At 42.2% G+C, this 461,373-nt stretch carries 374 protein-coding genes, 4 tRNA genes, 3 rRNA genes and 20 pseudogenes (1 of these 401 only partly in view); 199 read left to right on the top strand and 202 right to left on the bottom strand.

Features of this window, described 5'->3' with window-relative positions; genetic code table 11:
* Positions 1 to 574 precede the first annotated feature (574 nt).
* The 4 genes from ACZ5A8_RS15825 to ACZ5A8_RS15840 all read left to right on the top strand — a co-directional run bounded on the left by ACZ5A8_RS15825 (position 575) and on the right by ACZ5A8_RS15840 (position 5,428).
* Positions 575 to 772 carry a hypothetical protein gene (locus ACZ5A8_RS15825; protein WP_464530201.1) on the top strand — a complete coding sequence of 66 codons (198 nt, stop codon included), beginning with the start codon at positions 575 to 577 and terminating at the stop codon, positions 770 to 772.
* The gene (locus tag ACZ5A8_RS15830; RefSeq protein ID WP_464530202.1) at positions 735 to 2,087 is read left to right on the top strand and encodes an MFS transporter; all 1,353 of its coding nucleotides are present in this window, start codon (positions 735 to 737) and stop codon (positions 2,085 to 2,087) included. Before ACZ5A8_RS15825 ends, ACZ5A8_RS15830 begins: the two co-directional genes overlap by 38 nt.
* 394 nt (positions 2,088 to 2,481) lie before the next feature.
* Positions 2,482 to 4,461, top strand: coding sequence for a serine hydrolase domain-containing protein (locus ACZ5A8_RS15835; protein ID WP_464530204.1), 1,980 nt, complete (start codon positions 2,482 to 2,484; stop codon positions 4,459 to 4,461).
* A 418-nt stretch (positions 4,462 to 4,879) separates the two neighbouring features.
* Positions 4,880 to 5,428 (top strand): tetrahydromethanopterin S-methyltransferase subunit A, encoded by a 549-nt coding sequence (locus ACZ5A8_RS15840; protein ID WP_464530205.1) that lies wholly within the window; start codon positions 4,880 to 4,882, stop codon positions 5,426 to 5,428.
* A 62-nt stretch (positions 5,429 to 5,490) separates the two neighbouring features.
* Here the strand turns inward: ACZ5A8_RS15840 and ACZ5A8_RS15845 are convergent, their stop codons facing one another.
* Together ACZ5A8_RS15845 and ACZ5A8_RS15850 are read right to left on the bottom strand one after the other, a co-directional pair.
* Complete coding sequence (locus tag ACZ5A8_RS15845; RefSeq protein WP_322223598.1) at positions 5,491 to 5,688, bottom strand: YwbE family protein; 198 nt, start codon at positions 5,686 to 5,688, stop codon at positions 5,491 to 5,493.
* A 106-nt stretch (positions 5,689 to 5,794) separates the two neighbouring features.
* Complete coding sequence (locus ACZ5A8_RS15850) at positions 5,795 to 6,046, bottom strand: hypothetical protein (RefSeq protein WP_464530206.1); 252 nt, start codon at positions 6,044 to 6,046, stop codon at positions 5,795 to 5,797.
* Between the two features lie 39 nt (positions 6,047 to 6,085).
* Between ACZ5A8_RS15850 and ACZ5A8_RS15855 the strand changes: the two genes are divergently transcribed.
* The gene (locus ACZ5A8_RS15855; protein WP_229389935.1) at positions 6,086 to 6,229 is read left to right on the top strand and encodes a hypothetical protein; all 144 of its coding nucleotides are present in this window, start codon (positions 6,086 to 6,088) and stop codon (positions 6,227 to 6,229) included.
* Positions 6,230 to 6,260: 31 nt separating this feature from the next.
* Here the strand turns inward: ACZ5A8_RS15855 and ACZ5A8_RS15860 are convergent, their stop codons facing one another.
* The 5 genes from ACZ5A8_RS15860 to ACZ5A8_RS15880 all read right to left on the bottom strand — a co-directional run bounded on the left by ACZ5A8_RS15860 (position 6,261) and on the right by ACZ5A8_RS15880 (position 12,225).
* Positions 6,261 to 9,155 carry a heavy metal translocating P-type ATPase gene (locus ACZ5A8_RS15860; protein ID WP_464530208.1) on the bottom strand — a complete coding sequence of 965 codons (2,895 nt, stop codon included), beginning with the start codon at positions 9,153 to 9,155 and terminating at the stop codon, positions 6,261 to 6,263.
* Positions 9,156 to 9,575: 420 nt separating this feature from the next.
* Positions 9,576 to 9,782, bottom strand: coding sequence for a heavy-metal-associated domain-containing protein (locus ACZ5A8_RS15865; protein ID WP_464530209.1), 207 nt, complete (start codon positions 9,780 to 9,782; stop codon positions 9,576 to 9,578).
* Positions 9,783 to 9,832: 50 nt separating this feature from the next.
* Positions 9,833 to 10,396: a dTDP-4-dehydrorhamnose 3,5-epimerase family protein gene (locus ACZ5A8_RS15870; RefSeq protein ID WP_464530211.1), complete on the bottom strand. Its 564-nt coding sequence runs from the start codon at positions 10,394 to 10,396 to the stop codon at positions 9,833 to 9,835.
* A 2-nt stretch (positions 10,397 to 10,398) separates the two neighbouring features.
* Positions 10,399 to 11,031, bottom strand: a complete 633-nt coding sequence (locus ACZ5A8_RS15875; protein WP_464530213.1) for a flavin reductase family protein — start codon at positions 11,029 to 11,031, stop codon at positions 10,399 to 10,401.
* A gap of 429 nt (positions 11,032 to 11,460) precedes the next feature.
* Positions 11,461 to 12,225 (bottom strand): ATP-binding protein, encoded by a 765-nt coding sequence (locus ACZ5A8_RS15880; RefSeq protein WP_464530214.1) that lies wholly within the window; start codon positions 12,223 to 12,225, stop codon positions 11,461 to 11,463.
* A gap of 196 nt (positions 12,226 to 12,421) precedes the next feature.
* On the opposite strand from ACZ5A8_RS15880, the gene ACZ5A8_RS15885 reads away from it, so the two are divergent.
* Positions 12,422 to 12,739: a winged helix-turn-helix transcriptional regulator gene (locus ACZ5A8_RS15885; protein ID WP_464530216.1), complete on the top strand. Its 318-nt coding sequence runs from the start codon at positions 12,422 to 12,424 to the stop codon at positions 12,737 to 12,739.
* Between the two features lie 256 nt (positions 12,740 to 12,995).
* On the opposite strand, the gene ACZ5A8_RS15890 is transcribed toward ACZ5A8_RS15885, so the two are convergent.
* The 8 genes from ACZ5A8_RS15890 to ACZ5A8_RS15925 form a co-directional block, all read right to left on the bottom strand.
* Complete coding sequence (locus ACZ5A8_RS15890) at positions 12,996 to 13,160, bottom strand: heavy-metal-associated domain-containing protein (protein ID WP_464530218.1); 165 nt, start codon at positions 13,158 to 13,160, stop codon at positions 12,996 to 12,998.
* Positions 13,161 to 13,200: 40 nt separating this feature from the next.
* Complete coding sequence (locus ACZ5A8_RS15895) at positions 13,201 to 13,428, bottom strand: heavy-metal-associated domain-containing protein (RefSeq protein ID WP_464534169.1); 228 nt, start codon at positions 13,426 to 13,428, stop codon at positions 13,201 to 13,203.
* A 173-nt stretch (positions 13,429 to 13,601) separates the two neighbouring features.
* A complete protein-coding gene (locus ACZ5A8_RS15900; protein ID WP_255680000.1) occupies positions 13,602 to 13,823 on the bottom strand; it encodes a heavy-metal-associated domain-containing protein in 222 nt (73 codons plus the stop codon).
* 205 nt (positions 13,824 to 14,028) lie between these two features.
* Positions 14,029 to 14,130 (bottom strand): hypothetical protein, encoded by a 102-nt coding sequence (locus ACZ5A8_RS15905; RefSeq protein WP_464530219.1) that lies wholly within the window; start codon positions 14,128 to 14,130, stop codon positions 14,029 to 14,031.
* Positions 14,131 to 14,457: 327 nt separating this feature from the next.
* The gene (locus tag ACZ5A8_RS15910; RefSeq protein WP_464530221.1) at positions 14,458 to 15,327 is read right to left on the bottom strand and encodes a hypothetical protein; all 870 of its coding nucleotides are present in this window, start codon (positions 15,325 to 15,327) and stop codon (positions 14,458 to 14,460) included.
* 392 nt (positions 15,328 to 15,719) lie between these two features.
* Positions 15,720 to 16,049 (bottom strand): DUF2933 domain-containing protein, encoded by a 330-nt coding sequence (locus ACZ5A8_RS15915; RefSeq protein ID WP_464530222.1) that lies wholly within the window; start codon positions 16,047 to 16,049, stop codon positions 15,720 to 15,722.
* A 155-nt stretch (positions 16,050 to 16,204) separates the two neighbouring features.
* Positions 16,205 to 17,203 (bottom strand): 2-hydroxyacid dehydrogenase, encoded by a 999-nt coding sequence (locus ACZ5A8_RS15920; protein WP_464530223.1) that lies wholly within the window; start codon positions 17,201 to 17,203, stop codon positions 16,205 to 16,207.
* A gap of 17 nt (positions 17,204 to 17,220) precedes the next feature.
* Complete coding sequence (locus tag ACZ5A8_RS15925) at positions 17,221 to 17,367, bottom strand: YHS domain-containing protein (protein ID WP_464530225.1); 147 nt, start codon at positions 17,365 to 17,367, stop codon at positions 17,221 to 17,223.
* Between the two features lie 86 nt (positions 17,368 to 17,453).
* On the opposite strand from ACZ5A8_RS15925, the gene ACZ5A8_RS15930 reads away from it, so the two are divergent.
* On the top strand, positions 17,454 to 18,038 hold the full coding sequence (locus ACZ5A8_RS15930; protein WP_464530226.1) for a protein-S-isoprenylcysteine O-methyltransferase: 585 nt from the start codon (positions 17,454 to 17,456) through the stop codon (positions 18,036 to 18,038).
* Between the two features lie 131 nt (positions 18,039 to 18,169).
* Here ACZ5A8_RS15930 and ACZ5A8_RS15935 read toward each other — a convergent pair whose 3' ends face one another.
* The 4 genes from ACZ5A8_RS15935 to ACZ5A8_RS15950 all read right to left on the bottom strand — a co-directional run bounded on the left by ACZ5A8_RS15935 (position 18,170) and on the right by ACZ5A8_RS15950 (position 19,953).
* Positions 18,170 to 18,799 carry a methyltransferase family protein gene (locus ACZ5A8_RS15935; RefSeq protein WP_464530228.1) on the bottom strand — a complete coding sequence of 210 codons (630 nt, stop codon included), beginning with the start codon at positions 18,797 to 18,799 and terminating at the stop codon, positions 18,170 to 18,172.
* On the bottom strand, positions 18,796 to 19,101 hold the full coding sequence (locus ACZ5A8_RS15940) for a DUF2933 domain-containing protein (RefSeq protein WP_464530229.1): 306 nt from the start codon (positions 19,099 to 19,101) through the stop codon (positions 18,796 to 18,798). The genes ACZ5A8_RS15935 and ACZ5A8_RS15940 overlap by 4 nt, the downstream gene beginning before the upstream one ends.
* A 202-nt stretch (positions 19,102 to 19,303) precedes the next feature.
* Positions 19,304 to 19,528 carry a hypothetical protein gene (locus ACZ5A8_RS15945; RefSeq protein ID WP_464530231.1) on the bottom strand — a complete coding sequence of 75 codons (225 nt, stop codon included), beginning with the start codon at positions 19,526 to 19,528 and terminating at the stop codon, positions 19,304 to 19,306.
* Positions 19,477 to 19,953, bottom strand: a complete 477-nt coding sequence (locus ACZ5A8_RS15950) for an HAD-IC family P-type ATPase (RefSeq protein WP_464530233.1) — start codon at positions 19,951 to 19,953, stop codon at positions 19,477 to 19,479. Before ACZ5A8_RS15950 ends, ACZ5A8_RS15945 begins: the two co-directional genes overlap by 52 nt.
* Positions 19,954 to 20,214: 261 nt before the next feature.
* On the opposite strand from ACZ5A8_RS15950, the pseudogene ACZ5A8_RS15955 reads away from it, so the two are divergent.
* Positions 20,215 to 21,259: pseudogene (locus ACZ5A8_RS15955) on the top strand (ISAzo13 family transposase).
* A 9-nt stretch (positions 21,260 to 21,268) separates the two neighbouring features.
* Here ACZ5A8_RS15955 and ACZ5A8_RS15960 read toward each other — a convergent pair.
* On the bottom strand, positions 21,269 to 21,544 hold the full coding sequence (locus ACZ5A8_RS15960; RefSeq protein WP_464530235.1) for an HAD family hydrolase: 276 nt from the start codon (positions 21,542 to 21,544) through the stop codon (positions 21,269 to 21,271).
* Between the two features lie 633 nt (positions 21,545 to 22,177).
* On the opposite strand from ACZ5A8_RS15960, the gene ACZ5A8_RS15965 reads away from it, so the two are divergent.
* On the top strand, positions 22,178 to 23,197 hold the full coding sequence (locus tag ACZ5A8_RS15965) for a glycoside hydrolase family 130 protein (protein WP_464530236.1): 1,020 nt from the start codon (positions 22,178 to 22,180) through the stop codon (positions 23,195 to 23,197).
* Positions 23,198 to 23,570: 373 nt separating this feature from the next.
* On the opposite strand, the gene ACZ5A8_RS15970 is transcribed toward ACZ5A8_RS15965, so the two are convergent.
* The 8 genes from ACZ5A8_RS15970 to ACZ5A8_RS16005 form a co-directional block, all read right to left on the bottom strand.
* Positions 23,571 to 23,810, bottom strand: a complete 240-nt coding sequence (locus ACZ5A8_RS15970) for an SHOCT domain-containing protein (RefSeq protein ID WP_464534171.1) — start codon at positions 23,808 to 23,810, stop codon at positions 23,571 to 23,573.
* A 94-nt stretch (positions 23,811 to 23,904) separates the two neighbouring features.
* Positions 23,905 to 24,279: a DUF2173 family protein gene (locus ACZ5A8_RS15975; RefSeq protein WP_464530237.1), complete on the bottom strand. Its 375-nt coding sequence runs from the start codon at positions 24,277 to 24,279 to the stop codon at positions 23,905 to 23,907.
* Between the two features lie 539 nt (positions 24,280 to 24,818).
* A complete protein-coding gene (locus tag ACZ5A8_RS15980; protein WP_464530239.1) occupies positions 24,819 to 25,349 on the bottom strand; it encodes a hypothetical protein in 531 nt (176 codons plus the stop codon).
* Positions 25,350 to 25,376: 27 nt separating this feature from the next.
* Complete coding sequence (locus tag ACZ5A8_RS15985) at positions 25,377 to 25,547, bottom strand: hypothetical protein (protein ID WP_464530241.1); 171 nt, start codon at positions 25,545 to 25,547, stop codon at positions 25,377 to 25,379.
* 114 nt (positions 25,548 to 25,661) lie between these two features.
* The gene (gene pspAA, locus ACZ5A8_RS15990) at positions 25,662 to 25,925 is read right to left on the bottom strand and encodes a PspA-associated protein PspAA (protein WP_464530243.1); all 264 of its coding nucleotides are present in this window, start codon (positions 25,923 to 25,925) and stop codon (positions 25,662 to 25,664) included.
* 11 nt (positions 25,926 to 25,936) lie between these two features.
* The gene (locus ACZ5A8_RS15995; protein ID WP_464530244.1) at positions 25,937 to 26,701 is read right to left on the bottom strand and encodes a PspA/IM30 family protein; all 765 of its coding nucleotides are present in this window, start codon (positions 26,699 to 26,701) and stop codon (positions 25,937 to 25,939) included.
* Positions 26,702 to 26,906: 205 nt separating this feature from the next.
* A complete protein-coding gene (locus ACZ5A8_RS16000; protein ID WP_464530246.1) occupies positions 26,907 to 27,536 on the bottom strand; it encodes a methyltransferase family protein in 630 nt (209 codons plus the stop codon).
* Complete coding sequence (locus tag ACZ5A8_RS16005) at positions 27,533 to 27,880, bottom strand: DUF2933 domain-containing protein (protein WP_464530247.1); 348 nt, start codon at positions 27,878 to 27,880, stop codon at positions 27,533 to 27,535. The genes ACZ5A8_RS16000 and ACZ5A8_RS16005 overlap by 4 nt, the downstream gene beginning before the upstream one ends.
* A 245-nt stretch (positions 27,881 to 28,125) precedes the next feature.
* On the opposite strand from ACZ5A8_RS16005, the gene ACZ5A8_RS16010 reads away from it, so the two are divergent.
* From ACZ5A8_RS16010 to ACZ5A8_RS16040, 7 genes are all read left to right on the top strand, one after another.
* Positions 28,126 to 28,869, top strand: coding sequence for a class I SAM-dependent methyltransferase (locus tag ACZ5A8_RS16010; protein ID WP_464530249.1), 744 nt, complete (start codon positions 28,126 to 28,128; stop codon positions 28,867 to 28,869).
* A 104-nt stretch (positions 28,870 to 28,973) separates the two neighbouring features.
* On the top strand, positions 28,974 to 29,705 hold the full coding sequence (locus ACZ5A8_RS16015) for a sulfite exporter TauE/SafE family protein (protein ID WP_464530250.1): 732 nt from the start codon (positions 28,974 to 28,976) through the stop codon (positions 29,703 to 29,705).
* A 347-nt stretch (positions 29,706 to 30,052) separates the two neighbouring features.
* A complete protein-coding gene (gene cooS, locus ACZ5A8_RS16020) occupies positions 30,053 to 32,134 on the top strand; it encodes an anaerobic carbon-monoxide dehydrogenase catalytic subunit (RefSeq protein WP_464530252.1) in 2,082 nt (693 codons plus the stop codon).
* Positions 32,135 to 32,184: 50 nt separating this feature from the next.
* Entirely contained in the window at positions 32,185 to 33,156 is a 972-nt protein-coding gene (locus tag ACZ5A8_RS16025) for an ABC transporter substrate-binding protein (protein ID WP_464530253.1), read from the top strand.
* A gap of 5 nt (positions 33,157 to 33,161) precedes the next feature.
* Entirely contained in the window at positions 33,162 to 33,935 is a 774-nt protein-coding gene (locus ACZ5A8_RS16030) for an ABC transporter permease (RefSeq protein ID WP_464530255.1), read from the top strand.
* A 1-nt stretch (position 33,936) separates the two neighbouring features.
* Positions 33,937 to 34,767: an ABC transporter ATP-binding protein gene (locus ACZ5A8_RS16035; RefSeq protein ID WP_464530256.1), complete on the top strand. Its 831-nt coding sequence runs from the start codon at positions 33,937 to 33,939 to the stop codon at positions 34,765 to 34,767.
* 520 nt (positions 34,768 to 35,287) lie between these two features.
* Positions 35,288 to 35,863 (top strand): protein-S-isoprenylcysteine O-methyltransferase, encoded by a 576-nt coding sequence (locus ACZ5A8_RS16040; RefSeq protein ID WP_464530258.1) that lies wholly within the window; start codon positions 35,288 to 35,290, stop codon positions 35,861 to 35,863.
* A gap of 67 nt (positions 35,864 to 35,930) precedes the next feature.
* Here the strand turns inward: ACZ5A8_RS16040 and ACZ5A8_RS16045 are convergent, their stop codons facing one another.
* Positions 35,931 to 36,179 carry a heavy-metal-associated domain-containing protein gene (locus ACZ5A8_RS16045; RefSeq protein WP_464534172.1) on the bottom strand — a complete coding sequence of 83 codons (249 nt, stop codon included), beginning with the start codon at positions 36,177 to 36,179 and terminating at the stop codon, positions 35,931 to 35,933.
* 177 nt (positions 36,180 to 36,356) lie between these two features.
* Entirely contained in the window at positions 36,357 to 38,012 is a 1,656-nt protein-coding gene (locus ACZ5A8_RS16050; protein ID WP_464530259.1) for an ABC1 kinase family protein, read from the bottom strand.
* Between the two features lie 615 nt (positions 38,013 to 38,627).
* On the opposite strand from ACZ5A8_RS16050, the gene ACZ5A8_RS16055 reads away from it, so the two are divergent.
* Positions 38,628 to 39,785 carry a double-cubane-cluster-containing anaerobic reductase gene (locus ACZ5A8_RS16055; protein ID WP_464534174.1) on the top strand — a complete coding sequence of 386 codons (1,158 nt, stop codon included), beginning with the start codon at positions 38,628 to 38,630 and terminating at the stop codon, positions 39,783 to 39,785.
* On the top strand, positions 39,782 to 40,549 hold the full coding sequence (locus ACZ5A8_RS16060; protein ID WP_464530261.1) for an acyl-CoA dehydratase activase: 768 nt from the start codon (positions 39,782 to 39,784) through the stop codon (positions 40,547 to 40,549). Before ACZ5A8_RS16055 ends, ACZ5A8_RS16060 begins: the two co-directional genes overlap by 4 nt.
* Positions 40,550 to 40,937: 388 nt before the next feature.
* Here the strand turns inward: ACZ5A8_RS16060 and ACZ5A8_RS16065 are convergent, their stop codons facing one another.
* The 7 genes from ACZ5A8_RS16065 to ACZ5A8_RS16095 all read right to left on the bottom strand — a co-directional run bounded on the left by ACZ5A8_RS16065 (position 40,938) and on the right by ACZ5A8_RS16095 (position 46,030).
* Positions 40,938 to 41,204, bottom strand: a complete 267-nt coding sequence (locus ACZ5A8_RS16065; RefSeq protein WP_464530262.1) for a hypothetical protein — start codon at positions 41,202 to 41,204, stop codon at positions 40,938 to 40,940.
* A complete protein-coding gene (locus ACZ5A8_RS16070; protein ID WP_464530264.1) occupies positions 41,197 to 41,856 on the bottom strand; it encodes an energy-coupling factor ABC transporter permease in 660 nt (219 codons plus the stop codon). The genes ACZ5A8_RS16065 and ACZ5A8_RS16070 overlap by 8 nt, the downstream gene beginning before the upstream one ends.
* A 229-nt stretch (positions 41,857 to 42,085) precedes the next feature.
* Positions 42,086 to 42,949: an energy-coupling factor ABC transporter ATP-binding protein gene (locus ACZ5A8_RS16075; RefSeq protein WP_464530265.1), complete on the bottom strand. Its 864-nt coding sequence runs from the start codon at positions 42,947 to 42,949 to the stop codon at positions 42,086 to 42,088.
* Between the two features lie 17 nt (positions 42,950 to 42,966).
* Entirely contained in the window at positions 42,967 to 43,779 is an 813-nt protein-coding gene (gene cbiQ / locus ACZ5A8_RS16080; RefSeq protein WP_464530267.1) for a cobalt ECF transporter T component CbiQ, read from the bottom strand.
* A 972-nt stretch (positions 43,780 to 44,751) separates the two neighbouring features.
* Positions 44,752 to 45,042 carry a class I SAM-dependent methyltransferase gene (locus ACZ5A8_RS16085; protein ID WP_464530269.1) on the bottom strand — a complete coding sequence of 97 codons (291 nt, stop codon included), beginning with the start codon at positions 45,040 to 45,042 and terminating at the stop codon, positions 44,752 to 44,754.
* A gap of 64 nt (positions 45,043 to 45,106) precedes the next feature.
* On the bottom strand, positions 45,107 to 45,358 hold the full coding sequence (locus ACZ5A8_RS16090) for a class I SAM-dependent methyltransferase (RefSeq protein WP_464530271.1): 252 nt from the start codon (positions 45,356 to 45,358) through the stop codon (positions 45,107 to 45,109).
* 72 nt (positions 45,359 to 45,430) lie between these two features.
* Positions 45,431 to 46,030, bottom strand: coding sequence for a class I SAM-dependent methyltransferase (locus ACZ5A8_RS16095; protein WP_464530273.1), 600 nt, complete (start codon positions 46,028 to 46,030; stop codon positions 45,431 to 45,433).
* A 369-nt stretch (positions 46,031 to 46,399) separates the two neighbouring features.
* Between ACZ5A8_RS16095 and argH the strand changes: the two genes are divergently transcribed.
* The 4 genes from argH to ACZ5A8_RS16115 all read left to right on the top strand — a co-directional run bounded on the left by argH (position 46,400) and on the right by ACZ5A8_RS16115 (position 51,857).
* The gene (gene argH, locus ACZ5A8_RS16100) at positions 46,400 to 47,875 is read left to right on the top strand and encodes an argininosuccinate lyase (protein ID WP_464530274.1); all 1,476 of its coding nucleotides are present in this window, start codon (positions 46,400 to 46,402) and stop codon (positions 47,873 to 47,875) included.
* 220 nt (positions 47,876 to 48,095) lie between these two features.
* Complete coding sequence (gene gatD, locus ACZ5A8_RS16105; RefSeq protein WP_464530276.1) at positions 48,096 to 49,373, top strand: Glu-tRNA(Gln) amidotransferase subunit GatD; 1,278 nt, start codon at positions 48,096 to 48,098, stop codon at positions 49,371 to 49,373.
* Between the two features lie 567 nt (positions 49,374 to 49,940).
* Positions 49,941 to 50,105, top strand: a complete 165-nt coding sequence (locus ACZ5A8_RS16110; RefSeq protein WP_322222755.1) for a symporter small accessory protein — start codon at positions 49,941 to 49,943, stop codon at positions 50,103 to 50,105.
* Positions 50,106 to 50,198: 93 nt separating this feature from the next.
* On the top strand, positions 50,199 to 51,857 hold the full coding sequence (locus ACZ5A8_RS16115; protein WP_464530278.1) for a sodium:solute symporter family protein: 1,659 nt from the start codon (positions 50,199 to 50,201) through the stop codon (positions 51,855 to 51,857).
* 425 nt (positions 51,858 to 52,282) lie between these two features.
* Here the strand turns inward: ACZ5A8_RS16115 and larAH6 (ACZ5A8_RS16120) are convergent, their stop codons facing one another.
* Both larAH6 (ACZ5A8_RS16120) and larAH6 (ACZ5A8_RS16125) read right to left on the bottom strand, forming a co-directional pair.
* Positions 52,283 to 53,542: a nickel-dependent malate racemase, LarAH6 family gene (gene larAH6, locus ACZ5A8_RS16120; RefSeq protein ID WP_464530279.1), complete on the bottom strand. Its 1,260-nt coding sequence runs from the start codon at positions 53,540 to 53,542 to the stop codon at positions 52,283 to 52,285.
* A 148-nt stretch (positions 53,543 to 53,690) separates the two neighbouring features.
* Complete coding sequence (gene larAH6, locus ACZ5A8_RS16125) at positions 53,691 to 54,953, bottom strand: nickel-dependent malate racemase, LarAH6 family (protein ID WP_464530281.1); 1,263 nt, start codon at positions 54,951 to 54,953, stop codon at positions 53,691 to 53,693.
* Between the two features lie 753 nt (positions 54,954 to 55,706).
* Here larAH6 (ACZ5A8_RS16125) and ACZ5A8_RS16130 point away from each other — a divergent pair.
* Both ACZ5A8_RS16130 and cooS (ACZ5A8_RS16135) read left to right on the top strand, forming a co-directional pair.
* Entirely contained in the window at positions 55,707 to 57,452 is a 1,746-nt protein-coding gene (locus ACZ5A8_RS16130) for a hypothetical protein (RefSeq protein ID WP_464530282.1), read from the top strand.
* A 431-nt stretch (positions 57,453 to 57,883) separates the two neighbouring features.
* Complete coding sequence (gene cooS, locus ACZ5A8_RS16135) at positions 57,884 to 59,785, top strand: anaerobic carbon-monoxide dehydrogenase catalytic subunit (protein WP_322222765.1); 1,902 nt, start codon at positions 57,884 to 57,886, stop codon at positions 59,783 to 59,785.
* A gap of 74 nt (positions 59,786 to 59,859) precedes the next feature.
* Here cooS (ACZ5A8_RS16135) and ACZ5A8_RS16140 read toward each other — a convergent pair whose 3' ends face one another.
* On the bottom strand, positions 59,860 to 60,552 hold the full coding sequence (locus ACZ5A8_RS16140) for a metal-dependent hydrolase (protein WP_464530284.1): 693 nt from the start codon (positions 60,550 to 60,552) through the stop codon (positions 59,860 to 59,862).
* A 217-nt stretch (positions 60,553 to 60,769) separates the two neighbouring features.
* On the opposite strand from ACZ5A8_RS16140, the gene ACZ5A8_RS16145 reads away from it, so the two are divergent.
* Positions 60,770 to 61,945: a DUF2117 family protein gene (locus ACZ5A8_RS16145; RefSeq protein ID WP_464530285.1), complete on the top strand. Its 1,176-nt coding sequence runs from the start codon at positions 60,770 to 60,772 to the stop codon at positions 61,943 to 61,945.
* A 36-nt stretch (positions 61,946 to 61,981) separates the two neighbouring features.
* Here the strand turns inward: ACZ5A8_RS16145 and ACZ5A8_RS16150 are convergent.
* From ACZ5A8_RS16150 to ACZ5A8_RS16160, 3 genes and pseudogenes are all read right to left on the bottom strand, one after another.
* Positions 61,982 to 62,164, bottom strand: a pseudogene (locus ACZ5A8_RS16150) (nucleotidyltransferase family protein); the annotation flags it as partial.
* Between the two features lie 417 nt (positions 62,165 to 62,581).
* On the bottom strand, positions 62,582 to 63,178 hold the full coding sequence (locus tag ACZ5A8_RS16155) for a hypothetical protein (protein ID WP_464530287.1): 597 nt from the start codon (positions 63,176 to 63,178) through the stop codon (positions 62,582 to 62,584).
* A 756-nt stretch (positions 63,179 to 63,934) separates the two neighbouring features.
* Positions 63,935 to 64,765, bottom strand: coding sequence for a hypothetical protein (locus ACZ5A8_RS16160; protein ID WP_464530289.1), 831 nt, complete (start codon positions 64,763 to 64,765; stop codon positions 63,935 to 63,937).
* 455 nt (positions 64,766 to 65,220) lie between these two features.
* Between ACZ5A8_RS16160 and ACZ5A8_RS16165 the strand changes: the two genes are divergently transcribed.
* Genes ACZ5A8_RS16165 through ACZ5A8_RS16185 form a run of 5 tightly spaced genes read left to right on the top strand, consistent with a single transcriptional unit; the run spans position 65,221 to position 73,049 of the window.
* Positions 65,221 to 67,617: a type I restriction-modification system subunit M gene (locus ACZ5A8_RS16165; protein WP_464530290.1), complete on the top strand. Its 2,397-nt coding sequence runs from the start codon at positions 65,221 to 65,223 to the stop codon at positions 67,615 to 67,617.
* Positions 67,614 to 67,940, top strand: a complete 327-nt coding sequence (locus tag ACZ5A8_RS16170) for a hypothetical protein (RefSeq protein WP_464530292.1) — start codon at positions 67,614 to 67,616, stop codon at positions 67,938 to 67,940. The genes ACZ5A8_RS16165 and ACZ5A8_RS16170 overlap by 4 nt, the downstream gene beginning before the upstream one ends.
* Positions 67,937 to 69,205 (top strand): restriction endonuclease subunit S, encoded by a 1,269-nt coding sequence (locus ACZ5A8_RS16175; RefSeq protein WP_464530293.1) that lies wholly within the window; start codon positions 67,937 to 67,939, stop codon positions 69,203 to 69,205. Before ACZ5A8_RS16170 ends, ACZ5A8_RS16175 begins: the two co-directional genes overlap by 4 nt.
* Entirely contained in the window at positions 69,202 to 72,333 is a 3,132-nt protein-coding gene (locus ACZ5A8_RS16180; RefSeq protein WP_464530295.1) for a type I restriction endonuclease subunit R, read from the top strand. The genes ACZ5A8_RS16175 and ACZ5A8_RS16180 overlap by 4 nt, the downstream gene beginning before the upstream one ends.
* Positions 72,333 to 73,049, top strand: coding sequence for a M48 family metallopeptidase (locus ACZ5A8_RS16185; RefSeq protein WP_464530296.1), 717 nt, complete (start codon positions 72,333 to 72,335; stop codon positions 73,047 to 73,049). Before ACZ5A8_RS16180 ends, ACZ5A8_RS16185 begins: the two co-directional genes overlap by 1 nt.
* 162 nt (positions 73,050 to 73,211) lie before the next feature.
* Here the strand turns inward: ACZ5A8_RS16185 and ACZ5A8_RS16190 are convergent, their stop codons facing one another.
* Positions 73,212 to 73,469 carry a hypothetical protein gene (locus tag ACZ5A8_RS16190; RefSeq protein ID WP_464530297.1) on the bottom strand — a complete coding sequence of 86 codons (258 nt, stop codon included), beginning with the start codon at positions 73,467 to 73,469 and terminating at the stop codon, positions 73,212 to 73,214.
* A gap of 174 nt (positions 73,470 to 73,643) precedes the next feature.
* Between ACZ5A8_RS16190 and ACZ5A8_RS16195 the strand changes: the two genes are divergently transcribed.
* The 3 genes from ACZ5A8_RS16195 to ACZ5A8_RS16205 all read left to right on the top strand — a co-directional run bounded on the left by ACZ5A8_RS16195 (position 73,644) and on the right by ACZ5A8_RS16205 (position 80,134).
* Entirely contained in the window at positions 73,644 to 73,982 is a 339-nt protein-coding gene (locus ACZ5A8_RS16195; RefSeq protein WP_464530299.1) for a hypothetical protein, read from the top strand.
* A gap of 1,327 nt (positions 73,983 to 75,309) precedes the next feature.
* The gene (locus ACZ5A8_RS16200) at positions 75,310 to 78,186 is read left to right on the top strand and encodes an ATPase, T2SS/T4P/T4SS family (RefSeq protein ID WP_464530300.1); all 2,877 of its coding nucleotides are present in this window, start codon (positions 75,310 to 75,312) and stop codon (positions 78,184 to 78,186) included.
* A 10-nt stretch (positions 78,187 to 78,196) separates the two neighbouring features.
* Positions 78,197 to 80,134, top strand: a complete 1,938-nt coding sequence (locus tag ACZ5A8_RS16205) for a hypothetical protein (protein WP_464530301.1) — start codon at positions 78,197 to 78,199, stop codon at positions 80,132 to 80,134.
* 625 nt (positions 80,135 to 80,759) lie between these two features.
* On the opposite strand, the gene ACZ5A8_RS16210 is transcribed toward ACZ5A8_RS16205, so the two are convergent.
* Positions 80,760 to 80,966, bottom strand: coding sequence for a hypothetical protein (locus ACZ5A8_RS16210; RefSeq protein ID WP_464530303.1), 207 nt, complete (start codon positions 80,964 to 80,966; stop codon positions 80,760 to 80,762).
* Between the two features lie 395 nt (positions 80,967 to 81,361).
* Between ACZ5A8_RS16210 and ACZ5A8_RS16215 the strand changes: the two are divergent.
* Together ACZ5A8_RS16215 and ACZ5A8_RS16220 are read left to right on the top strand one after the other, a co-directional pair.
* A pseudogene (locus ACZ5A8_RS16215) lies at positions 81,362 to 82,165 on the top strand (transposase); the annotation flags it as partial.
* A gap of 383 nt (positions 82,166 to 82,548) precedes the next feature.
* Positions 82,549 to 83,286, top strand: a pseudogene (locus tag ACZ5A8_RS16220) (transposase); the annotation flags it as partial.
* Between the two features lie 152 nt (positions 83,287 to 83,438).
* Here the strand turns inward: ACZ5A8_RS16220 and tnpA are convergent.
* Positions 83,439 to 83,903, bottom strand: a complete 465-nt coding sequence (tnpA, locus tag ACZ5A8_RS16225; RefSeq protein ID WP_464530304.1) for an IS200/IS605 family transposase — start codon at positions 83,901 to 83,903, stop codon at positions 83,439 to 83,441.
* 376 nt (positions 83,904 to 84,279) lie between these two features.
* On the opposite strand from tnpA, the gene ACZ5A8_RS16230 reads away from it, so the two are divergent.
* Positions 84,280 to 85,584: an IS4 family transposase gene (locus ACZ5A8_RS16230; RefSeq protein ID WP_464530305.1), complete on the top strand. Its 1,305-nt coding sequence runs from the start codon at positions 84,280 to 84,282 to the stop codon at positions 85,582 to 85,584.
* Between the two features lie 97 nt (positions 85,585 to 85,681).
* On the opposite strand, the gene ACZ5A8_RS16235 is transcribed toward ACZ5A8_RS16230, so the two are convergent.
* Entirely contained in the window at positions 85,682 to 86,635 is a 954-nt protein-coding gene (locus ACZ5A8_RS16235) for a hypothetical protein (RefSeq protein WP_464530307.1), read from the bottom strand.
* A 445-nt stretch (positions 86,636 to 87,080) separates the two neighbouring features.
* Between ACZ5A8_RS16235 and ACZ5A8_RS16240 the strand changes: the two genes are divergently transcribed.
* The 6 genes from ACZ5A8_RS16240 to ACZ5A8_RS16265 all read left to right on the top strand — a co-directional run bounded on the left by ACZ5A8_RS16240 (position 87,081) and on the right by ACZ5A8_RS16265 (position 93,046).
* Positions 87,081 to 87,575, top strand: a complete 495-nt coding sequence (locus ACZ5A8_RS16240; protein WP_464530308.1) for a hypothetical protein — start codon at positions 87,081 to 87,083, stop codon at positions 87,573 to 87,575.
* A 433-nt stretch (positions 87,576 to 88,008) separates the two neighbouring features.
* A complete protein-coding gene (locus tag ACZ5A8_RS16245) occupies positions 88,009 to 89,529 on the top strand; it encodes a PAS domain-containing protein (RefSeq protein WP_464530309.1) in 1,521 nt (506 codons plus the stop codon).
* 130 nt (positions 89,530 to 89,659) lie between these two features.
* A complete protein-coding gene (locus ACZ5A8_RS16250) occupies positions 89,660 to 90,637 on the top strand; it encodes a hypothetical protein (RefSeq protein WP_464530310.1) in 978 nt (325 codons plus the stop codon).
* A gap of 1,095 nt (positions 90,638 to 91,732) precedes the next feature.
* Positions 91,733 to 92,101 (top strand): IS5 family transposase, encoded by a 369-nt coding sequence (locus ACZ5A8_RS16255; RefSeq protein WP_464534175.1) that lies wholly within the window; start codon positions 91,733 to 91,735, stop codon positions 92,099 to 92,101.
* A gap of 2 nt (positions 92,102 to 92,103) precedes the next feature.
* Positions 92,104 to 92,547, top strand: coding sequence for a transposase (locus ACZ5A8_RS16260; RefSeq protein WP_464534177.1), 444 nt, complete (start codon positions 92,104 to 92,106; stop codon positions 92,545 to 92,547).
* A 178-nt stretch (positions 92,548 to 92,725) separates the two neighbouring features.
* Positions 92,726 to 93,046 carry a PKD domain-containing protein gene (locus ACZ5A8_RS16265; protein ID WP_464530312.1) on the top strand — a complete coding sequence of 107 codons (321 nt, stop codon included), beginning with the start codon at positions 92,726 to 92,728 and terminating at the stop codon, positions 93,044 to 93,046.
* 378 nt (positions 93,047 to 93,424) lie between these two features.
* Here ACZ5A8_RS16265 and ACZ5A8_RS16270 read toward each other — a convergent pair whose 3' ends face one another.
* The 7 genes from ACZ5A8_RS16270 to ACZ5A8_RS16300 form a co-directional block, all read right to left on the bottom strand.
* Positions 93,425 to 96,364, bottom strand: a complete 2,940-nt coding sequence (locus ACZ5A8_RS16270) for a PGF-pre-PGF domain-containing protein (protein ID WP_464530314.1) — start codon at positions 96,362 to 96,364, stop codon at positions 93,425 to 93,427.
* Between the two features lie 399 nt (positions 96,365 to 96,763).
* Positions 96,764 to 97,411 carry a histidinol phosphate phosphatase domain-containing protein gene (locus ACZ5A8_RS16275; protein ID WP_464530316.1) on the bottom strand — a complete coding sequence of 216 codons (648 nt, stop codon included), beginning with the start codon at positions 97,409 to 97,411 and terminating at the stop codon, positions 96,764 to 96,766.
* A gap of 110 nt (positions 97,412 to 97,521) precedes the next feature.
* The gene (locus ACZ5A8_RS16280) at positions 97,522 to 98,313 is read right to left on the bottom strand and encodes a 23S rRNA (uridine(2552)-2'-O)-methyltransferase (protein WP_464530318.1); all 792 of its coding nucleotides are present in this window, start codon (positions 98,311 to 98,313) and stop codon (positions 97,522 to 97,524) included.
* 1,051 nt (positions 98,314 to 99,364) lie between these two features.
* Positions 99,365 to 99,595 (bottom strand): hypothetical protein, encoded by a 231-nt coding sequence (locus ACZ5A8_RS16285; protein ID WP_464530320.1) that lies wholly within the window; start codon positions 99,593 to 99,595, stop codon positions 99,365 to 99,367.
* A gap of 961 nt (positions 99,596 to 100,556) precedes the next feature.
* Positions 100,557 to 101,909 (bottom strand): YVTN family beta-propeller repeat protein, encoded by a 1,353-nt coding sequence (locus tag ACZ5A8_RS16290; protein WP_464530321.1) that lies wholly within the window; start codon positions 101,907 to 101,909, stop codon positions 100,557 to 100,559.
* 166 nt (positions 101,910 to 102,075) lie between these two features.
* Positions 102,076 to 102,687 carry a UPF0228 family protein gene (locus ACZ5A8_RS16295; protein ID WP_464530323.1) on the bottom strand — a complete coding sequence of 204 codons (612 nt, stop codon included), beginning with the start codon at positions 102,685 to 102,687 and terminating at the stop codon, positions 102,076 to 102,078.
* Between the two features lie 36 nt (positions 102,688 to 102,723).
* Positions 102,724 to 103,335, bottom strand: a complete 612-nt coding sequence (locus ACZ5A8_RS16300; RefSeq protein WP_464530325.1) for a C39 family peptidase — start codon at positions 103,333 to 103,335, stop codon at positions 102,724 to 102,726.
* A gap of 450 nt (positions 103,336 to 103,785) precedes the next feature.
* Here ACZ5A8_RS16300 and ACZ5A8_RS16305 point away from each other — a divergent pair, with 450 nt between their 5' ends.
* Positions 103,786 to 103,911, top strand: coding sequence for a hypothetical protein (locus ACZ5A8_RS16305; RefSeq protein ID WP_464530327.1), 126 nt, complete (start codon positions 103,786 to 103,788; stop codon positions 103,909 to 103,911).
* Positions 103,912 to 104,197: 286 nt separating this feature from the next.
* Here the strand turns inward: ACZ5A8_RS16305 and ACZ5A8_RS16310 are convergent, their stop codons facing one another.
* Together ACZ5A8_RS16310 and ACZ5A8_RS16315 are read right to left on the bottom strand one after the other, a co-directional pair.
* On the bottom strand, positions 104,198 to 104,947 hold the full coding sequence (locus ACZ5A8_RS16310; protein WP_464530328.1) for a hypothetical protein: 750 nt from the start codon (positions 104,945 to 104,947) through the stop codon (positions 104,198 to 104,200).
* A 645-nt stretch (positions 104,948 to 105,592) separates the two neighbouring features.
* A complete protein-coding gene (locus ACZ5A8_RS16315; RefSeq protein ID WP_464530330.1) occupies positions 105,593 to 106,636 on the bottom strand; it encodes a Vms1/Ankzf1 family peptidyl-tRNA hydrolase in 1,044 nt (347 codons plus the stop codon).
* Between the two features lie 268 nt (positions 106,637 to 106,904).
* Here ACZ5A8_RS16315 and tnpB (ACZ5A8_RS16320) point away from each other — a divergent pair, with 268 nt between their 5' ends.
* The 15 genes from tnpB (ACZ5A8_RS16320) (at position 106,905) to ACZ5A8_RS16390 (ending at position 134,831) form a co-directional block, all read left to right on the top strand.
* Positions 106,905 to 108,017, top strand: a complete 1,113-nt coding sequence (gene tnpB, locus ACZ5A8_RS16320) for an IS200/IS605 family element RNA-guided endonuclease TnpB (RefSeq protein ID WP_464530331.1) — start codon at positions 106,905 to 106,907, stop codon at positions 108,015 to 108,017.
* 540 nt (positions 108,018 to 108,557) lie between these two features.
* Positions 108,558 to 109,823, top strand: a complete 1,266-nt coding sequence (gene coaBC, locus ACZ5A8_RS16325) for a bifunctional phosphopantothenoylcysteine decarboxylase/phosphopantothenate--cysteine ligase CoaBC (protein ID WP_464534178.1) — start codon at positions 108,558 to 108,560, stop codon at positions 109,821 to 109,823.
* 190 nt (positions 109,824 to 110,013) lie between these two features.
* A complete protein-coding gene (locus ACZ5A8_RS16330) occupies positions 110,014 to 110,916 on the top strand; it encodes a pantoate kinase (RefSeq protein WP_464530333.1) in 903 nt (300 codons plus the stop codon).
* 352 nt (positions 110,917 to 111,268) lie between these two features.
* Positions 111,269 to 112,030: a 4-phosphopantoate--beta-alanine ligase gene (locus tag ACZ5A8_RS16335; protein WP_464530335.1), complete on the top strand. Its 762-nt coding sequence runs from the start codon at positions 111,269 to 111,271 to the stop codon at positions 112,028 to 112,030.
* Positions 112,031 to 112,128: 98 nt separating this feature from the next.
* The gene (locus ACZ5A8_RS16340; RefSeq protein WP_464530336.1) at positions 112,129 to 112,806 is read left to right on the top strand and encodes an HD domain-containing protein; all 678 of its coding nucleotides are present in this window, start codon (positions 112,129 to 112,131) and stop codon (positions 112,804 to 112,806) included.
* A gap of 300 nt (positions 112,807 to 113,106) precedes the next feature.
* Entirely contained in the window at positions 113,107 to 114,405 is a 1,299-nt protein-coding gene (locus ACZ5A8_RS16345) for an amidohydrolase family protein (RefSeq protein ID WP_464530338.1), read from the top strand.
* Positions 114,406 to 114,742: 337 nt separating this feature from the next.
* Positions 114,743 to 115,978, top strand: coding sequence for an adenosylhomocysteinase (locus ACZ5A8_RS16350; protein ID WP_229391198.1), 1,236 nt, complete (start codon positions 114,743 to 114,745; stop codon positions 115,976 to 115,978).
* A gap of 445 nt (positions 115,979 to 116,423) precedes the next feature.
* Positions 116,424 to 119,558 carry a PocR ligand-binding domain-containing protein gene (locus ACZ5A8_RS16355; protein WP_464530340.1) on the top strand — a complete coding sequence of 1,045 codons (3,135 nt, stop codon included), beginning with the start codon at positions 116,424 to 116,426 and terminating at the stop codon, positions 119,556 to 119,558.
* A gap of 1,040 nt (positions 119,559 to 120,598) precedes the next feature.
* The gene (locus ACZ5A8_RS16360; RefSeq protein WP_464530341.1) at positions 120,599 to 123,997 is read left to right on the top strand and encodes a PAS domain S-box protein; all 3,399 of its coding nucleotides are present in this window, start codon (positions 120,599 to 120,601) and stop codon (positions 123,995 to 123,997) included.
* Between the two features lie 16 nt (positions 123,998 to 124,013).
* Positions 124,014 to 125,165 (top strand): ISH3 family transposase, encoded by a 1,152-nt coding sequence (locus tag ACZ5A8_RS16365; protein WP_464530343.1) that lies wholly within the window; start codon positions 124,014 to 124,016, stop codon positions 125,163 to 125,165.
* A gap of 59 nt (positions 125,166 to 125,224) precedes the next feature.
* Positions 125,225 to 126,061, top strand: coding sequence for a sensor histidine kinase (locus tag ACZ5A8_RS16370; RefSeq protein ID WP_464530345.1), 837 nt, complete (start codon positions 125,225 to 125,227; stop codon positions 126,059 to 126,061).
* Positions 126,062 to 126,138: 77 nt separating this feature from the next.
* Positions 126,139 to 126,585 (top strand): response regulator, encoded by a 447-nt coding sequence (locus ACZ5A8_RS16375; protein ID WP_464530347.1) that lies wholly within the window; start codon positions 126,139 to 126,141, stop codon positions 126,583 to 126,585.
* Between the two features lie 254 nt (positions 126,586 to 126,839).
* Positions 126,840 to 132,326, top strand: coding sequence for an AAA family ATPase (locus ACZ5A8_RS16380; RefSeq protein ID WP_464530349.1), 5,487 nt, complete (start codon positions 126,840 to 126,842; stop codon positions 132,324 to 132,326).
* Between the two features lie 185 nt (positions 132,327 to 132,511).
* Complete coding sequence (locus ACZ5A8_RS16385) at positions 132,512 to 132,958, top strand: response regulator (protein WP_464530351.1); 447 nt, start codon at positions 132,512 to 132,514, stop codon at positions 132,956 to 132,958.
* A 31-nt stretch (positions 132,959 to 132,989) separates the two neighbouring features.
* A complete protein-coding gene (locus ACZ5A8_RS16390; protein WP_464530353.1) occupies positions 132,990 to 134,831 on the top strand; it encodes a PAS domain S-box protein in 1,842 nt (613 codons plus the stop codon).
* 285 nt (positions 134,832 to 135,116) lie between these two features.
* Here ACZ5A8_RS16390 and ACZ5A8_RS16395 read toward each other — a convergent pair whose 3' ends face one another.
* Complete coding sequence (locus ACZ5A8_RS16395; RefSeq protein ID WP_464530354.1) at positions 135,117 to 136,724, bottom strand: IS1634 family transposase; 1,608 nt, start codon at positions 136,722 to 136,724, stop codon at positions 135,117 to 135,119.
* Positions 136,725 to 138,193: 1,469 nt separating this feature from the next.
* Between ACZ5A8_RS16395 and ACZ5A8_RS16400 the strand changes: the two genes are divergently transcribed.
* From ACZ5A8_RS16400 to rpsJ, 15 genes are all read left to right on the top strand, one after another.
* Entirely contained in the window at positions 138,194 to 138,640 is a 447-nt protein-coding gene (locus ACZ5A8_RS16400; protein WP_464530356.1) for a response regulator, read from the top strand.
* Between the two features lie 31 nt (positions 138,641 to 138,671).
* Positions 138,672 to 140,867, top strand: a complete 2,196-nt coding sequence (locus tag ACZ5A8_RS16405) for a PAS domain S-box protein (protein WP_464530357.1) — start codon at positions 138,672 to 138,674, stop codon at positions 140,865 to 140,867.
* 619 nt (positions 140,868 to 141,486) lie between these two features.
* Positions 141,487 to 141,563 (top strand) — tRNA-Lys (locus ACZ5A8_RS16410).
* 91 nt (positions 141,564 to 141,654) lie between these two features.
* On the top strand, positions 141,655 to 141,891 hold the full coding sequence (locus ACZ5A8_RS16415) for a DNA-directed RNA polymerase subunit H (protein WP_229391176.1): 237 nt from the start codon (positions 141,655 to 141,657) through the stop codon (positions 141,889 to 141,891).
* A gap of 214 nt (positions 141,892 to 142,105) precedes the next feature.
* Positions 142,106 to 143,698 carry a DNA-directed RNA polymerase subunit B'' gene (locus ACZ5A8_RS16420; protein ID WP_229391175.1) on the top strand — a complete coding sequence of 531 codons (1,593 nt, stop codon included), beginning with the start codon at positions 142,106 to 142,108 and terminating at the stop codon, positions 143,696 to 143,698.
* A gap of 14 nt (positions 143,699 to 143,712) precedes the next feature.
* Positions 143,713 to 145,527, top strand: coding sequence for a DNA-directed RNA polymerase subunit B (gene rpoB / locus ACZ5A8_RS16425; protein WP_229391174.1), 1,815 nt, complete (start codon positions 143,713 to 143,715; stop codon positions 145,525 to 145,527).
* 14 nt (positions 145,528 to 145,541) lie between these two features.
* A complete protein-coding gene (locus ACZ5A8_RS16430; protein ID WP_322225156.1) occupies positions 145,542 to 148,184 on the top strand; it encodes a DNA-directed RNA polymerase subunit A' in 2,643 nt (880 codons plus the stop codon).
* Positions 148,184 to 149,401: a DNA-directed RNA polymerase subunit A'' gene (gene rpoA2 / locus ACZ5A8_RS16435; protein ID WP_229391254.1), complete on the top strand. Its 1,218-nt coding sequence runs from the start codon at positions 148,184 to 148,186 to the stop codon at positions 149,399 to 149,401. Before ACZ5A8_RS16430 ends, rpoA2 begins: the two co-directional genes overlap by 1 nt.
* Positions 149,402 to 149,657: 256 nt before the next feature.
* Complete coding sequence (locus ACZ5A8_RS16440; RefSeq protein ID WP_229391171.1) at positions 149,658 to 149,954, top strand: 50S ribosomal protein L30e; 297 nt, start codon at positions 149,658 to 149,660, stop codon at positions 149,952 to 149,954.
* A 20-nt stretch (positions 149,955 to 149,974) separates the two neighbouring features.
* Positions 149,975 to 150,400, top strand: coding sequence for a NusA-like transcription termination signal-binding factor (locus tag ACZ5A8_RS16445; protein WP_229391170.1), 426 nt, complete (start codon positions 149,975 to 149,977; stop codon positions 150,398 to 150,400).
* A gap of 105 nt (positions 150,401 to 150,505) precedes the next feature.
* Positions 150,506 to 150,934 (top strand): 30S ribosomal protein S12, encoded by a 429-nt coding sequence (locus ACZ5A8_RS16450; protein ID WP_229391169.1) that lies wholly within the window; start codon positions 150,506 to 150,508, stop codon positions 150,932 to 150,934.
* Entirely contained in the window at positions 150,931 to 151,500 is a 570-nt protein-coding gene (locus ACZ5A8_RS16455) for a 30S ribosomal protein S7 (RefSeq protein ID WP_229391168.1), read from the top strand. Before ACZ5A8_RS16450 ends, ACZ5A8_RS16455 begins: the two co-directional genes overlap by 4 nt.
* 83 nt (positions 151,501 to 151,583) lie before the next feature.
* Positions 151,584 to 153,776 carry an elongation factor EF-2 gene (locus ACZ5A8_RS16460; protein ID WP_464530360.1) on the top strand — a complete coding sequence of 731 codons (2,193 nt, stop codon included), beginning with the start codon at positions 151,584 to 151,586 and terminating at the stop codon, positions 153,774 to 153,776.
* A gap of 332 nt (positions 153,777 to 154,108) precedes the next feature.
* The gene (tuf, locus tag ACZ5A8_RS16465) at positions 154,109 to 155,377 is read left to right on the top strand and encodes a translation elongation factor EF-1 subunit alpha (RefSeq protein WP_464530362.1); all 1,269 of its coding nucleotides are present in this window, start codon (positions 154,109 to 154,111) and stop codon (positions 155,375 to 155,377) included.
* Positions 155,378 to 155,415: 38 nt separating this feature from the next.
* Entirely contained in the window at positions 155,416 to 155,724 is a 309-nt protein-coding gene (gene rpsJ, locus ACZ5A8_RS16470) for a 30S ribosomal protein S10 (protein ID WP_048124829.1), read from the top strand.
* A 319-nt stretch (positions 155,725 to 156,043) separates the two neighbouring features.
* Here rpsJ and ACZ5A8_RS16475 read toward each other — a convergent pair whose 3' ends face one another.
* The 3 genes from ACZ5A8_RS16475 to ACZ5A8_RS16485 form a co-directional block, all read right to left on the bottom strand.
* A complete protein-coding gene (locus ACZ5A8_RS16475) occupies positions 156,044 to 157,537 on the bottom strand; it encodes a DUF4139 domain-containing protein (RefSeq protein WP_464530364.1) in 1,494 nt (497 codons plus the stop codon).
* A 663-nt stretch (positions 157,538 to 158,200) separates the two neighbouring features.
* Complete coding sequence (locus ACZ5A8_RS16480; protein WP_464530366.1) at positions 158,201 to 159,796, bottom strand: MAST domain-containing protein; 1,596 nt, start codon at positions 159,794 to 159,796, stop codon at positions 158,201 to 158,203.
* A 603-nt stretch (positions 159,797 to 160,399) separates the two neighbouring features.
* Entirely contained in the window at positions 160,400 to 161,920 is a 1,521-nt protein-coding gene (locus tag ACZ5A8_RS16485) for a DUF4139 domain-containing protein (protein WP_464530367.1), read from the bottom strand.
* Between the two features lie 232 nt (positions 161,921 to 162,152).
* Between ACZ5A8_RS16485 and ACZ5A8_RS16490 the strand changes: the two genes are divergently transcribed.
* Positions 162,153 to 163,652 (top strand): PGF-pre-PGF domain-containing protein, encoded by a 1,500-nt coding sequence (locus tag ACZ5A8_RS16490; RefSeq protein WP_464530369.1) that lies wholly within the window; start codon positions 162,153 to 162,155, stop codon positions 163,650 to 163,652.
* Between the two features lie 338 nt (positions 163,653 to 163,990).
* Here ACZ5A8_RS16490 and ACZ5A8_RS16495 read toward each other — a convergent pair whose 3' ends face one another.
* Positions 163,991 to 164,932 (bottom strand): nucleotidyltransferase domain-containing protein, encoded by a 942-nt coding sequence (locus ACZ5A8_RS16495; protein WP_464530370.1) that lies wholly within the window; start codon positions 164,930 to 164,932, stop codon positions 163,991 to 163,993.
* A 413-nt stretch (positions 164,933 to 165,345) separates the two neighbouring features.
* On the opposite strand from ACZ5A8_RS16495, the gene ACZ5A8_RS16500 reads away from it, so the two are divergent.
* Together ACZ5A8_RS16500 and ACZ5A8_RS16505 are read left to right on the top strand one after the other, a co-directional pair.
* A complete protein-coding gene (locus tag ACZ5A8_RS16500) occupies positions 165,346 to 166,605 on the top strand; it encodes a M20 metallopeptidase family protein (RefSeq protein ID WP_464530372.1) in 1,260 nt (419 codons plus the stop codon).
* Between the two features lie 114 nt (positions 166,606 to 166,719).
* The gene (locus ACZ5A8_RS16505; RefSeq protein ID WP_464530373.1) at positions 166,720 to 167,157 is read left to right on the top strand and encodes a GNAT family N-acetyltransferase; all 438 of its coding nucleotides are present in this window, start codon (positions 166,720 to 166,722) and stop codon (positions 167,155 to 167,157) included.
* A 180-nt stretch (positions 167,158 to 167,337) separates the two neighbouring features.
* On the opposite strand, the gene ACZ5A8_RS16510 is transcribed toward ACZ5A8_RS16505, so the two are convergent.
* Entirely contained in the window at positions 167,338 to 169,389 is a 2,052-nt protein-coding gene (locus ACZ5A8_RS16510; RefSeq protein ID WP_464530375.1) for a glycoside hydrolase family 15 protein, read from the bottom strand.
* 758 nt (positions 169,390 to 170,147) lie between these two features.
* Between ACZ5A8_RS16510 and ACZ5A8_RS16515 the strand changes: the two genes are divergently transcribed.
* Positions 170,148 to 170,303, top strand: a complete 156-nt coding sequence (locus ACZ5A8_RS16515) for a hypothetical protein (RefSeq protein ID WP_464530376.1) — start codon at positions 170,148 to 170,150, stop codon at positions 170,301 to 170,303.
* 93 nt (positions 170,304 to 170,396) lie between these two features.
* Here the strand turns inward: ACZ5A8_RS16515 and wrbA are convergent, their stop codons facing one another.
* Entirely contained in the window at positions 170,397 to 171,026 is a 630-nt protein-coding gene (gene wrbA, locus ACZ5A8_RS16520) for an NAD(P)H:quinone oxidoreductase type IV (protein ID WP_464530377.1), read from the bottom strand.
* 241 nt (positions 171,027 to 171,267) lie between these two features.
* Here wrbA and ACZ5A8_RS16525 point away from each other — a divergent pair, with 241 nt between their 5' ends.
* The 5 genes from ACZ5A8_RS16525 to ACZ5A8_RS16545 all read left to right on the top strand — a co-directional run bounded on the left by ACZ5A8_RS16525 (position 171,268) and on the right by ACZ5A8_RS16545 (position 177,261).
* Complete coding sequence (locus tag ACZ5A8_RS16525) at positions 171,268 to 172,413, top strand: glycosyltransferase family 2 protein (RefSeq protein WP_464530379.1); 1,146 nt, start codon at positions 171,268 to 171,270, stop codon at positions 172,411 to 172,413.
* 9 nt (positions 172,414 to 172,422) lie between these two features.
* Positions 172,423 to 173,580, top strand: a complete 1,158-nt coding sequence (locus ACZ5A8_RS16530) for a glycosyltransferase family 4 protein (protein ID WP_464530380.1) — start codon at positions 172,423 to 172,425, stop codon at positions 173,578 to 173,580.
* 704 nt (positions 173,581 to 174,284) lie between these two features.
* A complete protein-coding gene (locus ACZ5A8_RS16535) occupies positions 174,285 to 175,211 on the top strand; it encodes an SDR family oxidoreductase (RefSeq protein ID WP_464530382.1) in 927 nt (308 codons plus the stop codon).
* Complete coding sequence (locus ACZ5A8_RS16540) at positions 175,187 to 176,131, top strand: glycosyltransferase family 2 protein (protein WP_464530383.1); 945 nt, start codon at positions 175,187 to 175,189, stop codon at positions 176,129 to 176,131. The genes ACZ5A8_RS16535 and ACZ5A8_RS16540 overlap by 25 nt, the downstream gene beginning before the upstream one ends.
* Positions 176,128 to 177,261 carry a glycosyltransferase family 4 protein gene (locus ACZ5A8_RS16545; protein WP_464530384.1) on the top strand — a complete coding sequence of 378 codons (1,134 nt, stop codon included), beginning with the start codon at positions 176,128 to 176,130 and terminating at the stop codon, positions 177,259 to 177,261. The genes ACZ5A8_RS16540 and ACZ5A8_RS16545 overlap by 4 nt, the downstream gene beginning before the upstream one ends.
* A gap of 46 nt (positions 177,262 to 177,307) precedes the next feature.
* On the opposite strand, the gene ACZ5A8_RS16550 is transcribed toward ACZ5A8_RS16545, so the two are convergent.
* From ACZ5A8_RS16550 to ACZ5A8_RS16580, 7 genes are all read right to left on the bottom strand, one after another.
* Positions 177,308 to 178,270, bottom strand: coding sequence for a lysylphosphatidylglycerol synthase transmembrane domain-containing protein (locus ACZ5A8_RS16550; RefSeq protein WP_464530386.1), 963 nt, complete (start codon positions 178,268 to 178,270; stop codon positions 177,308 to 177,310).
* A 239-nt stretch (positions 178,271 to 178,509) separates the two neighbouring features.
* Positions 178,510 to 180,501 carry a DUF2079 domain-containing protein gene (locus ACZ5A8_RS16555; RefSeq protein ID WP_464530387.1) on the bottom strand — a complete coding sequence of 664 codons (1,992 nt, stop codon included), beginning with the start codon at positions 180,499 to 180,501 and terminating at the stop codon, positions 178,510 to 178,512.
* A 108-nt stretch (positions 180,502 to 180,609) separates the two neighbouring features.
* Positions 180,610 to 183,924 (bottom strand): glycosyltransferase, encoded by a 3,315-nt coding sequence (locus ACZ5A8_RS16560; protein ID WP_464530389.1) that lies wholly within the window; start codon positions 183,922 to 183,924, stop codon positions 180,610 to 180,612.
* Between the two features lie 29 nt (positions 183,925 to 183,953).
* Entirely contained in the window at positions 183,954 to 185,126 is a 1,173-nt protein-coding gene (locus ACZ5A8_RS16565; RefSeq protein WP_464530390.1) for a class I SAM-dependent methyltransferase, read from the bottom strand.
* A 1-nt stretch (position 185,127) separates the two neighbouring features.
* Positions 185,128 to 186,372, bottom strand: a complete 1,245-nt coding sequence (locus ACZ5A8_RS16570; protein ID WP_464530392.1) for an ABC transporter ATP-binding protein — start codon at positions 186,370 to 186,372, stop codon at positions 185,128 to 185,130.
* Entirely contained in the window at positions 186,372 to 187,151 is a 780-nt protein-coding gene (locus ACZ5A8_RS16575; RefSeq protein WP_255680577.1) for an ABC transporter permease, read from the bottom strand. Before ACZ5A8_RS16575 ends, ACZ5A8_RS16570 begins: the two co-directional genes overlap by 1 nt.
* The gene (locus tag ACZ5A8_RS16580; RefSeq protein WP_464530394.1) at positions 187,141 to 188,220 is read right to left on the bottom strand and encodes a glycosyltransferase; all 1,080 of its coding nucleotides are present in this window, start codon (positions 188,218 to 188,220) and stop codon (positions 187,141 to 187,143) included. The genes ACZ5A8_RS16575 and ACZ5A8_RS16580 overlap by 11 nt, the downstream gene beginning before the upstream one ends.
* Positions 188,221 to 188,625: 405 nt before the next feature.
* On the opposite strand from ACZ5A8_RS16580, the gene gmd (ACZ5A8_RS16585) reads away from it, so the two are divergent.
* From gmd (ACZ5A8_RS16585) to ACZ5A8_RS16595, 3 genes are all read left to right on the top strand, one after another.
* A complete protein-coding gene (gmd, locus tag ACZ5A8_RS16585) occupies positions 188,626 to 189,651 on the top strand; it encodes a GDP-mannose 4,6-dehydratase (RefSeq protein ID WP_464530396.1) in 1,026 nt (341 codons plus the stop codon).
* Positions 189,652 to 189,679: 28 nt separating this feature from the next.
* A complete protein-coding gene (gene gmd / locus ACZ5A8_RS16590; RefSeq protein WP_464530398.1) occupies positions 189,680 to 190,708 on the top strand; it encodes a GDP-mannose 4,6-dehydratase in 1,029 nt (342 codons plus the stop codon).
* A gap of 101 nt (positions 190,709 to 190,809) precedes the next feature.
* The gene (locus ACZ5A8_RS16595; protein ID WP_464530399.1) at positions 190,810 to 193,290 is read left to right on the top strand and encodes an oligosaccharyl transferase, archaeosortase A system-associated; all 2,481 of its coding nucleotides are present in this window, start codon (positions 190,810 to 190,812) and stop codon (positions 193,288 to 193,290) included.
* Between the two features lie 513 nt (positions 193,291 to 193,803).
* On the opposite strand, the gene ACZ5A8_RS16600 is transcribed toward ACZ5A8_RS16595, so the two are convergent.
* On the bottom strand, positions 193,804 to 195,270 hold the full coding sequence (locus ACZ5A8_RS16600) for a DHH family phosphoesterase (RefSeq protein ID WP_464530401.1): 1,467 nt from the start codon (positions 195,268 to 195,270) through the stop codon (positions 193,804 to 193,806).
* Between the two features lie 734 nt (positions 195,271 to 196,004).
* On the opposite strand from ACZ5A8_RS16600, the gene ACZ5A8_RS16605 reads away from it, so the two are divergent.
* The 9 genes and pseudogenes from ACZ5A8_RS16605 to ACZ5A8_RS16645 all read left to right on the top strand — a co-directional run bounded on the left by ACZ5A8_RS16605 (position 196,005) and on the right by ACZ5A8_RS16645 (position 206,227).
* Complete coding sequence (locus ACZ5A8_RS16605) at positions 196,005 to 197,507, top strand: NAD(P)H-hydrate dehydratase (protein ID WP_464530402.1); 1,503 nt, start codon at positions 196,005 to 196,007, stop codon at positions 197,505 to 197,507.
* Positions 197,508 to 197,665: 158 nt separating this feature from the next.
* Positions 197,666 to 197,851, top strand: coding sequence for a hypothetical protein (locus tag ACZ5A8_RS16610; protein ID WP_229391311.1), 186 nt, complete (start codon positions 197,666 to 197,668; stop codon positions 197,849 to 197,851).
* Between the two features lie 156 nt (positions 197,852 to 198,007).
* Complete coding sequence (moaC, locus tag ACZ5A8_RS16615; RefSeq protein WP_464530403.1) at positions 198,008 to 198,523, top strand: cyclic pyranopterin monophosphate synthase MoaC; 516 nt, start codon at positions 198,008 to 198,010, stop codon at positions 198,521 to 198,523.
* Positions 198,524 to 198,572: 49 nt separating this feature from the next.
* The gene (locus ACZ5A8_RS16620; protein ID WP_464530405.1) at positions 198,573 to 199,436 is read left to right on the top strand and encodes a ribose-phosphate diphosphokinase; all 864 of its coding nucleotides are present in this window, start codon (positions 198,573 to 198,575) and stop codon (positions 199,434 to 199,436) included.
* A 139-nt stretch (positions 199,437 to 199,575) separates the two neighbouring features.
* Positions 199,576 to 201,033: pseudogene (gene tnpC / locus ACZ5A8_RS16625) on the top strand (IS66 family transposase).
* A gap of 478 nt (positions 201,034 to 201,511) precedes the next feature.
* Positions 201,512 to 201,670 (top strand): hypothetical protein, encoded by a 159-nt coding sequence (locus tag ACZ5A8_RS16630; RefSeq protein WP_464530406.1) that lies wholly within the window; start codon positions 201,512 to 201,514, stop codon positions 201,668 to 201,670.
* 623 nt (positions 201,671 to 202,293) lie between these two features.
* Positions 202,294 to 203,088, top strand: a complete 795-nt coding sequence (locus ACZ5A8_RS16635; protein WP_464530407.1) for a hypothetical protein — start codon at positions 202,294 to 202,296, stop codon at positions 203,086 to 203,088.
* Positions 203,089 to 203,783: 695 nt separating this feature from the next.
* Positions 203,784 to 204,578 (top strand): C15orf41 family protein, encoded by a 795-nt coding sequence (locus ACZ5A8_RS16640; RefSeq protein ID WP_464530408.1) that lies wholly within the window; start codon positions 203,784 to 203,786, stop codon positions 204,576 to 204,578.
* Between the two features lie 650 nt (positions 204,579 to 205,228).
* Positions 205,229 to 206,227 (top strand): TIGR03557 family F420-dependent LLM class oxidoreductase, encoded by a 999-nt coding sequence (locus ACZ5A8_RS16645; protein WP_464530410.1) that lies wholly within the window; start codon positions 205,229 to 205,231, stop codon positions 206,225 to 206,227.
* 109 nt (positions 206,228 to 206,336) lie between these two features.
* Here the strand turns inward: ACZ5A8_RS16645 and ACZ5A8_RS16650 are convergent, their stop codons facing one another.
* The 6 genes and pseudogenes from ACZ5A8_RS16650 to ACZ5A8_RS16675 all read right to left on the bottom strand — a co-directional run.
* Complete coding sequence (locus ACZ5A8_RS16650) at positions 206,337 to 207,641, bottom strand: IS4 family transposase (protein ID WP_464530412.1); 1,305 nt, start codon at positions 207,639 to 207,641, stop codon at positions 206,337 to 206,339.
* 170 nt (positions 207,642 to 207,811) lie between these two features.
* Positions 207,812 to 211,048, bottom strand: a complete 3,237-nt coding sequence (locus ACZ5A8_RS16655; RefSeq protein WP_464530414.1) for a DNA double-strand break repair ATPase Rad50 — start codon at positions 211,046 to 211,048, stop codon at positions 207,812 to 207,814.
* The gene (locus ACZ5A8_RS16660; RefSeq protein ID WP_464530416.1) at positions 211,045 to 213,099 is read right to left on the bottom strand and encodes a metallophosphoesterase; all 2,055 of its coding nucleotides are present in this window, start codon (positions 213,097 to 213,099) and stop codon (positions 211,045 to 211,047) included. The genes ACZ5A8_RS16655 and ACZ5A8_RS16660 overlap by 4 nt, the downstream gene beginning before the upstream one ends.
* A 332-nt stretch (positions 213,100 to 213,431) precedes the next feature.
* Complete coding sequence (locus tag ACZ5A8_RS16665; protein ID WP_464530417.1) at positions 213,432 to 214,676, bottom strand: IS110 family RNA-guided transposase; 1,245 nt, start codon at positions 214,674 to 214,676, stop codon at positions 213,432 to 213,434.
* Positions 214,677 to 214,960: 284 nt separating this feature from the next.
* Positions 214,961 to 216,140 (bottom strand): annotated as a pseudogene (locus tag ACZ5A8_RS16670) (IS256 family transposase).
* Between the two features lie 30 nt (positions 216,141 to 216,170).
* A pseudogene (locus tag ACZ5A8_RS16675) lies at positions 216,171 to 216,356 on the bottom strand (metallophosphoesterase family protein); the annotation flags it as partial.
* 198 nt (positions 216,357 to 216,554) lie between these two features.
* Between ACZ5A8_RS16675 and ACZ5A8_RS16680 the strand changes: the two are divergent.
* Positions 216,555 to 217,259 carry an endonuclease/exonuclease/phosphatase family protein gene (locus tag ACZ5A8_RS16680; RefSeq protein ID WP_464530419.1) on the top strand — a complete coding sequence of 235 codons (705 nt, stop codon included), beginning with the start codon at positions 216,555 to 216,557 and terminating at the stop codon, positions 217,257 to 217,259.
* Positions 217,260 to 217,465: 206 nt separating this feature from the next.
* Complete coding sequence (locus tag ACZ5A8_RS16685; protein WP_464530421.1) at positions 217,466 to 218,014, top strand: rubrerythrin family protein; 549 nt, start codon at positions 217,466 to 217,468, stop codon at positions 218,012 to 218,014.
* Positions 218,015 to 218,119: 105 nt separating this feature from the next.
* On the opposite strand, the gene ACZ5A8_RS16690 is transcribed toward ACZ5A8_RS16685, so the two are convergent.
* From ACZ5A8_RS16690 to glpX, 4 genes are all read right to left on the bottom strand, one after another.
* Entirely contained in the window at positions 218,120 to 218,722 is a 603-nt protein-coding gene (locus ACZ5A8_RS16690; RefSeq protein WP_464530423.1) for a sarcinarray family MAST domain-containing protein, read from the bottom strand.
* A gap of 16 nt (positions 218,723 to 218,738) precedes the next feature.
* Positions 218,739 to 222,863 (bottom strand): DUF7286 family protein, encoded by a 4,125-nt coding sequence (locus ACZ5A8_RS16695; protein ID WP_464530425.1) that lies wholly within the window; start codon positions 222,861 to 222,863, stop codon positions 218,739 to 218,741.
* A 238-nt stretch (positions 222,864 to 223,101) separates the two neighbouring features.
* A complete protein-coding gene (locus ACZ5A8_RS16700; protein WP_464530427.1) occupies positions 223,102 to 224,409 on the bottom strand; it encodes a tRNA (N(6)-L-threonylcarbamoyladenosine(37)-C(2))-methylthiotransferase in 1,308 nt (435 codons plus the stop codon).
* A 325-nt stretch (positions 224,410 to 224,734) separates the two neighbouring features.
* The gene (gene glpX / locus ACZ5A8_RS16705; protein WP_464530429.1) at positions 224,735 to 225,823 is read right to left on the bottom strand and encodes a class II fructose-bisphosphatase; all 1,089 of its coding nucleotides are present in this window, start codon (positions 225,821 to 225,823) and stop codon (positions 224,735 to 224,737) included.
* Positions 225,824 to 226,104: 281 nt separating this feature from the next.
* Between glpX and ACZ5A8_RS16710 the strand changes: the two genes are divergently transcribed.
* Positions 226,105 to 226,827: a type 1 glutamine amidotransferase gene (locus ACZ5A8_RS16710; RefSeq protein ID WP_464530431.1), complete on the top strand. Its 723-nt coding sequence runs from the start codon at positions 226,105 to 226,107 to the stop codon at positions 226,825 to 226,827.
* Between the two features lie 129 nt (positions 226,828 to 226,956).
* On the opposite strand, the gene cgi121 is transcribed toward ACZ5A8_RS16710, so the two are convergent.
* Positions 226,957 to 227,487: a KEOPS complex subunit Cgi121 gene (gene cgi121, locus ACZ5A8_RS16715; protein WP_464530433.1), complete on the bottom strand. Its 531-nt coding sequence runs from the start codon at positions 227,485 to 227,487 to the stop codon at positions 226,957 to 226,959.
* 223 nt (positions 227,488 to 227,710) lie between these two features.
* Here cgi121 and ACZ5A8_RS16720 point away from each other — a divergent pair, with 223 nt between their 5' ends.
* Positions 227,711 to 230,296 (top strand): PAS domain S-box protein, encoded by a 2,586-nt coding sequence (locus tag ACZ5A8_RS16720; protein WP_464530435.1) that lies wholly within the window; start codon positions 227,711 to 227,713, stop codon positions 230,294 to 230,296.
* Between the two features lie 108 nt (positions 230,297 to 230,404).
* On the opposite strand, the gene ACZ5A8_RS16725 is transcribed toward ACZ5A8_RS16720, so the two are convergent.
* The 4 genes from ACZ5A8_RS16725 to ACZ5A8_RS16740 form a co-directional block, all read right to left on the bottom strand.
* The gene (locus ACZ5A8_RS16725) at positions 230,405 to 230,554 is read right to left on the bottom strand and encodes a hypothetical protein (protein WP_464530437.1); all 150 of its coding nucleotides are present in this window, start codon (positions 230,552 to 230,554) and stop codon (positions 230,405 to 230,407) included.
* Positions 230,555 to 230,725: 171 nt separating this feature from the next.
* Positions 230,726 to 231,517 carry a cytochrome b/b6 domain-containing protein gene (locus ACZ5A8_RS16730; protein ID WP_464530439.1) on the bottom strand — a complete coding sequence of 264 codons (792 nt, stop codon included), beginning with the start codon at positions 231,515 to 231,517 and terminating at the stop codon, positions 230,726 to 230,728.
* 11 nt (positions 231,518 to 231,528) lie between these two features.
* Positions 231,529 to 233,319 (bottom strand): nickel-dependent hydrogenase large subunit, encoded by a 1,791-nt coding sequence (locus ACZ5A8_RS16735; RefSeq protein WP_464530441.1) that lies wholly within the window; start codon positions 233,317 to 233,319, stop codon positions 231,529 to 231,531.
* Positions 233,319 to 234,485 carry a hydrogenase small subunit gene (locus ACZ5A8_RS16740; RefSeq protein WP_464530443.1) on the bottom strand — a complete coding sequence of 389 codons (1,167 nt, stop codon included), beginning with the start codon at positions 234,483 to 234,485 and terminating at the stop codon, positions 233,319 to 233,321. Before ACZ5A8_RS16740 ends, ACZ5A8_RS16735 begins: the two co-directional genes overlap by 1 nt.
* A 365-nt stretch (positions 234,486 to 234,850) precedes the next feature.
* Here ACZ5A8_RS16740 and ACZ5A8_RS16745 point away from each other — a divergent pair, with 365 nt between their 5' ends.
* Positions 234,851 to 235,828 carry a peptidoglycan-binding domain-containing protein gene (locus ACZ5A8_RS16745; RefSeq protein ID WP_464530445.1) on the top strand — a complete coding sequence of 326 codons (978 nt, stop codon included), beginning with the start codon at positions 234,851 to 234,853 and terminating at the stop codon, positions 235,826 to 235,828.
* A 26-nt stretch (positions 235,829 to 235,854) separates the two neighbouring features.
* Here ACZ5A8_RS16745 and ACZ5A8_RS16750 read toward each other — a convergent pair whose 3' ends face one another.
* From ACZ5A8_RS16750 to ACZ5A8_RS16770, 5 genes are all read right to left on the bottom strand, one after another.
* A complete protein-coding gene (locus ACZ5A8_RS16750; RefSeq protein WP_464530447.1) occupies positions 235,855 to 236,382 on the bottom strand; it encodes an SRPBCC family protein in 528 nt (175 codons plus the stop codon).
* A gap of 324 nt (positions 236,383 to 236,706) precedes the next feature.
* On the bottom strand, positions 236,707 to 237,192 hold the full coding sequence (locus ACZ5A8_RS16755; RefSeq protein WP_464530449.1) for a hydrogenase maturation protease: 486 nt from the start codon (positions 237,190 to 237,192) through the stop codon (positions 236,707 to 236,709).
* Between the two features lie 158 nt (positions 237,193 to 237,350).
* Positions 237,351 to 238,163: a cytochrome B gene (locus ACZ5A8_RS16760; protein WP_229391341.1), complete on the bottom strand. Its 813-nt coding sequence runs from the start codon at positions 238,161 to 238,163 to the stop codon at positions 237,351 to 237,353.
* Positions 238,164 to 238,178: 15 nt separating this feature from the next.
* Positions 238,179 to 239,966, bottom strand: coding sequence for a nickel-dependent hydrogenase large subunit (locus ACZ5A8_RS16765; RefSeq protein ID WP_464530451.1), 1,788 nt, complete (start codon positions 239,964 to 239,966; stop codon positions 238,179 to 238,181).
* A 7-nt stretch (positions 239,967 to 239,973) separates the two neighbouring features.
* Positions 239,974 to 241,152: a hydrogenase small subunit gene (locus tag ACZ5A8_RS16770; protein WP_464530453.1), complete on the bottom strand. Its 1,179-nt coding sequence runs from the start codon at positions 241,150 to 241,152 to the stop codon at positions 239,974 to 239,976.
* Between the two features lie 1,807 nt (positions 241,153 to 242,959).
* Between ACZ5A8_RS16770 and ACZ5A8_RS16775 the strand changes: the two genes are divergently transcribed.
* The 6 genes from ACZ5A8_RS16775 (at position 242,960) to ACZ5A8_RS16800 (ending at position 248,127) form a co-directional block, all read left to right on the top strand.
* On the top strand, positions 242,960 to 243,238 hold the full coding sequence (locus tag ACZ5A8_RS16775; RefSeq protein ID WP_229391343.1) for a HypC/HybG/HupF family hydrogenase formation chaperone: 279 nt from the start codon (positions 242,960 to 242,962) through the stop codon (positions 243,236 to 243,238).
* A gap of 1 nt (position 243,239) precedes the next feature.
* Positions 243,240 to 244,358 carry a hydrogenase formation protein HypD gene (hypD, locus tag ACZ5A8_RS16780; protein WP_464530455.1) on the top strand — a complete coding sequence of 373 codons (1,119 nt, stop codon included), beginning with the start codon at positions 243,240 to 243,242 and terminating at the stop codon, positions 244,356 to 244,358.
* Complete coding sequence (gene hypA / locus ACZ5A8_RS16785; RefSeq protein WP_464530457.1) at positions 244,351 to 244,752, top strand: hydrogenase maturation nickel metallochaperone HypA; 402 nt, start codon at positions 244,351 to 244,353, stop codon at positions 244,750 to 244,752. The genes hypD and hypA overlap by 8 nt, the downstream gene beginning before the upstream one ends.
* Positions 244,753 to 245,014: 262 nt before the next feature.
* Positions 245,015 to 245,686 carry a hydrogenase nickel incorporation protein HypB gene (gene hypB, locus ACZ5A8_RS16790; RefSeq protein ID WP_464534180.1) on the top strand — a complete coding sequence of 224 codons (672 nt, stop codon included), beginning with the start codon at positions 245,015 to 245,017 and terminating at the stop codon, positions 245,684 to 245,686.
* A 49-nt stretch (positions 245,687 to 245,735) separates the two neighbouring features.
* Positions 245,736 to 246,782, top strand: coding sequence for a hydrogenase expression/formation protein HypE (gene hypE, locus ACZ5A8_RS16795; RefSeq protein ID WP_464530459.1), 1,047 nt, complete (start codon positions 245,736 to 245,738; stop codon positions 246,780 to 246,782).
* 799 nt (positions 246,783 to 247,581) lie between these two features.
* The gene (locus ACZ5A8_RS16800) at positions 247,582 to 248,127 is read left to right on the top strand and encodes a gamma carbonic anhydrase family protein (protein ID WP_464530461.1); all 546 of its coding nucleotides are present in this window, start codon (positions 247,582 to 247,584) and stop codon (positions 248,125 to 248,127) included.
* A 151-nt stretch (positions 248,128 to 248,278) separates the two neighbouring features.
* Here ACZ5A8_RS16800 and ACZ5A8_RS16805 read toward each other — a convergent pair whose 3' ends face one another.
* Genes ACZ5A8_RS16805 through ACZ5A8_RS16820 form a run of 4 tightly spaced genes read right to left on the bottom strand, consistent with a single transcriptional unit; the run spans position 248,279 to position 252,803 of the window.
* Positions 248,279 to 249,085 carry an ABC transporter ATP-binding protein gene (locus ACZ5A8_RS16805; protein ID WP_464530463.1) on the bottom strand — a complete coding sequence of 269 codons (807 nt, stop codon included), beginning with the start codon at positions 249,083 to 249,085 and terminating at the stop codon, positions 248,279 to 248,281.
* Between the two features lie 4 nt (positions 249,086 to 249,089).
* Complete coding sequence (locus ACZ5A8_RS16810; protein ID WP_464530464.1) at positions 249,090 to 250,160, bottom strand: FecCD family ABC transporter permease; 1,071 nt, start codon at positions 250,158 to 250,160, stop codon at positions 249,090 to 249,092.
* A 9-nt stretch (positions 250,161 to 250,169) separates the two neighbouring features.
* Positions 250,170 to 251,468, bottom strand: a complete 1,299-nt coding sequence (locus ACZ5A8_RS16815) for an iron ABC transporter substrate-binding protein (RefSeq protein ID WP_464530466.1) — start codon at positions 251,466 to 251,468, stop codon at positions 250,170 to 250,172.
* 18 nt (positions 251,469 to 251,486) lie between these two features.
* Positions 251,487 to 252,803, bottom strand: a complete 1,317-nt coding sequence (locus tag ACZ5A8_RS16820; protein ID WP_464530468.1) for an iron ABC transporter substrate-binding protein — start codon at positions 252,801 to 252,803, stop codon at positions 251,487 to 251,489.
* A gap of 167 nt (positions 252,804 to 252,970) precedes the next feature.
* Between ACZ5A8_RS16820 and ACZ5A8_RS16825 the strand changes: the two genes are divergently transcribed.
* The 3 genes from ACZ5A8_RS16825 (at position 252,971) to ACZ5A8_RS16835 (ending at position 256,834) form a co-directional block, all read left to right on the top strand.
* Positions 252,971 to 254,389 (top strand): cytochrome c biogenesis CcdA family protein, encoded by a 1,419-nt coding sequence (locus tag ACZ5A8_RS16825; protein WP_464530470.1) that lies wholly within the window; start codon positions 252,971 to 252,973, stop codon positions 254,387 to 254,389.
* A 366-nt stretch (positions 254,390 to 254,755) separates the two neighbouring features.
* The gene (locus ACZ5A8_RS16830) at positions 254,756 to 255,982 is read left to right on the top strand and encodes an iron ABC transporter substrate-binding protein (RefSeq protein WP_464530471.1); all 1,227 of its coding nucleotides are present in this window, start codon (positions 254,756 to 254,758) and stop codon (positions 255,980 to 255,982) included.
* A 27-nt stretch (positions 255,983 to 256,009) separates the two neighbouring features.
* On the top strand, positions 256,010 to 256,834 hold the full coding sequence (locus tag ACZ5A8_RS16835; protein ID WP_464530472.1) for a class I SAM-dependent methyltransferase: 825 nt from the start codon (positions 256,010 to 256,012) through the stop codon (positions 256,832 to 256,834).
* A gap of 939 nt (positions 256,835 to 257,773) precedes the next feature.
* On the opposite strand, the gene ACZ5A8_RS16840 is transcribed toward ACZ5A8_RS16835, so the two are convergent.
* The 13 genes from ACZ5A8_RS16840 to ACZ5A8_RS16900 all read right to left on the bottom strand — a co-directional run bounded on the left by ACZ5A8_RS16840 (position 257,774) and on the right by ACZ5A8_RS16900 (position 268,063).
* Positions 257,774 to 257,974, bottom strand: a complete 201-nt coding sequence (locus ACZ5A8_RS16840) for a DUF4926 domain-containing protein (RefSeq protein ID WP_464530474.1) — start codon at positions 257,972 to 257,974, stop codon at positions 257,774 to 257,776.
* A gap of 705 nt (positions 257,975 to 258,679) precedes the next feature.
* Positions 258,680 to 260,308, bottom strand: a complete 1,629-nt coding sequence (locus ACZ5A8_RS16845) for an IS1634 family transposase (RefSeq protein ID WP_464530475.1) — start codon at positions 260,306 to 260,308, stop codon at positions 258,680 to 258,682.
* Between the two features lie 201 nt (positions 260,309 to 260,509).
* Complete coding sequence (locus ACZ5A8_RS16850) at positions 260,510 to 261,379, bottom strand: alpha/beta fold hydrolase (protein ID WP_464530477.1); 870 nt, start codon at positions 261,377 to 261,379, stop codon at positions 260,510 to 260,512.
* Positions 261,380 to 261,853: 474 nt separating this feature from the next.
* Positions 261,854 to 261,938: transfer RNA gene (locus ACZ5A8_RS16855), tRNA-Leu, on the bottom strand.
* A gap of 115 nt (positions 261,939 to 262,053) precedes the next feature.
* Positions 262,054 to 262,141 (bottom strand) — tRNA-Leu (locus tag ACZ5A8_RS16860).
* A 249-nt stretch (positions 262,142 to 262,390) separates the two neighbouring features.
* Positions 262,391 to 263,191, bottom strand: coding sequence for a DNA-directed RNA polymerase subunit D (locus ACZ5A8_RS16865; RefSeq protein ID WP_464530478.1), 801 nt, complete (start codon positions 263,189 to 263,191; stop codon positions 262,391 to 262,393).
* A 72-nt stretch (positions 263,192 to 263,263) separates the two neighbouring features.
* On the bottom strand, positions 263,264 to 263,644 hold the full coding sequence (locus tag ACZ5A8_RS16870) for a 30S ribosomal protein S11 (protein ID WP_011034088.1): 381 nt from the start codon (positions 263,642 to 263,644) through the stop codon (positions 263,264 to 263,266).
* A 2-nt stretch (positions 263,645 to 263,646) separates the two neighbouring features.
* On the bottom strand, positions 263,647 to 264,303 hold the full coding sequence (locus ACZ5A8_RS16875; protein ID WP_322223908.1) for a 30S ribosomal protein S4: 657 nt from the start codon (positions 264,301 to 264,303) through the stop codon (positions 263,647 to 263,649).
* A 23-nt stretch (positions 264,304 to 264,326) separates the two neighbouring features.
* The gene (locus ACZ5A8_RS16880) at positions 264,327 to 264,815 is read right to left on the bottom strand and encodes a 30S ribosomal protein S13 (RefSeq protein WP_229391354.1); all 489 of its coding nucleotides are present in this window, start codon (positions 264,813 to 264,815) and stop codon (positions 264,327 to 264,329) included.
* Positions 264,816 to 265,306: 491 nt separating this feature from the next.
* Positions 265,307 to 265,389 (bottom strand) — tRNA-Ser (locus ACZ5A8_RS16885).
* A 90-nt stretch (positions 265,390 to 265,479) separates the two neighbouring features.
* Entirely contained in the window at positions 265,480 to 266,496 is a 1,017-nt protein-coding gene (locus tag ACZ5A8_RS16890) for an RNA-guided pseudouridylation complex pseudouridine synthase subunit Cbf5 (RefSeq protein ID WP_464530480.1), read from the bottom strand.
* 404 nt (positions 266,497 to 266,900) lie between these two features.
* Positions 266,901 to 267,443 (bottom strand): (d)CMP kinase, encoded by a 543-nt coding sequence (cmk, locus tag ACZ5A8_RS16895; RefSeq protein WP_464530482.1) that lies wholly within the window; start codon positions 267,441 to 267,443, stop codon positions 266,901 to 266,903.
* On the bottom strand, positions 267,443 to 268,063 hold the full coding sequence (locus ACZ5A8_RS16900) for a DUF106 domain-containing protein (protein WP_229391358.1): 621 nt from the start codon (positions 268,061 to 268,063) through the stop codon (positions 267,443 to 267,445). Before ACZ5A8_RS16900 ends, cmk begins: the two co-directional genes overlap by 1 nt.
* An 845-nt stretch (positions 268,064 to 268,908) precedes the next feature.
* Here ACZ5A8_RS16900 and ACZ5A8_RS16905 point away from each other — a divergent pair.
* Complete coding sequence (locus ACZ5A8_RS16905; protein WP_464530483.1) at positions 268,909 to 269,454, top strand: LbetaH domain-containing protein; 546 nt, start codon at positions 268,909 to 268,911, stop codon at positions 269,452 to 269,454.
* 198 nt (positions 269,455 to 269,652) lie between these two features.
* Here the strand turns inward: ACZ5A8_RS16905 and ACZ5A8_RS16910 are convergent, their stop codons facing one another.
* The 27 genes from ACZ5A8_RS16910 to rpl3p form a co-directional block, all read right to left on the bottom strand.
* Positions 269,653 to 269,931 carry a winged helix-turn-helix domain-containing protein gene (locus tag ACZ5A8_RS16910; protein ID WP_464530485.1) on the bottom strand — a complete coding sequence of 93 codons (279 nt, stop codon included), beginning with the start codon at positions 269,929 to 269,931 and terminating at the stop codon, positions 269,653 to 269,655.
* Between the two features lie 306 nt (positions 269,932 to 270,237).
* The gene (gene purE / locus ACZ5A8_RS16915; RefSeq protein ID WP_464530486.1) at positions 270,238 to 270,759 is read right to left on the bottom strand and encodes a 5-(carboxyamino)imidazole ribonucleotide mutase; all 522 of its coding nucleotides are present in this window, start codon (positions 270,757 to 270,759) and stop codon (positions 270,238 to 270,240) included.
* Positions 270,760 to 271,587: 828 nt separating this feature from the next.
* Positions 271,588 to 272,235, bottom strand: a complete 648-nt coding sequence (locus tag ACZ5A8_RS16920; protein WP_464530488.1) for an adenylate kinase — start codon at positions 272,233 to 272,235, stop codon at positions 271,588 to 271,590.
* A gap of 101 nt (positions 272,236 to 272,336) precedes the next feature.
* Positions 272,337 to 273,812, bottom strand: coding sequence for a preprotein translocase subunit SecY (gene secY, locus ACZ5A8_RS16925; RefSeq protein ID WP_229391365.1), 1,476 nt, complete (start codon positions 273,810 to 273,812; stop codon positions 272,337 to 272,339).
* Between the two features lie 140 nt (positions 273,813 to 273,952).
* Complete coding sequence (locus ACZ5A8_RS16930) at positions 273,953 to 274,375, bottom strand: uL15m family ribosomal protein (protein WP_229391366.1); 423 nt, start codon at positions 274,373 to 274,375, stop codon at positions 273,953 to 273,955.
* Positions 274,376 to 274,385: 10 nt separating this feature from the next.
* Entirely contained in the window at positions 274,386 to 274,847 is a 462-nt protein-coding gene (locus ACZ5A8_RS16935; protein ID WP_229391367.1) for a 50S ribosomal protein L30, read from the bottom strand.
* 1 nt (position 274,848) lies between these two features.
* Entirely contained in the window at positions 274,849 to 275,478 is a 630-nt protein-coding gene (locus ACZ5A8_RS16940) for a 30S ribosomal protein S5 (protein ID WP_229391368.1), read from the bottom strand.
* A gap of 9 nt (positions 275,479 to 275,487) precedes the next feature.
* Positions 275,488 to 276,012, bottom strand: a complete 525-nt coding sequence (locus ACZ5A8_RS16945) for a 50S ribosomal protein L18 (RefSeq protein ID WP_229391369.1) — start codon at positions 276,010 to 276,012, stop codon at positions 275,488 to 275,490.
* A 16-nt stretch (positions 276,013 to 276,028) separates the two neighbouring features.
* Positions 276,029 to 276,484 (bottom strand): 50S ribosomal protein L19e, encoded by a 456-nt coding sequence (locus tag ACZ5A8_RS16950; protein ID WP_229391370.1) that lies wholly within the window; start codon positions 276,482 to 276,484, stop codon positions 276,029 to 276,031.
* Position 276,485: 1 nt separating this feature from the next.
* Positions 276,486 to 276,926 (bottom strand): 50S ribosomal protein L32e, encoded by a 441-nt coding sequence (locus ACZ5A8_RS16955; RefSeq protein ID WP_464534182.1) that lies wholly within the window; start codon positions 276,924 to 276,926, stop codon positions 276,486 to 276,488.
* Positions 276,927 to 276,937: 11 nt separating this feature from the next.
* A complete protein-coding gene (locus ACZ5A8_RS16960; RefSeq protein ID WP_229391371.1) occupies positions 276,938 to 277,468 on the bottom strand; it encodes a 50S ribosomal protein L6 in 531 nt (176 codons plus the stop codon).
* Between the two features lie 14 nt (positions 277,469 to 277,482).
* On the bottom strand, positions 277,483 to 277,875 hold the full coding sequence (locus tag ACZ5A8_RS16965) for a 30S ribosomal protein S8 (protein ID WP_229391372.1): 393 nt from the start codon (positions 277,873 to 277,875) through the stop codon (positions 277,483 to 277,485).
* Between the two features lie 10 nt (positions 277,876 to 277,885).
* The gene (locus ACZ5A8_RS16970; RefSeq protein ID WP_048127632.1) at positions 277,886 to 278,038 is read right to left on the bottom strand and encodes a 30S ribosomal protein S14; all 153 of its coding nucleotides are present in this window, start codon (positions 278,036 to 278,038) and stop codon (positions 277,886 to 277,888) included.
* A complete protein-coding gene (locus tag ACZ5A8_RS16975; RefSeq protein ID WP_229391442.1) occupies positions 278,039 to 278,536 on the bottom strand; it encodes a 50S ribosomal protein L5 in 498 nt (165 codons plus the stop codon).
* A gap of 4 nt (positions 278,537 to 278,540) precedes the next feature.
* On the bottom strand, positions 278,541 to 279,248 hold the full coding sequence (locus tag ACZ5A8_RS16980; protein ID WP_229391373.1) for a 30S ribosomal protein S4e: 708 nt from the start codon (positions 279,246 to 279,248) through the stop codon (positions 278,541 to 278,543).
* A 13-nt stretch (positions 279,249 to 279,261) separates the two neighbouring features.
* On the bottom strand, positions 279,262 to 279,612 hold the full coding sequence (gene rplX / locus ACZ5A8_RS16985) for a 50S ribosomal protein L24 (protein WP_464530491.1): 351 nt from the start codon (positions 279,610 to 279,612) through the stop codon (positions 279,262 to 279,264).
* 10 nt (positions 279,613 to 279,622) lie between these two features.
* Positions 279,623 to 280,021, bottom strand: a complete 399-nt coding sequence (gene rpl14p, locus ACZ5A8_RS16990) for a 50S ribosomal protein L14 (RefSeq protein ID WP_229391375.1) — start codon at positions 280,019 to 280,021, stop codon at positions 279,623 to 279,625.
* Positions 280,018 to 280,347: a 30S ribosomal protein S17 gene (locus ACZ5A8_RS16995; protein ID WP_229391376.1), complete on the bottom strand. Its 330-nt coding sequence runs from the start codon at positions 280,345 to 280,347 to the stop codon at positions 280,018 to 280,020. The genes rpl14p and ACZ5A8_RS16995 overlap by 4 nt, the downstream gene beginning before the upstream one ends.
* A gap of 4 nt (positions 280,348 to 280,351) precedes the next feature.
* Positions 280,352 to 280,684, bottom strand: a complete 333-nt coding sequence (gene rnp1, locus ACZ5A8_RS17000; protein WP_322223921.1) for a ribonuclease P protein component 1 — start codon at positions 280,682 to 280,684, stop codon at positions 280,352 to 280,354.
* A complete protein-coding gene (rpmC, locus tag ACZ5A8_RS17005; protein ID WP_464530493.1) occupies positions 280,674 to 280,877 on the bottom strand; it encodes a 50S ribosomal protein L29 in 204 nt (67 codons plus the stop codon). The genes rnp1 and rpmC overlap by 11 nt, the downstream gene beginning before the upstream one ends.
* The gene (locus ACZ5A8_RS17010) at positions 280,877 to 281,824 is read right to left on the bottom strand and encodes a 30S ribosomal protein S3 (protein ID WP_464530494.1); all 948 of its coding nucleotides are present in this window, start codon (positions 281,822 to 281,824) and stop codon (positions 280,877 to 280,879) included. The genes rpmC and ACZ5A8_RS17010 overlap by 1 nt, the downstream gene beginning before the upstream one ends.
* On the bottom strand, positions 281,825 to 282,280 hold the full coding sequence (locus tag ACZ5A8_RS17015; protein ID WP_464530496.1) for a 50S ribosomal protein L22: 456 nt from the start codon (positions 282,278 to 282,280) through the stop codon (positions 281,825 to 281,827).
* An 11-nt stretch (positions 282,281 to 282,291) separates the two neighbouring features.
* On the bottom strand, positions 282,292 to 282,702 hold the full coding sequence (locus ACZ5A8_RS17020) for a 30S ribosomal protein S19 (RefSeq protein ID WP_229391381.1): 411 nt from the start codon (positions 282,700 to 282,702) through the stop codon (positions 282,292 to 282,294).
* Between the two features lie 15 nt (positions 282,703 to 282,717).
* The gene (locus ACZ5A8_RS17025) at positions 282,718 to 283,434 is read right to left on the bottom strand and encodes a 50S ribosomal protein L2 (RefSeq protein WP_464530497.1); all 717 of its coding nucleotides are present in this window, start codon (positions 283,432 to 283,434) and stop codon (positions 282,718 to 282,720) included.
* A 10-nt stretch (positions 283,435 to 283,444) separates the two neighbouring features.
* Positions 283,445 to 283,693: a 50S ribosomal protein L23 gene (locus ACZ5A8_RS17030; protein ID WP_048126218.1), complete on the bottom strand. Its 249-nt coding sequence runs from the start codon at positions 283,691 to 283,693 to the stop codon at positions 283,445 to 283,447.
* The gene (gene rpl4p, locus ACZ5A8_RS17035; protein ID WP_464530499.1) at positions 283,690 to 284,451 is read right to left on the bottom strand and encodes a 50S ribosomal protein L4; all 762 of its coding nucleotides are present in this window, start codon (positions 284,449 to 284,451) and stop codon (positions 283,690 to 283,692) included. The genes ACZ5A8_RS17030 and rpl4p overlap by 4 nt, the downstream gene beginning before the upstream one ends.
* A 6-nt stretch (positions 284,452 to 284,457) precedes the next feature.
* Entirely contained in the window at positions 284,458 to 285,471 is a 1,014-nt protein-coding gene (gene rpl3p / locus ACZ5A8_RS17040) for a 50S ribosomal protein L3 (RefSeq protein ID WP_464530500.1), read from the bottom strand.
* A gap of 57 nt (positions 285,472 to 285,528) precedes the next feature.
* On the opposite strand from rpl3p, the gene ACZ5A8_RS17045 reads away from it, so the two are divergent.
* Positions 285,529 to 285,714 (top strand): hypothetical protein, encoded by a 186-nt coding sequence (locus ACZ5A8_RS17045; RefSeq protein WP_229391385.1) that lies wholly within the window; start codon positions 285,529 to 285,531, stop codon positions 285,712 to 285,714.
* 698 nt (positions 285,715 to 286,412) lie between these two features.
* On the opposite strand, the gene ACZ5A8_RS17050 is transcribed toward ACZ5A8_RS17045, so the two are convergent.
* The 6 genes from ACZ5A8_RS17050 to ACZ5A8_RS17075 form a co-directional block, all read right to left on the bottom strand.
* Complete coding sequence (locus ACZ5A8_RS17050) at positions 286,413 to 286,676, bottom strand: hypothetical protein (protein ID WP_464530502.1); 264 nt, start codon at positions 286,674 to 286,676, stop codon at positions 286,413 to 286,415.
* A 15-nt stretch (positions 286,677 to 286,691) separates the two neighbouring features.
* Complete coding sequence (locus ACZ5A8_RS17055) at positions 286,692 to 288,677, bottom strand: PASTA domain-containing protein (protein ID WP_464530503.1); 1,986 nt, start codon at positions 288,675 to 288,677, stop codon at positions 286,692 to 286,694.
* A gap of 37 nt (positions 288,678 to 288,714) precedes the next feature.
* A complete protein-coding gene (locus ACZ5A8_RS17060) occupies positions 288,715 to 289,119 on the bottom strand; it encodes a hypothetical protein (RefSeq protein ID WP_050035536.1) in 405 nt (134 codons plus the stop codon).
* Between the two features lie 309 nt (positions 289,120 to 289,428).
* The gene (locus ACZ5A8_RS17065; RefSeq protein ID WP_322223933.1) at positions 289,429 to 290,049 is read right to left on the bottom strand and encodes a hypothetical protein; all 621 of its coding nucleotides are present in this window, start codon (positions 290,047 to 290,049) and stop codon (positions 289,429 to 289,431) included.
* A 263-nt stretch (positions 290,050 to 290,312) separates the two neighbouring features.
* The gene (locus ACZ5A8_RS17070; protein ID WP_464530505.1) at positions 290,313 to 290,468 is read right to left on the bottom strand and encodes a hypothetical protein; all 156 of its coding nucleotides are present in this window, start codon (positions 290,466 to 290,468) and stop codon (positions 290,313 to 290,315) included.
* 392 nt (positions 290,469 to 290,860) lie between these two features.
* Positions 290,861 to 291,067 (bottom strand): PEF-CTERM sorting domain-containing protein, encoded by a 207-nt coding sequence (locus ACZ5A8_RS17075; RefSeq protein ID WP_464530506.1) that lies wholly within the window; start codon positions 291,065 to 291,067, stop codon positions 290,861 to 290,863.
* A 133-nt stretch (positions 291,068 to 291,200) separates the two neighbouring features.
* On the opposite strand from ACZ5A8_RS17075, the pseudogene ACZ5A8_RS17080 reads away from it, so the two are divergent.
* A pseudogene (locus ACZ5A8_RS17080) lies at positions 291,201 to 292,294 on the top strand (IS630 family transposase).
* Between the two features lie 181 nt (positions 292,295 to 292,475).
* On the opposite strand, the gene ACZ5A8_RS17085 reads toward ACZ5A8_RS17080, so the two are convergent.
* A complete protein-coding gene (locus tag ACZ5A8_RS17085; RefSeq protein WP_464529695.1) occupies positions 292,476 to 294,104 on the bottom strand; it encodes an IS1634 family transposase in 1,629 nt (542 codons plus the stop codon).
* Positions 294,105 to 294,329: 225 nt separating this feature from the next.
* Here ACZ5A8_RS17085 and ACZ5A8_RS17090 point away from each other — a divergent pair.
* From ACZ5A8_RS17090 to ACZ5A8_RS17100, 3 genes and pseudogenes are all read left to right on the top strand, one after another.
* A pseudogene (locus tag ACZ5A8_RS17090) lies at positions 294,330 to 295,134 on the top strand (IS5 family transposase).
* 41 nt (positions 295,135 to 295,175) lie between these two features.
* Complete coding sequence (locus tag ACZ5A8_RS17095) at positions 295,176 to 295,478, top strand: hypothetical protein (RefSeq protein WP_464530508.1); 303 nt, start codon at positions 295,176 to 295,178, stop codon at positions 295,476 to 295,478.
* Between the two features lie 64 nt (positions 295,479 to 295,542).
* The gene (locus tag ACZ5A8_RS17100) at positions 295,543 to 295,689 is read left to right on the top strand and encodes a hypothetical protein (RefSeq protein WP_464530509.1); all 147 of its coding nucleotides are present in this window, start codon (positions 295,543 to 295,545) and stop codon (positions 295,687 to 295,689) included.
* An 8-nt stretch (positions 295,690 to 295,697) separates the two neighbouring features.
* On the opposite strand, the gene ACZ5A8_RS17105 is transcribed toward ACZ5A8_RS17100, so the two are convergent.
* The 3 genes from ACZ5A8_RS17105 to iorA form a co-directional block, all read right to left on the bottom strand.
* Positions 295,698 to 296,954 (bottom strand): RNA-guided endonuclease TnpB family protein, encoded by a 1,257-nt coding sequence (locus tag ACZ5A8_RS17105; RefSeq protein ID WP_464530511.1) that lies wholly within the window; start codon positions 296,952 to 296,954, stop codon positions 295,698 to 295,700.
* Positions 296,955 to 297,246: 292 nt separating this feature from the next.
* A complete protein-coding gene (locus tag ACZ5A8_RS17110; RefSeq protein WP_464530512.1) occupies positions 297,247 to 297,849 on the bottom strand; it encodes an indolepyruvate oxidoreductase subunit beta in 603 nt (200 codons plus the stop codon).
* Positions 297,846 to 299,648 carry an indolepyruvate ferredoxin oxidoreductase subunit alpha gene (iorA, locus tag ACZ5A8_RS17115; protein WP_464530513.1) on the bottom strand — a complete coding sequence of 601 codons (1,803 nt, stop codon included), beginning with the start codon at positions 299,646 to 299,648 and terminating at the stop codon, positions 297,846 to 297,848. Before iorA ends, ACZ5A8_RS17110 begins: the two co-directional genes overlap by 4 nt.
* Positions 299,649 to 299,721: 73 nt before the next feature.
* On the opposite strand from iorA, the gene ACZ5A8_RS17120 reads away from it, so the two are divergent.
* Positions 299,722 to 299,958 carry a hypothetical protein gene (locus ACZ5A8_RS17120; protein WP_464530515.1) on the top strand — a complete coding sequence of 79 codons (237 nt, stop codon included), beginning with the start codon at positions 299,722 to 299,724 and terminating at the stop codon, positions 299,956 to 299,958.
* A 152-nt stretch (positions 299,959 to 300,110) separates the two neighbouring features.
* Here ACZ5A8_RS17120 and ACZ5A8_RS17125 read toward each other — a convergent pair whose 3' ends face one another.
* The 5 genes and pseudogenes from ACZ5A8_RS17125 to ACZ5A8_RS17145 form a co-directional block, all read right to left on the bottom strand.
* Entirely contained in the window at positions 300,111 to 300,926 is an 816-nt protein-coding gene (locus ACZ5A8_RS17125; protein WP_464530516.1) for an ATP-binding protein, read from the bottom strand.
* A 592-nt stretch (positions 300,927 to 301,518) separates the two neighbouring features.
* Positions 301,519 to 302,634, bottom strand: a complete 1,116-nt coding sequence (tnpB, locus tag ACZ5A8_RS17130) for an IS200/IS605 family element RNA-guided endonuclease TnpB (protein WP_464530518.1) — start codon at positions 302,632 to 302,634, stop codon at positions 301,519 to 301,521.
* A 149-nt stretch (positions 302,635 to 302,783) separates the two neighbouring features.
* Positions 302,784 to 302,858, bottom strand: a pseudogene (gene sp26 / locus ACZ5A8_RS17135) (small protein 26); the annotation flags it as partial.
* An 87-nt stretch (positions 302,859 to 302,945) separates the two neighbouring features.
* A complete protein-coding gene (gene pyrF, locus ACZ5A8_RS17140) occupies positions 302,946 to 303,611 on the bottom strand; it encodes an orotidine-5'-phosphate decarboxylase (protein ID WP_464530519.1) in 666 nt (221 codons plus the stop codon).
* Positions 303,612 to 303,615: 4 nt separating this feature from the next.
* Positions 303,616 to 304,569 carry a deoxyhypusine synthase gene (locus tag ACZ5A8_RS17145; RefSeq protein ID WP_322223977.1) on the bottom strand — a complete coding sequence of 318 codons (954 nt, stop codon included), beginning with the start codon at positions 304,567 to 304,569 and terminating at the stop codon, positions 303,616 to 303,618.
* Positions 304,570 to 305,164: 595 nt separating this feature from the next.
* On the opposite strand from ACZ5A8_RS17145, the gene ACZ5A8_RS17150 reads away from it, so the two are divergent.
* Both ACZ5A8_RS17150 and ACZ5A8_RS17155 read left to right on the top strand, forming a co-directional pair.
* Positions 305,165 to 305,806, top strand: coding sequence for an ABC transporter ATP-binding protein (locus ACZ5A8_RS17150; RefSeq protein ID WP_464530521.1), 642 nt, complete (start codon positions 305,165 to 305,167; stop codon positions 305,804 to 305,806).
* Positions 305,807 to 305,937: 131 nt separating this feature from the next.
* On the top strand, positions 305,938 to 306,783 hold the full coding sequence (locus tag ACZ5A8_RS17155) for an ABC transporter permease (protein ID WP_464530523.1): 846 nt from the start codon (positions 305,938 to 305,940) through the stop codon (positions 306,781 to 306,783).
* A 9-nt stretch (positions 306,784 to 306,792) separates the two neighbouring features.
* Here ACZ5A8_RS17155 and ACZ5A8_RS17160 read toward each other — a convergent pair whose 3' ends face one another.
* Complete coding sequence (locus ACZ5A8_RS17160) at positions 306,793 to 307,185, bottom strand: thioredoxin family protein (protein ID WP_464530524.1); 393 nt, start codon at positions 307,183 to 307,185, stop codon at positions 306,793 to 306,795.
* 503 nt (positions 307,186 to 307,688) lie between these two features.
* Positions 307,689 to 308,123, bottom strand: a complete 435-nt coding sequence (locus ACZ5A8_RS17165) for a hypothetical protein (RefSeq protein WP_464530525.1) — start codon at positions 308,121 to 308,123, stop codon at positions 307,689 to 307,691.
* Positions 308,124 to 308,891: 768 nt separating this feature from the next.
* On the opposite strand from ACZ5A8_RS17165, the gene ACZ5A8_RS17170 reads away from it, so the two are divergent.
* The gene (locus ACZ5A8_RS17170; protein WP_229390155.1) at positions 308,892 to 309,635 is read left to right on the top strand and encodes an RNA ligase partner protein; all 744 of its coding nucleotides are present in this window, start codon (positions 308,892 to 308,894) and stop codon (positions 309,633 to 309,635) included.
* Here ACZ5A8_RS17170 and ACZ5A8_RS17175 read toward each other — a convergent pair.
* Positions 309,628 to 309,765, bottom strand: a complete 138-nt coding sequence (locus tag ACZ5A8_RS17175) for a hypothetical protein (protein WP_464530527.1) — start codon at positions 309,763 to 309,765, stop codon at positions 309,628 to 309,630. The genes ACZ5A8_RS17170 and ACZ5A8_RS17175 overlap by 8 nt on opposite strands.
* Positions 309,766 to 309,994: 229 nt before the next feature.
* On the opposite strand from ACZ5A8_RS17175, the gene ACZ5A8_RS17180 reads away from it, so the two are divergent.
* Together ACZ5A8_RS17180 and ACZ5A8_RS17185 are read left to right on the top strand one after the other, a co-directional pair.
* A complete protein-coding gene (locus tag ACZ5A8_RS17180; RefSeq protein ID WP_464530528.1) occupies positions 309,995 to 311,227 on the top strand; it encodes a methionine adenosyltransferase in 1,233 nt (410 codons plus the stop codon).
* A gap of 23 nt (positions 311,228 to 311,250) precedes the next feature.
* Positions 311,251 to 311,376, top strand: a complete 126-nt coding sequence (locus ACZ5A8_RS17185; RefSeq protein WP_464530530.1) for a hypothetical protein — start codon at positions 311,251 to 311,253, stop codon at positions 311,374 to 311,376.
* Between the two features lie 55 nt (positions 311,377 to 311,431).
* Here the strand turns inward: ACZ5A8_RS17185 and ACZ5A8_RS17190 are convergent, their stop codons facing one another.
* Positions 311,432 to 312,301: a geranylgeranylglycerol-phosphate geranylgeranyltransferase gene (locus ACZ5A8_RS17190; protein WP_464530531.1), complete on the bottom strand. Its 870-nt coding sequence runs from the start codon at positions 312,299 to 312,301 to the stop codon at positions 311,432 to 311,434.
* Positions 312,302 to 312,869: 568 nt separating this feature from the next.
* Here ACZ5A8_RS17190 and ACZ5A8_RS17195 point away from each other — a divergent pair.
* The gene (locus tag ACZ5A8_RS17195; RefSeq protein ID WP_464530533.1) at positions 312,870 to 314,135 is read left to right on the top strand and encodes a PGF-pre-PGF domain-containing protein; all 1,266 of its coding nucleotides are present in this window, start codon (positions 312,870 to 312,872) and stop codon (positions 314,133 to 314,135) included.
* Between the two features lie 178 nt (positions 314,136 to 314,313).
* Here ACZ5A8_RS17195 and nadA read toward each other — a convergent pair whose 3' ends face one another.
* Together nadA and ACZ5A8_RS17205 are read right to left on the bottom strand one after the other, a co-directional pair.
* Positions 314,314 to 315,228: a quinolinate synthase NadA gene (gene nadA / locus ACZ5A8_RS17200; protein WP_464530534.1), complete on the bottom strand. Its 915-nt coding sequence runs from the start codon at positions 315,226 to 315,228 to the stop codon at positions 314,314 to 314,316.
* Between the two features lie 323 nt (positions 315,229 to 315,551).
* A complete protein-coding gene (locus ACZ5A8_RS17205) occupies positions 315,552 to 316,367 on the bottom strand; it encodes an aspartate dehydrogenase (RefSeq protein WP_464534184.1) in 816 nt (271 codons plus the stop codon).
* Positions 316,368 to 316,964: 597 nt separating this feature from the next.
* Here ACZ5A8_RS17205 and ACZ5A8_RS17210 point away from each other — a divergent pair.
* The 11 genes and pseudogenes from ACZ5A8_RS17210 to ACZ5A8_RS17260 all read left to right on the top strand — a co-directional run.
* Positions 316,965 to 317,057, top strand: a pseudogene (locus tag ACZ5A8_RS17210) (hypothetical protein); the annotation flags it as partial.
* A 136-nt stretch (positions 317,058 to 317,193) separates the two neighbouring features.
* Positions 317,194 to 318,032: pseudogene (locus ACZ5A8_RS17215) on the top strand (disaggregatase related repeat-containing protein); the annotation flags it as partial.
* A gap of 660 nt (positions 318,033 to 318,692) precedes the next feature.
* Positions 318,693 to 319,883, top strand: coding sequence for a PKD domain-containing protein (locus ACZ5A8_RS17220; RefSeq protein WP_464530536.1), 1,191 nt, complete (start codon positions 318,693 to 318,695; stop codon positions 319,881 to 319,883).
* Between the two features lie 804 nt (positions 319,884 to 320,687).
* Positions 320,688 to 322,541, top strand: coding sequence for an S-layer protein domain-containing protein (locus ACZ5A8_RS17225; RefSeq protein ID WP_464530537.1), 1,854 nt, complete (start codon positions 320,688 to 320,690; stop codon positions 322,539 to 322,541).
* A 520-nt stretch (positions 322,542 to 323,061) separates the two neighbouring features.
* Positions 323,062 to 323,430, top strand: coding sequence for a 6-pyruvoyl trahydropterin synthase family protein (locus tag ACZ5A8_RS17230; protein ID WP_464530538.1), 369 nt, complete (start codon positions 323,062 to 323,064; stop codon positions 323,428 to 323,430).
* Between the two features lie 122 nt (positions 323,431 to 323,552).
* Positions 323,553 to 324,386, top strand: coding sequence for a carboxylating nicotinate-nucleotide diphosphorylase (gene nadC / locus ACZ5A8_RS17235; protein ID WP_464530540.1), 834 nt, complete (start codon positions 323,553 to 323,555; stop codon positions 324,384 to 324,386).
* Positions 324,387 to 324,920: 534 nt separating this feature from the next.
* A complete protein-coding gene (locus ACZ5A8_RS17240) occupies positions 324,921 to 325,118 on the top strand; it encodes a hypothetical protein (RefSeq protein ID WP_464530541.1) in 198 nt (65 codons plus the stop codon).
* Between the two features lie 347 nt (positions 325,119 to 325,465).
* A complete protein-coding gene (locus tag ACZ5A8_RS17245) occupies positions 325,466 to 326,680 on the top strand; it encodes an iron ABC transporter substrate-binding protein (RefSeq protein WP_464530542.1) in 1,215 nt (404 codons plus the stop codon).
* Between the two features lie 18 nt (positions 326,681 to 326,698).
* On the top strand, positions 326,699 to 327,784 hold the full coding sequence (locus tag ACZ5A8_RS17250) for a FecCD family ABC transporter permease (protein WP_464530544.1): 1,086 nt from the start codon (positions 326,699 to 326,701) through the stop codon (positions 327,782 to 327,784).
* Entirely contained in the window at positions 327,781 to 328,584 is an 804-nt protein-coding gene (locus tag ACZ5A8_RS17255) for an ABC transporter ATP-binding protein (protein WP_464530545.1), read from the top strand. Before ACZ5A8_RS17250 ends, ACZ5A8_RS17255 begins: the two co-directional genes overlap by 4 nt.
* 945 nt (positions 328,585 to 329,529) lie before the next feature.
* Entirely contained in the window at positions 329,530 to 330,003 is a 474-nt protein-coding gene (locus tag ACZ5A8_RS17260; protein ID WP_464530546.1) for a hypothetical protein, read from the top strand.
* A gap of 359 nt (positions 330,004 to 330,362) precedes the next feature.
* Here ACZ5A8_RS17260 and ACZ5A8_RS17265 read toward each other — a convergent pair whose 3' ends face one another.
* From ACZ5A8_RS17265 to hisS, 6 genes are all read right to left on the bottom strand, one after another.
* Complete coding sequence (locus ACZ5A8_RS17265) at positions 330,363 to 330,821, bottom strand: 30S ribosomal protein S15 (protein WP_229390167.1); 459 nt, start codon at positions 330,819 to 330,821, stop codon at positions 330,363 to 330,365.
* A gap of 251 nt (positions 330,822 to 331,072) precedes the next feature.
* The gene (locus tag ACZ5A8_RS17270) at positions 331,073 to 332,458 is read right to left on the bottom strand and encodes a DUF7284 family protein (RefSeq protein ID WP_464530548.1); all 1,386 of its coding nucleotides are present in this window, start codon (positions 332,456 to 332,458) and stop codon (positions 331,073 to 331,075) included.
* Positions 332,459 to 332,589: 131 nt separating this feature from the next.
* Positions 332,590 to 333,153: a hypothetical protein gene (locus ACZ5A8_RS17275; RefSeq protein ID WP_464530549.1), complete on the bottom strand. Its 564-nt coding sequence runs from the start codon at positions 333,151 to 333,153 to the stop codon at positions 332,590 to 332,592.
* On the bottom strand, positions 333,134 to 333,745 hold the full coding sequence (locus ACZ5A8_RS17280) for a hypothetical protein (protein WP_464530551.1): 612 nt from the start codon (positions 333,743 to 333,745) through the stop codon (positions 333,134 to 333,136). The genes ACZ5A8_RS17275 and ACZ5A8_RS17280 overlap by 20 nt, the downstream gene beginning before the upstream one ends.
* 17 nt (positions 333,746 to 333,762) lie before the next feature.
* Positions 333,763 to 334,170: a hypothetical protein gene (locus ACZ5A8_RS17285; RefSeq protein ID WP_464530552.1), complete on the bottom strand. Its 408-nt coding sequence runs from the start codon at positions 334,168 to 334,170 to the stop codon at positions 333,763 to 333,765.
* A 575-nt stretch (positions 334,171 to 334,745) separates the two neighbouring features.
* The gene (hisS, locus tag ACZ5A8_RS17290) at positions 334,746 to 335,981 is read right to left on the bottom strand and encodes a histidine--tRNA ligase (protein ID WP_464530553.1); all 1,236 of its coding nucleotides are present in this window, start codon (positions 335,979 to 335,981) and stop codon (positions 334,746 to 334,748) included.
* Between the two features lie 437 nt (positions 335,982 to 336,418).
* Between hisS and cobD the strand changes: the two genes are divergently transcribed.
* The 16 genes and pseudogenes from cobD (at position 336,419) to ACZ5A8_RS17370 (ending at position 350,596) form a co-directional block, all read left to right on the top strand.
* The gene (gene cobD, locus ACZ5A8_RS17295; protein WP_464530555.1) at positions 336,419 to 337,909 is read left to right on the top strand and encodes a threonine-phosphate decarboxylase CobD; all 1,491 of its coding nucleotides are present in this window, start codon (positions 336,419 to 336,421) and stop codon (positions 337,907 to 337,909) included.
* Positions 337,906 to 338,895 carry a cobalamin biosynthesis protein gene (locus ACZ5A8_RS17300; protein WP_464530557.1) on the top strand — a complete coding sequence of 330 codons (990 nt, stop codon included), beginning with the start codon at positions 337,906 to 337,908 and terminating at the stop codon, positions 338,893 to 338,895. The genes cobD and ACZ5A8_RS17300 overlap by 4 nt, the downstream gene beginning before the upstream one ends.
* Before the next feature lie 302 nt (positions 338,896 to 339,197).
* On the top strand, positions 339,198 to 339,740 hold the full coding sequence (gene cobZ / locus ACZ5A8_RS17305) for an alpha-ribazole phosphatase CobZ (RefSeq protein WP_229390175.1): 543 nt from the start codon (positions 339,198 to 339,200) through the stop codon (positions 339,738 to 339,740).
* Between the two features lie 17 nt (positions 339,741 to 339,757).
* On the top strand, positions 339,758 to 340,600 hold the full coding sequence (gene cobS, locus ACZ5A8_RS17310) for an adenosylcobinamide-GDP ribazoletransferase (RefSeq protein WP_464530558.1): 843 nt from the start codon (positions 339,758 to 339,760) through the stop codon (positions 340,598 to 340,600).
* Positions 340,585 to 341,196: an NTP transferase domain-containing protein gene (locus ACZ5A8_RS17315; protein ID WP_229390177.1), complete on the top strand. Its 612-nt coding sequence runs from the start codon at positions 340,585 to 340,587 to the stop codon at positions 341,194 to 341,196. The genes cobS and ACZ5A8_RS17315 overlap by 16 nt, the downstream gene beginning before the upstream one ends.
* Positions 341,197 to 341,241: 45 nt before the next feature.
* The gene (locus tag ACZ5A8_RS17320; RefSeq protein WP_229390178.1) at positions 341,242 to 341,949 is read left to right on the top strand and encodes an ABC transporter ATP-binding protein; all 708 of its coding nucleotides are present in this window, start codon (positions 341,242 to 341,244) and stop codon (positions 341,947 to 341,949) included.
* A gap of 3 nt (positions 341,950 to 341,952) precedes the next feature.
* On the top strand, positions 341,953 to 342,915 hold the full coding sequence (locus ACZ5A8_RS17325) for a SufB/SufD family protein (RefSeq protein ID WP_464530560.1): 963 nt from the start codon (positions 341,953 to 341,955) through the stop codon (positions 342,913 to 342,915).
* 118 nt (positions 342,916 to 343,033) lie between these two features.
* Positions 343,034 to 343,399, top strand: a complete 366-nt coding sequence (locus tag ACZ5A8_RS17330; RefSeq protein WP_229390180.1) for a hypothetical protein — start codon at positions 343,034 to 343,036, stop codon at positions 343,397 to 343,399.
* A gap of 545 nt (positions 343,400 to 343,944) precedes the next feature.
* Positions 343,945 to 344,595 (top strand): dimethylamine corrinoid protein MtbC, encoded by a 651-nt coding sequence (mtbC, locus tag ACZ5A8_RS17335; protein ID WP_464530561.1) that lies wholly within the window; start codon positions 343,945 to 343,947, stop codon positions 344,593 to 344,595.
* Positions 344,596 to 344,601: 6 nt separating this feature from the next.
* A pseudogene (gene mtbB / locus ACZ5A8_RS17340) lies at positions 344,602 to 346,008 on the top strand ([dimethylamine--corrinoid protein] Co-methyltransferase).
* A 604-nt stretch (positions 346,009 to 346,612) separates the two neighbouring features.
* Positions 346,613 to 348,100: pseudogene (gene mttB, locus ACZ5A8_RS17345) on the top strand ([trimethylamine--corrinoid protein] Co-methyltransferase).
* 19 nt (positions 348,101 to 348,119) lie between these two features.
* Complete coding sequence (locus ACZ5A8_RS17350) at positions 348,120 to 348,773, top strand: cobalamin B12-binding domain-containing protein (protein ID WP_229390182.1); 654 nt, start codon at positions 348,120 to 348,122, stop codon at positions 348,771 to 348,773.
* Positions 348,774 to 348,882: 109 nt separating this feature from the next.
* Positions 348,883 to 349,929: a DMT family transporter gene (locus ACZ5A8_RS17355; protein WP_229390231.1), complete on the top strand. Its 1,047-nt coding sequence runs from the start codon at positions 348,883 to 348,885 to the stop codon at positions 349,927 to 349,929.
* Between the two features lies 1 nt (position 349,930).
* Positions 349,931 to 350,227, top strand: a complete 297-nt coding sequence (locus tag ACZ5A8_RS17360; protein WP_464530563.1) for a hypothetical protein — start codon at positions 349,931 to 349,933, stop codon at positions 350,225 to 350,227.
* A gap of 44 nt (positions 350,228 to 350,271) precedes the next feature.
* A complete protein-coding gene (locus ACZ5A8_RS17365) occupies positions 350,272 to 350,421 on the top strand; it encodes a hypothetical protein (protein ID WP_164477374.1) in 150 nt (49 codons plus the stop codon).
* Positions 350,422 to 350,446: 25 nt separating this feature from the next.
* Positions 350,447 to 350,596, top strand: coding sequence for a hypothetical protein (locus ACZ5A8_RS17370; protein ID WP_464530564.1), 150 nt, complete (start codon positions 350,447 to 350,449; stop codon positions 350,594 to 350,596).
* Positions 350,597 to 350,949: 353 nt separating this feature from the next.
* On the opposite strand, the gene ACZ5A8_RS17375 is transcribed toward ACZ5A8_RS17370, so the two are convergent.
* From ACZ5A8_RS17375 to ACZ5A8_RS17390, 4 genes are all read right to left on the bottom strand, one after another.
* Positions 350,950 to 351,072, bottom strand: a complete 123-nt coding sequence (locus ACZ5A8_RS17375) for a hypothetical protein (protein WP_268765573.1) — start codon at positions 351,070 to 351,072, stop codon at positions 350,950 to 350,952.
* Positions 351,073 to 351,462: 390 nt separating this feature from the next.
* Positions 351,463 to 351,858 carry a hypothetical protein gene (locus ACZ5A8_RS17380; protein WP_464530566.1) on the bottom strand — a complete coding sequence of 132 codons (396 nt, stop codon included), beginning with the start codon at positions 351,856 to 351,858 and terminating at the stop codon, positions 351,463 to 351,465.
* 424 nt (positions 351,859 to 352,282) lie between these two features.
* Complete coding sequence (locus ACZ5A8_RS17385) at positions 352,283 to 353,161, bottom strand: glycine zipper family protein (RefSeq protein WP_048049915.1); 879 nt, start codon at positions 353,159 to 353,161, stop codon at positions 352,283 to 352,285.
* 1,055 nt (positions 353,162 to 354,216) lie between these two features.
* A complete protein-coding gene (locus ACZ5A8_RS17390) occupies positions 354,217 to 354,900 on the bottom strand; it encodes a DUF5591 domain-containing protein (RefSeq protein ID WP_464530568.1) in 684 nt (227 codons plus the stop codon).
* A gap of 413 nt (positions 354,901 to 355,313) precedes the next feature.
* Here ACZ5A8_RS17390 and ACZ5A8_RS17395 point away from each other — a divergent pair, with 413 nt between their 5' ends.
* A complete protein-coding gene (locus tag ACZ5A8_RS17395) occupies positions 355,314 to 355,715 on the top strand; it encodes a helix-turn-helix domain-containing protein (protein ID WP_464530569.1) in 402 nt (133 codons plus the stop codon).
* Positions 355,716 to 355,886: 171 nt separating this feature from the next.
* Here the strand turns inward: ACZ5A8_RS17395 and ACZ5A8_RS17400 are convergent, their stop codons facing one another.
* The 3 genes from ACZ5A8_RS17400 to ACZ5A8_RS17410 form a co-directional block, all read right to left on the bottom strand.
* Complete coding sequence (locus ACZ5A8_RS17400; protein ID WP_229390187.1) at positions 355,887 to 357,068, bottom strand: aminotransferase class I/II-fold pyridoxal phosphate-dependent enzyme; 1,182 nt, start codon at positions 357,066 to 357,068, stop codon at positions 355,887 to 355,889.
* Positions 357,069 to 357,148: 80 nt separating this feature from the next.
* On the bottom strand, positions 357,149 to 357,640 hold the full coding sequence (locus ACZ5A8_RS17405) for an Lrp/AsnC family transcriptional regulator (RefSeq protein ID WP_464530571.1): 492 nt from the start codon (positions 357,638 to 357,640) through the stop codon (positions 357,149 to 357,151).
* Positions 357,641 to 357,710: 70 nt separating this feature from the next.
* Positions 357,711 to 358,088 (bottom strand): 30S ribosomal protein S8e, encoded by a 378-nt coding sequence (locus tag ACZ5A8_RS17410; protein ID WP_464530573.1) that lies wholly within the window; start codon positions 358,086 to 358,088, stop codon positions 357,711 to 357,713.
* Positions 358,089 to 358,623: 535 nt separating this feature from the next.
* Here ACZ5A8_RS17410 and ACZ5A8_RS17415 point away from each other — a divergent pair.
* Together ACZ5A8_RS17415 and ACZ5A8_RS17420 are read left to right on the top strand one after the other, a co-directional pair.
* Positions 358,624 to 358,950 carry a DUF6951 family protein gene (locus ACZ5A8_RS17415; RefSeq protein WP_464530574.1) on the top strand — a complete coding sequence of 109 codons (327 nt, stop codon included), beginning with the start codon at positions 358,624 to 358,626 and terminating at the stop codon, positions 358,948 to 358,950.
* A gap of 252 nt (positions 358,951 to 359,202) precedes the next feature.
* Positions 359,203 to 359,889 (top strand): DUF169 domain-containing protein, encoded by a 687-nt coding sequence (locus tag ACZ5A8_RS17420; RefSeq protein WP_464530576.1) that lies wholly within the window; start codon positions 359,203 to 359,205, stop codon positions 359,887 to 359,889.
* Between the two features lie 461 nt (positions 359,890 to 360,350).
* On the opposite strand, the gene ACZ5A8_RS17425 is transcribed toward ACZ5A8_RS17420, so the two are convergent.
* The gene (locus ACZ5A8_RS17425; RefSeq protein WP_464530577.1) at positions 360,351 to 360,641 is read right to left on the bottom strand and encodes a flavodoxin family protein; all 291 of its coding nucleotides are present in this window, start codon (positions 360,639 to 360,641) and stop codon (positions 360,351 to 360,353) included.
* Between the two features lie 48 nt (positions 360,642 to 360,689).
* Positions 360,690 to 360,929 carry a maltose acetyltransferase domain-containing protein gene (locus ACZ5A8_RS17430; protein ID WP_464530578.1) on the bottom strand — a complete coding sequence of 80 codons (240 nt, stop codon included), beginning with the start codon at positions 360,927 to 360,929 and terminating at the stop codon, positions 360,690 to 360,692.
* 333 nt (positions 360,930 to 361,262) lie between these two features.
* Here ACZ5A8_RS17430 and ACZ5A8_RS17435 point away from each other — a divergent pair, with 333 nt between their 5' ends.
* From ACZ5A8_RS17435 to ACZ5A8_RS17445, 3 genes are all read left to right on the top strand, one after another.
* Positions 361,263 to 361,769 (top strand): NOB1 family endonuclease, encoded by a 507-nt coding sequence (locus ACZ5A8_RS17435; protein ID WP_464530580.1) that lies wholly within the window; start codon positions 361,263 to 361,265, stop codon positions 361,767 to 361,769.
* A 164-nt stretch (positions 361,770 to 361,933) separates the two neighbouring features.
* On the top strand, positions 361,934 to 362,548 hold the full coding sequence (locus tag ACZ5A8_RS17440) for an orotate phosphoribosyltransferase-like protein (protein WP_229390193.1): 615 nt from the start codon (positions 361,934 to 361,936) through the stop codon (positions 362,546 to 362,548).
* A gap of 286 nt (positions 362,549 to 362,834) precedes the next feature.
* Positions 362,835 to 363,260, top strand: coding sequence for a GNAT family N-acetyltransferase (locus tag ACZ5A8_RS17445; RefSeq protein WP_464530581.1), 426 nt, complete (start codon positions 362,835 to 362,837; stop codon positions 363,258 to 363,260).
* Between the two features lie 220 nt (positions 363,261 to 363,480).
* Here ACZ5A8_RS17445 and ACZ5A8_RS17450 read toward each other — a convergent pair whose 3' ends face one another.
* Positions 363,481 to 365,613, bottom strand: coding sequence for a DHH family phosphoesterase (locus ACZ5A8_RS17450; protein ID WP_464530582.1), 2,133 nt, complete (start codon positions 365,611 to 365,613; stop codon positions 363,481 to 363,483).
* A gap of 536 nt (positions 365,614 to 366,149) precedes the next feature.
* Here ACZ5A8_RS17450 and ACZ5A8_RS17455 point away from each other — a divergent pair.
* Positions 366,150 to 366,932: a slipin family protein gene (locus tag ACZ5A8_RS17455; RefSeq protein ID WP_229390196.1), complete on the top strand. Its 783-nt coding sequence runs from the start codon at positions 366,150 to 366,152 to the stop codon at positions 366,930 to 366,932.
* A gap of 50 nt (positions 366,933 to 366,982) precedes the next feature.
* On the top strand, positions 366,983 to 368,287 hold the full coding sequence (locus ACZ5A8_RS17460) for an NfeD family protein (RefSeq protein WP_464530584.1): 1,305 nt from the start codon (positions 366,983 to 366,985) through the stop codon (positions 368,285 to 368,287).
* Positions 368,288 to 368,462: 175 nt separating this feature from the next.
* Here ACZ5A8_RS17460 and ACZ5A8_RS17465 read toward each other — a convergent pair whose 3' ends face one another.
* The 3 genes from ACZ5A8_RS17465 to ACZ5A8_RS17475 form a co-directional block, all read right to left on the bottom strand.
* Positions 368,463 to 369,797 (bottom strand): AIR synthase-related protein, encoded by a 1,335-nt coding sequence (locus ACZ5A8_RS17465; protein WP_464530585.1) that lies wholly within the window; start codon positions 369,795 to 369,797, stop codon positions 368,463 to 368,465.
* A 186-nt stretch (positions 369,798 to 369,983) separates the two neighbouring features.
* Positions 369,984 to 370,592 (bottom strand): imidazole glycerol phosphate synthase subunit HisH, encoded by a 609-nt coding sequence (hisH, locus tag ACZ5A8_RS17470; RefSeq protein WP_229390199.1) that lies wholly within the window; start codon positions 370,590 to 370,592, stop codon positions 369,984 to 369,986.
* 127 nt (positions 370,593 to 370,719) lie between these two features.
* On the bottom strand, positions 370,720 to 370,935 hold the full coding sequence (locus ACZ5A8_RS17475) for a hypothetical protein (protein ID WP_464530586.1): 216 nt from the start codon (positions 370,933 to 370,935) through the stop codon (positions 370,720 to 370,722).
* 1,645 nt (positions 370,936 to 372,580) lie between these two features.
* Between ACZ5A8_RS17475 and ACZ5A8_RS17480 the strand changes: the two genes are divergently transcribed.
* The 10 genes and pseudogenes from ACZ5A8_RS17480 (at position 372,581) to ACZ5A8_RS17525 (ending at position 380,416) form a co-directional block, all read left to right on the top strand.
* Positions 372,581 to 373,120 (top strand): DUF7344 domain-containing protein, encoded by a 540-nt coding sequence (locus ACZ5A8_RS17480; RefSeq protein ID WP_464530588.1) that lies wholly within the window; start codon positions 372,581 to 372,583, stop codon positions 373,118 to 373,120.
* A gap of 564 nt (positions 373,121 to 373,684) precedes the next feature.
* The gene (locus tag ACZ5A8_RS17485; RefSeq protein WP_464530589.1) at positions 373,685 to 374,332 is read left to right on the top strand and encodes a TasA family protein; all 648 of its coding nucleotides are present in this window, start codon (positions 373,685 to 373,687) and stop codon (positions 374,330 to 374,332) included.
* Positions 374,333 to 374,557: 225 nt separating this feature from the next.
* Positions 374,558 to 375,058, top strand: coding sequence for a signal peptidase I (locus tag ACZ5A8_RS17490; RefSeq protein ID WP_464530590.1), 501 nt, complete (start codon positions 374,558 to 374,560; stop codon positions 375,056 to 375,058).
* A complete protein-coding gene (locus tag ACZ5A8_RS17495) occupies positions 375,042 to 375,677 on the top strand; it encodes a SipW-dependent-type signal peptide-containing protein (protein WP_464530591.1) in 636 nt (211 codons plus the stop codon). The genes ACZ5A8_RS17490 and ACZ5A8_RS17495 overlap by 17 nt, the downstream gene beginning before the upstream one ends.
* Positions 375,678 to 375,731: 54 nt before the next feature.
* Positions 375,732 to 376,757 carry a signal peptidase I gene (locus ACZ5A8_RS17500; protein WP_464530593.1) on the top strand — a complete coding sequence of 342 codons (1,026 nt, stop codon included), beginning with the start codon at positions 375,732 to 375,734 and terminating at the stop codon, positions 376,755 to 376,757.
* Positions 376,758 to 376,925: 168 nt separating this feature from the next.
* Positions 376,926 to 378,002, top strand: a complete 1,077-nt coding sequence (locus ACZ5A8_RS17505) for a DUF5305 family protein (protein WP_464530595.1) — start codon at positions 376,926 to 376,928, stop codon at positions 378,000 to 378,002.
* Between the two features lie 146 nt (positions 378,003 to 378,148).
* A complete protein-coding gene (locus tag ACZ5A8_RS17510) occupies positions 378,149 to 378,766 on the top strand; it encodes a TasA family protein (RefSeq protein WP_464530596.1) in 618 nt (205 codons plus the stop codon).
* A 108-nt stretch (positions 378,767 to 378,874) separates the two neighbouring features.
* Positions 378,875 to 379,010, top strand: a pseudogene (locus ACZ5A8_RS17515) (transposase); the annotation flags it as partial.
* Positions 379,011 to 379,439: 429 nt separating this feature from the next.
* Complete coding sequence (locus ACZ5A8_RS17520) at positions 379,440 to 379,925, top strand: carboxypeptidase regulatory-like domain-containing protein (RefSeq protein ID WP_464530598.1); 486 nt, start codon at positions 379,440 to 379,442, stop codon at positions 379,923 to 379,925.
* A gap of 41 nt (positions 379,926 to 379,966) precedes the next feature.
* A complete protein-coding gene (locus ACZ5A8_RS17525) occupies positions 379,967 to 380,416 on the top strand; it encodes a hypothetical protein (RefSeq protein WP_464530599.1) in 450 nt (149 codons plus the stop codon).
* 215 nt (positions 380,417 to 380,631) lie between these two features.
* Here ACZ5A8_RS17525 and ACZ5A8_RS17530 read toward each other — a convergent pair whose 3' ends face one another.
* The 4 genes from ACZ5A8_RS17530 to hisI all read right to left on the bottom strand — a co-directional run bounded on the left by ACZ5A8_RS17530 (position 380,632) and on the right by hisI (position 385,325).
* Positions 380,632 to 381,339 carry a LysE family transporter gene (locus tag ACZ5A8_RS17530; RefSeq protein ID WP_464534186.1) on the bottom strand — a complete coding sequence of 236 codons (708 nt, stop codon included), beginning with the start codon at positions 381,337 to 381,339 and terminating at the stop codon, positions 380,632 to 380,634.
* 408 nt (positions 381,340 to 381,747) lie between these two features.
* Complete coding sequence (locus tag ACZ5A8_RS17535; RefSeq protein WP_464530601.1) at positions 381,748 to 382,614, bottom strand: hypothetical protein; 867 nt, start codon at positions 382,612 to 382,614, stop codon at positions 381,748 to 381,750.
* 163 nt (positions 382,615 to 382,777) lie between these two features.
* Complete coding sequence (locus ACZ5A8_RS17540; protein ID WP_464530602.1) at positions 382,778 to 384,700, bottom strand: ATPase, T2SS/T4P/T4SS family; 1,923 nt, start codon at positions 384,698 to 384,700, stop codon at positions 382,778 to 382,780.
* Between the two features lie 262 nt (positions 384,701 to 384,962).
* Entirely contained in the window at positions 384,963 to 385,325 is a 363-nt protein-coding gene (gene hisI, locus ACZ5A8_RS17545) for a phosphoribosyl-AMP cyclohydrolase (RefSeq protein WP_464530604.1), read from the bottom strand.
* Positions 385,326 to 385,857: 532 nt separating this feature from the next.
* On the opposite strand from hisI, the gene ACZ5A8_RS17550 reads away from it, so the two are divergent.
* Complete coding sequence (locus ACZ5A8_RS17550; protein ID WP_464530606.1) at positions 385,858 to 387,492, top strand: S8 family serine peptidase; 1,635 nt, start codon at positions 385,858 to 385,860, stop codon at positions 387,490 to 387,492.
* 148 nt (positions 387,493 to 387,640) lie between these two features.
* Here the strand turns inward: ACZ5A8_RS17550 and ACZ5A8_RS17555 are convergent, their stop codons facing one another.
* Positions 387,641 to 389,620: an amylo-alpha-1,6-glucosidase gene (locus tag ACZ5A8_RS17555; RefSeq protein ID WP_464530607.1), complete on the bottom strand. Its 1,980-nt coding sequence runs from the start codon at positions 389,618 to 389,620 to the stop codon at positions 387,641 to 387,643.
* Positions 389,621 to 389,778: 158 nt separating this feature from the next.
* On the opposite strand from ACZ5A8_RS17555, the gene ACZ5A8_RS17560 reads away from it, so the two are divergent.
* From ACZ5A8_RS17560 to ACZ5A8_RS17580, 5 genes are all read left to right on the top strand, one after another.
* A complete protein-coding gene (locus tag ACZ5A8_RS17560) occupies positions 389,779 to 390,924 on the top strand; it encodes a hypothetical protein (protein ID WP_464534188.1) in 1,146 nt (381 codons plus the stop codon).
* A gap of 293 nt (positions 390,925 to 391,217) precedes the next feature.
* Complete coding sequence (locus tag ACZ5A8_RS17565) at positions 391,218 to 391,538, top strand: HesB/IscA family protein (protein WP_229390209.1); 321 nt, start codon at positions 391,218 to 391,220, stop codon at positions 391,536 to 391,538.
* 85 nt (positions 391,539 to 391,623) lie between these two features.
* On the top strand, positions 391,624 to 391,983 hold the full coding sequence (locus ACZ5A8_RS17570) for a nascent polypeptide-associated complex protein (RefSeq protein WP_229390210.1): 360 nt from the start codon (positions 391,624 to 391,626) through the stop codon (positions 391,981 to 391,983).
* Between the two features lie 694 nt (positions 391,984 to 392,677).
* Complete coding sequence (locus ACZ5A8_RS17575; RefSeq protein WP_464530608.1) at positions 392,678 to 393,922, top strand: IS110 family RNA-guided transposase; 1,245 nt, start codon at positions 392,678 to 392,680, stop codon at positions 393,920 to 393,922.
* 117 nt (positions 393,923 to 394,039) lie between these two features.
* Positions 394,040 to 394,693 carry a hypothetical protein gene (locus ACZ5A8_RS17580; protein ID WP_464530610.1) on the top strand — a complete coding sequence of 218 codons (654 nt, stop codon included), beginning with the start codon at positions 394,040 to 394,042 and terminating at the stop codon, positions 394,691 to 394,693.
* Between the two features lie 1,269 nt (positions 394,694 to 395,962).
* Here ACZ5A8_RS17580 and rrf read toward each other — a convergent pair.
* The 3 genes from rrf to ACZ5A8_RS17595 all read right to left on the bottom strand — a co-directional run bounded on the left by rrf (position 395,963) and on the right by ACZ5A8_RS17595 (position 400,801).
* Positions 395,963 to 396,084: ribosomal RNA gene (gene rrf / locus ACZ5A8_RS17585) — 5S ribosomal RNA — on the bottom strand.
* A 78-nt stretch (positions 396,085 to 396,162) separates the two neighbouring features.
* Positions 396,163 to 399,068, bottom strand: a 23S ribosomal RNA gene (locus ACZ5A8_RS17590).
* 255 nt (positions 399,069 to 399,323) lie between these two features.
* A 16S ribosomal RNA gene (locus ACZ5A8_RS17595) occupies positions 399,324 to 400,801 on the bottom strand.
* The 16S, 23S and 5S rRNA genes sit together here, the layout of an rRNA operon.
* Positions 400,802 to 401,698: 897 nt before the next feature.
* On the opposite strand from ACZ5A8_RS17595, the gene eif1A reads away from it, so the two are divergent.
* Genes eif1A through ACZ5A8_RS17610 form a run of 3 tightly spaced genes read left to right on the top strand, consistent with a single transcriptional unit; the run spans position 401,699 to position 403,312 of the window.
* A complete protein-coding gene (gene eif1A / locus ACZ5A8_RS17600) occupies positions 401,699 to 401,974 on the top strand; it encodes a translation initiation factor eIF-1A (RefSeq protein WP_322225611.1) in 276 nt (91 codons plus the stop codon).
* A 7-nt stretch (positions 401,975 to 401,981) separates the two neighbouring features.
* On the top strand, positions 401,982 to 402,767 hold the full coding sequence (locus tag ACZ5A8_RS17605) for a serine protein kinase RIO (RefSeq protein ID WP_464530611.1): 786 nt from the start codon (positions 401,982 to 401,984) through the stop codon (positions 402,765 to 402,767).
* Positions 402,764 to 403,312: a KH domain-containing protein gene (locus ACZ5A8_RS17610; RefSeq protein WP_322225607.1), complete on the top strand. Its 549-nt coding sequence runs from the start codon at positions 402,764 to 402,766 to the stop codon at positions 403,310 to 403,312. Before ACZ5A8_RS17605 ends, ACZ5A8_RS17610 begins: the two co-directional genes overlap by 4 nt.
* Positions 403,313 to 403,350: 38 nt before the next feature.
* Here ACZ5A8_RS17610 and ACZ5A8_RS17615 read toward each other — a convergent pair whose 3' ends face one another.
* Entirely contained in the window at positions 403,351 to 404,754 is a 1,404-nt protein-coding gene (locus ACZ5A8_RS17615) for a dihydroorotase (RefSeq protein WP_464530613.1), read from the bottom strand.
* Between the two features lie 394 nt (positions 404,755 to 405,148).
* On the opposite strand from ACZ5A8_RS17615, the pseudogene ACZ5A8_RS17620 reads away from it, so the two are divergent.
* Positions 405,149 to 405,385 (top strand): annotated as a pseudogene (locus ACZ5A8_RS17620) (IS110 family transposase); the annotation flags it as partial.
* 45 nt (positions 405,386 to 405,430) lie between these two features.
* Here ACZ5A8_RS17620 and ACZ5A8_RS17625 read toward each other — a convergent pair.
* From ACZ5A8_RS17625 to ACZ5A8_RS17635, 3 genes and pseudogenes are all read right to left on the bottom strand, one after another.
* Complete coding sequence (locus ACZ5A8_RS17625; RefSeq protein WP_464530608.1) at positions 405,431 to 406,675, bottom strand: IS110 family RNA-guided transposase; 1,245 nt, start codon at positions 406,673 to 406,675, stop codon at positions 405,431 to 405,433.
* Between the two features lie 99 nt (positions 406,676 to 406,774).
* Entirely contained in the window at positions 406,775 to 407,926 is a 1,152-nt protein-coding gene (locus ACZ5A8_RS17630; protein ID WP_464530343.1) for an ISH3 family transposase, read from the bottom strand.
* Between the two features lie 311 nt (positions 407,927 to 408,237).
* A pseudogene (locus ACZ5A8_RS17635) lies at positions 408,238 to 409,417 on the bottom strand (IS256 family transposase).
* A gap of 24 nt (positions 409,418 to 409,441) precedes the next feature.
* Here ACZ5A8_RS17635 and ACZ5A8_RS17640 point away from each other — a divergent pair.
* Positions 409,442 to 410,464, top strand: a pseudogene (locus ACZ5A8_RS17640) (IS110 family RNA-guided transposase); the annotation flags it as partial.
* Between the two features lie 37 nt (positions 410,465 to 410,501).
* On the opposite strand, the gene phoU reads toward ACZ5A8_RS17640, so the two are convergent.
* The 5 genes from phoU to ACZ5A8_RS17665 form a co-directional block, all read right to left on the bottom strand.
* On the bottom strand, positions 410,502 to 411,152 hold the full coding sequence (phoU, locus tag ACZ5A8_RS17645; RefSeq protein ID WP_464530614.1) for a phosphate signaling complex protein PhoU: 651 nt from the start codon (positions 411,150 to 411,152) through the stop codon (positions 410,502 to 410,504).
* A gap of 5 nt (positions 411,153 to 411,157) precedes the next feature.
* A complete protein-coding gene (pstB, locus tag ACZ5A8_RS17650) occupies positions 411,158 to 411,949 on the bottom strand; it encodes a phosphate ABC transporter ATP-binding protein PstB (RefSeq protein WP_464530616.1) in 792 nt (263 codons plus the stop codon).
* Positions 411,950 to 412,073: 124 nt separating this feature from the next.
* Positions 412,074 to 412,931: a phosphate ABC transporter permease PstA gene (pstA, locus tag ACZ5A8_RS17655; RefSeq protein ID WP_464534190.1), complete on the bottom strand. Its 858-nt coding sequence runs from the start codon at positions 412,929 to 412,931 to the stop codon at positions 412,074 to 412,076.
* Between the two features lie 68 nt (positions 412,932 to 412,999).
* Positions 413,000 to 413,890, bottom strand: coding sequence for a phosphate ABC transporter permease subunit PstC (gene pstC / locus ACZ5A8_RS17660; RefSeq protein ID WP_464530617.1), 891 nt, complete (start codon positions 413,888 to 413,890; stop codon positions 413,000 to 413,002).
* A 48-nt stretch (positions 413,891 to 413,938) separates the two neighbouring features.
* Positions 413,939 to 414,826 carry a PstS family phosphate ABC transporter substrate-binding protein gene (locus tag ACZ5A8_RS17665; RefSeq protein WP_464530618.1) on the bottom strand — a complete coding sequence of 296 codons (888 nt, stop codon included), beginning with the start codon at positions 414,824 to 414,826 and terminating at the stop codon, positions 413,939 to 413,941.
* 375 nt (positions 414,827 to 415,201) lie between these two features.
* Between ACZ5A8_RS17665 and ACZ5A8_RS17670 the strand changes: the two genes are divergently transcribed.
* The gene (locus ACZ5A8_RS17670; RefSeq protein WP_464530620.1) at positions 415,202 to 415,327 is read left to right on the top strand and encodes a hypothetical protein; all 126 of its coding nucleotides are present in this window, start codon (positions 415,202 to 415,204) and stop codon (positions 415,325 to 415,327) included.
* Positions 415,328 to 415,562: 235 nt separating this feature from the next.
* Here the strand turns inward: ACZ5A8_RS17670 and ACZ5A8_RS17675 are convergent, their stop codons facing one another.
* The 3 genes from ACZ5A8_RS17675 to ACZ5A8_RS17685 all read right to left on the bottom strand — a co-directional run bounded on the left by ACZ5A8_RS17675 (position 415,563) and on the right by ACZ5A8_RS17685 (position 422,331).
* Positions 415,563 to 418,397, bottom strand: coding sequence for a DNA-directed DNA polymerase (locus ACZ5A8_RS17675; protein ID WP_464530621.1), 2,835 nt, complete (start codon positions 418,395 to 418,397; stop codon positions 415,563 to 415,565).
* A 108-nt stretch (positions 418,398 to 418,505) separates the two neighbouring features.
* Entirely contained in the window at positions 418,506 to 420,614 is a 2,109-nt protein-coding gene (locus ACZ5A8_RS17680; protein WP_322225600.1) for a putative cobaltochelatase, read from the bottom strand.
* Between the two features lie 22 nt (positions 420,615 to 420,636).
* On the bottom strand, positions 420,637 to 422,331 hold the full coding sequence (locus tag ACZ5A8_RS17685) for an S-layer protein domain-containing protein (protein ID WP_464530623.1): 1,695 nt from the start codon (positions 422,329 to 422,331) through the stop codon (positions 420,637 to 420,639).
* 413 nt (positions 422,332 to 422,744) lie between these two features.
* Between ACZ5A8_RS17685 and ACZ5A8_RS17690 the strand changes: the two genes are divergently transcribed.
* The 12 genes from ACZ5A8_RS17690 (at position 422,745) to ACZ5A8_RS17745 (ending at position 440,132) form a co-directional block, all read left to right on the top strand.
* Entirely contained in the window at positions 422,745 to 423,338 is a 594-nt protein-coding gene (locus ACZ5A8_RS17690; RefSeq protein WP_464530624.1) for a hypothetical protein, read from the top strand.
* Positions 423,339 to 423,377: 39 nt separating this feature from the next.
* Complete coding sequence (locus ACZ5A8_RS17695; RefSeq protein WP_464530625.1) at positions 423,378 to 424,898, top strand: WD40 repeat domain-containing protein; 1,521 nt, start codon at positions 423,378 to 423,380, stop codon at positions 424,896 to 424,898.
* A gap of 4 nt (positions 424,899 to 424,902) precedes the next feature.
* A complete protein-coding gene (locus tag ACZ5A8_RS17700) occupies positions 424,903 to 426,642 on the top strand; it encodes a WD40 repeat domain-containing protein (protein ID WP_464530627.1) in 1,740 nt (579 codons plus the stop codon).
* Positions 426,643 to 426,651: 9 nt separating this feature from the next.
* Positions 426,652 to 430,644: a cobaltochelatase subunit CobN gene (gene cobN, locus ACZ5A8_RS17705; RefSeq protein WP_464530628.1), complete on the top strand. Its 3,993-nt coding sequence runs from the start codon at positions 426,652 to 426,654 to the stop codon at positions 430,642 to 430,644.
* Between the two features lie 16 nt (positions 430,645 to 430,660).
* Entirely contained in the window at positions 430,661 to 432,235 is a 1,575-nt protein-coding gene (locus tag ACZ5A8_RS17710) for a hypothetical protein (RefSeq protein WP_464530630.1), read from the top strand.
* Positions 432,236 to 432,305: 70 nt separating this feature from the next.
* Positions 432,306 to 434,114, top strand: a complete 1,809-nt coding sequence (locus tag ACZ5A8_RS17715; protein ID WP_464530631.1) for an ABC transporter ATP-binding protein — start codon at positions 432,306 to 432,308, stop codon at positions 434,112 to 434,114.
* A 49-nt stretch (positions 434,115 to 434,163) separates the two neighbouring features.
* Complete coding sequence (locus tag ACZ5A8_RS17720) at positions 434,164 to 435,057, top strand: energy-coupling factor transporter transmembrane component T family protein (protein ID WP_464530633.1); 894 nt, start codon at positions 434,164 to 434,166, stop codon at positions 435,055 to 435,057.
* Complete coding sequence (locus ACZ5A8_RS17725) at positions 435,054 to 435,821, top strand: ABC transporter ATP-binding protein (protein ID WP_322225591.1); 768 nt, start codon at positions 435,054 to 435,056, stop codon at positions 435,819 to 435,821. Before ACZ5A8_RS17720 ends, ACZ5A8_RS17725 begins: the two co-directional genes overlap by 4 nt.
* On the top strand, positions 435,821 to 436,546 hold the full coding sequence (locus tag ACZ5A8_RS17730) for an ABC transporter permease (RefSeq protein WP_464530634.1): 726 nt from the start codon (positions 435,821 to 435,823) through the stop codon (positions 436,544 to 436,546). Before ACZ5A8_RS17725 ends, ACZ5A8_RS17730 begins: the two co-directional genes overlap by 1 nt.
* A gap of 1,559 nt (positions 436,547 to 438,105) precedes the next feature.
* Positions 438,106 to 438,795 (top strand): hypothetical protein, encoded by a 690-nt coding sequence (locus ACZ5A8_RS17735; RefSeq protein ID WP_464530635.1) that lies wholly within the window; start codon positions 438,106 to 438,108, stop codon positions 438,793 to 438,795.
* A 97-nt stretch (positions 438,796 to 438,892) separates the two neighbouring features.
* On the top strand, positions 438,893 to 439,840 hold the full coding sequence (locus tag ACZ5A8_RS17740) for a DUF7490 domain-containing protein (RefSeq protein WP_464530637.1): 948 nt from the start codon (positions 438,893 to 438,895) through the stop codon (positions 439,838 to 439,840).
* Positions 439,821 to 440,132: a hypothetical protein gene (locus tag ACZ5A8_RS17745; protein ID WP_464530639.1), complete on the top strand. Its 312-nt coding sequence runs from the start codon at positions 439,821 to 439,823 to the stop codon at positions 440,130 to 440,132. Before ACZ5A8_RS17740 ends, ACZ5A8_RS17745 begins: the two co-directional genes overlap by 20 nt.
* A 198-nt stretch (positions 440,133 to 440,330) precedes the next feature.
* Here the strand turns inward: ACZ5A8_RS17745 and ACZ5A8_RS17750 are convergent, their stop codons facing one another.
* A complete protein-coding gene (locus ACZ5A8_RS17750) occupies positions 440,331 to 441,335 on the bottom strand; it encodes a PhoU domain-containing protein (protein ID WP_464534192.1) in 1,005 nt (334 codons plus the stop codon).
* Positions 441,336 to 442,014: 679 nt separating this feature from the next.
* On the opposite strand from ACZ5A8_RS17750, the gene ACZ5A8_RS17755 reads away from it, so the two are divergent.
* The 3 genes from ACZ5A8_RS17755 to ACZ5A8_RS17765 all read left to right on the top strand — a co-directional run bounded on the left by ACZ5A8_RS17755 (position 442,015) and on the right by ACZ5A8_RS17765 (position 445,774).
* The gene (locus ACZ5A8_RS17755; protein WP_464530641.1) at positions 442,015 to 442,662 is read left to right on the top strand and encodes a PAS domain-containing protein; all 648 of its coding nucleotides are present in this window, start codon (positions 442,015 to 442,017) and stop codon (positions 442,660 to 442,662) included.
* A gap of 105 nt (positions 442,663 to 442,767) precedes the next feature.
* Entirely contained in the window at positions 442,768 to 444,912 is a 2,145-nt protein-coding gene (locus ACZ5A8_RS17760; protein ID WP_464530642.1) for a sensor histidine kinase, read from the top strand.
* 73 nt (positions 444,913 to 444,985) lie between these two features.
* Entirely contained in the window at positions 444,986 to 445,774 is a 789-nt protein-coding gene (locus ACZ5A8_RS17765) for a helix-turn-helix transcriptional regulator (RefSeq protein ID WP_229389863.1), read from the top strand.
* Positions 445,775 to 446,399: 625 nt separating this feature from the next.
* On the opposite strand, the gene ACZ5A8_RS17770 is transcribed toward ACZ5A8_RS17765, so the two are convergent.
* Positions 446,400 to 447,299, bottom strand: a complete 900-nt coding sequence (locus ACZ5A8_RS17770; protein WP_464530643.1) for a hypothetical protein — start codon at positions 447,297 to 447,299, stop codon at positions 446,400 to 446,402.
* 16 nt (positions 447,300 to 447,315) lie between these two features.
* Positions 447,316 to 447,795 carry a hypothetical protein gene (locus ACZ5A8_RS17775; RefSeq protein WP_464530645.1) on the bottom strand — a complete coding sequence of 160 codons (480 nt, stop codon included), beginning with the start codon at positions 447,793 to 447,795 and terminating at the stop codon, positions 447,316 to 447,318.
* Positions 447,796 to 448,306: 511 nt separating this feature from the next.
* Here ACZ5A8_RS17775 and ACZ5A8_RS17780 point away from each other — a divergent pair.
* The 6 genes and pseudogenes from ACZ5A8_RS17780 to ACZ5A8_RS17805 all read left to right on the top strand — a co-directional run bounded on the left by ACZ5A8_RS17780 (position 448,307) and on the right by ACZ5A8_RS17805 (position 458,994).
* The gene (locus ACZ5A8_RS17780) at positions 448,307 to 450,211 is read left to right on the top strand and encodes a methyltransferase cognate corrinoid protein (RefSeq protein ID WP_464530646.1); all 1,905 of its coding nucleotides are present in this window, start codon (positions 448,307 to 448,309) and stop codon (positions 450,209 to 450,211) included.
* Between the two features lie 617 nt (positions 450,212 to 450,828).
* Complete coding sequence (locus tag ACZ5A8_RS17785) at positions 450,829 to 452,763, top strand: hydantoinase/oxoprolinase family protein (protein WP_464530647.1); 1,935 nt, start codon at positions 450,829 to 450,831, stop codon at positions 452,761 to 452,763.
* Positions 452,764 to 452,846: 83 nt separating this feature from the next.
* Entirely contained in the window at positions 452,847 to 454,454 is a 1,608-nt protein-coding gene (locus tag ACZ5A8_RS17790) for a TCP-1/cpn60 chaperonin family protein (protein ID WP_464530649.1), read from the top strand.
* A gap of 572 nt (positions 454,455 to 455,026) precedes the next feature.
* Positions 455,027 to 456,046 (top strand): annotated as a pseudogene (gene mtaA / locus ACZ5A8_RS17795) (methylcobamide:CoM methyltransferase MtaA).
* A gap of 863 nt (positions 456,047 to 456,909) precedes the next feature.
* Positions 456,910 to 458,589 (top strand): methylamine methyltransferase corrinoid protein reductive activase, encoded by a 1,680-nt coding sequence (locus tag ACZ5A8_RS17800; protein WP_464530650.1) that lies wholly within the window; start codon positions 456,910 to 456,912, stop codon positions 458,587 to 458,589.
* Between the two features lie 39 nt (positions 458,590 to 458,628).
* Positions 458,629 to 458,994 (top strand): DUF6951 family protein, encoded by a 366-nt coding sequence (locus ACZ5A8_RS17805; RefSeq protein ID WP_464530651.1) that lies wholly within the window; start codon positions 458,629 to 458,631, stop codon positions 458,992 to 458,994.
* A 251-nt stretch (positions 458,995 to 459,245) separates the two neighbouring features.
* On the opposite strand, the gene ACZ5A8_RS17810 is transcribed toward ACZ5A8_RS17805, so the two are convergent.
* From ACZ5A8_RS17810 to ACZ5A8_RS17825, 4 genes and pseudogenes are all read right to left on the bottom strand, one after another.
* Positions 459,246 to 459,692 (bottom strand): hemerythrin domain-containing protein, encoded by a 447-nt coding sequence (locus ACZ5A8_RS17810; protein ID WP_464530653.1) that lies wholly within the window; start codon positions 459,690 to 459,692, stop codon positions 459,246 to 459,248.
* Between the two features lie 190 nt (positions 459,693 to 459,882).
* On the bottom strand, positions 459,883 to 460,188 hold the full coding sequence (locus ACZ5A8_RS17815; protein ID WP_464534194.1) for a YetF domain-containing protein: 306 nt from the start codon (positions 460,186 to 460,188) through the stop codon (positions 459,883 to 459,885).
* Positions 460,189 to 460,266: 78 nt separating this feature from the next.
* Positions 460,267 to 460,950 (bottom strand): annotated as a pseudogene (locus ACZ5A8_RS17820) (RNA-guided endonuclease TnpB family protein); the annotation flags it as partial.
* 154 nt (positions 460,951 to 461,104) lie between these two features.
* Positions 461,105 to 461,373, bottom strand: the 3' portion of a protein-coding gene (locus ACZ5A8_RS17825; RefSeq protein WP_464530654.1) for an RNA-guided endonuclease InsQ/TnpB family protein. It continues 238 nt past the right edge of the window; the window shows 269 of its 507 coding nt (coding positions 239–507); its start codon lies beyond the right edge, outside the window; the stop codon is at positions 461,105 to 461,107.

Genomic DNA, 461,373 nt, shown 5'->3' on the forward strand with positions numbered 1-461,373 from the left:
GGATGGAAATGCCCTTAACATTCAGGTTTTTCTCAATATTTTTTGGAGTACTTACTTTTTGGAGATTAGTTCCGTTCTGTTTTTGAGACCTTTATTCCTTCGTGTTTTTTTGAGATCTTTATTTCCTTCACTTTTATAAAGATCTTTTAATTCCCATGGATTGTTTCAAAACTTTTAGTTTCGTTTTTGCTTGAAAACAATTTGGGACTAGAATTTCATATTGTAAAATTAGAATATAAGTATACTTTTTGCAGTAGTTCTGTTACCTGATTGAATAGATGCTTTTAAAGCTTGATAACGCTTTATTTTCCTTGATAAAAGATCTGCACCATTTATCTTAGAGAAATAACGTATATAACTCTCTTTATTAGATATACAAGGGCTGCCTTGAAAAAGAAGCCAATTTTTTAATCCCTTATCGCCCTTTGATTTACTGTTAAAGAATTAAAACGAGCTGTAAGAACAAGGAAGGTGTTTTAAACATTTTAAAATGTTTTAAATACTCATTTCAGGCTTTAAAATCCCAAAAGAGACTGACAAGCTGCTTTAGGCCGAATAACCGCAGGAAGACTTTATGATAATAATATACGAGCCTGGGCGGGAAGAAGAATATGACTTTTTCTTAGTGGTTGAGCCCGCCTTACTGCAGCATATCTGGAATAAATCAATGTCAATTTTCTCGAAATTCTGGAAGAGAAATACTATAAGGCACAGAATCGGCATATTATCCTGTGATGGAGACGGATTCGGGAACTTCCTCTACAGATGGTAAGGCACTTTTTCCTCTGTATGCTATAACATTCATCGGAACCCTAGGGTTCGGTATCATACTTACTTTTCTCGTATTTCTTGTAACAGATTATGGGGGCAATGCCCTTGTCTATGGCATGCTCGCATCCACATATCCTGCTTTCCAGCTTATCGGAGCTCCTGTTCTGGGGCGGTGGTCCGACCTTTACGGAAGGAAGAAGATTTTGTTGCTGAGCCAGATAGGGACTCTACTTGCATGGGTCATTTTTCTTGTCGCCCTATTCTTTCCCGTAATCCCGTTGATAGAGGTTAGGTCTGACCTGCTGGGCGTTTTTACAGTTACTCTTCCCCTATTTGCACTCTTTTTTGCAAGGGCCCTTGACGGTATTACAGGAGGGAATGTATCAGTTGCCAATGCATATCTCGCTGACCTCACCTCCGAAGAAGAAAGGAATAAAAACTATGGCAGGATGTCTGTCGCCTCAAATCTGGGATATGTCTTTGGCCCCGCCCTTGCCGGAGTCCTTGGGACGACAGTCTACGGCGAACTTATCCCTGTATCTGTAGCCCTAGTGATCTCAGTCATAGGGACTTTTATCGTGCTCTTTCTGCTTCCGGACTCAAAGCCCTGCGCAATTAAGGAATACCCGGAGTCCACAGGCATCAGAAAAGTGCTCGGACAGGAGCAAAAAGAGTGCTATCAGGTAGAAGCAGGAAGTAAAATAACCTTTAGCGAAGTTTTCAGGCTTAAATACATCCCTTTTATGCTAATTGTTTACTTCCTTATCTTCCTGGGATTCAATATATATTATACTGCATTTCCGGTCTTTGCCGCTGTCGCTCTTGAGTGGAGTCCTGCCGAACTGGGCATTTATTTTTCCGTCATCAGCGCACTTATGGCTCTCGTACAGGGTCCGGTCCTCGCAAAACTTGCCAAGAGATATCGAGAGTCAATCCTTGTCATCGCCGGCGGCTTCATTTTGGGTCTGCAGTTCATCCTGATAGTTCCTGGAAACTTCTTCCTCTTATACTTAGCGGCTGTCTTCTTTGCTTTTGGGAACGGGATTATGTGGCCCTCTATTCTTTCAATCCTCTCGAAATTCGCAGGGAAAAAATACCAGGGCTCGGTCCAGGGTTTTGCAATGAGTGCAAGCAGCCTTGCAAGCATAATCGGGCTTCTTGCAGGGGGCTTGCTTTATACGCAGCTAGGAGTGATTTCCTTCCTGATAGCAGCCGCGATTATATATGTAGTCGTCTTCCTCTCGTTCAGACTCATAAGAATTGAAAAAGAGAGAGTTGCAGAGCTGACAATTGAGGAAATTTCAGTTAAAAGCTGACAGTTGAGGAAATTTCAGTCAAGGTCACCAGAAACAGTTGAGCTTATAAAACAGGCACAAAAACTCAGTCCAGAATACAGAAGTCAATCCAGAATACATAATCACGGAAAACAAGGAAAAAAGGTAATATTGCAGCTTAGTCTTTTTGAGCACAGCGAAAAGGACAGAATACTCCTGCAGTTATATCGTAACTCCCAGAAAATCTTCGATTTCCTGTGATCCCAGGGCACAATTCGGGACGGAAACCTCTTCACCCGTGCTTCCTTTCTTCTATAATATACCATCTAAAAAAATACCGATTATTACTTATTCATATAAATATTATATTGGCTTACCAAATTAACAAATGGTGTGGATGATAAAGCATTGGAATTACCACAGTTACGGCATAAATTTGATTACTCATTCACCGGGGTACTCGTCGGCAATTAAGCCGGGAAGAAATGCATACATCCTTATCCTTGGTCTAGTAATTATTTTCCTGACCGTCAATTCGGCGTCTGCTTTTCCTATAAATTCAGTTGTTGCTTCAAACTTTAGCAGTCCTACTGATTCAGGAGAGCTGGAGGTCTTTATTGATGGGGCTGTAAATACACAGCTCAAGGCTCATCATATTCCCGGAGCAACCGTAGCTGTGGTCAAAGATGGACAGGTCATTTTTGCCAAGGGCTATGGTTATGCCGATATCGATGAACGCAAGCAAGTAGCTGGAAATCAAACTCTCTTCCGTGTAGGCTCTGTCAGCAAACTCTTCATATGGACGGCAGTAATGCAGCTTGCTGAACAGGGAAAGCTGGATCTTGATGCCGATGTTAACATATATCTCAAGGACTTTCAGATACCTTCTACCTATTCCAGGCCTATTACCCTCAAGAATCTCATGTCCCATACAGCGGGCTTCGAGGATTTAGCCATTGGCGGACGTGTTTTTGTGCGTAGCTCAACTGATATCATGCCGCTGGACGAGTACCTGAAAAAAGAAATGCCTGCTCGAGTGCGCCCTCCTGGAGAACTAACCGCCTACTCGAACTATGGCTCTGACCTGGCTGCATATATTGTTGAGCAGGTATCGGGAATGCCATTTGATAAGTATGTGGAACAGAATATCCTGCTTCCGCTGGACATGAACAATACAACATTCGACCAGCCCCTACCATCCAGGCTGGCTTCGAACATGTCCAATGGATATGTTTATGAGGATAACGCTTACATAGCAAAGCCTTTTGAATACTTGCAGGTCTGGCCGGCAGGCTCTATGAGTTCCACCTCCGAGGATATGGCAAAATTCATGATTGCCCATCTTCAAAACGGAAAGTATGGCAATAGCCGTATACTGCAGGAGGATACTGCACAGCAAATGCACAGCAGTCTCTTCAAAAATGATCCCGGAGTTAGCGGCATGGCATACGGGTTCTTGGAGATTAATCCGGACAACCCGAGAGTTATAGGGCATGGGGGCGACACTATCCTGTTCCATACCCAGCTGGTGCTGATACCCGAAAGCCAACTTGGACTGTTTATTTCCTGTAACGAACAAGCTAGCGAATCAGCAGTCAACGAGCTACGGCAGGTTTTTATGGATTATTACTATCCACCGCCTCTTTCCCCAGTACATGAACCCATCTCTAGCTTTGAACAGAATGCAAGCCTCTTTGCTGGAAGCTACCGCCCAACAAGGAGCGCCTACACCAATTTCGAAAAATTAGCCTCTCTCTTCCAGGAGGTACGGGCATCTCCAGGCCCGAATGATACTCTGATAACTTCTCAGCTATTCCAGGGGTCAAAAAAATGGATAGAGGTAAAACCACTGACTTTCATTCCGGCTGATGGTCTGCCTTCCCGGGACGGGCTGGTCTTCGGCAAAGATAGACAGGGTCATATCAATTATCTCTTCATGAAACTGAGTCCCAAGACTGCCTATGAGAAAGTGCCCTGGCACGATGATATCAATATTAATCTTTCCCTGTTGGGTGGTTGCATTCTCCTATTCTTGTCGACGCTCATCTGGCCGATGAGCTTGATTATCAAGCGCTCCCCTTGGAAGCTAAAAAAGCCTGCCACAATTGCCAGATTGTTTGCAGGCGGAGCCAGCATGATTAACTTTCTGTTCCTGATGGGGTTAATATCCCTTTTTTTGGCTAAGCCAGCAGATGCAGAATTCCTATACTCTATCACTACCTTCTTAATAGTCCTCATGGCAATCGCCCTGATAGCTGCAATTCTAGCACTTGGCTCTGTTGCATTCGCAGCCCTTGCATGGAAAAATAGATACTGGGATCTTTCTGCAAGAATTCATTACAGTCTTGTGGTCCTGGCTCTGCTGGCGTTTGTCTGGTGGCTGAATAACTGGAATTTTCTTGGGTTCAGGCTCTAATTTAATCTCATGCCGACGGGAATTTGGCCAATTCTAGAGTTCCATACGCTTGTCGAGGAGAAAAGTGCTTGGTACTCAGAAACTTTCTAATTATTTAATATAAGGAATTGAAGAGTTCATCGGGATTCAAAGGTCTATAAGGATTCAAGGATTCATAACGCATTCCTGACCACAGTTTTCCAGGAAACTCCAGGGGAAAGATTCAATAATTAATTCTGAACATGCAGAAGATTAATTTAGGATATCCAGTAAATCAATTCCAACACATATTCACAACTTGGCTTTAGAAAGAATTCAAATTAATAGAATTAAAAAAGAAATTATTTTCAACGAGAAACTACGAATAAACTGCATAAAATAGTCGAAGTTGAAAAATAGTTTCTTTTGAACAATCAGCGAGCAGTAGGAGAGAAACAGTATGGAATGGCCTGTAACTTCCGGAGACTATATAATAGGAGATACGAATTCAAGCGTAGCTGTAGTAACTCTTGCCTCTGACTACACTGCATGGGAACTTAAGAATTATGCAATTTGTGGGACCTGTTTTAGTGAGAACTTCGGGATTGAAAAAATAATTGTGAATGTGCTTGCAAACCAGAACATACACTGCCTGATTGTCTGCGGAGAAGACAGCGGCCACCTGGCGGGCCAATCTTTGATCGCACTAGCCGAAAATGGAGTTTCTACCATGGCAGGCTCTAGAAAAATAGCCGGCTCAAACGCCTCTCTGCCTTACTTAAATGAGATACCGATGACTGCAATCTCCCGATTCCTCAGGGAAGTAAAAGTTGTAGACCTTATCGGAAACAAAGACCCTGTTGCTATCCAGAAAGTAATCGATTCCTGTACCGGCCCGAAAAGAATTGAAGCTCAAATCGTATCCATGCCAGAAGTTGATGAAGACAGCTGGCGAAAGTACGAGCAACTGATAAAGCAAAATGTTATGTCGAAGATAAAGAGGGGATGAGCTGAGTAGAGCTTGAGAAAGAGAAACTCTTCTTTCAAACACAACACGGCTTACTCTTCAGCTTACGAATAAATTTCCTTAACCCTTCCAACCTGCCCATCCGTCAACTGGACTTTGATCCCATGAGGGTGAGTTGAAGAATTGGTTAAAATGCGCTTTACAACGCCCTGGGTTATTTTCCCTGTTCGCTGGTCCTGCTTTAAAACAATTCCTACTTTTAATCCTTCTTTGATATTTGCTCTGACACTGCCGTTGTTCATGGCAGAAGGTAAATTCATTGTTATATAAATCAGTACGTTTTTAAAAAAATGATATCTATTTAAAAAATTGACATTCATAAAAGATTGATATTATTGATTATGTCCATTACTTGTTTTTTTCTTTGTTTTCAAGCCAGTCCATTACCCTGGGCCACAGGGACAATGAGATAATCATGGTAATCACAAAAACGAAAATAGAACCTGCTGCGAGATCTACCAGAGTGTAGGATGCTTCTCCCCGGTACATGTTGGTTAATAGAGTCCCAAGCAGGAAGAGGTTCATTAATACTATTGAGGTGGCAATACTTGAGAGAAGCACAACTCTGGTCCTTTTGTCTTTGGATCCAAATTTTACCATATGATTCACCATCAATAACCAGATGTTCAGAGTGACTAAATGTTAAGAATGACTGGGTGTTCAGAATTCCCTAACTTAACCTTTAAAAGGTTCAGCCAGAGAGCCTTTGAAGCCCGCATGCAGGAAAGTTCTGCTAGCAGCCTTCCAAAGCATGCGGTTTTCGAGTTTTCACGTATACCTTGACATAGAAGCTTTAAAAGTATCTGCTCTGAACTTATTTAATCCTGCTTCTTTTCATTAGCAGGGAATTCGTTGTTACAGAAACCGAACTCAATGCCATGAAAGCAGCAGCCAGTTCCGGCGTGATCAGAATTCGGTGAAAAACCGGGTAAAGAATTCCTGCTGCAATTGGGATACCTATTGTATTGTATCCAAAAGCCCAGAAAAGGTTCTGTTTGATTTTGTTGATAGTAAGCCGACTCAACTTAAGAGCTATAACCACATCCCGGGGATCATTCTTTATAAGTACAATTTCTGCGGATTCCATTGCCACGTCAGTGCCTGCCCCCATTGCAATTCCTACATCGGACTGAATCAATGCAGGAGCGTCATTAATGCCGTCACCCACCATTCCGACAAGTTTGCCCTCTTCTTGAAGCTTCTTAATTTCATTTGCTTTATCTTCGGGCAGCACCTCGGCAAGCACTCTGGGGATGCCTACTTCTTTTGCAATTGCACCGGATGTAATAGCATTGTCTCCGGTAATCATAACCACTTCGATTCCCATTTTTATCAGTGTCTCAACTGCTTCCTTGGAGTTTTCCTTCAGGGTATCGGCAACTGCAACAAGACCTATGATTTCGTTTTCAAAAGCTGCAAGCATTGCAGTTTTCCCATTTTCCTCAAACGTGCGCATTCTGGGCTCAAGATCCTCGAAGGGAATCCCGTTTTCGTCCATAAGCTTGCGAGTGCCGAGTAAAATTCTTTTTTCTCCAAGGTAAGCTTCCACTCCTTTTCCCGGGATGGAACGGAAATTTCCTGCCTTTTCGAGGCTAATACCCCTTTCCTCAGCCCCTCTTACGATAGCTTCCCCGAGAGGATGTTCGGATCCCTTTTCAGCCGTTGCAGCAATAAATAGCACCTCCTTTTCTTCGTGACCATGAGCTGCAAACAGATCTGTGAGTTTTGGAGTCCCTTCTGTAAGGGTTCCTGTTTTGTCAAAAACTATAGTATCAAGTTTATGCGCCCTTTCAAGGGCCTCCCCACCTTTTATAAGAACTCCGTTTTCCGCACCTCTGCCTGTACCCACCATGATGGCTGCAGGAGTTGCAAGCCCGACAGCACACGGGCACGAAATTACAAGGATAGTAATGCCAATAAGCAGGGAGAAAAGGAATGGACTGATTCCCCCCATAGCTACTGATTCCCCTACTCCATAGCGCCAGTAACCTATGAGAAACCAGAAGAAAAAGGCAAAAAGGGTAAGAATATGGACGGCTACTATGAAATTACCGGCAAATACATCTGCAACCCTCTGGATGGGGGCTTTAGTGGTCTGGGCAGTTTCAACAAGCCTCACAATCTGAGCAAGAGCGGTATCGGCACCTACCTTTGTAGCCCGAAAATTAAAAGATCCTGTTTTATTTAAAGTAGCCCCGATAACCGTACTTCCGGGACCTTTCTCTACTGGGATGCTCTCACCGGTGAGCATTGACTCGTCCACTGCCGAATTACCTTCTACAACAACTCCGTCAACCGGAATTTTCTCTCCTGGACGGACAATAACAACATCGCCAACTACTACTTCTTCTACAGGAACCTCTTTCTCGATGCCGTCTACAAGAATTCTGGAGGTTTTTGCCCTGAGCCCCATCAATTTCCGGATGGCTTCTGAAGTCTTACCTCTCGCCCTTACTTCTAGATATCTGCCAAGAACAATGAAGAGTATTAGAAGACCTACTGTATCGTAGTAAAGGGTGTCATATCCAGGGCCCAGATCAAAAAATGTCGCTGCTACACTGATAAGGTATGCAGATCCCGTCCCTCCGGCGATCAGCAAATCCATATCGGTTACGCCATGCTTGAAGCCTTTAAAAGTTCCGACAAAAAACTGCCTCCCCGGGAAAAGAAGCACCAGAGTAGACATTACAAAAAGTACTATAGGATCCATGAGGAAAGCGGGCACAAAATGAGAGACCGAAGGGAAAAGCATGCTCATATTTCCGATAAATATTGGGATTCCAAGCAGCGCAGCAATTATCAGGTTATTTCTCTGCCTGCGAATTTCAGCATCTCTGGACATCTGTTCTCTGTCTTCATATTCCACAGTTTCAGCTTTAACTGATGCCCCGTAGCCGATACCCTTAACTGCAGCGATGATTTCCCTGACAGAGATACGAGCTGAATCGAATTCTACAACTGCTTTTTCAAGCGGAAAGTTTACGGATGCTGAGATTACGCCTTCGGTTTTATTGAGGATCTTCTCGATATTTGCAGCACAGGAGGCACAGCTCATGCCCTCAAGGTTGAGAGTTACCGTATCCTTTTCTACCTTATAGCCGATAGATTCGATGGTATCTTCAATTTCCTTAGGAGAGATAAGAGAGGGATCAAAACCAACTTTTGCCCTTCCAAGTTCCAGATTGACAGCTACTGAGTCTACCCCTTCTTTTTTCTTCAATACTCTCTCGATATTCGCAGTACATGCCGAGCATGTCATCCCGGAAACTCCGAGAGTAATTTCTTTCAAGCCTGTATTCTGCTCTGGGATTTTGGAGGCTGCCTCTTCTGCAGTTATGCATGCTTCAGTAAGTGGGCATGCCTGAGAACCTTCCGGTACCCTTCCCTCAGCTTCTTCCGGAGCCCTATCAGCAGATTCCAAAACCTGACCTTTCCTCTCTTCTTCCCAGGAAGGTTCGGAGCTTTCTGAATGGGCTTCTTTGTGATCCTCTTCAATCTCACCTTCAGGTTCTGTAGAATATCCTGCCTTTTGAATAGCTCCTTTTATATCCTCGATGCTTGTTTTTTCAGGATCAAAATTAACAGTTGCACGTTCGGCTTCAAGATTGACGTCTACAGATTCCACGCCTTCAAGAGAAGAAATAGCATCAGCTACGCTTTTCTGGCAGTGACCGCAGGTCATGCCGTAAACTCCTATCGAAACTTCCATCGGATATGCCGCCTACCCAGTTTTTTCAGAATGCCTGACCGCTCAAAAGGCGTTCATTGGCTCTCTTACACTTTTATAACCCGCTTCGAGCAGGGTCATCCTTATGACATGTGCATCAGTTATCCGGCTGTCATAGGTCACGTATACCGTCCTGTCAAGGACATTTACATTTACACGGGAAACCCCGTTAATAGAGGCAATGAGTTTGAACTGTATCTTTGCAGTACCTGCAAATCATATCATCTACTACAAATGTTGTCTCCCCGATATCTTCACCCCCGGATCTTCAGCTGCTTTTTAAACAGACGTTTCACCCGTATTATAAAAATCTGTACTTTTTACTATATAATGAATTCCTTAAGCCCGACAAATGAAGTATCTAAAGACTGATTGAATCCTGATCAGACAAATCATTCCAGTTCAGGCTGGCTCATATCCGGTTTCCCGTACTGCAGCCTTTATTTTCTCTACATCGGTTTTTCCTTCATCGAATTCAATAACAGCCTGTTTGTTCTCAAGGCTCACATCTACTTTCTTTACGCCCTGTACACCTTCGATTGCTTTTTTAACCCTCATAACGCAGTGCCCACAGGACATACCTTCAACCTTTATGGTTTCTGGATTCATAGTTTCTACCTTCATTTTTACCAGGATATGACTGTTCCGAATTCTCTGTTTTATTCCATTTTACAATTCCAATCGTAAGGAATTATATTGTTGCAAATAGGATTAACCCGCCTTTCATCTACATTTTCAGGATCATAGAATAAGGAAGGCATTCCTATCACCACAGATACATCGTTGCCTACATTTTTTGTGCCGTGAAAAATTCCTGGTGGAATATAAACTGCGCGAGGATATCTTTCACCCATAAATATTTCATTAAGAACTTTATAAGTAGGTGAGTCTTTTCTGTAATCATATAATGCAACTTTTACCATCCCAGTAACACAAAATAGGTGATCTTCCTGTTTAGAATGAAGATGCCAACCTTTGATCATTCCAGGATAAGAATATGAGGCAATTATTTGCTTGATGTTCTGTGCTTTCAGTTCCTCATCGTCTAAACGTATAAGCTCGGTCAAAAATCCTCTCTCATCGCTGAACAACTTCATATCCTTTATGAAAACTCCTTCTATGAGTTTTTCACCATAAAATCCAGGAATACTTTGAACTCGTGGTTTTTCTAGTTTATTAAAATCTTCTATACTTTGTACTTTTATCATACATTCTGCTTGCATTCTTACACCTCTTTTTTTTCATACATCCATGATAATGGATCTTTACCACTTTCAAACATAGTTCCATAAGACTCAAATTTACCAATATTGCTGACAGTACAGAAATGCATACCAGAATCTGATTCTGTCATCATCAATGGTTTAGCCTTTTCTACGTCCCACGAACCGTCTTTCTTGTTGTATATTTCATCTACCACCTCAAGATGCACTACCTTGCCTAGAATCAGTAGGTAAGGAAAGCCGCCATATTTGTCTTCATATATGCTATGCAATTTGCATTCCATCCATGCATAGCATCCTTCAATTCCTGGTGCTTTGACCTTCTGTGAAGGTTTTTCCTTTAAACCTGCCAATTCAAATTCATTAACAGTAGAAGGGACATGAGACGCAGTGGGTATCACTTTATCCACCATATCAACACCAGGCATGTTAAGAACAAATTCCTCTGTGTTTTTGATATTATCAAATGTGTCTCTCATTTTCGCTGAAGCTACACAAATTAAGTCGAGTGGGCGTAAAACAGGCATAACGCAAGAATAGGGCGCTATGTTTCTGATTCCATCTTCACTGACTGTGGAGATAAACGCAACAGGCACAGGTATCAGTGATTCTCTTTTGAAGTTTTCTAGTATCATATGTACCTCCAACTATCCTTTAAATTTTAAGCTATTTAAATATTACTTTTTTATCTTTTAGTAACATTTTTTTATAAATTATATACACTTGTTAATATTTTATCACAAAAAACATATGTTTTTACAACTGTAGGATCGTAAAACTAATTTTAGTATTGCTCGAAATGTTATCCCATCCAGGCATACTGATAAGATCTTAAAATTAAAAAATTGTGTCAAATTTGTAAAATTAATAAAAAATAGCTGGTTGAATTTTTCACAAGTATATAAATAGGGCTTATGTACTTGAAGCAAAAAACACGTGCCTTAAGCATAGTAAGTTAACAATCTGTAGTAATTAAAAGCTTAATGCCATTAGTTTTCAGTTTAGTTACATAAGTCCATACTTTGAAGAAATCAGTTGACCATACACACTATTATAAATCTTATTCAGAAATTGGTTCTTGAAACTAGAAAATCAGCTATTGACTCGATTTCAGAAAGTTCTACGTTCAGTTCTTCTCCGGTAAATCCAGCTCGGAAAACTTCCAAATTTGATGGAATTGAAGTCAGAATATGAGTTATATCTACAGTATTCATCATTGACTGAGCCATGATCTCATCTGTACGATTAAGAATAAAATAGCAGGGTTTTCCGGCTTTTTCCGAAAGTTCTTTAATTTTTTCAGAAAGCCTTGAAGATTCATAAGATGGATCAAGTACCATTAATATAAGGTTACATCCTTCTTCAATTCCTCTTCCGAAATGCTCTATGCCAGCTTCAGTATCTACAAATATAACATCTTCAGATGTAGTTTCCATGTTATTCAGCAAATTCCTCGCAAGAGCTCCCATCGGGCAGGCACAACCTTCTCCAAAGTCATGGATTTTGCCTATGGTCATTATTTTGATTTTTCCTTTTTCTATGATATAAGCTTCAGGAATATCGGAAATTTTCCATTTGTTTTCAAAAATACTGATAGTGTCTCCTTTTTGATATGCCTGCATTAGTTTTTCTCCCAGAATTTTTTTCCCTCCAAGGTAATTCATAAAATCTTCAGGCATTTCAAGACCTAGCTGTTTATGAAGCCCAAAATTTGACTCGTCACTATCCACTACAAGTACATTGTAATTTCTCTTAACCATGGATTTTGCAAGCAAAGCAGTAATCGTGCTCTTGCCGCTACCACCTTTTCCACACACAAGAACTTTCATAATTTTACCTCTTCTTCAGGATAATTAATCTTAAAAGATTATTGAATAATATCATATTATGCTAACAATACAATACTTTCTATAGTATTAATAATATCAAGTTTATAGTGATAAAGTGACTATGAAAAAGAATAGTAACGGAATTTGTTTGTGTCCACTTAAAGGAATTATTTCCACGATATCCAAAAAATGGGCCATGCTCATAATCAGTGCTCTTGGACATCATAATAGGTTGCGTTTCCATGACCTAATGAACACTCTTGAAGGCATCAGTCCCAAATCACTTACAGACCTGTTAAAAGAGCTCCAAAAAGAGGGCCTGATCCAACGAGAAGCATTTCCCGAGATGCCTCCGCGGGTTGAGTACTTTTTGACAAATGATGGAAAACAGCTTTGCGAAGCAATTATTCCTTTAATAAAATGGGCAGAAAAACGGGATGATCTGCATCAGAAAAACATGTCATTCCACCTGGCAGAGTACAAATGCCAGAGTACAAATAATACTCCTAAATGAACTGTACAATAAAGGAAACCGTAATTGATTGACATAGGACTTACATACTTTACACACTTGAAATATAAAATCAGGCACATGCAGACTTGTCAACAGGATTTGGGTTTATACAGTTAAGGGATAATTGAAATATAGTATCAAGGGGTTTTCTTACCAAAAATGGTTATTGGGGGAAATAGAATTATAGATCAATTCCCCAAACTGAAACTTAGAAGTTATATTTGTGTCATTCCTAAGTTTTTTCTGCTCGTTTTTTTCAGTTCAACTGCGTAAGTCCTACAGGATTAAAATTAACAGTTGCACGCTCGGCTTCAAGATTGACATCTACAGATTCCACACCCCCAAGAGAAGAAATAGCATCCGCTACTCTTTTCTGGCAGTGACCACAGGTCATGCCATAAACTTCTATCGTGATTTCCATCGGTATGCCGCCTTTCAGATTATTCAGACTTCCCGACTACTTAAAAAGCGTTTACAGGCTCTTTTATATTTTTATAACCGGCTTCTAGCAGGGTCATCCTTATAACATGTGCATCAGTTATCCGGCTGTCATAAGTCACATTTACTGTTCTTTCAGGAACGTTTACGTTTACACGGGAAACCCCGTTAATAGAGGTAATAAGCCTGGTAACCGCGTCTTTGCAATACCTGCAAATCATATCATCTACTATAAGTGTTGTCTCCCCGATATCTTCACCCCCGGATCATCAGCTGCTTTTTAAACAGGCGCTTCACCTATATTATAAAAATCTGTACTTTTACTATATAATGAATTCCTCGATCCAATAAATGAAGTCTAGACCAATAAACAAAGTCTTCTGAGACAAATTATTTTGAGGCTCAGTAAATACATTATTCCGGCTCAGACTGGCTCATACCCTGTTTCCCGTACTGCAGCCTTTATTTTTTCTACATCTGTCTTTCCTTCATCAAACTCAACAACAGCCTGTTTGTTCTCAAGATTCACATCTACTTTTTTTACGCCTTCCAGACCTTCAATTGCTTTTTTAACCCTCATAACGCAGTGCCCGCAGGACATACCTTCAACTTTTATGGTTTCCTGAGTAATTGTTTCAACCTCCACTAATTTTACTGACCGATTTAGCATAATAAGTTTATGGATTACTGCATGATTAAACAGATGTATGTCCGATCTGCTGCATAATCCTTTTTACCCTCGAGCCGGATAGGCAGGAAGAAGTCACCCTTTCATGTAAGCCTTAGCAAATGAAAAAAGTAGGAGTGAAAAACAAAAGCCTATTTTTAAAGTGGCTCATACCAGGTTTCCTTTATCGCAGCCTGATTTTTTCTACGTCGGTCTTTCCCTCGTCGAATTCAAAAACAGTCTGTTTGTTCCCATGGCTTACATTTATTCTCTTTATACCCTGCATACCTTCAATTGCCTTTTTGACTCTTATTACACAGTGCCCGCGAGATGCCCTTCAGCCTTTATATTTCTGAATAATTCTTTCAATTTTAAGAATGATAATCCAGAATGATACTCCGGAATAACTTGTCTAATCAACTTTATAAGAGTGATCTCCAGATTATAAAAATGATCTCCAGAATAATCCCTTAGAAATCCTGTTAAAGCGATTTTCGGAGCTATTATAACAGAATGGCTCGTTCATAGGGAACTAAATAGAAAGTCATAACCTGGAAAAATTAATAGGGGAACACGTCCCCACTGATTTTTATTGAAAATTATCCTGTCAGGTTTAACACCCGTGTTCATATTCTCCCGAGAACTGTACTTTTGTTGTGTTGTTCATCATCCCCATTGTCATATTTTCCCCGGCCATGCATTCATATGCATGCATCATATGGTCCATCATTTGTTCCATCATTTCCATCTGAGACTCATTGGTTTCCATTCCGTGTTCTTTCATGTGGAGCTCATGCATTTCCATGGCTTTCTTCATCCAGACCATCGCACAGTCCATTTTGGCTTTGTCTGTCATATCCATAGCTGCGTGCTCTCCTACAACACATTTATGTGCCTGCATCATATGTTCCATCATTTCCATCTGAGACTCGTCGGTCGCCGAGCTGGGATTCTTGAGATGTATTTCATGTAGCTGTATAGCCTGCTCCAGCCAGAAGTCAGCACATTTCAGCCTCGCATGGGCTTCACAAACAGAGTCTGCTGATGCATTACATTCTGTCTTGTTATCCATCATTTCCATGGTCACGTTTTTACCTATAATGCATTCGTGGGCATGCATCATGTAGTCCATTAGCTCCATCTGAGACTCGTTGGTTGCCGTGCTGGGATCTTCCATGTGAAGCTCGTGCAACTCTATTGCCTTCTCGAGCCAGAGGTCAGCACATTTCAGCCGGGCCTGAACTGTACTTATATTTTGATCCATAAGCATGCAGCAGCTTTCATTTGCCATATGCTCGCCCATCATGCAGTGCATCATGGTCTCGTTATCCTGGTGGTCTCCCATGTCTAACTGCATCATCATACATGTTTGATTGTCAGGACACTTACACATAGTATCGCCTGCAGCGGGTCCTACCAGTGCAATTGTTATAATTCCCAATGCCAGCAAAAATACTGACTTTATTGTTCCAGTTCTGATCATTTTATTCCCCCCGTTAATCACCGAGTTAGTAAGTTTAATATTCGGCTTGTATTTATTTAATTCAGTAACATAAAAATCTTATTATAATAAAAACTATGTTTAGAAACTCTTTTACGGCTAAAAAGGCTCTAAAACGGAGGCAAATTCAAAAAAGATACTGAAGATTATGAAATCCTTCATTATGAAATGAAAATAGCTTCATATTTTAATAATAGGAAAAAATATCCGGAAAGTGAGCAATCTAAATGTAGAAAACCTTAGAGTTCCCGGTCGGAGGTATTCTGAGCCCTGGAAACCAAAAACTAAAAGAAAGGCATGGGAAAAAGAATCACATCGGAAATTGAAATAATCAGATCCAACAGCCAAGTCTAAAATAAAAAGCGAGATACAGTTCATGTAATCTTTCTGACCTGGTCACGCTGGATTTCATCCTCACAGCCTTCAGTGCCCTGCTCAATCCTTTTCTCTGCTTCTCCATGTTTATGCTTTCCATCACCATGCCCGCAATGTCCTCCCTGTTCCCCATGCCCTCCGTGCTTTCCGTGCCTTCCACACATGAAGAAATGAAGCAAAATGTAAGCGAAGAAAAATATGTAACTTGAATATGCGAGAAGATGAGCTCTGTGCTCTGTCAATATATAAAATGCAACAGTGGCTAGAATGAAAAGCAAGGCTGCCCTTAAGATAAATTTATTTCTTAAACAAATGTTTGTTCCATTCATCAGGAAGCCATCCCTTTTCATTTTAATACAAAGTAAGATACAGGATAGAAGACAATAACAGCGCAAATTTTCTGCCTGAATTATAAAAAATTGGATCATATTGACTCATGAGGTCAACATTCAGAATCATGAGGCTCGAGAATTTAGCTATCTGCCTATTCCTTCTTAGTCTTCTCTCCATAGCCCTTTTCTTCATAGCCCTTTAATAGTGAAGGATTAACCACATTCTGAGGTTTACCCTGCATAAACATCTCCACATTCTCAATACTGATATAGGTACACTCATCCAGAGATTCTTCAGACAAAAAGGCAATGTGCGGAGTCAACACTGCACTATCCATCACTAGAAGTGGACTATTCATTGGCAGAGGCTCTTTTTCGAAGACATCCAGCCCTGCTCCGGCGATCTTTTTCTCTCTAAGAGCTTCTATAAGAGCAGCTTCATCAATCACTTTCCCCCTGGCAGTGTTAATCAATATAGCAGTAGGTTTCATCTTTGCCAGTTCTCTCGCACCTATCATATGTTCTGTTTCAGGTGTCAGCGGTACATGCAGTGTAACTATGTCGCTCTCTGAGAGCAGGGTATCTAGATCTACAAATTTTATTCCCATTGCTTTTGCTTTCTCAGGACTGGGGTGAGCCGTTACGGAGAGCACATGCATGTTGAATCCTTGTGCAATCTGTATCACTCTTTTACCTATTTCGCCCATTCCCAGCACGCCTATAGTTTTGCTCATGAGCTGGTTACCCACATAGTACCTCCAATCGAATAATCCTTCTCGCAGATTCATGTCCGCCAGATGGACTTTTCTGAGAAGGTTCAGGGATAAGGCAAAGACAAACTCTGCCACCGAGTCAAAGGCATAATTGGGAACGTTTGATACGATTACTCCATGTTCTGTCGCTGCCTTTAGATCCACATTATCGAAGCCCGTCTGCCATAGAGAGATAAGCTTTAGCTTGGGCGCAGAGCTTATTGCCTTGGCGTCAACTCCGTATCTTCCTACTATTACAACTTCAGCATCCTTTATTCTCTCAATGAATTCATCATGAGAGAAAGGCACATTTTTGTAAATTTCAAGTTCACCCAGTGCTTCAAGTTGCTTTTTGTATTCTTCCGTCAGGAATATAGGGTCTGCTACTACTATTTTCATAAGCCACCCCAAAAACCTCAGGTCTCAATGTATTTTTCCGGATCCTCATCAAACTTCTTTTTGTCAGAAAGGGCGCAGAAGTAATACATTTTTCCTTTGTATTCACTCTTGAATCTCACTTTCTTTTCATCCAGCTCCATCTTGCAGACAGGATCGATTACCACTATAATGATACCCCCAATGATCAAAGATTCGTTAAGCTATTTCTATATTTCACATAATATAAGCTTATAAGTTTGAGAGGAATTTAATGCATGAAATTCAATTCAAGCTCATTCTGGCAGTATTGCTTTTAATGAGTACAGACATCAGGCTATATTACCAGAGGAACCGTAGAGGGTTCAAAACAGCAGTAATAAAACACAAAAGGAGAGAAAAATATCTCATCGCGTTATTCGGTTTAGGGCTTATTCCTATCATATTTTACCTGCTTACCTCACGGCTTAAGCCCTTCAGCTTTTCTCTTCCTGCTCGGGTCCGATGGCTTGGAGCAGGGCTAATTTTTGCGGGAAATCTTCTCTTCATCTGGTCTCATAGAGCTTTAGGCAGGAACTGGTCGCCCCTTCTGGAAATCCGGAGAGGACACACCCTTATAACCGAAGGTCCTTACAGATTTATCAGGCACCCCATGTACGCAGCCATTTTTCTAATAGGAATTGGAGTATCGCTTCTTTCTGCGAACTGGATAGTTGCCTTATCTTATATGCTTCCAATGACAAACATGTACCTGGTCCGGATATCCGATGAAGAGAAGATGATGGCAGAACAGTTTGGAAACGAATACAAAGAATATATGCGGAATACGGGCCGTTTGATTCCAAAACTGAGGTGTTGAGGAGTAAAATAGATTTACAAAGCAAATTTAAATCTTAAGATAGTCCGTAGACTATGAGGGAAAAATAAATGATTTATTAGAATATGCATTGTGAACTACTGTTAATTATATACGTCTTATACTTTTCTTGATTATCTTAGGCGTGGAATAAATCCCGGAACTTTTGCCATGTAGCTAGAGTATTCTTCGGGAAACTCTGCCAGAACCTCTTTTTCCTCGCTTCTTGCCAGCCTTTTGTACATCCATACAAGTATTGGAAACATTATTAGAGTCAATATTGTGGGCCATTGAATCAAAAACCCTATCATAATCAAGGTGAACGCGTCATATTGAGGATGACGAACATAAGCGTATGGGCCTGTGGTCGCTAGCGCATGGTTCTTTTGGGCAGTATAGAGTGCTTTCCAAGAAGTGGTGAGTAAAAAGAGACCTCCGAGGATGAAAATGCTGCTGACTAGATGAAGGAGGCCAAGATGAGGATCTCCACTCAGGCCAAGGAGCGTGTAAGAGAGATGCCCTGCATCGTGAGATAGCAGGTCGATTTCTGGGTAACGACTTGCCAGCCAGCCTGAGAGCAGATAAATGGTAAGGGGAAAGCCGTACATTTCTGTGAATAGCGCAATTATGAATGCCGCAAAACCACCAAAGGAGCGCCAGTCACGAGATGTTTTAGGATGCGTGAAACTAAAGGCGAAAATGATAATGATCAGCGAGTTGATGATGACCAAAGGCCAGAGACCGTATGCCGGTATATCGCTCATTTGGACTTCTCCTGACTGCTCTTATACTGGCCTGCATCTTCGTACCCTCCAGCATTCTGAATCTCTTTTCGTTCCGCAGCCTTGTGCTTATGCTTCCCCTGATCATGCCCTCCATGTCCTCCATGCCCTAGATGCATGAAAACGTGCATCAAAACAAAGACAAGGAAAATTATGTAGTTCGAATATGCCAGAAGGTGAGCCCTGTGCTCAGTTAGCAGATAGAATGCAATGGTAGCCAGGCTAAAGAGTATGACTGTTCTCACGATGAAATTATCTCTTGAACTGCGGTTTGCCCCATTCATTCGAAGATTCTCCTCTTTTTGATTTTAGATAAAAATCGTTATTAAAAGTATTCCTAGCGGCAAAATTGAAACTCTTAATCAAGCTTTGTCCTGCTGAGCATCAAGGCGTTGATCGTCACCAGTACCGTACTTCCAGCAATAGTAAAGGCTGCAATTTCCGGCCTTAACAGTAATCCTGTGGAGGGGTACAGAACTCCGGCAGCTATCGGGAAGCAGTTATATTGTAACCTGCCGCATACCAGAGGTTTTCAATCATCTTCCGTCTAGTGGCTTTACTTATAGCTATCACCTTTATTACTTCCAGAGGATCGCTGCGCATAAGCACGACATCTGCGGACTCAAGAGCTACATCCGTTCCTGCTCCAATAGCAATACCTACATCAGCTTGTACCAGCGCCAGAGCATTATTAATGCCATCCCCCACCATGCCACCAATTTGCCCTCCTGCTGGATCTCTTTCACTTTCTCCACTTTCTGGTCTGGCCGAACCTCGGCAAAGACTTTTTCTATTCCTAAATCTGCAGTAATACGTCTTGCCGTAGCCCAGTTATCACCTGTCAACATAACACTTTCAACACCAAGAACTTTAAGTCGCTGGACAGTTTCCCTAGAGGTGGACCTTAGGGCGTCAGCTACGGCGATTAACCCCACCAGCCTGCTATCCCTGGCGATATAAATAACGGTCTTGCCCTCGCTCCCTATTCCCTCAGCCCTGGATTTCATCTTCTCTATATCTATTTTCTGATCTTTCATCAGACTGAAGTTGCCCATGAGAATACTTCTGTCTTCGACTTGGGCTGTCACGCCCTGGCCGGTTATTGCCTCAAAGCGGCTCGCCATTTGAAGAACCATTCCTTTAGGAATAACAAATATATAATTTAAAGTATTTTTATTGTCATATAATATTGATTAAAATCTGTTAGAAATGACAAGGAATTTACTTTAATGCTGCACACAAAATATTCTGAAAAAATTGAAAAACAGATGAAAGCGTTTTATAACACTTTAAATGAGAAAGATCGAAGAAGATATGCAGCCATAGAAGCAATGAAATTAGGACATGGGGGACAAAACTACATAAGTAGTGTTCTAGGCTGTCATTTTCAAACTGTTATGGCTGGAATTAATGAAATCACTAATGGTATAGAAAAACCAGGTAACAGGATTCGAAAGTCTGGCGGAGGAAAAAAGAAAATCATCGATACATTTGAGAATATTGATGAAGTTTTCTTTGACATTCTAAAACATCATACGGCTGGAAGCCCTACGGATAAAGAAATAAAATGGACGAATCTGAGTCTCAAGGGCATTTCAAAGGCTTTTGAAGCAAAAGGCATGAACATAAGTCCACATGTAGTAAAGCAGCTCTTAAAGAAACATGGTTTTGTAAAGAGAAAAATGCAAAAATCTGTCACTATGAAAGACTGTAAAGGCAGAAATGAGCAGTTTGAGAAGATTAACAAGCTCAAAGAAGAGTACGTAAAAAGCGAGAATCCGATAATCAGTATAGACGTAAAAAAAAGAAGTCATCGGTAATTTCTACCGTGACGGTAAAATCTACTGTACCCAGACAGTAAAGGTATATGACCACGATTTCAATACATTTTCAGATGGTTTTGTAATTCCACATGGTATTTATGACCTGAAACGTAACGAAGGATACATCACTTTAGGAACCAGTAAAGATACAAGTGAGTTTTGTTGTGACTGCATTAAATACTGGTGGGAAAAATACGGTAAGGAAAACTATCCTAAGGCAAATAGCATTTTAACCTTAGCAGATGGTGGTGGAAGCAACTCAAGCAGGCATTATATTTTCAAGGAAGATCTGCAAAAGCTGGTAAATGAAATTGGGATTGAAATCAGAATGGCTCACTATCCACCATATACTTCGAAATACAATCCAATAGAACACAGGTTATTCTGTCATGTTACAAGTGCCTGCAAAGGTACTGTTTTCAGCACTATTGATGTTGTTAAAAGCCTTGTTGATAGGACGTATACATGCACAGGATTGAATGTGTTTTCAACCATCAAAAATAAAGTTTATGCTACGGGAAGAAAAGTAAGTGAAAACTTTAAGGAAAAAATGAAAATTGTCTTTGATGATTATTTGGGAAAATGGAATTATACAGCTATTCCAGAAGTTAAAACTTGAAGTTATTTTTCAATCATTCCTTAGCTCTCTGAAGCACCGCCTGGCAATAGGATGCTCCGAACCTTGTTCCACCGAAGCTGCCATGGTTATCAGTTCAAATTCGGTCACGTCAGGAACAAACACCACATCTGTTACCTCAGGTTCACCTTTAGTGAGCGTTCCTGTTTTATCAAAGATGACGGCTTGTAGCCGGGCAGAATCTTCCAAAGCTGCGACACTCTTGAAGAGGACACCTCGCTGTGCAGTCATTGTAGTGGCTACCTGGATAGCCATAGGCGTGGCCAACAAGAGCATCGGGACAGGCTATTTATTACTACTACCGTAACAGCGAGAGTAAAGGAAAAGATCAGAGACTCGTTGGCTAAGCAAAGAATGCGCCCACAATCAAACCGTAAATCAGCATTCAAATGGCGCTGATTAACGCACCCAATACAGTAGGCGTATATCCGGGATGGAAGGCCGCAATTATCTCCAAGAATTGAAGCCCCGCCCAGTCAATACTGCGAAGAGAACTACTACCAGGCTGCTTATACCCGATGCAGTGCCACTGGCCAGAGTAAATGCTTTTACATCTAGCTTCACGAATTTTCCCCTTTATTTAATTATATTATTCGATATAATATGACACAATGCCAAAATCTAGTGATGAACTCAAAATTAAAAATCACTAGATTTTGAAAATGGTCACAATCCTTTGAACATCCCCTATTGATTGATGCCTGAAGATCCCGAATATTGAGTTTAGTCGAAGTCTGAATTCTTCCGGCAAATTCAGTGTTTCAATCAAAAAATGCAAAAATCACTGGATTTTGGACCAGAGTCTATAATATATTCATTAGATTTAAAACTTGGAATTTTGTCTCAAAACATAAGGTAATAACCCAATATAATTCTGAGAACTAGATCCTGAGGAATAGTATGGACTGGAAAGATCATGGTGAATTATTTGTAAGGTATGAGAAAAATCCTATACTTACTGTTGAAGATTGGCCGTATAAGGCCCACTCAGTGTTTAACCCTGCAGTAACTATGGTTGATGGTGCAACTCTGCTACTGGTGCGTGTCGAAGATCACAGGGGGTTTTCTCATCTTACAGTCGCCAGGAGCAAAAACGGAATTGATAGCTGGGAGATTGACAGCGAACCGACACTTTTTCCGGATTCGGTAAACTATCCTGAAGAAATATACGGCATTGAAGACCCGCGTATAACTTACGTTGATGAGATGAGAAAATGGGCTGTGGCATACACGGCTCTTTCGGATTCCGGTCCTTTAATATCTCTTACCTTTACAGAGGATTTCCACAATTTTGAACGGGTAGGAGCAATATTACCGCCTGAAAGTACAGATGCTTCTGTTTTTCCTGTGAGATTTAATGGCAGATGGGCAATACTGCACAGACAAGTATCTAGTATGGTGAGTGCGAAAGCAAATATCTGGATATCCTTTTCCCCTGATATGAAATACTGGGGAGAACATGAAGTTCTTCTGTATGCCCGGGAAGGCGGATGGTGGGATGCCAGCAATATAGGTACGTGCCCGCAACCAATCCGCGTACCTGACGGATGGTTAATAATGTACCATGGGATACGTCAGACAACACTTAAAATAAATTATCGGGTTGGTTTGGCCCTTCTTGATCTTGAAGATCCCAGAAAAGTGCTCAGAAGGTCAGAAGGATGGGTTTTCGGGCCTCGTGAAATGTATGAACGTAGTGGAGACTTTAGTGATGCTGTTATCCCTTGTGGATGGGTGTTAGTGGACGATGAACTCCGTATTTATTATGGAAGTGCGGACACATCTATATCATTAGCCAGCGCAAAAATAAGTGATATTCTTGAGTATATTCATGGGTGTTCTGAGGACCAGTGCTCTGACGAATACTGCAGATGGTTTGAAGAAAACAGGAGGAAATTGATTGATCCAAAAAAAGGATAATTTGGAGATCATTTCAAAAACTTAAAATTTGTTTCTTTGAGTCTTGTATTACAGAAGTATTACAGAACTTATGCACTTGAGGTACAGAATCAAGCACAATAGATATAGAGGCTAAATGTTTTTTTATGCAGTTGAAGGTTTAATGTAATTTATTTCTCAGTTCAACCGCGTAAGTCCTAATTAAAATTATTCAGCTCCAAAAGTTTAATTTATGACTTAAAAATAATGCAATCTTTTCCTTATAACTTTACATTTACATGAGCAGGCTAGTTAGAGCTATTTAGATTAAAAACGGAAGTTAAAAGGCAGGTAGAGAATGCCTTTTTTCAGAATAGAACCTATCCCTACCTACTGCTCAGCAGGTAGAAGCCTTTCATATTAAACGCTTTTTTATTTCCTCAAATTCTTCTTCAGTAATTTCGCCTTTTGCATATCTTTCCTTTGCAATATCCAGTGCAGATTTCTCCTCACCACCATGGGTTTTGTTCTGCTCAAGAAGCTTTTTTATTAACAGATAAGCTACCACGATAACGAGAATCCAGAAAAGGAGCATAAAAAACATACCTCCATACCCCATCATACCATAACCGTAATTGCCCATATACCCAGTCATTGTAACCACTTCCCAAATCTCTCTTTTTCAGCATTTGAAATTCTTTGTGATCTTAAGGATAGACATGCCTGAAAAAAGTTAGAAACCAGAACGATTATTCAGGTTTGCTTAAGGGAGTAAAACACACTGCTACCCCTTTAAGTAGCTTGTCAAAATCTGCTTTAGCGCTCTCAACGAAAACTCCTCTTGTTCCGGATATAATAACGGTCCATTCACCCCCGCTGTAAACCCAATAGTGCTGAGGTATCCATTTCATCCTGTAGAGTTCCGTATAAGCACTTGCCAGAGCATTAAACATCATATTGACGGCTCCGCAGAACTTGGCTGTCATCTCGGCCATTTCTTTGGGCATATCTGTGTTGGATTTGTAGTCCACAAGCTTTCCTTCTGGGCTAAAAATCCCAGCTGCCATTACTCCGTCAAATTTCAAAAGCTCATCTAGCGATAAATCGCACTCTTTTGTATCCATATACTAACCTCCCAATTAACGGCACATTTGCGAATTACTTGCTAAATTGTAAGATTAGCAGAAAGTTTGCTTCGTCTCTCTGATCGCTCGTATAAACCATAGGCTCCTCATTTCCTGTGCATAAAATTATTTCAGCAGGTTTGATAGTTCCTTTAAACTTAATTTTTGCATAAAGGAATGGAAAACTATTGATCTATTATTATATAATAATATCAAATTAAAAGAAGAAAATTAAAATCTTGGGTCGTGAGGATGAGTTACTGAAACTATAAACACAAAATACCTTTAAACTTTTCTCAGAAAAAGGTAATGTACTTTTTTTTCAGGATTGATTAGTAAATTATAGGCTTTGCTTGATTATCAACTGATGAAATCGAAAAATGAAATATGTAGCCAACAATTGAAAAACTCAGTTTATATAAAATTACTAGTTAGATCTTTAATAAAGACGGCTACTGATACTTTTTACTCCGGCTGAGTGTTTACTTTATTTTTTAAACTTCAGTGAGATCTGCCACACTTAAGCTTCAAAATAAGGTTTAGCTTGTTACGTTCATCCCACCCAGATAAGACCTATGCCAAGTATGTACCCAGATCTGACCAGTATGGGCATTTACGCTTAGCATGCCCTCTATTTCCTGTCTTCCAAAGTCAAAGGTATAGTAACCAGGCATCGCTTTGGATTCCAGGATTTGCGCTCCTGGCAAATAGCCAGTAAGGAAATCATTTGCCAGCCTCTCCGCCCCGGTCATGTCGTAGTCTGCGTCCTCAGCATTCACCCTTCCAGCGCCAAAGCGTGTGTTCCACATCATATTTGGTCCTGGCTCAGCGTAGGCCGATCCGGAATAACGATCCACCAGTACCTCAGCTGTATAATGACTGCTGTTTTGGTCCTTTAAAACCGCATAATAATTGCCGCTGAATATCATGAAATCTTCGACTTCCATGTTCGAGCCGTATTGTCGGGAAAAATTTTGCATGCTTCTCAAAGCTTCATCCTCAGTTATAGGTTTGGACTCTGGATAGTATAGCGCCATTATATTGCCCATCATCATATTGCTCGTCATCATACTGCCCATCATTCCAGATTCAGAGCTCTAGTTGTAGCCTGGATTGTTCATCATTCCAGGTCCCATCTGCCCTGGCTGATAACCACCTGGGTTATAGGTTGAACTATTACACATCATTGGCCTGAAGGCTAGAAAGGCAAGGAGTATTATTACTGCCAGTACTAACAGGCCAATTATGATATTTTTGTTGTCTGCCATGATTACCTCAATTATACAATATAAAGTCCCCAAAAATATGCCGATAAGGATCAATAGTACGATACTGGAGGAATTGGTTTAACACTCACTTTTCCCTCTGAGATCAGGCACTTTTTAATCCTCAAAAATTCCGGGTCCTTTAAATATGGCTTTTGCTTCCTCAAAACTCAGGTCTTCAGGGGGCACAATGATGTCGGACTCCATTATCTCTTCGGCTTCAATTGCTTCTCCTTTTTCCTTTATTTCGAAAATCAGTTTAGCAAGTTCCTTTCTAAACTCGTCGGCCTTTTCTTCCGTAACCAGGGTAACAATCCTGTTATCTATCTGGTTTAATTCATCGCAGAGGGTTTCAGGTGCCCTATATTGGCCTCCGCCCATGATCCTGATTATTATTTTAAGACCTCCTTTTCTTCCTCTGCACCTATACTTTCTTTCCCGGTGTCTGTTTTTGCAGACCTCTTCCCAGTTTCAGCTTTAAGCCTGGCAAGTTCGGATTCTACGCTTGTCCGGGTGCTGATTTTTGCAAGTTCCCTATCTATGTCGTCCCTGCCACCTGTAAGATCCTCGAGTGTGCCTGCTTCCATAAGCTCGTCAATTGCCGAGGCGCGAGCTTTCATTTCCTCGGTTTTGTTTTCAGCCCTTTCAAGTGCAAGTCCCACATCTGCCATTTCCTCACTGATCCCTGTGACGGACTCGTTTATCTTCACCTGGGCTTCAGCCGCAGAATACTGGGCTTTAATGGACTCCTTCTTTGTCCTGAAGATCTCAACCTTTGTAGAAAGGCGCTTTTCCGAGGCAATGAGCTTTTCTTCCTGCTTTTCGAGTTCAATAATCTCCCTGTCAATCCCATCCACCTGCTGCTGGAGGGCAGACTTTCTCTCAAGGGCAAGCCTTGCAAGGTCTTCGCGGTCAGCTGCAACCGCATCTCTTGCCTGTTTCTCAAGTTTCTCATTGCTCTGGATTAGTTTTGCCCTCTGGAGCTGGAGGCGTTTTTTAGAAGTTGTCACCTCTGCAACACCCTTCTTTACATTCTGCAGCAGCTCCAGTTGCTTTTCATAAGAGTAATCGAGCGTTTCTCTTGGGTCTTCCATCCTGTTAAGCAATTTATTCATCTTTGATTTGAATACAGTTTTCATTCTTGCAAATAATCCCATGTATCTCTCCCCTTTTTAAAAATCATTGAGCATGTTGTCTTAAGGGTTTATGTTGTTATGGAATGCATATTGAAATATCCCTGTATAGACAGAATCAATGACCTCCGTAATACCCCAATAATATAATATCCCAATAATTAAATATACATCAAATTAGTTCTATTTATCAGCCGATGCTTAAACCATACGATTTTAATTTTGCAAATTACCCAAAATGTGGTATAAATCCCGGAATTTTTGCCATATACCGGGAATATTCTTCGCCAAATTCTACCAATGTATCCCGTTCCTCCCGTCTTGCCAACTTTTTATACACCCATACTAGGATTGGGAACATAATTAGAGTCAATATTGTGGGCCATTGGATCAAAAATCCTATCATGACAAGCACAAAAGCAACGTATTGAGGGTGGCGCACGTAGGCATATGGCCCGCTAGTTGCCAGTTCTTGGCTCTTCTGTGCCTTATAGAGTACACTCCAGGATGAAGAGAGAAGATACAGCCCTCCCAGGATCAGAATATAGCTGAAAATATGAATCAGACTGAAGTGAGGATCCCCTGTAGTACCCAGAAGGTCGCTCCAGAGATGTCCGGAATTATGAGAGTAGATATCCAGTCCCGGATAGCGGTCTGTCAGCCAGCCTGAGAGCAGGTAAATAGTAAGAGGGAAACCGTACATCTCAGTAAAAAGTGCAACTATGAATGCTGCAAATCCTCCAAGGGAGCGCCAGTCACTCGATGTTCTAGGTTGTGTGAAGCTCAAGGCGAAGACAGTGAAAATCAAGGAGTTAATTATAACCAGAGGCCAGAGACCGTATGCTTGAATATTGCTCATAGAGACCTCTCCTTGCTATGCTCATTTTGACTGTACTCGTGCTGACCTATATCCTCATACCCGCCAGTACTCTGTTGGATCGTTTTATCTTCTCCTTTATGCTTATGTTTTTCTCCGCCGTGCCCACAATGTCCTGCTTGTCCTCCGTGTCTCCCATGTTTTCCATGTCTTCCGCACATGAAAAAATGAAGCAGGATATAACCAAGGAAGAATATGTAGCTGGAATATGCCAGAAGATGAGCTTTATGCTCTGTCAGGACATAGAACGCAATAGTGGCTAAACCAAAAAGCACTATTGCTTTTACGATGAAATTATTTCTTGATTTGCAACTTGCTCCATCCATTTGGAGTTTCTCCTTTTTTCAGTTGTAAGGATAGTCGTTTAATGAGAACCGTATACAGGAGAGTTTTTTGACGATTTTCTGGAAACTAGAGTTATACTCATTTTATTATGATCAATAACTCGCTCAAAGTCTCTTTTGCCCTACAACCCAAAAATTATTTTTTCCAATAATTATAAAAATACAATTATTAAACTTTATTCATAGCGGCAAAATTAATGCTTTTATTTAGATTTGTTCTATTATTCATGAGAGCATTAGTTTATATCGAGGTAAAAATCGTGGTGGAAAAATTAACTGAGGAAGAAAAGGAATACTACTTACTCGTACGAAAGGCGTTTACTATATTGGCTCCTTTTTATGATACTGTTGTTGCACCTTTTTCCGGCGTGAGGGATAGAGTGGTGAACTTTACAAGTTCTCAAAAAGGTTCCAAAATATTAGATGTTGCTACGGGTACGGGACAACAGGCTTTTGCATTTGCGAAAAAAGATTATGAAGTTATCGGGATTGACCTCTCTGAAGCTATGATTGATGTGGCCAGAAAGAAAAATAAATTTAGGAATGCGAAATTTGAAGTCGCTGATGCAACAAACTTACCATTTGAGGACAATAGTTTTGACATATCCACGATATCGTTTGCTTTACATGATATGCCTTTGAGTATAAGAGAAAAAGTATTGAAAGAAATGGTCAGGGTAACCAGACAGGAAGGAATCATAATAATTGCTGATTATGATTTACCCAAAAATAGGATTGGTAAATTTTTAATTTATCATTTTATTGCTCTTTTTGAAGCCGAATATTATAAAAATTTTATTAAATCCGACTTTGAAGCACTACTTAACAAAAATAGAATTGAGATAATAGAAAAAGATACTGTATTACATGGAGCTGGAAGAATATTGAAAGGAAGAATATTGGAAGGAAGAATATTGGAAGGAAGAATATTGGAAGGAAGAATATTGAAAGGGATAAATAATAAGCTATAATATACTGAAATGTTCGAAAATTTCTTTTTGCGTAAAGGAATCTATTTCTATTTGGTCTATTTGGCATAATTATAATGCCATAATGAAGTCAATATAGTAGAAATATGCTCGTGTATGAGGAAATTATTCTTATAACTTTGCTCACGCTTCTGGCAAGTATAATCGGGACTCTGGCCGGATTTAGAATATCCACAGTTATGGTACCAATTCTCCTGATGGTATTTCCTCTGCCTCAGACCCTGCTTCTTGTGGGCATAATTCACTGGTTTAACGATATCTGGAAAATGCTCTTATTCCGGAAGGGCATAAGTTGGAAACTTTTTCTTGCCTTCGGCATTCCTGGTATCTTCACAAGTTTCATAGGATCATCTTTATCCTTGAGAATCTCCCAGGAGTTCCTCTCAAAAGCTTTAGGAATGTTCCTCATAGCCTATGTTATTTTCATCACCTTCAACCGAACATTCAAGCTTAGCGAAAGGTTATCGGTGGCAGTATCCGGTGGAGCCCTGACAGGATTTTTTGCAGGTATTTTCGGCATCGGAGGGGAGATAAATGCAGTAGCCCTGAGCGCTTTCAACCTCGATAAAGCCGTTTATATCGCAACTGCAGGTGCCATATCATTTCTGATTGATTCTACAAGGATAGCGACCTATATCGAAGGAGGCGTAAAGCTGGACCCTGCCATTTTATCAGGCTTTTTAGTTTTCATACCCGTATCTTTAATCGGAGCAATGATCGGGAGAAAAGGAATTGAAAAGATACCCCAGGAAAAATTCAGAAACTTCGTGGCAGTTTTCATATTTTTATTCGGGATAAAACTGTTGCTATTCCCATAATTTAATGGAAGTTTTTGCCCTATAACTTTTATACATTTTTTCTTGACCGTTGGATTCCTGCATTAACTTTCGGTCTATTCTTTGTAACCTTTGTGCTTTATATCGAGTTTTTCAGGAAATTCTTGCCTCGAAATCAACGTTTAAGTATTAGCAGTGAGTTTGGCGTTATACCAGTTCACAATTGTGAACTTAAATATAAAGCTATTACATGAGGCAGATGTAAGCTAGAAAATTTTTATGTAAGCCAGGAAATTTTTAGCCGTCTTAGATATTCGGTAGAAAACGGCCCGGAAATGAAGGTATCCGCCATTGAATTCGGTAAAATTACAAATAGAGGTCTTTGAACAATGAAGTCGCCTGAGATTCCCCATCATAGTGATGATCATTCTCATAGTGATCATTCTCATAGTGATCATTCTCATAGTGATCATTCTCATAGTGATCATTCTCATAGAGATGATGAGCACGGTCACCACAGTCATCATCATGGTGGAGGAGACTTCACAGATTATATGGAAGCTGTGTCTGAATACAAAAAAAGTTTTCCAACTAAGACAGAGGTGTTAGAGCACACCCCTGATCCAGCGGTTAAAGGAATGCTGTTGCAGATGCAGAAGATCGGCTGTGAAACTCCTTTTGATCGTTTTGATCAACAGAAGCCACATTGTAACTTCGGCATGGCAGGGGTATGCTGCCGCAATTGTAATAACGGACCATGCAGGATCACCAGGAAAAGCCCCAGAGGAGTATGTGGAGCGGATGCAGACCTCATTGTCTCTAGAAACCTGTTAAGGTGGGTTGCTGCAGGAGTGGCTGCCCATGGTGCCAGAGGGAGGGAAATTATGCTTGCCTTAAAAGCTTCCGCTGAGGGTACTCTGAAACTACCGATTGCAGGCGAGGAAAAATTAAGAAAATCAGCTGCTCAATTAGGCATCGATATTGAAGGAAAAACAACAGAAGCAGTCGCTTTAAAGGTTGCCGATGCTCTCCTTGAGGATTTATCCAGAACAGTGCCCGATAAACATAAAACATTAAACGCTTTTGCGACGCCGGAGCGAATAGAGGTATGGAAAAATTTGGACATTCTCCCGGTTGGCGCTTATCACGAAGTGTTTGAAGCCCTTCATCGAACAACCACAGGAACCGATGGGGATTGGAAAAACGTTATGCAGCAGTTCCTGCGATGCGGTCTTGCCTTTGCCTGGACCAGTGCCCTTGGATCTTCAATCGCCATGGACAGTCTTTTCGGCCTGCCGGAAAGAAGCACGGTTAGAACAAATGTAGGAGCTTTAAAGGAAGGCTATGTAAATATCGCAATTCACGGGCACTCCCCCCTCCTCGTAAGTGAGATTATAAAACAGGGGAGAAGTGAGGAATCTGTACATCTTGCAAAAGAAAATGGTGCAGAGGGAATTCAGTTTTATGGTATATGCTGCTCGGGACTTTCTGCCATGTACCGTTATGGCGGGGTAATACCTTTATCAAATGCCATTGGAGCTGAGCTTATACTCGGAACCGGTGCGCTTGACCTCTGGGTGGCCGATGTTCAGGATATCTTCCCGACAATCATGGATGTGGCTAAATGCTTTAAAACAACGGTAGTTACGACCAGTGATTCAGCAAGGCTGCCAGGGGCAGAACATTACGGCTATGACCATACACATTCAAACTTAAACGAAACGGAAAATTTGGCGAAAAAAATAATTCGGAAGGCAATTGAAAGTTTTGCAGCAAGAAGGGATGTCCCGGTTTACATTCCCAATTATGAAGTTAACGCAGAAATAGGCTTTTCACTGGAATACGCTGTCAGCCATTTTGGAAGCATAAATGTTATCGCAGATGCGTTGAAAGAAGGCAAGGTCGCCGGTGTAGTAAATCTGGTCGGATGCAGCAATACAAGAGTTATTTATGAAAAAGCGGTTGCTGATGTAGCCGCTAAACTAATCGAAAATAACATTCTGGTTCTCACCAACGGCTGTGCTTCTTTCCCCTTAATGAAACTGGGTTTCTGCAGCCAGGCGGCTCTTGACAAAACCGGAAGAGAGTTGAGAGAGTTTTTAGAGCCTGACCTTCCCCCGGTATGGCATATGGGAGAATGCATTGATAATTCCAGGGCTTCTGCATTATTCAGAGCTCTTTCTGACGCTTCGGGTAAAGATATCAAAGATATGCCTTTCGCGCTTGCAAGCCCGGAATGGTCAAACGAAAAAGGCCTGGGTGCTGCCCTTGGTTTCAGACTAATGGGCATAAATTCGTACCACTGTGTGCATCCTCCTGTACAGGGCTCAGAAAATGTCATGAGATATCTGTATGAAGATACCAGAGAGACACTGGGTTCAGTAATGGTGGTGGAGTTAGATCCTTCGAATCTTGCCGACAGGATCCTGTTGGATATTCAGGAGAAAAGAAAGGCTCTCGGATGGAAGTAAGGACTATATTGGATATATAAAACGAATAAAATTTAATCGGAGTAAGTAGGATGAAAAAAGCAATTGTTATAGTTGTGTCGGCGGTCATAATAGCGTCCTTGCTGTTCAGCCTGACCGGATGGGGCAATAATAAAGAAGAAAATACTGCGCAAGATGAAGTCAAAACTGTGAAAATCGGCTATCTTCCATTAACTCATGCTCTTCCGTTATTTGTTGAAAATGATCTTTCAGGAAATGATTCCAGGAATTTCAAAGTGGAGCTGGTGAAATTTGGTTCCTGGACCGAGCTCAGTGATGCAGTAAATACCGGTCAGGTTGACGGTGCTTCTATGTTAATCGAGCTTGCTATGAAATCTAAGGAGCAGGGGATTGACCTTAAGACTGTCGCCCTGGGACATAGAGATGGTAATGTGGTGGTAGTATCCAAGGATATTACGCAGGTTGCTGATTTGAAAGGAAAAACTTTCGCAATCCCTCACAGGCTCTCAACTCACAATGTTCTCTTATACAAGATGCTAAAGGAAAATGGCCTTACAGTTAATGACGTGAACATTGTAGAGCTCCCACCACCCGAAATGCCAGCTGCTCTTTCCGAAGGAAGGATTTCCGGTTACATAGTCGCCGAGCCTTTTGGAGCAATATCTGTAGCAAGCGACAATGGGAAGGTATTATTTGAATCACAGGATTTATGGAATAATTCCGTATGCTGTGGCCTTGTGCTTAGAAACGACTTCATTGAAAAAAATCCGACAATTGCAGCAGAATTTGTAAATGAGTATGTCAGGGCGGGTGAAAGAACCGAATCTAAAGACCCCGAAGTATTAGATACTGCGGCCAGGTACATGAAAGTCGAACCTGAAGTACTCGACCTGTCACTCCAATGGATTTCCTACGATAACCTGAAACTGGAAGAGAAAGATTACAATGAACTGTCTCAATACCTTGTGGAAATGGGGCAATTGAAAAATCCTCCCAAATACTCGGAATTTGTGGACAATTCATTTATTGAAGCGGTAAAGTGAGAACAATGGAAAAAATAAAAAAAGCAGGCACTATCATTGTAAGCCTCACTTTATTGGTTTTAATCTGGCAAATAGTGGTCCTTACCGGAAGGTATGAACCATCCCTCCTTCCTTCTCCCTTCAAGGTTCTGGAAGGTATAGACGAACTAATTAAGGATGGAACCCTCGCGACTCATTTCCAGGTCAGTTTGATGAGGTTCCTGACCGGATATTTGGCGGCATCAGTTGCAGGGATTGTTTTAGGCCTGATTCTTGGATCTTACGGGAAAGTGTGGGCTTTTATCGATCCTGTAGTGCAGGTTCTAAGGCCTGTTTCGCCCATTGCATGGTTCCCGTTTATAGTGCTCTGGTTTGGTATTGGGGATTTGCCCGCGGTCGTGATCATTTTTATAGCGGCATTTTATCCGGTTCTTCTATCAACGATTTCCGGAGTTAAAAAGGTAGATCCGGTATACCTGAAAGTAGCTCAGAATTTCGGCATCAAACAACCGTATTTATTACCAAAAATTATCTTCCCAGCAGCTTTTCCGATGATTACAAACGGACTGTATATGGCATTGGGGTCAGCCTGGGTATTTCTGGTTGCCGGAGAAATGGTTGGAGCTCAATCAGGACTGGGGTATCTGATAATTGACGCAAGAAATTCTATTCGATCAGACCTTGTACTTGCCGGTATTATCTGCATAGGAGTAACAGGTCTTTTACTCGATAAGACAATCAGGCTTCTGGAAAACCGGGTACAAAAGCAATGGGGAATGTCCTTGGAAAGGGTGAGTTAATATGTTTATTTCTGTTGAAGGAGTATCAAAAGTATACGAGCTGAAGGACAAAAGTAACTCCGTTGCTCTGGAAAAAGTCGATTTATCGATTGAAGAAGGAAAATTCATCTGCCTGCTTGGTCCGAGTGGATGTGGAAAAACAACGCTCTTGAACATAATGGCAGGTTTTGATAAGCCTTCCACCGGAGCTATCAAAATTAACGGAGATGATGTTAACCAGCCTTCAATTGATAGGATTTCCATATTCCAGAATTTTGGTCTGCTGCCATGGAGAACAGTAATTAAAAACGTGGAGCTGGGGCTGGAGTCAAAAGGATTTGATGAGAAAAAGCGTCGAGAAATTGCGGAAGAATATATCGAACTGGTAGGATTGTCGAATTACAAAAATCATCACCCCAACCAGCTTTCCGGAGGTATGCAGCAGAGAACTGCTATCGCAAGGGCTCTGGCAGTTGACCCGAAAATCCTCTTTATGGACGAGCCTTTCGGCGCTCTGGATGCAATGACAAGAATGACCATGCAGGATGAGATTGAAAGAATCTGGCAAGAAAAGAAAAAAACAATCATATTTGTTACGCATGATATTGAAGAAGCAGTATTTTTAGCGGATAAGATTGTTGTTATGACAGCTGGTCCCGGAAGAGTGAAAAGAATCATTGATGTGCCTTTAGCCAGAAAAAGGGATAGAACAAGCCACGATTTTTTAGCAATACGCAATGAAGTATTCAGAGAATTTGAACTAAAATCCAGCGATAAAACAGAGTACTATTTGCAGCAATCCCGATCAGAAATCCCAGCTCAGCACCGTGTTTCCGATGTACTCATTTCATAGATCTGATCAATAACTCAGAGGCACGACCCTGTTTCATCCTTTTTTACCTTTTTTATATATTCGCTACTCAAAAATCAAAGCCATAATAAGTGTGAAAACCCACGTTGCGGAAATCTTAAATTATGAACTTATTTACCCCCAACTAAAGAAGGAATACCTATGCTTTAGTTGGGGGCAATGATCGGGAGAAAAGGAATTGAAAAGTACCCCATGAAAAATTCAGAAACTTCGCGGCAGTTTTCATATTCTTATTTGGAATGAAACTGATAATATTCCCATAACCAGGGGTATCCTTTGCTCTACGTTTCGTGTGCATTCTTCATGCGCTTTTTGCCTCTGGGCAGGGTTAATAACGAAAGGATAGCTAAAACCAAGTGATGAAGAGAAAACTGGACTTCGTAGCGTTCTGGAATTATAAATGCTAAAAGAAGTATGCAACTTTTCCTGATGAAATCTGATACCTATTAAATAGTTTTGTGATAAATTAAATTCTGTACGTGAAAATCAGTTTAAGATAGCTTTGATAATCCTGCCTCCGGTAGACGTGAGCGTCAGGTTATACTACCAGAAGGGCCGCAGAAAGTTCGAAAAAGTAGCAGTAAAACACGAAAAAAGAGAGAAATTCTTCTATTACCTGGTTGGAATGGGTATTATTCCCATCTTCTACTATTTGCTTACCTCCAGGATAGACATTTTTCGCCTGCCCTTCCCTGCCCGGGTCCGCTGGTTAGGAGCGGGCATAGTTTTTGCGGGCAATTTTCTGTTTATCTGGTCTCATAGAGCTTTAGGCAGTAACTGGTCACCCATCCTTGAAATCAGAAAAGAACATACCCTTGTAACCAATGGTCCTTACAGATTCGTCAGACATCCCATGTATGCAGCTATTTTTATAATAGGAATAGGGATCACACTTCTTTCTTCCAACTGGATAGTAGCCCTATGTTATATGCTACCTGTAATCTGCATGTATTTGGTCAGGATATATGACGAAGAAAGAATGATGATAGAGCAATTCGGAAAAGACTATCGGAAATACATTAGAAGTACTACATTTGGTGCCAAAGCTGAGAGCTTGAGAAATAAAAGTAAAATTTAGGAGCAAATGAGACCTTCAGGTTTAGAACTATCTTAATGGGACAGGAAAACATCACGAAAAATCTGAATTATATTGGCTTGTATCCGGCTTCCCGGATTGCGTCCTTTATTTTCCCAAGGTCTGTCCTGGCTTCTTCAAAGTTCACAACTGCTTCCCTGTTCTCCAGGTTTACATCCACCTCTACTACCCCTTTCACGGAAGCAATAGCTCTTCCTACTCTAACAACACAGTGGTTGCATTCCAAACCTTCAATCCTTATGATCTTCTGTACCAGAGAAATCGCCCCCTTCCCTACTAACAGATTCCGGGTTTTGATTCACCCGATTTTGCCAATTCTTATAAAGCAGAATGGTATTACAAATATTATTCTGAGATTATTCTGTACATTATTATTTTAGATTCCGATTTATTAGAGCTTTTGTATTGAAGATTCAATACTTTTCAATAGTCTTCAATACTCTTCTAATATTCTTAATATTCTTAATACTCTTCTTCACTCTCCATGAAGTGAAGTAATAACGACTATGAGGATCGCTCCTGCAAACCCGACCAACCCGACCCAGGAAAAAGCATTTCCGTTTAGCAATATAAAGGCTGAGACAACGAGCAGGACAGCAAGGAAAAATTCCTTTGAAAAAAGACTGTGTTTATTATCTTTTTGCCTCACTTCAAGGAGTCTGTCCCCCATGTATTGCATTTTGTCGGCAACCTCCCTGATTGCAGCCCTCATCTCGGCTTTCTCGTCAACTGGCTCGGCGGAAAACTCGATATGAAGGGCAGCCCCCTTTGGAGCATTGAGTTTTTTATAGGCATCCATAAGGACAGGAATTGCAATGCTTTTAATATTGTACCTCGGGTCAAGTTCAAGGCAAACTCCTTCTATAAGCAGGATCGCTCTTTGCAGGGTTGAAAATTCCCCTGGAAGCCGGATATCGTACTTCATGCCGAGTTTTGCGTAGTTATCGCTCTGCCTGCCTTCAAGCCCGTAGTTCTGATTTGCAATCAGCTCATCCATATCCTTTCTGAGCCTGCGGATATCTACATCTCTTGCATCCGCGCCCCCGATTTTCAGGAAACCCTGGGTTGCCCCTTCGACATCCCTGTTATTGATAGCATAATAGAACTCCAGCATGTTCTTCTTGAGCTCATCATCTATACTGCCGACAGCCCCGAAATCAATGAAAGCAATGGTATCGTTCTCCTGGACCAGCATATTTCCACCGTGTGGGTCTGCATGGTAAAAACCGTCGATATAGACCTGTTTCAGGTAGCTCTTGGTGATCGTACGTGTGTATTCGGATTTTTTGCTTTGCGGCACAGGCATGTCAATTATATCTTTGACCTGGGTTCCCTGAATAAATTCCATTGTAAGGACGTTCGCAGAAGAATAATCCGAATAAATTTTAGGCACAGCAACATTTTTCACATTCTTGAAATTATCTTCGAAGCGGCGGATACTTACGGCTTCAATCCTGAGGTCAACTTCACGAGTAAGCATCTCCCGGATCTCAAGTAAAAAAGCATCAATATCAAAATTCCTTCCTACTCCCAAGGCTCTCTTCACTACAGGCTTGAAATCATCCAGGATCGAAAGATCAATATTTATAATGTCAATAAGGTTCGGGCGAAGGATTTTTACAGCTACGGGTTTGCCGTCAAGGATACCCTCATAGACCTGAGCAATTGAGCCGCAAGCAATCGGATCAGGGTCAAAGCTGTCAAAAATATTAATGAAGGCTTTAGCTTTCCTTTCCCTTGCAGCTTTCAGTTCTTCTTCACTCTTTTTTCTGTTCCTTTCTTCACGTGTCTGATACTCACATACGCATGCAAGGTCAAGGGACTCAGCCATTTCTTCAAAAGGCACAGGCTTAACCTTATCCTGCAAATTCGCCATTTCAATGACATAGGGCTGGGGAACAAGGTCAGGCCGCTTGCTCATGGTCTGCCCCATCTTGATAAAAGTAGGTCCTAGCTCTTCGAAAGCCTTCCTGAGTTTTACCGCTGTCTCCCTGTTCTCAACATCAAAAGCACAGGTACAATCAGGATTTGAGATATAATTGGTACGCAGATCGTGGTAGAGTTCCGGAATTAAATTGTACTTAAAAAGGACTCGTGTAACCTCAAGATAGCGCTTTGTTTTCCCCAGCATCCACTATGGATTAGGCTTTATTGTTTAATAAGTTTCTTTACGATAAATAAAATTAAATTTAACTCTAGCGCTAATTTTTTGAGAGGTAGAACTATTATTTAACAAACCTTCCCTAGAACCTGCAAAATGGAGAAAGCAAAAGTTATTGTTTTCAATACGGGAATGTTTCTTCTGAGTGTGTTTCTTTATGAGAGTATTTTTGTATATCTCTTAACCCTGCAGCCTGCAAAGATATCAAAAAGAAGCAAGCTTGAATCTGACTGAAAGCTTGAATCTGACTGAAAGCTTGAATCTGGCTGAATATAGTAGTGCACAGGTCAGGATGTTATTATTAGGACTTACGCAGCTGAACTGAAAAGTCAATAGCATCAAATCTATGGAAGTATAAAATAGATGTTCAGGTCACAATTTCTTTGTGCTCGATTTTGCACCTCAAGTGCGTAAGTCCTAATTATTATCTAAGATTTCATGGCTTTCTTGATATTTTCCGGGGACTATTGAAGAAAAATAGAAAACGGCCGGGAGCAGGTATTCGTAACTACAAAAAATCGAAACTGTGTTGCAGGAATAGAAAACGATTTAATATATTTCATCACAAAGCATTTTGTGGAGAGAATGATACACTTTAAAACTCTTGAGTATATTAAAAACTCATATAGTTCGCGGATTTGCCAGCTAACAGAGGAAAAGAAAGCCGGAAAGAAAATAGTTGGCACTTTATGCCTTTTCGTGCCTGACGAAATCATCTTTGCGGCAGATGCTGATCGTGTTATACTGTGTGGGGGTAAAAATGATACTATATCCATAGCTGAGCAGTATTTACCCAGGAATATCTGTCCGCTTGTCAAGTCTTCCTTTGGCTCGGTCGTTAATAACGGCCGTTCTGGTGTAAAATCCTGCTCTCACTTTGGCCTGGTAGATATGGTCGTAGCCGAAAATACCTGCGATAGTAAAAAAAAGATGTATGAATTACTGGGGGACTATGTCCCGACCTATGTGCTTGATCTTCCGCAGAAACCCGATAGCTCTGCTGCCGTTATGTATTATCTGGAGGAGCTTAACAAATTTAAAGGCGTTATGGAACAGCTGACTGGCAATAAGGTCACAGTCGAACAATTAAAGAAAGAAATAGTCTCATCGAACGAGACGAGAAAGCTACTTCACAGGCTCTATGACCTGAGAAAAACGGACTCTCCGCCAATCAGCGGTGTGGATGTGATAAAGGTCATGCAAAAGCAGTATGTTTTATCGGCTGAAGATTTTAAAAAAGCCCTTCGCACTCTCATTGACGAAGCTGAGCAGGCTAAGGCTGATTTTAAGGCTGATTTTACTCGTAAGCCCAGAATAATGATCTCAGGCTGCCCGATGCCTGGCGGGAACACCAAAGTACCTGAGATCATAGAGAATAGGGGTGGTATCATCGTCGTGGAGGAAAGCTGTACTGGCACAAGGTCATTCTGGGACCTTGTCGACGAGAGCAAAGATCCTATGACTGCACTGGCAGAACGTTATATCAAAATACCCTGTTCCTGCATGACTCCGAACGACAGGCGTATTGACAACATTCTGGAACTTGCAAGAGAGTTTAAAGTCGATGGTGTGGTGAATTATACCCTGCAATTCTGCCACGGCTATAACATCGAGCGGTATAAGGTGCAACAGGCACTGAGGAATGCCGGGATACCTGTGCTTTCGATAGAGACGGATTATAGCGATTCGGACGTTGAGCAGATCGGACTTCGAGTGGATGCTTTCATGGAGATGCTTTCATGATCTCAGTCGGGATAGATTCGGGCTCGGCCACTACAAAAGCCGTCCTGGTAATTGACGGTCAGATGATCACTCGCAACATACGTCCAACAGGGTTCGATTTTTTATCAGCTGCAAAAAGCGTGTGTGAAGATGTACTCTCTAATGCCGGAATTGATAAAAAAGATGTGACCGGCATATACGCAACCGGATACGGCAGGAATAGCATAAAGTTTGCCGATAGAGCAGTAAGTGAGATCACAGCTCACACAATGGGTGTTTATTACCTTTACCCGGCTGTCAAAGGGATTATTGACATTGGAGGCCAGGACAGCAAAATTATTTCAGTAAATGACGGCAGGGTAACCGATTTCTTAATGAACGATAAATGTGCGGCTGGCACAGGTAAATTTTTAGAGTACACAGCAAAGGCGCTTGAAGTGCCGATAGAAGAACTGGGGAGTCTGGCTCTTGCTTCAAAAGAACCCGCCAGCATAACAAGCATGTGTACCGTATTTGCCGAGTCAGAGGTTATATCTCTCCGAGCGAGAGGCTTTAAAAAAGAGGATATCGCGGCGGGACTCATTGAAAGTATCGCCAGAAGGGTTGCGGTTATGGTCCGACAGATCGGGTTAAAACAAAACGTGGTTTTCGTGGGCGGCGTGGCAAAAAATGCAGGCATCAAGGTATTTCTGGAAAAAGAACTGGGTGTTTCGCTTTATGTGCCTCCTGAACCGCAGATTACGGGAGCACTTGGAGCTGCGCTTTATGGCGTTAGTAAAAGCTGAGTAACTTCTCTTTTGCTTATTTTCGATAAGGTTTATAATTTTCCGTATTATGTTAGTAATAAATTTAAGAAAAGACTAATTTTTGGTGTCGTCCATCAACTGTGCTGGAATTTTCTGTTTTTGTTTAATAGAATTGTTAATATCAGATCTTGCAGGTGGTTTCTGAGAATCGATTGTAGCTATTCCTTAAAATTTCCGAACCATTGATTGATGCCGGATGCATTTCTTCTGGGCTTCTGTAGAAGATATATGTCAGAAATATCCGGCATCAATCAGAATTATGGAGATCTCTAAGCAGAACTTATCAATTATCTTGCCTAATTTGCTTGCTTGAAGATAACATGTAGTCCTGAATGGCTTCATGTATTAGACGCAGGCGGTAGTATTTCTACTCCTTAATATAAATGATCAGACACAGTATTATCAGGGCAGCAAGGATAATTGCATAATATAATGGATTGCCCTCAATATTAAATCCAAATATGCCTGAGGACTCTTCCTCTTCCGGTTCCGCGCTAATTCCAACTGCACTACTAAATCTCTCTTCTATCCCCATATGGCCTGAGATGTTGTAGGCAACCAGGCTTAATCCCACAACAATCAGGCTTAAAACTCCAAACAGAATCATACTTTTCTTTCGGTCCATCTCATACAAGTGGTTCAGCCTCCTGAAGCATGTCTGGTCTGACTTTTTGTATATACGCTACTACATATCCCGTAAGTACAGCCTCTATTGCAGCAACCCCCATATTGATTCCTGCCAGAAGGGAAAGCCCATAGAGAATATCCGTGCTATTCTGGGTTACTCCCTGAATTCCCGAGACCAATATTATGACTATCATAGTTACATTGCCAAGAAAAAGTCCTGCCAGGGTAGCAATACCGGCTCTTGAGAATGAGCTCAATTTAGCTTTGGCAAGTCCACGGTATGTAAAGTAGGCAACCAAAACTTCAGTTATATTGACCAGAGTATTCGCTCCAATCATTCCCCACCCACCATGTCCTATTGCGGCAGATAATATGTTCACTATGAACACGATTATCCCTCCAACTGCAGGGCCTCCCAGGATACCTATAAGAGGCGTTAGATTCATGTGAACGCCCCCAAACAGAGGGATATTCACCTGAAAGATCGCAAATGAAGCAGCAGTGCACATCCCGGCTATAGTTAACACTTTACTGTTATTGCTTTTATTCACTTTTCTCATCCAGTACATACAAAGGCAGACCAAAATTATCGAGAGAATCCACCACACGGAGACCCATTGCAGGGAGAAAGCACCATCTTCTAAATGTATGTGAGCCATTACGGAACTTCCTAATATATTTTGTTTTTTATATATGCAGATTTTAAACTATGTTTCATTGAAACCAAACTACTTAATAATTGGTATGATACCAGATTGTTTGGCATGACACCAAACTTTAAATCTGCAAGTTAGCCAGAGAGGAATGAATTAAATTGAAAAAGATAGAATTCAAGTCAGTTCGTACAGCTTTTTCGATATAGATTGATACAGCTTACCTATTCGCGGGTTAGAGAGATTTTACCAGTTCCTCTACAGTCAGAGGCTTCTTTTCCACTTCCACCCCCCTGAATTCGCAGAGGGCTTTGTATACCTGTACAATCTTAGGTTCTTTTAGCCCGGCATCTTCAAGTAAATCGATATTGTAAAAGATCTCTGCGGGCCTGCCCTCTGCAATTACAGCCCCTCCCTTTACAATGCATATTCTATCCGCTATGCGTGCAGCAAGGTCAAGGTCGTGTGTTGCCAAAACAATGCTTATACCGTGCTCCTCTTTTAATTCACAGATAATGTTTTCAACGATTTCAGCATGCTTTGGGTCAAGGTCGGAAGTTGGTTCATCAAGAGCAATTATTTTTGGCTTCATGGCAAGGACACCAGCTATCGAGACCAGCCTTTTCTGTCCGCCACTCAGATAATTCGGAATCTTGTTTATAAATTCCTCAGCTCCTACAGCCCTTAAAGCTTTCATTGCTGCATCCCAGGCTTCTCCTTTATTCATGCCTAAATTGAGTGGACCGAACATCACATCATCTAGGACAGTGGGCGCAAAAAGCTGATCATCCGATCTCTGAAACACTATCCCTACATTCTTCCACAGATCTTTTTTTGTTGTGGTATCTATCTTTTCGCCCATGACGTGGATGTTACCTTTTGACGGCAGAAGCAGGCCATTCAAATGCTCCAGGAGAGTCGATTTGCCCGAGCCATTTGCCCCACAGAGGGCAACGATCTCACTCTCTTTAACCCTGAAGCACAGCTCATGAATGCCAATGCTGCCATCAGGATAGACATGACTTGCACAATCTATGTGTATCAGCTCATGTGGCTCAGGAAAATCATGATCCTGTAATAAATCAAGATATTTTTTCATAAATTGAAAACTCACCTCTAAATTGGTGAACCATGAAATAGTATCAGATAAGCTGCTGCAAAGAAAAGCGTCAGCAGAATGATGTATTCTACAGGCCTCATTTGTTGAACTTCCGTTGCTGCAGTGTATGTTCCATCATATCCTCTTGACTCCATGGCTTTGCTTATCCTTTCTGCCTGATCATAAGATCTGATAAAAACAAGTGCAAAGATTTCCGCAAAGGTCTGGCCCTGCCTCCTCATACTCCTGATAAGGCCCCCTCCTCTAGATTTAAAGGCCCTTACCATAGAATCAACCATATCCAGTGTTACAAAGAGAAATCTGTAAGACATCAAAAATATCTGATTAAGAGGAGACGGAAAGATTCTGTAAATAATGGCTGAAAGGTGAGCATATTTAGTAGTCATGAGTAGCAGAAGGGAGGAAGTCATTGATATAAGGGCTTTTAGCAAAAGCCGCATCAATAGCAGTAATCCATTATCCGTCAAAGTCAAGGAAACCCAAGCGAATCTTAGAGAAAACAATGGTACGCCAGGTTCATTCCATATCAATAGAACAACTAAAGATAAAACAAACAAAACAGGTAAAAGACACCAGTCAAATAGTTTTCTTATTGGAAGTCCAGACTTCCAATATAAAAGGAGTAGAAGCGAATACAGTGCCACCAGTAGTTCAACACTTTGAGCAATGGTTAGGATTATAATGATGGCAATGAGCCCGAGTAGTTTTGTCCAGGGACTGGCTCTAGAGAGAAACGAGTGACAGTTCTCGCTATAATGGGTAATGAGGTCAAAATCAGGGATATGACCAGAAGCCTGTGAATTATTCATATATAATCGATAATGTTTAATCAAAATTCTGTCTAACAACAGTCAAAGCAACGAATAAGAAAATTATTTTTTTCTTATCTGTCTGGGAGCATGAGGCTTAGGTGGCAATATCTAACATATTTACCTCCAGAAAACAACTTCATCTAAACTCAAAAGTACTTTTTTTCGCATTATTTCTTCTCCTAATTTCTAGGATTAATTAATCTCTATGAGGTAGATATATATTTTTTGGGTAAACCACAACTATATATGAGGAATTTTGGTATATACCCAAATTACACAATAATTAATTTTTTCCAACACCATCTATACGCGAACTGTTTCTGAGTAAGTTTATCCAAGACTCTAAGTTGATAATTTACGAGTAAGATTCACTAGAAAATGTATTGAAATTTGACTGTAGAGAAAAGCAGGTATGAACTCGACATTAACGATTAAGATCATTAAAACAAGAATTGAAATTATTTCTACCTTTTCTCTGCAACAATTTTGAGTAATTCATAACTATGGTTATTTCCTTTAAGTAACAGTGCCCCAAAAATATTAGAAATTTTACATTGTGCTTGATAAATCCTTTTTGAAGATATAAAAACAGGAGTTCAGAGTCATTAACGACTCCAAAAAACATAGATGATCGTGTCCATATGTGATAAATAGGCTTTTAGCTAGTGGTTGCCCTTATTCATCTCCAAACATTGTGACCAAAAACGCCAGAAATCTTAATTCCATACTTTCATCTACAACAGGACAACCACTTCAATCTTCTTTTTACTTTTATATCTCAGCTGGGATTTACTATTCCAAAACCAAACCACAAAAACCCCTGATATTCTCAAAACCAAATGTTGTATAGATTCTGAAGGAATTATTTCTCATAACATATTTTTGCCATAACCCCAGTGAAAAATGCTGTATTTACATCTCGTGAAGTAAGTCGTACAACTCGATAGCCAGTAAAATCATAAAAACTTTTTACGGCTTTGCCCGAATCTTCCTGAAAACATCCTTAAAAGCCAGTTTTTTTGTTTCCAGAATCCTGAATCCGGCTTCTTCGATATTCTTCAGGGTATGTCGGGTCGTATGATCTCCAAGCAGAAAAAATAGAAAAGGATCAATTAATTCCTCAAACCTGAAAATAAGAGGGTTGCTGCTGCGTACGTGCTCAAGGGCTATCAACTCACCTGAGAGTTTCAGAACCCGCCTAATTTCTTTGAAAGCTCTCATGGGATCAGGGATTGTGCAGAGGACAAAAGTAGTAACCACATAATCAAAGCTTTATTCGGAAATTCAAGATGCTCTGCGTCCATAAGGAAAAGATTGATATTTTTCATTTCCCTGGCTTTTTTCTAGCTTCTTCGAGCATCCCTTCACTGTTGTCAATTCCTGTAACCTGAGCATTTGAAGGGTAGTATTTCAGATTTCTTCCGCTTCCCACTCCGACTTCCAGAACTTTTCCACTGAGGCCTGAAAGAGCCTCTTTTCTCCATTTCTGGAAAAAGAGTAGTTCCAGCGGGAGATCTATCAGTTCATAAATGGGTGCGATTCGGTTATATTTTGAGATCGAGGAAATTGCAGACATCTTTGGATATGGACTCAATAATCAAAGTACTTGAGTATGATACTACAATCAAAGTGCTCTGAATAAAATCTTTTACGGTTTTGCCCGTATCTTTTTGAAAACATCCTTAAAAGCCAGATTTTTGTCTTCTGTGATAGTGAATCCAGCCTTTTTGATGTTCCCCACTGTATTCCGGGTCATGTCATCCCCGATAAAGAAAAACATAATTGGGTTGATCAAATCCTCAATCCGGGCGATAAGAGGATTTTTGCTGCGCATGTGTTCAAGGGCTACCAGCTCCCCTGAAGGTTTAAGGACACGTCTCATTTCCTTTAAAGCCTTCACAGGATCAGGAACTGAACAGAGGACAAAGGTTGTGACAACATAATCGAAGGTATTGTCCGGAAACTCCATGTGCTCGGCATCCATAAGGGAAAGGGTGATATTTTGCATGCCCCCGGCTTTCTCCCGGGCTTTCTCAAGCATCCCTTCACTATTGTCAATTCCTGTCACCAGAGAACCCGAAGGATAGTATTTCAAATTTCTTCCAGTCCCTACTCCTACTTCCAGAACTCTGCCTTTGAGGTTTGAAAGCGCTTCCTCTCTCCACGTTCCGTATAAGAAAATCTCTATCGGTAATTCCATCAGGTCGTAGACGGCTGCGATTCGGTTGTACTTTGAGACTACGGACATTGAATGAACTTATGCTCTTATTAAGGATTAGTTTTTTCAGGAAATACCAGAAAACTGAATAAGTCAGAAAGGTCTCCAACCTTTGCGGAGTTCCAGTCTCTTGTGGAAAAAAGCAAGAAACCACTGATACGTCTTAATGTTACTCTAGAGGGAAACTCCCTGAAAACCGATTCGTATTTAAGTGTTTGGAATAATACCACGCTGCGGATTTCATACTCCCTGAATGCCTGTAAATTAAGGATGGTAGAAATCCCAGGAAATAGCAGAGATTCCAGGAAAGCTCACAATATCATTTATCTCACAAGGATCATTATTACATAAAGACTCCCACAATACAGATCTATTTCACAATTATACAGAGGAAACCCGATGAGCAATATTTTACGCAGAGGCAGGCTTGAAGCTGCCCAGGATGAGGAAATTTTACGTTACACCTCCTCTATGGAGGCTGACAGGTGGATTTTCAATGCTGACATAGTGGTGGACCTTGCCCATACGGTAATGCTGAAAGAGCAGGGGATTATAAAAGAAGAAGACTGCAGCAAAATCCTCACCGGGCTTTTGAAGATAAGGGAAGAAGGCATGGAAAAGCTCGACTTCAGCTACGAGGACATACACATCTCGCTTGAATCCAGGCTCATCGACATTGTAGGAGAAGATGTCGGAGGCAGGATGCATTCGGGGCGTTCCAGAAATGATGAGGTTGCAACCTGTATCAGACTGACCCTCAGAGAAGAACTTCTCGGCCTGCTCGAAGAAATCTTTGCTCTCAGAAAAACTCTTGTCGCCCTTGCAGGAAAACATACTGAAACTCTCATGCCCGGTTTTACTCACCTTCAGCATGCCCAGCCGACCACCCTTGCCCATCACCTCTGTGCCCACGAATCTGCTCTCGGCAGGGATTTTGACCGGGTACAGGATGCGTTTTCCAGGGTAAACCTCTGCCCGCTCGGGGCTGCTGCATTTGCTTCTACAGGCTTTAACCTGAACAGGAAACGTACGCAGGAACTCCTGGGATTTGAAGGCCTGCTGGAAAATTCAATGGATGCAGTTAGCAGCAGGGATTTCCTGATTGAATGTGCTTCTGTTTTTTCAAATCTCATGATAAACCTGAGCCGGATGGCTGAGGAACTGGTAGTCTGGTCTTCGTCCGAGTTCAACTTTATCGAACTGGATGACACATACGCCTCCACTTCTTCGATTATGCCCCAGAAGAAAAACCCGGATACTGCAGAATTAATGCGCGGGAAAACCGGAGTGGCTGTGGGTGCTCTGATGTCCCTTCTTACAATCTGCAAAGGCTTGCCCCTGAGTTATAACCGCGACCTGCAGGAAGCAACCCCCAATATCTGGCGTTCAGTTGAAACCGTAAGGGCTTCGGTCAGGATAATGGAAGGGATGGTAAGGACTATGAAAATCCACTCCGAAGTACTTGCAGCTCAGTCGGTCACCGGTTTTACGACAGCTACCGAGCTTGCGGATACTTTTGTCAGGGAGGCAGGAATTCCCTTCAGAACTGCCCACCAGATCGTCGGGATGCTTGCCCGGGACAGGGAAAAGCCCACTATGGAGAAGATCGATTCCGTAACCGAAGTCGTGCTCGGAGAATCGCTTTCAAGCCTGGGGCTGACAGAAAAGATGGTAAAAGAAGCTCTCAACCCGGTCTCGAATATCAAAAGAAGGAAAGTTGCAGGAGGTCCTGCTCCGGAAGAAATGTGGCATTATCTATCAAAGAGGCTGGCTGAGCTTGAACTGAACGAACAGGAAATTGCAACCCTGAAAGATATAATAGACTCGGCTTTTGAAAACCTGCTCGCAGTAGTTGAAGAGTACAGGAAAAGCTGAATTCGGCGGTTTTAAGCACGAGAAAACACGTTTAATTTTAATATTATTTAGACCTCTTAGTATCACACATTCTTAGTATCGTACAGATTATACTGCATTACATCTACTGCAACGTCTATCTGCAATATCTATCTGCAATATCTATCTGCAATATCTATCTGCATTACAGCACTTATACAGAATTATAGCACTTTAAAAATTCAGCAGAAAGGGATCATTCATGGAATTCAAACAGGGCGATTGGGTACGTATTGAAAAGAACGGTACTGTCTATGAAGGCAAAGTAATGCCTTCCATGGAAGGGTATATCACAATAAAAATGAAAAGCGGGTATAACGCCGGTTTTTCTATTGATAAGGTCAGGATAACTCTTCTGGAAAATAACGGGGAAATTGCAAACGGAAGCAATGGAGGCAGAAACGGCGTAAAAGAGTCTAAAAAAGCAACGGAAAAAGTTTCAAAGCCCGGACTCCCTAAAATTGCAATCCTCTCTACGGGCGGGACAATTGCCAGCAAGATCGATTACCGTACAGGCGCAGTCTCATCCCAGTTTACTGCTGACGATATTCTCACCGCAATCCCGGAACTGAAAGAAATTGCGGACTTTAAAGGCAGGGTAATCTCAAGTATCCTCTCCGAAAATATGGACTCCGACTCCTGGCAAAACCTCGCAAAAGCCGTTGTAGAAGAAATCGAAGCCGGAGCTGAGGGAATAATTGTTACTCACGGGACAGACACAATGATGTACTCTGCCGCAGCCCTCTCCTTTATGATCGAAACTCCCGTACCTATCGTATTCGTAGGTTCCCAGAGAAGCGCAGACCGCCCGAGTAGCGACAATGCAATGAACGCAATCTGCGCAGCCAGAGTTGCTATAAGCGATATTGCCGAAGTCGTGGTGGTTATGCACGGCACAACCTCTGACGATTTCTGTGAGATCCACCGGGGGACGAAAGTCAGGAAAATGCACACCTCCCGCAGGGATGCTTTCAAGTCCGTAAACTCCCTTCCGATAGGGACTGTAGACTACAGTACAGGAGAAATAAAGGCTTTTATTGACTATACCAGACGCGGAGAAAAAGCCCTGAAATTTAAGCCGGGTATGGAACCAAAGTGTGCCATTGTAAAGTTCACTCCGGGAGCAGATCCGACAGTCCTTGACTATTATATAAGTAATGGCTATAGAGGGCTTGTTATTGAGGGTACAGGTCTCGGTCATGTTTCCACAAAATGGATTCCCCTTCTCCAGAAGGCTGGGGACGCAAAAATGCCTGTAATAGTCACATCGCAGTGCCTTAACGGCAGGATCTGCGACCGTGTTTATGATACGGGCCGTGATATGCTGAAGGCTGGTGCAATCGAAGGAGAAGATACTCTGCCTGAAACGTCCCTCGTCAAATTGATGTGGGTGCTCGGCCAGACAGAGGATTTTGAAAAAGCTATCAGTATGCTCAGGGAAGACCTCAGTGGGGAAATTACTGAGTGTACGCATAAATAAAAACTCTGAGAAACTGTAGTAAAATAAGCCGAAAAATAAACTGAAAAATAAGCTGAAAAATAAGCTGAAAAATAAGCTGAAAAATAAGCTGAAAAATAAACTGAAAAATAACCTGAAAATCTGTGTAAGTCAAAAAAAGCAGAAATCTTTTTTACTTTTTTTATTTTTGACAGGCTGCTTGACAGGCTCGCTGAGATATTTTACATTTTGAGGATCTAAAAAGATATCTCCGGAGTAAAATGAATTACTTCCCGAGCCAGGGAGTATTCTTTTATTAGTCCGGTTCTTATGATTCTTTTAATACTATAGTAAGCTCATCTGTTGTTATTTCCTGCCAGCATGTCGAATACAGTTCATAAGAGGCAGGAGATAAGTCATGGATCAAGTCCGGCTGCAGGAAGAGAAAGAAATCAGGAGTTTCCGAAACTAACCTCTCGTATTTTAAGTTCACTTCAATGCGAAATTTACCCCGCTCAACATATTTAAATAACAAAAAGCTATAATGTACTGTGCTAACAGGTGTCATGTTAGCCAATAGCAGGAAAATTTTAGGCAGGTGTGTAGTAAATGTTAGTGTTAGGAATTGAGGACCCACAGATCTGGCTTGCATATGTATTTTGCGTATTAAGTGCACTCGGATGCATGGTTTATGGGGTATTGAACTGGAAAGGCGGGGAAGAAGAACAGGCAGTTAAGAGTGGGGCTCAGAGAACAACAGTTCAGGATCAGTAAAACCGATTCTGGGTTAAGTTTGACTCTTATTTAGGGCGATTTTTAAACACGCCTGTGCAAAACAGCAGTTAATACTATTCTGGAATGATTTTTATGGCAGTCAGTACTTCAACTCTTATCCTGTTTGTAATTATTTATCTTACAGCCACTTTCTATGTTGCCTACCTGGGATACAAGAAGAATTCCCAGACCGAAGGGTATATGCTCGCAGGTAGAGGTGTCCATCCTGCAATTATGGCTCTTTCCTACGGAGCTGCGTTTATCAGCACTTCTGCAATAATAGGATTCGGAGGAGTAGCCGCTTCTTTAGGAATGGGGCTTCTGTGGCTTGTGTTTATGAATATATTTTTTGGGATATTCATTGCTTTCGTTATTTTTGGTCCCCCTACACGGCGTATGGGGCTAAATCTGGGAGCCATAACTTACCCTGAATTTATAGGAAAACGCTTCCAATCAAAGTTTATTCAGGGTTTTTCCGGGCTCCTGATAGGCGTTTTCATGCCTCTTTACGCTGCAAGCGTTATCATAGGAGCCGGAAGATTCCTTGAGACAACTCTCGGGGTCAACTACAATATTGCTCTTATAATCTTCACCATCATAATCGCTTCTTATGTGCTTAAGGGCGGCCTTCTCTCAGTAATGTATGTTGATGCCATGCAAGCTGTCCTGATGCTGCTGGGAATGGGTTTTCTGCTTGTCTTTACTTACAGTAAGCTTGGAGGAGTTGTTGAAGCCCATCAGGCTCTTACCAGTATGGCAAACCTTGTTCCTCAGGCTCTTGTAGACCAGGGACACAGGGGCTGGACTTCGATGCCTGCACTTGGCTCTCCTATATGGTGGACAATGTTTTCCACAATCATAATGGGTGTGGGAATAGGAGTACTTGCACAACCGCAACTTGCAGTCAGGTTCATGACTGTAAAAGATGACCGTTCCCTGAAAAGAGCAGTCGCTATTGGAGGCCCTTTCATCCTGATGATGGCAGGAGTCGCTTATCTTGTAGGAGCTCTCTCCAATGTATATTTCTTCAAGACTACAGGCATGATTGCCCTTCAGGTCGTGAAGGATGGAAACACCGATCTTATAATGCCTACATTTCTGAACCATGCCATGCCTGAAATGTTTGTAGCGCTCTTCATGCTCAGCCTGCTCTCAGCTGCAATGTCTACCGCAGCTGCCCAGTTCCATACGATGGGTACAGCCATAGGGTATGATGTCTACCAGCAGAGCATTATGAAAGGCAAGTCCACAGCGACAGTTCACGTTACAAGATTAGGTATTGCCTTTACCATCCTTGTCGCAGTCGTTCTGGCATATATCCTGCCCATAAGTATTATTGCCAGAGCTACTGCCATGTTCATGGGCCTGTGTACGGCTGCTTTCCTGCCCTTGTTTATTGGAGCACTTTTCTGGAAGCGTACAACAAAAGCCGGAGCAACTGCAAGCCTTATAATCGGGTCTTTAAGTAGCCTCTTCTGGTTGACTTTTGTCCATGCAAAAGAAGCAGTTCCTCTCGGGATCTGCCAGGCAATTTTCGGAAAGGCAACTTTACTTTCAGGCACCTGGACCGTTGTAGACCCGATTCTGATCGCAACTCCCCTTTCTCTCCTTGCCCTTATTGTGATAAGCCTTATGACACCCCAATTTTCACCCGAATTCCTGAAGAAGGCTTTCAGGCTCAGGTTTGAAGATGAGGAAGAGGAAATGTTGGAGCCAGCATCAAACAAGGCAGTCGAATCAACAGGCGTTTAAGCCTGCTCCTTTTAAAAAACAGGCGCATTTTTATGCGCTATCTATTTTTCCATTTTACCTTGTTTTCGCAATAAACAAAAGCAGGTATACTTACTATATGATTTATATTGTGGATTAAAGTTTTCGGAGTAACTGATGTATCTTTATACTCATTAAGGGAAGGCGGGATGAAGTGGCATACGAGTTATCAGGAATAATAGAAATTTATTCAGAAAACAAGAAGCGAAGTGAAGAAAAAGAGAAAGCGAAGAAATGAAAAAAATGAAAAAAATGAAAAAAATGAAAAAAATGAAAAAAATGAAGGAAAGTGAAGAAATGAAAAGAAGATGATAATGAAGAAGAGACAGAAAAATAGGAAAATAAAAAGATCCTGTTTTGATGGATCTTTTTGATGGATCTATTTACTTCAGATTTTGCAGAAGCTTTCAATTTTCTTTTCTGACAGGCAGGGTCTGCCCCCCGTGAGGCATCAGGTGAACTTTTGCGTCGGGATTTTCCGAGATAACTGCATACAGGGCGTCCTGCATACTTGCCATTGGAGTAAAAAACGCACTTCTGGCTTTTTCTTCCGGGAGCTTCGAGACAAGGTAGAGCTTGAATTTCTTTGAAGCTTTTGCAACGATCGCACTCTTGTGTCCTCCAAACTCGAAGCAGTGCTTAAAGCGCTCTATTGCATCCTCTGGAGTTTTACACTCCCTGTTCCAGCATTCGTATACCTGGTTTCCTATCCCTTCGGCACATTCCGCTACAAGGATGATAGAGCCGCCATCCTTTACAGCCTGGGTCGCGTTGTCCAGAGCTTTATTTGCCTGATAGAGATTGATATCTTTAGGATAACCCCCACAGGAAACGACCACAGCATCTGCAGGTTCCACTGGCACTTTATACATGGCGTCCACAATCTCGACCCCTTTCCTATGGGCTTCGATAAAATCACCTGCAACGGCAGCAACTATCCCTTTTTTGCTATCAAGCACAACATTAAGAATAAACTTAAGACCAAAGATTTTTGCAGCTTCTTCCATGTCCTGCCTGACAGGGCTGTCTACTCTTCCGGAAACCGCATTTTCCTCTATCATCATTTTGTGGTTAGTAAGCACTGACTCTTCCGAGCTTACACCGGGAAGTACGGACTTTGCCCCACCACTGTACCCTGCGTAGTAATGGAACTCAATTCCTCCAGTCCCAATAACAAAATCAGCACCGAGCACTTCTTCAAAGACATCAATAGGAGTCCCGCGGCTGGTTACCCCGATCCTTCTGCACCTGGAAGTGTTGTGCTGGATGCACCGGATTTTTTTGTAGATATCGTTTCCAACCAGTTGTTTTGATTCCTCTTCAGTCTGCTGGCGGTGAAGCCCGAGAGCAAAGACAATTGTGATATTCTCATCCTTTGCCCCCCCAAGATAAAGCTCTTCGAGTAAAGGAGGAAGGATCTTTGCCGTAGGAGTAGGCCTGGTAACATCGCTTACGATAATCGCAATCCTGATATCAGGGTTTACAATCTCCGAGAGTCTCCTGCTCTTGATAGGATTCTCGAGCGCTTTCCTGATTAAAAGAGCCTCATCTTCTTTATTTTCAGGCTCCGAAGGAAGGATGAGGCTGGAAATATTCTTCTCAGGGATATTCAGCTCAGAAGTCCCATTTCCGAAAGCAAGTGGAATCTTTTTCATATTTGTCGTCATGTTCATGTCGATGGTTTCGTATTGATTATATAAAACTATATAGGTAAACAATATTCAGGATTAAAATTACACTTTTAACTTCAGTCGAACAAACAGTTCGATTTTTGCGATCTATTTATTTTTGCGGCTTTACTACTGACCTTTTCTTTCATTTTCGGACAGGCAGAGTCCACCCTCCATCGGGTATTATGTGAACTTTTGCCCCGGGATTTTCTGCAAGAATATTTTCAAAGGCTTCCTGTACGCTTTTTGAAGGAATGAAGAAAGCTTTTCTGCTTTCCTCCTCGGAAAGTTTCGAAACAATATAGAGCTTGAACTGTTTTGCGGCTTTTGCAACGATTGCGCTTTTATGTCCTCCAAACTCGAAGAACTGCTTGAAGCGTTCTATAGCATCATCCGGGCTTCTGCATTCCCTATTCCAGCATTCGTAGACCTGGTTTCCTATCCCTTCTGCACACTCAGCTACAAGTACAATCGAGCCTCCTGTTTTTACGGCAGGGACAGCATTTTCCAGGGCTTTTGTTGCCTGGTAGAGGTTGATATCCTTGGGATAGCCCCCACAGGAAACAATTACTGCATCAGCAGGCTCTATGGACACCTTATACATTGTATCTACATATTCTGTCCCTTTCCTGTGAGCCAGGATAAAATCCCCGGCAACGGCGGCAATAATTTCTTTTTTGCTATTGATCACCACGTTCAGGATAAAACCAAGGCCTGCAGTTCCTGCAGCTTCTTCAATATCTTTCCTTGCAGGGCTATCGACTTTACCCGAAAGAGGTTCGCCTTCGAAGAGTTTGCTATAATGACTGTGGAATGAGAGTACGGCTTTTTCCGAACTGACCCCTGGGAGGATGGACTTTCCTCCTCCGCCATAACCTGCATAATAATGGAATTCTATTGTCCCTGTGCTGATAATCAGGTCTGCATCCAGAACTTCTTCAAAGATTTCAATCGGAGTCCCAAAACTCGTTTCCCCTATGTGCCTGCACCTGTCTTTATCGTGCTGGACAAATCTGATACTTTTGGAAATATTCTCACCCAGGAGCTTTCTACACTCCTCTTCAGTCTGCTGGCGGTGAAGTCCGAGAGCAAAGACAATAGTGATATTCTCATCCTTTGCCCCCCCAAGGTAAAGCTCTTCGAGTAAAGGAGGGAGAACCTTTGCTGTAGGGGTGGGCCTGGTAACATCACTTACGATAATCGCAATCCTGATCTCAGGGTTCACAATCTCGGAGAGTCTCTTGCTTTTCACAGGGTTTTCGAGCGCTTTCCGGACTAAGCTGGCTCCATCCTCCTTTTTTTCAGGTTCGGAAGGCAGGATCAGGCTGGAAATATTCTTCTCAGGGATATTCAGCTCAGAAGTCCCATTTCCGAAAGCGAGTGGAATCTTTTTTATATTTATCATCATGTTCATGCCGGTGATTTCGTATTGGTAATATAAAATGTTATAGGTAAACAATAAAGGTATGCTTTAAATGCAATTTAAATATGCGCTTTAAACCCGGATTCAGACCGTTATTGAGAAATTTAGAAAATATTATCCTTAGCTTTCATTAGCTGCCCCAATAACCCTATGATTCTCCTTATTTTTTTCTCTAAGAGTAGAAACATCTATTATGGAAAAATCAATGAGCTTAAAAAAGAATCCTGAGACGTTCCTGAAATATTTATTAAAAAAATCTTCCTCTATAATATGAAGTTAATTGAAACTCTATAACAAAAGGATGCCCCTGAGTAATAAAATAATGTTAACTATAAAAAGTAGAAATATTCTAAGAGTCCAAATTTAATCCATACTATTTTTTTAAGCATGTTGTTAAATTCGGAAGTAATTCCTATAGTTTTAAGCAGTAAAACAAAGGCTTTCAAGGATCTGATACGAAAAGAAAACATTCATTTATAGGTGATAGTAAATAGAACGAAATTTTTACTGGAAAATAAGAATTCTGGATAATAAAAGAATTTACATGCCTCAGAAAGATTCGAGTATACGGAGCGATTCCTGAAATAGTTAAGCGAAGAACTTTCAGGAGATCTTTTAGAAGGCTGTTGAGTCAAAAGCTATAAAAGTTCATGGTGAGTGTAGATATAATTATAAATTAATTCTGGTGATTTAGTGAGGAGCTTCAGTCATCTAAAAGTGTCTATTTTCATACTGATTATGTTAAATTACCTGTGGATCGGAGGAGCGTATGCATCCCCGGACGCAGATAGCTCAAAAATAATTGAGAATATTAATCAGGGTAGTATCATCCTGTTTTCGCAGAACTATTCCGAAGCAGACGATCTTCCAGCCAATGTTTTTATCGCGAAGGTTCACAGAGAAGAAATTTATGATAAATTATATTCAAGTATATATGCAACGCAAGAATCAGAAGTATGTTTTAATAGCACTTCAGACGGGTTGAAGTATACGAATGTAAGAGACTCTCCTCTAATCCCATGCAGTTTGCTTCCAGGTATGGATGTTATATCTTGTTTTGGAATCAATGAATACCTGGGACGCTTTAGAAGCAACCTGGATATTTTTACTTTTTGTAAATGTACCTCTGTCCCGATAATTCACTATCTTGAGGAACCAAGGCAGGCAGGGGCTCTGTACATATGTAACCTCACACCAATGGTTAAGTGTGCCTATGAAATCTCGATGGACATAAATGCGGATGACTCTCAGAGCTTTATTGAACTGGATAGTCCGGGCTCAAGACTGATAATTCAGGAAATCGAGGATCAGACTACACTTAAGAGTTATTATAGAGACTCTTCTGGAGAAACCAAATACGAAAAAGTTATTCTCGGTAACGCGTCGGAAAAAGTAAATTTCAAAATAGTATTTGACGGTTGCAATAAAACAAACATAATTTACGCACAGGATGGCAGTTCCATAATTACTCCATTCTATAACCTTGACAGGCAGCAGCTGCCGTACATCGATTTTTCAAGTGGATATATCAAGTTCACATCTTTCATCATTGGAGAAGGTACCTGCCTTAATGTTGATATATACAATATAAACCAGACAGCGGACAGAAAACTCATAACTGCAGTCGGGAATAGTAAGATGATCCCGTTCGGACTTGACGGACCTCTACCAATGAATACAACAGGGGAAGGAATTGACTACCTGAATGATAAAGGGTATAGAGGTACAATGTGGTTTGATAAGGGAATGTTTGAAAAATCAAACGAAACATACGTCGAGTATCTGCGCGGCCTTGTAGCTAACGATTCCTGGGAAGTTGGCATACACTACACAAAGGAATTAAACAGCCTTCCACTTGAAGAAGCATACAGAGTGATGGATGAAGAATACTTATATGTGTATGAAAAAATCGGCCAAAAACCAACAAGCTGGTGCTGTCTGAGAAACCGCGATAACCTTACGCATGCGATTTATGCATATGAGAACCTGGGAATGACCTGGAGAAACGGGGACGCAACAATTCATGCGGAAAGGGATGTAGGAAACCTGTACGATGATACATGGGAATGGTGGGAGCCTGCATCAAAAGCAGGCATGTCCTATCCGGTATTCACCCATCAACTTGACATCGAACCTGCAATAAAATACTCAATAAGCCGCTCAATGTTCCGGGACTGGGTAGATAACTACTACGCAAACAACATGACCATAGTGTCGTTTTACGAATACAACCAGATAAGCCGCAATACATATGATGCAAGTTTTGAAAACCTGCAATACAGCGAGGAACTGCTTGCATTCGACTCACATACAAATGGTGCTCCCGCTCTTGTAAACGTAAATATAACCGCAGGAAACAGTACACAGGTCTACGATACTACACTCGACGTGTTCCTCGACTATGAAACGGAACAGGACAAATCAATTACTTTCCGGGTTGAAGACGGCCACAATTATAAGGTATATATAAACAATATTGAGTAAGGTAGAACTTTGAGTAAGGCATAAGTTCCACAACCATGGAAGGCACAAAAAATGAACGCGGGCACAGCCTAGTCCGTTCTTATTGTGCCTTTCGTTATTAGCTTATTTTCTGTCCTTCCAAGGTTAGTCTTTTTTTCTGTATCTTCCGGGGTTAGCTTATTTTTCATTACCTCTTCTCAGATTCGGTATAATGCAGTATAACAGTCAACACACTTCTAATTCTAACAGTCAGCACACTTTCAGCCCTGGCAGCCATCCTGCTTTTAATTAATTGTAAATAATTCCTGCGCTTATATACTGATAACTGCAAACAGGCTTACTGATGAATATCTGCTTCATAAGAAAATGTTTATAAATGTAATGCCTGGAGGGGACCTACTTATCTGTGAGATAAGAAGAAAGGAATTGCAGTTAACCCGGGAGTAATAACTATGGACAAAGAAAGGATTTCCTATCACGAGTCCGTTCAAAAGATGTATGAGCGGATAAAGAAAGATAATATAACAAATGTATGGGACCGTTATGAGGCTCAGGGAATAGGGGGAGTCCCGGACAGGAGGTGCACTTTCTGTATGGCAGGAGCTCGTTGTGACCTGTGTTCAAATGGTCCCTGTCGTTCGGACGCTGAAAAGGACAAGAGGGGAGTATGCGGGATCACTGCCGACGGGATGGCAATGAGGATGATGCTGCTCAGGAACGTAATGGGGGCTTCGACCTATCACTACCATACAGACCAGACCATCCGGACTTTGAGGGAAACCGCAAAGCGCAAAACCCCCTACAGCATAAGGGAACCTGAGAAACTGAGGACATTTGCAGGCAGGCTTGGGATAGAGGCCCTTGGAAATGATTCCGAAATTGCTCTTCGCCTCTGTGATTTTGTGGAAAAGGACTTTAACAGGCCCGCATACGAGCCAAGCAGGATTGTCGAGGTTCTTGCCCCTCCGGAAAGAAAGAAAAGGTGGGAAGAATTGGGAATATTCCCGGGCGGGATATACGGGGAAATGATGCTCTCCACAAGTTCCTGCCTGACAAATGTAGACGGGTATTACATAAGCCTTGCTCTGAAAGCGATGCGCCTTGGAATTGCAATGGCATACCAGAGCCAGATTGTAAATGAGTACTGCCAGGACATCCTTTTCGGAATTCCAAAGCCCCACAATATGAGGGTAGACCTGGGGGTGCTGGACCCTGAATACATAAATGTGCTCCCGAACGGGCATGAGCCTTTCCTTGGCTTTTCCATGGTCCAGCTCGCCAGAAAATCCGAGTGGCAGGAAAAAGCAAAAGCATCCGGGGCAAAAGGACTGAGGGTCATTGCCAGCATCGAAACCGGGCAGGAAATGATCCAGAGGTGGGAGGAGGACGATGTCTTCTATGGTTTTACCGGCAACTGGATTTCCCAGGAAGCGGTGCTCGCAAGCGGAAGTGTGGACCTTTTTGCTGCAGACATGAACTGCTCGCTCCCGGTAGCCCCTCTCTACGCCGAAAAATACGGGTTCAAACTCATGCCCGTAAGCGAACTCGTGGCCTTTGAAGGCATCAACGAGCGCCTGAACTACAACCCGGTAGAAGCCGATAAGCAAGCAGCAAAACTCCTGAATATGGCAATTGAAAACTTCAAAAACCGAGAAAGTTCAGGGGAACCTGTGCCCAATATGCCGGTAAAAGAAGCAGTCGTCGGCTTTTCAACCGAAAGCATCCTTGATGCCCTCGGAGGCACCCTGGACCCCCTGCTCGACGCCATAAAAAGCGGTGCAATCAAAGGTGTGGTCGGGATGGTCTCCTGCACAACATTAAGGGACTACGGGCAGGACGTGCATAGCGTTGCCATGGTAAAAGAACTGATCAAAAGGAATATCCTTGTCCTGTCCATGGGTTGCGGGAACGGAGCTATGCAGGTGGCAGGCCTCTGCAGTCCCGAAGCCAGGGAGTATGCAGGAGACAGCCTGAAGGCAGTTTGTGAAGTCCTTGGAGTCCCACCTGTGCTCAGCTACGGGACATGTACGGATACTGGCAGGCTTGCCGACCTTCTCGGAGCTATTTCCGCAGTCCTGGGCGCTCCTGTTCCTGACCTGCCGGTAGCTGCAGCAGCTCCCGAATACATGGAGCAGAAAGCCACAATAGATGCTATCTTTGCCCTGGCTCTCGGGCTCTACACTTATGTGAACCCTGTCCCGACCATTACCGGGGCACCGAACCTGATCAAACTGCTGACAGAAGACTGCCGGAAAGTTACAGGTGGAGTCCTGAATGTGGAAACAGACACCGTAAAGGCAGTTGACGGGATAGAACAGCACATAATGGAAAAGAGAACGAAACTGGGGATCTGAAACCCCGGATTTCTACTTTTTTCCACTTCATTTTTATTGAGAAAAAAATCCCTGAAAATCAAAGCCCGACCAAATCAGAGCTCGATCGATTCCCCGGGTTTCATGATAATTACCTTCGTGTCAACTTTTGCTTCCACAGCTTTTCTGAACTCTTCAGGGTCCTGCCTGATAACATCAAAGGTATTATAGTGCATTGGCACGACAACCTCGGGTTCTATTAACTCTACGGCTTTTACGGCTTCCTTTATGCCCATGGTAAATCTGCTTCCTATGGGCAGCAGGGCGATTTCGGGTTTATAGAGTTCTCCGATAAGCTGCATATCCCCGAAAACACCCGTATCCCCGGCATGATAAATAGAATGTCCGCCAATACCTATCACAAACCCTGCCGGACTGCCTCCGTCGAAACTGAAGCCTGAAGCATCGATTGAGGAAGAGTGAAGTGCATGAGTCATTGTAAGGGTCACACCTTCAACTTCCATTGTGCCTCCCTTATTCATGCCTTCGGCAAAGACTCCTTTTGATTTGATGTAGTTTGCAACCTCATGGATCGAAATGATCCTGCAGCCTGTCCGGGTGCCTATCGCGATAGTATCTCCCAGGTGATCGCGATGCCCATGCGTTACGGCTATTATATCCGGGTCAAGATCTTCAGGGCTGCATAAAGCTTTAGGGTTTCCGGAAATAAAAGGGTCAATCAGCAATTTCTTTTCGGCTTCGAGCAAAAAAGCAGCATGCCCAAGCCAGGTAATTTTTACATCAGCCATCTTTTTACCTCGTGTCCACTTATGTTTTTTTCAAAACGTAACAATGCGTAATGTAATTTTCGATAATGATCAGGGAGTAACATAGATACCAGCTAAGAAAGGTATAATAAAAAGAGTAAATCCGAAGAGGAGGACTTTAAAAGGAGTAACTCCGAAGCATACCTGTGTAGTAAAGGGTCACATTAATATGTACCTCTCAATTAAAAGCAAGTAAGAAATGAAGATCAGCCTGGTAATCCACGGGCCCGAAGTAATCGATTCGGGAGAAGCGGAAATAGTTCTGGAAAAGCTTTCCAGCCTTGGCAAAGTAAAAGCAGAACTTTGCGGGACCATGGGAAAGACAGCTATTCTAGATGCAGGACTTGAAAATGTTATAGATATAAGCCGGCACCTGAAGCCGAGCGCCTGCATTGAATTCTTTTTTGAAACTTCAAACCTTGTTTGCCTGCTTAACAGAGGAAAAACTTTCGAAACCGGCAGGGTTTTCGGGTCAAAGGTCGCTTCCCGCCTGAAAGAACCTGACAAGAAGCCACTGGTCCATATCGAAAGCCCTGGCTTCCCTTCCGGAAAACTCATTCCCCTGAACAAAAAAGCCGGCAGCTGCATTGAAAAACTCTCTGAAGTCCTTGAGATCCCTGTCGAAAAACCCCTGCCTTTTTACAATCCGATTTCCATAGAAACCTGCTCGAATACCGGAAAAACCCGAATCAACCGCGAAATCTCAGGAGTTCTTCCCGGGGAGAATATCTTTGTAAACGGAATTGTAATCGGAAAAGCCCTGTCCTCAGAAATAAAAATAATCTCCGAAAACGGCTTCATTACCGCAATCGAAGGCGGAGAAATAAAGGACCACGGGCTTGAAAAACTCCATAATTACGAAAAAAGGAATCCTGTTGACCTCGTCGGAGCCTGGATAAAAAGCGGGGATATTCGAAGAAACGACTCTTCACTCCCGGATGCCAAAAAACAAAACGCTGTTGCCCGAAAATCAGGTTCCACTTCCAGAGCCGGGACAGAAAGAGTTGTGCCAGGAAAAGTTGTGCTTATAGACCACACCGCCGAAAATACCTATGAACTGGTTTCCGGGGCTGAACTTGCGGTTACAGTCGGAGATGACACCACAGCTATTGCAGGAGATATCCTCTACAGGTTTGGGATCCCGATTATTGGAATCACTGACGGAGACTGCGATAATGTTACCTGCGAACCAAAAACCTTTCCGGGATCGGTTATTCTCAGGCTTGTGCCAGGAAGCGATGATATCGTGGGTGAGAGGGTAAAGCAGGAACTCTTGAAGGGTCAAAATTCAGCTGTTTTTGAGAATCTGTTCACCTTTAAAGAAGATGTTCTGAAACTGGCAGAATCGTTGATTGAAGCTGTTTTTGAATATTGAGAATAAACGAATAAGAAAGCAACAGGTGGCTCTTTTTCATTTAGGGATCACTCTAGCTTCTTTTTTAATTCCATCAATCAGGTAAGAACTTATCGATTTCTCAGTAAGCAAGTCGACTTTTATGCCCGGGTAGTTAGAAAGTTCCAGTTCTATATTCACCAGACTGAGCAGGCTTTTCCGTTCGGCAAACTCAACCAGGAAGTCAATGTCGCTTTCTGGTTTCTCTTTCCCCTAACGTAGACCCAAAAACAGAACTTTAGTTGCCCCACCCGAATTGCACGTCGGGAGTACGCGATCCGTTTCACTCGCTCCGTTCGCTCAAGAAGACTAATTTATAGATCTCTCGACCCATACAGCATCATTCGCCGTATCATGTCATTCTTGTCACGCTCGACGCAGGAGAGCGGGCTTTCCCGCGAAAAAAAGAAAACCAGAGAATAGCAACATTGTATCTTAAAAGATTACTGCCCGTGATGTCACGAATTCTCTGTAATTTCATAGCCTAATTTTGGCACACTGTACTAAATTTGGTTCTCCTGATGTAGGATTACCTCCATAATAAATTTTTTAGATTATAATTTTATAGAAAGCCAAGCACACTGCCAATCTAGGAGAATGATCAATCGAGACTTAGGACTATTTTAGGTTTTCTAATCTATTTTTTAATTTTTTCAATTTATTTTCATATTCTCGAATGTCGCCACTTTCTTCAACTTTGCCATTTATATTTACTTTGCCATCGATATACTCCTTTAATTTATCTTCCTCATCTCCGTTGGTGTATCCTTCTTTTCGCCACACTTCAACTTGTTCTCTAGTTCTTTCCTCTGCTAAGTACCTGAATGACTCTGCATGAATGCGATCCCTTGTATCTTCATTTGATACACCCCCTTTAACTGCTTTTTTTGTTTTAATGTAGAAATAGTTTGATATCGGATAGTAGAAATAATTGAGACTTTTTTCGAGATCTCTTATTTCTTGTTCTATTTTTGCCCGCTCAAGCGCTTTTTTTGTTAGTTCAAAAGAATTTCTTGTTAGTTCTAAAGATTCATCTGTCAGTTTAAGAGTATCAGTTGCCGTTTTTGCTGTTAACACCGCTATTAGTATCGCAAGGACGGTTAGAGCCGAGCCAACTTTGTCTGAACTCAAAAAGAAAATAGCTATAGCGATTAAGACTAAAAAAATGAAGTACTTATTGTACGTCCTGTAATTATTGTCTTTATTCTGGCTCACATTTCATACATTGAGTAGACATCTTAAAAACTTGTTTATTTGCCTTGAATAAAATGTGTCTATTGAACTGAAAAATAAAAAAGTAATAGGTTTAATACCCTATTAGTCAGAGGTAAAGGGATGTGTAAATGTAACGTAAAACACATGCCATAATTATTAGCAGAAGTATGCTCTGTAATTTTTCGGTTAGTTTTTCTTCGACTTTCGTTTTTTTCACCCCCATCATATTATATTGAGCAAACGGTATTATATACTGATGTTTGGGGACTTTATATATCAATTAAGTGTATAAATAAAGAAAAAGCCGTCTAATAATAGAGATAAATGTTTTAATTTTTGTCACTCTGGCAAGCTCTACCTGATTATCTGGTGTGTACCCATTTGTCCCATTTTTAGGACATTTTGAGCATTAGAAAAGGAAGAACAAAGTATCTGGCTGTATTTTACATAATGAAACGGTTATATGAATTTAAAAAATGGAACTTAATATTTACATTTTGAGCATTAGAAAAGGAAGAACAAAGTATCTGGCTGTATTTTACATAATGAAACGGTTATATGAATTTAAAAAATGGAACTTAATATTTATTTTATAATATGAATTAATTTTGGAAAACTAGATAAAAACTATTTAAGGTTTATTTTTAAGGCTCTATCAATTTGTCGTAGGATAGAAAGTGGTGCTAACTTTATGGATCTTTCAAGTTCCAATTTTCTACTGCTATGTTTTATTGTTGTTTGGCGAACAACTTAACCTTAGATTTTATTACCGAAGCCAAATGTAGAAAGAAGCTTACGCCAAAATGGGACGTTTGTCTCTGCTTTTTCTGTTTTAATTTCCTTCGTTTCTACTTTTGGACCTTCATTCTCAAGATTTTTATATGGAAACTCTAAATATGGTTTCAATTGCTCATTTGTAATAGATATAGTTCTGTTATTTGAAGTATCAACTACTGATTCCTGCTCATTTATTTCCACTGATTTTCCAATTTCTTCAACTGGTTTGAGAGACTTTAAATAATATTCCAATTCTTCTTTATATATCGAGCAATTGTGGCTTTCAGGTGGAGTACAAGCATCACAGAAATGTGAACCACACCAAACGCATCTTACATCGAATTTTTCAATTATTTTCTCACAATTCGGACACAAAGGTTGACTGAGTGTACTTGTTTTAACTTCTTCTTTCTTATACTCAATTTTCCCTTGTCTATACCTCGCTTCCTCTTCTTTCTGCTCAGTTTCCTCTTTCTCATGCTCTAAAATAATAGATTTCAACCGCTGTTGGTAGAGAACATTTTGTTTTATTATATGTATTCTATTCTTTTCTTCTCTTTCGCTTTCTGACAATTCCGGTAATTCTTCTTCTAGAAAGTCAGGGGCAACAAATTTTTCATAAAATTCAGTGGAATAAACAGTAGTATGTTTCTTTGTTGAATGCTCCGCATCATTTAATCCCTGTTTATAAGCGGAGCAGTAGTGTTTACCAGGTTTGATGCAATCTTCACAGAAATACAGGCCACACAATACACATCTCATGTGTAATTTTCCTACTAATACTCCACAGTTAGGACACTGCTGAACCACGAATGAAAAGCCCCCACTATTAATCTTATTTTTAGAAGATTTAGCCCATACTTATATAAATTTTTCCTTTAGTTAATTAAAAACTTTATATTACAGGCTGGCGAAAGCGTCCCATTCATTTTAGGTTAAAATGAGGCTTCAAAAATAAGAGGAAGTATGCCTGAAAAATTAGAATAAGCAGCAAAATTATCTTTAAATCACAACTATTCTTTAAAATGAACACATTTATTACTTTTAACTGTCATCGTTGGGTATTTACGATATAAGAAGATGAAAATGCATGAACCAAAACGGAAAACACATTTCGGCCTGCATATGGGACTCAGGAAACGAGGAATATAACATCAACGTTGTCCTGAAGTACTTTGAATTCGTTAACAACATTTTCAACCTGAAAAATTTCGATTTCATATTCAGCCTATCATCCCAGAGTAAACATTCATTGGTGGTATGAAATGGCTCTTAAAAAATCCGAACTTTACTCTTCTCTCTGGTCCAGCTGCGACGAACTGCGCGGTGGAATGGATGCCAGCCAGTACAAGGACTACGTGCTCGTCCTGCTGTTTATCAAATATGTCAGCGACAAATACGCCGGTGTGCCCTTTGCCCCTATCACTGTCCCGGAGGGTGCGAGCTTTCAGGACATGGTTGCACTCAAAGGAAAACCGGATATTGGCGATCAGATCAACAAGAAAATAATCGGTCCGCTGGTCAATGCAAACAAGCTGTCTGACATGCCGGACTTCCACGATGCTACCAAGCTTGGCAGCGGTAAGGAACAGGTGGACAGGCTTACCAACCTCATCGCCATTTTCGAGAATCCTGCCCTTGATTTTTCGAAGAACCGAGCCGAAGGTGACGATATCCTTGGCGACGCCTACGAATACCTGATGCGTCACTTCGCAACGGAGAGCGGAAAGAGCAAAGGCCAGTTCTATACTCCCGCCGAGGTCAGCCGTATAATAGCACAGATTCTCGGCATCCGCCAGGCTAATACCACAAGCGCCACCACCGCCTATGACCCTACCTGTGGTTCCGGTTCGCTGCTTTTGAAGGTAGCAGACGAGGCAAGAACCAAGATAACCATGTACGGCCAGGAAAAAGACGCTGCTACATCCGGCCTCGCCCGCATGAACATGATCCTGCACAACAACCCCGAGGCGCTTATCGTGCAGGGTAACACTCTCACAGATCCCAAGTTTAAGGATGGAGAGACGCTCAAGACCTTTGATTACGTCGTTGCCAATCCCCCATTCAGCGACAAGCGCTGGAGCACCGGCCTCGATCCACTTCACGATTTTTACGAGCGTTTCAAGCCCTTTGGGGTTCCGCCTGCCAAGCAGGGAGATTACGCTTATCTGCTGCATATTGTTCGTTCGCTCAAAAGTACGGGCAAAGGGGCATGCATCCTGCCACACGGTGTGCTGTTCCGAGGGAATGCCGAGGCTGATATCCGCCGTTCTCTGGTGCGCAAGGGCTACATCAAGGGAATCATCGGCCTGCCAGCTAACCTTTTCTACGGCACCGGCATCCCGGCGTGTATTATTGTTATCGATAAGGAAGAAGCTCAAACCCGCAAGGGAATTTTTATGATCGATGCCAGTGCGGGTTTTATGAAGGATGGTCCCAAGAACCGCCTCCGTGCCCAGGACATCCACAAGATAGTAGATGTTTTCACCCGGCAGGCGGAGGTTCCAAAATACTCGCGGATGGTCAGCCTGGAGGAAATCGAGAAGAATGAGTTCAACCTCAACCTTCCACGCTATATTGACAGCCAGCAGGCAGAGGATCTTCAGGATATCGAAGGCCATCTGCATGGAGGCATTCCCTGTGTCGATGTCGATGCACTCCAGCGTTACCGGGCTATCTGTCCTCAGCTTCAGCAGACACTGTTTAAAGAGAAAAGCCCTGGTTATCTGGACCTTGCAGTGGACAAGGCAGCCATCAAATCCACCATTTACGAACATCCTGAGTTCGCTGACTTCATTACCGGCATGAATACACATTTCGCTACCTGGCGTACGAAGTCATCCGCTATGCTTCGGCAGTTGCAGGCCGACTGCCACCCGAAGGAAATCATAGCTGAGCTATCCGAAGACCTGCTCGCTCACTACGCAGACAAGCCGCTCATCAGCCAATATGATGTTTATCAGCATTTGATGGACTACTGGGCTGAAACGATGCAGGACGACTGCTACCTTATCGCTGATGAGGGATGGAAAGCTGAGACCTCCCGCATTATCGAGAAAGACAAGAAGGGAAAGGAGAAGGACAAGGGCTGGATCTGCGACCTTGTGCCAAAGCCGCTTATCGTTTCCCGCTACTTTGCCAAAGAGCAGGAAGCCATCGATAAGCTCTCTGCTGAGCTGGAAAGCATCGCCGCCCGCATGACCGAGCTGGAAGAGGAACAGGGAGGCGAGGAAGGAGCTTTCTCCGAACTTGACAAGGTGAACAGGGCTAACGTAAGCTCCCGCCTGAAGGATATAAAAGGTGACAGGGAAGCAAAGGAAGAAGCCGCTGTGCTCAACGACTGGCTGAAACTCGCCAATGAGGAAGCCGACCTCAAGAAACGCTTCAAGGAAGCCGAGGCAGCGCTCGATTCAAAAGCATGCGCTTACTACCCCAGGCTCACCGAGGATGACATCAAGACGCTGGTCGTGGACGACAAATGGCTCTCTACACTGGATTCTGCCATCCACGGTGAGATGGACCGGATCAGCCAGTCTCTTACCCAGCGCGTTAAGGAGCTCGCCGAACGCTACGAAACCCCGATGCCACAGATGACCGACCGTGTGGCTGAACTGGAAGAGAAAGTGAACCGGCATCTGGAGAGAATGGGGTTCAAATTATGAGCGCCAGGAACAATTACGGTTTTTCGGCCCAGCCTCTTGAACAAGGCTACAGGTTCTACACGACGCAGAAGCAAATTCCGCAAACATCGTCTGCGGAATCCGGGATTGGCAGCGAAACTTTTCCACCGAAACGCCTCAATGAATCCAAAGCTGCTTTTGATTCTCAAGCCTATGCTTACTATCCTAGGCTCACCGAGGATAAGATCAGTCAGCAATCTGCTGACCAATTATCCATATCACATATCAACCCCGTCGAATTCGACGGGTTTAAAATGCAGACAGAGCTGTGTAATCTCGAACCGGAACAGGAGGAAAGGTTATGAGCGCGGAATGCAGCGCCGGGAATATTCCACCCGACTACAAACAGACTGAGGTGGGGGTGATCCCGGAGGATTGGCATCCTTTGACGATTGGTGATATCGCCATCAAAGTTGGTAGTGGCATCACACCTAGAGGAGGGAATAGTAACTACAAAGAATACGGCAGGCCATTCGTCCGAAGTCAGAACGTTGGTTGGGGAATACTTCTACTTACTGATTTAGTCTACATAGACGACGATACGCACAAAAGTTTCCCCTCAACCGAACTGCGGCAGGGGGATGTCCTCTTGAATATCACTGGCGCTTCAATTGGTCGCAGCGCAATAGCTGAAGCACGTTTGGCTGGAGGAAATGTAAATCAGCACGTCTGTATTATTAGAACAGAAACCACAAAAGTTGACTCTCGCTTTCTCAACTTCATCTTACTTTCGGCTCAAGGACAACGGCAGATAGACAGTTTTCAAGCCGGAGGTAATCGTGAAGGACTTAACTTTGGCCAGATTCGTTCCATCAGATTTCCCCTCCCTCCTACTCTCGCTGAGCAAGAAGCCATCGCCGAGGCGCTCTCCGATGCGGATGCCCTCATCGAATCCCTGGAGCAGCTCATCGTCAAGAAACGCCAGATCAAACAGGGCGCCATGCAGGAATTACTGACTGGGAAGAGAAGGCTGCCGGGGTATAGTGGAGAGTGGGAGGCGAAGAAGTTGGGGGATATAGCAGACATGGGAAGTGGAGGAACCCCGCCTTCGTCTGTTCCTAGATATTACGAGGGGGATATTCCCTGGGTTTCTATTTCCGATATGACAAAAGGAGGGAAAGTGATTCTCTGCACAGATCGCAACTTGTCCCGAGAAGGATTTGATAACAGTGCAGCACAGATGTTTCCGAGTTGTACAGTGCTTTATGCAATGTATGCATCCCTTGGAGAATGCAGTATAGCAGGTATCTCACTTTGCTCAAGTCAGGCAATTCTAGGCATCCGGCCCAAGGAGAAACTTAACAACGAGTTCCTTTATTATTACCTGATTTCACTCAAGAATGACGTGAAGTCAATGGGACAACAAGGTACACAAGCAAATTTGAACAAAAGAATGGTTCAATCGTTCCAACTTCGTTTACCCCCATTACCCGAACAAGAAGCCATCGCCACCATCCTTTCCGACATGGACTCAGAAATTACCGCACTGGAAGAAAAGCTTGCCAAGGCCCGCCAGCTCAAGCAGGGTATGATGCAGGAACTGCTCACAGGGAGGGTTCGATTGATATGAGCACTATCGGCAAACCCGAACGTGAAACACAGGACCGGATCATCTCTCTGTTCCGCGATGAGCTTGGCTATTGCTACGTAGGCAACTGGATTGACCGGGAAAATAACAGCAACATAGAGGAAGGGCTACTGACTGCCTACCTGACAGGGAACGGTTATACCCCAAAACAGATCGGCGTGGCACTCTACCTGCTGAAAATTGAGGCGAACAACCACAACCGGAGCCTCTACGGCAACAACCAGGCAGTCTATAGCTTGCTGCGCTATGGCGTCCCTGTGAAGACCGAGGCAGGCAAAGTCACAGAGAGTGTCAACCTCATAAACTGGCAGGAGCCGGAGAAAAACGATTTCGCCATTGCCGAGGAAGTAACCCTCAGGGGGAACCGCGAGCGTAGGCCCGATATCGTGCTCTATGTGAACGGCATCGCAATCGGAGTGCTGGAACTGAAGAACAGTCGTGTGAGCATTGGCGACGGCATCCGCCAGAACCTGTCCAACCAGCAGCCTGAGTTCAACAGGTGGTTCTTCAGCACCGTGCAGTTCATCTTCGCAGGCAACGATTCCGAAGGCTTAAAATACGGCACCATCGGCACGCTCGAGAAGTATTTCCTGAAGTGGAAGGAAGACGAAAAAGATGACAGCCGCTTCAAGCTCGACAAATACTTGCTCAAGATGTGCAACAAAAAGCGGCTCATCGAGCTGATGTACGACTTCGTGCTCTTCGACGGCGGTATTAAGAAGCTGCCACGGGTTCACCAGTATTTCGCTATCAAGGCAGCACAGAGACATGTTCGCCAGCACAAAGGCGGCATTATCTGGCACACACAGGGTAGCGGAAAAAGCATCGTTATGGTGCTGCTTGCCAAGTGGATACTGGAGAACAATCCCAACGCCCGGGTGGTTATCGTCACCGACCGCGATGAGCTGGACAAACAGATAGAAGGGGTCTTTACCGAAGCTGGCGAGGCTATCAAACGCACCACCAGCGGCAGCGACCTGATGAGCCAGCTCAGCCAGGCCAGGCCACGCCTGCTCTGTTCCCTGGTCCACAAGTTCGGACGTAAAGGTGTGGAAGACTTCGATGCGTTCATCAGGGACCTGAAATCCCAGCCTGGAAAGACCGTGGGCGAGATTTTCGTCTTCGTGGACGAATGCCACCGCACCCAGAGCGGCAAACTGAACCAGACGATGGAGGCAATCATGCCAGATGCGGTCTTCATCGGTTTTACCGGCACGCCGCTACTCAAGAAAGATAAGAAGACCAGCCTGGAAGTCTTCGGCGGTTACATCCACACCTACAAATTCAGCGAGGCAGTAGAGGACAACGTAGTGCTCGACCTCGTCTATGAGGCCCGGGACATCGACCAGAGTCTCGGTTCCGAGGCAAAGATCGATGCGTGGTTTGATGCTAAGACCAGAGGACTCAACGACTGGCAGAAAGATGAACTTAAAAAGCACTGGGGCACCATGCAGAAGGTGCTCAGCTCACGCTCTCGCATGGAAAGGGTAGTAAGCGACATCATCTTCGACTTCAGTGTTAAGCCACGCATCTCAAACGAACGCGGTAACGCCATTCTGGTGGCATCAAGCATTCACGAAGCCTGCAAGTACTTCGCTCTATTCCAAAAAACACCTTTCAAAAGCAAATGCGCCGTTGTGACCTCCTATAACCCGCAGTCCCAGGACGTAACAAAAGAGGACACCGGTGCAAACACCGAGACAGATAAAGAGTTCATTTACAACACCTACACGGAACTGCTCAAAGACATCGAAACCAATCCAGGCATGACAAAAACGGAGACCTACGAAGAGCAGGCTAAAGCCCTTTTCACCAGAGAACCGGCTAACATGAAGCTGCTCATCATTGTGGACAAACTTCTCACCGGCTTTGATGCCCCTCCCTGTACCTATCTCTATATAGACAAGTCAATGCAGGATCACGGTCTGTTCCAGGCTATCTGCCGCACTAACCGGCTGGACGGCGAGGACAAGGACTTTGGTTATATCGTGGACTACAAAGATCTGTTTAAAAATCTGGTCAACGACAAGGGGACCGGAGCGCTTCAGGTTTATTCTTCCGAGCTTGACTACAGTGCTGGCGGTGCCACCCCTGAGGTTTTAATGCAGGACCGCCTGAAAAAAGGCAAGGAACGCCTTGACAATGCTCTGGAGACTCTGGCTCTGCTGTGTGAACCTGTTGAACCACCAAAGGGAGAGCTGGAACACATTCACTACTTTTGTGGCAATACGGAGATCCCAACTGACCTCCAGAAACATGAAACGCAACGTGCCGCTCTCTACAAAGCCACTGCTTCGCTGGTTCGCACCTACGCAAATATTGCCGATGAACTGGAATCCGCCGGATACAGCAGCTCAGGCATCGCCCGTATCAAGCAGCAGCTGGAACATTATCTGAACATCCGCGAAATCATCCGTAAAGCCAGTGGGGAAAGCCTCGACCTGAAAGCCTACGAAGCGGACATGCGCCACCTTATCGACACTTACATCGAGGCAGCTGAGCCCAGGAAGGTATCATCCTTTGAAGATATGCCACTGCTGGACCTGATCGTAAAGACAGGTATTGACAAAGCCATCGCAACCCAGCTCGGCGGATTGAAGGGCAACAGGAACGCTGTTGCAGAGACTATAGAGAACAATGTCCGCAGCAAAATAATCAAGGAGCACCTGAACGACCCTGCCTATTACGAGAGGATGTCAGCCCTGCTGGATGAAATAATAGCTGCCAGGAAGGCCAGAGCCATCGAGTATGAAGAGTATTTAAAAATGATCGCCGATCTGGTAAAGCAGGTGGAAGCCGGACATGAGGACGATATCCTCGAAGTGCTGAAGACAAGCCCTGCACTGAGGGCGCTTTACAACAACCTGCAAAACGACGGGAAAAGGTATGAGAGCCAGGTAGAAGAAAGTGGCGAATACATAGTCCCCGGCGATCAGGTTCTTGACCTGGCACTGAGGCTCGATGAAACAGTAAAGAGAGTCAGATCCGATGACTGGCGCGGTGTTGAACCTCGCGAGCGGGTGATTAAGAAAGCCATGTACGACATCCTGAATGATGTATCCGAGGTAGAGCGTATCTTCATAATCATCAAGGCACAAAAGGAATACTGATGACCACGCAGATCGAGCTCGGGGATATCACAGTAGACGTGGTGCTCAAGGATATCAAAAACATTCACCTGAGTGTGTATCCGCCTAATGGCAGAGTCAAAATATCCGCTCCTTTGCGGACAGATATAGATACTATTCGCATTTTCGCCATCTCCAGACTGGGCTGGATCAAGCAGCAGCAGAAAAAATTCCAGGAACAGGAGCGTGAAACTCCTCGTGAGTATCTGGACCTTGAAAGTCATTACGTATGGGGGAAGCGCTATTTGCTCAAGGTAATCGAGGTCAATGAAGCACCTTCGGTTGAATTAAAACACAGCAAGATGATCCTGCGGGTGCGTCCAGGAACAGATGATAAAAAGAAGCAGGCTATTATTGACGCATGGTATCGCGAGCAGCTCAAGAAAGCTGTGCCACCGTTAATTGCCAGGTGGGAACCACTGCTGGGCGTGAAGGTAGAGCGGTTCTTTGTGCAGCGGATGAAAACAAAATGGGGGAGCTGTAACCACAAAGCACGCAATATTAGACTCAATACCGAACTTGCCAAAAAACCAAAAGAATGTCTCGAATACACCGTCGTACATGAAATGGCACATCTGCTGGAGCCGACGCACAATTCTCGCTTTATCACGCTAATGGACCAGTTCATGCCAAAATGGCAATTCTGCAGAGACAAACTGAATCAGTTACCGGTCAGCCATGAAAACTGGATTTATTGATACAATTTCCCTGGAATTTTGTTTCAAAATATCTTTTCAAATTCCCGCTGCAAACATTTTAAATTTTCTTTTTACCTTTTTAAAAAGGATCTTCAGAAAGGCTGGAGGAACCGTCCTATTATAGTCAACGCAGAAATATTTGCACAAACAAAAACTATAGTCTTAAGTAATATCCCTGGAAAGTTCAAATGAAAATATAATCCACTGAAAATATGGAAAACAGGGAAGAAAGGAAATACGGGCAGATGTATTTCCGTGTTTTCCATATTTCCATGTCTTTCCATATTTCCATGTCTTTCCATATTTCCGTGTCTTTCCATGTTTCTGTGTTTCCCTGTTTCCCTGTTTCCCTGTTTCCCTGTTTCCCTGTTTCCCTGTTTCCGTGGTTATAGTGTTTTGATTGAATTTTTCCTTACTCATCTGTATTTTAGGGGTATACCGTTTAAAAGCGTACAAATTATGTGTTAGCTACAAATGGATTGGACGGAGCGCAGTCCACAGGACGGTTGCAAATTTTGAGAGATAACAAAAACGATTATATCTCAAAATTCCAAATTCTTGTTTTTCCGAAAATGTATTATGTTGTGCTCCTGAATGATAGATAAAGGTGAAAAGAAAATGTTTAGTGTCACAATTGGAAACTACGGAATAGTAAAGATTAACAGACTTCCGGAGAACGCGACTGAATATAATCAAATAATCGATGCAAGAGAAGGAAAAGAATCTTTTATAATTGATAAATCTATTAAAGTGTTCGATGTTAGAAACGGGGAGTTGGATAATGATCTGATACCCGTATCCGAAGAGAAAAACGAACCATCCAGGCCCGACTGGAGATTTATTTCAGATTTTTGTTTTCCTATCTATGACGAAAGTAATAATTATCTGGGATATTACGAGATGGAGAATTTTATAAGAAGTGTTAAAAAATAACTGAAAAAGAGAAGGAAAGGACAAAAATAAGAAGTAACCCTGAAAGCAATCTACCCGAAATGCGGAAAAGAGTACTTAAGATTGCAGGCAGGAGACATGGGATACTATGGAAGCGGATAGGGCTTTACTGTCCTTCTCCTTCCTGTGACTTTATTATAAAAGATTTAGGGAATTGACTGATGAAGAAGATATTCAAACGTAAAGTGAAAATTACCACATCTGGTAGCATCCCGTTTGTGTTCTTATGTAATCTGATAGGACATAACTATAAAACATTTCAAGGTTTTGCAAATGATAAATCAGTTGAATTGATTTGTGTTCGATGTGGAAAAAGGGTTTAATTGTGAAAAATTAAACAGTAATTTCTTTTTTCTTTCCTTTTTGTCCTGTAAACTGGCCTCCGGCTCTGCCCGGATCAGCTGGATGTCTGGCTATAATCAATAAGTAAAGACTTTTTCTAATCAGGACAACACCCTATAAAAAATTAAACTCTTTTTATTACTTAATGAGCTCATCCTAAAATAATTTTATTCCGACATCAATAAGACTTTCAGAGCTATTTTCCCAATTAAAAGATTGATTGATTGATTGATTGATTGATTGATTGATTGATTGATTGATTGATTGATTGATTGATTGATTGATTGATTGATTGATTGATTGATTGATTGATCGATCGATCGATCGATCGATCGATCGATCGATCGATCGATCGATCGATCGATCGATCGATCGATCGATCGATCGATCGATCGATCGATCGATCGATCGATCGATCGATCGATCGATCGATCGATCGATCGATCGATCGATCGATCGATCGATCGATCGATCGATCGATCGATCGATCGATCGATCGATCGATTGATTGATTGATTGATTGATTGATTGATTGATTGATTGATTGATTGATTGATTGATTGATTGATTGATTGATTGATTGATTGATTGATTGATTGATTGATTGATTGATTGATTGATTGATTATTCCAGATTAGAGATTTAGGGGCTTAATCCTGAGTTTTAGGATCAGCTTAATGTATATAATTCATATGGAGACTATAATTGCGGATTAAAATGTTGTTTCCGTGAATAAGGAAAGTACCTCTCAGGCATTTAGAGGATTGAATGTCTGCTTTTTATCTTCTCACTTTTCTTGAATACCAGTAGTAGAATATGAGTCAGGGTTAACTGGAGGCAAGTTTTAACTCTATTAACAAAGTTCAATCTAAAAATACATTTAAGTTTATTAATCGAAAGGATTTAATACATTTAAACATAAATTCCAAAGTGATTCGGGGAAATGGGGGTTTAACTTCTGGACATAATGCTAAAACTTCAGGACGCTGCCAGCAGCTTGCAGGACACTGTTAAAAACTTCAATTCAGGCCTGCTTCAGGGCAAAAAGAAAGAGGAAGAGGAAACCTGCCCACACAGGATAAAACAGACTAAAAATCGAAAAACAATAATTGTCAACTGCAGAGAATGTGAAGCCGGGTCTTCTCTTAACGATTCACACTGCAGAAAGAATATCTTTGAAATCCTGCAAAAGGAAATTCATGCTGACTGTCTTGTACTCTCAAGGCTTTATGAAAGGGACTATGAAGGGAAATCCCTGTCTTTACTTTATGCTCTTGCAGGATTCAAGGGAACCATTGTAGCATACAGGAGCACGGAAATTGTTCCTGATACATGTGCCCGGCAGGAGAAGAAAAAGTGTGAGCTGGAGAGAAAAGAAATAATTGCTTCTCTTGCAGAAACCGTGGAAACTGACCCTTTAAAAGCCCGGCTGGAATTAAGGGAGGTCATTGAGGGGGAAATATCCGGAAGAGTTCCTCATGCAACTCCTGTCTGCCTTGCATGCTCTGAAGGTTTCTACCATATCCTGGATGAAATCGAAGAGAAAATTTCCTGCTTTCCCGAAGTCTCTGTTCTTAAAAAGTCCGGTTATTGTCTGGCAACGGGCTGGTCAGGAGAATTAGAGAGTGTGAAAGAAAAGGAAAACCGTGCCGAAAAAAAGATAGAACGCTCTGAAGAAAAATTATGGAAAAAGGCAAAGGGAAAGATAGGAGGGAAAGAGGGAAAGAAAACAGGAAGCCTGATAGAAAACGTTTCAGGAGAAGCAACTCCTGCGTCTCTATCCTGGTTAATTCCGCATGCAACTCCATTTACAGATAAGAAGAAAAAGGAGAAGAAGGACAGATTTGCAAATAATCTCTCAAAATCCACATATTTCACAGATAATTTTTTTGACTACGAAAGCAGGATCAAATCCCATGTAAGACCACCTTTTTCCAGTTCGAGGATTTACACTGAAGCTCCTGAAAATACAGAATTTCTCGAATGTTATGACATAAACGGCAGGGAAGGAAGAAATCTTGAAGTCTCCATTTACCGCTATACCGACAGGCCTGAAAAGCTTTACATGATCCGGCCTCCCGAATATAATATGCGTCAGGAAGAACTGAGATTGCTTGAAAAAGTCAGGAGAAGAATGATCCTGCACAGACCAAAGGACCTTGCCTTTGCAGACCCGACAGGAGCCAGGGAGTATTTCAAACGCATGGCAAAAGCCCTTCTGGCTGAAGAACTTCTGGAAAGCGGGAAAGCCTGCAGCCCGGATAAACTTGAAAGCTATGCCGACCTTCTTGCAAGGTATACGAACGGGCTCGGGATCGTGGAAGATCTTCTTTCGGATCTCAGGATAACGGACGTGTACATCAATGCCCCTGCTGACACTAACCCTGTGCACGTTGTGATGGAGGGAGAGGAATGTACAAGCAATGTTTTTCTCTCTCAGGACGACCTTGATGCCCTTGTCTCAAGGTTCAGAACTATCAGCGGCAGGCCCTTTGGAGAGGCTGTCCCTGTGCTTGAGCTTAACCTTGAGGCCTTCGGGGTAAGAGTATCCGTAATAGGAGACCCTCTCAGTGCAAACGGGCTTGCGTATGCCTTCCGAAAACACTCCCTAACGCCCTGGACCCTGCCGAAACTGATCAACACAGGCTCGATTTCTCCTTTTGCAGCCGGATTTTTAAGTTTTCTTATGGACGGGCAGGCTTCGGTCCTTGTCGCAGGAGAAGTGGGAGCCGGAAAAACATCTCTCCTATCGGCAATGCTGCTTGAAATCCCGCAGAAGTACAGGATCCTTACAATCGAAGATACGCATGAGCTCCCTACAGAAGAGCTCCAGGACCTGGGCTGGAAAGTGCAAGGAATGAGTTCTCATTCTTCTGTCCTCAAGTCAGGGGCGGAAATGAGCCCCGAAACCGCGCTTCGGGCTGCCCTGCGGCTTGGGAGCTCGTCTCTGGTGCTGGGGGAAGTAAGGGGACCGGAAGTAAAAGTGCTCTATGAAGCTATGCAGGTAGGAAATGCTGGAAATTCAGTAATCGGGACTATCCACGGCTCATCCGTTGAAAATGTTTATGAGAGAATCGTACATACTCTTGGGGTTCCTCCTGCTTCTTTTAAGGCGACAGATGCGGTAATAATCTGTTCAGGCATCAGGCTCGGAGGAAGCATGAAAAAGTTAAAGCGGGTGAGCAGGATTGCAGAAGTGACCAGCGCAGTTATGGAAGATCCCGAACCTTCCGAAATCTTCACCGATATCATGTATTACGATGCTTCTCAGGACTGCCTGCTTACAGGAGAGGTTCTCGAACAGGGGCAGTCCGAACTTATAGGAAAAATTGCCCGAAAATGGGGAATTACCATTGACAGTGCCCTTAAGAATATCGAACTCAGGACGAGAATAAAAGAAAAAATTGCAGCTGAAGGGGTTCACAGACCATTCCTGCTTGAAGCCGAAGCCGTAAGTGAAGCAAACAATATGTTCTGGCTGCTTTCGGATTCCATCAAACCAGATAAAAGGACTCAGGCAGAGAACAATACTAAAGCAGGTAACAGTAACAAAATAATTAATAAGACTAAAGCAAGCAACAGGTCTGGCTTTGGAATCGACTCGGATAATCCGGAACCCAGCTCAGGAGCCAATCTTGAAGAGCTGTACAGGCATTGGGAAACCTGGTTTGGAAATTTTGTAAAAGAACGGGATGGAGCAGGAAAACGGCTATCGGAAGAAAAACGACAATTGGAGAATAGACAACCTTCGGAAGAAAAACAACTATCAAAGGAAAAACAACTATCAGAGAAAAAACAACTATCAGAGGAAAAACAGCTGCCAGAAATAAATACAACTGTGTGAGGGCAGAAAAATGGAAGAAAGCAGCTGGTACGTAAAAGCCTGCAAAACCACATCAAAGCGGTGGGGATGGACTGTTCCCGATCCCCGAACTTTTAGCAAGCAATGTGAAAAAAGTGTAAGTCCTGAGTACAGAGATGCCCTCAGGTTTACAGGTTTTGACCTGGAAGCTTATGAGACGGTGCTATTTTCTTATGTGGGGACATTTGTAACCTTAATTTTGCTGCTCGGGATAGACCTTTTCCTGCTCTTCTCCAGGAGTTTCGATCCAAGGACTCTTTCCATTATGGGAATCCTGACTCTGATCATTCCGCTGGCCGTTCTCTGCTACCTGAGCGAATATGTGAAAATAAAGGCAGGATTTATGAAAATATCCTCCCTTGGAGACATCCCTGAAATCTTAAGTTATATCATCATGTCAATGAAGCTGGTCCCAAACCTCGAGCATGCCGTGCTGTTTGCAGCCCGAAACTCGGAGAAGCCGCTTGCAACTGATTTGAAAAAACTGACATGGGACCTGAATCTGAGGCTCTACAGCAGCATGGACGATGCCCTTCTCTCTTTTGCCGACCTGTGGGGCAGAAATAGCGAATACTTCAAACGTTCCCTGCACCTGATCAAGAGCTCCACAGCCGAACCCGATGAAGCCCAGAGGGTAATTACTCTAAACAGGGCTCTCGATATCAGTCTTGAAGGCACTGAAAGCCTGATGGAGTCTTTTGCCGAAAAGCTAAAAACCCCAAGCTATGTACTTTATTCGATCTTTATCCTGATCCCACTTGCCCTGGTCGCTCTCCTGCCTGCGGTCACGGTTGTAGGGATGAAACCCAAGATTATAGACCTTGTCCTCCTCTATGACCTTGTTTTTCCCGTCCTTGCAGCAGTCTACTCAGAGTATATCCTGATGCAGAGGCCTGTTGCCTTTATTCCGAGGCAGATTCCCGACTCACACCCTGACCTTGCAGACATAAGGCAGAAAAAGCGGTTTGCCATACTATCCGGAGCCCTGGTCTGCGTCCTGACAGCTCCTCTTGGCTATCTTCTTCTGGCTTCGGGAAACCCCGGCGGAATAGTGTCTACAACTCCTCTCGGAGGATATCTCCTTCCAGCCCTTCCTTTAGTTGTAGGTGGCACTGCAGGGGTCTCAATCTACCTTTATTTCTCATCTATTCCCTATAAGAAGATAAGAGACAGGATAAAACAGATGGAACAGGAATTTGCAGATTCCCTTTTTGTGCTCGGCAGAAGGATTTCTGAAGGAAAAGCCCCTGAAGAAGCCTTTGCCCATACTGCCAGGACTATGGAAGGCTCGAAAATCGGGGAAGCCTACGAGGAAATTTCCATGAATCTTCTCAGCATGAGGACAAACCTCAAGGATGCGATTTTTGACGAAGAATTCGGGGCTTTCAGGCACATATACTCTGAGAGAATAAGGAACACAATGTTACTCTTTACGGAAAGCGTCCATAAAAATCACGAAGCTGCAGGAGCTTCAATCGTTAAGCTTGCAGACCACTTGAAAGAGCTCAGTGCCGTAGAAGAGCGCATCAGGCGTTCACTCTATGATGTCACCTCAACAATGCGTTCTACTGCTGCAATTTTTGCCCCTCTTATTGCAGGAATTACCCTTGCCCTTTCCGAAGTTATTACAAAAATCCTTAGCCAGGTAGCAGAAAGGGTAAGCAGGGTACCCGCAGACCTTTCCGGAATGCCCGTAGAAATACAACCTGAAACTTTCTCACAATCCATTCCCCCGGACCAGTTCCTGCTTGCAATAGGAGTCTATGTCGTCCTTATCAGTGCAATCCTTACGCGCTTCGCAGGAGCCATAGAATATGGAGGGGAACGGGAGCAGCTGAAATACGACTTAGCATGTATGCTCCCGATCACAATTTTGATCTTTGCGGTCTCAGCTGCTGCTTCAAGGATTATTTTCAGCGGGTTGGTATAGAGATTGAATAATTGCTGGAAAATGACTGAAAAAAAGCTGGAAGAGTCAGTAAGCAACTGAAAAAATAACAAATAAGGTAATTATTCAGCCACTGATAAAAAAGTATTTTTTTCAGCAAAATGCTGCAATTCTTATGATAATAGCGGCGTTCCATTGAGCGCTGCTAGAATCGCATTCATGACATTTAGGGCAGTCATTCTGAAAATCTCTTAAAATATCGGAAATATACAAATCTAGAAAAGCATTTAATATTTATTAACAGATTCAGAGCATGAACAATGGTTTTTCAAGTTCTGGTTCTAGTACAAGTCATACTACCCAAATAATACCTGGAGAATTAATTATTGCAACATTCATAATTTTCTTAATAGTAATTGTCTTTATTTTCTATTATTATAGCAAAAAGAAAAAATGACATTGTTTCCAATTGGACATTTGACCGAAATCTCACTTTTCGCAGATTCCTTTCAATTATTATAATTGTTCATGTTATCGTTTTGTCTGAAAACTTTCCTGTTTACTCAAACATGTGTTCTTGAAATATCCTACAATTTTCTATCTTTTGACTTCATTGAAAACTTCCAGCACCCATTTCCCGAAGCTTCAGTTGAGATAATAACAGAAGTCACATCACGAAACTGAAGTATGACCTTTCCTGCATGCTCCCGATTACAATTTTGATCTTTGCGGTCTCAGCTGCCGCTTCAAGGGTTATTTTCGGGAGCTGGTATAAAAAACAGACAGAATAAGCCGAAAGTAAATGGCGGCAGCGTCCCGAATTTATTGTAAATTTGAAATCAAGTTTCTGTACATGGCATACTAAATCAGCCAATGATATCGGATTTTCTATTCGATAACTTTTTAAATACTTCTTAAATTCGTAATTTTATGGAAAAAAATTGACATACTGCTTTTAATTATGAATTCAATCAAAGTATTTGGCGAGTTATAAATTAGAGGATTTGTACGAAGCCTGAGAGGAGGCTTTAAACCTGATGCTAAATTTTTGGACTAAATATGTTTGTTTTAATCAATTTCGTCTCTATACTACTATTACCGGTAATAAATCATCTTTTCTTTATAGATATTATAAATTTAGAATATAAATCAAATTGCGTGCGGCCACCCCACCCTAAACAGGCTGTCCGACAATTACCTTGGGTAATTAGTGTCCACAATATAGAATATGATTCTAATTATATAATTCTCAAAAGAATATTTTGATTTATGGCGTTTATCAAATCATCAAAGAATCAAATTTGGATTTTACCTCCAGATATTCGAGATCTTATTCCTTCAGATCATATCTGCTACTTGATTGAGTCTTTTATAGATGAAATAGATTTCAGTGAATTTGAAACAAGGTATGATGGTTCTGGACACCCAGCTTATCATCCATGCATAATGTGTAAAATTTTGATTCAATCGATGCTTGATAGAGTTCGATCATCGCGAGCGATAGCTCGCAATGTTCGAGAAAATGTAGTTTACATGTATTTGGCTGAAAATCTACAACCTGATTTCAGAACAATCAGTGACTTCAGAAAAGAAAATGAGAAACTGATTACTAAATTGTTCAAAAACACAGTTAAGGCAGCTAAAGATCTAGGAGTAATAGGTCTCGAGCAGTTAAGCACCGACGGATCCATGGTAAAAGCTTCTGCGTCAAAAAATAATGTGGTTTTGGAAGAGGTCTTGAGAGTTGTTGGAGAATATGTCAACAATGAATTAAAAAAAGGTATTGAAGTAGACAAACTTGAGGATGAACATTTTGGTAACTGCCGTGGGTATGATCAATTAAATGAAAGTGGAAGATACAAGGTAAAAGCTGTAGTTGCGAAGTACATAAAGCAAGTAAATAAGGATAATTCTAACGACCGAAAAAAAGAGATTAAAGATATCGTTAAGGAAGCACTTAATGAGTTTGAAAAGGACAGTATTGAGAAAGTAAGCTTGACTGATAAAGAATCTCGTTTTATGAAAAACAAAAAGGGAGTATTTGAACTGGCATATAATGCTCAAACCGGAGTTTATACTTTATAGTATAAAGCCACATCAAGCGACATGATCTACTTAGGGTCTAACAAAAAATTAATTATGTTGGGTAACAATTCCAAGCATTTTAATATAAAACCGACAAATATAGAACCAATTAAATAAATCGGTGTGGCACAAAAATAGTTAATTTCCCACTATATGGGGTCTAACACAGGATCTCTGTAACAAGACGCCCTATTATGGTTTCTTTAGTATAATATGGTGAAAATCATATAAGTATCAATCGGTGAGCTAGTTCAATATGTGGTGACGCCAAAATTGAACGAAACGAGTTTGGAACTTAATTAATTTCTTGTTAGACCTACATAATATCCATAGCTGTACCACGATTTTTATGAGATCTTATAAACTCCGGTCAAATAACAGTGGACCATAGACTGGGGTTTATTGTTGCAAATAATATCTGTCAAGATAGAACTGATACTTATCAATTGAAACCACAGATCGAACTTGTTGAAGAAAATTGTGGTTTCTTAAAAGAAGGTACTAAGATATGTGCAGACAGTGGATACTATAGCGGAAATAACATTCATTATTTGAACGATAAAAAATTGGATGTATATATTCCAGAGCAAAAAGAAGTAGATAAACAAAGAACAGAAAACGTTGAAGACAACAGATTCGATATTGGTAATTTTGAGTATAATGAAGAAAATGATGAGTTTATATGCCCTGAAAATCAAAGATTGAAGTTTTTGTATGAGGGTTATGAGAAAAAAAGGAAGAGAAAATACAGACTTTATAAAGGAACTGAATGCAAAAAATGTGAATTTAGCAAAAATTGTACAAAAAGGATGGATGGAATCAGGCACTTAAAAGTAGCTGAATTTTCAAAAGAAAGAAAGCAATTAGCCGACAAAATGGAAACAGAAGAATTCAGAAAAATATATGGGCAAAGAAAGCAGGTAGTAGAACCTGTAATTGGAAATTATAAAGAGAATTTAGGGTTTAGAGAATTTCTAACCAGAGGATTGAAATCAGTCAGGAACGAATTTAATTTAGTTTGTACCTCAGTTAATTTAAGGAAAATCTGGATTTACTCTAATAAAAACAAGATCATTGGAAGGGAAAATAGAAATAAATGGAACTTTCACTCTAATATTTTAGCAAGATGAATAGAAAACAAATCTCATAAAAAGTTCCAATCTACTAGCAGACGATTTTATTTCATTACTAACAGTAATTGTCGGACAGCCTGTAAAGGATGGGGTATGCTGATGGGCCGCACGCTCGGTTTATTGGGCATTCAGAAATCGTCGAGTTTTCTTTGACCAGATTTAGTTGATATACACGATTGAAATTCTACTTTCGGTTTCCCCTGTGATTCTTTAATATAGTGCTTAATTGTGTCGGCAGTTACATTCCCGACGGATCGATAGAACTTACCACTTGACCATAGACTTCCACCCCAATATCGCTTTTTAAGTTCAGGGTGAAGTTTAAAAATTCTGTAAGAACTACCTCCCTTCAAGTATTGAACTACCTCTGAAAGAGAGTTGTTCGGCTGAAATTCCAAGAATAGGTGAACATGATCCTCTACTACTTCCATTGCATGAATTTTGTATCCTTGTTCAGTACAAATATTGTTGAAGATAGACTCGAAATCCTTTTTAATTTGCTTATTGTAGAATAACTTGTATCGATACTTTGGCACCAACACGATATGGTAAGTGATATGACCGTAGCCATGGCTAAAACTGTTTAATTCCAACGTTTATCACATCCCGGCCATAGGTGGGTGGCACCACCATGGCCATGGTGCCAAAAAACAAACTCATTTTACAAAGAAGTGATGATTAAGAGGTTTAAGCGAAAACAGAAAGAGGCGAGGGTTCACTTCATCCCCGACCTAAAGGACGGGGTATTCGTGACCCTCCGCGCTCCCGAAGTAATAAAAAAACTTAAATTTGTTGTAAGGTTTTAGCATTATAAAATAATAAAGAGGTATTATGAAAACTAATGAAACTTCATATTCAATATTGCTGATGTCAACAATATTGATATTATTTTCATGCGTCATCGGTTAAGCGTTAGATAGTTACTCTTGTATGTGTTTTTATATTAATAATCTAAATATTAGTGCATCTATGTCTCCTCGTCCCCCACCTACTCTTGAAGACTCTCTTCGGGAAATGTTTCCCGAAGAATGGTTAAGGCAGACTGCTAAAGAAACTGATCTAATAGTACGTGAGCGTAAAATTGACCCTGTCATCATTTTTTGGGTTTTAACTCTTGGTTTTGGTGTACGCTTACAGCGTACACTTGCCAGTTTGAAAAGAGACTATGAAAAAGAATCAAATAAAACCCTTAGCGACAGCAGTTGGTACTATCGATTCACTCCAGAACTTGTTGAGTTCCTCCATCAGTGTGTAATTCACGGTATAGAAGAACTTGCAAAAGATCCTGGAAGAAAACTTAGCAAAAAACTCGAAGACTTCCAGGATGTTCTTATTCAGGACAGCACAATTGTTCGTCTTCACTCCTCTTTATCAGACAAGTTTCCAGCAGCAAGAGCAAGAAATGTAGCTGCTGGAGTAAAAGTAGGAGTTATGGTAAGTGCAGTTGCTAACGGACCTAAAACCGTTGCTCTGTACTCTGAAAAAACAGCTGAAATAAAAACATTGAAAATAGGTCCCTGGATTAAAGACCGTATTCTTCTTGTTGATCTTGGTTTTTACAAAACTCAAATGTTTGCAAGAGTTGAGGAAAACGGAGGATATTTTGTTTCAAGAATAAGGAAGAATATGGATCCTGTTCTTGTTTCTGTTGAAGAAGGACTTTCTAAGACAAAAAGCAAAGAGTTCGCTGGAAAACCTGTTAGTGAGTGTATTAAACAACTTTCTGGAAAAGATCTTGATGCTGTTGTAAAAATAGCATTCAAAAGAAGAGCATATAAATGCAAACAAAAACAGGATGAGATGAAAGTACGTCTTGTTGCGGTATATAATGATGAGGACGAAAAGCATCACATATATATCACAAATATTCAGAAAGATGTTTTGAATGCAAAAGACATTGCAAAATTATATGGAGCAAGGTGGGACATAGAACTACTTTTCAAGGAGTTAAAAAGCAAATACGCTCTTGACGTTCTTGAAACAAAGAATGAACAGGTAATTGAAGCTCTAATCTGGACAGCAATGTTAACATTAATCGTTAGTAGAAGGATTTATTCTCTTGTAAAGAACAATACTGCTCATCCTGAAAAAATGGCTCAATATACACAGTTACGTTGGAGCACAATATTTGCAGAGAATGCATCAGATTTGTTGACAGTAATTCTGAATAGATGTGGAATTCAAAGAACTTTTGAAACGATAATGAGTGTATATGAAAGTCAAGCATTTGATCCACATGTAAATAGAGAAAGGTTCAGAGAAAAATGGTTTTAATGAAAAAGGTGAAATAGAAAACACTATTGGGAGACGGAAATAAGTTCTTAACCGATGACCAATGAAATACACTTAAATTTTCCATGAAGAAGGGTGACTAGAGTATATAACCTATAGCCACTGAAAAGACTGCTAAAGTCACAATCAAGATTTTTAAATTTAATATATATGATGGTTTTAGTACATTTGTATGGGGCATTAGATTCCCGAATCTATATTTCAGCTCTGATTCATAAAGTATATAACTGTCTTTCGTTTTTTTCACATTCAAATGATCTAATACAATACCATCTACTGTTATAATTGCAGTTTTTTTATCTTCATCTATGGATAAAGTACCAATCTTCTTTCCTATTTCTCGAATATATTTTTTAGGAATATATTTTATGGTTTTGTAGATTTGTATTTCATTATCATTTTGATCTGTACTGACTGTGTATATATCTTCTAGAATAAATAAATTTTTTCTAACCAGTTTTTGCTTAATATAATCTTTGAATTTATCACTTTCATTTACACAAATTTTCTTCCAACTAAAAAGTTCGAGGTCGCCCATTTTTTTGAATATTATATCTCTTTGTAACTCTTCAATTTGTACTGCTAAATTGTCCATTTTAGGTAAATGTAACCAGAGGAAGAAAAAACCATGAATTGCCATAAAAAAAACAATAATAAACAACAAAAGAGATATAATTAGGGCATTCACGGCTGCTAAATTTGGGGAGAAATCGATAACATGTTCTGATCCCGATAAAAAGTCTAATGAAAAGTGAAATACATTGTCACAGGATGATAAAAAATTTTGGAGGTGACCAGATAATGTATTAAAAGTCACTAGACACGTTTCACTAGAGTTTTGAATTTTTACTGAATTATAGACTTGTGTAAGTGCAAAAATGAAACTACCTAGCGCGATACTGAGTGATATAAGAATATTGTACTTTTGATTTCCAATAATTCGACAGTCTTCTACAGCTTGTTCATGATACTCTCTCAAGACATCGAGTATTTCTTCTTTGTTTTCTAATTTATAATCAGTATTATTTTCCATAAAATCTCTGCCATATGCTATAAAAATAGTAATAAACAAACAGATTCATATCTACCCTATCCTTACTTACTTAAGAGCATAATAATAAAGTAAATAAAGCTAATATTAGTTTTTCGTTTTTCATTTAAATTGATTCAAACTAGAAATCAATTCTTTCTTTGGTGCACGGGTTTTCTTAAGGGCAATTGAGAAAAGAGCTTAGAATGGCTCATAATTTGTCATTAAAAAAAGATTGTATAAAACCGATACTATTAAGTACCAACATTATTGTTACATAATCTTTTTAAAAGTTATAATTTTATACTCAAGGGTAGTACGTTAATAAATCGATTTTAAGACCTAAATTGTTACTTTTCGGATCTAGAGCATTGTAAAAAGCTTCGTTCTCTATTACACTTCTGAAGGAAAAGCCCCTGAAGAAGCCTTTGCCCATACTGCCAGAACTATGGAAGGCTCAAAAATAGGGGAAGCCTTCGAGGAGATTTCCATGAACCTGCTCAGCATGAGGACGAATCTCAAAGATGCTATTTTTGACGAAGAATTCGGAGCTTTCAGGCATGTATATTCGGAGAGGATAAGGAACACAATGCTCCTCTTTACGGAAAGTGTCCATAAAAACCACGAAGCTGCTGGAGCTTCAATTGTTAAGCTTGCAGACCACTTAAAAGAACTCAGTGCCGTAGAAGAGCGCATCAGGCGTTCCCTCTATGACGTTACATCAACAATGCGTTCTACTGCTGCAATTTTTGCGCCCCTTATTGCAGGAATTACCCTTGCCCTTTCCGAAGTTATTACAAAAATTAGAAAACTAAGGCAGGATTACAAACAGAAAATTAATTTATTAGAATATAAAACTATTTTTTATCCCCTCCTCACTGCGGAAGAGAAGGATAGACATAGTACAAATGTCTGTGATCCGGGCAGTACATACCCATCTTAATTTTCAATCTGGCCACCAGATCCCAGTAGTATACAGCTGCAACACTATAATACTTTTTCAGAATTATACTTTTTCAGAATTCTGCAAAGTTCGGCCATCTTTTTTCTTTTTCTCGTTGTTCCTCACGAACAAAGTGTTCTGCCAAATCAATCGATAATACCTCTTTCTGACGTGGATATTTTTCAGATGTGTTGCAGAACACGTACCAACTGATTGAAGTTTAAATTTAGTTTAGCCGAGTGATAGTTCAGTTGGAATTGAAAAAACTATATTTTTTAATTATTCAACGATATTTAAAAAAACAAATACTTTACTATTAATAATAGTAACTTTATTAAATAAAGTGATTATAAGGCGATATATGTAAACCCTTGGGTGAGAAATAGATCATTTATATCCTATGGCTGTATTTGATCTTATTAGGAGGTAACACATGGAAAAGAATTGGTATAGGGAAAATCTTGAGAAAATTGCAGAAAAATTCTTTTTCATAGCCGAGCAGACAGGACAATTAATCTTCGACGGTAATGCAGTGACAGGTAAAATTGAGTGGTCAGGAGCTATTGAGGAGTTTACCGGTTACACTAAAGAAGAATTTAGTAAGGTCGATCTGGAGGCGTGCAGAGAACTCATACACCCCGAAGAGCGAGAGAGAGTATGGAGTGCACTGAAAAATTCTCTAAAGACCGGGGAAAAGTTCGGGGAAAAATTCAGGTTTAAGAGAAAAGATGGAAGTTATATTTATGTGGAAGATACCTCGGTTTTCCTGAAAGATGAAAATAATCGCGTATATAGAGGCATTGGCCTGTTTAAAAACGTCACAGAAAACAAGCAAACTCGGGAAAAACTCGAGATAAGTGAAGAACAACTCAAAATAAACGAAGAACAAATTATAAAATATTTACAAAATTTTCGAGGAATTGGGTTTCAGCTGGATAACAATTTTGATTTGGTGTTGCTGCACGGAGCCACAGAGGAAATTACAGGTTACAAAAGCGAAGAATTTCATTCAGGAAAAATTAGGTTGTTTCAGCTGGTGAGGCCTGAAGATAAAAGTCTTTTCCATGAAAATAGAAGAAAACTGAGCACTACATCTACATCTCTAGTTGAACAGGAATACAGGATCCAGAACAGGAATGGGAACATAGTTTGGCTTTTTGAATCAATTCAGATCATAAAAAATGTAAATCCGGCAAAAAGACTTTATCAGGGATTTATTCAGGATATCACTGAGAAAAAAGTTTCAATGGAAACCATTAAAAGAGCCGAAAAGATCCGAAAAAAAGAGATCCATCACAGAATCAAAAATAACCTGCAGATAATATCGAGCCTTCTGGACTTGGAATGCGATAAATTACTGTCTGATACTCCTGATCATAAAAAAATTACTGAGGCATTCCAAGAAAGTCATAATCGAATCATATCGATGTCTATCATCCATGAAGAATTATATAACTCCAAGGATATGGAAACAATTAATTTTACCTCTTATCTTCAGAAATTAACAACTGATCTTTTCAATTCATATAAGGTGGGAAACTCCGATATAAGCTTGCGCCTAGATGCAGGTGATTTCTTTTTTGAAATGGACACTGCCATCCCTTTAGGTATTATCATCAACGAACTTGTTTCTAATTCTTTAAAATATGCATTTCCAGATGGAATGAGTGGTGAAATTAGCATAAAAATTCGCCAAGAAGTTAATGAACAAAATAAAGCTTTAATCAGTAGAATTGCTGACAATGATATGCAAAATAACTTCTGCTGCAGGTATTTTTCACTAATTGTTGAAGACAACGGAATTGGTTTTCCAGATTCTATTGACTTTAAGAATACTAGTTCATTAGGTTTACAGCTGGTAAATACTCTTGTTGATCAAATTGGAGGTGATATCGCACTTAAAAAAGGATCAGGAACGAAATTTGAGATCCGGTTTATGAGTTCTGGAAACTAGATGAAAGTGAAGCTAGCTGATGTAAATTACGATACTAAGAATCAGATATCAACCTAAGATTTGGAGACCTGTTGTCTTACTGTACATATGATGATTAATATACAATCTGACTATAAAAGTGGGGATAGTTATGAACATATCTGAACATAATACTTTGTGGGAAAACTACTTTTCAAGCTACATAAAGGTTGCAAGTCCTCATAGAAAGCCTAGTCTTTTTAAATGGCTATATGATAGTTACAAACGCCTGTATCTTTCCAGTGTAAGTCCATCTGATGTTTATATGCTTGCTGACTTAAAGGCATGCTTAGCTCTGGTAGATACCGCTGTTGATGATGCATGTGATAACGCATCTCTAATAGAGGAGAATGGAGGGGATAAGTTCAGCTATGAGATGTTGAGTATGCTCTACAACGCGGATAGAGTTGCATCTGGAGATTATATGCCGTTACGACCCGCAATAGGTAACAATATTTACGCAAGAACAACTCTTGACATTTTTTCTGATTTGCTTGGAACTCATGTAGTATCCCTTCCAAGATACAATGATTTCAGAGGTGAGTTTTTCCTGGCAATGCGTAATGTTGCCGGATCAATGGAGTTTTCATATCTGGTGAACAGGAATAAGATTGCATACCCTTACTATCTTGTTGTCCGGAACAAGGGCCCTTCCACAATGGTTGAGGTTCTTTCCATACTTGATTTGATGGCTTCTGAAAGCTTTGATGCCTCAGAGCTTGGAAAAGCGATAGCCCTTTTTAAAATGGCGGACATTGTGGCAATGCTGAATAATGCAGTAAATACGTGGAAAAAGGAGATAATTGAAAGAGATTACAGCAGTCCGGTAATTTCATTAGCTCTTGAAAGAAAGCTTATCAAATTCAGCGATTTCGAGAAGGTTAACGCAAAAAGTATGGAAGAAAATCTATCATCCCTACCCGAAATAATAAACGAGCAGCTAAACAGTACCATATTAGTTATGAAAGAATTCGTAGAGAGTTATGAGATAAAGAGTTTTGATGCTTTAAAGTACATCAATAACTATGAGACTTATGCGTTTGAGAGTCAAAGAAAAAACAAAGAGGTCTGTCAGAGACAGACAGCCTAAAGTTGCTCCACGGCGGTTCTTCTTCGGGTTCTCTTCTTCAGGAATCCTGTTGCCCAATAACTTTTTGAAATATTTTTTATTCTTCCTAGTCCCTTTGAATATAAAACTATTTCTTACTCCGTTCTCATTGAGAGGCTGAAGGATAGACATAACACATATGCCTGTGATCCGGGCAGTACACACCCATCTTAATTTTCAATCTGGCCACCAGATCCCAGTATTATACAGCTGCAACACTTAATGCTTTTTCAGAATTTTGCAGCTCCCGGACATATTTCCGTAAATAGGGCATTTTGATTTGACATACATTTTAACCCACCCTAAATATAAGAGTATAAAAAATTATATATAATATAGTTAAGCAGGGTGAAAATAATCGAGAGTTATTAAGGATGAAGACCAGTTTCACTAAAAGAAGGCGAAAGATGTTTCAAGAAGGCAGAGAGTATTCATCTTTGAAACTGGCCGATATAATAGAACACTCGCTTTATTAAAAAACTTTTTTAGTAAATTAAAAACCTAGCTTGTAAATATGTGTTTTACGTTAAGATGTGGAGGAGAACTTAGTTTTTCTATGTATTTAAGCACAAACGGAAGAAACAATGGATCTCAATCATAGTTTCTGTAGTTAGTTCTCCCCTGGTAAACCTTTGCTTTAATACATATATGTTTTTTTAAAATTGAAAAGAGTTTTAAAAAAATTAAAAACTGGGTGAATACCATTTTTTTATAAAACACATACACATTATGAAATATTCTTATCTTTAGGAGAAATTATACTATCAGTTCAGAACTTTTCCACAAGTTATATATTTCTAAATTAAATATTATGTAATAAATATTCATGGCTCGAAAAACAGAATGAACATAAGAGCTAGTTGGATTTAAACCCCTGTTACCCAACCAATCTCTGAAATTAAGAGGAAAACCACCTTTCCTCTCAATTCAAATCCTTTTCGAGAACTCTTTTAAGCATACTCTTGAAGCTTGGAATATAAATTTTTTATTTTTAACTAATCTCGTCCTAAATAGGTAAGTAACGAGCCTGTTTCAAAATTATATATTATTTGATTTTATATTATATAGGGGATTAGTATACACTTCGAAGAACTTACTGATGCTCAATGGGCTCATATTCACTCACACCTTCCTCCCCAACCGAAGGTTGGGAGGAAGAGAGTAAATGATCGTCAGATCATTAACGGAATTCTTTATGTTCTTGTTACAGGTTGTCAATGGCGAGATATGCCCAAACAATACGGATCTTACGTAACTGCTTGGAGACGACTAAAAAGATGGTCTGAAGAAAGTGTTTGGGATAAAATCTTTGATTCTCTCATAGATGATTCTTATCAGAATGGACAACTCTCCCTTGAAATTGTTGCAATAGATAGCAGTTTTGTAGAAGCAAAAAAAGGGGGGAAAGTGTCGAGTATAATGGATTCAAAAAGAGAAAAGGAATAAAGATTCATGCAGCCGTAACCTCAGAAGATCTTCCAATAAGCATTGTTATTGGTTCAGGAGCGGAATATGATCCTTACAGATTTGAAGAGACTATTGGAGCAATAAAGGTAAGGACTGGATACAGACCAATAACAAGACCAGAAGAAATAGTAGCAGATTCAATTTACGATGATACGCAGGTACGAGAGTACCTGCGCAGGAGAAGAATCAAAGCTTCTATTCCTGAAAACAAAAGAAACAGAAAGAAAAGAAAAAGAGGAAGACCTAGAAGATTTAGTAAAAAATCGTATGCGAAAAGGTCAGCAGTAGAAAGGTTTTTCTCAAGGATAAGAACAGGATTCAGAAGAATTATCCTAAGGTATGAAAGATTGGACAGAATATTCAGGGCATTAGTGATATTAGCAACATTCTTTATTTATTGGGAAAAGCTACAGGAGAAGTTTTGAAACGAGCTCAATTGCAACAGGATAAAATGAATAAAAATAAGACTTATGCAGTTGACCTGAGAGAACCAGCATCATAGAACATCAAATGTCCAAATATTATGTTCAGGATGGGCTTGAAACGTTTTTTCATATAAACTGCATGAATTCTACCCAAGATTGAAATGAACAGGTGAATCTGGTGAAGATAAAAAATATAATAGCTCTAGGTCTCATTTTCGCACTTGTAATGCCCTCAACAGCACTTGCAGCTGTACCGAATTCAAGCTTCAAAACAAGTGTAACATCTGGTTATGCCCCACTGAAAGTAACATTTACGTACACCGGTGGTAGTACAGCAGGAGTAATATCACACATATGGAGATATGGTGATGGAGCTACTTGCCAGACATGCTGGAACCCATATCACATATATCTTAAAGCCGGAACATACAAAGCTACTCTGACAATAAAAAATACTTCAGGAACTAGTACGACAGCCCATTACATAACAGTAAAATAAGTATATTTTCTGGTGGTTCTCTGCCACCAAACTTTTTGTAGATTATTCCTGCATTGAAGAAATCTTTCGACCTTTTATTTAATCTTCAGGTCACGACTTCACGGATATACTTAGAGCTTACAGATATGGAAAGCTCAGAAAAAAGATCAGTATCAGAAAATTATAGTTCCCCCAAAGGTGATCAGTTTTCCCAATTTTCTCATGAATCCATCCTTAATTTTCTCTTAGACTGAGACAGAGTTAACATGAAATGAGCCAAAAATAAAAAGGAGTCGGAAAGCAGATGAGAAATAGGAAGAAATAGATAAGAGGTAAATCCTCTCATCCCCTGTCTTTTATATTGAGTTTTGGGATTTTGCTTTTTACTTTCCCCTCTTCTTACTTCCTTCTATACAGGAACACCGCAAACACGCCGGCTAACCCATAAATAATTCCAAAGTCAGGTGCACTCATACTTTCCTTTGGAATGGCTCCTGATTCAGATTCAAGCCCTCTGTCCCCTGTATTACTTTCATCGACAGCCCTTGTTTCGGATTCGAATTTTACTCCCGTTTTATTCTCTTCTGAAGAGCTTTTTGTTTCTCCTGTGATAACAAATGAAGCAAATCCCGGAGTTTTGGCTGTAAAGTACAGGAACTTATCATCTTCTCCTGATTTATCGGCTGATAATTGCTCCCATTTTTTATCACTGTACTGGTTCAGGGTGATAGAGGTCTGATCTATATCTTTTTCCTGCATCCATGACTTTTCAATCCTGAAACAGACTTCAGAATTTTCAATGTTCTTTGAAGTTGCAATTCCGCCATTTCCAACCCATATATTAAATGATTTGTAGACTTCTCCGGAGGGCAGTTCTGAAACTATGGAGGATTTTTCTTTCAGCATCTCGGCAATTGCTGTGGTTTTACCCATAGTCCTCTTTGCATCAAAGCTTGCATATACAACACAGGTTGCATTCTTTTTGAAATCAAATCTCGTCTCTTTTCCGTTGGTAATGAAGACCTGGCAAAGCTCTTTCACCTCAACGTTTTTTGCAGGCTCGGGAGAACCACCGCCACCACCGCTTCCGCCACTGCTACCGCTGCTCTTGCTGCTGCTTCCTCCACTGTTTGAGTTAATGTCACCGCTCGAGCTGCCTTTCAGTACATTTATTGTAGTAACTTTATAAGAGATGCCATTTGCATTGGTTATTGTCAGATTAACGAAATACGTTCCCGGAACTGTATATGTATAAACAGGATTTAGATCGCTGGACTCAGGCTTCCCATCATTATTAAAGTCCCATATCCTTGATACTGCATTCTCGGAAAGGTCACTAAACTGCACAGAAAGGGGAGCGTAACCTTCGGTAACATTCATGTTGAAGTTTACAACCAGGAGGTCAAAATCTGGGACAGTCGGATCTTTGACCGTGATATAATTGTATTTTGTTATTATAGATTTGCCGCCGCGGTTATCCATAGATAATGTTACTGTGTATTTACCTGGTTTTTCATATGTGTGTGTTGCATACGGTGTTGCAGAATCGTTAGCATCCACTACATAAGTCTGAACTGTCCCGTCACCAAAATCCCATTCACGCCAGATAGGATAATTTGGAAGTTGTGCATCCAGATCATCCAGAAATGTTACTGTTAATGGTGCCTTTCCTGATGTTACATCGGATGAGAAATATGCAGGAGTTGCGGCTTCATCCTTTATTCCCATGAGCACATAACCATATTTGCTTATTGTATGGCTGCCATTAGCATTTTTCACGGTTAAGTTAACGGTATACCCGCCTATTTTTCCGTATGCATGAGTGGGATTCTTCTGTGTTGATGTGTTTCCGTCCCCAAAGTCCCAGAACCAGGAAATCGGCGAGCCTGTACTGTTGTCAAAAAATGAAATAACTTCATTTTCAAAAATTCCCTGATCATTAATTCCATTCAGCACTCGCTCAGCTTCCGGAGAATAAAAATCGGCAACGGGAAAAACCGTTTCTGAGGGTGATGTAACTGTGATATACCCGGGTCTGGTTACGGAATTGTTGCCGGCGGAATTTGTTACCGTTAAAGTAACATTATATGTTCCCGGACTCGTAAATGTATGAGTTGCATTCATGGCATGTTTGGAATTGATGCCATCCCCGAAGTCCCAGAACCATGAAGTAGGAGTTCCACCAGTGCCGGTATAGGTAAATAACGCAACCAGGGGTGCAGCTCCTGAAGTTACGTTGGCTGTGAAGTCAGAAACAGGTAATACCGAGTTGTACTTAGCTGTTAGTGGTAGATAGTCGTAGTTCTTTTCAGATATTGCATAAGCTGAATCTGCAATACCGTCTCCATTTGCATCAATAGCAGTCTGAGAGAACCCGGTTCCATCCGGCTTTGCCCAGTAATTACCTCCAATATATGGTCCACCAATTATGTTTGTACCTTCAGTGAGTGAGCTGTTCCAGACATATGTGTCTTCATAGTCTCCAAACTTCACATTCACTGTGTTGTTGAAATAATTGTTATAGGCTCCTTTAGATTCTAAAAAACCAGTCACTTTAAGCCCACAGTCTGAGCAGTAGGTTATTTTATTTCCAATTAAATTTGCACCGCCAGTTTCTCCGGCCAATACCCCTACACCACAATTTGTAATTTCGTTGTTTTCGATATCATAAGATAAGCCAGAAACATGTATTCCGACTTCACAGTTGCTTATTTTGTTACCACTAATGGGTGGTACATTTCTTTCATCGTAAACATAGATTCCTGTTGAGCAATTAGAAACTTCATTATTTGTTATTTCATTGTAATCACCACAACAGGCTACATCTATACCATAGCCAGGAGTACCACCTGAAATCCTGTTAGCACCACCTGAAACCCTGTTTTCAGATATAACAATACCAGAACTTTCAGATGTTACAACAACACCCCCATTTTCAATAATGTTGTTTGTTATATGGCACATATTATTCCTGTAATATTGATCATTGCCTAACATTAAATTGACAACCGTAACAGGACCATCTATATTAAAGCCGGTTAGTGTTATACCAACATTGCTTAGAATGATAGTTGCCACAGTGCTGTCTGCTGGTTCAATAAACACGTTATTTGTTTCTGGTTTAATTGTTAGCCTTGCTTTTGAAACATTTATGTTTTCAACATAAGTTCCAGGTTTTATTATAATTACATCTCCAGCTTCTGCACCATCTACAGCTTCCTGTATTGTAGAAATTTGTCCACTTCCGCTGCCCACTATAATATCTCTTGCCGATACTGTGGATGGCACTCCCATCAGGAATACCAAAGTAAAAACTATAAATAGAGTTTTACCCTTCACTTTATCTCCCCCACATAGATTTTACCTTTCAAAGCTAAAATAGTACATCCTGTACTATCGATATTATTCGACCCACACTATTAAATTACTTTGAATTAATATATTTACATTTCTTTAAATGTAAATGATATATGATTAATTACACATCCTATAAATAACCAGACATGTCCTCAATAATAATTCTGTAAGTAAATTCCTTCTGACTTTTGCTACTTACCAACTTTGATTCAAAACTAGAGTGGTCGAAGAAAGAGATGTGTAAAAATGTAAAAAAATAAAGTTAGAAATATGGGAAAGAAGCTGAATAAAAAAGGAAGAACCGAAAAAGAGGAAGAAATCTAGAACAGGAAAATTAAGAAAGCATGAGATGAACAGAGAAGAAAGCACACGAAGTGCAGCTCAGACTATCTCTGATACCTTCTTTTTAGAAGCTTTAAACGCTTCAATTGCCCTTGACTCGGTAAGGCCGGCTCCCATTGCGATTTTAAGGGCGGTCTCATCTGTGATCAGGTTCTCAGGTGCATGGGTATCGGTATTCACCACAAGAGTTGCACCGATTTCGAGGGCAAGCCTTGCAACATGCCCGTTAGTCCTGTTGTGCCCGTTCCTTGCAGTGATCTCAAGAAATACATTATTCTTTGCCGCAGTCCGGACATCTTCTTCGGAAACTAGGCCGGGGTGGGCCAGAATATCCACATACTCACAGGCAACTGACGCTGCGTTTGTTCCGGGGGCAACAGGCTCGGATATGGTTTCTCCATGCACTACCACGATTTCTGCGCCCAGCTCTTTTGCCTTTTTTGCCATGGGAGCAATCTTTCTTGGAGGGATATGCGTCAGCTCGACTCCGGGCAGGACGCGAATATCCCATTCATTCTCCAGGTATTTTGCTTTCTTTGCAGCATTAAGAAGATATTCGAGATTGGTATAGTCTGCATGGTCGGTAATAGCAATAGCCTCGTAGCCGTGGATAACAGCCCGCCGGACAAGTTCACTGGGAAGCAGTTCCCCGTCACTGAAAATGGTGTGAGTGTGAAGATCAATCAACTGGGATCACCATGTTTGAAACTCGTTTTATAGTTTACTGCTTGACTTTTTTGACTGCTGAGTTATTATAGTTCACTTAATTCACTTATTAACTGAAATTCCTAATAAAATTATTCTGGCTTCTCGGATTTTCCAAGCCTTTCCACGACATCTGCAAAAGCAAAATTCGGCTTGACATCAGTTATACTGATCTTTACCTTTTCTCCGATCTCAACTTCCTTCACGAACACCACAAAGCCTTCAATAAGCACTGCCCCATCCCCGCTTGAGCCGAGCTTTTCGATATCCACAACGAATTTATCTCCTTTCCTGAGGGGAGCTGTAAGGAATTTCTTTCCAATAACGTAAATCTCTGCGCTCTGGGATCTGGATGCTTGCGGGGAATAAGCCTTAACGTGGACAAAGTTATCTCTGACCGTGCTCAGATAATCGTTGAACATGTCTCCCTGAAAGACTTTGACCACGAACTTTCCATTTGGCTTGAGTATCTTCTTTGCACACTCCAGTGCTGAAGTGGCAAGCTCTATTGACCGCGCGTGGTCGTAAGACCAGTTACCTGACAGGTTGGGAGCTGCATCACAGAGCACCACATCAGCGCCTTTAGCCCCTACAATCTTGATAATCTTCTGTATTGTCGAATCAGCGTTTATGTCGCCCTGAATCGTCTCGACTCCTTCAATAGGGTCTATTCTCTGCAGGTCCACACCAAGAACCTTCCCTCCGGAAAGCTCTTTTGCAACCTGAAGCCACCCGCCCGGAGCCGCACCCAAATCAACAACCGAGTCCCCCCGATTGATAATTTTATGTTTCTCATTGATCTGTTTGAGCTTGAAGGAAGCCCTGGACCGGTATCCATCCTCTTTTGCCTGGTGATAATAATAATCTCTTCTATCTCTTGCCATTGCTACCTTCCCTGCACTGAAAGCTCATATAGCTTGCGCAGAAGTCTTATTTCTGGATCTTAAATGTGCCGATCAAAAGGAAGAAGAAACTTAAATTAAAGTAAGATAAATTGGGAAAATAAATATATAATTATTGTTATTCTAAAAACGAATTCGAGAAGGGCTTTTAAATTCAAATTGTATCGAAGCCTCCGCCAGCTTGTCTGGCGGCCTTTCAAAAAACGCTATAGGTATTATTTAATTTTAAGACCGCCTCTAAGACTGCAAGATCACAAAAAGCTCAGGAGTTTATCCCTGCTCTCATAGAGGGCCTCAAAATCAAGCTAGAACTTGGCAGGTTTTTCCAAAAAATCAACTGTCTGTTAGTTAATAGTCATCTAAGTATCGTTCACACTTCAGGACTTCAGGACTTTTTCTTTTCGGGACATCGAACAAAAATCTCCTAACTGAATGGTTTTCTCGATTTCAACCCAGAATCAACTACTTTCTCAAAATCTGGCAAAATATAAGGCTGAATTTCATTCAATTATATTCAATAATAATACCGAATTGTTTTGTGTGATCAGAAAACGATATACTAAACTCTTTTCTTCCCATAATTTTTATTTTCTCAAAATTCCCATTCACGAATCCATTTTTCACGAACAAGTTCACAGCTATGAAATATTATAACGTAGCTATTTTCCAGAATTTGGCAGTATGTTACAGCTACGTCTTGCTCCGATTTATAAGATGTTTGATTAATGTATATGCTAGCACAATTAAAAGAATCACGAAAACAAATACTCCAAATATTATTATAAGTTCAGCTTCGCCTATCATCGATTGACCCCATACTTTTTATTGTATTTGATAAACTGTAACTATTCAGCTTTGAGAAATTTGAGAAACACTACCATTAGCCATCATGTTTAAAAATTGGTTCTGAGATTATAGAATTTTCCATTGATTACCGGTTAAATGATTATTCCGTCTTCCAATGCTCTTTTTGGATCTAATCCCTTACTTCTTATTCAAGCTGTCCATCTAAACCTTTTTTGCTTAATGATTATTATTTTTGTTTTTTAGCAACTTCTCGATAATTTTTAATTAATTCATGTACGCTTACAAATATTAACATGAAAAATCCAATATTAACGAGAAGAGAAATAATAAGATAATTACCACCAATAGATAGATGTTTTCCGGTAAATTCGGAGTAAAATACAAATATAAAAAAAGACACTGTTATAATAAGTGATATCAAAATTATGGCTTTTGCTATTTTTTCAATCTTATCCACTTTAAACTTATACATCATCATGCATCTTTGTTATAAATTTTAGAGACAGCCCCGCTCATCTCTGTATTAGATCCACAAAATATAATGGATTTTTTATAAGGAGGCGTTCTGCAATTAAGTAGAATCTTCCAAATAACAGCAGAATCTTCCAATAACAGCAGAATAAAAAATTAATCTCATCATTGTCATTTATTTCACTCCTGTTTAGCACCAAGGAGGCAGAATCAGGCAAGCTTAAATAAAAGCAAAGCTAACATAATCCATGCCTCATAGGCACACTTTATGGAGTTCGGGTGACATGGAAAATACTTTTGAACTCCATAAATTCCTCTTACCTAACTCCTTATAAGTTTTCTGTCCATTCCATCAAACTATCTGTTTTTCACACTTGTTTGGAACCTGAAATTGATTCCTGACCGTTGATTGTTTGATGGTCTGGAGAGAAACTATAAATATATAGACTTTTCTCATGTGTATTCAGTAATTTTTATAAAAAAGAAGTTAATTCAATTTAAAGTCATTTAATCAAATATAAATTGAGCTATATTAAGTTATATTCAGATATTCCTCAATCATGACACATTGGTGAATAAATGCATCGATTGTAATATTCTTGAATTGTTCATAACCCAAGACTGTAAGATCACAAAAAGCTCAGGAGTTTATCCCTGCTCTCGCAGAGAGCCAAAAATCAAGCCAAAATTTGGTAGGCTTTTCCAAAAGCGCGAAAATCGAAAAAATCAAATTTAATTTTAAGGCAGCCTTTTAGAGATTTTGCTCATGCCAACAAAAAAGATGAAGAGTTTAGTTCTTCACATATTGCAATGCTTCGATACATCAGGTTTCTGTACTTCATGTTCCAGACATAGTAGATAACAGGGCATTATTTAACAGATCATTATTTAACAGATCACCATTTAACAGATCACCATTCATCAGCGGTCTGGCAATCTAAGTCCCATTACTTTTTCCTTAACTTCCACCCTCCATAAAGGCAGGCCAAGCTCCCCAATAATCCAAAGCCTGGAGCAAAGTTATTTTTGCTCGATTCGTTTCCATCTGAGCCATCACCATTATCAGATTCAGAATTATTAGTATCATTGTAACTATTGTTTAAATTGTTAAGTACGCTAGCGTTTTTTTCTTCTGAGAATGATAAGTTAGTTTCTTTAACTTCTGTACCTTCAGTTGCGTTAGAGGTTGCCTTTGCGCTTTGATTAGTTATATTGGAATCTACAGAGGGCCCAATAGCAACTCCTGTAGGATATTTTCCTACTGTTACTGTGTCTATAACCGTGTTTGTGGTTGTGTCAATTACAGAGACAGTGTGACTCGCATAATTTGCCACATATACCTTTGTTCCATCTGGGGTGACTTCAATTCCACAAGGTGCCTTTCCTACAGGCACAGTGGCTGTGACCTTGTTTGTGGCTGTATCAATTATATTAAGAGCATCTGTAAGTGAATTGCTGAGATAATGCGCTACATATACCTTTTTCCCATCCGGGCTAACCGCAATTCCGCGAGGAGTGTCTCCTACGTTCACTGTGTCTGTAACTTCGTTTGTACTTGTGTCAATTACAGAAATAGTAGCTTTATAGTCATGATGATTAGAGGTCATCACATATGCCTTTGACCCATCCTGACTGACTGCAATCCCAAGTGAATTGTTTCCTGTAGGTATCGTGGTTACAACAGCGTTTGTGGCTGTGTCAATTACAGAGACTGTGCCTGTAAAGTTAGTTGAGTCACCGCCGGAATTCGACACATATACCTTTTTTCCATCCGGGCTAACTGCAATCCCAAAAGGAAAGTTTCCTACATCTACTGTGGCTGTAACTTTGTTCGTAGAAGTGTCAATTACAGAAACAGTGTTGCTGCTGAAACTCGTCACATATGCCTTTGTCCCGTCTGGACTGACTGCAATTTCTTGAGGATAGGTTCCTACTTTCACTGTGGCTATAACTTTGTTTTTTGTGGTAGTGTTAATTATAGAAACCGTGTCATCATATGAGTTAACAACGTATACCTGTTTCCCATCTGGACTGACTGTAACTCCAGCAGGATGTTCTCCTACATTTACTGTGGCTGTGACCTTGTTTGTGGCTGTATCAATTACAGAGATATTATTGCTGTCGCAGTTAGTAATGTAGGCAAATGGACCTGCACCTGCTACACCAATTAATATTAAAATTGCAAATGCAGTTGTCCCAAAAGTTCTTATGAGTGTATCTTCTCTGCGTGCTTTATTAGACATTGCTGCAGATGGAAGTGAAATAGAAAAAGTGTCAATTGGGATGGTTTTACTTTTCATCTATTATCCCCAGGTGATGTTTGTCTTTCGTGCCAACGTTATTATCAAAAAACTATGGAAGATATAAGGTCTATAATATTGGAGTATTCGTTTCCGGTTTTGTATATTGAATATTGTAAAAGTTATAGCAAGTGACCAATTTTCGGATAGACTCTAAGACAGCCTCTTATGTCGTGGAGTCATCTGGAGGATAAAGATAATAAAACTGTACAGTAAAAATACTTTCATTTCGTTCGAGCTCATTTTTTATTTTGATTGCATCTTCCTCTGGAATCCAATACTTAGATCCATCCGACTTTTCAAAACGAATATCGCACCAAATGAACTTTTTCACCGGAATATCATATTTATCTAGTATCGCAAGAAAGTTTTCATCGTGAGTAGCTTGTTCAGATACTGTAAGTATATAGTCGTCTCCTTTCCTAATAACTTGAGCAGGAGAAGATTCAATCCAATCTTTTTTCTCTTCCTTCATCCCTTTATTCAGTTCGCGTCTTATATTCCAATTGTTTTTATCTAACATTATATAGTATTTATTCACCATAGAATCAACATTGTAATCGATGTTATAGTTCATAGTCATATTATAGTTTTCAAGAATAGTTTTAACCTCTGGCTCAGTAATTCCGTCTTCGAATCGGATTTTCATACCAGCTACCTTCAGTTCATCGTTAACTTGCGTTTCCGTATCCACTGGTGTTTTTATAAATAACCCTGCGATTATTACTAGAATCAGAAAAACAATAAAAAAAGCAACTTCCCTGTTAATTCTACTCATACCAATCACCCATAAAAAGTGAAGAGTTTTAGCTCTTCACTTCACATATATATGACAAGTTTCGGCTCCCCAAGTTTCTATAAATTGGTGCCCCAATCCAACAGGCAGTGGATCATTAATCTTCAAATAGTGTAGTCCAACACCAGTATCTGAGTATCCTCTACATACTCGAACATGCCTTGGAATCAGACTAACTACGGGTCTATTATTATTTATTTCGGAGGTGAGTTGGCTAAAAATTGGAGTCCAATTTTCAAATGAACCAGTCTTCCCTAACCCTCCTTCAGATCTGCTTGTTGTATAATAATATATCTGGTCGTCAACAACACCCCCTTCATCCATCATTTGATAGATGTGCGTCTGGGTGTGAGTTACTCCATAATATTTAGCAATCATTTTGCCACTTGCTGCAGCACAGTAATCACTTTGTTCTTGTCCATATAAGGTAACATTAAGTGTTTTACCTGTGACTGCTAATGTTGTTGCTGAGTCATCAATCAGTTTTTGCGCCTTTTCCTCAGTAATTGGCACACTGATATTAACTCCCTTCTCAGCTGCTGCTTTTTCGATAGATTTAGTGAGTTCATCACTTTTCTCCCATTCTTTTAAATTCTCTTCTACTCCATTCTCCATTTTCATCTCATACATTGACCAAACACAAGGTCGGTTTCAGTTGCAGGTTTATCTTCTACCTCTTCAAGGGTATATCCATCTACAATTAAGAATTAATTTGAGACTTTCTCTTTTAATTATATTGCTTTTCTGAATATTTTGTTAACAATTACTGATAATACCACAAGCATCAACGTAAGAGATAACAAATTTGAACTAAATTTATCTTCAAACCATGAAAGGTACACATTATATAACGCCATAACTACGGCTATTAATGATAACACACATCGTATCATGTTACCTAAGTTTTTGTTCATTGTAACTCCCAAAACTTAAGTAGGCTCAAGCAGACTGAAGTGGCTGTCTGCCTTGCTTTGCATCTGTAGTGAATTATATAAATAGCTTGAATTTCAAAGCCGTCTCCGAGACGATCTGCTGTAACGATTTACGATATATATGATCATGATTATGATTAAATACACGATGAGAGATTCGATAAAAGTTCCAACAATTACGCTTATAATAGTTGATAAATCAGCAGGTACAATCACGAAAAAAGAGTTAAAAATTAAAAAAAAGGCGAAGCAAGCAATAAATAATATTCCATAACTTGGTTTTTTCATTATAAAATCCATCCATACTGATAAATTTTTGGTTGACTTAATTAATTTCTTAGTTTACAATTTCTCCCATTTTAGTTTCAGCCTAAATTTTAGTTGTCCTCTATAATAAAAGTTCCAGAACCATTTATCATGGTCTGAAACTCGACAGATTTTTGGACAAAAGTTGTCCCTCATTATTGGAAATAAGTATTGAGGACTTCGTGCTTAAAATTCTCATACTTATTTCACAACTCGACATTTTACATCTTATAGTGCATTTTTAAGTTATTTCATTATGTCATTTCATAGGTACGATGGACATTTCCAAATTGATCACATGTTGAGTAAACTTTGATATTTTTATCATAGAGAACTAAACCAGCACCAGCGATTTCAAATCCCCAATGGAAATGTCCACTGCCATAGATTTCAGATTTATGAGTGACAGTATTATCACTCGCTCCTTCCTGCCAGTTACTCACCTGAAAAATAGTTGGAGTACCTAATGTGTACCATGCATCTATATAATGAGCTTCCACAACAGCAGGGGATATACTGTACCCATAATATCCTTTTGAATAGATAGTAAACAGTCTCCCTCCCATAATGTTATAGAAACTCTGTGATGCTGTTATCGTATCAGTATAATCAAGACCAGCAGTTCTTGTTGTAGTACTTTGAGTTATCAATTTATTATTTGGTTCTTCCTTCATGCTAGTAACAAAAAAGAAATTTTCATTGGTGAAAGTTATATCTGATCCATCTTTTAGTTCATATGTTCTTAAATTACTTTTATCTGAAGCAGTATTGTTCTTAAGTATTGAAACTTTGTCTTTGTTTGCTTCGCAATAATTCAAAACTACATCGTCTGTTGACAAGCTTTTTGTATTAGAGTTGAGAGTATCTATTAGACCTTGTTCCCATTCAGAAGGCTTTTCGCTTGCTGTTGATTCTTCTTGTGCACTTACGGCTGGCATCAACACCATACCAACCAGCAGAGCTGCTAAAACAAGTATACTTATTCCACTTTTATTACGTTTCATATTTATCCTCCTTATTAACCTAGGAGGCAAATCAGGCAAGCTTAAATATTCGCACAGCTAACTTGATTGTGCCTCTTAGGGCATATTTTATGGAGTTCGGGTGGAATCGGAAAACTACTTCCAAACTCCATAAATTATTACTAATACTTTCTATATAAACCATCAACTTTTTCGCCAGATCATTGAACTATCAATTTTTCATACTTTTTTTCGGGTCATTAATTGTTTCAGAATCTTTGATTGTTTGATGATTTGGCCAAAAATATTTTATTTGAGTATATGCCCCAACTCAGATACAAAGAGAGATATAAAAAAGCAATTATAAAATTTTAAAGTTAGGTTAGCCGATATGTAAATAAGCAAATACCAAATTTAAATGGATATATTCTCTAATCGAATATTCGGTGATAAGCTCAAAAAAGAAATTAAAGTGATATTACTTCTTTGTGTTTTCTATATGTATTGCATATTTCTCTCCGAAGCAACTGATATATGCGCCTTTTTAGCTGCAAATTTTGCAAAGATATCCTTGTGAGCGCTTGCCTCCTTATTATTAGAACTTTTCATACATTAAATAAAACTCTTCTTATATTGTGGAGGAATTTCTTAAGGTACTTAATGGCTACTCTTGAGATTTCTGATGCTTCAGAGCAGATATCTTCTGGAGCTTAAAACTGTTCTGAGAATTTCCTCACCGCCGGTTTTCTCAACCTTAATATCAGCCGGTTTCTCAATAACCTCAATGTTCAGGGGAAGGCGCTTCTCAGCTTCCCTTATAAGCGAAGTATCTCCATTCATAATAATGCAGTCAATAGGGGAGTTTTCTTCGAGAACTTTATCCAAGGTTTCAAAAACCTTGTCCATGTGATGAGCAATATCTTCTTCTCTCAGGCGCTCGAAACGGCGCTGGGAGAAACCTCCCTTGCTGTGTTTTTCTTTAACGCTGCTTTTGACTAATTCTTCCGCATCAAAGATGTAGGTATCAGGAGCAAAACCTATAAAAGACTCTCCTGCATGCAGGACAAGAATGAGCAAGCGGCAGCTGGAACTGAGGTTTTCCTCAAGTGGAGCAGTCTCATACTTGTCCTGGAGATACCAGGCAGAAGAGGCAACAGGGAAAGGGGGAACTATGGCTTCGGAAATCATGCGGTGCAAGTCGTAAAAAAAGACAAGCCCTGTTTCAGTATCGAGCCTATCAAGAAGGAAGCGAGTCTCTTCTTCAACAAGACCAAGAGTTTTTTCGTGAATTACGGCGGAAAGGCAAGTTCCGGGGGGCAGATAGACGGTTAAAAGGTCGTTTGCAGGAGAGTAAAGGGACTTGAGCTTGGAAAGGTAAGCCTGGACAGCGGCAGGGCTCAGGGTTTCAATCCCGCGGAACTCGAGCTTGTCCTGGGATTCAACCCGGATTGTTTCAAGTTCGTGGGAAAGGGTGTGGGTCCGTACAAGCTCCTGATTCAAACGAGATTCGGCTTCCTGCCTGTCCGCAACTGCCTGCCTTGCAAGGACTTCTCTTTTTTCAAGCTGGATTTTTGTACTCTGAAGGTCAATTTCGAGTTCGACTATCCTGGAGTTGAGCCGGTCAACCTCAAGTTCCAGCCGGTCTTTTCCGGAGATTTTTCCTATAATGGTGCCCAGACCTTTTTTCCCATCTGCAGTAACTTCTCTTTGCGCAGCTTTTTTATCGGTCATCTGCCTTCCTGCCCTTTCTCATAATATATTATCAAATCCGGGAAACTCCCAGAAGCAACTGGACTGTATAATATTAGTAATACCTTATTAATTGTGCGAGTTACAGTACCGACAATATAAGCCAGTCTATCTCGATAAGGCGAGAGGACTCCTTCCTCGACAGATCGGATAATCCGATCTGGCAGGTGGGAAGTGAGAGCCGTCAACTTCTAAACGAAATACATTTCTAAAGAAAACTATATAACCTTATAGAATATATTATCCTTATATGCTAAAAGCCTACAAATTTAGGCTCAAGCCTACAGCAGATCAGAAAATTCTGATCGAAAAACACATTGGTAGCTGTAGATATGTGTTTAATTGGGCTTTGGCACAAAAAATAAAAACATATGAAGAAACAGCTAAATCAATTTCACAGTTTGATCTAAATAGACAACTTACTCAGCTTAAAAAAGAGCAGCTTTTCCTTAAAGAAGTAAATGCACAGTCTTTACAAGGAATGACAAAGCAGGTTGAATCGGCATTTACAAAATTCTTCAGGGAAAAGAAAGGCTTTCCGAATTTTAAATCAAAGAAAAACCCATTGCAGGCTTTCCAGATACCACAATCATATAGTGTAGATTTTGATAATAATATCATAAAATTACCAAAACTTGGAAATGTAAAAGCTGTATTGCACAGAAGATTTGAAGGAAACTTAAAAACGGCAACGGTGTCAAGAACCCCTACAGGAAAATATTTCATAAGTATTCTTGTTGATGATGAAAAATCATTACCTAAAAAACAAGAGTTTACCACCGAAACAACAATAGGCATTGATATTGGGATTAAGGATTTTATCGTTCTGTCAAACGGCGAAAAGATTGAAAATCCGAAGTATCTGAAAACATCACTCAAGAAGCTGAAAGCACTACAGAGACAAGTCAGCCGTAAAGTCAAAGGCTCAAATAATAGAAGAAAAGCTATCAAGAAATTAACGAAGCTACATGAAAAAATCACTAATCAGCGTAATGATTTCCAGAATAAACTCTCTTTTAGACTAATCTGCGAAAACCAAGCAATAGCTCTGGAAACATTAAACGTTGATGGTATGATTAAGAATCATCATCTAGCACAATCAATTAGTGATGCATCATGGAGTAGCTTTGTAATAAAATTACAGTATAAGGCTGAATGGAGTGGAAAAACCATATTAAGGATAGGTAGATTCCAACCATCAAGCAAATTATGTAACAATTGCGGATATTACAATCGGGATTTGACTCTCAAAGTTAGAGAATGGTTTTGTCCTGAATGTAACACATTTCACGATAGGGATGTAAACGCCGCAATTAACATCAAGAAATTTGCACTCATAGATCAAAACTTAATTACGATATAATTCACCTGTGGAACGCAGGGTTGAGCTTGTGGACTCATGAACAGTGGTTCAGGGAATGAAACAAGAAGCTCCTTCCTCGGAGCGTAAGCGACAGGGAGGAGTAGTTCACAAGCCAGTTATAGGCCACTGGAAACAGTACTGAAAATATTATATAATTAATACCGTATTTATGACACAGAATAATCATTAAACTCCCGGATGTACCTGATAATAGAATCTATATTTCCTGCGATACTTACAAATAAAATGCAGCCTCTATCAAATTTAACCGTTCCTCATATTTCGAAAGTTTTAAGAATATCATATTTAATGTCACTGTGATTTCAGGATTTTTTTCAAAAAATGAGCTCATTTCCATACTTAATTCTTATCGATTACTTCGGTGCCTGAATGAAAAAACCATTGAAAGAGTCTCAAAATAAGAAGGATCAAATGAATCCTGACCGGCAAAATCCAGACGCTTCCGCACTGGAACCTGAAAACTCAGGTCAAAACAATTCAGATCAAAATGAATCTGATGCAGTAAAATTAGAGGACTGGATGGACAGGCGAAACCCCGCTCGGAATAAGGCTGAAAAAACCCACCCTACCCTATGGATACAGGGACAGAAGAGTTCTTCCCTTGCCGGAAAAACCATTGCCCTCGGAGTTACCGGGAGTATAGGAGCGGTCAGGGTAGTTGAACTCGCAAGGGAACTGATACGGAATGGGGCAGAAGTCCATGCAGTCATGACTGAGGCTGCAATGCATATCCTGCACCCTGACGCCCTGCACTACGCCACCGGGAACCCTGTTATTACGGAACTCGGAGGCAGGGTAGAGCACGTTGAGTTCTGCGGGTTTAAAGGCAGAGCAGACCTTCTCCTGATAGCACCGGCAACAGCAAATACCATAGGAAAAATCGCGCACGGAATAGACGATACCACGGTTACCTCTTTTGCAACAACTGCTCTTGGCTCCGGCGTTCGTGTTATGGTTGTCCCGGCAATGCACGAGTCCATGTACAGGCACCCGGCTGTAACTGAAAATGTGGCGAAATTGAAAAGCTGGGGGATCTCCATGGTGGGCCCGAAGTTCGAAGAGGGAGTTGCAAAAATCGCCTCAAATGAAGAAATAGTGCTCGAGGTAGAAAGGGTTCTTGGAAACCGGAGCCTGGAAAACCGGAAGGTAATTATTACAGGCGGCTCCACTGCCGAAAGCCTTGACCCTATCCGCATCCTCACAAACCGGGCTTCCGGAAAGACGGGCAGGGAACTTGCCCTTGAAGCTTACCGCAGCGGAGCTGATGTAACCCTGGTGCACAGAGACAGGCTCGAGATTGCAGGGATCAGGGAGATCTTTGCCGAAAGCGCCGCAGAAATGACCGAAGCCGTACTCTCTGAATTGCAAAATGAGTATGATGTCCTGATCAGTTCTGCAGCAATTGCAGACTATACAGCCGAACCTTCTCCAGATAAAATCAAATCAGGAGGAGAGTTTGTGCTCAAACTGAAACCCACTCGAAAACTAATAAAAGAATGCAGGGAGAAATACCCTGACCTGGTGATCATAGGCTTTAAAGCCGAAACAGGCGTTGGAAAAGAAGAGCTCCTTAAAAGGGCAGCTGCAACCCTTGAAGGGACAAAACTCGATATGATTGCAGCAAATGATGTCGGAAAAGGTGGGATGGGCACTGAAGAAAATGAACTTTACCTGCTTGGGCGGAGAAAAGCCGAAACCAGGCATGTCACCGGAAACAAGCGTAAACTTGCAGCCTGTATCCTTGAGGAGGTAACCGGGATTTTAAACTCACGACAGGTTCTCTGACAAACCTGATCGATTTCTGGAAATTGAAGACCAACTAACCGGAGCCGGCACAGTACCTGATCTGCTGTATCGGCTGATTCTGCAAATTGTCCTGCACAATTTTTACAAAACAGAAATTTCTACAAACGGAATTTCACAAAACGAAAATGAACTTTGAAAAATAGCTTAAACAACAAAAAAGGCGTTTTCTATGTATACATACGAGAGTGAAGGGGCAGACTTTCTAGCAAAAGCATATGCTCCAGGTCATATTACAGGTTTTTTTCAGATCCATGAGCATAACGACCCTCACCATAAAGGATCTACCGGCTGCGGAATTGTCCTTAACGCAGGAGTTACGACCGAGATAAAGGCTGGAAAATCCGTGGAAAAGACCGAGATTTTCCTCAATGGAAAGAAGGTTGAAGGCAAAACCACCCGTACGGTGGTAGATATGATGGCCGATGTGCCTGTAAGAGTAAAGAGCTGGGCAGAAATCCCGGTAGGATGCGGATTCGGAGCTTCGGGAGCAGGAGCTCTCGGTACAGCTTACGCTCTGAACAGGGTGCTTTCCTTGAATAAAACAGTAAAAAGCCTGACCGAATATGCTCATGTAGCTGAAGTCATTAACCGCAGCGGGCTCGGGGACATTGCAGCCCAGTCCAATGGCGGAGTGGTGATCAGGCTGCAGCCCGGAGGGCCCGAATTCGGAAGTATAGACAGAATTCCTGCTCCTGAAGCAAGAGTTTTCTGCATTGCACTCGGGGAAATTTCTACAGATTCTATCCTGACAGATGGAGCTGCAGTAGGAAAGATTAATTCTGCAGGAAAAGCCGCAATGTCCGAATTGCTTAAAAAACCCACTCTCGAAAACTTTATGCAGCAGGCAAAAGACTTTGCTAGCAGTACGGGTCTAATGAGTAGTACGGCAAGGGATGTAATTGAGGTTGCAAATGCGAGCGGAGGACTTGCTTCTCAGGCAATGCTTGGAGATACGGTTTTTGCAATCGCCCCCTACAGCCAGGAGTTCCCACTCTATGAAGCACTTCAGGAATTCGGGCAGGTGCTGGAATATGGCATCAGTACCTGCGTACCGAGATTACTTTATGACTGAGCTTCAGGTGAAGCTCTTTGTTTTTTAGCTTTTATTTTTTGAATATTTTGTACAATTCCTGTATAATATATTATATCACGCATTTACGTCATGCACCGATGCTTATCAGGCTCTTGCCTTGTTACAAAGTCTTCTGCAGCTTGGGGTCAGAAAAGCATCCGAAAACAATTATTAAACAAAAAGAGCGGAAGGAGGCTCTCTGCGGAGAAAGCACCCACAACTTAAATAGTATCGGAATAAAAAAAGGTACTGAGCCGCACAAATTGCCCGCATCTCAGGGCAGAGACCTTAGAGTTCCAAATAAGAATGTAATACGAGATTAATCTGACAAGCAAAAAGGTAAGCGACATCTATGACTGATATACCCCAAGACCACCCGAGGTATGAATCCCTGCTCGCCCGTGAAAAGGTTGCAGCCGGGGTAAAAATGGGAATTACAAGTATCCAGGGACTTATTGCCCAGGGAAGAGGAGAGAGCTTTGATTACCTTATAGGCGAGCGAAGTACCGAATCTGCCCTGTATGCGGAAAGAGCTGCAGTTGCTGCACTACTTCTAGCAGAAAACCCGGTTATTTCTGTAAACGGTAATGTCGCAGCCCTGGCTCCTGAAAAGGTCATTTCCCTGGCAGATATTACCGGAGCCAGAATCGAAGTAAACCTCTTTCACAGGACCGACACGCGGGTACACCTCATTATAGAACACCTGAAGGCAAACGGAGCTTCTGAGGTGCTTGGAAAGAATCCGGACTCAAGCCTTGAGCTCTCTCACGATAGGAGGCTTGTGAGCAGTAAAGGGATCTATACTGCGGATGTTGTGCTTGTCCCCCTCGAGGATGGGGACCGCTGTGAAAAACTTGTAGAAATGGGAAAGACTGTCATAACAATTGACTTGAACCCTCTTTCACGGACCTCGAGAACCGCCACAATATCAATTGTAGATAATCTTACAAGGGCTCTCGGAAATATGGCAAAACTTGCACAAGAAATGAAAAAGGAAAAGAAAGAAGAACTTGTGGCATTGATCACGACTTATGATAACAAAAAAGCCCTCTCCGGAGCGATTTCCGAAATTCAGGAACATCTCAAGACCATGGTTGCAGAAGCGGAATATTAAAGGTAGAATATCAAAGTAGGATATCAAAGGTAAAATATTAAAGGTAGAATATCAAAGGTAGAATATCAAAGGTAGAATATCAAAGGTAGAATATTTACATGGACCTGATAGAAAAAACGAGAGAATTTGCGGCTACTTTTCATGACGGGGAACCCAGTTCCCATGATATGTCCCATATAACCCGCGTAGAAGCCCTTTGCAGGGAAATCCAGAAAGAAGAAGGAGGAGACCTTTTCACTCTCCGGCTCGCAGCTCTTCTGCATGACGTAGGAGTTATCAAAGAACATGAGGAGGGAGGAGACCATGCCCTTTACAGTGTGGAGATAGCTTCCGAATTCCTGGGGAAGGCAGGTGTTGAAAAAAGGACTGTTGAGGCTGTTGCATATTGCATCCTGACCCACAGGTTCAGCGGAGGGAAAAGTCCCGATACTATTGAAGCCAGGATTTTGCAGGATGCCGACAGGCTTGATGCCCTGGGAGCAATTGGAATTTTCAGGTCCATCCTTTCAATGGGGGCTCTAAGGATGTTGAAGCACACAACAGGACTGGATAAGGGAACCTCAAAAAAGACTGTCTATGTCCAGGACCCTGTTGAAGGTTTTAACGAATACATGCACTACAAGCCTTTTACAATTCCTGATAAGTTGAATACCGGTGCAGCAAAGAGGATCGCAGAAGAAAGGCTGAAAATAATGCGCCTCTACCTTGAGGCTTTGAACCTTGAAACCAAAGCTGGAAACCATAGTCAGAGGATAGAGGTTCGAGAAGATAGCTAATTTTAATTTTAAGGATTCGGAGCAAAAAAACCTCGATTAGGATCTGGGAAAAAAATCCCAGCACTCTGAAAACCGGACTTTCTTCAGAAATCTGAAAGTTTCATGCTTTACCAGCCTGAAACATGTTTAAAGATCATATAAAGACCTGTACTTTATGGGGATTACAGGAGAATCCAGGACAATTCTCAGGACAACTTTTTTTAGGATAACCTCGTAAACTCGTGTTCATCATCTAACAGGTTGAAGTTCAATAAATTTGCAGTCAATAAACTTGCAGTTTAAACTGATGGATATGATCATATGGCTGACATAATCATAAAAAATGCTTACGTTTTAACAATGGATCCTGATGCTGGAGACCTTAAAAATGGGACCGTCGTTATTGAAGACGGAAAGATCACGGAAATTGGGGAAAAAACAAAAGAAAGTGCCGAAACCGTGATTGATGCTAAAGGTTCGGTAGTGATGCCAGGGCTTGTGAACACGCACACCCATGCAGCAATGACCCTTTTCCGGGGTTATGCCGATGACCTTCAGCTTGCGGAGTGGCTTCAGGGACATATCTGGCCTGCCGAAGCCCAGCTGAAGGCAGAAGATGTGTACAAAGGAAGCCTGCTTGCATGCCTGGAAATGATCAAATCCGGCACGACATCCTTTGCAGATATGTATTTCTTTATGGACGAGACCGCAAAAGCGGTTGAGGCATCAGGGCTCCGGGCTTCGCTTTCCCACGGCCTGATTGAACTCTGGAACAAAGAAAAAGGGGAAGCTGACCTTAAAGAAGGCAGACGCTTTGTCAGAGCCTGGCAGGGAGCAGCAGGGGGCAGAATAAAAACCATGTACGGACCCCATGCCCCGAATACATGCTCGGACGAGTTTCTTACAAAGGTAAAGGAGGAAGCCAGAAAGGACGGAGCGGGCATCCATATCCATGTCCTGGAGACCGAAGCCGAACTGCTGGCAATGAAAGAAAGATACGGGAAGTGTTCGGTTCATCTGCTCGATGACATAGGGTTTTTCGGACCTGATGTGCTTGCAGCCCACTGTGTATGGCTTTCGGATGGCGATATAGAAGTTTTAAAGGAAAGGGGAGTAAATGTATCTCATAACCCCATAAGCAATATGAAACTTGCATCCGGGATTGCACCTGTGCACAAAATGCTGGAAAGAGGAGTGAATGTCAGCCTTGGGACGGACGGCTGTGCCTCAAACAACAACCTTGACCTATTTGAAGAAATGAAAACCGCTGCCCTTCTGCACAAAGTGAGCACAGGCAACCCTACTGCCCTTCCGGCTCGCCAGGTGCTGAAGATGGCAACCGTTAATGGAGCAAAAGCCCTTGGCACGGAAACCGGAATGTTGAGAGCAGGAAAGAAGGCGGATATAATCATAGTGGATATGAAAAAACCGCACCTTACTCCCTGCTTTGATATCCCTTCCCACCTGGTATACTCTGCAAGAGGAAGCGATGTCAGGACAACAATTGTAAACGGAAAAATCCTGATGGATAATTACAGAGTTCTCGTGCTGGATGAGGAAAAAGTGATGGAAGAAGCCAAAATAGCCGCAGAAGAGCTTGTAGCAAGGGTAAAAGCCTGAAAAGCATCGCGGCGTATGAAGTAAACGCGTGAAATATTATCATACAGGAATAATAAATACTTGAAAATTGAACTTAACACCGGTCCGCTTTGACTGTTGGCAACCGGAGTTACAGTTTGGGTGAACTCATAGAAACATTTCAAATAATCAAATTTGGGTGGACTCATAGAAACATTTCAAATAATCAAAGTACCATCAATATTCAATCGTTTCATTCAATTATTAGATTCAATAATTCCATTCAATAATTCCATTCAATAATTCCATTCAATTATTCTATTAAAGCATTTTATTTAATCATCCTATTCAATCATTAGTCTGATATGACGGGATTACCATGACTGAAAAAGAACTCATAGAATCCGGAAACATGAAAATGGAATGGGCAAGAAGCCACATGCCCGTGCTTGCGATCATTAGGGAGAAATTTGAGGAAGAAAAACCCTTGAAAGGGCTGAAAGTAGGGATGGCCCTGCATGTAGAAGCAAAAACAGCAGTTCTTGTTGAAACCCTGGCTGCAGGCGGCGCACAGGTTGCAATTTCAGGCTGCAACCCCCTGAGTACACAGGACGATGTGGCAATGGCTCTCGATACCCGGAAGAATATAAGCTGTTTTGCAAGATACGGGTGCTGTACGAGCGAGTATTACGAAGCAATAGATAAAGTCCTTGACATTGAGCCTGACATCACAATCGATGACGGAGCAGACCTTATATTCAAGCTTCACAAAGAAAGGCCACATATGCTTCCGAAGATTCTCGGAGGCTGCGAGGAAACCACCACAGGAGTGCACAGGCTTCATGCCATGGAAAAAGACGGCGCGCTTAAGATGCCTGTGATAGCCGTAAATGATGCCATGACCAAGTACCTTTTTGACAACCGCTACGGGACAGGCCAGTCAGCCTGGGACGGGATAAACAGGACCACAAACCTCCTTGTGGCAGGCAAAAATGTTGTTGTTGCAGGCTACGGCTGGTGCGGGCGCGGGGTTGCAATGCGGGCTGCAGGCCTTGGAGCAAATGTAATCGTCACTGAAATAGACCCCATACGAGCCCTTGAAGCCAGGATGGACGGATACAGGGTTATGAAAATGGCAGATGCTGCGAAAATAGGAGAGATCTTCGTGACTGCCACAGGAAACCGTGATATCCTTACAGCCGATCACTTCAAGGTCATGCAGGACGGGGCAATCCTTGCAAACTCAGGACATTTCAATGTGGAAATCGACATGGAAGCCCTTGCCTCCCTTGCAAAATCAGTCAAAACTGTAAGACACAATATCAAAGAATATGATATCGGAAACAGGCGCATTAACGTAATCGCCGAAGGCAGGCTTGTAAACCTCGCTGCCGGTGACGGGCACCCTGCCGAGGTCATGGATATGAGTTTTGCAAACCAGGCCCTCTGTGTGCGCTATATTGCTGAAAACAAACTTTTGAACGGAGTCCACGGGGTCCCCAGGGAACTTGATACCTACGTGGCAAAACTGAAACTCGAATCGATGGGAATAAGCACAGACGAGCTCACTTCCAAGCAGGAATGCTACATGAGCGGATGGGAGTGCGGGACATAATTTAGAGAAGAAATAGCAGAGAATATTTTCAGCAAGATCAAACACTGTATGCTTCAGATACTCTTAGTGCGGTAAATATGACTCTATTTCCATTCATGGAAAAGTGAAAATATTTACCCACTTAAATTACAAAATAAAAGCAAAAAATAATTAGTTACAAATATACCCTATAGCATCATTTTTACAAATTGCAATCTTGTTAAGAGAACACTTAAACCGATAATTCAATTGAGAGAACATTTGTAGTACTGTTTTAGTTCACAAAATATCCAAATTGAAGATAAAATTACCTTATTTTTTGAAAATATCTAAACTTCTTTTACTGAAAGGGAATTTGTGTAAAGCTATCATAAGAATCCGGTGCAAATTTTAAATCCAGCTATGAATGCTGAATTGAGGGTATGAAATAGGATAATACTGGAATAATCCCAGGAAGGGGTATGGGATGAAAGGACAACTGAGAAAATCTGGGATTGACATTATTGGGGATGTGCCATGGGGAACTCATTTCTGCCAGTTTTACCAGACAAAAGAAGATTTAATGGAAATCCTTATTCCTTACTTTAAAGCAGGGCTGGAAAATAACGAGTTATGCCTGTGGGCCATTTCAGAACCCCTGAAAGCAGAAGAAGCAAAAGAATCCCTGAGAAAAGTTGTTCATGACCTTGATAATTATCTGGAGAAAGGACAGATCGAGATTATTCCTGAGACTCGTTTTTATTTAAAAGAAGGGAGTTTCGACCCGGAGAGGGTCTTAAATACAGGAGTTGAAAAGCTCAATCATGCTATAGCATGCGGGTACTATGGCTTAAGAACGAGCGGAAATATGTCCTGGCTGAAAAAAACAGACTGGGACAAATTCACTGGTTATGAAGAAAAAGTAGATAGTGCTATTGGTAACTTCAGGCTAATAGCGATGTGTGCTTATCCTCTTGATAAATGCAATGCAACTGAAATAATTGATGTTGTTACCAACCATCAATTTACTCTAATTAAAAAAGAAGGGAAATGGGAGCAGATAGAGAGCCCAAAACGCAGAAAAGCGGAAGAAGCAGCTGTTCAGGCTGCAAAAAACTGGGAGTATACATTTGATGCTGTTCCGGACCTTATAGCCATAATTGATACTGAATACAGGATTGTCCGCGCAAACAGGGCAATGGCGGCAAGACTGGGAGTGATACCGGAAGAATGTACAGGTTTAACCTGCTATCGTGTTATCCACGGGACAGACGAACCTCCGTCTTTTTGCCCTCACAGGCAGCTGCTTAAGGACGGGCTTGAGCACAGTACTGAGGTGTACGAGGATTGTCTGGGCGGTTATTTCCTTGTAAGCGTCTCACCGCTGCACGATTCAAAGGGACAGCTTATTGGGAGTATACACGTGGACCGTGATATCACCGAGCGGAAGCAGGCTGAAGATACACTCCGTCAGAATGAACAGCGCGTCAGGCTAAAGTTGGAAAAAATTCTCTCACCTGTCAATGAGACGGATACCTTCGAACTTGCCGAGGCTGTCGATATCCCGGCGATTCAGTCCCTCATAAATGATTTTTATGAGCTTACTCATGTTCCTGTGGGTTTGAACGATCTTAAAGGTAATGTTCTGGCATGTGCAGGATGGCAGGATATCTGCACCAGATTTCACAGGGTCCACCCCGAAACCAGCAGTCACTGTATAGAAAGCGATACAGAACTATCAACGGGTGTTTCTCCGGGAGAGTTCAAGCTCTACAGGTGCAGGAATAATATGTGGGACATAGCGACCCCGATTATGGTTGCAGGTCAGCAAGTTGGAAGCATTTTTTCAGGGCAGTTTTTTTTTGAGAACGAAACTCTGGACTATAAGATATTCCGATCTCAGGCAAGAAAATATGGTTTCAATGAGGACGATTATATAACAGCGCTTGAGAAAGTTCCGAGGCTGAACAGGAAGACTGTGGACAAAGGAATGGATTTCTTGATGGGGTTTGCAAACATACTCTCGCAACTAAGCTATAGCAATATCAAACTGGCCCATTCGCTGGCGGAACGAGACACCCTGGTGTATGCATTGAGGGAAAGTGAGAACAAATTCCGTACGCTGGCTGAGAATTCCCCTGATATAATCAGCCGATTTGACAGGCAAAAGCGCCACACATATGCTAATCCTGCAGCTGTGGAACCTTATGGCAGGTCTCCAGAAGAAATCATAGGGAAAACGAATAGCGATCTGGGAATGGACCCTCAACAGGTGAAATTCTGGGAGGAACACTATGAAAATGTTTTTGCTACAGGAAAACCCGAAACAATGGAATTTCATTATAAATCGCCTGAAAGAAAAGAATACTATTTTAATACGCGAATAGTACCTGAGTTTGTTGATTGTGAAGTGACTTCTGTTCTTGCTATTTCCCACGATATCACGGATATAAAAGAAGCAGAATCCCGGTTGAAAGATACTCTGGATAACCTGGAAGATCTTGTTAAAGAGCGCACAGCAGAACTTGAGAAAGCTTATAAATCATTGAAAGAGAACGAGAAAGGTCTTGCTGAAGCTCAAAAAATGGCTCATATCGGGAACTGGGAATGGGATATTGCATCTGATAAAACATACTGGTCTGAGGAAATGTATCGTATTTTCGGAAGAGATTCCAAAAAAGCAGCGCCCTCTTACAATGAATACTTGTCTTACATACATCCCGATGATCTAGACTACTATTGTGATGCCATTAAAAAAGCTGTAAAAGGAAAACCATTTGGTGTCGACTACAGGATTGTCCTGGCTAGCGGAGAAGAGCGTATAGTCCATCTAACATCTGAATTAGTTCTGGAGAATAAAAATATCCCTGTTCGAATAAAGGGGGTAGTTCAGGATATTACCGAGCGTAAAAAAGCTGAAAAAGCCCTGGAAAACTTTGAGATTGCCCGTAAAAAGGAAATTCATCACAGGATCAAAAATAATCTGCAGGTAATTTCTTCCCTGCTTGACCTCCAGGCTGATAAGTTCAGAGGCAGGAAATACGTTGGGGATTCGGAAGTCCTCAATGCTTTCAGAGAAAGTCAGGACAGAGTAATATCCATTGCCCTGATCCATGAAGAGCTGCATGAAGGTGGAAGAACCGACACATTGAATTTTTCGCCATACCTCCAGAGACTTGTGGAAAACCTTTTCCAGACTTATACTATCGGAAATGCCGATATTAGTTTAAAAATCGATCTGGAAGAGGATACTTTCTTTGATATGGATACTGCCGTCCCACTGGGACTAATTGTGAATGAACTTGTTTCAAACTCCCTCAAGTACGCATTCCGGGGCAGAGATAAAGGAGTTATTCAAATAAAACTGAGCAGGGGAAAAAACAGAGAACCTGTAGGCTGCAGAGATGGAAGCAAAGAAGAGAGACATGAGAATAAGAGTTTTATCTTAACGGTTTCGGACAATGGAGCCGGTATACCTGAAAGTTTCAGTCTGGAAACCTCAAGTACACTTGGCATACAACTGGTAGCCGCTCTTGTAGACCAGCTAGATGGCGAACTTGAATTAAAAAAAGATTCTGGAGCTGAATTCATCATAAGGTTCGCCGTACCAGAGGAAAAATAAGGGAAATTTTCAGGCAAAAAGCCCTTCCAGGGGTTTTATTCTTTTTATAGTTTCATACGCGGAGTCCAGAAAGGAAAAAACTTCAGAACTCACATCCAGACAGGGATGCTATATGAGTGGTGGGAGTGAGGACGTGATCAGAAAAGAAACAAAAATGACAATTTTTCAGTAAGCTGAAACTTTCGACCCTATATAACTGCAGTGAATATGGAATTGCCTTCCGTTTTTGAGGAAGTAAGAATATTTGCTGCACCTAATTTTTAATGGTTTTGGATGAAAGCTAAACGCTTATAATTATTATAATAAGTAATTTATATGCTAGTTATTCATGCTAAAGAGCATAACTGAGATATGATTTCTTTTACAAACACTTAAATAAGAAATAGATTTCTTATTTTTTAGAAATATTAAAATTCACTTTTCTTGAAAGTGAACTTGCTCAAAATAACAAATATAGAAACAACTATAGATTTAGAAATATTAAAATTCACTTTTCTTGAAAGTGAACTTGCTCAAAATAACAAATATAGAAACAACTATAGAAATACATTATAGGAAATCGTAATATATTCCTGAGAACCTGCCGTAAAGCGCTGTGGAACTTGAATAGAGAATAAGAGGTTTGAGGCTCTGCAGCCCTAATTGCATCTCGGGACCAGAAAAATCATAGATTTTTCTTTTAGCCCCACTGCACATTCACAACATCACGCTACCTCTCTCGCCGAACTCGAGAGAATTGATACGCAGAGCTACAATTTTCCGCACCGTCCGTATTTTCCGTGCTCTCGAAGGTTTGCACCTTTATTTATATGCATAGTGGCGGAACAGAACTGACATTGTGAACTTTTGCCAGTCTGGTTTTGTGTTTCCTGAAAAAATAAGTATAAATATCATGCATAATACGGCAAAGAGCTGAAAAAAATTCTGATTTAGAGAAGATAAATCAGCAGCAGCTTCCTAAATATTATTTTTTAAGTCACTCTTGATGTATAGAGAAATGTGGAATGGAAGAAAAAATGAGAAAAACTGGGGAAAGAAAAATGAGAACATCCGGTATTGATATTATTGGGGATCTTCCCTGGGGAACGCACTTCTGCCAGTTCTATCAGACAAAAGAAGATTTAACGGACGTGCTTGTCCCTTACTTCAGAGCAGGACTGGAAAATAACGAATTTTGCATGTGGGTCACATCACAGCCACTGGGTGTAGAAGAGGCAAAAGAAGCCCTTAGAAAGGGAATTCCTGATTTTGATTTTTATATACAGAAAGGGCAGATTGAAATTATTCCCTACACTCACTGGTATGTAAAAGAAGGTATATTTGACTCAGAGAAAGTTTTAAGCGGCTGGGTTGAAAAAATCAACAATGCACATGCCAATGGTTATGATGGGTTAAGGTTGAGCGGGAACACATTCTGGCTAGAAAAAGAAGACTGGAATGATTTCGTCGAATACGAGAAAAAAATAGATAGAGTTCTCGGCAATTACCAGATGATAGCTCTCTGCACCTATTGTCTGGAGAGGTGTAACTCAACTGAGATAATAGATGTAGTGATCAACCATCAATTTGCTTTGATCAAAAAGAAAGGAAAATGGGAGCAAATAGAAAGTTCCAGGAGCAAAAAAGCAGAAGAGGCAGCTGTTAAGGCTACACGGCACTGGGAACATACCTTTGATTCTATGCCTGATTTGATTGCCATACTGGACACAGAGTATCGAATTGTTCGGGCAAATAAAGCTATGGCAGCAAAACTGGATGTAACACCAGAAGAGTGTGAAGGATTGACTTGCTTTAGTGCTGTCCATAGGACAGGCGAACCTCCCTCCTTTTGTCCACAAAGGCAGTTGCTTAAGGACGGGCGGGAACACACTGCAGAAGTTTGCGAGGACTGTCTAGGAGGCTATTGCCTGGTGAGCGTCTCACCGCTTCACGATTCGGAAGGAAAGCTCATTGGGAGCGTTCATGTTGCCCGCGATATCAACGAACGCAAGCAGGCTGAAGAAGCACTGCTTAAGGCTTACGAAGATATCCAGGGACAATCGGAGGAGTTGTATGCTCAGTCCGAGGAACTCAAGGAAACAAATGAAGCTCTGAGGGAAAGCGAAGAACGGTACCGCATGCTCTTTGACCACAGTGTGGATGCCATAATCCTGAGTGACCTGGAAGATGGTGGAAAAATCCTGTCGGTTAATCCAGCAGCCTGCAGAATACTGGGATGGGCGGAGGAAGAACTGATCGGTAAGAAATTCAGTGTGACGCTTGACCTGGAAGATCCTGCGCTGTCCACCTTATTAAAGGAACGTGTATACTCTGGACCGGCAAGAGTCGAGCTCACTTACAGGCGCAGAGACGGGACTACATTCCTCGGAGATGTAACCACAGCTTATTTCACAGATAGCAGGGGGGAACCCCGGGTAGTCGCCATCATCCGGGATATTACAGAAAGCAAACGGATGGAGGAGGCACTGCACGAGAGCGAAGCGCATCGTAAGGTTGCCGAGGCCGTGCAAGCCGAACGGGAGCGATTCAACAGCGTGCTGGACATGCTGCCGGCTTACGTGATACTGCTCTCAGAGGATTACCATGTGCCGTTTGCGAACCGTTTTTTCAAGGAGCGCTTTGGCAAGTCTGAGGGTCGGCGTTGCTATGAGTACCTCTTCCAGCGCACTGAACCCTGTGAGAACTGTGAAACCTATAAAGTGTTCAAAACGGGCGCGCCTCATCATTGGGAGTGGCTCGGTCCGGATAACCGTAACTACGATATCTACGACTATCCGTTCAAGGACTCAGACGGTTCCGCATTCATTATGGAAGTGGGCATAGACATTACCGAGCGAAAAAACAATGAGATGGAAATAAAGAAGCACAGAGAGCATCTGGAGGAGCTGGTCAGAGAGCAGACTTCAGAGCTTGCCGAAAGAGAAGAACGTTTTCGTACATTGGCTGAAAATTCTCCTGATGTTATCGCCCGGTTTGACAGGCAGAATCGCCACCTGTATGCTAATCCAGCAGCCAGAGTACCTTACGGCTGGTCTCCGGAAGAAATCATTGGGAAAACTCACAGCGAACTGGGTATGGACCCTGCGAAAGTAAGGTTCTGGGAAGAACACCATGAGAAGGTCTTTACCATAGGAAAGCCCGAAACAATGGAGTTTGAACATATATCGCTTCAGGGAAAAAAATACTACTTTAATACACGAATAGTACCTGAGTTTGTTGACGGTGAAGTTGCTTCTGTTCTTGCTATTTCCCGTGATATTACGGATATAAAAATAGCAGAAACTAAGTTGAAAGAGACACTCGACAATTTAGAAGAGCTGGTTGAAGAACGTACAGCAGAGCTTGAAAAGGCTTATAAATCCTTGAAAGAAAGTGAAAAAGGGCTTGCTGAAGCCCAAAAAATGGCACACCTTGGGAATTGGGATTGGAATATTGTAACTAACGGGTTATACTGGTCTGATGAAATTTATCGGATTTTTGGACGCAATCCTCAAGAATTCGGCGCGACTTACGATGCATTTTTAAGTTATGTACATCCAGATGACCGGGACTATGTGAATAATGCTGTCATAGAAGCTTTAGATGGGAAACCTTACAGCATTGATCATCGGACTATCTTAGCCAATGGAGAAGAACGCATAGTCCATGAACAGGGTGAAGTTATTTTCGATAAGGAAAATGTCCCTGTCCGGATGATGGGAATAGTTCAGGATATTACCGAGAGGAAAAAAGCTGAAAAAGCGCTGGAGTTCGCTAACGCATATAACCGTAGCCTGATTGAAGCCAGTCTGGACCCACTGGTTACTATAGGTCCTGACGGCAAGATAACCGATGTAAATGAGGCTACCGAACTGGTTACAGGTTATAACAGGAGCGAATTGATAGGAACCGATTTCTCGGATTACTTTACGGAACCTGAAAAAGCCAGGGAAGGATACAAACATGTATTCCAAGAAGGGTCAGTTCTTGATTATGCTCTGGAAATCCAGCACAGGAGTAGAAAAACGACTCCTGTTCTGTATAATGCCTCTGTTTATCGGGATGAAGATGGAGGAGTTATCGGGATTTTTGCTGCAGCACGTGATATCGCTGAACTTAAAAAAGCGCAAAAAGAACTTGAACTAGCCAGCAAGTACAACCGCAGTCTGATAGAAGCAAGCCTGGATCCTCTGGTTACTATTGGCCCTGATGGTAGAATTACGGATGTAAATGAAGCTACGGAGTCTGTCACCGGATATTCTCGGAAAGAACTTATTGGCACCGACTTTTCGAGTTATTTTACCGAACCTGAAAAAGCTAAAGAAGGATATAAACAGGTATTCAGGGAAGGACTGGTGCGGGATTACGCTCTGGAAATCCAGCACAGAAACGGACACATTCAGTACTTCGCTAATTTTGATTTCCTCATTACGGAAGCTTCTCGATACCTTTATATGTAATGAAAAATGCCTCTCTATGTCTTTTTTCACAAATAAGTTCAGAAATAGGTTTAAAATCGAATTAAAGTCAAAGTACTGTATTGATTCTGTATTACAACCTCTCACATCTCATGTAATCCTCAAGATCAATGGTTCACTTACAAGTGAAGACATTATTCGTACTGTTGTGAGTTTGGCAGTCGATAAGAGTTCAGTCCATTCTGTCTCAAAACAGTATTCTGCTGTTGCTTGTGAAACATCTTTACGTTACCATCTTAAGAAACTAAACATGGACGAATTGATCCTATCCAATGAAAAGATTCTTCTTCAAAATCCCCTAAAAACTCTCAAAACAGGTAAGAGCTATGAGTTTGCCATTGATTTAACCAACGATCCTTATTACGGGAAAACAGATTCGTCTAACGAGAAATATGTAATTCGTAGCCAAGCTAAAAAGTCAACAAACTCTTTTTACTCATATATCTCCCTCTACATCACTAACAAGAACGAAAGGTTTACTGTATCTGTTCTTCCTGTAGAAAAGAAAAAACCAATGGTTGAATACCTCTCCTATTTTCTCTATCTCATCAAAAGACTGAATTTTAAAATCAAGGTTCTCTGCCTTGATAGAGAGTTTTATTCTATAGATGTGTTTGAATTTTTGCAAAGTAATGGTGTTCCTCACATAGTTCCTGTTGTCAAGAAAGGAGAGAAGATGAAGCAACTTATGAATGGGAATAAGGCTCGAAGTACACAATATGTCATGAAGAATTCTAAGAAAAAGATTCTTTTAGACATTATCATTGATGTTAAGTATCTGAAAGGAAAGAGAGGTAAAAAGGGATGTGAGAACCTTGGTTTTGTTGTTTTTGGAGTTAAATGGTCTCCAAGAAAGGTCAGTACAGTTTACAGAAGAAGATTTGCTATTGAATCGTCATACAGGATGAGGAATGTGGTTAGACCAAAGACATCATCTAAAAACGCAACTATAAGGTACTTTTATGCATTGGTATCCTTTCTACTAAAAAATATATGGCTATACATTCAGAATAAACATTTTACTATTGTCAAAAGAGGACCTCAGGTCATAGATGAGGATAAGTTCAGATTTGAAGTATTTATACTTATTATTAAGGAATGGATAAGAAGAAAGTTAAGAGTGAGGACAACAGTGTGGTGTTTGAGATAAATGAAGGTAGAGTAAAAGTGGAGGAAAGATTTTAGCGAACTACTGACATTACACCAGTATTGTATAACGCATCTGTCTATAGGGACGAAGATGGCGAGGTCATTGGGATTTTTGCAGGTGCGCGTGATATTACTGAACTTAAAAAAGCAGAAGAAATGTTAAAATTGAAATTGGAAGAACTTGCCCGTTCAAATGCAGAATTAGAACAATTCGCTTACGTAGCATCTCATGATTTACAAGAGCCTTTAAGAATAATAGCAAGTTATTTACAGCTTTTGCAAAGGAAATATCAAGGACAGCTTGATGATAAAGCTGATAAATACATAAACTTTGCTGTGAACGGGGCTTCCCGTATGCAAAGCTTGATAAATGATCTTCTGGAATTCTCTCGAGTAACTACAAAGGCCAGGGAATTTGAGCCCACAGATTGTGAATCTATTTTAAATCAGGCATTATCTGATTTAGAAATATCTATAAAAGAAAATGAGGCTACCGTATCCAATGGTCCCTTGCCTAATAAGGTAATAGCAGATTACATCCAGCTGACCCAGGTATTTCAGAATCTGATCAGCAATGCAATAAAATTCCGCAGTGAAGAGATACCGGAAATTTATGTTTCTGCAGAGAAAAAAAGTGACAAATGGTTATTTTCAGTGCAGGATAATGGAATTGGAATTGATTCCAAATATTCAGAAAGAATCTTTGAAGTCTTTAAAAAGTTGCATAAAAGGGAAGAATACCCAGGAACAGGAATAGGGCTTTCAATTTGTAAAAAAATTGTGGAAAGACATGGAGGACATATATGGGTAGAATCCGAAGTAGGCAAAGGCTCAACCTTTTACTTCACGCTGCCAATCAACCCAAGAGAATTCAAAAAACCAGCTTTTAATACATAAAGCAGAATCTTATTTCTTACTCCGATTCAGTAGATTTGAATATTTTATGTAACTTACGAATTAAGGAGATCTCACGAATGTCAATAACGGCACTAGCTAAACCGGTAGAGATTCTTTTAGTAGAAGATAGCGAAGGAGATATTGGATTAGTCGAAGAAGTTTTTGAAGATGCAAAAATTCAGAATAATCTTCATGTTGTAGAGGATGGAGAAGATGCAATGCTCTTTTTACGTGGCGAAGGGCAGTTTTCAGATGTCCCGCGCCCGGATATAATACTTCTGGATTTGAATCTACCAAAAAAAGACGGACGCGAGGTTCTTGAAGAAATAAAGAAAGATGATGACCTTAAAAATATACCAGTAGTAATTTTAACCACCTCCAAAGCTGAAGAAGACATACTTAAATCTTACAATCTCTATGCTAATGCCTATATCACTAAACCTGTTGACTTTGACCAGTTCATAAAGGTAATTAAATCCATAGAAAACTTCTGGCTTGAAATTGTGAAGTTACCACCAAAATGAGATTTATGTATTCGGGACTAAAAGAGAGTCTTTTCGATTCGGAGAAAATCTTAATAGCTCAGTTGGAAAACTCAATCAGTCCTTCGCGAGTGGCTATTACGGTTTGAAGTTGACAGAGAGCACTTTCTGGCTTGAGAAAGATGACTGGGTTGATTTCATTACTTATGAAAAAGGTATGAATTAATCGGCAAATACCGGATCATATCCATTTGAACATATTGCTCAACAACATGTCATTATGAGGTTGAATTGAAATGATAATTCCCAATTATGAAATAATTGAAAAAATAGCCGAAAGTCCTCAAGCGGCTATCTACAAGGCATATCTCAAAAGAAATCCTAACCAGTTGCTTGTGCTCAAGGTTATGAAAGCGAACTTTTTGTCCGGTTATAAAAAATCCCAGGTCATGCAGAAAATTGAACACCTCAAGGTTTTAAACAGTCCTTTGGTGATTACACCCATCTCCTTCAGCGACAAAGAAGAGATCTGCTTCATAACTCAGGAATATCTTGAAGGAATCACCCTCGATAAGTTAATGGACGTGCACTCCAGGATTTCTTTGAACGATTTTTTTACAATAGCTATCGGGCTTGCTTCCGCCCTGGAAAAAGTCCATGAAGCTGGAATTATTCACGGCGGCATCAAACCTCACAACATACTTGTTGACTCCAGCACGCTTACCATTCGGTTGATAGACTTCATTAGCACCCTTGACGTTAGGGACGTCAGCCATTTTATTTATGACCGCTCTTTTATCAGGGAAACCCTGGCGTATACTTCTCCAGAGCAAACCGGACGCATCAGTCACAGGATAGTTTTTTCTTCAGATTTGTACTCGCTGGGAATCGTGTGTTATGAGATGCTGACCGTTCGTCTCCCTTTTTCACTCGACGACCCGCTTGAATTGATACATTCTCACCTCGCTGAAGAGGCTTCTTGTATTCATGAATTAAACCCGGATATTCCTGTAACCCTGAGTAAAATCGTGGCCAAAATGATGCTTAAGGAACCTGAAAAACGTTACCAAAGCGCAAGCGGGCTTTTAGCTGACCTCATAATGTGCCGGGACGAATATTCTGCCACAGGAACAATTTGCGAATTCCCTCTGGAAAGCTGCGTTTACACTCACAGGGCTACTTTTATATCCAAAATGGTTGGCCGCGACAACGAGGCTAAAATAATCCTTAAAGAATACGAACGGGTCACCAGGGGAGATTTTAGATCGTTGTTAATCTCCGGGCTGTCAGGTATCGGAAAGACTCGCCTGATACAGGAACTGCAAAAGCCGATTGTGAAACACAGGGGTTATTTCACATCGGGAAAATTCGACGTATATCAGAAAAATATCCCCTACAGCTCCCTTATCCAGGCGCTCAGAAATTTGATGCGGACACTTCTTACCGAAAGTAATGAGCGGGTGGCAGTGTGGAAGGATAAGATATTGAAGGCAGTAGACCAAAATGGAAAAGTTTTGACAGATGTCATTCCGGAACTGGAAATCCTGATCGGGCCACAACCCGAGGTTAAACAGCTTCCTCCGGTTGAATCGTTGAACAGATTCCGTAACCTCTTTGATCAATTTTTAGGTTGCCTGGCGAGCGAGGAGAATCCTCTTACCTTATTCATCGATGACCTTCAATGGTGTGATGTAGCATCCTTTGACTTTCTGGAAAATGTATTCGCCAATTACAGGAACCATCCTTACCTTTTTTTATTGGGAGCATACCGCCATAACGAGGTGGACTCAAGCCATCCTCTTTGCAAGCTTATCCTGAATATCAGGAAGGGTGGCCAGCCATTGAAGGAGGTCAGGCTGGGACCATTGAAACCTGAGCATTGCCATGAAATGGTCTCATACATTCTTGATTCTCCACTTCCGCCGACCAAGGCGTTATCAGATTTCATAAGCACACTGACTGAAGGCAACCCGCTCTTTGTCAGTGAAAGCCTGTCATATCTGCACAATGAAGATCTTCTCTATCTTGACAGTGAGAGGCAATGGCGTTGGGACCTCGACAAGATCAGGCAGTCAAGCATGCCGACCACAGTGGTCTCTCTTTTCAGCTCAAAGATACAGAAGCTTCCGCCGAACCTTATAGAACTGATCGAATATTGTGCCTGCATGGGAAATACCTTTTCGCCTGCTGAACTATCATTAATCAGGGAAATGACCTTGCTGGAAACCTTTGAGATTCTGAAACCGGCTCTAGGACAGGGACTGTTGATAGAAAATAAAAATCAGTTGCAGTTCATCCACGACAAGGTCCAGGAAGCAGCCTTATTTTCCATCCCAGTAAAAAGACGCCGCCAAATTCACTGGCAAGTGGGAAACCACCTCTTTTCCGCTGTTCCGGAGAATGCTGACCTTGAAAAACTCGACAACCTGTTTACCATTGTTTCACATCTTAACCTCGGAAGAGAGAACAATCTTGGCTCAGAAACGGCGTATCTTTTGTCCGATATCAACTACCACGCTGGAAACAAGGCACTGAACTCTCTTGCCACAGAAGTGGCAAATGAATATTTCAATCTCAGCAGGGAATTATTACCGGATGACTGCTGGGAGGACAATCACTATGAGCGTACTTTCAGGATATTCCAGAAGGCGGCGAAGACGGAACTTATGTGTGGGAATTATGGGGATTCCGAAAGGTTGCTCAATTATTTGCTCGACCATGCTAAAACCGATCTGGACAAGGCGGAATGCCTGGCGGAACAAACGACCTCGATGTCGTCCATAGGCAATTTTATCAAAGCCATCGAGACTGCAAGCCGAGGGCTTGCCTATTTTGGCAAGGTTATTCCTGACGATCCCGGAGATGCGAACAGAAAACGACAGAAGATAATGGCTGAAATTGCTTCAAAAGATATCGATGTATGGGGAACTATTCTAAGCATGCCTTTCACTACGGACAGGAGAAGCAAGATCGAGCTTGCATTTTATAGCGAGCTTATTCCCGACCTGTATATGTCCGGCCTTGTTCCACAGCTTTATCTCTCAGCTGCGCAGTCGACACAGCATTGTCTTTCTGGTGGCATGGATGAATCCGTAATCTATTCTTTCAGCATTATGGGACTTCAGCTCGGAGAACAGGAAGAGTTCGAGTCTGCATTCAGATATGAAGACCTTGCCCGTGACTTATCGGCAAAATACCCAAATACTTTCGGTGCTACGCGCGGCATGAATGGGATCGTATGGTGCAACATGCACTCAAGAAGCCACCCAGGCGAGATTGTAGATTATTGTCTCAAGTCGATTCAATGCGGAAAGAACTGTGGCGACCTATATAATGCCGGTCTTTCATATGGTCCTCTGATGTGGAACCTTCAGGTTCAGGGAGCAGACCTGTCTATTATTGAAGATTATGCCAGAGAATGCCTTCAGTTCTCCAACAGATATCATCTATCATTTTCCGTAGGCCTTGCAGACGCGATGCAGGCGGGCTGGATTGAGCCTATGAAGACGGGATATTCGCCTACGCCTATGGAGGAAAAGCTGAGTAAGTGGGAGCAGGATAACCACATTGCTTCTGCAGGATGTTATTATGTACACATGGCTCTTACTCATTACTATTTCGGAGAGTATGAAGAGGCCGAAAAGTACCTTGTCGGAGTCGAGAAGTATTTATCGGGTCTTACTGACAATGTGCTGAAGAGGCAATGGCATGTTTTCAGAGTGTTGAACTCTCTTAAGCTGTATGAGGGAGGTATGGGCTTTAAGAGTGAACAGGAATTGCTGACTGAAATCCAGCCCATCATTAAAAAGATCGAGACATGGGCCGGTTTGGGACCTTTATTGAAGCCCTATCTTGCTTTTATATATGCCGAATTGGAAAGAGTCACTGGCGAATTTAAGGAAGCCAGGAGTCTTTACCTTGATGCTATAGAGTCGGCACATAAACAAAATTATACGCTTCTAGAAGGGCATCTCAACGAATCCCTCGGGGAACTTCTTCTGCAGGCTGGCAGATGTTCCGAAGGGATATATTTTGCCGAAGCTGCAGGTTTGTACAAGAGATGTCATGCAGAACGAAAAGAAATCAATCTTATCGAAAAATACCCGGATTATTTTGAGGAAGAAAAGATTTCTTATCCGTACCCAACGGTTGAGTCTCCTTCCCATACCCTTCCTGACCTAGATATCGAATACCTCATGAAGTCATCTCTTGCCATTTCCGCTGAGATCGAGCAGGAAGCTTTGTTGAAAAAAATTATGAACGTGGTTATCGAGAGTTCGGGGGCACAGCACGGGTATTTGTTAATCGAAGAGGAAGGCAACTTGCTTATTCGCGCCGAAAGTCATGCCACAGACAAAGAAGTGGTAAAGACGTTCCACAAAAAACTTGAAGATACGGAAGAGATCTGCGAATCGATCGTCCATTATGTTCACCGGACCGGAGAACGATTGATGCTGAATAACGCCGCACAGGAAGGCATATTTAAAGACAATCCGAAAGTCCAGGATATGCAATTACGCTCTGTCCTTTGTCTGCCGGTGATCAAACAATCAAAGATGATAGGCGTACTGTACCTGGAAAACCGTCTATCCGATTCGGTATTTACACCGGGAAAAACAGATATGATGGAATTATTAGTATCGCAGGCAGCCATTTCTTTAGAGAATGCTACTCTTTTTTCAGAACGCAAGAAAGCAGAAGAGCTTAAACTGGTAAGCAAGTATAACCGTAGCCTGATTGAAGCCAGTTTGGATCCTCTGGTTACTATTGGTCCTGATGGAAAGATAACCGATGTAAATAAAGCTACAGAACTTGTCACCGGTTATTCTCGTGAAGAGTTGATTGGAACTGATTTTTCGGACTATTTTACTGAGCCTGATAAAGCCAAAGAAGGATATAAACAGGTATTCAGGGAAGGATTGGTGTTTGATTATGAGCTTGAGATCCAGAACAGAAGAGGGCGCTTGACACCAGTTTTGTATAATGCTTCAGTTTATCAAGATGAGTCTGGTGAGGTTATTGGTGTTTTTGCCGCAGCACGTGACATTACCGAGCGAAAAAAAGCAGAAGAAATGTTAAAACTGAAATTGGAAGAACTTGCCCGTTCAAATGCAGAATTAGAACAATTCGCTTACGTAGCATCTCACGACTTACAAGAACCCTTAAGAATGGTAGCAAGTTATTTACAGCTTTTGCAAAGGAAATATCAAGGACAGCTTGACGATAAAGCTGATAAATACATTCACTTTGCTGTGGATGGGGCTTCCCGTATGCAAAGCTTGATAGAAGATCTTCTGGAATTCTCTCGAGTAACTACAAAGGCCAGGGAATTTGAACTTACAGATTGTGAATCCATGTTGAATCAAGTATTATCTAATTTGGAAGCATCTATAAAAGAAAATGAAGCTATCGTATCCCATGGTCGTTTACCTAATAAGGTAATGGCAGATTCTACTCAGTTGGCCCAGGTATTTCAGAATTTAATCAGCAATGCAATAAAATTCCGCAGTAAAGAGGTACCGGAAATTCATATTTCTGCAGAGAAAAAAGGCAAAAAATGGTTATTTTCAGTGCAGGATAATGGAATTGGAATTGATCCCAAATATTCAGAAAGAATCTTTGAAGTTTTTAAAAGGTTGCATAAAAAGGAAGAATACCCGGGAACAGGAATAGGGCTTTCAATTTGTAAAAAAATTGTAGAAAGACATGGAGGGCATATATGGGTAGAATCTGAAGTGGGTAAAGGCTCAACCTTTTATTTCACGCTACAAATTGAGTCTTGAATTTCACGCTACAAATTGACTTTCAAAAGTCCGTGTGAAACATAGTTTCATAGTCAAGATCTTGATTCTGAAAGTTAGTTCAAATTTTGACCAACCTTTTCTAAAGGTTAAGAAGATTCAAAACCTTTATTTTACCTTTTATTTTACCTTTTATTTTACCTTACCAGTTAAGAAGGTCTTAAAAAATGAGAACACAAATAGCAGCTAGACCAGTAGAAATTCTTTTAGTAGAAGATAGTGAAGGAGATGTCGGATTAATCGAAGAAGTTTTTGAAGATGCAAAAATTCGGAATAATCTGCATGTTGTAGACGACGGAGAAGATGCAATACTCTTTTTACGTGGCGAAGGGCAGTTTTCAGATGTCCCGCGCCCGGATATAATTCTTCTCGATTTGAATTTACCGAAAAAAGATGGACGCGAGGTTCTTGAAGAAGTAAAGGAAGACGATGACCTTAAAAATATACCAGTAGTGGTTTTAACGACCTCCAAAGCTGAAGAAGACATACTTAAATCTTACAATCTTCATTCTAATGCCTATATCACTAAACCTGTTGACTTTGACCAATTCATAAAGGTAATTAAATCCATAGAAGACTTCTGGCTTGAAGTTGTGAAATTACCGCCAAAATAAGATCAACATGCCCGGATAGGACGGTTCAGTTATGGATAAAAAAGTCGAAATCTTGCTTTTCGAGGATAACCCCGGGGATGCGGGTCTGATTGAAGAGATGCTCGAAGAATTTGCCAGTTTCCCATATGAGTTTAAAAATGTCGAAACTCTGGATGAGGGCTTGAACCTTCTTAAAGAGCGTCCATTTGATGTTATACTGTCAGACCTGGGATTGCCAGATAGCGACGGTATCGACACTTTTCTTGATATTCATGCAGTAAATCCACGAATTCCCATAATAATTCTAACCGGCATGAATGATGAAAAAATTGGAATTGACGCTGTAAAGAAAGGTGCCCAGGACTATTTAGTCAAAGGGCAAATAGATGGCAGACTATTAGGACGTTCTATCAGGTATTCTATTGAGCGTAAAAAAACAGAAGAGAAAATTCGGAATTTAGCAAATATAGTGGAATCATCAAATGATGCTATTATAACCAAGTCTCTTGATGGTATTATTACCAGCTGGAATAAAGGGGCAGAACAAATTTATGGTTATTCGGCTGAAGAAATCCTGGGAAGGCCCATAACAATTCTAACGCCATTTCTATTAGACAAAGAAACAAAGAAATTAATTGAAATGATTAAAAAGGGAGAGAAAATCCACCATTATGAAACTTTACGGTTAAGAAAGGACGGTACAATAATAGACGTCTCAATAACTCTTTCTTCGGTTTTTGATATCTCCGGAGAGCTCACAGCTATCTCAATTATCGCCAGGGATATAACTGAAAGCAAAAGAGCAGAAGAAGAACTTCTAAAAAGCGAAGAAAGGTATAGGATTGTCACAGAGCAGATAGGTCAGCTCGTATATGACTTTAATATCAAGGAGGATAAAGTCAACTGGGCAGGTGCTATCGAGGAAATTACCGGATATGCGGCTGAAGAGTTCAAATCTATACATGATACTGCCTGGCTGGAAAGGATTCATCCTGAAGATCTGAATCGAACAATAGAAAGAGTTGATACTTTTCTGAAGAAAGGAGAAAAGCTTAATCAGCAGTTCAGATTCCGAAAAAAAGATGGAAACTATATCTATATCGAAGAGCGTGGAATCTGCTTTGCAGATAAAAGCGGAAAGCCTTACAGAATCCTCGGAGTAATAACTGATATTACCGAGAAAAAAGAAGCAGAGGACGCCCTGACAAAAATTGAAGAGGTTCGTAAAAAAGAGATTCACCACAGGATTAAGAACAATCTGCAGGTGGTCTCATCTCTTCTCGACCTTCAGGCTGAAAAATTCGCTGACTATGAAATATGTAACACTTCGAAGGTTCTCAAAGCTTTCAGGGACAGCCAGAATCGGGTTATTTCCATGGCCTTAATCCATGAAGAACTATACGAATCCAGAGACAACAATACTCTTAATTTTGCGGCATACCTGAAGAAACTGACAAAGGAACTCTTCAGGTGTTACAATATCGAAGATTCAGGAACCCATTTGGTTCTGGAAATAGAGGAAAAAACTTTCCTCGAAATGGATACGGTGGTTCCATTAGGGATAATTGTTAATGAACTCGTTTCGAATTCTCTCAAACATGCATTTCAAGATAGAGAGAAAGGAAAAATTCAAATTAAACTTTATAGGGAAGAAAACGGAGAATGTAAAAACAACAGAGTAGGGAGCACAAGCGAAGCCGAAAAAGGCACCAGCTTTATTCTGACAGTTTCAGATAACGGAGTGGGTATTCCTGAAAGCCTTGATTTAGAAAATTCCGACACTCTTGGCATGCAGCTGGTAACCACCCTTGTAGACCAGTTAGAAGGCGAACTTGAACTGAAAAGGATCAATGGAACGGAATTTAATATAAAATTCACAGTAGCAGAAAAATAGCAAGAAATTTCCTTTCAGGAGATTTAGCCATCTGAAATACTTTTTACCCTGCTTTCGGCAGGTAACTTGTTTTTTTCGTAACATTTTTACTGATAACGTTTTTGCTGGGAAACACATTATCTCTGATACAAAACATTATTGCAAAAATGGTTCATTGTTTATATATGTCGTGAGATTTTGGTTCGATGTTAACCAGTTTCAAACACATCACATATTTATATAATGTTCGAAAAACACTATCAGTAAAAATCCTTATAATTTAACCCACTTTCCGCACTATTTTTTTCACACATAATATTTTTCGTACTTTTCTCCCATCAGTTTCAGCATTTTAATGGTTTCCTCATCCAGATTTAATACCTTCTTTATCCTTTTTCCCTCAATTTCGATCACTAATTCTGTTATTCTCCTGAACAGGAAGAATACCCACTTCATAGTTGGAGTCTGTGTTTTCTTCTTAACCTGGTTTCTAATAGCTTCTTTTGTTTCTTCCAATCTGGTTCTCAGTTTCCACTCAGCTATCGAATACAACAATAAGCACAGGACCATAACCATTGCAAGCGCTTCTATTCTGGCTTCTTTTTTCAGGTATACCTCAGAGACTCTGAAACTCTTATCTTTAAGGAACCTGAACCCTCTTTCAACTGTTCCCTGTTCTTTATAGTATTCCAGGAGTTGATCTGGAGTCAACTCCAGATCATTAGTTGTAAGAATGAACCTTCCTAACTTTGCTCTTCTTTCCTGTACCTTCCCTTGATCGGGTTTAATCTCTGCTTCTATCAGGTAGAAAGTCTGTACCTCTTCATTTTTCCTTGGTCTTCCTTTCTTGTTTTCAAGCCTGCGAGCCTTAGATATTATTTCAAGTTTCGTGAACTCATATGATTCATTCTCTTTCAACCATTGTTCAGCAGCCATTCTTGCGTCGGCTTCACAGGCAAATTCACGATTAGAAAGCTTTTTAAGGGACTTTTCTGCTGCTTCCAGCTCCTTAAGAATCTTTTCATTAAATGTCTTCTCTTCCTTATTTTTCATTTCCTCTGAGCAGAATATAACCCATAACTGTTTTACTTCACCATAAGAGGATTTTACAGCATAACAAGAATAACGCTCATCAGAGCATGTTTCCAGAATTAAGTCTGCCGTCAAGAGTTCCTTTGCTTCATTGATGGTTGCAGGTACTCTCGATATGAAAAAAGCGTTTGTTCCTATCTCTTTTACATTATCTTCAGTATAAAATGCACTGTCAGCAATATGGTAGACTCTTTCGTCAAGGTTCAGGTTTTGTGTTAGTTCCTTGATTGTTTTGATGAGAACTTTTTTATCGGAACTATTTCCGTCTAATGCTCTTACGAAAAGAGGAATTCCTTTCTGATCAGTAACCATGGAAATGGTAAAACGAAGTAAGTCGACTCTTTTGTCTTTAGGATGACCGTAAGTAACGTTGATAGTTTTGCTATTATCATTTTCATAGTCACCGTAAACACTAAAATTTGTAGTATCTGTATGGCAAAAATGGGGATTAATAGGAACGTGTTTCATAGCTTGCAAAATAATGTGGTTGAAGAGTTCGGTTGCTCCGTATTCCTGAATTTTATCCAAAGTTCTACCAAAAACGTCATCATTAAGGTGTTCTGGGAGAACACCTTCTCCCAGTAACCTTTCAGTGGGTAAGTTTTCAAAAAAAGCAGGAAACAGGTAAAGACGACGTTCAGTAAACCCTAAACCGTTGATACACATTGCCTTGAGAACAGTAGAATGAGGAATGTTGTGGCCACTTTTCTTGGGGAGGAGATCATCAATAAAATCTGAAATATCAAGTTCGTCAAAGACGCCAGCAATAAGGCCATAATGACCAAGGTGAGTTGTGGATTCAGAGCTGGGAGAGAGAGTCATCAAGGTAAAATGGGAAGAGATTTTATAAAAAGTATTGGAAGAATTCAAAAATATAAAATTAAGAAATTTTACTGCGGAAAGTGGGATTTAATGTCGACCTGCCGAATATAGGTTTCACACTAACTTCTGACATTTAAAGAAGTTAATTTTTAGAAGTAATGATGCACAAATGCAAACCATCTACTTGCTTGAAAATAGTTTGCATAAAAAGTTTTAAGCTATCAAATAATTGATATCATATGTATTTTTGACCGAAGGGAGCAAATTAATTCGATCTCCTTAGGGTCCCAAAAAATGATCCATTTTTTAAGAATTATTGAGTCTTATTTACCAGATTTAATGTAGTGCCGGCGCTCCGCCAATAAAGGTACATGTTTTAAATAACTTATTTATAATTTAACAGAATTTTTCCCCTCAATTTTCAAATTAAAAGCTTTTTGCCCCTTATTTTTAACATTAAATTTAATATGATGGAAAATGGGATCAGATGCCATAATTTTAAATAGATATAAATTGTAAAAATAAAGCTGTTATTTCACTCAGTTGTCAATTTTAAATATTAATATTATTTATTTCTCTAAAAAATTTATTATTCGAGTGCACATTTGTTGGAAGAACTCTAAATATATGCCTATCACCAAAAATAAGCATTATAGATCCTCAGTTTACACACTGATTTAGGAGGACCCTATATCTCCCATTACTGATTTTTTTGGTAAGGGTTTATTAGATATGTGAAAAAATATGAAATAATTATTTCATATTATATTCAATATTTTTTATATTTCCTCATTCATTATAAATTATTTTTCATATTTTTTCACACCTTTTCACGTTATATGCTCCCTTTACTTTATAAATAAAATCCTATATCTAAGTACAGATTCATCTAATAGTGGCCATGAGCTGCATTTATAATAAAATTGGTGCTTCTAAAATAAACGTAATCACTTATAAAGCAAAACCTACAATATTATCCGAGTTAAATGGTAAGGTTTTTCTAAAATATATAACGTTATTACTACGTTGTTATTACTTAGAATCTCCAGTAAAATTTGAAAAATTATTTCTTTAGCGAATATTACTGTATTCTATCTCTGAAAAATGTAAGAATGAAACCATACAAAGTATAGTTTTACGGTCAAAATCCTGATCTTGAAGATTTGATCCGGTTTTAAACAAATATTGTAACTATTCAGCCTGGATAAAACAACATCAATAGCCATCTTAATTAAGATTCAATAGACAATTTTCTATGAATTTATTTTCTTTGATTGTTGGCGAATGATTGCGTTTTTTCATTATTCATCAGTTATTTATCAAACTCCTTGGTTTCACTAAAATCAATATCAATCGACATGTTTTGATAGGCTGGATTGTTACCAAACATGTTCTAAAACGTTAAAAACTCCAAAAGTTAAAACTTCAACAGCTTTATTTTTACCTTACCAGTTAAGAAGGTCTTAGAAATGAGAACACAAATAACGGCTAAACCAATAGAAATTCTTTTAGTAGAAGATAGTGAAGGAGATGTCGGATTAATCGAAGAAGTTTTTGAAGATGCAAAAATTCGGAATAATCTGCATGTTGTAGACGACGGAGAAGATGCAATACTCTTTTTACGTGGCGAAGGGCAGTTTTCAGGTGCCCCACGCCCGGATATAATTCTTCTCGATTTGAATTTACCGAAAAAAGATGGACGCGAGGTTCTTGAAGAAATAAAGGAAGACGATGACCTTAAAAATATACCAGTAGTGGTTTTAACGACCTCCAAAGCTGAAGAAGACATACTTAAATCTTACAATCTTCATGCTAATGCTTATATCACTAAACCTGTTGACTTTGACCAATTCATAAAGGTAATTAAATCCATAGAAGACTTCTGGCTTGAAGTTGTGAAACTACCATCGAAATAAGATCGATGCAACCCAGATAGGACGATTTGGTATGAATAAAAAGGTTGAAATACTGCTTTTCGAGGATAATCCCGGGGATGCCAATCTAATAAAAGAGTTACTAGAGGATTTCGCCGATTTCACATTTGAACTTGAAAATGTCGAAACCCTTAATGAGGGTCTGAACCTTCTTAAAGAGCGTCCGTTTGATGTTATACTATCAGATCTGGGATTGCCAGATAGCGATGGTATCGACACCTTTCTTGATATTCATGTAAAAAATTCACGAACTCCCATAATAATCTTAACAGGCATAAATGATGAAAAAATTGGAATTGATGCTGTAAAAAAAGGCGCCCAGGACTATTTGGTCAAGGGACAGGTAGACGGCAGGTTATTAAAACGTTCTATCCGGTACTCCATTGAGCGTAAAAAAGCAGAAGAGAAAGTTCAAAACTTAGCGAATATTGTGGAATCATCAAATGATGGTATTATGACCGAGTCTCTTGATGGCATTATTACCAGCTGGAATAAAGGTGCAGAGCAAATTTATGGTTATTCGGCTGAAGAAATTCTCGGAAAGCACATATCCATCCTTGCACCGCCCTTTTTGGTAGGAGAGACAAAAAAATTAGTTGAAAGGATTAAACATGGAGATAAAATCCGTCATTATGAGACTTCACGGTTAAGAAAGAACGGCATAATAATAAATGTCTCAATAACTCTTTCTCCGGTCTTTGATGATTATGAAAAGCTGACTGGTATTTCAATTATTGCCAGAGATATAACTGAAAGAAAAAAAGCAGAAGAAGAGCTTCAGAAAAGTGAGGAAAGGTACAGGATTGTCACAGAGCAGACAGGACAACTTCTATATGATTACGATCTAAGAACCGACACGGGTAACTGGGCTGGCAATATCGAAAAAGTTACAGGATATCCCCCTCAAGAATTTAAGGAACTCAGCTCTGAAGCCTGGATCGACAACATTCATCCTGAAGACCGGGAATGTGTATTAAAGAAAATGAGTGAAATCCGGAAAAATGGAGGAAATTATGGGGCAGAATTCAGGTTCAGGAAAAAAGACGGAACTTATTTCCATGCGGAGGATAGTGGAGTTTATCTTGTTGATGAAGCAGGCTTGCCTTACAGGGCTCTTGGAGTGATAAAAGATATAACGGAGAAAAAACTGGCGGCAAAAAAATTAAAAATAAGTGAAGAGCGCATCCAGTCATATCTGCAGAACTTCAGGGGCATAGGCACTCAGCTGAATGGAAATTTTGTTCCGATATTTCTGCACGGGGCTGTTGAGGAACTCACAGGATATACGAAAGAAGATTTCCTTTCAGGAAAAATACGCTGGCATGAGATCGTAGAGCCTGAAGACCGACCAGGACTGCAGGAAAAAGCGCAAAAAATGAAAAATACCCCTAATTTGACTGTCAGGCATGAATACCGGATAAGGAAAAAAGATGGAGAAGTCCGGTGGATCCATGGAATTGCCCAGAATGTTTCCGAATCAAGCAATAAAGAGCTTTACCAGGGCCTGATGTATGACATAACTGACAGGAAAATGGCAGAAGAATCCCTGAATAAAATAGAGAAAATCCGCAAAAAGGAAATTCATCACAGGATAAAGAATAACTTACAGGTAATTTCTTCATTACTTGACCTTCAGGCTGAACATTTTGACGATGAAAAAGTCAAAGAAGCATTCAGAGAAAGCCAGAACAGGGTAATTTCCATGGCTTTAATCCATGAAGAGCTATATGAATCAGGGGAAATTGGCTCCCTTAATTTTGTGGCATACCTGCAAAAACTGGTAAAGTACATCTTCAGGTGTTACAATATTGGAGATTCAGAAGCCCATTTGCTCCTGAAAATGGAAGAAAAAACTTTCCTTGACATGGATACTGCTGTCCCGTTAGGGATGATTGTCAATGAGCTCGTTTCAAATTCCCTTAAGCACGCATTTCCAGATAGAGAGAAAGGGATCGTTAAAATAAAACTTTACCGGGAAGAAAACGGAGAATGCAAAATTAACAGAGTAGAGAATACAATAAAGGATAATAAGAGCACCAGTTTCGTTTTGACAATTTCAGATAACGGAGTGGGTGTGCCTGAAAGTGTTAATCTAGAAAACTCCGACACACTCGGAATACAGCTGGTAGCTCTTCTGGTAGATCAATTAGGTGGTGAACTTGAATTGAAAAAGGATTGTGGAACTGAATTCATCATAAAATTGAAGTAGAAGAAAAGCAGTAAGAATCTGTCTTTCGGAAAATTCATTTAGTTGTCGTTTTTACACGGGTCTTTTATCCTACGTTTGTCATTTTTTATACTGATGCCATTTCAGCTATAATGTCCAGCAATTACTTAAGTTTCATTCCAGCAATTACTTAAGTTTCAGGGAATCTTAACCTAGATCTAATTAAATAGCTGATTTACAATAGTGTGATTGATAAATGATATCAAATAGTATTAAGTGCTTCCTTTCTGGAGGGGACTGTCGGGAAAGCGGCAAGTTATTTAAAATCGGGGCAAAATTCTCCTTTTACCCGAATATATGGAGGAATAATTCAGTTTTTGGCCTTACTTTTAAAAAAATGAAAATTCTCGTACATATAACTTTCTGGCAAAATCAGAAAGATATTTGAATTAATTCAACACACAATAAATAAATTTAGGTTAGTATTTAAGGGGCATGAGCAAAAAAAGTAAACTCACCATAAGTTATAAATAGTATAGCTATAATTAGAGGGTTGCACCGGTGAAAGAGGTGCTCCCTGATGCAGCGGGGCAGCAGGGTGGCATGCTAAAAAATTAGCCTTCAGTGGTGCAAAATACAGAGGTGGAGAAATAAACAAACTGGGCCCGTAGCTCAGTCAGGCAGAGCGACTGGCTTTTAACCAGTCGGCCTAGGGTTCAAATCCCTACGGGCCCGCCATATTCTTATTACAACTACAACCGGCGGATAGGCCATCCGCAGGAAATGTCCAGCAAGTTTTTTGAGATGCTTTATTTTTGGAGGAAAGGATTTGACAAAGTTCAGCCTGCTCGACCATGATTCAGTCCCTAAACATGAAATAATTGCAGAGGGCGAATTAAAGTCTGTTTTAAGCAAATATTCAATTGAAAAGGAACAGCTTCCGAAAATTAAAGTACAGGATCCTGTTAGTAAAGAAATAGGAGCTGTCGTCGGAGATGTTGTGAAAATCACAAGAAAAAGTCAAACTGCAGGGGAGGCAGACTATTACAGACTTGTGATTGAGTAAGCGGGGGGGAGATAAAACCGCTTGCATGATCACATTTTTTTTCACTGAACATCTTTTTGAATCCCATGCACCATCGTACGGAAAGATTCAACGACTGCATAAAGATCTTAGGATCATAGTTTATTGATTTTCATTTTAACAAAGCAAAGAGGGTGCTATCATCGCGTTAGAAAGCAGTATACTGTCGCAGGCTTATTTTACACGGGACAAGATAGTGCAGCACCATATAGACTCGTTTAACAAGTTTATAGATTATGGGCTGCAAAAGATCATAGACGAACAGAGAATAATAGAAACCGACATTGAGGATACCTATCTCAAACTCGGCAAGATCCGGGTAGAGCATCCAGTGGTAAAGGAGGCAGACGGGGCAATTGAAAAACTTTACCCCAACGAAGGGAGGCTCAGAAACCTTTCGTACTCAGGCCCCCTCTACCTGGAGATGAGTGTCGTAAAAGAAGGGATAGAGTCCGAAGTAATGGAAGCAAAGATCGGGCAGCTTCCGGTTATGGTCAAATCCAAAATCTGTAACCTTTTAGGGCTTAGCGAGACCGAGAAAGTTCGCTATGGAGAAGACCCTCTGGATCCCGGGGGATATTTCATTATCGGAGGCACTGAAAGGGTAGTCATGACCCTTGAAGACCTTGCGCCTAACAAAATCCTTGTTGAGTACGGAGAACGTTACGGTGATTCTATAGAGGTTGCAAAGGTATTCTCCCAGAAAAGAGGATACAGGGCACTTGTAATTGTAGAAAGAGGAAGAAAGTCCCTGCTTGAGGTGTCTTTCCCTTCAATATCCGGTAGAGTGTTCTTTATTACACTTATGAGGGCTCTCGGGATAGTAACTGACGAAGATATCGTAAATGCAGTCTCAAGTGATCCCGAAATTATCAAATTCATGCTGGAAAACCTTGAAGAAGCCGAAGTAGAAACCCAGGAAGAAGCGATCGAGAAGATTGGAGCAAGGGTTGCTGCAGGGCAGGCCAAGGAATACCAGATAAAAAGAGCAAACTACGTTATTGACAGGTATCTTTTCCCTCACCTCGGAAACGACATTAAAGACAGAATCTCAAAAGCCCATTTCCTGGCACGAATGGCTGAATCCTGTTTTGAGCTTGCACTTGGAAAGCGTACCGAGGACGACAAAGACCACTATGCAAACAAGAGGCTGAAACTCGCAGGTGACCTGATGGAAGACCTCTTCAGGGTATCCTTCAACCGGCTGGCAAGGGACATAAAGTACCAGCTCGAACGTGCAAACATGAGAAACAGAGAACTTAATGTTGCCACAATCGTAAGAGCAGATGTCCTGACTGACCGCCTTCAGCACCCTCTGGCAACAGGAAACTGGGTTGGAGGAAGGACCGGTGTTTCCCAGCTTCTTGACCGGAACGACTACATCTCAACCCTTTCCCACCTGCGCCGCGTAATTTCACCGCTTTCTCGTGCCCAGCCTCACTTTGAAGCCCGTGACCTGCACGCAACTCAATGGGGACGGCTCTGTCCTTCCGAGACTCCTGAAGGTCCCAATTGTGGTCTCGTGAAAAACTTTGCCGAGATGGTAGAACTCTCAACCGGGATAGAGGAAATAGAGAGCATAAAGAAAATACTATACGACGTTAATGTCGAAAAAGTAGTTGTAAAGGTGCCCGAGATACCGGCAAGGATAAAGGAAATCTTGCTCGATGAATTCGGTGAAGAGATAGTTGAAGAGTTTGAAGAAACTCCGGAAGTAGAAACCAAATACAAAGATGATGACTTCTACGATTATTCAGATATGGACGACTCCGGATCGTTCGGTGACTGAGGGGTTGATGTCAGATGACTAAAGCAAAAGTATTCGTAAACGGAGAGCTCGTCGGGACCCATGACAACCCTGCGGAACTTGTAGGAGAGCTCCGAAAAATGAGGCGGCAGGGATTCATATCCAGGCAGGTCAACATAGCTCTTAACGATAACACCAGGGAAGTAATTATAAACTCCGATATGGGAAGGGCAAGAAGGCCTCTCGTAGTTGTAGAAAATGGAGCCCTGAAGGTAACTGAAGAGCATATACAGAAACTGAAGAACAAAGAAATCGTCTATGACGACCTCGTGAAAGAAGGCTGTGTGGAGTATCTGGACGCAGAAGAAGAAGAAAACGCTTATATTGCACTCTATGAGGCTGATATTACCACCAAGCACACCCATATGGAGATAGACCCCGAACTTATGCTCGGCATCTGTACCGGGATGGTCCCATATCCTGAACACAATGCATCTCCGCGTAACACCATGGGTGCAGCTATGATTAAACAGTGTATCGGAGTCTCCACAGCAAACCAGAAACTAAGACCTGATACCCGTGCCCATGTCCTCCACTACCCACAGAAAGCGCTTACAAGGACAAGGACATCCGAAGCAATTGGTTTTGATGACAGGCCTGCAGGCCAGAACTTTGTGGTTGCAATTTTGTCATACGAAGGATATAACATTGAAGACGCTCTGATCTTCAATAAGGGTTCAATCGAGAGAGGGCTCGGAAGAAGCCATTTCCTCAGGACTTTTGAAGGGGAAGAAAGGAGATATCCTGGTGGGCAGGAAGACAAGTTCGAGATTCCGGACTCCGAATACCGTGGAGCACGCAGTGCTGATGCATATGCGAATCTTGACATAGACGGGCTTGTAAACCCTGAAACCGTCGTCGGTCCCAACGATGTACTTATAGGAAAGACCAGTCCTCCGAGATTCCTGGAAGAGCCTTCAGACTTCGGGATTGCAGTTGAACAGAGGAGAGAAAGCTCTGTTACCATGCGGTCGAACGAAACAGGAATTGTGGACACTGTCATTCTTACAGAATCCATAAACGGAACCCGCCTTGCAAAGGTAAAGGTAAGGGATGAAAGGATCCCGGACATAGGAGACAAGTTCGCTTCCAGGCACGGGCAAAAAGGTGTTATTGGTTTAAAAGTCCCTATTGCCGACATGCCGTTTACGGAATCAGGCCTGACTCCGGACCTGATGATTAACCCGCATGCAATCCCTTCACGTATGACTGTAGGGCACGTCCTGGAAATGATTGGTGGGAAAGTGGGTTCCATGGAAGGCAGAAGAGTAAATGCAACAGCCTTCTCCGGAGAAAACGAAGACGACCTTAGAGAAGACCTGAAAAAGCACGGCTTTGCCCACACAGGAAAAGAGGTTTTCTACGATGGAGCAACAGGCAGGATGATCCCTGCAGATGTCTTTGTTGGTGTGATCCTTTACCAGAAACTGCACCACATGGTCACCTCCAAGATGCATGCCAGGTCCCGCGGGCCTGTACAGGTGCTCACCCGCCAGCCAACCGAAGGTCGAGCAAGGGAGGGTGGTCTCAGGTTCGGTGAAATGGAGCGTGACGTGCTTGTAGGGCACGGAGCTGCCATGTCCTTAAAAGAAAGATTGCTGGACGAATCTGACAAAGTAGTAGAACTCGTCTGCTCGCACTGTGGAATGATCGCAACGTATGATAAGCAGAGGAACGTCTCTTTCTGTTCAGCTTGCGGTGCTGATACGGATATATACCCCGTGGAAATGAGTTACGCGTTCAAGCTGTTACTGGACGAGATTAAGTCCCTCGGGGTTGCCCCCAGACTTAACCTTGAAGATGCTGTATAAAGTGAGGTGGACATATGGCAAACGTACCTCCAATTCCGAAAAGAATTTCTTCTATCAAATTCGGTTTAATGTCCCCAAAAGAAATCCGTAAGATGAGTTCAACCCCTATTATCACGGCTGATACTTATGATGACGACGGATTTCCAATTGATATGGGGCTTATGGACACAAAACTCGGGGTTATCGACCCCGGGCTTCGCTGCAAGACCTGCTCAGGCAGAGCAGGTGAGTGTCCGGGACACTTCGGGCACATTGAACTTGTTGCCCCTGTTGTCCACGTTGGTTTTAACAAGGTAATCAGGAAACTCCTCAGAGCAACCTGCAGAAAGTGCAGCAGGCTTCTGCTGGAACCGGCCCAGAAACAACAATTTTTGGATCAACTCCTTGCAGTTGAAGAAATCGGACATCTCCCTGACGACCTCATTAATGAGGTATATAAAGAAGCCAGCAAGGTAAAGAGCTGTCCTTATTGTAATGAAGAACAGCTCGACATCAAATTCGAAAAGCCCAGTGAATACCTGGAAAACGGAGAGAAGCTGACCCCTACAGAGATAAGGGACCGCTTCGAAAACATCCCGGACGAAGATATCGTGGTCATAGGGATGGACCCGAAGAATGCAAGACCTGAATGGATGATCCTTACAGTCCTGCCCGTGCCTCCTGTTACAGTGCGTCCTTCAATCACTCTGGAATCCGGGCAGCGCAGTGAAGACGACCTGACACACAAGCTGGTAGACATCATAAGGATCAACCAGAGGTTCCAGGAAAACAGGGAAGCAGGAGCTCCACAGCTTATTATTGAGGACCTATGGGAGCTTCTCCAGTATCACGTTACTACATTCTTTGACAACTCGGTTTCAGGAATACCCCCTGCAAGACACAGGTCAGGCAGACCTCTTAAGACCCTTTCTCAGCGCTTAAAAGGTAAAGAAGGAAGGTTCAGGGGAAGCCTGTCAGGTAAACGTGTTAACTTCTCTGCCCGTACCGTCATCTCTCCTGACCCGAACCTTAGCATAAATGAAGTCGGCGTCCCCATGCCCATTGCACGGATTCTGACAATGCCTTCCATGGTTACCCCAAGGAACATCGAACAGCTCAAGGTCTTTGTAAGGAATGGTGAAGATATCCATCCCGGAGCAAACTATGTGCTCAGGTCCGACGGCAGGCGCATAAAAGTAACCAATATGAACAAGGACGACCTTGCCGAGAAACTGGAGTTCGGCTGGGTTGTGGAACGACAGTTAAAAGATGGCGATACCGTACTCTTCAACAGGCAGCCGTCACTGCACAAGATGAGTATCATGGCCCATTCTGTAAAGGTTCTGCCTAACAAAACTTTCAGGTTGAACCCGGCGGTCTGCCCTCCATATAACGCTGACTTCGACGGAGACGAAATGAACATGCATGCCCTTCAGACAGAAGAATCAAGGGCTGAGGCAAAGATCCTCATGCAGGTTCAGGAAAATATTCTTTCCCCACGTTTCGGAGGTCCCATTATCGGAGGGATTCACGACCACATTTCAGGGCTTTTCCTTCTGACCCGTTTTGAGAACCATATTACCAGTTATGAGGCTTACGACCTTCTGAGGAAGAGCCGCGCACGCAACCTGCCCGAACCTGCAGGCCATGACGAAGACGGAAAGCCTTACTGGACAGGAAAACAGATCTTCAGCCAGATCCTGCCTGAAGACCTTAGTACGGAGTTCACAGCTCAGGTCTGCGCACATTGTGATACCTGTAAGAAAGGAGAATGCCCTAACGATGCCTATGTGGTAATCCGGAATGGTGTACTCCTTATGGGCACGATAGACGAAGCAGCTATCGGGGCATTCAAAGGAAAAGTTCAGGACCGCATTATCAAGGAAATCGGTCCCGAAGCCGGGGCCAAGTTTATAGATGATATGACCAAGCTTGCAATCCGGGCAATTATGAGGACAGGCCTGAGTTTCGGAATAGCCGATGAAGATATTCCGAAAGAAGCGCGGATCCAGATCAATGAGGTTCTCGGTAAAGCTGAAGACGCAGTGCAGAACCTTATCAAATCTTATATAAATAAAGAGCTTGAACCCCTCCCCGGAAGAACTCTTGATGAAACAATTGAAATGAGCATCATGCAGAAGCTCGGAAAGGCCAGAGACGAGACCGGTGGAATTGCAGACAGCCACATGGGACTTGAAAACTCGGCAGTTATCATGGCACGTTCCGGAGCAAGAGGTTCCATTCTGAACCTTACCCAGATGGCAGCCTGTGTAGGGCAGCAGGCAGTGCGTGGAGAACGCATTCGCAGAGGATACTCAGGCAGGACCCTGCCTCACTTCCAGGAAGGAGACCTGGGGTCGGATGCTCACGGGTTCGTCAAGGCAAGTTACAAGAGCGGATTAAACCCGACTGAATACTTCTTCCACGCAATTGGTGGTAGAGAAGGTCTTGTGGACACTGCAGTCAGGACATCCCAATCAGGGTACCTGCAGAGAAGGCTTGTCAACGCCCTTCAGGACCTCGAAGTCCAGTACGACCTCACAGTCAGGGACACCAGAGGTGTGCTTGTTCAGTTCAAGTACGGGGAAGATGGAATTAATCCCACAAAGAGTGACTTCAGCAAACCCGATACCATCCACAGGATTGTCCGTTCCGTGGTAAACAAGGAGGTGGCATGATGAGTATTAGCGAAGCTACTATAGACAGCATGATAAAGGATCTTCCGTTTCCTTCCAACATTTTAAACACCCTGAGGGAAGATGTCCTCAAAGCCGGGGTAAGCAAGAAGGAAATGGAAGAGATCATAGAAAAGATGCTGGAAGAATATGACCTCTCATGCATTGAACCCTGTGATGCTGCCGGTGTTATTGCAGCCCAGTCAATAGGGGAGCCGGGCACTCAGATGACGATGCGTACCTTCCACTATGCTGGTGTGGCTGAGATTAACGTTACTCTCGGTCTTCCCCGCCTTATTGAAATCGTGGATGCAAGGAAGATTCCGAGCACTCCTATGATGACAATTGCCCTTTCAAAAAATAATCCTGAAGACTATGCTTACGACAGGGAAAAGACAAGAGCCCTTGCGTGGGAGATTGAAGCGACCAAAATCGACCATATCGCCGACGTGACCACTGACCTTTCCCAGATGAAGCTTATAATAGACCTGCACGAAAAGGCAATGGAAGGCAGGAACATTACAATAGATCAGGTAAAAGAGAAATTCAATGAAGAGCTGAACGTGATGGTCAGCATCTCTCCTGAGATGGATAACCAGATCATTATCACCCCTGGAGAGCCTTCCTACAGGGAGCTGCTCCAGCTTGCAAAAAGTATCCACAATGTTACTCTCAAGGGTATAGAAGGGATCAAGAGAGTTGTGGTCCGAAAGGAGGGCGAAGAGTACACCCTTTATACAGAAGGGTCAGCTCTACGCGAAGTACTTCAATTCGAAGGTGTGGATAAGTCCAGAACCAGTACAAACAACATTAATGAAATTTATGAAGTACTGGGAGTCGAAGCTGCAAGAAATGCAATAATCAAGGAAGCCACAGATACCCTGCGTGAACAGGGCCTTACCGTGGATATCAGGCACATTATGCTTGTTGCGGATCTGATGACCTCGGACGGAGAAGTAAAACAGATTGGTAGGCACGGGATTTCAGGCGAAAAAGCCAGTGTATTTGCCCGTGCAGCTTTCGAAGTTACTGTTAACCATTTGCTCGATGCAGGCATGCGCGGATATGTGGACAAGCTGGAGGGTGTTACGGAAAATATCATTGTCGGTCAGCCTATCCGCATGGGCACAGGAGATGTGCACCTGATAAGCAGAAAAGCAGAGAGAGTGGAAGTAACACCGGAAATCGTCGCAGAAGAAATTGAAGCAGAAGAGGAGTGAAGGCTCGGGTGTAAAAAAACCCGGACCTAACCTATAATTATTTAAATGTATAACCTGATACAGGACGAGTCCAAATCAGGTATATATTACCTTAACAGACTTCATCAAATCCTGCTGCAGAAACTTGAGTCCGCGAAGGCTCATAACCAGAAAATTGATATAAGGCATCAGGTATTTAGAGTACCATATACTCACCGAGCTTGGAATCTTTAATTATAAAGAGATAGAGTAGACGAGTTAATTTGAGACAGAGTTGATGAAAATGAAGATCAATGTTGATAAATCTCTTATCAAGGCTGTGAAAACAGGAAAAGTAATAGTTGGAGCCAACCGGACCGTGGATGCAGCAGCAAACGGCTCAGCAAAGATGGTGGTCCTGGCATCAAACTGCCCCGAAGACATTAAAAAGAAAGTGCAGGCAACGAATGTCCCGGTTCTGGAATACGAAGGTACAAGTGTAGAACTCGGACCCGTATGCGGAAAGCCCTTCACGATTGCAGCCATGGCAATCCTCGATGCAGGAGAATCGGATATCCTGGCAGCTACAGCTTGATAAAAAGGAGTTGCAACGTCTTGGGTGAAATAAGACTTACTGCAGAAAGCATCCAGTACATTGCATTGTTTGAAAACATGACCCGGGCCAAAATTCTTGACTGTATTCCGGAAGAGGAAAGGCTCGTGTATGTTGTAAAACAGGGCGATATGGGGCTTGCAATAGGCAAAAACGGAGAGAACATAAACCGTGTTAAAAAAGCCCTGGACAAACCCATTGAGCTTGTGGAGTATTCAGAGGATCCTGTAACCTTTATAAAGAATGCCTTCGGACCGGTATCCGTAAGTTCAGTAAACCTTACAAGCAAAAATGGCAAGCGATTAGCTTATGTAGAGGTACCCAATAAAGAGAAGGGGCTTGCCATCGGTCGTAACGGCAAGAATATAGAGAAAGTGAAGATGCTTGCCCGTCGTCACCACACTATAGAAGACGTGATCCTGCAGTGATATCCTCTTAATTCACTTTGATCCATTAATCCGGTGTTGAAGGATAATTCTGGCATTAATGCCACATTAGGAAACTGTGATCAATTATAACTGGAGAAATTTACTATGGCTAAAGGAAAATTTGCAGCTAATATTCTCAAACAAACCAGGAAAGATGCCCGCTGGAAAGATACATACTACGGCAGGCGGGTTCTTGGGCTGAACGTGAAAGCCGACCCACTTGGTGGTGCACCTCAGGGTCGGGGTATAGTATTAGAAAAGGTAGGAGTTGAAGCCAAGCAGCCAAACTCCGCAATCCGCAAATGTGTAAGAGTCCAGCTCATTAAAAACGGGCGTCAGGTAACCGCATTCTGTCCAGGAGACGGTGCAGTAAACTTCATTGACGAACACGATGAAGTGACCGTGGAGAAGATCGGAGGCCGCATGGGTGGTGCTATGGGTGATATTCCCGGTGTACGCTTCAAAGTGATTGCCGTAAACAACGTGTCACTGAACCAGCTGGTAATTGGCAGATTGGAAAAGCCGAGGAGATGATTTTTGTGTACAAAATTTTCGGCAAATGGGACCCAACGGAAGTTGAAGTCAGAGACCTTGGAATTAAGCGTTATGTCAGTCTTGCTCCTGTAATCGTTCCTCACAGCAGCGGAAAGCATGCCAGGCAGCAGTTTAACAAATCCGAAATTTCTATTGTTGAACGCCTTGCAAACAACCTGATGAGGACTGAAGTCAACAGCGGAAAGAAGCAGGTAACCCTCCGCGCAGTTGAGGAAGCTTTCGATATTATGAACAGAAAGACCCAGCAGAACCCTATCCAGATTCTCGTGGACGCCATTTCCAATGCAGGCCCCAGAGAAGAAGTGGTCAGGCTGAAATACGGTGGAATCTCTGTTCCAAAAGCAGTTGACACTGCACCCCAGAGGCGTGTGGACACTGCTCTGCGCTACATCAGTATGGGTACAAATGCCGCAGCTTTTAAATCCAAGCGCTCTGTCGCAGAATGCCTTGCAACCGAACTCATAGGCGCTGCAAACCGCGATACGAAATCCTTCTCTATTAACAGAAAGGATGCTAAGGAAAGAGTTGCAAAGGCAGCACGTTAATCAATTTGCGGGTTGCCCGATTTAAAAAGAGATATTATAATTAAATTATATAACTAAATTATATTCGTTTAAAAGGTATCAGCATGGGACGAAGGAAGAAAATGGTCGAGCGCGTAACGACGCTCATGAATGAACCAAAGAAAATCCGAAATATCGGTATCGTTGCGCACATTGACCACGGAAAAACCACATTATCGGATAACCTGCTAGCAGGCGCCGGCATGATTTCAAAAGAGCTTGCCGGAAGACAATTATTCATGGATTCCGATGAAGAGGAACAGGCGAGAGGTATTACAATCGATGCCTCTAACGTTTCCATGGTTCACACTTACAATAATGAAGACTACCTGATCAATCTGATCGACACACCCGGGCACGTTGACTTTGGTGGAGACGTTACCCGTGCCATGAGGGCAGTAGATGGTGCAGTCGTGGTCGTGGACGCAGTCGAAGGCACTATGCCCCAGACCGAGACCGTACTCAGGCAGGCCCTTAGAGAGCATGTCAGGCCTGTGCTCTTTGTTAACAAGGTAGACCGGCTGATCAATGAATTGCAGGTTGACTCTCAGGAAATGCAGGTTCGCCTTGGCAAAGTAATTGACCACGTGAACAAGCTCATCAAGAACATGAACCCGGAGAAGTTTAAGGCAGGCTGGAAAGTAGATGCAGCAGCCGGAACTGTAGCATTTGGCTCTGCCCTTTATAACTGGGCAATTAGTGTGCCTATGATGCAGAAGACCGGGATCTCCTTTAAAGACGTATATGATTATTGTAAGGCAGAGGACATGAAGTCTCTTGCAGACAAGTGCCCTCTGCACGCAACTGTCCTTGATATGGTCATCAGGTACCTGCCAGACCCTCTTGTAGCCCAGAAGGGAAGGGTGCCTGCTATCTGGCACGGAGATGCTAACACTGAAATTGGCAAATCCATGGCCGAAGCAAATGCAGCCGGTGACCTTGCTTTCATGGTAACGGACATTTCCGTAGACCCTCATGCAGGAGAAGTCGCAACCGGAAGGCTGTTCAGCGGATCTCTTACCCGTGGAATGGAAGTTTACACATCCGGGACTGCAAAAAAGAGCAGGGTTCAGCAGGTAGGTATTTTCATGGGCCCCGAAAGGCTCGAAGTGGAGAAGATCCCTGCAGGAAATATCGCTGCGGTTACTGGCTTAAAAGATGCAATCGTAGGGTCCACAGTTACAACCCTTGATGGTATGACACCGTTCGAAAGCATCAGGCACGTAAGCGAACCTGTGGTGACTGTAGCTGTAGAAGCCAAGCACACCAAAGACTTACCCAAACTCGTCGAAGTCCTAAGGCAGGTCGCAAAGGAAGACCCGACACTCCAGATTACCCTGGACGAGGAAACCGGGGAACACCTCATGGCAGGTATGGGAGAACTTCATCTGGAAGTTATCGCCCACAGGATCCAGAGAGATAAGAATGTGGAAATCACCACGAGCAAGCCAATTGTAGTTTACAGGGAAACCATTAAGAAAAAGATCGAGCCTGTAGAAGGAAAGTCTCCGAACAGGCACAACAGGTTCTATATTTATGTAGAACCTCTTGACACTGCAATTGTCGATCTGATCAAGTCAGGCGATATCAGTATGAACATGCCTGAGCTTGAGCGCAGACAAAAACTCATCGAACTTGGCATGGGAAAAGAAGAAGCAAAAGGCATTGCGGGCATTCACAATTCCAATATTTTCATAGACATGACCAAGGGTATCCAGTACCTGAATGAGACAATGGAACTGGTCCTCGATGGGTTCGAAGAAGTTATGCGTGCTGGCCCGTTAACCAGAGAGCCTGTGGCAAACATAAAGTGCGTACTCGTAGATGCAAAGCTTCACGAAGACGCTATCCACAGAGGTCCGGCTCAGGTCATTCCTGCAGCAAGACAGGCAATTCAGGCAGGGATGCTTCTCGCAGAAGACGGCCTTCTTGAACCTTATCAGAAGGTTTTTGTCCAGGTTCCCCAGCTCACAATGGGTGGTGCAACAAAAGAACTTCAGGGCCGCCGTGGAGTTATCCTTAACATGACCACGGAAGGAGACCTGGCAATTATTGAAGCAAGAGTACCTGTGGCCGAGATGTTCGGATTTGCAGGTGAAATCAGGTCTGCGACCGAAGGACGTGCTATGTGGAGCACTGAATTCGGAGGCTTTGATATTGTGCCAACCAGTATCCAGACTGAAGTAGTAGGTCAGATCAGAGAGAGGAAAGGCCTGAAGAAAGACCTGCCCAAACCTGCTGACTACCTTTCAATGTAAGCGGAATTTTTTTCCGCTTATCCTATTTAAGGTATAAACCTGTTAAGTCAAAAAACTCCCTGCGAATTTAAAAGAAAGGATTCTCGAAATTCTGAGAGAGTAAAGTCGATGGGAAAGATTTAAAACAAGATATGCCTATAATGGGGAAAACAGTCCAGGCCGCTGGAAATTCAAATTACGCTGACCCGATAAATGTTCAAACCGGGAAATTATATGTAATGGTTGAAAGAAGACCAGAGAAGGTCTAATCATTACGAGATTTGCCCTAATATTAATATACTATAATTAGATATAGCAATGAAACTCATCCAGAATTTAAAGGAGAATAATAAATGGCAGCAGACAAACCGCACCTGAATTTAGCAGTGATTGGTCACATTGACCACGGAAAGTCAACATTCGTAGGACGCTTAATGTACGATGCAGGGGCTGTAGCTCCACACATCATCGATAAGTTTAGAGAAGAAGCAAAGCAGAAGGGTAAGGAATCCTTTGCCTTCGCATGGGTTATGGACTCTCTTAAGGAAGAGCGCGAAAGAGGTATTACAATTGATATCGCTCACAAGAGATTCGACACAGACAAGTTTTATTTCACAGTTGTAGACTGCCCTGGCCACCGTGACTTCGTAAAGAACATGATCACAGGCGCTTCCCAGGCTGACGCTGCTGTCCTTGTCGTTGCAGCCCCTGATGGTGTCATGGCCCAGACCAAGGAACACATTTTCCTTTCCAGGACCCTCGGCATCAACCAGCTGATTGTCGCAATCAACAAGATGGACGCAGTAGAATACAGCGAAGCCAGGTATAAAGAAGTAGTTGAGCAGGTATCCGGTATCCTTAAGATGATCGGATTCAAGCCAAGCGAAATCCCCTTCATTCCAACCTCTGCATTCTACGGCGACAACATCGTCAAACTCAGTGACAAGACTTCCTGGTACAAGGGCCCATCCATCATGGACGCCCTCAATAACCTCAAAGAGCCTGAAAAACCATCCACTCTCCCACTCAGGATCCCTGTAGAAGATGCATACACCATCTCAGGTATCGGAACTGTGCCTGTAGGCAGAGTCGAAACCGGTGTAATGAAAAAGGGTGACAAGGTCGTTTTCATGCCCGGAGGAGTATCTGGTGAAGTTAAGTCCATTGAGATGCACCACGAAGAAATCCCACAGGCATTCCCTGGAGATAACATCGGGTGGAACGTCCGCGGTATCGGCAAGAACGACATCCGCAGAGGAGACGTTTGTGGCCCTGTTGACAACCCACCAAAGGTTGCTGACGAGTTTGTAGGACAGATTGTGGTCCTTCAGCACCCCTCTGCAATCACTGCAGGATACACTCCTGTGTTCCACGCCCACACCTCCCAGACCGCATGCCAGCTGATCGCTCTTAACAGGAAGCTGGACCCGAAGACTGGTCAGGTTAAGGAAGAAAACCCGACTTTCCTTAAGGCAGGAGACGCAGCAATTGTTACCATCAAACCGACAAAGCCGATGGTAATCGAACCCGTAAAGGAAATTCCACAGCTCGGCAGGTTTGCTATCCGTGATATGGGTATGACCATTGCCGCAGGCATGTGTATGAGTGTTAAGCAGAAATAACACTCTCCTTTTTTCATTTTTTAAGGAGAAAAAAGGTTATGCAAAAAGCTAGAATAAGATTGTCAGGCATCAGTCCTAAAGATCTGGATGGAGTCTGCAACCAGGTAAAGTCAATTGCGGAAAGGACAGGAGTAAGCATCTCAGGACCTGTTCCGCTTCCAACAAAGAAGCTGGTCGTTCCCACAAGGAAAAGTCCAAGTGGTGACGGGACTGCAACCTGGGACCACTGGGAAATGCGCGTACACAAGAGGCTCATCGACATAGCAGCCGATGAAAGAGCACTCCGCCAGCTCATGAGAATCCAGGTCCCCAAAGACATAAACATCGAGATTGTACTCGAAGGATAAATGCAAAAAACGCCAGGCTACAGAAACACTCTGTACCCGGTCTTGCAAATTCCTTTTCACTTTGCTATTCCTGAATATTTGCTTATCTACTTTTTAAGAAATTGCCGGCGGCTACCAGCTCAAGAAATCCTCGGCCCGCCGGAATGTTCTGCAAATTTGTTCTGCCTTTCCCTCTGCAAATCTGTTCTTTATTTCCTTCTGAATTTTTACTTCAGACTTTTAAACCTCAGTTTTCACTTTAAACTTTACCTTTCACTTTAACTGTACTTCGGATTTAATTTCAGACTTTTACATTCCAATTCCTTTTGCCGGACTCCGGTTAAAATCGATTCTCTGCGGTGTAGGTAATAGTTTTTGTGCCGTTTGCAGGAACCGTCACTCTGAACTCGATTGTAAAAGCATCAGTTTTTTCATATTCGTCTGAGTTCTCCAGAATCTCCCATTCACCATAGAGATGTTCCACGACGGTCAAATCCTGCGGTTCGGATTTGCTGTTGTTAATTTCGATCTCATAACTGACCCTTTCTACATTATCACTTATACGCTGATAATCAGTCTGGTTTCGTGTGACTGTAAGGTCGAAGGCTGAACCGACAGACACTTTAAGTTCTTCACCCTGCGGGGTATGTTCTATGCTATCTTCACCCAGGAACTGCAGTTCTCCTGCAGAGTCGGTTTTATAAACTCTTACAATGCCTGCCGGAAGAGGCATTCCAATCCCTGTTTCATTAGAGTTCTCAAGAGTAAGAAAATTCCTGACTCTCTCACTCAGAGAACTGTCATAGATGAGTTCCTTTTCTACAGGCACGGAATCTGCAGAGAAAAGTGAAATCTGCTTTTCCTGATTGTTTCTCAGGGTTGCAGGCCTCTCAAGAGTATAAAGATGGTACTCGGAAAGGGCTTCTTCGGTAAAGGAGGATACACCCTGTTCGTCAGCTACTGCTTCTTCAGCACGTTCGGGCAAAGGCTGCACCGGCGGAGATGCGCGGTTTATCTCCCCGGAAACGAGTTTCAGGGAAGCATTTTCATAGGTTATCCCTGCCCTGTTGTCAACATTCACCCAGCCCCTTATATCAGCCTGTGTGTCGTCTTCATTGCTTTTCAGAACATAATTTGCTTCCCAGCCTATGTCTTCTGTCAGATAGGAAGTGAGGAGTTCACGCGTCCCGGACGCAGGAGAATAAATCTGCCAGACAATAGTCGGCTTTGTTGAAAGTTCTGAGGCGTTCTGCAGCTCTATCTTTGCGACCTCCTGAAGCACTACGGCTTCACCTGTTTCGGTCTCGAGGACAAGCCTTCCCTCTTCATGGCTCAGCAGCCTGCCTGTAAAAGTCTCACCATTTACGCTCACTACCGTTATCTCCCTGCCAAGATATTTTTCAAGCAAACTGGAACTGCTCAGGAGGTCATACTCGTAATTCTGTTCAAGGATAGTTACCTCGTCATTTTCAGGATCTTCTACCATAACCGACGAAGGGATAATTCCGGAAGCAATGTCCGTATATTCCACAAGATTTTCCCCGCTTTCAAGCTCGACCTCCCGCCTTTCCTTTACGAGGGCAAGCCCTTGTTCGTAAATGGTGAGCTCAGGGTTCCCTACGGCTTCAACTGCCCCTGAAGCCAGAATTCCCAGAGGGTTTGCAGCTTGAATTTCCGCGGAAACTCCCGAATCTGACCCTGCCTGGTTCATTTCACTACCGGAAACGTTTGCCTGAGCGACGCCTTCAGGGTTCGGAGGCATATAAGCTGAAAAAAGTAATGAAAACCCGATAAGCCCTGTAATAATCCATAAAAAGTATTTCTTCACTCCCATAGCATAATAATTGGAGTTTAGATTTATATAAACATAGTTTTATAGAAAATTGTAATATATCTGACCCACACAACGGTACTAGCTTTACCGAGTCATTCTTGTCCCGCTCTACGAAGGAGAGCGGCCAATCCCAAAAAGAAGAGAAAAAAGTGCAAAAAATTAAAAACAAAAATCAAAGACGGAGAACAATAATTGTAAACAACAATAGACCGGAAATTCTCTAGAAATTAGACTTAAAAACGGCAAAGAACTTGAAAAGACCCAAAAGGAATATAATTAAACTATATTTGCAAAATACTTTTTTCTCACATTTGTTTTATTATTTTGCTAATATTCAAATTTCTCCTTTTTTATTTTGGGAAGGGCCGCCAGACAAGCTGGCAAGGATTTATAGATTTACTTGAACTCAAAAAAAGGTCTCAGGGAAAAAGGAAAGTATTTATTTGACTGACAGGTCGCCCGGATCTGCCTGGTGCGCAGAGAGAAAAACTAAAAATTTTTCCCGGGCACCAGAACATATAAACCGATTAATCAGAGGCTTCCCGATTTTAGAAAAAATAGAAAGCCTGAAAATGAGAAAAATTATAAAGCAGAATTTTGAATTCTGCTACCTCTGCATCAAATCTTTCCACTGATACTAGATTTAGAAACCGAGCAAAACTTTTACCTCCTGCGCCTCATCCCATATGCAGAAGCCAGTACTGTAGCTCCGAGTCCGAACTCGAAAGCTGGCGTGGGTTTGGATTCACCTTCACTTTCAGTAGCTCCCTCTTCTCCGGATTCCTCTCCAGCCTCTTCTTTCCCTGTTTCAGGCTCCAGGTCAATTACAATTTCATGCTTAGAAAATTCAGGGATATACACGGCAATGGTGGCGGTTTCATTTTCCTGCACGAGATAGCAGAGCGGGCGGTTTCTGCCGGTAAAGAGTTCATCTATACTTTCGACTTTCTCAATTACCTCCCCATTAAAGCGAAGCCTGAGGCGGTCAGGATTAGAAAGGTTGATGGTGTCGTTGTCCAAGTTTACAGTGATTACCCTGCCTTCGGAAAGGTTCGAGTCTACATCGAGCACTATGCGGTCCCTGTCTCTCTCCCTGATGTGCAAGCCCATAGAAATGTAGTTCACAACTGATGCATTATCCCCGCCTGCACGGAGTGCTATTTCGGCTCCGACTCTGCCACGGGCAATTTCTCTGTTGAGCACCTGGTGCATGTATGCAACGCGGGAGCTGTAACTGTACCCGGTCTGCATGAGAGCAGGGTCCATAGGACTTGCGCGGAACATGACTACACTGTTATTTACAAGAGTTACTGTAACCCTGTTATCCGAAACCTCAATATCAAGCCCTTCCAGAGGTTCGTCACCAGTAACGGTAGCAAGGTAATTCTTGAAGATGATAAGATGTCCCTTAAAATTATTTTTGGTAATATTTACGATGATTGCACTTTCAAGATCATCTGGAAGTTCGGTATCCACACTTGCTTCCACTTCTTCTGCGAGGTCAAAAACAACGGTTTTATTGGCAAAAGCCCGGACCTGAAGGATTCCCATAGGGTTGTCGTGAAGGAAGATCTGGCTGTCAGCGCCATCGTAGACAGCAACTGCCCCTGTAACCTGTTCTTCCTCAAAAGCAAAATCGGAAACCGTGGCTGAATCAAAAATCAGGTCCCCGCCAACCGCAAAGTTGCTGACTTCTCCTGCATCGGCATCAAAACCGAAGGTAGTGTAATTCCCGTATGCAAACCGGCCCTGACGCATGAAATACATTCCCCGCCCCATGCCCATACCCCTTACAGCCTGCACGGCCTGTTGGCGCATCAGGAGATGCTGCCGGGCATTAAGAGAGGTAGGCATCTGCTGCATGTTCGTGACCATGTAACTCGCAATTTCCTGCCCTGTAACTCCGTACTGTTTTTCAACCTCCAGAACTGTAAGCTTTATGTCCATATCCTCCGGGAGCCCGAGGTCGGAGAGTGCGGTTCCAACCGGAATTCCGAAATTATTGCAGGCTTCTTCGAAAGTTATTGATCCAAAACCTGCAAACCTGTTGTCGTACTGGTCAAACCCGTAGCCATTCATCATGCCCTGGCCCATTCCCTGACCCATACCGTCAACTGGCCTTCCGCCAGGTCCCATGCTACCAGCGAGCCCTCCACCCTGTCCCATTTGGGCAAGGGCAGGAGATGCTCCCAGGATTACAATTAAAAGGATACAAAATACAGATAGATCTAAACATTTCATCTTCAACTTTACTTTCATCTTCACCACCCACAGACAATAAACTGTCAATGACCTGTCCAGCTTAAAATAAAAAGCTAAAGAAACAGACTCTGGTCCAAAATCTAGTGATTTTTGCGTTTTTTGATTGAAAATACTGAGTTTGAAGGAAGAGTTCGTTTCTCAATCAAAATAGATATTCGGTATCTAAAGACTTCAATCAAGAGAATGTATTCAAAGTAATATAGTCAATATATAAAATCTAGTGGTTTTCAATTTTACGTTCATCACTAGATTTTGGTACTGAGTCAAGAAACAAGTAACAGAAAATAAAGAACCAAAACAGTTAATTATATGAGTTAATCGTATAAAGTCTCTTATACTGAAAACCTCGTATACTGCAGAGTTCTGTAATGAAATCTTTGTAGTGGAAGCCAGAGTATTCAGAAGCCTGGCCAGAGAAAATGAGATTTAAATGTAAATTTTGCTCCCTAAAACTTGATTTCGGACGGGAAATCTCAAGGAAAAACAACAGGGAGATTGACCGCTCCCAATTGTAAAAAATTAGAGTAACTTTTGAAACAGGTAAACCTCTTTGAATATACTGGTCATATAATCCAGAGGCAACCTGTTAGATCAAAGGACTTAATATCTGCGTTCCACTGTGAAAGAGACCTTTTTTGAACCGTCCGCAGGCGCTGTTACTTCCCATTCGGCAGTGTAAGCATCCGCTTTTTTGTGGGTATCGGAACTGGTGGTAATCTCCCAGTCTCCATAGAAATGTTCTACAATCCTGACTTTCTGGGCCTGAGACTTGTGGTTCTTCAGTTCGATTTCATAGCTTTCCCGCCAGACATCAGTGCTTACCTTCTTGTAATCGGTCTGAGTTCTGGTGCCGGTTATATCAAAAGCGTTTCCGACAACAACTTCGACCTCCTCATTTTTTGGGGTGTGGTCTATACTGTCTTCCCCGAGGAACTGGAGCCGTCCTTCGGAATCAGCTTTGTATACCCTCAGAACTCCGGCAGGTAATGGCATTCCAAGGCCTTTTTCCTTTGAATTTTCGAGGTTCAGGACTACCTGTACCTTATCGCTTTTTGAAACATCGAAGATAAGCTCCTTTTCCACGGGCACGGAGTCTGCAGAGAGCAGGGAAAGCTGCTTAACCTGGTTGTTCTTCAGGGTAGCCGGCCTTTCAAGGGTATAGAGATGGTATTCAAAAAGGGATTCCTCAGCAAAGCCTCCCTTTGCTCCATCGTACGCTGCTTCTTCTTCTGCTATAACCTCATCATAATATCTCGGCTGGGGTACAAATATACGGTGGACTTCTCCTGCAACGAGCTTCAGTTTGGCATTCTCATAAGTGGTACCTGCCCCGTTGTCTACACTGACCCAGCCCTGGATATCAGCCCTTGTATCATCCGCATTCGTCTTTACAATGTAGTCTGCTCTCCAGCTCATGCCTCCCGTAAGATAAGAAGTGAGGACATCCCGACTGCCTGCTACAGGAGAATAAACCTGCCAGACCAGGGTGGGTTTTGTAAGCAGCCCTGCAGAGTCAGGGAACTCAAATTTAGAGACTTCTGTGAGACTTACAACCTTTCCGTCGCTCAGCCTGAGTACAACTCCCCCGTCGTGGCTGAGCAGAGTTCCTGTATATGTTTCCCCCTCCTTTTCAGTCGCAGTTATTTCTTTGCCCAGAAATTTGTCAAGAAGCTTGTAACTGCTTACCAGATCGTACTCATAGTTCTGTTCAAGCACGGCAGTATTTTTGTTCTTTGTATCCTCAAACATGACTGAGGTAGGATCGATAAGTGCAGCAACATCAGTGTACTCGACCCTGTTGACTCCGGTATCCAGGTCTAGTTCCCTGCGTTCTTTCACAAGAGCAAGGTTATAGTTGTATACCGTAACCTCGATGGCTGAATCAGCCACGGCGGCTCTGGCAGTAAGAAACTCCAGAGGATTTGAAGGTTTTACCTTTGTTATTATACTGGAAGAAGACTCAATCCCATTGGCAGCTGTTTCTTTTCCATTAAAAGCGATTTCGCGCTCATCTGTCTGTACCGTGTTTTCAGTAGAGCCAGAGTAAACAAACACTGCTGTTGTGGCTGCAATTCCGATAAAAACCAGAGCAAGCCATACATAACTTTTCCTTGTTATCATAACAGAGAATAGAGTACTGTTTTATTTATATGTGACTTTAACTGCGGATTCGCTTGAAGTTATTTCTCTGATTTCCCGAAATTTCAAAGCCTTATGACGCTGAAAATCAGATTATCCCTTCAGATTAAATAAAAATCGACCCGGGCACAGTTATAATAATATACACCAAGACAGAATATAGAATTTAAGATAGATGCCAGAAAGCCCGAAAAAACTAAAGGATTCGTTTTTCATGAAAACTATTGAAACCCTTAAAGTAAAAAACCGGATCAAAATCTCTAAATTTATCTCCGGTCTTATACTTGTTCTATTTTTTGTAGTGGCTATAATTCCAGTTTCAGCCTCTGGAATCGAGGCGAACAGGGAGATCTCTGCAGGAACGGTTTATGCAGGCGGAACTTTCACAGTAACCGTACACATACTGACAGACCAGTATATTGAAGCCCCAACCCTTGATGAAAACCTTTCTCAGGAATGGAATATAAGCAGAATTAAAAATGACGGGGCTGCGTTCCAGAATGTCGAGACTTTCAAAGAGTCTACCCTGGAATGGATCTGGGTCGAGAGCCTTCAGGCAGGAGGGGAAAAAACTGTTGTGTATAATGTTACAGTGCCTTCAACAATCAAACCCGGGAATCTCACAATCTCAGGTAATGTTTCCGCATATTCCGTCTCCGCTGTTCCTGTAACAGGAACTTCGGAAATAATAGTCACATACCCGCCTCCTGTAGCTAATTTTTCCGCAAGCCCTATATCCGGCACTGCGCCTCTGAAAGTTAATTTCACGGATTTGTGTACAGGCAGACCGGATTCCTGGGAATGGGACTTTGATGGGAACGGGAGCATTGACTCTTCAGAGAGAAATCCGATATGGACCTATGAAACCCCGGGTACCTATACTGTCACCTTGAGGGCAGCTAACACTACCTACGGAAACGATACAAGGACAAAAACAGGTTATATTACAGTTACGGAGAAAAACTCATATTCCGGAGGAAGCAGTGGAAGCAGTGGGAGTAGCGGAGGAGGAGGTGGAGGAGGTGGAGGAGGATCTCCGGAGTCAAGCAGAAACATAGAGCTCAAGGAGATTTCAAATGAGCAGGTTTTCAAGGGAGTCCACACCTGTTACACCTTCCAGGGAGAGACAAACGAGATAGTTACTGTTGAGTTTGACCCCAAAAAGAATTTTGGAAAAACAACCACAATTGTGGAGATTCTGAAAAACACTTCCTCAATAGTGAAAGAGCCTGCTCCCGGAACCGTATACAGGAACCTGAATATCTGGGTCGGGAACAGCGGCTTTTCAAGCTCAGAAAACCTTGAAAACGCCCGAATAAGCTTCAGGGTAAACCGGACCTGGCTTTCCGAAAAAGGCATACGTGAAAGCACGATAACCCTTTACAGATATAGCGATAACACCTGGAACGCTCTGCCCACAAACCTGAGCGGAGAAGATGAAGATTACTTCTACTTTACAGCAGAAACCCCGGGATTTTCGCCTTTTGCGATTGCAAGCCCGGAAAAAAATACTAGATTAACTGAAATCAATCCTGCCAGAGATGAAGAAAGTAATCTAATGAGCGCGGGAGAGATATCCGAAGGAGAAAATGAAAACAATCTGGCTTCGGATAAGGAAAAAGACGATGAAGATTCGCCGGGAGCTGGAGTTTCATTTGTAGCAGCCGGGCTTCTGGCATCGTATGCAATCCTGAAAAATAGGAAAATGAAGTAAACCTCTCAAGACCGGGGAAGGTTCATACAAGCCTTCCTTTCTATTTTCACATTGCTTTTTTCTTCTCAACTCTGTATTGCTTTTTCCTTTTTTATTTTACGCTGCTTCCCTTTGTCCAGCGTTTCACAGCTACAAGTTTATGTATTGAGCTCATCACAAAACCAGTTTTATTCTCAAATCAGTAAAGTTTCATAACTATTTTCATGATCAGAAACTATATTGATTATTCGGAATACGGGATTCAGAGAAGCAATTTTGAGTTTTGGGATCGTCTCATTGGGTAATTTCCGTGGTCAGGAAAACTATTTCTAAGGCCGGTGGAGAGTTTCTACCGTTTATCACTTATACCCGCACTGCTCAAGCCAGGTAAGGGACCTTATCCATTCCCCTTTTGGCTCCCTTGAAGTACCGACTACAAGCCGCTTCATATCCCCAACTTCTTCGACCACACCGCGGGCTTCTATGATTTCACCGGGAAGCGCCTGACCCGCGTAAGTGTGGGTATAGGAGAGCACATGGTCAATTTCATCATGCTCCACTTTGTAGTATGAAGGGCTGTCGAAAGCAAAGTCAGCGTTTTTGACTTCGGCTTCGATTTTCATTTTGACTGTATCTTTTCCCCGCAGCAGGGGCTCTTTAATCTGATCCCATTCCCTTACGAAGAGAAGGTCGAAATATGTGCCCTCAACCATGCCGCGATTACCTTTCCTGGACTCGTGCAGCATGAACTCGTCAAAAGAGATCTCAGGTATCCTTTTCCTGTAGATCCTCTGCCACATGTCCTCGTCAAGCTCTTCGATAGGCCCCTCCTGCTGTTTTGCAATGGCTATGGCATCCCTTGCCCTGAACCACATAGGACCGTAAACAACAAAATCAACATCAGAACTCTCATTCTGCAGTCCTGCAAGCATTGAACCCGTAACTCCCATACTTGTTCTGGGAATTTCTGCCATGTCAAGCACCTTTACGATTGCCCTTACACGGCTGTCAGAGTTCACAAGCTCCGGGATGCAGTCAGAGGGACGCAGCACCTGCTTCACCTCGGACTCCGGGACAACGTGAACGTCCTGCACCCAGTCAGGCCTGTTTTTTTTCATGAATTCGAAAGCAGGACCGAAATCGTATTTTTTGTACTGCTTCCCGTTTAATTCCCTTTCCCCATTTTCATCCGGAACGTAGCGGAGTGTGGCTCTTATTCCATCATTACGGAAGTAGTCAGAAACCGCAAAGACCCAGTCATCTTTTGTAAGAAGAAAATCCCTCAGGCGTGTTTTAAGCATTTGTACCATCCCTGAAACCTATAAAGAATACTTGATTTTAACTGTACTTAACTACCGCGATCCCTTTCAGACAAGAATAACCTTCTAATGACCTATAGGACCTGATAATGATCTCAATCGTGACCTCTAGTGACCTATCTGTAGTGACCTGATCGCGGAGCTTAATAACTACTCTAAAAACGACAGATTAATAACATCTTAACTGCCGTTGTTTCAAAATAAACAGCAAGATAAGATTCTATTGTATTATTCATGTATTTAACTGTCAGTATTTTAATTCTTAAGTACAGGTAAGAAAATGGAGTAATATATACCTGGAGTTATATACTCAAGAAGTAAAATAAAGAATACTGAACATTATCGAGAAAATAAACGGAATAACCTGCGTGCGCAGAAGATCCGAGGGAATATTTTTGAGAAATGATCAAATTGCAGAGGCGCTTGAAGCCTGGATTATCCGACTGAGGAGAGAATTTCACCAGTATCCCGAACTCAGTTTCGAAGAATACGAGACCCAAAAAAGAATTCTGGAAATCCTTGAAGAACTGGGAGTCGAAGCCAGGAAGATTGCTAATACCGGCGTGCTTGCAAGCATCCGGGGTACAATGCCTGGCCCCTGCATTGCCCTGAGAACAGATACGGATGGGTTGCAGGTCCAGGAAAAACACACGGAAAGAAACAGGGACTATATTTCCAAAAACGATGGAATAATGCATGCCTGCGGGCACGATGGGCATATGGCAATGCTCTTTGGGGCTGCAAGGCTCTTTTTAGAAAACAGGGATTTTCCGGGAGAAGTCCGCCTGATCTTCCAGCCCGCAGAAGAGATCCCACCCGGCGGTTCGGAGAGAATAATTGCCGAAGGCGGGCTTGAAGGTGTGGATGCGGTTATGGGCATGCATATCTTTACTAACCACGAATCAGGAAGCGTGGGTTTTCGTCCGGGGCCTTTTATGGCAAGCACAAACCGTTTCGAAGCCACTTTTAAAGGAAAGGGAGGTCATATTTCAAAACCTGAAAGCTGCATTGACCCTGTAAGAATGGCAACGGATTTTATAACCAGCCTCTACCCTGCCCTCGAAAAGCGGCTTGAACCGGATAAGTATATCCTTGGAATAGGAAGAATCCAGGGAGGAGCCCAGTTCAACAGGACTCCTGATAATGTAGGGATCCTTGGGAGCTACCGGACATTTGACAGCGAAACTACAGACATTATCGACTCTACGATAAAAGAGTGCCTTGAGAAAGTAAAGGGAAGATACGCAAAACCGGGCGAAGAGTTCTCAGGACTTCCGGAATATGAACTTGATATCCTGCATGGTTATCCGGTCCTGGTAAATAACCCTGTTTTCACAAATGCGGTTAACTTAAAACTTCAGGAAAATTTTCCCAAGCTCACAGTCTATCCTGAAATAGAAAAGACCTTTGCTGCCGAAGATTTCGCAAGCTATCTCCAGATGGTGCCAGGCATTTTTATTTCACTTGGCACCCGGAACCAGGAAAAAGGAATCGTTGAGATTAATCACTCATGCACATTCGATATTGATGAAGATATCCTGCTCACAGGAACCGAAATTTTCTACACCATTTCTCTGGATTTTCTGAAGCATCCTGAAAAATATCTCAACTTTCAAAAGTATAATGGCCTTCAGGAGTATCTTGAAAAAGCTTGATTGGGAAAGTCTGAAAACCGGAAGAAGCGAGTAATAAGGGCAGGTAAGAAGGGGCAGGTAGAAGGAGCAGAGTAAATAAAGGACGCTGTTCATTTCAATGTAAGGAGAGAAAATATGATAATCCAGAGGTATGATGATTCCAGACAAGAAGAAGTTCGCGATGTCGTCCTGGAAGTCCTGCTTGAACACGGCTTTGAGTATCACAGACTTAAAGATGCCGACCTGAAAGACATTTATGGCTACTATTTCGCAAGAGGAGGCACCTTTTTTGTAGGACTTGCAGATAACAGGGTAGTGGGCACTGCAGGAGTCCGCAAACTTGATGGAAACCTCTGCGAAATCAGGCGCATTTATCTTAAAAAAGGCTTCAGGGGAAAAGGTAATGGAGAAAAGCTTTTTCTGGCTGCTCTGGGTTTTGCCGAGAAAAACTGTTCGAGCGCCATTCTTAAAACCGATTCAACACTCAAAAACGCGATAGGAATGTATCTCAAGCACGGCTTTACATTCGTAAATGAAGAAGAAGGATACCTGTACTATGAGAAACGGTTTTAATAGAAGTTGTTTCATATAAACCGTTATAGGCTACGTTGTTGAAACCGTTTCGCAGAAAAAGATCTGGAATAAACGGTTTCACCAGCAAGTACAGATACTTTATCTTTATGATGTTTTCATTTTATTTCTTACTTTTTCATTTAGCTCCTGCAAATTTTCATTTGATTTTCAAATTCAATATTATTTTTCCGGTAAGCTACAGGACCCACCTTCTCTTTTTGCAAGAGCCTGGAGATACTCAAGAACGGCAAGCACGAAAGCCGAATGAGACCAGGCGAGCGGAAGGACAGAAAGGGGTCTGCCTCTATCGTCTATCTGCTCGGGCATAAGACCTGAAGGATGAGCGTGGGCAGCACACCAGACAAGAAGCTCAAGAGCCCTTTCCAGGTCCCCCATTGCCGAATGCCACTGGGAAAGCCAGAGAGTGCAGATAATCCAGCTGTTCATATAACCGTAGTAGCTGTCATGGAGATACCTGGCAATCCCGCCTGAGGGACGCAAAAGTTCGTGTTCGATTGCTTCCATTGTCCGGACAACTCTCGGGTCATCGGGAGGTAGGATTCCGAAATACCAGACTGCAAAGACCGAGGAATCAAGGGTTGATTCTTCGAGAGAGCGCCGGAAACGTTTGAGTTTACCATCATAAAGCCTCTCAATAATTGCCTCTTTTACCCGGTCTGCAGCCGCTTTCCAGATATCTGCATTAGAGTAATCTCCGAGTGAGCGGGCGAGTTCACAGGCACCTCTGAGCCCTGCATAGACTGTGCAGGCACTGTAGGTATGTACACCTTTTCTCTCTTCCCAGAGGTCAAAACTTGAGATTGGAAGATCCGTTTCCTTATCAATTGATCTTGTGAGATAGTTAGCTGCGGGAATCACAAGACCTCTGTAATACCTGCCTGTTGTCCATACGCTCCTCGCAATCTCCCAGTTATTGTAAAGAGCATAGAGGGGAAGCCCTGTCTCATCAATCTGAATCATGGGCACTGGATGCCAGGTGCTCCCGAAATCTCCTGCAGGCGTGTATTTGTGAAGAAAATTGCCCCTGGTGGTAATGGTTTTTGAAAAAAACTCAAAGGTCTCAGCACTCAGGTGGTGATACCGTGCCCTGTCAAGGGCAAGGCAGACCCAGGCAGCATCTCTTGGCCAGCAGTAAGTATAAAGGTCTGCCCCAAACTGCCTGATATCCGAATCACAGGACGCGATCACAGAACCCGTAATATCCATATGCGCCACGGCCGCAAGAAGACTTCTGTAGAAGCTTTTGATAACTTTTTCAGGGAGTTGCGGCATCCAGGCATACTCAGGAAGGACAGATACACGTTCGGTAAATGAATTCCAGAAATTGAAATTATGGTGGAAGAGGTCACTTTTTCCGGCTTCTTTTACCCTTTTATGGACTTTGAGTACATTACAATAATTCTTTCCGAGGACAATCCAGAAGTGCACCCTTGTTGCTTCTCCCGGTTTCAGCTCAGGAAGGGTCCACCCCAGTGTGGAGTCTACCGAGCCGTGAGCTACCGGATTTCCACTCAGGTTTGCATCGCTTTCCATATCTTTCCAGGTACCTTCAAGCCCTTTCCATTCGGCAGTTCCTACAGCGTACTGGTCAAATGCAGGTTCACTGGCGTGCAGGAAATAGCGATCGCGCTTGTAATGGATAAGGACATGTTTATCAATTACAGCGGTTTCTCCGATCTTGGTCTCAAGAATCCTGTAATTTTGGTTGGAAAAAAGGCGGAGGCGCCTTGAGGAATTGGAAACATTCCTGACCTCGAATGTCCTGTAAAAGATATTTGTAGACGGGTGGACTGCCTCCCATACGGTAACTTTGAGCCCCAATTCCAGGTTTTCAAAAACTGTTTCCCCTATGTTTGAGGTAACTTCTCTGCAGGCTTCAGGTACTCTTTCACTACCTTTTTCATTCCCGGTTCCTTTTCCTGTCTTTTTCTCTGCTGTATTTTTTGCATTTTTTTCTTCAGGAGCCCCTGAGATTTCAAGGATCCTGTTGCAGAACTCTGTCTCAAACTCCGACTTATATCGCTGCCGGACAGTCCAGTTTTCGAGCCAGCTGCAATAAAGGGAATCGAGGTCACATACACCGACCCTTATCAAGTTCCCGTGATTCTCAAGCCCCACATAAGGGAAATAAACATCCCTTATAGTACCTCTCTCATCTTCACAAATCAGGATTTTTCCATTTCCGAAAATCAGCGGCCTAATTCCAGACACCTCCAACTCCATTTTCTATTATTTAGCTCTATTCTGTATTTTTCTTGACCGTGTTCTATCGTGAGAAATCAGCACAAACCTGATAGGGTTGTGGTTTTACTATATCTCACTTTTAGATCTTAATATTTTTTTAATCCTGACTTATAAATTAAAAGCATGCATCACACTCTAAAATCAGAATTATTAAAGCCGATTGTTAAAGCTGATTGTTAAAGCCGATTGTTAAAGCTGATTGTTAAAGCCAATTGTTAAAGCTGATTGTTAAAGCTGGTTATTAAAGCCAATCTGTATTACAGCTTGTCAATAAAGGTTGAACCGTTTTTGAACCCTACTCTCGAGTGTGCTGAACATCCCCCAGGATTAAGTTCGAAGAGTACAGTACGTGTCACAGGCGACCAGAAAAATCAAATTTATTTTAAATTTAAGTTCTTATAACAATTTAACATCTCGCCTAAAATATTTAAGGGGAAGAAAACCATGTAAAAAATGACAACTTTAGATTTAAAAACTGTGATCTTCAGGAGATACATATTAAAATAATTCATAAATTGGAAATCCGGGAAGGAAAAGTACACTCTTAGCGCATGCGATTTTCAGAAGTACAGAGCGATCAGCCCGTTGAAATTAATTTAATTTCTTGCTAAAGATATATATAAATTTCATACGAAAGTTTATATTTAGTTGAGTTATTGTTAATATGAATTATAAAACGAATTCTCTAAAAAAAGTATCCACATACAAAAATGTGCGTGTCTACTATGGTTTACGTAAAAAAAATATGCCCCGTTTGTGGGAAAGAATTCTTTGTCCTCAAGAATGCCGAGGAAAAGGCGATATACTGTACTCTGGCGTGCCTGGCAACAGCTCAGGATAAGTTCGAACGCAGAGGCCGGGCCTTACCAGGCTTTAGCTAAGCATTCTTATTTCAGGCAAAAGAACTCAAAAAGTAAAAGGGAAAACACCCGGGAAAAGGGAACGTTTTCCGTCCTTTTTTATTTTTGAAGTTTTTATTTTCCAGCAATTTTTTTTGCGATCCTGGCTACGTGCCTGCCCTGGTAACGTGCCATTTCAAGTTCATTTTCGGACGGCTGGCGGCTTACGTCTTCTCCGGCAATCGTTGAAGCCCCATATGGGCTGCCGCCTGTAATTTCATCCATTCTAGTCTGCCTCTTTTCTGCATAAGGAAGCCCGACAATGACCATTCCGAGATGAAGCAGGGTAACATGAAATGAGAGGATTGTGGATTCCTGTCCCCCATGCTGTGTATTACTGGAGGTAAAAGCGCTTCCCACCTTTCCTACAAAAGCATCCTGGCTCCACAGATATCCGACACCGTCAAGGACTGCACGCATCTGGGCAGTCATCATTCCGTAGCGTGTAGGAGTCCCGAATATCAATGCATCCGCACCAGCCAGAACCTCTCCATACATGTCCCGGGTCAGGACGGGAATATGGGCAAAGAGTTTTTTAGTTTCTATTGCCCCCATTTTTTCGAGAATTTCATCCGTTAATGTCTCAGGCACCTGATAGATTTCAACCTCTGCTCCCTCAACTTCCCTTGCTCCTGCAGCGACAGCTTCTGCCATCTTATAAATGTGCGCGTGAACACTGTGAAATATTACATTTACCTTAACCATCCAATCCCTCTTTAAAAGCGGCTAAAATTGTACTTAGATGCTGTTCGGGTTCCGAAAATAAAATAAACTGATGTAAGCCCCCTAAAACTCCAGAATCCCTCCCTAAAGGTAATTTCTGATACGTTATATAGCTTGTTAGTAAAACTCAGAGCTTCTTTATCGAAGTTACTTTATTGGAGTTATTTCATCAGAACTATTTCTTTTCGATTTTCCGGAGGTATCAAAATAGTTATTAAGAAATATGATGTATAAGCTGGACATGCCCTCTCTTTCTATCGTAATGCCTTCTATGAATGAAGAAGAAACTATCCGTATTTGCATACAGAAAGCTCAGACTATATTCAAAAAATATGGTATAGAGGGGGAAATAATCGTTGCTGATAACTCTTCGGATAAAACCGCAGAGATCGCAGCATCCATGGGTGCAAAAGTTATAGGCCCGATAAAAGGGTACGGGAACGCCTATCTCAAAGGGCTGGCCGAAGCAAAGGGTGACTATATTGCTATTGCAGATGCAGATAACACTTATGATCTCCTTGAGCTTGACAAATTTCTGGACCCCCTTATATCAGGAGAAGCTGATTTTATAATGGGCACACGGCTTAAGGGTGAAATCAAAAAAGGAGCTATGCCCTGGCTGCACCAGTACATAGGCAACCCCATCCTGACCGGAATGCTCAATTTCCTGTTCAAAACAAAAATCTCGGACGCACATTGCGGGATGAGGGCTTTTACTAAAGAGGCCCTTGAGAAGATGAACCTTAAAACGCATGGAATGGAACTTGCGTCCGAGATGATAATTGAAGCGGCAAGATGCGAGCTGAGGATTAAAGAAGTTCCCATAACCTATTATTCACGCAAGGCCCCCTCCAAGCTGCGCTCTTTTCAGGATGGCTGGCGACATGTGAGGTTTATGATGTTATATAGGCCAGTCCCTTTCCTTTATCTGCCCGGAGCTTTTGTGTTTATCCTGGGTTTTCTCATAACCGCTTCCCTTCTTCTCACGGACAATGCTGCATATAACCGGCTGCACTCATTTATTTTGGGCAGCATGCTCCTGATCATTGGCGGGCAGATCCTGGCAACTGGCGGATATATGAAGACATACGGAATCATCCACGGCATGTACCGGGACAGCACAACAGGCAGGAAGTTGCTTAATTATCATTCCCTTGAAAAAGAACTGCTCGGAGGTTCCCTTATCCTGGGATCAGGCTTTATTCTCGGGCTGAAAGTCGCCTATACATGGGCCAGTTCAGGATATGGCTCTCTTGAAGAAGTGGAATCTGCAGTTATTTCAATGGTCCTTGCAGCAGTAGGGCTCCAGCTGATCTTTTCTGCAATCTTTGTAAGCATAATGCTCCTCGAAGTTGATACTGATTGGTAAAGTGATTTAATGAAAATTGCCTTCGTATACGACGCTGTCTATCCCTGGGTCAAAGGGGGCGCAGAAATGCGCATTCACGAACTTGGGAGGCGGCTTTCTTCACAGGGGCACGATGTGCACCTGTTCGGGATCAAATGGTGGGAAGGCGTAGACGTAATTCAGCACGCAGGTATGACCCTGCACGGCGTCTGTAAAGCTCGGAACCTTTATGTAAACGACAGGCGTTCAATTCCCGAAGCGCTTGTGTTTGCTATAAAGCTGTTTCCAGCTCTCCTGAAAGAAAGATTCGACCTTATCGATGTAAGCGTATTCCCCTATTTTTCCTGTTTTACAGTAAAAGCAGTTTCAGTCCTGAAAAAAACCCCTGCAGTATTTACATGGCATGAAGTATGGAGGGATTACTGGTACGAATACCTTGGAAAAAAGCAGGGGTTTTTGGGGCTCGTAATAGAGATCGCAGTTGCAAGAATCTCAAAGAACAACATTGCGGTCTCGGACTGGACAAAGAGCAGGCTTGAAACCCTGGGGGTGCCAAGCAGTGGGATTGCACTCCTGCCCAACGGGGTCGACCTGAAGTTAATTTCTGAAATCAAACCTGCCGGTCAGGATTTATCGGGAAGCTCAGGAGGCAGAATTTATGATATTATCTTTGCAGGCAGGCTCATAAAAGAAAAAAACGTTGATGTTTTGATAAAAGCTGTATCCCTGTTAAAAAAAGATTTTCCTGAAATCTGCTGCTGTGTCGTTGGAGACGGACCGGAAAGGAAATTTCTGGAGAAACTTACTATTGAGCTTGATGTGCAGAAAAATGTAAAATTTGAAGGGTTTCAGGAGTACAGGGCATTAATCGGAAAAATCAAAGCTTCAAGAGTCCTTGTGCTGCCTTCTTCAAGGGAAGGATTCGGGATGGTTGTAATCGAAGCTTTTGCCTGTGGGGTGCCTGTAGTGACAGTTAGAGAGAAACATAACGCGGCACAGGGGCTGGTTGAAGATGGAGTCGACGGGTTTGTCGTGAGGCTGGATGAGAAGGAAATTGCTGAGAGTGTAAATAAAATTCTTCAAGCTGATAATTATACGGAAATGACAAAATATACCAAAAAAGCTAGAAGTTCTGACTGGGACACGCTATCCACAGAACTTCTCTCAATTTATCTAAAACTGTTATAAAAAACAGCAATTTTCACAATTACATATGAACAATTGCCGTGGAAGCTACGACTTTAGGTAAAAATGTAGCAACTAGGAATGAAAAAGGATATTGTGAAGGTGTAATTGACAGTGAAACCAAAATTTTGTAGAACCGGACTTTGACAGTATAATTGAAGTACTAAAGGCAATTTCAAAGAACTCTAGAAGACAAAAGGACACTTATTTAGAAAGAGCAAAAATGTTTGACAAAACTGTATTTACCGAAAAAGTAATTCTGGTTACATCAAGAAGTAGGTTATAAAAGAGCGATGCTATTAAGGATCAAAACAAGAAGCTATGGTTTTCTTATAAAGTGTTATTTTGGCTGAAAATGATCAAAATGAAAAGATATGATTTTCGTATAAAGTGTTACTTTGGCTGAAAATATCCATTCTTTATTAAATAGTTACGACAGCGTGTTTAATTGCAAGAGTATTTGTAGTAATAGCCCATAGATCAAATAGGTAGATGAGGGGTTATATATTTAGTACCATGTATAAAATAAAAAAAGCTTTATATATAGTATTGCCTTTCAACAAACAGAAAAAACCTGTCCGTAGAATTCTTCGTTCGAAAATTCTGGATTTTTCACATATATACGGATGAGAATTCAAAATATAAAAAAGAAATTGTTAAATTATAAAAAAGAAATTATCTAAACAGGGGTATCAATCATAAATATCTTGGTAACTGGTGGGGCAGGTTTTATTGGTTCCCATCTAATAGAGAAGTTGCTTAACGCAGGTAACGAGGTCACATGTTTGGATAATTTCAATGATTACTATGACCCTCAAATAAAAAGAAAAAATATAGAACCTTTTTTAGAAAATGAGAACTTCCAGCTCATCGAAGGGGATATTAGAGATAAAGCTCTTTTGAGAGATATCTTTAGGTCAACTGACTACGTTTTTCATGAAGCTGCCCAGGCAGGTATAAGAATCTCAGTTAAAGATCCCATGAAACCTCATGAAATTAACACAACAGGCACCCTAAATCTGCTGGAGGCAGCTGTCGATTCCGGTGTTAAGAAAATTATTAATGCCTCTTCATCCTCAGTTTACGGAAAAGTAGAATATCTCCCTTTTGATGAAAATCACCCCAATAGCCCAGTATCGCCTTATGGAGTTTCGAAACTGATGGCTGAACACTACTGCAGGGTTTTTGAGGATCTCTATGGCTTAAAAAGTGTATCCCTGCGCTATTTTACAGTTTACGGACCAAGAATGAGACCAGATCTTGCAATCAGCATTTTTACGAAAGCTGCCCTGAAGAATGAAACAATCCTCATTTTCGGAGATGGAGAAAAAACCAGGGATTTCACCTGCATCGATGACATCGTGCAGGCGAACCTGATCTGTATGAAAAAAGGCAGCGGCGTTTATAATATTGGTAGCGGGCATTCTATCACTATCAATGAGCTTGCGTCAAAAGTTATTGAGATTAACGAAAGTGAATCGGAAATTGTTCACACGAATTCTATGAAAGGGGATGCAGAACACACTCTGTCAAGTTCTAAAAAAGCATGGAAGGAAATTGGATGGAAACCTAAAGTAACAATAGAAGATGGGCTTGAGAGGTACGCAAGATGGATCTCGAACTTTCAGTTGTGATTCCCGCTTATAATGAGGAAGAAAATATCGAACCCTGCTGCCAGGAAGTTAAAACTGCTCTTGAGCCTCTTGGGATTAATTACGAAATAATTTTTGTGGACGACGGTTCTACGGATCTTACTTTTAAAAAACTTAGTGACCTCAGTAAAAATAATGAGAAGCTGAAAGTGGTTAAGTTAAGGAAGAACTTTGGGCAAAGTGCAGCCTTAAGAGCCGGTCTTGATCACGCCGCTGGCAGAACTATTGTTACTATGGATGCAGATCTTCAAAATGACCCGAAAGATATACCTAAATTACTGGAAAAACTCGAAAAAGAAGATCTTGATGTTGTCTGTGGGTGGAGATTTGACCGAAAAGATTCCTTTTCAAAAAAACTTTTTTCAAAGTTCGCAAATCGGATAAGGAAGAGATTTACAGGAGAAACTATTCATGATTCCGGTTGTACTCTACGAACTTATGTAAAAGAAAGCACCGAAAGCCTTGAACTATACGGAGAACTGCACAGATATATTCCAGCTATGCTTTCCTGGAAAGGGTATAGAATAGGAGAAATAAAAACGAACCACAGAGAACGAAAGTACGGGAAAACAAAATATAACTGGAAAAGGATTGTTAAAGGTTTCCTTGACCTTTTGGTTGTAACTTTCTGGCAGAAATATTCCATGAGACCAATCCATATTTTCGGAAGCATGGGGATTGTTTTAAGTTTTATAGGGGGAATCGTTTCCGCATATCTTGTTATTTTAAGATTATTTTATGGAATTGGGATTACAGATAGACCATTATTTACCGTTGGTATTATGTCTCTGGTTATAGGCACACAATTTTTTACCATTGGCATTCTTGCAGATATTTTGGTAAAAATATATTATGGCCAGAACGGCCGGAAGAATTATTTGGTTGAGAGGATTATCGAGTGAGAGTTTTGATGTTGAATTATGAGTTTCCTCCACTGGGTGGAGGAGGAGGAGTAGCTGCCAAAAAACTTGCAGAAGGCTTTATTAAGCTCGGTTATCAGGTCGATTATGTCACAACCGGGTTTAATGACTTAAAAAATTACGAAGATGTTGATGGAATTAATGTTTATAGAGTTAGTGTCATCGGGCGAAAAGAACTATCTACTGCTACAATCCCATCTATGATCAGTTTCCCTTTTTTAGCTTACGCAAAAGCTTGTGAATTGTGCAAAATAAATCAGTATTCATTTATTAACACTCACTTTGCTATTCCGACCGGACCCCTGGGGATCTGGATATCTCGTAAATTTAACCTGCAGAACATTTTATCCATATATGGAGGAGATATCTATGATCCTTCTAAAAGTTATTCTCCTCACAAAAAATGGTACTTAAAGAAAGTAGTAAAATGGGTGTTAAGTAATTCAAGATATGTTGTTGCCGAATCATCGAATATCAAAGATAATGCATTAAAACACTATAATATTGAAAAAGACATAAACATTATTCCTTTAGCTTACGAGCCTGTTATATTTGGAAAAACCAACCGCGAAAGTTTGGGTTTGGACAGGAATATATTTTATACTATAAGTATTGGAAGATTGGTGAAACGAAAAGGCTTTGAATTTTTGATTAAAGCTATTAAAAACACTCCTGATAACGTTCATGCGTTGGTTATTGGAGAAGGCCCTGAAAAAGACAATTTAGTAAATTTAGCTAAAGAATTGAATATTTCAGACAGGATTCATTTTTTAGGGTTTATTTCAAAAATTGAGAAGTTTCAATATCTTCAAAACTCTGATGTTTACGTGCTTTCTTCAGTACATGAAGGGTTTGGGATCGTTTTACAGGAGGCTATGCAGGTGGGCCTTCCAATAATCTCAACTGATAACGGTGGTCAGGTTGATTTTATAAAAGAAGGAAAGAATGGATATCTTGTTCGTTTTGGAGACGCTGAAGCTCTGGCCAGTATGATAAGTAAATTTGAGCAAGATGACCAGCTCAAAGTTAATTTTTCAGAGTATAATAAAGAAGAAATTAAGAAATTCGAAGATAAAAGGATATGTAAAGAATATCTGGGGATATTGGGATGAGAAATAATAATGAACTAATAATAATGAAATGATCCCGATTCAAAAATTATTTTTTACATAAATATTGGTACCCATATAATCCTAGCAGCACATAATAAACGATTCCGATGATATGAATAACTATCCCCGAATTGATTGCAAGTTCTTTAGTCAGTCCTATTCCAATAAAACCTATTGCCCACCCAACTTCATAAGTTCCGAACCCTCCCAGGCCTTGAATAGGAAGAACGGACATAAAAACTACAAAAGTAGAGGCTAACAAAACCTCAAAAAAGCCGATATTTATATCTAAAGATTTAATTAAAGTATAATTTAAAAAATATAAAGTAAGCCAAATGATAAATGAAATGATACATAATTCTATCATTCTACCGTTATTCTTTATATTCTTAAAACTGTTAACTATATCTTTCGCTTTTTTTAGGAACATATTAACTAAAAAATTATTATCTAGTTTGAGAATTACGAAAATCGTATTAGCAAACCTCAAAAAGACTTCACCTGCGTATAGCAAGATCACTAAAAAAATAGCCAGCAAGACCGTAAATAAAGCAACTAACCAGATAACGCTAGAAAACATTTCAGGTAAATCCCTTACAAACAGCGAAGAAACAAAAAACAGTAATGAAATTGTAATGAAATCTAGCACCCTTGCAACCATCAATGTTGCAACGCCTTCTCCGGTAGACTTATCATGATATTTTTTTAAAATATAAATATAAGAGAGTTCACCAGATCTTGCTGGAAGAATACTATTTACCATATTGTGAACGCATACAATGTGAAAAAGATCGGGGAAGGATATTTTTTTGTCTAAAAGAATATGGAATCTTAGTCCCCTAAAGACATAACTCAAAATATACAAAAAAAAACCTAGGATTAAATAAATTTTATTAATATTCTTAATCGTTGTTATAAGGTCCTCTATTCTGATCTGAGATAATATTATTCCAAGAAGCAAAAAAGTTACAAGCACAGGTATAAACTTTTTTCTAGTAATAAATTTCATAAGTAATTTCCATTTTCGCACTAATCAAAGATCTATTTATTGCATCACGGCAACGGTCAGCAATGACAGTACTCCATATAAATATTACGCTTAATGTATACTCATTCAGTTTTATAATTGTAGGGTTTTTACCTCAGATTGTAAAGGAAATAAAAGGTTTTCGGAAGCTTTAATTCGGAAATAAAGACGTTTTAGTGAAATTAAGTTACTGATTTTTATAATGCTGAACAGTTATAATATTACATGCATTTGTGTATATTAATTCTTTCCACATACAAATCACTGGAAAGCGGCTGAAATACACGGAATTCAAATACAGAATCTTCGTGCTCTTTAACACTTAAGGTCAAATTCTGAGAACAGTATTTTCCCTCAATTAAATCGTTTGCATATATATCTTTCGTTGAATCAACTCTTTGCTCCCCGTTTTTGATATATGAGATGTCTATACTTGCAATATTAGAAGAAGCGTTAGTAATATTTTCTGCTTTCAAGATGTACTCTATAGTGTATTTTCCTTCAGGCAATGTTATGTATGGACCATAGACTAAATGACCAGACTCATTAAAAGTTTTATCACTATAAAAAGCATATTTTCCTATTTGTTGATCATATATGAGCGAACCTGTAGTTTTTTGGCTACGGAAAAACAGATTGTTGTAGACAAAATTGTCATCACCTAGACTGCTGGACTCAAGAGTTTGATTGTTTTTTTCTAGGATAAAACAACAACTGTCCGAATAATAAAGCTCATGATTTTTTAAATAAGAAGTGATGCTTTGATATAGACTATAACTCGCTAATGAAGTCTTTTTTATAATTATATAATCATAGTAATCTGGATTATCTCTTTCATTATAACCTGTATATGTAACGTTAAGGTTTCTATAAAAATAACAACCTAAATCCCCTGAACAAAGAATACTATCATCACTAGGAATGAGGCTGATATTTTCAAAAAATTCATGAGCTTCATCTTTCTGAGCTGAATTAATATCTGAAATTGCTCCACTAACTCCCCCATAGACAAAAAACGAATAAAGACTTAGAGATATTAGAATAATTAAAACCAAATTGAATTTTCTGGTGCTAATTTTTTGCTTAATAGCTGAAAGGGAGAAAATAGCAGAACAAATAATGACGAAGACTATTACCGATGTATAATGAAAATTAATCATACGTTGGGCTGGAGAATTTGCTAAAAGATTCTGTAAAAATACTGGGGATGCAATTAGTAGGATTGTGGGACTAAAAAAGCTAATATAACCTACAGGTAAAAATAAAGTTAGCAAATAATTTAAACTTTCTTGAGTGAACAGGTATTCGCAAAGCAGTTGGGGATTTGTTAAGAGACTGTACATTACATCAGTGATTGATGTGCCTAAATAAGAATATCTGCCAGCTAACATTCCAGATTGAGGTGTTAGAATATACCCATAAAGCTGATTAGATAAATCTGCGAAATAGGGCTTTAAATAAAATAATTCAAAAGAAAAGATCCCAATACCTAATAATAAAGGAGTATAAACCCATTTTTTATCGTACTTTTCTATAAAAGCATACACCCCAAACATTATAGCTACTAGAGGTATGTTCTCTTTACAAATGCATGCAAGAAACAAGAAAAATAAAAATTTATTAAATGATTTAATATACATGTAATAAAAAGAAAACAAAAGAAAAGGTAGTGCAAATATCTCTTCTTTAACACTTTCTAAAAATAGCCAGCTTACAGTTGGGTGTAAGAAATACATCATGACTGAAACTAATGATATCTTTTTGGATTTAGACACTTCATTAGCTAACCAGTAGACGGGAAACGCACCTAAAGATAATAGAAAGGAACTGATAATCGAAAAAGTAATCGGATGAGGATAAATATAAAAAAAAGGTAGAAGTAATAAAAAAATATACCTCTGATGGCCAACAAAATCTATAATTTCCCCATTTATTGATGAATAAAAGAAATGATCATGGACAACAGTATTATGAAAAAGTTGATACATTATTCCTTTGTCAAAAGGATTAAAAGGACACATATATTGATAAGTTGAATTAAGCAAAAAAGTATAGAAGAGGAAGTTAGAAAAAAATAGAAATAGAACTAGAGCATCAAAAGTATCGTATCTTACAAATAATCCTTTAAGGTTATGGATCACCTTTTTTGGATTAAAGTGTGCTTCAAGACTTGAGTTTAAAGCTTTAAACACATGATTAGCTTTTGATAACACAATCTATAATCTCCGGATATTTCTGATTCATTGTTCGATAGAAGAGCATATTAGACTCGTGTATGCTTCGACTAACTTTTCCCATCTTCTTTATAGTCAGAAGATCAATCATTCGAGATCCATTTTCATAAAATATAAATCATCATATAATAAGCTTTCAAATTTATTTGCTATATTTGGCCAACTATTTTCTTCAATTTTTTTCTTTGCCAGATCGATGGTTTTTTTACGAAATTCATCATTTGAATAGATTTTTATTAATCCTTCAGCTATTTTATCTGGAGAACAACTTGAAATCTTGTACACTTCCTCATTGAACTCACTAAATATTGGAATATCTGTTACGATTACAGGCCTATGAGATGCCAAAGCAAATCTTATAGCCGCACTGGAAGCTTCTTTGGTCTTTTTATAAGGCATAACAACAACATCTGATACCTGCAATAAGTAAATTATTTCCTGCTCTTCCAGGAAATCTGTAAAGAATATAACATGATTGCTTAGCCTTAACTTGTTAACCTCTTTCCTGCATTCTTCGTAATATTTTTCTGAAGTTTCATCTGGAAAAATGGAGCTTACAACCAAAAAAAGTACATCAGGATATTCGTTGATTATTGAAGGTAATGCCTTTATTGTTTCTAATACACCTTTGTGTGGCAAGAGAAAACCAAAAGTAGAGATTATTTTGGAATTATTAAAAATTCCTGATCTAATTTTTTCTTTTTCATAATCATCAAAAATTACATTTCCTTGAGGAATTTTTATGACATTATCAGAAATTCCCTTCTCGGATAACTTTTTGACATCATTTGTAGTGTGAACCCAGATCTTGTCTACAAGTTTTAGCTCTTCCGTGATAGTGTCTAATTTAATGGGCTTATTCATAAATTCAGTATCATCTATGGAATGGAAAGTGATTATCAATTTTACACCCTTGCCTTTTAGTTTTTTGACCATATCAGCCAGAGCATTCAGTTCAAAAAGTCCAAAATTGAATTGAACATGAACGATGTCCAGATTACTTTCCAGTATTTTATTGCTAAGAGTGCTCAAGTCATCGAAATATGGTTCCCAACAACGGATTACGTTATTTTCATCACTTGCTACAAGTTCTTTAGAGCTAACTTTGTTTGCAAAAATTATAATTTCTTTAAAATTGCTTAAATTGTTAACTAAATATTTTGTATACTCGGAAATACCACATTTCGTATTCCAGGTAGAGACGACACCTAATTTTGGTTTAAACTGAACACTCCTCAAAAATTCGATTGCTTTTTTAGCTGAAACTTCCCAGTTGAAATTATTTTTGATATTTGTGTGCGCCGCTTCTATTTTTGTTTTTACTTCGCTACTATTTTTATTTTCATACACATGCCTCATCAAACTGGATAAATGGTCTATATCAGGTTCTGCCCATAATGAACCTTCCATTGAATATTCTTCCATTAGATGAGTTTTAGAGGGCTTCAGTTCAAAATCAATTAAATATGAATTTTCGTCATCGCAAAAATCCAATTGTCCACCATATCTCGTAGCTATGACTGGAATTTCATAAAGCATCGCTTCAGCAATGGTCAAACCAAATCCTTCACCCCTGGAGGGAGACACATAGCAGTCACATTTTATATATAAAGATACCAAATCATTTTGGGTAATATCTTTATCAATATGAATTATTTCGGGACCGTCAGGTCCTACAATATTTTTTATTTGTTCAGGAGTATGGTTATGAGGATTTGGGAAAGTCTTCAAAACCAGGCAGACATCGTCCTCTTTACTGAACTCTTTAGCATAAGCTCTCAAAAGTACGTCTATCCCTTTTCTCGGGAAACCCGAACCTACATTAAAGAACAAGAACTTTTTATTTGTGTTTAGCTTCATGGGCAAGATATCTTTTTGAAAAACATCTACTTCAACACCATTAGGTATGACTTCAATTCGACTCTTTACACCGGATTTGATCAACACCTTCTTCACAAAATTAGATGGAACGAGTATGCCATCCAAACTGTTGAAGTCATTTATCCATTCCCATGGAACAGAAGACTCTTCCCAAGCGAAGTATATGAGATTATATCTACCCTGCATATCTTTTATTCTCGGGGGATATATATTCCTAATAGCAAAAGTTGGATATCTAATTTGATTTTCCCACAGTGTTTTAACTTTATTGTCTGTTATACTACCTTTTTTTGGCACATAGTCTCCAGCTCCTGTTGTCGCAAAGAGCGAAACATTATAGCCCAGTTTGTCTAATGTTATTGCTAAATTTCGATTTACGATAGACAAACTATAAGAATCTTCAAATGTACCCTCTATTCTTATTGTCGATTTAGAATAAGTATCTTTAAAGTCGGTATCTATATAATCTTTTAAAATTCCTGCAATTCTCTCTCTGCTGAAAAACTCCAGTCTTTCAGACTGCTTTTTAATAATTCGATTTCTCAATACCTTATCTTTAACTAACAAGTTAATTAGTTCAGCAATCTCTATGTAATTTTTATCATTAATTATGATCCCGGCGCCACCAAGTGTATCAGGAATTGCAGTAGAATTATATGCGATAATTGGAACTTCAAAATACATGCTTTCAAGTAATGGAACACAGAAACCCTCGTGCTCGCTCATAGTCAAAAAAATATCACTTACTTTATAATAAGATACCAACTCATCTAAATTAGTGTGCCCTGTAAAATATACATTTTTCAGATCTAATTTTAGGATTATATCGTTCAAATAGTTATAATACGAATCCATCCCGTTATAAGAACCTACTAAAAACAATCTGGATTTAGGATTTATATATTTGTTATAATTGTAAAAACACTTTATCGCATCATCTACTTTCTTATTTGGACTTATTCTACCAACAACTAATATATTGACAAATTCATCATCGTACTTTTTAATTACCTGATTATTCGGAGTGATGTCAAATTTATTTAAGTTGACTAAATATGGGAGAACACCCGTTTTAATAAATCCTATACTAATCAAGTCTTGTCTATTAAATTCAGAATCTGCTAGTGCTACGTCAACAATATTTCTGATTTGATTTTTTAGTTCATAAATCCCAATTTTTGTTGCATGCTCGTATTCAGAGCTGAAATTCTGGAAAAATACAGGTGGAGTTATATTGTGATATAGTAATATTTTCTTATCAGGCAGTGAACTAATAAAATCTAAAAGTTCAGAGCCATATCCTATAGAGTAATGCACTATGAGAATATTTTGAGGGGAACTAACTTTTTTATATTCAGCATAATTTTTGATGTTTTTTAATTTGGGATGGATAAACTTAGCATAAATATCAGATTCGTAACCAAACTCGTTTAGAATCTTTCTTATTTCGATCATTTCATTTCCAATCGCATCCCCATAACTTACTGAAGGATGGATTTGATGAATTTGGAATCTTCTCATAAATAACACCACTTACTATTTTTGGCAGCTTACTCTTTTTCTTCAGTAACTATGCATACTATTTGTGTATCTTCACGATAATATTCCAATTTTTCAATGTTGAATCCACCATCATTGAGGATTACTTCCCATTCTTCAGTAGTCATTTTTCTCTCATTCCCAAACTCACGTTTCGGGTAATGTATTGAAGGAACAGAGAATACAACATATTTTGCCGTTTCAAGTTGCTTTGAAAGTATTTTTATAAGGCCTTCATTATCAAAGTGTTCCAGTGTGCCCTGTGAAAAAGCTACATCAAAATATTTATTTTTAAAAAGGTTTAGAGAGTTTGCATCAAGCATGACGAAATTAGCATGTCCACCTAATCTCTTGTTAGTGTTTATTGCATTGAAGATTACATTTATATCATTATCTAATCCCAGAACTTGATATTTTTGTCTGGAGAAATAAATTGACATCGTAGCAGTACCTATGCCAACCTCAACCAGTTTAGGCACCCTTTTTTCCGAAGCCTTGTGTGCATATTCTTCTATTAGTGAAATAAAATGTTTATGATGGTTTATATTTCCTAGCAGGTCTGCTTCGGAAATATCTTCACTATAATATTCTCCCCATGAAGAAGATGGTACTGCGTTTCCTGAAGAAGTTAAGGAATTAGAATTCATAACTTTCACTTTTTGTTCAAGCTCAACAACTTTAGCGTCCAACGCACTGGCTTGTGAATTTGATTCCTCATTTTTAATTAGAAGCTCTTCATATTTTCGCATGAGGCCTTCATTCTTTCCAAGAATCCCTTCATATTTCCCAAGAAGTTCCTTATTCTTTCCCAGAAGCTCCGTACAGATCCTACAAATGCACGCATTTAATTCACTTTGTTGAGAAAAAATTGGGTCTACATATCGTTTAACTTCCCCGTTTACCAGATTGCGCGCTTTTACCAAAAAAGACCCTATAAAAGGGCGATGTGAACTAATCACATAGCTTCTGTTTTGAACATCATAATTTGAAGTTAAATATTCAAGATCTTTGGCTGCCATTCCATCCACCATAGGAAGAAAACTTTTTTCAGGGTTTTTTATAACAAAGTTTGGGATCGATTCTGAGTAAGCACCAGCTTTTTTTCTGCTCTGAATATTATCTCTTATCTTTTCCAAAATTTCTTTTGCATTAATTTCATCATCATGAACTTCAAAAGTATTCATATCAGATCGCCCTCTCTGAATTTAATAGCCAGGAGCATGAAAGACCCAATATACCCTCCTCATATCCAGTTGGAATTACGGAGAATGAATATTGCTTATCCTTATGATCTAATGGAACGTAGTCTTTGGATTGTACCAAGTCTACTGTCATTAAAAACTTCCCTGTTTGTAGAGGTATTTTTTCAATTAGCAGATCTATATAGCCACTTCCCAGAATACTATTAATCGGATAGTTTTTAAGGTAGGTATTTGTTCCAAAAAGATGCTTACCTCTTTCGGAATACAGCGCAATACCAAATACAGGGTCCTCTACAAGCTCCTTTGAATTGTAAAAAATACGTACTTTCATTGGGTCAAGGGAATTAAAGTTAGTATTTGCATGGTCAAATTTATCATAAAAACTTACATCAACGATCTCTGCTATTTTTCCAGAAATCTGGCGGCAAGTAAGCCCATCTTTACCATCTTGTAATTTGTTTTCGTTTGATTCAGGTTCGTTACTATCCGAAGGAGAAGTTTCCACTTTTGAATAAACATATCTATCTATCACTTCAGTTGGATCTCCTATTGCAACCTGCCTTCCTTTATTTAAGAGTAAAACCTTATCACAAAACCTTCTTACCGCCCCAAGATCGTGGGAAACAAAGATTATTGTAATTCCTTTTTTCCGGTACTCATTCAAGACATCCAGGCACTTCTGCTGGAACTCCATATCTCCTACAGCCAGTACTTCGTCCATCAAGAGAATTTCCGGATTGGTTTGAATTGCTGTTGAAAAGGCAAGCCTTACCTGCATGCCCGATGAAAAATTTTTGAGTTTCGTATCCCTGAAATTCTTAAGTCCTGCGAACTCAAGAATATCATCCAGTTTATCATTGATTTCTCTTTTTTGCATGCCCATTATAGTCGCATAGATTTTTATGTTCTCTGAAGCCGTGAGGTCCGGCTGGAAGCCAACTCCAAGTTCGAGGAAGGGAGTGAGTTTTTTTAGGGCAGTAACACTCCCTAATGACGGACGTAAGATATTTGCAATAATTTTTAATAGAGTGCTCTTTCCACTTCCGTTCTCTCCAATAATCCCAAGAGCTTCCCCCTCTTCAACTGTAAAATTAATGTCTCTAAGTGCATGGAACGTTTCGTATGTAGGAGGCTTGAAAACCCCAGTTAAAGTTTCAAATATAGTGGTTCTTTTTTGATGGGGTATGCGAAATGTTTTATGCAAGTGTTCAACCTTAATTGCAGTCATCAGATTTCCTCCGCAAATCTGGGTTCTAATCTGGAAAAAATAATGTATCCAACAAGAAGGAAAACTATTGATGAAAGAAACATAAATAAAAGATCCTCTATTTTCGCTGGAGACGAATAGATAATAGTATCTCTTGCAGAAATAATAATCCGTGCAATTGGATTCAATAAGATAAATCCCTGTAGATTTTTAGGAAATACGTCAAGTGTGTATAGTATAGGAGTTGCAAAATATCCAACCTGCAAAAGAACCTGCCAGATAAACTGTACATCCCTGTAAAATACATTCAATGCGGAAAGAGCCAGGGAGAGACCAAATGAAATAATAAAAAGGAAAAACAGAATAAATGGCACGTATACCAGGTTAATGGAAATTGGTACTCTGAAAAATACCATAAATATTATGAATATCAAAGACTCGAAGATGCTCATAAGCAAAGCTGTAATGCATGAGGAAACAACAAAAATATCACGCGGAAAGTAAATTTTCTTAACGATACTCGCTCTTCCTACTATGGAAAACATTCCGATAGTGGTAGCTCTGCTCAAAAAACCCCATAAAATAATTCCAAGAAGCAAGAATAGCTGGTAGTGCTCCACCTGAACCCTCATTAAATTTGAGAAAATAACATACAGAACTATGAGCATAAGCATGGGCTCCAGAAGTGACCAGAAATAACCCAGTATAGAATTTTTATATCTCAATTTAAACTCGCTCCATGCCAGTTGCCAGATAAGATTCCGGTAGTCATACATCTCTTTAATGTGCTTAACGATCATTATTTACCACATTTTTTATCTTTTCACTAAAAATCGAAAGATCAAAGCGTTTTGCCTGCTCAAGACAGGCATCCCTATAATTTTCGGGTTCACAGGATATGAATTTGACAGCTTCTATAACGCTGGGAACGTCTGCATTTATAAGAAGACCCGTTTTTTCGGTTACTGTCTCTTTAAATCCGCCCTCATTCACAGCCACAACAGGTTTTCCACTTGCCATGGCTTCCACAGGCGTCATCCCGAAGTCCTCGTCCATAGCAGTGCAGATAAAACCTTTACAGCGAGAGTAGAGGTCAAGCAGCTCTATCTCAGAGACTTCCCCAAGTACTTTTACATTATCCGGCAGATTGTTAATGACATTTTTTGCATAACTTTTTGCATGGTCTCCTTTTGAGTATCCTCCTACAATAAGAAGTTTTTCTTCGGGCATTTCCCTGAAGGCTTCTATCTGGAGCTCAACTCTTTTTTCAGGATAGAGGCGATTTACCGAAAGCCAAAAATCTCCATATTCTTTACAGGTGAATTTTGCAGTCTCAACCGGAGGATAGATAACCTCAGCGTTCCTGTGGAGATATTTTTTGATCCTCTGTAACGTATTCTTCGAGTTAGTTGCAATCTTACAGACGTGGGAAAGGTAATATTCGGAAACCGGTCTGTGAAGTCTGACCCATATTCTGAAGAAAACGGAAACAAAAAATGACTGCCTCATCAGAAAGGTATCGTAAAGATCGTAGAAGGCCCTCGTAGGAGTATGGCAGTAATACAAATTTGGTTTATGTTTTTTTGCAGCGAAATACGCCCAGTTCCCGGAAAAAATAAAGAAATCATACTTTTTTGAGAAATCACACGTTGCAAAGAGGAAAGATGCTGAAATCTGCTTCAAAGGAGGCACCTTTGAAGTCTTACCAAGACTTATGATGTGTATATCGGAATAGCCCATCTTTTTTATGGATTCAATATTTAAGTCCGTAGTGATAACATCGGCATTAAAATATTTTGCGAGCATCAAAACCAGTTTTTCTCCACCGCCAATAGCTCCGAAGTAGTCGTGAAAGATAGCTGTTTTCATGTTTATTCTCATTTTTTTAAATTATTTCACGTTAGATTTAAATTGTGATTTATATGTGTTTCGAAGCGATTTTTAATTTGAATAAAAATTCAGTTATCTGCTGCAGCATATATTCAAGCTTGATACTTGTTTCCCCTAAACGAACTTTTTTTACCATATCAGATCATCAGTTATAGCCTGAATAAAGGATCTAACAATAAAAAGCTGAATACATTCGTTTTAATTTCACGCAGTAGAAACAATTTAACAGAAAGCTAGCAAAAATAGGAAGCTAGCAAAAACATGGTATACAATTAGTTTATATATTAAGAAGTTATGCTTTTTGCAAATAGAGCTACGTTTTTAAGAATAATGAATGTCCTATTTCCTGCAGGATAAGAATTGGGAGCAAAATAAGGTGATTCCTTGACAAAGGTCGCACTGATCACAGGCATAACAGGCCAGGATGGCACGTATATTTCAAAACTTTTATTAGATAAGGGATATGTAGTGCATGGGATAAAGAGAGAATCTTCTACTGCCAGAACAGAAGATAAAGGTGGTGCGCAGAAAAACATAAATCTTCACTTTCATTTCTGCGACATAACCGATTACTCAAAGCTTATAAGAATTATCAAAGAGGTCCGCCCGGATGAAATATATAATCTGGCGGCTCAAAGCAATGTACAGGTCTCTTTTGACCGACCAGAATATACAGCAGAAATTAACGCACTCGGCACCCTGCGCCTCCTTGAAGCCATACGCACCCTTGGACTGGAAAAGAAAACAAGGTTTTTTCAGGCTTCCACGGGGGATTTATTCGGAAATTCACTGGAAATCCCGCAAAATGAAAGTACTCCTTTCTACCCGCGAAACCCTTATGCAGTGTCCAAATTGTATGCTTACTGGATTGCAATAAACTATCGTGAAGCTTATGATATGTTTGTCTGCAATGGTATCCTGTTTAACCATGAATCCCCAATAAGACCCGAAAATTTTGTTACGAGAAAAATTACCAAGGCTGCAGTTAGAATAAAAAAAGGACTTCAAGAGAAACTGTACCTTGGAAATCTGAATGCAAAAAGAGACTGGGGGTTTGCAGGGGATTACGTTGAAGCTATGTGGCTCATGTTACAACAGGATGAACCGGATGATTATGTAATTGCAACAGGTGAAACACATTCAGTACAGGATATGGTGGAATTTGCATTCAGAGAGGTTGGGCTTGAGATCGAATGGGAAGGAGAAGGGCTTGAGAAAAAAGGGAGAAACGCTGCAACAGGTGAGATCCTGATAGAAGTGGACCCCCAGTTCTATAGGCCTCTTGAATCAAGCTTATTAGTTGGAAACCCTTCAAAAGCCAGAGAAAAACTTGGATGGATGCCAGTAGTAAATTTTGAAGAACTGGTTAAAATGATGGTCAAAAACGACCTGAAATTTGTAGAAAGTTAAAATATTTGTTTGAAATTGCGTGGTAAAAATGTCTAAGGTCGCATTACTTACAGGTGTAACCGGGCAGGATGGAGCATACCTTGCCGAACTTCTGTTAAACAAAGGATATACTGTGCATGGAATGCATAGAAGATCGTCTCTAAGCAATACAGGACGTATAGATCATCTCCTGCAAGATCCGCATCAAAAAGGCTCCAAATTTTTTATGCATTACGGAGACCTGACCGATTCAGCAAATGTTATCAAACTTATTAAGGACATAGAACCTGATGAAATTTACAACCTTGGCGCCCAAAGTCATGTCCAGGTTTCTTTTGAGATCCCGGAATACACTGCAAATTCGGATGGAATTGGAGCCCTTCGTATCTTGGAGGCAATAAGAATTCTTGGGCTGGAAGACAAATCTAAGTTCTATCAGGCATCAACCAGCGAATTATTCGGGAAAGTACGTGAAGTTCCCCAAAAAGAAACTACTCCCTTCTACCCGCGAAGTCCCTATTCAATAGCTAAACTGTATGCTTACTGGATTGCCATAAATTATCGTGAAGCTTATGGTATGTTTGCCTGTAACGGCATCCTGTTTAATCATGAATCTCCTTTGAGAGGAGAAACTTTCGTCACCAGGAAGATTACAATAGCTGTGTCAAAGATTAAAAAAGGCCTTCAGGATAAACTCTATCTTGGAAACCTCAATGCCAAACGTGACTGGGGATTTGCAGGAGACTATGTTGAAGCTATGTGGCTCATGCTGCAGCAGGATAAACCCGAGGATTACGTTGTAGCAACGGGGGAAACTCACTCCGTTAGAGAATTTACTGAACTTGCATTCAGAGAAGCAGGTATCGACATAAAATGGGAAGGAGAGGGAATTAACGAGATAGGCAGGGATGCTGACAGCGGAAAAGTAATTGTGGAAGTTGATCCGATGTTTTACAGACCGACTGAAGTGGACCTCTTAATAGGGGACCCTTCCAAAGCCAGGGAAAGACTTGGCTGGAAAACAAAGGTCAGTTTTGAAGAACTGGTAAGAATGATGGTAAAAAGTGATATGAGATAACTACCCCTGGAGTGGGGTAGAAAATCCTTTTTACTAAAAAAGCTTGATTTCTAAGATTGGGACTAAAATTTATAATTACTTAAAAATTGAACGTGAGTGATATGGAGAAGTCAGAAAAATCCTGTCAAAACGAAAACGCACGAAAAAAAATTTCAAAAAATATTTTCGTGCTTGGAGCTGCTCTCTTAGCCGGCTTCATCATGCGCATGCTCTCCTATGCTTCACTTACTGCAGACGGAGGCATAACCTTCACGGGATATGATGAATTTTATCATATGCGGCGCATTCTTTATACAGCCTCTAATTTTCCCCATTCTCTTAACTTTGATACCTATCTCAACTATCCCTATGGTTTTGAGATCGGCTGGCCGCCATTCTTTGACCTGTTAGGTGCCCTGCTTGCAATAATTATGGGAGGGGCGCGGCCTGATACGCATATTGTTGAATTTGCCGGAGCTCTTTTGCCCGTACTGCTCGGAGTCCTGACAATAATTCCGGTATATTTGATAGCGGCTTCAGTTTTTGACAGAAAAACAGGGCTTGTTGGAGCTTTTGCTTTTGCGGTTCTGCCTGCCCATGTATACGTATCCCGCTTTGGGGCAGTAGATCACCACGTAGCTGAAGTATTCCTTTCAACAATAGCCTATGCATTTTTCATACTTGCCTTAAAGCTGGCAGGAGAGAGAAGTATTTCGTTAAGTTCGCTCAAAAATATATCTTCAGACAGGAAACTCGTAAATCCTCTGCTTCTTGCAGCGGGTTCAGGGCTCTTTTTTTCGCTCCTTATCTTCACATGGGTAGGAGCTCCTGCCCTTATCGGCTTTGTTATCCTTTATGCATTGGTTCAGGCAACACTCGATCTTAAAGCAGGGAAAAAGTCAGATTACCTCTTCATCTGTTCGTCTGTAGCCCTGTTTGCAACACTTCTGTTTACTATCCCTCTCTCAGCAGGAGCAGCCCGTCAGGGGTTTGAAATGAGTGCAATGTATCTTTCCTGGTTCCAGGTGATCTATGTGCTGATCCTGCTCGCAGGAATATTTCTTCTATGGAGTTTTTCGGCATATGTCTCAAAGAAAGGAATGGACTGGAAGTACTATCCTGGCGTATTAATACTCATTTCCGTTTCGGGGTTTCTTTTCCTGCGGATATTTTCCGTCGAATACTACGCTTTCATTATCGAAGGACTTAGGTTCTTTTCGGGTAAAGGCGAATACATAAGCACAATTTCCGAAGCAGTCCCCCTGCTTCTGACCGCACAGGGAAAACTTACCTTCTCGGCAGTACTGGGAAGTTTCGGGCTTTCTTTCCTGGCTGCACTTGCAGGATTTTTCCTGCTTATCCTTGAGTTAAAAAGCGAAAAATCAAAACCAGAAGTGGTATTCTTCATTGTATGGACACTTTTTTATGCGTACCTTGCCCTTTCCCAGAGACGTTTTACTTATCTTTTTTCAGTTAATATCTCAATTCTTACTGCCTATCTCCTCTGGGTTCTGCTGGACTCGCTTGATTTCGAAACAGAAGTGAAAAAACTGGTAAAATCCGGAAAAGGAATGGAAAAAGGCCCGCGACCTGCCCTTCAAACAGGAAAGAAAACGCCATTAAAAACTAAATCAAAACCAAAAACCAGACACGGGACGGAATCAAAGATTAAGGTTGCCGAACCGGACTATTTTAAGCTTGTTTCAGGTATGGCACTGATAGGACTTGTCTTTGTACCCTCCTTATGGTTGGGTGCTGCTTTTGCAAAGGATGCAGTCTCAATTGACCCTGAATGGAAAGACTCCCTCGAATGGCTTGAGACTTCCACACCTGCAACCTCCTATTATCTTGAGCCTTCAGAAATCCCTGAATATGGAGTCCTTAGCTGGTGGGACTACGGAAACTGGATAGTATACGTGGGAAAGCGGCCTGCGGTTTCAAATAACTTCCAGACAGGCGTAGAAGATTCTGCACGCTTCTTTCTAACAGATTCCGAAAAGGAAGCAAAAACAATAATAGAAAAGCTCAATATAAGATATGTAATAACCGACACACTGATGACAGAAGGTAAATTCGGAGCTATTGCCAAAATATCAGGAAAAGAGATCGGTGACTATTACGAAGTCAAAACCGTGCAAGAAAATACAGGTCTCAAAACCGTTGCAACTCCCAAACAGACTCTTCTGCAGACTCAGATATATAAGCTTTACAAACTCGACGGGACATCCCTGGGGAATTTCAGGCTGGTTCATGAAAGTACTATAAATACCACAGATGGGAATAGCAGCGGAAACACTGTAAAGATATTCGAATACGTCAAGGGAGCCACTCTTTCAGGCACTGCAAGTCCTAACGAGACCGTGATGGCAACACTTGAGCTCAACTCAAATACAGGCAGGACATTCACATATCAGAAAGGGAGCGTGGCAGATGAGAAAGGTTCATTTGAAATAACCGTTCCCTATTCGACGGAAGACACAGGCGGAGTACATGCAATATCCACCTATTCGCTGACCACGGGAGAAAACTCAACCGTTTCAGGAATTCAGGTGGCTGAAAACGACATTTTAAACGGGAATAGAATTGAAACGAGCAATCCCTGACTGAAGCAGAAAATGTATAATAAAGCTTTCCGCTCCACCCGAGTTGTGCTGCCCGAATTGCGCCTCGCCCGAATTGCGCCTCGCCCGAATTGCGCCTCGCCCGAATTGCGCCTCGCCCGAATTGCGCCTCGGGAGTACGCGTCCTTTTCGCTACGCTGCTGCTGCGCTCAAGAGGACTATTAAAAGTCTGGCTGGCAGGCGGCTATAATCCTGTGCGGCGCAGGGGGAGAAAAATAGAAAAATTCCCTAATGGGAGGCCTCGGAATAGATTAACCAATTAATTGGGGTACAGTAAAAATAAGTAGAGAATAAAAAGGAATCTGAACAAAGGAATTCAAAAAGGAATTCAAAAAAAGAATTCAAAAAAAGAAATCTGAAAAGGTGGGGAAAGAGAAAATCCTTCTTTCTTTCTCTCATAGAAAGTTTAATAATGGCGTTTCTACCGAAAAGGTCTGCTTTTTCCGAAGGTTTACCTGCGAAGATTAGTCTCCTATACTTCCAGGTATTTCTCTTTTATTCTCCTGTACTTTCCACTCCGACGGCACTGAGGAACCTCTTGACAACTGCTTCGTTAACAAGCCTTAAGAGTGTCTGCCTGTCTTTTGTAGCGCTGAAAACTCCAAGGGGTATCTGGGCACCTGCTGCGTTTGCATGCCCTCCTGCATCTTCTCCGAAAGCCTGACGCATGATCTCTCCCAGGTTTACCCTTATATCAGTGCTACGGCCGGAGATATAGATTCGGTCCTCGGTGACCCCGAAGACAACGGTTGTGGAGATCCCTTCAAGACTCAGGAGGTAATCCGCAGCCTGAGGAAGAGTATCTCTATCGCGGATGTTCCCGACATTTGAGAGGAGGTAACTCCCGAGTACCTGCCGGTTTCGGATGGCTTCTCCGAGCACTTCGAGGGTCTCAATAGCCATTGCAGGTTGCTCTAGCTGGTCCAGGATCCCATGATTTGAAAGGGGATAGAGGTAGGAAGCAGCTGAGAGATCTGCGGGATCGGTTTTCCGCTTGAAGTCCTGCGTGTCAGTCCTGATCCCATAGAGCAGAGCCGTAGCGAGAGTCTTCGATATGTTGATATTTAGCTGCTGCAGGTACTTTGTCATGATAGTGGCTGTTGCCCCGAAGTTGGGCCGGATGTCTATATATTCAGCCTTTATCTCGGTTTCTCCGGGTGGGTGGTGGTCTATCACAATGCCCACATATGAGTTAAGAGGAACCATATTGTTAACGCCGGGGATTGAACAGTCTATCAGGGCAATTTCATCAAAGTCATTAGGGTCATGCTCTTCCATCTTGCTGAGATCTATTCCGAGAAGATTTACGAAAGCTTTGTTCTCCTGATGTCCGATCCTTCCGTGATAGAGGATATTTGCTTCAACTCCAAGGCTTTTTGCAATCTCTTTTAAAGCAAGCCCGCTGGATATTGCATCCGGGTCAGGGTTGTCATGGATTACAATAGCAAGTTTTTTATCCCTTATCCCTTTCAGCCATCTGGCAAGCCTGTTGCCTCTGTGAACTGATTCAGCCCTCTCAAGGGAGCGGGAAAGGGAACTTGCAACGAGCTTCGAGGGCATAAAGACGTAATCTGTTCCCAGATCTTCCATTTTTTCTTTACTGATAATATCAGAAGCGCGGGAAAAGATCTGGATATCCGGGTTTACTGCTTTTTTAAAGTTTTCAATTCCTTTCCTGTTAGCCTCATTATTGGAACTCAGGAAGAGTATTGCAACGACGTTTTTAAGGTCAACATTATTAATGAGTTCGGGATCAGAGATATCTCCGAGAATAGTTTCAAAGCCTTCTTCTCTGAGAGTCTCCACCTTGGCCTCGTCTTTATCCACTATGATTACAAGCTTATTGCTTTCCCTGAGCTCTTTTGCAAGTGCAAAACCAATACTACCGCTGCCCAGAATAAGGTACCTGGGTTTAACTGTGCTTTTAAGGTTGCTATCCGCATCTTTTGAAGAACTAGACAAAAATCGTCCTCCTGCTCTCATGTAAGTCCAGACATGTGCAAAGGAAAGCAAACATTTGATCAGATTCCTGCCTGCTTACAATTTTTTACTTTTCTCTCTATTCATATCACAATAAAGGAATAAGGTAAAAACATTACATTGTTAGACATAAGGCTATTTAAAATTATTTCAATACTAAATTCGATAAATAAAATAATTTAGTTTTATAATATAATTTAATTTTAGATTCACTTTCGTTTTTTCGTATTCATAACTTGAGTGCTGAATTTACCTGTTTTTCTCTGCTAACCTTAGTTATTAGTTACTCTTACTATACATTTGTTACTACTGCTGAAGTTACCTGCTATGGAAATAAACTTCACGGGTAGCGAACGAACTGGTCTTATATTCCTGAGTATAAGTCCGTCTCTACTCATAACCTGGTTTTGAAGAATTATCTGCTTTTCAGCGGTATACATGCTATATTAGAATGCAGCGTATATAGTAATAAGAATAGATTGTAGTAATAAGAATAAATTGAGAACAGATAAGTTTTCCTCAGTATGAGTTGCTTCAGTATAAAAACGGCAAGTAAGCTCAGGCCATAATACCTGAAAAAAATGTATGAGAAAAATATATGAGAAAAACAGCCGGAAAGATATCTGGAAGGCATTCCAGTTTTCGGTATACTGAGGATTCAAACTTACAATCAAAACTATGTAAAGGAATAGATAAAAAGACCTGCAGGCAACAGCATGAAATATATCAGTTCTTTTCGAATGAAGGCGATAGATACAAACTGTGCATATCTGGGACTGGCCCCGCTCCAGCTAATGGAAAATGCGGGCGCGTCTATTGCACAGAGTATAAAGGAAAAGCTTGGGAGCGGGAAGGTACTGTTTGTGGCAGGCAGGGGAAATAACGGAGGCGATGCTTTTGTTGCTGCCAGGCACCTTACAGGCATCCCCGGATACATTGTAAAAGTGATCCTGCTTGGAAAAGCCCGGGATATAGGGACTGAAGAAGCTTTTCATAACTTCTCTCTGTTGAGGTTCAGCAAGGTGCAGACATTTGAAGTAAGAGATTCAAGCCAGCTTGCAGCTTGTGAATGGTTTTCAGAAGCCGACCTGCTTGTGGATGCTATTTTCGGCACAGGTGTCAAAGGAAAAATAAAAGAGCCCGAATCAACTGCAATTGACCTTATAAACAGGGAAGGAAAAGCCGGAAAAACCATAATTGCCGTGGATATCCCGTCCGGGCTTGACCCTGATGGAGAAGATTTTGAAAAAGCTGTATATGCAGATCTTACGGTAACCTTCCACCGCATGAAAGCAGGGCTCCTGGGAGAGCAGGCTAAAGAGTATACAGGTACGGTAAGGATTGCAGAAATTGGGGTCTGCGCGGATGCGGAGCGTTATGTGGGTCCCGGTGACCTGCAGATGCTGCAGAAGAGGAAGCCTGAAGCGCACAAAGGAAATGCTGGAAGGATCCTTATAATAGGGGGAGGCCCTTACTCCGGAGCGCCTGCACTTGCAGCCCTTGCAGCCCTGAGGGCAGGGGCAGACCTGGTAACAACAGCAGTGCCTGAATCTGTAGCCGGAATAATAGCATCCTATTCCCCTGACATTATTGTCCGGAAACTCTCTTCAAATATACTCTGCCCTGAAGACCTGTCTATCCTGCCTGATCTAATCAATTCCCACGATGTGGTTGTAATTGGAATGGGACTTGGGAGAGCGGCAGAGACCCTTGAAGCTGTAAGAAAGATACTGCCCTTTTGCAGAAAAGCAGTCGTCGATGCCGATGCCCTTTCAGCTCTTTCAGGCACCCTCTTCGAGACCCTTGCAGGAAATTGTGAAATAATAGTGACCCCACATGCAGGAGAATTTTCGCGCTTAAGGGATATGGAAATTCCCGAAACCCATGAAGCTCGCGAAAGAGCTGTAAGAGATTTTTCGGAGGAAAAGGGTGTGGTGACAATCCTGAAGGGGAAGATAGACATTATTTCTGACGGGAAACAGACTATTCTGAACAGGACAGGAAACCCTGGCATGACCGTAGGAGGCACTGGAGACGTTCTGGCAGGCATTACAGGGTCTCTTTTTTCTAGAAACCCAACGTTCCTTGCCGCAGCCTGTGCAACCTTCATCAATGGGGCAGCCGGAGACCTGGCTTTCGAGAAATCAGGGAATGCGCTGCTTGCAACTGATGTAATTGAAAAAATTCCTGAAATAATCAAAGAGGCAGGAATAGGGTAAAAAATTAGAGTATAGAAAGCTGCTCTAAAAAGCGCAATCTGACAAGAAAAAAATATTCATATGAAACAATGTTCAGACAATACTCAAATAATACTCAAACATAACCATACCATATTCGAATAACAACCACTCAATGCCGGAATGTGAGGGAAAGAAATATGGTACATGATTTTGAGAGAAAAATAGATGTGGAAATCGAAAGGACAAGAATAAGAATTACGGTTTTTCATGGGGAAGATGAAGAAGTTATAAAACTCAATCTGGAAGAAGCCGAGGAACTTGCAGAAAAACTGCAACAGACGATTGAGGACTACTCGCAGCGCAAACAAATCAGGATTGACTGAACAGGAAAAAATTAAAAAACCGGAAATTCAGGGCAAAAAAACCAATTCAGGGCAAAAAAACCAATAAAAGACCGGAAGTCACAAACAAAATTAAAAGTTATATAGAGCTTAAAAATTATATAAATTCCAGACAGATACGAAAAACGCGGTGATTTTGTGGAGAGGTCGTTTACTCATATTGAAGCCGGTAGGGCAAAAATGGTCGATATAAGCGAAAAAAATAATGTTCCCAGGCTGGCAAGGGCTGCAGGAGAAATCGTACTTTCCGCAGAAACCATAGAGAAAATAAGGGCAGGAACCGTTGAGAAAGGAAATGTATTTTCAACTGCAAGAGTTGCAGCCGTGCTTGCTGTTAAGAAGACCCCGGAGACAATTCCATTGTGTCATCAGATTCCGATAACAGGGATAGATGTGGATTTAGAGGTAGGGGATGATGCGGTTTCTGCAGTTGTGGAGGTCCGTACTGTAGGGAAAACCGGAGTTGAAATGGAAGCTCTGACAGGGGTTTCGGTTGCGCTGCTTACTGTCTGGGATATGGTAAAATCTGCCGAAAAAGATGAAAGCGGAAATTACCCGCATACACAGATAAGAAACATCAGGGTACTTGAAAAGCTCAAAGGGCAAAGTTTCGAAGAGACAAAAGCCGAAAAAAGAAAGGTCCATTTAAAATAAGCTTTTTAAAGGATGGGATATATCAAGACGGCAAACTGAGGTATGTATCTTGAAGATTATAGGTGGACCAGCATCACAATTACTTGCCAGCCGCACGGCCAGGGCTCTAGGGACAGAGCCTGTACTCAGCGAGTTTAACCGCTTCCCTGACGGGGAACTTTACCTTAGAATCGCAGATGAAATAAAAAACGAAAAAGTAACTCTCATCCAGAGCACGCCAACAGATTCTGACTTTGTTGCTCTGCTCCAGCTTATCGATGCCTGTGAGGAGGCAGCTGAAATCAATGTTGTAATTCCTTACATGGGCTACGCGAGGCAGGACAAGAAATTCAAACCAGGAGAGCCCATAAGTGCCCGCGCTATTGCCCGCTGCATTAACGCTGACAGGGTCTTCACAATAAATATTCACGAAAAGAGTGTACTTGAACACTTCCCCTGCCCTGCCAGGAATCTTGACGCGGCAAACCTGATGGGCACATACATTGCAAGTTTCGGCCTCGAAAATCCCATGCTGGTTGCTCCCGACGAAGGGGCTCGGGTTCTTGTAAAGAATGTGGCTTCCGGATATGGTTTTGACCATGATCATCTTCAGAAAACAAGGCTAAGTGGAGATACCGTTGTGATCAAGACAAAAAACCTTGATGTAACCGGCAGGCATGTTGTCCTTGTGGATGATATGATTGCAACCGGCGGAACAATGGCCGAGTCAATCCGAATGCTTAAAGCACAGGGAGCAATTGATGTCCACCTTGCCTGTGTGCACCCTGTCCTTACAAGAAATGCAGCTTTAAGGCTGTTCAATGCAGGAGTAAAAGATATAATCGCAACCGACACTCTCGAGAAAGCTCAGAGTAAACTGAGTGTTGCCCCTCTTGTTGCAGAAGCACTTTCAGGTAATTCAACTTTGAGTTAAAAGACTATTAAAACCCATTTAAAAAAAACCGAATTACTTAAATTCTCGTAACAATTCAGGTGGCCTTTGAAAGGCTACAATTTTTCCTCTTTTCGAGGAAAAATTGCATATAAATTAAATCCTATTTTGTTTCGTTATTATGCTTACACGTGAAGAGATCCTCGTTATCTATGAAGCTGGTCCTGAAGCTGTAATTTCTGTAATCCAGAGACTTGAAACTATCATAGAAGAACAAGCTATTCGAATTGCTGAACTAGAAGAACGTGTAAGGATTTTAGAATCTCGCTTAAATCAAAATAGCAGAAACAGCAGTAAACCTCCTTCTACTGACTTTTTAGTCAAAGAAAAACCTAATCCCAAGAGTCTCCGGAAAAAGAGTGGGAAGAAACCTGGAGGTCAAGAAGGTCATCCAGGCACAACTCTTGATATGGTTAATGATCCTGATTAGGTAATTGAACATTCTTTGACCTGCTGCAAAGAATGTGGACATACTCTTGAGGATGTTGAAGTTGAAGCTTATGAGAGAAGACAAATTTTTGATATTCCTCCTGTAAATCTAATTGTTACGGAACATCGAAGTCAGATTAAGACCTGTACTCACTGTGGAAAATCAAATAAAGCTTCTTTTCCAGAATCTGTGAAATATCCCGTCCAGTATGGTCCTAATATTTTAGCTTCAGCAATTTACTGTAAAAACTACCAGTTTATTCCCTATAAAAGGATTTTAGAGTTTTTTGATGACGTTATGGGGATAAAAATCTGTTCTGCTACGATAATCAGAGCAGAAAAAGAATGCTTCCGGAATTTAGAGGAGTTTGAAAATATGAGTAAGGAGAAGTTAATAACTTCTCCTGTTATCCATTGTGATGAAACTGGGATGAAAATTGAAGGAAAAAGGCATTGGCTTCATGTAGCTTCTAATGACAAATACACCTGTTATTTTGCTCACTCAAAAAGAGGATCAAAAGCAATTAATGCCATGGGAATTCTTCCAGAGTTTAAAGGAATAGCAGTTCATGACGGATGGAAACCCTATAACAGTTATGAATGTGATCATGCTCTTTGCAACGCTCATCTCCAGAGAGAACTTACTGGAATTGAGGAGAACTATAAACAGCAATGGGCTAAAGAGATGAATGAACTGTTAACAGAAATGAAAAAGTATACTGATGAATGCAAAGAGCAAGTCAAAGATCTGGATTTTGAACAAATTAAAGCGTTGGAAGAGAGGTTCAATGCTATCGTCATGAAAGGGATTGAAGAAAATCCACCTTCTCTAAACCCTGAAAAACATGGAAAACGTGGTAAAAATCCAAAAACAAAAGCAAGGAACCTACTTGACAGGTTTATAGAAAACAAAGAACAGATCCTGAGATTCCTCAATGATTTGAGAGTTCCATTTGAAAATAACCAGGCAGAAAGAGACATAAGGATGATGAAATTACAGCAGAAAATATCAGGAACTTTCAGAACTATACAAGGAGCGGAAGCTTTCTGCAGAATTAGAGCTTATATTTCGACCATTAAAAAGAACGATTTACCTGTTATAGAAGGTATTCTCGCGGCGCTCAGCGGAGCACCGCTAACTATACCCTGAGTAGTTACAAATTCTCTTTTTTACTGGCAGAGCACAGTTGCTGCAACAAGCAGTTTACCCTTTTTATCTCATAACTCCCCAAACTCTTCAGAATTCACAAAACAAAGCCTCTTCCTGCCCAGACAATACATATCAAATAAGCCGAATCCTCTCAATAAGTCCCACAGCAAGCTATTATAACGCCGTAAAAAAGTAGAGATTCAGCTATTACATCAACAAGTTATACTAAGAACCTATCCGAAAAGTAGAATAATCGCAACACAAGCTAATGTGCTGTAAAAACAAAACGAAAAGTCGGACACAACTGCAAGAATGTGATAAGAAAAAATAAGGATTATGCTTCTGTGCTCATTTCTGCATAACAATGTTCAGAGCAGTAGGACTTTTCGGATAGTCTCTAAATCGAAAACGATATATCCACCAGCTACTTCTTCCGTGATGATGAATGCATAGCCAGACAAACAGCTGAAGGCATTGAGTGGTACCTTTTCGACCACCTTGGCAGCACTTCCTGATGGTTGATGAGAATGTTCTTGAGGTTGAATGCACTGAGTACTTCTCATACGGCCAAGTCAGGTATGTAGTCTGGAGAAATACGGTTTCACAGCTCAGGAAAATAATGCTAAAACCTGCCTGATGTACTACAGTGGCTGATGTACTACGGTGCAAGGTATTTCGCCTGAGTACAGGATTTTTGTTCAGCTGGATACACTGCTTACTGATCCGTATAATCCGCAGGCATTAAACAGGTATGCTATGCGCTGAATAATACAGTAAAAGCAGTAGACGATCAACCACCCCTACCTGCCAGCCTGTGGCTGTCGAGAAAGGAGTATCCTGCTTATGAGGATGAATTTGGATGCCATTAACAATGCTAAATGGTTAAATTATCGATATAAACATCGAGCAGACAAACGCATACTATGAAAAAAATAATGTAAAAAGGACTTCATCTTCTCATACGGCATGCAAGGTTATGGCTTGCCCTGGGCTGGACAATTCTATATAATTGCTTTTTTTGCCTGGAAGATGAACGGCGGGAGATAAGGATGTGAGCGCAGAACTTGCCGCGCTTTCCTTTCCAGTCCCGCGTCTGTCCCTGAAACCCTCAGCCTTGAAGACCTCCGGAAAAACCCGCTTGTCTGCCATTTAGCCGGGATAAGTAGAAACTTAAAGATTCATGCCATATCCTGGCTTTAATCGTTTTATTCCATTTTATCACCGTTAACTATTTTTTATATTCTGCGTATTCTTAGTATTATGACCCTTCCAGAAGTTTGTCCACTTGATGAAAACCAGACATGCAAAGGGCGGGATTGCCACCTTTTCTGCCTGGAATGGAGAACAAGGGAACCTACCTGCCTTATAGGCTACAATACAACAAGTAAAGTCAGGTCCGGCAAGGACGGCCGTAAAAAAGACACTTATGCAGAAGACACCTTTCGCAAGCTAGAGGGGCAGCCCGTGCACAGATGGAAAAATGTCTCTGAAAAAGGAGACTGGACACCTACCAGACCGGCAGAAAGGCCTCACGAAAGACGTTTAGAAAGACCTCCTGAAAGACATTTAGAAAGACCCTCAGACAGGCCTGTTGAGAAAAAAGAAGAGAAACCTTCTCATGCTGTGGAAAGAGACCCCCAGAAATATTTCTTCGGATGCCGCGAAGCAGCCATGGATACAAAACCTGAAAGAAGCCCTGAAGAAGATTTAGAAAAAAAGCCGCACGGGAGACAGGCTTCCAGCGAAGCTGAGAGAGCTTCCATTAGACTGGAAGCCAGGCTGAAAAAAGAGCCTGTCGAAGAAGACTCGATTATATATGCAAAGCCGCAACTAAAGACTCAGGAAAAACCAAAAGTCCAGGAAAAAATAATTTCCAGAGATAAGCATGCAACAATCTTTGCATCCTGTGACGGAGAAGAAAAGAAAAATATTTATCCTTCCGGCAGGGAAGAAAAACCAAGAAAAACTACTGAAAACGGGGAAAAGCGAAAAAAGTTTGACGAAGTAATGGAAATAGATCTTCCAGATAATTACGAAGAGGAGTTCTGGAGTTAAAAAATTTCCAATCCTGAAAAATAAATAATCAGGTTGCTCAAAATTAATTTGTGAAGGTAAAATTAATTTAGGGTTAACCTCAAGTTAACTTAGGGTTAACAGAGCCAGCTAAAGTTAATAAAACCACTAAAGTTGACTGAATAATTAGAAATTAACTTAGAATTAACTTAGAATTAACTTAAAATTAACCTAGAATTAACTTAAAATTAACTTAAAATTAACTTAGAATTAACCTAGAATTAACCTAGAATTAACCTAGAATTAACCTAGAATTAACCTAGAATTGATTTAGAGAAAACTAGCATTACCCGGAATTGTTCAAAATTACTCAAATTAACCTGGAATTGATCGAATTAACTTAGAATAGAACAACAGGTCGGAGTTTTGAAAAAAAAACCGTTTAGAGCCCAAAAAAGAAGAAAATGTTTTTTTCATTTTCTGAGTTTCCAACAGGCCTGCAGGACCTGCTTGATGAAACCTTTCCTGGCTCGTGGATTGATTCCGGGCATTATGCTTCTAAGATTTTGCTTCTTAAAGCAGGGTATGTGAGTTATAATTAGAGATTTATATAGAAGAAGATGAATAAAAATGTGTAATAAATAAAGCTCCTGCATATTGGAAACGTTAAGTTTTCGTTCGTGTTATTCAATTTTATTTTCTATGTTAAAGCAAGAATAGGGATGCAATGATTAAGGATGGACCGCCAGACATACCAGAAGATGTACAGTTCACTGCATAACTTTGGAGACGTTTTCCGCCTCTCAGAGGAATACACCAGACCTGCAGGCATGATTGCTACCATTCTTAACCAGAAGATCGTGAAAATGACCAGGTTCAAGCACAGGAAGGTTTATTCCAGAGAAAAGGAACTCTTTTTGAGGTGGAAGCAGGGGCGATCTATTCTTGAACTTGCGGAGTATACACTTTTTCCTCCGACACTCATGGCTTCACTGATCCTCAAGAACTGTGAACTGTCCCGAAAAAGCATAAACTGGCTGTTCAAGCACCTCGATTGCATCGAAAGCCGCCGCCTGAGAAAAGAGGTTAGAAAAGCCCTTGACGCGGACTATTTCTTTTCGCCACGTGCCCATGAGATGCAGTGCAAAAAAGGCGAAATGGGAGAAGAGATTATCCGCAAATGGCTGGATGACAGGAGCATTTCTTACTGCACTGAAGCTGAAATTAGGGCCCAGGGAGACGGCAAGACTCCGGATTTTGTCCTTTCAGACCCGATCCCCATAGAGGACCATATGGTCAGGTGGATTGAGAGCAAAGCTCTCTTCGGGGACGATTTTGAGCACAAACATTACGCAAAGAAACAATTCAGGGAATATGCCGATATTTTCGGAGAAGGCATGGTAGTCTACTGGTATGGTTACCTGGAAGACCTCCCGTCCGAAGGTGAGGGCTATCTGATAAAAGACCACAGCTTTTTTGGAGAATATAAAGAGCAGACTGATGAATTGTTCAACTATCTGGTATACTGGTGAGTTGCCCCGCCCGAGTTGTGCTACCCGAGTTGCGCCACCCGAGTTGCGCTTCGGGATCACAGGAAATCGAAGATTTTCTGGGAGTTGCACTGCCAGTGCAACAGCCCGCGGTCCTTTTGGCTTCGCTCAAGAGGACTAATTTATGGCTTATAGCAGTGAACTTTCCTCAAGAAAACTGAATTAAGCTATCTCTACTCTTTGTAACGTCATTTACTATACCAAACGGTTTTTATCACGCTCGACTCAGTAGAGCGGTCTTTTAGACAAAAAAGAGAAAGGCCAGCAAGATGCGAAAAATTAAAGCAGAAATAAATCGATAAGTAAAAGCAGCTAAAAACTCCAAGGAGTCAAAAGTATTTAACGGTACAAATAACAGAGTAAAATAATGTATTAAAAGTACTCCTTTCAAGTTCCTTTTTTATTTTTGTTATCTTATGTTTTTTCAAATTTTTCCCGACCTGTATCTCTATTTCTTTTCGCTTTTTAACTTCGAGATTATAAATACAATTATCTTGGTATATCATACATGATTCATTTTTGCTTCATCCAATACTGTTTTTATTAGATATATCGTAAAGAGCGTCAAGACCATATTGTATTAACACGAAAATATAATTATCCAATATATAACTGGAATACGGGGGGCAAATATGCTTAAGATAGGATGTAAAATTGGACCTGAACAGTTTCCACCTTTAGAGATGCTGGAACAGGTGATCGCAGCCGAGAAAAATGGGTTTGAAAGTATAGATGTTAGTGACCATTTCCATCCCTGGAGCGAGGAGGGACAGGCATGTTTTACCTGGAGCTGGCTTGGAGCCGCAGCTGCAAGGACAGAGACCATTGAACTGGGTCCGGGGGTCACATGCCCAATTTTGCGCTATAATCCGGCTATCATTGCGCAGGCAGCGGCAACTGTCTCTTCTCTGGCTGGAGGCAGAACCTATCTAGGAGTAGGGACCGGGGAAGCGCTCAATGAATACCCGGTGACCTACGAATGGCCGACTTTTAGAGAGCGCCAGGCAATGATGATTGAAGCCATACAACTTATCCGCAGCCTCTGGACCGGAGAAAAGATAGATTTCGAAGGGTGCTATTACCGCATGAAGCAGGCTAAACTGTATACCCTGCCCAAAAATGAGATTCCCATATACATTTCGTCCCTTGTTCCGGAAAGCGCCTACCTTGCCGGATATTACGGGGACGGGCTTATGACCGTAGGAGGAGCTCTGGAGATGCCGGAATATGAACGGATGCTTTCGGAGGTCAGAAGAGGGGCCACTGATGCCGGCAAAGACTTTGAAAAGATGCCAAAAGCTGTAGAACTTTTTGTAGATTATACCGGCGATCTCGAGAAAGCGGTTGAGAACTTCAAAAAATACTGGGCAGGAGCTTTAATACCCGCCCTTTTCCTGAATAAAATCTATACTCCTGCCATGTCTGCACAGAACGGCAAAGTAGTTGGTAAGGATATTATTCAGAAATCAGTCCTCATATCAGATGACCCGGAAAAGCACATAGAATTTGCAAAACAGTATATTGATGCAGGTTTTACACATCTATACTTTCACTCGGCAGCGCAGGACCAGATAGCTTTTATCGAGGGTTATGGAAAAGACGTTTTACCTGCTTTAAAGAAAATGGGATAAATATTCCCGTTAAACTTTATTTTTTTCTGTTATTTAATTTTAATTCATTGGTCATCGGTTAAGAACTTATTCCCGTCTCCCAATAGTGTTTTCTATTTCACCTTTTTCATTAAAACCATTTTTCTCTGAACCTTTCTCTATTTACATGTGGATCCAATGCTTGACTTTCATATACACTCATTATCGTTTCAAAAGTTCTTTGAATTCCACATCTATTCAGAATTACTGTCAACAAATCTGATGCATTCTCTGCAAATATTGTGCTCCAACGTAACTGTGTATATTGAGCCATTTTTTCAGGATGAGCAGTATTGTTCTTTACAAGAGAATAAATCCTTCTGCTAACGATTAATGTTAACATTGCTGTCCAGATTAGAGCTTCAATTACCTGTTCATTCTTTGTTTCAAGAACGTCAAGAGCGTATTTGCTTTTTAACTCCTTGAAAAGTAGTTCTATGTCCCACCTTGCTCCATATAATTTTGCAATGTCTTTTGCATTCAAAACATCTTTCTGAATATTTGTGATATATATGTGATGCTTTTCGTCCTCATCATTATATACCGCAACAAGACGTACTTTCATCTCATCCTGTTTTTGTTTGCATTTATATGCTCTTCTTTTGAATGCTATTTTTACAACTGCATCAAGATCTTTTCCAGAAAGTTGTTTAATACACTCACTAACAGGTTTTCCAGCGAACTCTTTGCTTTTTGTCTTAGAAAGTCCTTCTTCAACAGAAACAAGAACAGGATCCATATTCTTCCTTATTCTTGAAACAAAATATCCTCCGTTTTCCTCAACTCTTGCAAACATTTGAGTTTTGTAAAAACCAAGATCAACAAGAAGAATACGGTCTTTGATCCAGGGACCGATTTTCAATGTTTTGATCTCAGCTGTTTTCTCAGAGTACAGAGCAACGGTTTTGGGTCCGTTAGCAACTGCACTTACCATAACTCCCACTTTTACCCCAGCAGCTACTGTTCTTGCTCTTGCTGCCGGAAACTTATCGGCTAAGGAAGAGTGAAGACGAACAATTGTGCTGTCCTGAATGAGAACATCCTGGAAGTTTTCGAGTTTTTTGCTAAGTTTTCTACCAGGTTCTTTTGCAAGCTCTTCTATGCCGTGAATTACACACTGATGAAGAAACTCAACAAGTTCAGGAGTGAATCGATAGTACCAGCTGCTATCGCTTAGGGTCTTATTTGATTCTTTTTCATAGTCTCTTTTCAAACTGGCAAGTGTACGCTGTAAGCGTACACCAAAACCAAGAGTTAAAACCCAAAAAATGATGACAGGGTCAATTTTACGCTCACGTACTATTAGATCAGTTTCTTTAGCAGTCTGCCTTAACCATTCTTCGGGAAACATTTCCCGAAGAGAGTCTTCAAGAGTAGGTGGGGGACGAGGAGACATAGATGCACTAATATTTAGATTATTAATATAAAAACACATACAAGAGTAACTATCTAACGCTTAACCGATGACGCATGAATTTTAATTTTAATTTTACTTTACTTTTAATTTGCTTTCTACTATTTTCTTTATCTTGCAGGACTTTTCTTTACCGTGCGGGAAAGTTTTTTTTAAAGCCTTGTAATTGAAGACATATTGGTAAGAGGGTCTTTTTCTACCTGGAAAACATGGTCTGCAGAATCGATAAGAGAGTCATCGTGAGAAACCACTATGATCTGACCGACTCCAATGCTTCGCATCATATCTATGAGTTTCAAAAGCTGCCTGATATGCCCGCGGTCCAGAAAAACTGTGGGTTCATCAAGGATCATTGGAGGAAGCCCTTCTGCCCTGTCTCCGCCAAAACCAAGTGCGAGGAGCCTGTAAATTGCACAGCGCAGGACAAGGTTGAAGATTGCACGCTCGCCTCCGCTCAGGAGTTTGGGCTCGAGAGGGGTGCCGTCTTTTCTGTAAACAGTCAGGTTGTATTCCGGATCAAGCTCGATATGTGAATAAGCGTTGTTTGTATACATGAAGCCGAACATCTCATTTAAGAGGACGGAAAGGGCACCTATGTTCCTTGCCCGCATATCAGCCCGGACGCGCAGATAAGTATTTTCAAGCTCTTCGGCATTTCCGTACACGGCTTCAAGATACAGCCGTTTGTTTTCAAGAGCCCTCAGCTCTTCTTTGAGTTCTCTGAGGCGCTTTAAGCTGTTTTCAGTCATGCCGATTTCTTTAAGTAAAGCATCTTTTTCGACAGTGATATCCCGGATATTCTCTGCAATTTTTACCTGAGCCTGTTCAAACTGAGAGCGCTTCTGCTGGAGTTCTGCAAGCCTGTTTCCTTCCAGTTTACCTTCCAGCTGCTTTATCCTCTCACTGCGTTCAAGGATATCGCGGTCAAAGAAACCTACCTTTTCTGCCAGATTTCGTATCGCAGTCTCAAGCTCGGAGATTTTATGTCTGGTATTTTCCATGAGAAGCAGGTTAGCCTGAAGTTTTTTTGCCTGCCCGAGAAGCCTTTCACTTTCGACATGAGTTTTTTTTGCCTCATTTTCTTTTTTCCGCACGGCCTCGAGACCAAGTTCGAGAGCTTCAAGTTTTTCTGTTGACAAAGTTTCCTTTTCTGCAAACACTTTTAATTTTTGATTGAGCTCTCCAAGCCTTTGCCCGTAATTTTCGATCAGAGCAAGGGAAGTCCGGATTCTTCCGTTCAGGACTTCGATTTCAGAGACATTTTCGGCAAGCTTTCTTTCAAAAGCTTTTGCCTCATGGAGAGCCTTTTCACTTCCACTGTGAGCGTTTTGAGCCGCCCTTTCCTGGTCCTGCAGGGCTTTAGTGTCCGAAAGAAGCTGACTAAGTGAGGCTTCAATTTCCTGTTTCCGTCTATTAAGGCTCTCAAGCTTCAGGGAGTCCTCCTCTATCCGGGCTCTATGGGTCTCTATCAGTTTCCCGGAAGCTTTTGCCTTCTCCGTGAGCTTTTCAATTTCAATGTCATAATCCGAAATCTGCTTTTCCAGCTTCTTTGCATCCTTGAGTCGAGTGAGTTTTTTCTCAAGTTCAGCATGTTGAAGCTTTATTTCCGCAAGTTCCGAAGTAAGCTTTCTTTTTTTCTCTTCGCATTCTTCTGCCGTGCACGCGATTTCTGACCCTTTAAGTTCCTGCCCGCAGGTAGGGCATTTCCCTTCGGCAAGCAATTCCCTGTTTTTCCGGAGGCTGTTTTCAATTTCCCTTAAAGTAGCCTCAAGCTCTTTTTCCCGCCCATGCAACCTGTTTTTGTTTTCCAGCAGAATCTCGCTGAAATCTTCCAGATTATCGAGCTGGCCTTCGGTAAAGCCAAGCCCTTTCAGTCCGGAGAAAACCTTGGACTTTTGCTCCCGGATATCCAGTACTGATTTTGAGTTGTCTCTGAGTTCATTTTCAAGAATCTCGATTTCTGTACTTCCTTTCCGGAATGCAGCCCTGCAGTTTTGCAGTTCCTTTTCAAGCTCAAGCAGATTTGAGTCTCCGGTTTCTTTTTCCTGAAGGGAGAGACCAAGCTTTGCCGAAATCTCGTTTTTCCGGTCCCTGAGAAAACTTTCTTTTTCTTCAAGCCCTTTTATAACCGAAGCGATTTCATCAGTAGCCCCAGGATCTTCACTTAAGCCTGTTTTAAAGCCCGCTTTTTCTTTCAGTCCTTTATTTTCCTCTTCGAGCTTCCTTATATTTTCCCTGTACCCTTCAATTTCCTTATTTGCAGCTCCGATACTGGCCCTGCACTCAAGCAGAGTATGCTCAGCTTCAACCCTCTCTTTTTCAAGCTCGCTTAAAGCATGTACGCTGGTTTCTTCTTCTTTCAGGAGAAGGGCAAGTTCTTTTGATGCAGAGTTTACCTTTTCCCTTGAAAAGGACTCCTCTTTTTCCTGGCGCAAAAGCAGAGGTTCAATTTCGAGGTTTCCAAAACAGCACTCATCTCTCAAGCCGGTGTTTTCTTCCCCGAGTTCAAGCAAAACACGCCTGTGACCCTGGGCTTCCCCTGAAAAGATTTCCTTTTCCTTAAAACAGCCTGCCTTATCTTCCTGAGACTTAAAGATAGCCTGTTTCAAAGCCTCAATTTCCTGCAGGCGTTCCCTGTAGTCTGCAATTCTGAGGTCGAGTTCTCCTTTACGAGCAGCTGCAAATTCTTTTTTGTCATTAAGACTATCCAAGGCAACGTCAGCGTCTTTTACCTTTTGCCTGAGCCTGTTAAGTGAGGCAAAGGGTTCAGTGCTTTCAATTCCTTCGATTTCGGCTTTCACGCCCGAAAGGCTGTTTTTTGCATCCCTCTCAAGCCTTCGGACAGCCGTCTTCGCATAGCCTGCTCTTTCGCGGTACTCCTCAAGCTTTCCGAGCTGCAGCAGATCATCAATCATGCGCTGCCTGTCCTTTGGCTTCGCATTGATAAGAACATCAATTTCCCCCTGCCGGATATACGCGCAGTTCCTGTACGCCTCTTCATCCATGTTCAGGAGGGCACAGACCTCTTCATAGGTGCGGGTTGCCTGGTCAACAATATTCTCCCCGTCCGCATAGAGCACGCACCTTGAACTTGAAGCATTTTCACTTTTCGCAGAGTACCTGAAAGCCTGTTCAAGGAGATACTCCTTCCCGAGATGTTCAAAGCCCAGGTTGATTTTTGCACTCTCAGCCCCTTTGAAAATCATATCCGCAAGTACAAAGTCCTTTGAAAGGATCTTGCTCCCGAAAAGCCCCATGAAGCAGGCTTCGAGCAGGCTTGATTTCCCGCTCCCGTTTACCCCGGAAATAACTGTCACTCCATCTTCAAAAGCAAAGTCCAGCTTTTTGTAGCTCCGGATATTTTCTATGTACAGATTTTTCAGCTTCAAAGGTAATCACCAAGGTTATACTGTCTGGGCACAGCAGGCTTTTCTTTTCCTTTTTTCTGGCTCTGCTTTACCGGTTTTACGATTCTATCCGGAACCTGTGATGGTTTTTCGCTTGGGGGTATTTCATCCAAAGACTTTTCATCCACAGGTTCTTCATCCGGAAGCTTTTCGATTTTGTCCCTTCCGTCTTTTTCGGGACTGATTTCTATTCCGAACCCGGATAGCTTCCCAGCCTCTATCTCTATTTTATTTCCGGCGTCTGTCCCGAACTCGGTTCTTTCTTCTTTATCTTCTCCAGGAGTTTCTCCAGGAATTTCTGTAAGGGTTCCGGGAGTCTCCTCCAGAGTTTCAGATGAAGAGGGTTCTTCATCCTGGAAACTGACCAAGGGACTAATAGTAACTCCAGAATCAACTCCTGGACCAGGAACAACTTCGGGAATTTCGGTTTCTGCATATGCCTCTGCGGATCCAGCATTTTCATATAACCCGACAGTTTCAGAGGATTCGGTACTTTCGTATGTTACGGGTACATGAGGAGATTCAAGGTTTTCAATAAAAGATTCAGGGATTTTAGCGGGAGTTTCATGAACCTTAGCAGAAATTTCAGAAATTTCGTCAGAGTCTTCAAAACTATTATTGAGAGATTCAGAGCTTTCAATTCTTGCAAAAGCCCTCAAGATCTCAGATTTTCCGGCAATTGTCACAAAGTCAGCCCTTCCTGCAAGTTCGAGATTTTCAACCTGTCCAGCAACACTTTCAGGTTTGAATTCGTCAGGCTCCCCAATCTCGATGGGACCGGAAGGGCTGGCAGAGTTGTCAGGACTGACAGTAAAGGTAGGAACAATAGGAACGATAGGAACAATAGGACTGACAGGGATCTCTATCCTGAAATCCGGGTCTTTGAAATCCAGTGCTTCAATCAATCCCGAGAGCCGGTTCTCTGTTTCTTCGTCCACCCTTGACCTTGACACGTCCGGGCTCCGGATAATCTCATCGACTATCAGCCCGCCGTCGTTCAAACTCATCCTGCGGATCTCTTCGGCAACTGCATGGTCGGGGTCAGAAAATGCAACTTTAATAACTTCCTCGGAGAGGAGTCCCTCTTTTACCCTGAGGTCGTTAACCTTTGCCACGAGGGCTCCTTTGTTTAACAGGTATTCTTCGATCTCGCTGAATGAGAGGACTGGACCTGAATCTCCTGAAATATCCAGGAACACCACAGATCCCGGAAGCTCTTCGAGGTGCTCGTTTACGGTAGAAAAGATCAGTTCGTAAGGCTTTTCTTCCCCGTCAAGTTTTGCCGTAATGAACAGGAAATTTCGGGTAGGGATAGTCCTTCTGCTTATTTCCAGCCCTTCTCCGGAAAGAGTGATAATATTGTAAGAACGGGGCTCGCTTTCAGATGCACTATTACGCTCTGTGCTGCCCGAGTATGTAGCCCAGGTCTCCCCTACCTTTATCTTTTCATATTTGTGGTAGTCCCCGAGGAGGATTGCATCAATCTTAAAAGGCATGTTTTCAACCACGTCAGCACAGTCCCAGTCAGGATACGGAGAAGGCGGCATTATTTGATGCATTACAAGCAGTTTCCTGCAGTTTTCCGGCAGGGATTCCGGAACTTCAAACCCTGAATAATCGTAAAGAGGAATCTTTGACTTAGGGACGCTGTCAATCCCGTAAATTGCCGTGCCTCCTCCCCCTACCAGCTGCGGTGTTTTCCCGAGCCTTGCCGCAAGCCCCATTTCCTCAAAGAGGTCCAGCCACTGGATATTTTGCTTGCTCTCGTGGTTCCCGACAATTCCAAAAAAAGGTATGTTTGCAGCCTTCAACCGGGACAGGATGTTCATTGTCTCAAGGAGGTCTTCAAGGGTCGGGTTCCTTGAATCAAAAAGGTCCCCCGCATGCACGACAGCATCAACCTGCATGTCAACCGCATCCTGAATGACTACCTCAAAAGCCTTAAAAAAATCCTGCCTCCGTACCTCGCTGTGGTACTGCCGGTATCCCAGGTGCGTGTCTGCTGTGTGGAGTATCCTTGTTTCCTGAACCATGAATATCAGTCTCTGGTTTTAACGCTATAAGGATTTGTATATTAGTATTTAACTCATTTCCACAGACTCGTGGCTAAGAGTTCATGTTAATCCAGCGAAGCCTGAACATTATTCTTAATCATTTCGACTAACGCGTTGGAGTGGTTACTCATGATTTAAATCTACTCTTTTTATAAAAGATCACAAATTCAAATAAAAAGGCATATATGTCAGAAAGAATATAAATTACGATTATAATTTGTCACCTTTTTAACAGAATACAGAAAATTAGGCACACTGCCGTATGAGGCAGTGTGCTTAATTTAGCATGAAAGTACATGAGGATATCTTCCTCACATGCTCTCTTCATCCTCTTTTCGCGTTATTGCAAATATTTCACTAATTATTTTTATTCGTTCATCAACTGAGAATATCTCGGTCTCAACAATCTTTCTCTTTTGAATTTCCCTTTTTTTATATCCAATTTCATCTTCGTACATCTCATCATTCGTAATAAGATGCCATATTATCGTTGCAATTTTCCTTGCCAAGGCAATAATTGCCTTTGCATGTCCAATTGACTTCTTTTTCCTGTTAAAAAACTCTTTTAACTTACTGTTATTCTTTCTTGCCGCTGCTTGAGCAATCTGCGTCAGAATCCATCTTGCTCTCTTTGATCCTCTCTTTGTGATTCTTCCGTTGTGGTATTTATCTGCAGATTGATACACATTAGGAACCAGACCAAGCCAAGAAGCAAGCTTATCTCCAGAAGAAAAATCCTTGAAATTGCCTATTTCAGCAAGTAGAATTGCCGCACCAAGTTCTCCTATACCTGGAACTGACATTAAAATCTCCATTTCTCGCTTATGATTTCTATAAGCATAATTGAAAATTTCTTTTTCTAAAGCTTCGATCTCATCATCAAGACTTTTTATGAGTTTTAGACAGATCTGAAGTCTGAATGCAGCACTTTGAGAGATTTCTCGCTCAAGAATTTCTCTGATTTGATCACTTTTTTTACGAACATTTGGAGAAAGACTTGCGATAATCTGGTCAACAGTCTTACCTGAAGAGATTCCTGATAAGATCATTCTGCCATTCTTGCCGAAAATGTCTGTCAGCACATTCTTCAGGTTTAACATTTCAGATGCAAGAATTGAGTGAGCTTTATTTTTTAGATCTGTTCTTTTTTGTACAAGTGTTAACCGAAGTCGAACATATGATCTAAAATCTCTATGATCCTTTGGAAAAACTCTTGATGGCTGAATCATATTATTAAGTGCAAGTTGTGCAATGACTTCTGAATCAATCTTATCTGTTTTTTTATGTGTAAATACCTTCATATCTCGCGCATTTCCAACTATCACCGGTAGATGCTTTATCAAAGAATCATGGACAGGAACCCAAAAGTCACTTGTTGATTCACATGCAACAACATTACATTTTTCTGATATTACCCAATTTTTAAGGGCTAAAATTCCCTCATCATCTCTGTCGAAACGCTGCTGTTGTTTTTCACCAGATCTACTGAGAATTGTAGCAATGAAAAAGAGTTTGTGAATGTCTAAACCACAAGCTTTGTTTATGACTTCAATCATCAAATAATATCACCCAATTTATTTGGGCAGTGGAATTGCCTCAAAGGCCAATTTAGCATCCGTGATCAAAGTCACACTTGAGCCTTCGATGGCAATTCACTGATTAGTTTTCTGACGGTTTTGAAAAACCAAAATTAGGACAACCTTACTGCCCAAAGTAATAAGGAATTCAATAGCCAAAAAAGTGGGGTAAAGTACTTTCATTTAGTTGTGCATGTTATTCAAAGAATATCATGTGCGTTTTCTGTAAAATTTACTCTCTACCCCTTACTCTTCTTTTTTGATTACTGTTCCATTACTATATACTTGTTTCCTGTGATCCAGTCTTCATTTATATCAATTAGTATTGAGACTACCAGTCTCAATACTGAGTCTTGGTTAGGAAATGCTCCAACTACCTTGCTTCTTCTTTTGAGTTCCTTGTTGGTCCTCTCCATCATATTTGTTGTCCTTATTTTTTTCCAGTGTTTTTCTGGAAACTGCATATAGTTCATTACATCATACTGAAAACTTTCAAGGGTATCAGCTGCGCCTTCATACCCCATACTATCCAGTTCCATAATCAGGTCATTCAACTTCTGACGGTCTACTAATGCTTCTTTTATCTTCTCAGCCACTTCTTTCTGCTTCTTTTTTGGCACTTTCTTGAGAACTTGTCTTGCCAGATGTACATGGCACATCTGCCAACTTGATCCAATAAAGGATTCTCTTACTGCTTTCTGTATTCCTTTATGGCCATCAGAAATAATTAACTTGACACCTCTTAACCCTCTTTTTTTCAGATCATCGAATAGATCTTCCCAGAACATAGAGGCTTCACTGTCTGCTAATCTTGTTCCAAGAATTTCACGGTAACCGTCATCCCTGATCCCAGCAACTACAAAGAGAGCTTTGTTTTCGTAATGAAGCCCATCTCTTACCTTGAAATAAGTCGCATCGATAAGCAAGTAAGGGATTTCATGTTCTATTGGCTTTGAGAGAAATTCTTCAACCTTCTCATCCAGTTCTTTTGTAATCCTGGAAACAGAAGAGGCTGAAATTTCTCCTACTCCTAATGCAGTCATGACCTTTTTCACCCTTCGGGTGGAAACTCCTTGAAGGTAAGATTCAGCTACAGCGGTTAAGATGGCCTTTTCAACTCTTGAATATTTCTCAAAAACCTGAGTTTCAAAGGGAAACTCACGGAATTGAGGCTTTAATAATTCGAGTTTCCCATGCTTGGTCAGGAGAGTTCGGGGTTTGTAGCCATTTCTACTAGCTTTACGTGAATCTGTCCTCTCATAACGTTGTGCACCAGCTTGGAGGAGGGCTTCCTCCTCCATTACAAGGTTTAAAAACCAGGTAATTAGCTGGCGAATTCCATCTTCCTGATCGACAAGATAATCTTTTATGAGTGGGAATAAATTAACCATTGACTCTGCATCCTCTTTTTTTTGTGGTGAAAGGAAAAGGATACAGAGTCAATCATATTTTACAGAACTTTCGGTACACTGCCGTATGAATAGTCCTCCTGCTGATTTCCAGCCCTTCCCCGGAAAGAGTGATGATACTGTAGGAACGGGCCTCGATTTCGGACGCACTGTTGCGTTCGGTACTGCCCGAGTATGTAACCCAGGTTTCGCCTACTTTTATTTTTTCGTACTTGTGGTAGTCCCCGAGGAGAATTGCATCAACCTTGAACTAACGGCTGAAACCGATGTTCTTTGAGAAATCAGAGAAAAATAATCAACCATACCGGAAAAAATAGAAGAAAAATCATCTACTTTTTAATAGTATTAATCAAAAAATATCACAAACTCTGAAAAATGAGCATGCACTGAAGAATCACCAAGTTGAAAACGTATCAACGTTAGATATCATCATTTTAATGGTGTCAAAATGAGAATTGTAACCTGGAATTGTAATATGGCATTCAGGAAAAAGTATGAGAAAATTCTTCCATACAATCCAGATTTACTGATTGTTCCGGAATGCGAACATCCGGACAAATTTACTGATGACTTTTATTCGAATGTTTTGTGGATAGGGGATAATAAAAACAAAGGCTTAGGGGTTTTCAGTTTCAACGACATAGAAATTTCTTTACATGAATCCTATTGTGAAGAATATAGATATGTTCTCCCGATTAAAATGACCAATCCAAAAGCTACAAACCTTATCGCAATATGGCCACAGAATAATAAAGAAGATCCTAAAAGAAGGTATATAGGAGAGGTTTGGAAATCGTTGAATTATTATAAAGATATGCTCAAATTTGCAGTAATTATTGCAGGAGACTTCAACTGGAGCGTTATCTGGGACAGAAAACCTGACTATCCTCTTTACGGAACACTCATCAATGTAATTCACTTTTTAAAACAACTTGAGATACATAGCGCGTACCATAAATCTGCAAATATAAGTTTTGGTCATGAGAAAGAACCAACCTTATACTTCAGGAAAAACAGAAAAACTCCTTATCATATTGATTATATATTTGCATCAACGGACATCATAAATTGCACTAAAGAATTTTCTATTGGTAAATATGAGGACTGGATCGCTTTAAGTGATCACATGCCATTAATGGCAGAATTCGAGTAAACTCCCTGGCTTTTTCAAGTACAACCTCAAAAAATAAGAATCTGACTGGCACATCCAGACACTCTCTGAACCAAAAAGACTTTTATTCTCCGAAACTCAAATAAGAGACAAACTCGGACTTACACAGTTGAACTAAAAAATAACAGGATGAATGCGTAAGCCTAAAGCTATTGAATTATCGAATTTTATTGAAGGGGTTTTTTTAAATGAAAAAGATGACAGAACAACATCTTATCAATGCATTTGGTGGGGAAAGCCAGGCACATATGAGATATTTGCACTTTGGAAATCAGGCAGAGAAAGAGAAATTCACCAACGTAGCCCGCCTGTTCCGCGCAATCTCTCATGCCGAATACGTACATGCAGGCGACCATTACAAAGCATTGAAACACCTCAATGGGGGATTTGTCGCAAACAGCATGGCTGCTTTTGGTCCAGGGGACACAATTAAAAACCTTCAACTGGCAATTGACGGCGAGACATTTGAAATTGAAGAAATGTACCCCGTATACATAGAAGTAGCAAAATTCCAGGGAGAAAAGATCGCGCAGAGAAGTTTTGAATGGTCATATGCTACTGAAAAACTGCATAAACAGCTTTTTGAAAAAGCATTCGAGTCGGTTAATGCAGGAAAAGATGTTGAACTCGGCCCTGTCCAGATCTGCGAGGTATGCGGATATACTCTAGAAGGAGAGGCACCCGATAGATGTCCAGTATGTGGTGCAGTAAAAGAGAAGTTTACTGCGTTTAGATAATTTCTAAAAGGCGAGCTTATCTTATAACTCAAAACTTACTTTTTTGAATTTCGTATTTTTAGAATATATAGGATAAGCCCAAAAATAAGTGTCCAAGCAGGATTTTCACCTGCGGAAAAGGGCAAAAGCCAATGCAAGAACCGAAAGCACACCGACAAGTGTAAAGGCTGGCGCGGATGCAGATGTGGACGGAGGCTCGGTTTCTGAAGCTGGCTGCTCTTCAGAAGTGGGAATTTTGCCTTCGTAGTATTCATTAGAAATAGTACAGTAGGCGACTGTGAAACCGCTATTCAGAACTGGCTCAGAATTTCCTTTTTCTAGAAGAGAATAACGGAAGTTGATAGGAACCGAACCACCTGCCCATTCATCAGTTGGTTTAATAGTCCATTCAAAAATGTGAGATTCATTTGGTTTTAAATTAACACTAGAATATCTATTCATTTGGGAAGGGCCTTCAACAACTTCAAAATCACCACTTCCGATCTCTGATATTTGCCCAGATACTTTATACTCTTGATAGACTGTAACATTTACTTTTACGTTAAAAGGCTCTCCAACCTTTAATGTAGGTGTTGCAACCGTTTCTCCTGGCAAAAATTGATCGTTAAAGTATACGTCAATTTTTCCATGTTCACTTAGTGCAGCGGCACTATTTTGAAAAAATAGAAGACTAATAATAATTCCAAAAGCTATAGATCTTATTCTCATAATAATTCTCCTTACTTTACGTTAGGTTTTCGTATCCAACTGATTGCTCAAAGGTTCCACCGTCTTTATCCCCTACCCCCTTTGGACCAGGACCAACAACTGTGACAGCATATCCTGAAAATTTGAAATTAATCGGAGCATTGGTCCCTAATTTCAGACTATATCCTTGTTCATCAGTTTTTATAGGATCGTAGATTTCGGAATATTTTCTAACATATTTTTGACCTTTATGCCCGAAATAGGGTTTAGGAATCACCTCATTATCATTATCGACAACAGTAAAAGCCTCATATTCTCCTTTCACCTCGTACGTCCACACATTTACCGTAAAAATCCAATGCGGAGGTAATACAGGTAACCCGCAGGGAACAGCTGCCATCGTCCTATCCAGCCTTTTTGTGACCTTATCTGCCACCTCCCCCGAATACCTATCAACGGTCTCGTCTGCCAGGTTTTTCAGCTCACCGTCAATATTCCCAAAAAGAATATCAAGAGCCTCACCCTTACTTGCTGTGACTGCACAGATGCCGTTTGCAACACCCATTCTAACATCCGTATCTACCCTGTTCAGAGTTGCTTCAAGTTCATCAGATCCAACCGAAGGGTTTGAATTCCGGATTTCTGTTTTTACAATAGATGCAAGTTCGGTTGCGAGCTGGTCTGTAGTAGATTTTTCAATTAATTCTTCATCGGAGAGGCTGTTAAGATAACCAGTTGTGACTGCACGGACACGGTCTTTTTTGATCCAGCCGGAAATAACAGGGTTTGAGCTTACTTCGGCAGCTACTTCTTCAGTAATCTGAAGCCTCATTTCCCGTGCATAGACCAGTTTCAGGTTGTGGACTTCCGTATTAAGGCGGGCTGTGTCTAAAGAAACTCCCTGTTCGCTGAGGTTCTGCTCCAGCAGGTTAACTTCTGTGTTCAGGGTGGAAATGCTCTGGCTGATCTGCCTGGAGGTTTTGGTCTTTACGTATTCGCCACTTGAGGATATGGCGTCTGCAATTTCTTCAGAAATATTGGTTGTGAAAATGCAGGTGTTCCGGACACCGAGTGGGTAGATTGTTTTCCCTCCCATAGAGTCAGCCCATTCGTATTCCCCTCTGAGATCGAAGTCCGGGTCGTGATAGAGGTAGTTCGGCTTCTGGTCAACTATGAGGGTCAGGTTTTCAGTCCAGTTGTATTTGCTTTCGGGCTGGCCTGTTACTGTCATTGTGGAGATAATGCCCATATCCTTTCCAAGAGCAGAGGCAGCCCTATCTATTGCAGGGTTGTCGAAAAGGGTCATGGGACCTGAGGTCACACTATCAAACGCGCCGGTACTGAGGCCTTTTTTCTCAAGGGCTTTGAGGATGTAAGAGTTCAGGTTGGTATCCAGTTTTTTGTTTTTTTGTTCGATGTCTTTAAGCAGCCTGTTGTAGGCTTCGTTTCTTGCAATGTATCGGGCAGAATCGCTTGAGGTGTACATCTTCCCGGCATGGGTGAGGTGCTGCTTTTTGTTTACATAGGCTTCCCGGCTTGCTTTGAGGTCAAGAACAAGTTTTTCGGCAGTTTTCACCTGAAGGTCTGTAGGGTCCTGGCCAGGGGATTCAAGGAGAGAATAGTTGAAAGTGGGGTTGTCCTTTTCAACAGCATCAAGCATTGCCAGCACTTCTTCGGCCATCACCCTGTGCAGCCAGGGTGGGATATCACAGTTGACAGCACGCTGTGCAAGATACTTCCTGTCAGGGTAAGCCCAGAAAGCGCTTTGGATTGTTCGGAGGTCCACGTAAGCAGTTCTGTATTTATCTGCAGCGTCGGAACAACAGGGGTCAAACCTTTCTGCACCGGCTGCGTACAGGGTTGTTTCCCTGTATTCCCTTTCTACAGGATCGGTATAGGTAGATATGCCCTTGTAGCCGCCTGTCGGAGGACGCTGGTGATAAATTACTGTAAGGTTTTCGGATTCGGTTTCTGTGTGGAAAAGAGATTCGGAATCGGCCTTGCTTATAGTCTCTGAATCAGAGCCGCTGGATGAGGCATAATTTGCTTCTATGGATGTGGTGCCGTCCGCGTGATGGTTGACCGTGTGCCAGACGTATGTGTATGTATAATCATAATTAATTCTCCACGTTGTCCTGATTCTATAATAGATATCATAGCGGACGCCCCAATCAAAAATGTGGTTTTCTCTGCTGAGATAGCCGTCACCTGTTCTGTTTTCGGCAACAAGCAGATCATTAGCTCTGTACTCGTAGTGAGGTTCAACTCTTACGTCAGCTATCTCTACGGACCTCAAGCTGACAGAGGCACCTATAATCTGCCAGCTTTTTAGCTTCCCTCTTGGAGGATCAATTTCAGGATCCAGAGTCTCCGAATAGAAGTTTGTAACAGAGTCACTCCAGGGATAAGAGGGCACACGTGACCCTGCATGCGTACCTGATGCAAGATAATCAGAATCCCAGCTGATAGTGTGCCCACTGTATGAAACCGAATCCCGGTCAAAATCCGCTGTGATTGTTGAAGCCAGAGGGTCAGGGGAATTAAAGCCGTCCCTTAAAATCTGTCCCTGGACAGGAGCAGTGTAGACGCTGTTTGTAACCGTGTGAATAAGGTCAGGATTCTCCTTTGCCCACACATGGTCATTGAAGACCCAGCCGTCAAGGACTCCTTCTGTGTAGTCTGAAGCTGAGACATTTATTTCCGCATACTCGGAAAGCTCGTCGTAGGAAGTGTTTGATCCCAAAAGGGATTTCTCTATACCTTTTTCCACTTCCAGGGAAAAGGATTTGTTCTGCGCAAAGGAAGAATATGTAGTCGTGAGATTCACTCTTTCATCCGTTTCATAATCATAGGGAATCACAGAGACATTCGAAGTGGTTGAGTTCAGCAGGTTCGGGCTGGTCTTTGCACTGCTGGAAGCGCGGACGTCTTCATACAGGACCTTTCCATTATAGTAAGTGGTGTATGTAAGAGCCAGAGGGTCAACCGAGTCAAAGATTTTTTTCTGAGTGTAAAGTATGGCTCCATTGACAGAACTTGCAAGGGCAGGATTTGTCAGGATGTTCAAAGGGCCGTTTGCATAATGTTGCCAGGGGCCGTAAATAAAAGTCCTCAGGTTTGTTGCCCCGAGCACGATATTGGAAGTTGAGTCCAGGCCTGAAGATGTTCCGAGTGCGGTTTCATATTCCCTGACAAGCTCTTCGAGCAGGGGTTCCCTTGAGGTGATAAGGGTGGAGAGGTTCATGCTCATATTGAACGTTTCTCCGGATTCAAGGTCTATAAGGGTATAGTTCAAAACAGGAATTTCAAAAATATAGTAAATCGTATAGCTTTTGCCCGCAGGGGAAATCTCCCGCTGAAGGGTTCCTTCAACTTTTCTTACCTTTATTTGCTCGGGTTCTATATCAGGTTCCACATTAATGGCATATTCCCTGAAGGTATGGCTGTTGCCCTGGTAGTTTGCCGAAAGCAGCCTGTTGAAAGATTCTGCCGTGATATCCTTTATAGGACTTGCTTCAATCTGGAACCAGTCCGAGGCTTTGAGTTCGTCTCCATAGTAGAGTTCAATGGATGCATATCCTGCTTCTGCAATTTCCGGAACTTCCACATGTTCATCAAAGGAAACTCTTTGAAGAAAACCGGTAGCTTTACCATAATTTACACGTTTGAGTTGCTTCCCTGCAGAATCTTTTACGACCAGGACAACGTCCCTGTTTTTCCAGAGTGATTCGATTCTACCCCAGACATCGGAGGGCAGGCTTATGGAGATTTGAAGGGTGTCTCCTTTCTCAAGGTTCTGGTTTTGTGGAACTGCCATAAAATTGTCTTCGGAGAACCTCTCAACAGGAGAGCCTTCGGGCAAAATCACAGGGTGTTCTCCCTGCCACTCCAGGGCTTCCATCCCGGCATAGTTAAGACAGCGGGAAAGATCAGATACGGCGAGATTGATAGCCGTCTGCCTGGGATCGCTTTTCTCAGTAGTATAGATTGTTTCGGCAACTTCGCTGTCCATTTTCAGAAGGTAGACAGAAGTAAAGGTTGCAGCAAGGACAATGAAAATCCCTATTACGGCATAAGGAATATAGGCGCTGGTATCCTGGAAAAACCAGGAACATTTGAAAAAAGAGCGTTTAATAAATTGTTTCCCAGCTATACGCCTCACCCGCAAAATAAATATTGTAAAGAATTGAAGAATTAGAGTAAAAAATATTAGATAGTTTTATACATAAATAGTTTCCTTTATATTGGAAAAGCATATAAATAAAAATAAAAGATAGATAAATAAAAAACAAGTAAAAAGCAAATCAAAAAAATGGAAAAAATAATTTATTTTATTTGCTGATACTGTTATTTGTTGATACTGTTATTTGCTGACTGTTATTTGCTGACACATTTCATCCTTAACTGACAATCTTTCCCAGGAAATAGCCGGGCTTCGCGCTCGTAATTTCCACGTTAGCATATTCACCGGGCGCGAGGTTGGAGCCGCTAATCACAACCGGACGATAAGAGTCCGTACGTGTAAGAACATCCCCCATCTCCGTATACTTCGAGACAAAAACCCTGCCTTTCCAGCCAATTATCTCGTGCTTGGACTCGATCTTTATCTGCTCACAGACTTTATGTAGAGTGTGGGAGCGCTGCACGGAAATCCTGGAATCGAGGTTCCGGAAAGAAAAGGCTTTAGTGTGCGGACGCGGGGAGTATCTGGAAATATTGATCTTTTCCGGGCGGTATTTTTTTACCCATTCTACGGTTTCTTCGAAATCCTCATCAGTTTCCTCGCAGAAGCCAACAATTATGTCGGTAAAAAAGGAGAGATCTTCGAAGCGAGAACGGAATTTCATAATGATTTTATCCACAGCGTCCATTTTATGCAGGCGGTTCATTTTTTTCAGTACAGAGTAAGAGGCAGACTGAATCGGAAGATGGAGGAGCTTGAAAACTTTATCGGAGTCGAAGGCATCTACCAGATCGTCCAGGATAGGAAGAACGGAAAATGGGTTCATCATACCGACCCTTACCTTGAAATCGCCGGGAATTTCCGAGATCATGCGCAGGAGCTCAGGTAGTTTGACGCCTGTATCCATACCGTACTGGCTGTCGTCCTGGGAGGTGAGCCAGATCTCCCGGCAGCCGTCTGCAACTGCTGAGCGAATATCCTTTACGATTTCTTCAAGTGGGAAAGAGCGAAGCTTACCCCTTGCATGCTTTACTATACAATAGGAGCAGGCGAAGTTGCAACCCTGGGAGATCTGGCAGATATGAATATTGGGATTGGAGCGCTCACGTGGAACATTAAGGAAACCCAGGGGCTCCGAAGTCCGCAATTCCAGGTGCTGTCCTCCGGAAATCCCTGACTTTTCCCTCTTTTCGATAGAGGAGAGAAGATCACCCAGACGAGAAATTGCATTTACCCCAAGAATATGGGCTTCAGGGTTTGCATGCAGGATATCTTCAAGCTGGACTTCGGGCATGCAGCCGGAAACAATTACCTGGATGCCTTTCTCGCCCATAATGCGGATCTTATAGAGGATTTTTTGTTCTGTTGTATACTTGACCGTGCAGGAGTTGCATATATAAATCTCTGCCTGACTGGCAGCGCCAGGGCTCAATAACTCATGCCCGAGCCTTTCCACACTTGCCTTCATGATCTCTGCTGATGCCTGGCTTGCAGAACAGCCAAAACTCTCAAGATAGACTTTCATACTCTGCCTTCACAATTTGATTTGACACTTTGACGTGACATTTTTTAATTTTATTTTTTAATTTTATTTTTTGATCTGACATTTTGATTTGGTTTTTTGATCTGACATTTTGATTTGACATTTTGACTTCGTACTGTGGCTTGATATTTTGACTTGACACTTCGAATTGATACTTCGGCTCAAGATTTTACAGTTTGCCCTGATATTTATAACGATGTCCATAATCCATATTCACTGATTATACCAGAAGATACCTGAGAAGATACCTGACCCACACCGGTCCGTGTTTCAAAAAGTGGTGGAAATAAAAAGATGAAAAAAGGATTTACAGGTAGAGTGGAGTCTCCCGCTTATCCTTGATATAAATACTGTCTGTGAACCTGACAGCTCCGGATGCACCCATGGAGACTGTGTGTACTCTGGCATCTCCGCCACCAAAGAGGTTGGCTTCACGCAGGAAGTGACCCGGAGTTACAGCTGTTGCGGAAAAAATTACATCTTTTCCTGGAACAAGTCTATCGGTATCAAGGATGTCATTAAGATTCTCAAGGGTGATTCCCATCTTTTCGAGCCTGGGCATTTTTTCTTCTATTTCTTCCTCGATTTTGTCTTTCGTCTTTCCGTTTGCAACGGTTGGCAGGACAAGCCTTGCAAGGATTTTTCCACCCAGGATCTTGATTGCAGCGGCTGTCAGGACAGCCTCTCCCGAACCACCTGCTCCCATAACCATATGGATCCCTGAGCCGCGGACAGCAGTTGCAACGCCAGGCATAAGGTCTCCGTCGGTGACCAGCCTTACGCGGGCTCCAGCTTCCCGGATTTCGGTTATTTTTTGGACGTGTCTGGGACGGTCAAGAATCACTACCACAAGTTCTTCAATGCTTCTCCCGAGCGCTTTTGCAACAATTTGAAGGTTGTACCTGACAGGGGCGTCCAGATCGATCCTTTCATCAGGGTGGTCCATTTCATAACGAACGACATCCGGACCGACAACTATCTTGTCCATATAGATATCCGGACCGTGGAAGATACCTCCCCTTTCAGCCATAGCCATGACTGCAACCGAACCCGGGCAGCCATCTGCTGTGAGGTTTGTGCCTTCCAGAGGATCGACTGCAATATCAATCTCAAGGTTACCTTTCCCTGTCCCGACCTCTTCTCCGATATAAAGCATAGGGGCTTCGTCCCTCTCTCCTTCCCCTATCTTAATTATGCCTTTCATGTCAAGCTTGTTCAACATCCTTCGCATGGAGGCAACTGCTACCTGGTCGGCAAAGTGCTTGTCCCCGCGTCCCATCTGATATGCTGCTGCAATTGCCGCAGCTTCGGTTACATGAATGAGCCTTGGCAGTAAGTTGTATTCAATAGGCCCGGCACACTCGAACATCTCTTCTACAGTCTTTGGATGAGGCATGATAATCGACTCTTATTTCCTGCTTCCTGATAATATCCTGAAATAAAAATCCTTTTCTAACTATTCCCTTTGTCTGTTTATGTGATCTGTTGGCACAATACTATATTAAGGAATCTATTAGCAAGGTCCGAAGACAGATATTTATCTCATGAAATATCTATCGAAGAAAACCAGATAAAAATATCAATAAGACAGTACAAGGTTGACCCGAATCAATTATAAATACGGAAATATTAAACACGGAAACTTTTTATTACACTCACAACCGAAGTGAAAAAACCATGAAAGTCCACTGCCTCCAGCACCTTAAAAATGAGACTCTTGGAAATATAGGGACCTGGGTGTCCCTGAGAGGGCACAGCCTGACAAAAACCCTGCTTTATGAAAAACCTGTCTTTCCTGAGCCTGAGGACTTTGATTTGCTCCTGATAATGGGCGGTACAATGAGTGTTTATCAGGAAAAGGAGTTCCCATGGCTCAAGCCTGAAAAAGAGTTTGTAAAAAAGGTAATAGATACAGGCAAACCTGTGCTTGGAAGCTGCTTTGGAGCACAGATGATTGCAGAGGTTCTCGGAGGAAAAGTTACCAGAAGTAGGTTCAAGGAAATAGGCTGGCACAGGGTGAAATTTTTACCAGGAAAAGACCCGAACAATGAGAAAGGGATAAGCTCAGAGTTTCCTCCAGGCTTATTTCCTGAATTTACTGCTTTCATGTGGCACGGAGACACTTTTGAAATCCCCGCAGGCGCAGTAAGACTTTTCGAAAGCGAAGCCTGCCTGAATCAGGGTTTTATTTATAGAGGAAACATTCTCGGGCTGCAGTTTCACCCTGAAGCTGACAGGCAGTGGATAGGGAACCTTATAGAGGATTCGGGGCACGAGCTTGTTGAAGGAAAATTCATCCAGTCTAAAGAGGAAATATTCAGGCATGAACATTTTCTTGGAGGCTCCCGAAATATTGCTTTTTCCCTGATGGACTGGTTTGAGAAAAAGTGTGAAAATTGAAGTAGAGGCGAAAAGGTCATAATATGAAATAGGAGCTTAAAAAGATAATCCGGTGTTTAAAAATCAGGTAGGCCTGGGTTTAAGTTGAATCCAGGCATTGATTTAAGTTCTGTTCAATTTAATTTCTGCTTATTTTAAGAAGTCTGCAAGAGCCACTCTTTCGATCACGAGTTCCGGGATATGTTCTTCTCCTGAGGCTTCTATTTCTGCATCTGTAATTTTGAAGAGAGAAAGGATCCCTTTCCTTTTCGCACTGGAATAAGCAAGCAGTTCAGAACACGGTTTTTCTTCGATAAGATTCTGAAGTTCGGAGAAAGCAGGAAGCAAATTATCCATTTTTCCAAGCAGCACGAAAACCGCATTATTTTCTCCTTCATGCAGGCCTATAGAAAAACTCCTTTCAATCTGCCTCTCTCCGGCTGCATAACGCATGATCTCGATGCCCGGGTCTTTTGCAACGTTCCTGCCTGCTGCGACAGCTCTGAGAGCCTTCCCTACTGCAAAATGAAGGTGTCTTTCGCCCGCGATAAGGTCGGCATTCAGACCCTGGATTGTTACTTTGTTTTCGGAAGCTGTTGTGTTTATTGTTTTTAGAAAAACGGGAAGGTTCGGGATTCCCACCGCTCCGCAAATAACCTGGATTTCCCTTTGCATTTCCATACTCCTGCCATATCCCGGACTCTACAATAAGGGTTTCGGTTGAGGAAAATGTGTAATAAAGCAAGCAGGCAATCTGGACCTGATATAAAGGTTTTTATTCTTCCGATGTATATACTTAATGACTAATAAAATTAATAGAGTAGTTATATATATATTATAAAAGTCCCTAATATATTTTGCACTTAAACAGTTCGGAGAGCTAAGTCCATATGTCTCCGGGAAGGTGTTAAACATAAAAAATGATAGGATCAAGTCAGAGTTATGTTTCTGTTCGATTATTCCATCCAATGGCCTTACTGCAGTCTATAAGGAAGCGGAAGAAAGGACAGAGCTTACAGCAGCTTATATTAAGGCAGGGCTGCAACAAAACGAGCGCTGCATCTGGCTTGTCCCGAACCCTGAAAGTGCAGAGTTAGCAAAAGATTTGCTTGCAAACTCGGAGCTGGATGTCGAAAACTGCATAAAAACAGCAAGGCTCAAGATAATCCCCCTGCAGGAAGCGGCAGCCGTTTCTGTCAAGCAGCCTGAGGTTTCAGAGATATATTTTGATTGGAAAGCAGGGGCTCCGCAAAAAGAGATTATTAAGTTTATCCATACAGGAAACTGGCGGTACCTGCGCATCAACCTGGAAGTTAAAACGTTTGGAAAATCAATTACCGGCTCCCTTAAAGAATTAAGACGTATCCTTGCTGAAAATATACCTGAAAAGAAAATCAGGCCACTCTTTATGATTAAAGAGGAAGATCTTTCCCCAGGGGAGGTTTTCGACCTTATAGAAGCCGGGGAAAAATTGCTGACAAGAAGAAATGGAAAATGGAAATTTCTCAGAATAAAGCAAGAAAGTCCGGACAAAAAGTTTAAGACATTACTTGAGAGTTCAGGGGACTCCATTCTCATACATGACATGAAAGGCAGGGTTCTGGAAGCAAACCATGTAGCCTGTGAAATCTTCGGATATACACGTAGCAAAATGCTCGGAAAGCACATTAAAGATTTACGGACCAATATCCACCTTACCGAGTTCGGACAGCAGATAGAGAAGCTAAAACAAACCGGATATTTTATTTTTGAAATGGACTCCCTGAGGAGAGACGGCACGGTTATTCCTCAAGAAATCAACAACAGGCTAATTGAATACGAAGGAGAGGCAGCCGTAATATCCATCGGAAGGGACATAAGTGAAAGGAAGCATACCGAAGAAGCCCTGAGGGATTCGGAAAGAAAATACCGGATGCTTTTTGAAGAGTTCCCCGGAGGAATAGCCCAGTTCGATACAGAGGGAGTTATTACTCTATGCAATGAAAGCTTTGTGAATCTTGTCGGAAACCATGAAAAGGAAAAAATCAGCTTAAATTTACTTAACCTTTTAGAAGAAAAAAATCCTGAAGAAAAAAATCCTGAAGAAAAAAGTGCCACACACCTCCCCGAAGTTCCTATACACTATGATATGAAGTATATATCTGGCAATAAAAATGGAAGGAATGAAAGGATACCTGTTGCGATAACATACAAGCCTCTAATGTCTGAAAACTCAGGATTTGCCGGAGGCATTGTACTCGTAGAGGACCTCACTGAGGTAAAGAGGCTGGAAATTGTAAGGCTTCAGCAGATCGAGTCTCTTCGAAAGCTAGTGGATTCAATACCTGTACCCGCCTTTTGTAAAGACAGGAATGGAATATATATTGCCTGTAACAGGGCTTTTGAAACTCTTATGAGGATGCAAAAAAAGGAAATCCTGGGGAACTCTCTTCGTAGTTTTACCTCTCCTAAATTTGCTGAAAAGTACCATATAATGGATATAGAACTGGTAAAACATAAAACAACCCGGGTCTATGAAACCTCTTTAAAGTTTCCTGATGGTTCTGTACACCAGGTAATGTTCAACAAGTTCGTATTTAGTGGCGTGACAGAAGAAGACTCGGTGCTTCTCGGTATTATAATTGACATAACCGAACGCAAGCAGGCTGAAGAGAAAATGTTTCAGGCAAAAATGGCTGCTGAAGCTGCAAACAAAGCAAAAACCACTTTTATTGTCAACATGAGCCACGAACTGAGAACTCCCCTGAACGCGGTTATAGGTTTCTCAGACCTCCTCTTAAGTGAAACTTTTGGTCCTCTTAACGAGAAACAAAAGAGGTATACTGAAAATATTTCGAACAGCGGTAGCCATCTTCTTGACGTAATCAATGATGTACTGGATATCTCAAGGCTTGAGCTGGGAAATATTGAGCTTTATTATGAAATAGTGGACGTACCCGGAATAATTGAAGAGGTTCAGAGAGTGCTCTCTCCCCTCTCAGTTGAGAAAAATATCAGTATAGAAACTAATATTGGGCAGGGATTGAAAACCATAATTGCTGATAGGGTAAAGCTCAAACAGATCCTTTACAATATTTTGAACAATGCAATTAAGTTCTCTTCCGAAGGCGGGAAAGTAAATATCGTTGCAGAGCTTCGGGAAGATATGGTTGAGATCAGTGTAAAGGACGAAGGTCTCGGCATACATGAGGTTGACTACGAAAAGGTTTTCCAGCCATTCGTACAGATTGATGAGTCCATATCCAGAAAACACGGAGGGGTGGGGCTTGGACTCGCACTCGTCAAAAGGTTTGTCGAACTCCATGGAGGTAAAGTATGGGTAAAAGCAAGTCCCGGAAAAGGCAGTACCTTCATCTTCAGAATTCCGAAAAGACCTGAAAACAAAATCCAGGAAAAAAATGCTACGAATTACTTACAGGTCTTGTATAACCCTGAAATTGAAAAGGAAGAGGAAAGAGTTAGAGAAGAAATAAAATTAAAGGTAACCTGAGAGTTAAAGAAGAAATAAAATTAAGGTTAGTTTGAGGAAAGTAATATTATGGGATAAGAATTAAAGTTAGAAAAAAATAATAAAGAAAATAAAAGAAAAGCCGAAGTTTCAGTATGGGCCCTGAACTATCAAACATTTGAGAACAAACTCAACCACAAGTAACCCAAGCACCACCATTAAAAAAAGAATAAAAAGGTTGAGGATGATCTGGCCGACTTTTGTCCTGACCGACGCCAGTTCATACATCTGGATTCCCATATATAAATATGAAATGGACGGTATATAACCATTTGGAAATCCCCATACTTACCTGAATAGTTGAGCTTGAAAATTCAGGTTAACAAAGAAGTTTCAGGCAATTGCTTTTTTAGCGACCTGCTCTTCGCTGCAATTATCTTCTGCTGATCAGCCTTTTGTTACATTTTATTATTAATGCTCTTCCATTACTCCTTTTTGATCCTTTTCTTCAATTACCTTGACAAAATGCCTGTCTGATAAATCTTCTTTTCCGGACCAGAAAATTGCTTTATGGTATTTCCATACATCAGGGTCAAACTCAAGAATGCCTACATGGACAACAAGTTCAAAGACAAACCAGTAACCTGCAAGCAGATGCCCTAAACGGATCAGTCCCAGAGCATCAATGTTAAACAAAGGCGCAATATACCAGGCTGCAGAGAGAATCCATCCGGAGATAGGGATCCCTAAAGGAGCCCAGGCAATATTGTAAAGCACTATTCCCGTTATGGCAATAACAGCAATTGCAGTGCTTTCTAAAATAATAAGCAGCTTGAGCAGGGGATGAAGTTTAGTAACATAATGTCCCTTGCGTTCATCATAAACCGTAAAAGCAGGGTATTTGCCTTTCCCGAAAAAATTCCTGACAATACCGAACAGACGTTCTGCATCATCCTCTCCGAACATGTAGGATTCCCTGAAATGCCTTATTCTATCCCTAAAACACAACCTCTGCCCTTCGCAGGAAAAGACATTATAGGGGACCAGAAGCCAGTTTGCGACCAGGAAAAAAGGAACTGCAATCATGTGTAGAGTCCGAGCTGTATGAAACTCCATGAAATCCCAGCCAAAATAAATCTTGAACCCTGTGATAAGAAGGGTAAACATAGCAAGTAAATGAACCAGATGAGTAACCCTCTCAAGCCAGGTATACCGTTCAACGACCATCCTTCTGGAAGCAGGTTTCTCAGCAGACCGTACCATATCAAGCCTCCTTAAAGCACCCTGATTATCTGATCCGGATGTTTTCCGGTTCGATCAATTGTATGGACCGCACATGCGAGACAGGGGTCATAGGAGCGGGCGGTATGCAGGATACCAAGAGGGTTTGCATAGTCTACCCCGAGGGCATTTTCAGCAGCTGAGATTTTAGTTCCTATGAGAGCCTGCTCAACAGGGCTCGGAATTCCCTGCGCGTTCCTTGGAGCAAGGTTCCAGGTACTCGGAACCACAGCCTGGTATAGAGTGGTCATGGAGTCCGGACCTGTAGCAATCCAGTGCCCGAGAGCTCCACGCGGAGCTTCCCATAAGCCCATCCCTTCCGAGTCCTTTGCCATGGAAAGGTCGGTATGCACTGCAACCTTTGTATCTGGCTCCAGATCCTGCAAAATCCATTCCATAAGTTCAGGGATAACTACAAGGATCTCCTGCATTCTTGCAATCATCCGGGTATAGTTATTTGCAGGAGAGTAGCCGTTTTCCTCAAAGGCTCTCACCAGTCCTGTAGTGAGAGGTTCCCCCATAATCAGAAGACGGGCAAGAGGTCCAACCTCACAGGGAATACCATTGTAATGGGGAGCCTTTGACCAGGAGTAACGGCTTTCCGACCCTCCCGTGTAATTGATTTTATCGGGATCTCCTTCGGGGACTGTAATCCCATTCCAGGGGGCTCGATCTTCTTCCTCATCAACATAAAATGAATGGGTAATATTCTCCGAAATCTTCCTGTAATCGAATTCTTCAAGTTCCAGATGCCCGTTCATATGACCTGAAGGAATGACCCTGTCATCCGCAGGGCTTGCAGGGTCATACCCATCCCCTTTCTCAGGCTTGAAGAAGAGTCCATAAGAGAGAAAACCGATTTTATCAGGGTCACTGTAACCTCCTGCCCTATCCATTTTCATACTGATAGGCAGGTCAAGAAGCTGTTCCCCTATCAGTTCCGAGCCGAAAGCCGCAAAAAGAGGGACGTCTCCCCAGCCGGAGGAGTGTGAAAAATCATTGCTGGAAAGGGAATTCCCCAGAAGTTCCTGCAGGCGTTCCAGGAGGAAATCGACAGCGTTTTGCGGAGAAGAAGCCCTGTAAGTATTTTCAATCCAGGTATCGGGAGAAACTCCGAGAGTAAATGTTTCAACAAACTCCGCAGTCTTCGAGACATAAGCTGCAAGTTCTCCGATATCTCCTATGTGTGGAGAGTAAACCACTCCTCCTACATGCTGCAGGACAGAATGGGGCATCTTGCCGCCGAAAAGGGAAATTGCTTCATGCAGACGACGAAGTTCGCCTATAGCACCAAGGTAAGAAGAGCCAGCAGGATGACGGATACCATTGTACTGATTAACCAGAGGCGCAAAACGCCCGGATAATTCCCCCCATACTGCGCTCCCCATATCTCCGTGCTGTATCAGGATATCATGATAAGCAGGGTTTGCAAGGTCCGGACCCCAGAGCACATAGATATGGGCAGCATGGCTTGCAATCAGATTCATTCCCTGGTGAATATTCCGCATAACAAGGGCATCTTTGGGGACCTGGTCAGCAACCCCGAAAAGGTCATCCAGAGCATTTGCTGCAGCTATGCTGTGGCATACAGGACAGACCCCGCAAATCCTTTCGGTCATAAGTGCTGCATCCCTGGGGTCATGCTTCTGAAGAAGCCTCTCAAAACCTCTAAAGAGCAAAGCATTGCTCTGGGCATCGGTAATTACGCCGTCTCCGTCAACCTCGGTGTTGATTCTGTAATGCCCTTCAATTCTTGAAACCGGGTCTACGGTTACCTGAACCATTATTTTTCATCTCCGGTTTTTTCTGGAGCATATTCTTCAGAAATATCCTTTTTTTCCTCAGGCTTTTTCAAAACAGTCCTCCTTATGGCGTGAGCACCTGCAGCAAGAAGCGCCCCTCCTATTGCCACGCCTGCTATAGTATCGAGATCAGTACCGACAATTCCGGTATCTTCAATCTCCACGTAAAAAGGTCTGGTGCTGTCAGGAAAACCTGCCTGCACGCAGCCGATACAGGGAGAGCCTGCCTGCGGACAGAAATTGCGGTGTCCGTTCCAGTGGCGAGTGGCACAGTCGGCATGGGAATAGGGGCCCTTGCACCCCAGTTTCCAGAGACATTTTTCTCCCCCAACAGTAAGGTCAAACTCTCCACGGTCATAGAATCCGCGGCGTGGGCAGTTATCGTGCACTGTATGGTCAGGAGGGTAGAAAACTTTAGGACGTTTCCATCTATCCAGCACCTCAGGTAAATCTTCAGGCACCCTGATCTTCCCCAGGGCAAGTGCCCCTATCGTCAGAAAAACCCAGTCCGGATGAGCAGGACAACCATTGATATTGATTACCGGAGTATTGATACTAAGTAGATCGACAATACCCTTTGACGGGTCTTCAAGAGTAAAAGCAATCCCGCGGTGATCCAGAAGCTCATTCACGTCGCTCTCAGCAGCATTTACTCCACTATGGGTCGCACACTGCCCTATTGCAACAATTACCGAGGCATTTCTTGCAGCTCTCTCGTAAACCTCTTTATAGGGCCTGCCTCCAAGGATCAGATATTTCCCTGAGCCGTCAGGCCCATTCGGGACTCCACCCTCAGAAATAAGAATATAGCCTCTTTCGTGTTCAAGAATCTCATCCAGCAAGATTTCAGAATTCAGTTCACTGTTATTTGCTGGCTTTCCATCCACGAAAATTCCCTGCTGCATCATGAGAACTTCCTGATAAAGCAGATTTAGATTAAAAATCTGGAGTAATTCTACAATATCAGGGGATTCTCCGTCCAACATTGATATGCTGCAACCAGTACATTCTACCCCATGGAGCCATACTATTTTAGTTTCAGGGAGTTCATTAAGGGCTTTTGCCATGTCGCTTTTATATGTTTGTAAAAACAGCGAGGCTCCCAGTACCCCAACCGCCTTTATAAAGGTTCGGCGGTCCATCATCATGAAATCAAGATTTTTAAATTTTTCAAGTAAAGATTCTCCACTCGTTCTACTTCCCCCGAAGAAAATAAATAATTTTTATATAGAAATATAATAAAACATAAACCCTATTGTATTAAAAGACTATTACGCCCTTGAACACGGTCATCCAAACTGTATAACCACCGCCTGTCATGGCTATTCTTCAATTTATTAAAACAGTCTAATTACATTCAAAATAAATATGGTTTTTTCTAAAGATTTATATATTTTAATGACCAGTTTATATATTGAAATTTTAAATCTAGTATCTGCAGTGTAATATGGAAAAAACAATACGCGCTGCATACTATAGGGAGTAGAATTATGGATAATGTGGGGAATAGAATATGACTATTGGGGACGGTCACGATTTAAAATCGTCGAGGTTTGCAGGCGACGAGGTTTTAGAGGCTTGCTATGACAAAGAAAGGGTTCTTCGCAGAGGCGATAGCGGCTCAGCAGTAAAAAAAGTTCAGGAAGCTCTGATAATTCTGGACATTCCTGTGCCCAAAGTTGGAGCCAATGGTATCTTTGGCGACGAAACTGAACTGGCTGTCAGGAGCTACCAGGAGGCACGCGGCTTGAAGGTTGATGGGGTAATAGGGCAGGATACTATAGAAAGTCTGGACGCGGAATTCCCCAGGGTAGTACAAGAACCTTCAGTTTCACCAGCAACAGAACCATATGTTTCTGAGGTTCCAACTCCATTGGTACCGGAGCCTCCGGTTAAACCACCCAGGGCATCTGCGGTTAGACTATCCGGGGACTATCCGGAACCTGTAAGAGCGCCTCCGGTCCCAATAGTAGAGGAGCCTCAGGTTCCGCCAGTACAGGCTCCTGTTGTAGAGCGAGTAAGTGCGCCTGTGATCGAACCGGTAAAGGCACCACCTGTTCCGCCTGTACCGGAGGTATCAGCTCAACCGGAGAGTGCAGCCAGGCGTTTAAAAACAACACCGCCTTCAACTGCACCTGTAACTTCACCTGTAACTCCGTTGCCCCCGCAGGCTGACAGCCAGGGCAGAAAATTCCATTCGTCAGGGATATGGAGTGGGGATAGTTACTTTGAAGTCCAGGGTGGCCAATCAATGCACTTTGAGGTGAAAAATATCCATGCTCTTGCATCAACTATCCGGATAAAAGCCAATACTGGAGAAGCTCAAGAAGCTATGATTTTGTCTCAAACAACTGCCACTTTCGAATTCTCCATGGTTGGCAAAGAGCCTTTTAACTGGAGATTTGAGATTGAAACGGATAGTGATGATACAGCTTTACTTGAGTGGTATCTCTACAGTACCTGGGTACCAGGAGATCCAGATAATTTTTGAGCGGAAAGAAAAAATCTTTCCTTTTTTTAATTTGCCTGCTCAGCACGTTCTTTAAGCGCCCGGTTCATCTCGTTAAAGCTACTTTTCGTATCTTTAAGCAATTTAGTAGAAAATGGGATCAGTATCCCGTTAAATTCCTCATGTTGAATGAAACGCACCTGATTCTCATTCAGTGGTTCGATGACAAAGCTGTGCTCGCCGTCAAATATCCAGGGGATAAAAAGACGTCCCAACCAGCATAATTGTCTTTCAGGCCTCGCGACAAGAACGGTTGGATGCAATGTCATAATGAGATTTCCCGCACGCATCTTAGCTGTCAGCTTTTCACCTGGACTTGGAGTTCCGGTCATATTCTGAATAGAGGGATTCCACTGAGGATATGCCTTGAAATCGAGTAACACCTGCCACACCCTGGAAGCAGATGCGTTAATGACTGCTTCAGCCTGAATATCTTTATGAGTAACAGATGTATTTACAGAGACAAGCCTTACTACATGGAGAACTAATAGGAAAAAAAGCATTCCTATCATTAATTTGATAGTAGATTTTGACATTGTTTTCCCCCTCGTTTATAAAATTATCAAATAAATATATTAGATTAAAAAAATCTGTTAATTTATCAAATAAATATATTAAATTAAAAAGAATCTGTTAATATATGTTTTGTATCTTTATATTGATCTTCCATTGATTTTTGTATAGTATATCAAAAATAAAGAAATTCTGCCAATAAATCAATGAGAAAGGGTTTTGAGGTAAAACAGAAAAAAGCCAAAGCAAAAATCAAAGCAAAAATTAAAGCAAAAGTCAAAACAAAAGTCAAAACAAAAGTCAAAAAGAAAAACCAAAAAGAAAAACCAAAAATTACAAAAAATAGATTAAGGAGTGTAAGAAAGCTCGTCCCTGATAAGCACTATAGTTTCATCCACAGCCTCGAGGACTTCAGGACTGATATCACAGGAAATTTCAGTAGCTAATTCTCCGATTTCTATCCCTATTACCACAATTTCCGGAAGCGACTGTACCTGCTCTCCAATTCTCAAAACATCGGTAATTGTAAGGTCGTGCACAGAGACAAGGGTGTGCGGTTCAGCACCTTTTATCAGGTCCCTGCCTTCGATACGATGTATCGAACCTTTCCGACTGCCTGTCAGAACTGCATCGACTATTATGACTTTTTTCGCACCGTCAAGCAAGTTAAGGAGATCAAGCCCACAGACACCTGCATCCGCTATATCAAGGCCTTCGCGTCCTTCGAGTTCCGTTTTTTTAAGGGCTTCGATAACTTTCAGGCCGACGCCATCATTGCCCATTAGAGGGCTTCCGCAGCCCAGGATTCGGACAGGAGCATGTAATATAGACATATTATCACTTTAAAGAGTTGATTATGTGTTTATTATTCTTTTTTAGCTATCGTATTTTTCTAGCTATCGTATTTTTCTAGCAACTTTGGATCCATGCAAACCTATATGCCTATATTACATTCCTTGCATTCTTCCCGGGCTCCGGAATTCTCTGAACGTTAATCTTTTACGACTTCAGAAGGCGTATCGGACGAATCGTGCCAGAGTTCCCTGTCAGGAAGGTGTTTTGGATTGGGCTTAACAATTTCCACATAGTGAGCATCTGACAGGTCCTCTTTTCCGGACCAGAAGATTGCTTTGTGATACTTCCAGACGTGCGGGTCAAACTCAAGGATGCCCACGTGGACAACCAGTTCAAAGATAAACCAGTACGTCAAGAGCAGATGAGAGGCCCTGAGGAACTGCAGGGAACTCATCCCGAATGAAGGTGCAATCAGGTCTCCTGCAGACAGGACCCATGAACCTATAGGGAGCCCGAAAAGTGCCCAGTCAAGCCTGTAAAGTACAACGCCTGAAACGGCAATTGCAAAGATGGCGGTGCCCTCAAGCACAATAAGGATCTTCATTACGGGATGAAGTTTGGTTTTGTAGTGTCCCGACACTTCATCATAAATGGTGAATGCGGGATACTCACCCTTTCCGAAGAAATTGAGGATTATCGCTTTCAGGCGTTTTGCATCTTCAGGACCGAAGACATAATGATCCATGAAATGTGCCAGTTTCTCCTGAACTCCACCTTCGCTTGAAGAGAAGATGTTGTACGGAATAAGGATCCAGTTCACTGCAAGCAAAGCAGGAACCATGATCATATGAAGGGCGCGGGCGTTGTGGAAACTCATAAAGTCCCAGCCTGCGTAGATTTTTAACCCGGTAATGATGAGCACCAGCATTGCCACAGCATGGATGGTGTGGGCCGTCCTGTCAAGGACGGTATAGCGCTCAACAACCATCGGGTTGTCTTTGGATTTCATCTATAGGTCGCCTCCTTATACTATTCTTAAAGTACGTGGAGCGTTTTTCCCGGTAAGGTCAATGGTGTGTACTGCGCATGAAACGCAGGGATCATAGGACCTGCCGATATGAAGGATGTTAACCGGATTGGTGTAATCGACACCAAGAGCGTTGTCTACGGCATTGATATTTGCCCCTATAAGGGACTGCTCTAGAGGACCGGGTACACCTGCACCGTCTCTCGGGGAGAGGTTCCAGGTGCTCGGAACAACTGGCTGATAGGTAATAACCTTAGAGTTGCTGTCGGTAGAGACCCAGTGCCCGAGAGCGCCGCGTGGAGCTTCCCAGAGGCCCATACCTTCGGAATTCTTTGCCATTGAAAGGTCGGTGTCAACAGCGATCTTGCCGTTAGGGTCATAATCGACAGTTACCCACTTAAGGAGCTCATTTGCGATAATGGCTGTTTCCTGGATGCGGGCCATCATTCTTGTGTAAACGTTAGCCGCAGAGTAACCGTTCTCGTTAAAGGCCAGAGCAAGTCCGGTCACAAGAGGCTCTTTAGCTGCAAGCATACGTGCAAGAGGTCCGACTTCACAGGGAACTCCGTCATATCTCGGAGCCTTATTCCAGGTGTACCTGCTCTCGGAACCCTGATCGAAGCGGATTGCTTCAGGATCGGTAAACGGATTGGTCTCACCTTTTGAAGGATGGACATCAGTTGTGTCTTCATAGAAGGCGTGAGCAACACTCTCGGTAATCTTGCTTGCATCAAAATTCTGATATTCGAGGCTTCCGGTTACTACGCCTGAAGTCAGGAAGCGGTCTCCTGCAGGGCTGTTCGGGTCATATCCGTCCCCATTATCAGGGTTGTAGAACCCACCATATGAAAGGAAGGCGATCTTGGAAGGGTCGCTGTATCCGCCGATTTTGTCATGTTTGAGGCTTGCAGGAAGGTCAAGAAGGGTCTCTCCAACAAGTTCGGAACCGAAGGCAGCATAGAATTCCGCATCTCCCCAGCCGGCTTCTCTACTGAAGTCGTTTGAGTCTACGGATTTGTCAACAAGGCCTTTGAGGTTTTCAACCACGAAATTTACAGCTTTCTGAGGGGAGCTTGCCTTATAGGTGTTTTCAATCCAGGTATCGAATGGAACTTTCAGAGTGTAATTCGAAACAAAGTCCATGACCTGAAGGTAGTAAGAAGAAAGCTTGCCAATATCTGCCACATTCGGCTTGTAAGTATATCCGCCCGGATAGGAAGTTACCTGATGAGGCATTTTTCCGCCGATGACTGCAATGGCTTCCTGAAGACGTTTCTTTTCAGGAATTGCTGCAAGGTAGGAAGAGCCTGCAGGTATAGCTTCCCCATCGATCTTGTAGCTGATCGGGGCAAACCTGCCAACCATTTCTTTCCAGACTGCGTTTCCGGTCTCTCCGAGAGGAGTGAGGACATCACGGTACGCAGGGTTTGCAAGGTCAGGGCCCCAGAGAATATAGATATGGGTAGCATGGCTTGCAATAAAGTTCAGAGCCTGATTGATGTTTCTGGCTACAAGTGCATCTTTCGGAACGGTGTCAGCCACGCCGAAGAGCTGGTCAAGGGCGTTGGCAGCTGTGAGGGAATGGGAAGTCGGACAGACACCGCAGATCCTCTGGACAAGAAGGGCTGCGTCTCTCGGGTCCTGGTTCTGCAGCATTCGTTCAAAGCCTCTAAACATGAGGCAGGAGCTCTGGGCATCGGTTATAATGCCCTCAGCATTTACTTCAGTGGACAGGCGAAGGTGACCTTCAATCCTGGTTAAGGGGTCGACTGTAACGTTTACCATTTTTTATTCACTCTCCTTTCATTCTCCGAACAGCATGTACCCCTGCAACTACGGTAGCAGCACCGACTGCAGCTTTGGATAATGTGTCAATATTTGCCCCAAGAAGCACGCCCTTGTCTTCAGCTTCAACATAGAAAGGTCTTGCCGAGTCCGGGAAGCCGGGTTCAACACAGGCAATACAGGGAGAGCCTGCCTGAGTACACATGCTTACGGAACCATTCCAGCGGCGAATGGCACAGTCTGCGTGAGAGTAAGGAGCTTTACAGCCTAATTTCCAGAGGCATTTTTCTCCGCCAATCTGCTCGTCGAACTCTCCACGGTCATAGTAACCGCGGCGGGGGCAGTTTTCATGCACTGTGTGGTCAGTAGGGAAAAAAACAGTGGGTCTTCCATACTTATCAAGGACGGTATCCAGGTCGTCAGGAATCTTAATCTTGTTAAGGATTACCGCACCCAGGGTAAGGAGAATCCAGTCAGGGTGTGCAGGACATCCAGGGATGTTAATTACAGGTTTGTGAATGCCAAGCTCTGTGAGCATGCCTTTTGAACTTTCTTCCTTTGTAAAAGCTACTCCCCTGTAATCCAGAACATCGGAAACAGCGCTGCTTGCACAGGTAATTCCTCCATAAGTGGCACAGGTTCCAACTGCAAGGATAGCATTTGCACGTGTTGCAGCTTTTTCAAAGAGTTCTTTAAAAGTCCTGTTCCCGATAACGCAGTAACGCCCCGAGCCGTCCGGACCGTTTGCAATTGCACCTTCCACAACAAGGATATAGTTGCCTTCTTCGATAAGTTCGTCAACTAAAAGCTCCGAGTTCAATTCAGAAGTGTTTACAGGCTTGCCGTCGACAAATAGCCCCTGCTGGGCAAGGAGAGTCTCATGGTAAGCAATGTTAACATTGAGCTTGCTGATTGCCTGGACAATATCAGGATTGCCCCCGTTTAGAATGGATTCGGAACAGCCGGTGCACTCAGCACCATGAAGCCAGATAATCTTTGTCTCTGCAAACTCAAGCGCACTTACAATCTCTGTTTTATAGGTGCCGAGGAATGTAGTTGCACCAAGCACGCCTACAGCCTTCATGAAAGTACGCCGGTCTAGTTTTAAAAAGTCTAAACTATCCAGTGTACGGATAAGATTCTTCATTCCAGTACTCATCTCTACCACATCTTGTTTTTTACCCAAATTATATGTACGAAAGAAAATCTTGATTTTAATTTCCACTGAAATTATATAAATGAGTATATAAATATACCGATAATGTTTTCAATGAGGGAATAGTATTTAAGGTTTTTTACACGATGTGATAAATATATTAATACGGTAGATGGAATTTTTTTAATAAACATAAAAATATAATAGTTTGTTTAAATAAATAATCCATCTTAACATACATGATAAACCGGTAAAAGACACTTTAGCAGGACCAGCTAGCCTTAAAGAAAAAAAATAATTCCCTCTTTAGAGGAATTCTCTATCCAGAAATTCAAGATGAAATGTAAAAATATGACTTGAAACCGGAGATTTGTAACACAAAATATGAAGAATCAATACAAAATTAATAAGCCTCCAGAGAAAACAAAAACCATTTACAATACGGGAAGGAAATTTAATAACAGGAGTAAACTCACGACAAGCATAATGTATGACTTGTCCCCTGTCAGGTTCCAGAAAAAACTGAACCTCTTATTTTCACAGTTATTCCCTGAGGAATCCCTCTATTTATTGTTAACCTACATATTAATAACTCATCAACCCGTAACTATACTCTCAGCCTGTAGATGTACAAAGCCTTGAACTCGTACTTTAAGCCTTATGTACTTGATAATCAGCGGCTTATACTTGTGTTCTTATCTATTCTCAGATGCAGTATCAAGATACCTGTATCCTCAGTTGATTAACCTCTACTTTCGTACTGATTAATGCTTCCCTATCGATCGTTTTTTGAGTTATGTAAATCCACACATGGAGCCTTAATCAGCAGTGTACGCAGAACCGTGCTCATTTCTGCATTATTGTCAACCATCCAAATGACAATTTATTAGCACCCTCATTTTTGAAAAAAGTGCATAAGGAAGTTTTTAAAGTAAAGAAACGTTTTGAAAAAAATAGCTTTTTTTATATGAAAACGTTAAGAAAGGGCTTAAAATATTAATAATTTGATACAAATATTGGATAAAAACACCCATAAAATAGTCAGAACAGATTTTAGAGTATTATTATCAGAGTTTCCTGGCCTGCTCTAAAATAAGAGCAAAAAACATGTATAAATTTTGAAGGCGAAATTAAAAAACAAAAAGGATATAAAAGAGAACTATACAATTGTGCAAAATAAAATTATTAATATACTTATTTTTATAAAATCCAGTGATTTAGTTCCCGTATATCCCCGTATACCACATTAGTGTACTATATTTTCATACTATATTTTCATACTATATTTTCATACTATATTTTCATACTATATTTTTAGTATGCCATAAACCCTGTATATTAGCTGCATTCGTTTAGTCATAAGAAGTAAGGGCAGACGAAAAATAAGAGCGGTTAGGGAAGGTAAGTTCCTCATCAATCATTAACCTCAGAATTATAACCTTGGTAAAAGTCTTCTCAAAAGAGATCATTAAACTGAACCAAATACTAATTCTCAAAATATTAATTCAGATATCAGTTAAATATCAATTCAAGCATCATTCAAATAGAATTCGAGCATAACTTCAAGTATCAATTCAAGTGTTAATTAAAGCACTATTCAAAATCAATTAAAGCATTATTCAAAATCAATTAAAGCGTCGTTCAAGTATTATTCAAATAGAATTTTTAAGTATCAATTCAAATGAAGAGTAATTGCATTCAAACCAGTCCTCTTAAAAAACAGTCCTCTTAAAAGATTGTTCTTATTGGACTGTTTTAACTGAAAATAGATTTCGTATTACCAGATTTTGAAAAGAAAAAGAAGAGAAAAGCAGGAAAGAAAAACAGTAGAGGTAATATGTGTATAGCTATTCCTGGAAAAATTAAGGGCATCGTCAACGAAAACACTGCCACGATTGATATGGGCGGGATATGCAGAGATGTAAACATGGACCTGCTCGGAGGTGCCAGTGAATCTCTGCTCGGGAAATATGTCCTTGTCCACGTTGGGTACGCAATATCTGAAATCTCGAAAGAAGAGAGTGAAGAAACCATGCGCCTGCTCAGGCAGATATCAGGCCTTGAAGATTCAGATATCTTTGAAACGAGGTTCTCCGAAGAAACGGACGCTGAATGAAATGGAAAACAAGGACTCTTCTTTAAAGCCCGCTCTGCCTGATCTTGAAAAAAAGCTTCTGGAAAGGATTTACGCTTCTGAAACTTCACTCCGCATAATGCATGTCTGCGGCACTCACGAAAGGACCATATCAAAATACGGGATCAGAAGTGTGCTTCCGCAGAATATGGAAGTCATAAGCGGTCCCGGATGCCCGGTATGCGTTACCCCCGAAAAAGACATTGACATTGCAATTGCCCTTGCAAAGAGTGGAGTAGCTGTAGTCACTTTTGGGGATATGATGAGGGTCCCGGGCTCGGCAGAAAGCCTGCTGGATGCAAAGTCTGAAGGAGCAGACGTAAGGATGGTCTACAGCATTGATGATGCTGTATCCCTTGCAAATAAAAAGCCTGAGCTTGATGTTGTTTTTTTTGGGATAGGCTTTGAGACCACAGTCCCTGCAAATGCAGCTGCCCTCCTAAGGAATACACCTGAAAACTTCAGCCTACTTGCCTCCCAGAAGCAAACTCCTCCTGCAGTAGAGCTTCTTGCCAGAGATGCCGAAGTTGATGCTTTTATCGCTCCAGGGCATGTAGCAACCATTATAGGGACAAAGCCCTTCGAACCTCTTGCAGAAAAAGGCTTTCCTGTTGTTGTAAGCGGGTTTGAGGCAAGAGACATCCTGCTAGGAATAAATCTGCTCCTGGAGCAGGCAGAAAAAGGAGTCTCAAGAGTTGACAATGGATATCCGAGGGTTGTAAAGGCAGAGGGGAACAAAATAGCGCTGAAACTGATGAATGAGATATTCGAAACCTCGGAGTCCGAATGGAGAGGCATTGGCAACATAGAGGGTTCGGGGCTTGTTCTCAGGAAAGAGTATGAGGAGAAAGACGCCTCAAAAAAGCACGAAGACCTTTACGCCGTTTCCCTTGCAGAGATTAGAGCTAAATCGGACAAAAAGGATAAGAAGCGCTGTATCTGTGCAGCTATCCTCACAGGGAAAGCAAAACCCTCCCAGTGCCCGAGCTTTGGGAAAGACTGCACCCCTAAAAATCCGACAGGCCCCTGTATGGTCAGCCAGGAAGGTATGTGCTATAACTGGTTTAGATACTCGCGGGAAGGGGGAAGCAGGTTTGCATGAGTATTCCATAGCCTGTGAGATCTTTGAGCAGGTAATAGCAACTGCAGAAGCTCACGAAGCCCTGGAAGTCAGGCATATAATCCTGGAAGTGGGGAGGCTTGCTCATACAAATCCGGATCAGTTGAACTTCTGTTTTAAGGCAATTGCAGAGGGGAGCATTGCCGAAAATGCGGAGTTTGTCGTAGAGATGATACCACCTTCCCTGGAATGTGAGTGCGGATACACAGGCACTGTGGACGAAACACAGATCGGAAAAGATGGCGAACTCCGAAGCGAACTTCTGGAATACATAGCAGCGCTTGAATGCCCGGTATGCGGAAGAAATGCTCGCATCACAGGTGGTAGAGAGCTGATTATAAAAAGTATTGATATTGAGACAGAAGTAGAAAAATAAACTTCAAAGCAGGCAAATATATAAATGTGGTAAAAGGTAGCAGGTTTATAAAATATACTTACAAAAAATCCACTTAAATACCCACTAAAATTCACAATAGATTCACTATAAATTCAACTCGAAATTCAACTAAAAATTCAACTAAAAAACTTCATTCAAACATACATACCTGGACATATTTCCTGCTCCACAAAGTTGAATTCAATAGCAATGAGTGATTTTCCATCAAGATAACCAGTAACCCCGAGTGATGTTTATGTTAATGCATGTAATCCACATGGGACACGATGTGTTCAAGGCAAATGACAAAATCGCCGAAAAAAACAGGAAGGCTCTTGACAAACATGGAGTCTTCTCAGTCAACGTTATGGGAGCCATCGGGTCAGGAAAGACCACTCTAATCGAAGAGGCTGTCAGGCACCTCAAAGAAAAGTACAGAACAGCGGTAATCGCAGGTGATGTTATCGCAGAGATGGATGCCTCACGCTTTAGAAAACTCGGGGTGCCGACAATCCCTGTAAATACGGGAAAGGAATGCCACCTGGATGCAAAGCTGGTGGAAAAAGCCCTCGATGAGATCGATCTTGAAAATACGGACCTTCTTATCATTGAAAATGTAGGCAATCTGATCTGTCCTGTGGACTTCAAGCTTGGAGAACATCTCAGAGCAGTTGTGGTGAGCGTCACTGAAGGAGATGACATCATCCTGAAACACCCCATGATTTTCAAAACTGCAGAACTTGCAGTCATAAACAAGGTCGACATTGCCCATGCAGTTGATGTTGACTCCGAAAAAATGAGGGACGACATTCTCTCCTTAAACCCTGACGTGCCGGTTATCCTAACATCAAAACACGACTGGGAGAGCCTTGAGACCTGGATAAGCTTTATTGAACTCGGGCTCAGAAGAGCACAGGAAGCTCAGAGAAATTAAGCCGATTCAAAGCGATTCAAACGCTGATAAAAGGAAAAGGAGACCGGACATGAAAGCCAATACTATTTCCCTGGAGCACGGGGCAGGCGGAGAAGTGATGCAGGCGCTCATAGGGGAGATTATCCTTAAGAATTTCCATAACAAAAGCGCAGGCTCGATAGGGCTTGACAGCCTTGATGACGGGTCTACGGTCAGACTTGAAAACTTTAACCCTGCCTCCGAACTTGTGCTGACAACAGACAGCCATGTGATAACCCCTGCTTTCTTCCCGGACACAAATATAGGACGCCTGGCGGTTTCAGGCACCATTAATGACCTCACTGTAATGGGAGCAAAGCCCCTTGCCCTTACCTGCTCAGTCATAATCCCTGAGGGCTTTCCAATCCATGAGTTTGAAGAGATAATCAAAACAATGGATAAAACCGCTACTGAGGCTGGAGCGCCCATAATTACAGGCGATACCAAGACCATGGAAAAAACCGCCCTTGACTCAATCATCCTGAATACAACTGGCCTCGGCATAACGGACAGCCCTGTAAGGGACTCAGGCCTGAAGCCAGGAGACCGGCTCCTTGTCACTGGCACTATAGGCGACCATGGGATCTCTCTTATGGCTCACAGGGAAGGCTTTGACTTCGATACTGATCTTGTCTCGGACTCCGCACCCCTCTGGAAACTTATAGAGCCAATCCTGAAAATAAAAACACCGGAAGGAAAACCGGTAGTTACAGCTATGAAAGACCCGACTCGGGGCGGGCTTGCAAACGCCCTCAACGAGATGGCATCAAAATCCGGGGTTGGAGTCATGCTTGAAGAAGACCTGATCCCCTTCAAGCCCGCAGTCACTGCAGCCTGTGAAATGCTGGGCCTTGATCCCCTTGAAGTGGCAAATGAAGGAAAAGCCATCATCGGAGTCAAATCCGGCTTTGAAGAAGAGATTCTTTCGATCTTGAAGCAACACCCCTACGGCAGGGACGCAGCTCTTATCGGAGAGGTTACTGCAGAAAACAAAGGAGAAGTAATCCTCAGGAACCGCTTCGGCGGCATGCGTTATGTGGATGTCCCGGCTGGAGATCCGATTCCCAGAGTATGTTAAGAGGGAAGGCTGCTGATAGATCAGACAGCCGCCTGGTTATCTCAGAAAGGTGCAATCAAGATTCCTCCTTTACCTTTTCAGAGAAATACTTACCTTAACCCTGGAAACCACTTTTTAATTCACAGGCAATACGCGTCTCCGCCAGCTTGTCTGGCGGCCCTTCAAAAAAAGAAAGAGAAAGAGACCTAAATAGAGCATTTTTTCAGGCATCTAATTCTTTTTTATTTGCTATCATACTGAGTTTCGGTTATTTTTATTTGCGGGTTTCTATTGTTCCCTCTTGGTTTCTTACAGGCCTTCTCGATCGTTTTTACTTAGGCTTTTCTCTTTTTTTATGTCCTATATCTTCTTTTTATCTTCTTTACTGTATTCTTAGGAAAGCCACTCTCCTGTATCGAACGTGACAGAAACGACCCAGTATGATGAATAAGGTTGTACTGGTTATAAATATTTGAAAAGTAGCTCGAGCAAAGTTCATTACTAAAACTTATAAATTAGTCCTCTTGAGCGAAACGGAGTGGAGCGAAAAGGACGCGTACTCCCGAGGCGCAATTCGGGCGAGGTACAATTAGGGCGAGGTACAATTAGGGCGAGGCGAAATTCGGGGCAAGGCACTTTTGGCGATAACGGTCATTGCATACCTCGTTTATTATTATGCAATCTGAAGTGAGAACTATTTTTAAGGCTGTAGAAAGAAGATTCCATGCATGGAGCTAAAATCGAGAAACGATATAAATAATGTCAGGCGAGAAAGAGTAAATAAAGAGAAAAATAAAGCATGGAAAAGTAGGGTGATAAGATGATAATACATTTTAAAGGGAAGAGCCCGAAGATTGCTGAAACGGCTTTCGTTGCGGATTCTGCAAACTTAATCGGAGATGTTGAGGTAGGGAGTTTTTCAAGCATATGGTTTAATGCCGTGCTCCGGGGAGATCAGAACAAAATAGAGATAGGAAACAGGACAAGCATTCAGGACGGCGTGGTGATTCATGCGGACCCTGAAAATAGGGTCCAGGTTGGCGATAATGTGTCAGTAGGGCACGGGGCTGTGCTTCACGGGTGCAAAATAGCAGATAATGTACTTATTGGCATGAACTCAACCGTGCTGAACGGGGCAGAGATAGGGGAAAACTCCATCGTGGGAGCAAATGCGCTTGTGCCTCAGGGGAAGAAGTTTCCGGCTAACAGCCTTATTATCGGAGTCCCGGGGACGATAAAAAGGGAGACAAACGAGGCAGAGGTTGAGGCTATAAAAGAAAATGCAGCGGAGTATGTAGAGATGGCCGGAGAGTATAGAGAAGAGATGAAGAAATACGCCTTCGCAGCATCAAACTCAATGACCTGAACAGGAAGTAAACAGGGAAGAAATGGCAGAAGTAAATCCAGATTACTGAAATTGCTCCTGCTACTATTGCGAGCACGGTTAATAAGTTATTGTCGGCGGCGTTTAGCTTAAAAACAATTATATTGGCACTATACCTGTCTGTTTATAATCTTTATGGCGAACAATTGGTTATCGTAGCTACTGGACATTCGGTCTGAATATTTTTCGGATACACCATCATCAGGCGGTCCATGTAGCCGACACTGCAAATATCGTTAAATATAGTGCTCAGTAATTGCTCGGATACCACGCTTTTTGGATTCCCCTTTGCGACCAGGCCTCCCCGGTACATGACAACAACATCGTCACAGAACCATGAGATGTGGTTGGGGTCATGGCTGCAGGCCAGTATGGTCGTCCCTTTCGCGGATATCTTCTTCAGAATATTCCAGATCCGTATCTGGTTGCAGAAGTCCAGGGCGGACGTGGGCTCATCCAGCAGCATCAGCGGCGTTTCCTGTGCCAGAGCCCTTGCAATGAGCACCAGCTGGCGTTGGCCGCCGCTAAGCTGGTTATAGGGCTTATCGGCGAGATGGGAGATCTCGAGCATTTCCATGGCTTCCCTGACCTTATTCCTATCACCCTCAGAAATGCCGAAGATACCCCCCATGTGAGGAGTCCTGCCCATCAGCACGACTTCCTTGACTAGATACGGAAAAGGCGGCTTATGTTCCTGGGGCACGTAGGCGACAAGTTTTGCCAGCGCCCCGATCTTTTTCTTCTTGACGTCGCACCCGTCAATGGATACGCCGCCGCTATTGTACTTAAGAAAGCTCATGCAGCACTTGAACAGGGTTGTCTTCCCTGAACCATTTGGCCCGAAAAGCCCGCATAAGGAACCTTTCTTTACCCTGAATGAAACGTCTTTGAATACGGGTACGCTGTTGTACCCGAAGCTCAGGTTATCTACTTTTAACATATAATCACCCGAAGATCTCCTTTTCTTTGCTACGCAGCAGATACACGAGGTAAGGCGCACCTACGATGGCTGTGATGATCCCGATAGGAATTTCTGCCGAGGTCAGAGTACGCGCAATCGTATCACAAAAGATAATGTAAACACCGCCCATCAGCGCTGCTGTGGGAATGACAAAACGGTTATCCGGCCCCTGGATAAGGCGGGCTGCGTGGGGCATCATCAGACCTACCCATGCGATAATCCCGACCGAAGATACGCAGATGGCAGTCACCAGCGTTGCCAGCACGATGAAAATAAACTTAAAAACTTCCGGGTTCACACCCAGCGCCCGGGATTCCTCGTCGCCCATGGAAAGGACGTTCAGCTTCCACCCAAAGAACCACATGATAGCTACGGATATTAACACAACAGGCACAGTCAGATATACGTCATTCCACGTGGTGTAGTAGAAGCCGCCCATCATCCAGAAGACAATCTCTCTCAGTTGTGTATCATTTGAGAGGTATTTCATGATGGAAACACAAGCGGAAAATATCGAGCCTATGATGATACCGGCAAGTACCAGCGTGACCACTGGCGTCTGTCCACTGCTCCTTGCCAGCGTGTACGCCAGGAATACGGAGAGCGAAGCAAAAACGAAAGCACCTAGCTGTATAGAAATAAAGATATGAGGGTAGACAATCCCAAGCGCCGCGCCGAACGCCGCTCCCGAAGACACTCCAAGGATGTATGGCTCCACAAGAGGGTTGCGGAAACATCCCTGATAAACCGCCCCGGCCACAGAAAGACCGATGCCGACGGTTATAGCCATAATGACCCTCGGGAAGCGGATGTTCCAGATGATCGTGTTTTTCAGTTTATTCAGGGAATCCGCGTTGTCCGGTGAAAACAGATGAGTGGCGATGATAGAGTATACTTCCGATATAGAAATCTGATAGGTCCCCAAACAGATCGTGACCATCCCGCCTGCCACCATAACAACAGCGAGAAAGAGCATGATACACAGCTTCCTCGCCTCAAAAAAATCGAGGGCTGTGAGGGCCGATTTTTTCACGTCAGTCGATACTTCTTCCATGATAAACACCTAAAAATCAGACTCCACCGTCCAGTCCAGCCACTGGTTTGAACGAAGATCCTGTGCGGTTGTCCTGTTCACACCGTATACGTCCTGATAGAAATCAAGGACGAACTCGTGAACTTTGATATCGCTGAACAGGTCAGGATAACAGGCCTTGGCGATGATCATTATGTCAATCGGGTATTCTGTCCGTCGGGCGCAGTTCATAGGCGTCCACGGCATAGCATACACTCGCTTGTTCAGGATCGCTCGCATGTTCTGCAGATTCTGATAATATGGCGCTTCGTACAGCTCGCGCGGCGGATGGAACCCGTTTGACGTAGGCAAAAGTATGACATCAGGGTCTAAAGCCAGCACCTGCTCAGCATTTAAAAGTTTGCCGGAGCCTGTGTCACGGTACACATTTCTACCATTAGAGATATTTTCAATGATGTAGGATTCGGGTGTGTCAGTACCAGTTACAGTCCCTGCTCCGCCAGAACTTCTGGCATTGGGGGACAGCCCGATATAGAGTACAGTGCTCTTTTTATTGTCCGGTATGTCTCTGGTACGCTCCCGGATCATCTTCTCAGTGCTTTCCAGGTAATCAGCCAGAGCCATCGCCTTCTGTTCTTTTCCGAACAACTGGCCGATCACGCGCATTTCATCTCTCATCGTGCTCAGGTCAGAATTCTGATAATATGAAGGTGAATACAGTACCAGTATCGGTATTCCCAGCGACTCGATCGTTGATATCGTCTTCGTGATCGTTTCCTCATCACTGGCACCAACAGTACAGTCCCCCACCCGCATGATGACAACATCGGGGCTCACATCTGCCAGTGTCTCATAGCTGACAATGTTTCCCTGGGGAGAGTTGATACATGGGGTTTCATTCAGCCAGGGATGCAGGTATTTCATTGTATTCCACCCATGTGTGTACGAATAGTTCGTGCCATTTATCGTCGGATACGTATATGAGTAGTCTTTCTTGAGAGACCATGAGCCGATAGCTACGATTTTATCGATCTCGCTGAGATTGGTCAGGACGCCTTCAACGAACCCATCGTCAATAGTAGCGACACGTTTGATATCCTCTGGCACTTTTACCTGCACGCCACGCATGTCCGTGATGTATCTGTACCCGTAGTCATCCGAGCTTGCCCGTACAGGTCCTGGCGTAACATCAGCACCTGAATCGCCTGTCCAACCAATACAGCCTGCCAGAGAGGCAATCAGCATGATGATGATAAAGGATATCGCAACATACTTATCAAGGGAGAATACACAGCTCTTGCCTGGTTTTATCCCCATACTCTTTCTCATTATTGACCCGCCGTGTTTTTAGAAATCGAACTCTACCGTCCAGTCAAGGTACTGAGCCGACCTGATTTTTTCTGCTGTTGCACGGTCCACCCCGTACACGTCCTGGTACAGTTTCAATGCAAACTCATGGACCTTGATATCCTGGAAAAGATCAGGATAGCACCCCTTCGCGACAATCAGCAGGTCAAGCGGATACTCGACACGACGGTCACAATTTCTCGGCGTGTAAGGCATGGAATAGATACGCTTGTTTTTCACGGCCTGGAGTTCCTGCATGTTCTGGTAATATATCGCGTCCTGAAGTTCGATAGGTGGATGGTATCCGGAATATGTGGGTAAAAAAATCACATCAGGGTTTAATGCCAGTACCTGTTCGGCATTGAGCAGCTTGCCCGAGCCGAGATCCCGGTAAGCATTCTTGCCATTGGCAACAGTCTCAAGGATGTACGATTCCGGAGTATCAGTGCCACTTACATACCCAGCACCGCCACTTTGTCTGGCCTTGGAAGAGAGCCCGAGATACAGTGCTGTGACCTTTTCATCCTCAGGGATATCCTTAGTCCTGTCCAGGATCATCTTTTCCGTATTATCCAGATAGTCTGCCAGGACCATTGCCTCCTCCTCTTTATCGAACAGCTGTCCGATTACACTTATTTCATCATGCATGGTGTTCAGGTCGGAATTCTTGTAATTGTTCGGGGAATAGAGCACGATTACGGGTATGCCCAGCGACTCGATCGTCGAGATTTTTTTGTCGTTATCTTCGGTACTGGTGGCGCTCATCGTACAGTCACCGACCCTTATTATGAGTACGTCAGGGTTCGCACTTGCCAGTTTTTCGTAATTAATGATGGTCATGCCTGACGAAGACTCCGTACAGGATACATTTACTAACCAGGGATTAACGAGGCACATCGTATTTGACCCGCCGCTAAAAGTATAGTTTGTACCGGAGTTCAGGGTAATATTTGACTGATAAAATGAACTGGAACCTAGCCCAACAGAGCCGACGGAAACTACTTTATCAACTTCGCTAAGATTCGTCAGGACGCCTTCAACGAACCCGTCGTCAATCGTAGCGATACGCTGGACATCCTTCGGCACTTTCACCTGTACGCCCCGCATATCCGTTACGTACCTGTATTGTTCATCAGGCGAGGTTAATGTCGTCGGCGAGTCTGCGGCAGTTGTTGTAACCTGGCCTGTCTGTTCCATACACCCTTCTACCGATACTATAAGGAGTGTTACAAGTACACACAGCACAAAGCCCTTTTTAAAATTAAAATAACTCGAAGGCTTGCTTATTCGATTACTATTGTTAGGCCTATCGTTCATATACAATTCCTGTAGCAATAATTTATTTCTTAGTATTACATTTTACTACATAATGTTATCGAATTAGTTTTTATAGTTATTATTATATGAAAAGATAACAATTATTGCTAAAAATTATATATAACATGCAGAGGCATGATAGAGAAGTTTAGTATAAAGGGTTAAAAATGGCAAGATCTATCGATCATTGGTTTTCCGGGAATCACATGGATGAGGCAGTGTATGAACTGCCCATATTTTTAATCATTATTTTTTTACTTCTTACTGCGCTGCCTTTAATCGCTTATGCGGACGATATGAAGCAAATCACTGTAGTATACCTCTATGATGAAGGCTGTCACCAGTGTATCGAAGCAATGCCAGCAGTCAGGCAGGCCATTGAAGAAGCCCGTGAAGAAGGCTTATCGATAGATTATCAGGAAATAAGAGCTAATTCAAGAAAAGGCGCGTCTTATATCGACCGATATAGTCTAATAGATATCCCGAATCTGATCATCGATAACCATACGGTCATCGGCCCCGCAAACCTGGAGGAAGAGTACGGAGCGGTCCTGAGGAATATTAAGGATACAATAGTTTCTTCTTACGGGTATGCTTCACCAGTAATTGTGCATACGACGGCGGTAAAAAAGAGTGAAAGCGACAGTAACGTCACGGTAACAGTATATATCTCCAACCAGGGCAACAAGGCTATTAATGTCAGTCTCTCGGGAGGGCTGACAGAGGGCTCTCGATTAGCTTCAGGACAATTTTACTGGAGCGGCCTATTACAGCCGGGTGCTGAGGAAAAGGTCACATATTTGCTATCGGGAGGCAATACCTCTTATGTATCCCCTTCTGCCGTATATTACGAAGATGACTGCGGCAGTCACATTATCACAGACAGTTATGTGCCCGTCAGCACAATGTCGGTGCTCTCAATTCCCATTGCATTTGCATCTGGAATCGTAGCTGCCTTTTCCCCGTGTATCCTCGCAATCATGGCATATATGACCACACTGGCAGCCTCTGGCGAGAGACGGTACTTGCTGCTTCTTAATGTAACGGCGTTTTCGGCAGGGCTGCTCTTCATGTATTCACTGATCGGCATTTGCTTTTACAGGATCAGTATAACCATGCCGTCCATGTATAACATAGCAAGATATGCGATCATTGTTTCAATGCTCGTCATCGGCTTTTCCATGATACTCAGGACATTATTCCGTTATGAGCACAGCCTGTCGGATGCCGGGTTCAAAAAATTCGTTTCTCTGCTGCGGCCGTATGGCAAAATAAGTATGGCTGGCTGCAGCTTTGCCATTGGGCTGGGATTCGGCCTGATAAAAATGCCCTGCGCTGGCGGGCCATATCTCGCGATACTTGGCATGATGGCCGACCAGAGCAACTCATTTCAGGGATTATATTACCTGCTGGCTTATGATATCGGCGTTGTGTTGCCTGTACTGGTGCTCGGAGTGTTGCTCTCCACAGGGTTTTCTGCCCGTCGGTTAGATGCGATCAGGACACGGTACCGGGCCGTTCTGAACATTGCAACTGGGATCACTCTTTTTATTCTGGCTACAGTGCTGGCATTTGACATTATATAAACATACAAAGTTGAAGCGATCAATACAACAAAATTTTAACAATGAAGGTCTGCCAATAAATAATTTCATGAAAGGATAAAACTTCATTTTTTAGACCTCTTTTTTAACAATTTATAACACCTAGTAACACACATACTTTAAAATAGGCAACTTTATTAATGGTTGGAGCAGTTAACGTGCTACAAATCTTTGTTATTGTTAATATTTTTTTAGATATAACTTTGAATACTGCACATAGCGATTTCCCGATTTGAATGTTAGATATTTAACATAAAAAGTAGCGTTTTCAGATGTTTTTGTGCCTTAACCGAGTACAAAAGGCTGCAAATAATGGTTAATTAATAAACGATCGAGGTTGAGGTTTTTATGACTAAATTGATAGTTTATATGTTTCTAATTATACTCATTAGCCTGCCGTTTGCCGGATGCATATCAGAAAAAAACACTTTGCCAGCGACAGCTTCATCGATAAATGATGAATCCAATAATATCACAGATATGAGAGGCATCCAGGTGAAAGTGCCGAAAGACATTACAAGGGTAGCTGTGATCAGCGACGGTTTCGTAGAATGTACGATGATCAGCCTGGGTGTTCAGGACACTATCGTGGCCGTTGGTACCACGATCACCTCCGATTATACATATATATTCCCGAGCGTCAAGGGAGAAAATTTTACGTATGAGAATGGTAAAAACACGATGCTTTACTTAGACCCTTTGTTAAACGAGACTGTCAGGTTGACACCCCAGCAGTACAACGTCATCAGCTACGAAACGCTTGCAAGTTCAAATCCTGACATAATTATTCTCAGGGTAGGAGACTGTACGGTCGGGTGGGACAACCGTGATATGATGAATAAAACGATCGAAACGATGGAATCGCTTGGAATCCCTGTGATAGTCCTGTATTCCCCTACATACTACTCGAACTCGGACCTCTCTACTATGAGAAACGAGATAGAAATTATTGGACAAATTTTCGGTAAAGAGAAGGATGCTCTTGAGCTGGTCAACTACATTCAGAGCACTGAGAAGATGATATCGGACAGGACCAGCGATATGCCTGAGGCAAGCAAGCCTGCGGTATTATACTTCGGCCTTTCGCCAAATGCCAGGAAAGCCGGTGGCGCAGGCCACTCATGGGGCATCGATACACCTGAGTCGTACACTATAGAGGGTATAGTACATGCAAAGAACGCCTACAGAGATACCGGTACCGCAAAGATACTGAATGCCGAGCAGGTTCTGGCCATGGACCCTGATATCATATTACTGGCTACTTCATGGGGATACCATCCGGCCCGGGAACTTTACGAAGCGCCGTACTACCAGAACTTGAATGAGCTGAGTGCGGTCAAGAATAAGAAAGTGTATTCGATGCCGTGGACACCCTCGAACTGCGCTCGGCGCCTGGAATACCCTATCGACCTGATGATAACTGCAAAAGCAGCTTACCCGGACAGGTTCCAGGATATCAAAGTCCACGAATGGGTACTGGACTTCTATAAGCACGTCTATCATGTCGATGACGAAACTGCCAGAGGTCTCAGGTCAGCGCAATGGCTAGACTGGATGGAAGAAGAGGACTTTTGAGGAGAATTTTTGAGGAGAATTGTTATGATGAATAATACGATCGACTACGGAGAAATCTGGAAAACGATGATGACCGAGAGCAAAAAGACGAACTTTGAAAGCGACAGGTTCTGGACAACGGAAGAGGCGGTTAAATATGACACGCAGATCAAGATGGACAACTGGAGTTTTTCCAGAAACCTGATCAAACGGATTGATTTCACTCCAGATTCAAAAATCCTGGATATCGGATCTGGTCCCGGTACACTGACCATACCGCTCGCAGGCATGGTTAAGCACGTCACTGCTGTCGAGCCTTCAGATGGCATGTTATACTGCCTGAAAGAGAACATCAAAGCTATAGGGCTGAATAACGTTTCCTGGGTCCAGAAGAAGTGGGAAGATGTCGATCTCAAAGACCTGAACGCTCCGTACGATGTGGTCGTCGCCTCATTTTCCCTGGCCATGCCGGATATCAGAGAGGCGGTAATTAAAATGAACGACGTGTCCTCGAAATACGTCTACCTGAACTGGTTCGCAGGTATGCCATCCTGGGAAAAGACGTATGCTGAAGCCTGGCAGAGGGTCCACGGCACTTCGTATAACATCCACCCGCAGATCGACTGCATATATAAAGTGCTCTACGACATGGGGATATACCCAAATGTCACCGTATACCCTGATTACTGGGAACTGGTCTACCCGGGAATGGAAGCAGCAGTTACTCATTACAGACGGATTGTCAACGCGACCACAGCCGAACACGATGCAATACTACAAAAGTATATATCCGAAGCATTTTCCTGCGAGAATGGAAGCATCAGAATGAAGGAAAAATCGTATACAGCTTGGTTGTGGTGGGAAAAGTCGTGAATCAGTTCGGATGGCGTATAAGAGATAATCCCATATATTCCCATATCTAAATCTTTGCCATTATTCCCAAATCTCTTCTTTTTCTCAAAAAATGCAGGAGATCTGTATAGAGGATTTGCACTGTTTGCCGCACTGGTAGTCAGCCTCTGTTTGATAGCTCTCATTATCGGGTTTTTCACAGTCTTCGCTACATGGATATTTGCAATATCAGATGCATATAAGATGGTTAAAAAGCAGAATCGTGGAATTGAAAAGAGAAGAAAAGGGATTTCTGCGTGATTTGATACGCATATTTTATAATACCCATATTTGACAGGTTCGAAATCAGCTTCTCTTTTTCTATTTGATGATGAAACATGGCCAATATACCTGTTTTTTCAGATCTGGTCAGCAATTATACTAACAGACTCTGACCGGGTTCTTAAATATTTTATCCTCATTATTCTTCATTGTTCGATATTTCATCATTGTTTATTACTCTTCACCGATCTCCTTTCTGAATTCTATGTAATCTCTTTCGACTTCTTCAAGTTCGTATTCCATTTTATACCTCCGTTTTAAAGTTATAGCAATTAAAGTTCCTTAAATAAAGCTTACATTTATCTTCTATTATAGGAATGAGGTAACCTATTTCCTATGTTATATTATAAATAACTTTCTATCAAAACAGATTATCTTTACAGGAGCTATTATGTATATGAAAAATCATGGCTTGCAGATCCTCAAACATAGCCACCGGAACGTGAATGAGAGCTGAAATATTGAGTCTCACTCAACTGATTGACATTGTTGAAAAATAATTAAATCTTATTGTCGGCAAGTTTTCATTTGTGCCATAGTAGAGGTTGTTGTAACATAAACAACAGGAGCAGGAATGGGATTAGTGTATCGATAAGCGGAAATTGTGGCACAGCTATCATTTTCCTGCTTGATGCTTATTTACGCTTCTTCTGCTTTTTCGATTTCATCCGGCAAAAGCACCAGCTGTTTAGAATTATTATTTTTATCCACAAATTCAACTTCATAGGTTTCATCTGGCTCACGAAATGCAACCACTATGGAACCGACATCTCCTTTTTTAATACATTCCTCAGGAATGTCTTTCTTTACTCTTACAACATCCATTTCTGAAAACTTCACGTTAATCACTCCCTTAACCCACAAAGTCGTTGGTATTGAACTATCAGGTTCCACTTATATAGGGATATGGTGCAGGGCTGGACAAACATCATGTACTCAGGAAAATAATACCTTGCACTAGTTTTGTTGAGTTTGGTACAGGGATGCATACAAACATCATGTACTCAGGAGAATAATACCTTGCACCGTAGTACATCAGCCACCGTAGTATATTAGCCTGTATCACCATCATTTTCCTGCCCTGTAAACCCTTATTTCTTCAGACCGCATACCTGAACCTTGCCTTGGGGAAGTAATCGGCGCATTCGACCTCAAGACCATTCTCGTCAACCATCAGGAAAGTGCTGCCGAGGTGGTGGAAAGGTAACTTTCGATGCCTTCAGATGTTTCCTTAATAACCTTGATTGTAAAAATAATCAAAAGGGACTATAAGCAATAAAAAACTCCGTAAAGGGTAGATTTAAAGTGTTCCAATAGATCCAGGATCAAAAAGAAAGTTTTAACAATAGTTTATAAAAAGAGAGTATGAGGGTGTGGTTCGAACGCACGAATTCCTACGAAACCAAGTATTCAACTTTGTCGTATTAATGGCGTAAGGTTTTTCAAAAAATATCCGAACGCATATTACAAAAAGATGGGGGTAAACTCAGGAAGGTAATAATAAAAAACAAGGTATTTAATCCTACATTCGGCAGGTTAACGTAATTAGAGATAGATATTTTCATATTTCTCTCCCATGAGACCCAATATCTTCCAGTGAAGATCCTCCATATTCAGTATTTCTGAATTTACTTCACCTTCTTTCTGAGAAATAAGTTCTGTAATTCCCTGGAAATTGACAAATATCCATCTCATCGTAGGTCTTTTTGTTGGCTTTCCTTTTTGATCTGGAACCGTTTCATTTTCTTCCTCTAATTTTGTCCTTAATTTCCATTCTGCAATTGAATAAATCATTAAGCAGAGAACCATTGTCATAGCCAGTGCTTCAATTCTGCTTTTATTCTTTAGGTAGACTTTCGATATGCTAAATGTATCACTTTTCAAGAATCGGAATCCTTTTTCTACATTGTCCTGTCCTTTGTAATACTTCAGCATCTCTCCCGGAGAAAGAGTGATATCATTACTCGCAAGAATGAAAAGTCCCATTTTCTCCATTTCATTCAAAACAAAAGCATCATTAACCTTTATGCTTCCATCAATCCTGAAATAAGTCTTTAATTCCTCATCTTTAGAAGGTCTGCCTCTTTTACCTGATTCACGTTTTTTAATGGATTTCAAATCAACTTTTTCAAAAACAATAGAAGGGAATTCTTTAATCCATTTCTCTGCAGCTTTTGATGCATCCTCTTCGCAGAAGAAGTCCTCTCCTTTCAGCTTTTTAAAAGCCTTCTCTGCTTTTTCAACCTCTTTGTCAAGTTTCGTCCTGAGAGTTTTCTCTTTCTTCTCCTTCATCTTGTGAGAAAGCAGCAAAACCCACTTTTGTTTGACTCCGCCATATTCCACAAAGGTTTGATAAAAAGAGTACCTCTCATCACTTTTTAGCGTTTTCAGGTTCAGATTTGCAGTTAGCAGTTCCTTTGCCTCGAAAATTGTTGCAGGAACACGACTGATCCAGAATGATTTTCCGATATTCTGGATATTATTGTCTGTGTAAAAGGAACTATCAGCGACATAGTACACTTTGCTTTCAGGTCTTAAAACTGATTTGAGAGACGTTATTGCATCCAGAATTGTGTTTTTGTCGGAAGCATTTCCTGAATGTGTGTTCATGAAAAGAGGTATTCCATGCTGATTAACAATCAAGCTCAGTACAAATTGTTTGAGGTCCCATCTTCCGTTTTTGGGAATTCCAAAAGTAATATCAATAGACTCAGTTTCTTCGTCTTCATAATCACCATAAACGCTGACACTTGTAGTGTCAGAGTGTAAACAGTGAACAGGAATAGGTAGACGAGCCATAATGTGAAGGGTAATTTCCGTAAACAGTTTTGTAGGGCCATATTTTACGATTTTGTCAAGAGTCTCTCCGATAGCATATTGATTCAGGTCTTCTTTTGTTATACCGTCTCCAAAAAGCCTTTCAGTAGAAATGTTTTTGAAAAAATCAGGAAACAGGTACAGACGTTGCCCTATGAAACCTAGACCATTGAGTACCATGGCAAGGATGCAGACTGAGTGAGGAACATTATGATTCCGTTCTTTGGGAAGTTTCTCATCGATCAGTTTGTCAACTTCAAGTTCTCGGAAAACTCCAGCCATAAGACCTAGGTGACCTAAGAACCGTGTACGTTTTAAGGAGGATTCAACTCTTCTACTACTGTTTTTCTCTGCCATGGGATAACCAAGAAAGAGATATAAAATTAATGATATTAATTTATAGGTTTACCTGCCGAAAGCAGGTTTAATGAAGATATTGGACTATTATTCAGGTTGATAGTCTTTGTCCGGGAAGAATCTCTTCATGGAATTTCATTAAACTGATTTACTCTTTCTACCAGTTAGGCAACATCTCTAAGCGAGAAATAAAAGATCTTGTTATCCTAGAAACTCCAAGATATGCTTATTTACCAGAGCAGGCTGTTCCATAGAGACCAGATGGCCTGCATTAGGGATCAGTTTTGTTTCTATGATTGGCATCAACAGATTGACTTTTTCGACAGCATCGAAGGCATCATAAATAAACTCATTTTCGCCGACAATAAAAAGTGTTGGAATATTGATTCTGCTTAGCTCAATATCACTGAACACGTTAGGGAAAATGCTTTTTTTAGGGTTAGCGTAGCGAAAATGTTTTACACCACTCGCGAATTGCCTGGCAAACAATTCATTTGGGTGAAAACCCTTGTTAAAGAAACTCCTTAATGGGTTAGGTTTAATGGGCAAATAATGGAGAAAGCGGAGCAATAAGAGCACAGACCAGCTGTACGGCAGAATTGAAGCTACAGGTGCAAGAGCGACAATTTTGTTAACTCTATCCGGGAAAAATAAAGAAAAATTGAGCGTATGCCATCCCCCATAAGATGATCCGGCAATACTCGTTCGCTTTAAACCCAAACCCTGCATTACCTCACCCATCCAGTTAGCACAATCCTCCCTATCTCTGAGTAACCGGGACTGTAGGCTTTTTCCGGGCTCACCAATGATGTCGATAGCATAAACGCGACAGACGCTGCTTAAAGCGCCGATGTTTGGGAACCACATCGTGGAACCTGTGCCGGTGGCATGCAGCACAAGCAGTGATGGCGACCCTTTGGATCCGCTCGCGATAATATGAGTAGTTCCGAAGCGGGTCATTATATCATATTCTTCAAAAGGTACTGACCAAAGTTTCAGGACAGCATCATAAGCTGATACATACTCAGCTTCACCTTTTGAGCTTTTGAAAGAGGCTAGTTGGCTGGACATTGTAAAACCTTCATTCCTGGCAGAATCGCTTGAGAAGGCAAACAGAATCGGGTCTTGATATTTCCCCGAGGTATTGGATATGGGCAAAGTTATTACAAACCTGGACCCATGCATCGCCTGTCGAACCCGTGAGACGATCTGATATTATGAAAGAATAAATTATGAATATGCACGAAATAGAGACTCGCCAATGCGCTGCTTCTCTTATTCTCAACGAGTTCATTATTGCCGGGAACAAAATAAAAAACCGGGCTAAGCCGTAATTATACAGGGGATGGAATTTGAACCCAAAAACCCCTAAGAGAATAGGCCATCAACCTGACGTTTTGACTTGGCTTGTGAAACCCCCTCATCTCGAGGTAGCAAATGAATAAACATTAAGAACTTAGTAGAAACTTTATTATAAACTTATTCTGAAAAAAGTATTTCTGCAAAAAAGCATTAAATTTGAAGCTAATATATTAAGGAATTTAGTGCGAGGGATGGGATTCGAACCCACGAACTCCTACAAGACTAGGCCCTCAACCTAGCGCCTTTGACCTGGCTGGGCAACCCTCGCATTTCGATGTAATTTTCGACGTAATAAATGAATTGGTTTTAAGGACTTAGTATAAAATTTTCTATAAAAACATATTGAATTTAAAGTACCAATATTAATTCAATGTTAAGAAATCTGGTGCGAGGGATGGGATTCGAACCCACGAACTCCTACAAGACTAGGCCCTCAACCTAGCGCCTTTGACCTGGCTGGGCAACCCTCGCATCCTGTTTTTCTTTTAAATTCCGGCGCGCCTTGCGCCTTGCACTTCCTCACAATATCATGGATAATATATAAACGTTTCGAGTCATGAGGAACGCTGGTAATAATTGATAGAATATCCCGCAGTAAACGGAGTAATTCCCGAGGTGTGCGGGTAGAGGAAACTCTCCGGACATAGAGCTCTTTCCGGGGCCAGAAAGGAATAAATTTGGCTCCGGAAAAATTGGTTTGAACCACAGATGAAGCTGGGTTCAGAGCTGGTTCAGAATTGCCAGAAGACCTTCGGCTTTGCCCTTAACCACGTTTGCGGCGTTAAGAACAAGGTCTTTAGCTGTATATGAACCATCGGACTCCATGGTAAAAACAAAAGCGCTTTCGTTGAAGTCCACTTTTATAGCGTTAATGTCACATACCTGCTCACAGAGCCTGCAGAGGGAACACCTTATGACGTCGTCCTCAGCAACCCTTGCTCCGGCCTCTTCAACCCTGATAATGCTCTTAGGACACTCTGCTGCACAGTGCCCGCAGGCATCGCAGTTTTCAATGGTTATAATAGGCACGTTTTTGTAGCCGCAAGCAACGCCTGCCTGCCATTTTACGCTGTCTCTGCCGTAACCCATATGGGCGATAGCCTCGAGCACAAGCTTCTGTCCTTTCTTCAGCTCAACAATCGGTACATTGGGATCTGCTGGCTGGATTTTAGGGTCAGAAGAGATGAGGTCCCGCGAATGAACAATCCCGGGCCCTTCTGCACTGAGGGTCAGGGAGACCTCGCAGGCAGGGCAGCCTTCTCCTCCGCAGATTTCGCACTCAGCCTGAGGCATATACGTCTCTATATCCGTTACAAGCGGGATTAAGGAGAGACGGAGAGCCAGCTGTTCATCATAGAGCACGGAGGTGTTGTCATAAAGGTTTACATACTCAATTGCAAGAGTGGGTACATCGGCGATCATGGCACGCCGGATGCCGTTAGCAAAAGCCGTGGTTGCCTTTGACAGCACAAACTTTGCGGATCTATCCGATAACTCCAGAATGTCTACTTCCATCGTCATATACCTTAATTCCCCTTCATTTTGAATACATTAAAAAAAGAGAATTTTGAAGAATTCTCTGAATAATTCTCTTTATACACGCCTTCCGCCTTTCGGACGGGTGCCGTCGTGCGGGACAGGAGTAACATCTTCGATCCTGCCAATGCGGATTCCTGCTCTCGCAAAAGCCCTGATTGCAGCCTGTGCACCGGGTCCGGGGCTTCTCTGCTTGTTTCCTCCAGGAGCTCTTACCCGGATGTGAATGCCATTGATGCCCTTGTCCCTGAGCTGGTCAGCAAGCTGGCCTGCCATCTGCATGGCAGTGTAAGGAGAACTTTCGTCCCTTGCAGCCTTTACGACCATACCACCAGAGGACTTTGCAATGGTTTCAGCCCCGGTGATATCAGTTACTGTGATAATTGTGTTATTAAATGAGGACTTAATGTGAGCTACAGCCCATTTCATATCTGCCATGTTTATCTCCTCCCGCCTCTCTTCTTCCTGCCGCCGCCTCTCTCAGGGGGCTTTTCTCTTGCCTGCTTTGCCTCGGCAGCAGCCTTAAGGGTTGTTGCACTGTCTGCAAGGAAGGATGCGACCTGGACAGGCCTTTCAGGATGAGCTTCACTCACAAGAGGAGAGTTTCCATAGTACCCGATGTGCATCTCATCATCCTTTGAGACCAGCATTCCCGGAATTGTAGCCTTTCTTCCGTTAATTGCAATGTGGCCGTGAGTGATGAACTGGCGTGCCTGGATAACGGTCCTGGCAAGCCCGAGACGGAGAACCTGGGTCTGAAGCCTTCTTTCAAGGATATTTTCAGTCTTTAAAGATAGAATATCGTCAATATTGGAATCAGATTTTATAATGCCGTAGCGGATGAGTTTGGAAAGAATTTCTTCGGACTGGGTCCTGTAGTGTCCTTCAAGCTCCATTCCCTGCCCGCCAGCAACGTGTGCAAGAAGTTTTCTGGCTTCGGATCTGTACATCCTGAGCATACTTGCTGCTTTCCAGACTTCCCTTTTGTTTCTGAGGCCGTATGCCTTCACGAGCTGGACTTCAGCTGCCATCCTGGCTTCCTGCCAGGGATGCTTGGGAGTCTCGTAACTTTTACTTTTTTTACCTGGATATGCCATTTCAAATCACCTTAAACGAAAAATTACTTCTTCCTGCTCACACCAACAGTTGATCCGCGGCGGCCTGTGGATTTTGTCCTCTGTCCTCTGACCTTAAGGCCTCTCTCGTGCCTGAGACCTCTGTAGGCACGAACCTTCTTCAGGTTGTTAATGTCTTCCCTGAAAGTCAGTACGATATCCGTTCCGAGCAGGTGCTTGTCCTGTCCGGTGACCAGGTCTTTTTGCCTGTTAAGCATCCAGGTAGGGACGATATCCTCAAATCTTCCGATTGTAGTGTCGAGTTTGGCTACTTCCTCATCCGGAAGGTATCCAAGTGTAGCAGCAGGGTTAACACCTGCGCTCTTTGCAATGAGTATTGCAGTACGCCTCCCGATTCCGGGAAGACCTGTAAGAGCATACTGTACGGGCTTTGCCCCCTGCAGGTCGGTATTCATAATCCGAACAAGATGCCTTAGTTCTTCTTTATTGTTTTCTTCTGCCATGTATTTCCTCCATTGGAGTGCATACAGCATCCTGTAGCCCCTGATCGAATACCCTGAAAGAATACACGAAAACTCAGGAGCAGCTCTCAAAAGGAGCTTCTTTACAGCATATACTGATGAGTTCTTTTACATGCAGCTGCCAGTATATAAGGATATCTACGCTCGCCCCCCACTGAAAGTGAATATTTGGAGGGGCTGAAAGATGCTAACGGAGATTTTTGAATAAGGAGAAAATGTGAAAATAGTATAGAAAAACAGCATAGAGAAAATAGTAGAAGTGTAGGGATAGTATAAGGTATACAGGAATAGTATGGAATGTACAGGAATAGTATGGAGTGTACAGGAATGAGATGAAAAGTATAGAATAATATGGAGTGTGCAGGGATGAGATGAAAAGTATAGAATAATCAAGGATAGGTAAAGGAATAGCAAAAGTAGAAGCAGATCGCAGTGGAAGTAATACAAGAAATATGTGAAGAAATATCCAAAAATTTGTACACATCAGAATAAGAAAAACCTGACGCCGAGGGGGAGATTCGAACTCCCGAGGGGCTAAGCCCCACAAGCTTTCCAGGCTTGCGCCCTACCACTAGACTACCTCGGCACAGAACTTATGGCACGACTTATACCATAACGGAATAGTGATATATAAATCTTATTCTAGGAATGCGTAAAGAAGGAAGAATTTTAAAGGTTAGAGCTGAACACTCTCTTCTTTTTTAGCCCAACCTTTTGGATAAGTTCCTGCTTCCATAAGTACCCGAATAGGAGAGGCTGCAATACCTGCAGAAGCCTTGAGGATCTCCTGGGTGTTCATTTCAGACTTTGCAAGAGCCACAAGCTCACCTTTTAAGGTAAAGAGACCTGTAAGTTCCCCTTTAGTCAGATTGGCGTCCAGGCTTGTAATTCCAGGGACTGCCAGGGAAGCGCCCGAACAAACTGCATCTACCGCACTGTCCCTGAGGATAATTTTAGGGAGGTGGGATACAGCCGATTCCATTGGTCTTATCACCCTTCTCAGTTCGGACTCATCTCCGTCTTCCTTCCAGAACACATATGCGTCTTTGAGTTCATGAAGAGTGACAAGGGTTCTTTCCGTAAACGGCCCTGCTTTAGTCCTGCGAAGTCCCTGCATATGCCCGCCGCAGCCCAGAGCAAGCCCGATGTCATGACAGAGTTTCCTGATATAAGTTCCTGCCTCACACCCAACGCGGATAAGAACGGACGTGCCCTCAATTTCAAGCACCTCAATGTAATAGATTGTCCTTACCCTTATGACACGTTTAACAGCTGATTTGATAGGAGGCATCTGGTAGATAGGACCTGTAAATTCCTCGCATATCTGGCGGACCATCTTCGGAGGCATAGCCCTGTGAAGCTTCAGATGGCAGATATACTCTTTTCCTGAAAGGCGCAGAGCAGGTACGGCTTTTGTAGCTTTTCCCAGCAGCGTGGGCAGAAGCCCTGTGACCTTAGGGTCAAGAGAGCCAGCATGTCCTGCCGTGTTTACGTCAAGTATAGCTTTTACCCAGGCTGCAACTTCGTGGCTTGTAGGTCCTTTGGGCTTGTCAACATTCACCACTCCTTTTTCGATGTATTCAAGAATGGGGCGCTTTTCCGGAGGACAGCCATAGGATGGATTTGTCCAGGCGCCAGACTTCCGGACAAGGGTTCTTTCAACTTCGGCAGGCAGTTTGCCGGCGGATGACATGGTTTTTCAAAACTCCTGGGTTATGTTTATGGATTCAAGTGGGTAATGCGTACAGATATAAATACTCTTTAGATACGAATTTCTTTAGATCTGAAACACTCGTATTTAAAGTATTCAAATAAATCAAAAATACCTGTAATAAACCTGAAGTCTCAGAAAAGTACAGGCAATTTCCAGTAAATAATTTTCAGCAAAGATAGTTACGCCCTGTTCAGGCAACACAGTAGGGCAACCGTCATGCCAACGGTTGCAGAGAGATAACATTTACAGATATCGAGCAGATGTCCGGCAAGAATCATAGATCCTGTATAGACATACTATATAAGGACCCGGCAGATAAAACCCTGTGCTAATTTAAGGACCTGCCCGGGAAATATCGGGGAAAATCGGCGGGATGACGAAAATCACTCCGGCCCCATCAAAGAATCAATAGCAACCCTGAGGATGTCAAGAGTCTGGTACTGGTTCCATTTTTCAGAATCGATAACAATATCGTAAATTGATAAATCCGTAATATCAATCTCGTAATAGTTCTTATAACGGAGGGCTTCTGACTTTTCCCTTTCAACCGTTTTTTCCAGTTCTCCATCAAAGGAGATTGATTTTTCGCGCCTCTGGATACGCCTGACCCTTGTCAGCAATGGGGCTTTAATCCAGATTTTAAGCACATGCGGTACCCCTTGAGCCATATGGCCTGCAAGCCGGCTTTCGAGAATGATATTGTCCTGGGTATGGATAATGGATTTCTGGTTCTTATCGATGTCAAGGTCAATAGAGGGATTCCTTTCAGCCAAGGCTCCGAATTCAGCCAGGCTCATTCCTCTCTCCTTCGCCATCTTTCTGAAGATTTCACCAGAAGAGACCAGCTCAAGCTCATAATATTCGGCCAGGAGCCTTGAGAGGGTTGTTGTCCCGCTTCCGGGGAGCCCGCTCACTGTGATCTGCATTAGACCCCACCGATGTTAAGTGCCTTCCTGATAAGCTGGCTGACCCCGAGAGAGGAGATAAAGTACCAGTAGATCCAGTGCTGGAAGGGACCAAAAGCTTTCGAAGTAAGCAGCTGCTCGCCCCAGAAGGGAAAGACCATGGTTGCAGCTCCGTGCCCGCTAATGTAATAATAAGCCCACATGAAGAGAGGAAGGGAGATGATACTGATATAAGCCATGGGCTTAAACTGCTGCTTAGACATCTTCATCTGGTCTTCCATCATCTCTTTACGCTGGTCTTCAAGTTTTTTCAGCATATAGGTATTCTGGGAAAGCTGTGCCTCCCGGAACTCCTTCTGAAAAACCTTCATGCGCTCCTGAGTATTTCTCATGAGATCCCAGTCAATAGTGTACTTCTGGATAAGAGACGCGTATAGGGCAGTGATGGCAGCCATAACTAAAAGGACCAGGTGGAAGTTGTTCTGTCCGACCAGCATGAGCACAGGGTCCATTAAAACGCCTACTGCTTCACCTACTGCCTGCCTGAAGTCCTGTCCAAGGATCATTATCCCGAACATAAGAGAAAAACCGAAAGCCAGCAGGAACCGGTCTATTTGCTTTTTTAATACCTCTGAAACCAAGTTGTCCTCACCATTTAAGGTTCAATAAATATAATTCTGAAATTTTGGTTATGATCTTATGATTCCTTCAAACGAAGAATGAATCAGAGAGAATGAAGCCTGATAAAACATAAAGCACAAATAAACAAACTCTAAGGAGAGCCGTATTAAAATTGTTTACACAGGGTTTTCAGGATAATAAGTTTCGATGTATATATAAGTTCTACTATTCACTCGAAGTTTGATAGCGGCATTTTTCAATCTGGAAACAGAAAGATGCAGTATGAAAGAAGTCTATCTCAATACTCAATAACTTTAATCCCCGAAATCCATCTAAATTCGGATCCTTCGTAATAATTTGCCTGTCCCGACAAAATATAATTGTAGTCATCAATTAATCAAAAATTTCTGCTGGTTTTCCATCGGAAAGCAACTGGCAGAGAATGAAGCAAAGATATCATTTTCCAGCCGGGTTGCACTTCGTTAGCACGATCCTTTTTGGCAGCTTCGGTGGCTGTTAAGATTTCGAGGAATCATATTTCCGAAAATAAAGAGGCTTACTTTAAAGTTTTGGTTCACTGAGATGGAGAAAAATAAACGGAGAGGCTCTTAGAGATCACTTCCGGCAGGACCCATACCTCAAAGGTAAGCAATTTCTTGTTTTCGCTTGTCCGATGTGAACGAGTCGTTGAGGAAAAGTGTTGAAGCATCTTTTTTGAAAGTGCTGAATCAAAACATAGTTTTAAATAATTTCTCATAAATTATCATAAAAAAGCTTCGAAGCCTGAAAAGAGAGAGCCAGGTTCGGGATAGAAACTTCGAAAGAAGGTCCGGTAAAGTACCTGCAGGCATGAAAGAGGTTAAAAATGAATCTTCCAAACCCCCATAAACAGCACCCGACAGTCAGCAAAAAGGCATGGATATCCGAAACCGCAGTAATAATCGGAAATGTAAGCATTGCAGATGACGTATTCGTAGGGCCCAATGCAGTCCTCAGGGCAGACGAGCCAGGGTCATCCATAACAGTTCACAGAGGCTGCAACGTGCAGGACAATGTTGTTGTCCATTCCCTCTCACATTCCGAAGTGCTGATAGGCAAAAATACTTCGCTTGCTCACGGGTGTATTGTACACGGCCCGTGCAGGATAGGAGAAAGCTGCTTCATAGGGTTCGGAGCAGTTGTATTTGACTGCAATATCGGGAAAGATACGCTTGTCCTCCATAAATCCATTGTCCGTGGAGTAAATATATCTTCAGGCAGGATGGCACCTGATGGTACCGTGATCACCAGCCAGGATCGTGCTGATGCCCTTGAAGAGATCACAAAAGACCTTACCGAGTTTAAAAAATCAGTGGTCAGAGCCAATATTGACCTTGTTGAAGGTTATATAAAGCTTGGAGAAGAGGGTTGAAGGTAAAGATGCTTTACCTGTCCGGAAATATTCAAAAATATCCAGAGAGATCGTAAAATATCTAGAGATATCCAGAGATATTCAAAAATATCTAGAGATATTCAAAAATATCTAGAGATATTCAAATATATCCGGAGATATTCGGAAATATCATGGAGAAAGGAAAAAGTGATTCCGATCGAAAAACTCTGACCGAAATTAAAGGTATTTTCCCTCCAGCTTTTCCAGAACCTCTTTTCCTTTATCCGTAAGCATGTATTTTTTCCAGGTCGTTTTCTCAGGAGTCAGGCATTCGATTAAACCCCTATCTTCAAGCTCTTTTAAAGCGCGGCTGATATTTTGTGTAGACCTGCTTGCTTCATGGGCAATATCCGAAGCCCTCACTGCAGTATGCGTTTTCATAGACTCCATAAGTATCAGGCGACGGTCAACGCTGATGACCCATTTCATCAGTTCATCTATTGAGTTTTCAGTCATGTTAAGCAGGTTCTCCAGTAAAAGCTTCCTACTGAGATAAGCAGTCGCATAATATTTAAAATTTAATCACTCTGTCGTGTAAGAAATTTCTGGTACGCCCATTCAAGCGCTTAAAGAAGCCAAAGAGAGGCAGATGACAATCAAAGAGAGGAAGTAATATATGGATAACACCTAACCTGAAAGAGTTGGCCCCAGGTTAAAAAGTTGAAGAGTTGGAGAAGTAAGAGGCTGGAAAAATAAAACTCCAGGGGCTGCTGAAAGAAAACAAAAATAGCCCAGGCTTAGTTCAACTTATTAATTCAACCTCTACAACAAATTATCGCTTGCTGCTCTGCGGGCCGTGACAAGCTCGTCCAGCAAACTTTCTGCATCTTTTTCAATCATCTCAATAAGCTCTCTCCTATGATTTGTAAGCTTTTCTGCAAGCTCCACATTTTCCACTGCCATCAGCTGGACAGCCAGAATTGCGGCGTTGTCCCCTCTTCCGATTCCCACACAGGCAACTGGGATCCCTGTAGGCATCTGTGCAATCGACAGGAGGGCATCGATCCCATCAAGGGCTGAGTTAACAGGAACCCCGATAACAGGTTTTATGGTGCTCGAAGCCACAACTCCGGGCAGATGAGCAGAGAGCCCGGCAATAGCAATAAAGGCTTTAACATTGTTTTTATGAGCACTTTCGATTATTTCGGCAAGCCTTGCCGGAGTCCTGTGAGCAGATGCGACTGTAATTGTATATTCAATGCCAAACCGATCAAAGATTTCGGTTGCTTTTCTTGCGATTTCTTTGTCCGATTTGCTGCCAAGTATTATTACGACGTCAGTCATGGATTACTCCGTATTCATAGATATGAGAATGTATGATAATATATGATAAATTATTTAAATTTTTACCTCCCGAATATTCCCTGGAAATAAAAAAGAAAAAATCCCCTGAATCACACAGCTGCATAGCCGGACTACCATCCAGAGAGTTAATTCTTTTTACTTCGGAGCGATGTTCCAATTCTGAAATCCTAAAATTCCCTCGCCAGCTTATCTAACGGCTCTTCGAAAGAAAGACTAAGGAAAAAGAAGATCAAATACAAAGAAAAAGAAAAACAATAGGTAAAAACCACTGAAAAAACCTCCATGGCTTAGCGCCTTTAATGATTCAGATAAAAAGAACAAAACACTATCCAAAAATAGTATTCTCTAAATTTTGTTATCAGTTCGTTCTATCTTTTTTTTGAAAAAGACCGCCCTCCTTCGTCGAGCGTGACGAAAACGGTCCTGTAAAGGGAATATAGTTGTACGGATCAGAGATACCTGTGTTAGTTCTCTTGAGCTTGGCGAAAAGGATCTCCTGCTGTTGCACTTGCAGTGCAACTTCCCGAAAATCTCCGATTTCCTGTGATCCCGAAGCGAAACTAGGGAAGCAAAACTCAGGCGAGACGCGATTAGTATTGCCTGATTATACTCTACCGCTTTGCACCTCTTTTTAGCCCGCCCGCATAAAACAGGTTAAAAACTAAAACAATTGCCGCTCTTAAAAATTCAATCTGAAAAATCAACCGTTTAGCAGGCAGTCAAAAAACAGAAAAATAAAAAAACAGAATACAGAAAGATAGAGAAAGTAAAGAAAAGTGAAAACAAAATAAAGAAAAAAAAGGGAATTCAGGCAAACTTTGCCAGAATTGCCTTAATATCCTCAAAAACCACTTCTATATCCTTTGTGCCGTCAAGGATGACAAGGATGCCTTTTTCTTTATAGTAGTTGATAAGCGGCTGGGTCTGCTTTTTGTAGACATCCAGGCGGTTCTGGACAGCATCTGCAGTATCGTCAACACGCTGGAAGACCTCCCCGCCGCAGATATCACAGATGTTATCTTTCTTTGGCGGATTGGAGATAGTGTGGTAGCTTGCCCCGCATTTGCACATAAGGCGACCGCTTATTCTTCCTACAAGAACTTCATCAGGCACCTCGAGGTTGAGGACGATATCGATGGGTTTGTCAATTTCGTCAAGGATTGCTTCGAGGGCATCAGCCTGGGGGACAGTCCTTGGGTATCCGTCAAGAATGAAGCCTTTTTTGCAGTCATCTTCTTTAAGGCGATTTTTAATTATGCCGATAAGCACCTGATCAGGGACAAGTTCTCCCTTGTCCATATATGACTTGGCTGCAAGTCCCAGTTCTGTTCCTTCTCTAACATTTGCCCGCAGGATATCCCCTGTGGAAATCTGCGGAATTCCATAGAAATCAACCAGTTTTTTGGCCTGGGTACCTTTGCCGGCACCCGGGGGCCCGAAGAGTATTATGTTCATTCGAAGATCCCCTTTTTGTGTCCTTTTATTTGATTGTTTTCCTTTCCGATCTTTTCTGATCTATCTTTTCCAGTTATCTCTGCAATCAGAGGTTTCCGGCCTTACTGCTCCCCGAAGAAGGAACGGATCATCGGGTGCATCTCCATCATCTGCTCGGAAGCGATATCCTCGTACAGACGGTACACAATGCTTACAGTCAGCAGCAGCCCTGTACCTCCGGCAGATCCAATAGTACCGAGCAGGCTTGCAACCAGGGTAAGAACCCCAATGAAAGCTCCACCTATTACAGTTACCTTTGGAATATAGCGCTGCATAACTTTTTCAATACTACCGATGTTTCGCCTGAAACCAGGGATCTGCATTCCTGAATTGAATATCTTCTGAGCTGTGGGCTTTGCTCCCATGCCTGTGGTTTCTATCCAGAAGAGGGCGAAAATAATCCCGCCTCCGATAAGCATCACAGCATCTGCAAAGACGTGAAGCACGATCTGCCAGGTAGCCGGAGCCGCTGCCCCATAAGCTGCAAAGGATTCCCGCACAAGGGATGGAATCCAGTCATAAGGGCTGTTTATGGGAGCCAGGTAATACATAATTCCGTTCAGTGGCGTTGAGCCGCTGAATTCTCCGAGGAATGTAATTCCACGGCCCGAAAGGATGATCCCGACCATCTGGATGTTAGCCTGAAGAGCCCTGACAAGGATCATTGGCAGGACTGATGCATATATGAGCTTGACAGGGAAACGGCCCCTGGCCCCCCTAACCGCACTGTGGGCGAGAGGAATCTCGATTCTTGTACTTTCCACATATACTACGAGCAGGAAGATAATAACCGTGCTCAGGAGAGCCAGAATTCCTCCTCTGATCAGCAGGAACATCAGGCCTTCACCGGATAAAAGGAAGTCTGCACCGGTATTTTGGGCGATGTAGATCCATTTGGGAATGAGTCCAACAGGAAGCCCGTTCTCGAGTTGCCAGTTAAATATCCCTGTAACGATCTGCTGGGAAATTCCCGCAACTATGAAAAGCCCGACTCCTGACCCGATACCCCATTTGGAAACCACTTCATCCATGAAAAGGATCAGCGTGCCTCCGATAAAGATCTGGACAAGAAGCAGTAAAGTGATCACTCCCAGGCCCACACCAAGAGCAGAAGCAAGCCCCGGATCCGGCTGGATATATCCACCAAGAAGCTGCGGTAGAGCCTCCAGAATGATCATGACAAAAACAAGGAACTTCTGGGCTCCCTGAAAGAATGCCTGATCTTTGGGGTTCGAAAGGTCCATTTTGATAATGTCTGCCCCAACAAGAAGCTGCAGGACAATAGAAGCCGTGACAATTGGCCCTATACCAAGAAGGACTAAAGATCCCGAAGCCCCGGCAAAGAAGGCACGGTAAGATTCAAAAAGGTCAACAGAATCCTGAGACATCCCGAAGAGCGGTACATTTGCAAGAGCAAAGTACAACACCAGAACTCCCAGAGTCCACCAGAGTTTATCCTTAAAGTGGACGTGTTTTTCCGGACTTGCTACTGCGGGTAACTTGTTAAAAAACGGTTCTAAGGTATCCCTGAGAGTCATCGATTACACCATTCAAAATATACTTTATTTATACTGATTTAAATATTAGATTATGTTTTACCTTAAGATAATGGTATATATCACATCTAATATAAAAAGGTACTAAAAGAATGAAATAAGTAGTGTCAGAATGACACCACTTATTCGGCATCGATGCAGCTTCCACCAGCGTTTTCAATTTTTTCGCGGGCAGAGGCGGAAAACTCCTCTGAAGTGATCACAAGGTTCTTCGTGACACGTCCGCTTCCAAGCACCTTCTCGATTCCGAGATTTTCAAGGTTAATGTGGTATGCCCCGTCCTTAACTTCAGCAAACCCTTCTTCAACAAGATAGGAAGCGAGTTCGTCGAGCTCACCAACATTTACTATGGAAACGTCTCTGGACACTTCAGCAGGGCGCTTGAAACCGTGCTTTCCGTAACTGTACCCACGCATCATAGCTCTTACGAAGTGGTGTTTACAGCCACCGGCTTTCCCACGGCCTCCGCGGTTTCCGGCTCCACGCCTATTTTTATGGGTCCCGCCTCCGCAGGTCCTGGACCCTCTGAACTTTTTAATATCCATTTAAACCACCTTATCTCATCTTGTGCAGAAGCACGTTGATATTTTCATCGTGGTTTCCGAGTACGCCACCCTGCTGGACTGTCCTTTTAATCCCGGCATGCCCTTTTCTGGGCGGGTGAAGCCTGAAAACAGGCTTCAGTTTGGGGACATCCTTAAGGGAGGCTTTACCCTCTACAACAGCTTCGGCAAAGGCCTGTATGGAATCATAGTCCGTGTTTTCACGGATGTATTCTTCCGTAAGGCGGTTGTCGCCTTCAAGCCTTCCGCGGTTTTCGAGGACTTCTGCAAGGATACCTGCATCAATCTTTCCGTATGCAACATAGTCCTTTACCTTATGAACCATACCCTTGTAGTGAGGATTTTCCGGCACAAACACACAATGGTTAACTCTGTGCAGGCGAAGCATCTTCATGGTGTCCTCAATGGTATAGCGCACGTTGACCTGACCTCTCAGTCTCACAACTGCATACATCTCAGACTTCCTCCTTACCGTAGTACAGAGGCAGCCTTATAACGTTGACCTGGTTAAGGGCATCGTAGGTAGCCTTTGCGAAGTTGAGGGTTGACCTGGTGGTTCCGAAAGTCTTGGTCCACACGTCTTTAATGCCAGCTTTTTCGAGCACCTTGGTTGCAGTGCTCCCTGCGGCAATTCCGAGTCCCCTTGGAGCAGGAATGAGGGTTACACTTACACTGCCTGCCTTCCCTGTAACCTCGTAAGGTACGGTATGCTGCAGCCCGCAGGCACATTCCCAGGAACCGCAGCCTCTGCGGATATAGGCAATGTTGAGTTTTGCAGCGTCGATTGCCTTGCGGATTGCAGGCCCGACCTGAACGTCCTTTGCCTGTCCGAGCCCTACATAGCCGTTTCTGTTTCCTACGATTACGGTTGCTCTGAACTTTACACGGCGTCCGGAGTCAGTCATCCTCTGGACCATGTTGATATCGAGCACCTCATCTTCCAGGTCAGGAAGCAGCATATCAATTATCTGGGGTTCCCTGATAGGCAGGCCTGACCTGATTGCTTCATCCATAGAAGCAACCTGTCCTTCAACAACTAATTTTCCAAGCCTGGTTTTCGGAACCCAATCTTGATCGAATGCCATTTAATCACCTTAACTAAACTCAGCAAAGATTTTCTCTTTGGTTGCTTCAAACTGCTCTGGCAGGTCTGAGCTCTCTTCTCTGTATTCGGCTATGTGCTCTCCGCGGATCCTCTCGTCCGATGGGAACACTTCCGGGCTGCAGGGGATTTCAAAGCCAGAGTCTACAATCCCTTTAAGGGCGGCATAGACTCTTGAACCGGCAGAGGAAGCCTGGAGTCCTATATCCATGATGCCTCCTTCATATCCCTTCTGTAAACTTTTCAGCCCGAATAAGAGCCCTGTAAGATATGCAGCCGTTGTGTTTCCGGTAGCTCCTGTGTAACCGTACTTTGCAAGTTCACTCGAAACGGCTGATGAATAAGTTATGTCCCCTTCAAGGGTTGGAGCTATTAACTGGATCTGAACGTTTCTTGCACTCTTTCTGACAACCACACGGTCCTGCCTTGAGAGTAGTAATTTAAGGCGGAGGTGGTAATTGGTGCGTCCTTCTCTTCTTCTTCTAAAAGGAACCTTATATCTTGGTCCTGTTGCCATCTTCAGCTCCTCCAGGTTATTCTTTCTTTAACATTTTTTCGGACTCAAGGTGCGAGTTAAGGTGGGAAACGCTTCTGTATTCTCCGCCTTTTGCCTTTCTGTAGAGTCTGCAGTACACTGACTTGTCAAGTGCTCCGTCTGCACGCAGCTCCTTGAGTCTGTTTCTAAGAGCCCGGATCTTTTTGATCCACTGTTCCTTCTTGGGAGTACGGGCTCCTTTCTTACCCTTTCTGGAACCATGCCCCTTGCAGTGCCCGTATTTACGCTTGGCAGCAAGAGCTCTGGCTCTGCCTCTGCTGACTCCTTTTACAGGCTTTGCCTTAATGGTGCCTTTCTCAATGAGCCCGCGGATATCTTCTCTTGTGATTGCGGAGGCAATTTCTTCGGATGCTTCGGGGTTAAGCCATACCCTGTCAAGCCCGCACTCAAGAACTTTGGAAGCCAGCTTCCTCTGGTTCAACAGGTCTGACATTTTATTCACTCCTTCCAGGGTTCAGTACTTTAATCCCCGATTCTTCAGCTTTTGCAAGAATGAGGGCTTTCTTTTGTGCACCTATTGTCCTTGCTATTCTGATAGCCTCGAAAGACGGGTCAACAAGCTCAAGCTCCGCAATGCTGGAAATAAGAACATCAGAATAACCCGAAGGGTGCAGGCCTTTGACTGCAGCAGGGCTTCCGTATCCTACCTGGGCAAGAGCACCTTTTGCAGCATACTTTCTGCGCTGCTTACCCTGGGAACCTCTCGGGCGCCTCCAATTGGTGTCAAGCCTTTTAAACTTGTGGCTGCAGGTTCTCTTGAACTGGGGTTTCTTCCCCTTCTGGATCTTTCTCACATTGAATAATCGTTTGGATTCGGGATCCATATCAAGGGCGGGAACTGAGGTACTTTCAATTTCTTTGACTTCTTCTGCCATCATAACCACCTTCAGGCCTTCTGCACTATGTAGATTCCATCCTGGAAGATCCTCGGATCGAACCTCTTAATCTTGGTCTTCTGTTCTATGTTTGCGGCAGTCTGCCCGACGTCTTCCTTGTTGATTCCGGTGACGGTGACCTCGTTCCCGCTTACCTTAACCTTTGTCTCGCCAAGGATTTTTGCAATTCTTGGCTTCTTTTCTCCAAGGAAGTTCCCGATAAACAGGGTTTTGCCTTCAACTTTTACCTGCATGGGGAAGTGAGCGTAGACAATGGACATCTTGCACTCAAAGCCTTCACTTACGCCTATGATCAGGTTCTTGATATGGGAAGCAAAGGTTCCTACCATGGCTTTCTGCTCTTTCCTTGAGGATTCGGCATCCACGAGTACTTCGCCTTCCCTTAATTCTATCTTGATTCCGGGGTACCAGAACGTTCTTTCGACAGTTCCCTTAGGGCCCCTGGCTGTAAGGACATCCTGAGAGAGAGAGACGGAAACTCCTTCAGGAATCTCTATTTTTCTTGCAATTTCCTTAACCATTTCCTGTTCCCTCCTCAGTACACATAAGCAAGAAGCTGCCCACCAATCTTCTTATCGCGGGCCTCGTATTGAGACATGACCCCGCTTGAAGTGGTTACTATAAGGGCACCAAAGTTCTTTGCTGGCAGAAACTGCTTTTCCCAGCGTTCAAAGCTGCCAGTTCCTACGGAGTACCGCGGCTTGATTGCACCGCACTTATTGATTCTTCCCACAAGGGTAACGCTGTAGATTCCGGCTTTTCCATCGTCGATAAACTCGAAATCTCCAATGTAGCCAAGATCCTGCATAACCTTCAGGACGTTGCCGATATTCTTAGAAGCAGGCCTGACAATACAGGAGCTCTTTCCAATGGCTTCCGCATTTTTGATTGTGGAAAGGGCGTTTGCAAGAGGATCAAGTAATACCATTTAAATCACCTTACGAGTATTTCTCAAAGCCCATCTCGTGGGCAATCTCCCTGAAACAGTGCCTGCAGAGGTAGATGTCGTATTTGCGGACAAGCCCCTGTTTTCTTCCACACCGTTTGCATTCGTTTACTCCTCTTCCGGACTTGTTTATTGTATCTGTCATTTACATGACCTCCACGCCGTAACTTTCGTTAAGGAAGGTGATCGCATCGTCCACCGTAACCCTGTGGTCAGCAGGGATCTTTCTGGTTGCAATTCTCCTCTTGCAGATCCTTTCTCCCGGGCGCTTGAGTACAACAGTTACGTCCATTCCGAAAACCCCGATATTAGGGTCGTATCTCATACCCGGAAAGTCGGTGTGTTCTTCAATTCCGAAAGAGACGTTTCCGAGGGAATCGAACTGTGACCTGCTCAGGGTCTTTTCGATGATCCCGAGAGAGGTCTCAAGGAACTCCTGGGCTTTCTGGCCCCTGAGGGTTACCTTACAGCCTATGGGTTCATTCTTTTTGATCGCGAAAGCAGGGAGAGTCCTTTTGGCAAAGCACCTTATGACTCCCTGCCCTGTGATAGTCCGGAGGATTTCTTCGGCGTTTACCAGGTGCTGGCCACTTTCTCCAACACCCATGTGGACAATTACCTTTTCGACAACAGGTGTGCGCATAGGATTACTCACTTAGCTCACCACCAAGCCGGATTTCGGGTTTGTCCTTGCCAATAACGATTACGTAGTCTTCGATTGTTTCGAAATCGGTTTCCCCGGAAATCATTACTGTGTTGTGTCTTGAACTCTTAACTTCCTTGATATCCATAATCTTTCCGGTTTCTCCAGAGTGCTGGCCACCTATAATCATTGCAAGGTTGCCGACTTCAAACTTCAGGTGTTTTACTACCTGCTTGTCAGGAATGGAAAGAATCAGGGAGTCCTTTGTCCCATACTCGTTAGAGCCAATGATGTTGGTTCCATCATTGAGGTTAAGCTGTACTTTTCCTCCTTTGATGGTTGTCTTGTTGTCGATCCTGCACAGCTTGTTTACGTTAGTTTCGTTAAGCTTGTGGAGGGTCAAACGTCCCTTATCATCCTGGAGCATCCTGTATGCTTCATTTACGAGAGGGAGTGTAATTACATCAAAGAGTCCTACCGGGAACCTGAGATCTTTCCTGGGAATTCCGTCAACAAGGACTTTTCCTTCGGAGAGGATCCTTTTACCTTCCCTGCTGTTATCAACAAGCTTGAGAACGTCCCGGATTATGATTCCGAGCGGAAGACTGCGTGCCTGGCTGTGAGGCCCCGGGCGGGTAGTGGAGATCCACTTATTACCTTTTCTCCCGACCTTCCAGCTCTTTGGAACTGATAATCTTTTCTGGTGTGTCACAAAATCACCTGCCTCACTTCTTAATGCTTGACGCTCTGCGCCCGTCCTTCGTTTCCAGTTTTGTGATCATGACATTGGAGGGGTTAACGGGCCTTGGGACTTCGGTGCCGTCCACTTTTGTGGAGATGACTCCGTCCACTGTAATCGTGCCGTCCATAAGGGATACGGACTGAACTTTTCCTTCAGTGCCCTTGAAGTCTCCGCGCATGACCTTTACTGTGTCGCCAGTGATAACTGCAGCACTTCTTGTGCCGTACTGCTTGGAAAGTGCCTCACTGAGCCTTGCACCCATATATTTCTGCCTGATGTGGAGAGGTGCAGTGTATCTTGCCTTTCTTTGTTTTCTGGGCTGTTTGGATACCATTGCAATCGCCTCAGACAATAATGGATGCTGTAGTTCCGATTTTCGGGAACCTTTCAGCCACTTCCCTGGCAACAGGGCCTTTTATGTCCGTGCCTTTGGGGATTCCGTCTTCGTCCGTAATTACCATTGCATTATCTTCAAATGAGACATGCAGTCCATCCGGACGGCGGAACTCCTGCTTCTGGCGAACCACGACTGCAAGGAGAACCTGTTTCCTCATTTCGGGTGTGCCTTTCTTTACGGACACTACACACATATCCCCAATTCCTGCGCAGGGCATTCTGTTTTTGACACCTCTGTACTTCTTGACAGAGATAATCTCAACTACTTTAGCCCCTGTGTTGTCCACGCAGGCGATCTTGGCACCTGCATTGAGTGCTCGCGGAATGCTTGAGCGTATGCCTTTCATTTAGGCACCTCTGCTTTGACGACAACGTAGGATTTGGTTTTGCTTATAGGCCTGCATTCCGCAATCGTGACAATGTCACCGACTTTTGCGGAGATGCATGCCGGATTATGTGCATGAATCTTCGAGCGTCTCTTTTCATATCTTTGATATTTCGACACCATTTTCATGTATTGCCTTTCAATGACTACCGTATTGTCCATTTTGCTGCTGACCACGGTACCCACAAGGAGCTGACCTCTTACCGGAAGTGTTCCGTGGAAAGGACAGTATGAATCGTCGCATTCCTCTGATGGCGCCGGTATATTTAATCCAATATCTCTTGCCATGAATTTAGCCCCATTTACGTAGCTTTTTAATGTTCTTGATCCGATTTTCGGGTTGTGAGAGCAGCAGGTTTCCCTGAATTTTAACGAATGTATCGGATCTGCGGCCTTTTTCTGAGAGCTCGGCAGGGATCCGGAAGATAAATTCCGAATCCGCCTTGGGAATCTTCAGTTCCCGGGACCGGGAGTTTTCTATCACAAGCATATTTTTCGTCTCGTTGATTACCCTGCCCCGGATTCCTATCAATGATGGATTAGTGGAACAAATCACCTTAGTCTCGAGCCCTATCAGTTCATGAAAGATAAGAGTCGAAGGCAGAATTTCCACTTTAGATATCATTTAGCTCGTGCTGAATTGTCTTTATCCGGGCAATCGTTCTCCTGATTTCTCCGATCCTGCCAGGGTTTTCCGGAGCCCCACCTGCAGAGGTGAGAGCTCTTTCCCTGACCAGTTCGTTACTCAGGTTTTCGAGTTCGTCGGCCCGTTCTTCAATTGTCATGGTCCGGATTTCGTTGGTCCTGAGAATTGCCATTATTCCTTAGCCTCCTTGTGGACCCTTGCCATTGGATGCCAGTAGTCATAGCTCTCATGCTTATGCTGCCAGACGCCATTGACCTGCCTGCGGACTTCCTCCGAACCTTCGACATAGATAAGTTCAGCTTCTTCGAAATCCTCGGATGATTCAGCCTGGGATTCTTCTGCTTCTTCAGGCTCTGCAATTTCAGCTTCTTCTACGGGTGCCTGTACAGGAGTTGCAGGAGTTACAGGAGCTGCGGGAGCTGCAGGAGCAGAAGTTTTTGCCTTTGCGCTTTCCTTTCTGGGAGCTTCGGCTGGTTTCTCAGCCGGTTTCTCGGCAGGCTTTTCAACAGGCTCAATAACTTCAGCTAATTCCTTAACTCTGAATGAGTCGGGCAGGACAACGCCAGGTTGAATAATCCTGACTTTGCAGCCAAGGGTTCCGAGCTTTTTGACAGCTACTGCAAACCCTTCATCTACGACTTCTTGTACAGGGTTTCCGGAGTGCTTTATGTACCCGTCAATGAATTTTTCAACTCTTGACCTTGCACCTGTAAGTTTTCCGGAGATTACAACTTCACAGCCCAGTGCGCCTGCACTCATGACTGCCCGAATGGTGTTGTGTCCGGCTTTCCTGAAATACCAGCCTCTCTCAATGGAAGCTGCAAGCCTGGACGCCATCATCTGGGCATTAAGTTCAGGCCTCTTGACTTCCTGAGCGTCAATCTGCGGGTTTTCGAGGTTGTATTTGGTTGCAACGTCGCGGGTAAGTTTTCTGATGACCTTCCCGGCTTTCCCGATTACCATTCCCGGCTTTTCGGAGTAGATAATAATCTGGGTGCCCATGGGGGTCCTGTTAAGCTCCATGCCGCCGTATCCAGCTCTGCTCAGCTGTTCTGCAAAATACTCGTCCATGGAGGCCTTGACATACCCGTCATTGACGAACTTTCTCTCTATTGCCATTTAGCGCACCTCGGAGAGGATCATCTCGATGTTTACAGTTTCCGTGTCTTTAGGCGTTGCCCTTCCTCTGGCCCTTGGCATGAACCCGTGAATTACTCTTCCGCGCTGGATTGCAGCGTGGGTAATGTACATGTTTGCGGGCTCGAGACCTTTGTATTCGGCATTGCTTTCTGCATTTTTGAGGACTTTTAAGATCTCTTTTGAAGCACTGACCGGGTACCTTCCTGCAGCCATGGGACCTTTCCTGTGGCCGGTCCCTTCATGGTGTCTTTTGAAAGGAACTGCCTGTTTCAAGACAATTACGTCTTCAAGAAACTTCCTTGCTTCAGAGACTTTCATGCCCTTAATTTTACAGCAGACTTCACGGGACTTCTTCGGTGAAATGTGGAGTTCGGAACCCATTGCTTTAGAGGTGGTTTCAGGGTCTCCATTAATTGAATAGTTGATTTTTGCCATTCCCTTTCACCTCATTTCAGCGGTACGAACTTGCTTGAACGGGTTGCTCCCACACCGGCACTGCCGTGGTTAACTTTTGATCTTGTGGGTGCGAATTCTCCGAAGCGGTGCCCTATCATTTCAGGCTGGAGCTCTACACTTACAAACTGTTTCCCGTTGTGGATTTCAATAGCTGTTCCGATCATTTCTGGGAGGATGATCATGTCCCTGTGGTGGGTCCTGACCGTCTTTCCTTCCTTGAACTCGTGAAGGACTTTCTTCTGCCCGTCGGTAAACCCGCGTTTGATGCTCCTGCGCTCTCTTGAAGGCAGAAGTTCTGCAAACTCTTCAAGGCTCAGTTCCTGAAGTTCTGAGACGGTCTTCCCGCGGTAGGTATACTCACCCTTTCTCTTCGGTAACCTTGATGATATTTTCTTTGCCATAATGAATACCCCTCATCAGCGCTTCATTCCGGTCCTTCTTGCTGCGATCAGTCCGACCTTTCTTCCGGGCGGGGCGTTTCTACTAACAGTAGTTGGCTTTCCAGGGTGTTTCCAGGCGCCTCCACCGAACGGGTGGTCACGTGGGTTCATAGCAACACCTGAAACCCTCGGATACTTTGCAGCCCTTGTTTTTAGTTTGTGATATTTTTTCCCGGCTTTGAGCCACGGTCTGTCCACTCTGCCTCCGCCGGCAACAATACCGACAACTGCCCTGCATTTAGGGTTAAGCCATTTGATGTTGCCAGAGGGCATAGACACTGCAGTTCTGTTTGGCTCGTGGGTTACAACGGTTGCATATACTCCGGAGGAACGGACAAATTTGCCGCCGTCGTTTGGCTTTGATTCGATGTTGCAGATGAAGAAACCTTCAGGCACATTTCCAATAGGCACAATGTTCCCCGGTTTGACTTCGGCATCGTCTCCGCATTCGATTATGTTCCCTACTGCAACGCCTTCGGAAGCTAAAAGGAAAAGTTCCTCTCCGTTTTCAAAGGCAACTTTTGCGATAGGAGCTGAACGGGCAGGGTCGTGCTCAATGTTTATGACTTCTCCCTGAAGGGAAGTATTTTCATCCACACGGGGGTGTCTGAGGTCGGCCTTGAACTTGTGAGAAGGAGCTCTGTAGGTCGGAGTGCCTCTACCCCTGTTCTGTGATATCAGTCTTTTACCCATGGATCACACCTCACATAAGTCCTATTCGGGTTGCAATCTCATGTGCCGCTTCAGGCTCTTCAAATGCAAGGACTGCTTTCTTCATACCCTTCATTGTGGTCATGGTCCGCACGGATCTTACTTTGAATCCGTACATCTTCTCAACATCTTCTACGATCTGCTTTTTGTTTGACCTGGTATCAACGATAAACTGAAGCTTGTTTTCATCAAGCAGCATCATCGCTTTTTCAGTAACAAAAGGATAATTGATAGAACTCATTGGAATGCGCCCTCCAGTTTTCCAATTGCAGATTCTGTCCAGACAGTAAGGCGACCTGCGTGAGTGCCCGGTGCGAGCAATTCGGCATTCAGTGAGTCAACTGTTACGACGTCTACTCCGGAAAGGTTTCTTGCAGCCTTCTGGATAGGAGAGTTTTCTCCTGCGACAATCAGGACACTCTTTTTATGCTTGTATTTCCTGCCTCTGAGCTTTCCACGGCCGGCTCTGATATGCCTTCCGTACTTTGCCCTGAGTACATCCTCATACAGGCCAGCAGCTTCAAGGAATTCTATGACCTGCTTTGTCCTTTCGAGGCTTTCAAGAGCGTTTTCCACAACAATCGGAAGTTCAGCTTCAAAGATGTGACCTCTCAGGCTTACGAGAGTAGGGTCTATGGTTGCTGCGATTGCAGAGCGAATTGCATAGCGGCGCTCTTTTGTGTTAACTTTCTCACTCCTGTCAGCTTCCGGCTTTGGCGGGTGAGCTCTCCGACCTCCCTTTGCGTGCGGGACTCTTGCAGCTCTGCTGCTGTTTACGAGCCTTGGGACCTGGGATACGCCCCTTCCGGAGCCCCAGCCTCTTGCCGAAGTGTCCATACCTGCATAGAGGCGAGGACCGTAGGGCTGAAGCCTGTTTGCCTGTGCTGCGAGTACTGCCTTTTTAATGAGGTCAGGGCGGTAATCTACATCAAACACTGCAGGGAGTTCGATTTCCCCGATAGCTTTTCCTGTAAGGTCTATGGTTTTTGCTGTAGCCATCTTAGATCACCCCTGCTTGGATTCCGTGCTTATGTGCAGGATGTTGGGTTCGCCAAGGTCGGCTTTCTTTGCCCTTATCGGGTCTCTGAGCCTTATAAGCCTCTTTGATGGACCAGGAACACTGCCTTTAATCAGCACGTAGTCTCCGCGGATAAGGCCGTAGTTAATGAACCCGCCATCCGGAGTAACTTCTGTTCCGTCGGACCCGATCTTGAGGATGCGCTTGTTAAACTCAGTCCTCTGGTGGTATCCCATCTGACCCATCTGCGGGACTCTCCAGGAAACGTGAGCCGGGTGCCACGGACCAAGGGTACCGATCTGCCTGAGACTTCCCTGCCTGGAGTGCTTGCCCTTCATAAGCTGAATACCCCAGCGCTTTACAGGGCCCTGGGTACCTTTACCTATGGTAATTGCAGCTGTGTCAACAAGGGTTCCGTTCTTGAAAACGTCGGTGACGCCAACAAGGGTTCCGAGGATTGACTTTGCGTATTCGAATTTGGTGCTGAGGTCCCTTGCACTGATCCCGGATTCCATAATGTCCGGCACCTTTTTAGGTACACCGGTAAGGCTCTTTGGAAGAGTGTAGACAACTGCCTTGATATCGCTTACTCTGCCTTCTTCGATCAGTTTTCCGATAGATTCAAGAGCTTCAGCCTGGTTCTCTGCTGCCGGAATGGGAATCCTGCGTTTGAGTTCAGGATCAAGGTCTGCTGCCCATACCTCAGCGATTGCCTTTTCCCCGGTGCTGTCTTCTGCGTAAGCCCGGACGGCTGCAACTCTTATTGCAGGAGTTTCGATTACAGTCACAGGTACGGAGATCTCCATACCCTGGGTAAGGCTGTTCTTTATATCATCAACCATGATCACGTGGGTCATACCCACCTTATAACCTGCAAAACTCTGCAGCTTTGGCTCGCCCGTAGCTTCCGGCCAGGCCCTGAACCTTGGAATGTGGCTCTTGGCCCTCTTGCGCGGACTGAATGCGAGGGAACCTCGTTTTGGTCGGTGTATGCTTGCCATATTTCTACTCCGTAAACTTCAATTGAAATACCAGCCCCTCCGGTCGGAGCAATATGAGTGACAAAAGAGAAATGCGCTGGATTCCCCGAACGCTACCAGGTGGGGGAGGGATGTCGTTCAGACCTGCCGGCGGAAAGCCTCGAGCAGACCGGAGCTCTATGCTCCTGGTACCCTACATTCCTTCAGGCATCTGCAGATATTCGGTTCCCTTATGTTCCTGCTTCGGCAGGAAACATAGATTAAAGGACCGACCTTACGATCCTGGCAGACCCAAATCCAGGCACTCGGCCCTGATTTGAAACATATAGCAATCTGATTTTGAAACTTCAGTATTCAGTAACCTGATCTCTAACTCAGTTAACCTGATTTGAAACTTCAGTATTCAGCAACTGCAACCGCAATTCATCGAAAACCTGAAACAGTTTCGTGCGATTTTAGACGCCCCGAAGGCGTCAAAAGCGGGCGTTTCAAAGCATTGGCCCTTTGACACTCATGTTAATCCGACTTTTCTCACTGGTTTATATTCAATGCAGGAATTCTACCGCAACGGCAGAAAGCCCTTACTTCCGGAGATTTCCGGGAGTTTAGCATTAAGCATCACATTGATCTGATTAAATGTTTCAAGTACGAAAATACCTGAAACTTCACATCTCTGATGTACTTTGCCTTTAAATAGCACATCTAATATATAAAGCCTTTGCAGATGGAGGGGAAAAATAAGAAAGAGGAATCAATGGCAGGGGAGAAAAAAGATGATAAATTAAAAGTTAAAAGCTGCAGGAATTACACAGACATGTAGAACATTATATAGAACACTATATAATACATTGAGGCTGACAGATCTTCACTATTTACCAGCATCCTGGATGGACCTCGAAGCAAAATTTCTGAAAAAAAAGGTATCCGAAGACTTCCGGATGGGTACAGAGTCCGGCTAAATCTCAGGAACCTGCCTGTTTTTCATCAGAAACATTTTTTACAATTTTAGGGACCTTCCTGCCCCTGAAGTTGATTCCGCCTGCAAGTGCCACACCCTGTGTTTTCCGGACTAATTCGGCAGAGCTGCTGTCAAGGCTGGCAATAATTGTTCTTCCTGCCACCATTTCGATTCTCCCTCCTGACCCCAGGACTGCTTTAAGGATTCCCTGGACCTGAAGAGCAGTAGCATTTTCTGCAACCTTTATAAGATATGTTTCTATTGGCATCGAAAAACCTGCAGATTAAAGTTTAAGCCTGGAAAAGGTACTGGTGCGCAATTGAGTTACAGGCGCCGGTATTGAGACTGCAAGGCTGACCGGGACAGACAGGTTAACCGCAGAGCCTGCCCCCGGGTTCTGGCTTATAACCGTACCGGCAGCAACAGTCGAGATGGCTTCCGAAACCGTTCCGACCTTTATCCCTTGAGCTCCGAGTAAAGAAACCGCCTTTTCAAAAGGCATGCCGATGATGTCCGGAACCAATTCAGGCTTCAGTTCAGGAGGTACTGCAGTTTGTACTTTCAGGGAGGCGGCAGTATTTAGGGGGGCAGTATTTAGGGGGGCAGTATTTAGGGGGGCAGTATTTAGGGGGGCAGTATTTAGGGGGGCAGTATTTGGAATAGCAGTATCCAAGGCAGCAGTATTTTGAGCAGCAGTATTTTGAGCAGCAGTATTTTGAGCAGCAGTATTTTGAGCAGCAGTATTTTGAGTAGCAGTATTGAGAGTAGTTCCTGCTGGAGTGGTTTCTCCGGAAAGAGCTCCCTTATTGAGAGGTTTTACTAAACTCTCTACCGAACTCTCTACCGAATTCTCAACCTGGGCCGGAAATTTAACTGAGGTTTCGGCCCGGGTCTGCACTTGAGTTTCTGAGGAGGTCTTTACCGGAGTTTCTGCTGAGATCTTTATCAGAGATTCTGCAGGCACATTGGCTGAAGATACACTGGCTAAAGGTACACCAGCAGAATTGTCGCCGGATACCTTAGATATGATTTCGGGCTGCGGCTTCGGGAGGGGCTCGGCAGGGACTATATTTGCCGGTTCTTTTACAACGGTTCCGGGAAAAGACTGAACTGGTTTTTCAAGTACTATTTCCTTTTCTCCTGCTGAGACGATAAGGTCAACTTTTGAGTTTGCTTCAACTTCAAGTCCTGGTTTGGGGTTCTGTGCAAGCACAATTCCCGGGTTCCCGCGCGAGAGCTGCTCTCTTACTCCACCCAGCTGGAGCCCGGACTTTTCTATGACCTGCTTTGCGCTTTCAAGCTCAAGCCCGAGCAGGTTTGGAACTTTGAAGACCTTTACAGAAACCGTAAGGACAATTGCAGAATTAACTTCGGTTTCCGAACCCGGAGTGAGGCTCTGGGCAAGGACTGTACCGGGTGTGCTGTCCGAAGGCTTTTCTTTGACCCCTTCAAGTCGGAGCCTCGATTTTTCAATGAGGGCTTTTGCAGCCTCAAGCCCGAGCCCTGCAAGGTCCGGGACTTTTACAGACGAAATTTTTGATACTGTAAGGTCTACATACGCCCCCGGTTCTGCAAGGGAGCCTTCCGAAGGGAGCTGGGTTATAACCGTACCCTGGGGTATGCTGCTTTCCTTCTCAAGGATATCTCCTGCCTTAAAGCCTGCTTCAAATAGTTTGTTTTCAGCTTCTTCTTTTGAGAGCCCCACAAGAGCGGGAACCTCTTTATAAGAACCAATACCCGATTTTTCGGGAACCGCCTTTAGAGAGAACTCTATTGTGCTGAGGTTTTCAGGGCTGATGATGTCATCGGCTTTTGGCATCTGGAACCTCAGTTCCTCCCCTTCGAGAGCAATATTGGTTTTCAGGGTCACATTCATGCTGCTGACAAGGTACTTTGGGCCGGACTGCACTTTCTTGAGCCCTCTGTCCATTTCTGCAAGTGAGGAGGCAAAAGAACTGACAAGGTTTGAAGAAGAGATTACAGGCCTGCTTTTCTGCAAAATAGAAATCCGGGACTCAAGTTCTGCTTTCTCATTTGAGAGCCTTGTCACCTGCGCTGCAAGGCTGCTTTTTTCCTGTTCAAGGAAGAGTTTTTCCAGAAGCAGCTTTTCCGAACTTTCTTTATAGGCGAGGGCTTCCTTTTGAATGGATTGAAACTCGACTTCCGTGCTATTCAGTTTAGCCACAAGGCTTGAATAACTGCTCGAATCTATTGTCCCTGCTTTCCTGAATACTTCCAGGCTGCTTCTGAGATCACTTATATTTGTCATTCAGTTCCTCCAGAAAGAGAATTTCCTGACAGGGGCATTATTCCTCCCTCACCCTTGAAGATGCCGGAATAGACACTATTTTCGCTTTGATACAGCTTGAGCCCTGCACATCGTAACTGTAAAGGGAGTTGTACGAGGCATTAAGGGGAGAAGCATTGAGGACAGGCCTGTAGCCCCTTATCCGGTTTTTAGAGTCTCTTTCTTCTTCAAGCTTCACAGTAAGCGACATCTTGAGCTCAAGGTCTACCTCGGGAATGTGATACCATGCAGCTTGAATATCATACCCGCTGAGGGCTTTTTCTTCATCAATTTCTATCTGGGTCTTTATGGAATTTCGGTCAAGAGCCTGCTGAGTCTCAGCAACGGAACGCCCGACTTCCCCCAGAAGCCTGGAAAGAGGGGTAATAAGCACTTCTCCGATTTCTTCCCCGTCATTAACCACAATAACAACTCCTTGAAGTAGTCCTGGAAATAAGTTATGGAAATAAGTCCTTGAATAAATCTTTGAATAAATCCTTGAATAAATCTTTGAATAAATCCTTGAATAATCCTTGAATAAATCTTTGAATAAATCTTTGAATAAATCCTTGAATAAATCCTTGAAATAAGTCCTGAAAAGGATATAAAAAAACACGGCAGCACAGCCAGCCTGTAAAAAGGGTATTTCAGAGCCATACCTGCCGCAACTACAGTCAGGTTCCCCATTATTTCAAAGGAGCCTTTCGGTAGTAAGAAATATTTTATTGGAGGCTTAGTTAGGGCTGGCTGCCGCAGCAACCTTAACCGTTACCTTGGGAATTGTCCTCTCAGGGGCAGGGACAGGCCTGAGGGTTGTCCTCAGCAGGCTTGTGCCTTCTTCCTTAAAGGAATATTTAGAACTGTATTTTGCATTAAACGTGGAGGTATAGGCAACGGTAGTTGTATTTTCAAAGCTCCCCTTGCTTTTTCCGAAAAGGAGTTTTGCAAGCCCGCCGGACTCCATACTGCCGCTGATCTTTGATTGGTTATTTAACTTGAATTCACTGCCGTAAGTAAGTTCTGTTGAAGACTCCCTCATCATGGTGATTGTCATCTTAACTTCGATAATCGATTCCGTAAATTCGTAGAACCGGGGCTCAAGCCCATAAGTAAGAAGGGACATAGGCTTGTCATTGGTGACCACATTGCTTGCAGTAACATTCCCATCAGCATCCGTGGTCTCTTCGATATACATCACAACGCTTCCGGCATCAAGTTTGGTTGCTGCAAGAGTCTGGGCAACCTGCACCGAATTCATGTCCAGAGCCATCTGCCCCTCCGCAATCGCAAGGGCCATTTCCCGAATCATGTCCCCAAAGGGAACGTTCAATAGTTCCTGACCGACACTTACCATATTATTTATCCCCTAAATTGAGCAATACTGAATAAAAAAGTTAATACACTTATTATATAAAACACTTTGTCAAAAAGATAACAAACGTACATAAAAATATTTACAAAGTACTACCCTTAACGCCCTCTGAACTTTGAAGAAGAAAACACATGATAGAATCCAAAGGAGAAAACTTTATTAATAAAAAAGGAAGAAAGTTAATTAAAAAATGTGAAGAGTTGAAAGAGAATAAATTCTACTGTTTACAATGGTACAGTATAAATTTAAAGATATACTAAAGAGGAAGTTTTCTCTCTCTTCATCTTCCCCTGAGATGCTGAAAGGCACTCAAGTTTACAGTAGATTGCCTTTTCCTCGACCTTTTTCAGGACTACAAACTCATTCCCACAAATCGGACAGATTTTTTTTACGTACTCCATTAAATATCACCCACTCGTTTTAACTTCAGTTTTCAATTAGGTTTTTTAACAGGCGGTAACTACGTATTTTATTCCCATATAATGAATTAGAGACGTAGAGGAATATTATTACCTAATTGCATTTATCGAATCTGAATATATGCCACCTTATTTATTCTTTCCCTTAATTATACTCCGACCCACTATTTAATCGTAAGATGCGATTGTACATAGCTAGACGGTAGATGAGTAAATAACTTTAGGAAACATAGTTTCTGAAAACTGGTACTTAAGAAGTGGCTGTTTTTGGAGAAACTGTAGAGTTTTCAAAAATGAGCTCAAGAAAAAAATTAGTGGATAAATAAGAAATAAAAAATTAAAAAAGGTTAAAGAAAAGAAGAGTTGGAGGAAAATCACAGCCCGTCTTTCTTACGCCCGAATATGAAAACAAGTCCTAGAATGGCTGCTACTGGAAGAGCAACAGTTGGGAATTCAGGGATATTGCTAATAGTTGTGGATGCAGAAGTAAGAACAAATTCTTTACTTATCTCACCAGTTCCAACCTGACGAGTAGACCCAATATTAACTTTATAAGTTGCACCTTCTGGTGCTCCATTCATAACCACCCTTATGATTGCACCATCATATAGATACGAACCAGAAGGTGTAGTTATTGTCGGAAGAGTAAAGCTAGTGTCCCAACCATTTAATATTCAGCCATGTATATTATGTTTGAATCTCTTTTATCTCTATATGCTAAATATTAAACTCGATGATCATGAGGTAAATTTCCTTCTTGACTTTGTGAGAAAAGGACATAAAAGTGCAAGAGAGCTAACCAGAGCACGTATCCTCCTTCTGGCTAACCAGCAAAAAGGATGCATAGAGATTGCTAAAACTTTAGGTGTTTGTAGGAGCACTGTTTTGCTTGTAAAAAAGAGATACGTGGAAGAAGGTCTCCTTCATGCTCTTTCAGACAAACCAAGGTCCGGTCAACCTGTAAAATACACCGAAAAACATGTTGCAGAAGTAATTGCGTTAGCTTGCAGCAGTTCTCCCGATGGGAGCAAGAGATGGTCTCTATCCCTGCTTACCGAAGAACTGAGGAAAAAAGAAGGATTTGAAACGATAGGCAAAGAGAGTATAAGGCTTATTCTGAAAAAAGCAAAAATAAACCTTGGTTAAGACGGATGTAGTGCATTCAGACTATTGATTCTGAATATAGAGAAAGAATGTACAACATTCTCAATCTCTATGAAAAAAATATGACCCGAAAAACCCTATCATATGCCTTGATGAGAAACCAAAACAACTTCTTGGAGATAAGAGAATAAGCATTCCGATTAAGCCAGGAAGTCCAGAAAAATATGATTACGAATATGTAAGGAATGGAACAGCAAACATATTCATGGCTGTAGAGTTCAAAGCAGGAAAAAGGGTGACTCAGGTAACAAAAAGAAGAACGATGAAGGATTTTGCACAATTCGTGAAAATTCTCGTTACTGAAAAATATCCTGAGGCTGAAGTCATCCGACTGGTTACGGATAATCTCAATATCCATAAAGAAAAGTCATTCTACGAAGCATTCAGTGAAGAGGAAGCAGAAAAGATTCGGACAAGATAGAGTTAAATTACACGCCAAAACATGTAAGTTGGCTTAATGCTGCAGAAATAGAGATCAATGTGATGGATATTGAATGTACTAACAGAAGAATCGGTGACATGGAAAAACTTACTCAGGAAGTGGATGCATGGACGAAGAGAAGGAACAAGCAAGAAACGAAAATTGAATGGAAATTTACAAAGAAGTTGCTGATGAGAAAATTTCCAAGCATTGTGCACCATAATTAAGCTGCTAAAACCCTGGTGGGTATTCTACTGAAATAAAAAAGCATAAAAGATAAAGAAAACACATATCCGGAATATTATCAGATGTCTCCCAAACTCTGGTGTGTCGCAACTAAAGAATTTAAACCTTGACAGAGAATCCGTGCATATATAAAGCCTACATTCGGCAGGTTAACGTAATTAGAGATAGATATTTTCATATTTCTCTCCCATGAGACCCAATATCTTCCAGTGAAGATCCTCCATATTCAGTATTTCTGAATTTACTTCACCTTCTTTCTGAGAAATAAGTTCTGTAATTCCCTGGAAATTGACAAATATCCATCTCATCGTAGGTCTTTTTGTTGGCTTTCCTTTTTGATCTGGAACCGTTTCATTTTCTTCCTCTAATTTTGTCCTTAATTTCCATTCTGCAATTGAATAAATCATTAAGCAGAGAACCATTGTCATAGCCAGTGCTTCAATTCTGCTTTTATTCTTTAGGTAGACTTTCGATATGCTAAATGTATCACTTTTCAAGAATCGGAATCCTTTTTCTACATTGTCCTGTCCTTTGTAATACTTCAGCATCTCTCCCGGAGAAAGAGTGATATCATTACTCGCAAGAATGAAAAGTCCCATTTTCTCCATTTCATTCAAAACAAAAGCATCATTAACCTTTATGCTTCCATCAATCCTGAAATAAGTCTTTAATTCCTCATCTTTAGAAGGTCTGCCTCTTTTACCTGATTCACGTTTTTTAATGGATTTCAAATCAACTTTTTCAAAAACAATAGAAGGGAATTCTTTAATCCATTTCTCTGCAGCTTTTGATGCATCCTCTTCGCAGAAGAAGTCCTCTCCTTTCAGCTTTTTAAAAGCCTTCTCTGCTTTTTCAACCTCTTTGTCAAGTTTCGTCCTGAGAGTTTTCTCTTTCTTCTCCTTCATCTTGTGAGAAAGCAGCAAAACCCACTTTTGTTTGACTCCGCCATATTCCACAAAGGTTTGATAAAAAGAGTACCTCTCATCACTTTTTAGCGTTTTCAGGTTCAGATTTGCAGTTAGCAGTTCCTTTGCCTCGGAAATTGTTGCAGGAACACGACTGATCCAGAATGATTTTCCGATATTCTGGATATTATTGTCTGTGTAAAAGGAACTATCAGCGACATAGTACACTTTGCTTTCAGGTCTTAAAACTGATTTGAGAGACGTTATTGCATCCAGAATTGTGTTTTTGTCGGAAGCATTTCCTGAATGTGTGTTCATGAAAAGAGGTATTCCATGCTGATTAACAATCAAGCTCAGTACAAATTGTTTGAGGTCCCATCTTCCGTTTTTGGGAATTCCAAAAGTAATATCAATAGACTCAGTTTCTTCGTCTTCATAATCACCATAAACGCTGACACTTGTAGTGTCAGAGTGTAAACAGTGAACAGGAATAGGTAGACGAGCCATAATGTGAAGGGTAATTTCCGTAAACAGTTTTGTAGGGCCATATTTTACGATTTTGTCAAGAGTCTCTCCGATAGCATATTGATTCAGGTCTTCTTTTGTTATACCGTCTCCAAAAAGCCTTTCAGTAGAAATGTTTTTGAAAAAATCAGGAAACAGGTACAGACGTTGCCCTATGAAACCTAGACCATTGAGTACCATGGCAAGGATGCAGACTGAGTGAGGAACATTATGATTCCGTTCTTTGGGAAGTTTCTCATCGATCAGTTTGTCAACTTCAAGTTCTCGGAAAACTCCAGCCATAAGACCTAGGTGACCTAAGAACCGTGTACGTTTTAAGGAGGATTCAACTCTTCTACTACTGTTTTTCTCTGCCATGGGATAACCAAGAAAGAGATATAAAATTAATGATATTAATTTATAGGTTTACCTGCCGAAAGCAGGATAAAGGAAAAATGAAAGCGAAAATTCTAGATACATATCAAATTATACTTATTTCTATCGAGAATTGTGTATTAAAACAAAACTTTAAATCCCGTATATGCCATAAACCTTAGAGGCTGTCTTAAAATTAAATACTCCCTGTACCCTGCTTTTTTGTTAATGTCAAAACGATCTGGACTATCTTCTTATCCCAGTGATTTATCCGATAAAGGATGGGAAGTAATTAAGCCTCATATTCCTACTTTCCGAAGTAATCGCGGTCGAAAACGCGTTCATTCTGATCGAGAAATATTAAATACGATATTCTATTTGTTGCTTTCTGGTTGTGCCTGGCGAATGTTACCGCACGAATTTCCACCCTAGAAAACTGTTTACCATTATTTCCGGTATTGACGACTTAAAGGAGTTTGGGAAAATATTAATATTGCCCTGAGAATTGAACTGAGGATTTTATGCGGCAGAGAATCAGAGCCAAGTGCAGCGATTTTAGATAGCCAGTTAGTTAAAACCGCAGAAACGCCAAGAGTACGTGGGTATGATGCTGGCAAGAAAGTAAAAGGGAGAAAACGTTATTATAGTAGATACAACAGGGCTAATGTTAATAGTTGTAGTTCATGCAGCAAATATACAGGATAGAGATGGCGCTAAACTTGTTCTGGAACAAGTTTAGGGGAAATTTTCTCGATTGAAACTTATTTGGGCTAATGCTGGTTACTCGGGTAAACTGGTTGATTGGGTCAATCTAATGTGTGGTTGGGTGCTGGAAATAGTCAAGCGTAGCGATGATGTCAAAGGCTTTAAAGTACTTCATCACAGATGGGTGGTAGAGCGGACATTTGGATGGCTGGGAAGATATCGAAGGTTAAGTAAAGATTACGAAGGTTTGACAGAATCAAGTCAAGCATTAATCTATGCTGCTATGACCAGAATAATGATTAAAAGAATCGCCAAAATCAAGAATTGAAGAGAGGGAAAATAATTTTAAGATACGCTCTTAGAGATAAAATGTTAAAACTCGAAAAATCCCGTTTTTTTATTTTAATTACTATTTTATATGCAGTCATGGTCTTTCACCTATCAGCCAGTGCCGGCATAGGAGATCTCAAACACATCCTGAAAATGAGCATGGGATACCCTTTCAGAAATGTTCTCCTTACTAATAACCTGTCTTCGGCAATGGATATTTTACTTGCTTCACTGCAAGCGGTTCAAGAAGCATCAATAGACTCAGGGCACGTAGGAATTTACTTTGGGCTCGGGATTTTACTTTATTTTGTGTTTTTAAGTTCGAAAAACCAGTCACTGTAAGATATTCGGCAATCTGCGCAGTATGCATCGGGACTGCTTACGGCATACTGAACGAAATATTCCAGTGTTCCTGCCGTATCACGTTGCGAGCGTAGCAGATGCCTTCTCAAACTTGATAGGGCTTGTGCTTGCACAGATTTTTGTAATTCTGTTTGCACTTATGCTGAAGGCAATTTTTAAAGTGAAGAAAAAAGAGCTGAGTGCTCAGTGAACTACCCATCATTGAAATGACGGGCATCCTGCTTCACGGCTCTCTCTTTTGAGAATAACTCCGCAGGCTCTACCCTCTGTTCCAGAGGTGATTAGATTATTAATTGCAAATTGTTTAATGTTGATGGCTGCATTAATATCTCTGTCATGGTTTGTATTACAAGAAGGACAAAGCCATTCTCTATCCTTTAAAGTTAATTCAGAATTATGGTATCCACAAACATGACAATTTTTAGAAGATGGTTCAAACATTCCAATCTTCAAAATTGTCTTGCCAAACCATTGAGCCTTATACTCCAACTTTGTTACAAAACTGCTCCATGCAGAATCAGCCACAACTTGAGCTAATTTGTGATTCTTAATCATACCTTTTATATTTAAAGTTTCAATTGCAACTGCTTGGTTTTCGCTTATTAGTGACAATGAAACTTTATGCTGAAAATTAGTTCTCTGGTTTGAAACTAATTGATGTTGTTTTGCAAGTTTCTTAACAGCTTTCTTCCGGTTTTTAGAACCTTTAACCTTTCTACTGACTCTTTTTTGTAGCATTTTAAGTTTCTTTATAGATTTTTTAAGAAACTTGGGGTTCTCAATTTTCTCACCTGTAGATATGGTTGCAAATGTCTTGATTCCAACATCAACACCTACCAGAGTTGATTCGGAATATTGTTGAGTTACCGGATATTTATTCAGATCCTCGGTCAAGATGCTAATGTGGTATCTTCCGGCTGATGTTCTGGAAACGGTAGCAGTTCTTAAGAATTCTGAATTAAGATCCTTCTCAACTATGATTTTATCATTAATGGTAGTTGTTTTGATGTGAGTTTCAAAGAATTCAGGTTTAAAAAGTGGTCTATGGATATTGATTTTAATCCAGCCAATAATAGGTAGAAATATCTCAGAAGTAGTTAAGTTAATTTTATAATGTTGAGGTATCTGGAAAGAGAAATGTTGCTTTTTCTTTAATTTTTCAGCTGGATAATCCCCCAATCCTTTAAAAAAACGTTGATAAGCAGTATCTAAGTTTTTGTTTGCCTGTTGTAAAGATTGAGAATTAACATTTTTCAACCACGGATAAATATCTTTTAAGACAAGAATGTGTTTATCGAGTTCTGATCTTGGGATATTACATCCACACTGACTATATAATATAGATTTAGTATGAAGAAGTTTATTATAGAGAAAACGGACACCGCCAAAATGCTGCTCAAGCACTTGCTTTTGGCCCTGTTCAGGATAAATCCTATATAAACTTCCTTTTCTCATACTAATCAAGTATATATAGGTTTTGAACTTATATTAAGTCAATACTTATCGAAAAGGGTTAAATATACGGAAGTTGACAGCATTCATCCCGCCACTAAAGTAACGGGCATTCTGCCTTCTTTTTTCGTAAAAGTTCAAAAATTAAAAATTTTTAGGATTAAAAGTTTAAAGAATTAAAAGTACTGAAGCCAAAAAAGAGTCAAAGCCCGATAACTTAAAACCTATAAAAACAATACCTGAAAAAATAAAAAGGAAAGGTTTGTCTTTCCTCTATTTTCCTTCTCAATTTTTGTTAGCTTTCCTCGACTTTTCTCCTTCCCATCTCGAAAGCCCTGACATTGATCTCAACTGTCTTCTGTGGCACGAGGGCTTTAACACTCTCAATCAGTGTCTCTTTTGGAATTGGCAGGTAGACGGAGACTGCCCCGACCATTGCCACGTTCATTGCAAGCCTGCTCCCGGCTTCATAAGCCAGTTCGTCTGCATTAAAGGCTTTGACTATGTATTTTTCAGAAAGAGTGTCAAGGATCTCCTGGACCTCGGGGTATTTTGCAAGGCCTGAGGTAACGGTTACAGGGATGATTGGCTGTGTGTTTACTATGACCACCCCGCCGTCCTTAAGGAAATCGAGATACCGGACTGCTTCCATGGGCTCAAGGGCGAGCATGATATCTGCGCCTTTCTTAGGGATCATTGACCCGAGATCGATCCCCAGCCTTATGTGGTTTACAACCGAACCTCCGCGCTGTGCCATGCCGTGAGTCTCTGCTGCCCTGATGGGAAGCCCTGAAATAACTGCGGCTTTTCCTATGATATCCGAAGCAAGGATTGCCCCCTGCCCGCCGACTCCTGTGATAAGGAGGTCGAGTTTTCTATCTCCTTCAACGTGGCTCATCTCTTCACCTCCCGGATAGCTTCAAACTTGCAGATCTGCGCACAGACTCCACACCCGCTGCACAGGGCAGTAATTACAGTACATTCATTTTCCTCGTCGAATTCGATTGCCGGGCAGCCGAACTTGACGCACTGTTTGCAGCCTTCGCACTTTTCAGGGTCAACGATATACGGGACCCGCCTGATCCCTGCCCTCTTTCCTGAGATCACGCAGGGCTGTTTTGCAATAACTACGGCTGTGCCTTCAAAGTCCTTTGCGGCTTTGAAAGCTTCCTGGATCTCTTCAAGGTTGTAGGGGTCAACAACAGCTACGGAGCCAGCTCCCATAGCCCTGCAGAGCTTGGCAAGCGATACTTCGACTGTGGGCTCTCCGGTAACCGTAAAGCCGACTCCTGGGTTTGGCTGGTGCCCGGTCATAGCCGTGATTCGGTTGTCGAGAATGGTAACCGTTATATTGGCTTTATTGAAGACCGCATTCAGAAGAGAATTCATACCCGTATGGAAAAAGGTTGAATCCCCTATAGAACAGCAGATAGGGCGCTTTTCTCCTGCATGATATAGCCCGGAAGCAATGCTTATGCTTGAACCCATACAGAGAGTTGTCTCAACAGTCCCACTCTGGATTCCGAGGGTATAACAGCCGATATCGCTCGGATAGATAGCGTCCTTTCCAAAGACCTTTCTCATGGAATAGAAGGTTGCCCTGTGAGAGCAGCCTGCACAGAGAGCAGGCGGGCGCGGGGCGAGTTCAAGAGAAACCTTTCCTGACTCGTGTTCAATGTCCAGGCCAAAAACTTTTTTCAGGGTTTCAAGGAAGGCGCTTATATCCAGTTCTCCTTCTCTCTGTACAAACCCTCCTTCTTTCCCGAGAATTGAGACCTCAAGCCCGGCTTCCTGGGCAAGGATCCTTACCTGCTCTTCGACAATCGGCTCAAGCTCTTCAAAGATAAGAACGGTGTCAACCGTATCAAGCAACTTCAGGACAAGCTTTTTCGGAATAGGATAGGTCCCAATCTTCAGGAAAGAAGCTTCAAGCCCGAGTTCCTGCATGGCTTCTTTTGCATAAACGGATGCAATGCCTGCACCTATTACTCCCAGCCGTGCATCGGATTTGAGTTCAAGGGTGTTCCATGGGGATTTTGCAAGCTCATCCTCCATTGGCTGCTGGATAGAAAGGAGATGGGTATGGCGGGGGCGGGCATTCTTTGGCAGCATTACCCAGCGGTCGAGAAGTATTTCAAAATGGGGAGCCGGTTTATCTACAGGGATTTCCCCGAGCTCTATATCCGATTTTCCATGTGAGATCCGGGTTGTGGGCCTGAAGATTACAGGAATTTCGAATTTTTCCGAAAACTCAAAAGCATAGGGAAGCATATCTTTGGCTTCCTGGGGAGTTGAAGGATCAAAACAGGGCACAAGAGCAAACTGGGCATAGCGCCGTGTATCTTGCTCATTCTGGGACGAATGGCAGGAAGGGTCATCAGCTACGATTGCGATCAGCCCGCCTTTTGTGCCTGCATAAGCAAGGGTCATGAAAGGGTCGGCTGCAACATTTAATCCTACGTGCTTCATTGTTACGACAGACCTGACCCCTGCCCAGGCGGCTCCGACTGCAACTTCCATTGCAACCTTTTCGTTAACAGACCATTCTATATAGTAGTCCCGGTCTTCGCGGGAAGCAAGCGTGTCTATAATCTCCGAAGAAGGAGTCCCGGGATAGCCTGCAATAACCTGCACGCCGCCTTCGAGAAGCCCCCGGGCAATAGCCACGTTTCCAAGCATGTACTCACGCATTGTCATAATTAAGTCTCCACCGTGTTAAACAATAAAATGCAACTTTAATAACAGTTTAAATGCAGTTCTCTGTAAATCAATGCCAATAGATAAGGAGTTTGGAGAAGACAGCTCCGGCAAACAAAACCTGCTGTCTGCAAACCAAGTAAAACTTTTGCATTATCCAAATAACACGATCAATAATATACTTTCGGATAATTGCCAGAGAATTTTCTCCTGCATGATCAGGCAACGCACAGACATACAACCCGAAAGCAAAATCCTGAAAAATGGATATGTCCGTTTGCTTGAGATAATCAGGGAAAAAGTAGATTAGAGTTGCCAGATGCAGTGCTAATCCAGGCACTGAGTTCAGACAACAGGGGGCTAAAACCACAGCTACGGCTAACTGGAGGCTTCGAAAAGAAGAAACAGAGGGGAGATCGAAAATACAGTCAGATGCCCGGAACCCTTGAGTTAATGAATAGGTCAATGAGTCAATGAACTGGCTTTTCCCAGAAGCTCTGCAAGCTTTGCAATCTCTTCAAGCTCAACGTCGAGTTCTTCGCCTTTCAGGGACGCTTTGAAAAGTTCTCTTTTTGCAGGGATCTCAGCCACGACATTCACGCAATTCACAGAACCTAGCATCTCTTCTCTTATATCCGGTTCGACCTTGTTAAGCACAAAATAGACCCTGCACCCGCACTGGCTACCAAACTCATCAAACTTCTTTGACAGCTTGAGGGACTCGTAAGAAGGGTCAACAACCACAAGAATCAGGTCAAAGTCCTTATCAACTCCACGCCCGAAATGTTCGGTTCCGGCTTCGGTATCCACAATTACAATATCGTCTTTCCCAAGGTCAAGATTTTCAAGAAACTCCCTTGTCAGGACTCCCATAGGGCAGGCGCAGCCCTCTCCGTAATCGTGAATCTTTCCAACAGCCATCAACCTGAGATTCCCTTTTTCTTCCACAAATTCAGGCGGGATATCAGAGAAACTCCATCTTTTCTCAAAAAATCGGGACTGCTGTTGCTTTTGCTGCCCTGCATTATTTTCAGCTGCAAGCCCCCAGAACTGAGTCTTCTTGGGAGATGACTTCTGCTTTTCCTTAAAACTCTTTTTTCCCCCAAAATATTCCATAAGGTCCCGCGGAGCTGCCATTCCCAGCTGGCTATGCAGCCCGTAATTGGACTCATCTATGTCAAGTACAAGCACATTTTTTGTTTTTGCCATCTGCTTTGCCAGGAGAGCAGAAACCGTACTTTTTCCGCTTCCCCCCTTCCCGCACACTGCTATTCTCATACAAAGTTCACCTATCCCAGTAATTTATCCTGCTGAGTTAAAAGCACTTCCTTTAAGCGCTTTCCTTTAAACATTTTCCTTTAAGCATTTTCCCGCCCGGAATGTCCATCCGGAATGTCCAGAAAGATAAAGGAGGAAAAGATGAATGAGAAAAGTAAAGCAGAAGAAATAAATTAACTTCAGGAAAATACAGGAATAATATACGAGAATATAAGCCACAAATAATAGGATAAAAAGTCAAGAAATAGACATCAAATAGTTAGAGAAAATTCCGTTTTTAAATGGAGATTAACAGGTGGTCGTGGGAGGCAAAACGATCTCGTCAAACCTCTCCGTGTTGGCACATAGGATGTAATGGGGGTGAGCAAGATCCCCAATAAATAATTATGAACTTTTAGTATATAATTAAGTATGTTTTGATTTTTTTATAGGAATTCGAGCGTCTAATCTTCAATTTAATCTTTATTTTTCTGTGCATCTCTAAGTTAGTGAACTACCCCTTCCTGCCTGATGGCGAGGAAGGGGCTTCTTGCTTCATCCCTCGAACGACTGTTCGCAAGTCCACAAGCCCATCCCCTACGTTCCGTAGGTGTCAGATAACTATAAGATTTTGATCTTGAAGAGAGAATTTTTTGATATTGATTGCAGCATTTATGTCTCTGTCGTGCGTGGTTTTACAATCAGGACATACCCATTCTCTGGTTTTCAAGGTCAGATTACCATTATAATAACCACATACATTGCAAATCTTTGAAGATGGCTCAAATCTTCCTATACGTAAGATGGTTTTTCCCAACCATTCAGCTTTATACTCAAGTTTGGTTACGAAACTACTCCATCCAGCATCAGAAATGGATTGAGCCAGACAATGATTCTTTACCATGCCTTTAACATTCAGAGTTTCCAACGATATAGCTTGGTTCTCGCAGATAAGTTTAGAAGAGAGTTGGTGTTGGAAATTATTTCTCTGATTGCTAATAGTTTCATGGATTTTTGAAAGATGGTGTCTTGCTTTGTTACGGTTATTGGAACCTTCAACCTTCTTACTCACTCTTTTCTGCAAACATTTCATTCTTTTTAGAGAGTTTTTCAGGTATTTGGGATTCTCAACTTTTACCCCATTAGAAAGGATTGCAAAATCTTTGATGCCTACATCAATTCCTATGGTACTCGATTCTGATATCCCCTGTTTAGCAGGAAGTTCTTCTCCGTCATCCACAAGAATAGATATGAAGTATTTTCCTGTACTCGATATTGAAATGGTTGCAGTTTTCATATCGCCTTCAAACTTTCTATGAAGAACTGCTTCGACTTCCCCAATCTTAGGTAGTTTGATAAGGTTTCTTTCAAAATCTACCGAATAATGTTGTGGCATTTGATAAGATTGAACTGGGTTTTTCTTAGATTTGAAGTTAGGGAAACCAGATTTCTCTCTAAAGAATTTCGTAAATGCTGATTCTACGTTTACTAAAGAAGCAAGTAGAGCCTGAGAATTAGCTTTTTTCAACCATTCGTTAGAAGGTTTTACTTCATGAACTAAAATCCTTTGTAAATCAAACCTTGATATCGATTTGTTATTTTGCTGATAAGTTTTTATTTTCTGTTCTAAAGCCCAATTATAGACAAATCTACATGCACCAAAATTTACTTTTATGAATAATTCTTGGTCTTTATCTGGGTAGATTCGGCACTTGTAGGCTTTTAACATACTATAGATTATAAGTTTTAAAGATATATATAGGGTTTGTTAAACTTCCTATAATGAAGTTGACGGCTTTCATCCCCCACCTGTCGGCTGATGCCTCCGAGGAAGGGGACTTCCCGCCTCAAAGTTAAAATTATATCAGAAATGGGTAATTTTCGTGCCTCAGAACTCATAGGGCTCATCATGAAATCAGCTAGATTTTTCATCACAGGCACGTAATTGAGATTAAAGAATAATTAGAGAATATTTTCATAGAGTGTATTTTCTTAGAAATACTTTCTTAGAGAAATATTCTCTTCCAGATTAAAAATTCTTCAGCTTTCGCCCCTGAGCTCAGCCTGAATTTCCTCAGCGATCTCACGGGCAGCTTCTTTAGGAGATTCTGCTTTATAGATGCTTCTGCCTACAATCACCCAGTCTGCCCCTGCAGCAATCACGTCAGAGGCTTTTCCTCCCTGAGCGCCTACGCCGGGAGAAATAATGGTAAGTTTATCTCCGATAACTCTCCTGATTTTCTTCACCCTTTCGGGCCGCGTGGCTGGAGCAACAAGCCCGAAAGCTCCTGCTTCAAGTGCCATTTTTGCAATCGCTTCTGCTGCTGGCTGCATAAACTCGGCTCCGCCGGGATGGCTCATTTCGCTTACAACGAACACGTCCTTTCTGTATTCGGAAGCAATTTCAATGCAGGCGTTAAGGCTATCCCTGCCTGTAAAGCCCTGCACAATAACCGCATCAGCGCCTGCTTCAAAGACCTGGTCACAGATAAGGCGGTTTGTGTTCGGGATATCGGCAACCTTAAAATCAGCTATAACCGGGGCAAATTCGGCAAGCTCCCTGATTATCCCAAGCCCTGTGGCAAGAATGAGGGGATAACCTACTTTTATTGCGTCCACGAATTCCCAGACATCTTCTGCAATCTTCAGCGCTTCTTCCCTGTCAGTTACGTCCAGGGCAAGGATCATACAGGTGTTCCTTTCCATCAAATCACCTTTTTGAAAGACGTGTCCGCACAGCCGACACTATAAGTGGGAGAGTAATGGTCGCATCTGCGTACACGGTCACTGATTTTGCATCTTCCCCGACCTTTCCCCAGGACTGGGCTTCGTCAAGCGTTGCCCCGCTCAGGCCTCCGGTTTCAGGGTGGTCCATTGTTAGCTGGATTGCATAATCAAAGGACCTGGGAGTCACAAGCATGGATTGCAGGATATAGTTCTTGGGGACGCCTCCTCCAAGCAGCATAGCGCCTGCACTTTCAGCCTCATAGCAAATTTCCATAAACTCATGCATATCCGCAAAAGCGTCCACATTCAAAGGGTTGTTTTCTTTGTACAGCCAGGCCTGAAGCCCTATCACAGAGTCCTGAAGAGCAGGGCAGTAGACCGGCACACCCATTTCTGCTGCGGTTTTCAGGATTGAGGAATTGTCGTCCAGGTTTTTTCCGATCTCGGTAAGGACCTGACGGATAGATAGTTTTTCCTGTGGAAGCCCTGCATAAACCCCCTGTAGAAATTCTTCAAGATCCGTAAAGTGCTGGTCAGGGAGGTAGACATCGTAGATCCTGTCGATACATTCATGCCTGAGCTGGATATCATTTGCACAATCCGACCCTTTATAATGGTGGAGACCAAGGGCTTCAACCGTGTCATGCACCATATTAGCTCCGGTTGTGACAAGCACATCTATGTACCCATCCCGGATAAGGTCCGCAACAATATTCCTCATGCCTGCCGGTGTCATTGCCCCCGCAAGCCCGAAAAATTTCGTAGTTTTCTCGGAAGCCAGCATCTCATAATAGATGTCCACGGCTTCAGCCAGCCTGCCTGCACCAAAGGCACAGCCGCTGTATTCCCTCACAAGCTCGTCTACAGTCATGTTAGGGACTATCTTAGCCCCTTTGACCGGAGTTGTAAGATTTTTAGCAGAAGCTTCAAAGTCCATTTTTATTCCTCAGAGATTAACATTATTAAAACATAATTGTGTTATTCCTTAGCGTGTAGCAAAAGAATGCATGCTGAAATAAGTATGCAGACTGTAATACAGGATATCAAATATTACGTAGGATATCGAATATATATGCAACCTGCCACCTGCAGTCACTTTAATCGCTGGTAGTACTGGTAGTAAACCCGGGATGAGGATATGCCAGCTTAAGCGGATTGAAGTTTAATTCTCCTGCAGACAAATCTATATTTCAAAGTAATATAATCTCAAAATAACCTGAGAATCTATAATTTCTCGGATAATCATCGTTTTTGATTTTAGATAATAGTTATTATTTTCACGCAAGTAACTATATGGAACTGATTTATGTGAACACCTCGGTATAGATAAACTTTCTCTTCCGGAAACTGCAGGAAATCTTCCGGGACTGCAAAAAAGAAACCTGTTCTGTAAAAAGCCTGAAAAGAAAAGGTAAATGGAAATCTGTAGAAAAAGGTCAGAAATATATAAATTAGAAAAATAAATTAATAGAGTGGGAATAGAGTGGGAATAGAGTGGGAAGGTAATGGGCAAAGATGCAGGATGAAACAGAATGCAGGATGAAGTAATAAGATATGAAAATGCTGGCATACATTTCGGGAGCAAAAAAGTTCTTTCTAATTTTTCTCTTTGTATCCCGAAAGGAAAAAAGATCCTGATGAAAGGAAAATCAGGAACCGGCAAATCCACTCTACTAAAAATAATTCTCGGATTTGGAAAGCTTTCCGAAGGCTCGGTGTATTACATGGGCAGGCCCTTAAGCCCTCATGTAGCCTGGCAGGTTCGAAAAGATGTAGCGTATGTTTCTCAGGACATGGACCTCGGTGAAGGACCTGTAAGAGACCTGCTTGATGAAGTCCGTTCTTACCACTCTAACAGGGAAAGAGTCAATCCTGAAAAACTTCACATTCTTATGAAGGAGCTCGAGCTTGAAAAAGACATGCTTGATAAAAACTTTGAAAATCTTTCAGGAGGAGAAAAACAAAGGATAGGAATCCTGATATCCCTGTTGCTTGAAAGAGAGATTTTCCTGCTTGACGAAGCAACCTCAGCTCTTGACTCCGAGCTTAAAAAAAGGGTTGTTGACTATTTTCTTAAACATAAGGACTGGACCCTCTTTGTAGTTTCACATGATAGAGAGTGGGAAAGGGATGGAGTGAAAATTGTGGATATAGGAAAAAATGGCTCTGACTGAAAGGTATTGCCGGAAGTGTAGCATCCTTCTGTAAGAATAGAAACAGGTCAAATCTTGAAAAGAAATGGTAAAGGTGTGGATAAATAGTTGAATAAAAAGCGCTGCATGAAAATAAAGAGAGGGATTTTCAGATGGCAAGCCCTGATATATCAATACCTTCCCTGATACTCTGCTTTCTACTACTTGTGATTCCCCTGGTAATCAGTTACAGGATAAAACTCCGTATCTCCCGGACAACTTTAGACGCGGTTGCCCGCATGACAGTCCAGCTGGGAATGGTAGGCGTGTTTTTAACCTATGTCTTTGACCTGAACAATGGGGCTTTGAACCTGGCATGGGTTCTGGGAATGGTTGCAATTGCAAGCTACACAACCATCCGCAATGTCGAACTCAAAATGGAAAAACTATTTCTGCCGGTTATACTCTCCTTTACTGTAGCGAATTTAAGCGTGTTGCTGTACTTCAACGAATTCGTGCTCGACCTTGGAAACCTTCTCGAAGCCCGTTACCTGATCCCCATAGGAGGCATGGTTCTTGGGAACTCACTCAGGGGCAACATTGTGGGCATGGGAGAATTTTATGAGGACATCCGCAGAAATGAAAACAGGTACCTTTACAGTCTCTCTCTCGGAGCAAGCAAGTATGAAGCCCTGATACCTTATATTCGAAAATGCCTTCGTTCTGCGCTCAGACCTACTCTTGCTAATATTGCAACTGCAGGGGTTGTTTTCCTTCCCGGAATGATGACAGGGCAGATCCTCGGAGGTGCAAGCCCTACCCTTGCAATCAAGTACCAGATTTCAATTATGGTTGCCCTTTATGTGTCCACAGCTATGAGTACTACCTTTAGCATCCTCAGCACTATATATACTACTTTTGACGAGTATGGGCTGGTAAAAAAGGAAATATACAGAGAAAAAGACAGGGGAAAAGGAAAAAGGAAAGGAGAAAAGGAGAAAAAGACACATCGGACCTGATCTTAAAGCTTACACATACCCTGTGATGTCCTGTCCTATCGGAGTGCTTTTTCTTATGCATTCCTCACCATACTGGACCATATCCCTGACCGCATTTTTCAATATTGAAGGATAAATCTGGCCTACCTGCTCCCACACAGGCCTTCCATGGCAGAAAAACTTGAACGTCGGAGTGCCCTGAACTCCGTATCTTTCTGCAGTCCAGGGGTTTGCTGATATATCTATTCTGGCAAAAACTGCCGAAGCTTTGTATTCCCTAGCATATTCCTCAAAATATGGTTCCATAGCTTTACAATACGGGCAGGCAGGACTGTAAAACATTACAACAACCGGCTTTCCGGAACTTTCCACCTGCTGTCCCCAGGTCGCATCTTCAATTTCAATAATATTACTTCCGTTCAATCGATTACCCCCTTAAAAGAAATTATGAGATAGATGAATTATGTTCTTTAACTTGCTCTTAAGATTAATAGAATATGTGGTTTTTACAATAAAGATACTTTATTCTTTTAATTTTAATTAATGCAATATTTATGTCTTTATGGAATTAAAGTTCATGCATTTGCGGATTCAGGTTTATGAGATCTGCCATTTGCAATCTCACGATTCCAGAAAACGGATAGTAAATAAAAGTGCTTAAAAGTAATAAAGAGTAATTAAGAGTGGAAACAGAAGTTTTGTAAATAACAAGAAAAATTTCAGTAGCTTAGATAAGGTTAAAAACAAAGTTCTCTAGATATAAAAATAGAGATAAGCCTGAGAAAAAGCTAGTGAACAGAACTGTAAGATCAGTTCTGTCTTTTTTGGATTCCCTGATTCTTCTGGCAGCTGTCCCCGCTTTTTACATATCGTTAAAAGCTTCAGGGCGGGTTAGAAGACAGAATTCAGCAGACACTGCTTTTTATTCAAACCTCTTTTTCTTCATAATCAGGGTTCATAGTCTCATCGAAGCAGGTGCTGCAGATATACTTGTCATCGAGGCATGTTTCTTTGAAATCTACACTGGGACCACCAGGTTTTGTAGTTGCTTCCTTAAATACATAGAATTTTTCGTTAAACTCTATTGGCTGTCCGCACCTTGTACATACAAAGGGGGGGTTCTCAACCGAATCAATTGCACATTCAATGCATATCAGATCGGATTTTTCCCCGTGAATATCCCTGAACTTGATTGGTTTCATATCGAGACTGGTGTCCACAACTAGCACATCTTCCAGCAGTTCCCGACCACAGATATTACAGTATTCTTTCATTGTGTCGCCTCCCTTCTTCAGAGGATTCCTCACAAAACCCTGTGCTGAGCCTACAAAAGGTTTTAAACTTTCCGTGTTTGCACTCATTTAATTCCCCATTTTTAGCCTATTTATCCATATCATACAGAACCGGTCAATTTTTCAGTATTTCTACTCCGGCTCAGTATCTTTCACACCTTTATAATAAATTTTCACCCTGCCGGATATATAAGCTGCCGGCAATTCAGCCAGAGAAGTCCTGTCCCAAACTAAGGAAAAGCGATAAGGAAGAAAACATATATAATTTTATTACAATGTATTCCCGGAAATACTTTACGCACTCAAGCAAGAACAATCCGAGAAAACAATATACAAATTATGTTTCAAACCGCTTTTTAGCTTATGGTTCAAACTTCCCTATGTAAATATAGGTTTTAAAAGTATATACAGTTATTCATTTTGATCAGGATTTAATGAATAATAACACAAATATTAGTTAAGAATAGATGAAGGATTTATAAACATAAGTATGATTCTCCAGAAAAGACCACAATCAAAGAATGAAAAAGAGAGATATACACCATATAATCGGCAGGGAGAGAGAACAAAAACAGGCTTGGGAAAGGTAAATAAAAGTACAGAGCAGGAACAAAATAAAAGGTAAATAAAAGATAGGGCAGAAACAAAATAAAAGGTAAATAAAAGATAGGGCAGAAACAAAATAAAAGGTAAATAAAAGATAGGACAGGAACAAAAAATAGGTTAATAAGGAAAATTAGATACGCAGGGGTAGGATAGGGAAATAAAACAAAGAATTTTATTGTTCTTTGATCAATACATAAGAAGGGAAAAGAAGTATAAAAGGACTCGAAAAAAATGCTTAAGCAGAGATTCGTGCTGGATACTACAGCACTAACGGACCTGCAGACCCGGGAGGTTATGGGTTATACATCCCTCTGTGAGGGAATGAAAGCAATACTTGACCTTATAGCCGATGCCCGCCTGCAGTTCGGGATCAGTTGTTATGTTCCCTATCCATCAGTGTACAAGGAGATGTACGAATTTGCAAGCCGCAACGGCTGCGACAGGGAGGTTATAGCAAAAATAGATACCTGGCTTGTGAAAAAATCTCCTGACCGCTATAGAGTTGATGTAACCTCACAGATATTCCACGAATATGTGTCTTACATGAGGGAAAGGATTAACCGGGGGATGGGGGTTGCAGAAGATTCGATATGGGAGGCAGCAACCGAATGCCTCTTTATGGAGAACCCACAAAATAAGAAAAAAGAGTACAGAGAAGAGGTTGAAAGAGAAGTTATTGGCGGGATAATCGGCAAATTCAGGAACAAGTACAGAGCAGCTCTCAGATATGGGATCCTTGACAGTGCACCTGACATTGATGTCCTCATCCTTGCCAAAGAACTTGATGCAGCTGTCATTGCAAGTGACTATGGAATTGAAAAATGGGCAGAGCAACTTGGAGTTCGTTTTGTACCTGCAAACACCTTCCCGATGATGCTCAAAGAATATCTAAAGCATTCTCCGGAAGGAGAAAAAGAAAAGGGTAACGGAGATAAAAAGGAAAAAGGGGATTCAGAGGAAGTAGAGTTCATTTAACAGGCTGGGAAAGACTCAATGAAACAGAACTGATGGATTTAATGGCAAGGATAATGATCTGGAATTTCCCTGCTATGTCTGCTTGGGAAGAAGAATCCTGTTGATTGCCTTCCTTTATTCCTGAGCTCATTACACGTCTCCATTGAATATTCACCGACCGTTTCGCCGGGATGCATTTATTGACAAACATATGATCGTTCTTCACTTGCATTCATAATATCAGTACCTTATCATATCACTGCTGTATCTAATCAATACTTTATCAGATCAATAATTTATCAGATATGCTTTATAAGACAATTGTATCATATCAATGCTGTATCTGTCACGCCCTTAAGGGCAATCTGGGGGGAAAGAGTTTGAGAAATATTGTCATAGAAGAGTTGAAAGCTTCGGAAGTTTACCGCCAGAAGGTAGAGGTTGTTGAAAGAAAAGGGCTCGGGCACCCGGATTATATCTGCGACGCAATTATGGAACAGATTTCCGTAAACCTCAGCCAGAAATACCTTGAGACCTTCGGGACAATTTTACACCATAATATAGACAAGGGTATGCTTGTTGCAGGACAGGTAGAAGGGAAGTTTGAAGGAGGAAGGGTTGTAAGCCCTATGCGGTTGATAATTGGAGATAGGGCAACCTTCGAATACGAGGGAGTTGAAATCGATGTTTCCGGTCTTGCAGTTGATACGGCAAAAGAATGGTTTTCGGAGAAACTTCGTTTTGTGGACTCTGAAAGCGTGATTTACCAGGTGGAACTCAAAAGAGGCTCTGCGGAACTTACGGATATCTTTAACAGAGGAGGAAAGGTACTCGGGGCAAACGATACATCCGCAGCAGTCGGATATGCGCCTCTGAGCCCTACCGAAAGACTGGTGCTCGAGACTGAACGCTATCTTAATTCAAAGGGGTTCAAAAAAGAATGTCCGGAGTCCGGAGAAGATATAAAGGTCATGGGACTCAGGCATAAAGAAGACATCCATCTCACGGTTGCTGCACCTCTAGTGGATATGTTTGTCGAATCCGAAGAGGACTATTTTAGAAAGAAGATAGAATTGCATGACCGGATCGAAGAGTTTACCGCCGGGTTTGCAGAAGAAGAAAGAGCTGAGTTTGAGGCCTGCATTTGTGCAAAACCCACTGCCTCCCTTAACACCCTGGACATGCCTGGAAGGGGAATGGATGGAATTTACACAACGGTTACAGGCACATCTGCAGAAGACGCCGACTGCGGAGAGGTGGGGCGCGGAAATCGTGTAAACGGGATAATCCCCTTAAACCGCCCTGTCAGCAGTGAAGCTGCAGCAGGGAAGAACCCTGTAAGCCACATAGGGAAGATATACAATCTCCTTTCCCACAGGATCGCAGCAGAGATTTACAGGCAGGTTCCCGATGTCTCCGAGGTATATGTCTGGCTCCTGAGCGAAATCGGGACCCCGATTGACCAGCCTCAGATTGCAACTGCCCAGCTGATTATGCAGAAAGGTGCAGCAGGAGATGTAGAAAAAGAGGCTGCGGAAGTTATAGAAAAAGAACTTGAAAACATTCATTCCTTCTCAATGGAACTTGTAGCAGGAAAGAAACTTATCTGCTAATCTATTTACTTAGGCTGCAATCCTTGCTAAGGTTCTCAGTCCTGAGAAGACCGATCTGCCAGCTGCCCGACAATAAAAATAACCTGAGAGTCGAGACTCTGCAGATCCCTCTGGGAAACAACCGGCAAAATCAGGATTATAACCCTTAATTACTGCTGTGAACAGGCAGCAGGTTCGGGCAGGTTTTTTAAATTTATATAAAGTTTACACTCCTGCAATGAAAGCTATCAGGGCAAAAATCATGGCTATTTTAAACATTTTAGAGGACTTTGTAGGGTTATTCTGCACAAGCAGCTGGTGAATGGCTGCAATAAACCCGAGGTCTGCCAGAGAAACAAGGTAAAGGTAGCGAAGTCCGAGAATGGACAGGAAATAAGGGAGAGGGCTTAAAAGTACGGCAAAGAACCCTATAAGCACTGCAAGATTCCCTGCGTTCTTCGCCCCGATCCTGAGGGGCAGGGTGTCTGCCCCTTCCATCCTGTCTCCTTCCATATCCTCAATATCCTTTACGATTTCCCGGGCTGTGATGGCAAGAGCTGCAAGCAGGAAAAGTACGGATAGGACTTCAATGCCCCCAAGCCCGAAAATCGAAGCTCCGAACAAAAAGACAGAGCCGGTAAGGTAACCTATGCTCAGGTTTCCTAAAAGGGGCGTACCTTTAAGGGTCTTTGCATACAGGATCAACAGCAGGGAATTAAAAAGGGCAATTGACCCGCATACCGGATTTATAGAGAAAGCCAGCAGGGTACCAAGGGCAAACAGGAGGTAAGAAAAATAAAGAGCTTCTTTTGCCTTTACCCGCCCGGATGGGATAGGCCTTTCAGGCCGGTTGATAGAATCTATCCTTATGTCAAAATAATCATTAATAGCATTTCCTGCACCTGAAACCAGGAATACTGCCAGAAACACCAGACCTGTATCAAGAAAAGGCAAAGGTCCTGCAATGTTTGAACTTAAAGGATCGGAGGTCAGGATATTAAAGGCTATCAAGGTTCCGATTATAGCTGCAAAACCTGCCATCAGGCAGTTTCCGTACCTCATAAGCTCCAGATATGTGCGTATTCCGGTAGACATCAGAAGAAAGCAGCATTATAAAGTATTAAAATTTTTCCAGAAATGTATCTAACAATTATGTAAACATCATCTGCTGATTTTATGCAAACCACAGGAAGCCCTTTTCTGGAGTAACTCTAATTCTCCATCAGAGACGAAGAAGTGAGATATGGACTGATGCAGCTCTTTATTCATCGATTTTTTGCTGTTGAGATCAGGCTTTTCCCTATCCATGCGAAAGCTACAGTGGGGCAGAACTTCACGGAAAGGAGATGCAATCAAAATAAGATTCGAGCTTTTATACGAAAAATCTCTGGCTGTACAGGGAAATTTAAGGGTTTAACTGGTTGCCAGATTGTAGTATTGCATAAGAACAAATTTACTGCCTAACCCTTTTCTAAGGGGGCTCAAAGCTACTCTATACCCTGGAGAAAAAAAGAAGGCGTTTTATGCCTGCAGTTTATAAGAGAAATCTACTCAAAAGAAGGTCTTAAATTTTGTTTATATGAATAATATAATAAATTGTTAAGGACTTACGGTGTACAGTAGAGATTTCTATTTACGGACGTGCGGGCGGAGGCCAGTAAAAATGAAAGCCGATTTTTTTAGATCTTTAATTTACTTATTATTGATAATGATAATAATTCCTGGAATGATTCCTGGAATGGTATCTGCTGCAAACGATACAGGAACTACAGAGACCCCAGATCCAACACCAACAGAGACGCCAGATCCGGCACCAACAGAAACTCCAGACCCGGCACCAACAGAAACTCCAGATCCAACGCCAACGGAGACTCCGGATCCAACGCCAACAGAAACTCCAGATCCAACGCCAACGGAGACTCCGGATCCAACGCCAACAGAAACTCCAGATCCAACGCCAACGGAGACTCCGGATCCAACGCCAACGGAGACTCCGGATCCAACGCCAACAGAAACTCCAGATCCAACGCCAACGGAGACTCCGGATCCAACGCCAACAGAAACTCCAGATCCAACGCCAACGGAGACTCCGGATCCAACGCCAACAGAAACTCCAGATCCAACGCCAACAGAGACGCCAGATCCGGCACCAACAGAAACTCCAGATCCGGCACCAACAGAGACGCCAGATCCAACGCCAACAGAAACTCCAGATCCAACGCCAACAGAGATTCAAGACAGCGAAGAAGGCAGGAGTTCCGGTTCCAGCAACATAGGAAGTGGGGTTTCCGCAGAGCCGGCCAGCAATATAGAAATCAAGGAGCTTGCTACCAGAAACGTGATAAGTGGATATCATATTAAATATGAGTTCCCGAAAAATGTTACATGCATAACATATATTGAATATGACGCAAAAAAGACGTTCAGAAAGACAACGGCGACTGTAGAAGTACTTAAAAGCAAATCTACACTCATCCCAAAAATCCCTCTCGGTAAGATATATAAATATGTGAATATCTGGGTCGGAAATAATGCAGCAGGACTTCCTACTTCCCTTAAAAATGGGGTTATAGAATTCAAAGTTGAAAAAGCATGGATTGAAGATGAGAACATCAGTGAATCCAATATAACCCTTCAATGGTACAATAGGGGCTGGAAGCCTCTTGACACCGAAAAAGTTGGAGAAGACGAGAATTACGTTTATTTTAAATCGAAAACGCCTGGGTTTTCCTTCTTTGCAATAACGGAATATACTGCAGAGGATAATAAAAACAAAGAGGAAACTCAATTAGAGAAAACTCTGAGAAGCCTGACAGGACAAAACGGCATAGACGAAAAGCCTATGAAAGCGGCTAAAACGTTTATGGCAGTCGCTCTACCATTATTTATGATTCTTGCAGGATACTGTGTATTAAAGAAAAAGATCTAAAAAGATTTACTTTTAGCATGAAAATATGTGAGGCTTTTTGCCTCACCTCTTCACATTGTTTTTCCCCAAATTTCTCTCAAGGAAAAAACTGGAAGTAAAGCAAAATATCTCCAGGATCAGAAGACGCGGCAAACAGCAAACGGGTAAAACATGCAGGTAAAAGTGTGCAGGTAAAAGCTTATTTTACTTTTACCGCAAGCATCCGGTCAAGGGCTTCTTTTGCCCTGACACGCATGTCTTCAGGGACAGTCACCACATACTGCATCTTTTCAAGGGAAGCCAAGACCTTTTCAAGGTTGACCATCTTCATGCTTGGGCAGCAGGCAAATTCAGATATGCAGTAATATGTTTTTTCAGGAGCTGCCTTAAGGAGCCCGTGGATAAGCCCACATTCGGTACCGATAATAAATTCCTGTGCAGGCGAGTTTTTCGCGTACACGATCATGCCCCGCGTGCTTGCCACATGATCTGCAAGTTCCAGGACCTCAGGGCGGCATTCAGGATGAGCTATGAATTTAGCCTGAGGATGCTTTTCCTTCATTTTCAGGACATCTTCCTTCAAGACCAGGTGGTGTGTGGGACAGTGCCCTTCCCAGGGGATGATTTCTTTATCGGTCCGGGCAGCAACGTATGCAGCCAGGTTCTTGTCAGGCACAAAGATAACTTTTTTGGCATCCAGAGAGTTTACTACTTCTACAGCATTGGCAGAGGTACAACAGATATAAGATTCTGCCTTGATCGCAGCCGAACTGTTTACATAGGAGATAACCGGAGCATCGGGGTGCTTTTCTTTCAGTTGTTTAAGGCCTTCCACATCCACCATATCTGCCATAGGGCAGGTGGCATCGATTTCCGGCAACAGGACCGACTTTGTCGGAGAAAGAATTGCAGCGCTCTCCCCCATAAAATGGACGCCGCAAAATACGATAACATCCGCGCTCTGGCAGACAGCTTCCTGACTCAGGGCAAGGGAATCCCCTACAAAATCCGCAATGTCCTGGATTTCGGGACGGGAGTAGTAGTGAGAGAGAATTACTGCGTTTCGTTTTAACTTCAATTCTTGGATCCTTTTTATAAGGTCTGCTTGTTGCATGGGACCACCAAAAATATTTGAGAGAAAAATACGAATATGGAATATAAAGTAAGGCTAAAGTTATCTGGTCTGGCTGAGTTCTTAATTAAGGGCAATCTGGCAAAAGGACATGTTAGGCACAGAAAGGAGTGCAATAAGGAAAAATTATATCCATAAGGCGCTTTTTCGCATACATGTCACCTTCTCCATAGGATTTACGTGCTTAACTCCTTCGGACTATATAATGTTTGTGAACCCGGCCTGCTTTCAATCAGGAAATCTAAATTCAAATATCCGAATACTGAAAATTCAGGTTCAGTCCTCAAGGTCCGACCTGGAAGAATTCAGGTCCCGACCTGGACAGGATTGAGAATTTTTTTCAGAGTAGAAACTGCAGAAAGGGCTGCAAGATAACTTGTTTTAGGGTTCTCAGGAGAAGGGAGGTTTTCCACTTTTGTGTAGAACTTTCCGAACTCTCCTTCTACAGTGATTTCATGCACATTTCTGGAAAGAGAGGGGTCAGCTATAACTCTTACCGCCGTCCGCTCAAAACCTATGCCTGCAAGGCTTATAGTGGCTGCCACATTAACATTTGCAGGAAAAGCTTTTACGGCTTCCGAGGCAGGTCCTTCAAAAAGTACGGTTGCTCTTTCGAGTTTTTCAAGTTCTATGCCATGTTTCACAACATAAGGAGCTCCCACGAGTCCTGAAGGAGGTTTCCTGGTAGTCAGGGTGACAGAAGAAATCCCGGCTGCATGTGCTGAATTTAATCCATCGATGCCGACAACTGCGCCCGAAGGAAAGTAAAGTTTGCAATTGTGCTGCTTTGCAAGTCCGAAAAGAGTTTCCCTCAGCTCCTTATCTGCAAGAGCGCCAACACTCAGGACCATCACATCACATCCTGCCTGAAGGGCCTGGGGTACAATAAACCTGACAGCATTCTGGGAGGCGCTTTCTATGACAAGGTCTACACTGCGTATGAGTTCTTCAATCTTCATATACGCAGGACTGCATGTTTTCAGGGAAGCTGCAAGTTCAAGAACCTTGCTCTCCGAAGAGTCACAGAGAGAATACAGCTCTGCATTAATCTCCCCGTTATCAATTGCCCTGCAAATCTGTCCGCCAATAAATCCGCAACCAATAATTCCTATTTTCAGTATTCCAGGCTCCTGATAATAATCAATGAATTCGATTTAATTATTATGTTAGTTGATCTTTTCAATCAACTATAATCGATTATATTATAATTGTTAATATACTCAACATAGATGAGTTTCGAGAATGAGAGTACTGTACTCTTTTCTCTCTTTTTAAACCTTCTGTTACCTGACTTTAGATGTTTTCTTAAAATCCGTTTAATATTGACTTTTTTCTTTATGTTTTCCCAGCACTTACTTTGAGCTCATTCTAGAACTTGACTTAATTGTATTTTTCTGGCATTATAACCTCAAAACATGAATCTTCCAGTACACTGCTTAATTTCAATTTTAAATTTTTATTGAAGTTGAGGAAAGTGTAATTGTTAGAGACTTACGTGATACAACTTATAAGGATATTTAGAAGTTTTAAGCTTAGAATTCAACCGAATGTGGATATAAGATTGGAATCTGAAATGCAGAGACTCGATTGTTTACCTGCAAAAAGAGACTTCGGGAATGTTTAGAGTTAAAGGACCAGCCCATACAAACAAAATTCCATTGCTCGAATTTTAAACATTAAACACCGCATCCAAAGATATAAGAAAGTGTTTGGAATTAATGAAAAGGGGGCAGATAGTGGGCCAAATTGAAATGGAAACTGGTGCAGAACACGCTTTCCTGTGGCAAAATGGTACGATGACTGATCTTGGAACACTTGGTGGAGCCTGCAGCAGTGCCTATGAAATCAACTACAATGGACAGGTAGTGGGTGAAAGCTATACAAAAACCGGTGATTCAAATGCCATTCTATGGACATTGCCTACATCAATACCAAGCCAATTGCTAATTTTCTGCATCTCCAACTTCAGGATATGCACCTCTAACAGTAAACTTTACAGATCAGAGTACAGGGTCACCTACTTCCTGGAACTGGAACTTTGGAAACGGTTCAATAAATTCGACAGTTCAGAACCCGACTCATACCTATTCAACAGCAGGAAATTATACAGCGACGCTTACTGCGAGCAATGCAGCAGGCAGCAGTACCGTGACAGGGCTATTAGTGTAACATCTTCCGAAGACTTTGAGGATATAGTTTCCGAAATAGAGGTATCTGACAACCGTTTGCGTGAAGCTTCTCCTGATACCGTCTACAAGAGTTCATCCTTTATTGATGTAGGTGGAATGAATAATGTCAGATACAGGGATGTAGTGCAATCTGACCTGAGCGAATACAGCAGTGACTCACAAATTACTAGTGCTGTTCTTTCCCTCTACTGGTATTATCCAGCAGGGAAAACAAGACCTGAAGACACCATAATTGAGATTTACAGACCTGCTTCTGCCTGGAACTCAGACTATGTCAGCTGGAACAAAAGGGATAACGGCGTTGTGTGGACTAATCCAGGAGACTGGTACGATAAAAATAGTGTTTTGCAGGGAAACACTACGTATGCTACAATAACTATCAAGGGAAGCAGTATTCCTGACAATAAGTATTACAAGCTGGATGTAATTGATCTTGTAAAAGAATATACCAGTGGAAAACATGAAAATATGGGATTCCTTATAAAAGCCCGCACAGAAAGCGACAATTATACTGCATTCTACAGCAACGCCTTTGGAGATCAAAATAAGGTAACGAAGCTCCAACTGGCATTAGCTAAAGGATCAAGTATATTTTAAGAAGGTTATCCGAAACTCAGGTGAACAAGAAATATAAATTTCCTAATAATGTTTTTCGGAAAAACCTTCTGTTTTTTACATAATTGTATAAGTTATATATTCAAAATCCGGGACACGGATACAAGAAGACCAGGAGATATACTGTTAGCTTAACAATTAAAAACACTACAGTGTTCTTAGTCTCTGGTGCTTCAATGGCCTTTTATTTACACACAGTTAATGTTTCAGATTAGAACTCCAATTATATTTTAGTATGTTTTTCAATAAGTTTCTAAGTTTAGTTTTATAACTTCTTTTAAGCACGTTTAGTATTCTGGATTAGTGCATACAGGTGAAAGAGAATAAGCATCTATTAAACCTCAATTATCCTAGGAAAAAAATATTACAATTATGCGCACAGTTGAATATTTTATTTATTAAGTGGACATAGAGGGGATAAACGTGGCACCAAGTATTTTATAACCGGACGCGTATAGTAGTATTTTAGCAAATATTGTAACACTTGTTTCTCAAACAAAGAGATTCAAGATAACAGTTTTGCGGACGTCAGTGGTAAGTCAGTTTGAAAACGGGATCGGATATGTTGGAGAATTAATAATGAAGGAAAAGAAACATGATGAAATAAGAAGAGGTTATACTCTTATTAGAAATTTAGGAGTAGTGACGCTGACGCTTTTTATGCTGATAAGTATCGCAGGCGCGGCACCATTCGCATATATTACGAATAACTATGCCAGTAATATCTCTGTAATTGATACTGCAACTAACACGGTTACAGCCTCTATTGATTTAGATAGCCTTCCTTTTGGAGTCGCGGTCAATCCGGCGGGAACGAGGGCATACGTATCAGTTATGGAAGACAAGATTATTGTAATCGATACAGATACAAACAGTGTTATAGATTCGGTGAATGTAGATTCATATCCTACGGGAGTTGTGGTGACTCCAACTGGAACAAAAATATATACGGCAAGTTATGGTTTTGGCACGGTCTCTGCAATTGACACCGCAACAAACACTGTTACAGCCACCATACCTGTAGGAAATGGTCCTAATGGAATTGCAGTCTCTCCAGACGAAACAAAGGTATATGTGGCGAACTTAAACAGTCATAATATCTCCGTAATTAACACCGTAACAAACACTGTTACAGCCACTATACCTGTAGGAAATGGTCCTCGTGGAGTTGCAGTCTCTCCTGATGGATTAAAAGTATATGTGACAGACATTCACGACTGTACTACCTCTGTAATTGATACAGCCACAAATACTGTTACAACCACTATACCCGTAGGAAACGAAGGAATTGCAGTTAGTCCCGATGGAACAAAAATTTATGTTGCGAACGGTGGCAGCAATAATGTATCTGTAATTGATGCAGCTACAAACACCGTAATAGCAACGGTAAACGTTGGAAGTGGTCCTCTGGGGATTTCACTCACTCCGGATGGAACAAAAATCTATGTGGCGAACTGCTTCAGTAGCAATGTATCCGTAATTGACGCGGTTACAAATACTGTTATAGCTACCGTAGATGTAGGAGAAGGGCCTTCTGCTTTCGGGCAGTTTATATGTCCGGTATTGACACCAGAGCCACAAGTCCCTGTTGCAAATTTCTCAGCATCTCCACTTATAGGAAAAGCGCCGTTGACAGTTACATTTACAGATCAAAGTACCGGGTCGCCTACGTCTTGGTACTGGGACTTTGGCGATAAAAGTACTTCCATAGATCAGAACCCTGTACACATATACAGTAAGCAAGGGAAATACACTGTTAGCTTAACAGTAGAAAATGAAGCCGGTAAGGATACAAAAAAGATATGTAAATATATTATAGTAAAAAAGAAGTGAAAACTAAGACTCGAAAAACAATAATTCGGCTCTGTAGAAATCCCTGGATATAAGAAAATCTCCATTAATTTGAACTGTATGGACTGATCTGTTTTTATGGATTAATTTTCAGCCCTGCAACTGATTAGATAAGTTTTCTACAGAGCCAATAATTCAAACCTGAAGAGGAGTGGGGAATTTATTAACTTCAGAATTATTAAAAGTCTCTCTAGCTGGCATTCTCAAATTCTGTTTTAAAGTTGCAATATATTTTTTCTTTGCGTGCCCTGAGTGCCTTACTTTGGGCTCATCCCAAAATCTGACTTAATTTGTACTGCCCGTGACATTACAATTCCAAAATGTGACTTTTCTAGCATACCGCTTAATTTTAACCTTCAATCATTGTTGAAATTGAGAAAAATGTTAATTGTTAGAGACTTTCGTGATACAACTTATAAGGATATTTAGAAGTTTTAAGCTTAGAATTCAACCGAATGTGGATATAAGATTGGAATCTGAAATGCAGAGACTCGATTGTTTACCTGCAAAAAGAGACTTCGGGAAATGTTTAGAGTTAAAGGACCGGCTCATACAAACAAAATTCCATTGCTCGAATTTTAAACATTAAACACTGCGTCCAAAGATATAAGAAAGTGTTTGGAATACTAGATATAAGGACAATTGGTGTATTTTTGGCGAATTTTTGAACTCTTGTTTCTCGTGCAAAGTGATCTTTTTTATCAACTGTCCTCAAATCATACCGGATTTGAAAAACTCGACAGACACTAAAAATGTCAGAGTAAAGAGATATGAAGGAGTAGGAGTATGATAAATAATAAAAAGCTGAATTCGCTATCTTTAGCATTAGCAGCTCTGATATTGTTTTTAATTATTTTTTCGTCTACGGCATCAGCAGCTACAACAACTTGCAGTGTTAAAGGCACCAACTATCAGTACTGGTCTGGTGAACAGTATCCTTTAATTGATTTATTTGGTGAACAATATGTTCCTTTACTTAAAGAAAACAACCAGACCTGGCAATCTCACGTTGACAAGCTTTCCAGACTCGTTATTGATAATGAAAGCACTTATAATCTAATGACAGGTGAAAGACTTGAGATTGGTCAGGGATACAGTCTTCAGGTCAAGCAGATAGATGTGGAAGGTAAGAGAGTCTGGATAGAGTTCGACAAAGGTGGACAACATATAGATGATCAGATTATCTCAGCAGGCAGTAGTTATGACAGTACCTGGAATTGTACACTTAACAACATACAGAACGTAAACAATGTTCTTGTTTTGAAAGTCCATGTTAATCATGTTTCTCAAGTAGGTAATGAAGCTACTGTCCAGATTGATGGAATCTGGCTCATTGACTTCGAAAACACTACGGCTCTCCAAATTGGGGACCAATTCGGAGGTTGCACACTTAAAGAAATTACCAATGGGACAAATGAATCTAACCTGGGAGGTCTTGTTTTCTATTATGGGGTAACAATAACAGACCTCGGAACACTAGAAGGAGACTACAGCTGTGCCTATGAAATCAATAACAATGGACAGGTAGTTGGCGAAAGCAGAACGGAAACTGGTTATTCTCATGCTTTCCTCTGGCAAAATGGTGAGATGACTGACCTGGGAACACTATCTGGAGGGGTCTACAGCAATGCCTACGGAATCAATGATAATGGGCAGATAGTCGGCAGCAGTTACACGGAAACTAATGACGGCACTCACGCTTTCCTGTGGCAAAACGGTGTGATGACTGATATTGCATCAAGCCAATTCGGAAGTTCTGCCGAAGGAATCAATGAAAAAGGTCAGGTAGTGGGTTCTAGCGGTTATTATATTGAAGAACGCGGCAGAGATGCCAGCGATGCTTTCCTGTGGGAAGATGGTGTGACGACTGATCTTGGAAAACTCCGGGAATACGATATCATAGCTGCGGCCACGGGAATTAATGAAAATGGGCAGGTAGTGGGCTATAGTGGTGTTGGAGATGATCCCATGCCTGTAGGACGCCCCTTCCTATGGCAAAATGGTGTGATGACTGAGATTGAAACACCTGGAGGATATGATGGCTGGGCAGAAGGAATCAATGACAAAGGGCAGATAGTTGGCTGGAGCTATACGGGAACTGGTGACATGCGTGCTTTCCTGTGGGAAAATGGTGTGATGACTGATCTTGGAACACTTGGTGGACGCAGCAGCCGTGCTTATGGAATCAATAACAAGGGACAGGTAGTTGGCGAAAGCAGAACGGAAACTGGTGAAAGTCATGCTTTCCTTTGGCAAAATGGTATGATGACTGATCTTGGAACACTAGGAGGAGACTACAGCTGTGCCTATGAAATCAATGACAATGGGCAGATAGTGGGAGACAGTGATCATCATGCCGTTCTATGGACAGTGGCGATGCCAGGCACCAATCCAGTTGCTAATTTTTCTGCATCTCCAACTTCAGGATATGCACCTCTGACAGTAAACTTTACTGATCAGAGTACAGGATCACCTATTTGCTGGTACTGGAATTTTGGTGACAAATGCATTTCAACAGATCAAAACCCTGTACATACATACAAGAAAGCTGGAAAATACACTGTCAGCTTAACAGTAGAAAATGCAGTCGGCGAAGATACTAAAAAGATACGTAAATACATTATAGTGAAAAAGAAGTGAAAACTTAGATAGGAAAAGTTTAAAAAACTCAAACCTGAAGAGGAGTGGGGAATTTATTAATTTCAGAATTATTAAAAAGTCTCTCTAGCTGGCCTTATTAATTTTGTCATTAAAGTTGCATTACACTTTCTAAATCATCAGACCTGATGTGCAATGCAACTATAATAATTTTCCAGACTTGTGAGAACTAATCAATATTGGTCTTTAGACTTAGCATCTAGTTTTATAATCTCAGGAGCAGGGGTGTGTTCATTTCATTTTCTTTTAAGCCTTCTATGAAACTAATTTCATAATAAGAGAAAATATTCATACAATTTTCAATTCTGTTTCAAATGCTTCCAGATTTTTCAACCTCAACAGCCTCTTTATCTTATATTCTAATTTAAACCTGTGGACTTCTCAGAAGTTCACGGCGAGCATAAAAAAATAATTCGTTTTTATAAAAATATTTGCCGCTTAATTTGGGAAGCTATTTATCAAGAAACAGTGCCTTGAAATTCACAAAAAAGGCTGAGTAGTTATGTTTGAGTTAAAAATTGTTATCTATTTTGCAGCAGCCTATCAGCTTAATAGTGGCCAAAAATGTGAAAACCTTCACGGGCACAACTGGAAGATAGAAGTTTGTGTAGCTGGAGAAAAACTCAATGATGCCGGAATACTGGTGGACTTTGGAGAACTAAAGCAGGATGTATCCGAAATCATGAAAAAGTTGGATCACAATGTTTTGAATGAACTTGATCACTTTGATGACAACACTCCACATTCTTCGGAAAATATTGCATTATATATCGCAAATTCCCTTCAAACAATGCTCAAAGATCCAGAAGTAAAGGTTACCAGCGTCACAGCGTGGGAATCGGAAAATGCCTGTGCGACATATTTAACGTAATCAGATTTCCACAATTTAAAACTAGGTCATTATTCTTATTATATAGCTGTAAAGAGATCGAAAACCCCAAAATGTCCGTGCTCCTTATAAATCCATGAGACATATATTAAAGGGGTAAAAATATGTTTATCAGAGAAATTGAAAGCTTCATAGAAGAAGACCTGGGGTACGATGACGTTTCATGTACTATTGTTCCGGACAGGCCCGCTGAAGCTATTATTTTTACAAAAGAAGATTGTACAATTGCCGGGATAGATGAAGCAGCATCAATCTTTTATTACTTTGGGATTCACGCAGAAACCGATTTTAAAGATGGAGACCGTCTCAGCAGAGGAGATATAATTTTCAGACTCAGGGGAGGAGCCGTATCCATTCTCAGGGCAGAGCGCCTTAGCCTTAACTTTCTCGGGCACCTTAGCGGGATTGCAACCCTGACCAGGGGCTGTGTGGATATCGTAAGAGAACACTCCGAAAGCACAAGGATAGCGTGTACAAGGAAGACCATCCCAGGAATGAGGAAGTTCGAAAAGCTGGCTGTTGCTGCAGGGGGGGGAGATACTCACAGATTTAACCTATCGGATGCGGTTATGATTAAAGATAACCATGTAAAACTTATGGGAATAGAAGCTGCAATCAAAGCAGCCAAAAAAACCAGTTTTACTCGGAAAATAGAGGTTGAAGTCGAGTCTGCAAAAGACGCGGTCTTCGCTGCAGAACTGGGAGCCGACATTATCATGCTTGACAATATGCAGCCTGAAGCAATCAAAGAGGCTCTCTATATACTTGAAGAAAAAGAGCTCAGGAAATCAGTCCTTGTGGAAGCATCGGGAGGGATTTCCCCCGCAAACCTTGAAGATTATGCAAAAACAGAAGTGGATATAATATCAATGGGCTCCCTTATCCATAAATCAAGATGGATAGATATTAGCCTGGAAATAGTCAACTCCGATAACTGAAACTATAGTTTAGGACGTAAATGCTTACATTTAACTCACCGGGTGCTTTATAACCACGGAAGTGCCCGTTATTTCGTGGTTTCTGCACCTTATTGGGTTAATATCTTTGTTTAAGATTTATTAAGAAATCTTCAAGAAGTTTTGAGATTTTATTATAAGTAAACATTACTCTCTTCCTTTTTTTAATTAAAATTTTTTCATCTTGAATAGTTAATATTAAAAGTTTTTTACACTTGTGAGTACAATTATATTTATAATAGGTTTCATTTTTCTGCCAAAAGTTTAAAAAACACCGAAAAGATATATCGGAAGAGGTAAATAAAAATTACAAAGATATGAAATAAGAATATAAAAATGGAACTAAAATAAATGGAGTCCCCAGATAAAAGGGACTGCTAAATCCAGCTTCTGAAAGTCCATTGTTTCAGGATTTATACTCAATAAGGGTGTAGGATTTCACACCATCATCCGTACCCGCAGATCCTTTCACTCCTTACCCTGGAATCAGCCCATGAACTGGAAAAACTCTATAATGTGGCATTTCAGGCAATCCATTACGAAAAGGCAAAAAAGCAGCGTGTGGAAGAAGGAGTAGAGATGGAAAAAGCTTTTCTCAGATTGAAGGGCTGGAGCCTGAATACTGAAATTCAGGTATTTTCCTTCAGGTCCTTTTTTAGTCTGGATTTCTATTGTAATCGTTTTGACTTTTCTACTGTAATCGTTTTGACCTGAGTTTTTCTATGTTCTACCCTTATTCTACTCTTATAACTTCTATATCGAGAGGTTCATCATTCCGAAATTAACTGTTTACTAACAGTTATGTGAAAAATGTCTCATCTGCAGCAGGACAGAATGAAGTCTGTCAAAAGTCAATGCTTAAAGGTACACCATAGTACCATAACTGAGAGGTAGTGATTCATAACATGTTCGTACACATTGTGATAATTATTACCGATCAAATGGATAATGACAATAAATCACACCAATTTTTGGAAAAATTACCGACATATAAGAATTAACCGGAAAAATTAGTTAACTTTATGTAATACTCTTTCTCTAGTAAATTAGAGGAAAGTAACATGAAAGCAATCTTCAGTGTTAAATTAAAAAAAATAATTTTTATAGGAATACTCATTATTGCCCTGATTGCAACCTCAGGGTGCACAGGAGAACCCACCCCTGTTGAGGACGAAGAAGGTGCGTCCCCGGCGGAGGCTGCTGGAACCACCACAGGAACCGATGAGTTAACCGAGTCTGCCGGAATCACAATCACTGATGGGTTCGGTAGAAGTGTTTCCATACCTGAGGATATTGAAAGTGTCGTCTGCTCAGGGGCAGGATCCCTGCGTTACCTCGTATACCTGCAGGCCCAGGACCTCATAGTTGGAGTTGATAGCCTGGAAAAGAAGGAAGCGGAAATTGAAGGCAGGCCTTATGCCCTTGCAAACCCGCAGCTTAAGAATTACCCCCTGATAGGGGAGTTCAGGGGCAAAGATGACCCCGAAAAAATTATTGGTATCAGCCCTCAGGTTGTCCTGAAAGCCGGCACAACTGGCCAGCCCCCGGCAGCAAGTGCCACTGAAGCCAGCACTCTTCAACAGAAAACCGGCATACCGGTTGTTTCATTCCCTGCCGGGTCTTTGAAGAACGAGGAGCAGAAAGCCGAAATGTACAGCTCACTCCGGATAATGGGAGATGTCGCTGGTAAACAGGAAAGGGCAGAAGAGATAATTGCCTATATCGAAGCTACGATGGATGACCTCGAAAGCAGGACTGCAGACATTCCGGAATCCGAAAGAAAGGCTGTTTATGTTGGAGGGGTGAGCAGTGCAGGGGCTCATGGAATAATTTCCACAGAACCGGCTTATCCGCCATTCCTCTGGGTAAATGCAAATAACGTTGCAGCCGGAATGGGCACAGACCATGCGGACATTGCCAAAGAGGCGTTTGTGGACTGGGATCCCGAATATATCTTTGTCGACATAGGAACTATCCAGCTGGGCAACGAAGGAGCCATTGGAGAACTCAAAACCGATCCGTCACTCAAAGGGCTTTCAGCTGTAAAGGATGGAAAAGTTTACGGAGTGATTCCCTACAACTTCTATAACACCAACTATGAGTCAGTGCTTGCAAACGCTTACTTTGTAGGAAAGGTACTCTATCCGGACAGGTTTGAGGATATAGACCCTGAAGCCAAAGCCGACGAGATTTACACCTTCTTCGTTGGCAAGCCTGTGTTCTCCGACCTGAACGGACAGTACAATAACCTGGGATTCAAGCAGATCCCACAATAAGACGGAGGGTATAAATAAGTGCATTTTGCCGATGGAGCAGTTCCCGAAGATTACCTCGTGTACGTGCGAAGAAAATACTTCTGGATTATGGGGGGGCTCCTGTTCCTATTTTTTATGCTTATCTACTCGATCTCGGTAGGAGCGGTAGAAATCCCTCTGTATAAGGTGATACAGATACTATCAGGTCAAGAAGTCACTACCAAATGGGATGAAACTGTATCGAGTATTATCTGGAACATCCGCCTTCCTCAAGCCCTGGCTGCGATAGTAGCAGGAGCCGGGCTTTCAGTTGCGGGAGTGGTTATGCAGTCAATACTGCGTAACCCACTCGGGTCTCCGTTTACGCTCGGCATCTCAAACGCCGGAGCTTTCGGGGCTGCCTTCTCGGTAATCGTTCTCGGGACAGGAAGGATGCAATCGACTGTTGCAAATGCTGTCATCATTAACAACCCTTACCTGACCACGATGGTAGCCTTCATCTTTTGCCTTCTTGCTACCGGAATAATCCTGCTCATCTCCCGGGTCCGCGGATCCTCGCCCGAGGTAATGGTGCTTGCAGGCGTTGCATTATCGTCCCTCTTTACCGCAGGGACGATGTTCCTGCAGTACTTTGCTGACGATACCCAGCTTGCAGCAGTTGTCTTCTGGACCTTTGGAGATGTCGGAAGAGTGAAGAACTGGCTGGAACTGGAAATTATGGCAGGAGTTGTCCTGTTTGCGGTCATATTCTTCATTGCCAACCGCTGGAACTATAATGCAATCGATGCAGGGGATGAGACCGCAAAAAGCCTGGGTGTCAATGTGGAGAGAATCAGGACCGTCGGCATGATTATTGCAGCCCTCGTCTCAGCTGTAATAGTTTCATTCCTTGGAGTGATCGGGTTTGTAGGTCTGATCTGTCCGCACATGGTAAGACGGATAATAGGAGATGACCAGAGATATCTGATACCTGGCTCAACCCTCCTTGGAGCAATCCTCCTTCTGATATCGGATACCGCAGCCAGGCTTATAGTGGCGCCATATGTACTTCCTGTCTCTGTTCTTACAGCTTTCATGGGGGCACCAACTTTCATTTACCTGCTTCTTAGGGGGTATAAACGATGATTCTTTCTGTAGAAGAACTCCAGTTTTTATATCGTAACCGTAAGATCCTGCATGAGATCGCCTTTTCGATCGATGAAGGAGAAGTTGTTGCAATCCTGGGTCCCAACGGAGTTGGCAAGACTACCCTGTTAAAATGCCTGAACAGGATCCTCCATCCTAAAGGGGGAGCGGTTCATATAGACGGGGAAAATCTGTCCAGCCTCGGGACTATGGAGATTGCACGCCGTATAGGCTATGTCCCGCAGCGTGTTGAAACCGGAAGACTGACTGCTTTTGATGCGGTCCTGCTGGGGCGGCGTCCCCATATCAAATGGGATATTACAGAAAATGACCTCAAGATCGTTGATTCGGTCTTCAGATTACTCTCGATGGAAAGCCTGCGCCTGTCCTATATCGATGAGATGAGCGGAGGCGAACTCCAGAAGGTAGCAATAGCACGTTCCCTTGTCCAGGAACCAAAAGTCCTTCTCCTTGACGAGCCGACAAGCAGCCTTGACCTGAAAAACCAGGTTGAAATCCTGGCAACTATCAGGCAGATAGTCCTTCAGCACAGGATTGCAGCTGTGATGACAATGCATGACCTCAACCAGGCTCTCAGGTATGCAGACCGGTTTATCCTCTTAAAGGGCGGGAGAGTCCACGCCCATGGAGGAGTGGAGGTAATTACCCCTCAAGTAATCGAAGAGGTATACGGCCTGCCAGTTGTCATAGGAGAGATTTCAGGTATGCGGTGTGTAGTTCCCGGAAGCCCTTCATGGGATTGTACACATAACCAGCTGGAAAAAGCGAGACCTGTATAAAAGAAGTATGGTTTTATAAAAAAACAGGGCTTATACAGAAAATTCGCTGACATTTTCTGTCCAATCAGAATTTTTTCTGTCCAATCAGGATTGTGAATTCTAGAGCTGATCCCAACATCTATTTGGACCTTCGCTGTTTTGTGTGGGTTGAAAACTATTGCTTAGTTGGAAAGTAGCCCGGCCAAAAAGAGAAACATCAAGTTTGAATGTGATTTTCAACAACGAATGTTTCTAAATTTTAGATATGCTACTTCAATATTTAGGAGAGAAATGCAAGTTACCCACTCGAAATAGCGAAGAGCCAACTAAATATCAGTCAACCAGGGTTTCTTAAGACTTTTTTTCACGGCCAGAAGCTTATTTAACTACTCAAAAGGTGAAATTCAAAAAGCATTTTGAGTTTTTGGATCGGCTCATTAATTGATGAAGGAGCAACCTTATTGTAACCGTGATCGGTTTTGATTATTGCCAGGATTGTACTAATATTTGGTATAATACCAAATAAATTGGTTATATGCCAAATTTTAAAGCAAATAGTGCGATTCCAAAAATAGAGTAACAGATCGGATCTTCGGATACACTAATAGATCACGAATATAGCTATCCATGGAGTTCAAAAAACGATTAACATTGATCCTGAATCCTCAAAGACATTTAACTGTCAAATAATGTAAAACTAAAAAATATCATCAAGAACCCACAGACATGGCTAAAATGTTGGTAGTATACCAAGTTTAATGTTAATAATTTGCTATTAATCCAAAATTATAAATATAAGATATGGAAAAAATAGAACCATAGGGGAATCAACAATCAATGACCCTGCTGTGGGGTGCATACTGAGAAGTCAAGGGGGAATACCAATCGGATTAGTCAGAATTCGCAGTGGAACTAAAATGAGAAACATGAAGATTCCCGAGAAGAGAACATAGGAAATGAAAGAATATGAGTTTTGATCCTTCAAACCTAAAACCCTTTAACAATGGGGTTAATACACTTGCCAAAGTTAAGGCTGAATTCGACTTTGAGTTTGATGATGAAATTAATGAGCTTGTTAAAAATCCAGATTTCAAGTCCAATGTTCTGAAGATATACAGGTCCGTGGGCGAGGATATCTTATTGAGCTTATATGACTACCTAAAAAATGAAGATGCGGAAATTAAGGGAGCATTCTGCTATTATTATATAACAGAAATGGGAATGTCTCAATCAAATGTTTGTGCTATGGTCGGAATATCCACCGGTTACTATCGTGAACTTCGGGATCAGAATGAAGCTGAATGGAAAAAATTTGCAGTTCAATTGAAAAACAATGAAATTCGGGAACACACTGCATATCTTGCTTATACTGTACTCTGGAATTTTCTAAATATAGACAGGCTTCTCGGAAATTTAGATTTATTATCAATAAGAGAATAACAAATAATTTTAAAAATTTGGCCCGCACCAGATTAATTTCAGCATTCTCATTCAGAGTTCTCATTCAGAGTTCTCATTCAGAGTTCTCATTCAGAGTTCTCATTCACAGTTTTCATTAAAAAGCTTTAATCAAAATCTAAATATGATGAGTGGTACCTGCTGCCAAATGTAAGAAGAATGCAGGTGGTAAACTCACGGATCAATTATACTTTTAAGCACTATATCCAGCACGTTACCAGATTTACAGAGATAGTGAATAATCTAATTGAGAAGGAAAGAATAAAACAGCAATTTTTCAAAAAAATAGTCTGAGGTACGGTTTGCAGACTAGGCAAAACCGACCATAAAAGATTTTCAGCTTATCTGGTAATCATCATTTCTGCAGTTTCAGGCTTGTAGAACCAATCTCTCGGAAGTACCTTTTCCTGCTTGTAGTATTTAACAAGCCTTCTGATCTTGGATTCTGTAAGGTTGAGGGAACGTTTGTTGTGGACATCTTTCTTGTTAACAGAAAGGTGTTTCCTCAGTCCCAGAGCCTTAACAATGAGGTTGGTAAGGTCTTCGGGAATGTTAGGAGCAACGTTGTTTTCCTTGAGAATTGTTGTGATCTTCTTGCCTGTGATGAGCTTGGCGTCAGGGACTCCATAACGGTCTCTTAAAACCATTCCGATTTCGGCTGTGGAGACACCCTGTTTCCAGAGGTCCAGTGTAATTGAAGTAACTTCTTCTGCTCCAATCTTGCACCACTCAGGTGCCTCGGTTCTGTTAGGCCTGGTGGAGGCGGACTTGCCTTTTCTCTTGGTATGCATTTTTGCCATATATGATTCTCCTGATATCAATTGATCGATACCCGAAAGAAAAGCTCTTCGGGTTGAGGTTATATCTTTACCGATTATAACGGACCAACACATCGATCGGGAGATTTTTAATCCGCCACAGCAACTGCTGCGTGGCTTTTTCCAGGAACTCCTGCAAAAGCGTAAGTTTTTCGGTAAAAACATCACTAGAAAACGCACCATATGATATATACTTTGTGTCGAATTCTGGAATTTGACTATATAAAGTGGTTTTAAAATGATTTCCAAATGTAGAGGACTATTCGTGCCCCTCCGGGATTGATCTGCCTGTAAATTGATTCTATCCTTCCATCTCTCAAAGCCTGAGCCTCAGAGAGGTCTTCAGCCTCAAGTATAGCACAAACAGTTTCGTTAATCTCACCTGAAAATTCAGCTTCAAGTTCTGCCCGAATTTCTTCTCTTATATGGTCCGCCAGCAGGTCTTCAAGCAGAGAGAGTTCTGCACTGGATGCAGTTTCAGAATAAGTTTCGGGGTCGAGTACAAACCCTGTTGCAAGCAGGTTTGAAAGATAAGCATTAAATTCGTCTTCCGTTGAGGAGGAATTTTCCTCACTCGCATTTTCAGAAACCCCGTAAAGCAGGATCTCAAAGGACTCATCTGCTTCCTCTCCCAGAACCGATCCAGAATAATCTGACGGGAACAGAAGCTCAACAACCGTCTCTGCTCCCTCAAGAGCTGCTGCATCAAGAGAAGCATTAAAAGCCTGGAAAAGTGTCATTGAAGCCTCTTCGTCAGAAGCATTAAGTGAAGCTTCAAGCATGGAATCATTCACACAAGCAAAAAGGACGTCCTTGGAAGGTGCACATGCATAAAGAGGCATGGAAAGTTTTGTACTCTGTCGGATAGCATCTGCAGGAGGTTCTTCTCCGATTATAAGTTCACTTTCCATAGGGAAAACTCCCACAGGATGCCAGCAGGCTTCAAAACGATAAGAAAACCTTCCTGCAATTTTCCGGTCCAGATAAACAGCAACAGTTTCAGAAGCCTGATCGGAATAATCCTCAGCAAGAGGATTGAGGGAAACAACCGAGCCGTTTACTGGCAGTGTAAGGGAGATAGCCAGGTATTCGGCTGTCAGGTCAGCAAATGTCCTGTGTTTCTGTTCCTTTCCGAAAAGGGTGTGAGCAGGACTTTCCACAATTGAGTTTTCGGGGACTGAAACGTTAAGTACTGAAAGAGGAGAGATTTCATATTCGAAGTTCTCAAGTTTACATGAGAGAAGGGATTCGAGCAGAGAAGTATCCAGTTCTGAGGAAGACACATATCCGGCTGCGAGATATTGTTCATCAGCCTGCAGGGAGGGCATAAGAATGACACCGGAGAGTGAAATTAACACAAGTAAAAAGAGAGCATCAAAAACTGTAGAGTAACCTGAAGATTCTCTAACAGCCCAGATCTTTAATTTTCTATATTTTACGACTGTACTTTTTATAATTATACTTTTTATGATTATACTTTTTATGATTATACTTTTTATGATTATACTTTTTATGATTATACTTTTTACGATTATACTTTTTACGATTATACTTTTTATTTTTGTATTATTTACTTTTTGTATCTCTCCAGATCTATGAGAAGTTCTAAAAGCCTTCATCTATTCACCTAATTTCTGTCATTTGATCAATTTCCATCCTCTATCCATTCCTACCGTGAATTAGATATCCTGTCCACCTGTCCAGGACCGGTTAACTCCTGTTTCGATATTTACTCCAGATTGATCATGTTTTACACCCATGGTGTATTATAAAGTACCACAGTAAGGGTTCCGGGAACCGATTCTGCGGCGTTTAACTCGATTACAACCGGCACTGAAGCTGCAACTTTCTCCTGTTTCCCCATAAGATAGCCAGGTTCAACAAGATCAGGCTCGATTAGCCACTGCCATCGTCCATCTCCGGTCCTGATTTCGACCAGAAACGGATAGTTTCCGGAAAAAGATGCAAAAAATGTGATTCTCTCATCACGGCTATAGGGGTCTGAAAGCTTATCAAGAGCTGGTGCAGAAAGTTTACCAGGGTTTTCGGCCCTAAGATCAGGTGCTTCCGCTATAGTTCCCGCAAGAAGGGAGGCGCTTTCATAATTTTCAAGGGCAAAAGAGCGGTCCTCATATCCCATATATGCCCTGGACAGGAGGGCTGCAAATACAACAAAACCTATGACTGCAAGAGCAGTAGCGACAAGGTCGGAGTGTGGCTCAAGTGCTCCTCTTTCATCTCTGAGGATTGAAGAACCTGATTTGTTTCTAAGTTTTCTCACAGCTGCCAGTAAATTATTGATAAACAAGGACATAACCAAAAGCAGAAACCCCCTCACTATCATTTATATAAACAAATTCTTTCTTTATTGAGATATTTTCATCTGCGATTAAAACTACTTCTTCAGTCCCGGATACCTGGAGAAAATCATTAACTTCCTGAAGGTTAGCTATAAGGGGAGATTCTTCACTACCATCAGCTCCGAACTCCGTACGCAGCTTTTCCCTGAGTGTAGACTCGTTGAAAGGCAGAACCCTGAAGGTAAAAGGCCTTACAGCACTGAAATTTTTTTCATCATACCTGGCTTTTAAATGGATATACTCTCCTGAAACGCAGACCTCTATATTTTCCCCGAATAGAGAAGCCAGAAAGGCATCCTTTTCATCAAAACGAAAGGAGAGCTCTTCCTGAGCCTCCCCCTGAAAACGCCCTGTTCCAGCTTCATCTACCGCGGTTTTAAAATTCCTGGCAAGAAGGTCAAGCTGTTCCTGCGCCTCGATGACTTTAAAACCGGCAGCCAGTTGAAAAAGGGCTGCAAAAAGGACCACACTGGCAAGAACCAATGCAGCTTTAGATATTAGAAAGTCAGCCCATGCAGACTCGTTTCCTGAAAACTCCTTTACCATACAGGTCTTTCCTGACTTCACGTTCTTCGGTCAGCTCCGATTTCTGAGATGAGAACAAACAGCCTGCCTGATCCTTGGTCGATCTTTGTTGAAAGAAATAATCTATGCCTACCCGGACCAAGGGACGCGGGCCCGTTAAGCTCCGGATTCGAGAAGGAAGCATATGCGGGATAAAATTTCGATTTTCCTCCAATAGTGATGCAATAATTATCCGCATTCTCAGGCCAGTTCTTCTCCCGGCCCGGCAAAGTCCCGAAGTCTGCATATGCCCCACGAGGCAAATCTATCTCAAGGATAATCTCACTCCCTTCTCCGCGTATGGAAAGCTGTTCGCCAGCAGCTGTTAGTTTTGCAACCTCATCCAGAGTTTCCTGCTCTTTTACCCCGTCCAGAAAACCGGAAAGAGAGACTGAAGAGATCAGCACAAGTACAGCGAAAAAAGTACCTGTAAATGTAAGCCTGAAAGGAAGCCCGCATACTGCAGACTCATCAGTTCCAAGCTTACAGGCTAAAACCTGAGCCTTACTAGCCGTAAATTTACCCCCTTAACTCCAGATCCAGAAAAAAGTTATGAATTGGAGACAATAAAAGTTAGGCAGTCTGATTATAAATAGATTATCTTTTGTTTTAATTGAAGCATTTGAAGACAAATGAAAAAGAGGCGGTTGCGATCGATAAAATAATAGCCGAGATGGAAAGGATAAAGCAAAAATTGGAGTAAAAATTGGAGAAAAGAAAAAAAATTGAAACAGAAATAAAAAATTAAAAAGAAAAGAGAAAAAAGAGAGAAAAAAATGGGGTAACGGAAGAGCAAGTAAAAAATAGAAGAGGAAAGAAAGAGGAAAGAAAGAGGAAAAGAAAAAGAAAGCAGACAGAAGGTAAATTGCACGTAAAATTGGAAAAAGGAAACAGAAAAAGAGAAAAGGAGAAACAGAAAAGAGAAAGGAAAAAACAGAAAGAGGGAAAGAAAAAAAAGGATGAAAGAAGAAAACCTTTCGGTTTACTGTTCTGTAATTTTTCCTATCACTTCTTCCAGCGTTAAAAGTTCCTGTTCTCCGGACACCATATCCCTGAGAGTTAATTTCCCCGCCTCGAGCTCTTTTTCTCCTACAATGACTACATAAGCGGCATTGACAGTATTGGCATACGAGAGCTGGGCTTTGAAGTTGCGCTCCATTAGGTCTATCTGTACTGGTAAATACTTTCGTAATTCAGTTGCAATCTTTACGGCTTCCAGATGAGTTTCGGGTTTTGAAACCAGTACAAGGCTTTTGAGCTCCGGAGGTAAGAGAGGACAGATTTCCATTATCCTGTCAAAACCTATTCCGAAACCTGTTGAAGGCACGTCTCCGCCCCCGAAAAGCTGGATAAGCTGGTAAGAGCCTCCTCCACATACCTGTTTCTGAGCTCCCAGGCCTTCGGCGTAGATCTCAAAAACCATGCCCGTATAATAATCGAGCCCGCGTGCAATCCCGAAATCAAGAGAGTAATTGACACCGTATGCATCAAGGAGTTTAAGGGTCTTTTCAAAGCTTACAAGCTCAGGGATGTCCCCGACTATTTCTTTTGCCTGCGGGAGGGTATACCTGCCTTCCAGTTTGATCAGACGAAAGAGATCAGCCTTCAACTGCTCTTCTGCCCCTATCTCTTCAAGCAGAGCTTCAAGGCCTGCATACTCTTTTTTGTCCACAAGCCTCATGACCTTGCTCACGATTTCAGGTTCAAGCCCCTTTAAAAGCGTACGGATTACTGCAAGGTTTCCAAGCTTCATGTCGCCCTGTATGCCCACAGCTTTTAACAGGGCATCGGCAAGGGCAATAACCTCGGCATCAGAATCGGATTTTCCACTCCCTATAAGTTCGACTCCGAACTGCCAGAACTCCCTGAAGCGGCCTTTCTGGGGGCGTTCGTAGCGGAAACAATTTTCAAAGTAGAACAATTTCAAAGGCTTTGGGAAGGGCTGGAGTTCATTTACATACATCCGCATGACAGGAGCCGTAAGTTCCGGCCTGAGGGTCATGTTCCTTCCTCCTTTGTCCGTGAAGTTATAGAGCTCCCCTATAATTCCTTCTCCGGACTTAAGGGTAAAAAGGTCCAGATGTTCAAACGTGGGCGTAATGATTTCACTGTAGCCCCAGTTGCGGACAACATTTCGCATAACGCTCTCCACGTACCTTCTCCGGGCAGTATCTGCGGGTAAAAAGTCCCGGGTCCCTCTTGGCCTGTTGACTGTCATTTTTTAATGCACCTGGTATATTGAATTTAGAGGATTTATGCTGAAGACATAACCGCCTGTTAGGATAAATAACTCTATACATTCCATAAACAGAATATAAGGATCATGTAAAGAGTCAGTATTTCTAAAATTGTACGGGATTTATTCTACTTCTCTTCAGCTTTCTGGATGGTAGTTAAAAACAAGCTATTTTACTTTTTCGTTATTTACGCTCTACAGACTAAAAATACCTGTGTAGAAGGAGCCCGAAAAATAGGTTCTATAAAAGGAGAAAAAACAGATATAATATATTTTTCTTGTAAAATAAAGTAGAATGGATTCCAGAAAGCAGAGTTTTCGCAATCAAATAACCATAAATCAAATAAAGGCAAGTTTACACCGGCTAATATAATAAACAACTTAATATACATGATTTACGCTAAATATTTGTGATCAACGTGTCAGAGCAAAGAAGTGTACCTTTAAGGGAGCATCTGCTATCCCTGAAGCCCTGCAGACATGGAGGGCTAATCCAGGAAACTTCGGAGATGTACGGGATCCCCGAAAACGAAATCCTCGACTTCAGTGCAAACTTTAACCCGCTGGGAAGCCCTTTTGATTACCCGGGAAGCGGACTTAACTTTACCAAAATTATTGAGGAGAGCTTCGGAAAACTCCTGGAATACCCCGACAACAGGTATCTGGAGTTCAGGGAAGCTGCTGCAAGATTCGTAGGACCTGGAGTAATACCTAAGAATATTATCCCTGGTAACGGATCAACGGAAATAGTCCGGCTTGTGGTCGAATCTGTGATAGAAAAAGGAGATAAAGTCCTTTTACCCTGGCCCACTTTCGGAGAATATGAAATGCAGTGCCGGGTCATGGGAGCAGAACCGGCATACCCCACACAGGACGAGGTGAACACTCTTTCTGATGAGATACTGGAAGAAGCAAAGATCCTTTTTATCTGCAACCCTAACAACCCTACAGGAAAACTCCGCAGTAGAGAAGAACTTAAAAACCTTGCAGAGCGCTGCAGGAAACATCAGACTCTTCTTTATGTAGATGAAGCTTTCATAGAGCTCTCCGATCCTTCGCAGAGTGTTGCAGATCTTCCTGCAAATAACGATTATATTTTTGTAATGCGTTCCCTTACAAAAGATTTTGCAATCCCCGGAATCAGGATGGGATTCGGGATAGCTTCTCCGGTTATGGCTGATATCCTGAACACAGCCAGGCTGTCCTGGAACCTCGGAGCTATTGCAAACGCTACCGGAATAGCGCTTCTTAACATACAGGGCGGGATTGACAGCCCTTACCTGCAAAAAGCAAGGGAAATGATAATGGAAGAAGGGGAAAATCTCAAATCTAAACTTAACAGGATAAGAGGTTTTGAAGCCGGAGAAGTGAATGTAAACTTTATCTTCGTCGATATAAGCAAATTCATACTCAACTCAAGTGAACTGGCTACACGCCTTGCAGCCCGCGGAGTCCTTATTCGGGACTGTATCTCTTTTCATGGCCTTGGAAAAGACTACATAAGGGTTGCAGTGAGGACCGCAGAAGAAAACGACAGGCTCATTGCTGCGATCGGAGAAGTTATCACCGAGTGGGGCAGAGAACAGGCAAAGAACGAACTGCAGCACGTAATAGAAAAAGCGAGTGAAGAAGGCATAGGGGGCAGAAAGACCTGCGAATACTACCCATGCCATTTTGAAGGTCAGAACTGCACTTTCTGTTTCTGCCCGTTTTACCCCTGTGAAAATGAGAAAACAGGAGGAAAATGGATTCAGAGTTCAAGAGGCGGCAGGGTATGGAGCTGTGTTGACTGCCACCTTGTCCATAAGAAAGAAATAGCCCAGCAAATCCTTGACTGCCTGATGCAGGAAGGAGATACGGACAAACTTGTGAAAGTAGCCTGGAAAAAAGTGATGGAGCCCATTTTATGATTATTCCGGACAGCGGGCACCTCGCTCTGGTACTTCTGCTTGCTGCATTTATAGACATCGTTCTTGGAGAACCTCCTGCTGCTGTTCACCCCGTTGTCTGGATAGGAAAATTAATCAGTTTTTTGAAAAACGCAGCCCCAAAAACCCACAGGAAACTCTACGGCACTGCAATGGCTCTTTGTTGTGTTTTCTTTGCATCTTTACTGGGGTATTCCGTCCTCTACATCGCAACCCTTCCGGGAATTCCGTACATTTTAGCACTCTTAATCGAAGCCTACTTCCTGAAAGCCACCTTTGCAATCAACTGCCTGCTGAGCCCTGCCAGAAAGATTTACAAACACCTTGAAGAAAATCAGCTGGAAAAAGTAAGGGAACTGCTCCCTATCTACGTCAGCCGGAACACCTCCAAACTGACAAAAACTCAGATGTCTTCAGCAGTTATTGAATCCGTCTCCGAAAATTACGTAGACGGTATCCTGAGCCCTATTTTCTATTACGCACTTTTCGGGGAATTAGGGCTTGTGGCTGCATACGCATTTAAAGCCATAAGTACCCTTGACTCGATGGTAGGGTATAAAACCGAGCCTTACAGAGAACTGGGATATTTTTCAGCAAAGTCAGATGATGTATTAAACTGGATTCCTGCCCGGATTTCAGTTATTTTTATCCTTGCTGCAGCCTTTACAATATCCTTATTCCCTAAAAAAGGAAGAAAAACCAATCCCCTTGACAGCATAAAGACTGCGCTCGAAGACGGGATGAAGACCCCGTCCCCCAATTCCGGCTATCCGATGGCTGCTACTGCGGGAGCCCTGGGAGTCAAACTTGAAAAACCTGATACTTATGTTCTGGGAATCTCGTACCCCCCTACCGAAGTAAAAGATATAAAACGGGTATCCCAATTAATAGCAATTGCTTCAGGCTTTTCACTTGTTGCTTTTGTGGCAGTTATCCAGATGGCGGGAATCTACCTTTATTACCCGTAATCTGTAGATGTACATTCATCAATTCCCCTATTAATTTGAGCTCATTGACTTACAGGATCCTTGTCAGGTTCACAATCCGGACTTTTGTGCGGAAGCCGAGACTCCGAGAAACCGGAATATACCTGGCAGGTAATGCTGGAAGCAGTAAAACTCACCGTAAAATCCAGAATGTTAACCGGTATAAAAGCTTAAAACAAAGCTTAAAACAAGTTCCTGATTTAAGGATCTAGTTTCAAGACCAACAACTCCAAGAACCTCAGGAAATCTAACATAATAATTTCAACAACCCCGGAGTGATCAGTATGAAGTTATCCGATATTGAGGAAAGGGACCTGAAAAAAGGGCAGCCTGAAAAAATAGAGGGAAAAGCTACCATCGATATCCTCGATGTCCTGGCAGAAGAAGGCATAAGCGTCCAGGACCTTGCGGACACGGCTCTGGAAATGTACGTCCCTCATCCCGGACTTGAAACAAGGGAAAAAGCCGAATCCCTGTTTAAAAGAGAACTTAAATTCGCTCTTTCTGACCCAAATCTCTGCCTTTTGATTTACTCCGGGGTCCTGCTGGAAAGAGAAGGTAGAGCCGGAAGCCTTCCGAACCTCAGCAAAAGTTCTTATGAAAAAGACCTTAGTTTCATAATTGCTGACGAAGTTCTGGGCAACAGCATCGCAAACTATATCAGCGGCTCTAAAGGGACATTCGAGTTTGTCAGGTATGACAAACTAAAACCCGGAATCCTTGCAAATCTGGGGCCTTTCATGGACGATGTCATAGGGGGCCTTATAGGAGGGGTATCCTCCAATATGTATTCAAGAGGTATGGCAGAGTTTGAAAGAAAAGACTGAAAAACAGGCGATACATAATGAATTCATACTTACTTGCATTTAAGTCGGGTTTTGGCTTCCTGTCCACGATTCCTGTAGGGATCAGTATGGAAGGGATCGACGAACTCATGAAAAAGATATACTTTTACCCTGTCATTGGAGCCGTACTCGGGCTTCTCATAGGGGCAATTGCATACGTAGGGCAGTTGATATTTCCGGGCCCTGTCCTTGCAGCCCTTATCATGGGGTCTGTATATTACTTTACAGGCTTCAACCACCTCGATGGAGTTACGGACATGGGAGATGGCTTTATGGCCCATGGGTCCCGTGAGAAAAAAATTAAAGCCTTAAAAGACACAACCCTCGGGACAGGAGGAGTTGCTTTTGGCATGCTTGTACTGCTCACCCTTTACGGTTCCATAAGAGCGGTACAGGATGAAGGCTTTACTGTCGTCGGTTCGAACCTTCCGTTGCTTATATTTGCATCCATGTTTATAGCAGAAGTCAGTGCCAAGCAGTCAATGTTAACAATTGCAGCTTTTGGAAAACCGCTCCCACGCCCGGAAAAACAGGCTTATCCTGGCCTGGGGGAAATGACAATAAACGGAGCAACCCGGAAAAACTTCCTGATAGGATTTATTTTCGGAGCGGTTGTGTGCTTCCTGCCCTTTGGGCTAATAGGACTGCTTCCGTATCTGGCAGCATGCATTTCGGCTCTGGTGCTCCTTAACAGGAGCTATGCCCACTTTGGAGGCTTAAACGGCGACGGAATAGGTACAGCCAACGAGATTGGAAGGATAACTGCCCTGATTGTCATTGCAGTTACCCTCAAACTTTCATTAAATGGATACCTGGGAGGTTTAGAATGGACGCTATTGTAATGGCAGGAGGATTCGGGCAGAGACTTGGAATGGGGGAAAAACCCTGCGTAGAACTGCTCGGAAAGCCACTCATTACCTATGTAATAGATACCCTCAGATCAACGAAAGATATAGACAGAGTTTTCGTAGCGGTCTCGCCTGTTACCCCGAAGACCGAAATCATGATCCAGGAACGCTATAAAGGCGAGGTTCAGGTAATCAGGACCTTTGGAGGAAACTATGTAGGGGACATGATACATGCAGTGGAAACTGCAGAAACGACAGGTCCGGTAATGATTATAATGTCAGACCTGCCCCTAATAGATTCTGAGCTTATTGAGTCAGTGATAAGGAAATACAGGGAAGAAGGAAAACCGGCACTTTCCGTGTATGTCCCGATCAATGTATGCAAGGGAGCGGGAACCAGGCCGGATACCGTATTTAACAAGGATGGGAAGCTTATCGTGCCCGCGGGAGTAAATATCCTTGACAGTTCTCAGATTCGAAACGAACAGGAAGACTTTAATCTGATACTCGATAATCCCAGACTAGCAATAAACGTAAATACCGTTAAAGACCTGCAGCGCTGCAAGGATTTGCTGCAGTGTTCAAACTAAAATTTGCTAGAGGTGTCATATATTCTATCCTTAAAAAACCTGATATTGAGCCGTGATGGGAAGAAAATTCTGCGTGGAATCAACCTTGAGGTAGGGGACCGTGAAATCCACAGTATCATCGGCGCAAACGGTGCAGGAAAAAGTACACTTGCATATACCCTGATGGGGCTCCAGGGTTATGAACATGAAGAGGGCAGCATCATTTTTAACGGGGAAGATGTTGCAGTACTTTCGATAACCGAACGTGCAAAAAAAGGCATAACTCTTGCCTGGCAGGAACCCGCCCGCTTTGAGGGGCTGAAGGTAAGGGACTACCTCGCAATCGGGGCAAGAGGCAATGGAGGCATCACGGAAGAAGAGATAAAGGAAGCCCTCCGAAAAGTCGACCTGAAGCCTGAAAAATACCTTTCCAGAGAAGTAGGCGAGGCATTGAGCGGGGGCGAAAGGAAGCGGATTGAGCTTGCCTCCATCATTACCATGAAGCCGAAACTTGCAATCCTTGATGAGCCGGACTCCGGAATTGACGTGGTTTCCTTAAAAGAAATTGTCTCCCTGATCCGGACGCTCAAAGAAAACGGCTCGTCAGTGCTTGTTATTACGCACAGGGAAGAAATTGCAGCTGCCTCGGATAAAGCGTCCCTGATGTGCGAAGGGGTAATCCTCAGGAGCGGAGACCCCCTGGAGATAAGCGAATTTTTCAAAAACAGATGCATACCCTGTGACAACCGGGTATCCCCCCCAAAGGTGGTCTGAAAAATGGCTCAGATTACATTAAATGCACTTTCCAGAGAAACGGAAGACATAACTGCAGCTTACACAGCAGCCGGAGGAGATGCTGCAGTCCTGCATAACCATGGGCTCGCAAGCCTTGTGGTAAGCGGGAACAAAGTTCTCAGCGCAAATGGGACCGAAGGCATAGTGCTTGAGAAGAAAGAGACCGAATACGGCGTGGACATCAAAATGACCATCAAAAAAGGTTATAAGATCCCCCTGCCTGTCCACCTTTGCTTCGGGCTTGTCCCTAAAGACGGAATCCAGGAAATCAAAATGGACTTCGTAGCCGAAGAAGACTCAGCTGTAGAACTTATCGCCCACTGTACTTTCCCGAACGCTGAAAAAGTTATCCATAAAATGGATGCTGAGATGGTTATCGGAAAGAACGCGTCTCTGAAATACACAGAGACTCATTTCCACGGCCCATATGGCGGAATTCAGGTGCTCCCGAAAGCCCATATAAAGATAGAAGAAGGAGGTAGCTACTACACAAACTTTTCTCTCATTTCCGGGAGAGTTGGGTATCTGGAATTCGATTACAGTGTTGATGCCGAAAAAGATTCGATCTGCGAGATGGTCACCAAGGTCTACGGAAAAGCGGACGATAAAATAAAAATTCTCGAAAGGATCTCTCTTAACGGAGAAAATGCCCGCAGTGTAATTAAAAGCCGGCTTGCAATAACCGATAACGCAGAATCCGTGTTCAGAGGAATCACCGAAGGTCACGCCCCGAGAGCGCGCGGACATGTTGACTGTATGGAAGTTATCCAGGGTAACGCAAAAGCTGAAGCCGTGCCTATTGTCCGTGTAGACAACCCTCTTGCCAAGGTTACACATGAAGCTGCAATCGGCTGCGTGGACAAAAAGGAAGTCGAAACCCTTATGGCCCGCGGTCTTGAAGAAGACGATGCAATAGACATCATAGTAAAAGGAATGCTGGCTTAAATTTGCCTTTATCCCTTATTTATCTGAATCCGGCATCCTGTAAACTGGAGTTTTCAGCCAATCAACAGCAGTTTATCAGGAAAACTTAGAGATCACAACATAGATGGAGGTGGAAGGTATGAGTGGTGAAATAATCATCCTTGATAAAAAGTATTCGGAAAGAAACCTGCAGCTAATTACCGGAAAAAAGGATATACGTTCGCATACTATTGATATCCCCGAAGAAATGTTGCTTTTAAGTGAAGTAATTGAAGATCCCAGAAAACTTCCTTACCTGCTGGAAACCTTTCATACTGCGCAGATAAAGAATGAAAAAGCTTTTCATTTTGCCCTGCTCAGAGTCCAGGTAGATTCGGATATAAGGATGCATGAAGACATCCAGAGATATCAGCAGAGAAAATACGTAGCCGAAACCCTTGAGAAGCTGCTCTACGGGGAACTTATGCTCTCAGTCGAAGAGAACTCGGGGCTTGAGGACGACTAAGCTATCTGGAGGCAAATCATATTCCTTTAATAATTATTACAGTCTTCGTGCTGCTCACGCTATCATGTATGCAGTAGAAGTAGACGCTTTTCAGAATTCATTTCTATCCAGAACTGGTATGTTTTATCTAAACTCCCGATTTTTTACTTTCTACTAGAAGAAGTGTCTTCCTGTAACCAGGGCTGAAAATTAAGGAAAAAACACTTTCTTTTTTATATCTTTTTTATATCCTGAACTTTCTGTTAGTCCCGTTACCACGATATGGGAAAATTTTGATTATTAGAAAAAATAAACCGATTTTAATAATTTTCGAATGATATTAATATATTTATTTAAAATATATTGAATAGGGTGAGTCAACCCGGAAAACAAACACCTCACAGCTCTCCGCGGGAATTTCTGCAGTGAGAAGCAAGTTGAATTTTTCCTAAAATTCATTTTCCCTAAAAAAGGTTTTTACTTTTTAAAAAGTAGAGACAGGGATTTCTTTCAGTTTGAAGTATTTTTCCGGTTCTCTTACACGACTTTGAAAATGGGGGTTGAGAATGGCAAGCAAAGAAGAACTGATACAGGAACTTTCGGATGCAATAATTTCCTGTAAAAAGGACAGAGTGATTGCAGCCGTAGAAAAGGCAAAAGAAGTGATGGAGCCTGCAGAGATTATTGATAAAGGGCTTGCTGCCGGCATGAATCAGGTAGGGACTCTTTTTGAAAGAGGAAAACTTTTCCTGCCGCATGTAATGATGGCTGCCGATGCAATGACTGCCGGAGTCAAGATCCTTGAAGCTGATCTGCCTGCAGGGGCTGAGACAAAGAAACTTGGGGTTATCGTAAACGGGACCGTTGAAGGGGATGTGCACGATATTGGCAAGTCTATCGTCTCAACCATGCTTCAGTCAGCTGGTTTTGAAGTCCACGACATAGGCAGAGATGTTCCTATAAAGAACTTTGTTGATAAGGCAAAAGAAGTCAATGCTAACATGATCGGACTTTCAGCTCTCATGACCACCACAATGCAGGGGCAGAGAGAAGTTATTGAACTTCTCAAAGAAGAAGGAATGAGGGAGAGAGTAAAGGTTATGGTAGGGGGTGCCCCTGCAACCCAGGCCTGGGCTGACAAAATCGGAGCTGACTGTTACGCTGAAAATGCAAGTGAAGCTGTAGCAAAAGCAAAAGAACTGCTCCTGGGGAAGTGAAAAGATATGGCAACTGAATATGCTTTGAGAATGGGAGACGGGAAACGTATCTTCCTTACGAAAGAAAAGATCATGGAGGAACTTGAGGCAGGTGTGGCAAATGCCGCCGACCTCGGTGAGATCTCCGGTCTGAGTGCCGATGAAGTCGACAAGCTTGCAGAAATCCTTATGATGCCCGGAAAGTCAGTCAGTGTGGAACACGGCATGGAAGTGCCCGTAACTCACGATATCGGGACTCTGAGGCTTGACGGCGACCAGGGTAACAGTGGTGTAGGTATTCCCTCAAGCCGGCTTGTCGGCTGCATGATGCACGAGAGGGCTTTTGGTGCCGACACCATGGAACTCGGGCATATTGACTACAGCTACAAACCTGTAAAACCCGTGGTCTCAAACGAATGCCAGGCAATGGAAGTCTGCCAGCAGAACATGGTTATCCCACTCTTCTACGGTGCAATGCCTAACATGGGGCTTTATTATACTCCTGACGGACCTTTCGAAAACCCTGGTGACTTGATGAAGGCTTTCAAAATTCAGGAAGCCTGGGACTCCATGGAGCATGCAGCCGAGCACCTTACAAGGGACACTGTCTGGGTTATGCAGAAGCTCTTTGCCTCGGGTGCGGATGGTATTAACTTTGATACAACAGCTGCAGCAGGCGACGCTGATATGTACGGGACCCTGCATGCGGTTGAAGCCCTTAGAAAAGAGTTCCCTGACATGTACATCGAAGTAGGAATGGCAGGAGAAATGGTGCTTGGGATGCACGGGAACCTGCAGTATGACAGCGTGACTCTTGCAGGGCTCTGGCCACACCAGCAGGCTCCACTTGTCGCAAAAGCAGGAGCAAATGTTTTCGGGCCTGTATGCAACACAAACACCAGCAAGACTTCTCCATGGAACCTGGCACGGGCAGTAACTTTCATAAAAGAAGCCGTAAAAGTCTCAACCCTTCCCTGTCACGTTGATATGGGTATGGGTGTGGGCGGAATTCCGATGCTTGAGACTCCCCCAATCGATGCCGTTACAAGGGCAAGCAAGGCAATGGTCGAGATTGCCGGTGTAGACGGCATATAGGTCGGGGTCGGCGACCCTCTGGGTATGCCGATCTCCCACATAATGGCTTCAGGTATGACAGGTATGAGAGCAGCCGGAGACCTTGTAGCAAGGATGGAATTCTCAAAGAACATGAGGATAAAAGAAGCAAAAGAGTATGTGGCAAAGAAGCTCAGTGTTGACACAATGGATCTCTCAGATGAGCACGTTATGCGCGAACTCCGTGAAGAGCTCGATATTGGCGTGATCACCTCAGTCCCGGGTGCCGCAAAGGGCATTGCTGCAAAAATGAATATCGAGAAGGTTCTCGATGTCAAGATAAACTCCTGCAATCTATTCAGAAGACAAACAGGAAGATGACCAGGGATCAAAAAGAACTGAAAGAGCAGAGAAAAGGTTGCAAGAGAAGCAGAGAAAAGTGTGAAAAGAAAAGAGAGAATTCAAAGAGGATTCTCGGGAAAATATATATAGAAAAATATTCAAAATAAAATAAGCAGAATAGTATAAAATATGCTATAAAAAAGTCAACCTAAGGGGGAAATATCCAGAAAAAGGTAATGCTTACCAATAAAAAGCAAAAAACTTTTTCGGAAATCAAAAAACGGTTGGCACTTATACGGAGTCTCAGTGAAAACGATAGCAGAGGCGTTAATCGATAATTGGTCTTAAAATAAAAAACGGGAAAACGTATAAGCTCTAGGGAAGTGGGGAGAAAATACTGGATTTTATTTTTTCAGATTTTACTGGCATAACTGCCTGTATAACCAGAGGAAAAAAATAGAAATCTGAAAGCCATTGGCAATTGATTTTGTTTCCATTTCCATGGAAATGATTCCAGTTTCCATGTAAAGAATACCCCTTTCTTCATAGTCTCTGCATCCTGAACTGAAAATAAAACGGTTTTCCCCGAATAAGGTGAGAAGTAAAATAAACCGGAAAATATTCAGGAAAAAGGAGATAGATAATGGCGCAAAATAATGCAGTTTCAGGATTTAGTTCCCTTCAGGGAGTGGAATTGAGCCTTTTCACGCGAGATGAGCTCAAAGCAATCCATTATGCAACCATGGAAGTTCTGATGGACCCCGGTATCCAGGTCTCTGATCCCGAGGCAAGGCAGATCTTCAAGGAAAATGGCTGTGAAGTAAACGAACAGACTAATGTTGTAAAGATCCCCGAATATCTCGTAAGAAGAGCCCTTCAGCTCGCCCCTTCCAGATTTGTCCTCTGGGGCCGCGACAAGAAGCACAATACCGTCCAGGAATCCGGCGGTAAAGTGCACTGGACCTGTTTCGGTACTGGCGTTAAGATGTGCAAGTACCAGGACGGAAAGTACGTAACCGTTGACTCCGTGGAACAGGACATTGCAGACATCGCAAAGCTCTGCGACTGGGCAGAAAACATCGACTACTTCTCTCTCCCGGTCTCTGCCAGGGATTGGGCCGGAAAGGGCGCGCAGGATGTCCACGAGACCCTTACCCCGCTTTCAAGCACTGCCAAGCATTTTCACCACATCGATCCCGTAGGCGAGCACGTCGAATACTACAGGGACATTGTAAAAGCCTACTATGGCGGCGATGAAGAAGAAGCCCGGAAAAAGCCGATTTTCTCGATGCTGCTCTGCCCGACAAGCCCGCTTGAGCTCAGTGTCAACGCCTGCCAGGTCATCATCAAAGGCGCACGTTTCGGAATGCCTGTAAACGTCCTGAGCATGGCAATGTCAGGTGGGTCCTCACCTGTCTACCTTGCAGGAACCCTTGTGACCCACAATGCAGAAGTCCTTTCCGGAATTGTGCTTGCCCAACTCACAGTTCCCGGAGCCAAAGTCTGGTACGGGAGTTCTACCACGACCTTTGACCTCAAGAAAGGGACTGCTCCTGTAGGATCTCCAGAACTTGGCCTTATCAGTGCTGCAGTTGCCAAACTTGCCCAGTTCTACGGCCTTCCTTCCTATGTGGCAGGCACCTAGGCTGACGCCAAGATCCCGGATGATCAGGCAGGACACGAGAAAACAATGACCTGCCTCCTGCCAGCCCTTTCAGGGGCAAACACGATTTATGGCGCCGGGATGCTTGAGCTTGGAATGACTTTCTCAATGGAACAGCTGGTAATTGACAACGACATTATCAAAATGGTAAAGAAAGCAATGCAGGGAATACCGGTTTCGACTGAAACTCTTGCAGTAGATTCCATCCAGAAGATAGGGATAGGAAATAATTTCCTTGCCCTCAAACAGACCAGACTGCTTGTGAATTATCCGTCCGATCCCATGATTATTGACAGAAGGATGTATGGGGACTGGGCTGCATCCGGCTCTAAAGATCTTGCAGCCGTGGCGAACGAAAAGGTCACAGACATTCTGAAGCACCATGAGGTTCCGCCAATAGATGTGGATATTCTCAAGGACATGCAGGCGATTGTGGACAGGGCTGACAGGGCCTTTAAGGAGAGTTAAACAGAAAGGGAGGTAAAAAATGGCGAGCAAAGAAGAAATTATTGCAAAAGCAAAAAATTCAATTACTGAATTTGATGAAGAAATGGCACAGGAAGCTGCAAACGAATCCCTTGCAGCAGGAGTTGACCCAGTGGAAATCATCGAACACGGATACACGGCAGGTATGCAGTACGTGGGAGACCAGTTCGAGCAGGGGACTCTTTTCCTGCCTCATGTGCTTGCAGCTGCAGAAGCGATGAAAGCAGGAATCGAAGTTCTGCAGCCGGAAATGGAAAGGCGCAAATCCAAAACCACAAGGCTCGGAACAGTTGTCATAGGGACAATTGAGGGTGATATACACTCCATAGGGAAGGATATTGTTGCCTCAATGCTCAATATTGCAGGTTTTGAAGTTGTGGACCTGGGAAGGGATGTGGCTATCAAAACCTTCATTGAAAAGGCAAAGGAACTTAAGCCTGATATAGTTGCCACTTCCGCCCTCATGACCACAACTATGGTCAACCAGATACAGATTGAGGAACAGCTGAAAGAAGCAGGGATGCGCGACCAGGTCAAAACCATGGTAGGGGGCGCACCTGTTACGCAGGACTGGGCTGACAAAATAGGGGCAGATGTCTATGGGGAAAATGCGACCGACGCTGTAAACAAGGTAAAAGCAGCCATTAAACGCTAAAATAAAGAAAGGCAGGGGAGAGAGGGATAAATTAAAACGGATTTTTTAAGAATGAACCTGGCTCCCCTGATCATCCTTCCTGGAAATTAAATAAAAAGGAGGAGTTAACCTGGACCTGAAAGCTTTGAAAGAGCAGGAAAGCAGGAGAAGAGTCAGCAAAGGGTATATGTGGGCTCTTTTCTGTGCTGTATTCTGGGGAATCTGGTATCTGCCAGGGACTGTAATATGGGTGCTGAATCCTTTTGATGAAATGTTCGGAGCAATTGCAGAAACAAATGGAGATGGAGTTTCTCTCGTAGTTACTGCAGCTTTGATAACCGCTTTTAATGCACTCACTGTTATGCTTGCACTTATGCTCTGGAACGGAGTGCTGCAAAAATTCGGGGAACTTTCCCGAACACTCAAGGAATTCAATCCCTGCTCCAAATGGTTTTTCCTTGCCTCGATCTTTGGGGGACCAATAGCAATTCTTGGATCTTTTATGGCTATGGGATTTATAGGAGGAGCATTTGCAGCTGTTGCAGCTCTTCTTTATCCGGTTATAGGGTCCGTACTTGCTTATTACTGGTACGGAGAAAAAATCACACGAAGGGCAGCGATAGGGATTGTTGTCATTATTTTTGGAGGAATCACGATTTTCGGAGGCGGACTGGCTACCGAGCTTGCGGCAGGTGAAGTTCCCTGGATAGGTTATCTGGGCGGTCTTATGGCTGCAGTTGGCTGGGGAATAGAAGGAGCTATCGCAGGCAAAGGGCTTGATATCTCCGAACCGGATGTTGGCCTGACCCTGCGCTTCCTCGGAGAAAATATAATCTGGTGGATAATTATTGTGCCGATTCTGGCAATCGTCGGTTTCCCGATGTATTCTTATGCAATTCAAGCCTTCGAACCGCTTACGCTTCTGGTTCTGATCTTTGCAGGAATCACATTCGGATTCTGTTATGTGTGCTGGTATAAGTCCTTCCCTTTGATAGGAGTTGGAAGGGGCCAGGGAATAGGGAACCTCTATGGTTTTTTTGCAGTTATATTCATTTTCCTGTTCTTCGGGGATATCCCCCAGTGGACAATTCTGGTAGGAGGAACGCTCTGTATCATAGGGAGTTTCGTGATGTTCACGGAAGAAGCTACAGAGATCGAAACTCTGAGAGGTGAGTGAAATGGGCAAGAACCGGCCTATTAAATTCAGGATCCTGGAGCTGTTCCTTGATGGAAAAGAACACTGGAACTATGAAATAGTTTCAAAGATCCAGAAAGAGTACGATATGAACAGTGCGTACGGCAGGGACAGCATCAATTTTGATATCATTGAACTGGCTTCAGGAGGGATGCTAAAGGATTCGGAACAGAGAGTCGATGAAGAAGGGATCTATAAAAAAGGATTCCTGCTGCACAAATATGTGATTACGGACTTCGGAAAAGTCCGCGGATCAGATGCCTGCATAAGGTACGTGTAAGGAGAACATGTAAAGAGGAGAACATTGTTAAGGAGGAAAAAAATATGGTACAATCCGAGGCTGCTATAGAAGCCTACAATGAATACTGGGCTAATTCCTTCATTCCGGGAGCCGACATAATGTGGATGGTACTCATCCTTGTCCTTGCAGTTATTGCCCTCTGGCAGGCAAGGATCTTTATCTCGCAGTTCTGAGCAAATGGATATAATTAGCTATCCCATGAAAAAGAGAAATCAATCATACGGGGAAATTGAAAAAAAGAATATCACTGTTAAAGTTTTCCGCCCAAATCCTGCTATGCAGTTGGCCTATTTGGGCGGATTCAGCGAATTAAAATACCCACTTCAATCAATTAATATGCTTTTATGATTAAAATAATTATGATCAACATGATCCAAGAATCGACATCGAAACAGGCGTAATCCAGCGAAAACTGAGCGTCAGCGCTATGAAAGTACCTGTTGATAATTATTGCAGCCCCTAAGCCAAAAGCCGACTACCTAATCCTCGGTCTCCTACGATAGTCATATCGTAACTTTCGTTATACCGCTGGACTCTGTTCACAACAGTCCTAAAAAAGTCGTAATTATCCTGCAATCTCAGGTCTTTTTTGTATATCGGCTGCCACTGATAGTGAAAAATTTCATTCCACACTGTTTCGAAGTCCGCAATAAGCTGAGGATTAAATGTTGGTTTTAGTTTTATTCCACTCAGAGTTTCCATCATTTCTCATCACCAAAAACATCAGCATAGAACTCGTCTTTTGTGATTGCAGGTGCGAGTTTGCGCGGTGTTTGAATTTCTCCGCGTGTGAATTTTATGCCGTCCGGCATGTCTGATACCAAAAACTCGCCTCCCTTGCGCCAGCCTTTACTTCGAATTATCGCTGCCGGAATCACTAACTAGCAGCTTCCGTTTGTAAGATTTTGTTGGAGTTTTGCCATATTTGACCCGATATCCCTCCACCTATTTATAGTTAACTGACTAGTCAATCAATAGAACCAAGAGACTAAAAAAGGATCTATATTATACGTGCGCCTGCATATGGGTACATTGGGCTGCTTTGCAGGCTCAAGGCTTGAAAAATAGACAGGAATTAAGGGGTTACCCCTGAAAGCCTGTAGAGGCTCTAAATAATTCAAAAAAAGAAAAGAAAGGAAATCGGTCATGGCTAAATTGCCGGAATTAATATTTTTCATCTATCTGTGAATCCAATTCCTACTTGGGACTATTCTTCAGTTAATCCCTTTCTTATTCATGTATAAAAGGATTAAAGTGATTAAAAGTATTGTAAGATAACCTCCCGTTCTAATCGCAGTCGGATTAATTTCTATATTCAATAAGGTCGCAATTATTATTACAATGAGCCATAGGAAAAAACCCAGTAGATTACTTTTAAGACCTATTATGTCTTCAGTTCTCTTTTTTTCGTCAATTACTTTTCTTGAGACTATATAATGTCCCAGTATTAAGAAGAAAACGACAAGACCAATATTAACCCAAACAACTATTTGATTAGAAAAAAGTAATACGTCGCTCATCAACATAGACAAAATAAACATAATATAACTAAGTACAATGCCTGACAGGAGTCCCAAAATCTCTTCAGGTTTGAGTTTTTGTATTTTCATAAATATCACATTTAAATTTAATTTTTGTAATCATCAAACTAGGACTTACTCACTTATGATGCCAGATCAAATACAGTAGACATCATAGTTGAAATTTAAGTTTTGAAAGTTACTAGTACATCGATTCCATATATCCTCAATAAACCACGGATAAACACAGATGAACACAGATGATTTCAATTCGTGTTTATCTGTGTCCATCTGTGGTTCTTTTATGGGAAATCCATTGACCTGTGTTGATTTTAAAGTCCAATTTTATTCCCATAATTTGGAATCGATGCACTAGTTTACTACTGTTGTTTTGTAGTTTAAATCGTGAGCCCTATTATCTTAGATTTGAAGAGCGAGAGAACATAATTAAAAAATATAAAAGGACGAACTTGTTTAAATTTCGTCCTCGTGCTGTATCATTCGTGGCGTATGTTTATGGGTTTGACATACCTAAGCTGTTCCATAAAGTGTAAGAAGCAACTCTAAAGTATAGAGGCACTGTTCGCCACATCCCACCAAGGTAAACGGGAGCCCATGTATAAGACTCCCAGTACCAAATGCAGTCCTGTTCATCAAGAAGTGCTTGACTAGTTTGTGAAGTCAAAAAAAGTCCCAAAACTCCTCCAGCAACTGCACCAACCATATTTCCAACAAGATAACCAATTGTCGCTCCAGCAACAGTTGGGGCTAAAGCAGCTATCGCAGCTGAATCATATTTATTAATATGGTGATGGGTAAGTGCATTGCCAGCTAGATAAAAGGACTCATAATCATATGCATCATATGTAGTATAATCTGGGTGCTTATATTTTATACCAGATCCCTTGATGAATGTTATGCCATCCCAATTATACAGTGTTGTTGTCCCCTTTACAGTATTGGTCTGACTAGAGGATTTTTCTAGTACTTTGCTAGTTTCGCCTGGTTTAATAGGGTTGTACTCTGAAGTCACTGTGTTAACTAATTTCCCTTCGTTGTATACGTCAGTCTTGAATTTTCCAGCTTCTTGTAAAACTTTATACTCGAAACTCGATTTTTCATTATTCGTTAGATTCTTCAATTCCATTTTTGCTTCAGTATATTCAGAGTTAGACTCAAAAGATATGAGCATATCTCCGACTTGTACTATATTAGTGGTATCGGTGATTTCAATCACTTTGAGTTCAGGTGTTTCCTCAATAATCTTTTTTCCTTTCTGGTCAGAAGATACCGAAGAAAGTTCATCAGCCTGTGCCGTCACAGCCGGCACAAAAGCAATACTCAAAAGAAGTACTGCCATAAACATTGCACTTATTTTAATTTTCTTAATCATATTTTTTCTCCTGTTTAGCACCCAGGAGGCAGAATCAGGCAAGCTAAGTCTTAAATAAAAGCACAGCTAACATAATTACTGCCTCTTAGGGCATGTTTATAGAGTTCGGGGTAACTGAGGAAAACTACTTCCAAACTCTATAAACTCCTTTTACCTAATTCTTTATAAGTTTTCTGTCCAGACCATCAAACAATCTCTTTTTCACACTTGTTTTGAATCTGAAATTGTTTCTTGACCGTTGATTGTTTGATGATCTGGCGAGAAACTATAAATATATATACTTTCCTCATCCGTATTCAATAAATTTTATAAAAACTAGAGTAATATGATATAAAGTCTTTTAATTCATGTTTAAATTAAATAGTGTTAAATCTAGATCCATGAATTCCTTAATCTTAACATACTGGTGAATAAATGCATGATTTATAATATTCTTGGATATTTACAGTCCCAAGGCTGCGAGATCTCCCGAAGGGTGGTAAATTACATCCCACTTTCCCCAGCGAGCCTGTAAATTACTCCAGTTTACAAAGTTTGCAGGACTTACCCAAAACTCGCCCATACTTCATCACATTGTTACTTTGTAAATTCAGAAATTCGGAAAATTTTGCTCGAACTCCCTTAGTCTGGGGTCATTTTCACCAAAAACCATTACTTCGTCAAAATCTGGGAGAACATAGAGTTGAAAATCAGCCAGCCTTATTCTTCGTAAAGTTGGGGGCTCTCAGCCTTAGTAAAAAATTCGCGAGTGTCTTCTGTCACTTCATTTGACAGTTCCCTTCAAAATATGATTAAATCCTCCCTTTAAGGGTCTTCGGATTGTGTTCCTCTTTATCCACTTCCTCGATTAACGCTGTCAGGGACTTCCCTATATTCCGAGAATTGACGCAATATTTACAAAAAAGATGAAACTGTATTCTTGCTATTTAGGCTATCTATTCTATTACCATCGAGCCTTAGAATAACGTTTTTAAATCCATCCTAAGATTACCTCTCTGGCATATCTTATTAAAGATATAGAGGTAGTGTTTATATGATAAATGTATCTCTAGATATCACAAAATATACCAGTCAGTATCGTCCACCGAGAGGTCTTCTTTTAAGCCGACTTCCCGTCTGGGAAGCCCGAAGGCGTCGGTAATTGCATCGGAAAGGTCCTGAAGGTATTCTTTGGATGAGAGACTGTTGTAAATGAAAGGTTTATCGGGCTGAATCATCTTTTGAATTGTATCTTCCTTCGGGACAACATCCACATTTATATTGACCATTTCCAGGGCTTTTTCCATTGCAGTCCGAAAGTCCCCGATACAGTAGGCTATCCTGTGCCTGTAATTCTCCCTGGTCTTTTCAAGATAAGCAGCAATCCTTTCGCTCTCTATCTTTATGAAGTCTCTTTTGATTTTTGTCACATTGCATTTGCCCATCATGAAAGTATAGTTCATAAAAGGGTACTGAGTATCAAGTTCCCTAGGAGCAATCCCGCAGGTTCCGAAAGTCACTATGTGTACATCCTTCGGATTTAAAATCCCGAAAATAATCCGGTCAAATTTTTTATGGGATGGGCTTTCATGGTAAGGTTTTCTCTTGGCGCAGGGAACAAAGATACATACTTCCCTGAAAGGAGCTTCATACTCATTGAGAACCCAGTCATTTGCTTTTATCATATCAGGGTGGTAAATTATTCTCTCGGTGTCAAGAGGCTCTTCGGAACGTTCATCTTCAGGGATAATGGGCTTCATAAGACCTCAAAGCTTATTGAGTCAGGAAATTATATATATAATTAACTAACCTGATCCCTTTAGAGTTATTGTTTTTTTAAGAGCTGTCAGAAAAAGTATAGTAAAAAATATTCGGCAGATAAAACGGAACATTTAACATATATTATCTAATAAAAATAATAGAGTTTGAAAGAGATAAATAAGTTTATAAATATATTCACCAATATTGCTAGCTAAATAACACATAACGGTACTTAACACAATTGGGGAGTATTCTTTTAAAAGCAAATTTGAAAACTGAAGCCAGGTTTTTGATTTCATGAGCAAACTCAATTCACCTTTATACAATGCCTGAAAACGCTGGCCTGCATTCTCAAAGAACTAAAAATAAATTTTAAAACAATAGGGCAAAACGTCCTCAAAATAGTGATTTTATGGCGAATTCTATTCATGAGATGATCAGAGCAAGCTTCAGATGCGAGGACATGGTAAAATGTGTACTCGGCCTTAAGTCTCTTGACATCGACACATACAAGGCTCTGCTTATGCATGGTCCCCTGACAGCAGAAAAACTAGGAGAGATCCTTAACAGGGAAAGAAGCACTGCATATCGTTCTCTGCAGAACCTTATAGCCTGTGGAATTGTTTACAGAGAAACAAGATCCATCGATAGTGGAGGGTATTATTACGAATATGTAGCCATCGAACCTCAGGAAATGAAACAGATGGTTAAAAAGAACGTTGACGAATGGTATGATCAGATGAACGAACTGATCGAAAAAATGGATGATAAAGTAAACGTCCTTGTCATGCGAATGGACGATGAAGAAAGTTGAATATAGAAAATAAAAATAAAAAGTTAGGGCTAAATATTAGAGCAAATACTAGGGCAAAATATTAAGGCAAACTACTAAAGCAAGAGAAGAGAAGTAAGAAAATATTGAAGTAAAAATCATAAAAAACAAAATGAGAAAATAAGAGTAGACCGGATAAAAATTCGGCCAAATTTACTGTTTTAATCCGTCTACAAAATCTCCCATTCTTTCAACTGCTTTTCTAAGGTCATCGAGAGAAGCTGCATAAGCGCACCGGAGGAAACCTTCACCTGCTTCCCCAAAAACGTCTCCGGGTATTGTAACAACCTTCTTTTCATTCAGGAGACGTTCTGCAAAATCAGAAGATGAAAGGCCCGTGTTTCCAATATAGGGAAAAGCATAAAAAGCGCCTTTAGGGTTGCAGCATTCAAGCCCTATGCTATTAAAGCCTTTTACGATAAAGTGCCTGCGTCGGTCATATTCCCGGACCATACGCTCCATTTCCCCTTTACCATTGCGAAGGGCTTCAATTGCCCCTACCTGAGCAGTTATGGGAGCACAGAGCATGGAGTACTGGTGGATCATCATCATTGAATGGATAATATCCGGAGCTCCCATGGCAAAACCGAGTCTTAACCCTGTCATCGCATAAGCTTTGGAAAATCCGTTCAGCATGACAGTCCGATCCCTCATGCCTTCAAGAGACGAGAACGGGACGTGACTGCCTCCATAAGTCAAACATTCATAAACCTCATCTGAGATCACAAATAAATCGTTCTCGACAACAAGGTCCGCAATGTCCTCCATCCCTTCCTGTTCCATAATTGCGCCTGTAGGGTTATTAGGGAAATTGAGGACAATTGCCTTTGTCTTGCTGGTAATTGCAGGTTTCAGGGCTTCTGCAGTAAGGCTGAAATCATCGTCCCTGTGAGTGGAAACAATAACAGGCTTGCCTCCTGCCAGAATTACTGAAGGGACATATGCCACATAGGAGGGCTGAACCACAATTACCTCATCTCCGGGATTGACCACTGCCCTGATGGCTAAATCAAGACCTTCGCTTACTCCTGTAGTAATCAGTATTTCAGATGCAGGGTTATAGTCCAGACCATAGCGCCTGTAGTAGGTTCTTGTAAGTTCGTCTCTGAGTTCCGGAAGTCCGTAGTTTGAGGTATATGAAGTCTGCCCTTTTTCGAGAGAATGAATACACATCTCACGGATGTGCCAGGGAGTGATGAAATCAGGCTCTCCTACACCAAGGGAGATTATATCCTCAAGTCCAGAAACCAGATCAAAAAAACGGCGTATTCCTGATGGAGGGATACTTTTTACAGCTTCCGCAACGAATTTTGAAGGATCGCATGGAGGTCTCAAGCAAACACCTCTATAAAAAAATGTATGAGTTGGATAGAATGTAAAGCGGGATAAGGGGATCAGGTTTTAAGCATTTAGCATTAAAACGAGACAGGGAGCCTCTTAATTGACTCCGGTTCATGGAGAATTACCCCGTCTTCTTTATAGGTCTTTAGCACGAAATGAGTAGACGTACTCTGGACCTGATCAAGGGTAGCGATTTTTTCTGCCACAAAAAAAGCCACATCCTTCATTGACTTCCCCCGGACGGTAAGGGAGATGTCGTAGTTCCCGGACAGAAGCCTGACAGACCTGACTTCCGGGAATTTATAGATCCTTTCTGCAATTGCCTGATAGCCCTGGTTACGCTCAAGAGTGACCTTCAACTCAATTACGGCGTAAACATAGTTTTCCCCAACCAGGTCCCAGTCCACTATGGTTTTATAGTGCCGGATAACTCCTGTTTCTTCAAGCTTTGCGATCGTCTGGGAAACTTCATGTGCAGACATTCCTGTAAGGGCTGCAATTTCTTCCGGACTTGCTCGGGCATCGTTTTCAAGAATTTCCAGTATATGTCGAATCATTTCGTCCATGTTGACCACCGGCACAAAGTTTAGGGAAGTTGGCACAAAACCCCTGGTGGGGGGTCAGGGCTCTCTTCGATTATTCAATTAATACAGCGTTTACAACTCCATCCTGCCCGGGTCTGCTTGTAACTTTGGCAGTGCCCATGGGGGTTCTAATAACGGAACCTTTTGTCAGAATATTACGCCTGACATAGTGCTTGTTGGCAGTATTGTCAATTACGGTTTCAATTGGTGCCGTAACTGTCTTTCCGTCTTTAGGATTGGTCACGTTTGCAACGTTAGACTGGAGAAGCCTTATTTTCCTGTTGCCGCCCATAGTATGAACGTTCTTTCTTTTTACTTCGCTGATGCGGGTATCCGCAGATTCGCGGCCCATTTCAAACTTGCGCTTTCCGCGGGCAGCAATAACTTTTCCGCCTGTAACTTTTCTTCTGGAGGTGCCTTGCCATCTCATTGTTAAAACCTCATTATTGTATTGAAATATAAGTCAAGATTTGTATTTAGTGCTATTTTTAGTGCTACTTAAGCTGGTTTTTAATGGGACCTTAAACGGCCCAAATAGTAAATATCCTGTAATCCTGATCTCGTGATCCTTTTCAGGGCATAAGCGTACCCGTAAGTAGCTTAATTGCTCTGCTAATATATTAATGTATTAACAGGAATACTTTAATTAGCATATTTGCTATGGACTTAGCAATACGAATAGAATCGTATAAGAACTTTGCGATCATGCCGCCACAAAAACTTTAACTTCTGGACAGTGTCTGCATACAGGTAACTGTAGCTGAAAAAATAGCATCGCAGGATTATAAAGTTACCGGAATAAAAAAAGGCGCGAAGAGCCTGCACAGAAAAATATATATGTTGAATTAAATAAAAAAGAAAAGGAGAAAATATTAAGGTACAGGCCAAAAGGGAAATCTCATACTTAATAGTTCATTGGGAACCCTCAGACTGCAGACGACAATGCAGATTACAGGAGAGAAACAATGGTTACTGAAATTTCACTCAATACCATATGCGGACATACAACAAAAATTATTGCTACAAAAGAAGGTAAAAACACCCATATACATATCAAAACCACCTGCGAAAAACTGAGGAAATGGGGCACACATTTTGATATGGGCATGAAAGACCTTATGGGAGGCCCTGAAACTATGCTTGCCCAGAAAATGGCTGAAGCCCCTCTCACTCCCACCTGCTTCGTCCCGGCTGCAGTAATGAATGCATGCTGGCTTGAAAACGGCATGATTTCTAAAAATCTTGCTCGAGGAATGGGGAAAATGGAAATAATTTTTGATAAACTTGAATGAAGATTCCTTAAATTAACCCTCCTTAATTAAATTCTTTTTTCTGTATGAAGCAGAAAATGAGAATAACACAACTCGCCAAAAAATTACGAGTACTGCGAGAAAGTTCCTTTAAGAATCAAAACTTAACAATATTTATATTGAATATGGTTGTGTATAATTTAGTCAAAACTTAACAAACATAATATATAGTAGATAATACGTATCTATTTCTTTCAACTTGGCTTTATAAATATTATACCCGGAGTGATGAAAATGGACTTAAAAGAAATCAACAACTACGGACAGGAAATGGTTGAATGCCTTAAACTCGAGACTTCTCCAGTTGCAGTAAAACTTGTCCCAAAGGGAGAGGAAATCCCTGAAGGAATCAAAAAAGTGAATGAAGCTATAAGGCACTGCCAGTTTGTTGACCGGGTGAGAAGAACCGGAGAAGAATTTTACACTTTGGGGGAGGACCAGATGTGCAAAGGCGGAGCAGGTGTCATGGGCCTTGGAGCGCTGCCCCCAAAAGTAGCCAGCGGAGAATTCTATTATAAAGGCTTGAAGCAGTTCAGTACCCAGGATGCTGCAAAGCGTACCATTGAAATGGTACCGACCCTTAGCCCTGACTCTACAGAAGCTGTCCTCTATGCACCCCTTGAAAAGACCACATTCATGCCGGATGTCGTACTGGTCATTTGCAACCCGAAGCAAATAATGCTACTCACCCAGGCTTATATGTACAAAACCGGCGGCAGGCTTGAAGTTAGTTTCGCGGGCAAACAGAGCCTCTGTTCCGATGGAGTGGTGCAGGCTAAAGAAGGAAAAATAGGAGTTACAGTAGGTTGCAGCGGCAGCAGGGTTTACACCGAGATAGCAGATGAAGAGATGACTATGGGAATACCTGTAGAGCTTCTTTCTGATGTCGCAGCCGGACTCAAGGAAATCTGTCCTAATTAAATACAGAATTTTCATCTTTACTTAAGATATAAACTCCTCCATGTTCAAGCCCGTTATTGGGTGAAATTGATCAAATATGATATGATAGACATAACCTGTTTATTATATCATATTTGAGAACTATTTTTTCCTCTAACTTCCCTCAATACTGACTTCACAACCGATTATTCTGTGGATCGAACCACTCTGTTTTAGTTCAAAAAATAAACATCACACCTGACCACGCAAGAGGCGGGTGTGAAAAAGAATAAGCTCTTTAAATGCTAGCGCCAAAGGTTTGCGCTTTAGTTAACCAATCTCCCTGTAAAATATCTCCAATTGCTAATACGTTAGTAGCTATTAAGGTGCCCCTGTCTTCCCATTTCATATAATCTGCCGTATGCTTGTAAGTATCTATGGCACCGCTGAAAAATCGTTTTTCATCGCACCCCCCGCACATAATCAAAGCAGATTCCTTTACTCTAAGCGGTTTTATACAGTTGCCCACACAGTAGGCACACAGTCTGTCTATTACAGTTTTTAACTGTGCCGAAATTCCATAAAAGTATAGAGGGGGAAACCAGTACAAGCACATCTGCACTTTCGAGCAGTGGCTCAATTTCTGCCATATCGTCACACTGAACGCAGGCTCCATCGTTTGTCCAGCACGTTTCACAGGCCTTACATCCACTAATATTGAGTTTTGACACTTCAATTTTATTTACTGTATGTCCGATTTCCTGTGCTCCTTTCATAAAGGCATTTGCCAGCATGTCGCTATTTCCGCTCTTTCGTGGACTACCAGTAAGTATCAGTATTTTTTATTCATCGTAGCATCTCCAGGAAATTACTTTTATCTTTTTCAGTATTTTGTATTTTACTCTGCACGGATTGCCAACAACTACTACATTGGCCGGAATATCCGTTGTCACTACACTTCCAGAACCAATTACAGTGTTATCGCCAACGAAAGCATTAAATTCAAAAATAAATTCCTTTGCAGCATGACGTTCTGCCAGCAGTTCCTCCCCAAAGGCTATATATAGTGTTCCTGCTAGCATTTTCTTTATCTCTCATTTTAAGCTCCTGGGGTCTTTTTCGACCAGTCGAAGATGACATTCCAAGCTTTCTGATTCATTATAGATGTTTTTAATTATGCAGTATGTAGTATGTTTTTCAGGAATAACTGCAAAATAACGGTAAAAATATCGGCTAACGTCAGAAAACAGCAGAATAAAATGAAAAAATATAGGTTTTACATATAATCAACGAATTTTCCTGTTTTTCCAGAAAATCTCCGATTTCCTGTAATCCCGAGGTGCGACCAAGAAAACTATGGATTATGTAACTCGGGAAACAATGAATTATATACTAACAAAGAAAAGAGAAGGAAAATGACCTCTTACATAGCAGATTCAGCAGTCTTTATAATGGGGAACTGCAGCGTGAATAGTTCACTGCTCATCACTGTCCCTTCAGTTGTGGACGAATTAAAAAGCAAGGACTCCGTGCTCCGTTTTGACCTTGCAAAAGAGGGAGGGCTCAGGGTTGAATGGCCAGAACCGGAAATGGTAAAAGAGGTTCGAGAAAAAGCTGAACAGACCCGGGACTCAGAAGAGCTTTCAAAAACAGACCTGGAAATTCTTGCAAAAGCCCTTGAGCACAGGGAGAGAGCAATACTGCTCACAGATGATTATGCAGTCCAGAATGTTGCCGTGCAGCTCGGAATTAAGGTTAAACCAATAGCCCAGAAAAAAATAAGAGATGTTATTATCTGGCAAAAGCAATGTACAGGCTGTAAAAAAACCTTTGAGAAAGGGGATGAATGTCCTATTTGTGGTTCACCCATGAAGAAAATGAGAAAAAAAAGGCTTGAAGGAAAAAGGTCTCAGAAAAGCTGAAGAAAAAGATATAACGCTTGATAGTGTAATAATGTCTTTAACTGAGAAAAGATATACTTGAATTATAATTTTCAGGCAGTAATTCCAGGCAGTATCCGTAAGAAGTGCTGCAAAAATCGGCCGGAAATACCGCCAGACAAAAAATTTCAGGTGGGAATGGAGGCATGAAGAATATAGAAGATCTGATTCAGAAAGCTGTAGAACTGCAGAACAACGGGCTTGTAACCGGCCAGATTGCCGATGAACTTAACGTTTCAAGAGAAACGGTTACATGGCTTTTAACCCGTTCAAAAAAAGACGTCGCAGCCCCCGCTCCAAAAGATATCTCTGTAAACTGGAGCAGCATAGGAAAGAGCGCTACACGGCTTCACTACATCTCGCTTGCACTTTGCGACATGGTGCTTGAGACCCTGGAAAAAACAAATGCTGAGGTGGACGTGGTAGTTGGTGTTGCAGCCAGCGGCATTCCCCTGGCAAGCATGATGGCAAACGAGCTTGGAGCAGACTTTGCCCTATATCATTCCCGTAAAGGACAGGATGTTGTCCAGCCAGGCCAGAAAGGGACCATTAGCAGAAATTTTGGAAGCGTTGCAGGCAAGAACTGTGTAATTGTGGACGACGTTATCACGACAGGCTCGACAACCATGGAAGTAATTGAGCAACTGCGGGAAATGGACGCAAAACCCAGAGTCGTAGTTGTTCTTGTGGACAAAAAAGGCGCAGATACAATCGCCAATGTCCCGATCCAGTCCCTGGTAAGAATAGTTCGCGTGGATTGATAGGATAAACGAAGACAAAAAGTGAAAACAATTTACCTGTACGGAAAGCTTTTCTAAAATAAGGCTTTCCCAAAAACCTCTTTTTTAAAGATCCAGAGTCAATGATCTCTGGGCCGTTAACAAATATATAATTGGCATCATTATTCAAACCTGAGTTTAAACCAGTTAAGCCGTATTCTAAGTGATTGTGAAGATTCATAACTCCCGAATTCATAACTCCCGAATTCATAACTCCCGGGTCCACTACTTGATACAATCACGGGATAAAACACTGCAGGGATAATGGATGAGAGATACAGTATACAAAGAAAGCCCTCCTACTTGGCAAGAGTATTCCCGATTATTCTCAAGCACAGGCTGGATGCAAACTCTGAAAATCTCCGAGAATGACCTGAAGAGAGTCTTTGAGAATACCTGGTACTGGACAACAGCATATCAAGATGAGAACATTGCAGGTGTTGGGCGTTTGCTTTCAGATGGCATCCTGTATGCATTGATTTGTGACATAATAGTATTGCCGGACCGCCAGAGAATGGGAATCGGAACTGAGATCTTAACACGGTTAGTTAAAAAATGCCAGGAATCAAATATCAGGAGAGTATGGTTGTTTGCAGCTCCCGAAAAGGCTCGTTTCTATGAAAAACAGGGTTTTTTAATCCGTCCAGAAGAGGCGCCGGGAATGCAACTGGGAGAATTTGAACTTACGGAATAAAGTATGACACTCTTTCTATAGACATCGGGTATGATATGAACGCGATCCGGGATGTGACATAAGGTGACTATTTACTTCCCAATTTTATCAATTCTGCATCCAACCTCGAAGACTAGGACTGTAAATTTTAACCGGCATACAGAGGATTCCATAAAAAGAAATAGTAAGAGCCGGAAAGAAATTCAGAAAGAGAGAGAAAAAAAGGCTTATTAAAGCCTGTTTAATACTCAACTTCCGTAGATGCTATCTTTTCGGCAAGCCTTGATAACACTTCGGTCCTCATTCCTTCTACAAACTTAATGCTTCCTACAACAAGGTGTCCACCGCCACTGACTCCGGCACCTTTCATCTCTTCCCTGAGTTCTCTTACAATCCTGGGAATGTTCATGAGCACACCTTTTGAGCGGATGACAGCAAAGTCCGGGCCGTAGCCCAGGGTGACCACAGGTTTTCCCGGGTTTCTTTTGGTGAGTACATCATGCACCTCTCCGGAAGTCTTGCCCGGTGGCGGAAAAGTGAACTTCTGGGCATAGTTTTCGACATCCAGCACATTCATGATAGTTCCGTTAGCCAATTTCTGGGACTTGACATTAAAGAGACAGGTCTCAAGCTGTTCTTTTATCATGGTGTTTGCCTGCTCGCAAAGCAAGGATACCAGATTTTTATGGACAGTGTGGTTGCCCAGGTCCAGAATATCGTCAATAATGCCTTTTCCACTGCTGAATTTAAGCCAGAACTGCTCATAATCCAGAGCCAGCGCCATCTCTTTTAATTCTTCAAGAGTATAGCGGTCCGAAACAAGGGAGATATACCTTCCAGCTTCAGGAGCCTCCGAACGGTCTCCTACTGCCGAAACAGCAGGTAGATGCTTTATCGTATCACTGATGCTGGGATTGATCATGCGGGCGATTTCAGCACAGAGCATTCCCGCAGTAACCCCGAAATCTCCCCCTACATGAGCAGGGTTTGCATGTCCTATAAGATATTGGTCAACGATGTCATCCGGATGGTGATGGTCAACGACAAGCATATTAATGCCATAGACCTGGGCCTGCCGCATTGAAGGCACATCTTCTTCGGTTGATCCATTATCCACAAGGATCACAAGAGGCATTTTTTGCCCGTGCCTTGCATAGTCTTCAAGTGCAAAGGAAATATCTCTCGTAACGTCGGCAAGCTCATAGAAAGGAGCCTTTGAAGGAGCCCGCTTATAAAAATAGTACTCCGCATCCGCCCCACCGATTTCCGTAATTAGGGGAAGGATTGCCCTCTCAATGGCAATTGCGGAAGTAATTCCATCGGCATCTGCATGGTGCCTTAAGATGATGGGTGTTGAATGGAAAATTGCCTTTTTGATCTCTTTGGCAACATGAAGCATTCTGGGTTTGAGTTTTTCCATAATGTCGCTTTCGATCAGGAAAGGAATATCAGCAGGAGTGGATTTTTCATCAATTACCATCTCGACCCTGGACTTGACAGCAGCTTCCTTTTCTCCGGTAAGCAGTTTCATGCTCATGACTTCAATCTGGACCTGCTCATCCCGTGGAGTCACTTCCCCGGTAATCGATACAATCATTCCTACATCAACGTGAGGATAGGACCGCTTCCCGGCACTCTCAAAAGCCGCACAGGGGATAAAGCCCCCTTCATCACCAATGGTAAAGATAGTAGGCCCGCTGGTCTGTTTTACCTGGATAACTTCTCCTTCGATCCGGACGAGCCTGCCTTTCATGCTGGTATCTATATCGGATGAATTCTTAAGTGGGAGCTCTTTTTCAAGTTCAATGGTTTCGTACTTTGTAAGAGTTTGCGGGATAAGATCCAGTTTTCCTCCGGCTTTAATACTCTTGACCAGGACAATCACAGCATCCCTAACTCCCGGCTGGGTCCCAACATTGCTGGAATGCATAAGTCCCCTTACATGGGGATTCAGGTCTACAAAGACTCCAAAAGAGGCGATACTGCTCACTATGCCGTGATAAAGTTTTCCTGCTTCCACATCCTTGAGATCGCAGGATTCGTCCAGAGCATAAACATGCTGGGAACGTGAACAGGAATTGCAAATCTCTTCTTCTCCATCCTGTAACTCATGAATTCTTGCCCCACAAACCTTGCAGGTATAGATCTTTCCGAGTCCCTCGCAGGCCTCACAGGATCTGGTAACTTCGATACTCCCCTTACCTTTGCATTTCTCACATGCTGCGCCATTTTTCAAGAAACTGTCAATTTCTTTCTCTGAAATTTTCATGAAATCAACTGACTTTGACTTGCCTTTTCCCTTACACAAAGGGCAGACCTCAGTTGAAATAACCTCATAGCCACGCCCGTGGCAGTCTGGACATTCCTTACTCATTAATATCAACACCAGTGGTTCTTCCGAACCTGCGTTTTCTTACTCTCAAAGTTTTTGGAGTTCAAAATCTCGCTTTGAACTTCATATATTTATTATTTTCTGTGTCGGCCTTTCAGTATAATAGTGACTGTATGACCTTCACCCGGCCCGGAAAATCGGCGATTACCTGATTAGTTATCTGCTTGCAGATCCTATCTTTCAGTTCAATATCTTCCGTATGCAAGATATAAGTATTGTCAGCATGCTATTTTACATAGCGTCTGCAGGTCCCGGAACCTTCAGGCTTTAAGATGATATCTGCGACTTTAAGATTATAAATCTTAAAGACAGAGAAAGACAGGGAAACTGCGGTCTATGAAAAACCGGAGTGAGGACTTATATAGATTCACAGATACTTTATATAGACGACAGAATACAAAACTTTTAAATTAGGACTGTTTACTTTGCAGGAATTTTTCATTACAATTCCTGAATAAAGAACACTTAATTATTATTAAGCCCAATTTTAAGATTAATTGATAGGAGGGCATAAAATTATGGTTGATTTCATCAGTGAATTATTGCTTCCTGTATTAATAGTTGTAATATTAATACTCTCACAATCTATAAAAATGGTTAATGAATACGAACGTGTAGTTATTTTCAGACTTGGTCGCCTTAGTGGAGTAAAAGGGCCGGGGATATTTCTAATCATTCCCTTTATTGATAAAGCCACAAAAATCGACCTGAGAGTTGTTGCAATTGATGTCCCGAAGCAGGCAGTCATTACAAAGGACAATGTCACAGTTGAAGTGGATGCCGTTGTTTACTACAAGGTAGTGGAGCCAGGGGCTGCAATTACACAGGTTGAAAACTATATGTTTGCAACTTCAACCCTTTCCCAGACTACACTTAGGGACGTGCTGGGCCAGATGGAACTTGATGAACTGCTTTCGGAAAGAGAGAACATCAACAAGCAAATTCAGGAATTGCTGGATGCCTATACTGATCCCTGGGGGATCAAAGTTACAGGAGTGACTATACGAGATGTAGCCCTGCCTGAAACTATGAAAAGGGCAATCGCAAAACAGGCTGAAGCCGAAAGGGAGAAACGTGCCAGGATCATTCTTGCTGAAGGAGAGTATCAGGCCGGTGAAAGGATGAAAGATGCTGCCAATCTTTACCAGGGACTTCCTATTGCTATCAAGCTAAGGGAGCTTCAGACTCTTGCCGAGATTGCCAGGGAAAGAAACCTTATCATAGTTACACAGTCTCAGCCTATTGAAGCCGGAAACGTGGCTGCCCTCTCTCAGGCTATATCCGGAAAGAAAGAACAATAAGGACAGATAAAAGCCGAAAAGAACGTAAAGGCGAGAAAGGGTCAGTGATTATGCAAACCAGAAGGGCTTTTTGTTCCCTCTTTATTTTTTTTCTCTGTATCACTCTCACAGCTGCTCTTACGCCTCCTGCAGGAGCAGCACCCGAAGATAGAGTGCTTGTACTCGAAATAGCCGAAGCTATTACTCCAGCTTCCGACAATTTAATAGCTGATGCAATAGAAAGAGCTGAAAATGGGAACTTTGAAGCTCTCGTGATTAGCCTGGATACTCCCGGTGGAGGGCTGGAAGAGACTCAAATAATTATAAAGGCAATTGAGAACGCAACCATCCCTGTGATCGGGTATGTGCCTGAAAGCGGAAAAGCCTGGTCTGCAGGAACCCTCATCCTTATGGGGACTGATATTGCTGGAATGGCTCCCTTTACAGTCATAGGATCAGCCCAACCGGTCCAGATGTCTGCAGAAGGGACAAAACCCGTAGAGGATGAGAAAATTATAAATGCCCTCGTTAAATTTTCGGTTGAAACTGCAAGAAAACACGGGAGAAATGAAACCTTTGCTGAAGAGGTAATTACCAAAAACAGAAATCTGAACGACGAAGAAGCCCTGGAAGAAGGAGTAATCGAGTATAGGGCCTCTTCCATTCCGGACCTGCTGGCTCAGGTTGATGGAGAGAGAGTAAAGGACAGAAGACTGCAAACCGCAAATGCAGAAATAGAGATCTACTCACCTCCACTTCCACTTTCCTTCCTGAAGCTTATTTCAAACCCGGTCCTTTCCTCCCTTCTCCTGACAATAGGGCTTTACGGGATCATCTTCGGGATTGCGAACCCGGGAGCTGGAGCAGAAATATTCGGGATTATTGCAATTGTTCTCGGCTTGATAGGCACAGGGTTCAACATTAACATAGCAGCATTTTTCCTCATCATGGTAGGAGTAGGGCTTCTTATCCTTGAACTTGAATCCCCCGGATTTGGCATATTCGGGCTCGCCGGACTTATCAGTCTGATAATAGGGAGTGTCTTTCTTGTACCGCTGGGAGCTGAGAATATTTACACCCCGGAATTTAGGAGAATGTTACTCCTGACAATTGTTACACCTACCATCATTTTAGGGCTTTTCCTTGTCTTTGCGATATATAAAGTCGCCGAAACGAGGAAAAAGAAACCTGTTATTGGAGCCATTATAGGGGATATTGCTCGAACCATAGATCCGATAAAACCTGAAAAACGTGGATTTGTCCGCTATAGAGGAGAGTACTGGAAAGCCAGATCCGAAGAGGAAATAGGAGCTGAAGAAGAAGTCGAAATTATTGGAAAAGAAATGGAAGTGCTCGTAGTAAAAAGAAAGATATAAGCCTCCTTTCTGTTCTTCTTTTCCTTTTTCCTCACTTTAATTTCTCACTTTAAGATACTATTAGGCTTAATTGGTTCTTTATCGGGTTTTTTCAGGAAATTTTTCCGAGTTTCTGTTCCGAAGCTCTTTTCCAAGTTTCTGTTCCGGAGTTTTCTCCAGATTTCGGTTTCCGAGTTTAATTTTTCTTTTTGCCCTTTATTTTTTCAAGGACCCTCTGCTTTTTATCAATAGCTTCCTCGGCTGCTCTATCAATTGCATTTCTCATCTCCTCGAAATCTCGAGGGTTCTCTTCTCCATGAACCTTTTTGACAGGTGTATAGGCAGATTCTCTGAACCTGGGTGAAAAGTCCCTGACCTCTCCATTGACGATAATTTTAGCCCCGCTTCCTTCTTCTACACGACCTATAATGTCAATCTCGACACCGGCAGCCCGAACTGTTTCAAGGATCTCATCGGCATATTCAGGGGGGACAATAACCAACAGGGCATCAAGAGATACACCGAGGTAATCGATTTTAAGAAGCTCAAGCATGGAGAGTACCTTTGAGTTTACAAGGGCTCTCATTTTTTCCTCTTCAAAGACCATTTTTACACATGCAGTCTTTGAGATTTCACGTGCGTCCCCGCGTATTCCGCCATTGGTAACATCGGTCATGGAATGGACTTTCCTGTACAACCCGGACTGCAGGAGAGCTTCGCAGGCTTCAAGAAAACGTATGTTAATAGTCTCTTCCACAACGTCATGCATCCCGTAATAAAGTGCAGTTGTAGAAACCGTGCCTCCGCCTGCACCTTCAGTCATAAGGATAAGGTCTCCTGCCTTTGTCCGGTTGCGTGAGGTAAGGGAAGACGTAACACCAACAGCGCCGACGCCTCCTGTCATTCGTTCACCTATAACCATGTCCCCGCCTATCCGAAGAGTACTTCCGGTAATAAGGGGGATTCCGGTAAGCTCTGAAACTGTGGTGATTCCTGCAATGTGATCGAATATTTTTGCCACATCTCCATCGTCTGCGACATGGATGTCTGAAAGCATTGCAAGAGGGCGGGAACCCATTGAATAGACATCACGTAGAGCTGCCCTTGCGACATGAAAACCCGAAAGGAACGGAAAATCGCTGAGGCGGGAATGTATGCCATCAATCGTAACCACCAGGTATTCATTCCCTATTTTTACAACTCCGGAGTCGTCAAGCTGGGAACTGTCAACTACCGCACCGGTCTTGCCTATGACCTCCCCAAGCTTGGAATGAACGTAAAAGTCCCCTGTGCCCCTTGAACCTACTCCGAACTCTCCCATGGAAACTCCTGAAAGAGTCGAGTTTAATACATCCCCTTCCGTGTAGAGAGTCGCTTTTGCTTCACAAATGACCGCAGCAGCAATCTCATGAGCCCTTTCGGGGTTGATGTTCTTTATTTCAAGAATTCTTGAGGCAAGCTGTGTCTCAAGTCCGACTTCATTCGAAGGGTCTTTCCTGAGAGCCCGTTTTGCGTAACCTTCTATATCCATAGTAACCATCCTCTCGCATATTCTGCCACTGCTTTGAAAGATACAGGACAGATAGTTTTAGAATTCAAGCATAATTTCTGGACTGAATTTTAATAAAGAATACCCCGGAGTTCAAACTTAACCACAGAAAAAACGAGAAATAAAAGTTTAGTGAAAAACCGAAGTACACTTATTAGATACATAATTTCAACACATTTCAACAAAGTTTTTCAAAATCTTCAACCCTGTAGCTCCACTTTTCTCAGGGTGGAATTGGGTGCCCATAACATTGCCTTCCGAGTTCACTACGGAGGCTGAAAAATCCAGCCCATATTCACATGACACAAGGGTATTTTCCTCAGCTGTGTCCACATAATAAGAATGTACGAAGTACACGAAAGAACCGTCAGGAATGCCTTTAAACAGAGGGTGATCCTGTTTGATCCTGATATTGTTCCAGCCCATGTGGGGCACTTTCAGTTCAGATTTCGGAAAACGAAGTACTCTGCCCTGAATGAGATCGAGACCATTAGTCAGCCTGCCTTCCTCGGAGGAACTCATCAAAACCTGCTGTCCGAGACAGATCCCGAGCATTGGTTTCCCCGAGTCTGCAAATTCCGCGATAATTCCTTTGAGAGGGATCAGACACTTCATTGCATCTATAAAAGCTCCAACACCAGGAAGAATAATGCCATCTGCTGCCAGGATCTCTTCAGGGTTCCCGGAGATTGCGGGACTTGCTCCAACATGTTCAAGCCCTTTTTGAACACTCCTGAGATTTCCAAGCCCGTAATCGATAATCACGATTCTTTTCATAGCTCTAACAAACAAAGTTAAAATAGATTAAGCTTACGAGCAAAGGATTTGAAAAGTAGAGAAGAAATGAAGAAATAGAATGATTAAGAAAAATACACCTGAAAAGTATAAAAATAAAAATTTCAGGTCAGTATCTGTCTGCAGAAAGATTACAGGGCATTTTCTCCTGTTCAAAAATCACCTTGTACCTGCCACAGCGAACACATTCGTAACGTTTTTCGAGTACTGTTGGCCGACAGCAGAGCGCTCCGCTTTTTCGTTTCCAGTCGTGCAGTCCGAAAAGACACAAAAAATTTTGTCTATGGTCCGATTCATCTGGCTCATCAGAACATTCTTGAGTCAAAAACCTGTTTCCCCTCGTTCATAGTCAGTAAGGATGTTGTACGATAATAAAGGAATTATGCACAAAAGAGCTATATAAACATATAGTTTTTCAGAATAAATACAAAAATATTGGTCAATTAAATTACCTTCTGGCCTAAGTATCGAAAATTGGTAAATAGGATGACTGAATATTGATAGAATGTTATATAGTTAAGATCTTAACTTACAAGCCAAAATGAGGGGGAAACATGAGGGGACTTCAATTATTCAGACATGATGAGAAAGTAATGGAATTGCCAATAAATATAACTGGGATATTAAAGTTACTACTACAACAGTAACATTTAAAATTATTTCAGCGTATCTAATTTATGGTAATCTTGTGCCCAGAAACCCTAGTGTCGAGTCCACAGTAAAGTGTCGTATAAGATCGATTACAACTATTCAGAATCGTTCAATCCTTGAGGATTGACGCGACACTAGAGAGTGTTTTAAGATTAAATTTGGTTCTATAATTGAGATAGAACTTTATGCGCTTGAACTGAAAAACAGCAGCATTAAGTCATTAAACATCTAAAATCCGACCTTCCGCAGATGTCTTCAAAAAAATAGCAAGTTTCTTGCTATCGTTTTTGGAGAATTGTTCGAAAATTTGCAGTAATCATCTCAACTGAAGCTTCGGGAAATAGGTGCTGGAAGTTTTCAATGAAGGCAAAAAGCCGAAAATTTTGGAAAATTTCAAAAACACATGTTTGAGTAACCAGGACGGTTTTCAGAAAAAACGATAGCAGGAAAATTTGTGAAAATTAAAGGACATCTGCGGAAAGTGAGTAAAATGTAAATTTAAACTATAATGTTTACTGTACTTGATTTATCTCGAGTACGTAAGTAATATGGGAAAAGTACTATCCTTAATGTCAATGCATACCTTAATTTCGGATTTACGATTTGAATTTGAAGTTAACATTGCCCATCATCCAATTGTAGAAATGGTTTGAATTTTAAGACAGCCTCTCGTGCTAATATTTAAGATGCGTGAGATTTCTTCATTGGTTGAATGATTAACATCTACTCACCTTTATCATAATTAACTAAGATCAAAGCATAGAGAGTTTTTTGTGAGTTATGTTTACCTTTTGAGGTAAGTCCACAAAGAGCTTCACGGTCTTTTTTGGTAAGTGTCACAATGTATCTATTCATAAAAAATCCAGGGATTTTTTATAAACACTATGAAATATATTTATTATGACATTTTAAAGCTGATGCGACACTAGTACCGTGAAAACCCAAATGTTGAACATATATTTTGATGACTACTATCAGCTGATATTGTTTTGATCTAAGTTGATGATCCATAATTAAGTTTTCATGGTACTAGTCTGAGCTTTATATTTGGATGAATATATTTTGGAACCTATGTACAAATAGGAAAAATATTAAAAAGAAAAAATAAAGATCTAAATTGTTTTGGACTATTTGGGTAAATAGATACGTTTTATATAATGGAACGTCATTCATCTAATAAAAATTTTTCATACAGTCAATGAAAAATAAAATCTTAAGAATATCTGGATTGTAGTATAAAAAGAGAAATATTTATAAAAAATTTAAAAATAAAACCTTTACTTTTGAAAGTTACATTTACGTTCTTTTGAGGAATATTTATGAGTGGAAGAGTTAGCAATGTGACAGATACCCAAACGAATTTCCGACAGGTGCAATTATCGAAAAGCGATATTTTTGGAATTCTTCAAAATGACCGAAGAAGGTGTGTTCTCGAACTTCTCCACAACAATGGAAGCCAGAGCGTGCGCTCCCTTTCTGAAGAAATAGCACGTCTGGAAGCAGGAACCGAAGAACCAAAAAGCAGCATCAGAAAAAGCATATATGTGTCCCTGATCCAGACCCATATTCCCAAAATGGAAAGTCTGGGAGTAGTCATCTATGATAGAGAAAAGGATAGCGTGGAACTCCTCCCCGCATCCCGCAATTTTGACGTCTACATGGAAACCGTCAAAAAAGGAGACATCCCCTGGAGCCAGTACTACTTAGGAGTGAGCATTCTCGCCATTGTCGGTAGCCTCACGATCTTTGCAGGGTTCATCGAATGGATATCGAGTTCCCAGTGGATGTTTTTTGTAAGCTTGATGTTTTTAGCCTCCTCAATAGCCCATCTACGCCACATCCATAGATTTGAAGAATAATCCTTTCTTAATGTCATACATAACCTGCTTTTTTCACACATAAACAAAAGATTTCCCGATAATGGTAATCCGCCATTATCGGGGCAAAATCTCTTTTATCCGCTATCTTTTCCGGACTCCACCCTATTCCTTCCGGAACGTGAAGGCATATCCAGACCAGACCTCTACTCTCAAGGCACACCTCGCACACAAAATTCTATATAAAGATATCCTATCTTTATATGAAAAAGCATATAGTAACCTTCAACGAACCCGGTAATGTACCTCTTTTTGAAGCAGTCCGACAATAATTCCCTGTTACTACTGCCTTGAATTACAAAGCCTTTTGATAGCGTTAATTTCTCATTAACTGCCCAGAATCTCCGCTAACCCGCCAATAACTATCTTCAAACGATCCATAGAAGGTGATAGCTCAGATCAGCGGGAGTGGGGTGGAAGATCCAATCCATAAATGGGATCGAAATCTAGGGGTAGAAGAATCCTCAAATATCCATAAGGAATCTTCTTTTTCCCCTCTGACCTTCCGATGATCGGCCACATTGACAATCAAAAAGAGGTATAATAATGTTCAACAAGAAAATGCTTTTAAGCGTGCTCATCATCGGCGTGGTCGGTGTTCTGGCAGGATCCGCGACATGGGCATACTTCCAGGATACGGAAGTAAGTGAAGACAATACTCTTACTGCGGGAACGCTTGACCTTTATTTAGATCCACTTACAGCTCCATTTACACTTGAAAACAAAGAACCTGGGGACTCTGGCACCGAAACTCAGACAATCCAAAACATCGGGTCTCTTGCTGGAGAACTGGATATTGCGGTTAGCGCTATCACAAATACAGAAGGTACACCCTTAGACTTTGAAGAGGCTCCCCAGGGTGATGGAGAACTCGGAGGAGTAGCAAAGATGGCATTATGGCTTGACTTGGATGCAGATGGAGTATTTGATGGAGGTACTGACATCTCACTGAAATCCGACGGAACCAGAGCCACAGATAACAACGCTGGCGACTATTACTACGACACAATAGATTCGTATGGTGGAGAAACCTGGGATGCTCTTGTAGCAGCCATGAGTCCTGACGATGAATATGATCTCGTTATCCGGTGGGAGATTCCATTTGGAGCCATAGTTGATAACACGATTCAGGGAGACAGCATTAGCTTAGACATTACGTTCACTCTTGAACAGGCTGATGTAGACAACCCGTAATGTGAACTAAAACAAATAGTGGGCTAATCCCCACTATTTAAATTTGAAACACTCTGTAGTAAATTGTATATTGTGACGTTATGATTATACTAATTGTATTTTAGAGAATCTGTCCTACCAAAGGTACATCCAGTATGCAAAAATAAGTGGAAATATGCGATTTAGAGTGCTAATTGAAGCGCTCAATACCTATCTGCGGTACAAAACTATTGAATTACCAATAATATGAACAAAAAAAATGCATTTGCTGTAATATTACTAATCATTGGGATAGCTCCCATCATTTGCACTATGATTCCAACGGGCCCGCTTCATTTTATGACTGTAACGGGTACCAGTATGGAACCTGCAATAACCTCAAATGATATTATTGTGGTTGATTCCAGGGAGACTTTCATTGAATTGGGGACCATCATTTCCTACTATTATCAATTTGAGGATAATCCCTCACCATTCACAATCACACACAGAGTAATAGGATTTACACCTGAAGGTTATAGAACCAAAGGAGACGCGTGCGCGAACGCGGACAGTTATGTGGTGGCACCTGAAGACGTAATAGGGGTTATGCGCTTCAAAATTCCTTATCTGGGTGCTCTTGTACGTTTTGCCAGTACTTTAACAGGGCTTCTCACACTTGTCATTACGCCAGCTCTTATTCTGATAATTCAAGAAATAAAGAATTTAATGAAAACGGGGAGAAATAAAGATGAAGATCATAAATAAATTCATACTTTTTTGCTTGTTGTTTACTTCATTTTTATCACTAAATAGTATATGGACCAGTACCACCGATACATTCGCATATTTTTCCGATGTGGAACATAGTACCGGAAACACGCTTACTGCAGGCGTATGGGAGAGCAGAGCCGCCTTTACTAACAGCAATGAAGCTCTCCCCGACGATAAAGCCCCAGCCGAAGCCTCCACTGAAGCTCCAGCCGAAACTCCCACCGAAGCTCCCGTTGGCAGTGAAGCTGACTTTATCACAGTATCTGATAGCAAACTCATGGAAAACATGGAAGACAGCGAAAAACCTCACGGAATTACTTTCAATGTCAGCGGAACCCAGAATGTAACTATTGACAAAATTCAGGTATGGTGGAATGTCTCCCAGGGTAATACCAGCTATATAACAGAGATAACGATACAAGAGAGAGAATTCTTCAGCGGCAGTAAATCGGCAGGGGAAATAATTGACGGGCCGGACTATTTGCTGGAGACAGACTCTTTTGCAAAGTTAGAACTCTATTTTGATAGTAACATTTCGGACATTATTCCATTTACTATTAACATAACTATGGGGGATGGGTCTGTAAAGAGTCTCGTAACGGATCCAAAATAACGTTCGGATGTTCCGGAAGCCTCAGCGAATAAATTTTGATATGGAGATTGGGATATGAAAAAAGGAATAATTCAGACAGCAATTGTAATTCTAATTGCGATATTTCTGATCAATGCCCTGGTTCCATTCTTGACAGGATCAGAAAAGACTCTAATTGTACTGAGTGGAAGCATGACACCGCTGATGCTGCCCGGAGATATTATAGTTATTGAATCCGTCAGCCCGGATGAACTTACTGCTGGAGATGTCATAGCTTTCCGGGATCCTGGAGGCAAAGACACATGTGTAACGCATAGAATTATCAATATAGAGGAGGGCCAGGAACGAATTTTCAGGACGAAAGGGGATGCAAACGAGGAAGAAGATATATTTAAAGTTCCGGCGTCGGATCTGGTTGGAAAACTGGTTTTTGTCATTCCCTTTGCAGGATACTTTCCTCAGGCTTCAAAAAATCAGATGTTTTTCTTTTTCACAGTAATACTTCCGGCTTCTTTTTTAATACTTGATGAAATCAGGACAATTACAAAGTATTCCAATCCGACTCGTGCTCGCAAAATTGAACGAGAGAAGAAAAAAATTTCCAGGTATGTCTCGTATAAGATAAAAGGAAAACGGCTTGTTGTAATTATTTTGGTAGGCGGGTTCATTTTCACAGGGATTGTAATGGGCAATTTGGGAGAGAACGGACCTGTAATTCTTCAGGAAGAAAATAAGGTAGAAAATATGGGTTTCGTTCCTTCTGTATGTGTTCTTCTGCCGGAAGATTTCGAGCAGAGGCTTGCCATTGAGCCATGGTATGCAGTAATTCCCCCAAATAATGGGATTCAGATTACTTCTCCAGAAAACACGTCTGCAACAATAAGCTCGGTACCTTATATCCTGCCTGTTTTCTGGGTAATTTCGCTGGCAGAAATAAATCCCTATCTGCCTGTGGTTGCCGAGATTGTGCTTTATACCTTTGTTTTTACGTTATTTATCTTTCCTTTATGGTATCGGAAAATTGTAATCGGAAGAAATGTTAAGAAAATCAAATTTCATCGCCTATTTTTACAGTGGAAGAAGATGCTCCATTTGGAATGAATTTACGAAAAAGTTTATCCAGACAAAATTCAACTTTGCATTTATTTAACTCTGCAATTTATAAAAATTGGCAGAATATAAAAGGCACGTGGGACTGTGTGAAAACTTTAAATATGTTGACCGGCATAACATAGTAAAAACTTTATAAAAGAGAGTAGGATGAGTAAAATGCTAGAAATATCTATCCTTAAATTGAAAAATAATTTAATCGATAGGTCTAAAATGTTCATTTTGGTATTAGGAGTTGTGATAATCTTTTCCAGTGTCTGGACTTATGATGCATACGCAAAAGCAGCATATGAAGATAGAGAAGAGCTGGTTTCTTCCTATGCGCAGTATGGAAAATATACATATACAGCCCCTGTCACGGAAACAAATCCCCTCTATCCTAAAGGAATCAGACTCGAAATGGGAAAAACAGTGTATTTTCTTGCTGTATCTCCTACTCTCGATGTTTCATTTGCATACAGCCTTAATGCTACAGATTCCGCTAACCTTAGCGTAGAGTGTGAGACAATGATTATTGCAACTAGTAAGGAGGGATCCGGGGAGGATCAAAAAGTAGTCTGGCAGAAGGAGTTTCCCGTGGAAGAGATGGAATTTCTTGGCGTTAAGGATAAAGATGTACTTACCCATGAATTTTCCCTTGATGTGCCGGAGATCCAGTCAATGGTAACAGAAGTACAGGACCAGCTAAAATATTCTCCGAATACAACGATAGAAGTTGTCACTCGTGTCAATTACGAAGGAGAAATAAACGGAGAAGAAATTAATAATACAAAAAATTTTGCTATACCTCTAATCATCAATTCTGCATATTATCAGATGCCTGAAGTACTGGAATTTAGCGAAAATACCGATACGTATAAAAAGCTTAGGATTAAAAAGGACCCCTCATTATCAGTAATTAAATTACCTTTTTCCTTATTCCTACTCAGCACAATTTTGGTAGGAATGCTGCTACCATGTATGAAAATGAGTAAAGTCGATCCGACTTATATCAAAAAACTGGAAAACAAAAACAGATATTCATCCTTTAAAGAATTTATCAGCAAAGGCAAACTTCCTGAAAACAGGGATTCCCTTATGCAGATTGAGATTTTTTCACTCCATAACCTTGTGGACGCTGCTGTTGATATGAATGCGCGCGTGATCAATGATACAGAATCTGGCGCATATTTTATAATTCATAGTAATACACTGTATATTTTCTTTGATCCATATTCTGAAGAAAATGAAATTTGAGAAATAAAGGATTGACGAATGATTGAATTATGCCCGGTTAGATACATTACTTTTTTAATATATAAATTGAAACATCAAATTTGATCTCTGTAGATAAGAAATCGATTACCGTATATAAAAATCATATGCGCAAGAGAGGCATTAAAATGGAAGGCAAAGAAGTGATTTTGAGTATATTCATAGTCAGCGTAGCTATACTTTTGGCAGGTGTTGGAACAAAAGCATATTTCAGCGATACAGAAACAAGTGAAAATAATACACTTACTACAAGAATTCTGGATATTAATATTAGTCATAGTTTTCATTTTAATAATGTTCCCCCAGGCATGTCCAAAAAAGAATCAATAATTATCAATAATAGCGTTAGATCAAGCGAAGCAAAAATTGTCTATTTGGAAGTTGATGTTATTGACCAGGAGACGAGTGACGACACAGACGCTGAGCGAGATGCTGAAATTTTGCTTGGAATAACTAATGAAGCTGGGACTAATAGAGGGGAGACTGATATTAGTAAGTGGATTCAAGTAACTAAAATGAGATATAACGATGTCAACATCATTAACCTTTACGCTGATCTCAACGGAAACGACTATATTGATCTCGATGACCTTAACCAAGTTGGTCAAATAAAAGTCAATGGTGAGAATGTGTTATCTCCTGGTGAAGTTGCTTACATTAATTTCACGATGCTATTCGACCCTGACGCTGAGAACGAACTTCAGGGAGATACTTCCGTGATAACTGAAATAGTCACAGCTGTATAAAGTTATTAAACTATAGTCCCTGACGCAGAATATTACACGAATTAATGCTTGTATTTTCTTAGAGGCTGTCTTAAAATTAAATAATTCCTATACTCTGATTGTTCGTTAATGTCAAAACGATCTATACGTCTTCCTTATCCCAGTGATTTATCCGATCAAGAATGGGAATTAATTAAGCCTCATTTCCCAAATCCAAAAACTTCGAGGTAGAAAGCGTGTTCATTCCTATAGAGAAACATTCAATGCTAGTATTGCGATTCCGAAGTATGTTCACAAAAGTTGAAGTTTGAATATATCTAATGGTCACCAATTTTCCCATTAAATAAGGAATTTATTTTGGAATCGAAGCACCAGTAGTGAACTTGTTACATGTATCGGAAACACGACCTTTTAACTTCCGTGTAGACCCATCGATATTTGCACCTAAACTTTTGAGCTTGTCAAGTGAACCAGCAGGATCCTTACGATAATCCAGACCAACGGAAACAGGTAGAAGAAGCCCCCCGAAACCGTTTCCGCATTATTCTATATGCACTGCGCAGAGAAACCCAAGTTTACTTATTAAAAGTCGAGTTTGATAAAATACTGAAAAGTTATAAATAGAATGGCTGAATATTGATAGAATGTTGTACAGTTAAGATATTAACTTACGGGGTTAAAACGAGGGGGAAATATGAAAGGACTTAAGTTGTTCAGACAAGACGAAAAAGCAATGGAACTGCCAATAAATATAGTTGTGATGCTCGTTGTTGGGATGGTTGCTCTTGCAACACTTATCACGATAATACCGACTCCTACAAAGGAAATGTCAGTCTTTGTTGAAAAGACAGGACTCGGGGTAGGAAGTCTTCAGCAAGGAAACTCGATAATAGTAGGTGCTACTGTTGCAGAGAACCCGTTTGCCGTATCAGCAGTAATAAAAGTAACAGATAAAGACGGAAGCCCGGTACGAGGTGCAAACGTCATCCTTAAGGGACTCGGAGGTGCAGCCTCGAACACGACTGACATTAACGGGATTACTGTGCTGACAACGCCGGCAAATGCAATGGTAAAGCTTGACCCGAACCAGAACGAAGGGACAATGGACCTGAAAATCCTGGCAGACGGTTTCTATGACTATGAGAGAAAGGATGCAGTTATGATTATCAAAACTCGCTAATTGCATATTATCGCGAGTAAACCTGGAAAAAGGAGCCGCATATGCTGCCGGGAAAATTCAAAGAAAATGAAGCAGGAACTGTCGGGCTTCCTATAAGGATCGTAGTTCTTTCTATTGTCGGCTTCATAGGATTTTATGCAATACTCTCAGCCATCGGCAGCGCTCCTACTCCTCCTGAACCGATGTATGCATTTGCAAATATAAGCTCATTTTCACTCAACTCCGAAGGAGAGGAATCCAACTTTAGCCTGCAAATAAGTGTGCTTGACAGGAATAACTGCAGGGTCGGAGAAGCAAACGTAATTGTCTGGAGCCCGGACAGAAAGAAAGCGTATTCAGGCATCACGAACTCTAATGGAAACGCTACTATAGCAGTCTTAAATCCCGGGCTGCCTGCCGGAAAATCCGAAGGGTATGTTGCAATAAAAGTAATGAGAACCGGATATAGAGACTTTGATGAAGAGTATTTCATAAAGGTAAAGAGGCGTTAAACCTTCTTGATGGGTTCAGTATCAGTAAGTTTTTAAAGGATCAGTCCTTAAAAAATTTAATTCCTCAAAAAGTTAAGACTTCAAAAGCAGCTCTTCTTTTTTAAATCTTCATGCATTTAGTTTTCATTAAATAGTAGAGATTTATTAAGAATTTATAATACACATTCTTAATATGCTTTAATTTATGCATATCCGACATTTCCGTCAAAAGAGAATCATCGTAAAATGTTATTGTTATTAATCATGAACCACAGCCCAAAGAATGCCATAAAACCTCCGCAGAGGTATACCAGTTTTTTATGTGTGGACTGTGAAATTACTTCTGTTCCTCTGGAAAAGGACGAAGACACAGCTACAAGAAATCCAAGATCTGCTATCCAGTGCCCGACAATAAATGCAGTTACTGCAAAGATGCCTGCAAGATACTCCTGAAGGAGGATCGCACTGCCTGCTGTCAACCACCATGCAACAAAAAAAGGATTTAGTGCTGAGGTTATAATTCCTGCGGACACCGTGCCTGAGAAAGGGTTCAATGCCGAAGTCATAATTCCTGAAGATATGGGACCAGATGAGAGATTCAGGCTGCTGGCTGAAATAGAGATGTCCATTGTGGAGGCTTCTTTTGCTTTTTTGATCATCGCAAGCCCGAAAACCACCATCATTAAGCCTCCTATTATAGCCAGATACGATACTACTGATTTTCCAAGGAAAGATGATGCACCTACCAGAATAAGCACGAAAAAGGCGAGTTCTACAAGCGCGTGACCTATGAATACCGAAGGTCCTGCTCGCCAGCCTTTATGAAAAGATGCCCCGATTGTTGCAAACATCATAGGTCCCGGGATAACAGCTGCAGATATGCCTACTGTAAAGCCAAGAATAAGATCTTTAGTTAATTCGATTATGATGCCACCCCGGAAAATATCTGACTATATAAATCTAGGAAGTAATTATATAAAAATGTTTTGAGACTGATAAGGAATATCGTTTATGGCATCAGTCAGGAAGAAAGTATTCTGGCTTACAACAGCCGGTTTATTTCTTAAATTTCACATACTTAGAATTTTCGTATACTATTACTGATTGATGATTAAAGAGAATATCTGACAGATATTATTTGTTAGTAACTATTTATTAGTGAGTGCTTACTGTAAATTGTCCGCTTCTAACTGCCAATTACTTCATCACCTGTTATACAAACTTACTGCTGACTCTTATCTACTGCTGACTCTTATCTACTGCTGACTCTTATCTACTGCTGACTCTTATCTACTGCTGACTGTCCATTTACTGCTGGTTACTCATTCATTGCCTGCTCGTCTTTTCAGTCATCAATTAGTTAACGATTTTTGTTTCCGGTTAACCATGTAAAATTTTAAAAGTACAGCTCCTGCCATAATTACGGCAAGTCCGGTTGAGAAGTAAGGAGATCTTATTATATCCCAGCGTCCAGACCACACGAGAAATCCTGTAAGAAAAAGGACAGAAGACCCGGTAATTCCCGAGATTTCTACCGGGACTTTTACAGAACCAAGGGTAAAACGGTCTCGATTTTCAATGGCTTCAATATGGGATTCAAATTTCCTCATATATTCTTCTGACAAGTTTTCCTGGCTTTGAATGTCCCTGACTTCACTCTCCAATCTTTCGATCTCTGGCTTAAGGTTGCTGTGCACAAAATCAGAAAGTTCGGATATAGCAGCCTGTAGAGAACGGAGATTTTCCGAAAGACTGGAAAAAAGAGCACTAATATCCCTTACCCTGTAACTAACTCCTGAAACCTCCGAAGAGCTATCAAGAAAAATCGTAGGAGCGTTTGAACCTTCTGAAGAAGGGAATGCAGCATTGAAGGCAAAATTCGAAATATCCTCTCCCGTAAGCGATGGAATAGAATCTGAAAGTAAAGAATTTTTGGGAAGGAGAAAAGAAGCTTCAGGAGAGACAGAAGGTCCCTGAGAATGGACTGAAGAGCCTGCAGCAAGATTTGCAGAGTTCAGCTCCTGAAAAGAATCTGAAGACATCCCTGAAAAAGCTTTTCCAGCCTGTAAAGTCTGAGGCACTTCAAGGGATAAACGACGCTCAACTGCTCTCAACCGCTTTTCAAAACTTCTAATGTTCTGGTCAAAAACCTCGATTCTCCCCTGCAAATCGTTTCTGATTTCGGGCTCTGCCTGATATGATTTGCTCAATTGAACCATAACCCCCATAAAATTTATCATATGAAATCATACCCAAACAGTATATAAATTTTTTTATTGACTGGTAAAAAATGAGGAATGTGCCTCTTCCGAAAAAGGGGAGGATGAAAAAAGAAAAAAAGAAAGTAAGCGAAAAGTAAGTAATGAAAGGAAAATAAGAAGATCAGATAGGTCTGATCTCAACAATATCTCCGCTGTCCTGAGCTCCCATGATTTCCGATGCAAGATCCGAGTTTATCCTGAGTTTTACATCTCCATGCCGGCTAACAGTTGCACTGAAGAGATATTCATCTTCGATGAAAATTTCCACATCCTTTCCTGCAAGTTCAATGGCCCCAAGGATAAGGTGTTTCTTTGTCCTTTCGATGATAGGATGAACCGGGAATGCAGGAGTACTTTTTTCAGGTAAAGGTTCCCTGGTCTTTCCCGGGAAAGTTTTGCGCTCGCCCCCGCGCTTCAGGCCTTTTGTGCTTTCCGGAGCTTCGGCTTCCATCTCCCTGACATCGATATGTAGCCCAAGGATATTTTCGATCCTGTCAATGACGTTACCGCCTTTACCAATAACCTTCCTCATATCCTCGTTATGAACCTTTACGATTGCACTGTCGTCTGAGGTCACTTCCACTTCAACAGGACCAGTTGCATACCTGCTGATGACATTCCTTATCTCTTCCTCAGCAAGCTTCCAGGCAGGTTTCCGGCTTTCCCGGGAAGAACCGATTGGCATGACCACAACCTGTTCTCCATAGGTATAGATCTCATAATCGACCTTGCCGGTTTCGAAATCTGCAATGGTGATTACCGGCCTTGCGAGGTCCTGCTCTGTCATTCCATAAGGAACTTTAACTGTAAAGGCGAGCACCAGGACCTTTGCAACCTCTCCTTTATCGATGAAAATTACAGTATCCACTACCTGTGGGATTACACCCAGTTCAACTCTTCCTATAAGGCGCTGAATAGCATCTACTGCCCTGGTTGCATGCACGACTCCGATCATCCCGACTCCTGCGAGGCGCATATCCGCAAAGATCAGAAAATCCCCGGTCTTCCGTACTTCGTCATAAATAGTGTAGTCCGGCCTGACAAGGAGCAGGAGATCAGCGGTATCCTCCATTCTCCCGTTAAGGGGAGAATACTGAGTGATCTCAGGAGGCACCTGCAGATCCCTTGGAGATTCCATTGTCTTGACTACCTGCCCATGGTCATTCAAATAACGAGCAACTCCGGCAGCAAAAGTGGACTTCCCGGCTCCGGGAGGCCCTGCAATAAGGATCCCACGCTGGCTTACAATCCGCTCTTTCAGCTTATCGCTCAAGCGGTAGTGTTCAAGGTCAACTACAACTGTGGGCCTGACAACAGTTATCTCTATATCATCGGAGAAAGGAGGGTTTGCAATTGCAACCCTCATATTTCTGATCTGCAGGACCGAAGCCCCATTCGAAGACATCTCAATGAAGGACTCAGGGTCAAGCCTGGCTCTCTCAATAAGTTCTTTTGAAATGCTGGAAAGCTCCTGGGAAGTTGCAGGCTCTTCCCGGATCCGCACATAACGCACATTTCCAACAGGCCCTTTCTTGGCCATTGGAGTAACCGCATTTTTGAGATGTACAGACATTGTGTCATCAGTAAAGAAATGTTCTATTTTGAGAGGGCCGAACTCTGAGGGGTCCAGAACTTTGGGATGAATGTATTCAACTTCAAGTCCTTTTGCCTTAGCTATCAGAGACTGTACACGGTCTTCACTAACGAACAGCCCGCCTACCTCAAGAGCCGTACGCCGGATAAGGGCATCCACCCTTCCCTCCCTGGAAAGCTTAATTTCCTCAAGAGTGGGCTGAACCCCACTGAACTGAAGATGAATCTCCCCTCTATCTGATAGCTTACGAAGTTCCGAAAGCTCTTCAAGACCTTTAAAACCTATTTCTCTACCCCTGTTTGCCTGGGCTTCAAGTTCCGAGACCACAGCTTCGGGAATGACAATCTCAGCGCCCCTGAACTCACCACTTCTTACGCGGGACGAGAGTCTCCCATCAATAATCACACTGGTATCCGGAACGATTCTCCATATCCGCTTCTCATCAGCCATATAAATGGATATAGAGCCAGAAAGTATATAATAAAACTTCTGCTGCTTTTTTTCAGATGAACGAAGTTAAAAAACAGGACTGGTGAGAAATAAAGCTTAAAATGGTTCTAAAAAGTAAGGATTAAAAAGATATAAAAAGTACAGCTTAAAATAAGTTAAAAATGTAAAGAAATGGAAGGAAACTATATACTAGAATTTGGTAAGCATGATCGAAGCAATATTGAGACAATTAAGAAAATATCGAGACAAATATAATTGAGGCTCAGTAAACGTCCTCAGGCTCAAAGACCTTTTCTCCTACAATTTCTCCTTCAAGATTTCGGTAAAAACAGGATCTGTATCCCATATGACAGGCTCCTCCAATCTGTTCCACCAGCAGAAGAATAGAGTCCATATCGCAATCAATCCTGATTTCCTTAACTTTTTGCAAATTCCCGGAAGTTTCACCTTTTTTCCATAGTTTTTGCCGGCTACGACTCCAGAAATGGGCGATTCCTGTTTCAACAGTCTTTTCAAGGGCCTCTCTGTTCATATAAGCGCACATCAGGACTTCCTTGCTGATTCGGTCCTGAACTATGGCAAGAATCAGACCATTTTCATATTTCAGGGTATCAAAGTCAATCATGTGAGAGAAATTGCCAAACTAGTATAAAAAAGGAAGTTTAATAAAATATTTACTAAGAATGAAGAGATTTTAGAGAACAAAAATTAATTTAATAGGATAAAAACCTTAACAGGTACGCATAGAAGACCTTGACAGATACGCATAGAAGAAATACTCAATAAAAATAGAAGCAAATGAAGAACTACAAAATTGAAGTAGGATACATTTACGTTTCTGCTACATTCTTCGTAACCCGAAAAAAGAACCTGATTTTTTTTGAAAAACAGAGAGCGAAGTTAATTTACAGACTGATTTCAGTAAGATTCTCTACCCGTCTTCAAAAGTTGGGAACCTGAAGTCGAGGCGGGGAATAAATGCTCAGTCCTGACAAAGAGTGATAATAATCCAATTATGTAAAATAAGTCATAAAATTTACAAAGATATATATTGTATTCTACTTAAAATGTTCTGGAAGAAAACAGAGTTTAGCACTTTATTTTCGAACAAAAAAGAATCCATAAAAATAATTTATTGAGACTTGTGGGTGAGAAGGATGAGTTTCAAACTTAGAAACAAGGTTGCGTCCCTACTGGTAGTATATGGATTGCTAATAGGGTCAACTATTCCAGTTTCTGCACTGAATACAGTGGACAGCGAACCTTATGATATATTTGAAAAGCTGACAATCGACGTAGCCAGCGACCAGAAGTATGTACCTGAGGAAATCCTTGTGAAGTTCAATCCTGGTGTCTCCGAAGAAAAGATAAAAAACATCAATGCCGGGCACGGGACGCAGGTGACTTACACCAGTCCCTATGCAGGATTCAAGATATTGAAAATCCCAAAGACAAAAACTGTTGAAGAGATGGCAGAAATCTACAGTAAAAATCCCAATGTAGAATATGCAGTACCCAATGCCATAATGTACGCATTTATGGTGCCCAATGATCAATATTACGATTTACAGTGGAATTTCAAGGCTTTCGAAACAGGAGTAGGAGGAGGGATTAACCTTGAACCTGCATGGGATACATCTACAGGAGATGGAGTAACCGTTGCAGTACTTGATACAGGAGTTGCATGCGAAAACTACTCCCTATACAAAAAAGCACCGGACCTTGTGAATACCAATTTTGTTCAAGGTTACGACTTTGTCAATAACGATGCCTATCCAAATGATGATAATGGGCATGGAACCCATGTAACAGGAACTATAGCCCAGAGCACCAATAACGGCATAGGGGTCGCAGGTGTAGCATACGACTGTTCTATAATGCCTGTGAAAGTTCTTAATGCGGAAGGCAGCGGAACTCTTGCGCAAATAGCAGATGGAATTTACTATGCAACTGAGCATGGCGCAGATATTATAAGCATGAGTCTTGGATATCATGCTCTCCGGGTAGATCCAGTTCTCAAAGCTGCTCTTGACACCGCTTACAGCAATGGAGTCACCATTGTTGCTGCTGCAGGAAATGACAATACGCGCTTTGTCAGCTATCCGGCAGCTTATGAAAAGTGCATCGCAGTTGGAGCCACAAGATATGATGGAGGCCGCGCTTATTATTCAAATTATGGTGATGCCCTTGATATTGTAGCACCAGGTGGAGACATCAGAGTAGACCAGAGCGGGGACGGGTACGGAGACGGAATCCTTCAGAATACATTCAATTCCACAACTAAAGACCCAGCAGACTTCGGTTACTGGTTCTTCCAGGGCACATCAATGGCGACTCCCCACGTATCAGGTGTTGCAGCGCTGTTGATATCCTCAAAACCCGATGCCACACCCGATGAAGTAAGGGCTGCAATGCAAAATACGGCAACAGATCAGGGCATTTCTGGCTGGGACAAGTATTACGGATACGGACTCGTGAATGCAGCAGCTGCCCTTAACTATATTCAAGGTCAGCCAATTGTAAATAATCCTCCGGTAGCTGAAGCAGGAGGCCCATATAGCGGAGTCACAGGAACTGCAGTAACATTTGATGGTTCAGCTTCGTATGATTCTGACGGAAGTATCGTTTCATATGAATGGAACTTCGGGGACGGAAGCACAGATTCAGGTGCGGTTCTAAAACACATATACTCCACTGTAGGAACATATACGGCCACCCTCAAGGTAACAGATGATAAAAGTGCTGTGAGAACTGACACGGCTATTGTGAAAGTTACTAAACCCAGAAAATGAGTCCGAAAAAAGAAAGTTAAAAAATAAGTTAAAAAAATAGGTTAAAAAAAGAAAATAAATTAAAATTTATGTCCCTGAGAAGGGACAAAATATTTCCTTTTTAAAAAAGAACCTCTGAAAGACCTTTGAAAAACCAGAAGCTCTGTTCTCACGGTTTAATCCCAAGAACATCCTCAACATATGCTCTTAAAATCTCCGCAACGCTCCAGGCCTGGGCAATGCAACCACCCGGAGAATAAGGGTAGTTACCATCAAAAACTTCGGAAATGGTACCTATACCTGCTGTTTCGAGATGGGGATCAAAGCCTTTCAGGAGAGTACGCATATCCTCAAGGCTCTCTTTTGAATAGTTATGTACTTTCCTGTAGGCTTTAACATAGGGTCCAAGGAGCCAGGGCCAGACAGTCCCGCTATGATAGGCTAAATCTCTGTTTTCAGGTCCTCCCTGATAGAGCCCTATATAAGAAGAATTATCCATTGAGAGTGTCCTGAGCCCGAAAGGTGTGAGCAGATCATTCTTCACCCTGTCCACAATAGCCTTTTCTTTTTCAGGAGAGAGCACTGTGTAAGGAAGCGCAACTGCGAGAATCTGGTTAGGACGGATTGAAGGATCTTTAATCTCATTTCCCGCCTCATCCTGGTATACCAGGTCAAAGAGACAGTTAGTTTCCGGATTCCAGAAAACTCTTTCAAAATTGGATGCTATCCCGGCTGCAAGAGTTTCATACGAAGAAGTTTCTTTGCCCAGGAGGCCTCCAAGTCTGGAAGCAGTTTCAAGAGCGTTATACCACAGTGCATTGATCTCACAGGCTTTACCTGCTCTCGGAGTCACCGGATTATTATTGACTTTAGCATCCATCCATGTCAGTTGAGATCCCTGACGGAGAAGGTAATCCGAATCCATCCCAATCCCGAAATCCGTGCCTTTACTGTAATTATCCAGTATATCTTCCACAGTTCCCCACATATCCGAAAGAAACAGCAGGTCCTCTGTATATGCAAAATAACGGCTCAGGGCATGAATAAACCAGAGAGATGCATCGACTGTATTATAGGAAGGTTCTCCCCCGAAAGCCGGGAAGTTGTTGGGAATCAGACCTTTTCTACAGTTACTGGCAAAGTTTCTAAGGATGGATTTAGCATCCTCAAAACGACGGGGAATCAAAACCAGACCAGGCAGAGAAATCATAGCATCCCGCCCCCAATCTGAGAACCAGGGATAACCGGCAATTACTGTCTTTTCACCTGTAGAAGGGTGTTTTACGATAAAAGAATCCGTTGCCCTGAGAAGTTTGAGTGCGAAAGGTTCGGTAAGCCTTGAATTGAAAGCAAGGAGATTCTGTCGATAAACCTCTCTGGTATAGAGTTCTTCAGCTTTTTCAAGAGTAAGAGAGGAAATATCTTCAGTTGACGCGGCAATAAAAAAATGAGATGTTCCAAGTTTAAGTTTGCTTTCGAAATAACCGGGGTTAAAGTTGTCTTCCTGGAATGCGAGCCCTCGCTCTTTCTCGATATCATACTCGAAGTTATAGTACCATTTTGGTTCGGCATGGTACTGGAGATTGGAGGCAAGCCAGAAAGTAAACCCATTCGAGCTTTCCAGTTTCACTACTTCAGTTTCAGTTTTTTGAGAAAAAGAAATGTCTTTAGAATGCGTGGTTCCATGAAAACTTCTTGCATTCACCAGAGGAGAGATTCTCAGCAGAGCCCCTTCCCTGCGGCACCTGACCTCATAGAAGATACAGACCATATTACTATTATGCACCATGAAAATCTTTTTTTTCACGGTAAAGTCCCCGGGCTGGTAAACCCATAGAGGGAAAGGCGCTAGAATAAACTTGGAAAGATAAGCAAATCCTCCGGGATAGACTGTACCCGGATATTTGTGGGTTGCAAGCTTATAAACCTCTTCATTAAGAGAAATCTCTTCATCCAGGGAGGAAAGCAGTAAAACTCGTCCAGGGGAATTCTTAGGAGCCGCAACAAGGAGCCCATGGTAAGTCCTTGCCCCAGCCCCAATGATTGTAGATGAAGCATATCCTCCGATTCCGTTCCCTATAATCCATTCTCTTTTTATACCTTCTTCATAAGTAGAAAATGAATCTGTTCCAAGCCTGATCCCACTCATATATACCTGATTAGGATTTGGTTTCTTATATAGTTGTACGTTTGGAAAGGGGATTTAAACAGAGATGAAGCATACAGTATAATAAGTTTAAGGATAATTATATTTCAATTGTAAACATAAACTATTTCAGTTGTGCAGGACATAAGAAAGTGAGAATCATGAAGCAAGACCTTTTAGAACTCCTTGTTGACATCTTCAAATCATCCGGATACAATGTCATAATATCCAGTCAGTGTGACATCCTTGTGGAGAAAAATGGGCATCAGGCTTATGTCATGTGTGCCCTGAAACCAGATTATGAGGAAATAAAATATTTCTCTGAAAAGATAAGAGGTTGTACCGGAATCTATGTGATGACCCAGAAAGTTTTGGGAGAGCTGAACGATTATGCAGCCGAACTCGGCATATATATCTGGGACAGGGACGAACTGGCACTTCAGATTGGAAGGGCGGTTCTGGCAAATATGGAAAGAAAGTCAGGTGCTTATCAGACAGAATCCGAAATACCTTCAAAGGAATATCAGGAACAGGCAATGTCTGCCTCTAAACTCGCCGGAGAAAACTGGAAAAATGAAAACTTCAGACAGGGGCCCGGCTCCGGGGAGGGACTTATACCGCTTCAAGACATGTCGAGAGAGACAGAAAGGGCCTCTTTTGAATCCAGAGCCCTGTCAAAGCCAGTTGAGGAGAGAAAACCCTTAAAGAGGCTGGAGGATAGTGAGCTTTCCAGAGTTGAGCCGTGTGAAGTACTGAACATACAATCTGTAGAACCCAGGATTTCTAAAGATCAGGCAATTATCATAGCAAAACCCTATATCAGCAGCCCTAAAGATGCAATTTTGAAATTTGTACCTTTCTGGAAGTATTCTTATAATGTTGAAGCAGAAAAGCGTTTCAGGTCAAAAGTGATGAGCATTACTGGAGAAGGGAAGGGCTTTCTTAATGCTCTTAACAAGTCAAAAGAAAATATGGAAATAGAAGGTCTCGGGACGCCTACCAGGATTCCGGCAGTGCAGTACGAGGTAAAGCGGCCGAATGTAGATAAAAAGCAGGCAGAGAAAGTCCTTCTGGATTTAATTATACAGGAAAATACACGGGAGATGCGCTTTAACAATCTGGAAGGGCAGGCAATTATTTATGAACAAAAGAGTATTAGCCCAAAAGCCGATGAAATAGAACTCGACATGGAGCTTGTGTATATTCCTGTTTGGGAAGTAAAGGGTAAACGGAACTCCCTTGAGATCAATGCTTATAATGCCGGCGTACTTGAAGAACCTATAGATGAAGATGCCGAATTTCTGTAAAGGGAATCTGGAAAAGAATATTAGAAGAAAAATATATAAAATAGAAAATATATTTACGTATTGAGAAAAAAACGGACTTCCAGAAGAAGGAATCTTCAATCTGCCCTTCAAGACTCCTTTGACAAGGCTTTTTCAGGGAAAAGAGATGCTACCTCACATAAGCGTTATATGTGTTAGATGCAAGATTATATAACGCTGAGGAGTTATCTATAAGCTGTACCGGATGACATTTTATAGAAGATTAAGGTCTTCAGTGTTTTAAAATTATCAAAAATAAAAAGAGGTGCATATAAATGATTGAAGTAACAGAAAAAGCTGCAACAGAGCTGAAAACACTGCTGGAACAGGAAGGCAAGCCTGACCTTGCGCTTAGAATCTTCGTTGCTGGAGTAGCCTGCAGTGGAGTGCAGTACGGACTGGCCCTCGATGATGAAGTAAAAGAAGACGACGTGACACTGGAAAGCAACGGAATAAAGCTTGTAATGGCAAAAGATATCGAGAGGAGTTTCTCCGAAGGCAGCATCGATTACGTCGAAGACGAAAACGGAAAAGGCTTCCTTATCCGCAATCCCAGTGCCGGCGGCGGATGCGGTACCTGTGGCGGCTGCCATTAAATAGAGCAAAACCGCGCTAGGGCATGAAAAATACCCGAACCTGAAGAAGCAAATAAGAAAATAAAAACAAAGGAGAAGGGAATCTATGTTTCCAGGAATGGGAGGCGTGGGAGGCCGGGGAATGAATCCGGCTAAAATGAAGCAGATGATGAAGCAGATGGGGATTGATGTTAAGGAACTTAAGGATGTTGAAGAAGTTATTATAAAGACTGCAGACTCAAACATAATTATTGAGAACGCAAATGTCTCTATAATGACAGTCCAGGGTTCGGAAACATATCAGATTGTAGGCGATGCAAAGGAAGTCCCAAAATCTCTGGAAATCCCTGCCGAAGACATCAAACTCGTGATGGAGCAGACCGGCGTCTCCGAAGAAGAAGCCAGGAAAGCCCTGAAGAACTCAAACGGAGATCTGGCAGAAGCCATTATGGCACTTTCTGCCTGATTCCTTTTCTTCATTTTATCAATTTGTCAGCTTTTGATTATTCCCATTAGATAGTTAATATTTTTTAAATAAAAATAATGGCGACTGAGTCATTTTAATTTTTTTCTGGTTATTCTCCAATTTTTAAATACTGTAATTTCATTCAAATTCATAACTCCTTTACTCATTTTGTGGAAAGATGATTCAGTCATATCTGAATTTACATATAAATTTCCAAGAAATAATAAAACGTTCCTTAATTAATTCCATAATAAGTATTAATAATATGAGAAGTTGTTTATTTATCCAATGTTCATTTTTGAATTGGTGTTCCTTTTTTATTATTCCATCAATGCTAAAAATACCCATCATTATATATGGAAGTTTGACAGTTTTTTAAGAGACTCTATAAGAATATTTGATTTTAGAATCCATTTATTCAGATTTCTTTTGGGTCACTATCTTATTAAGAAAACGCACATGATATTCTTTGAATAACATGCACAACTAAATGAAAGTACTTTACCCCACTTTTTTGGCTATTGAATTCCTTATTACTTTGGGCAGTAAGGTTGTCCTAATTTTGGTTTTTCAAAACCGTCAGAAAACTAATCAGTGAATTGCCATCGAAGGCTCAAGTGTGACTTTGATCACGGATGCTAAATTGGCCTTTGAGGCAATTCCACTGCCCAAATAAATTGGGTGATATTATTTGATGATTGAAGTCATAAACAAAGCTTGTGGTTTAGACATTCACAAACTCTTTTTCATTGCTACAATTCTCAGTAGATCTGGTGAAAAACAACAGCAGCGTTTCGACAGAGATGATGAGGGAATTTTAGCCCTTAAAAATTGGGTAATATCAGAAAAATGTAATGTTGTTGCATGTGAATCAACAAGTGACTTTTGGGTTCCTGTCCATGATTCTTTGATAAAGCATCTACCGGTGATAGTTGGAAATGCGCGAGATATGAAGGTATTTACACATAAAAAAACAGATAAGATTGATTCAGAAGTCATTGCACAACTTGCACTTAATAATATGATTCAGCCATCAAGAGTTTTTCCAAAGGATCATAGAGATTTTAGATCATATGTTCGACTTCGGTTAACACTTGTACAAAAAAGAACAGATCTAAAAAATAAAGCTCACTCAATTCTTGCATCTGAAATGTTAAACCTGAAGAATGTGCTGACAGACATTTTCGGCAAGAATGGCAGAATGATCTTATCAGGAATCTCTTCAGGTAAGACTGTTGACCAGATTATCGCAAGTCTTTCTCCAAATGTTCGTAAAAAAAGTGATCAAATCAGAGAAATTCTTGAGCGAGAAATCTCTCAAAGTGCTGCATTCAGACTTCAGATCTGTCTAAAACTCATAAAAAGTCTTGATGATGAGATCGAAGCTTTAGAAAAAGAAATTTTCAATTATGCTTATAGAAATCATAAGCGAGAAATGGAGATTTTAATGTCAGTTCCAGGTATAGGAGAACTTGGTGCGGCAATTCTACTTGCTGAAATAGGCAATTTCAAGGATTTTTCTTCTGGAGATAAGCTTGCTTCTTGGCTTGGTCTGGTTCCTAATGTGTATCAATCTGCAGATAAATACCACAACGGAAGAATCACAAAGAGAGGATCAAAGAGAGCAAGATGGATTCTGACGCAGATTGCTCAAGCAGCGGCAAGAAAGAATAACAGTAAGTTAAAAGAGTTTTTTAACAGGAAAAAGAAGTCAATTGGACATGCAAAGGCAATTATTGCCTTGGCAAGGAAAATTGCAACGATAATATGGCATCTTATTACGAATGATGAGATGTACGAAGATGAAACTGGATATAAAAAAAGGGAAATTCAAAAGAGAAAGATTGTTGAGACCGAGATATTCTCAGTTGATGAACGAATAAAAATAATTAGTGAAATATTTGCAATAACGCGAAAAGAGGATGAAGAGAGCATGTGAGGAAGATATCCTCATGTACTTTCATGCTAAAATTAGGAGATGAGTAAGATTAATAGAATTCGTTTTTTGAATCTCTGGGGATACATTTTGGTTGTATCTGTGATATTGAGTTTGGTGATGACTCCTACGTGTATGGCAAAATCATTGGATTTGGAAAACGAGTTCAATGATACCGAATATAATATGCAGTTGCGGGACATGATTGTAGAAATCAATAAACTCTATGATGATGTTGAGCAAGGGAAAATCACTCAGGAGACTGCTAATAAAACGAGGGCTTCTCTTATAGATAATCCACGATATAACCAAGTTAAATTGAAAAAGCAGCTCGATAAGAGAGATCATGAAATTTTGCTACGCGATAAAAGCAAGTTCAATGAGACCGAATATAATACGCAGCTGCAGGATATGATAGTGGAAATCACCAAATTCAAAGATAATATTGAGCATGGGAGAATCACTCAGGAGGCTGCTAATGAAACGGTGGCATCTCTTATAGATAATCCACAATATAACCAGGTTAAATTGAAAAAAGAGATTGTTGAGAGAGAACACGAATTTTCACTACGCAATAGAAGTCCCCGGATACCTGATGAGATCCTTAATGGTACAGGTTCGCTTTCCAAAAATACACTAACCCCTGTAAATCTTTTAAGCACTACCTATACATACCCACTAAGCTATATGACAACAAATAAAGGTGGATTGGGATTGGCCATAATGAAGCCACAATACATGAAGCAACTCCACCTGACCCCGACCAATATGTGAGGATTGCAGCTCGGAGCGAGGCTTTAGTTAATATCCATGCAGATGCGGATATGTTCAGTTATTTTTACATCTCGAAGAGTAGGTAATGCAATTGTAAGTGTTGATTTTGATTGGACTGGAGCCTGTACTTTTCCTGATGAATGTACCATACACTTTGTTTTGTGGAAACTGGTACAAGTAGGAACGGAATTGCAGTGGGTTAAAGCTGGTGACGACGACATTGTTAGCTTAACCGGCCTTACTTTATTAAGTGGCCCACATAATGCCAGTGAAAGTTTTTCAACATATTTAGACGAGAATTGTTTTTATTGCATCGCTCTATATTAATACAAAATCAAGTTCTGAGGCTTATATGTCACCTGCTTCAGTGGCTGACTTTGGATTCACTGCAACTGATGAAAACCCTAGGGTAAGATGGCATCAAGCGAAGGTGATTTACTAATTAATTTTATAGTTTATTCCAAAACCCATTATACTTAAACCCATTGTTCTTAATCATGAAAGTTTCAGAACTATTTTCCAGGATCAGAAACTTGATTGGTAATTCGGAATACGAAATTCAGAGAAGTAACTTTGAGTTTTGGGATGAGCTCAAAGAATATGAGTACAGACGAATGATTATGTTAAGATTATCGTTCTTTTTGTTTAGAAATTATTTTAAGAAATAATATTATAAATACAAAAAACGACAGCATAACGAGCATAAATACTATTTCAGTGACTCCTATATTCATCTTGTATTCCTTACATTTATGAGTTTTGAATTCATTTTTGATTTTTCTTTAATTGCTAATACAATATAACTTATTTTCCTTTGATCTCACTTCGTTTATAATAACAAATATTAAAAGAGTGTCAGTCTCATCTTAAACTTTATTAGATTCATTATCTATCTTAATTCTTCTTTAGAGCTATTTTTAATCCTCTCCATTATGCTGGAACTTTCAAGAATATGTTTGAAATTGTACTTCGGGAGCACGATGTCTGTTTCGCTATGCTGTGCTTCGCTCTAGCAGACAAAAAAGTAGATTAAATCGAAAAAGCAGTTTCAAAGAAGTAAAAACAACAGTAATAATCAAAACAATAGTAATAACAAAAACAGTGTCAAAAAATGATGTCAAGAAAAGATATCAAAAAACATTATCAAAAAGCAGTTTCAAAAAGTAGCATCAGAAAACAAAATTTTCAGAAAAAAATCAGTATCAGAAAAACAATACCAAAGTAAGTAAAAAACAGTTTTAGAATAGATTTGAAAGTAGTATAGGGTGAGTTTGGCAGCGATCCAGAGTTCCCGAAGGCTCGCACACTTCAGTACAGTAAGGAACGTGGACAGGCTTATCTTCTGTGTTCGGGATGGGTACAGGAGTTTCCCTGCCGCTATGGCCGCCAGACTCTACCTATAAATGGGATATGGAAAGATGAAGTCATGTATAGGTGTGCTGCATACTGAATTTCGCCTGGACCTGAATTAGGTGAAAGGAACGGATAGTTAGTGAACGCGGACTGAACACCTCGTTGCCTTGGTGCTTACATCCCGTTTCTATCAAACCGGTCTTTTACCGGAATCCTTAAAGAGGTCTCTTTTTAGGTCAGATTTCGAGCTTAGATGCATTCAGCTCTTATTCCTTAGCGCGTAGCTGCCCGGCGATGCCTTGTCAGACAACCGGTACACCAGTGGCGCCGCTGCTTGGTTCCTCTCGTACTAAAAGCAGCTTACCTGCAGACCTCTGGCACCTCTAGTAGATAGTAACCGACCTGTCTCACGACGGTCTAAACCCAGCTCACGATCTCCTTTAATAGGCGAACAACCTCACCCTTGGCCGCTGCTGCACGGCCAGGATGGAAAGAACCGACATCGAGGTAGCAAGCTGCCGGGTCGATATGTACTCTTGCCGGCAACGACTCAATTATCCCCGGGGTAACTTTTCTGTCATTTTTGGCCCCCACCAAGGAGGCACAAAAGTTCGCTAGAACCGACTTTCGTCTCGTCATCCACTGCTGTGCTGAATAACGTCAGGCTGACTTATGCTCTTGCACTCTTCAGTGAGTTTCCGACCCACTTGAGTCAACCATTGCGCGCCCTTGATATCTTTTCAAGGGCGTCCCGCCCCAGGCAAACTGCCCACCTATCGGGGTCCTCTTCGCAGAGTTAGGGTCGTAGTCCCGGAAGGGTAGTGTCCCAATTGCGACTCCACGGATGCTGGCGCACCCGCTTCGACGTCTCCTACCTACACTGTACATCCAGAACCACAACCCAACGACAGGCTGCAGTAAAGCTCCACGGGGTCTTCACTTCCCCCTAGAGGTCTCTAGACTGTGCACTAGAATGTAAGCTTCACCGGACTCCAGTTAGGGACAGTAGGGCTCTCATTGATCCATTCATGCAAGTCGCCAATTAAGCGACAAGGTACTACGCTACCTTAAGAGGGTCATAGTTACCCCCGCTGTTTACAGGCCCTTCTTCCCGTTGAACCGGGGTTTCAGGTACCTGCACTGAGCAGGATTCAGAGATTGTACTAGCCCTTACGGGTTTGCAATCTCCTATGTTGGTATTAGACAGTTAGAGCCCCCTGGTCACTGCGACCTGCTGTCTACACAGCAGGCACTCCTTCTCCCGAAGTTACGGAGCTAATTTGCCGAATTCCCTTAACTGAATTACTCCGACACGCCTTAGCCTTTTCAGCTAGGGGCACCAGTGTCAGTTCTCGGTACGGACATTTAGCTGTCCTTTTCACGGGTTCCTGGGTGCAGCCGACTTTAGCCATAACAGATTCGCCCGCTTCTCGCCATTACGGCTCTCCACGGGATTCGCTGCTTAGACGGCGCGACGACGCCGCTCGGCCTGCCCTGAAACGTCAGAGCTCAGTGCTAAATGGTACAGGAATATTAACCTGTTTCCCTTTTGGCGTACTCGAATTACGGTACGTCTTAGGACCGACTAACCCTCGGCTGACGATCATTGCCGAGGAAACCTGGCCCCTTCGGCGGCAGGGATTCTCACCCTGCTATGCTGCTACTATTACCAGGATTTTCGTTTGTGAACGGTCCACAGGACTTCACAGCCCTGCTTCAGCCCGAACACAACGCCTTCCTACGAGATTACCTTTCGGTACTCCGTGGTATCGGTGGTCGACTTGAGCCCCGTCAATTTTCGGGGCCCCAAACCTCGACTGGTGAGCTGTTACGCACTCTTTGAAGGGTAGCTGCTTCTAAGCTAACCTTCCAGCTGTCTTGGGCTTGGGACGCCCTTTAGTGTTAACACTTAGTCGACACTTGGGGACCTTAACCACGGGCTGGGTTGTCTCCCTTACGGACTACAAGCTTACCCCAGTAGTCCGGACTCCGACTTTCTTCGATGACAGTGGGTTTGGAGTTTGACAGGCGGGCGAGGGGTTTCCCCCCGGAACCGCCAATCAGTGCTCTACTCCACCGACAATCTCCGGTCAGGTCATGCTGCGACATGTTTCGGAAGGAACCAGCGGATGCCGGGTTAGATTAGCATTTCACTACGAGACGCAGGTCACACGAATGATTTGCAGATCAATACCGCTTGCGGTCCTCCACGTAGCTTTCGCCACGCTTCAACCTGCCCACGCCTAGATCACCCGGCTTCGGGTCGTACCCCGGTGACTCCACGCACTTGTATACGTCGTGCCTCACCCGTGAGGGTTGCGCACATGTTGCTTTCGCTTCGGCTGCCCAGATAAAAGGTTAGCCATCGCCACCAAGATACACTCCCTGGCCCGTTCTTCAAAACGTAAGATACGACACTGGCAGTGATACTCGTACAACACCCTCGCGGGTGGTTCCTTCGTATCAAAGATCCTTTCATGCCGTATCGTTCCATCACTATCAGGTTTCAGGCACTTTGCACCTCCCTTCTCGGGGTACTTTTCAGCGTTCGGTCACCCTACTATTTCGCTATCGGTCTCAAGTAGTATTTAGTTTTGGAGGTTGGTGCCCCCCGGATTCCCGCACGATATCCGACGCACGGTACTCAGGGACATGTTCCGGTCTTCTGGCTTACACCTAAGTGACTGTCACACTCTATGGTCTGCCGTTCCAGGCAAGTTCGGTTTTGCCGCGAGACGTTTGAACAGCCCTACAACACCACATTTCCCCGAAGGGATTCGGTTTGAACTGTGCCGTTTTCACTCGCCGTTACTAGCGGCATCTCGTTTGATTTCTTTTCCAGCTCCTACTGAGATGTTTCAATTCGGAGCGTTCCCGATCATTACTGATCACTATGGAGAGGTCCCATTCGGAGATCCCGGGTTCATTGGCTCCATGCACCTACCCCGGGCTTATCGCAGCTTGGCACGTCCTTCATCAGCTCTTGAGCCGAGCCATCCACCTGATAGCATAACTCCTGTTACACCTAACCAGGTCCAGTTAGCGTTCAATATACAGCACCTATACACGACTTCATGTGCCCGCGGTTCCGCGCAGGCTATCCATCCTTCCCCGATAAGCTACTTACCGGGTGCACTTGATGATAATGGAATAATTTGTTATTTTGAATAACAAATTGGTTTGTTATTAATGGAGAGATCCAGATGGAATCCATTGGATCTCTGGTTTGAGGATTTGTTCGGTTTATCGGCATCTGGGTGATAGTGTTTTTTGGCTTAGGAGGTGATCCAGCCGCAGATTCCCCTACGGCTACCTTGTTACGACTTAACCCCCCTTGCAAAATTCAGGTTCGAACACGGCACAGAGTCCGTGCCCTCACCCATACCTCACTCGGGTGGTTTGACGGGCGGTGTGTGCAAGGAGCAGGGACGTATTCACCGCGCTATATTGAAACGCGATTACTACGGATTCCAGCTTCACGAGGGCGAGTTACAGCCCTCGATCCGAACTACGAATGGGTTTGTGAGATTACCAACCCCTTTCGGGGTAGGGACCCATTGTCCCATCCATTGTAGCCCGCGTGTAGCCCGGGAGATTCGGGGCATACTGACCTACCGTGGCCCGCACCTTCCTCCGATTTAACACCGGCGGTCCCCACAGAGTACCCATCGTCCCGGAGGACATGCTGGTAACAGTGGGCACGGGTCTCGCTCGTTGCCTGACTTAACAGGATGCTTCACAGTACGAACTGGCGACGGCCATGCACCTCCTCTCAGCGATTCAGGCAAAGTCTTCAGCTTGGCCTACATATTGCTGTCGCCCCCGGTGAGTTGTCCGGCGTTGAGTCCAATTAAACCGCAGGCTCCACCCGTTGTTGTGCTCCCCCGCCAATTCCTTTAAGTTTCAGCCTTGCGGCCGTACTTCCCAGGTGGCTCGCTTCACGGCTTCCCTGCGGCACCAGACACGGTCGCGCCATGCCTGACACCTAGCGAGCATCGTTTACGGCTGGGACTACCCGGGTATCTAATCCGGTTCGTGCCCCCAGCTTTCGTCCCTCACCGTCGAACCCGTTCTGGTAAGACGCCTTCGCCACAGGTGGTCCCACAGGGATTACAAGATTTCACTCCTACCCCTGTAGTACCTCTTACCTCTCCCGGTTCCAAGCCTGGCAGTATCCCCCGAAAGCCTAACGGTTAAGCCGTCAGATTTCCCGGAGGACTGACCAAACCGGCTACGGACCCTTTAGACCCAATAATCACGATCACCACTCGGGCCGCCGGTGTTACCGCGGCGGCTGGCACCGGTCTTGCCCGGCCCTTGCTAACAGGTGTATTTTACACACCCGGACAGCCAGCATATGATGCTGGCACTCGGTGTCCCCTTATCACGGTTTCCCGCATTGTAAAGTTTTCGCGCCTGCTGCGCCCCGTAGGGCCTGGATTCATGTCTCAGAATCCATCTCCGGGCTCTTGCTCTCACAACCCGTACCCGTCGTTGGCTAGTAGGTACGTTACACCCACTACTACCTGATAGGCCGCAGACCCATCCTTGGGCAGACGAATCCATTTTACGCATAAAGCATTCCAGCAGATATGCGGTATCCGGAATTATCCCCAGTTTCCCGGGGTTATGCCGGACCCAAGGGCAGGTTATCCACGTGTTACTGAGCAGTACGCCATGTTCACGAAGAACATATGACTCGCATGGCTTAGGCGAACACCGATAGCAGTAACCTCTGGCAGGATCAACCAGAATTGTTATAGCACACTTGTTGAAATTAAAGGTCTTGGTCGCAGAAACTTGCACTAACAACATCAAATTCAGTTAGTTCATTTCGCGATAGATGTGAAAACACCTATCACCCAGAATTAACCGAACCGACAAATCCTCGTCAGACAGAAAACAACTTCTGTCTCCATTTTTAATGAATAGTAATTGCTGCATTTATGATGCAGGAAGTTATAGTTACTCACTCATAGTATTTAAAGGTATCGAATTCTCCTTTTGACAGGAAGGATCTTCAACCAGATCACTATGAGAAAAACCCTCTAGCATGTTATTAGAACCACACTAGATCAGGAATACATATGTATGTATCCATAGTATTTAAAGGTACCTATTTCCCTCTTAAAAAGGAGAGATATGAACCAATGAGACTATGAGAAAACCAACCAGCACAATCATATTCATGCTGGAACGGGAAACATATATACATTAGTTTTTGTATATAAAGCTTTTCATTCAGGAAACATTATAAAGAAAAACAAACATAACATATAATGGAATTTTGTTTTTTCAGTTCCTGAATTCCACCCTGGAATTAATAATTCGAGAGCGGCGCACGCTTGTTTTGCGCATGAGACATACAAACACACATCCGATATATATACCTGTCGCCCAGCGCATTACGTGGAAAAAAACAATAAAAAGAGACATAGAAAATAGAACCGAAAAGCGCAGCATTAAAATAACAACAGAAAGTTGAAAGCTGCATGACGAATAACCTTAAAGCCCGAAAAAAGAGATATAAGGATATTTAAGGGTATAAAAATAATAAATAAAATAATAATTACAAACTACATATAATGAGGTATCACACTGGCAGACTTAAAGAAACCTGCATCAAAAGCCAATCCCAGTACGGAAGAGCCAATTACAAGAGTACGCACTCCGCGCAGGGAAAATAATGAGATTCTGGCAACCGTTGAAAGTCTCCTTGGTGCAAATCGTCTCAGGCTCCGTTGCATAGATGGGGTCGTCCGTATGGGGAGAATTCCGGGTTCGATGAAGAAGAAAACCTGGATTAGAGAGGGAGATGTCGTCATTGTTGTGCCATGGGAGTTTCAGAACGAAAAGGCAGACGTGATATGGAAATATACAAGACCACAGGTAGACTGGCTCGAGAGAAAAGGGTACCTGAAAGGATAATACAGGAATGGACCAGGACGAGAAAATAAGGCGCATTGATACCGCCAAGGATAAGTCGCGTGCCAGGGAGAAAGACTCCGAGCGGCTGAAAGTGGAAGAGAACGTATTTGATGTTCCCACTCTAAAGATCCTTTATACTCTTTCCAATAAAGGTATAATAAAGGCATTGGGGGGATCCATCAGTACTGGAAAGGAAGCGAATGTATTCTATGCAGAAGGCGAGGAAAAAAGAGAACTGGTAGTAAAGATATACAGAATTGCCAACAGTACTTTCAAGGCGATGAATCCCTATATTATGAAAGACCCTCGCTTTACAAACATTCGAAATAACAGGCGAGATATAATTTTTGCATGGACACGCAAGGAATCCCAGAACCTTAAGCGTGCAAAGAGCGCAGGAGTACGAGTGCCTGAGCCAGTGGTTGCTGAGAAAAATATTCTTATCATGGAGTTCATGGGAAAAGAAAAGATACCCTATCCCCTGTTAAAGAATACGCACCTGGAAAATGATGAGGCAAAGCTTGTTTATGACAGAGTCGTTGAATATATGCGTCTGCTCTATAAAGAAGCTAATCTCGTGCACGCTGACCTGAGTGAGTACAATATCCTCATTGATCCGACAGATACGACCCCTGTTTTCATCGATATGGGACAGTCTGTGACTCTGGAACATCCTAATGCCAGAGAGTTTCTCTATAGAGACATTCAAAACATACTCAGGTTCTTCGGCCGATACGGAATCAAGGACAAACCTGAAGAACTACTTTCAAAAATACAGGCGGAAACTACATGACCCAGTACCTCAAAATTCCCAAAGAGAGAATCGGAGCAATTATTGGTCCGAAAGGAGAAACAAAGAAATTTATCGAGGATAAAACCGCTTGTCAACTTGACATAGACAGCGAAAGCGGAAAAATCGATGTTACCTGCGAGGAAGATCCATTAAAAGAATTCAGGATTCTTGAAACCCTCAAAGCCATAGGAAGAGGCTTCAGTCCAGAAAAAGCCCTCGAAATCCTTGAAGACGACATGCTGATGCTTGAGGTAATTGACCTTTCCGACGTTGCCACCACTCCAAAAGAACTCCAGCGAGTAAAAGGCAGGATTATAGGGAGAAATGGTCGAACCAGAGAACTTGCAGAAAGCCTGATAAATGTCAAGATTTCCGTATACGGGAAAACCGTATCCATACTCGGGTATCCTGAGCAGAATACCATAATACGGACAGCCATAAAAATGCTGCTTGACGGAGCTACTCACGGCGCAGTCTACAAGTTCCTTGAAAAGAAGCATCAGGAACTGCTGCACTCGCAGCTGGACTCGATCGACTTTTACTGAAAAAGTATTTAAAAAAGGAGAGTTCCGGAACCTCAATCTTATCCGGTCTCTTCAGAGTTTTCTTCGTCTTCCTCATCTTCTTTTGATCTTTTTCCACCGCCCTCAAGGAAGTTGCCCCTGCCAGGCTTTGCATTAATGGACTCTTCCATCCAGATAATTTCACCTCTGGATAACGTATACTCCGGGAAGACTGCATCCATTCCTTCAAAAGGTGTCCAGCCAGCTTTACTGTGCAGCATCTCAGCCCTTATGGGTTGAAGGTTGCGCGGATCTACAATCATAAGGTCTGCATCAAAACCTACCTCAAGCCTGCCTTTGCCCTTGCTGTCCAGCCCGAAAGCCTTTGCCGGGTTCCAGCTTGTGACCATTATCATCTGTGAAAGAGGCAGGATATTTTTCCTGACTGCCGCAAGCATAAGAGGCATGAGAGTCTCAACTCCGGGCACCCCGGAAGGAGCAAACCTGATATCAAGATCCTTTTCAGACTCAAGGTGCGGAGCATGGTCTGACGCTACCATGTCGATAGTCCCGTCATTCAGCCCGTTTACAAGCGCTTTTATGCTGTGGCTCCCTCGCAAAGGAGGGTTCATCTTGCCAAAAGCCTTGAGCCTCTCCCAGTCTTTTATAGAAAGAAACAGGTGATGGGGAGTGACTTCACATGTAAAAACTGGTGTTTTGTTTTCCCTTTTTGCAAGATATCTTTCTTTTCGGATCATCCCCACAGCTTCAAGCGTACTCAGATGGCAGAAATGTGCCCTTACCTGGAGTCTGGAAACAAGCTCTAGAGCACCCTGGACAGCCGATGACTCGCAGGCGTTTGGGCGTACCCTTGAATGGTAATCATAAGAAACGTCATCTTTTAACAGCTGTTCCAATTCAAGGCGCATTTTTTCGTCCTCGGCATGGATTGTAGCAAGGGCTCCGAGATTTTTGATCTCAGCCAGGGCTTCTTCAAATGTCTCCTCATTGATATTCAGCCCGCCTGTAGACTCAGCCATGAAAATCTCCCCGAAAGCCATAACACCCAGCCTCCAGAGCTCTTTGAGCTTTTCGATATTTCCTGTTACCCCGCCATTGATCCCGAAATCAACAATAGATTTCTTCCGGGCAAGTTCAAGTTTCTGTTCAAAAGAACGCCTGTCCGTTGTAGGAGGGATGGTGTTTGGCTGGTCGATAACAGTGGTAATCCCTCCGGCGGCTGCAGAGCATGATCCTGTATACCAGTTTTCTTTCAGGGTCATGCCCGGTTCCCTGAAGTGGACATGCACGTCAATTCCGGCAGGCAGAGTAAGTGCACCTTCTGCATCTATTACCATATCCGAACTTGAGACCCTGAAATCCTTTCCGATTTTTGTAATTCTGCCATTCTCAATAATGATTTCTGCAGGCTGAAGAGAATTATTGTAATAAATTCTCGTATTTTTGATATGAATATCAGGCATGGGCGTCTATACGCTTAAAACATACTTAAAACATGTACATCAGCGGAAACTGAGAACCGGGCATGAAAAAGAAGTAGAATGAACATAAAGGAAAAGCCTTTTGGAGAGAAAAAATAAAAAAATAAAAAAATAAAAAAGTAGAAAAATAAAAAACGCACATGATATTCTTCGAATAACATGCCCAAAAAGATGAAAGTCCTTTATACCTACCTTTTTTGTTTATTAACTCCATCATTACCTTAGGACAGTAAGGTTGTCTTTTCTTTGGTTGTGCGAAACCGTCAAAAAACTAATCAGCGAATTGCCATCGAAGGCCCAGATGTGACTTTGATCACGGATGCCAAATTGCCTTTGAGGCAATTCCACTGTCCTAGAAATGATGGAGTAATGTAAATTGGAAGGAGAAATAAACAAATCTTGTGGTTTAGACATTCACAAACGTTTTGTCATTGCTACTATTCTCAGCAGATCCGGTGAAAAACAGCTACAACATTTTGATAGAGATGATGATGGAATTTTAAACCTTAAAAATTGGGTAACATCAGAAAAATGTGATGTTGTTGCCCGTGAATCAACAAGTGATTTCTGGGTTCCGATTTACGAGGCATTGATAGATCATTTGCCTATTATAGGCAGTGTGCTTAATTTAGCATGAAAGTACATGAGGATATCTTCCTCACATGCTCTCTTCATCCTCTTTTCGCGTTATTGCAAATATTTCACTAATTATTTTTATTCGTTCATCAACTGAGAATATCTCGGTCTCAACAATCTTTCTCTTTTGAATTTCCCTTTTTTTATATCCAGTTTCATCTTCGTACATCTCATCATTCGTAATAAGATGCCATATTATCGTTGCAATTTTCCTTGCCAAGGCAATAATTGCCTTTGCATGTCCAATTGACTTCTTTTTCCTGTTAAAAAACTCTTTTAACTTACTGTTATTCTTTCTTGCCGCTGCTTGAGCAATCTGCGTCAGAATCCATCTTGCTCTCTTTGATCCTCTCTTTGTGATTCTTCCGTTGTGGTATTTATCTGCAGATTGATACACATTAGGAACCAGACCAAGCCAAGAAGCAAGCTTATCTCCAGAAGAAAAATCCTTGAAATTGCCTATTTCAGCAAGTAGAATTGCCGCACCAAGTTCTCCTATACCTGGAACTGACATTAAAATCTCCATTTCTCGCTTATGATTTCTATAAGCATAATTGAAAATTTCTTTTTCTAAAGCTTCGATCTCATCATCAAGACTTTTTATGAGTTTTAGACAGATCTGAAGTCTGAATGCAGCACTTTGAGAGATTTCTCGCTCAAGAATTTCTCTGATTTGATCACTTTTTTTACGAACATTTGGAGAAAGACTTGCGATAATCTGGTCAACAGTCTTACCTGAAGAGATTCCTGATAAGATCATTCTGCCATTCTTGCCGAAAATGTCTGTCAGCACATTCTTCAGGTTTAACATTTCAGATGCAAGAATTGAGTGAGCTTTATTTTTTAGATCTGTTCTTTTTTGTACAAGTGTTAACCGAAGTCGAACATATGATCTAAAATCTCTATGATCCTTTGGAAAAACTCTTGATGGCTGAATCATATTATTAAGTGCAAGTTGTGCAATGACTTCTGAATCAATCTTATCTGTTTTTTTATGTGTAAATACCTTCATATCTCGCGCATTTCCAACTATCACCGGTAGATGCTTTATCAAAGAATCATGGACAGGAACCCAAAAGTCACTTGTTGATTCACATGCAACAACATTACATTTTTCTGATATTACCCAATTTTTAAGGGCTAAAATTCCCTCATCATCTCTGTCGAAACGCTGCTGTTGTTTTTCACCAGATCTACTGAGAATTGTAGCAATGAAAAAGAGTTTGTGAATGTCTAAACCACAAGCTTTGTTTATGACTTCAATCATCAAATAATATCACCCAATTTATTTGGGCAGTGGAATTGCCTCAAAGGCCAATTTCAGTAGTTCGCTAAAATCTTTCCTCCACTTTTACTCTACCTTCATTTATCTCAAACACCACACTGTTGTCCTCACTCTTAACTTTCTTCTTATCCATTCCTTAATAATAAGTATAAATACTTCAAATCTGAACTTATCCTCATCTATGACCTGAGGTCCTCTTTTGACAATAGTAAAATGTTTATTCTGAATGTATAGCCATATATTTTTTAGTAGAAAGGATACCAATGCATAAAAGTACCTTATAGTTGCGTTTTTAGATGATGTCTTTGGTCTAACCACATTCCTCATCCTGTATGACGATTCAATAGCAAATCTTCTTCTGTAAACTGTACTGACCTTTCTTGGAGACCATTTAACTCCAAAAACAACAAAACCAAGGTTCTCACATCCCTTTTTACCTCTCTTTCCTTTCAGATACTTAACATCAATGATAATGTCTAAAAGAATCTTTTTCTTAGAATTCTTCATGACATATTGTGTACTTCGAGCCTTATTCCCATTCATAAGTTGCTTCATCTTCTCTCCTTTCTTGACAACAGGAACTATGTGAGGAACACCATTACTTTGCAAAAATTCAAACACATCTATAGAATAAAACTCTCTATCAAGGCAGAGAACCTTGATTTTAAAATTCAGTCTTTTGATGAGATAGAGAAAATAGGAGAGGTATTCAACCATTGGTTTTTTCTTTTCTACAGGAAGAACAGATACAGTAAACCTTTCGTTCTTGTTAGTGATGTAGAGGGAGATATATGAGTAAAAAGAGTTTGTTGACTTTTTAGCTTGGCTACGAATTACATATTTCTCGTTAGACGAATCTGTTTTCCCGTAATAAGGATCGTTGGTTAAATCAATGGCAAACTCATAGCTCTTACCTGTTTTGAGAGTTTTTAGGGGATTTTGAAGAAGAATCTTTTCATTGGATAGGATCAATTCGTCCATGTTTAGTTTCTTAAGATGGTAACGTAAAGATGTTTCACAAGCAACAGCAGAATACTGTTTTGAGACAGAATGGACTGAACTCTTATCGACTGCCAAACTCACAACAGTACGAATAATGTCTTCACTTGTAAGTGAACCATTGATCTTGAGGATTACATGAGATGTGAGAGGTTGTAATACAGAATCAATACAGTACTTTGACTTTAATTCGATTTTAAACCTATTTCTGAACTTATTTGTGAAAAAAGACATAGAGAGGCATTTTTCATTACATATAAAGGTATCGAGAAGCTTCCGTAATGAGGAAATCAAAATTAGCGAAGTACTGAATTTAGCATCCGTGATCAAAGTCACACTTGAGCCTTCGATGGCAATTCACTGATTAGTTTTCTGACGGTTTTGAAAAACCAAAATTAGGACAACCTTACTGCCCAAAGTAATAAGGAATTCAATAGCCAAAAAAGTGGGGTAAAGTACTTTCATTTAGTTGTGCATGTTATTCAAAGAATATCATGTGCGTTTTCTGTAAAATTTACTCTCTACCCCTTACTCTTCTTTTTTGATTACTGTTCCATTACTATATACTTGTTTCCTGTGATCCAGTCTTCATTTATATCAATTAGTATTGAGACTACCAGTCTCAATACTGAGTCTTGGTTAGGAAATGCTCCAACTACCTTGCTTCTTCTTTTGAGTTCCTTGTTGGTCCTCTCCATCATATTTGTTGTCCTTATTTTTTTCCAGTGTTTTTCTGGAAACTGCATATAGTTCATTACATCATACTGAAAACTTTCAAGGGTATCAGCTGCGCCTTCATACCCCATACTATCCAGTTCCATAATCAGGTCATTCAACTTCTGACGGTCTACTAATGCTTCTTTTATCTTCTCAGCCACTTCTTTCTGCTTCTTTTTTGGCACTTTCTTGAGAACTTGTCTTGCCAGATGTACATGGCACATCTGCCAACTTGATCCAATAAAGGATTCTCTTACTGCTTTCTGTATTCCTTTATGGCCATCAGAAATAATTAACTTGACACCTCTTAACCCTCTTTTTTTCAGATCATCGAATAGATCTTCCCAGAACATAGAGGCTTCACTGTCTGCTAATCTTGTTCCAAGAATTTCACGGTAACCGTCATCCCTGATCCCAGCAACTACAAAGAGAGCTTTGTTTTCGTAATGAAGCCCATCTCTTACCTTGAAATAAGTCGCATCGATAAGCAAGTAAGGGATTTCATGTTCTATTGGCTTTGAGAGAAATTCTTCAACCTTCTCATCCAGTTCTTTTGTAATCCTGGAAACAGAAGAGGCTGAAATTTCTCCTACTCCTAATGCAGTCATGACCTTTTTCACCCTTCGGGTGGAAACTCCTTGAAGGTAAGATTCAGCTACAGCGGTTAAGATGGCCTTTTCAACTCTTGAATATTTCTCAAAAACCTGAGTTTCAAAGGGAAACTCACGGAATTGAGGCTTTAATAATTCGAGTTTCCCATGCTTGGTCAGGAGAGTTCGGGGTTTGTAGCCATTTCTACTAGCTTTACGTGAATCTGTCCTCTCATAACGTTGTGCACCAGCTTGGAGGAGGGCTTCCTCCTCCATTACAAGGTTTAAAAACCAGGTAATTAGCTGGCGAATTCCATCTTCCTGATCGACAAGATAATCTTTTATGAGTGGGAATAAATTAACCATTGACTCTGCATCCTCTTTTTTTTGTGGTGAAAGGAAAAGGATACAGAGTCAATCATATTTTACAGAACTTTCGGTACACTGCCCTATTATAGTTGGAAATGCGCGAGATATGAAAGCATTTACACATAAAAAGACAGATAAGATAGATTCGGAAGTCATTGCACAACTTGCATTGAATAAAATGATTCAACCATCAAGAGTTTTTCCTAAAAGGCACAGGGAATTCAGGTCGTATGTCAGGCTCAGGTTAACTCTTGTAAGAAAAAGGACAGATATAAAAAATGAAGCTCATGCTATTCTTTCTTCTGAAATGTTACATCTAGGTGATGTGCTAACAGACATTTTCGGAAAAAAAATGGAAGAGCAATTCTATCAGGAATTTCTTCAGGAAAAATATTGATCAGATTATAGAATCACTTTCTCCAAATGTTCAGAAGAAAGCTGGTCAGATAAGAGAGATTCTGGACAGAAAAATCTCTCAGAGTGCTGCAATAAGGCTTCAGATGTGCCTGAACATTATAAAACATCTGGATGAAGAAATCGAAATTCTGGAGGGAGAAATTTTCAATTACGTTTATAGAAATCATAAACATGAAATGGAAATTTAAATGTCAGTTCCTGGGATTGGAGAACTGAGTGCGGCAACTTTAATTGCTGAGATAGGAAACTTCAAAGACTTTTCTTCAGGGGATAAACTTGCTTCCTGGCTTGGGATAGTTCCGAATGTGTATCAATCTGCAGATAAATACCATAATGGAAGAATCACAAAGAGAGGATCAAAAGTAGCAAGGTGGATTCTGACACAGATTGCTCAGGCAGCAGCAAGAAAGAAAATAACAAGTTAAAAGAGTTTTTTAACAGAAAAAAGAAGTCAATTGGATATGCAAAGGCGATTATTGCCCTTGCAAGAAAAATTGCAACTATAATATGGCATCTTATCACAAGTGATGAGATGTATGAAGATGAGACAGGGTATGAAAAGGGAGAAGTTCAAAAGAGAAAGATTGTTGAAACTGAAATATTTTCGGTTGATGAACGGATCAAAATAATTAGTGGAATATTCGCAATTATGGGAAAAGAAGACAGAGAGAGTACGTGAGGAAGATATCCTCATGTACTTTCATGCCAAGAAAAGATTAGTTGAGTTTGACATGTTCAGCTGTAGTAAGATAGACAACACTTTCACAAATATTACAGCAGTGATCCGCAATCCTTTCAATATAACGGATCAGGAAAAGCAAATATGTGGCTTTAGAAATAATACTGGTATCTTTAGCCATCATTTCTATCAACTCAACCCATACTGAGTAAAAGAGCTTGTCGACCTCTTCATCCCGGGCTGCTGTCGCTCTTGCAAGTCCCGCATCCTGAGTCAAAAAGGCTTTCATAGAGTTTTCAAGCATATATGCTGCAATATCTGCCATTCTCTTTGTATCTATCAGCGGCTTTATATGTCCGCCTTCGATTTTTCCAGGGATTTTGGCAATATTAATTGAAAGGCCTACAATTCTTCTAAGGTCTGCTGAGATCTTAAGTGCTGATACGACAAGCCGGAGGTCACTTGCCATAGGTTGCTGAAGCGCAAGCAGGTCGAAAACAGAGGCTTCAATTCCTTTCTCAAGTTTATCCACTTCAGACTCATGGGCAAGAGTCATTCTGGCAAGCTCGACGTTGAGGTCTATAACCGCTTCCATAGAATCGCGAAAGATCAGCTCGGACATTTTCCCTAAAGAAAGTACGGACTTTTTAAGCAGGTCCAATTGCTGAAGATATCGTTCTCGAACCATTTTAATCACCCGAACCTGCCAGTAATGTAATCCTCAGTGCTCTTTTCCTTTGGACTGTGAAAGATCTGTCTTGTCTGACCGAACTCAATCAATTCGCCCATAAGGAAAAAACCGGTATAATCCGATATCCTGGCTGCCTGTTGCATATTATGAGTTACGATTACTATTGTATAATCTTTTTTAAGGTTCATGATCAGATCTTCAATCCTTGAAGTAGAAATCGGGTCAAGAGCGCTGGTAGGTTCATCGAAAAGAATGATTTCGGGCTTCACTGCCAGAGTCCGGGCAATACACAGTCTTTGCTGCTGCCCGCCACTCAGAGAAAGAGCAGGAGATTTGAGTCGGTCTGAAGTTTCATCCCAGAGAGCAGCAGAATGAAGAGCACCCTCTACAACTCCGTTGATATTCTTCTTATTTACACCATGAATACGCGGCCCGTATGCAACATTGTCATAAATAGACATGGGAAAGGGATTGGGTTTCTGGAAAACCATACCTACCTGTTTCCGGAGCTCAACAACATCAACATCTGCTCCATAGATATCCTTATTTTCGATTAAAACCTTGCCTTCAATCCTGCAGTTTTTAACAAGATCATTCATCCTGTTTAAGCAGCGGATAAAAGTAGACTTGCCGCAGCCGGAAGGACCTATAAGAGCAGTTACACTGTTTTTGGGGATGTGCATGGATATGTTCTTAAGAGCTTGCTTTTCCCCGTACCACAGATTAAGATTTTCTACAATTAGATGAGGCTGAGCCATATGAGGCTGAGCTACGTTTTGAACAACTTCAGTCATTTACCGACCCCAATTATATATAAACCTGAGAATTTATTAAGAATCTAAACTTATGTCAAACTTATATTTTACGTCTCAGAATTCAATCAAATATTACACAGAATTTAATCAAATCAGAATTTAATCAAATTTGCAATTTTTGCCTATAATGCCTGCGGATCAAAACCGCAATGATGTTCAGGCCCAGTACTATACTCAATAAAACCAGAGCCGTACCGTACTGAATGGGCCGATTCTGAGTAATGTTTGTCCCGGAGGTAGCCAGCACGAAAAGATGGTAAGGAAGAGCCATAAACTGGGAGTATATCGAGTCAGGCAGCCTTGGCAGAAAGTAAGCAGCACCTGTTAGAAGAATAGGAGCCGTTTCCCCTGCAACCCTCCCAATACTCAGAATCGAACCGGTAATAATTCCCGGAATGGCAGCCGGCAGTACCACATGTCTTATAGTCTGCCATTTACTGATCCCAAGTGCAAGTGAGGAGTCCCGATACTCATTAGGAACTGCAATCAGGGCTTCCTGGGTAGAACGGATAATTACCGGGATAATCAGAAGAGAGAGAGTAAGGCAAGACGACAGTAGAGAAGAACCGAAACCAACGTACTTAACAAACAGTGCCAGCCCGAAAAGCCCGAACACTACAGAAGGAGTGCCTGCAAGGTTGTTGATCGCCATTTCTATAAGCCAGGTAGTGCGGGTTTCTCCTGCATATTCGTTAAGATAGATGGCAGCCATAATCCCCGTGGGAAGAGCTACACCCATTGATCCTATGATAAGGAGAACGGTACCTACAATTGCCGGATAGATCCCGCCCTGAGTCATTCTCATGCGTGGCATCTCGGTAAGGAACTCAATGCTGATTGCACTGTACCCATTGTAAATAATATAGGCGAGAATAATCACCACAAATCCGGCTACCGTCATTGCTGAAAGGGTGAGCAGTGCAAAGGCGATTTTTTCGCTTGTTTTTGCATTTAATCTCATGCTCAGTCTATCCTGCACCAGAATAGGTTTATGATCGTTTTCATTTACTTTTGAGCTTAATTCCACTTTCAGTCCACCTTAAACCTGTATCGTTTTTTGATCAAATCCGCAATCAGGTTGATAAGGAAAGTTATGATGAAAAGCACAGTTCCAACTGCGAAAAGGGCATGGAAGTGAGCACTTCCCTGGGGGACTTCACCCATTTCAAGTGCGATTGTGGCAGTCATCGTCCTAACTGGATCGAAAATGCCTCCTGGAAAAGAAGGAATTACTGCAGTATTTCCTGTTACCATCATGAGAGTCATTGTCTCCCCTATAGCTCTCCCCATTCCTAACATTACGGCGGCTGAAATTCCGGACAGGGCTGCAGGGACTATGACCTTGTATATGGTTTGCCATCTTGTGGCACCCAGAGCCAGAGAACCCTGCTTGATAGTGCTAGGGACCGAACTTATGGCGTCCTCCGAAATAGTAATTATTGTGGGAAGTGCCATGATCCCAAGCATAATGGAACCTGTAAGGGCAGTTTGTCCAGTAGGCAGGTTAAATGTATTCTGCACAGCCGGGACCAGTATAACAAGCCCGAAGAACCCGAATACAACAGAAGGGATCCCTGCAAGGATCTCAATAAAGGGTTTCAGGGCATCTGCAACCCTCGGGTGTGCGATCTCAGAAATATAAATAGCAGAAGCAATTCCCAGAGGTACTGCAAAAAGGATTGCTCCGGCAGTAACAATAAGGGAGCCGAAAAAGAGAGGCAATAGCCCGAACTGCCTGTTCACGGATGTCGGGTACCAGAATTTCCCTGTGAGAAAGTCGAGAAGGGAGGTCTCTTTGAAGAGAAGTAAGCTGTCCCTGAATAAAAAGAGGCATATAAGGAGAAGGATAACGACCGTAAGGGCGCTTACTGAGAACAGCACCGATTCGATTGTTTTTTCCTTATAATTCCTGTTAAACATATTTTTTCCCTTGAAATAACTTTTACTGTCTGTACTAATTTACCGTTATTACTGTTCTATCGGGAAGTATCCGACTTCAGTCACCAGACTCTGCCCTGTCTCGCTCAGCACATAGTCAACGAATTCCTTTGTGAGGCCTGAGGGTTCCCCGTCAGTGTAGAAGTAGAGAGCTCTCGAAAGCGGGTATGCACCACTGAGGATGTTTTCAGAGCTTGGAGCTTCAGAGCCGTCCCCGGCATCCAGGCTTAAGGCTTTTACACTGCCATCAAGATAAGCAACGCCGATATAACCGATTGCATTGGGGTTCTGAGAAACTTCACCTACTATTCCCCCTGTAGCAGGCTGGGTAAGGGCATCAGGCCGATATTCGTCTCCCTGTAAAACTTCCTCTTTGAAGTATTCGTAAGTCCCGGAACTACTATCCCTGGAAATCACCACAATCTCCCTGTCCTCTCCGCCAACATCCCCCCAGTTGCTGATGCTTCCGTTGTAAATGCCGCGCAGCTGGTCAAAAGTAAGTTCATTAACAGGGTTTTCAGGGTTTACAACAACTGAAATACCGTCATAGGCAATAGTAGTCTCCACCGGATTGATGCCATTTGCTTTAGCAGCTTCTATTTCTTCAGTTTTAATTTCTCTGGACGCAGTAGCAATGTCTACCTCACCGTCAATGAGAGCTGTAAGCCCAACACCTGATCCACCCCCGGTAACAGTTACACTTTTATCAGAGTTTTCAATCATGAATTCTTCAGCTTCAGCCTGAGCAAGGGGAAGAACTGTGTCTGAACCTTTAAGAAAAATACTCTGTGATTCGTCTGCAGGGGCTCCCTCGGAGGGACCCTCACTATTCTCATTTCCGGTACATCCAATTCCCATAAATACGAGTCCAACCACCAGTAAAGTGAGGACCGTGTATGTTTTTAAATTATTTGGCATGTTACACATACTCCAAGAAATAAATAATAATAAGTTCACAATCTATATCTATCTGAGACATTTCCAGTACAATTCACTATAAAACGAGAGAAATATATAAGGATTCGCAATATAAAGTATATGGAAGTATATACAGATAATAAACCCCAACACAACTGATTAACTATATAGATAACATATAACATACATATAAATCACTGCCAATAACCTGAGAATCCCTGATTAATCGGTTAATAGTACTCAGAATATCCAGGAATGGAACCTTTAGTTTTTTCTTCTGTGTCCTGAGACTGAAACCGTTAGCCAGCCCCGCAAGAAATAATAAAAAGTGGATTCGTGCTGGATCAAAAGAAACTAAATAAAGAAATACATCCCTTGCTGGAAAATGCCTCTCTTGACCCGGAAACCGGTTTTAATTCACAGGTAAATGTAGGACGCACTCGCCAGCCTGTCTGGCGGTCCGTCGAAAGAAACAAAAAGAAAAGTAAAAAAGGAAATTGAAATTCTTTTATTTAGGAGTGATTTACAGTCGCCCATGTTAGTTCTTAATTGGCAATTCTTACTTACTGGCTACTTACTGGCTTTACCATAGTTTACTTCTTCTTTTTACAGAAAAGACCGCTCTCCTTCATCGAGCCTCTTTATCGAAATTTTTAATTTAGTCCTCTTAAGCGTAGCGAAAAGGACCGCGTACTCCCGAGGCGCAATTCGGGGAGGGAAGCGAAATTCAGAAAATTCAAAAATCGAACAGGGAACGCTGCTCTGCACGCCCATTCTCCATACACTGGGTTTTCTCTTCCTGCAATATTCCTTCATTCTCCCTTTGAGAGAATACTTTTTCCTGCTTTTTCACTTCAGAGTTCTTCACTTCAGAGTTCTTCACTTCAGAGTTCTTCACTTCAAAGTCAAAGAGACCTTTCTGCTTTGCATCAAAGTCAAGAGATGACATTTTGACCCCGAAGACTTCCAGAATACGTTCTACAGGAGGCAGGATCTGTTTCTTAACATAATAATCGACGTCTATAGACACATTATGTTCTCGGACATAGTCAGGGTCTTCGGCGCGGTCTACAAAGAGGCCTTTTCCTGCAGTGATGACAAAAGGAATCCTTGTCCCTATTGAAGGCATAACCCCGGTCCTTTTTTTCAGATTTTCCGCGACTGTCAGGTGAGGCTGCTTATTTTTATAACTTTCTGTTTTTCGAGTAAGGGTCCGGGTCAGGACAAGCTTTTCAATAAGCTCGGCATCTTTCCTGGGGTCAAGATTTCTGACATCACTGACCACCTTACGGACATATTCTACAGCCTGGTCAACATCACCCTCTATAAGCACAAGCTCAAGAACCTTGTTGAGGGTGATCGAGGTTAGTTCGCACCAGTCCCTGCGAACGGTTTCCATGCCTTTGACCTTTATTTTGCTTTCCCAGCCTGAGTTTCGGGGCTCAAAAAGCCAGAGCGCATAACGCTTCTTTGCAATGAGGAGTGCTCGTTCCGCAATAGCCTCAAACTCAAGCTCCATCGGGTCGGGAAGAGAAGCCGAAACAATCCTTGCGAGTCGGTTCCCCACAAGGCTGACCTCTTCAAGAGAAAGGTTTCCTCCTGACCTGCATTGCACAAAAACACTGTCCGTATCCCCGTAAGCAACTGAAATTTCGACTATTCTGTCCTGAGAGGAGAGTTCCCCTGCTTCTTCGAGAAGTAAAGCTGCCGAGTCCCTGAGAATTATTTTTCCTATATCATTATTGATAAGGTCCCGGGTGTTGAGGATATTGCTTCTCCCAAAACTGGTTACGGCATTTGCAAGCGGTAGGCTGTAGAGCCTTGCCCGGGCATACCCCGAATAGCCGTAAAAACTGTTCAGCAGGATTTTTATAGCGAGCTGGGTGGCATCAAGTACTCGATACTCGTTTTCATCCGAAGCCCGCTTCATTCTCTTCTTTGTCTCTCCTCTCTGGTTAAGCAGGTCTTCAAGAATGGAAGGTACAATCCCTCTATAGACCTCAGGAGGCACGAATTCTCCCCCTGAAGGGGGTTTAATAGTTTTTCCTTCAGGCCGGTCTTGGTCCCGAGTCACAACAGTTGTGTAACACAGGTTGTGAGCCATCATAATGGTCGGATAAAGAGACTTGTAGTCAAGAATCAGAACGTTTTCCAGAAGGCCCTTTTTCGGTTCCAGCACCTCTCCGCCTTTCAGGTCCGAACTCATATCAAACCTTTCTGCCGAAAGTTCGTCCCCTGGCTTAGGAAGAATAACCCTGTCCCTTAGCCCGAATTCCCTTAGGAGAAGAGTCTCAACCATGGAAGTCTGGCCCCCATCAACAATCTCCTGGAGCAGGCTCCCGCTTACCTGGGCAAGGGCTATGTATTTGTCAAGAAGCCTCAGCTTAAGGACAAGCTCAAGGGCAAGTTCGGAGTCCCTGCGTGCATAATCAACGAATTTCCGGAATTTCTCCCCTGAGTCATTCCAATGCTCTTCCATTTCCAGCGGAGGAACATCAAGTTTCTCACGGTTAAGAAGCTCTTTTGAAACGGCTCGCAGGGTATACTGTTTCAGGCTGAAAGCTCTCCTTACAAGAGGAAGGGCATCCACAACCACCCTTCCTTTCAGTTCAGTCCGGGTAAGAAGACCGAACCTCCTATAACCTATTTGGCTGCCATCCCTGCCAGCAACCGGATTGATAATTTCCCCTTTTCCAGTCAGGGTTTTAACTCTGTCAGTGATATAAGGAATATCGAAGTCCTGGTGGTTGTACCCAGCAATAATATCAGGATCATATTCGCAAAGAATCTCGAAAAAGCGGTTCAACATCTCGGTTTCGTCTTTGCAGGGAAGGACATCTCCGTCCATATCGGCAGCAGGTTTTGCCAGCAGAATAAGGGTCTTATGTCTTTTATATTCGGGCTCGAAAGAAAAACTGATCATGACTATGGGCGAGACATCCGGAGAAGGCATCCCCCCCTCAAAGGGTAGGCACTCAATATCAAAAGAAAGATACTTTAGAGGAGCAATAGTCAGGTTTTCAACTCTTTTTAATTTGGAAGCGAGGAATGAGGCATCACATGCAAAGTTTTCACAGCGGGAGCTGCCTGCAGAACCTGCCCTTAAGTACCTGGAAGGGTCAACTGACTGTCCTTCTGCAGAAACCCAGACCATGCCTCCGAGATCCCTGTCAATTAAAAAACGGTTTCTGAAAAGAATATCACTTTCATAAACCTGCCAGTCGCCTTCTGCTCTCAAAACATCCCGGATCTTCAGAATCTCATCCCTGATCTCAGGTACATCCCTTGGCAGGCTGGTTGTGATCCTGAGCATTTCTTTCTTTGTTTTCTGGTATCCCACAGGCTCGAACTTTTCGACAATCTCAACCTTTTCGACCTGCTCGAAAGTGTCTTTTATAAGCCTCGCTACAACGTGCAGGTCTCCGGAGGCCTTGAGATAAAAGTAAGGCTCAAAATTCGGGACAAAGCAGCATACACTTTTACCGTCCGCTCCCCTGCCAAAGAGGCGGATGACAGGACTGCTGTCAACGATTTCGTAATCAGCATCCAAGATCTGAAAATCCATAGGCATGGTTTACGGCTTTAGATAGACATATAGCTTTTGTTGTATTTTTGAGAAATAAAGCCCTTTTTTGAAAAAGGCTTCCCAGATCCGAAAAAATAGGCAATCTAAAAAGACTCAAACTGAAAAACCGCCTGAAGGTGGCCGGACCTCAAACGGGGCCGAAGCTCGAACGGCACTGACTATAGAATCTGCTTTTAAACTTTCAAGGGTCAGGTATGTGGCCCCAAGTGCTGTAGAAATCTGCTGTGCAAGCCCGAATTTTATCATGCTGTTTTCGGTGTCAATTACGGCAGATTGTATGCCTTCCTCTCTTAACCGGGAAGCTACTGTTTTCGTTTCCTGAAGAGGAGATTCTCCATTCATACTGACATTGGCCCTGCCGTCAGAGATCAGAACCATAAAAGGACAGGTGTCAGGATCACGCTGGAGTTCAGTTTTTATGACCTCATACCCTTTGACAAGTCCTCGGGAAAGAGGCGTCTTTCCACCCGTAGGCATTTCCTGCAAATACTTTTGAGCCAGTTCTATACTGGATGTTGGAGGCAGCAGCAGTTCCGCACTATCCCCTTTAAAAGCGATAAGCCCCACTTTGTCACGTTTCTGATAGGCGTCCATAAGCATTGAAAGGACCGCACCTTTGGAAGCAACCATGCGCTGCCGGGCTCCCATAGAACCGCTGGCATCAACCACAAAGAGTACAAGATTACCGATCTTTTTCCCCCGGATTTTTTCCCTGAAATCGGATTCATGAATTGCTACGGAATTGCTATTCTTTTCCCGCGTAAGCTGGAAGGGAGCAGCAGCCCTCAGGGTGGCATCAAAAGCAAGGTCTGTGGTTTTTTCATGAGGAATTGAACTTTTTATATATCTGCCTTTTTTAGATCGAGTCAGGGTCTTGCTGCGCCTGCCTGATCCGCTCCGCTGATCTCTGCGAAATTCAGGAGACAATTGTTTTACCTGATAGTGTTCCCCGATTTCAAAAGTAGTTTCCGAAAAAGCATTCGGTTGCTCCCCATTTTGGGCTCCGGACTCTTCCGGAGGATGCCCTTCAGCCTGTTTGTGTTGCTGATCCGGGCTTTCGTGTTGTTCTTTTTTCTGCTGCTCATGTTTCTCTTTTTCTTTCTCTTCCTCGTTTTTCTGTTTATCTTCCTGGTTTTGAGGTTTTTCTTTCTGTTTTTCCTTCTGCCTTTCCTTATGTTTCTCTATGCTGTCTTCCAGTTTATCCTGTTTTTCGGGCTGATTATCAAAAGGCTTTCTGCGCATGCGGTGAGAAAGGGTAAGCCCTGCAGCCTCCCGGACATCTTCCTCGGTCACTTCGGCTCTTCCATAAAAAGCTGCAAGCGTAATTGAGGTCTTCATCATGGTGAGGTCTGCCCTGTGCCCGTCCACCCCCATGTCAATACAGATCTGGCTGATCATTTCAAGCATGTCATCTGAAATCCTGACCTTGGGAAGCAGTTTCTGCGCCAGAAGGATCTGCCCGCAAAGTTCGGTTTCGGCACTCTGCCAGTTTGCTGCAAAAGCTTCAGAGTCGGCCTCATAACTGAGCCTGTATTTTATGAGTTCAACTCTCCGGACCACATCCCCGATTCCTTTTATATCCACACATAAACCAAACCGGTCCAGTAACTGAGGCCGCAGTTCCCCTTCTTCCGGGTTCATGGTGCCTACAAGCACAAAGTTCGCAGGATGGGTATAGGAAATCCCCTCTCTTTCAATAGTGTTTATCCCCATTGCCGCAGAGTCCAGAAGCACGTCTACAAGATGGTCATCGAGAAGGTTTATCTCGTCTACGTACAGGATGCCCCTGTGAGCCATTGCAAGCACTCCGGGCTCAAAACGTTTTTCCCCTTTCCTGATGGCATGTTCTATATCAAGGGTCCCGATAACCCGGTCTTCAGTGGCACTTACGGGCAGGTCCACAACTTTCATTTTTACAGGGGAAACTCTCAGGCTTCCTGTCTTTAGTTTTTCAAGGCACTCCTCACACAGTCCGCTTTCATTATCAGGGCTGCATTTGAACTTGCAACCTTCAACAACCTCGATTTCAGGCAGGAGATTAGCAAGAGCCCGGACTGCAGTTGATTTGGCAGTACCTTTTTCACCCCTGATAAGGACTCCTCCGATTTTAGGGTTGATGAGATTCAAGATCAGTGCTTTTTTCATTTTTTCCTGCCCGACTATAGCGGAAAAAGGGTAGGTAGTAAGATTGTGGTTCTTCATGGTTTTGCCTCAAGGATTTATTTCAGATTCCAACCAGATATTCTTCAACACTCATTGCGGGTATGGATACGGGAGTTGTGGAGGGGAGAATGGATTCCACACATTCCACCCTGTTCATGTAAGGGTAAAAGATAACATACAAATTCCCTGATGTCTTCTTTTCAAACCGGCCAATCCAGATTTCTTCCGTCACATTGATATCCGAACCAGACCAGACCACGTGCCTGTTTTCCAACCTCAGTTTCGGATAGGTCTCAACAACAGTAAGCTCTCCGAACTTCTTCCCATAATCCAGTTCAACCGGGCTGTCAGAGAAATGCAGAAGATATTTCAGGTTAACAGCAGAGAGTTCTTCTCCCTGCATGATACTATCAACATATGCAGAAAAAAGGGGCACTTCAACACCATTTAATTTCTTTGTGTAGAGTAAAGTATGTGTACCCAGGTCCGCCGATCTTCCGGGAGAGATTATGCTTGAATAAACCGGGAGGCGGTTCCTGAAAACCGTCAGGCAGGCATTATCCGAATCCAGATCGGTGACTTTCAGGGTATACCCTTCTTTCAGGTCATATTCTTCACCCGGGTGGAGGAGTTTCTTATCCTCATCCAGAAGGATATTTACAATTCCCCGGTCACTTCCGAGATGTGCATATTTCCCGCCGTTCCAGCCGAGCACTGAATATCCCTGGTTAAACCAGTCTTCCCCGTAACTCATCATCTCGGGGTTTTTATACGGCATCCTGACAGGCAGGGATTCATAAACCAGGCCCCCTTTCGGGATCCAATCATTTCCGGAATCAAGGGAAAGTTCAAGGCTTTCTGTACTGAGATCGTACTCCGGGTCGTAAAAAAGCATACCAAAAGAATCGGCGGTCCAGACACAGGAGTCCGGGGAGGAATCCGAACGGTTTACAGTTAAGGATGTGCCCCTGATCTTATACGATTTGATAGTATTCTGTGTCATGTTGTAAGAGCATGCTCGGTAAACATCTTCAGCAACCCTGAAGTCGATCAGGTTGTCAAGGATAGTTACGTAATCGCCTAACTGCATCTTGATAGGCACTCTATTTTTCAACACGATGCTTTTGTTTGTAACTGCAGTGACTTCGAACTTACCGTACCTGTCTCCTGATTCGACCTTAAGAGGCGTATCTGAATACTGGTTTACACTTTTAAGGCGCACAATAGGATCCGCACTATCAAGAACCTTTTCAAGAGTTCCTTCCAGGATTACATATTCTGTGCTTTCGACTTCTGTCGTGAAGTTAAATTTTGATCCTTCTTCAACGGATTTTGTAGTAACGGGGATGGAATTTTTTTGAAACTCAAGCAGGGCGTAGTCCCCGTTAATACCCTGGAGCACCAGTTTACAGCCGTTTCCGAGATCAAAATCATTTCCCCTTTGAAGGTCACGGCTTCCGGAACTCACCAGGCTTTCGCTGAGTAGCCCGTCCCCAAGGATCTTGTACTTTTTCCCGAAAAAGGCAGTTGAACCTGAACTGATTTTTGAGGTATAGATTGCATCTCCCGTGTCAATAAACCCGTCCTCTGAAAAAAAAATTTCCAGTGATTCATAGTATGTTCCAGAAGTAGTTGAATAATAAAACCCGGGACAGTTTTCTCCATTGAGACTGTAATGATCTCCTTTTGCGATACTAATGAGTTGTCCTCTCTGTTCAATAGCACCTTCCACAGGAATGGTAATAAATAAAACCATTGATATGAAAAAAATTACATGCCTAAGTTGTAAAATAACATGAGTATTGCCAATAAAAACCATAATAATGTCAACATTAGTATTACTAAATAATCTTTTTGTTTTTTAGATACATAAAATAAGAGTCCTCCATTAGGAAAAAGCTACAAATGAAAATCCTACTTTTAGTGTACATTTCTTTCCTTTTTGATAGGGAGATATTTGATGTATCTATAGATATCGAAAAGTAGAATTACAAACCAGAAAATTAGTGTGATTTAAGCTATATTAAAACTTAAATTCATTTTTTGCAGATATAATTTTTAAAATTAGTCGTAATTAGTAGCCATGTTATTAAAGAAAGTATAACTATATTTGTAAAATTTAAGATTATTTCGAAATATTTATTAACTCTTAGACAATGACTGTTTTTTATGTCGTCAGGAAAAAATACTGTGCTAGGATTTATGTTCCTGTTTTTTGCAGTTCTGGCAATATTGTATTTTCAAACGACGTCTGCTGAAGAGATAGTTTATGAGGAGAATTTTGAGGATAACTCAGGGATTGAAGGAGATTTCCTCAGGTGTGAAGATGGCACACTGTATCTGGACACTAAAAACTCTGCACAGACAGGGGGAGGAGTATGGAATAAAAATGTAAGCCTATCCCCGGGAAAAATTTCCTGGAGGTGGGATGGGCAGGATACGGATAATTTCAGCCTCTGGTTAAAGGTCACATTCAATGATCATAAATCCATTTACTATGTTGCAGCCGGGAGCAGGAATCCGCAGTCTGAAGACGAGTTTTACCGGGACAGGGAAAATAGACGGCGTTTTTCTCCTTCTATTGTAATCTCCGGAATCCCGATGAGTCAGGTTGAAAGAGATCTCGTTTCGGATTATACCAGATATTGCGGTCCTGCTGAAAATGTCAGGATTGTGAAAGTGAGTGCAGGTTTGGGGGACAGCAGCACCGAGCATATGAACATTTTGAGAATATCAGACCTGAAAATATACAGCCAATCATAAAATCAATCAAAAAAGCCTGAAAACCAGAGGAGCCAGAAAATGAAAAAGAGCAATGTTACACTGATACTCATATTTACACTTATTTTCGTAGTATGTTCGGGATGTGTATCTTCCGGAGTAATGTCCCATGATAGCGAATCTTCCGATAGTATCTCTTCGGATGAAGAGAATGAAAACGGAGAAGAGAGTCCGAGCATTGGGTTGAATCAAGGAAACACGACATCTTATGAAAGGTCTTCACCCTATATTTATTGGGAGTACGAGCTTGGATATGTAGCTCCGGAAAACATAAGTGAGGGGCGATCAAGCGTTCAGGACTGCGTAAGTTATGCACAGGATGGAAGATATGTGGCTGTCGGAACAGGCTCAAACCTTACAGTTATCGACGTAGCAGGCAAAAATGTGTTATGGGAAAAAGCCCTCAAGGGAAACATTTCAGACCTCACATTCTCGGAAGACGGAAAATACCTGCTTGCTGGAGAGAGAAGTATTGACGGCTATATACATTTCATGAACGCCAGCACAGGAGAAGAGATCCGCAGCTATAGGACTGCAGGTGACCTGGGAACCGGCACGAACCCCAGAAATCAACCCTGCATATACAGAATAACGACTGCTGATAATGCTGTGTACATTGCAGCAGGCAGGTACTGGAAAGATTCCGGATATGAGCTGGCTTCCAGGGTGTACAGGTTCAGCCCCGATGGCAATCTTTCCTGGAAACTCCCGACGGGAGAAAATTACGCCCGAAGTGTGAACTGGATTGATTCAAGCAAGGACGGAAAAAATGTAGTTTTTTCAACAGGGGACTGGACAAATTCCCTTGAAGTAAATGCAGTCGTTTACTCTGTAAATGATGATGGAAATCTCCGCTGGAAATATGAAATTCCACCTCTCATACCTTATTTTGTTTCTGCAGCCATCTGGCACGGGCTTGATGTTTCAGATGATGGGTCTATTGTAACTGCCTATACAGGAGACGGGAGAAAATATCTTTTTAATGACTTTAAGATGAAAAAGCCAGGGGATGGCGAATCTGAGTGGTACTCCGATAAATGGAAGTCCAATGTGACAGCTCCGGAGGAGCTTGAAGGAAGTGTCATATACAGTTACGGCGAAAATGCAAAAATCGCTGCTGAAAATGAGGTACTCTACCTTACGGGATCTACACTTCCCGCATACTATCCCGGTAAGGTCCCGATGGCACACCCCCTTGAAAATTCTCTCATATCATGCGATGTAGAAACAGGAGAAATTTCCTGGATCTATAACCTGGGAGGACGCTGTGCAGGTATTTTCTTCTCTCCGGATATGAGGTTCTTTGTCCTGCCAGTCGGAAAAGATATGTCCGCAGGCGATACTCAGGCTCATGGGATTCATGCCTTTGATGATCAGAAATCCGGAAATGGAAATTCAAAGCTGCTCTGGACCTTCAATACTGAAGGGGTCGTTGTGGATGCTGTGATTTCTTCTGACTGTACCGTAGCCGCAGTTGAAGTTCCTCTGCAACTCAAAAACGGGGATGTAACTGGAAAACACAGGTTAATAATTTTCAGGTGAGAGTATGAAATGGAAATTTTTGATAGCCCTGCTTGTTATGATTTTAATGACTGCAGGATGTGCTGAAAAAAGCCAGGTGTCAGCCAGCAGCGAGTCGGTTCAGGATTTGGAATCAGGGACACAGAGTGTGCAGGCAGGTATGCAGGATGCGCAGGAAATAAGTAATTCCGAAGCCGGGGTACCTATAGACTCGGTAGTCTTCTCAAGGACCGGAGTATTGTTAACTCTAAAAAGTGAGGCAGATATCTCAGAAATAAGGATTTCTTCAGATAACAACCAGGTAGCTTCTCTGGATGTTGAAAAAACTGAAGATCAGGCATTTTTATCTTTAGACTGGAACCCTGAAACCCTGTACAGGTTTGAGGTGATAACAGGTTCAGGGACATCCAGCGATCTGGAGGTATATGCTCCAGAAAAACCGGCTTTGAAAGAGGAGTATACCATAGAGCTTGAGGATGTAACTCCCGGGCTCATCGAAAAAACCTCAACCAATATCAAAGGTGTGACGAAATTCTCTCCTGACAACAGTTATCTTGTCATAGGGACTCACGGAGGCTCTCTGAAACTCATAGAGCTTGCAACAGGAGAAAAGGTATGGGAAAAGCAGCTTGTTACAGGAATATCAGATGCAAGAATCGCGGATATAGAGTTTTCAGAAGATGGAAAGAGTCTTTTTGTAGGAGAAGAAAGTCCTGATGCTTTTATTCATTGTTTTGACCTCAAAGGCACCGAGATCTGGAAATTTGGGGCAGGGAAGGAGTTGGGTTCAGATCTCAAGTACATGCCTGCAATGAAAAAGATAAAACTTGATTCAAATGGTAATATTTATGTTGCTGCCAGCAGGGCCTGTGGGTATATAGGTGAGAAATACAAGTACCTGGGAAGGGTTTATTCCTTTGACCCTGAAGGCAACCTGCGCTGGAAATTCCCCGAATCCGAACTTATGGACTCAGGAGTTACATGGATTGATGCCACCCCTGACGGGGAATACGCAGTGTTTGGAACCACCTGTTTTACAAAGGCAGATAACTGGAAAGACGGGACTGTGCATGTCCTGGACGGAAACACGGGAGAAGAGCACTGGAGTTACCAGATCCCCCCAGTTGAACCGTTCTTTGACTATTCCGCAATCTGGTACAGCACACAGATCACTCCTGACGGGGAACAGCTAATTACAATGACAAGCGACGGCCGGGCTTTTTTATTTAATAACTCCCACGTCATTGAAACCGGAGCCCCGGAGATTACCTGGCAGCAAAATATCTCAACTCCGATAGTCGTGAGTGGAGTCCCTATCTACGGCAGTGCGAATTATGCTTACATTGTCAACGACACCCTGATCTTTTCAATTGGGAGTACTTTCTCCAAAGATAAGAATAAGGATGCTCCTTTTGAACACCCCAGCGGAAACAGCCTGTTTGCCTATGATTATGAAGGCAATCTGCTGTGGAAATGGAGGGTGGACGGTTATGCGGGGGAGTGTGCAAGGAATGACCGCTACCTTGTGATCCCTCTTGCCCAGAACCTGGTAACCGAGGACAGAGGTGTTCACGGTATCTATGTCTTTGATGTATCTAAAAGCGGAAGTGCAAGTTCCAGGCTCAGCCAGATTTACGGAACCGAAGGGATTACGGTATCTGCTGATATCTCTTCTGACGGCAGGTATATTGCAGCCTTAGAAGCCCCTGCAAGGCTTGATGACGGCACTGTTCTCGGGAAATATAGAGTGCATATCCTTACATGAGGGGGAAAAATGAAAATTGTTTCAGTAACCTGGAATTCATACATTCCCACTCTTCTTGAAGCAGCAGAAGAACTTGGAATAGAGCTTGAGGCCTACTACTCAAAAATCCTGGAAGAAAACCCTGAAGAAGCTGAGAGGGTGCTCTCGGCATGTGAGCATGCTGATGCCGTCTTTATTTACCATATAGCCAATCCTTTCTGGGAAGAATTCTATGAAAGGCTTGAACCCTTAAAAACAAGGATACCTGTAATCTGTGTTGGAAGCACCCCATCCAGTTTCATCCTTTCTTCCGTTAAACTTGAGGTTGCCGCTACATGTTTTTCTTACATAATATATGGAGGAAAAGAAAACTTTGGGAATATGCTGTGCTACCTCTTAAAAGAGGTCTTTGGGGCTGAGATTGAAGTAAAGCCCCCGGTAAAAATTCCATGGGACGGGCTCTATCACCCGGATGCCGGGGAAATATTCTCAAGCCTCCGGGAGTACAGGAACTGGCACGGGCCCCTGAAGGACAAAACCGTGGGGCTGCTCATTTCCAGGACTTCCTGGGTAAACAATGACCTTGAAATTGAGAAGGCTCTCATAAGAGATTTCGAAAACCTTGGACTTTCTGTGATTCCTGTTTTTGCGTATTCGTTAAAAGATAAAGAACTTGGAAGCAGGGGCATAAATGAGGTCATTGAAGATTACTTCATAGAAAACGGCAAACCCGTCATAGACGCTCTTGTGAAACTCTCTCCATTTTTTATAATGAGCAACAAAAATAAAGAAGATGAAAGCTCATGTGCCGAGAAAGGAGTAGAACTGCTACAGAACCTTGACGTACCTGTTTTCCAGCCGATTATTTCCCACTACGTTACACAAGAGCAGTGGCAGGAGTCCCAGGGTTTAAGCACTGAGATCGGGTGGGGTGTAGCTCTGCCTGAGTTTGAGGGTGTAATCGAGCCCATCATAATAGGGGCAGGCAAAAATGAAGGAAATTACATAGGGCGCGCCCCTATCCAGGAACGATGCTCAAAACTTGCATCCAGGGTCCTTAAATGGATAAACCTCCGGAAAAAACCGGGAGACCAGAGAAAAGTTGCCCTTATCCTGCACAACAGGCCCTGCACAGGAGTTGAAGGCTCGGTAGGGGATGCTGCTAACCTTGATTCCCTTGAAAGTGTGGCAAGAATTTTAAATCGGATGCAGAAAGCAGGCTATGCTGTCAACCCTCCCCTGGACGGCAGGGAGCTTATTGAAACCATTCTCAAGAAAAAAGCAATTTCCGAGTTCAGATGGACCCCGATTAATGAAATCGTAAAAAACGGAGGGGTTCTGGCTTTTGTGGAAAAAGAAGAGTATGAACAATTTTTCAATACCCTGAGCCCGAATGTAAGACAGAGGGTAATCGAGGGATGGGGAAACCCGCCTGGAGAAGAAGTCAACGGCATTCCTGCTGCAATGGTCTATGAAAACAAAATCGTTGTTACCGGGATACAGTATGGAAACGCTGTCGTCTGTGTGCAGCCGAAGCGCGGGTGTGCAGGTGCCAGGTGTGACGGAAAGGTCTGCAAGATCCTGCACGACCCTGATGTTCCGCCAACCCATCAGTATCTTGCTACCTACAGGTACCTGGAAAATACTTTTGGAGCTGATGTGCTCGTACATGTAGGGACACACGGAAACCTTGAGTTCTTGCCCGGAAAAGGGGTGGGGCTTTCAGGGGACTGTTATCCTGATATCGGAATCGGGACTATTCCCCACCTCTACATTTATAATTCCGACAACCCTCCGGAAGGCACCATTGCCAAACGCCGGAGCCTTGCCTGCCTTGTTGACCATATGCAGACCGTCATGACCTCAGGAGGGCTTTATGAAAGCCTCGAAGAACTTGACAGGCTGCTCGGGGAATACGAACAGGTAAAACATGATAAGGGACGGGCACATGCCCTGAAACACCTGATCCTTGATGAGATTAAAAAATCGAACATGGATTCTGAAATAAAAGCTGACCACCAAACTTCTTTTGAGGAAATTATAAGGAAAGCACATGAAGTCCTCGGAAAGATCAGGAACACCCAGATCCATAACGGGATGCATATCTTCGGACAGCTCCCCGAAGGCGAGAAGAAGGTGGAGTTCATAAACTCGATTTTAAGGTACGATGACCAGGAAAATGCAGAGAACAGTGTTTCGATCCGAAGGATGATTGCAGGACTTCTGGGGCTTGAGCTTGACGAACTGATCTCTGACCAGAGCCGGATTTCAGCAGATGGAAAGTCAAATGGGCAGAGGCTTGAGGAAATTGATTCGCTCTCAAAAGATTTCATCAGGACATTCATAAGTAACCCGGAAAAAGATCCTGAACAGGTAATCAAAGAGATTTTTACAGGACAGAATTTCGCAGAGCAGAATATTACAGAACAGGTTTTGATAGAGCAGATTTTAACAGAGCAGATTTTAACAGAGCAGGATTTTACAGGACAAAGTGCTGCAGAAAAAAGTTTTATAGAGCCTATTATTACAGAACCGGCATTCAAAGAACAGAGTTTTACAGGAAAGATCATAAACCCGACCTCTTCCCGGATCGCTGCTGCAATCTGTGAAAGAATCCTTGACCTTGAGTCCAGAATAGACGCCTCTCTGGAGATTGAAGCTCTTCTGCACGGCTTTGAAGGGGGGTACATCCCTGCGGGCCCCTCGGGACTTATCATGCGCGGAAGAGATGACGTACTGCCAACTGGCAGGAATTTCTATTCACTTGACCCGAGGCGGGTCCCGACAAAAGCTGCATGGAGAGTGGGACAGCAGCTTTCAGGGGTTTTGATTGATAAACACCTAAGAGAAGAAGGCCGTTATCCTGAAAACGTGGCATTTTACTGGATGGCAAACGACATCATGTGGGCTGATGGAGAGGGCATAGCCCAGATTATGAGCCTGCTCGGGGTTGAACCGCGCTGGCTTGGCAACGGGCGCCTTAAAGGATTCGCAGTAATCCCCCTTGAAGAGCTGGGTAGGCCCAGGATTGATGTTACTATCAGGATCTCCGGAATCCTCAGGGACAACTTCCCGAACTGCCTGGAGGTAATAGACGAGGCAATCCAGGCTGTGGCTTCTCTTGATGAACCTGAGGAGATGAACTATCCAGGAAAACACAGCCATCGGATGCTTGAAGAAGGATCGGATTCGAGAGAAGCTACGTTGAGAATCTTTTCAAGCAAACCCGGGACCTATTCGGCAGGAGTACAGCTTGCGGTCTATGCAAGTGCCTGGAAAGATGAAAAGGACCTGGCAGATATCTTCCTTTACTGGAACGGTTATGCATATGGAAAAGGTGTAAAAGGCAAGGTGGCTCATACCCAGCTTGCTTCAAGTCTCAAGACTGTTGATGCTACCTTTAACAAAGTAGTCAGCGATGAATACGACCTCCTGGGCTGCTGCTGTTATTTTGGGGTTCACGGAGGGCTCACGGCTGCCGCCAAGCAGGCTTCGGGCAGGGAAGTGAAGGTCTATTTCGGGGATACAAGAGAACCGCAGCATGTTGAGGTCCGGGATATGGCTGATGAACTGCGCAGGGTGGTTAGAACCAGGCTTTTAAACCCCAAATGGATCGAAGGCATGAAACAGCACGGATACAAGGGTGCACAGGATATTTCTAAGAGGGTCGGAAGGGTCTACGGCTGGGAAGCGTCCACACAGGAAGTGGACGACTGGATCTTTGATGATATCACAAAGGCGTTCGTGCTCGATGAAGAAATGCGCAGGTTCTTTGAAAAGAATAATCCCTACGCGCTTGAAGAAATGTCCCGCAGGCTTCTTGAAGCGCAGTCAAGAGGGCTCTGGAACCCGGACCCGCAGGTGCTTGAAGACCTGAAAAACTCTTACCTTGAAATTGAGAGCTGGATGGAAGAGCTGGCGGGCGAAGGAGAGTTTCAGGGAGGGGCTGTGGAAATCATGAGCTTTGAAGACGTTCCTGACTGGGATAAGAAAATGCAGGAAATCCGGAAAATCCTCAAATAAGGAAAAAGGTCGCGGAATGAAAAATATAGTTTTTTTCTTCCTTGTACTGGTACTTGCCGTACAGCCTGCAGCAGCACAGGTGCAGGAGGAATTTGAACCTGAAGATATGACCACATTCACGGTTCAGGTCCCGCATGGAGTGGAGGAAAGCGGTCTTGCAGTCGGAGGCAGCAACCTCTCGGCATATGTTTTTTTTGAGAGTTATTATTACGGAAACATGAATGTGACAATGGAACTTGATTTACCTGAGGGTTTTATACTTCAGGATACCCCTGTTCATTCTTTTTCGCTTCAGACCGAGTATGAGGACTGGTACAGGCTCATTGATTTTTATGTGCCTGCTGACCTCCCCCCCTGCATATATAACATAACTGCAACTGCAGTTGTTGAGGTTGAAGGAAACGAGCATACCATCGTGCGCAGAACCCGGCTCAAAGTCGCTTCGAAAGAGGAAATCGCAGATGAGATCGAAGTATCCGGGCTCATAATACCATCAGACGAAGACGGATACGGAGACCCGAGCCATCCTTCCAACAGCCTGGTAATCCGGGAAACATCTCCTGTTCTCAAAAAGCTGCTGAAGGTTACAGACCTCCGGATCGATAGGGAGGAACTTACTTCAACCTTCATAGGAGTGGAGCTTACCAATAAAGGAGACAGCACGGTCCCGGTTATAATCACCTATGATATCCTTGACATTAAGACCGGAGAAACAGTAAAAGCCTTTAAGCCCTCCATTATGGGAATGAACGCAGATACCCTGTGCTATGCCACTTTAACCCTTCCCCCGGGTTCAAGTTCGCTGGTAAGCCTCCCCTTGTATATGTCTGAGGATGCGATGGGAGGAGAGTACCTGCTGAGGATTAAGGTAAAGCTCACAGGCAGCGATTGGGTTGCAGTAACAAGGGACCAGAAAATAACTGCAATCTCGAGGAAATGGGGACCCATAATAATTACTATTGTCTCCACTTTACTTGGACTGACTGCCGTAAGCCTCTTCTTTTCAAAATCAAAGGAAATAATGGACAGGTTTAAGACCCGCAACCTTGTGCTGATCGCCCTTTTTGGGACCGTTTCTTTTGCAGCCATAAACCTGCCCATGACCATCCTGTGGGAGCTGTCCCATGCCGTATTCGGGCCTTTCAGTTTCCTGTTTACAGGGCTCTTTTATGAGATTCTTCTCTACATGCTCGTTGCCTCACTTGTCGTCCTGATTCCAAAACCCGGAGTTGTAAGCCTTTTTATGATGGTCAGGTTCCTGCTTGGAGGCTTTATAACCGGGAGTTTCACTCCGATCACTTTCATAACATTGTCCCTGAGCGCGGTAGTTCTGGAGGTCATGATGTATGCTGCAGGCATAACCGGTAAAAACCCTGACCCGGAAAACAGGTTCAGGATGGGAGTTGTCTGCGGAATCGCAGATATGGTCAGTGGGTATGCATCCTTCAGCGTCTGGATGGTTCTCTACAGGCTGTTCTACAGCGACTGGTATATTATGGCAAATATCCTGATCGATGGCTTCCTCTACACTTTCATAGGAGCTTGGTTTGGAATAAGCCTGGGAAACAGGTTGAAAAAAGTTGCAGAATAAAGATAGCAGCAGAATAAGGTTGTACAGTAGGCAGAATAAAGTGGTACAGTAGCAGAATAAAGGTGGTACAATGATAGAGATCAAAGACCTGTGGTATACGTATCCCGGAAGAACGGAACCGACTTTAAAAGGGATTAATCTGAAAGTAAAAAAAGGGGAATTCGTCCTCCTGACGGGCCCTACGGGCTGTGGAAAGAGCACTTTACTGAAGACATTTAACGGCATAATTCCCCATGAATCCGGAGGAATATTTTCAGGTAGCATCCGGATTAACGGGACCGAGACCAGAGACTCAAACCAGATGGAGCTTTCAAGAGGGGTCGGCCTGGTTTTTCAGAACCCCGATGACCAGATCTTTTCCACAACCGTTGAGGACGAAGTAGCCTTTGGGCCCGAAAACCTCTGCTTTGAGAGGGAAGAGATTGATAAAAAGGTAGAAGAGGCCCTCCAGATGGTCGGGATGTCCGGACACAGGCTGGACTCCACGAATTCGCTCTCAGGAGGACAAAAACAGAGGATCTGCATTGCAAGCATGCTTGCGATGATGCCTGAAATCCTTGCAATGGACGAACCTGTAAGCCAGATGGACCCTGCGGGCACTCAGGAGGTCCTGAATACTGTGAGGGAACTTAACAGGAAACTGAAGATAACCGTTCTACTGGTAGAGCACAGGCTGCACGAGCTTGCACCTTTTGCAGACAGGATTGTCATCATGGACTGCGGAAAAATAATCTTTGACCAGCCTGCTTCAAAAGCTTTTGATTATCTTGAGGTATTTCACAGGCTGGGGCTTCGGGTTCCTGAACCCGTTGAACTCTGCCACGCTCTGGGAATAAGGGCAAGTCCCCTCAGTGTCAGGGAAGCTCTCGTAGTGCTGAACAGGAAAAACTTTAAAGATAATATGAAAACTCCCCGGTTCTTTCCGAAACCGGAAGAAGATACTGGTGCAGATGGTGGTGCACTAGCTATCCCTGCCGGAAATAATGATTCTGTAAATAACAATTCTATAAATAATGACTCTATAATTTATATCCGGGATCTGTGGTCTGGATATGACAAAAGCCAGATGGTACTTAAAGGCATAAATCTGGAAATACATAAAGGAGAAAGGGTTGCGGTCATGGGTACAAACGGCTCGGGCAAATCAACCCTGCTTTTGAACCTTGCAGCCATGCTTAAACCATATAAAGGAAATATAAAAGTTTTTGGGGAGGATACCAGGTCAAAAAACCCATATTCCTTTGCAGGCAGAGTCGGGTTCGTATTTCAGAACCCTGACCTTATGCTCTTCTGTGATTCAGCTGAGGAGGAAGCAAGGTTTGGACCGGTCCAGCTAAAGTATAAGAATATCGAGGAAAGGGCAAGTGCCTCTCTTGAAGCCATGTCAATTCAAAACCTCAAGCATGACCTTCCACAGTCTCTGAGCCGAGGGCAGAGGCTCAGGACAGCCGTTGCCTCGGTACTTTCTATAAATCCTGAAATCATTCTCCTTGACGAACCTACAACAGGACAGGATAGAGTGAATATAGAACAGATGATGGATTATTTCAAAAATAACTGTTCCACACTGGTTTTCTGTACCCATGATATTGAGATTGCAATGCTCTATGCTACAAGAATCCTTGTTATGAACGAGGGTCGGATTATAGCAGATGGAAAGGGCAGAGAGGTTATAAAGAACATTGAGATCCTCAGGAAAGCCTCCCTTACCCAGCCCCCGGTTGTTGAGATTGCCAACTATTTGGGAGTGGACGCCTTTTCGGTCACAGGACTTGTGGAAATGCTGACCCGCAGAAGTTCTGAAGAGATAAATTCTGAAGGGATAAATTCTGAAGGGATAAATTCTGAAGGGGTAAAATATGAAGGGATAAGATGCTGACCTGTAGAAACCTTGAAGTGATGAACCGTAGAACCGCTGAAGTGATAATATGATAGGTGCCAGATCAATTGCAGAACCGACGATTAAAGACACACTTATTCACAGGATGGACCCGCGGGCAAAGATCCTGATCCTTATTTCCGCTGCTTTTATAGCAGTAACCCTTGACAATCCCGAAACAATGCTTCTGCTGTTTCTGACCGTACTTTCCGGATTTGCATTTGCAAGGATGCCGGCAATAAAGCTCAAAACCCTTGCTTTCCTGCTCATACTTTTGGTCTGGGGGACTATCTACTCTCAGGCTCTTTTTTATTCCCAGCTTCCAAGGACTGTGATTTTTACCATAATCCAGCCTGATTTTCCAGTTCTGGGCTGGCTGACAAACGGGGGGCTGTTCGTATATGAGGAAGGTCTCCATCACGGTGCAATTCAGGGTTTAAGGTCAGCTTCAATCCTGTCCCTGGGACTGTTGATGTGCTGGACCACGGATTCGAGGGATATGCTAAACGGCCTGGTAGGGCTCAGGGTCCCTTACAGTGTTGCCTTTATGGTAGTCACAGCAGTCCGGTTCCTACCAATAATAATAACGGAAGTAGCTACCGTGATAACAGTCCAGAGACTCCGGGGTTTTAATCCGAAAAGGTTTGGGTCAGGGATTATCAAAACATCACTTAATATTTTAACCCCTACTCTATCAAACTGCGTAAGGAGGACCGGCATTCTTGCAGTTTCGATCCAGAGCCGGGCTTTTCGGGCAAATCCGGACAGGACATATCTCAAAAAACTGAAGTTTTCGGAACTTGATAAGGCAATGGTCACGGCCTGTATTTTTGTTGCCATAAGTATTGTGATCATAAAGCTTCTTTACAATATGTACACAAGTGGAATTTATTATACTTCAGATTTAAGGCCTGTTTATGCAATTGCCAGGGGATACCTGTGATAGAAATAAGAAAATTATCCAGATCCTTCGGGAACCTGCTTGCTGTTGATAACCTCGACCTTGATGTCGGAAACGAGATTTTTGGCCTCCTGGGCCCCAACGGGGCAGGCAAAAGCACAACGGTAATGATGCTTACAACCCTCCTAAAACCAAGCAGCGGCACCGCAAAGGTCTGCGGATATGATGTGGTAAGGGATTCAAAAAAGGTAAGGTCAAAGATAAGCTATGTCCCGCAGGACATGGCAGTGGACCGAAAACTTACAGGCAGAGAAAACGTACTGCTTTTTGCAAAGCTCTATGGGATTCCGAACCGAAACTCAAAAGTTGATGAAGTGATTGAAATGATGTCCCTCTCGGACCGTGCCGGCGATCTTGTCGCAACATACTCCGGAGGAATGAGAAGGCGCCTTGAACTTGCTCAGGCGCTTGTTCATGAGCCTGAAGTCCTTTTCCTGGACGAACCCACCCTCGGCCTGGACATAAGCGGCAGAAGGAAGATATGGGAGCATATCAGGATATTGAAAGCCGAAGGGATGACGATCTTCATGACCACGCATTACCTCGAGGAGGCAGAAAAGTACTGCAACAGGGTTGCGATTATTGATAAAGGCAGAATCGCAGCTGTCGGCTCCCCGGAAAACCTGATAAGTTCCATAGGAGGAAATGCGTCCCTTAATGATGTTTTCCTTGAGAAAGTCAAGACTCCTGAAGAGCAGGCAGGGTTTAATTCAACCCAGTTTAGAAACCTTTTGAGGCGTAGATAATGAAAGCCGTATTCTACTATTTTGAAAGGGACCTTGTAAAATGGCTGAGAGGAAAAGTAACCGTCATTTCCTCACTTGTCATGCCTGCAGCCTGGCTGATATTTGTCGGGCTTGCCCTGCCCACAAAGTTTACTGATAATTATCTTGAGTTTATCACCCCTGGCATCCTTGTCATGACAACTCTCTTTTCCTCCCTGCAGGGCGGGTCTCTTATGATTTTTGATAAAATACTGGGTTTTTTAAATAAGTTTCTCGCCATGCCTTCCCCGCGAGAAAGTATGCTGTACGGAAAAATCCTGTTTATCAGCGTAAGGGGCCTGCTGCAGGCAACCGTGATCCTCCTGATGGCTACCCTTCTTGGAGTAAGGTTATTGAACCCGATGAATATAGTTCTGATATATCTGACCCTGTTCCTATTTTCGGTATTTTTCTCTGCCCTCTCAACCATGATAGGGCTGTACTTAAGCGACCATGACAGCTATTCAGCTGTAAACAGTATGATCAGTATGCCTCTGTTTTTCACAAGCAGTGCTCTTATGCCTTATGATGTCATGCCCGTCTGGTTGAGGACGCTCGCAAGTCTTAACCCGGTCAGCTATGCGATAGACAGTACAAGACTGCTATTTGAAGGGACAGTCCCTGTATATGGAATCCTTGGACTTGCAGCCGGAGCCGGAATCATGGTCATCCTCGGGACATATCAATTCCGGAAAGCGGTTGTGTGAAAGAAACCGAATATAGGAAAAAAATACTCCACCTGATCCGAGAAATGAGTTATTTAATTCAAAAAAGGTTCTAGTTCACTGTCACTAAGTGCCCCAGCCAGCCTGTCTGGAAGCCCTTTATTTAAATAGTCTTATTGAGCGAAGCGAGAAATACACACTATAACATAACCTTGAAAGAGAACAAATGTCATAGTAAGCTCTTGAATAGAATAAAAAAGGATAAAAGTTATTTTTGCACAAAAGATGGTCCTCCCGCGCGAAACAAAGTGGAGTGATCCTGAAGGGCAGTTATGGGATTCTCAAGCCCTTATCCCTAACTCATTTCATGGGAAGGAACAAGATAGAGGTAGAATTTCCGATAAACTGGACTTTTCTTTTATCCCTGGTAATAAATAAATCCCTGAGGAGATGCTAATGAATCTCATAAAATCTATATAGACAAAAGAGATGCCAGGGTAACTAGAAAGTAGGACGCTAAAGCTAGAAACAAAAGCTGACAACTTTGTCTAAGTACGCTATATAAGATAACTTATTGAAGCATAGAAGGACATTAAGTCATAGTGACTGCTCCTTTCATTAAAATGAGGGGCATTTATCGGTTTTACGAACAGACTGCAATCCCAGTCTGAGAATGTTAATAGAAGCATTAAGATCACGATTGATAAATAGACCAGAAAGGACAATTCTGAGTATTTTCTAACAGGTCTTTTTCTACCAGCATACCACAATTTGAACATATCTTAAAGGTATTCTTAGGATTTACAAAAAACTACTTTTCTACCAGCGTTTTCAGCTTTGTAGGAAGTATAAGTTACAAGTTTACTCCAGGCAGCATCAAGAATGTGTTTAGCCAGATTGTGATTTTTAGATATGACCAGATCTAATCAACCTGTATTTTGGTAAGATAAATATCTCTGAGGAAATACATTGTAACTACTTTAATGGTTTTATTACACCATTATTAACCTCCAACACATCTGAAAATTGTGTCTTTACATGCCCAATAGCTCGTGCAACACTTACTCTTTTTCTTAGAAATTATAGTCAACGTTCTTAGAAGATCTTACTTTCAGAACTATATCCCTTAGATTTTCATTTTATAATCATGAAATTTATTAGTCAAGGGAAATAAATGTGGAGAATACATTCTCAAAACAAAGAGTCATGCGAAAAAATAATATAATTTTTATATATCCATAGAAGTATTTTAGTATATAAATAGAATAATGAAAGTTTTTATGCGCATATATGCAAATGAATTCATTGTCGACTACAGATAGTAAAGATTATATTCACATACGTGGATTTTATAGATAGAAAGATTGCGAACCGAATCTTCGATTTACTGTGTACGTTCAGGTAATTTTATTTTTGGGTGATAGATTATTAAACTCTTTACACTTTTGCCCAGTGGTTACAGAACAATACTCAGATTTGAAATTCGGGGAGGGTACTAATATGAAGAAGTTACTGGCTTTGATGCTACTTATTTCAGCTTTATATCTGGCTGTGCATCGACGATAAAGACAAGCTCACCAGTCAGTCCGGAAGAGCTAGCTGTGAGCATGGAACCCCTGGTAATCAAGGAGTTTACTGAGCAGGATATTTCCGTGAATGTATTAAATAATAACAGCACCCAGGCAATTGACTCGGTGTCTGTAAGTTCATTTGATCTATTTACAATTGTAGAGCCAAGTTCACAGGTGAATATTCCTTCTGGCAACAAGGCCACTGTAAGTTTCAGGGTTATGGCTCCTTCGTTTGATGGGGTTGAAGATACCTCAATGTTGACCTTATCATATGCTTCGGGTATCGATAAAGAAGAAAAAACCATAATCAAGACGAAGGTTATGCCTGTACAGACCATTGTCTTGCCTGATGCGAAACTTCAGTTCGTCGGCTTTGCCGAAAGCATGGACAAGCTGCGTGCATCTCCCCCTGTTTCTACATGGGAAACTGAGAAGGGCGGAAATGTCACAGTAAAATTTTCTGTAAAAAACAGCGGACAGACGACCATATCCAACGGATCAATGTACGTGCTGGTAGACATCGAAAACAAGCTAATTGGGAACAATGCGAGCGTTAATATTACCGAGGCTATGGCAAAGGGAGGAACTTCCTATACACGGGGTGTGACGCTTCCTATTCTAAAAGATGCTCCCAATGGGGAAACTGATGTGTATGTAAATCTGATGAAAGGGGATTATCTTCTTGATTCCCAGACCCTTGTACTTAAAGTAAAACTATAATCAGGATCTGGTTTTCATGAGATTCGGGTTTCATATAAAACCTAACAAATCTCCTCTTTTATTTTTCAGTGGATTTCTAATCAGCATTTCACTGGTTTTGATCCTCACTTCTGGATGCTCTGAAAGGTCAGGAGACATTTTCAGGGAATATGATGAAGTTTTTATCCAGAATGTGGATGTAATGTCCACTCCCCAGGGCCAGGGCACCCTTCTGACAACCACCCCTTATATCCGCAATGACCAGAACACTGACAGTTCTATGCTTTCTATTAAAGTAAAGATCATTGATCAGGAGACCCAGCTGATTGTTGCAGAAAGAGATATGGATATGGGTTACGTCAAAGCCCAATCTCTTGCTTACAATAGTTTGTCGCTGGAGGTTATAAACCCAGGGAATTATGAAGTGGAGACCCAGCTTTTTGAGGAGGGTCAGCTCCTTGATTCCTGGAGCAGGTCTGTCACCATAAAAGCGAACTCCTCCGCTGACCAGCCGGCTGATATCCTGCTCACCAATATGAACCTTGTAATTACCCAGTTCACTGATAGGGACACAAAGGTTGTGGTGGATATATCTCCCGGGGTTTATAACCAGGGAGGAGATTCCAAAGCTCTGACCATGGTAGTCACTGCAAAACCAGATGCGTACACCGCATATACTGAAAGTGACGAACTCGGGATTGTCAAAGGTTCAAGCCAGCTTAGAGGGCATGTGCGCTTTGTACTCCCAAGAAGAGCGGAATATACATTTTCGGTTACTGTGGAAGAAAATGGGAGGGAAATTATCACTTCCGAAGTCACTGAGACAGTAAAAATGGATAAGATAGAGCGGAGTGTTACCAAAAATTACCCACTTGTGGAAGAAGGCACTCCTGTTGAATCCCCGATCGAAGAAGGAACTTCCAGTTCCGAGGATCCGACTCCCGGTTTTGAGGGTTTGGTCATGTGTGTGGTTCTCTTGCTGGCTGCAGTTATTATAATGAAAAAAGGGGGCCTTGAGAGTAAAAAGGATGGAAAAGAGGGATTAAATGGTCGGAAAAGAAGATAGTCCCTACATCGAGGAAAAAAATAAGGATCGTAATTCTGTGGAGGGCCGAATGCCCGAGACAGATCATACACCGGAAAATAATGAGATGTCATTCAAAAAACTTGTAAATGCAGCTGTGCTGATTGTTCTTTTGGCTCTTATTTTCATCGCATTGTTTTCTTTTTTCTTCAATATGCAGGAGGCGATAATTGCCCTTTTCCATCCAAAGTACCAGGCACTTATGCAGGCTCTCTTTAGTTTTGCTAGTCCTGATTATAGGGATTTGTATGGTCAAGTTCCTCTTTCCAAATAAACGTTAACCATAGCCTTTTAGAGGGACTAAATACCTTTTTTAGATAGTAGAAGAGTTAATACTATGATTTTTTAGTTTATGCGTAAGTCCAATAATATCAACCGGATATTGTGGAAGCACGAAAATTAAAAAATAGGGAAAAATCAGGCAAATATAGAGTATAAAAAATGAAAGGGAACAGGATAGAAACCTTTCGGTTCAGACCTGCTTTATGTTCATGTTGAGGGCAACTTCTGCGATATCGGCGCTGTATTCCGAAACTCTTCGCAGGCTCTCAAGGATCATGCTAAGCTCGATGTTGCCAGAGTCGTCTCCACCCTTTGTTTCAAGAGAAACTCCGAACTGGGAAACCTTTTTGGCTTCGACAACAATTTTGTTTATAGCCTGCAGGTCCTCTTCCTGCATTGAATATATTGAACTCTCGAAAACTTTCTGAGAGAGTTCAGCCATCTTGAAAATCGGGTCATCAGTACTGATTCCGGAGTCCATTTTAAGGACGTTCCTGGCGATCCTTACTGCATGGTCTCCTACGCGCTCAATACTCTTGGTAATAAGCCTGTACCCGAGACATTCCCGTGGATGCCTGATTCCTATCTTTTCTGAGAGTTCGATATCCTCAATTGAGGCCTTGAGCTGACGGACTGCAAGAAGGTAGAAACGGTCCACGTCATCATCCCTCTGGATGACATCCTCGGCGATTTCCACATTATGGTCCCTAAGGGCAGTCATAGAATCTTCAAGCATTGAGAGGACGAGCCCATACATGTTTTTGATTACACGGCCGAGAGGCAAGTCGTTATAGTTCAGGAGGCACTGGAAAACAAGTTCATTACGCGATTCTTCCACAAGTTCCAGACCTATAAGTTTCTGGCGCACAGAATCTTTTATAAACTTGCGGTCATAGGCACTGAAACCTTTTTTGGTAGTCAGCCTGATTACATCATAACCTACAAGATAATGAGAAATAAGGATTCTTAAGTTGTTTTCCGCACTGTCGGAGTGAAGATAATCTATAGTTGCTTTAAGGGCAGAATGATCTTTCGAAACCGCACCGGAGGAGACAAGCAGCGTTTTGTTAGGCATGGGAGTAAGAGTAAGTGTGTCCCCGGCCTCAAGCCCTATATCCCTGACCCATTTTATGGGAAGAGACACGATATAGGTAGAATTTCCGGTAAACTGGACTTTTCTTTTATCCTTGGTAATAAATAAGCCCCCTGAGGAGATACTAATGAATAGTAAAAGATCTATATAGACGATATTGATATATAAAGGTATCTTGAAAGTTGAAGATCAAAATAAGAAATAATCCATGAGTTTGTCGTCTAAGTATAGTATATAGGGGTGAGAATGAATCATAGAAAAACATAGAATTACTTAAGATATTACATACAAATTGTATATAAAACGAAGTTTATAAAGAAATACCTCTTTTTATAAACTTTCTTTACTGGTGACTGAAAAAGCCTTATCTCGAAAAGTAGAGGCTGTTAAGATATCCTCACACGAAGTAAAACTGCTGGAAAGAAAACCAGGTTGTCCATCTTTACACTTTTGCAATATAAATTGATAAAAAGATAAATAAAAAATAAAAAAATAAAAAAATAAATAAGCCAGTAATTCTATTTTATTTGAAAAGAATTCAGCTTTTTACATATAGTTAGCTTCTAAGTCCTTAAACCGAAAATCCTCATGGCACTAGATATGGAAGTAAAAAATCGCCTTAAAGCATTTTTGCGTATAGCCCGTTTCTCAACGTTACAGTAGCTCAAAACCAGTTGATTATATAGAAATTTGTTCCCTGTACCCTGAACATAATAAGCAGCTCAAGCATATTGTTCATGGAAATGGGCAACCCATATAATTAAAACAAAGGTATTGGACGATGAAACAATTCGATATAAATCTGGAATCACTTATAAACAGCAGCCCTATAGTCATTTTTTTGTGCAAATCAACTGAGAGCTGGCCTGTGGAACTTATCACGGAAAATATCTGGCAGTTCGGATATGCAGTTGAAGACTTCATCTCAGGAAATATCCGGTATCTCGATATTGTCCATCCTGAGGATGTTGAAAGAGTAAAATCGGAGATTGCCGAATTCTCGGAGAAGGGGTGCACTGAGCTGACACAGGAGTACAGAATACTGACAGCTTCAGGAGAAACACGATGGGGGGAAGTGAAAGTTCTTGTCAGAAGAGACGAGGATGGAAAAGTTAGCCATTATCAGGGCACTCTCTGCGACGCTACGCAGCGTAAAAAAGCTGAGGAATCGATGCAAAAAGCTCTGAAAAAGAAAAATGAATTGAAAAATGTTATAAACAGCAGCCCTGTGTTCGTATTTTTATGCAGGCCTGAAGAGGGCTGGCCTGTTGAATTCGTTTCTGAAAACATTACAAAGCTTGGCTATACTCCGGAAGATTTTACCTCAAGGAGAATGCTGTACACAGATCTTATCCATCCCGGGGACAGGGAAAGAATTCGCACTGAAGTTGAAAAGTTTTCCAGAAACGGATATACTGAATGTACCTAGGAATATCGGGTCCTTACGAAGTCAGGGAAGATAAGATATATCGATGACAGGACCCTTATCAGAAGGAACAAAGAAGGAGAAATCACTTACTACCAGGGCATAATCGTGGATATAACCGAGCGCAAACTGGCTGAAGAAATGGTTAAAGGACAGAATATGGTACTCGGTCAACTAGCTTCCGGAGCTCCATTGGAAGAAGTATTTCTCCTTCTTATTCGGAATATGGAAAAGATCAGACCAGGTTCCATATGCTCGGTAATGCTGCTTGACCGGGAGAAAAAACATCTCTTTTACTGCGTTGCTCCAGGGTTTCCGGAGTTTTACAGGCAGAAGACTGACGGGATCGAGGTAGGCTTTGGAGCGACTTCGTTCGGAACCGCAGCCTTCTTGAAAAAAAGGGTGACCGTGGATAATGTAATGGAACACCCTTACTGGACAGAATACAGGGAACTTGCAGCTGAGGCAGGGCTAAAAGCCTGCTGGTCAGAGCCCATAATTTCATCCTCCGGAGAAGTCCTTGGGGTTATTTCCATGTACTACGGCGAGGCGCACAGGCCAGAGAAAGAGGATCTGGATTTTATGAGAACAAATGCCCAGCTGGCAGCGATAGCGGTAGAACATAAACTGGCAGAAGAGACCCTGCGGGAGTCCGAGCATAAGTTCAGGACAATTTTCAATAATATCAATGACCAGCTGTATATCCGCGAACCTGAAGGAAAAAGCTACATGGATGTAAACCAGGCAGTTGAAAACCGGCTGGGATATGATAAAGAAGAGATCCTGAAAATGGAAGCCGAAGAGATTATCCCTGCTGAATACTGGGACTCTGTCCGCGAGAACCTTAAAAAGATTCAGAGTGAGGGATCAAGGGTTTACGCAGCAGGAGCAATCTGCAAGGACGGCACAGTTGTTCCCCTTGAAGTCAGTGCCAGGATCATTAATTACGAAGGGAAGAAAACGATCCTTTCGGTTGCCAGAGACATTACTGAGCGCAAGAAAGCCGAAGCAGCACAGAAACTTAATGAAGCCCGGCTCGAAGCCCTTGTAAAGCTAAACCGGATGACAGGAGCCTCTTTAAAAGAAATAACAGACTTTGCCCGGGAAGAGGCGGTCAGACTTACAGGCAGCAAACTCGGGTACCTTGCGTTTATGGACGCCTATGAGACCTCCCTGATCATGCATTCCTGGTCAAAGAGCGCAATGGAAGAATGTGCAATCGAAGACAAGCGCTTTATTTATCCCGTGAAAACAACAGGGCTCTGGGGAGAGGCAATCCGGCAGCGTAAACCCATTATCACGAACGATTATACGGCTCCCAGTTCCCTGAAAAAAGGGTATCCAAAAGACCATGTTCACCTTACCCGCCATGTAAACGTGCCTGTATTTGACGGAGATAGGATAGTTGCAGTTGCAGGTGTGGGAAATAAGGACGAGCCTTATGACGAATCGGACTTACGCCAGCTGACCCTTCTCATGCAGGGTATGTGGCAGCTCATCCAGAGAAAACAGCTTGAAGATGCTCTTAAAGCTCACTCTGAAGACGTCTCTAAAACTAATGATGAGCTCAGGTCCCTTAACCGGATAAAAGCGGAATTTATGGCTGAAAGCCTGCCTCAGATAAAAGTAAATTACAGTGACCTTATGAATTTCGAGACCCTGGAAACCATCGAAGACCAGCAGCAGAAAGCTATAGATGCAGTAATTAACAGTTCGGAGAGGCTGAAACAAATGGTAGATTCCCTGCTCTATCTGAGCCTTGAACAGGCAGGAAAGATCGAATACTCTTTTGCCGAAGTCGAGATAAAAAAGATACTTTCGGATGTGTACCTTAACCTGATACTCCTGATAGATGAAAAAGAACTGAAAGTCGAAAAGGAACTGCCTGCAAACCTGCAACCAATCCCGGGTGATAAACAGAAACTGACAGATCTGTTCACTACTCTCATGGGCAATGCAATCAAGTTTACGCCTCACGGCGGGACACTGGAAGTAAAAGCTGCAGAGGAAGAAGGCAATATCCACATAACCGTAAAAGACAGCGGGACAGGCATCCATAAAAGGCTGATCCCTCACCTTTTCCACAGAATCTACCAGGTTGACGATTCCATGACCCGCAGGTACCAGGGACTTGAATCAGGGTTCTATATTTGTAAAAACATTGTCAACGCTCATGAAGGGGAAATCTGGGTAGAAAGCGAGGAAGGTTCGGGAACCACGATGCATGTAAGGCTTCCAAAAAAGAATTCTTGAATCGGAAATGTGGATTAAAAGAGCTAAGAACTAAAATTGAAAAATGTTTAAGTGAAGTGGCTGGAGATTTACGATGAAACTGGAACTACTGGGCACTCTTTTTCTCTCGGACAAAAGGAAAGACCTTCTTTTACTGCTGATGGAAGAGCCCCGAAACATTGACGAGATAAAAAACATACTGAATGTGACTTCAAGTGCGATCATGACCCAGATCAAAATCCTCATCAGCCAGGGGCTTATTACTCATGAGGATGACCTTTACAAACTCTCGGATATCGGGAAGGTAGTAGTCAAGAAAATGAGGCCTCTTCTTAACACTCTTGGAGTGTTTTCAGAGAATATGGACTACTGGGAGAACCATAATATCAGTGCAATTCCTGTCAACCTTCTGGACCGAATAGATGACCTCGGGCACTGTGAGTTCATTGAGCCCGACCTTGATCGGATGTATGAAATCCCCCAGAAAATAGAAGAAAAACTGAGCAGGTCAACCCATGTTATGGAAGTTTCCTCTTATTTTAACCCTGCCTACCCGTCAACCTATGTTGAGCTCGTGAAAAAAGGAACTGACGTATCTCTGATAATCACAAAGCCAGTATTTGAAAGACTGAAAAAAGAATATAGCGTATCCCTCAGGGAATATCTGGACAGAGATAATGCGAAAATCTTTGTCTGCGACTGCCCTGTAAAGGTGGCATCAAGTGTAGTAACGGACCATTTTCTAGCTCTCTCCCTCTTTTATAGAAACGGGATATACCACAATCATGCAATGCTGAGCATGGAAAAAACAGCCCTGAAATGGGGAGAAGACCTCTTTTTGCATTACATGAAAAACTCAAAGGAAATAAAGGAAATCGAATGAGGAAGAGTTGAAAGCTTCATCGGAAAAAATATAAGAAAATCAAGTTCTACAGGGCTCGGGAGATACACACTTCACTCCAGAACTTGACGCAGAAGGATCGGAATTGAGAATCTCCAGCCTCTTCTTTTTCGATCCCTGAACCGCTCCCCTAGTTGCGATTCTGGAGCCCACTATCGACGAATTCTAAAAAGCCTCGATAAGAAAGGTTAAACCTCATACTTATGACCTGTACAACCTTATTCACTATAACAAACCCTTCTTGTCACGCTCAACGAAGGAGAACGGTCTTGCAAACAAATAAAAAGAAGAAAAGTAAAATGAGCAAATAAAAACTTCCGCTTGCTTTTAACACTATTACAGCATATTCAGGCTTCTTCTTTTGACTTATTTTTGCTTTTTGGGAAGGGTCGCCAGACAAGCTGGTGGAGATGCCCTATAATTATAAAATTAAGCTGCGGTTTCCAAAATAAGGAAAAGTATTCTTTGGAAAAGGAATATACTTCTGTACTTAGCTTTTCTTAGAACAATAGGAATCTACCTGCTGGTATTTTTCTTGTATGGCTGGTGAGATGGTTTAAGCCTTTATGTGCTTAGAAAAAACAAAAAAAAGAACTGCAGATACCTGTCACCAGAAACCTTCGCCATACTCGAACTCAACCTCATCGACTTTTTCAGGAGGGAGCCCCAGATCTGCGAACATTCTTTTAAATACGGCTCTATAATCCCTTTCAGGAATTGTCATTTCTGAACTGTTTGATCTGAGAGATATATAGAGACGAACACCCCCCAGCCTGTCAATATGAACCGTGTAAGTGCTCGATCCGTCTTTAAAACTTATTTCTGCAGCTGGAACAAAGTAGCTTATGGACCCTATTTTTTCGCTGCCGTTATAAAATGTTTCTGTACTTCCACCTTCCCCTGCTGAATTTTCCGCATCAAAAGTTGAAATGGTGGACTCCTCTAAAAGATGCCTGCGGATTGCTGCGATATCTGGATATTTTGTTATGGTTACCTGCTCGAAAAAGATGTCGTTAATCGCCCAGTCCTCTGCCGGGAGATATGCTTCAGTTTCTTTTTCATTCATCCAATACATTATTTTGAATTTGTTGACTACCCATTCTCTCTCCGGAAGATCTTCTGGCCTGTACTTTGCAAGGGAATCCTGGTTCCAGAAAGAAAAGGTTGAATCTCCGTTATTCGAAAAAGAGATCGAAAACCAAGAAGAATTTGAATAGTAAAGATCCATCGAGTTTACTCGATAATCCGAACCAAGTCTCGGGTCAAGCCCTTCAATAACTCCGGGTTGCACTCCTCCGGGTCCGACATTCACACTGTAATCGTATCCGGCTCCTTTTGCACTGGAAATAGCATGAGTGTAATATACAGGGGAGCCGATGTTAACCCCGTTTGAATAGTAAAATGCCTGGTCGTAATAGGTTAATATGAAAATAAAGCCCCCAAATAATAAGAACGGAGCCAGCACAACGAAGGTAAGAATCAGTAGTGTTTTCTGATTTTTAATCATCGACTCACTCCCCATTTCAGAACGTTCCAACTTCCCCTTCTTCTCCAACGAAAAAGACCATACCAAGACTAGGCGAAGAGGATTTTCCTTCTTCGGAAACGGAGACTTCAACGTCATATGTTCCCGGACCGGAAACGGCTATCTGTACTGACTGATAAAGCATGGACCTGCCTTTTATGCAGTCAAGTTCTACATTCTCTGTTGCCACCTCGTGGTAGGAGGGCGGCTCAATTGAGTCGGTCTCCTCTAACTTAAACCGAATCCGAAGAGCTGAACTATCCGCCTTGTCTGCATTTATAATGCAGGCGGTCACATTCAGGACTTTCTCCGATGTTTCGCTAGATTTCGAATTTCCTTCAAATGAAGACTTCACGTTGATATCTTCAACAGAGACAGAGGAGCGTTTGCTTTCATCAGGAACTGCACAACCACTAACAGAACTTAGAACCCAGCATATGAAAATCAGAAATAAGGCTACTTTTATGTATTTATTCAAAAAAACTCCTCCTGAGATCTGAATTCGACTCTCAATAGAAAGGTGTCCCACTATTTTTACTTTTTTAGTTTATTATCATTCTGGATCATTCTGGCAGCTCCCAGGCAGCTCACATCTTGAGAAAGTTCACTGCTTTCCCATATATCCCGGCTGATCAGTCCCTGTGTGATCAAAGGCTTTGATCAGATTAAACCCTCTGATAGAATAGAAGTATCCTGTAAAATCAGGCCGATTCGTAAGATTGGACTAAACAACGAGATCATGAGGGTTAACAATATCAGTAAATATTACTGGATCAGGGGAATTTATAAAATCAGTAGAATAAGCAGAATTAAGCATCAGAAGAGATGTTAACTGCGTTAATCAAATCTCTGCGTTTATGTTATATGTTTTGCAATTAATGTATTATCGGAAGTTAACAGTCATACAGAGGCTTACTGAGCAATGAGCCTTAATTGAGCTACTAACTGTTAACCAGGAAATACCTGTAAAAATGGAGGAAGCGTTTTTTATGGCAGCAGATATTTTAAACCAATTAGCGGAAGCTGTCGTCGACGGAGACGACGACCTTGCAGAAGAACTGGCACAAAAGGCACTTGACGAGGGCGTTGACCCCTACGACGCAATCGTTAACGGGCTGGCAAGAGGGATGGCAATTGTCAGTGACCAGTATGAGAAAGGTGAAGCCTTTGTACCTCACCTGCTCCTGGCTTCAGGCGCAATGTACGCAGGCATGGATATCCTCTCCCCTGAAATGACAAAGGAAGAGGGAGCCCTGCAGGCTGTCGGAGTCATAGGGACCATTGAAGGAGATGTACACGACATTGGCAAGAACCTGGTAAAGACCATGCTCAGTGCAGGCGGGTTTAAGATGATCGACCTTGGTGCAGATGTGCCTATAGAGAAGTTTGTTGAAACCGCAAAAGAGCACGAAGCTGACCTTATTTCCATGAGCGCACTGATGACCACAACCATGACCAATATGGAAAAAGTCATTGAAATCCTTCAGGAAGAAGGCATACGTGACTCCATAAAAATCATGATTGGGGGAGCTCCTGTTTCCGAAGAATATGCCTCCGGAATTGGGGCTGATTCAACCCACCCTGATGCAATGCACGCAAGCGCCTGGGCATCTGAAGCCGTGAAGGAGCTCGATCCCAAAGCTGCAAGGTGGAGTGAAGAGAAGATTAACCTCGGGAAGATTAAGTACAGAGAGATCCTTGCGAAGAAGACAGTTTCCGACAAAGTGGATATAGGACTTGAAACTGCCAGCAGGATCAAAGAAGAATTCGAAAGTATTGGTGTGAAAAGTAAGGAGGAAATGACCCACATTGACAGGACGGTATCCGCCATGTCCGACAAGAAGGTCGACCGCCTGCCTGTCTATCCTCTTGCCTGTGGTGTCCTCAGAAAATTTGCAGGGGTTAACTACAGGGACTATGCCACAAAAGCAGAAGCTTTCACAGAGAGCTCTTTCCTCGGTTGCAAGTACCTTGACCTTGACATGTTTGTGGGCCTTGCCGACCTTTCAGCCACATCTGCGGACTTCGGATGTAAGATCAAATATCCTGAAGACGATACCCCGTCCTCCGAAGGGCACATCAAGGACTATGAGAAGATTGAAGTCCCTGAGCTCAAGAAAGGAACCCGTGGCTATGAACTGGTTATGGCTTCAAAGATGGCAAAGGAAAAAATCAACAAAGAGCTCAACACTCCTTTTATCGGCTTCCACGAAGGTCCCCTGCTCACCCTTACCCAGCTGATGGGGGCAGACCGCATCCTGATGGACATGAAGACCCAGCCTGATGTTGTCCTTGAAGCTGTCCAGAAGTGTACTGATTACATCTGCCAGCTCACCGAACTCTTTTTCAGCGAAGGTGCCTGTGATGCTCTCTGTATTGACAACCTCTGGTCAAACAACGTTATTATGAGCGAGCAGGACTACTGGAAATTCGATGGGAAGTTTGTCTATGACCAGCACGTCCCGCTATTCAAGCAGTATAATCAGCCGTATATCATCCACAACTGTGCTGATGCTGTGCACTTTGAGACCCAGATCAAGAAGTTTGGCACTTCTCTTTACAGCTACGCCTATTATGAGAAGTCCAGAGATAAGGGGTCCCAGAACTATGCAGACCTCATCCCCAAATACGGAGATATGTGCTGCATGATGGGAGAAGTAAACCCTGTTGAATTTATGGACGGCTCTGCAGCAGGTGTGCAGAAGGTCAGGGACGACACAAAAACCCTGCTGGAAAACGCGATACCTGTGCTCAAAGAGAACGGCTTGCAGTCCAAGTATATTCTGTCTACTGGCTGTGAAGTCCCACCCGGAGGTCCGCTGACCACCGTGCAGGCAATGGTAAATACAGTAAAAGAGTTCGGTCCAGAACTCCAGAAAAAGATAATGGGGTAAATTCTCCTTAATGGGGCGAATAACCTCTCCCCATTTCGGTTTAAAATCAAGATCAAATACTTAATAATATTATTCAGCCCCAAATAAGAAAAATCTCCATAAGGCCTTTAAAAATTCGGAAAACAGAAAAACGCCCACAGACAACTAAAAACCATTTTCACCGTATTTTAACCTCCACACAGGAGTTGATCTAACTCCTGAGCTCCAGAGTATCAGCAGAAAACCGTATAAGTTACATGTGAAGAAAAAGCGGGAAATCTCCATTTATAAAAACTAAAAGCAGCATGTGATCCATAAAGATGAAAAATGAGACTGAAAATAGAAAGTGGGACAAAAAAGAGATGGACTAACCATAAAGGCAGCAAAAAAAGAGAGCCGGAAGGGCGGATTAATATGACTTTGTCTTCTCCGCCCCTCTCCATTATAAAAGCCGCAAAGTAAAAATTATAAGATCTTTTTTGAAAAAGGGTTTTGCCTTTGAAAGAATGTTGGGCTCTCAGAATTGGGAGAAAGCAGAGGTAAAGTGGGCAGAAGTAAGGCGGGCTATAGAATGTTAGGGACAGGAACTGAAGCAGGCGAAAGAAGGCCAGCCATAGAAACTGCAAAGGAGGAATTGAATGTATCTGGGATTGGGAATTGATACGGGAGGGACATATACTGATGCCGCTGTCATGGATATGTCAAATGGAGACATAATCGAGTCAAATAAAGCGCTTACAACTTATCCTGACCTAATAAGGGGAATAAAGAATTCCATTGAAGGGCTGGACCCGGGATATCTGAAAAGGATAAAATTCGTTTCTGTTTCTACAACCCTTGCTACCAATACTACGCTTGAGGGCAAAGGCTATCCTGCAGGGCTAATCCTCATAGGACACACAATCCCCAAAAAACTTGCCAGTCGCTATGTAATATCAATCGGAGGAGGGCATGATTCGGATGGGAACGAAATTGCCCCCCTTGAAGACCTGGAAGCAATCAGGGAGTTTGTCAGACAGGTAAAGAATAAAGTGGCTGCTTTTGCAGTCTCCGGTTATTTCGGAGTCAGGAACCCGGAACATGAGCTTAAGGTAAAGGAAGTAATTCAGGAAATAACGGACATGCCGGTTGTCTGCGGGCACGAGCTTTCCATGAGCCTGGGGGCTTACGAAAGGGCTGTGACAGCTCTCCTGAACGCTGAACTGATTCCTGTAAGCAAACAGTTTATTAAATCCGTCCAGACAGTAATGGAAGAAAAAGAGATAAAGGCAACCCTGATGATGATGAAGTGTGACGGGTCTCTGGTCCGCATTGAAGAAGCCCTGCAAAAACCTGTAGAATCAATATTTTCCGGACCTGCAGCAAGCCTTGTGGGAGCCGCACACCTCACATGTCTGGATACCTGTGCAACTGTGGATGTTGGAGGCACAAGTACTGATATTGCCATGATTTCCGGAGGCATACCGGATATAAGTGATTCGGGAGCACGAGTTGGGGGCTGGAAAACCATGGTAAAAGCGATCAGGATGGAGACCTCAGCTCTTGGAGGAGATAGCCTGGTCTGGATCAGAAGAAAAACATATCTGGGGCCATCAAGGGTTATTCCACTCTGTCTTGCAGCATCAGAGTTCCCGGGTCTTCCAAAGAAATTGGAGAAAAATGATGCCCCAAACGAACGCATAATGGATGAAATCATACAGCCAACCTCATTTTTCATGAGGAGCGGGATAAACTCTCCTGAACTTCTCAGTGGGGATCTCGAAGAAGATGAGAGAGCAATTATCGAACATCTGGGAACAGAACCCCTCTCGATATCGGAGCTCTCTGAGAGGACAGGCAAACACCCGCTTATGTTTGCAGGGACTCTGAAAAGCCTCATCCGAAAAAGGCACGTCAGTCAGATAGGGTTTACACCAACCGATGCCCTCCACGTGCTTGGAGAATACGCAAGATGGGACGGAAGGGCTTCCTTTATAGGAGCAAAAGTTCTTGGAAAGACCCTCAAAAAAGGGGCAGAGGATTTTTCAGCCCAGGTTAAGGCTGAAGTCGTAAGAAAACTTACTCTCGAACTGATTTCCTTCTTTGCGGAGGACCTGAAAAAAGAGGATATTGAAAAGCTTCTGGTAAAAGAAAGTTTCCTGAAGTTCCGCATAAAGGTCCCTGTAGTCCTGGTAGGTGCACCTGTAAGAGCATATCTGAAAGAACTGAATGAGGCTGTGGATGCAGACATAAGGATTCCTGCTTTCCATGAAGTCGGAAATGCCGTGGGCGCCCTTGTAGGGAAAGTAATCCACAGGACAGAGGTCCTTATCCGCCCTTCAGCAGCAGGGAAAGCAGAATATTCTGTATTCTCCAGACTTGGAAAAGAGGTCTTTGAAGATTATGGAGAAGCCCTGGACTATGGGCTTAAACTCAGCCACAGATTGATTATGGAATACATGGATGGGTACGGGCTTGAGATGGAAAATGTAGAATTCGACCTCAAACAAAATGATGTGGGAAGCAGGGGAAAAAACCCTATGGAAACCCGCCTGGTCGGAGTCGGTGTAGGGACGACCGGAAAACTGGCATAAATAACGTGTAGAAACGGCAACGTTCAGCATGTCTAAAAAGCAAGAGGTTTAAACGGCAGGAACCGCAGCAAAAGGGGAAGAACATGGCAAGCGAACTAAAAACATCAGGCAACACGACCCTGGAAAGCCAGGACGGAATGGCAAAACTGGCACGGACGATAAGAGACAAGATCCAGATCGACGAGCCGGTAAAAGAAGAAGGGCTCATAGACCTGCTTGAAAGGGCAGCCATAGAGATTGACGAGCTGCTTGGTTCATCCCTGGGGCCGAAAGGGATGAACAAGATAATAGTAAACCCCGTGGGGGATATTTTCGTTACGAGCGACGGGAAAGTTATCTTAAAAGAGATGGATGTACTTCACCCGGTTGTAACTTCCTTTAAAAAGCTTGCCGAATCCATGGATAAAGCCTGCGGAGACGGCACAAAAACAGCCGTTATTTTTGCAAGCAACCTCATTAAAAACGCTGTCAGACTAATAAGGGCAGGAGTACACCCGACAATCATTATAGAAGGTTACGAGCTTGCCATGCAAAAAACGTATGAGATGCTGCAGTACAGCATAAAGCAGGCATCGGAAGAGGACGTACGCACAACTATAATGTGCTCGGCAACAGGAAAAGGAATCGAAAAGCATCAGGCAGAAGCTGTTACGGATATCGTCCTTCAGGTTATAAAGCACCTTAACGAAAAACAGGCTGGAAGGCTGGACCTTAACAGAAACATCAAAATCCTCAAAAAGAAAGGCGGACCTGAGATCGTTGCCCTTGAAGGCATGATTATGGACGAAAATCCGGCAAGGGGAGATATGCCAGATGAGTTTGAAAATCCTGCGGTCCTGATTACGAATTATGACCTTAAAATAAAAAGCGGATACTTAAACCCCCAGCATAATCTCAAAATGGACTCAGTGCAGACTGCACTCCTTTTTGAAGAGAGGAAAAAGCAGATGTGCGGGGGAATTGCTAGAAAAATTATTGATTCAGGTGCAAATGTACTCTTTTCCGAAGGAGATATTGACCCCTATATTGAAACTTTACTCAGGGATAGTAATATACTGGCGTTTAAGAAACTGAAGATGAAAGATCTTGAAAAGCTTGCGGAAGCAACAGGTACAACCCTGATGAGTCAGCAGGACGAGATTCATCCCTACGACCTTGGAAAAGCAGATAGCATAAGGCTTGAAAAGAAAAACGGGGAAAACTTTGTTTTCATCGCCGTGAAAGATAAAGCAGTAGCCACTATTTTAATATGGGAACCTGTAAAGTACGGGCTTGACAAGGTAGAAGAAGCAGTTGACGATGCCCTGAATAATGCGGCATTCCTTCTAAAAAACAGAGAAATCGTGAATGGAGGAGGAGCAATAGAGTTTGAACTGGCGCACATGGTCAGGCTGTTTGCGACAACACAGACCGGAAAGAGACAGCTTGCAGTTCAGGCGTATGCAGAAGCCCTCGAAAAGATCCCGACTATTCTTGCCAGAAATATGGGAATGAATGAAATAGATGCAATGGCGCAGATGAAGAATTCATATGCAAGAGGAATAGAAGCAAGAATAGACCTCTCACGAAAGGTAACTGATAAAGGGCCGAAAGTATACGATTCAGCAACGGTAAAGAAACTGGCAATTATAGCAGCTACGGAAACATCAAGAAATGTGCTCAGGATAGACGAGATAGTCCCGAAGAAGTAAAGCTTGAAATCCTTAGTTTGGTCCGTTACAACATATATGGTATTTTATATCATTTATCTGCAGCATCATTCTTATCCGCGAATGTCAGTCCGTCTTGTGGAATAAAGAAGAAGAGAGAAGAAAAACGAAAAACCAGAAGAAAAGGGAACTCAGAAGAAAAGAAAACTCGAAAATAATGCTTCTTTTCTTTTTGCGAAGAACCGCCGACAAGCTGGGGGGAATAACTTATAATCTGAATTAAGTGGTTCCTGGGCAAAGTGAGTATTTTTCAGGCTGGCGACTAGCTGTAACCATGCGAGGTGCAGGAGAAAAGTAGAAAATACCATTTAAGGTTTCTGAAATGGTATGGACCAATTGATCAGGGGAAGACCGTAAATCAAAATAAACAAATCTGCAGACAATTCGTTAAAAAGTCATATATTTAAAATACCGCATATGAGGATTAATTTATATAACTAATTTACAGATATTTTAGATGAAAAATATAAAAGTAATCCTGCTCGTATTAGTTCTCAAAAGAAAAAAGCTACAAAAGCTTAACGCAATAAAAAGAACTTTAATGGCAGATTTTAATGGCAGACCCAAACCTAAGAGACCGTTTCCTGAACGCACTGAATGGAAAAACTGTGGATAAAGTGCCTGTTCTTTCGGTAACTCAGACAGGAACCGTTGAGCTCATGAAAAAGAGCGGAGCAGCCTGGCCTGATGCTCACTTTGACGCTGGAAAAATGGCAGACCTTGCCCTTTCAGCCCATACTTTTGCAGGCCTTGAAGCCGTTCGCTATCCTTTTTGCCTCACCGTCCTATCTGAAGCTCTGGGCTGCAGGATTAACCCTGGAAGATAGGACATTCAGCCATCTCCAGGTTCTCATCCTTTTGCAAAGGAACCGGAAGAGATGGAGCTTCCCTCAGATTTTGCTGAAAGAGGAAGAATTCCCCTTATTGCTGATGTAACTTCCATCCTGAGGGAAAAGGCAGGCGACGAAATTCCCCTGATAGCGGGTATGGAAGGCCCGGCATCCCTTGCCTCAAGGCTGCTTGGCACCTACAATTTTCTCACATGGATAATCAGAAGGCCCGAGACTGTAAGAGAATGCCTTAAAGTCACAGGAGCGATCTGTTCCGAATACGCAGAAATCCTGTCCGAAGTCGGGACAGATGCAGTCTGTATAGTAGATGGGATAGCAGGACCGGATATGCTTGATCCCAGGCATTTTGATGCCCTCATAAAACCAGAGTATGAAGGGTTCTGCAGATCAGGAAAAGGAATAAAACTCGTACATGTTTGCGGGAACTCAACCCCTATCCTTAAAACTCTTTCAGAATGCGGCTTTCAGGGAATAAGCATCGAAGAGAAAGTAACCGACCTGCGGGCTGCAAAAAAACTTGTCGGGGGAAAAATAAACCTGATAGGAAACCTTTCCTCTTCAGGAATCATGCTTAATGGAACCTGTGAAGAGATAAAAGAAGAAGCACAGAAATGCCTTAGAGAAGGAATTGACATACTTGCTCCCGGTTGCGGAATTGCCCCAAAAACCCCGACAAAAAATATAAAGGCGCTTGTTGAAGCGAGAGACGAGTATTATGTCTAACGCGAACTGCGCCTCGGGAATGAGCGTCCCTTCCGCTACGTTTCGCTCATCCCAAGAGGACTAAATTGCTGATATTTCTAGCCCGTACAACCTTATTCACTGTAATGACCATTCTTGTCACGCTCAACGAAGGAGAGCGGTCTCGTAGACAAAATAGAAGAAAAAAGAGAAAAAGACCAAATAGCCAAAATATTCAAACATTGATCCAATAGAATAGAAGGCTAAACATCAAACTGCTTCCGAAGAATACGAAGCTAAAAAACATGATGGAAATTCTGGTAACATCCATTAATTCATTTTAATCAGGTTTTTTAATGAGGATCCGGTATTTCTGTGGGTGTCCCCCCCAAATGATCTACGAAGCTCTTCGTCTAATTTTGCATTAGAAAGTGTTTTGCCACACAAAGCTAGAAAGTTCCTAAATTTTAATATCCATCAGGGTCAGCCCTTTCAAAGTTGGTCATCTCAAACCGAATGCATCCTGGATTTGCTGGATTAAAGATCGTCTTTCGGGAAGAAGAGACTATTTTTCGGAAAGTAATTAATATTTTCACCGTGCCTGGCTCCCTCAATAACATATAGCTTCTGTAAATCGATACCCCTAAAAAATCAATGCCCCTTCAAAAATCAATGACCTTACTGAAATCAGGACCCTTTACGATAAGTCCCGAATTATGTTATATAGATTTAAGCCTAAAATTTAGTTAAAAAAGGACTGAATAATAGTGAAAAGCTGCGCAGCTCATTTCACTGCCTGAAATTGATTGTATACAGCGTCATTAGGTATACGTATCCTGATGTGGACAGGATATGAAGGTTATTTTTTTCATAATATCAACGACTGCTGCAAGTGGAGTATAAAAATGTACGGGATCGCACTTGACCTGGGAACCAGCGGCTTTAGAGCGCAGCTTATAGACCTGGAAACAAAAAAAGTCACAAGAACCGCCATGACAATGAGGCACCCCCTTCCTGGGGGCAATGTAATTGACCATCTGGACTTTGCACTGGAAGTAGGAGAAGACATTGCAAACAATATCATACTGGATGCGGTCAGTAAGATTATTGAGACATTTGAGGTAGACCCAGCCTGCATTCAGAAACTGGTAGTATGCGGGAACCCAATACAGCTTTCACTCTTCCAGAACTCGGAAATCAGGGACCTCGCCTTTGCAGGGAAGAATATGCAGAAAAGGCTTGGAGTCGAGAATGTGGACAGGAGTGCCAGGGTCTTTCCGGCATCCGAACTTTTCAGGGGTGTTCTGGAGCTGCCGAATTGCGAAATAACTGTGCCTCCGGCTATCGCCCACGAGATAGGAGCTGACGCCCTTGCCATGATGATCGAAACAGATTTCCTGAACCGGAAAGAGGTTTCCATTGTCACCGACTATGGCACGAATGCTGAAATGGCAATAAAAGCCGGGGACCGGATTATCACAGGCAGTGCAGCTGCAGGACCTGCAATCGAAGGGCAGGGTATCAGCTGCGGAATGATTGCGAGCCCGGGTGCGATTTCTGATGTAAATATTGAAAAGGAAGGCAACGAAAAGGACTACTGGCGACTTACAGTCTTGAACGAAAAGATGGAAGGAAGACCCGGGGCTCTGATAAACCCTGTTACCGGTGAGATTATGGAAAAAGGGGAAATCGAAGCCGTGGGAATTACCGGAACAGGTGTAATTGCAGTTATTGCCATTGCAATGGAAACAGGGCTTATGGAACAGCCTCCTAAACTGCCAAATGGAAGGCTGATCCTTGGAAACGGTATAGAAATTACAGACGGAGATATCGCTGAAGCCGGAAAAGCCATCGGAGCAATAAGGGCAGCTCAGTTAACCCTCCTGCTTGAAGCCGGAATACCTTTTGAGGAACTGGAAAACGTCTACATGTCAGGAGCCTCAGGGACATATGTGGACTGCAGGAAAGCCAGAAAAATAGGCTCCTGCCCGGATTTCTCAAAAAAGACCGTTCAATTCGGAAACACTTCCATAGCCCTTGCACGTGAAATTATCCTCGACGAATCCAGGCTCGGGGAAGTAATTGCCCTTGCAGGGACGATAAAAGCCGATCACCTGATGATGGCTACCAGTGAGACCTTCAAGAATATCTATACGTGCGAACTTTCTTACTGGACCGAAGGCATGAGTATGAAGCTATACAAAAAGTTTTTCAAAATGTACAAATACCCCCCTCTCCCTGAACCCGCAGAGAATGCAGAGATGGAAAAAAAGGTTACCAGAGACATAGAAGAAACAGGAAATGTTCCTGTAGAGATAGTAGAAGATGTGGGGATCACTATAGTGGTTCCTGTAGAAGGCTGCCTCCAGTGCAGTCGCTGTAACGAAGAATGCCCGGAAAACGCCCTTGTGACCATAGAGAAAAACGGAAGTTTCTTTGCAAGTTGCAGGACCCAGGACTGTCTTGGAACAAGCTGCAGACGCTGCGTAAGGGCATGCCCGATAAAAGCAATAGACTTCAAAAATATTGCAGCTCTAAGTGTAAACGGACCTCAGAGAAGTGGTATGACCGGCGGAGTATATTGACGGAAAATTTTAAAAACATACAACTGGAAGGGCTTCAAAATGACACAAATAAGCATATCTTCTCGCGTCTGTGGTACAGACCACACAATAAAGGGGAGAGTTGAAGGAGGCAGAATCATCATAGAGATTGACACTCCCTGTGAAAAGTTCAGAGAATTCGCTTGCCTTGAAATCCCGGTTCAGGAATTATCCGATATTGAAAAAAATCTCATAAGTGAAATGGAAAGGCAAATGAACTGTTCCTTCGAATGCACTAAAGAATGTGCCCTGGACTGTACCATGCACTGTCTTATTCCTTCTGCGGTGTTCGATGTTTTCAGTATAGAAAAAGAGCTGGCAGAAGTAAGGCTTTTAAAAACGCCTTTTCTTGAAGTCAGTAAGTGTACCGCTTCAGATTATGAGTAACTTCTGAGCAGGGCCTTTCTACACAGCCAGCCCTCGCTTCTTATTTAATTTTAGATCTGATTCAGTTTTGTAACTGAAACTAAAAAAGCAGTTTGACTTTTTATTCCCCTTTCTAAAAAAGCTTGTTTTACCAGTAATTACAAAATTGATGGTAAAGAGCAAAGGAAAAAAGAAATGGGAAAATTGCTTTTAGAATCCGGTAATTTCCTACTTTCCCATTTCTTACTTTCCCTTTGCTTTTCCTTTAATGCTCAGGACATACTGGCCGGCATCTGTTCTTTAAATGTCTGTTTAAATTCAAGGTACTGCTTAGCCATCTCTTCTGCATTCTTCTGGCTGATGACATTTCGCGCTTCCTTAAATACATTACTCTCTTCTTCTTCCACGTGATGCTCTATGCTTTCTTTCAGCTCTTTGAGTTTAGATGCCCAGTTTTTGTCCCCCTCTTTCATATTTTCGAGTTCAGACATCAGGGATCTTGCTTCATCGTGCTCTTCGTAAGCATGGTTGACAAGATCACGTAATTCCTCTTTCTTCTCAAGCTCTGGATAGAAGAGTTTTTCTTCCCCTGCCATATGAGGATCAGTTTCAGCTTTTATTTTAAGCAGAGTTTCTCTTGAGTTATCACGCATAGCCTGTTGAAAAAGGTCAGATACCATTTTATGTTCTCTTATCAGTATGTCATAAATTGTTTCCATGATTCCCCCCCTCTGATTTGAGGTATAACAAAGGTTATTCGGTCAAGCATATAAATAAGTAACCGGTACTCCCAATTAATAAAAACAGTAATGGTAAAAGGAATCTACTTAATTTCTTTTTATAGATATTAGTATAAAAATAAAAACAAAATATCATGAAGTAAGATGAAAACAATGGGAATAAAAATATTCACGTGTGCTCTGAATGTATCCATACATCTCCCTCACAATCCGGAAATGAACTCCCTTTTTCCAGCCAGTTAGTATCACCTGTTTTATAGCAAGAGTAATAACCTGAGCTTTCGACCTTAGTACCTGCTTTGTGAGGGTTTAATTCCTTAATCATATCTTCAGAGATTGTGGGCAGGCCAGGCCTCTGTTTTTCAGCCGGAAATTTAAAAACACTCACACTACCGTCTCTTTCAAGATAAGCAGTCTCGATTTCCCCTAGAGTTCTGATACCCTTGTTTCTCAGTGAACTACACCTACCTAAAATCTTCGTAAACTCAGATTTTTGAGGAAGGTGCTTCCTGCTTCATACTAGGCGGTTGCCGTTTTTTCCTGGTCCACAGGCTCAAACCGTAGTCCCTACGGCGAATTTCTTTATATTGATAGCTGCATTAATGTCCCTATCATGCAAAACATTACAGGAAGGACAAAGCCACTCTCTAATATCTTCTGTCAAATTTGGATGCTTATAACCACAAACGTTACAAGTTTTTGAAGATGATTCCCATTGACCTATCTTCAAAACTGTTTTACCAGACCATTCAGCTTTGTATGTTAATTTTTGCACGAAAGAATACCATGCTGAATCACTAATAGCCTGTGCTAATTTGTGGTTCTTTTTCATTCCTTTAATATTTAAAGTTTCAACTGCTACTGCTTGGTTTTCGCTGATTAGCTTTTTTGAAACTTTATGTTGAAAGTCATGTCTCTGATTAGCAATTTTCTCATGCAACTTAGCAAGTTTGTATGCTGCCTTTCTACGGTTTTTTGAACCTATGACTTTCCTGGAAACTCTTCTTTGCAAGAATTTCAATCTTTCAAGAGAAGTTTTCAGGAATTTAGGATTATCTATTTTTTCTCCTGTAGAAAGAGTAGCAAAAGTCAAAAGTCCAACATCAACTCCAATCATTGTAGCATGGGAAAATGATTCAGGTTCAGGACATTTCTCTCCATCATCAGTTAAGATACTGATATAGTATTTTTCTGTAGGGGTTCTCGATACCGTTATTGTTTTTAGAAATTCAGAATTAGAATTACTTTCATTTGTATTCGGTTAAGGATTTTGAGCTGCGGATCTCGATTTCGACGGAAAAACTCAAACCCAAATGTTTAGTGTTTAAATTGAAATCGATATCAGATTCCAGTTTTGCATTTGATGAATAATTTAACAAATTTTATGAAAATCAATGCAAGTGATAACGATTTTTCCTTAACCGATGACCAATGGAATTACTTTTAATAATATTTCCTTCTAATTCCATTTTCTTAAAAAGTTGCTTATGTATCTTAACTTTTATCCAACCGATTTTTGGTAAATTAATTTTAGAGGTAGCAAAATTAATAATATAATGTTGTGGAATTTGGAAAGAGAAATAATTATCTCTTTTTCTTTTCTTTTGTGGATATTTAAACCCATCCTTAAAGAAATGGTTGAATGCAGAATTAAGATTTT

Source organism: Methanosarcina subterranea, assembly GCF_055385895.1.

Bases quoted from the DNA above. Each gene is read 5' to 3' on its own strand.
- ACZ5A8_RS17430 (WP_464530578.1), bottom strand. From the start codon at position 360,929: ATGCTAGCAGGAACACTATATATAGCCTTTGGGGAGGAACTGCTGGCA.
- ACZ5A8_RS17485 (WP_464530589.1), top strand. From the start codon at position 373,685: ATGTTCAACAAGAAAATGCTTTTAAGCGTGCTCATCATCGGCGTGGTC.
- ACZ5A8_RS16960 (WP_229391371.1), bottom strand. From the start codon at position 277,468: ATGGTTAAGGAAATTGCAAGAAAAATAGAGATTCCTGAAGGAGTTTCC.
- ACZ5A8_RS16350 (WP_229391198.1), top strand. From the start codon at position 114,743: ATGACTGAAAAAGAACTCATAGAATCCGGAAACATGAAAATGGAATGG.
- ACZ5A8_RS17770 (WP_464530643.1), bottom strand. From the start codon at position 447,299: ATGATTAAAAATCAGAAAACACTACTGATTCTTACCTTCGTTGTGCTG.
- ACZ5A8_RS17560 (WP_464534188.1), top strand. From the start codon at position 389,779: ATGAAGCAAGACCTTTTAGAACTCCTTGTTGACATCTTCAAATCATCC.
- ACZ5A8_RS17315 (WP_229390177.1), top strand. From the start codon at position 340,585: ATGGACGCTATTGTAATGGCAGGAGGATTCGGGCAGAGACTTGGAATG.
- ACZ5A8_RS16385 (WP_464530351.1), top strand. From the start codon at position 132,512: ATGAGAACACAAATAGCAGCTAGACCAGTAGAAATTCTTTTAGTAGAA.
- ACZ5A8_RS16730 (WP_464530439.1), bottom strand. From the start codon at position 231,517: ATGGTACGGTCTGCTGAGAAACCTGCTTCCAGAAGGATGGTCGTTGAA.
- ACZ5A8_RS16760 (WP_229391341.1), bottom strand. From the start codon at position 238,163: ATGAAATCCAAAGACAACCCGATGGTTGTTGAGCGCTATACCGTCCTT.
- ACZ5A8_RS16750 (WP_464530447.1), bottom strand. From the start codon at position 236,382: ATGTCAAAATCTACTATCAAATTAATGATAGGAATGCTTTTTTTCCTA.
- ACZ5A8_RS16300 (WP_464530325.1), bottom strand. From the start codon at position 103,335: ATGTATGAGATGAAAATGGAGAATGGAGTAGAAGAGAATTTAAAAGAA.
- iorA (WP_464530513.1), bottom strand. From the start codon at position 299,648: ATGACAATGCGTGAGTACATGCTTGGAAACGTGGCTATTGCCCGGGGG.
- ACZ5A8_RS16180 (WP_464530295.1), top strand. From the start codon at position 69,202: ATGAGCACTATCGGCAAACCCGAACGTGAAACACAGGACCGGATCATC.
- ACZ5A8_RS16315 (WP_464530330.1), bottom strand. From the start codon at position 106,636: ATGACCGATAAAAAAGCTGCGCAAAGAGAAGTTACTGCAGATGGGAAA.
- cobZ (WP_229390175.1), top strand. From the start codon at position 339,198: ATGAAGTTATCCGATATTGAGGAAAGGGACCTGAAAAAAGGGCAGCCT.
- ACZ5A8_RS16825 (WP_464530470.1), top strand. From the start codon at position 252,971: ATGGCAAGATCTATCGATCATTGGTTTTCCGGGAATCACATGGATGAG.
- ACZ5A8_RS15890 (WP_464530218.1), bottom strand. From the start codon at position 13,160: ATGGAAATCACGATAGAAGTTTATGGCATGACCTGTGGTCACTGCCAG.
- ACZ5A8_RS16830 (WP_464530471.1), top strand. From the start codon at position 254,756: ATGACTAAATTGATAGTTTATATGTTTCTAATTATACTCATTAGCCTG.
- ACZ5A8_RS16910 (WP_464530485.1), bottom strand. From the start codon at position 269,931: ATGACTGAAAACTCAATAGATGAACTGATGAAATGGGTCATCAGCGTT.
- ACZ5A8_RS16710 (WP_464530431.1), top strand. From the start codon at position 226,105: ATGAAAGTCCACTGCCTCCAGCACCTTAAAAATGAGACTCTTGGAAAT.
- ACZ5A8_RS16355 (WP_464530340.1), top strand. From the start codon at position 116,424: ATGAAAGGACAACTGAGAAAATCTGGGATTGACATTATTGGGGATGTG.
- ACZ5A8_RS16650 (WP_464530412.1), bottom strand. From the start codon at position 207,641: ATGTCTCCTCGTCCCCCACCTACTCTTGAAGACTCTCTTCGGGAAATG.
- pstB (WP_464530616.1), bottom strand. From the start codon at position 411,949: ATGACTGAAGTTGTTCAAAACGTAGCTCAGCCTCATATGGCTCAGCCT.
- ACZ5A8_RS17605 (WP_464530611.1), top strand. From the start codon at position 401,982: ATGGACCAGGACGAGAAAATAAGGCGCATTGATACCGCCAAGGATAAG.
- ACZ5A8_RS16875 (WP_322223908.1), bottom strand. From the start codon at position 264,303: ATGGCATATCCAGGTAAAAAAAGTAAAAGTTACGAGACTCCCAAGCAT.
- ACZ5A8_RS16645 (WP_464530410.1), top strand. From the start codon at position 205,229: ATGCTTAAGATAGGATGTAAAATTGGACCTGAACAGTTTCCACCTTTA.
- ACZ5A8_RS17245 (WP_464530542.1), top strand. From the start codon at position 325,466: ATGAAAGCAATCTTCAGTGTTAAATTAAAAAAAATAATTTTTATAGGA.
- cgi121 (WP_464530433.1), bottom strand. From the start codon at position 227,487: ATGGAAATGCAAAGGGAAATCCAGGTTATTTGCGGAGCGGTGGGAATC.
- ACZ5A8_RS17460 (WP_464530584.1), top strand. From the start codon at position 366,983: ATGCAAACCAGAAGGGCTTTTTGTTCCCTCTTTATTTTTTTTCTCTGT.
- ACZ5A8_RS17380 (WP_464530566.1), bottom strand. From the start codon at position 351,858: ATGAAAATACAAAAACTCAAACCTGAAGAGATTTTGGGACTCCTGTCA.
- ACZ5A8_RS17175 (WP_464530527.1), bottom strand. From the start codon at position 309,765: ATGAGCTCAGGAATAAAGGAAGGCAATCAACAGGATTCTTCTTCCCAA.
- gatD (WP_464530276.1), top strand. From the start codon at position 48,096: ATGGAATTCAAACAGGGCGATTGGGTACGTATTGAAAAGAACGGTACT.
- ACZ5A8_RS17280 (WP_464530551.1), bottom strand. From the start codon at position 333,745: ATGGTAAAGGAGTTTTCAGGAAACGAGTCTGCATGGGCTGACTTTCTA.
- ACZ5A8_RS16240 (WP_464530308.1), top strand. From the start codon at position 87,081: ATGGAAGGCTCAAAAATAGGGGAAGCCTTCGAGGAGATTTCCATGAAC.
- ACZ5A8_RS17525 (WP_464530599.1), top strand. From the start codon at position 379,967: ATGCTGCCGGGAAAATTCAAAGAAAATGAAGCAGGAACTGTCGGGCTT.
- ACZ5A8_RS15920 (WP_464530223.1), bottom strand. From the start codon at position 17,203: ATGAAAATAGTAGTAGCAGACCCTATATTCCTGACGGAAGAATACAAA.
- ACZ5A8_RS17405 (WP_464530571.1), bottom strand. From the start codon at position 357,640: ATGGACGAAATGATTCGACATATACTGGAAATTCTTGAAAACGATGCC.
- ACZ5A8_RS16865 (WP_464530478.1), bottom strand. From the start codon at position 263,191: ATGACGATGGAAGTAGACATTCTGGAGTTATCGGATAGATCCGCAAAG.
- ACZ5A8_RS17145 (WP_322223977.1), bottom strand. From the start codon at position 304,569: ATGGACTTTGAAGCTTCTGCTAAAAATCTTACAACTCCGGTCAAAGGG.
- ACZ5A8_RS16030 (WP_464530255.1), top strand. From the start codon at position 33,162: ATGGAAAAAATAAAAAAAGCAGGCACTATCATTGTAAGCCTCACTTTA.
- ACZ5A8_RS17785 (WP_464530647.1), top strand. From the start codon at position 450,829: ATGTATCTGGGATTGGGAATTGATACGGGAGGGACATATACTGATGCC.
- ACZ5A8_RS16250 (WP_464530310.1), top strand. From the start codon at position 89,660: ATGAACATATCTGAACATAATACTTTGTGGGAAAACTACTTTTCAAGC.
- ACZ5A8_RS17570 (WP_229390210.1), top strand. From the start codon at position 391,624: ATGTTTCCAGGAATGGGAGGCGTGGGAGGCCGGGGAATGAATCCGGCT.
- ACZ5A8_RS17500 (WP_464530593.1), top strand. From the start codon at position 375,732: ATGAAAAAAGGAATAATTCAGACAGCAATTGTAATTCTAATTGCGATA.
- ACZ5A8_RS16375 (WP_464530347.1), top strand. From the start codon at position 126,139: ATGTCAATAACGGCACTAGCTAAACCGGTAGAGATTCTTTTAGTAGAA.
- ACZ5A8_RS16025 (WP_464530253.1), top strand. From the start codon at position 32,185: ATGAAAAAAGCAATTGTTATAGTTGTGTCGGCGGTCATAATAGCGTCC.
- ACZ5A8_RS16525 (WP_464530379.1), top strand. From the start codon at position 171,268: ATGATGTATAAGCTGGACATGCCCTCTCTTTCTATCGTAATGCCTTCT.
- ACZ5A8_RS17325 (WP_464530560.1), top strand. From the start codon at position 341,953: ATGGCTCAGATTACATTAAATGCACTTTCCAGAGAAACGGAAGACATA.
- cmk (WP_464530482.1), bottom strand. From the start codon at position 267,443: ATGCAGATCACAGTGAGCGGGCTCCCCGGAAGCGGGACAACAACCCTC.
- ACZ5A8_RS17055 (WP_464530503.1), bottom strand. From the start codon at position 288,677: ATGACAAATATAAGTGATCTCAGAAGCAGCCTGGAAGTATTCAGGAAA.
- ACZ5A8_RS17065 (WP_322223933.1), bottom strand. From the start codon at position 290,049: ATGGTAAGTGTCGGTCAGGAACTATTGAACGTTCCCTTTGGGGACATG.
- ACZ5A8_RS17675 (WP_464530621.1), bottom strand. From the start codon at position 418,397: ATGCCTATGGATTTTCAGATCTTGGATGCTGATTACGAAATCGTTGAC.
- phoU (WP_464530614.1), bottom strand. From the start codon at position 411,152: ATGGTTCGAGAACGATATCTTCAGCAATTGGACCTGCTTAAAAAGTCC.
- ACZ5A8_RS16280 (WP_464530318.1), bottom strand. From the start codon at position 98,313: ATGGCAAGAGATAGAAGAGATTATTATTATCACCAGGCAAAAGAGGAT.
- ACZ5A8_RS16460 (WP_464530360.1), top strand. From the start codon at position 151,584: ATGGGACGAAGGAAGAAAATGGTCGAGCGCGTAACGACGCTCATGAAT.
- ACZ5A8_RS16430 (WP_322225156.1), top strand. From the start codon at position 145,542: ATGGCAAACGTACCTCCAATTCCGAAAAGAATTTCTTCTATCAAATTC.
- ACZ5A8_RS17010 (WP_464530494.1), bottom strand. From the start codon at position 281,824: ATGGCAATAGAGAGAAAGTTCGTCAATGACGGGTATGTCAAGGCCTCC.
- tnpB (WP_464530518.1), bottom strand. From the start codon at position 302,634: ATGTTAAAAGCCTACAAGTGCCGAATCTACCCAGATAAAGACCAAGAA.
- ACZ5A8_RS16680 (WP_464530419.1), top strand. From the start codon at position 216,555: ATGAGAATTGTAACCTGGAATTGTAATATGGCATTCAGGAAAAAGTAT.
- ACZ5A8_RS17260 (WP_464530546.1), top strand. From the start codon at position 329,530: ATGAGTTTTGATCCTTCAAACCTAAAACCCTTTAACAATGGGGTTAAT.
- ACZ5A8_RS17555 (WP_464530607.1), bottom strand. From the start codon at position 389,620: ATGAGTGGGATCAGGCTTGGAACAGATTCATTTTCTACTTATGAAGAA.
- ACZ5A8_RS16340 (WP_464530336.1), top strand. From the start codon at position 112,129: ATGGACCTGATAGAAAAAACGAGAGAATTTGCGGCTACTTTTCATGAC.
- ACZ5A8_RS16190 (WP_464530297.1), bottom strand. From the start codon at position 73,469: ATGAGTAAGGAAAAATTCAATCAAAACACTATAACCACGGAAACAGGG.
- ACZ5A8_RS16035 (WP_464530256.1), top strand. From the start codon at position 33,937: ATGTTTATTTCTGTTGAAGGAGTATCAAAAGTATACGAGCTGAAGGAC.
- ACZ5A8_RS16455 (WP_229391168.1), top strand. From the start codon at position 150,931: ATGATTTTTGTGTACAAAATTTTCGGCAAATGGGACCCAACGGAAGTT.
- ACZ5A8_RS16575 (WP_255680577.1), bottom strand. From the start codon at position 187,151: ATGATCGTTAAGCACATTAAAGAGATGTATGACTACCGGAATCTTATC.
- pstA (WP_464534190.1), bottom strand. From the start codon at position 412,931: ATGAGATTAAATGCAAAAACAAGCGAAAAAATCGCCTTTGCACTGCTC.
- ACZ5A8_RS16090 (WP_464530271.1), bottom strand. From the start codon at position 45,358: ATGTCTGCAATTTCCTCGATCTCAAAATATAACCGAATCGCACCCATT.
- ACZ5A8_RS16700 (WP_464530427.1), bottom strand. From the start codon at position 224,409: ATGAAAGTCTATCTTGAGAGTTTTGGCTGTTCTGCAAGCCAGGCATCA.
- ACZ5A8_RS16725 (WP_464530437.1), bottom strand. From the start codon at position 230,554: ATGGGAATCCAGATGTATGAACTGGCGTCGGTCAGGACAAAAGTCGGC.
- ACZ5A8_RS16230 (WP_464530305.1), top strand. From the start codon at position 84,280: ATGTCTCCTCGTCCCCCACCTACTCTTGAAGACTCTCTTCGGGAAATG.
- ACZ5A8_RS16050 (WP_464530259.1), bottom strand. From the start codon at position 38,012: ATGCTGGGGAAAACAAAGCGCTATCTTGAGGTTACACGAGTCCTTTTT.
- wrbA (WP_464530377.1), bottom strand. From the start codon at position 171,026: ATGGTTAAGGTAAATGTAATATTTCACAGTGTTCACGCGCACATTTAT.
- ACZ5A8_RS16950 (WP_229391370.1), bottom strand. From the start codon at position 276,484: ATGTCAGACCTGTTGAACCAGAGGAAGCTGGCTTCCAAAGTTCTTGAG.
- ACZ5A8_RS17350 (WP_229390182.1), top strand. From the start codon at position 348,120: ATGGCGAGCAAAGAAGAAATTATTGCAAAAGCAAAAAATTCAATTACT.
- ACZ5A8_RS16850 (WP_464530477.1), bottom strand. From the start codon at position 261,379: ATGTCCAGCCAACTAGCCTCTTTCAAAAGCTCAAAAGGTGAAGCTGAG.
- ACZ5A8_RS15945 (WP_464530231.1), bottom strand. From the start codon at position 19,528: ATGGTGGGGGATGGCATTAATAATGCTCTGGCGCTGGTACAAGCTGAT.
- ACZ5A8_RS15995 (WP_464530244.1), bottom strand. From the start codon at position 26,701: ATGGGATTATTTGCAAGAATGAAAACTGTATTCAAATCAAAGATGAAT.
- ACZ5A8_RS17695 (WP_464530625.1), top strand. From the start codon at position 423,378: ATGAAAAAGAGCAATGTTACACTGATACTCATATTTACACTTATTTTC.
- ACZ5A8_RS17370 (WP_464530564.1), top strand. From the start codon at position 350,447: ATGAAAAAGAGAAATCAATCATACGGGGAAATTGAAAAAAAGAATATC.
- rpoA2 (WP_229391254.1), top strand. From the start codon at position 148,184: ATGAGTATTAGCGAAGCTACTATAGACAGCATGATAAAGGATCTTCCG.
- nadA (WP_464530534.1), bottom strand. From the start codon at position 315,228: ATGCAACAAGCAGACCTTATAAAAAGGATCCAAGAATTGAAGTTAAAA.
- ACZ5A8_RS16055 (WP_464534174.1), top strand. From the start codon at position 38,628: ATGATACACTTTAAAACTCTTGAGTATATTAAAAACTCATATAGTTCG.
- rpl4p (WP_464530499.1), bottom strand. From the start codon at position 284,451: ATGGCTACAGCAAAAACCATAGACCTTACAGGAAAAGCTATCGGGGAA.
- ACZ5A8_RS16345 (WP_464530338.1), top strand. From the start codon at position 113,107: ATGGCTGACATAATCATAAAAAATGCTTACGTTTTAACAATGGATCCT.
- coaBC (WP_464534178.1), top strand. From the start codon at position 108,558: ATGGACAGGCGAAACCCCGCTCGGAATAAGGCTGAAAAAACCCACCCT.
- ACZ5A8_RS16530 (WP_464530380.1), top strand. From the start codon at position 172,423: ATGAAAATTGCCTTCGTATACGACGCTGTCTATCCCTGGGTCAAAGGG.
- ACZ5A8_RS16010 (WP_464530249.1), top strand. From the start codon at position 28,126: ATGAGAGCATTAGTTTATATCGAGGTAAAAATCGTGGTGGAAAAATTA.
- ACZ5A8_RS17710 (WP_464530630.1), top strand. From the start codon at position 430,661: ATGAAAAATATAGTTTTTTTCTTCCTTGTACTGGTACTTGCCGTACAG.
- ACZ5A8_RS17540 (WP_464530602.1), bottom strand. From the start codon at position 384,700: ATGGCTGATGAGAAGCGGATATGGAGAATCGTTCCGGATACCAGTGTG.
- ACZ5A8_RS16965 (WP_229391372.1), bottom strand. From the start codon at position 277,875: ATGGTATTACTTGATCCTCTTGCAAACGCCCTTTCCACAATCAAAAAT.
- ACZ5A8_RS16395 (WP_464530354.1), bottom strand. From the start codon at position 136,724: ATGACTCTCTCTCCCAGCTCTGAATCCACAACTCACCTTGGTCATTAT.
- ACZ5A8_RS16975 (WP_229391442.1), bottom strand. From the start codon at position 278,536: ATGCGCACACCTGTTGTCGAAAAGGTAATTGTCCACATGGGTGTTGGA.
- ACZ5A8_RS17765 (WP_229389863.1), top strand. From the start codon at position 444,986: ATGAAACTGGAACTACTGGGCACTCTTTTTCTCTCGGACAAAAGGAAA.
- ACZ5A8_RS17420 (WP_464530576.1), top strand. From the start codon at position 359,203: ATGGACTTAAAAGAAATCAACAACTACGGACAGGAAATGGTTGAATGC.
- ACZ5A8_RS17685 (WP_464530623.1), bottom strand. From the start codon at position 422,331: ATGGTTTTATTTATTACCATTCCTGTGGAAGGTGCTATTGAACAGAGA.
- ACZ5A8_RS17155 (WP_464530523.1), top strand. From the start codon at position 305,938: ATGGCAAGCCCTGATATATCAATACCTTCCCTGATACTCTGCTTTCTA.
- ACZ5A8_RS15930 (WP_464530226.1), top strand. From the start codon at position 17,454: ATGCATGAAATTCAATTCAAGCTCATTCTGGCAGTATTGCTTTTAATG.
- ACZ5A8_RS16560 (WP_464530389.1), bottom strand. From the start codon at position 183,924: ATGAGAAGATTCCAAATTCATCAAATCCATCCTTCAGTAAGTTATGGG.
- rpl14p (WP_229391375.1), bottom strand. From the start codon at position 280,021: ATGAAAGGCATACGCTCAAGCATTCCGCGAGCACTCAATGCAGGTGCC.
- ACZ5A8_RS15845 (WP_322223598.1), bottom strand. From the start codon at position 5,688: ATGAACAACGGCAGTGTCAGAGCAAATATCAAAGAAGGATTAAAAGTA.
- ACZ5A8_RS16665 (WP_464530417.1), bottom strand. From the start codon at position 214,676: ATGATTGAAGTCATAAACAAAGCTTGTGGTTTAGACATTCACAAACTC.
- cooS (WP_322222765.1), top strand. From the start codon at position 57,884: ATGGACAAAGAAAGGATTTCCTATCACGAGTCCGTTCAAAAGATGTAT.
- ACZ5A8_RS17225 (WP_464530537.1), top strand. From the start codon at position 320,688: ATGATAAATAATAAAAAGCTGAATTCGCTATCTTTAGCATTAGCAGCT.
- ACZ5A8_RS16745 (WP_464530445.1), top strand. From the start codon at position 234,851: ATGACTATTGGGGACGGTCACGATTTAAAATCGTCGAGGTTTGCAGGC.
- hypE (WP_464530459.1), top strand. From the start codon at position 245,736: ATGAAAGCCAATACTATTTCCCTGGAGCACGGGGCAGGCGGAGAAGTG.
- ACZ5A8_RS15935 (WP_464530228.1), bottom strand. From the start codon at position 18,799: ATGAGCGATATACCGGCATACGGTCTCTGGCCTTTGGTCATCATCAAC.
- ACZ5A8_RS16195 (WP_464530299.1), top strand. From the start codon at position 73,644: ATGATAGATAAAGGTGAAAAGAAAATGTTTAGTGTCACAATTGGAAAC.
- ACZ5A8_RS16490 (WP_464530369.1), top strand. From the start codon at position 162,153: ATGAAAACTATTGAAACCCTTAAAGTAAAAAACCGGATCAAAATCTCT.
- ACZ5A8_RS15950 (WP_464530233.1), bottom strand. From the start codon at position 19,953: ATGGTTCTTCAAATGGCGAGCCGCTTTGAGGCAATAACCGGCCAGGGC.
- ACZ5A8_RS17425 (WP_464530577.1), bottom strand. From the start codon at position 360,641: ATGCTGGCAAATGCCTTTATGAAAGGAGCACAGGAAATCGGACATACA.
- ACZ5A8_RS17755 (WP_464530641.1), top strand. From the start codon at position 442,015: ATGAAACAATTCGATATAAATCTGGAATCACTTATAAACAGCAGCCCT.
- nadC (WP_464530540.1), top strand. From the start codon at position 323,553: ATGTTTATCAGAGAAATTGAAAGCTTCATAGAAGAAGACCTGGGGTAC.
- ACZ5A8_RS15985 (WP_464530241.1), bottom strand. From the start codon at position 25,547: ATGGCAGACAACAAAAATATCATAATTGGCCTGTTAGTACTGGCAGTA.
- ACZ5A8_RS15970 (WP_464534171.1), bottom strand. From the start codon at position 23,810: ATGACTGGGTATATGGGCAATTACGGTTATGGTATGATGGGGTATGGA.
- ACZ5A8_RS15870 (WP_464530211.1), bottom strand. From the start codon at position 10,396: ATGCAAGCAGAATGTATGATAAAAGTACAAAGTATAGAAGATTTTAAT.
- ACZ5A8_RS16940 (WP_229391368.1), bottom strand. From the start codon at position 275,478: ATGGCATTCGATCAAGATTGGGTTCCGAAAACCAGGCTTGGAAAATTA.
- tuf (WP_464530362.1), top strand. From the start codon at position 154,109: ATGGCAGCAGACAAACCGCACCTGAATTTAGCAGTGATTGGTCACATT.
- ACZ5A8_RS15860 (WP_464530208.1), bottom strand. From the start codon at position 9,155: ATGGAAGTTTCGATAGGAGTTTACGGCATGACCTGCGGTCACTGCCAG.
- rplX (WP_464530491.1), bottom strand. From the start codon at position 279,612: ATGGTATCCAAACAGCCCAGAAAACAAAGAAAGGCAAGATACACTGCA.
- ACZ5A8_RS17455 (WP_229390196.1), top strand. From the start codon at position 366,150: ATGGTTGATTTCATCAGTGAATTATTGCTTCCTGTATTAATAGTTGTA.
- ACZ5A8_RS16305 (WP_464530327.1), top strand. From the start codon at position 103,786: ATGAGAGATTCGATAAAAGTTCCAACAATTACGCTTATAATAGTTGAT.
- ACZ5A8_RS15910 (WP_464530221.1), bottom strand. From the start codon at position 15,327: ATGATCAGAACTGGAACAATAAAGTCAGTATTTTTGCTGGCATTGGGA.
- ACZ5A8_RS16505 (WP_464530373.1), top strand. From the start codon at position 166,720: ATGATAATCCAGAGGTATGATGATTCCAGACAAGAAGAAGTTCGCGAT.
- ACZ5A8_RS16005 (WP_464530247.1), bottom strand. From the start codon at position 27,880: ATGGATGGAGCAAGTTGCAAATCAAGAAATAATTTCATCGTAAAAGCA.
- secY (WP_229391365.1), bottom strand. From the start codon at position 273,812: ATGACTCTCAGGGATACCTTAGAACCGTTTTTTAACAAGTTACCCGCA.
- larAH6 (WP_464530279.1), bottom strand. From the start codon at position 53,542: ATGACGACAAATATGAAAAAGATTCCACTTGCTTTCGGAAATGGGACT.
- ACZ5A8_RS16290 (WP_464530321.1), bottom strand. From the start codon at position 101,909: ATGAAAAGTAAAACCATCCCAATTGACACTTTTTCTATTTCACTTCCA.
- ACZ5A8_RS17120 (WP_464530515.1), top strand. From the start codon at position 299,722: ATGCCAATAGATAAGGAGTTTGGAGAAGACAGCTCCGGCAAACAAAAC.
- ACZ5A8_RS16075 (WP_464530265.1), bottom strand. From the start codon at position 42,949: ATGAAAAAATATCTTGATTTATTACAGGATCATGATTTTCCTGAGCCA.
- ACZ5A8_RS17230 (WP_464530538.1), top strand. From the start codon at position 323,062: ATGTTTGAGTTAAAAATTGTTATCTATTTTGCAGCAGCCTATCAGCTT.
- ACZ5A8_RS17385 (WP_048049915.1), bottom strand. From the start codon at position 353,161: ATGATTAAGAAAATTAAAATAAGTGCAATGTTTATGGCAGTACTTCTT.
- ACZ5A8_RS16245 (WP_464530309.1), top strand. From the start codon at position 88,009: ATGGAAAAGAATTGGTATAGGGAAAATCTTGAGAAAATTGCAGAAAAA.
- pstC (WP_464530617.1), bottom strand. From the start codon at position 413,890: ATGTTTAACAGGAATTATAAGGAAAAAACAATCGAATCGGTGCTGTTC.
- ACZ5A8_RS16140 (WP_464530284.1), bottom strand. From the start codon at position 60,552: ATGGCTGATGTAAAAATTACCTGGCTTGGGCATGCTGCTTTTTTGCTC.
- ACZ5A8_RS17630 (WP_464530343.1), bottom strand. From the start codon at position 407,926: ATGTCTTTTTTCACAAATAAGTTCAGAAATAGGTTTAAAATCGAATTA.
- ACZ5A8_RS16800 (WP_464530461.1), top strand. From the start codon at position 247,582: ATGATAATACATTTTAAAGGGAAGAGCCCGAAGATTGCTGAAACGGCT.
- ACZ5A8_RS17445 (WP_464530581.1), top strand. From the start codon at position 362,835: ATGAGAGATACAGTATACAAAGAAAGCCCTCCTACTTGGCAAGAGTAT.
- ACZ5A8_RS15915 (WP_464530222.1), bottom strand. From the start codon at position 16,049: ATGAATGGAACAAACATTTGTTTAAGAAATAAATTTATCTTAAGGGCA.
- ACZ5A8_RS17720 (WP_464530633.1), top strand. From the start codon at position 434,164: ATGATAGGTGCCAGATCAATTGCAGAACCGACGATTAAAGACACACTT.
- ACZ5A8_RS17690 (WP_464530624.1), top strand. From the start codon at position 422,745: ATGTCGTCAGGAAAAAATACTGTGCTAGGATTTATGTTCCTGTTTTTT.
- ACZ5A8_RS16775 (WP_229391343.1), top strand. From the start codon at position 242,960: ATGTGTATAGCTATTCCTGGAAAAATTAAGGGCATCGTCAACGAAAAC.
- ACZ5A8_RS17170 (WP_229390155.1), top strand. From the start codon at position 308,892: ATGCTTAAGCAGAGATTCGTGCTGGATACTACAGCACTAACGGACCTG.
- ACZ5A8_RS16565 (WP_464530390.1), bottom strand. From the start codon at position 185,126: ATGAATACTTTTGAAGTTCATGATGATGAAATTAATGCAAAAGAAATT.
- ACZ5A8_RS17265 (WP_229390167.1), bottom strand. From the start codon at position 330,821: ATGGCAAAAATGCATACCAAGAGAAAAGGCAAGTCCGCCTCCACCAGG.
- ACZ5A8_RS15880 (WP_464530214.1), bottom strand. From the start codon at position 12,225: ATGAAAGTTCTTGTGTGTGGAAAAGGTGGTAGCGGCAAGAGCACGATT.
- ACZ5A8_RS17565 (WP_229390209.1), top strand. From the start codon at position 391,218: ATGATTGAAGTAACAGAAAAAGCTGCAACAGAGCTGAAAACACTGCTG.
- ACZ5A8_RS17480 (WP_464530588.1), top strand. From the start codon at position 372,581: ATGAGTGGAAGAGTTAGCAATGTGACAGATACCCAAACGAATTTCCGA.
- rpoB (WP_229391174.1), top strand. From the start codon at position 143,713: ATGACTAAAGCAAAAGTATTCGTAAACGGAGAGCTCGTCGGGACCCAT.
- ACZ5A8_RS16495 (WP_464530370.1), bottom strand. From the start codon at position 164,932: ATGCTTAAAACACGCCTGAGGGATTTTCTTCTTACAAAAGATGACTGG.
- tnpB (WP_464530331.1), top strand. From the start codon at position 106,905: ATGCTAAAAGCCTACAAATTTAGGCTCAAGCCTACAGCAGATCAGAAA.
- ACZ5A8_RS17410 (WP_464530573.1), bottom strand. From the start codon at position 358,088: ATGAGATGGCAAGGCACCTCCAGAAGAAAAGTTACAGGCGGAAAAGTT.
- ACZ5A8_RS17495 (WP_464530591.1), top strand. From the start codon at position 375,042: ATGAAGATCATAAATAAATTCATACTTTTTTGCTTGTTGTTTACTTCA.
- ACZ5A8_RS17440 (WP_229390193.1), top strand. From the start codon at position 361,934: ATGAAGAATATAGAAGATCTGATTCAGAAAGCTGTAGAACTGCAGAAC.
- ACZ5A8_RS16570 (WP_464530392.1), bottom strand. From the start codon at position 186,372: ATGACTGCAATTAAGGTTGAACACTTGCATAAAACATTTCGCATACCC.
- ACZ5A8_RS16605 (WP_464530402.1), top strand. From the start codon at position 196,005: ATGAAATATATCAGTTCTTTTCGAATGAAGGCGATAGATACAAACTGT.
- ACZ5A8_RS17125 (WP_464530516.1), bottom strand. From the start codon at position 300,926: ATGAGAATAGCAGTGTGCGGGAAGGGGGGAAGCGGAAAAAGTACGGTT.
- ACZ5A8_RS16000 (WP_464530246.1), bottom strand. From the start codon at position 27,536: ATGAGCAATATTCAAGCATACGGTCTCTGGCCTCTGGTTATAATTAAC.
- ACZ5A8_RS16405 (WP_464530357.1), top strand. From the start codon at position 138,672: ATGAATAAAAAGGTTGAAATACTGCTTTTCGAGGATAATCCCGGGGAT.
- ACZ5A8_RS16870 (WP_011034088.1), bottom strand. From the start codon at position 263,644: ATGGCAGATATGAAATGGGCTGTAGCTCACATTAAGTCCTCATTTAAT.
- ACZ5A8_RS17070 (WP_464530505.1), bottom strand. From the start codon at position 290,468: ATGGAGTACGTAAAAAAAATCTGTCCGATTTGTGGGAATGAGTTTGTA.
- ACZ5A8_RS16165 (WP_464530290.1), top strand. From the start codon at position 65,221: ATGGCTCTTAAAAAATCCGAACTTTACTCTTCTCTCTGGTCCAGCTGC.
- argH (WP_464530274.1), top strand. From the start codon at position 46,400: ATGAGCAATATTTTACGCAGAGGCAGGCTTGAAGCTGCCCAGGATGAG.
- ACZ5A8_RS15885 (WP_464530216.1), top strand. From the start codon at position 12,422: ATGCTCATAATCAGTGCTCTTGGACATCATAATAGGTTGCGTTTCCAT.
- ACZ5A8_RS16485 (WP_464530367.1), bottom strand. From the start codon at position 161,920: ATGATAACAAGGAAAAGTTATGTATGGCTTGCTCTGGTTTTTATCGGA.
- ACZ5A8_RS15840 (WP_464530205.1), top strand. From the start codon at position 4,880: ATGGAATGGCCTGTAACTTCCGGAGACTATATAATAGGAGATACGAAT.
- ACZ5A8_RS16580 (WP_464530394.1), bottom strand. From the start codon at position 188,220: ATGAAAACAGCTATCTTTCACGACTACTTCGGAGCTATTGGCGGTGGA.
- ACZ5A8_RS17535 (WP_464530601.1), bottom strand. From the start codon at position 382,614: ATGGTTCAATTGAGCAAATCATATCAGGCAGAGCCCGAAATCAGAAAC.
- cbiQ (WP_464530267.1), bottom strand. From the start codon at position 43,779: ATGAATAATTCACAGGCTTCTGGTCATATCCCTGATTTTGACCTCATT.
- ACZ5A8_RS16640 (WP_464530408.1), top strand. From the start codon at position 203,784: ATGGACCGCCAGACATACCAGAAGATGTACAGTTCACTGCATAACTTT.
- ACZ5A8_RS17015 (WP_464530496.1), bottom strand. From the start codon at position 282,280: ATGGCAAAAATCAACTATTCAATTAATGGAGACCCTGAAACCACCTCT.
- ACZ5A8_RS16810 (WP_464530464.1), bottom strand. From the start codon at position 250,160: ATGGAAGAAGTATCGACTGACGTGAAAAAATCGGCCCTCACAGCCCTC.
- hypD (WP_464530455.1), top strand. From the start codon at position 243,240: ATGGAAAACAAGGACTCTTCTTTAAAGCCCGCTCTGCCTGATCTTGAA.
- ACZ5A8_RS16185 (WP_464530296.1), top strand. From the start codon at position 72,333: ATGACCACGCAGATCGAGCTCGGGGATATCACAGTAGACGTGGTGCTC.
- ACZ5A8_RS17805 (WP_464530651.1), top strand. From the start codon at position 458,629: ATGACACAAATAAGCATATCTTCTCGCGTCTGTGGTACAGACCACACA.
- ACZ5A8_RS17030 (WP_048126218.1), bottom strand. From the start codon at position 283,693: ATGAGTTCTATCAATTATCCTTTTGTTACTGAAAAAGCGATGATGCTG.
- hisS (WP_464530553.1), bottom strand. From the start codon at position 335,981: ATGACAGTCAACAGGCCAAGAGGGACCCGGGACTTTTTACCCGCAGAT.
- ACZ5A8_RS15850 (WP_464530206.1), bottom strand. From the start codon at position 6,046: ATGGTAAAATTTGGATCCAAAGACAAAAGGACCAGAGTTGTGCTTCTC.
- ACZ5A8_RS16660 (WP_464530416.1), bottom strand. From the start codon at position 213,099: ATGGTTCAGGAAACAAGGATACTCCACACAGCAGACACGCACCTGGGA.
- ACZ5A8_RS17610 (WP_322225607.1), top strand. From the start codon at position 402,764: ATGACCCAGTACCTCAAAATTCCCAAAGAGAGAATCGGAGCAATTATT.
- ACZ5A8_RS16515 (WP_464530376.1), top strand. From the start codon at position 170,148: ATGGTTTACGTAAAAAAAATATGCCCCGTTTGTGGGAAAGAATTCTTT.
- ACZ5A8_RS17450 (WP_464530582.1), bottom strand. From the start codon at position 365,613: ATGAGTAAGGAATGTCCAGACTGCCACGGGCGTGGCTATGAGGTTATT.
- ACZ5A8_RS17465 (WP_464530585.1), bottom strand. From the start codon at position 369,797: ATGGATATAGAAGGTTACGCAAAACGGGCTCTCAGGAAAGACCCTTCG.
- ACZ5A8_RS17520 (WP_464530598.1), top strand. From the start codon at position 379,440: ATGAAAGGACTTAAGTTGTTCAGACAAGACGAAAAAGCAATGGAACTG.
- ACZ5A8_RS16130 (WP_464530282.1), top strand. From the start codon at position 55,707: ATGTTAAATTACCTGTGGATCGGAGGAGCGTATGCATCCCCGGACGCA.
- ACZ5A8_RS16235 (WP_464530307.1), bottom strand. From the start codon at position 86,635: ATGGAAAATAATACTGATTATAAATTAGAAAACAAAGAAGAAATACTC.
- ACZ5A8_RS16610 (WP_229391311.1), top strand. From the start codon at position 197,666: ATGGTACATGATTTTGAGAGAAAAATAGATGTGGAAATCGAAAGGACA.
- ACZ5A8_RS16070 (WP_464530264.1), bottom strand. From the start codon at position 41,856: ATGGCTCACATACATTTAGAAGATGGTGCTTTCTCCCTGCAATGGGTC.
- ACZ5A8_RS16175 (WP_464530293.1), top strand. From the start codon at position 67,937: ATGAGCGCGGAATGCAGCGCCGGGAATATTCCACCCGACTACAAACAG.
- ACZ5A8_RS16820 (WP_464530468.1), bottom strand. From the start codon at position 252,803: ATGAACGATAGGCCTAACAATAGTAATCGAATAAGCAAGCCTTCGAGT.
- ACZ5A8_RS16475 (WP_464530364.1), bottom strand. From the start codon at position 157,537: ATGGGAGTGAAGAAATACTTTTTATGGATTATTACAGGGCTTATCGGG.
- ACZ5A8_RS16440 (WP_229391171.1), top strand. From the start codon at position 149,658: ATGAAAATGAAGATCAATGTTGATAAATCTCTTATCAAGGCTGTGAAA.
- pspAA (WP_464530243.1), bottom strand. From the start codon at position 25,925: ATGGGCGGAGGCCAATATAGGGCACCTGAAACCCTCTGCGATGAATTA.
- ACZ5A8_RS16295 (WP_464530323.1), bottom strand. From the start codon at position 102,687: ATGAGTAGAATTAACAGGGAAGTTGCTTTTTTTATTGTTTTTCTGATT.
- ACZ5A8_RS17190 (WP_464530531.1), bottom strand. From the start codon at position 312,301: ATGTCTACCGGAATACGCACATATCTGGAGCTTATGAGGTACGGAAAC.
- ACZ5A8_RS16835 (WP_464530472.1), top strand. From the start codon at position 256,010: ATGAATAATACGATCGACTACGGAGAAATCTGGAAAACGATGATGACC.
- ACZ5A8_RS16905 (WP_464530483.1), top strand. From the start codon at position 268,909: ATGAATCTTCCAAACCCCCATAAACAGCACCCGACAGTCAGCAAAAAG.
- ACZ5A8_RS17550 (WP_464530606.1), top strand. From the start codon at position 385,858: ATGAGTTTCAAACTTAGAAACAAGGTTGCGTCCCTACTGGTAGTATAT.
- ACZ5A8_RS16765 (WP_464530451.1), bottom strand. From the start codon at position 239,966: ATGGTAAACGTTACAGTCGACCCCTTAACCAGGATTGAAGGTCACCTT.
- ACZ5A8_RS17165 (WP_464530525.1), bottom strand. From the start codon at position 308,123: ATGAGTGCAAACACGGAAAGTTTAAAACCTTTTGTAGGCTCAGCACAG.
- ACZ5A8_RS16550 (WP_464530386.1), bottom strand. From the start codon at position 178,270: ATGAAATTTATTACTAGAAAAAAGTTTATACCTGTGCTTGTAACTTTT.
- rpmC (WP_464530493.1), bottom strand. From the start codon at position 280,877: ATGGCAATTCTCAGGACCAACGAAATCCGGACCATGACAATTGAAGAA.
- ACZ5A8_RS16015 (WP_464530250.1), top strand. From the start codon at position 28,974: ATGCTCGTGTATGAGGAAATTATTCTTATAACTTTGCTCACGCTTCTG.
- ACZ5A8_RS16205 (WP_464530301.1), top strand. From the start codon at position 78,197: ATGGAAGAAAGCAGCTGGTACGTAAAAGCCTGCAAAACCACATCAAAG.
- ACZ5A8_RS17390 (WP_464530568.1), bottom strand. From the start codon at position 354,900: ATGAAGCCCATTATCCCTGAAGATGAACGTTCCGAAGAGCCTCTTGAC.
- ACZ5A8_RS17275 (WP_464530549.1), bottom strand. From the start codon at position 333,153: ATGTCCTTGTTTATCAATAATTTACTGGCAGCTGTGAGAAAACTTAGA.
- ACZ5A8_RS15940 (WP_464530229.1), bottom strand. From the start codon at position 19,101: ATGAATGGGGCAAACCGCAGTTCAAGAGATAATTTCATCGTGAGAACA.
- ACZ5A8_RS16360 (WP_464530341.1), top strand. From the start codon at position 120,599: ATGAGAACATCCGGTATTGATATTATTGGGGATCTTCCCTGGGGAACG.
- ACZ5A8_RS16690 (WP_464530423.1), bottom strand. From the start codon at position 218,722: ATGAGAATAAGATCTATAGCTTTTGGAATTATTATTAGTCTTCTATTT.
- rnp1 (WP_322223921.1), bottom strand. From the start codon at position 280,684: ATGATATCTAAAGTGGAAATTCTGCCTTCGACTCTTATCTTTCATGAA.
- ACZ5A8_RS16365 (WP_464530343.1), top strand. From the start codon at position 124,014: ATGTCTTTTTTCACAAATAAGTTCAGAAATAGGTTTAAAATCGAATTA.
- ACZ5A8_RS17110 (WP_464530512.1), bottom strand. From the start codon at position 297,849: ATGAGCCACGTTGAAGGAGATAGAAAACTCGACCTCCTTATCACAGGA.
- hisI (WP_464530604.1), bottom strand. From the start codon at position 385,325: ATGATTGACTTTGATACCCTGAAATATGAAAATGGTCTGATTCTTGCC.
- ACZ5A8_RS16735 (WP_464530441.1), bottom strand. From the start codon at position 233,319: ATGGTTCAGGTAACCGTAGACCCGGTTTCAAGAATTGAAGGGCATTAC.
- purE (WP_464530486.1), bottom strand. From the start codon at position 270,759: ATGACTGACGTCGTAATAATACTTGGCAGCAAATCGGACAAAGAAATC.
- ACZ5A8_RS17270 (WP_464530548.1), bottom strand. From the start codon at position 332,458: ATGAAGGCTTTTAGAACTTCTCATAGATCTGGAGAGATACAAAAAGTA.
- ACZ5A8_RS17415 (WP_464530574.1), top strand. From the start codon at position 358,624: ATGGTTACTGAAATTTCACTCAATACCATATGCGGACATACAACAAAA.
- ACZ5A8_RS17255 (WP_464530545.1), top strand. From the start codon at position 327,781: ATGATTCTTTCTGTAGAAGAACTCCAGTTTTTATATCGTAACCGTAAG.
- ACZ5A8_RS16970 (WP_048127632.1), bottom strand. From the start codon at position 278,038: ATGACAGATACAATAAACAAGTCCGGAAGAGGAGTAAACGAATGCAAA.
- ACZ5A8_RS16110 (WP_322222755.1), top strand. From the start codon at position 49,941: ATGTTAGTGTTAGGAATTGAGGACCCACAGATCTGGCTTGCATATGTA.
- ACZ5A8_RS17330 (WP_229390180.1), top strand. From the start codon at position 343,034: ATGAGTGGTGAAATAATCATCCTTGATAAAAAGTATTCGGAAAGAAAC.
- ACZ5A8_RS17395 (WP_464530569.1), top strand. From the start codon at position 355,314: ATGGCGAATTCTATTCATGAGATGATCAGAGCAAGCTTCAGATGCGAG.
- ACZ5A8_RS16955 (WP_464534182.1), bottom strand. From the start codon at position 276,926: ATGGCAGAAGAAGTCAAAGAAATTGAAAGTACCTCAGTTCCCGCCCTT.
- ACZ5A8_RS17075 (WP_464530506.1), bottom strand. From the start codon at position 291,067: ATGAATGGAGCACCAGAAGGTGCAACTTATAAAGTTAATATTGGGTCT.
- ACZ5A8_RS17715 (WP_464530631.1), top strand. From the start codon at position 432,306: ATGATAGAGATCAAAGACCTGTGGTATACGTATCCCGGAAGAACGGAA.
- ACZ5A8_RS16935 (WP_229391367.1), bottom strand. From the start codon at position 274,847: ATGTATGCAGTTGTGAGACTGAGAGGTCAGGTCAACGTGCGCTATACC.
- ACZ5A8_RS16310 (WP_464530328.1), bottom strand. From the start codon at position 104,947: ATGAAACGTAATAAAAGTGGAATAAGTATACTTGTTTTAGCAGCTCTG.
- ACZ5A8_RS16845 (WP_464530475.1), bottom strand. From the start codon at position 260,308: ATGGCAGAGAAAAACAGTAGTAGAAGAGTTGAATCCTCCTTAAAACGT.
- ACZ5A8_RS16330 (WP_464530333.1), top strand. From the start codon at position 110,014: ATGTATACATACGAGAGTGAAGGGGCAGACTTTCTAGCAAAAGCATAT.
- ACZ5A8_RS16095 (WP_464530273.1), bottom strand. From the start codon at position 46,030: ATGTCCGTAGTCTCAAAGTACAACCGAATCGCAGCCGTCTACGACCTG.
- ACZ5A8_RS16815 (WP_464530466.1), bottom strand. From the start codon at position 251,468: ATGAGAAAGAGTATGGGGATAAAACCAGGCAAGAGCTGTGTATTCTCC.
- ACZ5A8_RS17780 (WP_464530646.1), top strand. From the start codon at position 448,307: ATGGCAGCAGATATTTTAAACCAATTAGCGGAAGCTGTCGTCGACGGA.
- ACZ5A8_RS16115 (WP_464530278.1), top strand. From the start codon at position 50,199: ATGGCAGTCAGTACTTCAACTCTTATCCTGTTTGTAATTATTTATCTT.
- ACZ5A8_RS17790 (WP_464530649.1), top strand. From the start codon at position 452,847: ATGGCAAGCGAACTAAAAACATCAGGCAACACGACCCTGGAAAGCCAG.
- ACZ5A8_RS16890 (WP_464530480.1), bottom strand. From the start codon at position 266,496: ATGTCATCCGCCGGCAAACTGCCTGCCGAAGTTGAAAGAACCCTTGTC.
- ACZ5A8_RS16930 (WP_229391366.1), bottom strand. From the start codon at position 274,375: ATGGATATTAAAAAGTTCAGAGGGTCCAGGACCTGCGGAGGCGGGACC.
- ACZ5A8_RS17510 (WP_464530596.1), top strand. From the start codon at position 378,149: ATGGAAGGCAAAGAAGTGATTTTGAGTATATTCATAGTCAGCGTAGCT.
- ACZ5A8_RS15905 (WP_464530219.1), bottom strand. From the start codon at position 14,130: ATGCAGGGTATAAAGAGAATAAATGTAAGCCATGGGAACAAACAGACT.
- cobS (WP_464530558.1), top strand. From the start codon at position 339,758: ATGAATTCATACTTACTTGCATTTAAGTCGGGTTTTGGCTTCCTGTCC.
- ACZ5A8_RS15875 (WP_464530213.1), bottom strand. From the start codon at position 11,031: ATGATACTAGAAAACTTCAAAAGAGAATCACTGATACCTGTGCCTGTT.
- ACZ5A8_RS17490 (WP_464530590.1), top strand. From the start codon at position 374,558: ATGAACAAAAAAAATGCATTTGCTGTAATATTACTAATCATTGGGATA.
- ACZ5A8_RS16390 (WP_464530353.1), top strand. From the start codon at position 132,990: ATGGATAAAAAAGTCGAAATCTTGCTTTTCGAGGATAACCCCGGGGAT.
- ACZ5A8_RS15865 (WP_464530209.1), bottom strand. From the start codon at position 9,782: ATGAATCCAGAAACCATAAAGGTTGAAGGTATGTCCTGTGGGCACTGC.
- ACZ5A8_RS16595 (WP_464530399.1), top strand. From the start codon at position 190,810: ATGGAGAAGTCAGAAAAATCCTGTCAAAACGAAAACGCACGAAAAAAA.
- ACZ5A8_RS17195 (WP_464530533.1), top strand. From the start codon at position 312,870: ATGAAAGCCGATTTTTTTAGATCTTTAATTTACTTATTATTGATAATG.
- hypB (WP_464534180.1), top strand. From the start codon at position 245,015: ATGCATGTAATCCACATGGGACACGATGTGTTCAAGGCAAATGACAAA.
- ACZ5A8_RS16945 (WP_229391369.1), bottom strand. From the start codon at position 276,012: ATGGCAACAGGACCAAGATATAAGGTTCCTTTTAGAAGAAGAAGAGAA.
- ACZ5A8_RS17050 (WP_464530502.1), bottom strand. From the start codon at position 286,676: ATGCCAATAGAAACATATCTTATAAAGGTTGCAGAAAATGCTACTGCT.
- ACZ5A8_RS17810 (WP_464530653.1), bottom strand. From the start codon at position 459,692: ATGGAAACAATTTATGACATACTGATAAGAGAACATAAAATGGTATCT.
- ACZ5A8_RS16805 (WP_464530463.1), bottom strand. From the start codon at position 249,085: ATGTTAAAAGTAGATAACCTGAGCTTCGGGTACAACAGCGTACCCGTA.
- ACZ5A8_RS17745 (WP_464530639.1), top strand. From the start codon at position 439,821: ATGGTCGGAAAAGAAGATAGTCCCTACATCGAGGAAAAAAATAAGGAT.
- ACZ5A8_RS15980 (WP_464530239.1), bottom strand. From the start codon at position 25,349: ATGATGACGAGCAATATGATGATGGGCAATATAATGGCGCTATACTAT.
- ACZ5A8_RS17150 (WP_464530521.1), top strand. From the start codon at position 305,165: ATGCAGGATGAAGTAATAAGATATGAAAATGCTGGCATACATTTCGGG.
- ACZ5A8_RS16450 (WP_229391169.1), top strand. From the start codon at position 150,506: ATGGCTAAAGGAAAATTTGCAGCTAATATTCTCAAACAAACCAGGAAA.
- ACZ5A8_RS16635 (WP_464530407.1), top strand. From the start codon at position 202,294: ATGACCCTTCCAGAAGTTTGTCCACTTGATGAAAACCAGACATGCAAA.
- ACZ5A8_RS16880 (WP_229391354.1), bottom strand. From the start codon at position 264,815: ATGCTGTATGCACTCCAATGGAGGAAATACATGGCAGAAGAAAACAAT.
- mtbC (WP_464530561.1), top strand. From the start codon at position 343,945: ATGGCAAGCAAAGAAGAACTGATACAGGAACTTTCGGATGCAATAATT.
- ACZ5A8_RS15855 (WP_229389935.1), top strand. From the start codon at position 6,086: ATGTTAAGAATGACTGGGTGTTCAGAATTCCCTAACTTAACCTTTAAA.
- ACZ5A8_RS16685 (WP_464530421.1), top strand. From the start codon at position 217,466: ATGAAAAAGATGACAGAACAACATCTTATCAATGCATTTGGTGGGGAA.
- pyrF (WP_464530519.1), bottom strand. From the start codon at position 303,611: ATGGAAAGGAACACCTGTATGATCCTTGCCCTGGACGTAACTGACAGG.
- cooS (WP_464530252.1), top strand. From the start codon at position 30,053: ATGAAGTCGCCTGAGATTCCCCATCATAGTGATGATCATTCTCATAGT.
- ACZ5A8_RS17575 (WP_464530608.1), top strand. From the start codon at position 392,678: ATGATTGAAGTCATAAACAAAGCTTGTGGTTTAGACATTCACAAACTC.
- ACZ5A8_RS17505 (WP_464530595.1), top strand. From the start codon at position 376,926: ATGCTAGAAATATCTATCCTTAAATTGAAAAATAATTTAATCGATAGG.
- ACZ5A8_RS16920 (WP_464530488.1), bottom strand. From the start codon at position 272,235: ATGAACATAATACTCTTCGGGCCCCCGGGTGCCGGCAAAGGTACCCAG.
- ACZ5A8_RS16200 (WP_464530300.1), top strand. From the start codon at position 75,310: ATGCTAAAACTTCAGGACGCTGCCAGCAGCTTGCAGGACACTGTTAAA.
- ACZ5A8_RS15965 (WP_464530236.1), top strand. From the start codon at position 22,178: ATGGACTGGAAAGATCATGGTGAATTATTTGTAAGGTATGAGAAAAAT.
- cobN (WP_464530628.1), top strand. From the start codon at position 426,652: ATGAAAATTGTTTCAGTAACCTGGAATTCATACATTCCCACTCTTCTT.
- ACZ5A8_RS17095 (WP_464530508.1), top strand. From the start codon at position 295,176: ATGTTAAAACTCGAAAAATCCCGTTTTTTTATTTTAATTACTATTTTA.
- ACZ5A8_RS17105 (WP_464530511.1), bottom strand. From the start codon at position 296,954: ATGAGAAAAGGAAGTTTATATAGGATTTATCCTGAACAGGGCCAAAAG.
- ACZ5A8_RS15975 (WP_464530237.1), bottom strand. From the start codon at position 24,279: ATGGATACAAAAGAGTGCGATTTATCGCTAGATGAGCTTTTGAAATTT.
- ACZ5A8_RS15825 (WP_464530201.1), top strand. From the start codon at position 575: ATGATAATAATATACGAGCCTGGGCGGGAAGAAGAATATGACTTTTTC.
- ACZ5A8_RS16740 (WP_464530443.1), bottom strand. From the start codon at position 234,485: ATGATGATGGACCGCCGAACCTTTATAAAGGCGGTTGGGGTACTGGGA.
- ACZ5A8_RS17360 (WP_464530563.1), top strand. From the start codon at position 349,931: ATGGGCAAGAACCGGCCTATTAAATTCAGGATCCTGGAGCTGTTCCTT.
- ACZ5A8_RS16540 (WP_464530383.1), top strand. From the start codon at position 175,187: ATGGATCTCGAACTTTCAGTTGTGATTCCCGCTTATAATGAGGAAGAA.
- ACZ5A8_RS17665 (WP_464530618.1), bottom strand. From the start codon at position 414,826: ATGCCAAATAATTTAAAAACATACACGGTCCTCACTTTACTGGTGGTT.
- ACZ5A8_RS16060 (WP_464530261.1), top strand. From the start codon at position 39,782: ATGATCTCAGTCGGGATAGATTCGGGCTCGGCCACTACAAAAGCCGTC.
- rpl3p (WP_464530500.1), bottom strand. From the start codon at position 285,471: ATGGCAAGCATACACCGACCAAAACGAGGTTCCCTCGCATTCAGTCCG.
- ACZ5A8_RS16995 (WP_229391376.1), bottom strand. From the start codon at position 280,347: ATGGCAAGAGATATTGGATTAAATATACCGGCGCCATCAGAGGAATGC.
- ACZ5A8_RS16170 (WP_464530292.1), top strand. From the start codon at position 67,614: ATGAGCGCCAGGAACAATTACGGTTTTTCGGCCCAGCCTCTTGAACAA.
- ACZ5A8_RS17730 (WP_464530634.1), top strand. From the start codon at position 435,821: ATGAAAGCCGTATTCTACTATTTTGAAAGGGACCTTGTAAAATGGCTG.
- ACZ5A8_RS16480 (WP_464530366.1), bottom strand. From the start codon at position 159,796: ATGAAAGTAAAGTTGAAGATGAAATGTTTAGATCTATCTGTATTTTGT.
- ACZ5A8_RS17025 (WP_464530497.1), bottom strand. From the start codon at position 283,434: ATGGGTAAAAGACTGATATCACAGAACAGGGGTAGAGGCACTCCGACC.
- larAH6 (WP_464530281.1), bottom strand. From the start codon at position 54,953: ATGATGATAAATATAAAAAAGATTCCACTCGCTTTCGGAAATGGGACT.
- ACZ5A8_RS16145 (WP_464530285.1), top strand. From the start codon at position 60,770: ATGAAGATCAGCCTGGTAATCCACGGGCCCGAAGTAATCGATTCGGGA.
- ACZ5A8_RS17680 (WP_322225600.1), bottom strand. From the start codon at position 420,614: ATGAAGAACCACAATCTTACTACCTACCCTTTTTCCGCTATAGTCGGG.
- glpX (WP_464530429.1), bottom strand. From the start codon at position 225,823: ATGCCTCATCCAAAGACTGTAGAAGAGATGTTCGAGTGTGCCGGGCCT.
- ACZ5A8_RS16380 (WP_464530349.1), top strand. From the start codon at position 126,840: ATGATAATTCCCAATTATGAAATAATTGAAAAAATAGCCGAAAGTCCT.
- ACZ5A8_RS17800 (WP_464530650.1), top strand. From the start codon at position 456,910: ATGTACGGGATCGCACTTGACCTGGGAACCAGCGGCTTTAGAGCGCAG.
- ACZ5A8_RS17615 (WP_464530613.1), bottom strand. From the start codon at position 404,754: ATGCCTGATATTCATATCAAAAATACGAGAATTTATTACAATAATTCT.
- ACZ5A8_RS17580 (WP_464530610.1), top strand. From the start codon at position 394,040: ATGACTCCTACGTGTATGGCAAAATCATTGGATTTGGAAAACGAGTTC.
- ACZ5A8_RS17085 (WP_464529695.1), bottom strand. From the start codon at position 294,104: ATGGCAGAGAAAAACAGTAGTAGAAGAGTTGAATCCTCCTTAAAACGT.
- ACZ5A8_RS17300 (WP_464530557.1), top strand. From the start codon at position 337,906: ATGATTATTCCGGACAGCGGGCACCTCGCTCTGGTACTTCTGCTTGCT.
- ACZ5A8_RS16400 (WP_464530356.1), top strand. From the start codon at position 138,194: ATGAGAACACAAATAACGGCTAAACCAATAGAAATTCTTTTAGTAGAA.
- ACZ5A8_RS15830 (WP_464530202.1), top strand. From the start codon at position 735: ATGGAGACGGATTCGGGAACTTCCTCTACAGATGGTAAGGCACTTTTT.
- hisH (WP_229390199.1), bottom strand. From the start codon at position 370,592: ATGAAAAGAATCGTGATTATCGATTACGGGCTTGGAAATCTCAGGAGT.
- rpsJ (WP_048124829.1), top strand. From the start codon at position 155,416: ATGCAAAAAGCTAGAATAAGATTGTCAGGCATCAGTCCTAAAGATCTG.
- ACZ5A8_RS17365 (WP_164477374.1), top strand. From the start codon at position 350,272: ATGGTACAATCCGAGGCTGCTATAGAAGCCTACAATGAATACTGGGCT.
- ACZ5A8_RS16335 (WP_464530335.1), top strand. From the start codon at position 111,269: ATGACTGATATACCCCAAGACCACCCGAGGTATGAATCCCTGCTCGCC.
- ACZ5A8_RS17435 (WP_464530580.1), top strand. From the start codon at position 361,263: ATGACCTCTTACATAGCAGATTCAGCAGTCTTTATAATGGGGAACTGC.
- gmd (WP_464530398.1), top strand. From the start codon at position 189,680: ATGTCTAAGGTCGCATTACTTACAGGTGTAACCGGGCAGGATGGAGCA.
- ACZ5A8_RS16755 (WP_464530449.1), bottom strand. From the start codon at position 237,192: ATGTCTATATTACATGCTCCTGTCCGAATCCTGGGCTGCGGAAGCCCT.
- ACZ5A8_RS17020 (WP_229391381.1), bottom strand. From the start codon at position 282,702: ATGGCAAAGAAAATATCATCAAGGTTACCGAAGAGAAAGGGTGAGTAT.
- ACZ5A8_RS17625 (WP_464530608.1), bottom strand. From the start codon at position 406,675: ATGATTGAAGTCATAAACAAAGCTTGTGGTTTAGACATTCACAAACTC.
- ACZ5A8_RS17700 (WP_464530627.1), top strand. From the start codon at position 424,903: ATGAAATGGAAATTTTTGATAGCCCTGCTTGTTATGATTTTAATGACT.